General features: G+C 67.6%; 437 protein-coding genes, 12 tRNA genes, 2 other RNA genes and 1 pseudogene (2 of these 452 running past the window's edge). 235 read left to right on the forward strand and 217 right to left on the reverse strand.

Going from position 1 to position 450,251, the window contains the following annotated elements:
* The 10 genes from VYI76_RS06585 to VYI76_RS06630 all read right to left on the reverse strand — a co-directional run.
* On the reverse strand, window positions 1-468 hold the 5' end (the start) of the coding sequence (locus VYI76_RS06585; RefSeq protein WP_326523983.1) for a hypothetical protein. It extends 609 nt beyond the left edge of the window; only the first 468 of its 1,077 coding nucleotides appear in the window; it begins with the start codon at window positions 466-468; the stop codon falls past the left edge of the window.
* A gap of 66 nt (window positions 469-534) precedes the next feature.
* Window positions 535-1,431, reverse strand: coding sequence for an SDR family NAD(P)-dependent oxidoreductase (locus VYI76_RS06590; protein ID WP_326523984.1), 897 nt, complete (start codon window positions 1,429-1,431; stop codon window positions 535-537).
* A 118-nt stretch (window positions 1,432-1,549) separates the two neighbouring features.
* Window positions 1,550-1,831: a hypothetical protein gene (locus tag VYI76_RS06595; RefSeq protein WP_326523985.1), complete on the reverse strand. Its 282-nt coding sequence runs from the start codon at window positions 1,829-1,831 to the stop codon at window positions 1,550-1,552.
* 97 nt (window positions 1,832-1,928) lie between these two features.
* A complete protein-coding gene (gene phoB / locus VYI76_RS06600) occupies window positions 1,929-2,624 on the reverse strand; it encodes a phosphate regulon transcriptional regulator PhoB (RefSeq protein WP_326523986.1) in 696 nt (231 codons plus the stop codon).
* The gene (phoU, locus tag VYI76_RS06605; RefSeq protein ID WP_326523987.1) at window positions 2,621-3,316 is read right to left on the reverse strand and encodes a phosphate signaling complex protein PhoU; all 696 of its coding nucleotides are present in this window, start codon (window positions 3,314-3,316) and stop codon (window positions 2,621-2,623) included. The genes phoB and phoU overlap by 4 nt, the downstream gene beginning before the upstream one ends.
* 11 nt (window positions 3,317-3,327) lie before the next feature.
* A complete protein-coding gene (gene pstB / locus VYI76_RS06610) occupies window positions 3,328-4,092 on the reverse strand; it encodes a phosphate ABC transporter ATP-binding protein PstB (RefSeq protein ID WP_326525045.1) in 765 nt (254 codons plus the stop codon).
* Complete coding sequence (gene pstA / locus VYI76_RS06615) at window positions 4,086-5,387, reverse strand: phosphate ABC transporter permease PstA (protein ID WP_443018913.1); 1,302 nt, start codon at window positions 5,385-5,387, stop codon at window positions 4,086-4,088. Before pstA ends, pstB begins: the two co-directional genes overlap by 7 nt.
* Window positions 5,380-6,756 (reverse strand): phosphate ABC transporter permease subunit PstC, encoded by a 1,377-nt coding sequence (gene pstC / locus VYI76_RS06620; RefSeq protein WP_326523988.1) that lies wholly within the window; start codon window positions 6,754-6,756, stop codon window positions 5,380-5,382. Before pstC ends, pstA begins: the two co-directional genes overlap by 8 nt.
* Window position 6,757: 1 nt before the next feature.
* Window positions 6,758-7,792: a substrate-binding domain-containing protein gene (locus VYI76_RS06625; protein WP_326523989.1), complete on the reverse strand. Its 1,035-nt coding sequence runs from the start codon at window positions 7,790-7,792 to the stop codon at window positions 6,758-6,760.
* 45 nt (window positions 7,793-7,837) lie between these two features.
* The gene (locus VYI76_RS06630; protein ID WP_326523990.1) at window positions 7,838-9,061 is read right to left on the reverse strand and encodes a sensor histidine kinase; all 1,224 of its coding nucleotides are present in this window, start codon (window positions 9,059-9,061) and stop codon (window positions 7,838-7,840) included.
* A gap of 92 nt (window positions 9,062-9,153) precedes the next feature.
* Here VYI76_RS06630 and VYI76_RS06635 point away from each other — a divergent pair, with 92 nt between their 5' ends.
* The 4 genes from VYI76_RS06635 to VYI76_RS06650 are packed head-to-tail and all read left to right on the forward strand — an operon-like array spanning window position 9,154 to window position 11,766.
* Window positions 9,154-9,561 (forward strand): hypothetical protein, encoded by a 408-nt coding sequence (locus tag VYI76_RS06635; RefSeq protein WP_443018936.1) that lies wholly within the window; start codon window positions 9,154-9,156, stop codon window positions 9,559-9,561.
* Window positions 9,558-9,866: an HPr-rel-A system PqqD family peptide chaperone gene (locus VYI76_RS06640; protein WP_326523991.1), complete on the forward strand. Its 309-nt coding sequence runs from the start codon at window positions 9,558-9,560 to the stop codon at window positions 9,864-9,866. The genes VYI76_RS06635 and VYI76_RS06640 overlap by 4 nt, the downstream gene beginning before the upstream one ends.
* Window positions 9,863-10,723, forward strand: a complete 861-nt coding sequence (locus VYI76_RS06645) for an HprK-related kinase A (RefSeq protein ID WP_326523992.1) — start codon at window positions 9,863-9,865, stop codon at window positions 10,721-10,723. Before VYI76_RS06640 ends, VYI76_RS06645 begins: the two co-directional genes overlap by 4 nt.
* Entirely contained in the window at window positions 10,720-11,766 is a 1,047-nt protein-coding gene (locus tag VYI76_RS06650; RefSeq protein WP_326523993.1) for a nucleotidyltransferase domain-containing protein, read from the forward strand. The genes VYI76_RS06645 and VYI76_RS06650 overlap by 4 nt, the downstream gene beginning before the upstream one ends.
* On the opposite strand, the gene VYI76_RS06655 is transcribed toward VYI76_RS06650, so the two are convergent.
* Window positions 11,708-12,409 carry an HAD-IA family hydrolase gene (locus tag VYI76_RS06655; RefSeq protein ID WP_326523994.1) on the reverse strand — a complete coding sequence of 234 codons (702 nt, stop codon included), beginning with the start codon at window positions 12,407-12,409 and terminating at the stop codon, window positions 11,708-11,710. The genes VYI76_RS06650 and VYI76_RS06655 overlap by 59 nt on opposite strands.
* A gap of 31 nt (window positions 12,410-12,440) precedes the next feature.
* On the opposite strand from VYI76_RS06655, the gene glmU reads away from it, so the two are divergent.
* The 6 genes from glmU to VYI76_RS06685 all read left to right on the forward strand — a co-directional run bounded on the left by glmU (window position 12,441) and on the right by VYI76_RS06685 (window position 19,619).
* Window positions 12,441-13,829 carry a bifunctional UDP-N-acetylglucosamine diphosphorylase/glucosamine-1-phosphate N-acetyltransferase GlmU gene (glmU, locus tag VYI76_RS06660; RefSeq protein ID WP_326525048.1) on the forward strand — a complete coding sequence of 463 codons (1,389 nt, stop codon included), beginning with the start codon at window positions 12,441-12,443 and terminating at the stop codon, window positions 13,827-13,829.
* Window positions 13,826-14,137 carry a hypothetical protein gene (locus tag VYI76_RS06665; RefSeq protein ID WP_326523995.1) on the forward strand — a complete coding sequence of 104 codons (312 nt, stop codon included), beginning with the start codon at window positions 13,826-13,828 and terminating at the stop codon, window positions 14,135-14,137. Before glmU ends, VYI76_RS06665 begins: the two co-directional genes overlap by 4 nt.
* A gap of 23 nt (window positions 14,138-14,160) precedes the next feature.
* Window positions 14,161-15,984, forward strand: coding sequence for a glutamine--fructose-6-phosphate transaminase (isomerizing) (gene glmS, locus VYI76_RS06670; protein ID WP_326523996.1), 1,824 nt, complete (start codon window positions 14,161-14,163; stop codon window positions 15,982-15,984).
* Between the two features lie 62 nt (window positions 15,985-16,046).
* Window positions 16,047-17,342: a murein transglycosylase A gene (gene mltA / locus VYI76_RS06675; RefSeq protein WP_326523997.1), complete on the forward strand. Its 1,296-nt coding sequence runs from the start codon at window positions 16,047-16,049 to the stop codon at window positions 17,340-17,342.
* A complete protein-coding gene (locus VYI76_RS06680) occupies window positions 17,317-17,871 on the forward strand; it encodes a Smr/MutS family protein (protein WP_326523998.1) in 555 nt (184 codons plus the stop codon). The genes mltA and VYI76_RS06680 overlap by 26 nt, the downstream gene beginning before the upstream one ends.
* 74 nt (window positions 17,872-17,945) lie before the next feature.
* Window positions 17,946-19,619 carry a putative bifunctional diguanylate cyclase/phosphodiesterase gene (locus VYI76_RS06685; protein ID WP_326525049.1) on the forward strand — a complete coding sequence of 558 codons (1,674 nt, stop codon included), beginning with the start codon at window positions 17,946-17,948 and terminating at the stop codon, window positions 19,617-19,619.
* A gap of 2 nt (window positions 19,620-19,621) precedes the next feature.
* On the opposite strand, the gene dapE is transcribed toward VYI76_RS06685, so the two are convergent.
* A complete protein-coding gene (gene dapE, locus VYI76_RS06690) occupies window positions 19,622-20,755 on the reverse strand; it encodes a succinyl-diaminopimelate desuccinylase (RefSeq protein WP_326523999.1) in 1,134 nt (377 codons plus the stop codon).
* Window positions 20,756-20,766: 11 nt separating this feature from the next.
* Here dapE and VYI76_RS06695 point away from each other — a divergent pair, with 11 nt between their 5' ends.
* The gene (locus VYI76_RS06695) at window positions 20,767-21,213 is read left to right on the forward strand and encodes a cupin domain-containing protein (protein WP_326524000.1); all 447 of its coding nucleotides are present in this window, start codon (window positions 20,767-20,769) and stop codon (window positions 21,211-21,213) included.
* Window positions 21,214-21,327: 114 nt separating this feature from the next.
* Here VYI76_RS06695 and VYI76_RS06700 read toward each other — a convergent pair whose 3' ends face one another.
* From VYI76_RS06700 to VYI76_RS06740, 9 genes are all read right to left on the reverse strand, one after another.
* Window positions 21,328-21,993 (reverse strand): glutathione S-transferase family protein, encoded by a 666-nt coding sequence (locus VYI76_RS06700; protein ID WP_326524001.1) that lies wholly within the window; start codon window positions 21,991-21,993, stop codon window positions 21,328-21,330.
* Window positions 21,994-22,035: 42 nt separating this feature from the next.
* On the reverse strand, window positions 22,036-22,245 hold the full coding sequence (locus tag VYI76_RS06705) for a hypothetical protein (protein ID WP_326524002.1): 210 nt from the start codon (window positions 22,243-22,245) through the stop codon (window positions 22,036-22,038).
* On the reverse strand, window positions 22,242-23,021 hold the full coding sequence (locus tag VYI76_RS06710) for a hypothetical protein (RefSeq protein ID WP_326524003.1): 780 nt from the start codon (window positions 23,019-23,021) through the stop codon (window positions 22,242-22,244). The genes VYI76_RS06705 and VYI76_RS06710 overlap by 4 nt, the downstream gene beginning before the upstream one ends.
* Window positions 23,022-23,054: 33 nt before the next feature.
* Window positions 23,055-23,708 carry a ribosome biogenesis GTP-binding protein YihA/YsxC gene (gene yihA, locus VYI76_RS06715; RefSeq protein ID WP_326524004.1) on the reverse strand — a complete coding sequence of 218 codons (654 nt, stop codon included), beginning with the start codon at window positions 23,706-23,708 and terminating at the stop codon, window positions 23,055-23,057.
* The gene (gene yidC, locus VYI76_RS06720; RefSeq protein WP_326524005.1) at window positions 23,705-25,411 is read right to left on the reverse strand and encodes a membrane protein insertase YidC; all 1,707 of its coding nucleotides are present in this window, start codon (window positions 25,409-25,411) and stop codon (window positions 23,705-23,707) included. The genes yihA and yidC overlap by 4 nt, the downstream gene beginning before the upstream one ends.
* Before the next feature lie 21 nt (window positions 25,412-25,432).
* Window positions 25,433-25,645, reverse strand: coding sequence for a membrane protein insertion efficiency factor YidD (gene yidD / locus VYI76_RS06725; RefSeq protein WP_326524006.1), 213 nt, complete (start codon window positions 25,643-25,645; stop codon window positions 25,433-25,435).
* Complete coding sequence (gene rnpA / locus VYI76_RS06730; RefSeq protein WP_443018914.1) at window positions 25,642-25,911, reverse strand: ribonuclease P protein component; 270 nt, start codon at window positions 25,909-25,911, stop codon at window positions 25,642-25,644. The genes yidD and rnpA overlap by 4 nt, the downstream gene beginning before the upstream one ends.
* A gap of 71 nt (window positions 25,912-25,982) precedes the next feature.
* Complete coding sequence (gene rpmH / locus VYI76_RS06735; protein WP_029724273.1) at window positions 25,983-26,117, reverse strand: 50S ribosomal protein L34; 135 nt, start codon at window positions 26,115-26,117, stop codon at window positions 25,983-25,985.
* Window positions 26,118-26,215: 98 nt separating this feature from the next.
* The gene (locus VYI76_RS06740) at window positions 26,216-26,485 is read right to left on the reverse strand and encodes a hypothetical protein (RefSeq protein ID WP_326524007.1); all 270 of its coding nucleotides are present in this window, start codon (window positions 26,483-26,485) and stop codon (window positions 26,216-26,218) included.
* A gap of 96 nt (window positions 26,486-26,581) precedes the next feature.
* On the opposite strand from VYI76_RS06740, the gene VYI76_RS06745 reads away from it, so the two are divergent.
* Both VYI76_RS06745 and VYI76_RS06750 read left to right on the forward strand, forming a co-directional pair.
* Window positions 26,582-28,090, forward strand: a complete 1,509-nt coding sequence (locus VYI76_RS06745; RefSeq protein ID WP_326524008.1) for a YifB family Mg chelatase-like AAA ATPase — start codon at window positions 26,582-26,584, stop codon at window positions 28,088-28,090.
* Window positions 28,091-28,722: 632 nt separating this feature from the next.
* Window positions 28,723-28,833, forward strand: a pseudogene (locus VYI76_RS06750) (hypothetical protein); the annotation flags it as partial.
* 1 nt (window position 28,834) lies between these two features.
* On the opposite strand, the gene VYI76_RS06755 reads toward VYI76_RS06750, so the two are convergent.
* The gene (locus VYI76_RS06755; RefSeq protein WP_443018937.1) at window positions 28,835-29,485 is read right to left on the reverse strand and encodes a peptidylprolyl isomerase; all 651 of its coding nucleotides are present in this window, start codon (window positions 29,483-29,485) and stop codon (window positions 28,835-28,837) included.
* Between the two features lie 87 nt (window positions 29,486-29,572).
* Here VYI76_RS06755 and VYI76_RS06760 point away from each other — a divergent pair.
* Window positions 29,573-29,656, forward strand: a tRNA-Leu gene (locus VYI76_RS06760).
* Between the two features lie 7 nt (window positions 29,657-29,663).
* On the opposite strand, the gene VYI76_RS06765 is transcribed toward VYI76_RS06760, so the two are convergent.
* From VYI76_RS06765 to VYI76_RS06780, 4 genes are read right to left on the reverse strand one after another with little or no spacing between them, the layout of a single operon-like run.
* The gene (locus VYI76_RS06765) at window positions 29,664-30,590 is read right to left on the reverse strand and encodes an ornithine cyclodeaminase family protein (protein ID WP_326524011.1); all 927 of its coding nucleotides are present in this window, start codon (window positions 30,588-30,590) and stop codon (window positions 29,664-29,666) included.
* Window positions 30,587-31,474 (reverse strand): bile acid:sodium symporter family protein, encoded by an 888-nt coding sequence (locus tag VYI76_RS06770; protein WP_326524012.1) that lies wholly within the window; start codon window positions 31,472-31,474, stop codon window positions 30,587-30,589. The genes VYI76_RS06765 and VYI76_RS06770 overlap by 4 nt, the downstream gene beginning before the upstream one ends.
* The gene (locus tag VYI76_RS06775) at window positions 31,471-32,604 is read right to left on the reverse strand and encodes a dipeptidase (RefSeq protein ID WP_326524013.1); all 1,134 of its coding nucleotides are present in this window, start codon (window positions 32,602-32,604) and stop codon (window positions 31,471-31,473) included. Before VYI76_RS06775 ends, VYI76_RS06770 begins: the two co-directional genes overlap by 4 nt.
* Window positions 32,597-33,946, reverse strand: coding sequence for an amidohydrolase family protein (locus tag VYI76_RS06780; protein ID WP_326524014.1), 1,350 nt, complete (start codon window positions 33,944-33,946; stop codon window positions 32,597-32,599). The genes VYI76_RS06775 and VYI76_RS06780 overlap by 8 nt, the downstream gene beginning before the upstream one ends.
* Window positions 33,947-34,100: 154 nt before the next feature.
* On the opposite strand from VYI76_RS06780, the gene VYI76_RS06785 reads away from it, so the two are divergent.
* A complete protein-coding gene (locus VYI76_RS06785; protein WP_326524015.1) occupies window positions 34,101-34,994 on the forward strand; it encodes an ABC transporter ATP-binding protein in 894 nt (297 codons plus the stop codon).
* 11 nt (window positions 34,995-35,005) lie between these two features.
* The gene (locus VYI76_RS06790) at window positions 35,006-38,590 is read left to right on the forward strand and encodes an ABC transporter permease/M1 family aminopeptidase (protein WP_326524016.1); all 3,585 of its coding nucleotides are present in this window, start codon (window positions 35,006-35,008) and stop codon (window positions 38,588-38,590) included.
* Between the two features lie 51 nt (window positions 38,591-38,641).
* On the opposite strand, the gene VYI76_RS06795 is transcribed toward VYI76_RS06790, so the two are convergent.
* Window positions 38,642-40,807 carry a M3 family metallopeptidase gene (locus VYI76_RS06795; RefSeq protein WP_326524017.1) on the reverse strand — a complete coding sequence of 722 codons (2,166 nt, stop codon included), beginning with the start codon at window positions 40,805-40,807 and terminating at the stop codon, window positions 38,642-38,644.
* A 139-nt stretch (window positions 40,808-40,946) separates the two neighbouring features.
* Window positions 40,947-41,036: transfer RNA gene (locus tag VYI76_RS06800), tRNA-Ser, on the reverse strand.
* 133 nt (window positions 41,037-41,169) lie between these two features.
* On the opposite strand from VYI76_RS06800, the gene hspQ reads away from it, so the two are divergent.
* Window positions 41,170-41,550, forward strand: coding sequence for a heat shock protein HspQ (hspQ, locus tag VYI76_RS06805; protein WP_326524018.1), 381 nt, complete (start codon window positions 41,170-41,172; stop codon window positions 41,548-41,550).
* Window positions 41,551-41,584: 34 nt separating this feature from the next.
* Here the strand turns inward: hspQ and VYI76_RS06810 are convergent, their stop codons facing one another.
* The 11 genes from VYI76_RS06810 to VYI76_RS06860 all read right to left on the reverse strand — a co-directional run bounded on the left by VYI76_RS06810 (window position 41,585) and on the right by VYI76_RS06860 (window position 60,416).
* A complete protein-coding gene (locus tag VYI76_RS06810) occupies window positions 41,585-44,170 on the reverse strand; it encodes a zinc-dependent metalloprotease (RefSeq protein ID WP_326524019.1) in 2,586 nt (861 codons plus the stop codon).
* Window positions 44,171-44,199: 29 nt separating this feature from the next.
* On the reverse strand, window positions 44,200-47,799 hold the full coding sequence (locus tag VYI76_RS06815; protein ID WP_326524020.1) for a TonB-dependent receptor: 3,600 nt from the start codon (window positions 47,797-47,799) through the stop codon (window positions 44,200-44,202).
* Window positions 47,800-47,943: 144 nt separating this feature from the next.
* Window positions 47,944-49,014 carry a FecR family protein gene (locus tag VYI76_RS06820; protein WP_326524021.1) on the reverse strand — a complete coding sequence of 357 codons (1,071 nt, stop codon included), beginning with the start codon at window positions 49,012-49,014 and terminating at the stop codon, window positions 47,944-47,946.
* A gap of 8 nt (window positions 49,015-49,022) precedes the next feature.
* The gene (locus VYI76_RS06825) at window positions 49,023-49,562 is read right to left on the reverse strand and encodes an RNA polymerase sigma factor (RefSeq protein WP_326524022.1); all 540 of its coding nucleotides are present in this window, start codon (window positions 49,560-49,562) and stop codon (window positions 49,023-49,025) included.
* 31 nt (window positions 49,563-49,593) lie between these two features.
* Complete coding sequence (locus tag VYI76_RS06830) at window positions 49,594-51,030, reverse strand: efflux transporter outer membrane subunit (protein ID WP_326524023.1); 1,437 nt, start codon at window positions 51,028-51,030, stop codon at window positions 49,594-49,596.
* The gene (locus VYI76_RS06835) at window positions 51,023-54,232 is read right to left on the reverse strand and encodes a multidrug efflux RND transporter permease subunit (RefSeq protein ID WP_326524024.1); all 3,210 of its coding nucleotides are present in this window, start codon (window positions 54,230-54,232) and stop codon (window positions 51,023-51,025) included. Before VYI76_RS06835 ends, VYI76_RS06830 begins: the two co-directional genes overlap by 8 nt.
* A gap of 6 nt (window positions 54,233-54,238) precedes the next feature.
* Entirely contained in the window at window positions 54,239-55,438 is a 1,200-nt protein-coding gene (locus VYI76_RS06840; protein WP_326524025.1) for an efflux RND transporter periplasmic adaptor subunit, read from the reverse strand.
* 58 nt (window positions 55,439-55,496) lie between these two features.
* Window positions 55,497-56,066: a TetR/AcrR family transcriptional regulator gene (locus VYI76_RS06845; RefSeq protein ID WP_326524026.1), complete on the reverse strand. Its 570-nt coding sequence runs from the start codon at window positions 56,064-56,066 to the stop codon at window positions 55,497-55,499.
* A 110-nt stretch (window positions 56,067-56,176) separates the two neighbouring features.
* The gene (locus VYI76_RS06850) at window positions 56,177-57,193 is read right to left on the reverse strand and encodes a YeiH family protein (protein WP_326525051.1); all 1,017 of its coding nucleotides are present in this window, start codon (window positions 57,191-57,193) and stop codon (window positions 56,177-56,179) included.
* A 23-nt stretch (window positions 57,194-57,216) separates the two neighbouring features.
* Window positions 57,217-59,721: an ABC transporter permease gene (locus VYI76_RS06855; RefSeq protein ID WP_326524027.1), complete on the reverse strand. Its 2,505-nt coding sequence runs from the start codon at window positions 59,719-59,721 to the stop codon at window positions 57,217-57,219.
* Window positions 59,718-60,416 carry an ABC transporter ATP-binding protein gene (locus tag VYI76_RS06860; protein WP_326524028.1) on the reverse strand — a complete coding sequence of 233 codons (699 nt, stop codon included), beginning with the start codon at window positions 60,414-60,416 and terminating at the stop codon, window positions 59,718-59,720. Before VYI76_RS06860 ends, VYI76_RS06855 begins: the two co-directional genes overlap by 4 nt.
* Here VYI76_RS06860 and VYI76_RS06865 point away from each other — a divergent pair.
* Window positions 60,415-61,173: an arylesterase gene (locus tag VYI76_RS06865; RefSeq protein ID WP_326524029.1), complete on the forward strand. Its 759-nt coding sequence runs from the start codon at window positions 60,415-60,417 to the stop codon at window positions 61,171-61,173. The two genes, VYI76_RS06860 and VYI76_RS06865, sit on opposite strands and share 2 nt — an antisense overlap.
* On the opposite strand, the gene VYI76_RS06870 is transcribed toward VYI76_RS06865, so the two are convergent.
* Both VYI76_RS06870 and VYI76_RS06875 read right to left on the reverse strand, forming a co-directional pair.
* Window positions 61,153-62,472, reverse strand: coding sequence for a sigma-54-dependent transcriptional regulator (locus tag VYI76_RS06870; protein ID WP_326524030.1), 1,320 nt, complete (start codon window positions 62,470-62,472; stop codon window positions 61,153-61,155). The genes VYI76_RS06865 and VYI76_RS06870 overlap by 21 nt on opposite strands.
* Window positions 62,469-64,238, reverse strand: coding sequence for a sensor histidine kinase (locus tag VYI76_RS06875; RefSeq protein ID WP_326524031.1), 1,770 nt, complete (start codon window positions 64,236-64,238; stop codon window positions 62,469-62,471). Before VYI76_RS06875 ends, VYI76_RS06870 begins: the two co-directional genes overlap by 4 nt.
* 216 nt (window positions 64,239-64,454) lie before the next feature.
* Between VYI76_RS06875 and VYI76_RS06880 the strand changes: the two genes are divergently transcribed.
* From VYI76_RS06880 to VYI76_RS06890, 3 genes are read left to right on the forward strand one after another with little or no spacing between them, the layout of a single operon-like run.
* On the forward strand, window positions 64,455-65,828 hold the full coding sequence (locus VYI76_RS06880) for a dicarboxylate/amino acid:cation symporter (protein ID WP_326524032.1): 1,374 nt from the start codon (window positions 64,455-64,457) through the stop codon (window positions 65,826-65,828).
* A 17-nt stretch (window positions 65,829-65,845) separates the two neighbouring features.
* Complete coding sequence (locus VYI76_RS06885) at window positions 65,846-68,947, forward strand: TonB-dependent receptor domain-containing protein (protein ID WP_326524033.1); 3,102 nt, start codon at window positions 65,846-65,848, stop codon at window positions 68,945-68,947.
* Window position 68,948: 1 nt separating this feature from the next.
* Window positions 68,949-69,863, forward strand: a complete 915-nt coding sequence (locus VYI76_RS06890) for a DUF4886 domain-containing protein (protein ID WP_326524034.1) — start codon at window positions 68,949-68,951, stop codon at window positions 69,861-69,863.
* On the opposite strand, the gene VYI76_RS06895 is transcribed toward VYI76_RS06890, so the two are convergent.
* The gene (locus VYI76_RS06895; RefSeq protein WP_326525052.1) at window positions 69,860-70,729 is read right to left on the reverse strand and encodes a LysR family transcriptional regulator; all 870 of its coding nucleotides are present in this window, start codon (window positions 70,727-70,729) and stop codon (window positions 69,860-69,862) included. The two genes, VYI76_RS06890 and VYI76_RS06895, sit on opposite strands and share 4 nt — an antisense overlap.
* Window positions 70,730-70,824: 95 nt before the next feature.
* Between VYI76_RS06895 and VYI76_RS06900 the strand changes: the two genes are divergently transcribed.
* Complete coding sequence (locus VYI76_RS06900) at window positions 70,825-72,906, forward strand: malate synthase G (protein ID WP_326524035.1); 2,082 nt, start codon at window positions 70,825-70,827, stop codon at window positions 72,904-72,906.
* 113 nt (window positions 72,907-73,019) lie between these two features.
* Here VYI76_RS06900 and VYI76_RS06905 read toward each other — a convergent pair whose 3' ends face one another.
* The gene (locus tag VYI76_RS06905; protein WP_326524036.1) at window positions 73,020-74,120 is read right to left on the reverse strand and encodes a DUF3089 domain-containing protein; all 1,101 of its coding nucleotides are present in this window, start codon (window positions 74,118-74,120) and stop codon (window positions 73,020-73,022) included.
* Between the two features lie 167 nt (window positions 74,121-74,287).
* Here VYI76_RS06905 and gatC point away from each other — a divergent pair, with 167 nt between their 5' ends.
* The 8 genes from gatC (at window position 74,288) to VYI76_RS06945 (ending at window position 81,151) form a co-directional block, all read left to right on the forward strand.
* Window positions 74,288-74,575, forward strand: coding sequence for an Asp-tRNA(Asn)/Glu-tRNA(Gln) amidotransferase subunit GatC (gene gatC, locus VYI76_RS06910; RefSeq protein ID WP_326524037.1), 288 nt, complete (start codon window positions 74,288-74,290; stop codon window positions 74,573-74,575).
* On the forward strand, window positions 74,575-76,059 hold the full coding sequence (gene gatA / locus VYI76_RS06915; protein ID WP_326524038.1) for an Asp-tRNA(Asn)/Glu-tRNA(Gln) amidotransferase subunit GatA: 1,485 nt from the start codon (window positions 74,575-74,577) through the stop codon (window positions 76,057-76,059). The genes gatC and gatA overlap by 1 nt, the downstream gene beginning before the upstream one ends.
* The gene (locus VYI76_RS06920) at window positions 76,056-76,616 is read left to right on the forward strand and encodes a TIGR00645 family protein (protein ID WP_326524039.1); all 561 of its coding nucleotides are present in this window, start codon (window positions 76,056-76,058) and stop codon (window positions 76,614-76,616) included. Before gatA ends, VYI76_RS06920 begins: the two co-directional genes overlap by 4 nt.
* Window position 76,617: 1 nt before the next feature.
* The gene (gene gatB, locus VYI76_RS06925; RefSeq protein WP_326524040.1) at window positions 76,618-78,069 is read left to right on the forward strand and encodes an Asp-tRNA(Asn)/Glu-tRNA(Gln) amidotransferase subunit GatB; all 1,452 of its coding nucleotides are present in this window, start codon (window positions 76,618-76,620) and stop codon (window positions 78,067-78,069) included.
* Complete coding sequence (locus tag VYI76_RS06930) at window positions 78,066-78,506, forward strand: hypothetical protein (protein WP_326524041.1); 441 nt, start codon at window positions 78,066-78,068, stop codon at window positions 78,504-78,506. The genes gatB and VYI76_RS06930 overlap by 4 nt, the downstream gene beginning before the upstream one ends.
* Window positions 78,507-78,648: 142 nt before the next feature.
* A complete protein-coding gene (locus VYI76_RS06935; protein WP_326524042.1) occupies window positions 78,649-79,386 on the forward strand; it encodes a hypothetical protein in 738 nt (245 codons plus the stop codon).
* A complete protein-coding gene (locus VYI76_RS06940) occupies window positions 79,383-80,534 on the forward strand; it encodes a M48 family metallopeptidase (protein ID WP_326524043.1) in 1,152 nt (383 codons plus the stop codon). The genes VYI76_RS06935 and VYI76_RS06940 overlap by 4 nt, the downstream gene beginning before the upstream one ends.
* 2 nt (window positions 80,535-80,536) lie before the next feature.
* A complete protein-coding gene (locus VYI76_RS06945; protein WP_326524044.1) occupies window positions 80,537-81,151 on the forward strand; it encodes a hypothetical protein in 615 nt (204 codons plus the stop codon).
* 3 nt (window positions 81,152-81,154) lie between these two features.
* On the opposite strand, the gene VYI76_RS06950 is transcribed toward VYI76_RS06945, so the two are convergent.
* Window positions 81,155-82,297 carry a calcium:proton antiporter gene (locus VYI76_RS06950; protein ID WP_326524045.1) on the reverse strand — a complete coding sequence of 381 codons (1,143 nt, stop codon included), beginning with the start codon at window positions 82,295-82,297 and terminating at the stop codon, window positions 81,155-81,157.
* Between the two features lie 105 nt (window positions 82,298-82,402).
* On the opposite strand from VYI76_RS06950, the gene VYI76_RS06955 reads away from it, so the two are divergent.
* Together VYI76_RS06955 and VYI76_RS06960 are read left to right on the forward strand one after the other, a co-directional pair.
* A complete protein-coding gene (locus VYI76_RS06955; RefSeq protein ID WP_326524046.1) occupies window positions 82,403-82,957 on the forward strand; it encodes a biliverdin-producing heme oxygenase in 555 nt (184 codons plus the stop codon).
* Window positions 82,935-85,508, forward strand: coding sequence for an HWE histidine kinase domain-containing protein (locus tag VYI76_RS06960; RefSeq protein ID WP_326524047.1), 2,574 nt, complete (start codon window positions 82,935-82,937; stop codon window positions 85,506-85,508). Before VYI76_RS06955 ends, VYI76_RS06960 begins: the two co-directional genes overlap by 23 nt.
* 72 nt (window positions 85,509-85,580) lie before the next feature.
* On the opposite strand, the gene clpX is transcribed toward VYI76_RS06960, so the two are convergent.
* The 7 genes from clpX to VYI76_RS06995 form a co-directional block, all read right to left on the reverse strand.
* Window positions 85,581-86,852: an ATP-dependent Clp protease ATP-binding subunit ClpX gene (clpX, locus tag VYI76_RS06965; RefSeq protein ID WP_326524048.1), complete on the reverse strand. Its 1,272-nt coding sequence runs from the start codon at window positions 86,850-86,852 to the stop codon at window positions 85,581-85,583.
* A gap of 112 nt (window positions 86,853-86,964) precedes the next feature.
* Window positions 86,965-87,609, reverse strand: a complete 645-nt coding sequence (locus VYI76_RS06970; RefSeq protein WP_326524049.1) for an ATP-dependent Clp protease proteolytic subunit — start codon at window positions 87,607-87,609, stop codon at window positions 86,965-86,967.
* 63 nt (window positions 87,610-87,672) lie between these two features.
* Window positions 87,673-88,602, reverse strand: a complete 930-nt coding sequence (locus VYI76_RS06975; RefSeq protein ID WP_326524050.1) for a glycosyltransferase family 2 protein — start codon at window positions 88,600-88,602, stop codon at window positions 87,673-87,675.
* A gap of 179 nt (window positions 88,603-88,781) precedes the next feature.
* Window positions 88,782-90,407 carry a trigger factor gene (tig, locus tag VYI76_RS06980; RefSeq protein ID WP_326524051.1) on the reverse strand — a complete coding sequence of 542 codons (1,626 nt, stop codon included), beginning with the start codon at window positions 90,405-90,407 and terminating at the stop codon, window positions 88,782-88,784.
* 75 nt (window positions 90,408-90,482) lie between these two features.
* A tRNA-Leu gene (locus VYI76_RS06985) sits at window positions 90,483-90,567 on the reverse strand.
* Window positions 90,568-90,871: 304 nt separating this feature from the next.
* On the reverse strand, window positions 90,872-92,563 hold the full coding sequence (locus VYI76_RS06990; RefSeq protein ID WP_326524052.1) for a M1 family metallopeptidase: 1,692 nt from the start codon (window positions 92,561-92,563) through the stop codon (window positions 90,872-90,874).
* Entirely contained in the window at window positions 92,560-93,279 is a 720-nt protein-coding gene (locus tag VYI76_RS06995; RefSeq protein ID WP_326524053.1) for a hypothetical protein, read from the reverse strand. The genes VYI76_RS06990 and VYI76_RS06995 overlap by 4 nt, the downstream gene beginning before the upstream one ends.
* Between VYI76_RS06995 and lon the strand changes: the two genes are divergently transcribed.
* From lon to VYI76_RS07010, 3 genes are all read left to right on the forward strand, one after another.
* Window positions 93,278-95,674, forward strand: a complete 2,397-nt coding sequence (gene lon / locus VYI76_RS07000) for an endopeptidase La (RefSeq protein WP_326524054.1) — start codon at window positions 93,278-93,280, stop codon at window positions 95,672-95,674. The two genes, VYI76_RS06995 and lon, sit on opposite strands and share 2 nt — an antisense overlap.
* Before the next feature lie 147 nt (window positions 95,675-95,821).
* Window positions 95,822-96,094 carry an HU family DNA-binding protein gene (locus VYI76_RS07005; RefSeq protein ID WP_326524055.1) on the forward strand — a complete coding sequence of 91 codons (273 nt, stop codon included), beginning with the start codon at window positions 95,822-95,824 and terminating at the stop codon, window positions 96,092-96,094.
* 66 nt (window positions 96,095-96,160) lie between these two features.
* Window positions 96,161-96,235: transfer RNA gene (locus VYI76_RS07010), tRNA-Val, on the forward strand.
* 69 nt (window positions 96,236-96,304) lie between these two features.
* Here the strand turns inward: VYI76_RS07010 and VYI76_RS07015 are convergent.
* Window positions 96,305-97,030 (reverse strand): nucleotidyltransferase family protein, encoded by a 726-nt coding sequence (locus VYI76_RS07015; protein ID WP_326524056.1) that lies wholly within the window; start codon window positions 97,028-97,030, stop codon window positions 96,305-96,307.
* Window positions 97,031-97,144: 114 nt separating this feature from the next.
* Here VYI76_RS07015 and VYI76_RS07020 point away from each other — a divergent pair, with 114 nt between their 5' ends.
* Together VYI76_RS07020 and VYI76_RS07025 are read left to right on the forward strand one after the other, a co-directional pair.
* Window positions 97,145-98,737: a hypothetical protein gene (locus VYI76_RS07020; protein ID WP_326524057.1), complete on the forward strand. Its 1,593-nt coding sequence runs from the start codon at window positions 97,145-97,147 to the stop codon at window positions 98,735-98,737.
* A 78-nt stretch (window positions 98,738-98,815) separates the two neighbouring features.
* A complete protein-coding gene (locus VYI76_RS07025) occupies window positions 98,816-101,482 on the forward strand; it encodes a TonB-dependent receptor domain-containing protein (protein ID WP_326524058.1) in 2,667 nt (888 codons plus the stop codon).
* Between the two features lie 163 nt (window positions 101,483-101,645).
* Here VYI76_RS07025 and VYI76_RS07030 read toward each other — a convergent pair whose 3' ends face one another.
* Window positions 101,646-102,326, reverse strand: coding sequence for a prolyl hydroxylase family protein (locus VYI76_RS07030; RefSeq protein ID WP_326524059.1), 681 nt, complete (start codon window positions 102,324-102,326; stop codon window positions 101,646-101,648).
* Between the two features lie 70 nt (window positions 102,327-102,396).
* On the opposite strand from VYI76_RS07030, the gene VYI76_RS07035 reads away from it, so the two are divergent.
* The 10 genes from VYI76_RS07035 to VYI76_RS07080 all read left to right on the forward strand — a co-directional run bounded on the left by VYI76_RS07035 (window position 102,397) and on the right by VYI76_RS07080 (window position 109,552).
* Window positions 102,397-102,473, forward strand: a tRNA-His gene (locus tag VYI76_RS07035).
* Window positions 102,474-102,562: 89 nt separating this feature from the next.
* The gene (locus tag VYI76_RS07040; RefSeq protein ID WP_326524060.1) at window positions 102,563-103,615 is read left to right on the forward strand and encodes a Leu/Phe/Val dehydrogenase; all 1,053 of its coding nucleotides are present in this window, start codon (window positions 102,563-102,565) and stop codon (window positions 103,613-103,615) included.
* 82 nt (window positions 103,616-103,697) lie between these two features.
* The gene (locus VYI76_RS07045) at window positions 103,698-104,726 is read left to right on the forward strand and encodes a DUF2279 domain-containing protein (protein ID WP_326524061.1); all 1,029 of its coding nucleotides are present in this window, start codon (window positions 103,698-103,700) and stop codon (window positions 104,724-104,726) included.
* Between the two features lie 59 nt (window positions 104,727-104,785).
* The gene (ccmC, locus tag VYI76_RS07050; RefSeq protein ID WP_326524062.1) at window positions 104,786-105,526 is read left to right on the forward strand and encodes a heme ABC transporter permease CcmC; all 741 of its coding nucleotides are present in this window, start codon (window positions 104,786-104,788) and stop codon (window positions 105,524-105,526) included.
* Window positions 105,523-105,651, forward strand: a complete 129-nt coding sequence (gene ccmD, locus VYI76_RS07055) for a heme exporter protein CcmD (protein WP_326524063.1) — start codon at window positions 105,523-105,525, stop codon at window positions 105,649-105,651. Before ccmC ends, ccmD begins: the two co-directional genes overlap by 4 nt.
* A complete protein-coding gene (ccmE, locus tag VYI76_RS07060) occupies window positions 105,648-106,082 on the forward strand; it encodes a cytochrome c maturation protein CcmE (RefSeq protein WP_326524064.1) in 435 nt (144 codons plus the stop codon). Before ccmD ends, ccmE begins: the two co-directional genes overlap by 4 nt.
* Window positions 106,079-108,001 (forward strand): heme lyase CcmF/NrfE family subunit, encoded by a 1,923-nt coding sequence (locus tag VYI76_RS07065; protein ID WP_326524065.1) that lies wholly within the window; start codon window positions 106,079-106,081, stop codon window positions 107,999-108,001. The genes ccmE and VYI76_RS07065 overlap by 4 nt, the downstream gene beginning before the upstream one ends.
* A complete protein-coding gene (locus VYI76_RS07070; protein ID WP_443018915.1) occupies window positions 107,998-108,525 on the forward strand; it encodes a redoxin family protein in 528 nt (175 codons plus the stop codon). Before VYI76_RS07065 ends, VYI76_RS07070 begins: the two co-directional genes overlap by 4 nt.
* Window positions 108,522-108,914: a cytochrome c-type biogenesis protein gene (locus VYI76_RS07075; RefSeq protein ID WP_326524067.1), complete on the forward strand. Its 393-nt coding sequence runs from the start codon at window positions 108,522-108,524 to the stop codon at window positions 108,912-108,914. Before VYI76_RS07070 ends, VYI76_RS07075 begins: the two co-directional genes overlap by 4 nt.
* The gene (locus VYI76_RS07080; protein ID WP_326524068.1) at window positions 108,911-109,552 is read left to right on the forward strand and encodes a tetratricopeptide repeat protein; all 642 of its coding nucleotides are present in this window, start codon (window positions 108,911-108,913) and stop codon (window positions 109,550-109,552) included. Before VYI76_RS07075 ends, VYI76_RS07080 begins: the two co-directional genes overlap by 4 nt.
* Window positions 109,553-109,573: 21 nt before the next feature.
* Here VYI76_RS07080 and ald read toward each other — a convergent pair whose 3' ends face one another.
* A complete protein-coding gene (gene ald, locus VYI76_RS07085) occupies window positions 109,574-110,680 on the reverse strand; it encodes an alanine dehydrogenase (protein ID WP_326524069.1) in 1,107 nt (368 codons plus the stop codon).
* Window positions 110,681-110,829: 149 nt separating this feature from the next.
* Between ald and VYI76_RS07090 the strand changes: the two genes are divergently transcribed.
* The 4 genes from VYI76_RS07090 (at window position 110,830) to VYI76_RS07105 (ending at window position 115,977) form a co-directional block, all read left to right on the forward strand.
* A complete protein-coding gene (locus tag VYI76_RS07090; RefSeq protein ID WP_326524070.1) occupies window positions 110,830-111,303 on the forward strand; it encodes an Lrp/AsnC family transcriptional regulator in 474 nt (157 codons plus the stop codon).
* Window positions 111,304-111,504: 201 nt separating this feature from the next.
* Window positions 111,505-113,352 carry a potassium transporter Kup gene (locus VYI76_RS07095; protein WP_326525053.1) on the forward strand — a complete coding sequence of 616 codons (1,848 nt, stop codon included), beginning with the start codon at window positions 111,505-111,507 and terminating at the stop codon, window positions 113,350-113,352.
* A 23-nt stretch (window positions 113,353-113,375) separates the two neighbouring features.
* Window positions 113,376-114,512, forward strand: a complete 1,137-nt coding sequence (locus VYI76_RS07100) for a glycosyltransferase family 4 protein (RefSeq protein ID WP_326524071.1) — start codon at window positions 113,376-113,378, stop codon at window positions 114,510-114,512.
* Window positions 114,513-114,573: 61 nt separating this feature from the next.
* The gene (locus tag VYI76_RS07105; protein WP_326524072.1) at window positions 114,574-115,977 is read left to right on the forward strand and encodes an NAD(P)H-dependent flavin oxidoreductase; all 1,404 of its coding nucleotides are present in this window, start codon (window positions 114,574-114,576) and stop codon (window positions 115,975-115,977) included.
* Between the two features lie 4 nt (window positions 115,978-115,981).
* On the opposite strand, the gene VYI76_RS07110 is transcribed toward VYI76_RS07105, so the two are convergent.
* A complete protein-coding gene (locus VYI76_RS07110) occupies window positions 115,982-116,983 on the reverse strand; it encodes a 2-hydroxyacid dehydrogenase (protein WP_326524073.1) in 1,002 nt (333 codons plus the stop codon).
* A gap of 102 nt (window positions 116,984-117,085) precedes the next feature.
* Here VYI76_RS07110 and VYI76_RS07115 point away from each other — a divergent pair, with 102 nt between their 5' ends.
* Window positions 117,086-117,565 (forward strand): SH3 domain-containing protein, encoded by a 480-nt coding sequence (locus VYI76_RS07115; protein ID WP_326524074.1) that lies wholly within the window; start codon window positions 117,086-117,088, stop codon window positions 117,563-117,565.
* Complete coding sequence (locus VYI76_RS07120) at window positions 117,562-118,029, forward strand: GNAT family N-acetyltransferase (protein ID WP_326524075.1); 468 nt, start codon at window positions 117,562-117,564, stop codon at window positions 118,027-118,029. The genes VYI76_RS07115 and VYI76_RS07120 overlap by 4 nt, the downstream gene beginning before the upstream one ends.
* A gap of 4 nt (window positions 118,030-118,033) precedes the next feature.
* Here the strand turns inward: VYI76_RS07120 and VYI76_RS07125 are convergent, their stop codons facing one another.
* The 4 genes from VYI76_RS07125 to VYI76_RS07140 all read right to left on the reverse strand — a co-directional run bounded on the left by VYI76_RS07125 (window position 118,034) and on the right by VYI76_RS07140 (window position 122,337).
* The gene (locus VYI76_RS07125; protein ID WP_326524076.1) at window positions 118,034-119,218 is read right to left on the reverse strand and encodes an acetyl-CoA C-acyltransferase; all 1,185 of its coding nucleotides are present in this window, start codon (window positions 119,216-119,218) and stop codon (window positions 118,034-118,036) included.
* Window positions 119,219-119,261: 43 nt separating this feature from the next.
* Window positions 119,262-120,746, reverse strand: a complete 1,485-nt coding sequence (locus tag VYI76_RS07130; protein WP_443018938.1) for a DHA2 family efflux MFS transporter permease subunit — start codon at window positions 120,744-120,746, stop codon at window positions 119,262-119,264.
* Window positions 120,747-120,842: 96 nt separating this feature from the next.
* Window positions 120,843-121,901, reverse strand: coding sequence for an HlyD family secretion protein (locus VYI76_RS07135; protein ID WP_326524078.1), 1,059 nt, complete (start codon window positions 121,899-121,901; stop codon window positions 120,843-120,845).
* A complete protein-coding gene (locus VYI76_RS07140) occupies window positions 121,894-122,337 on the reverse strand; it encodes a MarR family winged helix-turn-helix transcriptional regulator (protein WP_326524079.1) in 444 nt (147 codons plus the stop codon). The genes VYI76_RS07135 and VYI76_RS07140 overlap by 8 nt, the downstream gene beginning before the upstream one ends.
* Window positions 122,338-122,420: 83 nt before the next feature.
* Between VYI76_RS07140 and VYI76_RS07145 the strand changes: the two genes are divergently transcribed.
* From VYI76_RS07145 to VYI76_RS07160, 4 genes are all read left to right on the forward strand, one after another.
* Window positions 122,421-122,864 carry a GFA family protein gene (locus VYI76_RS07145; RefSeq protein ID WP_326524080.1) on the forward strand — a complete coding sequence of 148 codons (444 nt, stop codon included), beginning with the start codon at window positions 122,421-122,423 and terminating at the stop codon, window positions 122,862-122,864.
* Window positions 122,845-123,606 (forward strand): alpha/beta fold hydrolase, encoded by a 762-nt coding sequence (locus VYI76_RS07150; RefSeq protein WP_326524081.1) that lies wholly within the window; start codon window positions 122,845-122,847, stop codon window positions 123,604-123,606. The genes VYI76_RS07145 and VYI76_RS07150 overlap by 20 nt, the downstream gene beginning before the upstream one ends.
* A gap of 90 nt (window positions 123,607-123,696) precedes the next feature.
* Window positions 123,697-125,517, forward strand: a complete 1,821-nt coding sequence (locus VYI76_RS07155; RefSeq protein ID WP_326524082.1) for a M2 family metallopeptidase — start codon at window positions 123,697-123,699, stop codon at window positions 125,515-125,517.
* Window positions 125,511-126,239, forward strand: coding sequence for an SIMPL domain-containing protein (locus VYI76_RS07160; protein WP_326524083.1), 729 nt, complete (start codon window positions 125,511-125,513; stop codon window positions 126,237-126,239). Before VYI76_RS07155 ends, VYI76_RS07160 begins: the two co-directional genes overlap by 7 nt.
* Before the next feature lie 46 nt (window positions 126,240-126,285).
* Here the strand turns inward: VYI76_RS07160 and VYI76_RS07165 are convergent, their stop codons facing one another.
* The 4 genes from VYI76_RS07165 to VYI76_RS07180 all read right to left on the reverse strand — a co-directional run bounded on the left by VYI76_RS07165 (window position 126,286) and on the right by VYI76_RS07180 (window position 129,355).
* Window positions 126,286-126,828, reverse strand: a complete 543-nt coding sequence (locus VYI76_RS07165; protein WP_326524084.1) for a hypothetical protein — start codon at window positions 126,826-126,828, stop codon at window positions 126,286-126,288.
* A gap of 83 nt (window positions 126,829-126,911) precedes the next feature.
* The gene (locus VYI76_RS07170; protein WP_326524085.1) at window positions 126,912-128,351 is read right to left on the reverse strand and encodes an AMP nucleosidase; all 1,440 of its coding nucleotides are present in this window, start codon (window positions 128,349-128,351) and stop codon (window positions 126,912-126,914) included.
* An 86-nt stretch (window positions 128,352-128,437) separates the two neighbouring features.
* Window positions 128,438-128,761 carry a hypothetical protein gene (locus VYI76_RS07175; RefSeq protein WP_326524086.1) on the reverse strand — a complete coding sequence of 108 codons (324 nt, stop codon included), beginning with the start codon at window positions 128,759-128,761 and terminating at the stop codon, window positions 128,438-128,440.
* 111 nt (window positions 128,762-128,872) lie between these two features.
* Window positions 128,873-129,355, reverse strand: coding sequence for a peroxiredoxin (locus VYI76_RS07180; protein WP_326524087.1), 483 nt, complete (start codon window positions 129,353-129,355; stop codon window positions 128,873-128,875).
* Between the two features lie 123 nt (window positions 129,356-129,478).
* On the opposite strand from VYI76_RS07180, the gene VYI76_RS07185 reads away from it, so the two are divergent.
* Window positions 129,479-130,039 (forward strand): YqgE/AlgH family protein, encoded by a 561-nt coding sequence (locus VYI76_RS07185; protein ID WP_326524088.1) that lies wholly within the window; start codon window positions 129,479-129,481, stop codon window positions 130,037-130,039.
* A 58-nt stretch (window positions 130,040-130,097) separates the two neighbouring features.
* Here the strand turns inward: VYI76_RS07185 and moaC are convergent, their stop codons facing one another.
* Genes moaC through VYI76_RS07205 form a run of 4 tightly spaced genes read right to left on the reverse strand, consistent with a single transcriptional unit; the run spans window position 130,098 to window position 132,929 of the window.
* On the reverse strand, window positions 130,098-130,574 hold the full coding sequence (moaC, locus tag VYI76_RS07190) for a cyclic pyranopterin monophosphate synthase MoaC (protein WP_326524089.1): 477 nt from the start codon (window positions 130,572-130,574) through the stop codon (window positions 130,098-130,100).
* Window positions 130,571-131,356 carry an indole-3-glycerol phosphate synthase TrpC gene (gene trpC / locus VYI76_RS07195; RefSeq protein WP_326524090.1) on the reverse strand — a complete coding sequence of 262 codons (786 nt, stop codon included), beginning with the start codon at window positions 131,354-131,356 and terminating at the stop codon, window positions 130,571-130,573. The genes moaC and trpC overlap by 4 nt, the downstream gene beginning before the upstream one ends.
* Window positions 131,353-132,348 (reverse strand): anthranilate phosphoribosyltransferase, encoded by a 996-nt coding sequence (trpD, locus tag VYI76_RS07200; RefSeq protein ID WP_326524091.1) that lies wholly within the window; start codon window positions 132,346-132,348, stop codon window positions 131,353-131,355. Before trpD ends, trpC begins: the two co-directional genes overlap by 4 nt.
* Window positions 132,345-132,929, reverse strand: coding sequence for an anthranilate synthase component II (locus VYI76_RS07205; RefSeq protein WP_326524092.1), 585 nt, complete (start codon window positions 132,927-132,929; stop codon window positions 132,345-132,347). Before VYI76_RS07205 ends, trpD begins: the two co-directional genes overlap by 4 nt.
* A 114-nt stretch (window positions 132,930-133,043) precedes the next feature.
* On the opposite strand from VYI76_RS07205, the gene VYI76_RS07210 reads away from it, so the two are divergent.
* Window positions 133,044-133,451: a hypothetical protein gene (locus VYI76_RS07210; protein ID WP_326524093.1), complete on the forward strand. Its 408-nt coding sequence runs from the start codon at window positions 133,044-133,046 to the stop codon at window positions 133,449-133,451.
* Window positions 133,452-133,476: 25 nt separating this feature from the next.
* Window positions 133,477-133,872 carry a hypothetical protein gene (locus tag VYI76_RS07215; protein ID WP_326524094.1) on the forward strand — a complete coding sequence of 132 codons (396 nt, stop codon included), beginning with the start codon at window positions 133,477-133,479 and terminating at the stop codon, window positions 133,870-133,872.
* 63 nt (window positions 133,873-133,935) lie between these two features.
* Here the strand turns inward: VYI76_RS07215 and VYI76_RS07220 are convergent, their stop codons facing one another.
* Window positions 133,936-135,423: an anthranilate synthase component I family protein gene (locus tag VYI76_RS07220; protein ID WP_326524095.1), complete on the reverse strand. Its 1,488-nt coding sequence runs from the start codon at window positions 135,421-135,423 to the stop codon at window positions 133,936-133,938.
* Window positions 135,424-135,553: 130 nt separating this feature from the next.
* A complete protein-coding gene (locus VYI76_RS07225) occupies window positions 135,554-137,494 on the reverse strand; it encodes a peptidylprolyl isomerase (protein ID WP_326524096.1) in 1,941 nt (646 codons plus the stop codon).
* A 98-nt stretch (window positions 137,495-137,592) separates the two neighbouring features.
* Here VYI76_RS07225 and tpiA point away from each other — a divergent pair, with 98 nt between their 5' ends.
* Both tpiA and VYI76_RS07235 read left to right on the forward strand, forming a co-directional pair.
* The gene (gene tpiA, locus VYI76_RS07230; protein WP_326524097.1) at window positions 137,593-138,339 is read left to right on the forward strand and encodes a triose-phosphate isomerase; all 747 of its coding nucleotides are present in this window, start codon (window positions 137,593-137,595) and stop codon (window positions 138,337-138,339) included.
* Window positions 138,340-138,400: 61 nt separating this feature from the next.
* Window positions 138,401-138,610, forward strand: a complete 210-nt coding sequence (locus tag VYI76_RS07235) for a hypothetical protein (protein WP_326524098.1) — start codon at window positions 138,401-138,403, stop codon at window positions 138,608-138,610.
* Between the two features lie 4 nt (window positions 138,611-138,614).
* Here the strand turns inward: VYI76_RS07235 and VYI76_RS07240 are convergent, their stop codons facing one another.
* From VYI76_RS07240 to serS, 8 genes are all read right to left on the reverse strand, one after another.
* The gene (locus VYI76_RS07240; RefSeq protein WP_326524099.1) at window positions 138,615-140,003 is read right to left on the reverse strand and encodes a leucyl aminopeptidase family protein; all 1,389 of its coding nucleotides are present in this window, start codon (window positions 140,001-140,003) and stop codon (window positions 138,615-138,617) included.
* Window positions 140,004-140,029: 26 nt separating this feature from the next.
* Entirely contained in the window at window positions 140,030-140,950 is a 921-nt protein-coding gene (locus VYI76_RS07245) for a hypothetical protein (protein ID WP_326524100.1), read from the reverse strand.
* A gap of 92 nt (window positions 140,951-141,042) precedes the next feature.
* On the reverse strand, window positions 141,043-142,380 hold the full coding sequence (rimO, locus tag VYI76_RS07250; protein WP_326524101.1) for a 30S ribosomal protein S12 methylthiotransferase RimO: 1,338 nt from the start codon (window positions 142,378-142,380) through the stop codon (window positions 141,043-141,045).
* 50 nt (window positions 142,381-142,430) lie between these two features.
* Window positions 142,431-142,769 (reverse strand): DMT family protein, encoded by a 339-nt coding sequence (locus VYI76_RS07255; protein ID WP_326524102.1) that lies wholly within the window; start codon window positions 142,767-142,769, stop codon window positions 142,431-142,433.
* The gene (locus VYI76_RS07260) at window positions 142,766-143,785 is read right to left on the reverse strand and encodes a potassium channel family protein (RefSeq protein WP_326524103.1); all 1,020 of its coding nucleotides are present in this window, start codon (window positions 143,783-143,785) and stop codon (window positions 142,766-142,768) included. The genes VYI76_RS07255 and VYI76_RS07260 overlap by 4 nt, the downstream gene beginning before the upstream one ends.
* A 136-nt stretch (window positions 143,786-143,921) precedes the next feature.
* On the reverse strand, window positions 143,922-145,001 hold the full coding sequence (locus VYI76_RS07265) for a M23 family metallopeptidase (protein ID WP_326524104.1): 1,080 nt from the start codon (window positions 144,999-145,001) through the stop codon (window positions 143,922-143,924).
* 10 nt (window positions 145,002-145,011) lie between these two features.
* A complete protein-coding gene (gene surE / locus VYI76_RS07270) occupies window positions 145,012-145,779 on the reverse strand; it encodes a 5'/3'-nucleotidase SurE (protein ID WP_326524105.1) in 768 nt (255 codons plus the stop codon).
* A 118-nt stretch (window positions 145,780-145,897) separates the two neighbouring features.
* A complete protein-coding gene (gene serS, locus VYI76_RS07275; RefSeq protein WP_326524106.1) occupies window positions 145,898-147,169 on the reverse strand; it encodes a serine--tRNA ligase in 1,272 nt (423 codons plus the stop codon).
* Between the two features lie 90 nt (window positions 147,170-147,259).
* Between serS and VYI76_RS07280 the strand changes: the two genes are divergently transcribed.
* The 4 genes from VYI76_RS07280 (at window position 147,260) to VYI76_RS07295 (ending at window position 150,359) form a co-directional block, all read left to right on the forward strand.
* The gene (locus VYI76_RS07280) at window positions 147,260-147,703 is read left to right on the forward strand and encodes a host attachment family protein (protein ID WP_326524107.1); all 444 of its coding nucleotides are present in this window, start codon (window positions 147,260-147,262) and stop codon (window positions 147,701-147,703) included.
* 120 nt (window positions 147,704-147,823) lie between these two features.
* The gene (locus VYI76_RS07285) at window positions 147,824-148,516 is read left to right on the forward strand and encodes a hypothetical protein (protein ID WP_326524108.1); all 693 of its coding nucleotides are present in this window, start codon (window positions 147,824-147,826) and stop codon (window positions 148,514-148,516) included.
* A 902-nt stretch (window positions 148,517-149,418) separates the two neighbouring features.
* Entirely contained in the window at window positions 149,419-149,877 is a 459-nt protein-coding gene (dksA, locus tag VYI76_RS07290) for an RNA polymerase-binding protein DksA (protein WP_326524109.1), read from the forward strand.
* A 104-nt stretch (window positions 149,878-149,981) separates the two neighbouring features.
* A complete protein-coding gene (locus VYI76_RS07295) occupies window positions 149,982-150,359 on the forward strand; it encodes a PilZ domain-containing protein (protein ID WP_326524110.1) in 378 nt (125 codons plus the stop codon).
* 373 nt (window positions 150,360-150,732) lie between these two features.
* Here the strand turns inward: VYI76_RS07295 and VYI76_RS07300 are convergent, their stop codons facing one another.
* On the reverse strand, window positions 150,733-150,894 hold the full coding sequence (locus tag VYI76_RS07300; RefSeq protein ID WP_326524111.1) for a YdcH family protein: 162 nt from the start codon (window positions 150,892-150,894) through the stop codon (window positions 150,733-150,735).
* 142 nt (window positions 150,895-151,036) lie between these two features.
* On the opposite strand from VYI76_RS07300, the gene VYI76_RS07305 reads away from it, so the two are divergent.
* Entirely contained in the window at window positions 151,037-151,234 is a 198-nt protein-coding gene (locus tag VYI76_RS07305) for a YdcH family protein (protein WP_326524112.1), read from the forward strand.
* Between the two features lie 127 nt (window positions 151,235-151,361).
* Window positions 151,362-151,826 carry a DUF1465 family protein gene (locus tag VYI76_RS07310; RefSeq protein ID WP_326524113.1) on the forward strand — a complete coding sequence of 155 codons (465 nt, stop codon included), beginning with the start codon at window positions 151,362-151,364 and terminating at the stop codon, window positions 151,824-151,826.
* 51 nt (window positions 151,827-151,877) lie between these two features.
* On the opposite strand, the gene VYI76_RS07315 is transcribed toward VYI76_RS07310, so the two are convergent.
* Entirely contained in the window at window positions 151,878-152,837 is a 960-nt protein-coding gene (locus VYI76_RS07315; protein WP_326525054.1) for an NAD(P)H-dependent flavin oxidoreductase, read from the reverse strand.
* A 114-nt stretch (window positions 152,838-152,951) separates the two neighbouring features.
* On the opposite strand from VYI76_RS07315, the gene VYI76_RS07320 reads away from it, so the two are divergent.
* Complete coding sequence (locus tag VYI76_RS07320) at window positions 152,952-155,540, forward strand: glycoside hydrolase family 2 TIM barrel-domain containing protein (protein WP_326524114.1); 2,589 nt, start codon at window positions 152,952-152,954, stop codon at window positions 155,538-155,540.
* 67 nt (window positions 155,541-155,607) lie between these two features.
* A complete protein-coding gene (locus VYI76_RS07325) occupies window positions 155,608-156,312 on the forward strand; it encodes an META domain-containing protein (RefSeq protein WP_326524115.1) in 705 nt (234 codons plus the stop codon).
* Here VYI76_RS07325 and rmuC read toward each other — a convergent pair whose 3' ends face one another.
* The 3 genes from rmuC to recR all read right to left on the reverse strand — a co-directional run bounded on the left by rmuC (window position 156,313) and on the right by recR (window position 158,998).
* Window positions 156,313-157,719 carry a DNA recombination protein RmuC gene (rmuC, locus tag VYI76_RS07330; RefSeq protein ID WP_326524116.1) on the reverse strand — a complete coding sequence of 469 codons (1,407 nt, stop codon included), beginning with the start codon at window positions 157,717-157,719 and terminating at the stop codon, window positions 156,313-156,315. It abuts the gene before it with no gap.
* A gap of 123 nt (window positions 157,720-157,842) precedes the next feature.
* Complete coding sequence (gene def / locus VYI76_RS07335) at window positions 157,843-158,367, reverse strand: peptide deformylase (RefSeq protein ID WP_326524117.1); 525 nt, start codon at window positions 158,365-158,367, stop codon at window positions 157,843-157,845.
* Between the two features lie 34 nt (window positions 158,368-158,401).
* Window positions 158,402-158,998, reverse strand: a complete 597-nt coding sequence (gene recR, locus VYI76_RS07340; protein ID WP_326524118.1) for a recombination mediator RecR — start codon at window positions 158,996-158,998, stop codon at window positions 158,402-158,404.
* Window positions 158,999-159,053: 55 nt separating this feature from the next.
* On the opposite strand from recR, the gene fmt reads away from it, so the two are divergent.
* The 10 genes from fmt to VYI76_RS07390 all read left to right on the forward strand — a co-directional run bounded on the left by fmt (window position 159,054) and on the right by VYI76_RS07390 (window position 168,254).
* Window positions 159,054-159,998 carry a methionyl-tRNA formyltransferase gene (fmt, locus tag VYI76_RS07345; RefSeq protein WP_326524119.1) on the forward strand — a complete coding sequence of 315 codons (945 nt, stop codon included), beginning with the start codon at window positions 159,054-159,056 and terminating at the stop codon, window positions 159,996-159,998.
* Window positions 159,995-160,747 carry a tRNA pseudouridine(38-40) synthase TruA gene (truA, locus tag VYI76_RS07350; protein WP_326524120.1) on the forward strand — a complete coding sequence of 251 codons (753 nt, stop codon included), beginning with the start codon at window positions 159,995-159,997 and terminating at the stop codon, window positions 160,745-160,747. The genes fmt and truA overlap by 4 nt, the downstream gene beginning before the upstream one ends.
* On the forward strand, window positions 160,744-161,547 hold the full coding sequence (locus tag VYI76_RS07355) for an HpcH/HpaI aldolase/citrate lyase family protein (RefSeq protein ID WP_326524121.1): 804 nt from the start codon (window positions 160,744-160,746) through the stop codon (window positions 161,545-161,547). Before truA ends, VYI76_RS07355 begins: the two co-directional genes overlap by 4 nt.
* A gap of 68 nt (window positions 161,548-161,615) precedes the next feature.
* On the forward strand, window positions 161,616-163,073 hold the full coding sequence (guaB, locus tag VYI76_RS07360; protein ID WP_326525055.1) for an IMP dehydrogenase: 1,458 nt from the start codon (window positions 161,616-161,618) through the stop codon (window positions 163,071-163,073).
* 323 nt (window positions 163,074-163,396) lie between these two features.
* Window positions 163,397-164,578: an RsmB/NOP family class I SAM-dependent RNA methyltransferase gene (locus tag VYI76_RS07365; RefSeq protein WP_326524122.1), complete on the forward strand. Its 1,182-nt coding sequence runs from the start codon at window positions 163,397-163,399 to the stop codon at window positions 164,576-164,578.
* A 35-nt stretch (window positions 164,579-164,613) separates the two neighbouring features.
* On the forward strand, window positions 164,614-165,126 hold the full coding sequence (locus tag VYI76_RS07370; protein ID WP_326524123.1) for a tetratricopeptide repeat protein: 513 nt from the start codon (window positions 164,614-164,616) through the stop codon (window positions 165,124-165,126).
* A gap of 4 nt (window positions 165,127-165,130) precedes the next feature.
* Window positions 165,131-165,496 (forward strand): phosphoribosyl-AMP cyclohydrolase, encoded by a 366-nt coding sequence (hisI, locus tag VYI76_RS07375; protein ID WP_326524124.1) that lies wholly within the window; start codon window positions 165,131-165,133, stop codon window positions 165,494-165,496.
* Window positions 165,493-165,993, forward strand: coding sequence for a hypothetical protein (locus VYI76_RS07380; protein WP_326524125.1), 501 nt, complete (start codon window positions 165,493-165,495; stop codon window positions 165,991-165,993). Before hisI ends, VYI76_RS07380 begins: the two co-directional genes overlap by 4 nt.
* Window positions 165,994-166,024: 31 nt before the next feature.
* A complete protein-coding gene (locus VYI76_RS07385) occupies window positions 166,025-166,444 on the forward strand; it encodes a MerR family transcriptional regulator (protein ID WP_326524126.1) in 420 nt (139 codons plus the stop codon).
* A gap of 7 nt (window positions 166,445-166,451) precedes the next feature.
* Window positions 166,452-168,254 carry an acyl-CoA dehydrogenase C-terminal domain-containing protein gene (locus tag VYI76_RS07390; RefSeq protein ID WP_326524127.1) on the forward strand — a complete coding sequence of 601 codons (1,803 nt, stop codon included), beginning with the start codon at window positions 166,452-166,454 and terminating at the stop codon, window positions 168,252-168,254.
* Between the two features lie 29 nt (window positions 168,255-168,283).
* Here the strand turns inward: VYI76_RS07390 and VYI76_RS07395 are convergent, their stop codons facing one another.
* From VYI76_RS07395 to VYI76_RS07415, 5 genes are all read right to left on the reverse strand, one after another.
* The gene (locus VYI76_RS07395; protein WP_326524128.1) at window positions 168,284-169,678 is read right to left on the reverse strand and encodes a cell wall hydrolase; all 1,395 of its coding nucleotides are present in this window, start codon (window positions 169,676-169,678) and stop codon (window positions 168,284-168,286) included.
* A 193-nt stretch (window positions 169,679-169,871) separates the two neighbouring features.
* Window positions 169,872-170,018, reverse strand: a complete 147-nt coding sequence (locus VYI76_RS07400) for a hypothetical protein (protein ID WP_326524129.1) — start codon at window positions 170,016-170,018, stop codon at window positions 169,872-169,874.
* Window positions 170,019-170,093: 75 nt separating this feature from the next.
* Window positions 170,094-171,014 carry a cysteine synthase A gene (gene cysK, locus VYI76_RS07405; RefSeq protein WP_326524130.1) on the reverse strand — a complete coding sequence of 307 codons (921 nt, stop codon included), beginning with the start codon at window positions 171,012-171,014 and terminating at the stop codon, window positions 170,094-170,096.
* Window positions 171,014-172,375 carry an MFS transporter gene (locus VYI76_RS07410; RefSeq protein ID WP_326524131.1) on the reverse strand — a complete coding sequence of 454 codons (1,362 nt, stop codon included), beginning with the start codon at window positions 172,373-172,375 and terminating at the stop codon, window positions 171,014-171,016. The genes cysK and VYI76_RS07410 overlap by 1 nt, the downstream gene beginning before the upstream one ends.
* A 40-nt stretch (window positions 172,376-172,415) precedes the next feature.
* Window positions 172,416-173,297, reverse strand: a complete 882-nt coding sequence (locus VYI76_RS07415) for an alpha/beta fold hydrolase (protein WP_326524132.1) — start codon at window positions 173,295-173,297, stop codon at window positions 172,416-172,418.
* Window positions 173,298-173,421: 124 nt separating this feature from the next.
* Between VYI76_RS07415 and VYI76_RS07420 the strand changes: the two genes are divergently transcribed.
* On the forward strand, window positions 173,422-173,766 hold the full coding sequence (locus VYI76_RS07420) for a hypothetical protein (protein WP_326524133.1): 345 nt from the start codon (window positions 173,422-173,424) through the stop codon (window positions 173,764-173,766).
* A 147-nt stretch (window positions 173,767-173,913) separates the two neighbouring features.
* Window positions 173,914-175,200, forward strand: a complete 1,287-nt coding sequence (locus VYI76_RS07425; protein ID WP_326524134.1) for a tetratricopeptide repeat protein — start codon at window positions 173,914-173,916, stop codon at window positions 175,198-175,200.
* Window positions 175,201-175,259: 59 nt separating this feature from the next.
* Here VYI76_RS07425 and VYI76_RS07430 read toward each other — a convergent pair whose 3' ends face one another.
* On the reverse strand, window positions 175,260-175,724 hold the full coding sequence (locus VYI76_RS07430) for an Lrp/AsnC family transcriptional regulator (protein ID WP_326524135.1): 465 nt from the start codon (window positions 175,722-175,724) through the stop codon (window positions 175,260-175,262).
* Window positions 175,725-175,897: 173 nt separating this feature from the next.
* On the opposite strand from VYI76_RS07430, the gene VYI76_RS07435 reads away from it, so the two are divergent.
* From VYI76_RS07435 to VYI76_RS07450, 4 genes are all read left to right on the forward strand, one after another.
* The gene (locus tag VYI76_RS07435; protein WP_326524136.1) at window positions 175,898-177,625 is read left to right on the forward strand and encodes a histidine kinase dimerization/phospho-acceptor domain-containing protein; all 1,728 of its coding nucleotides are present in this window, start codon (window positions 175,898-175,900) and stop codon (window positions 177,623-177,625) included.
* Entirely contained in the window at window positions 177,622-178,653 is a 1,032-nt protein-coding gene (locus VYI76_RS07440; RefSeq protein ID WP_326524137.1) for a WalW protein, read from the forward strand. The genes VYI76_RS07435 and VYI76_RS07440 overlap by 4 nt, the downstream gene beginning before the upstream one ends.
* A 9-nt stretch (window positions 178,654-178,662) precedes the next feature.
* Window positions 178,663-178,738 (forward strand) — tRNA-Ile (locus tag VYI76_RS07445).
* A 182-nt stretch (window positions 178,739-178,920) separates the two neighbouring features.
* A tRNA-Pro gene (locus VYI76_RS07450) sits at window positions 178,921-178,997 on the forward strand.
* 3 nt (window positions 178,998-179,000) lie between these two features.
* Here the strand turns inward: VYI76_RS07450 and VYI76_RS07455 are convergent.
* The 7 genes from VYI76_RS07455 to VYI76_RS07485 form a co-directional block, all read right to left on the reverse strand.
* Window positions 179,001-179,765: a phosphoadenylyl-sulfate reductase gene (locus VYI76_RS07455; protein WP_326524138.1), complete on the reverse strand. Its 765-nt coding sequence runs from the start codon at window positions 179,763-179,765 to the stop codon at window positions 179,001-179,003.
* Window positions 179,758-180,159: a DUF934 domain-containing protein gene (locus tag VYI76_RS07460; protein WP_326524139.1), complete on the reverse strand. Its 402-nt coding sequence runs from the start codon at window positions 180,157-180,159 to the stop codon at window positions 179,758-179,760. Before VYI76_RS07460 ends, VYI76_RS07455 begins: the two co-directional genes overlap by 8 nt.
* A complete protein-coding gene (locus tag VYI76_RS07465) occupies window positions 180,152-181,783 on the reverse strand; it encodes a nitrite/sulfite reductase (protein WP_326524140.1) in 1,632 nt (543 codons plus the stop codon). The genes VYI76_RS07460 and VYI76_RS07465 overlap by 8 nt, the downstream gene beginning before the upstream one ends.
* Window positions 181,784-181,931: 148 nt before the next feature.
* Window positions 181,932-182,228 carry a DUF2849 domain-containing protein gene (locus VYI76_RS07470; protein ID WP_326524141.1) on the reverse strand — a complete coding sequence of 99 codons (297 nt, stop codon included), beginning with the start codon at window positions 182,226-182,228 and terminating at the stop codon, window positions 181,932-181,934.
* Complete coding sequence (cobA, locus tag VYI76_RS07475; RefSeq protein WP_326524142.1) at window positions 182,225-183,013, reverse strand: uroporphyrinogen-III C-methyltransferase; 789 nt, start codon at window positions 183,011-183,013, stop codon at window positions 182,225-182,227. The genes VYI76_RS07470 and cobA overlap by 4 nt, the downstream gene beginning before the upstream one ends.
* A 78-nt stretch (window positions 183,014-183,091) precedes the next feature.
* A complete protein-coding gene (astD, locus tag VYI76_RS07480; RefSeq protein WP_326524143.1) occupies window positions 183,092-184,519 on the reverse strand; it encodes a succinylglutamate-semialdehyde dehydrogenase in 1,428 nt (475 codons plus the stop codon).
* A gap of 30 nt (window positions 184,520-184,549) precedes the next feature.
* Entirely contained in the window at window positions 184,550-185,899 is a 1,350-nt protein-coding gene (locus VYI76_RS07485; protein ID WP_326524144.1) for a protein adenylyltransferase SelO family protein, read from the reverse strand.
* Between the two features lie 18 nt (window positions 185,900-185,917).
* Between VYI76_RS07485 and VYI76_RS07490 the strand changes: the two genes are divergently transcribed.
* The 7 genes from VYI76_RS07490 to VYI76_RS07520 all read left to right on the forward strand — a co-directional run bounded on the left by VYI76_RS07490 (window position 185,918) and on the right by VYI76_RS07520 (window position 190,994).
* The gene (locus VYI76_RS07490; RefSeq protein WP_326524145.1) at window positions 185,918-186,811 is read left to right on the forward strand and encodes an alpha/beta fold hydrolase; all 894 of its coding nucleotides are present in this window, start codon (window positions 185,918-185,920) and stop codon (window positions 186,809-186,811) included.
* A gap of 37 nt (window positions 186,812-186,848) precedes the next feature.
* Window positions 186,849-187,967: a glycosidase gene (locus VYI76_RS07495; RefSeq protein WP_326524146.1), complete on the forward strand. Its 1,119-nt coding sequence runs from the start codon at window positions 186,849-186,851 to the stop codon at window positions 187,965-187,967.
* Window positions 187,957-188,466 carry a 2'-5' RNA ligase family protein gene (locus tag VYI76_RS07500; RefSeq protein WP_326524147.1) on the forward strand — a complete coding sequence of 170 codons (510 nt, stop codon included), beginning with the start codon at window positions 187,957-187,959 and terminating at the stop codon, window positions 188,464-188,466. Before VYI76_RS07495 ends, VYI76_RS07500 begins: the two co-directional genes overlap by 11 nt.
* A 56-nt stretch (window positions 188,467-188,522) precedes the next feature.
* Window positions 188,523-188,599 (forward strand) — tRNA-Met (locus VYI76_RS07505).
* 106 nt (window positions 188,600-188,705) lie between these two features.
* A complete protein-coding gene (locus VYI76_RS07510) occupies window positions 188,706-189,488 on the forward strand; it encodes an enoyl-CoA hydratase-related protein (RefSeq protein ID WP_326524148.1) in 783 nt (260 codons plus the stop codon).
* Between the two features lie 19 nt (window positions 189,489-189,507).
* Window positions 189,508-190,476: a thioredoxin-disulfide reductase gene (gene trxB / locus VYI76_RS07515; protein WP_326524149.1), complete on the forward strand. Its 969-nt coding sequence runs from the start codon at window positions 189,508-189,510 to the stop codon at window positions 190,474-190,476.
* Entirely contained in the window at window positions 190,473-190,994 is a 522-nt protein-coding gene (locus tag VYI76_RS07520; RefSeq protein ID WP_326524150.1) for a DUF4262 domain-containing protein, read from the forward strand. Before trxB ends, VYI76_RS07520 begins: the two co-directional genes overlap by 4 nt.
* A gap of 9 nt (window positions 190,995-191,003) precedes the next feature.
* Here VYI76_RS07520 and VYI76_RS07525 read toward each other — a convergent pair whose 3' ends face one another.
* The 3 genes from VYI76_RS07525 to VYI76_RS07535 are packed head-to-tail and all read right to left on the reverse strand — an operon-like array spanning window position 191,004 to window position 192,684.
* A complete protein-coding gene (locus VYI76_RS07525; protein WP_326524151.1) occupies window positions 191,004-191,783 on the reverse strand; it encodes a hydrolase 1, exosortase A system-associated in 780 nt (259 codons plus the stop codon).
* Window positions 191,771-192,415, reverse strand: a complete 645-nt coding sequence (locus VYI76_RS07530; RefSeq protein ID WP_326524152.1) for a hypothetical protein — start codon at window positions 192,413-192,415, stop codon at window positions 191,771-191,773. Before VYI76_RS07530 ends, VYI76_RS07525 begins: the two co-directional genes overlap by 13 nt.
* Window positions 192,412-192,684, reverse strand: coding sequence for a phosphopantetheine-binding protein (locus VYI76_RS07535; RefSeq protein ID WP_326524153.1), 273 nt, complete (start codon window positions 192,682-192,684; stop codon window positions 192,412-192,414). The genes VYI76_RS07530 and VYI76_RS07535 overlap by 4 nt, the downstream gene beginning before the upstream one ends.
* Before the next feature lie 93 nt (window positions 192,685-192,777).
* On the opposite strand from VYI76_RS07535, the gene VYI76_RS07540 reads away from it, so the two are divergent.
* From VYI76_RS07540 to VYI76_RS07595, 12 genes are all read left to right on the forward strand, one after another.
* Window positions 192,778-194,265 carry an AMP-binding protein gene (locus VYI76_RS07540; protein ID WP_326524154.1) on the forward strand — a complete coding sequence of 496 codons (1,488 nt, stop codon included), beginning with the start codon at window positions 192,778-192,780 and terminating at the stop codon, window positions 194,263-194,265.
* Window positions 194,262-195,461, forward strand: coding sequence for a pyridoxal-dependent decarboxylase, exosortase A system-associated (locus VYI76_RS07545; RefSeq protein ID WP_326524155.1), 1,200 nt, complete (start codon window positions 194,262-194,264; stop codon window positions 195,459-195,461). The genes VYI76_RS07540 and VYI76_RS07545 overlap by 4 nt, the downstream gene beginning before the upstream one ends.
* 125 nt (window positions 195,462-195,586) lie before the next feature.
* A complete protein-coding gene (locus VYI76_RS07550; protein ID WP_326524156.1) occupies window positions 195,587-196,231 on the forward strand; it encodes an XrtA/PEP-CTERM system exopolysaccharide export protein in 645 nt (214 codons plus the stop codon).
* The gene (locus tag VYI76_RS07555) at window positions 196,231-197,778 is read left to right on the forward strand and encodes an XrtA system polysaccharide chain length determinant (RefSeq protein ID WP_326524157.1); all 1,548 of its coding nucleotides are present in this window, start codon (window positions 196,231-196,233) and stop codon (window positions 197,776-197,778) included. Before VYI76_RS07550 ends, VYI76_RS07555 begins: the two co-directional genes overlap by 1 nt.
* 8 nt (window positions 197,779-197,786) lie before the next feature.
* Window positions 197,787-198,698, forward strand: coding sequence for an AAA family ATPase (locus tag VYI76_RS07560; protein WP_326524158.1), 912 nt, complete (start codon window positions 197,787-197,789; stop codon window positions 198,696-198,698).
* Window positions 198,695-200,338, forward strand: coding sequence for a hypothetical protein (locus VYI76_RS07565; RefSeq protein WP_326524159.1), 1,644 nt, complete (start codon window positions 198,695-198,697; stop codon window positions 200,336-200,338). The genes VYI76_RS07560 and VYI76_RS07565 overlap by 4 nt, the downstream gene beginning before the upstream one ends.
* A 20-nt stretch (window positions 200,339-200,358) precedes the next feature.
* Window positions 200,359-201,729 carry an ExeA family protein gene (locus VYI76_RS07570; RefSeq protein WP_326524160.1) on the forward strand — a complete coding sequence of 457 codons (1,371 nt, stop codon included), beginning with the start codon at window positions 200,359-200,361 and terminating at the stop codon, window positions 201,727-201,729.
* 5 nt (window positions 201,730-201,734) lie between these two features.
* The gene (locus VYI76_RS07575; RefSeq protein WP_326524161.1) at window positions 201,735-202,577 is read left to right on the forward strand and encodes an XrtA system polysaccharide deacetylase; all 843 of its coding nucleotides are present in this window, start codon (window positions 201,735-201,737) and stop codon (window positions 202,575-202,577) included.
* Window positions 202,574-203,638: a FemAB family XrtA/PEP-CTERM system-associated protein gene (locus VYI76_RS07580; protein WP_326524162.1), complete on the forward strand. Its 1,065-nt coding sequence runs from the start codon at window positions 202,574-202,576 to the stop codon at window positions 203,636-203,638. Before VYI76_RS07575 ends, VYI76_RS07580 begins: the two co-directional genes overlap by 4 nt.
* The gene (locus tag VYI76_RS07585; protein ID WP_326524163.1) at window positions 203,638-204,858 is read left to right on the forward strand and encodes a TIGR03087 family PEP-CTERM/XrtA system glycosyltransferase; all 1,221 of its coding nucleotides are present in this window, start codon (window positions 203,638-203,640) and stop codon (window positions 204,856-204,858) included. Before VYI76_RS07580 ends, VYI76_RS07585 begins: the two co-directional genes overlap by 1 nt.
* Window positions 204,855-206,390: an exosortase A gene (gene xrtA / locus VYI76_RS07590; protein WP_326524164.1), complete on the forward strand. Its 1,536-nt coding sequence runs from the start codon at window positions 204,855-204,857 to the stop codon at window positions 206,388-206,390. The genes VYI76_RS07585 and xrtA overlap by 4 nt, the downstream gene beginning before the upstream one ends.
* Window positions 206,391-206,394: 4 nt before the next feature.
* Window positions 206,395-208,275 (forward strand): XrtA/PEP-CTERM system amidotransferase, encoded by a 1,881-nt coding sequence (locus VYI76_RS07595; RefSeq protein WP_326524165.1) that lies wholly within the window; start codon window positions 206,395-206,397, stop codon window positions 208,273-208,275.
* Between the two features lie 107 nt (window positions 208,276-208,382).
* On the opposite strand, the gene VYI76_RS07600 is transcribed toward VYI76_RS07595, so the two are convergent.
* The 4 genes from VYI76_RS07600 to VYI76_RS07615 form a co-directional block, all read right to left on the reverse strand.
* Window positions 208,383-208,568, reverse strand: coding sequence for a hypothetical protein (locus VYI76_RS07600; protein WP_326524166.1), 186 nt, complete (start codon window positions 208,566-208,568; stop codon window positions 208,383-208,385).
* Window positions 208,555-208,992, reverse strand: a complete 438-nt coding sequence (locus tag VYI76_RS07605) for an MAPEG family protein (protein ID WP_326525056.1) — start codon at window positions 208,990-208,992, stop codon at window positions 208,555-208,557. The genes VYI76_RS07600 and VYI76_RS07605 overlap by 14 nt, the downstream gene beginning before the upstream one ends.
* Window positions 208,993-209,157: 165 nt before the next feature.
* Window positions 209,158-210,237, reverse strand: coding sequence for a 1,9-bis(guanidino)-5-aza-nonane synthase (locus VYI76_RS07610; RefSeq protein WP_326524167.1), 1,080 nt, complete (start codon window positions 210,235-210,237; stop codon window positions 209,158-209,160).
* 105 nt (window positions 210,238-210,342) lie between these two features.
* On the reverse strand, window positions 210,343-211,611 hold the full coding sequence (locus VYI76_RS07615; RefSeq protein WP_443018916.1) for a type III PLP-dependent enzyme: 1,269 nt from the start codon (window positions 211,609-211,611) through the stop codon (window positions 210,343-210,345).
* Between the two features lie 137 nt (window positions 211,612-211,748).
* Here VYI76_RS07615 and VYI76_RS07620 point away from each other — a divergent pair, with 137 nt between their 5' ends.
* Window positions 211,749-212,717 (forward strand): threonine ammonia-lyase, encoded by a 969-nt coding sequence (locus VYI76_RS07620; RefSeq protein ID WP_326524169.1) that lies wholly within the window; start codon window positions 211,749-211,751, stop codon window positions 212,715-212,717.
* Window positions 212,718-212,780: 63 nt separating this feature from the next.
* Here VYI76_RS07620 and VYI76_RS07625 read toward each other — a convergent pair whose 3' ends face one another.
* Both VYI76_RS07625 and VYI76_RS07630 read right to left on the reverse strand, forming a co-directional pair.
* Window positions 212,781-213,596: a ferredoxin--NADP reductase gene (locus tag VYI76_RS07625; RefSeq protein WP_326524170.1), complete on the reverse strand. Its 816-nt coding sequence runs from the start codon at window positions 213,594-213,596 to the stop codon at window positions 212,781-212,783.
* On the reverse strand, window positions 213,593-214,036 hold the full coding sequence (locus VYI76_RS07630) for a hypothetical protein (protein WP_326524171.1): 444 nt from the start codon (window positions 214,034-214,036) through the stop codon (window positions 213,593-213,595). Before VYI76_RS07630 ends, VYI76_RS07625 begins: the two co-directional genes overlap by 4 nt.
* 172 nt (window positions 214,037-214,208) lie before the next feature.
* On the opposite strand from VYI76_RS07630, the gene VYI76_RS07635 reads away from it, so the two are divergent.
* Both VYI76_RS07635 and VYI76_RS07640 read left to right on the forward strand, forming a co-directional pair.
* Window positions 214,209-214,370: a hypothetical protein gene (locus tag VYI76_RS07635; RefSeq protein WP_326525115.1), complete on the forward strand. Its 162-nt coding sequence runs from the start codon at window positions 214,209-214,211 to the stop codon at window positions 214,368-214,370.
* A 3-nt stretch (window positions 214,371-214,373) separates the two neighbouring features.
* Entirely contained in the window at window positions 214,374-214,859 is a 486-nt protein-coding gene (locus VYI76_RS07640; RefSeq protein WP_326524172.1) for a hypothetical protein, read from the forward strand.
* A gap of 118 nt (window positions 214,860-214,977) precedes the next feature.
* Here VYI76_RS07640 and VYI76_RS07645 read toward each other — a convergent pair whose 3' ends face one another.
* Entirely contained in the window at window positions 214,978-215,634 is a 657-nt protein-coding gene (locus VYI76_RS07645; RefSeq protein ID WP_326524173.1) for an alpha/beta hydrolase, read from the reverse strand.
* A gap of 113 nt (window positions 215,635-215,747) precedes the next feature.
* On the opposite strand from VYI76_RS07645, the gene VYI76_RS07650 reads away from it, so the two are divergent.
* From VYI76_RS07650 to VYI76_RS07675, 6 genes are all read left to right on the forward strand, one after another.
* Window positions 215,748-216,848 carry a cysteine desulfurase family protein gene (locus VYI76_RS07650; RefSeq protein WP_326524174.1) on the forward strand — a complete coding sequence of 367 codons (1,101 nt, stop codon included), beginning with the start codon at window positions 215,748-215,750 and terminating at the stop codon, window positions 216,846-216,848.
* Window positions 216,845-217,924 carry a cysteine desulfurase family protein gene (locus tag VYI76_RS07655; RefSeq protein WP_326524175.1) on the forward strand — a complete coding sequence of 360 codons (1,080 nt, stop codon included), beginning with the start codon at window positions 216,845-216,847 and terminating at the stop codon, window positions 217,922-217,924. The genes VYI76_RS07650 and VYI76_RS07655 overlap by 4 nt, the downstream gene beginning before the upstream one ends.
* A complete protein-coding gene (locus tag VYI76_RS07660) occupies window positions 217,921-218,253 on the forward strand; it encodes a 2Fe-2S iron-sulfur cluster-binding protein (RefSeq protein WP_326524176.1) in 333 nt (110 codons plus the stop codon). The genes VYI76_RS07655 and VYI76_RS07660 overlap by 4 nt, the downstream gene beginning before the upstream one ends.
* Window positions 218,254-218,359: 106 nt before the next feature.
* Window positions 218,360-218,653 (forward strand): hypothetical protein, encoded by a 294-nt coding sequence (locus tag VYI76_RS07665; RefSeq protein WP_326524177.1) that lies wholly within the window; start codon window positions 218,360-218,362, stop codon window positions 218,651-218,653.
* A 50-nt stretch (window positions 218,654-218,703) separates the two neighbouring features.
* Window positions 218,704-218,797: signal recognition particle sRNA small type (gene ffs / locus VYI76_RS07670), an RNA gene on the forward strand.
* A gap of 278 nt (window positions 218,798-219,075) precedes the next feature.
* A complete protein-coding gene (locus tag VYI76_RS07675) occupies window positions 219,076-219,951 on the forward strand; it encodes an OmpA family protein (RefSeq protein ID WP_326524178.1) in 876 nt (291 codons plus the stop codon).
* A 48-nt stretch (window positions 219,952-219,999) separates the two neighbouring features.
* Here VYI76_RS07675 and rnk read toward each other — a convergent pair whose 3' ends face one another.
* Window positions 220,000-220,458, reverse strand: a complete 459-nt coding sequence (rnk, locus tag VYI76_RS07680) for a nucleoside diphosphate kinase regulator (protein ID WP_326524179.1) — start codon at window positions 220,456-220,458, stop codon at window positions 220,000-220,002.
* A 383-nt stretch (window positions 220,459-220,841) separates the two neighbouring features.
* On the opposite strand from rnk, the gene VYI76_RS07685 reads away from it, so the two are divergent.
* The 4 genes from VYI76_RS07685 to VYI76_RS07700 all read left to right on the forward strand — a co-directional run bounded on the left by VYI76_RS07685 (window position 220,842) and on the right by VYI76_RS07700 (window position 223,645).
* Window positions 220,842-221,366, forward strand: coding sequence for a hypothetical protein (locus VYI76_RS07685; protein WP_326524180.1), 525 nt, complete (start codon window positions 220,842-220,844; stop codon window positions 221,364-221,366).
* A gap of 7 nt (window positions 221,367-221,373) precedes the next feature.
* Entirely contained in the window at window positions 221,374-222,984 is a 1,611-nt protein-coding gene (locus tag VYI76_RS07690; protein ID WP_326524181.1) for a DNA polymerase III subunit gamma/tau, read from the forward strand.
* A 3-nt stretch (window positions 222,985-222,987) separates the two neighbouring features.
* Complete coding sequence (locus tag VYI76_RS07695) at window positions 222,988-223,311, forward strand: YbaB/EbfC family nucleoid-associated protein (protein WP_326524182.1); 324 nt, start codon at window positions 222,988-222,990, stop codon at window positions 223,309-223,311.
* Window positions 223,312-223,387: 76 nt separating this feature from the next.
* Window positions 223,388-223,645, forward strand: a complete 258-nt coding sequence (locus VYI76_RS07700; RefSeq protein ID WP_326524183.1) for a hypothetical protein — start codon at window positions 223,388-223,390, stop codon at window positions 223,643-223,645.
* On the opposite strand, the gene mtgA is transcribed toward VYI76_RS07700, so the two are convergent.
* Genes mtgA through VYI76_RS07715 form a run of 3 tightly spaced genes read right to left on the reverse strand, consistent with a single transcriptional unit; the run spans window position 223,646 to window position 226,304 of the window.
* Window positions 223,646-224,365 carry a monofunctional biosynthetic peptidoglycan transglycosylase gene (gene mtgA, locus VYI76_RS07705; protein WP_326524184.1) on the reverse strand — a complete coding sequence of 240 codons (720 nt, stop codon included), beginning with the start codon at window positions 224,363-224,365 and terminating at the stop codon, window positions 223,646-223,648. It abuts the gene before it with no gap.
* A 31-nt stretch (window positions 224,366-224,396) separates the two neighbouring features.
* The gene (gene rpoH / locus VYI76_RS07710; RefSeq protein ID WP_326525057.1) at window positions 224,397-225,305 is read right to left on the reverse strand and encodes an RNA polymerase sigma factor RpoH; all 909 of its coding nucleotides are present in this window, start codon (window positions 225,303-225,305) and stop codon (window positions 224,397-224,399) included.
* A gap of 51 nt (window positions 225,306-225,356) precedes the next feature.
* Window positions 225,357-226,304: an RluA family pseudouridine synthase gene (locus tag VYI76_RS07715; RefSeq protein WP_326524185.1), complete on the reverse strand. Its 948-nt coding sequence runs from the start codon at window positions 226,302-226,304 to the stop codon at window positions 225,357-225,359.
* A gap of 19 nt (window positions 226,305-226,323) precedes the next feature.
* Between VYI76_RS07715 and VYI76_RS07720 the strand changes: the two genes are divergently transcribed.
* The 11 genes from VYI76_RS07720 to VYI76_RS07770 all read left to right on the forward strand — a co-directional run bounded on the left by VYI76_RS07720 (window position 226,324) and on the right by VYI76_RS07770 (window position 234,785).
* On the forward strand, window positions 226,324-226,788 hold the full coding sequence (locus VYI76_RS07720) for a M67 family metallopeptidase (RefSeq protein WP_326524186.1): 465 nt from the start codon (window positions 226,324-226,326) through the stop codon (window positions 226,786-226,788).
* Window positions 226,785-227,426 carry a histidine phosphotransferase family protein gene (locus VYI76_RS07725; protein WP_326524187.1) on the forward strand — a complete coding sequence of 214 codons (642 nt, stop codon included), beginning with the start codon at window positions 226,785-226,787 and terminating at the stop codon, window positions 227,424-227,426. Before VYI76_RS07720 ends, VYI76_RS07725 begins: the two co-directional genes overlap by 4 nt.
* Window positions 227,427-227,485: 59 nt before the next feature.
* The gene (locus VYI76_RS07730; protein ID WP_326525058.1) at window positions 227,486-229,777 is read left to right on the forward strand and encodes a chemotaxis protein CheA; all 2,292 of its coding nucleotides are present in this window, start codon (window positions 227,486-227,488) and stop codon (window positions 229,775-229,777) included.
* Window positions 229,774-230,211, forward strand: a complete 438-nt coding sequence (locus tag VYI76_RS07735) for a chemotaxis protein CheW (RefSeq protein ID WP_326524188.1) — start codon at window positions 229,774-229,776, stop codon at window positions 230,209-230,211. The genes VYI76_RS07730 and VYI76_RS07735 overlap by 4 nt, the downstream gene beginning before the upstream one ends.
* A 74-nt stretch (window positions 230,212-230,285) precedes the next feature.
* Entirely contained in the window at window positions 230,286-230,651 is a 366-nt protein-coding gene (locus VYI76_RS07740) for a response regulator (protein ID WP_326524189.1), read from the forward strand.
* Window positions 230,652-230,715: 64 nt separating this feature from the next.
* Entirely contained in the window at window positions 230,716-231,744 is a 1,029-nt protein-coding gene (locus VYI76_RS07745) for a chemotaxis protein CheB (RefSeq protein WP_326524190.1), read from the forward strand.
* Window positions 231,744-232,577, forward strand: a complete 834-nt coding sequence (locus VYI76_RS07750) for a CheR family methyltransferase (protein WP_443018939.1) — start codon at window positions 231,744-231,746, stop codon at window positions 232,575-232,577. Before VYI76_RS07745 ends, VYI76_RS07750 begins: the two co-directional genes overlap by 1 nt.
* A 41-nt stretch (window positions 232,578-232,618) precedes the next feature.
* Window positions 232,619-233,308: an N-acetylmuramoyl-L-alanine amidase gene (locus VYI76_RS07755; RefSeq protein WP_326524192.1), complete on the forward strand. Its 690-nt coding sequence runs from the start codon at window positions 232,619-232,621 to the stop codon at window positions 233,306-233,308.
* Between the two features lie 75 nt (window positions 233,309-233,383).
* Window positions 233,384-233,765: RNase P RNA component class A (rnpB, locus tag VYI76_RS07760), an RNA gene on the forward strand.
* A gap of 178 nt (window positions 233,766-233,943) precedes the next feature.
* Window positions 233,944-234,480 carry a J domain-containing protein gene (locus VYI76_RS07765; RefSeq protein ID WP_326524193.1) on the forward strand — a complete coding sequence of 179 codons (537 nt, stop codon included), beginning with the start codon at window positions 233,944-233,946 and terminating at the stop codon, window positions 234,478-234,480.
* The gene (locus VYI76_RS07770) at window positions 234,465-234,785 is read left to right on the forward strand and encodes a (2Fe-2S) ferredoxin domain-containing protein (RefSeq protein WP_326524194.1); all 321 of its coding nucleotides are present in this window, start codon (window positions 234,465-234,467) and stop codon (window positions 234,783-234,785) included. The genes VYI76_RS07765 and VYI76_RS07770 overlap by 16 nt, the downstream gene beginning before the upstream one ends.
* Before the next feature lie 76 nt (window positions 234,786-234,861).
* Here VYI76_RS07770 and VYI76_RS07775 read toward each other — a convergent pair whose 3' ends face one another.
* The 10 genes from VYI76_RS07775 to pspA form a co-directional block, all read right to left on the reverse strand.
* A complete protein-coding gene (locus VYI76_RS07775) occupies window positions 234,862-235,263 on the reverse strand; it encodes a SufE family protein (RefSeq protein ID WP_326524195.1) in 402 nt (133 codons plus the stop codon).
* Window positions 235,264-235,288: 25 nt separating this feature from the next.
* Window positions 235,289-235,534, reverse strand: coding sequence for a hypothetical protein (locus VYI76_RS07780; protein WP_326524196.1), 246 nt, complete (start codon window positions 235,532-235,534; stop codon window positions 235,289-235,291).
* Window positions 235,535-235,551: 17 nt separating this feature from the next.
* On the reverse strand, window positions 235,552-235,821 hold the full coding sequence (locus tag VYI76_RS07785) for a hypothetical protein (RefSeq protein ID WP_326524197.1): 270 nt from the start codon (window positions 235,819-235,821) through the stop codon (window positions 235,552-235,554).
* A gap of 208 nt (window positions 235,822-236,029) precedes the next feature.
* Window positions 236,030-236,320 carry a hypothetical protein gene (locus VYI76_RS07790; protein ID WP_443018917.1) on the reverse strand — a complete coding sequence of 97 codons (291 nt, stop codon included), beginning with the start codon at window positions 236,318-236,320 and terminating at the stop codon, window positions 236,030-236,032.
* 13 nt (window positions 236,321-236,333) lie between these two features.
* Window positions 236,334-236,657 (reverse strand): hypothetical protein, encoded by a 324-nt coding sequence (locus VYI76_RS07795; RefSeq protein ID WP_326524198.1) that lies wholly within the window; start codon window positions 236,655-236,657, stop codon window positions 236,334-236,336.
* Between the two features lie 16 nt (window positions 236,658-236,673).
* Window positions 236,674-236,946, reverse strand: coding sequence for a hypothetical protein (locus VYI76_RS07800; protein WP_326524199.1), 273 nt, complete (start codon window positions 236,944-236,946; stop codon window positions 236,674-236,676).
* A 15-nt stretch (window positions 236,947-236,961) separates the two neighbouring features.
* Window positions 236,962-237,261, reverse strand: coding sequence for a hypothetical protein (locus VYI76_RS07805; RefSeq protein ID WP_326524200.1), 300 nt, complete (start codon window positions 237,259-237,261; stop codon window positions 236,962-236,964).
* Window positions 237,262-237,289: 28 nt separating this feature from the next.
* Window positions 237,290-237,670: an envelope stress response membrane protein PspC gene (gene pspC / locus VYI76_RS07810; protein WP_326524201.1), complete on the reverse strand. Its 381-nt coding sequence runs from the start codon at window positions 237,668-237,670 to the stop codon at window positions 237,290-237,292.
* Between the two features lies 1 nt (window position 237,671).
* Entirely contained in the window at window positions 237,672-237,959 is a 288-nt protein-coding gene (gene pspB, locus VYI76_RS07815; RefSeq protein WP_326524202.1) for an envelope stress response membrane protein PspB, read from the reverse strand.
* A gap of 4 nt (window positions 237,960-237,963) precedes the next feature.
* A complete protein-coding gene (gene pspA / locus VYI76_RS07820; RefSeq protein ID WP_326524203.1) occupies window positions 237,964-238,629 on the reverse strand; it encodes a phage shock protein PspA in 666 nt (221 codons plus the stop codon).
* A gap of 220 nt (window positions 238,630-238,849) precedes the next feature.
* Here pspA and pspF point away from each other — a divergent pair, with 220 nt between their 5' ends.
* Window positions 238,850-239,875 (forward strand): phage shock protein operon transcriptional activator, encoded by a 1,026-nt coding sequence (pspF, locus tag VYI76_RS07825; RefSeq protein ID WP_326525060.1) that lies wholly within the window; start codon window positions 238,850-238,852, stop codon window positions 239,873-239,875.
* An 84-nt stretch (window positions 239,876-239,959) separates the two neighbouring features.
* The gene (locus VYI76_RS07830) at window positions 239,960-240,571 is read left to right on the forward strand and encodes a superoxide dismutase (protein WP_326524204.1); all 612 of its coding nucleotides are present in this window, start codon (window positions 239,960-239,962) and stop codon (window positions 240,569-240,571) included.
* An 87-nt stretch (window positions 240,572-240,658) separates the two neighbouring features.
* On the opposite strand, the gene VYI76_RS07835 is transcribed toward VYI76_RS07830, so the two are convergent.
* The 3 genes from VYI76_RS07835 to mtaB all read right to left on the reverse strand — a co-directional run bounded on the left by VYI76_RS07835 (window position 240,659) and on the right by mtaB (window position 243,634).
* Window positions 240,659-241,282, reverse strand: coding sequence for an inner membrane-spanning protein YciB (locus VYI76_RS07835; protein ID WP_326524205.1), 624 nt, complete (start codon window positions 241,280-241,282; stop codon window positions 240,659-240,661).
* A 151-nt stretch (window positions 241,283-241,433) separates the two neighbouring features.
* Window positions 241,434-242,366: a signal recognition particle-docking protein FtsY gene (gene ftsY, locus VYI76_RS07840; RefSeq protein WP_326524206.1), complete on the reverse strand. Its 933-nt coding sequence runs from the start codon at window positions 242,364-242,366 to the stop codon at window positions 241,434-241,436.
* The gene (mtaB, locus tag VYI76_RS07845; protein ID WP_326524207.1) at window positions 242,363-243,634 is read right to left on the reverse strand and encodes a tRNA (N(6)-L-threonylcarbamoyladenosine(37)-C(2))-methylthiotransferase MtaB; all 1,272 of its coding nucleotides are present in this window, start codon (window positions 243,632-243,634) and stop codon (window positions 242,363-242,365) included. The genes ftsY and mtaB overlap by 4 nt, the downstream gene beginning before the upstream one ends.
* Here mtaB and VYI76_RS07850 point away from each other — a divergent pair.
* Window positions 243,633-244,208 (forward strand): DUF924 family protein, encoded by a 576-nt coding sequence (locus tag VYI76_RS07850; RefSeq protein ID WP_326524208.1) that lies wholly within the window; start codon window positions 243,633-243,635, stop codon window positions 244,206-244,208. The two genes, mtaB and VYI76_RS07850, sit on opposite strands and share 2 nt — an antisense overlap.
* On the opposite strand, the gene VYI76_RS07855 is transcribed toward VYI76_RS07850, so the two are convergent.
* Complete coding sequence (locus VYI76_RS07855; protein WP_326524209.1) at window positions 244,183-245,808, reverse strand: putative bifunctional diguanylate cyclase/phosphodiesterase; 1,626 nt, start codon at window positions 245,806-245,808, stop codon at window positions 244,183-244,185. The two genes, VYI76_RS07850 and VYI76_RS07855, sit on opposite strands and share 26 nt — an antisense overlap.
* Before the next feature lie 243 nt (window positions 245,809-246,051).
* On the opposite strand from VYI76_RS07855, the gene ffh reads away from it, so the two are divergent.
* The 9 genes from ffh (at window position 246,052) to VYI76_RS07900 (ending at window position 254,146) form a co-directional block, all read left to right on the forward strand.
* On the forward strand, window positions 246,052-247,539 hold the full coding sequence (gene ffh / locus VYI76_RS07860) for a signal recognition particle protein (RefSeq protein ID WP_326524210.1): 1,488 nt from the start codon (window positions 246,052-246,054) through the stop codon (window positions 247,537-247,539).
* Window positions 247,540-247,650: 111 nt separating this feature from the next.
* Complete coding sequence (gene rpsP, locus VYI76_RS07865) at window positions 247,651-248,193, forward strand: 30S ribosomal protein S16 (protein ID WP_326524211.1); 543 nt, start codon at window positions 247,651-247,653, stop codon at window positions 248,191-248,193.
* Window positions 248,193-248,666, forward strand: coding sequence for a ribosome maturation factor RimM (gene rimM, locus VYI76_RS07870; RefSeq protein WP_326524212.1), 474 nt, complete (start codon window positions 248,193-248,195; stop codon window positions 248,664-248,666). Before rpsP ends, rimM begins: the two co-directional genes overlap by 1 nt.
* Window positions 248,663-249,091, forward strand: coding sequence for a hypothetical protein (locus VYI76_RS07875; protein WP_326524213.1), 429 nt, complete (start codon window positions 248,663-248,665; stop codon window positions 249,089-249,091). The genes rimM and VYI76_RS07875 overlap by 4 nt, the downstream gene beginning before the upstream one ends.
* 178 nt (window positions 249,092-249,269) lie before the next feature.
* Complete coding sequence (locus tag VYI76_RS07880; RefSeq protein ID WP_326524214.1) at window positions 249,270-250,775, forward strand: serine hydrolase domain-containing protein; 1,506 nt, start codon at window positions 249,270-249,272, stop codon at window positions 250,773-250,775.
* 4 nt (window positions 250,776-250,779) lie between these two features.
* Entirely contained in the window at window positions 250,780-251,517 is a 738-nt protein-coding gene (gene trmD / locus VYI76_RS07885) for a tRNA (guanosine(37)-N1)-methyltransferase TrmD (RefSeq protein ID WP_326524215.1), read from the forward strand.
* Complete coding sequence (rplS, locus tag VYI76_RS07890; RefSeq protein ID WP_326524216.1) at window positions 251,514-251,900, forward strand: 50S ribosomal protein L19; 387 nt, start codon at window positions 251,514-251,516, stop codon at window positions 251,898-251,900. Before trmD ends, rplS begins: the two co-directional genes overlap by 4 nt.
* A 117-nt stretch (window positions 251,901-252,017) precedes the next feature.
* Window positions 252,018-253,436 carry a DUF418 domain-containing protein gene (locus VYI76_RS07895; protein WP_326524217.1) on the forward strand — a complete coding sequence of 473 codons (1,419 nt, stop codon included), beginning with the start codon at window positions 252,018-252,020 and terminating at the stop codon, window positions 253,434-253,436.
* An 83-nt stretch (window positions 253,437-253,519) separates the two neighbouring features.
* Entirely contained in the window at window positions 253,520-254,146 is a 627-nt protein-coding gene (locus tag VYI76_RS07900; RefSeq protein WP_326524218.1) for a glutathione S-transferase family protein, read from the forward strand.
* Between the two features lie 13 nt (window positions 254,147-254,159).
* Here VYI76_RS07900 and VYI76_RS07905 read toward each other — a convergent pair whose 3' ends face one another.
* Window positions 254,160-255,494 (reverse strand): dicarboxylate/amino acid:cation symporter, encoded by a 1,335-nt coding sequence (locus VYI76_RS07905; RefSeq protein ID WP_326524219.1) that lies wholly within the window; start codon window positions 255,492-255,494, stop codon window positions 254,160-254,162.
* 125 nt (window positions 255,495-255,619) lie between these two features.
* Between VYI76_RS07905 and VYI76_RS07910 the strand changes: the two genes are divergently transcribed.
* Complete coding sequence (locus VYI76_RS07910; protein WP_326524220.1) at window positions 255,620-256,822, forward strand: M24 family metallopeptidase; 1,203 nt, start codon at window positions 255,620-255,622, stop codon at window positions 256,820-256,822.
* Window positions 256,823-256,826: 4 nt separating this feature from the next.
* Here VYI76_RS07910 and VYI76_RS07915 read toward each other — a convergent pair whose 3' ends face one another.
* Window positions 256,827-259,145, reverse strand: a complete 2,319-nt coding sequence (locus VYI76_RS07915) for an ATP-dependent helicase (protein ID WP_326524221.1) — start codon at window positions 259,143-259,145, stop codon at window positions 256,827-256,829.
* A gap of 56 nt (window positions 259,146-259,201) precedes the next feature.
* Here VYI76_RS07915 and VYI76_RS07920 point away from each other — a divergent pair, with 56 nt between their 5' ends.
* The 7 genes from VYI76_RS07920 (at window position 259,202) to VYI76_RS07950 (ending at window position 266,287) form a co-directional block, all read left to right on the forward strand.
* Window positions 259,202-259,579 (forward strand): nuclear transport factor 2 family protein, encoded by a 378-nt coding sequence (locus VYI76_RS07920; protein ID WP_326524222.1) that lies wholly within the window; start codon window positions 259,202-259,204, stop codon window positions 259,577-259,579.
* A gap of 15 nt (window positions 259,580-259,594) precedes the next feature.
* On the forward strand, window positions 259,595-259,993 hold the full coding sequence (locus VYI76_RS07925; RefSeq protein ID WP_326524223.1) for a GFA family protein: 399 nt from the start codon (window positions 259,595-259,597) through the stop codon (window positions 259,991-259,993).
* 2 nt (window positions 259,994-259,995) lie between these two features.
* Entirely contained in the window at window positions 259,996-261,123 is a 1,128-nt protein-coding gene (locus VYI76_RS07930) for an aspartyl protease family protein (RefSeq protein ID WP_326524224.1), read from the forward strand.
* 54 nt (window positions 261,124-261,177) lie between these two features.
* The gene (gene alaS, locus VYI76_RS07935; RefSeq protein WP_326524225.1) at window positions 261,178-263,841 is read left to right on the forward strand and encodes an alanine--tRNA ligase; all 2,664 of its coding nucleotides are present in this window, start codon (window positions 261,178-261,180) and stop codon (window positions 263,839-263,841) included.
* A gap of 89 nt (window positions 263,842-263,930) precedes the next feature.
* Window positions 263,931-264,479 (forward strand): RNA chaperone Hfq, encoded by a 549-nt coding sequence (gene hfq, locus VYI76_RS07940; protein ID WP_326524226.1) that lies wholly within the window; start codon window positions 263,931-263,933, stop codon window positions 264,477-264,479.
* Window positions 264,479-265,783, forward strand: a complete 1,305-nt coding sequence (gene hflX, locus VYI76_RS07945) for a GTPase HflX (protein WP_326524227.1) — start codon at window positions 264,479-264,481, stop codon at window positions 265,781-265,783. The genes hfq and hflX overlap by 1 nt, the downstream gene beginning before the upstream one ends.
* Window positions 265,784-266,287 carry a hypothetical protein gene (locus VYI76_RS07950; RefSeq protein ID WP_326524228.1) on the forward strand — a complete coding sequence of 168 codons (504 nt, stop codon included), beginning with the start codon at window positions 265,784-265,786 and terminating at the stop codon, window positions 266,285-266,287.
* On the opposite strand, the gene mazG is transcribed toward VYI76_RS07950, so the two are convergent.
* From mazG to VYI76_RS08000, 10 genes are read right to left on the reverse strand one after another with little or no spacing between them, the layout of a single operon-like run.
* Window positions 266,274-267,029, reverse strand: a complete 756-nt coding sequence (gene mazG / locus VYI76_RS07955) for a nucleoside triphosphate pyrophosphohydrolase (protein WP_326524229.1) — start codon at window positions 267,027-267,029, stop codon at window positions 266,274-266,276. The two genes, VYI76_RS07950 and mazG, sit on opposite strands and share 14 nt — an antisense overlap.
* A gap of 55 nt (window positions 267,030-267,084) precedes the next feature.
* Window positions 267,085-267,702, reverse strand: a complete 618-nt coding sequence (locus VYI76_RS07960; RefSeq protein WP_326524230.1) for a retropepsin-like aspartic protease family protein — start codon at window positions 267,700-267,702, stop codon at window positions 267,085-267,087.
* Complete coding sequence (locus tag VYI76_RS07965; RefSeq protein WP_326524231.1) at window positions 267,699-268,466, reverse strand: MBL fold metallo-hydrolase; 768 nt, start codon at window positions 268,464-268,466, stop codon at window positions 267,699-267,701. The genes VYI76_RS07960 and VYI76_RS07965 overlap by 4 nt, the downstream gene beginning before the upstream one ends.
* On the reverse strand, window positions 268,463-269,242 hold the full coding sequence (locus VYI76_RS07970; RefSeq protein WP_326524232.1) for a TatD family hydrolase: 780 nt from the start codon (window positions 269,240-269,242) through the stop codon (window positions 268,463-268,465). Before VYI76_RS07970 ends, VYI76_RS07965 begins: the two co-directional genes overlap by 4 nt.
* The gene (gene metG / locus VYI76_RS07975) at window positions 269,239-270,768 is read right to left on the reverse strand and encodes a methionine--tRNA ligase (RefSeq protein WP_326524233.1); all 1,530 of its coding nucleotides are present in this window, start codon (window positions 270,766-270,768) and stop codon (window positions 269,239-269,241) included. Before metG ends, VYI76_RS07970 begins: the two co-directional genes overlap by 4 nt.
* An 18-nt stretch (window positions 270,769-270,786) precedes the next feature.
* Window positions 270,787-271,740: an AAA family ATPase gene (locus VYI76_RS07980; protein WP_326524234.1), complete on the reverse strand. Its 954-nt coding sequence runs from the start codon at window positions 271,738-271,740 to the stop codon at window positions 270,787-270,789.
* A complete protein-coding gene (tmk, locus tag VYI76_RS07985) occupies window positions 271,737-272,363 on the reverse strand; it encodes a dTMP kinase (protein WP_326524235.1) in 627 nt (208 codons plus the stop codon). The genes VYI76_RS07980 and tmk overlap by 4 nt, the downstream gene beginning before the upstream one ends.
* A complete protein-coding gene (locus tag VYI76_RS07990) occupies window positions 272,360-273,529 on the reverse strand; it encodes a D-alanyl-D-alanine carboxypeptidase family protein (RefSeq protein ID WP_326524236.1) in 1,170 nt (389 codons plus the stop codon). Before VYI76_RS07990 ends, tmk begins: the two co-directional genes overlap by 4 nt.
* 28 nt (window positions 273,530-273,557) lie before the next feature.
* Window positions 273,558-274,439 (reverse strand): SPOR domain-containing protein, encoded by an 882-nt coding sequence (locus VYI76_RS07995; protein WP_326524237.1) that lies wholly within the window; start codon window positions 274,437-274,439, stop codon window positions 273,558-273,560.
* Complete coding sequence (locus tag VYI76_RS08000; protein WP_326524238.1) at window positions 274,423-275,448, reverse strand: lytic murein transglycosylase; 1,026 nt, start codon at window positions 275,446-275,448, stop codon at window positions 274,423-274,425. Before VYI76_RS08000 ends, VYI76_RS07995 begins: the two co-directional genes overlap by 17 nt.
* A 113-nt stretch (window positions 275,449-275,561) precedes the next feature.
* Here VYI76_RS08000 and VYI76_RS08005 point away from each other — a divergent pair.
* A tRNA-Ser gene (locus VYI76_RS08005) sits at window positions 275,562-275,651 on the forward strand.
* Window positions 275,652-275,674: 23 nt separating this feature from the next.
* Here VYI76_RS08005 and VYI76_RS08010 read toward each other — a convergent pair.
* Window positions 275,675-276,346 carry a hypothetical protein gene (locus VYI76_RS08010; RefSeq protein WP_326524239.1) on the reverse strand — a complete coding sequence of 224 codons (672 nt, stop codon included), beginning with the start codon at window positions 276,344-276,346 and terminating at the stop codon, window positions 275,675-275,677.
* Window positions 276,347-276,571: 225 nt separating this feature from the next.
* Here VYI76_RS08010 and VYI76_RS08015 point away from each other — a divergent pair, with 225 nt between their 5' ends.
* The 3 genes from VYI76_RS08015 to VYI76_RS08025 all read left to right on the forward strand — a co-directional run bounded on the left by VYI76_RS08015 (window position 276,572) and on the right by VYI76_RS08025 (window position 278,143).
* Window positions 276,572-277,339, forward strand: a complete 768-nt coding sequence (locus tag VYI76_RS08015) for an NYN domain-containing protein (protein WP_326524240.1) — start codon at window positions 276,572-276,574, stop codon at window positions 277,337-277,339.
* 148 nt (window positions 277,340-277,487) lie between these two features.
* A complete protein-coding gene (locus tag VYI76_RS08020; RefSeq protein WP_326524241.1) occupies window positions 277,488-277,694 on the forward strand; it encodes a hypothetical protein in 207 nt (68 codons plus the stop codon).
* A gap of 179 nt (window positions 277,695-277,873) precedes the next feature.
* Window positions 277,874-278,143, forward strand: a complete 270-nt coding sequence (locus VYI76_RS08025; RefSeq protein ID WP_326524242.1) for an acylphosphatase — start codon at window positions 277,874-277,876, stop codon at window positions 278,141-278,143.
* A 124-nt stretch (window positions 278,144-278,267) separates the two neighbouring features.
* On the opposite strand, the gene ettA is transcribed toward VYI76_RS08025, so the two are convergent.
* On the reverse strand, window positions 278,268-279,947 hold the full coding sequence (gene ettA, locus VYI76_RS08030; protein ID WP_326524243.1) for an energy-dependent translational throttle protein EttA: 1,680 nt from the start codon (window positions 279,945-279,947) through the stop codon (window positions 278,268-278,270).
* Between the two features lie 105 nt (window positions 279,948-280,052).
* On the opposite strand from ettA, the gene VYI76_RS08035 reads away from it, so the two are divergent.
* Window positions 280,053-281,426 (forward strand): M28 family peptidase, encoded by a 1,374-nt coding sequence (locus VYI76_RS08035; protein ID WP_326524244.1) that lies wholly within the window; start codon window positions 280,053-280,055, stop codon window positions 281,424-281,426.
* A 155-nt stretch (window positions 281,427-281,581) separates the two neighbouring features.
* Window positions 281,582-281,833, forward strand: a complete 252-nt coding sequence (locus VYI76_RS08040; protein ID WP_326524245.1) for a hypothetical protein — start codon at window positions 281,582-281,584, stop codon at window positions 281,831-281,833.
* Between the two features lie 174 nt (window positions 281,834-282,007).
* On the opposite strand, the gene VYI76_RS08045 is transcribed toward VYI76_RS08040, so the two are convergent.
* Complete coding sequence (locus VYI76_RS08045) at window positions 282,008-283,531, reverse strand: replicative DNA helicase (protein WP_326524246.1); 1,524 nt, start codon at window positions 283,529-283,531, stop codon at window positions 282,008-282,010.
* A gap of 122 nt (window positions 283,532-283,653) precedes the next feature.
* On the opposite strand from VYI76_RS08045, the gene VYI76_RS08050 reads away from it, so the two are divergent.
* Window positions 283,654-284,136, forward strand: coding sequence for a UPF0262 family protein (locus tag VYI76_RS08050; protein ID WP_326524247.1), 483 nt, complete (start codon window positions 283,654-283,656; stop codon window positions 284,134-284,136).
* Window positions 284,133-284,582, forward strand: a complete 450-nt coding sequence (locus VYI76_RS08055) for a cytidine deaminase (protein ID WP_326524248.1) — start codon at window positions 284,133-284,135, stop codon at window positions 284,580-284,582. The genes VYI76_RS08050 and VYI76_RS08055 overlap by 4 nt, the downstream gene beginning before the upstream one ends.
* Window positions 284,583-284,592: 10 nt before the next feature.
* On the opposite strand, the gene VYI76_RS08060 is transcribed toward VYI76_RS08055, so the two are convergent.
* Entirely contained in the window at window positions 284,593-284,886 is a 294-nt protein-coding gene (locus tag VYI76_RS08060) for an Hpt domain-containing protein (RefSeq protein WP_326524249.1), read from the reverse strand.
* An 84-nt stretch (window positions 284,887-284,970) separates the two neighbouring features.
* On the opposite strand from VYI76_RS08060, the gene VYI76_RS08065 reads away from it, so the two are divergent.
* A complete protein-coding gene (locus tag VYI76_RS08065) occupies window positions 284,971-287,283 on the forward strand; it encodes a hypothetical protein (RefSeq protein WP_326524250.1) in 2,313 nt (770 codons plus the stop codon).
* 19 nt (window positions 287,284-287,302) lie between these two features.
* On the opposite strand, the gene VYI76_RS08070 is transcribed toward VYI76_RS08065, so the two are convergent.
* From VYI76_RS08070 to smpB, 5 genes are all read right to left on the reverse strand, one after another.
* The gene (locus tag VYI76_RS08070) at window positions 287,303-287,653 is read right to left on the reverse strand and encodes a response regulator (RefSeq protein ID WP_326524251.1); all 351 of its coding nucleotides are present in this window, start codon (window positions 287,651-287,653) and stop codon (window positions 287,303-287,305) included.
* A gap of 51 nt (window positions 287,654-287,704) precedes the next feature.
* Window positions 287,705-290,095: a hybrid sensor histidine kinase/response regulator gene (locus VYI76_RS08075; protein ID WP_326524252.1), complete on the reverse strand. Its 2,391-nt coding sequence runs from the start codon at window positions 290,093-290,095 to the stop codon at window positions 287,705-287,707.
* A 60-nt stretch (window positions 290,096-290,155) separates the two neighbouring features.
* Complete coding sequence (locus VYI76_RS08080) at window positions 290,156-292,210, reverse strand: M13 family metallopeptidase (protein ID WP_326524253.1); 2,055 nt, start codon at window positions 292,208-292,210, stop codon at window positions 290,156-290,158.
* Window positions 292,211-292,281: 71 nt separating this feature from the next.
* Window positions 292,282-292,824 (reverse strand): DUF2062 domain-containing protein, encoded by a 543-nt coding sequence (locus VYI76_RS08085; protein WP_326525061.1) that lies wholly within the window; start codon window positions 292,822-292,824, stop codon window positions 292,282-292,284.
* Between the two features lie 7 nt (window positions 292,825-292,831).
* Window positions 292,832-293,314, reverse strand: a complete 483-nt coding sequence (gene smpB, locus VYI76_RS08090; RefSeq protein ID WP_326524254.1) for an SsrA-binding protein SmpB — start codon at window positions 293,312-293,314, stop codon at window positions 292,832-292,834.
* Window positions 293,315-293,363: 49 nt separating this feature from the next.
* Here smpB and VYI76_RS08095 point away from each other — a divergent pair, with 49 nt between their 5' ends.
* Entirely contained in the window at window positions 293,364-293,708 is a 345-nt protein-coding gene (locus tag VYI76_RS08095; protein WP_326524255.1) for a gamma-glutamylcyclotransferase family protein, read from the forward strand.
* Window positions 293,709-293,713: 5 nt separating this feature from the next.
* Here the strand turns inward: VYI76_RS08095 and dapA are convergent, their stop codons facing one another.
* Window positions 293,714-294,592 carry a 4-hydroxy-tetrahydrodipicolinate synthase gene (gene dapA / locus VYI76_RS08100; protein WP_326525062.1) on the reverse strand — a complete coding sequence of 293 codons (879 nt, stop codon included), beginning with the start codon at window positions 294,590-294,592 and terminating at the stop codon, window positions 293,714-293,716.
* Between the two features lie 70 nt (window positions 294,593-294,662).
* Between dapA and VYI76_RS08105 the strand changes: the two genes are divergently transcribed.
* The 3 genes from VYI76_RS08105 to VYI76_RS08115 are packed head-to-tail and all read left to right on the forward strand — an operon-like array spanning window position 294,663 to window position 297,466.
* On the forward strand, window positions 294,663-296,735 hold the full coding sequence (locus VYI76_RS08105) for a lytic transglycosylase domain-containing protein (RefSeq protein ID WP_443018941.1): 2,073 nt from the start codon (window positions 294,663-294,665) through the stop codon (window positions 296,733-296,735).
* A 14-nt stretch (window positions 296,736-296,749) separates the two neighbouring features.
* Entirely contained in the window at window positions 296,750-297,232 is a 483-nt protein-coding gene (gene greB, locus VYI76_RS08110) for a transcription elongation factor GreB (RefSeq protein WP_326524257.1), read from the forward strand.
* A gap of 51 nt (window positions 297,233-297,283) precedes the next feature.
* Entirely contained in the window at window positions 297,284-297,466 is a 183-nt protein-coding gene (locus tag VYI76_RS08115; protein WP_326524258.1) for a hypothetical protein, read from the forward strand.
* 6 nt (window positions 297,467-297,472) lie between these two features.
* Here the strand turns inward: VYI76_RS08115 and VYI76_RS08120 are convergent, their stop codons facing one another.
* The 13 genes from VYI76_RS08120 to rpsB all read right to left on the reverse strand — a co-directional run bounded on the left by VYI76_RS08120 (window position 297,473) and on the right by rpsB (window position 309,670).
* Window positions 297,473-297,805 carry a PilZ domain-containing protein gene (locus VYI76_RS08120; RefSeq protein WP_326524259.1) on the reverse strand — a complete coding sequence of 111 codons (333 nt, stop codon included), beginning with the start codon at window positions 297,803-297,805 and terminating at the stop codon, window positions 297,473-297,475.
* A gap of 69 nt (window positions 297,806-297,874) precedes the next feature.
* Entirely contained in the window at window positions 297,875-298,105 is a 231-nt protein-coding gene (rpmE, locus tag VYI76_RS08125; protein WP_326524260.1) for a 50S ribosomal protein L31, read from the reverse strand.
* 202 nt (window positions 298,106-298,307) lie between these two features.
* Entirely contained in the window at window positions 298,308-298,790 is a 483-nt protein-coding gene (gene fabZ, locus VYI76_RS08130; protein ID WP_326524261.1) for a 3-hydroxyacyl-ACP dehydratase FabZ, read from the reverse strand.
* Window positions 298,787-299,443 carry an OmpH family outer membrane protein gene (locus tag VYI76_RS08135; protein ID WP_326524262.1) on the reverse strand — a complete coding sequence of 219 codons (657 nt, stop codon included), beginning with the start codon at window positions 299,441-299,443 and terminating at the stop codon, window positions 298,787-298,789. Before VYI76_RS08135 ends, fabZ begins: the two co-directional genes overlap by 4 nt.
* On the reverse strand, window positions 299,443-302,169 hold the full coding sequence (gene bamA, locus VYI76_RS08140) for an outer membrane protein assembly factor BamA (RefSeq protein ID WP_326525063.1): 2,727 nt from the start codon (window positions 302,167-302,169) through the stop codon (window positions 299,443-299,445). The genes VYI76_RS08135 and bamA overlap by 1 nt, the downstream gene beginning before the upstream one ends.
* 137 nt (window positions 302,170-302,306) lie before the next feature.
* Window positions 302,307-303,440 carry a M50 family metallopeptidase gene (locus tag VYI76_RS08145; protein WP_326524263.1) on the reverse strand — a complete coding sequence of 378 codons (1,134 nt, stop codon included), beginning with the start codon at window positions 303,438-303,440 and terminating at the stop codon, window positions 302,307-302,309.
* 11 nt (window positions 303,441-303,451) lie between these two features.
* Window positions 303,452-304,621 carry a 1-deoxy-D-xylulose-5-phosphate reductoisomerase gene (locus tag VYI76_RS08150; RefSeq protein WP_326524264.1) on the reverse strand — a complete coding sequence of 390 codons (1,170 nt, stop codon included), beginning with the start codon at window positions 304,619-304,621 and terminating at the stop codon, window positions 303,452-303,454.
* Entirely contained in the window at window positions 304,618-305,385 is a 768-nt protein-coding gene (locus VYI76_RS08155; RefSeq protein ID WP_326524265.1) for a phosphatidate cytidylyltransferase, read from the reverse strand. Before VYI76_RS08155 ends, VYI76_RS08150 begins: the two co-directional genes overlap by 4 nt.
* Window positions 305,382-306,056 carry a polyprenyl diphosphate synthase gene (uppS, locus tag VYI76_RS08160; RefSeq protein WP_326524266.1) on the reverse strand — a complete coding sequence of 225 codons (675 nt, stop codon included), beginning with the start codon at window positions 306,054-306,056 and terminating at the stop codon, window positions 305,382-305,384. Before uppS ends, VYI76_RS08155 begins: the two co-directional genes overlap by 4 nt.
* A gap of 121 nt (window positions 306,057-306,177) precedes the next feature.
* Window positions 306,178-306,735 carry a ribosome recycling factor gene (gene frr / locus VYI76_RS08165; RefSeq protein WP_326524267.1) on the reverse strand — a complete coding sequence of 186 codons (558 nt, stop codon included), beginning with the start codon at window positions 306,733-306,735 and terminating at the stop codon, window positions 306,178-306,180.
* Window positions 306,736-306,745: 10 nt separating this feature from the next.
* Window positions 306,746-307,465 (reverse strand): UMP kinase, encoded by a 720-nt coding sequence (gene pyrH / locus VYI76_RS08170; RefSeq protein ID WP_326524268.1) that lies wholly within the window; start codon window positions 307,463-307,465, stop codon window positions 306,746-306,748.
* 241 nt (window positions 307,466-307,706) lie between these two features.
* Window positions 307,707-308,636 (reverse strand): translation elongation factor Ts, encoded by a 930-nt coding sequence (gene tsf / locus VYI76_RS08175; protein ID WP_326524269.1) that lies wholly within the window; start codon window positions 308,634-308,636, stop codon window positions 307,707-307,709.
* A gap of 158 nt (window positions 308,637-308,794) precedes the next feature.
* Window positions 308,795-309,670, reverse strand: a complete 876-nt coding sequence (gene rpsB / locus VYI76_RS08180) for a 30S ribosomal protein S2 (protein ID WP_326524270.1) — start codon at window positions 309,668-309,670, stop codon at window positions 308,795-308,797.
* 308 nt (window positions 309,671-309,978) lie between these two features.
* Here rpsB and VYI76_RS08185 point away from each other — a divergent pair, with 308 nt between their 5' ends.
* Window positions 309,979-310,209, forward strand: coding sequence for a hypothetical protein (locus VYI76_RS08185; RefSeq protein WP_326524271.1), 231 nt, complete (start codon window positions 309,979-309,981; stop codon window positions 310,207-310,209).
* On the opposite strand, the gene pssA is transcribed toward VYI76_RS08185, so the two are convergent.
* Together pssA and VYI76_RS08195 are read right to left on the reverse strand one after the other, a co-directional pair.
* On the reverse strand, window positions 310,154-310,954 hold the full coding sequence (pssA, locus tag VYI76_RS08190; protein ID WP_326524272.1) for a CDP-diacylglycerol--serine O-phosphatidyltransferase: 801 nt from the start codon (window positions 310,952-310,954) through the stop codon (window positions 310,154-310,156). The two genes, VYI76_RS08185 and pssA, sit on opposite strands and share 56 nt — an antisense overlap.
* Window positions 310,944-311,690 (reverse strand): phosphatidylserine decarboxylase, encoded by a 747-nt coding sequence (locus VYI76_RS08195; RefSeq protein ID WP_326524273.1) that lies wholly within the window; start codon window positions 311,688-311,690, stop codon window positions 310,944-310,946. The genes pssA and VYI76_RS08195 overlap by 11 nt, the downstream gene beginning before the upstream one ends.
* Before the next feature lie 118 nt (window positions 311,691-311,808).
* Between VYI76_RS08195 and VYI76_RS08200 the strand changes: the two genes are divergently transcribed.
* A complete protein-coding gene (locus VYI76_RS08200; RefSeq protein WP_326524274.1) occupies window positions 311,809-313,032 on the forward strand; it encodes an NADP-dependent isocitrate dehydrogenase in 1,224 nt (407 codons plus the stop codon).
* A 55-nt stretch (window positions 313,033-313,087) separates the two neighbouring features.
* Here the strand turns inward: VYI76_RS08200 and VYI76_RS08205 are convergent, their stop codons facing one another.
* Window positions 313,088-314,293 (reverse strand): FAD-dependent oxidoreductase, encoded by a 1,206-nt coding sequence (locus tag VYI76_RS08205; protein WP_326524275.1) that lies wholly within the window; start codon window positions 314,291-314,293, stop codon window positions 313,088-313,090.
* A gap of 32 nt (window positions 314,294-314,325) precedes the next feature.
* On the opposite strand from VYI76_RS08205, the gene VYI76_RS08210 reads away from it, so the two are divergent.
* A complete protein-coding gene (locus VYI76_RS08210) occupies window positions 314,326-316,098 on the forward strand; it encodes a cation:proton antiporter domain-containing protein (RefSeq protein ID WP_326524276.1) in 1,773 nt (590 codons plus the stop codon).
* A 104-nt stretch (window positions 316,099-316,202) separates the two neighbouring features.
* Here the strand turns inward: VYI76_RS08210 and ntrX are convergent, their stop codons facing one another.
* From ntrX to dusB, 5 genes are read right to left on the reverse strand one after another with little or no spacing between them, the layout of a single operon-like run.
* The gene (gene ntrX, locus VYI76_RS08215; RefSeq protein WP_326524277.1) at window positions 316,203-317,579 is read right to left on the reverse strand and encodes a nitrogen assimilation response regulator NtrX; all 1,377 of its coding nucleotides are present in this window, start codon (window positions 317,577-317,579) and stop codon (window positions 316,203-316,205) included.
* Entirely contained in the window at window positions 317,576-319,819 is a 2,244-nt protein-coding gene (locus tag VYI76_RS08220; protein WP_326524278.1) for a sensor histidine kinase NtrY-like, read from the reverse strand. The genes ntrX and VYI76_RS08220 overlap by 4 nt, the downstream gene beginning before the upstream one ends.
* Before the next feature lie 54 nt (window positions 319,820-319,873).
* Window positions 319,874-321,322 (reverse strand): nitrogen regulation protein NR(I), encoded by a 1,449-nt coding sequence (gene ntrC, locus VYI76_RS08225; RefSeq protein ID WP_326524279.1) that lies wholly within the window; start codon window positions 321,320-321,322, stop codon window positions 319,874-319,876.
* Complete coding sequence (locus tag VYI76_RS08230) at window positions 321,319-322,368, reverse strand: two-component system sensor histidine kinase NtrB (protein WP_326524280.1); 1,050 nt, start codon at window positions 322,366-322,368, stop codon at window positions 321,319-321,321. The genes ntrC and VYI76_RS08230 overlap by 4 nt, the downstream gene beginning before the upstream one ends.
* Window positions 322,365-323,363, reverse strand: coding sequence for a tRNA dihydrouridine synthase DusB (gene dusB, locus VYI76_RS08235; protein WP_326524281.1), 999 nt, complete (start codon window positions 323,361-323,363; stop codon window positions 322,365-322,367). Before dusB ends, VYI76_RS08230 begins: the two co-directional genes overlap by 4 nt.
* A 201-nt stretch (window positions 323,364-323,564) precedes the next feature.
* Between dusB and VYI76_RS08240 the strand changes: the two genes are divergently transcribed.
* The 3 genes from VYI76_RS08240 to VYI76_RS08250 are packed head-to-tail and all read left to right on the forward strand — an operon-like array spanning window position 323,565 to window position 325,794.
* The gene (locus VYI76_RS08240; protein WP_326524282.1) at window positions 323,565-324,710 is read left to right on the forward strand and encodes a bifunctional 2-C-methyl-D-erythritol 4-phosphate cytidylyltransferase/2-C-methyl-D-erythritol 2,4-cyclodiphosphate synthase; all 1,146 of its coding nucleotides are present in this window, start codon (window positions 323,565-323,567) and stop codon (window positions 324,708-324,710) included.
* A gap of 2 nt (window positions 324,711-324,712) precedes the next feature.
* Entirely contained in the window at window positions 324,713-325,255 is a 543-nt protein-coding gene (locus VYI76_RS08245; RefSeq protein WP_326524283.1) for a hypothetical protein, read from the forward strand.
* A complete protein-coding gene (locus VYI76_RS08250) occupies window positions 325,252-325,794 on the forward strand; it encodes a CinA family protein (protein WP_326524284.1) in 543 nt (180 codons plus the stop codon). Before VYI76_RS08245 ends, VYI76_RS08250 begins: the two co-directional genes overlap by 4 nt.
* Here the strand turns inward: VYI76_RS08250 and VYI76_RS08255 are convergent.
* Both VYI76_RS08255 and lipA read right to left on the reverse strand, forming a co-directional pair.
* Complete coding sequence (locus VYI76_RS08255) at window positions 325,725-326,216, reverse strand: type II toxin-antitoxin system RatA family toxin (RefSeq protein WP_326524285.1); 492 nt, start codon at window positions 326,214-326,216, stop codon at window positions 325,725-325,727. The genes VYI76_RS08250 and VYI76_RS08255 overlap by 70 nt on opposite strands.
* A gap of 138 nt (window positions 326,217-326,354) precedes the next feature.
* On the reverse strand, window positions 326,355-327,281 hold the full coding sequence (gene lipA, locus VYI76_RS08260) for a lipoyl synthase (RefSeq protein ID WP_326524286.1): 927 nt from the start codon (window positions 327,279-327,281) through the stop codon (window positions 326,355-326,357).
* Window positions 327,282-327,346: 65 nt separating this feature from the next.
* Here lipA and VYI76_RS08265 point away from each other — a divergent pair, with 65 nt between their 5' ends.
* Complete coding sequence (locus VYI76_RS08265; protein ID WP_326524287.1) at window positions 327,347-327,976, forward strand: carbonic anhydrase; 630 nt, start codon at window positions 327,347-327,349, stop codon at window positions 327,974-327,976.
* 9 nt (window positions 327,977-327,985) lie between these two features.
* Here VYI76_RS08265 and VYI76_RS08270 read toward each other — a convergent pair whose 3' ends face one another.
* From VYI76_RS08270 to carA, 5 genes are all read right to left on the reverse strand, one after another.
* Window positions 327,986-328,627: a rhomboid family intramembrane serine protease gene (locus VYI76_RS08270; protein WP_326524288.1), complete on the reverse strand. Its 642-nt coding sequence runs from the start codon at window positions 328,625-328,627 to the stop codon at window positions 327,986-327,988.
* A 31-nt stretch (window positions 328,628-328,658) separates the two neighbouring features.
* On the reverse strand, window positions 328,659-329,135 hold the full coding sequence (gene greA, locus VYI76_RS08275) for a transcription elongation factor GreA (RefSeq protein WP_326524289.1): 477 nt from the start codon (window positions 329,133-329,135) through the stop codon (window positions 328,659-328,661).
* A 79-nt stretch (window positions 329,136-329,214) separates the two neighbouring features.
* Window positions 329,215-332,574, reverse strand: coding sequence for a carbamoyl-phosphate synthase large subunit (carB, locus tag VYI76_RS08280; RefSeq protein ID WP_326524290.1), 3,360 nt, complete (start codon window positions 332,572-332,574; stop codon window positions 329,215-329,217).
* A gap of 1 nt (window position 332,575) precedes the next feature.
* Window positions 332,576-333,154 carry a hypothetical protein gene (locus VYI76_RS08285; protein ID WP_326524291.1) on the reverse strand — a complete coding sequence of 193 codons (579 nt, stop codon included), beginning with the start codon at window positions 333,152-333,154 and terminating at the stop codon, window positions 332,576-332,578.
* Entirely contained in the window at window positions 333,151-334,389 is a 1,239-nt protein-coding gene (carA, locus tag VYI76_RS08290; RefSeq protein ID WP_326524292.1) for a glutamine-hydrolyzing carbamoyl-phosphate synthase small subunit, read from the reverse strand. Before carA ends, VYI76_RS08285 begins: the two co-directional genes overlap by 4 nt.
* Window positions 334,390-334,488: 99 nt before the next feature.
* Here carA and VYI76_RS08295 point away from each other — a divergent pair, with 99 nt between their 5' ends.
* Genes VYI76_RS08295 through rpoD form a run of 3 tightly spaced genes read left to right on the forward strand, consistent with a single transcriptional unit; the run spans window position 334,489 to window position 338,886 of the window.
* Complete coding sequence (locus VYI76_RS08295) at window positions 334,489-334,956, forward strand: GatB/YqeY domain-containing protein (protein ID WP_326524293.1); 468 nt, start codon at window positions 334,489-334,491, stop codon at window positions 334,954-334,956.
* A 21-nt stretch (window positions 334,957-334,977) separates the two neighbouring features.
* Window positions 334,978-336,822 (forward strand): DNA primase, encoded by a 1,845-nt coding sequence (gene dnaG, locus VYI76_RS08300; protein ID WP_326524294.1) that lies wholly within the window; start codon window positions 334,978-334,980, stop codon window positions 336,820-336,822.
* An 18-nt stretch (window positions 336,823-336,840) separates the two neighbouring features.
* The gene (gene rpoD / locus VYI76_RS08305) at window positions 336,841-338,886 is read left to right on the forward strand and encodes an RNA polymerase sigma factor RpoD (protein WP_326524295.1); all 2,046 of its coding nucleotides are present in this window, start codon (window positions 336,841-336,843) and stop codon (window positions 338,884-338,886) included.
* Window positions 338,887-338,936: 50 nt separating this feature from the next.
* Here rpoD and VYI76_RS08310 read toward each other — a convergent pair whose 3' ends face one another.
* Window positions 338,937-339,296, reverse strand: coding sequence for a hypothetical protein (locus VYI76_RS08310; protein WP_326524296.1), 360 nt, complete (start codon window positions 339,294-339,296; stop codon window positions 338,937-338,939).
* 156 nt (window positions 339,297-339,452) lie between these two features.
* Window positions 339,453-341,486 carry a hypothetical protein gene (locus tag VYI76_RS08315; RefSeq protein ID WP_326524297.1) on the reverse strand — a complete coding sequence of 678 codons (2,034 nt, stop codon included), beginning with the start codon at window positions 341,484-341,486 and terminating at the stop codon, window positions 339,453-339,455.
* 240 nt (window positions 341,487-341,726) lie between these two features.
* Here VYI76_RS08315 and VYI76_RS08320 point away from each other — a divergent pair, with 240 nt between their 5' ends.
* The 9 genes from VYI76_RS08320 (at window position 341,727) to dcd (ending at window position 350,257) form a co-directional block, all read left to right on the forward strand.
* On the forward strand, window positions 341,727-342,587 hold the full coding sequence (locus VYI76_RS08320; RefSeq protein ID WP_326524298.1) for a PAS domain-containing protein: 861 nt from the start codon (window positions 341,727-341,729) through the stop codon (window positions 342,585-342,587).
* 139 nt (window positions 342,588-342,726) lie between these two features.
* Entirely contained in the window at window positions 342,727-343,392 is a 666-nt protein-coding gene (locus VYI76_RS08325; RefSeq protein ID WP_326524299.1) for a DUF6975 family protein, read from the forward strand.
* An 80-nt stretch (window positions 343,393-343,472) separates the two neighbouring features.
* Window positions 343,473-344,315 (forward strand): AAA family ATPase, encoded by an 843-nt coding sequence (locus VYI76_RS08330; protein ID WP_326524300.1) that lies wholly within the window; start codon window positions 343,473-343,475, stop codon window positions 344,313-344,315.
* Window positions 344,316-344,381: 66 nt separating this feature from the next.
* A complete protein-coding gene (locus VYI76_RS08335; RefSeq protein WP_326524301.1) occupies window positions 344,382-345,866 on the forward strand; it encodes a YfcC family protein in 1,485 nt (494 codons plus the stop codon).
* 94 nt (window positions 345,867-345,960) lie between these two features.
* Window positions 345,961-346,464, forward strand: coding sequence for a CHAP domain-containing protein (locus tag VYI76_RS08340; RefSeq protein ID WP_326524302.1), 504 nt, complete (start codon window positions 345,961-345,963; stop codon window positions 346,462-346,464).
* Between the two features lie 35 nt (window positions 346,465-346,499).
* Window positions 346,500-347,891, forward strand: a complete 1,392-nt coding sequence (locus tag VYI76_RS08345) for a hypothetical protein (RefSeq protein WP_326524303.1) — start codon at window positions 346,500-346,502, stop codon at window positions 347,889-347,891.
* Window positions 347,892-347,902: 11 nt separating this feature from the next.
* Window positions 347,903-349,081 carry a vWA domain-containing protein gene (locus VYI76_RS08350; protein WP_326524304.1) on the forward strand — a complete coding sequence of 393 codons (1,179 nt, stop codon included), beginning with the start codon at window positions 347,903-347,905 and terminating at the stop codon, window positions 349,079-349,081.
* Between the two features lie 14 nt (window positions 349,082-349,095).
* A complete protein-coding gene (locus VYI76_RS08355; RefSeq protein WP_326524305.1) occupies window positions 349,096-349,635 on the forward strand; it encodes a hypothetical protein in 540 nt (179 codons plus the stop codon).
* A gap of 67 nt (window positions 349,636-349,702) precedes the next feature.
* A complete protein-coding gene (gene dcd, locus VYI76_RS08360; RefSeq protein WP_326524306.1) occupies window positions 349,703-350,257 on the forward strand; it encodes a dCTP deaminase in 555 nt (184 codons plus the stop codon).
* A gap of 46 nt (window positions 350,258-350,303) precedes the next feature.
* On the opposite strand, the gene VYI76_RS08365 is transcribed toward dcd, so the two are convergent.
* From VYI76_RS08365 to VYI76_RS08385, 5 genes are all read right to left on the reverse strand, one after another.
* Window positions 350,304-350,669 (reverse strand): tetratricopeptide repeat protein, encoded by a 366-nt coding sequence (locus tag VYI76_RS08365; protein WP_326524307.1) that lies wholly within the window; start codon window positions 350,667-350,669, stop codon window positions 350,304-350,306.
* Window positions 350,670-350,835: 166 nt separating this feature from the next.
* Window positions 350,836-351,261 (reverse strand): ExbD/TolR family protein, encoded by a 426-nt coding sequence (locus tag VYI76_RS08370; RefSeq protein WP_326524308.1) that lies wholly within the window; start codon window positions 351,259-351,261, stop codon window positions 350,836-350,838.
* Between the two features lie 34 nt (window positions 351,262-351,295).
* Entirely contained in the window at window positions 351,296-351,775 is a 480-nt protein-coding gene (locus VYI76_RS08375; RefSeq protein WP_326524309.1) for an ExbD/TolR family protein, read from the reverse strand.
* Window positions 351,776-351,875: 100 nt separating this feature from the next.
* Complete coding sequence (locus tag VYI76_RS08380; protein ID WP_326524310.1) at window positions 351,876-352,685, reverse strand: MotA/TolQ/ExbB proton channel family protein; 810 nt, start codon at window positions 352,683-352,685, stop codon at window positions 351,876-351,878.
* A gap of 87 nt (window positions 352,686-352,772) precedes the next feature.
* Window positions 352,773-353,432, reverse strand: coding sequence for an energy transducer TonB (locus VYI76_RS08385; protein ID WP_326524311.1), 660 nt, complete (start codon window positions 353,430-353,432; stop codon window positions 352,773-352,775).
* Window positions 353,433-353,652: 220 nt separating this feature from the next.
* On the opposite strand from VYI76_RS08385, the gene VYI76_RS08390 reads away from it, so the two are divergent.
* Window positions 353,653-354,489: a hypothetical protein gene (locus VYI76_RS08390; protein WP_326524312.1), complete on the forward strand. Its 837-nt coding sequence runs from the start codon at window positions 353,653-353,655 to the stop codon at window positions 354,487-354,489.
* On the opposite strand, the gene VYI76_RS08395 is transcribed toward VYI76_RS08390, so the two are convergent.
* Together VYI76_RS08395 and VYI76_RS08400 are read right to left on the reverse strand one after the other, a co-directional pair.
* Entirely contained in the window at window positions 354,486-355,235 is a 750-nt protein-coding gene (locus VYI76_RS08395; protein WP_326524313.1) for an SDR family oxidoreductase, read from the reverse strand. The genes VYI76_RS08390 and VYI76_RS08395 overlap by 4 nt on opposite strands.
* 1 nt (window position 355,236) lies before the next feature.
* Complete coding sequence (locus VYI76_RS08400; protein ID WP_326524314.1) at window positions 355,237-355,608, reverse strand: dihydroneopterin aldolase; 372 nt, start codon at window positions 355,606-355,608, stop codon at window positions 355,237-355,239.
* A 94-nt stretch (window positions 355,609-355,702) separates the two neighbouring features.
* Between VYI76_RS08400 and VYI76_RS08405 the strand changes: the two genes are divergently transcribed.
* Window positions 355,703-356,209, forward strand: coding sequence for a GNAT family N-acetyltransferase (locus VYI76_RS08405; RefSeq protein ID WP_326524315.1), 507 nt, complete (start codon window positions 355,703-355,705; stop codon window positions 356,207-356,209).
* Window positions 356,210-356,372: 163 nt separating this feature from the next.
* Here the strand turns inward: VYI76_RS08405 and VYI76_RS08410 are convergent.
* Window positions 356,373-356,449: transfer RNA gene (locus tag VYI76_RS08410), tRNA-Arg, on the reverse strand.
* Between the two features lie 83 nt (window positions 356,450-356,532).
* Between VYI76_RS08410 and VYI76_RS08415 the strand changes: the two genes are divergently transcribed.
* Complete coding sequence (locus VYI76_RS08415) at window positions 356,533-357,027, forward strand: hypothetical protein (RefSeq protein ID WP_326524316.1); 495 nt, start codon at window positions 356,533-356,535, stop codon at window positions 357,025-357,027.
* Window positions 357,028-357,031: 4 nt separating this feature from the next.
* Here the strand turns inward: VYI76_RS08415 and VYI76_RS08420 are convergent, their stop codons facing one another.
* Genes VYI76_RS08420 through hemB form a run of 3 tightly spaced genes read right to left on the reverse strand, consistent with a single transcriptional unit; the run spans window position 357,032 to window position 360,773 of the window.
* On the reverse strand, window positions 357,032-359,263 hold the full coding sequence (locus tag VYI76_RS08420; protein WP_326524317.1) for a fused MFS/spermidine synthase: 2,232 nt from the start codon (window positions 359,261-359,263) through the stop codon (window positions 357,032-357,034).
* Window positions 359,260-359,790, reverse strand: coding sequence for a GNAT family N-acetyltransferase (locus VYI76_RS08425; protein WP_326524318.1), 531 nt, complete (start codon window positions 359,788-359,790; stop codon window positions 359,260-359,262). The genes VYI76_RS08420 and VYI76_RS08425 overlap by 4 nt, the downstream gene beginning before the upstream one ends.
* Window positions 359,787-360,773 (reverse strand): porphobilinogen synthase, encoded by a 987-nt coding sequence (gene hemB / locus VYI76_RS08430; protein ID WP_326524319.1) that lies wholly within the window; start codon window positions 360,771-360,773, stop codon window positions 359,787-359,789. Before hemB ends, VYI76_RS08425 begins: the two co-directional genes overlap by 4 nt.
* A gap of 79 nt (window positions 360,774-360,852) precedes the next feature.
* Here hemB and VYI76_RS08435 point away from each other — a divergent pair, with 79 nt between their 5' ends.
* The gene (locus VYI76_RS08435; protein ID WP_326524320.1) at window positions 360,853-361,734 is read left to right on the forward strand and encodes a diacylglycerol/lipid kinase family protein; all 882 of its coding nucleotides are present in this window, start codon (window positions 360,853-360,855) and stop codon (window positions 361,732-361,734) included.
* Between the two features lie 113 nt (window positions 361,735-361,847).
* Here VYI76_RS08435 and VYI76_RS08440 read toward each other — a convergent pair whose 3' ends face one another.
* The 8 genes from VYI76_RS08440 to VYI76_RS08475 form a co-directional block, all read right to left on the reverse strand.
* Window positions 361,848-364,643: a valine--tRNA ligase gene (locus tag VYI76_RS08440; protein ID WP_326524321.1), complete on the reverse strand. Its 2,796-nt coding sequence runs from the start codon at window positions 364,641-364,643 to the stop codon at window positions 361,848-361,850.
* Window positions 364,644-364,684: 41 nt separating this feature from the next.
* Complete coding sequence (locus tag VYI76_RS08445) at window positions 364,685-365,290, reverse strand: AAA family ATPase (RefSeq protein ID WP_326524322.1); 606 nt, start codon at window positions 365,288-365,290, stop codon at window positions 364,685-364,687.
* Complete coding sequence (locus tag VYI76_RS08450) at window positions 365,287-365,502, reverse strand: hypothetical protein (protein ID WP_326524323.1); 216 nt, start codon at window positions 365,500-365,502, stop codon at window positions 365,287-365,289. The genes VYI76_RS08445 and VYI76_RS08450 overlap by 4 nt, the downstream gene beginning before the upstream one ends.
* Window positions 365,503-365,553: 51 nt before the next feature.
* Window positions 365,554-367,590 carry a S9 family peptidase gene (locus VYI76_RS08455; RefSeq protein WP_326524324.1) on the reverse strand — a complete coding sequence of 679 codons (2,037 nt, stop codon included), beginning with the start codon at window positions 367,588-367,590 and terminating at the stop codon, window positions 365,554-365,556.
* 61 nt (window positions 367,591-367,651) lie between these two features.
* On the reverse strand, window positions 367,652-368,146 hold the full coding sequence (locus tag VYI76_RS08460) for a DUF2497 domain-containing protein (RefSeq protein ID WP_326524325.1): 495 nt from the start codon (window positions 368,144-368,146) through the stop codon (window positions 367,652-367,654).
* 31 nt (window positions 368,147-368,177) lie between these two features.
* The gene (locus VYI76_RS08465; RefSeq protein ID WP_443018918.1) at window positions 368,178-369,701 is read right to left on the reverse strand and encodes a TolC family outer membrane protein; all 1,524 of its coding nucleotides are present in this window, start codon (window positions 369,699-369,701) and stop codon (window positions 368,178-368,180) included.
* The gene (locus VYI76_RS08470) at window positions 369,701-370,366 is read right to left on the reverse strand and encodes a protein-L-isoaspartate O-methyltransferase family protein (protein WP_326525065.1); all 666 of its coding nucleotides are present in this window, start codon (window positions 370,364-370,366) and stop codon (window positions 369,701-369,703) included. The genes VYI76_RS08465 and VYI76_RS08470 overlap by 1 nt, the downstream gene beginning before the upstream one ends.
* A gap of 110 nt (window positions 370,367-370,476) precedes the next feature.
* A tRNA-Cys gene (locus tag VYI76_RS08475) sits at window positions 370,477-370,550 on the reverse strand.
* A 122-nt stretch (window positions 370,551-370,672) separates the two neighbouring features.
* On the opposite strand from VYI76_RS08475, the gene VYI76_RS08480 reads away from it, so the two are divergent.
* The 8 genes from VYI76_RS08480 to VYI76_RS08515 all read left to right on the forward strand — a co-directional run bounded on the left by VYI76_RS08480 (window position 370,673) and on the right by VYI76_RS08515 (window position 380,263).
* Window positions 370,673-370,951: a PqqD family protein gene (locus VYI76_RS08480; protein WP_326524326.1), complete on the forward strand. Its 279-nt coding sequence runs from the start codon at window positions 370,673-370,675 to the stop codon at window positions 370,949-370,951.
* Window positions 370,952-370,961: 10 nt separating this feature from the next.
* Window positions 370,962-372,566: a phytoene desaturase family protein gene (locus VYI76_RS08485; RefSeq protein WP_326524327.1), complete on the forward strand. Its 1,605-nt coding sequence runs from the start codon at window positions 370,962-370,964 to the stop codon at window positions 372,564-372,566.
* A 193-nt stretch (window positions 372,567-372,759) separates the two neighbouring features.
* Entirely contained in the window at window positions 372,760-374,199 is a 1,440-nt protein-coding gene (cysS, locus tag VYI76_RS08490; RefSeq protein WP_326524328.1) for a cysteine--tRNA ligase, read from the forward strand.
* A complete protein-coding gene (locus tag VYI76_RS08495; RefSeq protein ID WP_326524329.1) occupies window positions 374,196-375,131 on the forward strand; it encodes a D-2-hydroxyacid dehydrogenase in 936 nt (311 codons plus the stop codon). The genes cysS and VYI76_RS08495 overlap by 4 nt, the downstream gene beginning before the upstream one ends.
* Window positions 375,132-375,183: 52 nt before the next feature.
* On the forward strand, window positions 375,184-375,639 hold the full coding sequence (locus tag VYI76_RS08500; RefSeq protein WP_326524330.1) for a TM2 domain-containing protein: 456 nt from the start codon (window positions 375,184-375,186) through the stop codon (window positions 375,637-375,639).
* Between the two features lie 276 nt (window positions 375,640-375,915).
* Window positions 375,916-377,289 (forward strand): class II 3-deoxy-7-phosphoheptulonate synthase, encoded by a 1,374-nt coding sequence (locus VYI76_RS08505; protein WP_326525066.1) that lies wholly within the window; start codon window positions 375,916-375,918, stop codon window positions 377,287-377,289.
* Window positions 377,290-377,331: 42 nt separating this feature from the next.
* A tRNA-Glu gene (locus VYI76_RS08510) sits at window positions 377,332-377,406 on the forward strand.
* A 454-nt stretch (window positions 377,407-377,860) separates the two neighbouring features.
* Window positions 377,861-380,263: a serine/threonine-protein kinase gene (locus tag VYI76_RS08515; RefSeq protein ID WP_326524331.1), complete on the forward strand. Its 2,403-nt coding sequence runs from the start codon at window positions 377,861-377,863 to the stop codon at window positions 380,261-380,263.
* Between the two features lie 4 nt (window positions 380,264-380,267).
* On the opposite strand, the gene VYI76_RS08520 is transcribed toward VYI76_RS08515, so the two are convergent.
* The 4 genes from VYI76_RS08520 to VYI76_RS08535 all read right to left on the reverse strand — a co-directional run bounded on the left by VYI76_RS08520 (window position 380,268) and on the right by VYI76_RS08535 (window position 382,248).
* Window positions 380,268-380,789, reverse strand: coding sequence for an ECF-type sigma factor (locus tag VYI76_RS08520; protein WP_326524332.1), 522 nt, complete (start codon window positions 380,787-380,789; stop codon window positions 380,268-380,270).
* Between the two features lie 73 nt (window positions 380,790-380,862).
* The gene (locus VYI76_RS08525; protein WP_326524333.1) at window positions 380,863-381,309 is read right to left on the reverse strand and encodes a hypothetical protein; all 447 of its coding nucleotides are present in this window, start codon (window positions 381,307-381,309) and stop codon (window positions 380,863-380,865) included.
* Between the two features lie 7 nt (window positions 381,310-381,316).
* On the reverse strand, window positions 381,317-381,682 hold the full coding sequence (locus VYI76_RS08530) for a hypothetical protein (protein ID WP_326524334.1): 366 nt from the start codon (window positions 381,680-381,682) through the stop codon (window positions 381,317-381,319).
* Between the two features lie 110 nt (window positions 381,683-381,792).
* Window positions 381,793-382,248, reverse strand: a complete 456-nt coding sequence (locus VYI76_RS08535) for a hypothetical protein (RefSeq protein ID WP_326524335.1) — start codon at window positions 382,246-382,248, stop codon at window positions 381,793-381,795.
* A gap of 33 nt (window positions 382,249-382,281) precedes the next feature.
* Between VYI76_RS08535 and VYI76_RS08540 the strand changes: the two genes are divergently transcribed.
* The 3 genes from VYI76_RS08540 (at window position 382,282) to VYI76_RS08550 (ending at window position 386,671) form a co-directional block, all read left to right on the forward strand.
* Window positions 382,282-383,265, forward strand: coding sequence for a PAN domain-containing protein (locus tag VYI76_RS08540; RefSeq protein WP_326524336.1), 984 nt, complete (start codon window positions 382,282-382,284; stop codon window positions 383,263-383,265).
* An 89-nt stretch (window positions 383,266-383,354) separates the two neighbouring features.
* A complete protein-coding gene (locus tag VYI76_RS08545) occupies window positions 383,355-386,132 on the forward strand; it encodes a hypothetical protein (RefSeq protein WP_326524337.1) in 2,778 nt (925 codons plus the stop codon).
* Complete coding sequence (locus tag VYI76_RS08550) at window positions 386,129-386,671, forward strand: hypothetical protein (RefSeq protein WP_326524338.1); 543 nt, start codon at window positions 386,129-386,131, stop codon at window positions 386,669-386,671. The genes VYI76_RS08545 and VYI76_RS08550 overlap by 4 nt, the downstream gene beginning before the upstream one ends.
* Before the next feature lie 272 nt (window positions 386,672-386,943).
* On the opposite strand, the gene VYI76_RS08555 is transcribed toward VYI76_RS08550, so the two are convergent.
* Window positions 386,944-388,635, reverse strand: coding sequence for a class I adenylate-forming enzyme family protein (locus tag VYI76_RS08555; protein ID WP_326525067.1), 1,692 nt, complete (start codon window positions 388,633-388,635; stop codon window positions 386,944-386,946).
* 199 nt (window positions 388,636-388,834) lie between these two features.
* Here VYI76_RS08555 and VYI76_RS08560 point away from each other — a divergent pair, with 199 nt between their 5' ends.
* The 6 genes from VYI76_RS08560 to VYI76_RS08585 all read left to right on the forward strand — a co-directional run bounded on the left by VYI76_RS08560 (window position 388,835) and on the right by VYI76_RS08585 (window position 396,211).
* Window positions 388,835-390,058 carry a serine hydrolase domain-containing protein gene (locus tag VYI76_RS08560; protein WP_326524339.1) on the forward strand — a complete coding sequence of 408 codons (1,224 nt, stop codon included), beginning with the start codon at window positions 388,835-388,837 and terminating at the stop codon, window positions 390,056-390,058.
* Between the two features lie 93 nt (window positions 390,059-390,151).
* Window positions 390,152-392,182 (forward strand): 3-hydroxyacyl-CoA dehydrogenase NAD-binding domain-containing protein, encoded by a 2,031-nt coding sequence (locus tag VYI76_RS08565; RefSeq protein ID WP_326524340.1) that lies wholly within the window; start codon window positions 390,152-390,154, stop codon window positions 392,180-392,182.
* 77 nt (window positions 392,183-392,259) lie between these two features.
* A complete protein-coding gene (locus VYI76_RS08570; RefSeq protein WP_326525068.1) occupies window positions 392,260-393,444 on the forward strand; it encodes an acyl-CoA dehydrogenase family protein in 1,185 nt (394 codons plus the stop codon).
* A gap of 92 nt (window positions 393,445-393,536) precedes the next feature.
* Window positions 393,537-394,664 carry an acyl-CoA dehydrogenase family protein gene (locus tag VYI76_RS08575; RefSeq protein ID WP_326525069.1) on the forward strand — a complete coding sequence of 376 codons (1,128 nt, stop codon included), beginning with the start codon at window positions 393,537-393,539 and terminating at the stop codon, window positions 394,662-394,664.
* Window positions 394,665-394,701: 37 nt separating this feature from the next.
* The gene (locus VYI76_RS08580) at window positions 394,702-395,601 is read left to right on the forward strand and encodes an acyl-CoA thioesterase (RefSeq protein ID WP_326524341.1); all 900 of its coding nucleotides are present in this window, start codon (window positions 394,702-394,704) and stop codon (window positions 395,599-395,601) included.
* Window positions 395,602-395,686: 85 nt separating this feature from the next.
* Window positions 395,687-396,211 (forward strand): hypothetical protein, encoded by a 525-nt coding sequence (locus VYI76_RS08585; protein ID WP_326524342.1) that lies wholly within the window; start codon window positions 395,687-395,689, stop codon window positions 396,209-396,211.
* Between the two features lie 4 nt (window positions 396,212-396,215).
* Here VYI76_RS08585 and VYI76_RS08590 read toward each other — a convergent pair whose 3' ends face one another.
* From VYI76_RS08590 to VYI76_RS08610, 5 genes are all read right to left on the reverse strand, one after another.
* The gene (locus VYI76_RS08590; RefSeq protein WP_326524343.1) at window positions 396,216-397,013 is read right to left on the reverse strand and encodes an SDR family NAD(P)-dependent oxidoreductase; all 798 of its coding nucleotides are present in this window, start codon (window positions 397,011-397,013) and stop codon (window positions 396,216-396,218) included.
* Window positions 397,014-397,028: 15 nt separating this feature from the next.
* A complete protein-coding gene (locus tag VYI76_RS08595; protein ID WP_326524344.1) occupies window positions 397,029-397,796 on the reverse strand; it encodes an SDR family NAD(P)-dependent oxidoreductase in 768 nt (255 codons plus the stop codon).
* Complete coding sequence (locus VYI76_RS08600; RefSeq protein ID WP_326524345.1) at window positions 397,793-398,854, reverse strand: phosphotransferase family protein; 1,062 nt, start codon at window positions 398,852-398,854, stop codon at window positions 397,793-397,795. The genes VYI76_RS08595 and VYI76_RS08600 overlap by 4 nt, the downstream gene beginning before the upstream one ends.
* A complete protein-coding gene (locus VYI76_RS08605) occupies window positions 398,851-399,933 on the reverse strand; it encodes a Zn-dependent alcohol dehydrogenase (protein ID WP_326524346.1) in 1,083 nt (360 codons plus the stop codon). Before VYI76_RS08605 ends, VYI76_RS08600 begins: the two co-directional genes overlap by 4 nt.
* 118 nt (window positions 399,934-400,051) lie before the next feature.
* Entirely contained in the window at window positions 400,052-401,335 is a 1,284-nt protein-coding gene (locus tag VYI76_RS08610) for an acyl-CoA dehydrogenase family protein (protein WP_326524347.1), read from the reverse strand.
* Window positions 401,336-401,495: 160 nt separating this feature from the next.
* Between VYI76_RS08610 and VYI76_RS08615 the strand changes: the two genes are divergently transcribed.
* Entirely contained in the window at window positions 401,496-402,740 is a 1,245-nt protein-coding gene (locus VYI76_RS08615) for a TetR/AcrR family transcriptional regulator (RefSeq protein ID WP_326524348.1), read from the forward strand.
* A gap of 94 nt (window positions 402,741-402,834) precedes the next feature.
* Entirely contained in the window at window positions 402,835-402,990 is a 156-nt protein-coding gene (locus VYI76_RS08620; protein ID WP_326524349.1) for a hypothetical protein, read from the forward strand.
* Here the strand turns inward: VYI76_RS08620 and VYI76_RS08625 are convergent.
* The 3 genes from VYI76_RS08625 to VYI76_RS08635 all read right to left on the reverse strand — a co-directional run bounded on the left by VYI76_RS08625 (window position 402,976) and on the right by VYI76_RS08635 (window position 406,788).
* On the reverse strand, window positions 402,976-404,289 hold the full coding sequence (locus VYI76_RS08625; RefSeq protein ID WP_326524350.1) for a spinster family MFS transporter: 1,314 nt from the start codon (window positions 404,287-404,289) through the stop codon (window positions 402,976-402,978). The two genes, VYI76_RS08620 and VYI76_RS08625, sit on opposite strands and share 15 nt — an antisense overlap.
* Window positions 404,290-404,401: 112 nt before the next feature.
* Window positions 404,402-405,472 (reverse strand): acyl-CoA dehydrogenase family protein, encoded by a 1,071-nt coding sequence (locus VYI76_RS08630; protein ID WP_326525070.1) that lies wholly within the window; start codon window positions 405,470-405,472, stop codon window positions 404,402-404,404.
* Window positions 405,473-405,567: 95 nt separating this feature from the next.
* Entirely contained in the window at window positions 405,568-406,788 is a 1,221-nt protein-coding gene (locus VYI76_RS08635) for an acyl-CoA dehydrogenase family protein (protein WP_326524351.1), read from the reverse strand.
* Between the two features lie 143 nt (window positions 406,789-406,931).
* On the opposite strand from VYI76_RS08635, the gene VYI76_RS08640 reads away from it, so the two are divergent.
* Window positions 406,932-407,618 (forward strand): glutathione S-transferase N-terminal domain-containing protein, encoded by a 687-nt coding sequence (locus tag VYI76_RS08640; RefSeq protein WP_326524352.1) that lies wholly within the window; start codon window positions 406,932-406,934, stop codon window positions 407,616-407,618.
* Here VYI76_RS08640 and VYI76_RS08645 read toward each other — a convergent pair.
* Window positions 407,615-408,391 carry an SDR family NAD(P)-dependent oxidoreductase gene (locus VYI76_RS08645; RefSeq protein WP_326524353.1) on the reverse strand — a complete coding sequence of 259 codons (777 nt, stop codon included), beginning with the start codon at window positions 408,389-408,391 and terminating at the stop codon, window positions 407,615-407,617. The two genes, VYI76_RS08640 and VYI76_RS08645, sit on opposite strands and share 4 nt — an antisense overlap.
* A gap of 62 nt (window positions 408,392-408,453) precedes the next feature.
* On the opposite strand from VYI76_RS08645, the gene VYI76_RS08650 reads away from it, so the two are divergent.
* From VYI76_RS08650 to VYI76_RS08740, 19 genes are all read left to right on the forward strand, one after another.
* The gene (locus VYI76_RS08650) at window positions 408,454-409,947 is read left to right on the forward strand and encodes a class I adenylate-forming enzyme family protein (RefSeq protein WP_326524354.1); all 1,494 of its coding nucleotides are present in this window, start codon (window positions 408,454-408,456) and stop codon (window positions 409,945-409,947) included.
* The gene (locus VYI76_RS08655; RefSeq protein WP_326524355.1) at window positions 409,944-410,714 is read left to right on the forward strand and encodes a thioesterase family protein; all 771 of its coding nucleotides are present in this window, start codon (window positions 409,944-409,946) and stop codon (window positions 410,712-410,714) included. Before VYI76_RS08650 ends, VYI76_RS08655 begins: the two co-directional genes overlap by 4 nt.
* A 128-nt stretch (window positions 410,715-410,842) precedes the next feature.
* Window positions 410,843-411,568 carry an EF-hand domain-containing protein gene (locus tag VYI76_RS08660; protein WP_326524356.1) on the forward strand — a complete coding sequence of 242 codons (726 nt, stop codon included), beginning with the start codon at window positions 410,843-410,845 and terminating at the stop codon, window positions 411,566-411,568.
* Between the two features lie 89 nt (window positions 411,569-411,657).
* The gene (locus tag VYI76_RS08665; RefSeq protein ID WP_326524357.1) at window positions 411,658-412,383 is read left to right on the forward strand and encodes a response regulator; all 726 of its coding nucleotides are present in this window, start codon (window positions 411,658-411,660) and stop codon (window positions 412,381-412,383) included.
* Window positions 412,380-413,741, forward strand: a complete 1,362-nt coding sequence (locus VYI76_RS08670) for a sensor histidine kinase (RefSeq protein WP_326524358.1) — start codon at window positions 412,380-412,382, stop codon at window positions 413,739-413,741. Before VYI76_RS08665 ends, VYI76_RS08670 begins: the two co-directional genes overlap by 4 nt.
* Before the next feature lie 71 nt (window positions 413,742-413,812).
* A complete protein-coding gene (locus VYI76_RS08675; protein WP_326525071.1) occupies window positions 413,813-413,992 on the forward strand; it encodes a hypothetical protein in 180 nt (59 codons plus the stop codon).
* Window positions 413,993-414,017: 25 nt separating this feature from the next.
* A complete protein-coding gene (locus VYI76_RS08680) occupies window positions 414,018-414,713 on the forward strand; it encodes an endonuclease/exonuclease/phosphatase family protein (protein WP_326524359.1) in 696 nt (231 codons plus the stop codon).
* A 20-nt stretch (window positions 414,714-414,733) separates the two neighbouring features.
* On the forward strand, window positions 414,734-417,010 hold the full coding sequence (locus tag VYI76_RS08685) for a patatin-like protein (RefSeq protein ID WP_326524360.1): 2,277 nt from the start codon (window positions 414,734-414,736) through the stop codon (window positions 417,008-417,010).
* 63 nt (window positions 417,011-417,073) lie between these two features.
* Entirely contained in the window at window positions 417,074-417,418 is a 345-nt protein-coding gene (locus VYI76_RS08690; protein WP_326524361.1) for a hypothetical protein, read from the forward strand.
* On the forward strand, window positions 417,415-418,089 hold the full coding sequence (pyrF, locus tag VYI76_RS08695) for an orotidine-5'-phosphate decarboxylase (RefSeq protein ID WP_326524362.1): 675 nt from the start codon (window positions 417,415-417,417) through the stop codon (window positions 418,087-418,089). Before VYI76_RS08690 ends, pyrF begins: the two co-directional genes overlap by 4 nt.
* Window positions 418,090-418,181: 92 nt before the next feature.
* Window positions 418,182-418,727, forward strand: coding sequence for a GNAT family N-acetyltransferase (locus VYI76_RS08700; protein WP_326524363.1), 546 nt, complete (start codon window positions 418,182-418,184; stop codon window positions 418,725-418,727).
* 47 nt (window positions 418,728-418,774) lie between these two features.
* Window positions 418,775-420,349, forward strand: coding sequence for a leucyl aminopeptidase family protein (locus VYI76_RS08705; protein WP_326524364.1), 1,575 nt, complete (start codon window positions 418,775-418,777; stop codon window positions 420,347-420,349).
* Window positions 420,349-420,987 (forward strand): phosphoribosylanthranilate isomerase, encoded by a 639-nt coding sequence (locus VYI76_RS08710; RefSeq protein WP_326525072.1) that lies wholly within the window; start codon window positions 420,349-420,351, stop codon window positions 420,985-420,987. Before VYI76_RS08705 ends, VYI76_RS08710 begins: the two co-directional genes overlap by 1 nt.
* 42 nt (window positions 420,988-421,029) lie before the next feature.
* A complete protein-coding gene (gene trpB, locus VYI76_RS08715) occupies window positions 421,030-422,286 on the forward strand; it encodes a tryptophan synthase subunit beta (protein WP_326524365.1) in 1,257 nt (418 codons plus the stop codon).
* A gap of 43 nt (window positions 422,287-422,329) precedes the next feature.
* Window positions 422,330-422,704: an endonuclease domain-containing protein gene (locus VYI76_RS08720; RefSeq protein ID WP_326524366.1), complete on the forward strand. Its 375-nt coding sequence runs from the start codon at window positions 422,330-422,332 to the stop codon at window positions 422,702-422,704.
* On the forward strand, window positions 422,701-423,489 hold the full coding sequence (trpA, locus tag VYI76_RS08725; RefSeq protein WP_326524367.1) for a tryptophan synthase subunit alpha: 789 nt from the start codon (window positions 422,701-422,703) through the stop codon (window positions 423,487-423,489). The genes VYI76_RS08720 and trpA overlap by 4 nt, the downstream gene beginning before the upstream one ends.
* The gene (gene accD, locus VYI76_RS08730; protein ID WP_326524368.1) at window positions 423,486-424,340 is read left to right on the forward strand and encodes an acetyl-CoA carboxylase, carboxyltransferase subunit beta; all 855 of its coding nucleotides are present in this window, start codon (window positions 423,486-423,488) and stop codon (window positions 424,338-424,340) included. The genes trpA and accD overlap by 4 nt, the downstream gene beginning before the upstream one ends.
* Window positions 424,341-424,449: 109 nt before the next feature.
* Entirely contained in the window at window positions 424,450-425,760 is a 1,311-nt protein-coding gene (locus tag VYI76_RS08735) for a bifunctional folylpolyglutamate synthase/dihydrofolate synthase (protein WP_326524369.1), read from the forward strand.
* A 67-nt stretch (window positions 425,761-425,827) separates the two neighbouring features.
* Window positions 425,828-426,256 (forward strand): DUF6628 family protein, encoded by a 429-nt coding sequence (locus VYI76_RS08740; protein ID WP_326524370.1) that lies wholly within the window; start codon window positions 425,828-425,830, stop codon window positions 426,254-426,256.
* On the opposite strand, the gene VYI76_RS08745 is transcribed toward VYI76_RS08740, so the two are convergent.
* Both VYI76_RS08745 and VYI76_RS08750 read right to left on the reverse strand, forming a co-directional pair.
* Window positions 426,248-427,006, reverse strand: a complete 759-nt coding sequence (locus tag VYI76_RS08745; protein WP_326524371.1) for a tetratricopeptide repeat protein — start codon at window positions 427,004-427,006, stop codon at window positions 426,248-426,250. The genes VYI76_RS08740 and VYI76_RS08745 overlap by 9 nt on opposite strands.
* Before the next feature lie 5 nt (window positions 427,007-427,011).
* Window positions 427,012-428,349: an AmpG family muropeptide MFS transporter gene (locus VYI76_RS08750; RefSeq protein ID WP_326524372.1), complete on the reverse strand. Its 1,338-nt coding sequence runs from the start codon at window positions 428,347-428,349 to the stop codon at window positions 427,012-427,014.
* 56 nt (window positions 428,350-428,405) lie between these two features.
* On the opposite strand from VYI76_RS08750, the gene VYI76_RS08755 reads away from it, so the two are divergent.
* A complete protein-coding gene (locus VYI76_RS08755) occupies window positions 428,406-429,554 on the forward strand; it encodes an aromatic ring-hydroxylating oxygenase subunit alpha (RefSeq protein WP_326524373.1) in 1,149 nt (382 codons plus the stop codon).
* On the opposite strand, the gene VYI76_RS08760 is transcribed toward VYI76_RS08755, so the two are convergent.
* A complete protein-coding gene (locus VYI76_RS08760; protein ID WP_326524374.1) occupies window positions 429,529-429,963 on the reverse strand; it encodes a response regulator in 435 nt (144 codons plus the stop codon). The genes VYI76_RS08755 and VYI76_RS08760 overlap by 26 nt on opposite strands.
* Window positions 429,964-430,062: 99 nt before the next feature.
* On the opposite strand from VYI76_RS08760, the gene VYI76_RS08765 reads away from it, so the two are divergent.
* The gene (locus VYI76_RS08765; RefSeq protein WP_326524375.1) at window positions 430,063-431,331 is read left to right on the forward strand and encodes a pseudouridine synthase; all 1,269 of its coding nucleotides are present in this window, start codon (window positions 430,063-430,065) and stop codon (window positions 431,329-431,331) included.
* Window positions 431,331-431,876, forward strand: coding sequence for a 16S rRNA (guanine(966)-N(2))-methyltransferase RsmD (gene rsmD / locus VYI76_RS08770; RefSeq protein WP_326524376.1), 546 nt, complete (start codon window positions 431,331-431,333; stop codon window positions 431,874-431,876). Before VYI76_RS08765 ends, rsmD begins: the two co-directional genes overlap by 1 nt.
* 3 nt (window positions 431,877-431,879) lie before the next feature.
* Here the strand turns inward: rsmD and VYI76_RS08775 are convergent, their stop codons facing one another.
* Together VYI76_RS08775 and VYI76_RS08780 are read right to left on the reverse strand one after the other, a co-directional pair.
* The gene (locus VYI76_RS08775; RefSeq protein ID WP_326524377.1) at window positions 431,880-433,205 is read right to left on the reverse strand and encodes an amidohydrolase; all 1,326 of its coding nucleotides are present in this window, start codon (window positions 433,203-433,205) and stop codon (window positions 431,880-431,882) included.
* Between the two features lie 2 nt (window positions 433,206-433,207).
* Entirely contained in the window at window positions 433,208-434,488 is a 1,281-nt protein-coding gene (locus tag VYI76_RS08780) for an MFS transporter (RefSeq protein WP_326524378.1), read from the reverse strand.
* A gap of 158 nt (window positions 434,489-434,646) precedes the next feature.
* Between VYI76_RS08780 and VYI76_RS08785 the strand changes: the two genes are divergently transcribed.
* Genes VYI76_RS08785 through VYI76_RS08795 form a run of 3 tightly spaced genes read left to right on the forward strand, consistent with a single transcriptional unit; the run spans window position 434,647 to window position 437,349 of the window.
* Window positions 434,647-435,804, forward strand: a complete 1,158-nt coding sequence (locus VYI76_RS08785; protein ID WP_326525073.1) for an isovaleryl-CoA dehydrogenase — start codon at window positions 434,647-434,649, stop codon at window positions 435,802-435,804.
* A 7-nt stretch (window positions 435,805-435,811) separates the two neighbouring features.
* Window positions 435,812-436,615: a hypothetical protein gene (locus VYI76_RS08790; RefSeq protein ID WP_326524379.1), complete on the forward strand. Its 804-nt coding sequence runs from the start codon at window positions 435,812-435,814 to the stop codon at window positions 436,613-436,615.
* A 59-nt stretch (window positions 436,616-436,674) separates the two neighbouring features.
* Window positions 436,675-437,349, forward strand: coding sequence for a CDP-alcohol phosphatidyltransferase family protein (locus tag VYI76_RS08795; protein WP_326524380.1), 675 nt, complete (start codon window positions 436,675-436,677; stop codon window positions 437,347-437,349).
* 4 nt (window positions 437,350-437,353) lie between these two features.
* On the opposite strand, the gene VYI76_RS08800 is transcribed toward VYI76_RS08795, so the two are convergent.
* Window positions 437,354-438,520: an SGNH/GDSL hydrolase family protein gene (locus tag VYI76_RS08800; protein WP_326524381.1), complete on the reverse strand. Its 1,167-nt coding sequence runs from the start codon at window positions 438,518-438,520 to the stop codon at window positions 437,354-437,356.
* A gap of 91 nt (window positions 438,521-438,611) precedes the next feature.
* On the opposite strand from VYI76_RS08800, the gene VYI76_RS08805 reads away from it, so the two are divergent.
* From VYI76_RS08805 to VYI76_RS08825, 5 genes are all read left to right on the forward strand, one after another.
* Window positions 438,612-440,213 carry a carboxyl transferase domain-containing protein gene (locus VYI76_RS08805; protein ID WP_326524382.1) on the forward strand — a complete coding sequence of 534 codons (1,602 nt, stop codon included), beginning with the start codon at window positions 438,612-438,614 and terminating at the stop codon, window positions 440,211-440,213.
* 98 nt (window positions 440,214-440,311) lie between these two features.
* Window positions 440,312-440,701 (forward strand): endonuclease domain-containing protein, encoded by a 390-nt coding sequence (locus VYI76_RS08810; RefSeq protein WP_326525074.1) that lies wholly within the window; start codon window positions 440,312-440,314, stop codon window positions 440,699-440,701.
* Between the two features lie 10 nt (window positions 440,702-440,711).
* Window positions 440,712-441,188 carry a nuclear transport factor 2 family protein gene (locus VYI76_RS08815; RefSeq protein WP_326524383.1) on the forward strand — a complete coding sequence of 159 codons (477 nt, stop codon included), beginning with the start codon at window positions 440,712-440,714 and terminating at the stop codon, window positions 441,186-441,188.
* A gap of 109 nt (window positions 441,189-441,297) precedes the next feature.
* The gene (locus VYI76_RS08820; RefSeq protein ID WP_326524384.1) at window positions 441,298-443,235 is read left to right on the forward strand and encodes an acetyl/propionyl/methylcrotonyl-CoA carboxylase subunit alpha; all 1,938 of its coding nucleotides are present in this window, start codon (window positions 441,298-441,300) and stop codon (window positions 443,233-443,235) included.
* 123 nt (window positions 443,236-443,358) lie between these two features.
* Window positions 443,359-443,814, forward strand: a complete 456-nt coding sequence (locus VYI76_RS08825; protein ID WP_326524385.1) for a MaoC family dehydratase — start codon at window positions 443,359-443,361, stop codon at window positions 443,812-443,814.
* Here the strand turns inward: VYI76_RS08825 and VYI76_RS08830 are convergent.
* The 3 genes in view from VYI76_RS08830 to VYI76_RS08840 are tightly spaced (at most 27 nt apart) and all read right to left on the reverse strand, a layout consistent with a single transcriptional unit that may run on beyond the window.
* Entirely contained in the window at window positions 443,811-445,304 is a 1,494-nt protein-coding gene (locus VYI76_RS08830) for a flavin-containing monooxygenase (protein WP_326524386.1), read from the reverse strand. The two genes, VYI76_RS08825 and VYI76_RS08830, sit on opposite strands and share 4 nt — an antisense overlap.
* A 27-nt stretch (window positions 445,305-445,331) precedes the next feature.
* Window positions 445,332-449,537, reverse strand: a complete 4,206-nt coding sequence (locus VYI76_RS08835; protein ID WP_326524387.1) for a translocation/assembly module TamB domain-containing protein — start codon at window positions 449,535-449,537, stop codon at window positions 445,332-445,334.
* Window positions 449,537-450,251 carry the end of an autotransporter assembly complex protein TamA gene (locus VYI76_RS08840; protein WP_326524388.1) on the reverse strand. 1,394 nt of this gene lie beyond the right edge of the window, so the window shows 715 of its 2,109 coding nt (coding positions 1,395-2,109); the start codon falls outside the window, past its right edge — the gene reads right to left on this strand; it ends in the stop codon at window positions 449,537-449,539. The genes VYI76_RS08835 and VYI76_RS08840 overlap by 1 nt, the downstream gene beginning before the upstream one ends.

The raw sequence follows: 450,251 nt of genomic DNA on the forward strand, positions 1-450,251 counted from the left end.
GGTGACCGCCGCGATCGCCGCCGCGATGCCGCCGACCGCGGCGAACTGCATCTGGCGGTTGCCGTCCATCGAATCGATCCAGAGTTCCAGCGGGCGGTTGTATTCGGCGATCACGCCGATCAATGCTCCGGCCACGCCCCCGACGAAGGCGAGCAGCAGCAGGATGCTGGGCAGCGCCATGCGGCGGATACGGGTGAAATATTCGGCGAGCCCCCACGCGCCGACCGCCACCGCGACCCCGCCTAGTGGCGTCCACACGCTGCCGCCGATCCACGCGAGTGCGGAGAGCAGCAGCGCGCTGGCGATCGCGACGAAGATGTCGTTGAAGCCGGTGAGCAGCCGGAAATGCTCCTCATCGACCGTTGGCGTCGCGCGGAGTGCGGCGACGTGGTTACGCAGCGCGGCGGCGGCGTCGGCGCTGATCGCCCCCGCCTCCACCGCGCCGCGAAGATCCTGTTCGCTGTACATGACAGTCCTCCCTGTTACGGCAGGACATAGCATTTGTGTATTGCTGTAGCAATACAGTCAATAGGCTCAGGCCTGCAGCGCTTTCAGGATGCTCATCGCCTGTTCGGCGCCCGACTGGGGGACGATCTCGCCCGCGCGGTCGGTGATCGCGGCCCAGTGGGCAGCGATACCTTCTGCCGACAACTCGTCGCCGTGAAGCGCCTTGCCGGGGGTAAGCGTGACATAGGCGGCCTGGAACACACCGGCGCCGGCGCCGACGATCGCGCTGGTCGGGGCATCTTCGCTGACCAGATACACCGCCGCCGGGGCGACCGATTCGGGCGTGAACTTCGCGAACAGCTCGGCCGGGAAGATATCCTGGGTCATCCGCGTGCCGGCGGTTGGCGCGATCGTGTTGACGTGGACGTTATATTTGGCGCCTTCCAGCGCCAGCGTCTTGGTGAGGCCGGCCAGGCCGAGCTTGGCCGCGCCATAGTTGGCCTGGCCGAAATTGCCGTACAGGCCGGTCGACGATGCGGTCATCAGGATGCGCCCATAGGCCTGCTCGCGCATCATATCCCACACCGCCTTGGTGCAGTTGGCCGATCCGTTGAGATGGACATCGACGACGAAGGCGAAGTCGGCGGGCTCCATCTTGGCGAAGCTCTTGTCGCGCAGCACGCCGGCGTTGTTGATGAGGATATGGACGCCGCCCCAGGCTTCCTTGGCGTGGGCGACCATCTCGACCATCTGGGCGTAGTCGGTGACGCTGCCGCCGTTCGCCATTGCGGTGCCGCCGGCCGCCTCGATCTCCGCGACGACCTGCGCCGCGGCGTCGGAGGTGCCGGTGCCGTCGCGCGCACCGCCGAGATCGTTGACGACCACCCGTGCCCCGCGCCGCGCAAGATCGAGCGCATAGGCGCGGCCGAGGCCACCGCCTGCGCCGGTCACGATCGCCACCTTGCCGTCGAACGAAATTGTCATGCCGTCCCTCCCGAATCGCCGTTTCAGGGCGGGCTTAGAGAGGCAAGGCGGCGCTGAAAAGGAAAGGGCGCGGCTCCGAAACGGGAACCGCGCCCGCCGTAGCGTCAATCCGCCGGGGTCAGCCGCCGCGCTGGCGACACTTGTCGTACTGGCCCTTCTTGCAGATCGGATAGCTGTCGAGCGCCGCTGGCGGCGGATAGGCCTGGGTCGGCGATTGCGAGGGCTGGAAGATCACTTGCGCACCCGGCGGCGGCGGCCATGCCATCGGCGGGGCGGGAGGCTGATAGCCGCCGGTCGGGGTGGTGGCATCCGCAGCCACCGGGGCGGGCGCGGGCGTGTCCTGGGCCGTGGCGGCGGTCGCGCCGAAGGCGAGCGCGGTCGCCAGCAGGATCATCTTCATGACGGTCGAAACTCCTCGATTGGGCGCACCCGAAGTGCGTCGCTGCCCCAAACGCGGCAGGCGGCGAGTCGTTTCCCCGTCGAACCGAATTCCCGCGTCAGTCGCCGGCGTCGAGCGCGTAGCCCGCCGAACGGACGGTGCGGATCACGTCCGGCCGATCGCCGATGTTGATCGCCTTGCGTAGGCGGCGGATGTGGACGTCGACGGTGCGCGCCTCGATATCGGCGTCATGCCCCCAGACGGTGTCGAGCAGCCGCTCGCGCGAGAAGACCCAGCCGGGATGCTCCAGGAAATGGCGCAGCAGGCGAAATTCGGTGGGGCCGAGTGCCACCGCCTCGCCGCCACGACGCACCTTGTGGCCGACCGTGTCCATCTCCAGGTCGGCGTAGGACAGCGTCTCGCCGGCAAGCGCGGGCCGGACGCGGCGCAGCACCGCGCCGACGCGCGCGACCAGCTCGCGCGGGGAAAAGGGCTTGGTGACGTAATCGTCGGCGCCGGTTTCCAGCCCGCGCACGCGATCCTCCTCCTCGCCGCGCGCGGTGAGCATGATGATCGGGACGTTCTGGGTCGCGTTGCTGCGGCGCAGGCGCCGGCAGACCTCAAGGCCGGAGATGCCGCCCTCGATCATCCAGTCGAGCAAGACGATGTCGGGCGGGGTCTCCGCGGCGAGGATCAGCGCCTCCTCGCCATCGGGCGTGTGGCGAACGTCGAAATCCTCGCGCCGGAAATTCCACGAAACCAGTTCGGCGAGCGCCGCGTCGTCCTCGACGAGCAGCATCTTGGCGCGGTTCATGTGGCGGATTCCTCCGGCCCGTCGCTTGCTTCGCGGTCGGAAAGGTAGCGGCCGGTGGCGGCGAAATAGACCATTTCCGCGACGTTGGTGGCATGGTCGCCGATCCGCTCCAAGTTCTTGGCGACGAACAGGAGGTGCGCGACTTCGCCGATGGTCTTGGGATTTTCCATCATGAACGTGACCAGCACGCGGAAGATCGAATTGTAGAAATCGTCGAGCTGGCTGTCGCGCTCGTTCACCTCGACCGCGGCTTCGGCGTCGCGGCGGGCGAAGGCGTCGAGCACGTCGCGCACCATGTCGCTGGCGAGCGCCGCCATCGCCGGCAGGATCGAAATCGCCTCGATGCGATCCGGGCCGGTGTGGATCATCGGCACGCGCTTGGCGATGTTCTTGGCATAGTCGCCGATCCGCTCGATCACGGCGGCGATCTTGAGCGCGGCGACCACCTCGCGCAGATCGTCGGCCATCGGCGCGCGGAGCGCAATGACGCGGACGGCGAGGCGTTCGACCTCCGCCTCGATGATGTCGATCTCGCGGTCCTTGCGGCGCACCTTCTCGGCCAGCTTGGCGTCGCCGCGCTGGAGCGCCTTCATCGCATCGGTGATCGCCTGTTCGGCCAACCCGCCCATTTGCGAGATAAACCCGCGCAACTGGCCGATGTCGGCGTCGAACGCCTTGACGGTATGTTCCATCGCTTCGCTCCTCAGCCGTAGCGGCCGGTAATGTAGTCCTTGGTGCGCGGCTGGCGCGGCGCGGTGAAGATCTCGTCGGTCAGACCATACTCCACCAATTCGCCAAGGTGGAAGAAGGCGGTACGCTGGCTGACGCGCGCGGCCTGCTGCATGTTATGCGTGACGATGACGATCGCGTATCGGCCGCGCAGTTCGGCGATCAGTTCCTCGATCTTCGCGGTCGCGATCGGATCGAGCGCCGAACATGGCTCGTCCATCAGGATCACTTCGGGGTCGACCGCGATCGCGCGGGCGATGCATAGCCGCTGTTGCTGGCCGCCCGACAGCGCGGTGCCGCTGTCGTCCAGCCGGTCCTTGACCTCGTCCCACAGGCCGGCGCGCCTCAGCGAGCGTTCGACGATACCCGACAGGTCCGCCTTCGACCCGGCGAGGCCGTGGATGCGCGGGCCGTAGGCGACATTCTCGAAGATCGATTTGGGAAACGGGTTCGGCTTCTGGAACACCATGCCGACGCGCGCGCGCAACTGAACCACGTCCATCGCGGGGGCATAGACGTCCTCGCCGTCGAGCAGAATCTCGCCTTCCACCCGCGCGGACGGAATGGTGTCGTTCATCCGGTTGAGCGTGCGCAGGAAGGTCGATTTGCCGCAGCCGGAAGGACCGATGAACGCGGTCACCTCGTCCATCGACATGGCGATCGATACGTCGCGCACCGCCTGCTTGGCGCCGTAGAAGACGCTGACGTTGTTCGCGGAAAGTTTGGGCGTGGTCACCAGCGTGTCTCGAACCTGTTGCGAAGATAGATGGCGAGGGCGTTCATCGCCAGCAGGAAGGCGAGCAGCACCAGGATGGCGGCCGACGTCTTCTCCACGAAGCCGCGGCTGACTTCATCCGACCAGAGGAAGATCTGGACCGGCAGGACGGTGGCGGGATCGGTGAAGCCTCCGGGCGGCGCGGCGATGAAGGCGCGCATGCCGATCATCAGCAACGGCGCGGTTTCGCCCAGCGCGCGGGCCATGCCGATGATCGTGCCGGTCAGGATGCCGGGCAGCGCCAGGGGCAGGACGTGGTGGAACACCACCTGCACCCGGCTGGCGCCGATGCCCAGCGCGGCATCGCGGATCGACGGCGGCACCGCCTTGATCGCGTTGCGCCCGGCGATGACGATGACCGGCATGATCATCAGCGCCAGCGTCATGCCGCCGACGATCGGCGCAGATCGCGGCAGGCCCAATGTCCCGAGGAACACCGCGAGCCCGAGCAAGCCGAAGATGATCGACGGCACCGCCGCCAGATTGTTGATCGAAACCTCGATCAGGTCGGTCCAGCGGTTCTTGGGCGCATATTCCTCGAGGTAGATCGCCGACAGCACGCCGACCGGGAAAGCCAGCAGCAGCGTGACGAGCATCGTCATCAGCGAGCCCTTGAGCGCACCCCAGATGCCCACGGACCCCGGATCGGTCGAATCGGCGCGGGTCAGGAAACCGCGATCGAAGCCGGTCGACAGCAGGTTCAGCCCCTCCAGCCGCGCGACGACGGCTTCGGCATCGGGTTCGCCGGTGCCACGCGCCGCGGTGTCGATCGACGACGAGGCCGGCACCTCGATCACCGCCTTGCGCGTCAGGATGCCGGGATCGCCCTTGATCGCGTCGCGCACAGCCAGCCACGCGGTGTCGGAGATATAGTCCGCGCCACCTTCGCCGAACGCTGCTTCCGCTGCGGCCGAGACCGTGTCCTGCAGCCCTGCGCCGGCCAGCGCCAGATCGGCGCCGCGCCCGTCGAGCTGATGGCGCGTGACGGGCAGCGCGTGGCTCTCGAAGTCGATCGACAGCTTCAACTCGGTCCGCTGGAAGCCGCGGATGCCGTTGCCCATCATCGTGACGAGCAGGAAGGCCAGGAACGACGCCGACAAGACGACCGCGAACAGCCCGACGAAGCGGAAGCGACGCTCGGCCGCATAGCGGCGGCGGATGCGCTTCTGCATCGCGTCGGCGCGCCAGTCGGTCGGCGCACGGGCGGCGGGTTCGTGGCCCTCGGCGGGCACGCCGGCGACCGGGGGCGTGCTATTCATAAGCTTCGCGATACTTTTTGACGACGCGCAGCGCGACGATGTTGAGCAGGAAAGTGATTGCGAACAGCGTGAGACCGAGCGCGAAGGCGGCGAGCGTCTTCGGGCTGTCGAACTCGGCCTCGCCGGTCAGCAGGTCGACGATCTGTTTGGTGACGGTCGTCGCGCTCTCGAATGGGTTGAGCGTGATCGTCGCGGCGCCCGATGCCGCCATGACGACGATCATCGTTTCGCCGATAGCGCGGCTGACGGCCAGCAGGATGCCCGCCACGACGCCGGGCAGGGCGGCGGGCAGCAACACCTTGCGGATCGTCTCGTTGGTGGTCGCGCCCATCGCCAGGCTGCCGTCGCGCATCGCGGTGGGCACGGCGGCGATCGAATCGTCGGCCATCGACGATACGAACGGGATGATCATCACGCCCATGACGAGCCCGGCCGACAGCGCGCTTTCGGACGAGGCATAGGGCATGCCAAGCGAAACCGCGATCTCGCGGATGGCGGGTCCCACCGTCAGCGCGGCGAAATAGCCGTAGACGACGGTGGGGACGCCAGCGAGCATCTCCAGTGTCGGCTTCATCCAGCGGCGGAAGCCCGGCCGGGCATATTGCGTCAGGTAGATAGCACTCATCAGCCCGAACGGGATCGCGACGATCATCGCGATCACCGCGCCGATGAAGAAGGTGCCCCAGAACAGAGGCACCGCGCCGAGCGACGCGCCCGGATCCTTCTGGGTGATGACCTGCGGGCTCCAGGTCGTGCCGAACAGGAAATCGGTCACCGGTACGATGCTGAAGAAGCGAAAGCTTTCAAAGACAAGCGACAGGAAGATGCCAAGCGTTGTCAGGATCGCGATCAGCGATGCGACGAGCAGCAACAGCATGACGCCGCGTTCGACGCGGGCGCGGGCGCGGAATGCGGGGCTGACGCGGGTCCAGGCATAGGCGCCGCCCGCGAAGCCGAGCAGCAGCGCGACGATCGCGCCGATCCAGCGGTATTTCGCGATCGCAGCGGAGAAGGCGGGGGCCAGCGTCTCCGACTGGTCGTAGAAGGCGCCGTATGCGCTACCCGAGGCGAGGCTGCGCGCCTCGGCCAGGATCAGGTCGCGCTCATAGCCTGTCGCGGGCAGGTGCGCGGCGGCGGGCGCGGCCAGGACGTCGGCGGTCACCAGCGAGGGGCTGATCGCGCTCCACACGGCGAGAAACAGCAGCGGCGGGACGACCGCCCACAGCATCGCATAGGCGGCATGCTGGCCGGGCAGCGAATTTGGCCGTGTACCGGCGGCCGCCGACAGGGCGACGACGCGAGCGCGCGCTGTCAACCAGGCGATCAGGCCCAGGCCCGCGATGACGAAAAGAAGGGCGAGCAAATTCATGTCAGTGCAGCTTCGTCGGATCGAGCGGCGTCGCCTTCGCGATCACCTGCGCGGCGGCAGCACGATCGGCCGCGGCGGCGGGGATCAGGCCGCGCCGGGCGAGCCGCCCGCCGGGCGACCATTCGCCGGCATAGTCGGCCAGGAATTCCTTAAGGCCCGGCACCGCGCGCAGATGCGCCGTTTTGACGTAGAGGTAGAGCGCGCGCGCGCCTGGATAGCTGCCGTCGGAGATCGTCTGGTAGGTCGGGACGATCCCGTCGAGCGGTACGCCGCGCAGCGTGGCGGCGTTCTCTTCGAGATAACTGTAGCCGAACATCCCGATCGCGTTGGGATTGGTGGAAAGGTTCTGGACGATCAGATTGTCGTTCTCGCCCTTGTCGACATAGACGCCGTCGTCGCGCAGCTTGGTGCAGCGCAGGTCGTAGGCGTCCTTGTCGCTGTCCTTCAGCGCCTTGGCGTCGGGATCATATTTCTCGCAAGCGGGGACCATGACGAGTTCGGCGAAGGCATCGCGCGTGCCGCTGGTCGAGGGCGGGCCATAGACCTGGATCGGGATGGCCGGCAGCGTCGGGTTGACGTCGCGCCATAGCTTCGCGGTGTTGCGCTGACCACCCGGGTTGGCGGCGAGCGCGAGGTAGATGTCGCGGCGGGTCAGCTTGAATTCCTGGCCGCGCTTGGATTCGGCCAGGGCGATGCCATCGGTGCCGATCTGCACCTCCATCACCTTTTCGACGCCGTTGGATCGGCAGCTTTCGAGTTCGCTGGTCTTCATCCGGCGGCTGGCGTTGACGACGTCGGGGAAGCGCGGGCCGATGCCGCCGCAGAACAGTTTCATGCCGGGGCCGGTGCCGGTCGATTCGATCACCGGTGGCTTCATGCCGCGACTGTTCACGAAATTCTCGGCGACGGCGGTGGTAAAGGGGTAGACGGTCGACGATCCGACCACCTTGATCTGGTCGCGCGTCGTGCCGCCGCCGCACGCGCCGAGCGCCAGCAGGGCGATGCCCGCGGCGGCGATGGGAAGAAGGCGGATCATCGGTATCCCTGCAACGGCGACGCGACCGAATCGGCGTCACGACGATCAGCCCTCTGTTGCGCTTTCGTTACGGGATGATGACATGGCCGGCGGAAGCACGACCGCAACGGTGGTGCCGACGCCGGGCTCGCTGGCGATCGTCAGGCGGCCGCGGTGCCGCTCGACAATATGCTTGACGATCGCCAGCCCTAGGCCGGTGCCGCCTATTGCCCGGCTGCGGCCGGGATCGACGCGATAGAAGCGCTCGGTCAGCCTTGGGAGGTGCTCCGACGGGATGCCGTCGCCCTGGTCGGCGACCGACAGGCGCACGCCGCCGTCCTCGTCGCGGGCGACGGCGATCGTCACCGGTGTTCCGGGCCGGCCATATTTCAGGGCGTTGCCAGCGATATTGTGGAGGAGCTGCGAGAGCTGGGCGCGGTCGCCATGCACCTCGGCGCTATCGGGCACCTCGAGCGTCAGTTCGCCGCCGCGCGCGCCATCGCTCGCCGACAATTCGACGCAGACCTCGCGCGCCAGGGCTACCAGATCGACCGCGTCCTCCGGAGCGCGGAATTTCTCGGCCTCGATCCGGCTCAGGCTCATCAGGTCGCCGACCAGCCGTTCCATCCGCCGGGCCTCGGTATCGATCACCGCCAGGAATCGGTCGCGGGTCACGGGATCGTCACCGGCGCCCTCGCGCAGGGTCTCCACGAAGCCCAGGATCGCGGCGAGAGGGGTGCGCAGCTCATGGCTGGCGTTCGCGACGAAATCGACCCGGATCCGATCGGCCGCGGCGCCGGCGCTATGATCGGACAGATGGATGACGCGCCGTTCCCCGGCGGCGGAGACGCGCAGGCTCCACGTCTGGTCGCGACCGCCGAGCCCGGCGAGTTCGACCGGATCGTCCGTGCCGTCGCCGGGCGCCACCAGCCGCGTGGCGGCGGCGGGATGGCGGATCGCCAGCCGCACGTCCTCCCCCACCACATGATCGCCGAGCAGGCGACGCGCCGCGATATTGGCCGCGAGCACCCGCGTGCCGCCGACCAGGATCAGCGGATCGCCCACCGCGTCGAGCAGCGTGTCGATCGCGGGACCGTCTCGTCTCGAGTGACCGTCTTCGGCGGAGGGTGCGGGAGCCGGAGCACTCGCCGCGAGCAGGACGGCCGCTGCGCCGATCACCGCCACGACAATCGCGGCCGCGGGATCGCTCGTGATGAGGCCGACGGTCAGCGCCGCACCGGCGACGAGCGCCAGAGCAGCTAGTATCGGGAGGGGGCGGACGCGTGGCATGCCGGGTCGAGGTAGCGTTACGGGACACCGCCGCCAAGACCAACGCTTGCGCGACCTTTACGATTGTGAAAGTCAGGATGGTGCAGAACGGCATGATGAGCGACGATTCCGATACCCCGCCCCAGGCCCCTGGCGCCGCGACCCGCCGCCGCGCGCTGATGCTCGGCGCGGTCAGCGCGTCGGCGATCGTATCCATACGCCCCGCGCTCGCGCAGGCGGCGGGCTCGGTGTCGAATTGCGAGATTCCCGTGCCCGATCCGGGTCGCGCCGGTAAGTTCATCGCGCCCGACGGCAGCCTGGTCGATCCCGGAACCCCTGGCGCTTTCCCGCCGGCCGGCGGGGCGTTCAAGGGCGAGGACGTCAAGAAGGCGCTGAACGGTGGCCGCCTGCCCGGCACCGACTATGAACGCAGCAAGGCGTACACCAACTATATCCGGCGGCTGCAGTCCGGGCAGAGCGGCTTCACCTGCTTCGCTTCGCTGCAGATGCCGCGGGGGTGACGCCGGACGCGCGTCGTCACGATCAACAGGGGCGGGGCGAGGTGCGGTATCTGGCCGCCGATCCGCGCACCATCCGCGTCGTTCCGCTCGACAGCCTGACGGCGATCTATCACCGCGCATCGGGGATCACCCACCTCGTCGCCTCGCCCGTGCCGGAGTTACTGGCGGCATTGGACGAACCGCGTACTGTCAGATCATTGCTGGATCATCTTGCCAGAGAATATGAGCTTGGCGACGCGGACCCGGTCGCGCTGGGCGAGCGCCTGACCGAGCTTGAGGCGGCCGGGCTGGTGCGGCGGGCGTGAGGCATGTCCATCATCTTCAGATCGGGCCGGCGTCGTTCCGGGTCGGCAGCGACTGGCGTCAACCGATCGCAGCACTCGCTGACCTGTACCGCGATTATCCCGCGCCCGTGGGCGGGGTGGCCGATTATAGCGTCCGGCTATTCGCCGCGCGACCATGGCGGCGCTGGTTGCGGCCGGCGATTACGCTGGGCGGCGATTTCGTGCTGCCCGACGCGGTGCCGATGCCGCTGGACTGGGGCGTGCTGGCCGCAGAGATGGCGATGAACCTGCAACTGGCGCTGGGCGAGCGGCGCTATCTGTTGCTCCATGCCTCCGCCGTCGAGCGCGACGGGCGGGCGCTGGTGATGACGGGGATTTCCGGTGCGGGGAAATCGACGCTGGCGGCGCTGCTTTCCGCGCGCGGGTGGCGGCTGATGGGTGACGAATTCGCGCTGCTCGACCCGGCGACCGGGCTGATCCATGCCTTTCCCCGCCTCGTCAGCCTGAAGAACGAAAGCGTAGCGGTGATGCGGGCGGCGCGGCCGGAGGCGCGGTTCGGGCCGCTGATGGCGGATACGCCCAAGGGCGACCTGCGTCATATGGTGCCCGATGCCGCCGCGATCGCGCGGATGGCCGACCCGGCGACGCCCGCGCTGGTCCTCTATCCCCGCTTCGGTTTCGATGCCGCCGACCGTCCGGTACCGCCGGGCGAGGGGTTCGTGCGGCTGACCCAGGCATCGACGAACTATACCGCGCTGGGCGAGGCCGGATTCGACGCACTGACGCGGCTGGTGACGACCGTGCCGGGCATCGCGATCGATTATCCTGATACCGACGGCGCGATCGCGCAGGTCGAGCGGCTGTGGGCGGCGTTGTGAAGGACGCGGCGCCACTCGTTACCGCATTGCGCGATCCGTCCTCGACCGCCGGGCTCGACGGCGCCGGATGGACCGCGCTGGTCGCGATGGCGCGGGCCGAACAGCTTGCCGGTACGCTGGCCGAGCGTGTCGCCGGCATCGCCAAGCCCGACGCGGCGGAACGGCTGCTGGCGGCGGCGCGTGCCTCGACCGATCACGGCCGTACCCAGGCGCTGTGGGAGGCGGAGATGGCGCGCCGCGCGCTCGCCCCGCTCGGGCTGCCGGTCGTGCTGCTGAAGGGCACAGCCTATGTCGCCGCGGGGCTGGCGGCGGGGCAGGGGCGGTCGATCGGCGACCTGGATATCCTGGTGCCGCACGATCGGATCGCGGAAGCGGAGGCCGCGCTGCTGGACGCGGGCTGGGAATGGGTGAAGCCCGACCCCTATGACGACGAATATTATCGCCGCTGGATGCATGAACTGCCGCCGCTGATCCACCGCGAGCGCGACCGGATGATCGACGTCCACCACACCATCCTGCCGCTGACCGCCCGGATCACGCCCGATGCGGGGGCGATGATCGCCGACAGCGTGGCGCTTGAGAATGGCCTGCGCGTGTTGTCGCGCGATGACATGATCTGCCATTCGGCGGCGCACCTGTTCGCTGACGGCGATCTGGCGGGGGGGCTGCGCAACCTGTGGGACATCCACTGCCTTTGCGCCGAGCTTTCGAGTTCTGATCCCGAGTTCTACCTACGTGTCTACGAGCGCGCATGGGAGCACGGCCTGTGGGACGCGGTGTGCCGCGCTATGCGACTTTCCAACCGGCTGTTCGCCACGGGGGCGGTGGGATATCGGATCCCAATCCGCGTTGATCTTTCACCGCGATTATCTGACCGCTTCTACCTCCGCCGACTGCTGGCCCGCGACGGATGGGGCAGGGCGACGCGGCCGGTGACGCGGCTGGGCTTCTACGTCCGCTCGCACTGGCTGCGGATGCCGCCGCTCATGTTGGCGCAGCACCTGTGGACGAAGTGGCGGAAAGGCGCGCCAGCGCCGGGATGAGATCGTCATAGGCGTCGATCACCGCGTCGGCGCCCAGATCGTCGACCGGGCCGAGCAGGAAGCCGAACGACACCGCGATCGCCGGGATGCCCGCCGCATGCGCGGCGCCGATATCATAGATCGAATCGCCGACGAACGCGGCCCGCCCGCCGCCGCAGCGCGCGATCATCTCGTGGATCGGCGCGGGCGACGGCTTGGCGTTGCCCTTGCCCAGCGTATCGCCGCCGATCACGCAGGCGAAGCGATCGATCAGGTTCAGGTCGGTCAGCAGCGTGCGCGCGAACGCCTCGAACTTGTTGGTCACAACCGCCAGCCGCACGCCCATGCCCGCCAGCGCGTCGAGCGCCGGCACCGCGCCGGGGAAGGGGTTGCTGTGCACCGAGAGGTTGCCGCCATAATGATCCAGCAGTGTGTGGTAGAGCGTGCGGAATCTCGCGTCGTCGCAGCCGCCGGTGATGTCGAGCGTCTGGCGCAGCATGTGTTTCGCGCCGCCGCCGATCATCGGTGTCACCTGTTCGGGCGTGAGCGGCGCGCGGCCCGCGATCGCCAGTGCGTGGTTGACCGCTGCGGTCAGATCGCCCGAGGTATCGACCAGAGTGCCGTCGAGGTCGAATCCGACGATTTCGAAGGGAAAGCCTGTCATGGCATCGACGCCTGCACGCCGCGCTATGGAAATGGCAAGGTGTTCGTGGCAGGGCACATCGGTGACCACGCCGCGCCCCCTCGCCGCGATCGTCCTGGCTGCGGGCCAGGGCACGCGGATGAAATCCGACCTGCACAAGGTGCTCCACCCGATCGCCGGGCGGCCGATGCTCGTCCATCTGCTGGCGAGCGTTGCCGAGTTGGCGCCCGCGCGGACGATCGTCGTCGTCGGTGCGCGCCGCGAACAGGTCGAAGCGACAGTCGTGCCGCTCGGCGCCGGGATCGTCGAGCAGCGCGAGCAGCTGGGCACTGGCCACGCGGTCGCGCAGGCCGAAGCTGCGCTGGGCGGTTTCGCGGGCGACGTGCTGATCCTGTATGGCGATGTGCCGCTGGTGCGCGCGGAAACGATGCGCGCGATGATCGAGCGGCTGCATGGCGCAGACCTGCCGGCGGCGGTGGTGCTGGGGTTCCGCCCGGCCGATCCCGGCGCTTACGGCCGTGTGATCGCGGACGCGGACGGGCGTATCGCGCGGATGGTCGAGTATAAGGACGCCTCGACGGAGGAACGTGCGGAGACGCTGTGCAATTCGGGCCTGATGGCGGTGCGCGGCGAGGATCTGTTCGCGCTGCTCGCCCGCGTGGGCAACGCCAATGCGGCCGGCGAATATTATCTGCCCGATATCGTCATGCTGGCCGGCGAGGACGGCCGGCATTCGGCGGTGATCGAAACCGCCGCCGCCGAGGTGACGGGCGTCAACAGCCGGGGCGAACAGGCCGCGCTGGAGGGACAGTGGCAAGCGGTTCGACGAGGCCGGGCAATGGCTGACGGCGCGACCCTGATCGCGCCCGATACCGTGTGGTTCGCGCATGATACGGTGATCGGCCGCGATGTGACGATCGAGCCCAACGTCGTCTTCGGTCCCGGCGTCAACGTGGCGGACGGCGCGACGATCCGCGCGTTCAGCCACCTGGAAGGCGCGACGGTCGGCGCCGGTGCCGAGGTCGGCCCCTATGCCCGGCTGCGGCCCGGCGCGGTGCTGGGGGAGAAATCCAAGGTCGGCAATTTCGTAGAAGTGAAGAACGCGGCGCTGGGCAGGGGCGCCAAGGCGAGCCACCTGAGCTATATCGGCGACGCGGATGTGGGGGCGGGCGCCAACATCGGCGCGGGCACCATCACCTGTAATTACGACGGGTTCCTCAAATATCGCACGACGATCGGCGAACGGGCATTCATCGGCTCCAACTCCGCGCTGGTCGCTCCGGTCGCGATCGGGGCGGGTGCGATTGTCGGCGCGGGATCGACGGTGACACGGGATGTGGCGGCCGACGCGCTGGCGCTGGTCCGCGCCGAACAGCGCGAGAAGCCCGGCTGGGCGGCGAAATTCCGGCAGATCATGTCGGCACGAAAGGCAGCGAAATGAGTGCGCGGTATGACGGCAAGCCGCTATTGAGGCTGGTCGATGGTTTCGTCCTGGACGCGATAGGTCGGCTGCAGGCGGACGAGGAGCAGGCGCTGGTCGCGCTCGAACCCGAGATGCGGCAGGTGACGGGGGCGGCCGGCGGTTGGCGGCAGATCGTCGCCGCGCAGATGCGCTTTCCCGATGGTCTGGCGGCGGCGATCCGCGAAATATGGGAAAAGGGCCGGGTCAAGTTCGTCGCGGCGCAAGGGCACGAGCCCGATCCTGTCCAGTTCACTCGGTCGTTCGTCGACAGCAAATTCCCGCATTGAGCGGGCAGGGGTAGCAAGACGCCATGTGTGGAATCGTTGGTATCCTCGGCACCGAACCGGTCGCCGATCGGTTGTTTGAAGGGCTGAGGCGGCTCGAATATCGCGGCTATGATTCGGCCGGCATCGCGACGCTGGTCGACGGCCGGATCGAGCGGCGGCGCGCGGAGGGCAAGCTTTCGAACCTCGGCACGCGGCTCGCCGCCGATCCGCTGCCCGGTACGATCGGCATCGCCCACACCCGCTGGGCGACGCACGGCGCGCCGACAGAAGACAATGCCCATCCGCACATCGTCGGTGACGTGACGATCGTCCACAACGGCATCATCGAGAATTTCAAGCCGCTGCGCGACGAACTGCTGGCCGAAGGGCGCGAGTTTCTGTCGCAAACCGATACGGAGGTGGTCGCGCATCTGGTCAGCCGCGAGGTAGAACGGGGCGCTTCCCCGCGTGATGCCGTGGCCGCCGTGCTGCCGCGCCTGCACGGCGCCTTTGCTCTTGCGGCGATGTTCGCGGGCAAGCCCGACCTGCTGATCGCCGCGCGGCTCGGCGCGCCGCTGACGGTGGGATATGGCGACGGCGAAAATTATCTCGGCTCCGACGCCCATGCGCTCGCGGGCCTGACCCAGCGGATCGCGTACCTCGACGAAGGCGACTGGGCCGTACTGACGCGCAGTTCGATCGAAATCTTCGATCGCGACAATAATCCGGTGAAGCGCGAGATCGTCGCGTCGGGCGTGTCGCCGGCCGCGATCGAGAAGGGCAACCACGCCCATTTCATGCTCAAGGAAATCTACGAACAGCCGGTCGTCGTCGCGCAGACCTTGCAAAGCTACATCCGTCCTGTCGAACAGATGGTGGCGATGCCGCAGATGGATTTCGACCTCGGCACGATCGAGCGGGTCGTCATCATCGCCTGCGGCACCGCCAGCTATGTCGGCATGATCGGCAAATACTGGATCGAGCGGTTTGCCCGCCTGCCGGTCGAGGTCGATGTCGCGTCGGAATATCGCTACCGCGATCCCGTGTTGCCGCCGAATACGCTGGGGGTTGTCGTCAGCCAGTCGGGCGAGACCGCCGATACGCTGGCCGCGCTGCGCCACATGAAGGCGAACGGCGTGACGACCGCGGGCATCATCAATGTGCCGACCAGCAGCATGGCCCGTGAAGTCGACCTGCTGCTGTCCACCCATGCGGGGCCGGAGATCGGGGTCGCATCAACCAAGGCTTTCACCTGCCAGCTCGCCGTGATGGCGGCGCTGAGCGTCAACCTCGCCCGCGCCAAGGGCAAGCTCTCGCGCGAGGAAGAGGCGGAGATCGTCGCCCACCTGACCGAGAGTCCCGCCGCGATCAACGCCGCGCTGGGCCATGACGACGATATTCGTGCGATGGCGGGAACGATCGCCGGCGCGCGCGATGTGCTGTACCTGGGGCGGGGTCCCGATTATCCGCTGGCGCTCGAGGGCGCGCTGAAGCTCAAGGAAATCAGCTACATCCATGCCGAAGGCTATGCTTCGGGCGAGATGAAGCACGGGCCGATCGCGCTGATCGACGATTCGGTTCCGTTGATTGTCCTCGCGCCGTCCGGGCCGCTGTTCGACAAGACCGTCAGCAACATGCAGGAGGCGCAGGCGCGCGGCGCGCAGGTGGTGCTGATCTCCGACGCGGCGGGGATCGCGCAGGCGGGCGAGAACACGATCGCGACGATCGAGATGCCGCAGGTCCACCCGCTGATCGCGCCGCTGGTCTATGCCGTGCCGGTCCAACTGCTCGCCTATCATGTCGCCGTCGCCAAGGGGACGGACGTCGACCAGCCGCGCAACTTGGCGAAGTCGGTGACCGTCGAGTAGGGATTCACGGACGGTACGCGACCCTCTATGTTCCGGGTCGAACTGCGAAAAAGGGGCGGGACATGCGACGGTCGATACTGGCTTTGACGGGAGCGGGGCTGCTCGCCGCATGCTCGAACGCGATCGTGCCGCAGGGCGCGGGGCCGGCGCCGGTTTCCAGCCGCCCGCCGGCCGGCCCGGCCGGCCCGCCCGTCACCGCCAATCCGCCGGCGCGCCAGCCGACCGCCTCCGTGCCGATCGCCCCGCTGCCCGGTAGTCCAGCGGCCGCTACCGTCACCTCCGCAGCGGCGGCTGGCGTGGTCGCGGGGCCTGGGATCTCGACGCTGCCAATCGCGCCGGCCGGTTACGCCGCCGCGCTCGGCGCATTCCGCACGTCGTGCCCTGGCCTGGTGCGGCGCAACGACGTGTCGGGCTTGACGCGCGGTGCGGACTGGCAGCGGGCGTGCGGCGCGGTTGGCGCGACGGCGGATCGCGATGCCGCCGCGTTCTTCGCGCGCCATTTCGAAGTCGTGCAGATCGCCGACGGCAAGGCCTTCGCGACCGGATATTATGAACCCGAGATCGCCGGATCGCGCGGTCGGGGCGGGGTATATCAGACTCCGGTCTACGCCCGGCCGAAGGATCTGGTCGAGGTCGACCTGAGCCTGTTCAACGACGAGTTGAAGGGCAAGCGTATCCGTGGGCGTGTCGACGGCGCGGCGTTCGTGCCCTATTTCGATCGCACCCAGATTGAGGAAGGCGCGCTGGCCGGTCGCGGGCTGGAACTCGCCTATGCGGCCGATCCGGTCGAGTTTTTCTTCCTGCAAATCCAGGGCTCGGGCCGGCTGAGGCTGCCCGACGGATCGGTGATGCGGATCGGCTACGACAACCAGAACGGCCGCGAATATACCGGCATCGGCAGCCTGATGCGCCAGCGCGGGCTGCTGACGCCAGGCCAGGCGTCGATGCAGGGCCTGATGGGGTGGATCCGCGCCAACCCGGCCGAGGGCAAGGCCTTGATGCGCGAGAACAAGAGCTTCGTGTTCTTCCGCGAACTGACCGGGCCGGGGCCGCTCGGCGCGATGGGCTATCCCGTCGTCGGCGGGGCGAGCGTCGCGGCCGATCCCCGCTTCATCCCGCTCGGGGCACCGGTGTTCCTGTCGATGGACCGCGCGGATGCCAACGGGTTGTGGATCGCGCAGGATACCGGCGGCGCGATAAAGGGCGCCAATCGGGTAGACACATTCTGGGGCGCGGGCGACGCGGCGCGGGCGACCGCGGGCGGCATGGCCGCGCGTGGCACCGCGTTCCTGCTGTTGCCGCGTGGCACGCTCGCGCGGCTGGGAGCGGCCGGTGGCGGATCGACGCCTCAGCCCTGATGAAGCGGCGCTGTGGCGGCGGGTGATGACATCCGTCCGCCCGTTGCCGGATCGTCAGCGATTCATGCTGAGTCCGCCGCTAACCGCGCCGATCGCATCCAGAACAACGGTGTCGACGGTCCGTTTGTCCGCGCCGCAACCAACCGCCAGTCCCCAGCGAAAGGCGCCTGTTCCGGGGGCCACGCTCGACGCGTCCTGGGATCGGAAGCTGGCGCGTGGGCTGGTTTCGCCGGATCGCACGGTCGATCTTCACGGCCATGGCCTAAACTCGGCATATTTGTTGCTGGATCAACAACTTGCTGATGCGATCGGGGCCGGCGACCGCCTGATCCTGCTGGTCACCGGCAAGCCGCCGCCGAGCGCGTCGCAGCGGCCGCACGCGCGTGGAGCGATCCGTGCCGCGGTAGGCGACTGGCTGGCGGCATCGCGTCATGGCGATCGTATCGCGGCGGTGCGCGGGGCGCATCCGCGCCACGGTGGAACGGGCGCGCTCTACATCATTCTTCGCCGCGCGCGGCAAGTTTCTTAACCTTCATCCGTCACAACCCGGCGATTGGAGTTGGCCCTTTCCGGCCCGCTCTCGGGGGAATGACGCGGACCACGATGGAAGGCTTCTCGCTCAAGAGCCGTGCGATCGCCTTTGCGATGTGCGCCGGTGCGATGGTCTTCATCCTCGCGCTGGTGGCGACGACGGGCGGACGCATCGATGCATCGTCGGCCGGCCGCGCGCTGATCCCCGCGATCATCTGTGCGGCGATGTGCTGGGCCTATGCCGAACGCAGTATCGCGACCACCGCAGGCGCGATCGACGCTGCCATCGCCCGGCTCGCGAAGGCGGCCAACGGCGATCTCGAAAGTCCGATTCCGCCCGAGGTAGGCGCCTGCGTACCGCCGCTCGCGGGCGCGATGGAGGGGCTGTTCCGCCAGCTCCATACGCATCTGGAGAACGTCCAGCGGCTGGCGATGTTCGATCCGGTCACCGGCCTGGCCAATCGCACCAACTTCCGTCGGTCCGCCGAACGCACGCTGTCGATCATGCCGACGGACCAGATGGCGGCGATGCTGTTCATCGATCTCGACCGCTTCAAGACCGTCAACGACACGATGGGCCATGCCACCGGCGATCAGTTGCTGGCGATGGTCGCCAACCGGCTGCGCGCGGTGGGCGAGCGATTCGCGCCGGCCGGGGGGGCGAATCCGCCAATGATCGGTCGGCTTGCCGGCGACGAGTTCACCATGTTCTTCCCCCGTCTCGAGCGGCCCGGCGATGCCGAGCGGATCGGCCGCGGCATCCTCTATGCGATCAGCGAGCCGTTCGGCCTCGCCGATCAGGAAATCGCGATCGGCGCGTCGGTCGGCATCGCGCTGCGGCCGGAACACGGCACGACCCTGACCGACCTGATGCGTTCAGCCGACGCCGCCATGTATCATGCCAAGGGGTCGGGTCGGGGCCGCGCCGAGCATTTCACCGATGCGCTGGCCGCGGAGATCGCCGAGCGCGCCCAGCTTGAGGCCGACCTGCGCGACGCGCTCGACCGCAGCGAGTTCGCCCTGGTCTTCCAGCCGCAGGTCGCGCTGAGCGACAGGCGGATCGTGGCGGCCGAGGCGCTGCTGCGGTGGCGTCACCCGTCGGGTGAATTGCGTCTGCCGGGCAGCTTCATCGCCCGTGCCGAGGAGACCGGCCTGATCGTCGAGATCGGCGAGTGGGTGATCGCCACGATTGCCGCGACCATCCAGCGCTGGGGCGCGATGGGCGTCGAGCAGCGGCTGGCGATCAATATCAGTCCGCGTCAGCTGGACCACGCGATGTTCTTTCGCCGACTGCGCGAGGCGATGGTGGCCGCCGGCGCTCCGGCGCGCCTGCTGGAGCTGGAGATAACCGAGACGCTGGCGATGCATTGTTCCGACGATGTGATCGATGCGATCGCGGCGCTGCGCACCGACGGCGCGACGATCGCGATCGACGATTTCGGCACCGGCTATTCGAACCTGTCGCGACTGCGCGACCTGCCGATCGACCGCGTCAAGCTTGACCGCAGCCTGATCGCGGGCGTGGCGGAGAGCCGCGAGGCGCGGACGATCGTCCAGGCGGTGGTCGGGCTGGTCCATGGTCTCGGCTTCGAAGCGGTGGCCGAGGGTATCGAAAGCGACGCACAGGCCGAGGTGCTGCGCGTGGTCGGCTGCGACGTGGTGCAGGGCTATGCGATCGCCGCGCCGATGGCGGAGGATGCGTTCCTTGCGTGGGCACGGGCAGACCGGCCGCGCCTGACGGCCTGACCCTACTGGCGGGCCAGTGCCCGATCCAGGAAAGTGCGGTACACCATCACGAGATCGCGAAGGTCGTCGATCGCCACCGCCTCATCGAGCTTGTGCATCGTCGCGTTGAGCAGCCCGAATTCGACCGTGGGGCAAATCCGCGACAGAAACCGCGCGTCGCTGGTGCCGCCGGTGGTCGATAGCTCGGGTTCGATGCCCAGCGTGTCGCGGATCGCACCCGCGACCAGATCGGACAGCGCGCCCGGCGCGGTCAGAAACGCCTCACCGGAGACGATGGCGCGAACTTCGGAGCCCGGCGCGTGGCGCAGAACGATCTCGCGGATTCGCTCCGCCAGCGCGTCGCCAATGTGCAGGTCGTTGAACCGGATGCTCAGCCTGGCGCGGGCGGATGCGGGGATGACGTTGGTCGCCACATTGCCGACCTCCAGATCGGTCACCTCGATGTTCGACGGCTGGAACCAGTCGGTCCCATCGTCGAGCACCAGCGCGTCGATTTCCGCCAGCGCGGCGACCAGGCGGGGAATCGGGTTGTCGGCCAGATGGGGATAGGCGACGTGCCCCTGCCGCCCGAACACTTCGATCCAGATGTTGACCGATCCGCGCCGGCCGATCTTGATCGTGTCGCCCAGTCGGTGGGCGGACGTCGGCTCGCCGACCAGGCACAGGTCCGGCCGTATGCCGCGGTCCAACATGCGATCGATCAGCGCGCGGGTGCCGAACGTCGCCGGCCCTTCCTCGTCACCGGTGATGATGAGGCTGATCGTGCCGGCGTCGTGCGCGTCCGGGCAGGCGGCGACGAAGGCGGCGACCGCGCCCTTCATGTCCACCGCGCCGCGCCCGTGGAGCAGCCCGCCGCGCTCCTCCGCGCCGAACGGGTCGCTCGCCCAGCCCAGCCCCGGGGGGACGACATCGACATGGCCGGCGAAGGCGATGTGCGGTCCGTCGCCCGGACGGATGGCGAGCAGATTCTCGACCGGACCGTCGGGCGCCTCCCCCGCGACGAAGCGGTCTACCGCGAAGCCCAGCGGCACCAGTGCCTCCTCGAGCACGTCGAACACGCGCCCGCGCGCCGGCGTCACGCTTTCGCAGTCGATCAGCGCCTTCGCCAGCGCTACAACATCTGGGCCTTCGGACATGGGAGGGGCCATTGCCCAAGCTCGACCTCGACGCAATCCCGCAGACCAACGCCACCGGCTATCCGCCCGAACATGCCGGTGTCGTGCAGGGACGCTGGTACCGCCGCCTCGCGCCGGCCGGCGGCCTCGCGGACTTCGGCGTCAGCCATGTGACGCTCGAACCCGGCGCATGGTCGTCGCAGCGCCACTGGCATGAGGGAGAGGACGAATTCGTCGTGATGCTGTCGGGCGAAGCGGTGCTGGTCGACGACGGCGGCGAGACGGTGATGCGCGCGGGCGATTGCGCGACGTTCCCGAAGAATGACGGCAACGGCCATGTGCTTCAGAACCGAGGGGACGCGCCGTGCATGTTCGTCGCGGTCGGACGGCCGAGCGATACCGACTGCCACTATCCCGACATCGACATGCACCTGTTCGCCGGGCAGGGATTCCGGCGAAAGGACGGGAGCGGGTTCTGAAGCTCGCCCCACACATCTCGGTGCTCCGGCGAAGGCCGGAGCGTTGGCAATCGTCAGGCTGCCATATCAGACGCTCCGGCCTTTGCCGGAGCGCGAAGCGGACGCTGCTGGCGCCTACTCAGCCGCCTGCTCGAACTGCTCGATCACCCACTCCTCCTCGTTGGCGGCGGCGATCCAGTCCTGCAGGAACGGGTGCTGCAGCACGGCCATCATATAGGCGGGGGCGAAGCGGGCGACGGGCAGGTTGTAGGTGACGATCCGCGTGACCACCGGCGCGAACATGATGTCGGCCGCGCCGAATTCGCCGAACAGGAAATCGCCCTCGCCGCCGAAGCGCGCGCGCGCCTGCGCCCACAGTTCCATGATGCGGTTGAGGTCGGCGATCACGTCGTCGTCGGGCGCCTTGGGCGGATAGACCTGGCGGATGTTCATGCTGTGCTTGCGGCGCAGCGCGGCGAAGCCCGAGTGCATTTCCGCCGCCATCGATCGAGCCATCGCGCGGGCGACGGGATCGGCGGGCCAGAATTTGTCGCCGCCCGACGCCTCGTTCAGATATTCGACGATCGCGAGCGAATCCCACACCACGCAGTCGCCGTCCCACAGGATCGGCACCTTGCCGGACGAAGGCGCGAATTCGTCGCCCTCGCGCCGTTTCTCCCAATCCTGGTCGTAGAGCGGAACCACCATTTCCTCGAACGGCAGGCCCGATTGCTTGCACGCGAGCCAGCCGCGCAGTGACCACGACGAATAGGCCTTGTTGCCGATGATGAGCTTGAGCATCCGGCCGGGATAGCGGCGGCGGCGCGGCTGGGCAACGTCGCGTCAGCGGGCAGGCGGGCGTTGCTGGGCATCCCACAGGTCGTCGGTGGTGGGGCGTTCGGCCGGGGCGGCGCCCGTCCACGCGGTCGTGCGGTAGTCGTCGATGATCGTGCGGACGTCGTATCCGGCGATCAGCCCGCCGACGATCCCCGCATAGACGATGCCCAGCCCGATAAGCGCAGCCCTCCAGCGCCGGCGCGGGCGCGGGATCAACGGTCGGCGGGCGTGGCCGGGCACAGCGCCGCAAATCTGGGGTTGCCGGCGAGCGTTCGGTAGATTTCATCGCGGCTTTGTCTGTCGGCGGATACGCGGCCACGCAGCCATTCGAGCATCGCCAGCACATCGCGGGTCAATGCCGGCGGGAGCGGCGGGCTGCCGGATTTCAGGGGGCGCGAACGATCGAGGCTGCGCAGCGCCGCCGCGTCCACTGTGCCAGGCGGCGCGAGCCGCATGACTTCGGCCAGCGCGCTGCCGGTTTCGGCGCTGTCGGGGCCCAGCGCGGCCAGGCGGATGCGGAACGCGTCGCAATAGGCAGAACGCATGTTTTCGAGGTTGGCTATCGGATCGACCGCGCGCAGCACGTCGGCCCAGGATTGCAGCGCAAGCGCCACTTCCGGATGGGCCGGTCCGAACGCGCCGCGATATTCGCCTACCGCGCGTTTCAGGAAAGGCACTGCCGCGGCGCGCAGGGCGGCAGGCCCTTCCGTTTGCCCTTCGGTATCGACAAGCACGCCGAACGATTCATCGATGTCTGCGCGCAACAGGGCGGCGGCGGCGTCCGCGCCCTTCACCGCTGAGCGCAACTGCTCGAGTTCGGCGATGCCCCGATCGAGGTCGCCTGCCCGGACATGTTCGATGGGACCCGCCACCAGCGCTTCCATCCTGCCTTCGGACAGGCGATCTGGGTCATAGCCTGGCGTCGTCTGCGGAGCGCAGGCTGCCGCGGCAGACACGGCAAGGGTAAGGGCGACGACAAGCATGCGGAGCATGGTGCGCAGCCTATGCCCACCGCCCGACCTTGGCTAGCCGATCGCCTCGATCACCGCGGCGCGCAGGTCGGGCAGGCCCAGGCCCTTTTCACTCGACGTGGCGATGATGTCCGGGTGGGCGGCGGGGCGCTTGCGAACTTCCTCGGCGGTCTTCGCGGTGACGTCGGTCAGCGCGGTCGCCTTGATCTTGTCCGCCTTGGTCAGCACCACGCGGTAGCTGACCGCAGCGGCGTCGAGCATGTCCATGATCTCGCGATCGACCGGCTTGATGCCGTGGCGGCTGTCGATCAGCACCATCGCGCGCTTCAGCGCGGTACGCCCGCGCAAATAGTCGTTGACCAGGAACCGCCAGCGCTTGACCAGATCCTTCGGCGCCTCGGCAAAGCCGTAGCCGGGCATGTCGACCAGCCGGAATTTCAGCGGTTCGCCCACGTCGAAGAAGTTCAGTTCCTGCGTGCGCCCCGGCGTGTTCGACGTGCGGGCGAGGGCGCCCCGGTTGGTAAGCGCGTTGATGAGCGACGACTTGCCGACGTTCGATCGGCCCGCGAACGCCACTTCCGCCACGTCCATCGGCGGCAGGTGCTGCAACGCGGGGGCCGATTTCAGGAACGCGATCGGACCCGCGAAGGTCTTGCGCGCGGCCTCGACCATTTCGGGATCGAACGCGGGTTCGCCATCCTCGCTCATTTGGGTGGCGGCGTCTTCAGCGCCGGATGCCGCGAATACAGCCACTGCTGCTGCGCGATCGTCAGCAGGTTCGACGTGATCCAGTACACCTGCAGGCCCACGGCGAACGGCGCCATAACGAACATCAGCACCCACGGCATGAACGCGAACACCTGCTTCTGGATTTCGTCCATCGGCTGCGGGTTGAGGCGGAACTGCGCCCACATCGAAACGCCCAGCAGGATCGGGATCACGCCGATCGCGATGAATGCGGGGGGGGTGAAGGGCAGCAGGCCGAACAGGTTGATCGGCGTCATCGGATCGGGTGCCGACAGATCCTTGATCCACAGCACGAACGGCTGGTGCCGCATCTCGATCGTCAGCATCAGCACCTTGTACAGCGCGTAGAAGATCGGGATCTGCAGCAGCGTGGGAAGGCAGCCGGCCAGCGGATTGACCTTCTCCGTCTTGTACAGCGCCATCATCTCCTGCTGGAGCTTGGGCTTGTCGTCCTTGTAGCGTTCCTGCAGCACCTTCAGCTTGGGCTGGATCGCGCGCATCTGGGCGAAGGACGCGAACTGCTTTTGCGCGATCGGGAACATCAGCAGGCGGACGGTGAAGGTCAGCAGGATGATCGCCAGGCCGAAGTTGCCGACCATGCGAAACAGCCAGTCGAGATACTTGAAGATCGGCTTCTCGATCGCCTCGAACCAGCCCCAGTCGATCGCCTTGCCGAAATGCGTGATGCCGTAGCGGTCCTCGTAATTGTCGAGCAGGTTCACTTCCTTCGCGCCAGCAAAGAAGCGCGCGGTGGTGGTGATTGCGCTGCCTGGCGCCAACGGCTTGGCGGTGACGGTGTAGTCGGCCTGGTAGCTCTGGTTCGTCCCAGAACGGAACTGCGCGGTCACGTCGGCGCCCTGATCGGGGATCGTCGCGGTCAGCCAGTATTTATCGGTGAAGCCGTACCAGCCGCCCTTCGAGGTGAAGGTCGCCGGCGCCTTGTCGATATCCTTGAAGTTGACGTCATAGTCGGCGACGCCGTTGTGGGCGGACATGGGCCCCGTATGCATCGTCCAGGCATCCGGGTCCTTTGACACGCCGGTGCGATTGACGAAGCTGTAGGGCGCGACCGAGACCGGCGCGCCACCGCCGTTGGCGGCCGTCTGGCGGACGGTGAACATGTAATTTTCGTCGACCGACAGCTCGATCGCGAAGCGCTGGCCGGTCGTGTTGGCGGCGGTCAGCGTGACCGGACTGCTCGGCGCCAGCACCTCGCCCGACGCCTGCCAGACGGCATCGGCGGCGGGCGGGGCGAAACCGTCCACCCCGCGCCAGCCGAACCCGGCGAAATAAGCGTCGGTGGTGCCGGCCGGCGACAGCAGGCGGATCGGCGGCGAATCCTGGGCGATCGTCTCGGCGTAGCGGGTCAGGATCAGGTCGTCGATCCGCGCGCCTTTCAGGTTGATCGAGCCTTTCAGCGTCGGCGTTTCGATGCGCACGCGCGGGCTTTCCGCCAGCACGACGGCGCGGTCGCGGATCGCGGCGGGCGAATCGGCGGTCGGATCGGCCTTCGGATTGGGCAGGGGCTGGGTCTTGCCGCCCTCGATCTTCGTCACCGGCGGGTTCGCGGTGGGGAAGAAGGTATTGGCGAGATACGGCCAGCCGAACAGGATCAGCGCCGCGATCACCGCGAACAGGACGAAGTTCTTGTTGTCGCTGGTCAAAGTCTATCCCCGAACCTTATTCTAGGGCACCGGATCATGGCCGTGGCCACCCCAGGGATGGCAGCGCGCGATGCGCCTGGCCGCCAGCCAGCCCCCTTTTGCCGCGCCATAGCGGCTTACCGCCTCGATTGCATAGGCCGAACACGACGGGCTGAACCGGCATGATGCCGGCAGCACCAGCGACGGCCCCAATTGCCACCCGCGGGCGACGAGGATCATCAGGCGGGCAATCACCGCGCGACCCGCCCCAACGCCTTCACCAGGTCCGCCTGCAAATGCGCCCAGTCGCGCTCGATCCCGCTCGCGCGGCCGATCAGCACGTGATCGGCGCCGGCGATGCCGTGTTCGGGCAGGATCGCCCGGGCGAGCTCGCGGAAGCGGCGCTTCATGCGGTTGCGCACCACGGCGCGCACATCGACCTTCTTCGACACGGTGATGCCGATCCGCATCGCCGGATCGCCGTCTTCGCGGGCAAGCACCAACAGCAGAAAGCCGGGCATCGCTGCCCGGCGTCCTGCATTCGCCTTCAGGTAATCGGCGCGGCGCGTGATGCGCCCCGGCCGCGTGCCGGTCAGGCCGACAGCTTCTTGCGGCCGCGCGCGCGGCGGGCGCGAATCACGTTGCGGCCGCCCACCGTCGCCATGCGCGAGCGAAAGCCGTGACGGCGTGCGCGCACCAGGTTGCTCGGCTGAAAGGTCCGCTTCATCGTTCATTCCCGTGTATTCAAAAGTGAAAAGGCCGTCGCACCTGAAGCCAGGCAGACGGCCACGTCGGCGGTTCCCATAGGCGAAGCCCCGCCGTCCGTCAACGCGGGGCTGCACGATCGCGCCGCCGCCGTGCCGAGGGGCGGCGCAGGGCGCGATCGGCCAGATGCCCGGTTTTCGGAAACCGCCGCTTGCCGCGCGCGAACTGGCGGCGCGCCCATGACGAATTGCGCAGCACCAGCGCCATCCCCCCGGCAAAGGTGAAGATGCCGCTCGGTCCCGGCAGCAGCGCGACGAGGGGGGTCACGATGATCAGCAGCGCGCCGATCGCCAGAAAGCCGGTGCGCAGAGCGGGATGACGGCCGTTCATCGACGCGATGTGGGACGGCCGTACTGTCTGCGCAAGACACTTCCCCTCCGCACTCAATCGGCTATGCAGGAACAAACGGGGAAAGGGGAGGCGCGTTTGGTCGCGATCGTATCGACCGTCGCCTATCTGGGGCTGGAGGCGCGCGGCGTCGAGGTGCAGTGCACCCTGGTGGCCGGGCTGCCCGCCTTCGTCGTCGTCGGCCTGCCGGACAAGGCGGTGGCGGAAAGCCGCGAGCGGGTGCGCGGCGCGATCGCCGCGATGGGCCTGTCGCTGCCGCCCAAGCGCATCACCATCAACCTGTCGCCGGCCGACCTGCCCAAGGAAGGATCGCATTTCGACCTGCCGATCGCTCTGGCGCTGCTGGCGGCTATGGGCGTGGTCGATGCGGAAACGCTGGCGGATTATGTCGTGGTCGGCGAACTCGGCCTGGACGGGCGCGTGCAGCCCTCGGCCGGCGTGCTGCTTGCGGCGCTCCATGCGTCGGCGGAGGGGAAGGGGCTGGTCTGCCCCGTCGCGCAAGGCCCGGAGGCCGCCTGGGCCGGGTCGGTAGAGGTGCTGGCGGCGCCGGACCTGATTTCGCTGCTCAACCATTTCAAGGGCCAGCAACTGCTGGCCTCTCCGCAGCCAGGCGAGGCCGACGAGCCCGGTTACGGCCCCGACCTGCGCCAGGTGAAGGGGCAGGAGACGGCGAAGCGCGCGCTGGAGATCGCGGCGGCCGGGGGCCACAACCTGCTGATGGTCGGCCCGCCGGGAGCCGGCAAGTCGCTGATGGCGGCGTGCCTGCCGGGCATATTGCCGCCGCTCGACGCCGCCGAGGCGCTCGAGGTGTCGATGGTCCAGTCGGTCGCCGGGACGCTGGCCGGCGGCCGACTGACCCGGACGCGGCCGTTCCGCAGCCCGCACCATTCGGCGTCGATGGCGGCGCTGACCGGCGGCGGGCTGCGGGTGAAGCCGGGCGAGGTCAGCCTGGCGCATCTCGGCGTGCTGTTCCTCGACGAACTGCCCGAGTTTCAGCGCGCGGTACTCGATTCGCTGCGCCAGCCGCTGGAAACCGGGCAGGTCGATGTCGCCCGCGCCAACGCGCACGTCAGCTTTCCGGCCAATGTCCAGCTCATCGCTGCGATGAACCCGTGCCGCTGCGGGCATCTCGGCGATCCGGCGCTGGCCTGTTCGCGTGCGCCGAAATGCGCGGCGGACTATCAGGCGAAGGTTTCGGGTCCGCTGCTCGACCGCATCGACCTGCATGTCGAGGTCGCGGCGGTCAGCGCGGCCGATCTGGTCCTGCCGCCGCCGGCGGAAGGGTCGGCCGAGGTCGCGGCCCGGGTCGCGGCGGCGCGGGGCGTGCAGGCGGCACGCTACGCCGGTACCGACGCAAGGACCAATGCAGAAGCCGATGGCGCGGTCCTGGAGGCGCATGCCACCCCCGACGACGCCGGCCGCACCTTGCTCGCCCAGGCCGCGGAGGCGATGCGCCTGTCTGCGCGCGGCTACACCCGCATCCTGCGGGTCAGCCGGTCGATCGCGGATCTAGCCGGCTCCGAGCAGATCACACGGATTCATGTGGCGGAAGCGCTGAGCTATCGACGGCGGCCACCAACGAACTGATGGCCGCTTTCGCCCCATTTGTGGACGAACACGTTCTTATCTATTGGATCTCAGAGCAGACATGAGGCTGGTCCATATGAGATACATACGTGTCGCCAGTGTCATGGCTTTGGCCGTAATTTCTACAGGGCTTCCCGGATGCGCCAAGGGGAAGCATCCGTTCCGAATGGTCCAATTCTGTCTCAATGGCGCAAATGAAATTCCTGCGTTCGTAAAATTTATGCGCGCGATAGCGGACAAGCATGGAATGCAGTTTTACGATCGAAGCAGTGACACACACGCCGAGTTACAGTCTCTCAGCCGCGATAATGAAAACGTGCCAGTAAATCAGCGCGCTGTGAATATCGGAGCGCAGCGTGGGAGCGAATTTAGTTTTGGGGCAGGGAATCTTGGAATGCCCACAGACCAAATTGTTATCGGCTTCAACGGCGCTGATCTTGAAGCGTCAAAATCCTTCGCCAACAGCGCCGTATCGAGCCTCTCGAATAGATGGCACGTTCGCGAGGTCGCCGCTGGTAAGGGCGCGTTCCCCCTGTCTCGATGCGACTAACAGCATGGTCAGCTTTTGACGGGACCATATCCAACTTCCCGGTCGGCTTCCCACCCAATCTCCGCCGTTGCCCACATGCGCAAAAATCCTGCGCGTCGCCAGGACGATGGCCGATCTCGCGGCAGCGGAAACGATCGGCCGCATCCATGTTGCCGAGGCGCTGAGTTACCGACGGCAGGCGCCGCGCAATTGAATCAGCGCTGCGGCGCGCCGATCAGCCACGGCTTGACGAGGCCGGTCGGCTTCGCCTTGCCGTCCAGCCGCACGGCGCGGACGATCGCGACTTCCTTGAACAGCATCTGCCCCCGCATCGGCCCCGATCCGCCGCCGGTCGGCATGGCCAGGATACGTTTCACTACGTCCATACCCGCGACGACGCGGCCGAAGGCGGGATAGCCCTCGTACTTGCCGGCCGCGTCCATGTTGGGCGCAGCACCCACCGTGATGAAGAAATTGCCGCCGGCCGACCCGCCATAAGCCGGCCGCGCCATGGAAATGGTGGCGTCGAGGTGCTTGATACCTGTCTTGCTGGTCGGTTCCAGCGGGAAGGGTGGCAGCAGGCGGCGGGCGTCCATCCGCGTGCCGCCCTGGATGAAGCCGAACTTCGGATCGACCTTCTTGCGCGCGGACCGATAGAAAACCGTGCCGTCGAACCGCCCGTCATCGACATAGGCGAGGAAATTGGCGGTCGTCCTGGGCGCGCGCCGCGCATCCAGCGCGATGACGATCGGCCCGGCCGACGTCTCCAGCTTCACCCGGACATAGCCGGCGGTCGGCCGGTTGGCGGGCTGGGCCGCCGCCGGCAACGCGAGCAGCAGGGCGATCAGGGCGGACAGGATACGCAGGCCGGACACCCGCCAGCGGCTACCGCGTCGGCAAGACGGTTGGCAAGACCGTCCGGCCGCCTCTATAGCGCCGACGCCGGGCCGTTTGCGGGCGTGGCGAAATGGTAGACGCAGCGGACTCAAAATCCGCCGGAGCAATCCATGTCGGTTCGAGTCCGACCGCCCGCACCAGCCCGGCTCATTCGGGCGCGCAGAGCCAGGCGGCGCAGGCCAGGTCCTGCACGATGCTGCCGAGCGATTTGTAGAGTGTGACCTGCGCACGTCCGGTGCGGCCGGGCAGAGTGCCGGCGAATACCTCGCCGATTTCCCCGACGATATGGCTATCATCGACGAGGCCGGCGGCTTTCGCGTTCAGGAACTCGGCGCCCTGCGCCAGCACGCCCTGGCGATGATCGGCGAACATGCGCGCCGCGGCGACCAGATCGTTCGCGATCTCGGCCGGGCCGGCGCGGCTCGATCCGACGGCGTTCACATGGGTGCCGGGGCGGATCTGCGCCAGCGACAGGATCGGATCGCGGGCCGCGGTGACGGTGCAGACGATGTCGGCGTCAGCAACGGCGGCATCGATGGTATCTGCAGGTTCGGCGTCGAGCCGCACGGCCAGCGCGCGCGTACGCGCCGCGTCGCGGCCCCAGAGCGTCACGCGCGCCACGGGGCGTACCGCGCGGATCGCGGCGATATGGCGCTCGGCCTGCTCGCCGGTGCCCAGAACGGCGAGCGTCGATGCATCGGGGCGGGCGAGGGCGTCGGTCGCCGCGGCGGTGGCGGCGGCGGTGCGAATCGCGGTGACCTCCCCCGCATCGACGATCGCTGCCGGCGCGCCGGTTTCGGGATCGAAGATCGCAATCACCCCCTGGTGGGACTGGCCACCGCGCGTGACGTTTCCGGAGAAGACGCTGACCAGCTTGGCCCCGAACGCGCCGCCGTCGATCGCCCCCGGCATCACGCCGAACGCATCGCCTCCGTCCAGGTCGATGATACCGCGCAGCAGCTGGCGCGTGCGGCCGATCGACAGCGCGATCATCGCATCGCGCACCAGCGGGATGCAGACGTCCCAGCTCAGCCGCCGCGCGACCTCCTCCGCGTCGATGAAGCGCAGGCTCATGCCGCCTCGGCCGCGATGCGGCGGCGGAACCAGCGGATCAGCAGCGTGGCGTTGAGCAGCATCACCAAACCGTAGATATTCTGCGTGACGGCGAGCGGCAGGCTGTCGAGCACGGTCAGCGTCAGGAACAGCGCAAGCGTCGCGTTCTGCACCCCGGTCTCTATCGCCAGCGTCATCGCGTCGCGGGTGTTCGCGCCCAGCAGACGCCCGATACCGAGCCCGACCGCCATCGCCGCGATGTTGAGCGTATAGATGGCGGGCGTCGCGGCGATCAGGTTCTGCACCACCATCTCCAGGCTGACCGCCACCGAAAAACCGATCACCGCCACCAGCACGACGAAGGCGGTGGGCCGCAGCCGCCTGGCGATCGCCGTCGCGGCATCTGGCACCAGCCGCCGCACCACCATGCCCGCCGCGACCGGCAGCAGGGTGATCCGCGCGAGCTGGAGCATCGTGTCGACGATGTTGAGCTTCGGCACGGTTCCGCCGGCCTCCGCGAGGAAGTGCGGCACTGCCCAGCTCAGCAGGATCGGAATTGTGAACACCGTCGCGATGCTGGTCATCACCGTCAGGATGACGGCCAGGGCGACGTTGCCGCGCCCGACGAAGGTCAGCGCGTTGGACGTGGTGCCCGCCGGACAGATCGAGACGATGAACAGGCCCAGCGCCAGTTCCGGCGACAGGCGGAACAGCGCGCCGATGCCCAGGCCGAGCAGCGGCAGGACGAGCAGGTGGACGCCGAAGCCGGCGGCGACGTAGCGCCGTTCGCCGATCACCGTCGTGAAGTCCCGCAGGGAAAGGGTCAGCCCCAGGCTGAACATGATGAGCATCAGGCCGATCGGCACGACCGCCTGATTGACGAAGGCGATGCTTTCCGGCGTCATGATCCCCAGACCTCCCGCGCGTAGGTGACGAAGTTCAGGCCCATGATCTTCTCGATCCGCCGCGCCGGGTGCCGCCGCGTCTCGAGCAGGCGGACAAGCTTGCGGAACTGATCGGGACCGTGGAGGTCGGCGACCAGCGGAATGGTGTCGGGATTCTCGCCGGTCGCGCCGATGCCTGCGGCGCGACGGGCGGCGACCTCTTTTGCCAGCGCGGCGCGATAGGCTGGCATGTCGTCGATCGCGGTGGTGCCGCCGTCGGTGCCGATGCCGACATGGTCCTCGCCGCAGACGTTCACCGCATGCTCGATGTGCGCGACGACGTCGTTGGCGCTGGCGACGCTGGTGGGGTTGAGGAACGGCATGAAGTAGATGCCGACGAAACCGCCGCGCTCGGCGACCAGGCGGAGTTCGGCATCGGTCTTGTTGCGCGGCAGGTCGGTCAGCGCGCGGCAGCCGGTGTGGTTGATCGAGATCGGCCGGGCGGATGCGCGCGCCGCGTCGAGGCAGGTCCGCTCGCCGCTGTGCGACAGGTCGATCATCACCCGATTGGCGTTCAGCCGCTCGATCGCACGCCGGCCCAGATCGGTCAGCCCGCCGTTCGCGGGTGCCATCGCGCCGCTGCCGATCGCGTTGGCGGGGTTGTAGGTCAGCTGGATGATCCGCACGCCCAGATCGGCGAACAGGTCGATCCGGCTCGGGTCGTCGCCGATCATCGCCGCGTTCTGGAAGCCGTAGATCACGCCGATACGCCGCTCGTCGCGGGCGCGCAGGATGTCGGCGGCGGTGAGCACCTTCAGCAGTTGCGCGGGCCGCGCGCGCAGCCGCGCGTCCCACAGGCCGATTTCGCGCATCGTATGTTCGAACGGCTCCATCGCCCCCGCGACATAGCCCAGCGTGATGTTGACCGCGTCCATGCCGGAAGCGAGCGCGTCGGCGACGACCCGGTCGGAAAGCGTACGGCTGCGCGTGCCCTGGATCGCGGCGTCGGCGCGACGCGCGTTGGGATCGGAAAAGCCGCCCAGCGCATTGACGACGAGCATGTTACGCCCGCGCGGCTGCGCGGCGAGCGGCATGGCCGCCGTCGCTATCGCGGCGCCCGACAGGGTCAGGAAGGCGCGACGGTCAGTCACGGGCGATCTCCTGTGCGGTGACGGGAACATAGGCTTCGCGGGGGTAGGCACGACCGCGCTTCACCGTCATCGCGACGCTGCGCATGTTGGCGATGTCGGCGACCGGATCGCGCGTCACGACGACCATGTTGGCGAGTTTGCCGGGCTCGATCGTCCCCATCTCCTTCGCCTGGCCCATCGTCATCGCGCCGACCAGCGTAGCGGACCGGATCGCCTGCGCGGGCGTCAGCCCGGCCTTGTCGACCAGCAGCTCCAGCTCGTCGAACAACCCTGGATAGGGATCGTCGGCATCGGTATCGCCATCGGTGCCCGCCGACAGCTCGATTCCCGCACGGTGCGCCTGCGCCGTCAGCGTCGCGGCGAGATCGAGCGTGCAATAGGGCGGCGTCCCGCTCCGCGCCGATCGCGCCTCGACCTCGCGGTACACGCGCAGCGTCGGGTCGAGCAGCATGCCGCGCCGCTTCATCTCCGCGAACAGGCCGGCCATCACCGCATTGTCGCCGCGCGCGAACGGCGCGGGATCGATCGGCGCCCGGTCCTGATAGCGCTGCGGCCGGGCCGCGACCGCCTGATAGGCGAGGTAGCAGGTGTGCGAAATGACGTCCGGACCGGCGGCGATCACCTCCGCCGGCGGTGTCGGGAAAACCATGCCGTGCGCCCACACCTGCATGCCCTGCCGGTGCGCTTCGGCCGTGATCGCGGCGATCAGATGCGCCGGCAGGTTGGCGTAGACCTTGATCGCGATCGCGCCGGTGCCTTTCGCCCGCGCGACCGCGAGCGGCAGGTCGGTGGTGTCGTCGATCGCCTGCATCCAGGCGCCCTCGCCGGGCGTCACCCCGGCGCTGACCGCGCGGGTGCGCGGATCGTCGAAGAAGCTCGGCCCCGCCATCAGCGCGGCATAGTAGAGGTCGGGCGAGGCGATTTCGCCGACCCGCGCGGCGCGGGCGATCTCGCCCACCGAGCGCAGATCGTCGGCCATGATCCGCGTCGCGGTGATGCCGCTGTACAGGTCGCGCCGCATCAGCGCCTCGGCGCGGCGGCGGTTGGGCGGGGTCGCGACATGCTGGTGCGAATCGATCAGGCCGGGCAGCAGCCAGCGACCGGACAGATCGACGATCTGCGCGGTCTTCAGCATCGCGGGGGTCGCCTGCCGGTCTGGCACCACCGCCACGATCCGGTCAGCGCGGGTGACCACCGTCATCTGCGTTCGCGCCGGACCGCCGGTGCCGTCGATCAGCGTCGCGCCGCGATAGGCCGTCGTCTCCGCCGCGGGAGCCTGCGCTTGCGCCGCACCGGCTGCGACCACGCCGCATAGCAGCAACAGGCGACGCACGATGTTCATCGATTCTTCCCCCTCAGGCCCGGCTGGCTATCAGCAAATCCCGGTCCGGGCGAGCCGTGCGGCGGTCCATGCGGCGCGCGCGGCATTTCGCAGCCGGGCACTTTCGTTTCGCGCACCGGCCGTTAGGCTCGCCGGATACCAGGGGGGAATCGTCGTGCTCGAACTGACATCGGTCACTCATGTCTATGCCAACGGCACGCGCGCGCTCGACGACGTGACGCTGAGCGTGCCCAAGGGCATGTACGGCCTGCTCGGCCCCAACGGCGCCGGCAAGTCCACGCTGATGCGCACCGTCGCGACGCTGCAGACGCCGACGGCGGGGCAGATCCGCTTCGGCGACATCGACGTGATCGCCCAGCCGGAACGGTTGCGCGAGCGGCTGGGCTATCTGCCGCAGGATTTCGGCGTCTACCCGCGCGTCTCCGCCTACGACATGCTCGATCACATGGCGGTGTTGAAGGGCATCCCGTCCGCGCGCGAGCGCAAGGAAACGGTCGAGACGCTGCTCCACCAGGTCAATCTGTGGAACGTCCGCAAGAAGGCGATCGCGGGCTTCTCCGGCGGCATGCGCCAGCGCTTCGGCATCGCCCAGGCGCTGATCGGCAATCCAGAACTCATCATCGTCGACGAGCCCACCGCCGGGCTGGACCCGGAGGAGCGCAACCGCTTCCTCAATTTGCTGGCGGAAATCGGCGAGAACGTCGTCGTGATCCTGTCGACCCATATCGTCGAGGATGTCGCCGACCTCTGCCCGCGCATGGCGGTGCTGGCCGGCGGGCGTATCCAGCTCGAAGGCGCGCCGCTCGACCTGATCCAGCGCGCGCGGGGCACCGTCTGGGCGAAGACGATCGCGCGGGAAGACCTCGATGCCTATCGCGAGCGGTACGAGGTAATCTCCACCCGGCTGTTCGCCGGGCGGACGATCGTCCACATCCTGTCCGACGGCGATCCCGGCGACGGCTTTACCGCAGTCGAGGGCGGGCTGGAGGATGTGTATTTCTCCACGCTCGCCCATTCGCGCCGCGCGCCCGCCGCGCAGGCCGCCTGAGGCGCGCGGCCATGTTCGGCAAGATCGCGGCCTTCGAGCTCCGTTACCAGCTGCGCAACCCGGTGTTCTGGGTCGTCGCCATCCTGTTCTTCCTGCTGACCTTCGGATCGGTCACGATCGAGCAGATCCAGATCGGCAGCGGCGGCAACATCCACAAGAATTCGCCGGTCGCCATCATCCAGACGCATCTGATCCTGTCGATCTTCTTCATGTTCGTGACGACCGCGTTCGTCGCCAACGTGATCGTGCGTGACGACGAAAGCGGGTTCGGGCCGATGGTCCGGTCCACGCGGGTGCGCAAGTTCGACTATCTGATGGCGCGGTTCACGGGCGCGTTCGCCGCGTCGGCCATCGCATTCCTGGCGGTGCCGTTCGCGATATGGTTCGGATCGCTGATGCCGTGGGTCGACAGCGAGACGCTGGGGCCGACCAACTGGGGCGCCTATGCCTATGCCTATGGCGTTCTCGCGCTGCCCAACCTGTTCCTCACCGCTGGCATCTTCTTCGCGGTCGCGACGATGACGCGGTCGATGATGTACAGCTATCTGGGCGTCGTCGTCTTCCTGGTGCTGTACGTCGTGCTCAACGTCGTGATGCGCGCCAAGCCCGAACTGCGCGAGTTGACGGGCTATCTCGAACCGTTCGGCATCGCCTCGATCGCCAACGTCATCCGCTACTGGACGGCGAGCGAATCGAACACCGGCGTGCCGGCGGTCACCGGCGCGCTGCTCGCCAATCGCGCGATTTGGTTCGGCGTCGGCGTGGCCGCGCTCGTCATCGCCTATTTCCGCTTCAGCTTCGCCGAGCGCGGGGCATCGAAGCGGTCGCTGCGCAAGCAGGCGAAGCGCGAGGCGAAGCTGGCCGCCACCCCGCCGCTCACGGTCGACCGCCTGCCCGCGCCGCGCCAGGACGCCGCCGCCCGGGCACGCTTCTGGACGCGCTGCCGGTTCGAGATGCGGCTGGTGTTCAGGAGCCCCGCGTTCATCGTCCTGCTGCTGGTCGGCCTGTTCAACACGGTTGGCGCCCTGTTGTTCGCCAACGAGATTTACGGCACGCCCGCGCGGCCGCTCACCTTCGCGCTGATCCAGACGTTGCAGGGTGCGTTCGGTCTGATCCCGATCATCATTGCCATCTATTATTCGGGCGAACTCGTCTGGCGCGATCGCGAGCGGCGGATGCACGAGATCGTCGATGCGACCGCGCTGCCCAACTGGGCCTATATGCTGCCCAAGGCGCTGGCGGTCACCGGCGTTTTGTTCGCCACGCTGGCAGTTGCCGTTCTCGCCTCGATCGTCATTCAGTTGTCGCGCGGGCAGACCGCGATCGAACTCGGCCAGTATCTCGGCTGGTATCTGCTGCCGTCGACGATCGACATGGCGATCCTCGCGATCCTGGCGGTGTTCGTCCAGGCGCTGAGCCCCAACAAGTACGTCGGCTGGGGCATCATGGTGATCTATCTGGTCGCCACCATCACCCTGTCGAACATGGGCTTCGAACACCCGCTGTACAATTACGGCAGCACCGGCAGCCAGCGCTTCTCGGACATGAACGGCGCGCAGATCGGCGGCGCGCTCGGCTGGTGGCTGCGGCTCTACTGGGGTGCCTTCGCCGTGGTGCTGGCGGTGCTGGCGCACCTGCTGTGGCGGCGGGGCACCGAGACGCGGCTGATGCCGCGGCTGAAGCGCCTGCCGCGCCGCCTCGTCGGTGCGCCGGGCGTGATCCTGGCGGGCGCGCTGCTCGTCGCCGGGGCGACCGGGGGCTGGCTGTTCTGGAACATGAACGTCCTGAACGACTATCGCACGCGGGACGACCGCGAGGCGCAGCTTGCCGCCTATGAGAAGAAGTACCTGAAGTACGAGGCGCTGCTCCAGCCGTCGATCACCGACGTGAAGCTCGACGTCGCGCTCTATCCCGCCGAACGCCGGGCGGAGACGCGCGGGCTCTATCGCTTCGTCAACGATACCGGTGCGCCGCTCCGCGATCTGCACGTTCGCTTGCCCGATGTGGTCACCCGGATCGGCACGATCGATGTGCCCGGCGCGCGGCTGGCGATGGACGATGCGGAAATGAAGTACCGCATCTACCGCTTCGACCGCCCCCTCGCGCCGGGCGCGACGGGGACGGTCAGCTTCACCACGACGCGCCAGCAGCGGGGCCTGCGCGCCAACGGAGACGACACCTCGCTGATCGCCAACGGCACCTTCCTCAACAACGCAAATATCACGCCGCAGTTCGGCATGAACCGCTCGCAGCTGCTGACCGACCGGGTCAAGCGCCGCAAATACGGCCTGCCCCCCGAACTGCGCATAGCAAAGCTGGAGGACACCTCGGCACAACGCCGCAACTATATCGGCAACGCGCCCTGGGTGATGTCGGACATCACCGTGACCACCGACGCCGGGCAGACGCCGATCGCGCCGGGCCGCAAACTGTCGGATACCACCGCGGGTGGCCGGCGCACCGCGCATTTCGTGTCGAGCGCGCCGATCCTCGCCTTCTTCTCGGTCCAGTCGGCGAACTATGCGGAGAAGAGCGAGACGGCGGACGGCGTGCGCCTGTCGATCTTCTACGACGCCAAGCATGGCTATAACGTCGACAGGATGCTGTCGGCGATGAAGACGTCGCTCGCCTATTTCCGGCGCGCGTTCGGGCCGTACCAGTTCGATTACGCGCGGATCATCGAGTTTCCGGGCTATTCGAGCTTCGCGCAGGCATTTGCCGGGACGATCCCCTATTCCGAGCAGATCGGTTTCATCGCCGACACGCGCGATCCCGACGCGATCGATTACGTCGGCTACGTCACCGCGCATGAACTGGCCCACCAATATTGGGCGCACCAGCTCATCAGCGCCGACATGCAGGGCGGCACGATAATGGTCGAGACGATGGCCCAGTACGGCGCGCTCATGGTGATGAAACACACCTATGGCGAGGACAAGATCCGCCGCTTCCTGAAGTATGAGCTCGACAATTATCTGCGGTCGCGCGGGTCTGAACGGATCGAGGAACTGCCGCTCGATCGCGTCGAGAACCAAGCGTATATCCATTACCGCAAAGGTGCGGTGGTGATGTACCTGCTGCAGGACCGTCTGGGCGAGGACCGCGTCAACGCGATGCTGGCGCAGCTGCTCAAACGCTACCGGTTCAAAGGCGCGCCCTATGCCCGATCGACCGATCTGGTGAACGGTTACCTCTCGCTCGCCCGTACCCCGGCGGAGCGCGAACTGGTGCTCGACCTTCTCTCGCGCATCACCATCTACGACCTGAAGGCCAGCGCGGCGACATCGCGGCGGCTGGGCGACGGCCGGTGGGAGACGATCGTCACGGTGAAGGCCGACAAGGCCTATGCCGACGGCAAGGGCAAGGAACGCCGGGTGCCACTCGACGACCAGATCGATATCGGGCTGTTCGATGCACGGCCGGGGCTGGGCGCGTTCGCCGCGAAGGATGTGATCCTGATGGAACGCCGCCCGATCCGTTCTGGCGAGCAGCAGATCCGTGTTATCTCCACCCGCAAGCCGGCGTTCGCCGGGGTCGATCCGTACAACAAGTACATCGACCGCAACAGCGAGGACAATGTGACCCCGGTCAGCTGATGCCGGCGGGGCAGCGCGCCGGTCGCGCCGCCCCGCCGCATCCCTCGCGGCTTATTGCGTGGGGAAACCGCGCCGCTTGAACAGCGCGCGCACGTCGGGGTCGCGCCCGCGGAACGCCTTGTAGGCATCCTTGCGATCGGTCTCGTTGCCGGTTTCCAGCAGCATGGTGCGGAACTTGTCAGCGATGCCCTTGTCCCACACGTTGCCGGTTTCCTCGAACGCGGCCCAGGTGTCCGCGTCCATCGTTTCCGACCAGAGATAGCTATAGTAGCCGGCCGAATAGGCGTCCGACGAGAACAGGTGATTGAACTGCGGCAGGCGGTGCCGCATCACGATCTCCTTCGGCATCTGCAACCCGGCCAGCGTCTCGCGTTCGAACGCATCGGGATCGGTCACTGGCGTCGTGCGATCGTGCAGCCTCATGTCGACGATCGCCGACGACAGATATTCGACCGTGTCGAAACCCTGGTTGAACGTGTCCGCCTTCTTGATCTTGGCGACCAGATCGGCGGGGATCGGCGCGCCCGTTTTGTAATGCTTCGCGAAACGGCTGAGCACGTCGGGCGTCAGCAGCCAGTTCTCGTTCACCTGGCTGGGGTATTCGACGAAGTCGCGCGGCGTGCCGGCCAGGCCCGGATAATAGACGTTGCCGAGCAGGCTGTGCAGCGCATGGCCGAATTCGTGGAACAGCGTGGATGCGTCGTCGATGCTGATGAGTGTCGGTTCGCCGCCGCCGCCCTTGGTGAAATTGTTGTTGTTCGACGCCAGCACGATATTCTCGCCGCGCAGGCCCGAACGGGTGCGATAGGCCGTCGCCCAGGCGCCCGAACGCTTGCCCGCCCGCGCGAAATTGTCGAGGTAGAAGACGCCGATGGTCTTGCCGCCGCGCGTCACCTCGAACGTACGGACGTCGGGGTGGAACACCGGAATCGTGCCGGTATTCTCCTTGAAGTTCAGGTCGTAGAGCCGGCCGGCGGCGTAGAACATGGCGTCCACCATGTTGTTCAGCTCCAGATACGGCTTCACCTCGCTCTCATCGAGGTCGTACTTCGCCTTGCGGACCTTTTCTGCGTAATAGCGATAGTCCCAACCCGCGATGGTGATCTTCGGCCCCTTGCCGGCGGCGGCTTCGGCGTCGGCGAGTGCCTGCATGTCGGCGACTTCCTCCAGCACGCGCCCGCGCGCCGCCGGCCACACCGACATCATCAGCTTCGTGGCGTTCGCCGGCGTTTCCGCCATCGTATCGTCCATCCGGTAATCGGCGTGCGTCCTGAAGCCCAGGATCGCCGCACGTTCCTGGCGCAGCTTCAGGATCTGCGCGATCGTCGCGTTGGTATCGTTCGCGTCGCCGTTGTCGCCACGGTTGATGTAGGCGTTGTACACCCGCTCGCGCAGGGCGCGGTCGGTGGCGTACATCAGGAACGGCTGCATCGACGACCGCGTGTTCTTGACCGCCCATTTGCCCGCCGCCCCGCGCGCCTTGGCCTCTTCGGCAAGGCTCGCCTTGAAGCTGTCGGGCAGGCCGGCCAGAGCGGCTTCGCTGTCGAGGATGATCGCGGTCTCCTCATCGGCCAGCACCATGCGGCTGAAGTCGGTGTAGAGGCGCGCGAGATCGCCGTTGATCCGCCGGATCTCAACCTTCTGGGCGTCGTTCAACAGCGCGCCGGCGGTGACATAGCCGCGATAGGTGCGCTCCAGCAGCCGCATCTGCTGCGCGTCGAGGCCGAGTGACCGGCGCGCGTCGTACAGCGTCTTCACCCGCTGGAACATCTTCGGATCGAGGCTTAGCTCGGTCGAGAAGGCCGACAGCTTCGGGCTCCATTCGGCCGCGATCTTCTGCACCTCGGGGCTCGCCAGATTGCTGGTGTAGACGCCCCAGATCGCCTGGACGCGTCCGAGCGCGGTCACTTCCTTCTGCCGCGCCGAGATCGTGTTGGCGAAGGTGGGGGCGGCGGGATTGTCGCGCAGCTTGACGAAGCTCGCGCGTGCCTGCGTGATCGCGGCCTCGAACGCGGGCGGGAACATCGCCGGCGTCACCTTGTCCCACTGCGGCACCCCGTCGAACGGGCCGGACCACGGCGCGAGCAGCGGCGCGGGATCGACGGCGGCGGCGGTCTGGGCGGGCGGGGCGGGGGGAGTCGTCTGGGACATGGCGTTCACGCTGGTAGTGACAAGGGAGGTGGTGGCGAGCAGCATCGCGCCGAAGGCAGGTTTCATCAAACGTCCTCGGTATGGGGAGATACGCAATCGTACCGCGCCTGCGGGGCGCGACGCAACGCCGATCGCCCGAGCGGCCCGTCGAACGGCATGAGCGGCATCGCCACGTCGGCCGAAACACTTCGATCGATAGGGAAACTGGCGGAGAGGGTGGGATTCGAACCCACGTTACGGTTCCCCGTAAACCGCATTTCGAGTGCGGCGCGATCGACCACTCTGCCACCTCTCCGCGAGGGGAACGCGCTGGTGGGGCCGTCGATCGGCGCCCGCACGGTTCGGTCGAGGGCGGGCGATTAGCCGATGTTTTCCGGCCCCGCAAGCATCAAGCTTGTGCGCTGCGAAATCGGGCTTACCTTACGCGCATGCCTCGTGTTTCCGCTGCCCAGTCCGTCCTTGAATCCGGCGTTCCCCTGCCTGCCGTCGCCACCGCTCGCTTCGCGATCGGCGCGGTCGTGCGGCACCGGCTGTTCGATTTCCGCGGTATCGTGTTCGACGTCGATCCCGTCTTCGCCAACAGCGACGAATGGTATGAGGCGATCCCCGAGGACGTGCGCCCGCCGAAGGACCAGCCCTTTTACCACCTGCTCGCCGAAAATGCGGAGAGCAGCTACGTCGCCTATGTCAGCCAGCAGAACCTGCTGCCCGACGACAGCGACGAGCCGATCGACCATCCGGCGATCGACGGCATGTTCGATACGCTGGCCGACGGCCGCTACCGTTTGCGCCGCGAACTGCGTCATTGACGGGCCAGGGCGGGCGGCGCAGCCAGCCCCCAGGTTATTTCTCCAGCGCGGTGAAGATCAGCTGGCGGACATAGCGGCGATGCGCCTTCGTCCGTTCGTCGCCGCGACCCTCCGCACCTTTCATCCGCGCGTCGATTGTCTTGAGCTCGCCAAACAGCGCGCTCCTGGCGATCGCATCCATCCGCGCCGCGCCCATCGCGCCGATCAGGCGGGTGACATAGGTCGCCTGCAGGTTCTGGCGGAAGGTATTCACGCTGCCGCGGATATCCGCGTCGAAGATCTCGCCGCTCAGGTCGCCGAGCATCTCGTTCGCCGAATAGCGGTTCCCGTAGAGGGATGAATCGGCCATCCGCTGGAGCGTCGCCGGTGCCAGCAGGTGCGACATCGCGACCGACTGGAGCCCCAGAACGTCGTTGTGTAGCGGGGCGTCCTGCGGCCGGCCGAAGAAATCGAAGCCGCGTCGCTGGAACTGGAGATAGGCGCCGAAATCGGGCGGCAGGTTGAACGCGTCGGGCGCGAACAGATAGCGGCCGAGCAGGCCCATCGTCGCCTTCTGCGTATCGCGCGCGACCGGCACGAACGGTGCGGCGGCGCGGGTTTCCTGGCCGATCGCCGAGCGATCGACATAGACGCCCCCGATGTAGCGCGACACCGCCGTCACATTCTGGCGATACATGCCGTTCAGCAGCTCGTAGGTGCGCCGCATCTCGTCCCAGCTGCCCTGCTCGCGCCTGGTGCGATCGACCAGTTCGCCATAGGCGAGGCGGATCATGTCCATCTGGCGCGTGGCGAACACGACCGGTTCCGACGACAGATCGTAGGGGATGACGCGCGGATCCATCCCCGCGCCGGTCGCCGCCATCGAATCGCCGTCGTTGCCGAAGGCGTGTTCCGGGCGGCTCGACTGGGCGAGGTGTGCCGTCCGCGCGGCCGGATCGGTGAGCGCGGGATCATAGGCATAGGCCAGCGCCCAGTAATCATACGGCCCCGGCCGGGTCGGGAAATAGGCACCCTGCGCCTCGCCACGCGGGGCGATATTGACCTGCGGATAGTCCATGATCGAATTGGACAGGTTCGAGCCGTAGCGGTCGTTGGGCTGGTTCAGCGCGGACAGCGGCTGGTAGAAGCTGCCCATCATGTTGTGGCTGAGGCCGAGCGTATGGCCGACCTCGTGCAGCGCCAGATAGTATAGGCCCTGGCGGACGATTTCGCGCCGCGCCGCCTCGCGCGCGCCCTCGGTCAGGCCGGCCTGGAGGTTGAGCGAGGCCATCGCGAAGCCGATCGACCGTTCGAGCCCTTCGCTCGCGCTGCAATCATGCGCGGTGTGCGGCTCGCCGTCGGCGGCCTCGGCGGCCGATGTGGCGGTACGCGGGAACAGGCGATCCTGCCGAATCCAGCGTTGCACCGTCGCATGTTCCAGCACGATATCGGCGCCGATGATCTCGCCGGTCCGCGGATTGACCACGGTCGGGCCGTAGCCGGCATATTGCGGCACCGGCGATGCGACCCAGCGGATCACGTTGCGGCCGACGTCGCCGGCATCCCACGTCGCGTCGTCGGGCTGTATCTCGACGCGCACCGCGTTGCGGAAGCCCATCGTCTCGAACACCGAATTCCAGTGGAGCACGGCGTCGCGGATGGTGTCGCGGAATTCGCGCGGGGTGGCCTTGTCGATCCAGTAGGTGATCGGCTTGACCGGTTCGGACAGCTTCGCCGCCGGGTCCTTCTTCTCCAGCCGCCAGCGGTAGATCTTGTCGCGCCACGGCGTGCCGTCGATGCTCGACAAATTGGTGTCGCGCGAGGTGAAGAAGCCGACGCGCGGATCCTCCGGCCGCGGCGTGAAGCCCGCCGCGGGCATCGCCACGAAATTATGCTGGATGGCGACGACCCCGCTCGTCGCGCTCGCCGTCTTGGGATAGTCGAACACATACTCCGCGACGATCTCGCTGTTCCTCGCATAGTTGCGAATCGAGCGGATGTTCGACTTTTCCTTGCTCCACGTACCCGCCGGGACGCCCAGCAGCCGGCCCAGCGCGCTTGGCTCGCCGATGCGGATCAGGTCGCGGCCCTGGAACAGGTCGTTGACCTTGATGACGATCTTGCCCGTCGCATCGTCGGCGGCGACGATCGTCGTCGAGGCGAGCAGGGGATTGACGATATTGTCCTGCTGCCCGGCGAGCGTGCTGTCCGCATCGTGCGAATAGAGCGTATCCTGGCGGATGAAGTCGATGCGGTTGAAGCGGCGGCGCAGCTTCAGCACGTAATTGTCGCTGACCGATCCCAGCCGGCGCAGCCCGTCGAGCGCTGTGCCGTCCTGGGTGTAGGTGAAGTAGATGAATTCCGGCCCGATCTGGTCCGGCATGACTTCCATGAACGCATCGCCGTTCACCGGATCGCGCCAGAAGGCGAAATAGCCGTCGATCCGGTCCTTGCCCTTCTGCCAGTCCGCCATCTTGCGGATGCGCGGTGGGGCGGGCGTCGCGGCGGGCTTCTCGCCGTCGGGCTTGTCCGCCGCCGCCGCGTCGCCCTCGGGAGCGGACTGGCCGGCGGCAGGGCCGGCAACCAGCAACGCGGCGGCGATCGCCGTGGAGAACGACAGGCGGCGGAGGCGGATCGTCATGGGGCTATTCTACTCGTGAACGGATCGGATCAGAAATTGCCGCGGATGCCGAGCGTGAACGTCCGGCCACCGTTGAACTGGAGGGTGTTGGGGAAGAAGTAGCTCGCGTCCTTGCGATCGAACGCGGACGCGACCGCGCTGCGGATGTCCGGCTTGCGCGAGCCGCTGAGCAGGTCGTCCCCCTCCACGAAGATCGTGATGAGCTTGCCGCCGACGCGCGCGGCGTAGGAAACGCGCATGTCCAGCGTCGAATAATCCGGGATGATCGAGTTGAGATCGTTCGGATTATACCCGCTGGCCGGCACGCTGGCGTCCTGGTGGGTGTAGATCAACCGGGCTTCCAGGCCCTTGGCGGAATAGTTCAGCGATGCATTGTAGGTGAGGGCGCTGGCCTCGGCGAGGGGCTTGTTGAGCAGATAGTTGGTCAGTGCGCCGGCATCGTTGCGGCCTTGGACCAGCGTCGGGAAGTCGCCGGTCGTGTAGGTGATGTTCCCCATCACCCCGAAATTCTTGAGGAAGCCGGGAAGAAAGTTGAGCTGTTTGGTCACCTCCGCCTCGACACCCCAGATCGTTCCGCCCTCGCCATTCTCCGGGCGATTGAGCTGGTACACGGTGTTTGAGTTGAACGAGAAAAGATCGGGTCGAGCCACGACAAGCGGGCCAAAATAATCGAGGATGCGCTGGCGGACGGTATCGTTGGCGCGATCCTCGAACGCCACGTTGGTGAAATTGTTGGTCGTGATCTTGTAGAATACTGCGGCGCCGATCACGCCTGCCGGCTTGTCGAAGTAATGCGACAGGCCGATCTCGAAATTGTGCACGCGCTGAGGCTTCAGATCGGGATTCGCCTCGCGGATGTAGGCGCGGTTCTGCGACGGCCGAAGGTCTACCGTGTAGCTCGCGGCCCGGCGGATCAGCCGGAAATCCGGATTGGTCGTCGACATGTTGTAGTGGAAACGCGCAACGATATCGTTGGTTGGGCGGTAGTTGAGCAGGACGCTGGGCGTGATCTTCTGCTCGGTGCCGCCGGTGTCCTCAAAATTGACCAGGCCCGCCGCCAGGAACGTCGTGCGCGGTTCGGCGCCGAAAGTGCTGGTCGGGATGAAGACGGTCGGGGTGGTAAGCGTGTTGCCGACTCGCGTGGTGCGTTCGTACCGCGCGCCACCGGTCATATCGAACCTACCTAGACGGAAGTGTCCCTCAAGATAGCCGGCCCATCGCGTTTCGGTCGTTCGCGTACGATCGAGACCGCTGGAATTGGCGGTCGGATCGAGCAGGCGAAGGTCGTTGTAGGTGAATCGCTGTTCATTGAACGCAGTCGACGGATCGTCGACCGTCAAAGAGTTCAGCCGGGCGAACAGAGCATTGGCATTGTACAGGAACGGGACGTTGAAATCGGTACTGCCGATCGTGGACAGAGGGGTGCTGAGGAATACACCGCCAAAATCCGTAAAGCTGGTGGCCCGACCGCTGATTGGGGCGAAGGTCTGGGAACTGGCGATGCCCGACACTGTATTGTTGAAGGAATCGTCAACGCTGGCGCGCGCGCTGCGATCGAACTTCACGCCCGCTTTCAGATAGTCGACAAAGCCGCCGAAATCGTAACGCCCATTGAACTCGGCGGTCCAGGCGGTCGTCGGACTGTTCGTATAGTTCCTGACCGACTGGCCGACGTTATAGTTGGCCGGGTTGAAAACCTGGCTTATCCCCAAGGCGGTCAGCGACGGTATCGGAACGCCGTTGGGGAGCAATGCGAAGGCGCCATCGACCACGCGCGGAGTCCGAGCCGCGTCGTCATCGGGATGGATGACGATAGTTGTCGGATTGATGAGCGCGGTCAGGTTGGTGGCAGCGATGCCACTCAGCACGAAAATGCTGTTGTCGGCGCGTGAAACCGCCCGCGACCAGCCCGCCTTGTAATCGACCGTCAGCGAATCGACGCGGGTGGTGCCGCGCAGGCTAACGGAATTGGACTCGAGGCGAAGGTCCGAGCTCTGCAACTGAATGGTGGGCAGGAAGCGTTCCAGGACGTAGCGGCGGCGGATTTCGCCGTTCAGTTCTGGAATCGGCATGTCGTAATTGCCGGTGGCGAAGGTGATGTTGGTGATCGCGTTACTCGTTACCGCGTCACGTTCGTTGCGCTGCGCATCCAGGCGTAGACGCGTGTGCGAACCGATGTCCCACGCGAAGTTGAGCGAGGCGAGCAGGTTCTTTTCCAGGCGGTCGCGATTGCGATAGGCGGTGCTTTGAATCAGGCGACGATTGAATACCGCATCATACGGAAAGTCCTTCGATTCAGGCACCAGCGTCGGCCCGGTGACGCCTGCCGGCATGACCGAGGGAAGCGTCCCAGCGATGCCGACGTCGAAGTTTGTCCGGTCAGTTTCGCGATAAGACACGGTCGCGGAAACGCCGAAGTTGTCGGCCAGCTTTTTCGCAAAGGTGCCGGTCGCCTGCCACTCGTCGCCGAAGATCGAGCGACCGTTTCGTTCCGCTTCGAACGAAAGGTTGATTGCGGATCGGCCATAGTCGAGGCCCGATTTGGTCTCGATCCGAACAAGCCCCCCCGAACCGGTCGCTTCGTGGCTCGGCAGCAGCGATTTCTCGATACGGATTTCGGCGATGTTGTCGGCTAGGAATCCTGACAGGTCGATAGATCGTTCGAAGTTGGTGCCCTGCAGATCGAGGCCGTTGAGCTGGACCTGGATGGCCTCTGACGTGAAGCCGCGCACGGTAATCTGCGAGCCCTCGCCAGTGCTCGCGTCACGGCTGAACCCGACGCCTGGCACGCGCCGGAGCGCCTCCGACACGGTTTCCGCCGGGAACTGGCCGAGCAGGTCGGACGATACCACGGTCGCGCTGTTGGCGGAGTTCTTCTGGCTGTTCAGCGCGCGCTGGATGCTGCTCATATAGCCCAGCACGACGACGTCCTGCGTCACCTCGCGCTGGATGTTGACCGCGTTCTCGCGGCCCGGCTCGACCACCACGTCGAGCGTCTGGGGAGAGTCGCCGAGATATTCGAGCACGATCATCCGCTGGCCGGCGGGCACGCTGGGCAGGCGGTAGACGCCGTTCGCGTCGGTGACGGTGCGCGCGTCGGTACCGGAGACGCGGACGACCGCGCCGGGCACGCCGTTGCCGTCGGGGCCGCGCACCACGCCGGTGACGGCGCCGTTGCCCTCCACCTGCGCGGCGACCGCCTGGGCAGCCGTGGCGCCGGTCATGCCGAGCACGGCCGGGGCCAGCGCGGCGGTGGATTCATCGCCGGCCGAGGCGGTGCGCTGGCCGTATCCCGAGGCGCTGAGGCGGACCGGGGACTTGACCACGAACACGTTCGGCGCGGCTTCCTCGACGGTCAGGCCGTAGGGGGCGACGAGGCGGCGGATCGCCTCGCGCGGCTCGAAATTACCCGACAGCGGCTGGGCGCGGCGATTGGCGACGACGCCGGGCGCGAACATGATCTCCTGGCCGGTCTGCACCGCGAGCTGGCGCAGCGAATCGGCCAGCGTCTGCGCCGGCAGCGCGACCTTGACCGGTGCCTGGGCCAGCGCGGGCGCCCCCGCAGCCACGCTCGCCGCCGCGACCCCCGCGAGCAGCAGCCCGCGCATCCCACCGAGCTGAACCGTCATGAAATCCCCCCAAAGAAGCATCGAGATTGGTCGAGAACGATGCCTCTCCCGCACCGCATGTCCCGTAAGACGCGCGGCGTTCCGGACCCCGGAAAAAAAGTTTCACTTATGCGGCAGATCAGCGACGAACCGTCGCGTGGCCGGTCAGTTACCCGTTGTGGCCTGCGGCTTCACCGGCGCGCCGTCGGCCCAGGTCAGAGCGATGCGGTTGTCTCGCGCGTCGTAGCTGCGCTCGACGGGAAAGCTCGCCGCGAGTGCCGCGACGAAGGTGTCGGGCGATCCGGTCTTGAACGTGCCGCTGACGCGCAGCTCGCCCAGCGACGGATCGGCGATCTCCAGCTTGCGCGCCGAATAGCGGTTGATCTCCGCCACCACCGCCGACAGCGGCTCGCCGTCGAACGAGACGCGGCCCTCGCGCCAGAAGGAAACCCTGGCGGTGTCGGCGCCGCGCACGGTGAAATCGCCGCCGACGTCGCTCGCGATCAGCTGCTGGCCGGGCGCCAGCATCGCGATTTCACGCCCGCGCAGAAACCCGCGGTCGCGCTCGACCGATACCTTCCCCTCGATCAGCGTCACCTCGATACCGGTATCGCGGCGGCGGACGTTGAACTGGGTGCCGTGGGCGATCACCCGCTCGCCCCCGGTTTCGACGACGAAAGCGCGCCCGGCATCCTTCGCGACCTCGAACAGCGCTTCGCCGCGGATCAGCTCGATATGGCGTTCGCGTTCCGAATAGGCCACGCGGACGACGCTGTCGGTGTTGAGCTGGACGATCGATCCGTCGCCGAGCCGCACGGTCGATCGTTCGCCGACCTGTGTGCGGTAGAGCGAGTGATCGGTGCCGGGCGAGGGCAGGGCGGCGATTTCAGCCGCACCCGAGCGGGGAATGGCGGCCTCACGGCCGAAGAACGTCACGCTGAGCGCGATCACCGCGATCAATGCGGCGGCGACCGCACCATAGTTCCGCCAGGACCGTTCAGGCCGGACGGGGGCGAGCGCCAGCGCCTCGCGCCGCAGGTCCATGATCGGATCCTCGACGGCATGCGCGCCGATTTCGTCCCACAGCGCCTGGATGTCGGCATAGGCGGCGTCATTGGCGGTATTTTCCGCTCGCCAGCCGTCGAGCGCGGCCTGTTCGCGCCGGCCGGCGCCGGGCGCGCGCAGGCGCGCGAACCACCCCGCGGCGGCCGCGACCGGATCGGCGACAAGGTGCATGCGTTCCCTCAATGCTGCCTCAGCCGATGGTGCAGGTGACGAATGGCGTCGGTCATGCTCTTTTCGACCGTGCTGGTCGATACCCCCAGTCTGTGCGCGATCTCGCCGTACCGCAACTCCTCGAAGCGGTTCAGCACGAAGATCGCGCGTGTTCTTTCGGGCAACTCGTTGAGCGCGTTGTGAAGCGCGCGTACCTGTTCCCGACCCCGTAAGACGCGCTCCGGCGAGCGATCCTCAAAATTTCCTTCGCCGTGGCGTTCGAGCGTGTCGGCGGCGGCGCGGCGGGTCGATTCGCGGCGGCCCTCGTCGCGCAGCAGATTGGATGCGATCTGGAACAGGAAGGCCTCGGGATTGTCGACCGCCGGCCCACCCTCGCGCGCGGCGAGGCGCGAGAAAACTTCCTGCGCCAGATCCTCGGGATCCTGATTGGGCTTCGCGCGCTTGGCGAAGAAGCGGACGAGCGGGGTGCGATAGCGCGCGACCAGCTGTTCGAGCGTCGGCGCGGTCGCCGGCCCGTCAGGCTCCCCCGTCTGCCTGCGCGTCTCCACGGCCGCGTCGTGCCGCAGAAACGCCCGCGCATCAACCGCTTGTGGTCTCCTTCAGTCCGCCGCCGAGCGCGATGTAGAGCGACACCTCGCTCTGCAACTGCGCGCTGCGCAGGGCGAGCAATTGCTGTTCGGCCGCGAACAGATTGCGCTCGGCGTCGAGTACCTCAAGGTAGATCGACAGGCCATTGTCGTAGCGTAGGCGCGCCACGCGGGCGAGGCGGCGCTGCGCGTCGACCGCGCGGACCTGCGCGGCGATCTGCTCGGCATAGCGGGCGCGGGCGACCAGCGCGTCGGCCACTTCGCGGAACGCGGTCTGCGTCGCCTTCTGGTATGCGGCGACCAGTTCGTCGGCCTGCGCCTTGGTGAGCGCAAGGCCGGCTGCACCGCGACCCCAGGTCAGGATCGGCTGGGTGGCATCGATGCCGACGCGATATTGCACCGAGTTGCCGGACACGAGACTGCCGAGTGCGGGGGAGATGAAGCCCAACAGTCCGGTCAGCGAGATGTTTGGCAGCAACGACGCGCGCGCCACGCCGATATTGGCGTTGGCCGCGCGCAGCCGCTGCTCGGCCTGGAGGATGTCGGGCCGGTTGGCGAGCAGCGCGGAGGGCAGGCCGGGCTCGATCGGCGCGTAGAGCCCCGCGTCGGACAACGGGCGCGCCGGCGGCAGCGGATCGGCGATCGGGCCGCCGACCAGCACCGTCATCAGGTTCTGCGCCTGCTGCGTGGTGCGATTGAGGTCGGCCAGCTCGGTTTCGGCCTGCGTCACGAGCAGCGCCGCCTGGTCGAAATCGACCGTCGATGTGACGCCGGCATCCATCCGCATACGCGCGATGCGCACGCCTTCGCGGCGCCCGGTGACGGTGCGCTCGGCGAGGGCGATCTGTTCCTCGCCAGCGCGGATCTGGAGGTAGGTGGCCGCGACCTGGCCGATCAGCGACAGGCGGAAGGCGCGCTCGGCTTCGGCGGTTGCCAGATATTCGCGCCGCGCGACCTCCGACAGGTTGCGCACGCGGCCCCAGAAATCGAGCTCGAAGCTGGTGACGGCGATACCCAGCGAATATTGTTCGAAGGCGAAGCTGTCCGACGGCGTCGTGCCCGGCTGGCTCTCGCCCTGCGGGAAGCCGAGTGCGCGGGTCGGCTGGCGGGTGCGCGAGCCGACCGCCTGAAGATCGACATTTGGCAGGCGGTTCGAATCCTCGATCCGGTACTGCGCCCGCGCCTGAGCCACACGTGCGACCGACTGGGCGAGATCGCGATTGTTGGCGAGCGCCGCGGCGATCAGCGCCTGCAGCCGGGCATCGCCGAAATAGTCGCGCCAGCCGATGTCGGCGGCCGCCCGCGCCACATCGGCCGCGGGCGCTTCGGGGAAGGTGGCGGCCACGGGTGCCGGTGGCTGGCGGTATTGCGGCGCGAAATTGCAGCCGGCAAGCGCCGTGGCGGTGGCGAGGGCGATCAGCTTACGCATGGACGGGCTCTCCGTGATCCGGCGCGGCATCGGGCGAGTCATCGTCGTCCCAGCGACGCTTCCTGCTCGACAGCCATTTGCGCGCGGCGAAATAGAAGACGGGGGTGAAGAAAATGCCGATCGCGGTCGCCGCGATCATTCCGCCCATCACCCCGGTGCCGACCGCGTGCCGGCTGGCCGCGCCCGCGCCGCTGGCGATGACGAGCGGCACCATGCCCAGGATGAAGGCGAGGCTGGTCATCAGGATCGGGCGGAGGCGCTGGCGCGCGGCCTCCAGCGTGGCGTCATGGATGCCCTCGATACCTTCCTTCTCCTGATGCGCCTCGTCGTCGATCGCGAACTCGACCACCAGGATCGCGTTCTTGGCGGCCAGGCCGATGATCGTGATGAGACCGATGTTGAAATAGACGTCGGCCGACAGGCCACGCAGCATCGTGAAGACGACCGCGCCCAATATGCCGAACGGCACCACCATCAGCACCGAGAAGGGGATCGCCCAGCTGTTGTAGAGTGCGGCAAGCAGCAGGAACACGACGATCAGGGAGAGCCCGAGCAGCAGGCCGATCTGGCCGCCGGCCTGTTTCTCCTCATAGGCGGTGCCCGTCCAGTCGTAGCCGAAGCCAGGCTTCAACACCTGATCGGCGATCCGCTCCATCTCCTCCAGCGCGGCGCCCGAGCTCTTGCCCGGTGCGGCCTGGCCCGAGATCGTCGTTGCGGGATAGCCGTTGTAGCGTTGCATCTGCGTCGGCCCGGCTTCCCACGTCACCCGTGTGAAGGCGGAGAACGGCACCATCTCGCCGCCGCCGTTGCGGACGCGGAGCGCCAGCACGTCGTCGGCGGTCATGCGGTTGCGCGCATCAGCCTGGAGGTAGACGCGCTGCACGGTGCCCTGGTTCGAGAAATCATTGGCGTAGGCCGATCCGAAGCTGATCGCGAGCGTGGCATTGACGTCGCCAATCGACAGGCCCAGCGCCCGCGCCTGGACGCGATCGATATCGACGCGCAGCTGGGGCGAGGGTGCCTGGCCCTCGGGCCGGATGCCGGCGAGGATCGGGCTTTTCGACGCCTCCGCCATGATTGCCATCGCCGCCTGCTGTAGGCCTGCGGGATCGTTGCCGACGCGGTCCTCGATCTTCATCGAAAAGCCGGTGGCGTTGCCGAGCGCCTGGATGGCCGGCGGGTTGAGCGCGAAGATGCTGGCATTGGTGATGCCCGCGGTCGCGCCGAACACGCCGCCGATCACGGAGTTGACGCTGTTTTCCGCCCCCTTGCGGTCCTCATAGGGCTTGAGCATCACGAAGGAGAGCGCCGCCGACTGGCCCTGGCCGAAGAAATTGAAGCCGATGACGGAGAACATCCGTTCGAACTGCGGCTGCTTGAACATATATTCCTCGGTCGCCTTCACGGCGGCCTGGGTACGGTCGGCGGTGGCGCCGACGGGGGCGTCGTAGTTTACGACGAAATAGCCCTGATCCTCCTCGGGCAGGAAGCCGCCGGGCAGGCGCCCGAACAGCAGGAACGTGACGCCAAGGATCGCGACGAAAACCGCCAGCCAGCGTACCGGCCGCGACAGCATCTTCGTGACACCCCCGACATAGCGGTCGCGCGAATTGTCGAACCGGTCGTTGAACCAGTTGAAGAACCGCTGCGGATAGCCGCGCCATCCCTCGCGCGGGGTGGGGCGTTCGTCGACATGATGCTTGTGCGGCTTGAGGAGAGTCGCGCACAGCGCCGGCGTCAGCGTCAGCGCCAGCACGGCCGAGAAGAAGATCGAGACCGCGAGCGTCACCGAGAACTGGCGATAGATGCCGCCGGTCGATCCCGGAAAGAACGCCATCGGGATGAACACCGCGATCAGGACGAGCGTGATACCGATGATCGCGCCGCGGATCTGGCCCATCGCCTTGATCGTCGCGCGCGGCGGCGACAGGCCCTCCTCGCTCATGATGCGCTCGACGTTTTCGACGACGACGATCGCGTCATCGACGAGGATGCCGATCGCCACCACCATCGCGAACAGCGACAGCGTGTTGATCGAGAAGCCGAACAGCCACAGCCCCAGGCACCCGCCGGCCAGCGCGATCGGCACGACGACCGCCGGGATGACGGTCGCCCGCCAGCTCTGGAGGAACAGGAACATCACGGCGAAGACGAGCAGCATCGCCTCGATCAGCGTCTTCACGACATTGTCGATCGACGTCGCGATGAACGGCGTGGTGTCGTACGACACGTCCCAGGCGATATCCTGCGGGAAGGTGCGTTCGAGCTGGCGCATGCGTTCGCTGACCGCCTCGCGCGTTGCGATCGCGTTGGCTCCGGCGGCCAGCATCACGCCGATGCCGGCGACTTCCTTGCCGTCCAGCGTCGATTTGAACTGATAGTTGTCGGCGCCGATTTCGACCCGCGCGACGTCGCCCAGCCGAACCGTGGAGCCGTCGGGGTTGGCGCGCAGGATGATCCCCTGGAATTCCTCCGGCGTCTGGAAACGGTTCTGCGTCACGATCTTGGCGTTGAACTCGGCGCCCGGCACGGTCGGCTGGTCGGCGATGCCGCCGCCCGCCGTCTGGCTGTTCTGTTCCTGCACCGCGAGCAGCGCGTCGCTGGGCGACAGATTGAAGCCGGCGAGCTTGTCGGGATCGAGCCAGATGCGCATCGCCTTTTCGGCGGAGAACAGCTGGGCATTGCCGACGCCGGGCACGCGGCGGATTTCGTTGACCACCTTGGTCGAGGCGAAATCGCCGAGTTCGAGCGCGGGCGTCTTGCCGGTCTTCGACTGGATGGAGATGACTTCCAGGAAGCCGGCCGAATTGTCGGTGAGCTGGATGCCAAGCCGGCGCACGTCCTCCGGCAGGCGCGGCTCGGCGCGGTTCAGGCGATCCTGCACCTGGGTGCGCGCAACGTCGAGGTCGGTCCCTGACTGGAAAGTGACGATGATCTCGCCGGTGCCGTTCGCGCGGCTGGTGGAGGCCATGTACAGGAAATTGTCGACGCCGTTCAGCTCGCGCTCGATCACGGCGGTGACGTTCTTGTCCATCGTCTCGGCATCGGCGCCGTTATAGGTGTAGGCGAGCGTCAGCGAGGGCGGCGCGACGTTGGGATATTGTTCGACCGGCAGGTTGAGCAGGGCCATCGTGCCGAACAGCGCGATGAAGGCGGCGATCACCCAGGCGAAGACCGGGCGGTGAACGAAGAAGCTGTCCATGGCCGCTTACTTCTTCTGTGCCGGCTGAGCGGGCTGCTGCCCGGCCGCAGCGGGCGCGGGATCGCCCTTGACCTGCACCTTCATCCCCGGTGCCATGATCTTCTGCCAGCCTTCGGTGATGATGCGTTCGCCCGGCTTCAATCCCGATTTGACCAGCCAGTTGCCGCCGACCTGCCCGGCGAGCTGGACGGGACGGGGAGAGGTGGTGCCATCGGCGGCGATCACGGTGACACTCGCCCCACGCTCAGCGAACTGGATCGCGCGCGCCGGGATGAGGATGCCGTTCGGCGAGGTGCCGATGGCGATGCGGCCGCGCACGAACTGGCCGGGCAGCAGCAGCCGTTCGCCGTTCGGGAACACCGCGCGCAGCGTCTGGCTGCCGGTTTCGCGATCGACAGTCTGGTCCGCGAAATCGAGGCGGCCGGTCGGGCCATATTCGGTGCCGTTGGCGAGCACGAGGCGGACATCGACCTGGGCCAGCGGCTTGACGTCGGTGGCGCCCGAACGGTCGGCCTGGCGCAGGTTGAGGATCGCGGCGTTCGATTCGGTGAAGACCGCGTGGACCGGCGAGGGCTGCTCGATCGTCGCGAGCGGTGTCGCCTGCGTCGCGCTGACCAGCGCGCCTTCGGTGACGGCGGCGCGGCCGATCCGGCCGGAGATCGGCGCGCGGACGGTGGTGTAGCCGAGCTGGAGCTGCGCGCGGGTCAGCGCGGCGCGGGCATCTGCGACATTCGCCGTTTCCGTGCGCAGCGTCGCGCGAGCCTGGTCATATTCCTGCCCGCTGACGGCGCGCTCCTTCACCAGCGGTTCGTAGCGGCGGATGATGGCGGCCGCGTTCGACCGTGCTGCTTCGGCGCGGGCCAGCGCTGCGCGAGCCTGTTCCACCTGCGCCGACAGGTCGCGCGGATCGATTCGGAACAGCGGTTGGCCGGCGGTGACGTCGGTGCCTTCCGTGAACAGCCGGCGCTCGATGATGCCGTCGGCGCGCGCGCGTACCTCGGCGATACGGACTGCCTCGATACGACCGGGCAGCTCGATGATGTTGGGCACGTCCTGCGTGCGGACGGTGATCGCCTCGACGAGGGGAGGCGGCATCTGGCTGGGGTCGCCCATCGCGCCGCCGCCGGGGGGCGCGGAGCCTCCGCCGCAGGCGGCGAGCGACAGGAGTAGGGCGAGCGTGAGCGTCGAGCGGAAGCGATTCGGCACGGGGGATGTCTCCGGGGATGGCAGCCGGGGTTTCGGAAGGTAGCGGCGGTGCGGGTATTCAGGGCCCGGGGCGGGTCATCGCCAGCAGGGCATCGCGCACGTCCTGCGCGACGGGTGGCGCGTGGTTGGGGGCGTGCAGCGACGACAGCCAGATGCCGTCGGTCGCCAGCCGGACGATCGCACAGGAAATGTTCTCGTCGGTTTCGGCATATTGCGCGAGCTGGCGCGCGAACCAGTCGGCCCAGCGGCGCTGGAGCAGGGGGTCAGCGGTCATCGCCAGACACAGTGTCCGCGACGAAACGGTATCGCAGACGCGGTGGTTCTGGAAAACGCCGTTGAGCATCGCGCGGGTGAAGCGGCCGTGCGGTTCCGCATCGGCGGCCATCAGATCAGCGAGCGTCGCCTCGGCTTCCGCGAACATCGTCTCCAGCACGCCTTCGACCAAATCCTGCTTGGTCGGAAAGTGATGGAACAACCCGCCCTTGGTGACGCCGGCCGCGCGCGCAACCGCATCGACGGTCAGCTTGCCCAGCCCCTGTTCGGCGATGATCGTCGCCGTCGCCGCGACCAGCGCGGCGCGCACCTTCTGCGGATCCTTGCGGCGTTCATATCCCTTCGGCGGGACCATATCGGAAGACTCGATCGATTTGAAACCGACCGGCCGGTATCTTTCATGGCGAGCCGCGTCAATCGCGAAGCGACCGATTGCGTTGCACGGCCTGACGATTGCAGCCGGCGTCAGGCGATCAGCAGGGCGCTTGCCGCGGTCGCCAGGATCAGCAGCGCCAGCGTGGCAAGCGCGATCACCGCGAAAGGCCGCCCGCCCATCCTGAGCAACTGGCCGAGTGGCGAGCGGATCGCGGTGGCGGCGACGGCGGCGGCGAGCAGCGCGGCGGCGATCGCTTCGAGCGCGTGAACGGCCACGTCGGGGATCACCCCGGTCGAATTGACGCCCGCGACCAGGAAGAAGCCGACCACGAACCACGGCACGCCGATCCCCGCGCCGCCGCGTTCACCGCGCGGCAGGAACAGGGCGAGTGCCATCAGGACGGGGGCGAGCAGGGCGACGCGGCTCAGTTTCACGATCGTCGCGACCTGACCCGCCGTTGGTGAATAGGAATAGCCCGCGCCGATCGCCTGCGCGACGTCATGGATCGCGGCGCCGAGCAGAAATCCCGCCGGCACGTCCGCATATCCCAGGGCGTGCGCGATCATCGGATAGAGGACCATCGCCGCCGCGCTCATCGCCGAAATGCCGATCAGCACGAGCGTCAGCTGCGCCTGGCTGACCCGTTTCGGCCCCAGTGTCGTCGCCACCGCCAGCGCCGCGGACGCGCCGCAGATCGCGACCGCGCCACCGACCAGCATGCCGAACCAGCGATCGAAGCCCAGTCGCCGGGCGATCAGCACGGCGGCGCCGATCGTCAGCGCGATCAGCGCGGCAACGGTCGCCAGCGCGACGAGGCCCAGGTCGGCGATCTGGCCGAAGGTGACGCGTGCGCCGACCAGCACGATTCCCCAGCGGAGCAGGTCGCGCGAGGCGAAATTGAGGCCGGCATGGAGCCGCGCGTCAGCCGACAGGAAATTGAGCGACAGGCCGATCAGCAACGCCATCAGCGTCAGCGGCGCGCCGTAGCGGTCGGCCAGGAACCCCGCCGCCAGCGTTGCCGCCGCCACCACCGCGAGCCCGGGCAGCGTGTCGCGCCAGTGCGGGCGCGGCCCCTCCACGATGTCGCCATAGAGGTCGGCGGCCATCGGCAAAGGGCGCATCGCTTCGCTCACAGCTGGCGCAGCGCGCTTGCCGGGCGGGCGCTGAGGATCGGCCACGCGCCCGCCAGGCCGATCGCCACGATCGCTCCGGCGCCGATGACGAGCGTCGTCGCGACCGCGCCGTAATCGGGCAGCCAGGCGAAATCGAAGATCCGGGTCACGACATACCACGCGCCGCCCAGCCCCAGGCCCAGTGCCAGCGCGGCGAGCGCGGCGCTGAGCAGGGCATATTCGATCCCCTGCATCGCCAGTACCTGTACGCGCGTCGCGCCCAGCGTACGGAGGATCACGCTGTCATAGGTGCGCGCTTCCCGCGCGGCGGCGATCGCGCCGACCAGCACGGCGATCCCGGCGAGGACCGCGACCGATGCGGCGGCGGTGATCGCGGCGGCAAGCTGGCGGACGATCGTCTGCACCTGCCCGATCACGCCACCGACCTCGACCACCGATACCGACGGGAAGGGCGCGAGCAGCGCCCGCATCACCGGCGCCTCCCGCCCCTTGGGCAGATAGATCGTCGCGGCCAGATTGTGCGGGGCGTCCGAAATCGCGTTGGGCGAGAAGACCATCACGAAGTTGAAACCCAGCGTGTCCCAGTCGATCCGCCGGAACGAGGCGATCCGCGCGGTCCGCTCGACGCCGAGCAGGGTGAAGGAGAGCGGGTCGCCGATCTTCAGGTCGAGCGCGGTCGCCATGCGCTCGTCGATCGAGACGAGCGGCGGGCCTGCGTACCCCTTCGGCCACCATTGGCCGGCGGTGACCGTGCTGCCTTCGGGCAGGCTCTCCGAATAGGTCAGTCCGCGTTCGCCGCGCAGCGCCCAGGCACCTTCGGGCAAGGTCTTGAGGTCGGCGACGCGGGTGGTGCCGTATCCGGTGATCGTGCCGCGCATCGCAGGCACCGTGCGGATGGTCGCGCCTTGTGCCTCGCGCGAGACGATAGCGCGGAATTCGCCCTCGCGCGGCGGTGGCACATCGAGCGCGAACAGCGACGGGGCACGGGCCGGGATGGTCCGCGCGATGTTGGCATCGATGCTGGTGCGGATCGCCGCGAGCAGCACGAACAGCGTGAGGCCGAGGCCGAGCGCGACGGCCAGCGCGCGGGTCTGTGCGCCGGGGCGATGGATCGCGGCGATCGCCAGGCGGAGCAGCGGACGACGGGTGGTGGGCGCGCGCCGCGCCGCGAGGCGGACGAGTGCGCCGAAGCCGGTGAAGATCGCAAGCACTGCGCCCACCGCGCCGAGGAAGCCGGCGGTAAGCCAGGGCTGTGACGCGGTCGCCGTCGCCAGCGCGACGATAGCGGCGCCCGCTGCCGCGACCCATGGCAGCGTGGCGCGAAGCGGCGGGCGGCGCGTATCGAGCACGCCGCGCAACAGGCCGGCGGCGGGGACGTGCCCTGCCGCAACCAGCGGCGGCGCGGTGAAGGCAATCGCGATCAGCACGCCGTAGAGAGCAGCGAGCGCCAGCGGCGTCCATTCGATCGCGAACTCGGGCGCGACCGGCAGGCTGCTGCCCGCGGCGGCGACGATCGCCGGAACCGCGGCCACGCCGGCGGCGAGCCCCAGTGCGATGCCGATCGCCGCGATCACGCCGAGTTGCAGGATGTAGATGCGCGCGATGACGCCCGACGTGGCGCCCAGCACCTTCAGTGTCGCGATGCCGCCGCGCCGCGCCGCGAAATAGGATCGCACGCCGTTGCCCACGCCGATCCCCGCGACGACCAGCGCGGAGAGAGCGACGAGCATCAGGAACTCGCCCATCCGGTCGAGGAAGCGCGCGGCGCCGGGGGCGGCGCGGGCGCTGGTCTTGGTTTCCCAGCCGCCCGTTTCGAAACGGCGCTTGAAATCGTCGGCGACCGCGCGGGGATCGCCGCCGGCCAGGGCGATGCGATAGCGGCTTTCGTACAGGCTGCCCGGCTGGACCAGCGCGGTCCGCGCCAGTCCCTCCGGCGACAGGATCGCGACCGGGCCGAGCGTGAACCCCTCGCCCAGCCGGTCCGGCTCCTCGGCGATCACGCCCGCGACGGTGAAGCTCGCGCCGCCGATGCGGAATGTGCGGCCCTCTGCCAGGCCCAGCCGGTCGGCGAGGGTCGGCGCGATCCAGGCGCCGCCGGCCGCAAGCGGCTCCGGTGCTCCGCGCCGCAACGCCAGCGTCCCGTAGAGCGGATAGGCGGCATCGACCGATTTCAGCTCGATCGGCACGATGCGCGGATCGGCGGTCGTGCCCCCCACCGCACTTGCCTGCATCTTGCGGCTCTCGGACACGCGCCCGAGCGACGTCATGGCGGCGCGTTCGGCCGACGTCGCGGCGCGCTGCGATACGGTGAACTCGACGTCGCCGCCCAGGATCACCGCGCCGCGCGCGCCGATCTCGCGCGTCACCGCCTGCGTCAGGCTACCGATCGCCGCCAGCGCGCCGACGCCGAGGAACAGGCAGGCGAGCAGCAGCCGCAGGCCGCGAAATCTCAGGTCGATCTCGCGTCGGGCGAGCCGCCAGGCGATGCGCCAGTCGTTCACGCCGCGCGATCCGCCGCGATACGGCCATCCGCCAGTTCGACGATTCGGTCGCAACGTGCCGCGAGCGCCGGATCGTGGGTGATGACGATCAGCGTGGCATCGGTCGCGGCGCGGCGATCGAACAGCAGGTCCATGACCGCCGCCCCGGTCGCGGCGTCGAGGTTACCGGTCGGCTCGTCGGCGAAGACGAGCGGCGGGCGGGGGCCAAGCGCGCGGGCGATCGCCACGCGCTGCTGCTCGCCGCCCGAGAGTTGCGCTGGATAGTGGTGGAGCCGATGGCCCAGACCCACGGCGGTGAGCTCCGCCTCGGCGCGCTCGAATGCGTCGGCGACGCCGGCCAGCTCCATCGGCACCGCGACGTTCTCGCGCGCGGTCATCGTCGGCAGCAGGTGGAAGGCCTGGAGCACGATGCCGATTCGCCCGCGCCGGGCGCGCGCCAGAGCGTCCTCGTCGAGCGTCCCGAAGTCGAGCCCTGCGACATCTACCGTCCCGGCGCTCGCCCGCTCGAGGCCCGACAGCACCGCCATCAGCGATGACTTGCCCGATCCCGACGGGCCGAGCAGCGCGACGCTGGTCCCGCGCGCGATATCGAGGTCGATGCCGCGCAGGATTTCGGTCGGCGCGTCGGCGCTGCCCAGGCGGAGGGTGACGCCGCGCGCCGAAACAACCATATCGGCCTGGGAAACAGGATTCATGAAGGAAGGCGCCTTGAAGATCGTCCGCCATCGCTACGCAGCCGCACTGCTGCTTGTCCAGCCGCTGCTGCTTGTTGGGTGCGATTCGGTGAGTGTTACCAACACCGCAGTGCCAGTCCCGTTGGAAAACGCAGTGGCGGAGGTGCCGGCGCCGCAGGGCGATGAACGGCTGATACTGGCGTTCGGCGACAGCCTCTACGCCGGCTACGGGCTGGAGCGCGGGGAGAGCCTGGCCGATGCGGTGCAGGCGCGGCTGCGGACGGCGGGGATCAACGCGCACGTCGTCAACGCCGGCGTGTCGGGCGATACCACCGCCGCAGGGCGCCAGCGGCTGGCCTTCTCGCTAGACAATCTGGCGCGCACGCCCGACCTGGTTTTGCTCGGGCTGGGCGGCAACGACGTGCTGCGCCAGATCTCGCCCGAAGAAACGCGCGCGAACATGGTCGCGATGCTCGACGAACTGAAGAAGCGGCGGGTGCCGGTGGTGCTGACGGGCATGCAGGCGCCGCCCAATCTGGGGCCCGAATTCGGCGCGCGGTTCAATGCGATCTGGGCCGATCTCGCGCGCGAGTACGGAACCGGGCTCTATCCTTTCATTCTCGACGGGGTGATCGGCGATCCGGCGCTGATGCTGCCCGACCGCGTCCACCCCAATGCCGCCGGCGTCGGGCGGATCGCCGACCGGCTGACGCCCGTGGTGCGCGAGGCGCTGCCGAAAGGTTCGGGGCCGAAAGGTTCAGCGCCGGAAGCGCGCTAGATCAATGCCGTGGCGCGAGACCTTGTCGTAGAAGGTCTTGCGCGGGATGCCGAGGGCATCGATCGCGGCGCCGACGCGCCCGGCGTGGTGGCGCAGCGCTTCCTCGATCAGCGTCGCTTCATAGGATGCGACCCGTTCCGGCAGGGTCGTGTCCGGATTGTCGGCCGCCGGCTGGGCATCGATCCCCAGCACCGATTCGAATGCGAAGTTGCGCAGCTCTCGGACATTGCCCGGCCAGTCGTGGGTCTTCAGCCGACGCATCGCCGTGTCGTCCAGCGCGGGCGGGTCGGTGCGGCCGAGTTGTACCCTGGCCTCCTCGACGAAGGCAGCGAAAAGCTGGAAGCTGTCCCCGTCGCGCTCGCGCACAGGCGGCACCCGCAGCCGCACCGTGTTGAGCCGGTAGAAGAGGTCGGCGCGGAAATCCCCGGCCGCGACGGCGGCGGCAAGGTCCCGCTTGGTCGTCGCGATCACCCGCAGATCGACCGCGCGGGGGCGTTCGGCGCCGATCGGCTGGACCTCACGCTCCTCCAGCACGCGCAGCAGCCTGGCCTGCATCGCTGGGGCCATGCTGTCGATCTCGTCGAGCAGCAATGTGCCGCCGCTCGATGCCGCGATCTGGCCGTCGCGGGACAGGCGGGTGTGGGCGACGCTGTCGGCCGCGTGGCCGAACAGCTCGATCTCCGCTAGCCCCTCTGGCAGCGCGCCGCAGTTGACGGCGATGAACGGGCGCGCGCGGCGCGGCCCGGACCGGTGGAGCATGGTCGCGACCAGTTCCTTGCCGACGCCCGTCTCCCCTTCGACCAGCACGTCGATGTCGGCATCGGCCAGCTGGCCGATCGATGCCCGCAGGCGCGCCATCGCCGGGCTGTCGCCGATCAGCGGCCCGCTGTCCGAAAGCCGTGCGGCGGCCGCGCGCAGACGACGGTTTTCGATCACCAGCCCGCGCCGTTCGATCGCTCGGGCGACGCTGGCAGTGAGATGGTCGGTCGCGAACGGCTTGGTCAGGAAATCGAACGCGCCGCGATGCAGAGCCGCCACCGCCATTGCGACGTCGCCGTGACCGGTAATCAGGATGATCGAGAGTTCGGCATCGCGGTCGAGCAGCGCGGCGAGCAACTCCAGCCCGTCCATCCCCGGCATGCGGATGTCGGAGACGACAGCCCCGGCGAAGTCGGAGGGGAAGGCGGCGAGCGCGGCACGCGGATCGGCGAACGCCGTCACTGCAAAGCCCGAAAGCTCCAGGGCCTGCGCCGTCGCGACGCGCAGCGCATCGTCATCCTCGACGAGGATCACGTTCATGAAGCCACCCGGAGGGTCAGGTCGAAGCGCGCGCCGACCGGGGCCGGATGGTGGACCAGATCGCCGCCGAATTCGCGCGCAATATCGCGCGCGATGGCTAGGCCCAGTCCGAGCCCCTCGGGCTTGGACGAGGTGAAGGGGGTGAACAGCTGGTCGGCGATCGCCAAGGGCACACCCGGCCCGGTATCGGCGACCGTCAGCGTCACCACTTCGCCCGAGCGTACTGCATCAACCGAGATCCGCCCGGCCGGGCTGTCGGCGATCGCGTCCAGCGCGTTCTGGATCAGGTTGACCAGGATTTGTTCGATCCGCACTCGATCACCGGCCAGCTGCAGCGCGCGAAGCTGCGGCGATATACCGATATCGAGCACGCCGCGCGTGCGCTCGCCGACCAGCATCATCACCCCGTCGAGCACCGAGCCGAGCGTTGCGCCGGCCCCGGCCGGCGTCCGCTTGCGCGCGAAGCCGCGCAGTTCGGCGGTGATCGCGCCGATGCGGTCGGCCAGGCCCACGATGCGATCGAGATTTTCGCGCGCGGCATCGACGCCGCCGCGTTCGATCAGCCGCGCCCCGCTGTCGGCAAAGGTGCGGATCGCGGCGACGGGCTGGTTGATCTCGTGCGCGACCCCCGCGGTGATCTGGCCGAGCGTGCCGAGCCGGTTGGCCTGGGCCAGTTCCTCGCGCGCCGCGCGGTATCGCCGGTCCGCTTCGGCGCGTTCCTGTGATTCGACGGTCAACTGGGCATTTGCCTCGCGCAGGTCGGCGGTGCGCGCGGCAACCTCGCGCTCCAGCCTGGTGCGGGCTTCGCGCTGGAGGCGGCGTTTCTCGGCGGACCGGACTGCCAAACCGATGGCCACCGCAGCGAGCAGCAGCAGGCCTAGCCCCCAGATCAGGACGACGCCGCGAGACGCCGCGAGGGCCGCGTCGAGCGGTGCCAGGTGGATCAGTCGCGCGCCGGCGATCGGCGCCTCCACCTCGGCCGCGCGGAACCGGTCCGCGCCGTTCACCCGGGCCGACGGGCCATCTATTGCGATCGGGGCGGGCTGCGGCGCGGCGTCGCCGAACTGGAGCGTCCGACGGGCGTCGGCGAGAACCGCAGGCGAGACCGGGCCGATCGAACGGAAGCGCCAGGCGGGGCGGCTGGTGATGAGGATCACGCCATGACGATCCACCACGACGCTGATGCCGCCGATCCTGGCCCACGCCGATTCGAGGGTGTCGAACTCCACCTTGACCACCACCACCCCGACAAAGCGGCCCGCGCGTTCGACCCGGCGTGCCAGATAGAGGCCGGGTCGGCCGCTGATGGTGCCGAGCGCGAACAGTTCCGCCGCGCCGCTGCGCATCGCCCCGCGGAAATAGGGCCGGAAGCCGTAGTTCTGACCGACGAAGCTGGTCGGCAGCCGCCAGTTGCTGGCGGCGACGGTGCGGCCGGCGGCGTCGATCGCGTACAGGTTGGCGGCATCGGTGCGAGCGGCGAGCAGTTCGAAGGTGGCATCCAGCCGCCGCGCGGCTACCGCATCGCCGGCCAGCGCCGCGCCGACGTCGGGATATTCGACCAGCACGAGCGGCAGCAGGCGGAACTTCTGCAGCTCTGACGTCAGCAGGCCGGCATGGCTGCGCGCGGCGGCGCGGGCGTCGGCGTCGGTGATCCCCTCGGCGCGCAGCGTCGCCCAGCGATCGGCGGCGAACAGCAGCGCGGCGAGCGCGAGCAGCGCGGCCAGCACCACGGCGATCCGGCGGGCGAAGGCGGCGCGACTCGGCATCGGTGCGAAGTTTCGCACAAACATCGGCCGCTGTGTGCGGAATTTCGCACATATTGTTTGGCTTGCGGCAACTGGCGGCAATTAAAATCTATATATTACAATATAATAGTTCTCAGCGTTCGGCGCGTGGTGAAGCCCGACGCCATGCCTTAGCGCCATTCTTCGAAGCTTCTGGCAAGGAAGCCGGCGACCGAAACGTCGTCACGAGGGGATGTCATGATCGCGATTCCGACCGAACGCACGCCCGATGCCGAAACGCTGCGCCGCGTGCCGATCTGGCGCCACCTGTATTTCCAGGTGCTCGTCGCCATCGCCGCCGGCGTCACGCTGGGCCATTTCTGGCCGGAGACGGGCGCCGCGCTGAAGCCGCTGGGTGATGGATTCATCAAGCTGGTGAAAATGGTAATCGCACCGGTCATCTTCCTGACCGTCGTGACCGGCATCGCCGGGATGCGCGAGCTTGCCGCGGTGGGCCGCGTCGCCGCCAAGGCGATGGGCTATTTCCTGTTCTTTTCCACGCTCGCGCTGATCGTCGGCCTGATCGTCGCCAACGTCTTCCAGCCCGGCGCGGGGATGAACGTCGACCCGGCGACGCTCGATAGCGGCGCAATTGCCGACTATGCGACCAAGGCGGAGGAGAGCACGCTCACCGCGTTCATCCTCGACATCATCCCGACGACGATGCCGTCGGCGCTGACCGACGGTTCGATCCTCCAGACGCTGTTCGTCGCGATCCTGTTCGGCGTGTCGCTCAGCCTGGTCGGCAAGCCCGCCGAGCCCGTGCTCGATTTCCTGGAGCGTGTCACCCTCGTCGTGTTCCGCCTGGTCGGCATCCTGATGAAGGCGGCACCGATCGGCGCGTTCGGTGCGATGGCGTTCACCATCGGCAAATATGGCGCCTCCAGTCTCGTCAATCTCGGCGCGCTGATCGCGACCTTCTACATCACGTCGCTGATCTTCGTGGTCGTGATCCTGGGCGCGGTGGCGCGGTTGCACGGCTTCTCGATCTTCAAATTGATCGCCTATCTCAAGGCCGAACTGCTGCTGGTGCTCGGCACGTCGTCGTCGGAAAGCGCGCTGCCCAGCCTGATCGGCAAGCTGGAGCGTGCCGGGTGCGACAAGGGGGTGGTCGGGCTGGTCGTGCCGACCGGCTACAGCTTCAACCTCGACGGTACCAATATCTACATGACGCTCGCCGCGCTGTTCATCGCGCAGGCGACGGGGATCGAGTTGAGCTGGGGCGAACAGGCCGCGCTGCTCGGCGTGGCCATGCTGTCGTCGAAGGGCGCCGCGGGCGTCACCGGCGCGGGCTTTATCACGCTGGCCGCGACGCTCAGCATCGTGCCGTCGGTGCCGGTTGCCGGCATGGCGCTGATCCTGGGCGTCGACCGCTTCATGAGCGAGTGCCGCAGCCTGACCAACTTCATCGGCAACGCCGTCGCCGCCGTCGTCGTGGCGCGGTGGGAAAACAAGCTCGACCGCGCCCGCCTGCACGAGGTGCTCAACGATCGCCGCGTGTCGGACGCGGAAACCATCGACGAGGACGACGCCCTCGTCACCGTAAACCCGGCCGCAGAGCCGGTGCGCTAATTCTGGGAGAGAAAGACATGACGAACCGGCTGGCCCTGCGGACGAGTGCCGCGCTGATCGCGATGATGGCGGCGGGCGCCGCGCAGGCGCAGACCGCGCCTGCGGCCCCGGCGGAGGCGGTGCCCGGCCTGGCCGCATCGGCCGATCAGGATGACGGCAGCGCTGCGCCCGCGCAGGAGATCGTCGTCGTCGGCACCCAGATCCGCGGCGCCAGCACCACCGCGGCGCTGCCGGTGACGGTTGTCGATACCGCGCAGATCGACGCGATCGGCGCGGTCAGCGGAGACGAACTGTTTCGCGCCATCCCGCAGGCCGGCGACGTGACGTTCAACGAAGCGAACAATCCGCAGACCTCCAACGCCGCGCGTGGCGACGTCAATTCGATCAACCTGCGCAACCTGGGTGTCGGCAACACGCTGGTGCTGCTGAACGGCCGCCGCCTGGTCAATCACCCGACCAGCCAGGCCGGCGACGGCAACGTGCCGGTGCTGAGTTTCAATTCCAACTCGCTGCCCGTCGCCGGGATCGAGCGGCTGGAAATCCTGCGCGACGGCGCCGCCGCGATCTATGGAGCCGATGCGGTCGCCGGCGTGGTCAACACCGTAACCAAGTCGAAGATGAACGGTGGCCAGATCGACCTGCGGTACGGCGGAGCGGAAGGCACCAGTCGCCGCGAGTTTCAGGCGACCGGCCTGCTCGGCACCAATTTCGGCGGCGATCGCGGGAACGTGTCCATCTACCTCGACTATACCCGGCGCACCGCGCTGCTCGCGGAGGATCAATATTACACCGCGACCGACAACCTGCTCCAGTATTTCGCCGACGATCCCCGTTTCGCCGGCAACCTGACGGCGGACGGCCGTGCGACACAGAGCCCCTGGGCGAACCTTGCCGTCGTCGGCGGACCGGGCACGATCCGGCGCAATCCGGGCAACACCGCGCTCACCTCGTCGGCGGGCGCGTTCCACACCCAGTCGGTGCTCAACCCGGGCTGCGCGGTGACATTGAACGCCGAAACCTGCCTTGGCAGCGGCACCCGCGCGACAGCGACGACGCTCCGCTCCGAACGGTTCGATACCCGTCCGGGTACCACCGTGACCCCGTCGATCAAGCGGTACAACAGCTTCGTATCGGGCCATTACGACCTGACCGATACGCTGACGCTGTACGGCGAGGCAGGCTTCTATCTGGCCAACACCCGCCGCATCCAGCCGCCGACGATCAACCTGAACGCGATCGTCATTCCGGCGTCGAACTACTGGAACCCGTTCGGGCCCGTCACCTTCGCCAACGGCCAGGCCAATCCCAACCGCGTCGCAGGGCTGACCAATGTACCGGTCACCGGCCTGCCCGTGCGGCTGAGCACCTATCGCTTCGTCGATGCGGGCTATCAGGTGGTCAATGTCGAGAACTGGCAGTCGCGCTTCCTGGGCGGGCTGAAGGGCAAGCTCGGCAGCTTCGATTTCGACACCGCGATCCTCTATTCGGAAGCGCAGGCGACCGACACGTCGAACGCGATCAACATGACGAAGCTGCAGGCCGCGCTCGCGCTGTCGACGCCGGATGCGTACAATCCGTTCAGCGGCGGCTGTTCGGCGACGCCGCAACTGGGTGACTGCACGCCCTCGTCGCAGGCGACGATCGACAGTTTCGTATTCGATCTGGTGCGCCGGTCGAAAACCACGCTCGCGCTGGCCGATTTCAAGCTGTCGCGCGCCGACCTGCTGGCGCTGCCCGGCGGCGATCTCGGCATCGCCTTCGGGATCGAGGGGCGCCGCGAGACGCAGGCGGACATCCGCAGTGACAACCTGAACGGCACGATCCAGTTCGTCGATTCGGTGACGGGTGAGCGCAACCTGTCGAACGTAGCGGCGGTCAGCCCGACGCCGTCGACGCGCGGCGCGCGCACAGTCTTCTCGGGCTTCGCCGAACTCGCCGTGCCGGTCGTCTCGCCCGACATGGATATCCCGCTGGTCCACCGCATCGACGTCCAGCTTGCCGGGCGGTTCGAACATTACAGCGATTTCGGCTCGGTCGCGAAGCCGAAGATCGCCGGCGCGTGGGATCTGACGCCGGGCTTCCGCCTGCGCGGATCGTGGTCGCAGGGCTTCCGCGCGCCGAACCTGGAACAGACCAAGACGGTGCAATATTCGCGCCTCGGCTCGAACACGGACTTCTTCCGCTGCGAGGCCGATCTGCGGGCCGGCCGCATCGCCAATTTCGGGGCGTGCGCACGCGGCGTCAGCTATTCGATCTTCATCGCGGGCAACCCCGATCTGAAGCCGGAGGACAGCACAAGCTGGTCGGCGGGCTTCGTGATCCAGCCGAATTTCCAGAACCCCAAGCTGGGCAGGCTGACGCTGACGGCTGATTTCTGGTCGATCAACCAGGTCGGCATCGTCGGCCAATTCGGCCCGCAGAACGCGCTGGTGCTCGACTATCTGCTGCGTCTGCAGGGATCGTCGAACCCCAACGTGATCCGCGCCGCGCCGACCGCCGACGATACGCCGGTGTTCGCCGGCACCGGGCTGGCGCCCGCCGGCGCGGTGACGCAGATCAACGACCGGTTCACCAATCTGCTGCCGCAGACGGTGCGCGGGCTCGACCTGTCGCTGCTCTACAATCTGCGCACCGATGTCGGAAAGTTCGACCTGGCGCTCAACGCCGCGCATCTCATCAAGTACAGCCGGGAAACCCCGCCAGGCGTCGCGGTGTTGTTCGACGCGCGATCGGCAGGGCAGATCAACGCGGCGACCCCGCTGACTGACGCGACCGACCTGATCGAACAGCGGGGGCGGCCCAAGTGGCGGCTGACCGGATCGCTCACCTGGAGCTACAAGCGTTTCCAGATCGGCGGGTTCGTCAACTATGTCGCCGACGTCAATGACACCAATTTCCTCGACACGGCGGGCCAGCCCTATGTGGTGGAGGGGCAGGCGACCGTGAACCTCTATGCGCAATATCGCTTCAAGGGTGGCGCGCTGGACGACACGAGGGTGCGGATCGGCGCGCGCAACATCTTTGACAAGGATCCGCCGCTGACCGCCGACGGCTATCTGGGCTCGCTCTACACGCCCTATGCGCGCTATCTCTACGCCAGCATCAGCAAGAGGTTCTGACGTGAAGCCCTGGATCGTCCTCGCCGCCTTTCTCTCCGCCGTTCCGGCCAGCGCGCAGGTGGCGCCGGCCCCGGCGCGGCCGGTCGCCGCCGCACCGGCCGCCGCCGCCGCGCCGCGGACGATCCTGTTCGTCGGCAACAGTTTCACGCAAGGCGCGCATTCGGCCGCGCGCAACTATCGCGCGAACACCGTCACCGACCTTAACAACGCGGGCTATGGCGGCATCCCGGCGCTGTTCAGGCTGTTCGCGGAACAGGCCGGGCAAATATGGCACGTCAGCCTGCAGACGCAGGGGGGGCGGACGCTCGGATGGCATCTGGCGGAACGGCGCGCGCTGATGGACCGGCCGTGGGACGTGGTGGTGCTGCAGGATCACAGTGTGCTCAACCCGCAATCGCCGGGTGATGCGGCGACGCACATCCGCGACGCGGGCCTGCTCGCCGCTATGTTCAGGCGGCAGAACCCGAAGGCGCAGGTCGAGCTGATGGCGACGTGGAGCCGCGCCGACCGCGTATGGAAACCGGGCAGCCCGTGGAGCGGGGCGCCGATCGCCAGGATGGCCGACGATCTGCGTGCGGCATCGAACCGCGCGCGCGCCGCAAGCCGCGACATCGCCGGGGTGATCCCGGTCGGCCAGGCGTGGAACCGTGCGTTCGCGGGAGGGGTCGCCGATCCCAACCCCTATGACGGCATTGCCTACGGCCAGCTCGATCTATGGGCCTACGACCATTATCACGCGAGCGTCGCGGGGTCGTACCTCGAGGCGCTGGTGGTGTTCGGCCGGATCACCGGCATCGATCCGCGCACGCTGGGCCCGAAGGAAAAGGCCGCCGACGACCTTGGCCTGTCCGACGATCAGGCGGTCGCGCTCCAGCGTGTGGCGTGGGAAACGCTGGCGGCGGAGCCGAAACGCTAAGGCACCTCCCACGGCGGCTGGGTCCATTCGGTCTTGAGATAGTCCACCAGCGCCGTCGCCCCGCGCGTCGGGGCGCGGGGATGGACGGCGTGGATCGCGATATCCGCTGCGCCCTCCAGCTCCGGGAGCACGCGCCGTAACCGGCCGTCGGCGAGCTCAACCTGCACGTCCCACAGGGAACGCAGCGCGATGCCCGCGCCGGCGACGGCGAGTTCGCGCACGACCTCGCTCGAATTGGTGCGGACGTGGCTTTGCCCGTCGATCACCACGCCGCCGCTCAATCGCCACGGCAACTGGCCGTTCGCGGCGAGCAGGCGGTGGCCGGCGAGTTCGGCGGCATCCGCCGGGGCACCGCGACGGGCGAGATAGGCGGGTGCGGCGCAAAGCACGCGGCGGCTGTCGGCCAGTCGGTGCGCGGCATATCCGCGCGGCGGATCGGCGGTGATGCGGATCGCCAGGTCGATGCCCGTCAGATCGACATAGTCGTCCGACAGGTCCAGCGTCAGGTCGATCGCGGGATGCGCCGCGAGGAATGGCGCCAGCACCGGCGCGAGGTGGAGCCGCCCGAACGAGGTTGGCGCGCTGACGATGAGCGGTCCGGCGGGTTGGGGCAGGGCGTCGGCAACGCGCGCCTCCGCCTCGGCCAGCGTTGACAGGATGGCGGCGACGTCGCGGTAGAAACGCTCGCCGCGCGGTGTCAGGCTCAGGCTGCGCGTCGTGCGATCGAACAGGCGCACGCCAAGCCGCGTCTCCAGCCGGGCGAGCCGTTTCGACACCATCGGCGGCGACAGGCCCGCCGCGCGCGCGGCACCGGCGAGGCTGCCGGCGTGTACGATGCGTGCGAACAGGGCGAGGTCGGGATCGATATTCGTTCTCCTGATGAACGGCAGAAAGTCTTTCACGTCGTCTAGTGAACGAAAACTGTCCGGTCTAGGGAGGGCGCGATACGAAAGGACGAGCGATGATCGAGCGCGCGGGATTGCAGGTGGCGGACGAACTCGCCGCCTTCATCGAGGAACGGGCACTGCCGGGCAGCGGTATCGACCCGGCGGCATTCTGGACCGACACCGCGGCGATCTTCGCGCGGTTCGCGCCGGAGAATGACGCGCTGCTGGCGGCTCGCGATGCGCTCCAGGCGCGGATCGATGCCTGGCATCGCGAGCGGGCCGGCCAGTCGATCGACCAGATCGAGTATCAGGGCTTCCTCCGCGAAATCGGCTATCTGGCGCCCGATCCAGCGCCGTTCAGGATCGGGACCGGGGAGGTCGATGACGAGATCGCTCGGATCGCCGGGCCGCAGCTGGTGGTGCCGGCGCTCAACGCCCGCTTCGCGCTCAACGCGGCGAACGCGCGCTGGGGGAGCCTGTACGACGCGCTCTACGGCACCGACGCGATCCACGGCGCGCCGGCGCCGGGAGGCTACGATCCGGAGCGCGGCGCGCAGGTGATCACGTGGGCGAAGGCGTTTCTCGACCGGTCGGTGCCGCTGGCGGAGGGATCATGGTCGAATCTCACCGACGCTGCGACCATCCCGCTCGCCGATCCAGCGCAGGCGGTCGGCATGAGCGACAAGGGCTGGCTGTTCCGCCACAACGGTCTGCATATCGAAATCGTCATCGACCGCGATCACCCGATCGGCCGTGACGACCCCGCCGGCATCGCCGACGTGATCCTCGAGAGCGCGCTCACCGCGATCGTCGACCTGGAGGATTCGGTCGCCGCGGTCGATGCGGCGGACAAGGTCGCGGCCTATGCCAACTGGCTTGGGCTGATGCGCGGCGATTTGAACGAGACGTTCGACAAGGGTGGACGGATGTTGACGCGCACGCTGAATCCCGATCGCCGCTACGACGCGCTCGATGGCGGCGAGATCGTGCTGCCCGGCCGGTCACTGCTGTTCGTGCGTAACGTCGGCCATCTGATGACGACGCCCGCCGTGCTGCTGCCCGACGGCGGCGAGGCGCCGGAAGGCATACTCGACGCGATCGTCACCAGCCTGATCGCGCTGCATGACGTGCGCGGATCACGCGCGAACAGCCGCGCCGGTAACATCCACATCGTCAAGCCCAAGATGCACGGGCCGGAGGAATGCGCCTTCACCGATCGCCTGTTCGACGCCGTGGAGGATCTGCTCGGTCTCGACCGCCACACGATCAAGGTGGGGGTGATGGACGAGGAACGGCGTACCTCCGTCAATCTCGCCGCCTGCATCCATGCGGTGAAGGACCGGATCGTGTTCATCAACACCGGCTTCCTCGACCGTACCGGTGACGAGATGCACACATCGATGCGTGCCGGGCCGATGATCCGCAAGGGCGCGATGAAGGCGTCCGACTGGATCGCCGCCTATGAGGATCGCAACGTCCAGATCGGCCTTGCCTGCGGGCTCGGCGGGCGGGCGCAGATCGGCAAGGGCATGTGGGCCGCGCCGGACCGGATGGCCGACATGCTGGACCAGAAGATCGGCCACCCCCGCAGCGGCGCGAACACCGCCTGGGTGCCGTCGCCCACCGCCGCGACGCTGCACGCGACGCATTACCACGACGTCGATGTCTTCGCGCGCCAGGCGGAGCGGGCGGGGGAGGGCGTCGCCTCGCTCGACCGGCTGTTGTCGGTGCCGGTCGCGACCGGTCGCAACTGGACGCCGGAGGAAGTGCGCGAGGAACTCGACAATAACGCGCAGGGCATATTGGGCTATGTCGTACGCTGGATCGACCAGGGGATCGGCTGTTCGAAGGTGCCCGACATCCACGACGTCGGCCTGATGGAAGACCGTGCGACGTTGCGCATCAGTTCGCAGCATATCGCCAACTGGCTGCTGCACGGCGTGTGCGCGGCGGACGAGGTCGACGCGGCGTTTACGCGGATGGCGGTCAAGGTCGATGCGCAGAACGCGGGCGACTCGCTCTATCGGCCGCTGACGCCCGATGGCCTCGCCTGGCGCGCGGCGCGGGCGCTGGTGTTCGAAGGGGTGGAGCAGCCGAACGGCTATACCGAGCCGTTGCTGCACCGCTATCGCGCGCTGGCGAAGGCGGCCGGATAAGCCAGTTTCCGTTCGCCCTGAGCTTGTCGAAGGGCCGTGCTACGATACGCCCGCTGATCGTTCGCCGCACGAAGTGCGGTGCTTCGACAGGCTCAGCACGAACGGGGTGAGGATTAGCCTTTCACGAACCCCGCCAGCCGTCGCGCGGCGTCAGCACGGACATTCCCCCAGAACAGGCTGACGTCATACACGTGGTAATTGTTGCCCGGCAGCACATAGGCGCCGACATCCGGCCCCTCGCCGATCAGCAACAGGCCGCGACCGTCGCAGCGCGCCGGGACGCGGGCCGGTTCCAGCGTCGCGCTCCCCAAATCCTTGGTCGGGAACAGCGTCCCCAGGTTCGCGCTCGCGGGCGCCTCGCCGCCGGCGGTGCCGGTCAGCGGGTTGGTGCAGACCATCGCGGTGCCGCGGCGCGGGCGGCCGTCGAAGCCGGTGGTCGCGTCGAACGTGTCGAGGATCAGCGAAGGATCGGCCGGTTCGCCGAAGCTCTGCCATGACAGCAGGCAGCCGGTCTGGTCGGGCGCGGTGCATTCTGGCATGCCGAGCGCGGCAAGATCGGTGTCCTTCGACACCGGCCAGCCGATGACATAGGTCGCGACCACACGCTTGCCGAGCGGCTTGCCGGCGATCCGCTCGCGTAGCAGCCGGGTCAGGTGCAGCCCGCCCTGGCTGTGCCCTGCAAGGATGATCGGCCGATCGGGATTGGCGGCGAGAAATGCGTCGAACGCCTGCGCGACGTCGCGATACGCCATCGCCAGCGCATTCTCGGCATCCGCGCGCGTCGTCAGGAACGCCCCGAACGCCGCCTGGCGGTATCGCGGCGCCCACACCTGGCCGGCGGCGTTGAACGCACTCGCCTGGCCGCGCAGGAACAGCCGGGCGCGGTCGTTCGCCTCGACATTGTCGAGCGGCGCGTTCCAGTGATCGGTTGCGAGGTATGATGTCGGGTGGATGAAGAACACCGCCGCGCCGCCATCCGCCGCCGCCTGTCCCGCCGGCACCCAGAGCGCCGGATTTCCCGGAATATCGGGCCTCGCCAGCCACATGTCGCGCCCGGCATAGGCATCGCCCGCCAGCGCCGGCTTCGCCTCGAACGCGACGCTGGGCGTCATGTAGCGGCGAACCAGGTCGACCCCCCAGAGCCGGTAGGCAAAGGCGGCGGCGATCGCCAGCACGATCAGGCTTGCCACGACATAGAGGAACTTCCGGGCCACGCTGCGTCTTTCATTGTGCCGTGCAACAATGGCCCGGCAAGGGCAATCGCAAGACCCGTGCAACAGGATTGCGCGGCTTGCAATTCCCGGCACGGCGACTCCCCGCATCCCGCTGGCGCGTCGAATTGGTTGCGCTGCGGCGTGGCGCTCTGCTAGCCGCGCTTCCCATGTCCGTAGACACCGCAACCGTGAAGAAGGTCGCCTCCCTCGCGCGCATCGCCATCGACGATGCCGATGCAGAGCGGATGGTGCCCGAACTCAACAACATCCTCGGCTGGATCGAGCAGCTCGGCGAGGTCGATACCTCGTCGGTGCAGCCGATGACCGCCGTGATCCCCAACCACCTGCGCCTGCGCGACGACGTCGTCACCGACGGCGGCATCCGCGACGCGGTGCTGGCCAACGCGCCGGCGCCCGAACACGGGTTCTTTGGCGTGCCAAAGGTGATCGAATAATGACCGTCTTCACCGACCTTGGCGTCCGCGAGATCCGCGACGGCGTCCGTACCGGCCAGTTTTCCGCGGTCGAGGTGGCGGATGCCTTCGTCACCCGCGTGTCGCAGGCCAAGTCGCTCAACGCCTTCATCGTCGAGACGCCCGACCATGCGATTGCCGCCGCGCGCGAGGCTGATCGCGCGCGCGCGGCCGGCGACGCGCTCAAGCCGCTGGCCGGCGTGCCGATCGGGATGAAGGACCTGTTCTGCACAAAGGGGGTGCAGACCACCGCGGCCAGCCACATCCTTGAAGGCTTCAAGCCCGAATATGAAAGCACCGTCTCGCAGAAATTGTGGGACGCGGGGGCGGGCATGCTCGGCAAGCTGAACCTCGATCAGTTCGCGATGGGATCGTCGAACGAGACGTCCTATTTCGGCAACGTCATCTCGCCGTGGCGGCGCAGCGACGGCGGCAACGCCCCGCTTGCTCCCGGTGGCTCGTCGGGCGGATCGTCATCGGCGATCGCAGCGCGGCTGTGCCCGGCGGCGACCGGCACCGATACCGGCGGTTCGATCCGTCAGCCCGCCGCCTTTACCGGCATCGCGGGCATCAAGCCCACCTATGGCCGGTGCTCGCGCTGGGGCGTGGTCGCCTTCGCTTCGTCGCTGGATCAGGCAGGGCCGATGGCGCGCGACGTCACCGATTGCGCGATCATGCTGGAGGCGATGGCAGGCTTCGACGCGAAGGACGGCACCTCGCTGAAGCTTGACGTTCCGGCATGGGAACATGGGCTGAACCCCAGCCTGCACGGCAAGCGGATCGGCATCCCGAAGGAATACCGCGTCGACGGCATGCCCGAGGAGATCGAGGCGCTGTGGCAGCAGGGCATCGACTGGGCGAGGGATGCAGGGGCGGAGATCGTCGAGGTGTCGCTGCCGCACACCCGATACGCGCTGCCGGCCTATTACATCATCGCCCCGGCGGAGGCGTCGTCCAATCTCGCGCGCTATGACGGCGTGCGCTACGGCCTGCGCGACCTGCCGGAGGGTGCGAACCTGCAGGCGATGTACGCCGCCACGCGCGCCGCCGGCTTCGGCGACGAGGTGAAGCGCCGCATCCTGATCGGCACCTATGTGCTGTCGGCGGGCTTCTACGATGCCTATTTCACCCAGGCGTCGAAGGTCCGTGCGCTGATCGCGCAGGATTTCGAGAAAGCGTGGGAAAGCTGCGACCTGCTGCTCACCCCCACCGCGCCGTCGGCGGCGTTCGCGCTGGGCGAGAAATCAGCCGATCCGCTGGCGATGTATTTGAACGATGTGTTCACCGTGCCGTCTAGCCTTGCCGGCCTGCCCGCGATGAGCGTGCCCGGCGGCCTCGACAAGTCCGGGCTGCCGCTCGGTCTTCAGATCATCGGCCAGCCGCTTGACGAACAGGGCGTGCTCAATGCCGGCCTCGCGATCGAGCAGCGCGCCGGGTTTGTCGCGCGCGCGGAGCAATGGTGGTGAGCGCCGCGCTTCCCGATCCGCTGTCGGAATCGGTGCCGGTCAAGCTTAAGCCGCTGCCCCTGCTGATCTTCAGTTCGCGCTGGCTCCAGCTTCCGCTCTACGTCGGGCTGATCGTCGCGCAGTGCGTGTACGTCTTCCTGTTCGTCAAGGAACTGCGCCACCTGGTCCTTCACGCCTGGGAATTCACCGAACAGCAGATCATGCTGGTCGTGCTCGGCCTGATCGACGTGGTGATGATCTCCAACCTGCTGGTGATGGTGATCGTCGGCGGTTACGAGACGTTCGTATCCCGGCTCGGGTTGAAGGGCCACCCCGACCAGCCCGAATGGCTGAGCCACGTCAATGCCGGCGTGCTCAAGGTGAAACTGGCGATGGCGATCATCGGCATCTCGTCGATCCACCTGTTGCGCACCTTCATCGAGGCGGGCGCGCTGGGCCAGCCGACGGGCCGCATTACCGTCGATGCGGTGCTGTGGCAGACGATCATCCATATGGCGTTCATCGCCTCGGCGATCGGCATCGCCTGGGTCGATCGCATGACGCAGGTAAAGCATTGATATGAAGGATTATCGCATCCAGGGCGCCACCGGCGAGTGGGAGGTCGTGATCGGCCTCGAGGTCCACGCCCAGGTCACCTCCAACGCCAAGCTGTTTTCCGGCGCGTCGACCGCGTTCGGGGCGGAGCCCAATTCGCAGGTGTCGCTGGTCGACGCCGCGATGCCCGGAATGCTGCCGGTGCCCAACCGCGAGTGCATCCGCCAGGCCGTGCGCACCGGCATGGCGATCGACGCACGGATCAACCGCTGGTCGCGGTTCGATCGCAAGAACTATTTCTATGCCGATCTGCCGCAGGGGTATCAGATCAGCCAGCTCTATCACCCGCTGGTGGGCGAAGGGACGCTGGAGATCGAGATCGACGGCGATGCCAAGGCGATCGGCGTCGAACGCATCCACGTCGAGCAGGATGCCGGCAAGCTGATGCACGATCAGCATCCGACCATGTCCTATGTCGATCTCAACCGTTCGGGCGTCGCGCTGATGGAAATCGTCAGCCGCCCGGACATGCGATCGCCGGCGGAGGCCGGGGCATACCTGACGAAGCTGCGGTCGATCCTGCGCTATGTCGGGTCTTGCGACGGCAATATGGATCAGGGCTCGATGCGCGCCGACGTCAACGTCAGCGTGCGCAAGCCCGGCGACGAACTTGGCACGCGGACCGAGACGAAGAACGTGAACTCCGTCCGTTTCGTCATGCAGGCGATCGAGCATGAGGCGATGCGCCAGGTCGAGGTGATCGAGGGCGGCGGCACGATCGTCCAGGAAACGCGCCTGTTCAACCCGGACAGCGGCACGACGCGATCGATGCGATCCAAGGAGGATGCGCACGACTATCGCTATTTCCCCGATCCCGATCTGCTGCCGCTCGAACTCGACGATGCGTTTCTGGAGGAATGCCGCGCCAGCCTGCCCGAACTGCCTGATGCGAAGCGCCAGCGGTACATGGACGCCGGGATCGGCGCGTACAATGCGCAGGTGCTGACCGCCGAGGTCGAGACGGCGCGCTGGTTCGACGCGCTGCTGGCGACCGACGCCAACCCGACGCAGGCAGCGAACTGGGTCGCCTCCGAATTGTTCGGCGCGCTGAACCGTATCGGCAAGGGGATCGAGGATTCGCCGGTCTCGCCGCGGCACGCGGCCGATCTGCTTGCGCTGGTCGCCGACGGCACGCTTTCGGGCAGCCTTGCCAAGCAGGTGTTCGAGGTGATGCTGGAAACCGGCGACGATCCCGCCAAAATCGTGGAGGAACGCGGCCTGAAGCAGACCAGCGATACCGGCGCGATCGAGGCGGTGATCGCGGACGTGCTGGCGAAGAACCCCGGCCAGCTCGAACAATATCGCGGCGGCAAGGAAGCATTGTTCGGTTTCTTCGTCGGCCAGACGATGAAGGCGATGGGCGGCAAGGCCAATCCAGCGGTGGTCAACGAGCTGTTGAAGAAGGCGCTGGGGTGAGGGCGTTCGGCGTCGGAGCCGCATTGATCGCGGCGGCCGGCCTGGCAACCGCCGCCGATGCCCGCGACATGCTTTACCCGTGGAAACCGGGCGTCTTGACGGAGCAGGCGTCGGCGGACCAGCAGGGTTGCATGACGCAGGCGAAGGGGGTCGAGAAGCAGGTTGGCGCAAGCGAGCGCCGGCGATCGTCCGGCCAGCCGGCCACGGCGCCGCCGGCTGGCAGCAAGTCATGGCTGGCGCCGGGAATCGATGCGCAAACGGCCTTCTTCAACAGCTATTACGATTGCCTGCGCGCCCAGGGCTATTCGATCAGGCGGATGCCAGCGCGTGACTATGCGGCGATCCGCAAGCGGCCCGATGGCGCCCAGGTGATGCTGACCGCTATCGGCGCCACTCAGACCTCGCACGCCGAGGTGCCGCCCGGCATCATCAAATAGGGCTTCGTTGCCCGAGGTCGCGATCCTGGCTCCGTAGCGCAATATCTTGCGTAAAGCCCTGGCGCATCATAGTCTTTCCGTCGTCGCAGGCGCGTGCGGCGGGTGACGGGGCGGGGGCACTGTGCGTTTATTGAGGGTCTTCTTGCCGGTCGCCGTCTCGGCGATGGCGGTCGTCGCAACGCCGGCCGTCGCGCAGTTCGGGGCCGAGGCCTCCGCATCAAAACAGGGTTTTGCCTTTCCGAAGGAACAGCCGGTCCGCATCCTGGTGTTCCGGCCCGACGTGCGCGTCGGCGAGCAGACCACCGGTGGCCTCAACCAGCCCAATGCCGATTGGACGGCAGCGGCGCGGCAGCACATCGCCGACGCGCTCGATGCCGCAAGGCCGGGCGGTGCCCAGGCACTGAAGCCGATGCCGGAGCTGGAGGGCGAGGACGGCAAGCTGCTGGCCGATTATCGCGCATTGTTCCGGGCGGTGACCGATGCGGTCGTCAGCCACAAGCTGTTCGCGGGCAATCGCCTGCCAACCAAGCGCGCCGAGTTCAACTGGACGCTCGGGCCCGGCGTCGCCAGGCTGGGTGAGATCGGCGGTGGCGACTACGGGTTGTTCCTGTTCACCAACGACAGCTACGGTTCCGCCGGGCGCAAGGCGGCGCAAGTCATGGGGCTGCTGTTCGGCGCCTACATCCCCTCGGGGGTCCATGTCGGCTATGCCGGACTGGTCGATCTGAAGACCGGCGAGCTCGTCTGGATCAACGCCGATGTGGCGATGGGCGGTGACGTGCGCGAGGCGGACGGTGCGATCAAGCGGGTGGGTCAGCTGCTGGAGGATTTCCCGCGGCGCGAGGGTGATCCGGCGCCGGTAAGGGCCGCGGCGAAATGATTGCCCGCCGCGCGTTGGCGGCGGTGCTGGCTGGTGCACTGGGGACGACCGCAGTGGCGCAGACCGCGACACCCCTGGTCGCCTATGGCCCGCAAACCGCCGAGGAGCGCGGGTTGTGGATGGAGATGGAGGAGGCGGAGCGCACGCTCACGACCTCGGACTTCGTGGTCCGCGATCCCGCGCTCAACGCCTATGTGAACTCCGTGCTGTGCCGCACTGTCGGCGCGGATCGCTGCGGCGCGGCGCGTATTTATCTGGTCCGCACACCCTATTTCAACGCCAGCATGGCGCCCAACGGCATGATGCAGGTGTGGACCGGCCTGCTGCTGCGCGCGCGGAACGAGGCGCAGCTGGCGGCGGTGCTGGGCCACGAATTCGCGCATTTCGAGCAGCGTCACTCGCTGAAGGGTTTCCGTGACGCGCGGGCAAAGACCGATGCGATGGCCTGGCTGTCGTTCCTGCCGTACGTCGGCCTCGCCGCGCAGGTCGGGATGATGGGCGGCATCTTCGCCAACAGCCGGGATATGGAGCGCGAGGCGGATACGATCGGGTTGAGCTGGATGGCGAAGGCCGGATACGCGCCGGGCGAATTCGCCGCGGTGTGGAGCCAGTTGCGCGACGAACAGGATGCGACTGCCGCCGAACGCAAGCGCAAGTCGCGCAAGGACCGCAACGGCGGATTTTTTGCCACCCATCCCAACAGCGCGGAGCGCGTCGCGTACCTGACCGCCGACGCGGCGAAGCTGGCGACACCCGAAATGGATGCTCGCGCGGCCGAGTATCGCGCGGCGCTGGCGCCCTGGTGGACGCAGCTGATCGACGATCAGATCAAGCTCAACGATTTCGGCGCGACCGACTTCCTGCTCATGCGTCTTGCGGAGGGAGGCTGGACGCCCGAGCTGCTCTATGCGCGCGGTGAGCTCTATCGGTCGCGGAATGCGGGCGGGGACATGGAGAAGGCTGCCGACGCCTATCGTTCGGCGATCGCCGCCGGATCAACGTTGCCAGAGGCCCGGCGCGGCCTCGGCCTGGCATTGTTACGGAGCGGCGACGACCTCAACGGGCGTGCGGCGCTCGCCGAGTATCTTAAACTGAAACCGGACGCCGGGGACCGCGCGATGATCGCTATGCTGGCGGGGGAGAGTTGAACATGCGCGTGAAGCTGCTGTTGGCCGCGGCTGCCTGGACGATCGCCACCCCGGCGATCGCCGGCTGGACGCTGATGCCGAAGGCGACCCCGGTCGCGGTCGCAAAGTCCGCCATGACGGTGACGCCGGGCGAGGACTGGAACCGCTGGTCGGTCCGTCCGTCGAAGCGTGGCGAAACCTGGACGCTGGACGGCGTGTCGCTCAACCAGCTCCAGTTTTTCGCCGGCGTGCTGCCCGGCGAGGCGATCTATCGCGAGCGCAGCAAGAAGGACGAGCCGCTGCCGAAATTCGATGCCGGGATGCTGGCGCCGGAGATCGTCCGCGCGGTGGAGGGTTCGCACCGCATCCTGCTGCGCACCTCGTTGTTCGAGGTCGGGGAAGTCGCCCCGACGCGGCTCGGCGGCCATCCCGGCGTGCGCTTCACCTACAGCTATTCGGTGCAGGACGAGGATGTCCGCCGCCAGGGCGAGGGGCGGGCGGCGATCGTCGAGGGAAAGCTGTATCTGGTCACCTTCACCGCGCCCGCGATCCATTATTTCGACGCTGGCATCCCGGAAGCGCGGCGCGTGATGGACAGCGTCCGCATACCCGGCGCCTCCGTAACCGTTGGCGAATAGCCCCTACGGCACCACCGTCGTGAACAGATAGGCTGCGAAGATCGTCAGGTGGACGAGTCCGCCGAGCGCGGTGGTGCGTCCGGTGCCGAGCGACAGGGTGGTGACGAACAGCGATAGCGCCAGCAGCGTCATCCCCTTCGCGCTGACCCCCAGCGACAGGGGCAGTTCCAGGATCAGCGAGACGATCGCGACGGACGGGATGGTGAGGCCGATCGTCGCCAGCGCCGAGCCGAGCGCCAGGTTCAGGCTGGTCTGGAGTCGATTGCGCCGCGCCGCACGAAGCGCCGCCAGGCTTTCCGGCCCGAGCACCAGCGCGGCGATGATGATGCCGACAGTCGCGATCGGCAGGCCCGCGCCGATCACCGCGGCCTCGACGGTCGGCGCCAGCGCCTTCGCCAGCAGCACCACGGCGACCAGCGCGAAGAGCAGCAGGATGAACGACGTGACCGCCGCGACCGCCGTGGGCGGCTCCGCATGGGCGTCCAGCGGCAGATCGGCGGCCGGCAGGAAATAATCGCGGTGGCTGACCGTCTGGACGGTGACGAAGCCGAGATAGAGGATCAGCGACACGACCGCGACGAACACCAGTTGCGATCCGGCATAGACCGGCCCCGGCGCGCTGGAAGTGTGGTTCGGCAGGACCAGCGACAGCACCGACATCGCGGCCAGCACGCTGAGCGCCGTACTCACGCCACGCAGGGTGAATTTCTGCTCGCGGTGCCGGATGCCGCCGGACAACAGGCAGATGCCGATGATGAAATTGAGGATGATCATGATCGCGGCGAACACCGTGTCGCGCGCTAGGGTGGACGCGTCGCCCGAATCGGACAGCATCAGGCTGACGATCAGCGACACCTCGATCACCGTCACCGCAACGGCAAGGACCAGTGTGCCGAACGGCTCGCCCACGCGGTGCGCGACCACCTCGGCATGATGCACGGCGGCGATGATGCAGCCCATCAGGATGACCGCCGCCGCCAGCGACCCGAACCCGCCCAGCTTCGAAAGAGCGGCGAATACCGAAAGCAGTCCGAGCGGGGGCAGGATCACTGACCAAAGGGGGAGGCCGAGCGGGTGCCTCCAGTCCCGAGTGAGCACAGGTGCCTCGTGCGGCACGTCGGTCGCGATGTTTTCCAGTCCGGCCATGTGCATCCTCTAGACAGGCTGGATCGGCGCGGCACAAGGCCGCAGGCGCGGTTTTTCCCGATTATTCGTGTTGCATGGCCGTGAAAGCGCAGGCAACGCGCGCGGATGAAAGTCCGCGCCGCCCTTCGCGATGCGACCGGCGAACACCATGCACGGGTCGATGCGCTGTTCTCTGTGCTGCGGCTGGAAGATGCCGCGGACTATGGAGCGTTTCTGGCGGCGCAGGCGGCTGCGCATCTGCCTGTCGAGGCGGCGATCGACGCGGCGGACGTGCTGCCGCTGCTGCCTGACTGGCCGGAGCGGAGACGCGCACAGGCACTACGCGACGATCTGGCCGCACTCGGGCAAGGGGTGCCGACGCCGCTCGCGCCGCCACAGCTTTCGGACCCGGCGGCGCTGCTCGGGGCGATCTACGTTCTGGAGGGGGCGCGGCTCGGCGGGGCAATCCTTTTGCGATCGGTGCCGGCGGGTGCGCCGACACGCTTTCTCGCCCCCGGTCGGCCGGGTGCCTGGCGTAAACTCATGGAAACGCTTGACGAACGGCTTGACGCGCCCGCAGCGGTCGCCCAGGCGATCGCCGCGGCGCAATCCGTCTTTTCCCTGTTCGAGCGCGGTGGACGGAACCTTATCGGGACGCATGCGCTTGGGCGGCGTGGCTGAAACGGTCGATCTCACCAACTGCGACCGTGAACCGATCCATATTCCGGGCGCGATCCAGCCAATAGGGTTCCTGCTGGCGCTGACCGCCGACTGGATCGTTGCGCGCGCGTCGGCCAATATCGCGAACTTTCTCGGGCGCGGCGCGCGTGAGCTGATCGGCCAGCCGCTGGCGGATCTGTTGCCGTCGCCTGCGGTCCATGACCTGCGCAACCGCGCCGCGATGCTGCGTGGCCCCGATGCGGTCGAGCGGCTGTTCGACGCCGAGCTCGTGCCGGGCGGGCGCCGGTTCGACGTCGCAATCCATTTCTCCGGGGGGCAGGTGCTGATCGAGGCCGAGCCCGCCTCCGGCGAGCATGGCGACGCGACCGGCATGGTGCGGTCGATGATTACCCGGCTCGATCAGTGCGAGGACCTGACGGCCTTCTTCCGCGAAGGCGCGCGTCAGGTCCGTGCGCTGACCGGCTTCGATCGGGTGATGGTCTATCGCTTCGCGGCCGACGGATCAGGCGAAGTGGTGGCGGAGGCGGCGAAGCCCGGCATCGGCCGTTTCCTGGGATTGCGCTATCCGGCCAGCGACATCCCCGCCCAGGCGCGGCGGCTCTACACCCGCAATCTGGTGCGGGTGATTTCCGACGTGAACGCCGCACCGGTCGCGATCGTGCCCGAGCGGGATGAGGCAGGTCAGCCGCTGGACCTGTCGCTGTCGGTGCTGCGCTCCGTCTCGCCGATCCACATCGAATATCTGAAGAACATGGGCGTCGGCGCGTCGATGTCGATCTCTATCCTGGTTGACGGGCGGCTGTGGGGGCTGTTCGCCTGCCATCATTATTCGGCACATGTGCCGACGTTCGAGCGCCGATCGGTCAGCGAATTGTTCGCCCAGATGTTTTCGATGCGGCTCGAGAGCCGTGAGCGCAAGCAGACCGTCGAATTCGAACGGCGCGCGCGCGACATTTCCGACCAGCTGCTGGGCGCGGTCGCGTCGGACGAGACGCTGCTCAAGGATCCGGACTGGCTGGCCGACATACTGACCAATGCGATTCCCGCGGACGGGGTCGGCGTATGGATCGCCGGCAACTACGCCTTTTCCGGCGTCACCCCGCCGACCGAGGATTTCCGCCGCATCATCCGTGCGCTCAACACGACGGCGGCGGGCAAGGTCTATGCGACCGATCATATCGCCGCGCTGGTCGATGGCGCGGATCGGTTCGCCGCGGAGGCATCCGGCCTGCTGGCGATCCCGATATCGCGGTCGCCGCGCGACTATGTGGTGCTGTTCCGTTCTGAACTGGTGCGATCGGTGCGCTGGGCTGGCGATCCGCACAAGCCGGTGGAATATGGCCCGAACGGTCCGCGCCTGACCCCGCGGCAGAGTTTCGAGGAGTGGAAGGAACTCGTCGAGGGCAAGTCGCGGCCGTTCAGCCAGTCGGAGATGCGCGTCGCCGAGACGTTGCGCGCGACGCTGATCGAGGTGGTGCTGCGCCTGGCGGACGAGGCCTCGGCCGAGCGTCAGCAGGCGACCGCGCGGCAGGAAGTGCTGATCGCCGAACTCAACCACCGTGTCCGCAACATCCTGGGCGTGATCCGTGGCCTGATCCGCCAGTCTAAACCCAACGACCCGGCGGTGAAGGACTATGTGAAGATGGTCGATGGGCGCATCCATGCGCTCGCCCGCGCGCACAATCAGATTACCGACGACCATTGGGGGCCGGCCCCGATGCAGGCGCTGATCGACGCCGAGGCTGCAGCCTTCGTCGATGAGCGGGATCGCGTGCTGTCCGAAGGCGAGCCGGTGCTGCTCAATCCGCAGGCCTATTCGACGATGGCACTGGTGATCCACGAGCTGGTGACCAACTCGACCAAGTACGGCAGCCTGTCGGTGCCCGAGGGGCGGGTGACGATCAGCTGGGACCGCGCCGCCAACGGCGACCTCAACATCCGCTGGCGCGAGCGTGGCGGGCCGCCGGTGGTGAAGCCCATCCGCAAGGGCTTCGGCACCACGATCATCGACCGTTCGGTGCCGTACGACCTCGGCGGGTCGGCCAGGATCGACTATGCGATGGACGGGGTCGAGGCGACGTTCCGCATTCCGGGGCGCCATGTGTCGGAGCCCCGCACCTTCGCTGGCCCCGCGATCCGCTTTCCGCGCCCGGCGCCCGGCCATCCCCAGCCGCCGCCGGGCCGGATCCTCACGGAGCAACGTGTCCTGGTAGTAGAGGACAGCCTTATCATCGCGCTCGATGCCGAGGATATCGTCTGCCGGCTGGGCGCCGAGGCGGTGGCGACGGCGGCGACGGTCGATGCCGCGCTGGATCATATGGACGCGAGCGTGCCGACGGTGGCGATGCTCGACATCAATCTCGGCGACACCACCAGCTTCGCCATCGCCGACCGGCTGGCCGAGCTCGACGTGCCGTTCGTGTTCGCGACCGGCTATGGTGAGCAGGCCCAGTTGCCGCCGCTGCATCGCGGGCGGACGGTGGTGCAGAAGCCCTATACGATGGAGAATATCGCGCGGGCGATGGCAGGGCTGCTGGGAACCGACGCGTAGCGTCCTTCGGAACGCTGCAAGAAAAAGGGCGCCGGTCGCCCGACGCCCATTTTGTTGAATATGCCGGGAGGATCAGGCGGCGTCGCCGGCCTTTTCCTTCTCTTTCTTGGCATAGACGCGCACCGGCTCCTTGGAGCCGGCGACCACGTCCTTGTCGATCATCACCTCGTCGACGCCGTCCATGCTGGGCAGGTCGAACATCGTGTCGAGCAATATGCCTTCCAGGATCGAACGCAGGCCGCGCGCGCCGGTCTTGCGATCGATCGCCTTCTTCGCGACCGTCGACAGCGCGTCGTCGGTGAAGCCGAGCTTCACGTCCTCCATCTCGAACAGCTTCTGATATTGCTTGACCAGGGCGTTCTTCGGTTCGGTCAGGATCTTGATGAGCGCGGGGCTGTCGAGATCCTCGAGTGTCGCGATCACGGGCAGACGGCCGACGAATTCGGGGATCAGCCCGAACTTCAGCAGATCCTCGGGTTCTACGCTCTTCAGAACCTCGCCGGTGCGCTTCTCGTCAGGCGCGGCGACATGCGCGCCGAAGCCCATCGACTTGCCTTCCAGCCGGTTGCCGATGATCTTTTCAAGGCCCGCGAACGCGCCGCCGCAGATGAACAGGATGTTGGTGGTGTCGACCTGCAGGAATTCCTGCTGCGGATGCTTGCGGCCACCCTGCGGGGGCACGCTGGCGATCGTGCCCTCCATCATCTTGAGCAGCGCCTGCTGGACGCCTTCACCCGAAACGTCGCGGGTGATCGACGGGTTTTCCGCCTTGCGGCTGATCTTGTCGATCTCGTCGATGTAGACGATGCCGCGCTGCGCTCGCTCGACGTTGTAGTCGGAGGCCTGGAGCAGCTTGAGGATGATGTTTTCCACGTCCTCGCCGACGTAACCCGCCTCGGTCAGCGTCGTCGCGTCGGCCATCGTGAACGGCACGTCGAGGATGCGCGCCAGCGTCTGCGCCAGCAACGTCTTGCCGCAACCGGTCGGCCCCATCAGCAGGATGTTCGACTTGGCGAGCTCGACGTCGGCACCCTTCGCGCCGTGATTCAGCCGCTTGTAGTGGTTGTGCACCGCGACCGACAGAACGCGCTTGGCGCGGCGCTGGCCGATGACATAATCGTCCAGCACGTCGCAGATTTCCTGCGGCGTCGGCACGCCGCCGTCCTTCTTGCTGACCAGCGCGGACTTGGTTTCCTCGCGGATGATGTCGTTGCACAGCTCGACGCATTCATCGCAGATGAACACGGTCGGACCGGCGATCAGCTTGCGCACCTCGTGCTGCGACTTGCCGCAGAACGAGCAGTAGAGGGTGCTCTTCGAATCGCCACCGCTCAGTTTCGTCATTCAATCACCTCTGGCGCGCACAGGTCCGCCGCGCTTGGATATGGCCAGCCATAGTACACGGCGGCCCCGGTCGGGCAAACCAAGATTTACCCGACCCATAGGCAACAAGGGGTTAAGCCGTGGGTGCCGCGTCGCCATCGGGCACGCCCGGTCGCTTGTCGTACACCTCGTCTACCAGTCCGAACGCCTTGGCCTCGTCGGCCTCCAGGAACGTGTCGCGATCCATCGCCCGCTCGATCTCCTCCAGCGATTTGCCGGTGTACTTGACGTACAGCGCGTTCATCCGGTCCTTGATGCGCTGGATTTCCTTGGCCTGGATCTGGATGTCGCTGGCCATGCCCTGCGCCCCGCCCGAGGGCTGGTGGATCATGATCCGGGCGTTGGTGAGCGCCACGCGCAGGCCCGGCTCGCCGGCCGCCAGCAGGAAGCTGCCCATCGATGCCGCCTGGCCGATGCACACCGTGCCGACGCGCGGACGGATATACTGCATCGTGTCGTGGATCGCCATGCCGGCCGTCACCACGCCGCCCGGCGAGTTGATGTACATCCAGATGTCCTTCTTCGGATTCTCCGATTCGAGGAACAGCAGCTGGGCGGTGATGAGCGAGGCCATGTGATCCTCGACCGGACCCACGACGAAGATGATGCGCTCGCGCAGCAGGCGCGAATAGATGTCGAAGCTGCGCTCGCCGCGGCTCGACTGTTCGATGACGATGGGGACGAGGGCGTTCTGGATGACGCTCATGGGGTCGTGCATGATATTCCCGCTCTTGGATTTGGTCGTGCTTACATCGTCGCTCGGGGCAGGGGGCGCAAGGGGTCAGGCTTGTGGCCCCGGTATCGCGAGATAGGCCAACCGCTTCATCTCGCGCCTGCCGCGCACAACGGTGTCGAGGATCAGCCCTGTGAACAGGTTGAGGAAGGCGACGATGGCGAGCCCGGTCGCGAGGATCGCGGTAGGCAGGCGCGGGACGAGGCCCGTCTCGACCCAGGTGATCGCCAGCGGGATCGACAGCAGCACCGCGAGCAACGCCAGCGTCGCGGCGATCGCGCCGAAGAACCAAAGCGGCCGCTCGATCCGGTAGAGCGTGGCGATTGTCCGCGCGATGCGGGCGCCGTCGCGGTAGGTGTTGAGCTTCGATGCCGATCCTTCCGGCCGCGCGAGATAGCGCGTCTCGACCTCGCCCACCGGCATCTTGAGTTCCAGCGCGTGGACCGAGATTTCGGTCTCGATCTCGAACCCGGCGGACAGCGCCGGGAAACTCTTCACGAAACGGCGGGAGAAGACGCGGTAGCCCGAGAAGATGTCGGTGAAGCTGCGCCCGAACAGGCTGGCGAGCAGGCCGGTCATCGCGCGGTTGCCCAGCACATGGCCGCGGCGATAGGCGTCCGCCGCCTCGTGCACCCGCGTGCCGACGATCATGTCGAGCCCGTCGGCAACGAGTTGCTCGACCATCGCCGGGGCGGAAACCGGATCATAGGTCAGGTCGCCGTCGGCCATCACATAGATGTCGGCATCGACATCGGCGAACATGCGGCGGACGACATGGCCCTTGCCCTGCATCCGCTCGGTACGGACGACAGCGCCGGCGCCGCGCGCGACCTCGACCGTGCCGTCGGCGCTGTTGTTATCGTAGACGTAAACGGTCGCGCCGGGCAGCGCGTCGCGAAAACCCGCGACCGTCTGCGCGATCGCGGCTTCCTCGTTATAGCACGGCAGCAGGACGGCGATGCGTGGTGCGGTCGTCATTGGCCCCCCAAACCTTCTCCGGAGGGAGAAGGATAGCGTAGCTTGCGAGCTTGCTCGCTAGCGAAGCTTGGATGAGGGGACGCGCTATCGATAGCGGGACACCCTCACCCAGCTCCGACTAAGGCAGCAAGCTGCCAAGTCTGCGCAACCCTCTCCCACGGGGAGAGGGGAAGCAAGCCCTACGACTCAGCCTTCTTCTTTGCTGGGGCCTTCTTGGCGGCCGGCTTGGCCGGTGCTTCCTCGGCGGTCTCGGCCTGCTTGGCCGGAGCCTTCTTGGTTGCGGCCTTCTTCACCGGTTCGGCGGCTTCGGCCTTCGCATCCGCCTTTGCGGGCTCTACGTCGGCGTCGGTGACCTCGGTCGCCTTCTTCTTGGCAGGAGCCTTCTTGGCCGCGGCGGGCTTGTCGCCGTCTGCCTTCTTCGACTTGCGGGCGACCGGCTTGTCGTGATCGTGGGTGTGGGTGCCGGTGTCGAAGCCGTCCTCGCTCTCGATCGCGGCTTCCAGTTCCTCGCGGGTCACGCCGCGGTCGCTGATCTCCGCCTTGTCGAACAGGAAGTCGACGACCTTGTCCTCATAGAGTGGCGCGCGCAGCTGGGCGGCGGCCATCGGCTCCTGCTGGACATATTGGATGAAGCGTTCGCGCTGGTCGGGCGAATATTGCTGCGCGGCCTGCATGATGAGCTGGTTCATCTCGTTCTGGCTGACCTCGACGCCGTTGGCCTGGCCGATCTCCGACAGCAGCAGTCCAAGGCGCACGCGGCGCTCGGCGATCTTGCGGTAATCGTCCTTCTCGGCTTCCAGCTCGGCCAACGCCGCCTTGGGGTCTGCCTCGTGCTCGGTCTCGTGGACCAGTTGATGCCAGATCTGGTCGAACTCGGCCTCGACCATCGACGGCGGCACGGGGAAATCGTGGCCGGCGGCTAGCTGGTCGAGCAGCTTGCGCTTCATGTGGGTGCGGGTCAGGCCGTTCAGCTCCTGCTCCGCCTGGCCCTTCAGGATGCCGCGCAGCTGCTCCAGGCTCTCGAGGCCCAGGTTCTTGGCGAGCTGATCGTCGATCTTGCTCTCGCCGGCGACGCGCACGTCCTTGATCGTCAGGTCGAAGGTCGCGGCCTTGTCGGCCAGGGTCTTCGCGCCGTAATCCTCGGGGAAGGTGACGTTGATCTGGGTCTCGTCGCCCTTCTTCACGCCGACGAGCTGGTCCTCGAAACCGGGGATCAGGCGGCCCGAGCCGATCTCGACCGACATGTCCTCGCCGGTGCCGCCGTCGAAGGCGACGCCGTCGACCTTGCCGACGAAGTCCATGATGACGAGGTCACCGGTCTTCGCCTTGTGGCCCTTCTTGGCATCGTCATACGACTTCGAGCCCTGCGCCAGCTCGCCCAGGCGCGCTTCGATCGCGGCTTCGTCCGGCTCGACCGTCAGCCGCTCCAGCTTCAGCCCGTCGATCGACGGGGCGGGCACGTCGGGCAGCACTTCCAGCTCGACCTTCACCTCGGCGTCCTTGCCCGGCGCATAGTCGCCTTCGAGGCGGACCGACGGCTGCATCGCGGGGCGTAGCGCCTTGTCGGCCATCAACTGCTGGATGCCGGACTGGATCGCCGAGTTGAGAGCGTCAGCGGCGATCGCCTCGCCGTGCATCTTGCGCACCAGGTTCGCGGGCACCTTGCCGGGGCGGAAGCCGGGCATCCGCACCTGCGGCGCGATCCGCTTGACCTCGGCGTCGACCTTCGAATCGACATCCTTGGCGGTGATGGTCAGCGTATAGGCGCGCTTGAGGCCTTCGTTCAGCGTCTCGACGGTCTGCATGGTTGCGGCTTGCTTTCTCGACAATGGAAATCAGTGAAGGCGGCTTCGCCACCGCGCGATCACGTGGAGGGAGACTGGTGCGGGCGAAGGGACTCGAACCCCCACATCTTGCGATACTGGTACCTAAAACCAGCGCGTCTACCAATTCCGCCACGCCCGCGCGGCGGTGGAGCCGCCGGTTGCGCGCGGCTCTATAGCAAAGGCGCAGGACGGCGCAACCGCCGGGATTGGCGCGCGTTGGGGCAGGAAAGGAGACATGTTCCGATGCCCGTCGAACCGCCGATCCCCCAACCCGACGCTCCGCCGCCCGAAGCGCCGCCTCCGCCGGTGCCCGGCCAACCCGCACCGGGCCAGCCCGAGGCACCGCCGATGCCCGGCCAGCCGGGCCAGCCGACGGTCCCGCCGCCAGAGTTCTCTCCCCCCGTACCTAACATCGACGTGCCGTCACCGGGGACCATAGTCGGTTAGCGCCGGGCCTGCGCGCGAACCGCCTCCATTGCCGTGTCGCGACGGAGGACGCGAGCCATCGGATCGATCACTACATGGGCGCCGGCGGGAAGGGTAAGGCTGTCCCGCCCGCCCTCCATCGCCAGCCGGGTGACCTTGCCGTCCACCGCGACGTCGATCGGCATGGAAAAGGGATTGTCGCCCGCCACCTTCCACCCTAGCGTCAGCCGGTCGCCGTCGCGCGCCTCGATCAGTTCCGGGGGCCTCGCCGCGTTCAGATAGACATCGAAGAACCAGCCGTAACTGCCCCCCGTCACCTGATCGACCAGCCGGCGATACTCCGCCGTCGATCCGAACCGCGGTGCGAAATTGCCCGGTTTTGGATCGGGGCGGCCATAGACGGCGCGGCGCGTCACCTCCCAAAAGGCGGCGTCACCGATCAGTTCGCGCAGCGTGTGAAGGATCCACGATCCCTTCACGTAGACGTCGTTGTCCGGCACGTTGCCGCGATCGAAATAGGTCGCCCCGGTGGTGCGCGACGTGCCCGTCACGATCGGCACCCGGTTCATGATCTGTTCGCGCTGTTTCAGCATCATCGCCAGATAACGCGCGTCGCCTTCGCGCCAACGGCCGTAAAGCGGCTGCATATACTGGCCATAGCCCTCGTGCAGCCACATGTCGTCCCAATCGGACGCGGTCAGCTGGTTGCCGAACCATTCGTGCGCCAGCTCGTGGTGCAGCAGCCAGTCGAACCCCTCGGGCGCCTTTTTATAGGCATTGCCGTAAGCGTTGATCGTCTGGTGCTCCATGCCCAGGTGCGGCGTGTGGACGATGCCGACCTTTTCGTCGGGGAAGGGATAGGGGCCGACGACGCTCTCGTAGAAATCGAGCATCGGCGCGAGTTCGGCGAACAGCCCGCGCGCCTTGGCCTCGTCTCCGGGCAGATACCAATATTGCAGCGGATAGCTGTTGCCGAACCGGCTGCGATAGGTGCCGGTCAGCTCCTCATAGGGTGCGACGTTGAGCGCGATGGCATAGGTGTTGGGCCGCGCGACCGACCAGTGCCACGTCGTGCGGCCGTCGGGCAGCGTCTCGACACCCTTCAGCCTGCCGTTGGACGGCGCCTTCAGCCCCTTCGGCACGGTGATGCGCAGGTCCATCCGCGCCGGTTCGAACGTCGGCGAATCGATGCACGGCCAGAACAGGTCGCAGCCTTCGCCCTGAACGGCGGTGGCGATCCAGGGGCGACCGTCCGGCGTCTTCGTCCAGACGAACCCGCCGTCCCACGGCGCGCGCACCGCGACGTGGGGCGTCCCGCCATAGGCGATCGTCACCGCGAACCGCCGCCCGGCGGCGATCGGGGCGGGGAGGTTGACGAACAGACGACCTTCCGGATTTTCCCACGCCCCTCGCGGCAGCGGCCGTCCGTCGATCGAAATCGCGGAGACGGGCAGGTTGCGATCGAGGTCGATCGGCAGGCGGCTGACCGCCTGTTTCGCGGTGAAGGCGAGCGTCGCGGTGCCGGCGATCGCCGCACGCGCCGGGAACAGCTCGATCGCCAGATCGACCGTTTCCAGCGCCAGCTTTGCCTGGTCGGGATCGAGCGGCCCGCCCGACCGCGCGGTCTGTGCCGTGATCGGCGGCTTGCCGGCTTCCGCTGCGGCCGGCGTCGCCGCGGCCAGCGCCGCGGCGGCTGCCGCGAGGATCATGCGTAGGTGGCCTCGAACTTCGTCACCTGCAATTCATAGGCGGGGCGCAAATCCTGCAAGATCGCGATCTTCTGCGGAAACCGCGCTTCGCCGCTCGCGAGTTCGCCGGTCAGCGTGAAGCGTTCGGTCATCCTGGGACCGGGGCGGGGCGCATCGACGACGATGTCGATGATCGAGACCCGGTCGCCGTCGTAATAGAGCGTAGCTTCCGGAAATCCCGGCTGGGCGGACTTGCGCGCACCGGAAGATGCCGTCGATTGGCGACCCAGGCCGAGCATATAGGCATAGACGCCATATTGCTGGCGTTCGTGCGCGGCCTGTTGCGCGGACAGGTCCGTGCGCCGGCCACCCTGCGTCGAATAGGCTTCGTTGGGTTCGATCACCAGGGTGCGACGGTCCGCCGCGGGTTCGCCGACCACCCAGCTTTCGGAACGGACCCGGACGAAAGGTTCCATCGTCGTCGCGAAGCCGATTTCCACCCAGCCGCGATCACCGAAGTAGATCTTGCCGGTCCCCTCCCACCGTGCCGACTTGAGCTCGGTCCGGCGTCCGCGCCGCTGGCGGTCGCGGCGGTTCTGCGCCTCGGCGGCGTCGGCCAGGCCGATCAGCGGGATCGCCGCCAGCCCGGCCAGCAGCAGCCGGCGATTGATGCGATCGGTCGCGATCCCATATAGAGCGTGATCGCCGTCGAATTCGGATGGCCCCGGAGTATACATGAAGACTTCCTATCCCGTTCTGCCGCTGCGCGACATCGTCGTCTTTCCGCATATGATCGTGCCGCTGTTCGTCGGCCGGGACAAGTCCGTTGCCGCACTCGAAGCCGCGATGGCCGACGACAAGGAAATTCTGCTGATCGCGCAGCTTGATCCCGGCGAGGACGATCCCGGCCGCGACGACCTGTACGATATCGGCGTGACGGCGGAGGTGATGCAGCTGCTGAAGCTGCCCGACGGCACGGTGCGCGTTCTGGTCGCCGGCAAGGAGCGGGCGAAGCTGGAAACGCTGGAGGACGGGGCGACGCATCTGGTCGCGACGGTCAGCGCGGTCGTCGATGGCGAGGCGGAAGGCGCCGAGACAGCGGCGTTGATGCGCTCGGTCGTCGACCAGTTCGAGAATTACGCCAAGCTCAACCGCAAGCTGCCGGCGGAGACGGCGGTGCAACTGGGCGAGCTGGAGGACGCGGCGCGTCTGGCCGACGCGGTTGCCGGCAATCTGTCGCTCAAGGTCAGCGACAAACAGTCCCTGCTGATCGAGATCGATCCGCGCAAGCGGCTGGAGATGGTTTTCGCCTTCATGGAGGGTGAGCTCGGCGTGCTGCAGGTCGAGAAGAAGATCCGCAGCCGCGTGAAGCGACAGATGGAGAAGACCCAGCGCGAATATTACCTCAACGAACAGTTGAAGGCGATCCAGCGCGAACTGGGCAATGAAGGCGAGGAAGGCGAGGGCGACGAGGTCGCCGAGCTGACCCAGAAGATCGCCACGCTGAAGCTGTCGAAGGAAGCGCGGACCAAGGCGACCGCCGAGCTCAAGAAGCTCAAGACGATGGCGCCGATGAGCGCCGAGGCGACCGTCGTGCGCAATTATCTGGACGTGCTGCTCGGCCTGCCGTGGGGCAAGAAGTCAAAGATCAAGAAGGACATCGCGGCCGCCCAGGCGATCCTCGACGAGGATCACTATGCGCTCGAGAAGGTGAAGGACCGGATCGTCGAATATCTGGCGGTCCAGGCGCGCACCAACAAGCTGAAGGGGCCGATCCTGTGCCTGGTCGGCCCGCCGGGCGTCGGCAAGACGTCGTTGGGCAAGAGCATCGCCAAGGCGACCGGGCGCGAATTCATTCGCCAGTCGCTGGGCGGCGTGCGCGACGAGGCAGAAATCCGCGGCCACCGCCGTACGTACATTGGCTCGCTGCCGGGCAAGGTGGTGTCGAACCTGAAGAAGGCCGGCACCAGCAACCCGCTGTTCCTGCTCGACGAGATCGACAAGCTGGGCCAGGACTTCCGGGGCGATCCCGCTTCCGCGCTGCTCGAGGTGCTCGACCCCGAACAGAACAGCAAATTCAACGATCATTATCTGGAGATCGACATCGACCTGTCGGACGTCATGTTCGTGACGACCGCCAATTCGCTCAACCTGCCGCAGCCGCTGCTCGACCGCATGGAGATCATCCGGCTGGAGGGCTATACCGAGGACGAGAAGGTCGAGATCGCGACCCGCCACCTGATCGCCAAGCAGATCGAGGCGCATGGGCTGAAGGACGGCGAATTCACGCTAACCATCGAAGGCCTGCGCGCGCTGATTCAGCAATACACGCGAGAGGCGGGCGTCCGCACGCTGGAACGCGAGATCGCCAAGCTGGCGAGGAAGGCGCTGCGCCGCATTCTGGAGGGCAAGGCGGAGTCGGTTACGATCACGCCCGAAAACCTCCACGAATTCGCCGGGGTGCAGAAGTTCCGCCACGGCCTCGGCGAGGAGGAGCATCAGATCGGCGCGGTCACCGGCCTCGCCTGGACAGAGGTCGGCGGTGAGCTGCTGACGATCGAGAGCGTGACGGTGCCCGGCAAGGGCGCGATCAAGCTGACCGGCAAGCTGGGCGACGTGATGAAGGAATCGGCGGAAACGGCGATGAGCTTCGTCAAGGCGCGCGCGCCGTCCTATGGCATCAAGCCCAGCCTGTTCGGGCGCAAGGACATCCACGTTCACCTGCCCGAGGGCGCGGTGCCCAAGGACGGCCCTTCGGCGGGCATCGGGCTGGTCACCTCGATCGTCTCGACGCTGACCGGCGTTCCGGTGCGGCGTGAGGTGGCGATGACCGGCGAAGTGACGCTGCGCGGCCGCGTGCTGCCCATCGGGGGCCTCAAGGAAAAGCTGCTGGCGGCGCTGCGCGGTGGGATCACCACGGTGCTGATCCCGCAGGAGAACGAGAAGGATCTGGCCGAGATTCCGAACAATATCCGCGAAGGGCTTGAGATTGTGCCGGTCAAGCATGTCGACGAGGTGCTGCGCCTGGCGCTGACCGGCGAGCTGGCGGCGATCGACTGGACCGATGCCGACGAACTTGCGGCCATGCCGCCGCAGGGTGTGGCGACCGCCGGTGACGCGCTGCACCATTGAAAATTAGGCATGATTCCGTCGCAGGTGCGGCGGGATCATGCCGAAACCCTTTGACTCTCGCGGTTCGCGTCGCCTTACTGCGCCGCTGAGCGGCATCGGCCGCGAATCCTTCCACTGTCGCGTATTTCAAACGGGGGTTTTCAGCGCATGAACAAGCAGGAGCTGATCGGTCAGGTCGCCGAGGCGTCGGGCCTTGGCAAGGGCGACACGGCCAAGGCGGTCGAGGCTGTGTTCGACGTGATCTCGGCTGCGCTGAAGAAGGGCGACGAAGTGCGCCTGGTCGGTTTCGGCACTTTTTCGGTCAGCAAGCGCAAGGCATCGACCGGCCGCAACCCGCGCACCGGCGAGCCGATGACGATCAAGGCGTCGTCGCAGCCGAAGTTCAAGGCCGGCAAGGTGCTGAAGGATTCGGTCAACTAGGATCGGTCCGCCGGGGCTGGACAGGGGGCGGAACGCCCCCTAAAGGCCCGCTTCCCGCGTAAGGATGGGCGCGTAGCTCAGCGGTAGAGCACACCCTTCACACGGGTGGGGTCACAGGTTCAATCCCTGTCGCGCCCACCATCCTTCAAGAGCCCGCAGGTCGCGAGACCGGCGGGCTTTTTGGTAATTTCCATCGGGTGCGGGCCCTGGTCACCCACCTCCGGCGACGGCGAACGGATCAACCACCAGTTGCAGGCGTGGGTAGCGTTCGAGCCACCGCTTCGATCGCACCCTTTCGGCGAAGATGGACAGCTTTTCCGCGGCGAAGGCCGGGCCGGGCCGTAGCAGCAGATTGAACAGGTCGTGCGCACCGAAAGGCGCGGCGATGCGAACCGCACCCGCCTCATCGATGCGCGCGCCGGTGGCCGTCGCCGTTTCGGGCCAGTGCCGCATTGCATCCGCAGCCGAAGCATATGGAACGTCCGCATTGCGAAGGTGCATGCGCGCCTGGTTCTTCACAGACCACGCCAGGTGAGGACGCTGCCTGGACAGTCGCTGCTCGATTTCGCGATCGATGCTTTCGTCGCGCTGGTCTTCTCCAAACCAGATCACATCGACGTCGCCCAAAGGCGGCCTCACGGGGAAGCCATGGCAATGATCCCAAACGGCGTCACGGACAAATCCGGCCGCTATCCAGCAATCGGGCAGGTTCAAGCCGGCGACAATGGTCAGCGCTTCAAAGCGCAATGGATCGCGTCGCAGCAGGCTTTGCAAGTTCGCCAGATGCTCGCCCGATATTGTCATGCGGGATATCTGGCGAACCGGCCAGCCAGCCGCAAGGCGGGGTTCCACAAGCGGGCCGATGCGGGCCACCGCGTCACCCAACCGTAACACCAGCGTCACGAACCCGTCGCCGAACCTCAACGCCCGCGTCACATCCACCCCCTAGCGCGCCCTTCGAGGCCGGCAGGGGGAAGCCTGAGTCGGTCGCGGGGGGCGTTCCTGCTCCCCGTCCATCGCAATCCACGCGAAATCGACACGGGAGACGTCATGCGCAAGTTCAACCGCCTCGGGCTCGTCCTGCTTGGCTCCACGGCAGCCCTCGCCCTCGCCGGGTGCGATGGGGCGTCCAGCGTCGCCTCGCCGGGCGAAGGGACGATCGTGATCCCGGCGCCGGCGCCTACGCCGACGCCGACCCCTTCGACGCCCACCCCGACACCGGGCCAGGCCGCCGCAAGCTGTCCGTCGGGCACCAACGACGGCGGCGTCGTCGGCAATTTCCGCGCGTGCCGCCTGCCGTCGCTCATCACCGGCAACGTCAGCCTCGCGAAGCTGGCGGGCGTCGCCTATGAGATCAACGGCCGTGTGGATGTGGGCGTCGACGTCGGCGGGGCCGGCACCGCCAGCACCCAGACCGGCATCCTCAACATCGCGCCGGGCGTCGTCCTGTTCGCCAACACCACCAATGCCGACAACGACTATCTGATCGTCAACCGCGGCAGCCGCATCAATGCGGAAGGCACCGAAACACAGCCGATCATCTTCACCGCGCAGGCCAACCTGACCGGCGGCGTCACCGACGAATCGCAGGGCCTGTGGGGCGGCGTGATCCTGGCCGGCCGCGCGCCGATCTCGAACTGCAACACCAACGTGGCGGGCGGTTCGGTGAACTGCGAGAACGTCGTCGAGGGCACCGGCAACGCGCTCTACGGCGGCGCGACGCCGACCGACAGCTCGGGCGTGTTCCGCTATGTCCAGATCCGCTATTCGGGCACCGTCATCAGCCCGAACAACGAGCTGCAGGGCCTGACGCTGGGCGGCACCGGATCGGGCACCGTCATCGATCACGTCCAGATCCACAATTCGTCGGACGACGGCATCGAGATCTTCGGTGGCCGCACCAACCTGCGCTATCTTGTGATGACCGGCGCCGACGACGACAGCCTGGACGTCGATGTGGGCTGGCAGGGCCTGATCCAGTTCGTCATCGCGGTGCAGAAGCCGAACAACACCCAGACCGACAATTACGCGCTGGAAGGCGATTCGAACGGCAACGAGGATGCGCTGCCGCGCACCAACCAGCGGCTGGCGAACTTCACCTTCGTCCACACCTCGACCGCCACCAACGCGGCGATCCGCCTGCGCGGGGGGATGGATTCGACGATGGTCAACGGCATCGTCACCTCGCCGGTCGCCTGCCTCAACGTCGTCGCCGGCGAAACTTCGGCGACCGACAAGTCGACGATCCGCGCCGCCGATGCGACAAAGTCGGATGCCGGCCCGCCGGTGTTCAACTCGATCTTCTTCGCCTGCCAGTCTCTGGCGGCGCAGACGACCGTCAACAGCATCAGCGTGACGACCGCCGAACAGGCTGCGCTGGTTTCCGCCGGCACCAACAACACGCCGAACGGCACCGCGGCCAACGCGTTGCAGAACGGCTTCTATCCGTCGACCGCGGCGCTGGCGGTGACGCCGTTCAACGCGGCCACGCTGAACCCGTCGGGATCGGGATTCCTGGTCCAGACCAGCTACATCGGCGCGGTGTCCGGGCCGAATGACGCCTGGTTCCGGGGTTGGACCTGCAATTCCAACCGCGCGAACTTCGGCACGACCAGCGGCGCCTGCACCAGCGTGCCGAACTGACGCGTGTTTCCGGGGCGGCGTTCCCCAAGCCGCCGCCCCGGATCCCCTTCACGTCGAACCCCGGAAAGCACGCGTCCCATGAAGATTCTCGCCCTCTGCCTCGCCAGCTCGGCGCTGGTCGCCCCCGCGGCGCTGGCGCAGACGTCACCCCCGGCGACCCCGGCCTCGCCCGCCCAGCAAGATGTGCCACCGTCCGAGGAGGTGGAGATTTCCGCGCCGGGCATGCAGGTGACCGACGATATCGTCGTGGTCGGCCGGTTCATCCCGGATACCGTCCGCGCGACGCCGCAGGTGGTGTCGGTGCTGTCGGCGGCGGACATCGCGCGGACCGGCGAGGGCGACATCGCCGGCGCGCTTCAGCGCGTCACCGGCCTGTCGGTGCAGGGCAACGGCTTCGTCTTCGTGCGTGGCCTTGGCGATCGCTATTCGAGCGCGCTGCTCAACGGATCGCCGCTGCCCAGCCCGGAGCCGCTGCGCCGCGTGGTGCCGCTCGATATCTTCCCGACCAGCGTCATCGCCTCCAGCCTGGTGCAGAAGAGCTATTCGGCCAATTATCCCGGCGAATTCGGCGGCGGCGTCATCAATCTGACGACGCGCGCGGTGCCCAACAAGACGTTCGTCCAGCTCGGTGGATCGGTGAGCGCCGATACCGTCACCACCAGCGAACTCGGTTATGTTTATGACGGCGGCCGCTATGACTGGACCGGCTTCGATTCGGGCGAGCGGACGGTGCCGGGCTTCATCAGGCAGGCAGGCGCGGCCGGCGCGTCGGTGACGAACGCCGCCGACCTCATCACCATGTCCAACGCGCCGACCACGCTGCTGATGGAGAACGCGCAACTGCCGGCCAACTGGTCCGGTGACGTGAGCTTCGGCACGTCGGTGGATGTCGGCTCGGTCCGGCTGGGCGTGATCGGCGCCGGCGGAATCAGCAACGGCTGGCGCACACGCGACGCGGTGCAGCAGGTGACCGATGCGGCGTCGGGCGCGCTGGTGCGCGATTTCCGCACTGTGCTCACCGATCATCGGGCGATCGTGAATGGCCTGCTCGGCTTCGGCGCCGAATTCGGTGACCAGAAGATCCGCTGGACCAACCTCTACATCCACGACACGCTGAAGCAGGGGCGCCTGGCGAAGGGCAGCACCAGCAACATCGGTGTGCTGCCGGACGGCACCCAGCCGTTCATCGAACAGAACACCAACTGGTTCGAACGCCAGCTCATCAACAGCCAGATGGTCGGTGAGTTTAAGCTCGGTGCGGTGCGGCTGGACGTACGCGGCGGCTATGCCGAAACGCAGCGCAATTCGCCCTATGAGCGCGCCTTCACCTATATCTACAACCAGGCGGCCCGCGACTACGTCAACAACCTGTCGGGCCAGACGGGCGCGAGCGTCAACTTCTCGGAACTGAACGAGAGCCTGTGGTCGGGCCAGGCGGACCTGTCGTATCGCCTGCCGACGGCGCGGCCGATCACGGTTTCGGCCGGCTATTATTATGCCGATACCGATCGTTCCTCGACCCGCTACACCTTCCGGTACGAGATCGCCGGCGGCGCGACGCTTCATCCGATCGTGGCCCAGCTGCGGCCGGACTATCTGCTGTCCGATTCGACGATCCAGCATTTCGGCATCATCCTGCGCAACACGTCGACCGACCTCGGCACCGCGGCCTATGACGCGGAAATGACGATCCACGCCGGTTACGGCCAGATCGAGGCTGAGGTGATCGATGGCCTGCGTCTGAACGCAGGCGTACGCTACGAAAAGGCGGACGAGCGGGTGAGCACGGCGGGCGGCACGCGCAACACGTTGCTGTCGAACGACTATTGGCTGCCGGCGGCGACGGTCACCTGGAACTTCAAGGAGGACATGCAGCTGCGCCTGCACGGGTCGAAGACGATCGCCCGGCCGCAGTTCCGCGAGCTCGCGCCGCAGATTTACCAGGATTTCGAAAGCGACCGGCAGTTCTTCGGCAACCCGTTCCTGGTCGATTCGACGCTGTGGAATGCGGAAGGCCGGTACGAATGGTTCTTCGCCCGCGACCAGCGCTTCACGCTCGCGGGGTTCTACAAGAAGATCGACAGGCCGATCGAGGCGATCGCGTTCTTCCCGGCCGGCACCGACACGGTGCAGACCGGCTTCTCCAACGCACCGTCGGCCACGCTCTATGGCGGCGAAGTGGAGGTGCAGAAATATTTCCCGCTGTCCGGCGTGTTCGGTGGCGATTTCTTCGCGACCAAGCGGCTGCTGACGGTCGCAAACTACACCTTCACCAAATCGAACGTGGCGGCGGGCACCGAACTGGTGCCGGGTCCGATCCAGCCGACCACCGGCAACCCGATCCTGCAACCGGCCAACCTGCTGTTCCGCGACGGCGCGCCGATGGTCGGCCAGTCGGACCATCTGGTGAACCTGCAACTCGGCATAGAAGACACCGCGACGCTTTCGCAGTTCACGGTATTGCTGAACTACGCCAGCGACCGCGTCAGCAACCGCGGGCCGATCGCGGCGAGCGGCGGCGTGCGCCTGCCCGATTTCATCGAGCGGCCCGGCTTTCGCCTCGACCTGGTCGGGCGGCAGGGCTTCACGGTGCGCGGCGTGGAATTCGAGCTGAAGGCCGAAGCGCGCAACCTGACCGGGGCCGGATACCAGGAGTTTCAGGACTTCGGCGACGGCAAGCGCGTGGACGTCAACCGCTACCGTCTGGGCCGGGTGTTCTCGCTGGGTCTGAGCGCGAAGCTCTGACCGATGGGGGGTGGGGGCGACCGTCCCCCCCTTTGTCATTCCCGCGCAGGCGGGAATCCATTCTCGCTGAACGCCATCCGTCCCATCACGGTCAGCGACGATTGAGTCCCGCCTGTGCGGTAATGATGTTTCGAGCAGGAAGCTGGCTAACTTCCCGGTGCGTTCACCGCGGCCAGTGGCGCTCGCGGAACCACTTGGTGATGACGTATTTCGTGCCCTCGCGCACCTTCATGCCGTGGTGGAGTGTCGATGGGTTCACCCGACCGTCGGGGCGCAGGTTGTTCCACGCGACCAGCTTACCGGTTTCGGGCTGGATGATCTTGTCGATCGCCTTGAATCGGGTCGCGCCGCCTGCGCCGGGTTCGTTGAGGTAGATCATCACCGTCCAGGTGCGCTGGCCCGAGACGCTGCAATATTTCGCGAAGTCGACTCCGCGCGGCTCGAAATAGTCGGTGTGGCCCTTGAACTCCTGGCCGACCGCATAGCGCTGGCCCTGCATCGGCTCGCCGAACGCATTGTCGAGCCCGGTGAGCGCGTGGATACGGGCATCGACCTCCATCACGTCGGGATCGTCATAGGGCAGGTCGCAGGTCTCGCTGGTGCGGAACAGGTCGTCGCCGTTGTAGTCGGACACGGTGGAGGGGCGGCGATTGGCGTCGATCTTTCCGACAATTCGCGCACACAATTCGGCATCGAGGAAATTCTTGCGGAGGAACAGCGCGACCTTGGGACTGGGCACGCGCTGAACCTTCGGATCGGCCGCGATCCGATCGATCACGGGCTCTGAGGGGAAACCCGAGCCTTCGGCGGGGTTCACATGGATTTCGGCGGAGATGATGCGCATGGCCGTTTCCTAGCGCGGCATCTGACGCCTTGCCAGCCGCTCCGCGCGACGCTAAGCGCGCCCCTCCACGGCGATCGTAGTTCAATTGGTTAGAGCGTCGGCTTGTGATGCCGGAAGTTGCGGGTTCAAGTCCCGTCGGTCGCCCCATTTTCCGCCGCTGCCGTAAGGGCTGGCGCTTCCTTACGTAAAATAATATTACGTGCGACAGAAATTTCCTTTCTGTGGTGAGACGACTCATGGGCGCTGTCTGGGACCTTCGCGATTTCGACGAGCACGAAGGCGTGCACCTGTTTCGCGACGCCAGGAGCGGGCTGACCGCGGTGATCGCGGTGCATTCGACCGCGCTGGGGCCGGCCGCGGGCGGCGTGCGCTTCTGGCACTATGCCGATCACGAGAAGGCGGTGACCGATGCGCTGCGTCTGTCGCGGGGCATGAGCTACAAGAATGCGATGGCCGACCTGCCGCTGGGCGGTGGCAAGGGCGTGGTGCTGGCTCCCGAACGCGGCGCCGTCATCACCGAGGCGCAATTGCTCGCCTTCGCCGACGCGGTCGAATCGCTGGGCGGACGCTATGTCACGGCCGAGGACGTCGGCATGTCCGAGGCGCGGATGAAGGTCATCGCGACGCGCACCCGCCACGTCTCCGGCCTGCCGGTGGCGGAAGGCGGCGCGGGTGGCGATCCGGGACCGTTCACCGCGATGGGCGTCTATCTGGGCGTCAACGCAGCGGCGAAGCGCGCGCTGGGCGTAGACGGGATGAAGGACGTGCATGTCGCGATCCAGGGTGTCGGCAGCGTCGGCGGCGGGCTGGCGCGGCTGCTGGCGGCCGACGGCGCGCGGCTGACCATCGCCGACGTCAACGCCGATAGGGCAAAGGCGCTGGCCGACGAACTGGGCGCCGAAACCGCTGCGGCCGAAGCCGTGCTGGCGACGCCGTGCGACATTGTCAGCCCCAACGCGCTGGGCGCGATCCTGGACGAGGCGTCGATCGGCGCGCTCGACTGCAAGGCCGTGGCGGGCGGCGCCAACAACCAACTGAAAGAGGCGCCGCACGGCCGGTTGCTGGCCGATCGCGGTATTCTTTATGCGCCAGACTATGTCATCAATGCCGGTGGCATCATCAATGTCGGCCTCGAATATCTGGGGCAGGGCGACCGCGCCGAGGTGGAAGCCCGCATAGCGCGCATTCCCGACCGGCTGGGCGAGGTGTGGGATGAGGCCGAGCGTACCGGCCAGCCTTCCAGCGACGTCGCCGACGCCATCGCGCGCCGCCTGATCGGGCGCGGCTGAGCGGAACCATCGGCGGCACTGCTGGTTACGCCGCCGCAATGGATTTGCGGGGGACAGCCTCCGCGTGTGGAGGCGTTGTTCAATGCGTACCCGGATCGGGCTGGGCGGTGGCGCCGTCGCCCTTGCACTTTGCGCGGTCCCCGTGGCGGCGCAGGACGCCATCGAATCCGTCGATAAGCCGGGGGCGGTGGTCATCGCGCGGGCGGCGGTGACGCAACCCGAACCCGCTCCGCGCGAAATCGCGGTGGAAATCGCGGCTGTCCCCGCGGCTACGATGGTCGATCAGCCGCCATCCGGGGATATCGATCCCGCCGAGGCGGCAGAACCGACCGAATCGCGCCTGCCCGGCGACGCGATGAACTTCGGCCGGCGCGCAAAGGCGGTGAAGTGGGAAATCGGCGCGATCTTCGCGATCGTCACCGCCAAGAACCTGCCGACCGTGATCCGCGAGCCGCAGCCGTTCCGCTTCGTCGATGAAGGCTTTTTCGGCCGGAACACGGAACAGGCCGGGGTCGACAAGGTGGCGCATGCCTGGAACACCTATCTGTTCACGGACGTGCTGTACCGCCAGATCGCCGACAAGACCGGCGGCGGGCGCGGCGCCGCGCTGACCGCGGCGGCGCTGGGGCTGGGCCTGCAGACCTATACCGAGGTGTATGACGGCATTCATCGCGGGTCCGGCTTTTCGATGCAGGACATGCTGATGAACAGCATGGGCGCGGGCTTCTCGGTGTTGCGCCACACCGTGCCGGGCCTGCGCGAGAAGGTCGATTTCCGGCTGATGGCGGTGCCGACGTACAAGCTGATCCAGTTCGGTGGCGACAAGAGGTTCGAAAACCAGTGGTTCCTGCTCGCGCTCAAGGGCGCAGGCTTCAAGGGCGTGCGCGATACGCCGTTGCGATTCGTCGAGCTTCACGTCGGCTATCACGCCAAAAACTTCGCGCTTGAGGATCGGCTGGCCGGCAAGCCGCTTGAACGCAAGCCGTTTGTCGGCATCGGTTTGAACGTCACCGAACTGTTCCTGAAGGACCGGCGCGGCTCGCCGGCCGCCGTCGCGCGCGGCGCGCTGGAATACCTCCAGCCGCCCTATGTCGCGGTGCACGTCGATTGAAGCGAGAGATGCGCGCGCCGGGGTGACGCGGCGATGATTTCGCCTTATCGGCGGTGCCCGTGCCGAGTATCCACGCCCTAGCCAATCCCGCGCGCTTCCTGAAGATCGCCCGGCCGCTGACCCCGGTGCTGTTCTGGGCGGGCGTGGTGCTGGCCGCGATCGGCGCATGGGCCGGTCTGACGCAGACCCCGCCGGATTATCTGCAGGGCGACAGCGTGCGTATCCTGTATATTCACGTTCCATCCGCATGGCTGGGAATGGGCGGGTGGAGCGGGATCGCGATGTCCAGCATCGCCTATCTCGTCTGGCGGCATCCGCTGGCCAATATCGCCGCGCGTGCCATTGCGCCGGCGGGCGCGATGTTTGCCGGGCTGTGCCTGGCAACGGGTGCGATCTGGGGGCGGCCGACCTGGGGTACTTATTGGCAGTGGGACGGGCGGCTGACCTCGATGCTGCTGCTGTTCTTCGTCTATCTCGCCTATATCGCGCTCGCCCGTGCCGATGCGGATCGCGGCGGCGACGGGCGCATTCCAGCGCTGTTCGGGATCGCGGGCACGGTGCTGCTTCCCGTCATCCGCTATTCGGTGATCTGGTGGAACACGCTGCACCAGGGCCCCAGCATCACCCTGTCGGGATCGAGCATCGATGCCTCGCTGCTCTGGCCGCTGTGGTACACGCTTGCTGGGTTCAGCCTGTTCTTCGCCGCGGTCGTGTTGATGCGGATGCGCGCGATGCTCGCGGCGCAGCGGGTCGAGGCGCGGATGCGGCGGATGGCCGGGGCGGACGAGGGGCGGGCATGAACCACTGGCCGTTCATCGCCGCCGCCTATGCGCTGACGATTGTCGCGAGCGGCGGTCTCGCGTTTTCCGCCTTCCTGTCGATGCGTCGCGCGGAACGGGCGGCAGAGGATCTGCGCCGGCGATGAAGGCGAAGCACCAGCGACTGACGCTCGTCCTGCTTGCGCTGGCCGCGATCGTCGGGGCGGGACTGCTCGCGCTCTCCGGGCTGAAGGATCAGGCGGCGTTCTTCTATTCGCCCGCCGACCTCGCCGCCGCTGCCCCCGCGCCGGGGACCGCGATCCGGCTGGGCGGAATGGTGCAGGGCGGTTCCGTCAGGACATTGCCCGACGGTGTGACGACAGCCTTCGTCGTCGGTGACGGCATCGCCACCACCCCCGTCGCCTTCAAGGGCATCCTGCCCGACCTGTTCCGCGAAGGCAGCGGCGTGGTGGCCGAGGGGCATCTGGCCGCCGACGGCAGCTTCGTCGCGACCAACATCCTCGCCAAGCACGACGAACGCTATATGCCGCCGCAGATGGCTGGCAAGATGCACAAGACCGGGTCGCTGGACCAGTGATCGCCGAGGCCGGACTGGCCGCGCTGTGGCTTGCGGCAGCGCTGGCGCTGCTGCAACTCGTCGCGGCCGGGCTGGCGCTGGGGTTCCGGCGGGCGGAGATCGCGCAGGCGGTGAAGCCCGCCGCGATCGTCGGCGGGGCGTTGACCGCGCTGTCCTTCGCCTGCCTGATCGCGCTGTTCGTCACGTCGGACATGAGCGTGAAGCTGGTCGTTGAGAACAGCCATTCGGCCAAGCCGCTGCTCTACCGCTTTGCCGGCACATGGGGAAACCACGAAGGCTCGATGCTGCTGTGGGTGACGGTGATGGGGCTGGCCGGTGCCGCGATCGCGCGGTTCGAGCGGCGGCTGGAGGGGCGGACGCTGACTGCGACGCTGGGCGGGCAGGCGGCGATCGCGCTGGGCTTCTTCGCCTTCCTGCTGGCGGCGTCGAACCCGTTCGCCCGGGTGGATGTCGCGCCCGCCGACGGACTGGGGCTCAACCCCCTGTTGCAGGATCCCGGCCTCGCCTTCCACCCGCCCACGCTCTACGTCGGCTATGTCGGGCTGTCGGTGGCGTTTTCGTTCGCGATCGGCGCGCTGGTGACGCGCGACGTCGGCCCCGCCTTCGCTCGCGCGATGCGGCCGTGGGTGCTGATCGCGTGGATATTCCTGACGATCGGCATCACCGCTGGCAGCTACTGGGCCTATTACGAACTCGGCTGGGGCGGCTGGTGGTTCTGGGATCCGGTCGAGAACGCATCGCTGATGCCGTGGCTGGCGGCGACCGCGCTGCTCCATTCGGTGACGGTGCTGGCGACGCGCGACGGGCTGCGCGCGTGGACCGTCATGCTGGCGGTGGTGGCGTTCAGCATGTCGATGCTGGGCACCTTCCTGGTGCGATCGGGCATCCTGACCAGCGTCCACGCCTTCGCCGTCGATCCGGAACGCGGCACCTTCATCCTCGTCCTGCTCGCGATCTATATCGGCGGCGCACTGGCGCTGTTCGGCCTGCGCATCGGCGCAGTGCGCGCGGGGACCACCTTCGAGCCGCTGAGCCGCGAGGGTGCGCTGGTGGTCAACAACCTGCTGCTGACGGTGATCCTGGGTGTCGTGCTGATCGGCACGCTCTATCCGATCGTCGCGGCGTCGTTCGGCGCGCAGCTGTCGGTCGGCCCGCCGTTCTTCAACAGGACGACGGGTCCGGTCGCGCTGGCGATGTGTGTGGTGCTGGCGGCCGGGCCGCTGCTGCGCTGGCGGCGTGACCAGTGGGATGCCCTGCTCCAGCGGATGACCTGGCCGATCGCCACGGCGGCGTTCGCGCTGGCGGCGGCCTTCGCCTTCGCACCGTTTCCGGGCGTGCTGCCGTTCCTGGGGCTGGGTATCGCCGCCGGACTTGCGGTGGCGAGCGTCGCGCCGCTGTGGAAACGCGACCTGCGCCGCACGCCCTTGTTCACCTGGGGTATGGTGATCGGCCATCTGGGCGTCGCCGTCAGCCTGTTCGGCATGGCGAGCGATGCCGCCTTCACCCGTGAACGGCTGGTCGCGGCGGTGCCGGGGCAGATCATCGACATCGGCCCATTCGAAGTGACGTTTCGCGGCATCAAGCCGGTGATCGGCCCCAACTGGTCGGCGCTGGAGGCCCCGCTGGCGGTGCGACGCGGCGAGGGCAGGCTGTTTATCCTGCGCCCGCAGCAGCGCTTCTTCGCCAATCCGCCGACCACGACCAGCGAGGCGGCGATTTCCACCCGGCTCGACGGCCAGCTCTATGCCGTGCTGGGACAGGCCGATGCGGCCGGACGCTGGCAGTTGCGGCTGTGGTGGAAGCCGTTCGTGACGTTCATCTGGCTGGGCGGGGCGCTGATCGCGCTGGGTGGCGCGCTGTCGCTGGTCGGGCGCCTGCGGCGCGAGGGGCGCGCGGCGGCGCGGGAGGCATGGGTGTGAGGCGCTGGCTGATCTGGGCGCCTCTGCTGCTGTTCGCGGTCGTGCTGTGGTTCGCGGCTGGGCAGCTGCGCGCGCCCGCCGACCGCACCGTCCAGTCGGCGCTGGTGGGCAAGCCGCTGCCCGATTTCGCGCTGGAGCCGATGATCGCCGGCAAGCCCGGCGTCGCGGCTGCTGATTTCCGCAAGGGCGAGCCGCGGCTGCTCAACGTCTTCGCCAGCTGGTGCGTGCCGTGCATTGCCGAGGCGCCGCAGCTTCTGGAGCTGAAGCGGGCCGGAGTGCGGATCGATGCGATCGCGATCCGCGACAAGCCCGAGGCGGTCTCGCGCTTCCTTGCCAACTACGGCGATCCCTATGCCGCGATCGGCAGCGACGTGGCGAGCTCGGTCCAGCTCTCGCTCGGTTCGTCGGGGGTGCCGGAGACGTTCGTGATCGACGGATCGGGCCGGATCGCGATGCAGCATATCGGCGATATCCGTGCGGGCGACGTGCCGCGCATCCTGAAGGCGCTGGAGGCGGCGCGATGATCCGCCGCCTGCTGCCCCTGCTGCTGCCCGCATTTCTGATCGCCGCCGCCCCTGCGAGCATGGCCGACGTGCAATTGAAGGACGCGCGCGCCGAGGCGCAGGCCAAGGCGCTGATGGAGACGCTGCGCTGCCTGGTGTGCCAGGGGCAGTCGATCGCGGACAGCGATGCCGACATGGCCCGTGACATGCGCTCACTGGTGCGTCAGCGGATCGCGGCCGGCGAAACGCCCGAACAGGTACGCGGTTGGCTGGTCGAGCGATACGGCGACTACGTCAGCTACGATCCGCCGTTTTCGGGCGCGACTGCGGCTCTGTGGTTCACGCCGCTGCTGCTGCTCGTCGGTGGTATCGCCGTTGCGCGGCTTTCGTTCCGCCGGAGGCGCGGATGATCGGCTGGGTCATGCTCGTCGGGATGATGGCAGCCGCGTTCCTGCTGATGCTCCTGGCCGGGGCGCCGCGCGCGATGGCGTCGTTCGTCGGCGCCGCGCTGATGCTCGGTGCGGCGGGCTACGCGCTACAGGGACGCCCCGACCAGCCCGGCGCGCCGGTCGAGCCGGCGGCAAAGACGGGCAGCGTCGATCCGGGGCTGAGCCGGCTGCGGCTGGAGTTCTTCGGACGCTATACCGTGGCCGAGCCCTATTTCTTCGCGGGGGAGGCACTGACGCGCAGCGGTGCGTTGCAGAGCAGCGTCTCGCTCTATCTCGGCGCAGCCAACGCCTATCCTGACAGTGCCGCGCTGTGGACCGCGCTGGGCCAGGCCTATGCCGAGCATGACGGCAATACCGTGTCGCCGGCGTCACGCTTTGCCTTCGACCGGGCGATGCGGCTGGCGCCCGACCATCCGGGGCCGCCCTTCTTCCTGGGGATCGCGCTGGTCCGCGCGGGCGAGTTTCGCGAGGCGCAGCGCTGGTGGCGCCGCGCCTACGCACTTGCTTCGCCTGCCCGCGCATATCGCGGAGAAATCGGCCGCCGTTTGGAATTGCTCGACGCCTTCCTGTCGAGCCCGGCGGGCCGGACGGCGCGATAGCGGCCTCCGGCGCGGCGCGGATCAGCCGGTCCACGCCTCGTAGGCGAGGTCCAGATCGTCGGCGACCGCCTTGTAGGCGATCTTGCCCTTGTAGACGTTGAGGCCGGCGGCGAGGTGCGGATCGGCCTTCATCGCCGCTTCGGCGCCCAGATTGGCGAGCTTCAGCGCGAAGGGCAGGGTGGCGTTGTTGAGCGCAAATGCAGACGTGCGCGCGACCGCGCCGGGCATGTTGGCGACGCAATAATGGATCACGCCGTCGACTTCGAACACCGGGTCCTGGTGCGTCGTCGCATGGCTGGTCTCGAAACAGCCGCCCTGGTCGATCGCGATATCGACCAGCACCGCGCCGCGCTTCATCGTCCTGACCATCTCGCGCGTGACCAGCTTGGGCGCCGCCGCGCCGGGCACCAGCACCGCGCCGATGACCAGATGGGCCTGCTTCACCGCCGCCGCGATCGCCGATTTCGACGCATAGGCGGTCTTGATCTGCGAGGAAAAGAACATGTCGAGTTCGGCGAGGCGATCGCTGTTGATGTCGTAGATCGTCACGTCGGCGCGCATGCCGACCGCCATCTGCGCGGCGTTGACGCCAGACACGCCGCCGCCGAGGATCGCGACCTTCGCCGGCGCCACGCCGGGCACGCCGCCCAGCAGCACGCCGCGGCCGCCCTGTTCCTTTTCCAGATAGTGCGCGCCGACCTGCACCGACATGCGGCCGGCGACTTCCGACATCGGCTTCAGCAGCGGCAGGCCGCCCGACCGGCCGGTCACCGTTTCATAGGCGATGCAGGTCGCACCCGACTTCATCAGCCCCTCGGCCTGCGGCTTGTCGGCGGCGAGGTGGAGGTAGGTGAACAGCGTGTGGCGCGGTTCGAGCAGGGCGATCTCCTGCGCCTGCGGTTCCTTCACCTTCACGATCATGTCGGACTGGGCGAACACCTCCGCCGCCGTGCCGACGATGCGGGCGCCGACATCGACGTAATCCTGGTCCTCGAAATCGATGCCCGATCCCGCCTTCGTCTCCACGATCACCTCGTGGCCGGCAGCGACCAGCTCGGCAACCGACGGGGGCGTCAGGCCGACGCGATATTCGTGGTTCTTGATCTCCTTGGGAACACCGACGCGCATCCTGTCTCTCCCTGTCTCTATCGCGCTATCGCGAAAGGCCTATCGCAACAAAATATACGATTCTGGGTACGTAATCTTTGCAAAGTCCGCGATGGATAGGCGGTTTGCTGCATGATATCGCCATATGCGTCCAGCAAGTTGGAAGAACCATGCAAACAGATCGAATCGACCGCGCGATCCTGCGCATCGTCGCCGATGATGCCCGACTGTCGGTCAGCCAGATCGCCGTGCGGGTCGGGCTGTCGCAGTCGGCGTGCACGCGGCGGATGCAGGCCCTCGAAGGCGCCGGACAGATTCGCGGTTATGGCGCGCGACTCGGGCGGCGCGCGCTGGGTTTCAAGGTGCGCGCGCTGGTCGACATCACCCTGTCCACCCAGGTCGAGGAGGATCTGGCCGCGTTCGAGCGCGCGGTTGGGGCGATCGACGGCGTGGTCGGCTGCGCGCTTGTCTCGGGTAATCAGGACTATCGGCTCCAGATCCTCTGCCGCGACCTCGACGACTATGAGCGCCTGCACCGCGAGCATCTCGGCTGCCTGCCCGGCGTGCTGACCATCGCCAGCAGCTTCGTGCTGCGCGAGGTGCCGACACGCAGCGAGGCGGACGCGATCTTCGGTGCGGGTTGAACCCGCAATCGACTCATTGCGGGCCAATCGACGGAGTGCTAGGCGGCGCGGCTTGAGCCAACTTGAGGCACAACAGGTCGTGACCATGACCGTCAACGCCGGCGCGCCGGCCCAGGATCGTACCCGGTGAGCGCCGCGCTCTCCGCCGAACCGAACCCCACCGACAGCGAGACCGATCCCCAGTCCCATGCGAAGCAGGGACTGGCGAGGCTCGCGGTCGGTGCGATCGGCGTCGTCTATGGCGATATCGGCACCAGCCCGCTCTATGCGATGCGCGAGGTGTTCGTCGGCCATCACGAGATCGCGGTCGATCCGCTGCACATCTTCGGCGTTGTCAGCCTGATGTTCTGGTCTCTGATCCTGATCGTCACGCTGAAGTATGTCGTGCTGCTGCTACGCGCCGACAACAACGGCGAGGGCGGCAGCCTGGCGCTGCTGGCGTTCATCCAGCGAGAGAGCGGGACGGGCAAGCGCTGGGGCACCAGCCTGGTGATCCTGGGCGTGCTGGCGACGGCGCTGTTCTTCGGGGATTGCATGATCACACCCGCCATATCGATCCTGTCGGCGGTTGAGGGGTTGGAGACGGTGCATCCCGGGTTCAGCGGCTGGGTGATCCCGATCGCGATCGGACTTATCATCGCGCTTTTCTCGATCCAGTCGATCGGCACGGCGGGGGTCGGAAGGTTGTTCAGCCCGATCATGCTGGTCTATTTCGGCACGCTCACGGTGCTCGGGCTGATCAATATTGCCGATCGGCCCGACGTGCTTATGGCGCTCGATCCTCGCTGGGCGGTGCGCTTCGCGATCACCGACGGGTTTCTTGCGTTTCTCGCGCTCGGATCGGTGGTGCTGTGCGTGACCGGGGCCGAGGCGATCTATGCCGATATGGGGCATTTCGGACGGCGGCCGATCCAACTTGCCTGGGCAGGCGCGGTGCTGCCGGCGCTCATCATCAACTATCTGGGGCAGGGCGCGTTGTTGCTCGCCAATCCGGCGGCGGCGAGCAATCCGTTTTTCTTCATGGCGCCCGACGAGTTCCGCCTGCCACTTGTCATTCTGGCGACGCTGGCAACGATCATCGCCAGCCAGGCCGTCATCACCGGTGCTTTCTCGGTGGTCCAGCAGGCGGTACAGCTCGGGCTGATGCCGCGCATCCGCATCGATCATACATCGGCGTCGGCGGCGGGCCAGATTTACATTCCCAGCATCAACTGGGCGCTGGGCATCATGGTCGTGCTGCTGATCCTCGGCTTCAAGGAATCGTCCAACCTCGCCGCCGCCTATGGCATCGCGGTTACCGGCACGATGTTCATCACCACCTGCATGCTGGCGGTGCTGTTCCGCCGGGTGTGGAACTGGCCGATCTGGGCAGTGGCGGTTTTCGTCGCGGTCTTCATCGTGATCGACGGGCTGTATTTCGCCTCGAACCTGACGAAGGTGCCCGATGGCGGATGGTTCCCGCTGCTGATCGGTATCGTCTGCTTCATCATGCTGACCACCTGGGCGCGGGGACGCCAGCTGATGATCGACCGGCTGCGCGAGGCGGCGATGCCGGTCAAGATCTTCATCCAGTCCGCAGCCGGATCGGCGACGCGGGTGCCCGGCACCGCCGTGTTCATGACGTCTGCGGCGGACGGCGTGCCCCACGCGCTGCTCCACAACCTCAAGCACAACAAGGTGATCCACCAGCGCATCGTGCTGCTGACGGTGAAGATCGCCGACGTGCCGTTCGTGCCCGACGCGAAGCGCGTGACGCAGGAGGACCTGGGCCAGGGATTCCATCGCATAATCCTGAAGTTCGGTTTCATGCAGGAACCTGACGTGCCCGCCGCGCTGAAACTGGCCCGGCATTGCGGCGGTGAATTCAGGATGATGGACACCAGCTTCTTCCTGGCGCGGCAGACGCTGCTCGCGTCCGACAAGCCGGCGATGATGCTGTGGCGCGAGAAGTTGTTCGCCTGGATGCTGCGCAACGCCGAAAGCGCGATGGAATTCTTCCGCCTGCCCACCAACCGCGTGGTCGAACTGGGCAGCCAGGTGGAAATCTGACGCGGACGGGCTAGGGGAGGATCATGCCCCAGCCCGTCAACATCCTTCACCTTCATTCCAGCTTCTCGCTCGGCGGCAAGGAGGCGCGGGCGGTGCGGTTGATGAACGCGTTCGGGGATCGGGCGCGGCACACGATCGTCTCTGGCGTGCCCGACCAGCTCGGCGCGCGCGCGGCGATCGCCAAGGGCATCAAATACGAGATCGCGCAGGACCCGCCGCCGCTGACCGGCAAGCCAAGCGTCACGCGGTTCGAGGCGATCGCGAAGTACATGAGCCGGTTCGACCTGGTGCTGACCTATAACTGGGGCGCGATCGACGGCGTGATGGCCAAGCGCGTGTTCGCAAAGGGGACGCCCCCGCTGATCCATCACGAGGACGGCTTCAACGCCGACGAGGCGGTGCGGCTCAACCGGATGCGCAACGTCTACCGTCGCTTCGCGTTGCCCGCTGCGCGGGCGCTGGTGGTGCCCAGCCATGTGCTCGAAGGCATCGCGCTCGATGTGTGGAAACAGCCGGCCGCCAGGGTGTGCCGCATCTCCAACGGCATCGCCACCATGGCCTATGCCGGCAAGCCCGATCCCAAAGCCATTCCCGGTTTCGTGAAGCGCAGGGGCGAACTGGTGATCGGCACCGTCGCCGGCCTGCGCGAGGTGAAGGATCTGCCGCTGCTGGTTCGCGCGGTCGGCGGATTGCCGGGCAAGGTCCGCTTGGTGATCGTCGGCGAGGGGCCGGAGGAACAGGCGATCCGCGACGCGGCCGACGCGATGTTCCTGGGCGATGTGCTGGTGATGCCTGGTTTCCTGCGTGATCCGCATCGCTACATGGGGCTGTTCGACGTGTTCGCGCTGTCCTCCCGCAGCGAGCAGCAGCCGATTGTGGTGATGGAAGCGATGGCGGCGGGCCTGCCGATCGTCTCGCCGCCGGTCGGCGACGTGCCCCGCATGGTGAGCGAGGACAACCGCCCGTACCTGACGCAGGACCGGTATGAGGTGACGCTGCGCGACCGCATGAAATGGTTGCAGGACAGCCCGCAGAACCGTGCCGCGATCGGCTGGGCCAACCAGCAGCGCGCGCGTGCTGAGTTTGACGAAAGCGCGATGATCGCCGCCTATGCGAAACTCTATGCCGAGGCGATCGGCCGCCCCGGCGCGCTGGGCTGATTATCCTCGCCATTGCGGCGCGTTAGGTCTAGGGGCGGAAAAACGGCTTTTTGGAGGCGATGTGTTCAAGGGCTTGACGCCGATTGTTTATGGCGGCCGCGAGGTTTGGCCGCTGGTCGAGGGCGGAAAGGGCGTTGCCGCGACGAACCACATGTCCGCGGGCGCCTGGGCGGCGGCGGGCGGCATCGGCACCGTGTCGGCGGTCAATGCCGACAGCTATGATCCCGAAGGCAAGATCATCCCGCAGGTGTACCGCGCTCTGACGCGGCGCGCGCGGCACGAGGAACTCGTCGAATATGCGATCGAGGGCGCGGTGCAGCAGGTGCAGCGCGCGTGGGAAGTCGCCGACGGCAAGGGCGCGATCAACATCAACGTGCTGTGGGAAATGGGCGGCGCGCAGCGGGTGCTGCACGGCGTGCTCGAACGTACGCGCGGCATGGTCGCTGGCGTCACCTGCGGCGCGGGGATGCCGTACAAGCTCAGCGAGATCGCGGCGTCCTACGGCGTCAGCTACCTGCCGATCGTTAGTTCCGGCCGCGCGTTCCGCGCGCTGTGGAAACGCGCCTATTCGAAGGCGGCCGAATGGCTGGCGGCGGTGGTGTACGAAGATCCCTGGCTGGCGGGCGGGCATAACGGCCTGTCGAACGCCGAGGACCCGCTGAAGCCGCAGGACCCCTATCCGCGCGTCAAGGAACTGCGCGACGTGATGCGTGAGGGCGGCATTTCGGACGACGTGCCGATCGTGATGGCTGGCGGCGTCTGGTTCCTGCGCGACTGGAACGACTGGATCGACAATCCCGAACTGGGCAAGATCGTGTTCCAGTTCGGCACCCGTCCGTTGCTGACGCAGGAAAGCCCCATCCCGGAAGGCTGGAAGGCCAAGCTGATGGAGATCGAGCCCGGCGACGTGCTGCTCCACCGTTTTTCGCCGACTGGCTTTTATTCCAGCGCAGTTCGCAACCCGTTCCTGCGCAGTCTGGAAGCGCGGTCGGAACGACAGATTTCCTTTTCCGCGCAGGAGGCGGGCGATCATACCCACCAGCTGGACGTCGGTGTGAAGGGCCGCAACTTCTGGGTCACGCTGGGTGACCTGATGCGCGCGCGCGAATGGTATGGGCTGGGCTATACCGACGCGCTGAAGACGCCGGACAGCACGCTCGTCTTCGTGACGCCGGGGGAAAAGCAGGTCATCCGCAAGGACCAGGCCGACTGCATGGGCTGCCTCAGCCAGTGCGGGTTCTCGTCTTGGGCGGATACCGAGACCAACTCGACCGGGCGGCTGGCCGATCCGCGATCCTTCTGCATCCAGAAGACGTTGCAGGACATCGCCCACGGCGGCCCGACCGACGAAAACCTGATGTTTGCCGGCCATGGCGCATACAACTTCCGCAAGGACCCCTTCTATTCGAACGGTTTCGTGCCGACGGTGAAGCAACTGGTCGATCGCATCCTGACCGGCGACTGACCGCTCAGGACATCCAGCCGTCGAGCACCTGATCGGGCGGGCGATGCCCGTCCACCCATGCGCGGACATTGGCGATGACGCGATCGCCCATCGCGAGGCGGCCCTCATAGGTGGCCGATCCCATGTGCGGGATCATCACCACGCCGGGCAGCGCGAGCAGGCGCGGGTCGATCTCCGGCTCGTGCCGCCACACGTCGAGCCCCGCCCCGGCGAGCCGCCCGCTCTCCAGCGCCGTGACCAGCGCTTCTTCGTCGACGATGCCGCCGCGGCTGGTGTTCACCACGAACGCGGTGGGTTTCATCAGCGCGATGCGCCGCGCATCGATCAGGTTCTCGCTGTCGGCGTTGCGCGGGGTGTGGATGGTCAGGATGTCGGCCATCGCCAGCATCTCGTCCAGATTGGGATGATATTCGGCGGTCAGTTCAGCCTCGACCACCTTGGGCAGGCGGTGGCGGTTATGGTAATGGATCGACAGGCCGAACGCGCGGGCGCGGCGCGCGACCGCCTGGCCGATCCGCCCCATGCCGACGATCGCCAGCGCCTTGCCGCCGATGCGGTGGCCCAGCATGCCGCCGGGCGACCACCCGGCCCACCGGCCGGAACGCACCAGCTTTTCCCCTTCCGCCAGCCGGCGCGGCACCGACAGGATCAGCGCCATCGCCATGTCGGCGGTGTCTTCGGTCAGCACGCCGGGGGTGTTGGTGACGATGATCCGCCGGGCGCGTGCCGCCTTCAGGTCGATATGGTTCACGCCTGCGCCATAGTTGGCGATCAGCTTCAGCCGATCACCGGCCCCCGCGATAAGATCCGCGTCGATCACGTCGGTGACGGTGGGCACCAGCACGTCGCATTCGGCCATCGCGGCGGCCAGGCTGGCGCGATCCATCGCGCTGTCCGCGCGGTTGAGCCTGGTGTCGAACAGGGCGGACAGCCGCTCCATCACCGCGTCGGGCAGTTCGCGGGTTACGATTACCCGGGGGCGGGCGGGGCGCTCTCTGTCGGCCATCGCATCCCGATTGGCGGCACCTGCGGCGCCAGTCAACGGTTGAAGCGGGTGCGCGGCTGCCGCTACAGCATTGGACAGGGCGGCGAACGGGAGAAACGCGCGATGTGGATCAAACCGGTACTGGCGCTTGCCGCGGTGGCCGTCATGCTGCCGCCGGCGGCCGAAGCGCAGAGCCGCAAGCCGCCCTATTACGCGTCGATCTCCGCCGGTGAGGCGCGGATGCGCACCGGGCCGGGCCGCAATTATCCGGCAAGTTGGCTGTACAAGCGGTCCGGGCTGCCGGTGAAGGTGCTCGACGTCTACAAGGAATGGCGCAAGATTGAGGATCCCGGCGGCACGCAGGGGTGGATGCAGGCGAACTTGCTGACCGGCACGCGCACCGCGATGGTGGTCGACATAGTCGTCGATCTTCGCGACCAGCCGCGCGCCAGCGGGCGGATGCTGTACCGCGCACAGCCCAATGTGGTCGGGCGGATCAGTCGATGCTCGGCCGGCTGGTGCTGGTTTGATGTGAAGGGACGCGGCGGCTTCGTCGAGGCAATCCATCTGTGGGGCGTCGAACCCGGAGAGGATGTGGAGTGACGCCGCGCTGGCGCTTCGTCGCGGACGATCTAGACAGCGATGACGTGCAGGCGCTGTTGCGCTTCCACCTGACGACGGCGCATGCCAACTCACCGGCGGACAAGGTTCATGCGCTTGACCTGTCAGGCCTGCGCGTGCCCGAAGTGACATTATGGGCCGCGCGCGATGGCGACGCGCTGGTCGGCATGGGCGCGCTCAAGTTGCTCGGCGAAGGTCGGGCGGAGATCAAGTCGATGCGCGTCGCGCCCGACCGACTGCGCCAGGGCATCGGTCGCGCGCTCCTCCACCACCTGCTGGCCGAGGCTCGGGCGCGGGGCGTGAGGTGGATCGGGCTGGAAACCGGCGGCAACGACGCGTTCGTGCCGGCGCGGGCGATGTACGAACGCGCGGGATTCGCGGAGTGCGAGGCGTTTGGCGATTACGTCACCGACGATTTCAGCCGCTGCTATTCGATGGCGCTGTAGAGCGTCAGACCAGTTCCACCGCCATCGCGGTCGCTTCGCCGCCACCGATGCACAGCGAGGCGAGGCCGCGCTTGCCGCCGGTGGTTTCCAGCGCGGACAGCAATGTCGCGAGGATGCGCGCGCCGCTGGCGCCGATCGGATGGCCCAGTGCGCAGGCGCCGCCGTGGATGTTGAGCACGTCGTGCGGGATCGACAGGTCGTGCATCGCGATCATCGCGACGGCGGCGAAGGCTTCGTTGACTTCGAACAGATCGACGTCGCCCGCTTGCCACCCGGCTCGTTCCATCGCCTTGCGCATCGCGAAGACGGGGGCGGTGGTGAACAGTGCCGGCTGGTGCGCATGGCCCGCCTGCGCGACGACGCGGGCGACGGGGGTCAGGCCCAGGCGATCGGCGGTGCTCTGGCGCATCATTACCAGCGCGGCGGCGCCGTCGCTGATCGACGATGCGTTGGCGGCGGTGATCGTGCCGTCTTTTGCGAAGGCAGGACGCAGCGTCGGAATCTTCGATGGATCGCCCTTTTGCGGCTGCTCGTCGAGCGCGACCGTCGTCGATCCCTTGCGGCCGGCAACCTCGACCGCGACGATCTCGCGATCGAACGCGCCGCTCGCCTGCGCGGCCTGCGCGCGGGTGAGCGAGGCGATCGCGAAGCCGTCCTGCGCCTCGCGCGTGAACTGGTATTCGCGCGCGGTTTCCTCGGCGAAGCTGCCCATCAGCCGGCCGGGTTCATAGGCGTCCTCCAGCCCGTCGAGATACATATGGTCCTTGAGCGCGTCGTGCCCGATCCGCGCGCCCGCGCGGTGGCGGGTCGACAGATAGGGCGCGTTGGTCATGCTCTCCATGCCGCCGGCAATGATGATGTCGGCGGAACCGGCGGCGAGGGCGTCGGCGGCCATCATCGCCGCCTGCATGCCCGATCCGCACATCTTGTTGAGCGTCGTCGCCTCGATATGCCGGGGCAGGCCCGCTTTCAGCGCCGCCTGGCGCGCCGGCGCCTGGCCCAGCCCGGCGGGAAGGACGCAGCCCATATAGATCCGCTCGACCTGATCGCCCGACAGGCCGGCGCGCTCGACGGCCGCCTTCACCGCCGCCGCGCCGAGTTCGGTCGCCGAAGCACCGGTCAGGCTGCCCTGGAAACTGCCCATCGGCGTGCGGGCGTAGCTGGCGATGACGACGGGGTCGGCGGACATGGCATCTTCTCCTGGATCATGCCCGCTGTAGCGCGCGGGGCGATCAGTGCAAATCGACCGGCTGGGCACGCTCGCCGGGCTGGGGGCTTGGCGGGCGCTTGAGGAACAGGACCAGCGGCACCGACAGCGCGGTGACGATCGCCATCGCCCAGAAATCGTCGAGATAGGCGATCATCGCCGCTTGGCGGTTGATCTCCAGGTCGATCATCGACAGCGCAGTATCGGCCGCCGCGCCGAACTGCTGCGCCATCGACAGGTCGTAGCTCGACAGCGCGTCGGAGGTGACGTGCGCGGCAAGATCGGCATGGCTGATCTGGATGTTGCGGGCGAGCAGCGCGGTCACCGCTGAAATGCCGACTGACGCGCCGATGTTGCGCATCAGATTGAGCAGCGACGATGCCTCGGTGCGGTATTTCGGCGGCAGCGTGGCGAACGCCATCGCGTTGAGCGGCATGAAGACAAGGCCGAGGCCAAGGCCCTGTACGAGCCCCGAGACGATGAACTGTTCGCTGCCCATCACCAACGTCCAGGTCGTCATTTCCCACAGCGATCCCGCCGCGATCACGAAGCCGACGCCTACCAGGATGCGCGGATCGACGCCGCGCTGGCTGAGCTGTGCGGCGAGTGCCATGCTGAACATCACCCCAAGCCCCCGCGGCATCAGCAGCAGGCCGGTATCGAGTACCGGATAGCCGTAGATGCGCTGGAGCATCGGCGGCAGCAGCGCCATCGTCGCCATCATCACGATGCCGACAACGATCATGAAAGCGAGGCCGGTGACGAGGTTGCGGTTGCGGAACAGCTCGCGGTCGAACATCGGGCGCTTCGCGGTGAACAGGTGGACGACGAACATCCACAGCGCGATCAGCGCGATGAGCCCCTCGATAACCACCTCGGTTGAGGAGAACCAGTCTTCGCTCAGGCCCCGGTCGAGCATCAGCTGGAGCGCGGCGATGCCGATCGCGAGCAGTGCAAAGCCGAACATGTCGAACCCGCGCTTCACGACAGCGCGCGACGGCAACAGCCACCACAGCACCACGAAGCAGAATACGCCCAGCGGCAGGTTGACGTAGAACACCCAGCGCCAGTTATAGCTTTCGGTCAGCCAGCCGCCGATTACCGGCCCCAGGATCGGGCCGACCATGATGCCCATGCCCCACACCGCCATGGCCTTCGCCTGGCGTTCGGGCGGGTTGATGTCGAGCATCACCGTCTGGCTGAGCGGGTTCATGAACGCCGCGCTGATCCCCTGGAGGATGCGGAAGGCCACCATCTCCTCAAGGTTCTGCGCCATGCCGCACAGCGCGGACGAGACGACGAAGCCCACTACCGACCACAGGAACAGGTTACGGCTGCCGATCCGGTCGGCGAGCCAGCCGGTGATCGGGATCGCGATGGCGGAGGCGACGATATAGCTGGTCAGCACCCAGGTGACGGTGTCGGCGGTCGCGCCCAGCGCGGTCTGCATGTGCGGCAGCGCGACATTGGCGATCGTGCTGTCGAGGATCTGCATGATCGTCGCCAGCATCACGCCCACGGTCAGCAACGGGCGGTTGCTGGTGTGGAGCGCGGGGACGCCGGGGGCGGGGGAAGTTGCCAACGTGACGGACCCTGTTGGCGGGTGCTACTTCCGCACGTCCACGCGGACGTGGGAGCTGAGGCCGGCGATCAGCTGGCGCGGGCTGGCCTTATCGATCGCGATCCGCACCGGCACGCGCTGCGTCACCTTCACCCAGTTGCCGTTGGCGTTCTGCGCGGGAAGCACCGAAAATTCGCTGCCGGTGCCCGCGCCGATCGACTGGACATGCCCTTTCAGCCTGACGTCCGGATAGGCGTCGAAGGTTACCTCCGCCGGCTGGCCGACGCGCATGTGGGCGAGGTCGGTTTCCTTGAAGTTCGCCTCTACCCACGAACGATTGTCGGCGACGATCGTCACTGCGGGCAGGCCGCTGACCATCATCTGGCCGACCTGCAGCCGTCCGGCCTGGCTGATCTGGCCGGCGACGGGCGCGCGGACGGTGGTGCGCGACAGGTCGAGCTGTGCCTTGGACCGTGCGACCTGGGCGGCGGCGACCTGTGGGTTCTGGCCCGGCACCGCCGCGCCCGACGCCAGCTTGGCACGCGCTTCGGCGGCGCCGGCGACCGCGCTCTGATAGGATGCGCGCGCCTGTTCGAGCGCATGTTCGGACTGTTCGAGCCGCGCGCGCGTGGTGAACCCGCGCTGCATCAGCGCATCCTGCCGCGAATAATCCTGCTGCGCGGCACGGATGCGGTCCTGCGCGGCGGCGATGTCTGCCGAAGTGCCGGCATAGCTCGCCTGCAGCGTCTGCACATTCACCTGCGCGCCCGCGATCTGGGCGTCCGCCTGCGCGACCGCGATGCGATAGGGTTCGGGATCGATGCGGAACAGTATGTCGCCGGCCTTGACCAGCTGGTTCTCGCGCACGCCGACCTCGACGATGCGGCCCGCCACGTCGGCGGCGACCGAAACCTTGTCCTGCTGGACATAGGCGTTGTCGGTCGCGACGAACTGCCCCGACGTCGCCCAGAACCAGCCGGCGATCGCGATCACGGCCAGCGGAATGCCGAACATCAGCAGCGGGCGGATCCAGCGGCGCGGCGCGCGGGCAGGGGGCACCTCGATCGCGGTGTTTGTATCGATGCGGGGATCGGCGTCAGCCATTGGCGGCGTCCTTGGCGGGTTCGATCTGCAGATTGTCGCGGAGGCGTTCGAGCGACGCGGTCAGGTGGTCGCGGTCTTCGGCCGCGAAGCCTTCGAACGCGGCTTCGAACAAGGCGTCGGCGTGGACGCGCAGCTTTTCGATCACGGGTTTCGCGGCGTCGGTCAGGAAGATCTGCCACGCGCGCCGGTCCTTCGGGTCGCGCCGGCGTTCGACCAGCCCCGATTCCTCCAGCCGGTCGACCATCCGGCACAGTGTGATCGGTTCGACTTCGAGCAGGTCGGCGAGGCCGCCCTGGTTGATCCCTTCGTGCCGCGAGAGCGTTACAAGGGCCTTCCACTGGGCGCGCGTCGCCCCAATGCTGCGGGCACGCTCGTCGAAACGGCGGCGCATCAGGCGGGAAACGTCGGAGAGGAGGAAGCCGAGGCTGTCGGTCATGGGGCGCCATATAATAAGTATGCTTATATAAAGCCAGCACAGGATGCGTGCGGCATGTGCAACCGCGAATGCAGGAGATGGATGTGAGCGACTGGATGACGGGGGGCTGCATGTGCGGCGCCAAACGCTATTCGGCGCGGATCGAAACCGACGACGCCTATCTTTGCCATTGCCGTATGTGCCAGCGCTGGTCGGGAAATGTCTCGATCGCGTTGGTTGGGCTGAAGAAGGCGGATGTCGAATGGGACACGCCGCCGGACCATTATTCATCCTCACCGATCGCACGGCGCGGGCATTGCGCGACCTGCGGCACCTCGCTGACCTTCGACTTTCCCGACAGCGAAACGATGGACCTGACGGTCGCCAGCTTCGACGATCCGTCCCGCTTTCGGCCCCGGCACAACTACGCCGTCGAAAGCTGGCACGAGGCGTGGCTGGACGTGCGCGACCTGCCCGCTATTCGCAGCGAGGAAAACCCGAACGTCGTAGACAGATGGATGAAGGCCTGTGGCAAGCTCCCCGACTGAAACCCGGTATTTCGACAGCTTCGACGGCGAACGCATGGCGTATCGTGAGATGGGCACAGGCCGCCCCGTCGTCCTGATCCACGGCTATTTCAGCGACGCCGATACCAACTGGATCAAGTTCGGCCATGCCGCCGCAATCGCCGCGCGCGGCTTCCGCGTCATCATGCCGGATCTGCGCGGGCACGGGGAGAGCGCGAGGCCGCACGACCCGGCAGCCTATCCCCCGGATGCGCTGACGAAGGACGGCCACGCGCTCGTCGCGCATCTGGGCCTGACCGACTATGACCTCGGCGGCTATTCGCTGGGCGCGCGGACGACGGCGCGGATGCTCGCGACCGGGGCGGGCCCGCGGCGGATCATCTTTTCAGGCATGGGGCTCGACGGGATCACCGATGTCCACCGGCGCACCGATTATTTCCGGCATGTGCTGACCAATCTGGGCGGGCACGAGCGCCGCTCGCCCGCCTTCATGGCGGAGGCGTTCCTGAAGACGACCGGCGGCGATCCACAGGCGCTGCTCGGGGTGCTGGAGGCGTTCGTCGATACCCCGACCGATGCTCTCGCCGGCTTCGGCCAGCCTGCGCTGGTGGTGATGGGCGCCGACGACGACGAGGTCGGGTCGGGCACGGAACTGGCGCAGGCGCTGCCCGACGCGCGCTTCGTCGAGATACCGGGCAACCACATGAGCGCTGTGACCAAGCCGGAGCTGGGACGGGCCATCGCCGATTTCGTGGCGGGGTAGAAAAGGCGTGTGTCGGCGCACCGCTTGACCCCGTCCCGCACCGGGCGCAGTCTCCGCGCCATCACAATGATCCGTATCAGGAAGCTCCCGATGATCCGTACCGCGATTTCCACGGCCGCGCTGGCGTGCGCGCTGGCCGTAGTACCCGCCTTTGCCCAGGCCGTTCCCGCCAGGCCGACTGCGGCCGATGCCGACGCTTTCGTCGCGCGCGCCGAGAAGCAGCTGTTCGACAGTTCGGTCGATGCCGGGCGGATGGAGTGGATCAACGCCACCTACATAACCGAGGACACCGATGCGCTGAGCGCGAAGATGAACGGCGAGCGCAACGCGCTTCAGGTCAGGCTGGCGCTTGACGCGGCGAAGTACGCGACGGCGCCTGGCCTGTCCCCCGGCACCAAGCGCAAGCTCGACCTGATGCGCGGCAGCATCACGCTGCCCGCGCCGACCCGTGCCGGGGCGGCGACCGAACTCGCCGGGCTGACGACGAAGATGTCGTCGATCTACGGCAAGGGGCGCGGCACGCTGGACGGCAAGCCGATCAACGGCAGCGACATCGAGGCGGCGATGGGCACCGAGCGCGATCCGGCGAAGCTGAAGGAGATGTGGACCAGCTGGCACGACAATGTCGGCACATCGATGCGCGGCGACTATGCGAAGATGGTCGGGCTGGCCAATGCGGGATCGCGCGAACTGGGCTACAAGGACGTCGGCGCGATGTGGCGGTCGGGCTACGACATGCCGGCCGACGCCTTCGGCCCGACGACCGACAAGCTCTGGAAGGAGATCGAGCCGCTCTACCAGTCGCTCCACACCTATGTCCGCTGGAAGCTCAACGAGAAATACGGCGATGCCGTGCAGCCGAAGACGGGGCCGATCCGCAGCGACCTGCTCGGCAACATGTGGGGGCAGGACTGGAGCAAGATCTACGATCTCGTCGCTCCTCCGGGTGCTGGCGACCTGGGCTATGACGTCGGCGAACTGCTCGCGGCCAAGGGCTATGACCCGGTCAAGATGGTGAAGGCGGGCGAGGGCTTCTATTCCTCGCTGGGCCTGGCGCCGATGCCCGACACTTTCTGGACGCGCAGCCAGTTCGTGAAGCCGCAGGACCGCGAGGTGATCTGCCACGCATCGGCCTGGGACATCGACAACAAGGACGATCTGCGCATCAAGATGTGCATCAAGGTCGATGCGGTCGATTTCTCGGTGATCCACCACGAACTGGGCCACAATTATTACCAGCGCGCCTATAACAGGCAGCCGTATCTTTACCTCAACGGCGCCAACGACGGCTTCCACGAGGCGATCGGCGATTTCGTCGCGCTGTCGATCACTCCCGACTATCTGGTGAAGATCGGCCTGCTCGATGCCGCGAAGGTGCCCGACGAGAGCAAGGACGTCGGCCTGCTGCTCCGTTCCGCGCTGGAAAAGGTGCCGGGGGTGCCGTGGACCCTGCTGGTCGACAAATGGCGCTGGGGCGTGTTCTCGGGCGGGGTGCCCGAACGCGGCTATCAGGGCGCGTGGGATGCGCTGCGGCTCCAGTACCAAGGGATCGCGCCGCCGGTGAAGCGCGACGAGACCCGCTTCGATCCCGGCGCCAAATACCATATCCCGGCGGGCGTGCCCTATGCGCGCTACTTCCTGGCGCGCATCCTCCAGTTCCAGTTCTACAAGGCGGCGTGCGACCAGGCGGGGTGGACGGGGCCGCTCCACCGCTGTTCCTTCTACGGCGACAAGGCGGTCGGCGCGAAGCTGAACGCGATGCTGGAAATGGGCCAGTCGAAGCCGTGGCAAGACGCGCTGGAAGCCTTCACCGGCAGCCGCGAGATGTCGGGCAAGGCGATGGTCGAATATTTCGCGCCGCTGAAGACGTGGCTCGACGAACAGAACAAGGGAAGGCCGGGCGGATGGTAGGGTTCGGAATCGCGGCGCTGCTGTTGCAGGCGTCGAGCCCCGTCGCGGTGCTGGCACCGGGCGAGACGTTGCTGGAGGTGCAGGCGGAGGGTCGCAGCATCTATCTGCCCGATACCGCCTTCGTCAGCGTGGGCGTGGTATCCACCGGCGTCACCGCGCGCGAAGCGACCGACGCCAACGCCCGCCAGATGGCGTCGGTGATCGCCGCGCTGAAGAAGGCGGGCGTCGAGGACCGCCATATCCGCACCCAGCAGATCAGCGTGCAGCCACGCTTCGCGCGCGCCAATCCGAACGACTTCGCAGGTCAGCCGCAGATCACCGGCTATGTCGCGAACAACGGCGTGTCGGTGACGGTGACCAAACTGGCCACCGCGCCGGATGTGATCGCGGCGGCGTTCGGTGCGGGCGCCAATTCGGTTTCGGGGCCGAACCTGGGCGCGCAGGATCGCAACAAGGGTGTCGCGGAGGCGCGGGCGGATGCGGTGGCCTCCGCCCAGGCGGAGGCTGATGCCTATGCGAAAAGTCTCGGGATGCGGGTCGCCCGGGTGATCCGCGTCAGCGAGCGCGGCACTTCGGCGCGACCGATGGACTATGTGGTGACGGCGTCACGCAGCTATGCCGTGGCGCCGCCTGCTCCGCCCCCGCCGCCACCTACGCCGGTCGCCGGAGGGCAGATGGAACGATCAGTAACCCTCTGGATCGATTTCGCGCTGACGAAATAACGTCGCCGTGGCCGTGCTCCCGCATCGGCGGAAGCACGGCTGCGGATCACGCCTTCGGCGGTTTCTTGCCCTTGGACTGCGGGCCTTGTGGGTTGCCGTCGCGCAGCGCGTAGAGGATGCCGCCTACCGCGGCGCCGATCGCCGCCACCCCGCCGATCAGGGCGGCGAAGAAATTGCGATCACCCATCCGCTCGCGCGTGTCGGACACGAACTGTGCCGGAGCCGAATCGGCGACCGTCTGTTGCGCCGTGCTGGCGGTGTCGGCAACCTTGCGGGCGGCGCTGGTGGCGGTGTCGCTTACCTTGCGCGCCGCGGTGGAGGTTGTGTCGCCTACCTTGCCGGCAAGCGACTTGGCGGCTGCTCTGGCGCGGGTTGCAGGGGATGCCTGGGCTGCGGCAGCGGCCTTTGGCGGCCTGCCGCGCCGGGCCGGGGCCTTGAGCGCGGTTGGCGCCTTCACCTTGGAGGCCTCTACGGCGTCAGACGCGGCGGCGGGTGCCTTGGGCGCGCGCGGCGTGGCCCGCGTGGTCTTGCGGGTGCCGGTCGCGGCCTTGCGGCGGGGCGGGGCGGGGGGCTTGGGCGTGTCGGCCATATATCTGCTCCGGTGAGAATCGTTTCGCCCCCAACGCGCAATCGCAAAAGGGTTTCCGAGTCAATCTCGTTTCAGGCGCGAAATCACCGGAACGGCGGCTCGCTGAACGCGCGTAGCTTGCGGCTGTGCAGCTTCGGCCCCTCGCGGCGCAACTCCTCGCACGTCTCGATGCCGATCCGCATATGCTCGTTGATCGCGCGTTCGTAGAAGCGGTTGGCCTGGCCCGGCAGCTTGAGTTCGCCGTGCAACGGCTTGTCCGACACGCACAGCAACGTGCCGTACGGAACGCGGAAGCGATACCCTTGCGCGGCGATCGTCGCCGATTCCATGTCGATGCCCACCGCCCGGCTGAGCGAGAAGCGCAGAGCCGACGAGGTGAAGCGCAATTCCCAGTTGCGATCGTCGGTCGTCACGATCGTGCCGGTGCGCAGGCGGCGCTTGAGCTCTTCGCCCGACTGACCCGAAACCGTCGCCGCCGCCTTTGCCATAGCGACCTGCACCTCGGCGATCGCCGGGACGGGGATCTCGGGCGGCAACACGTCGTCGAGTACATGGTCGTCGCGCAGATAGGCGTGGGCGAGCACATAATCGCCGATCCGCTGGCTGGGGCGCAGACCGCCGCAATGGCCGATCATCAGCCAAGCCTCGGGCCGCATGACGGCAAGGTGGTCGCAGATCGTCTTGGCGTTCGACGGGCCGACGCCGATGTTGACCAAAGTGATGCCGGTGCCGTCGGCGGCCATCAGGTGATAGGCCGGCATCTGGTGCCGCCGCCACGCGCTGTTGTCGCCGGCGATCTTCTCCACTTCGTCGGGCGAGGTGATGACGATGCCGCCCGCGCCGGACAGGGCGGTGAAACGCGAGCCCTCGGTCAGTTGCGAGGCGCCCCAGCGGACGAATTCGTCGACGTAGCGGTGGTAATTGGTGAACAGCACATAGCGCTGGACATGCTCGGGCGGCGTGCCGGTGTAGTGCCGCAGCCGCGCGAGGCTGAAGTCCGTACGCAGCCCGTCGAACAGCGCGAGCGGGCGCAGGCCGTCGACTGTTTCCCAGATTCCGTCGGCGATCTCGTCCCCGATGTGCGCCAGCTCGGTTGCGGGGAAATGCCGCGCCAGTTCGAGCGCGGACACCTCGTCGAGCGCGAGCGCGTGGCCGGGATCGAGGACATAGGGAAAGGGTATTTCCTGCCGCCCCTCTGCCGCGCGCACCTCGACGTCGTAATCTTCGATCAGCAGGGTCAACTGTTCGATCAGGTAATCGGCGAAGATCGCCGGCTTGGTGACGCTGATGGCATATTCGCCGGGCGTTACGAGCCGCCCGAACGAGCGGAGCGGCGCCGGGCGATCAGGGCCGGATCGATAGGTCAGGCGGATTTCTGGATAGGCGAACGATCCGTCCAGCCGCGCCTCGGGCGGGGGGGGCGTTCCATCGGTCAGATAGCGGGTGAGGGCCGATTTCAGGCGCTCGACCGACGCAGCGTAGAGGCGGTCGAGCTCGGCGATGATATGCGATGCTTGAGTCATCTAACAGCGTTACGGCGCGATCGTTACGCTGGCAAGACGGCGGCAGGACAGCCGCCGCGCCCCGGACGAGCGCGGCGACCCGGCGGTTACTTCTTGGTGGCGGCGGTTCGCCTGGCGGGAGCCTTGCGCGTCGTCGCGGTGGTCGATTTGGTCTTGCCCAGCCTCGTTGCGCCATAAGCTGCGCCGGCGACGGCCGCGGTCGCCCCGGCGGCGATCGCCGCGGCAGTCCTGGGGTTCGCCTTGACGGCATCGACCGCGGTGTGGACCGCGCTCGCCAATGTCTCCTGCGCCTTGTTGACGAACGCCTGGCGCTCCTCGGCGGTGGTATTGGTCAGCCTGTCGAGCCGGCTCTGCTCCTCGGTCGCCGCGATTTTGGCAGTGGTGTCGAATGTGGCGGTGGTATCGGTCATCGGAAGGTTGCTCCCTTTTGTTCGGAACGGACGGGAAATAACCGCCGGGACGTGCCGGGAGTTCCCGGCAAGGTGTGCCCCGGCCGCACGTTGCCGGCCGGGGCGGTCCGATTACATTTGCTCGAGCAAGTGTTCGGCGGTGCTGACCTTGAATTCGCCGGGTGCCTCGACGTTCAGCTGCTCGACGACACCGTCATTGACCAGCATCGAGAACCGCTGGCCGCGCGTGCCCAACCCGAACTTCGACCCGTCCATCGTCAGGCCGGTCGCACGCGCGAAATCGCCGTTGCCGTCGGCCAGCATCGTGACCTTGCCGTTCGCCTCGTTGGCCTGGCTCCACGCGCCGAGCACGAAGGCGTCGTTCACCGCGGTGCACGCGATCTCGTCAACGCCCTTGGCCTTCAGGTCCTCCGCCTTGTCGAGGAAGCCGGGCAGGTGTTTGGCCGAGCAGGTAGGCGTGTAGGCGCCGGGGACGGAGAACAGCGCGACGCGGCGGCCGGCGAAGAAATCATCCGAACTCACGCCCTCCGGCCCGTTCTCGGTCGCCTTCGCGAAGCCGACGCTGGGGATGCGGTCGCCAACCTTGATCGTCATGGAAATGCTCCTTTCGCCCGGCGCGCGGGATCGGCACGGCGGGTCTGCGCTCCCATCTGGACGACGCTGCGGTTTTTTCAAGCGGTGGCGGCACCGGGCGGGGCGGCCTATGTTACGTCCCCTATGCAGACCGCGATCTTCCTGACCGGACAGTTCCTGCTGGCGATGCCCGGTATCGGTGACCCGCGCTTTGACCGCGCGGTGATCGCGATGTGCAGCCACGACGAAAACGGCGCGCTGGGCATCGGACTGGGCAGCGTGCTCGACGGGCTGAGCTTCCACGACGTGCTCAAGCAGCTCGATATCGATCCCGGCATGACGCCCGACGTGCCGGTGTGCCTGGGCGGACCATGCGAGCCGCGGCGCGGCTTCGTGCTGCATTCGCGCGACTGGTCGGGCGCCGATTCGGTCGACGTCGCCGGGCGCTGGGTACTGTCGGGCACGCTCGACGTGCTGAAGGCGATCGCCGCGGGCACCGGCCCGGCGCGCTGGGTGCCGGCGTTGGGCTATGCCGGCTGGGGCGAGGGGCAGCTCGACGGCGAAATGACGCGCCACGGCTGGTTCAACGTCGCGGGCGACGACGCCTTACTGTTCGATCGCGCGGCGGACGATCGCTGGGAGGCTGGATTCGCCGGCGCCGGGATCAATCCGCGCCTGCTGGCGGCGACGACGGGCAGGGCCTGACCCGAGCGTATCACGCCCCGAGCGTATCAGGCCCCGAGCGTATCAGGCCCCGAACATATCAGGCGACGTCGGCGCGCCAGTCACCCGATTTGCCGCCGGTCTTCTCGATCAGGCGGATATCATGGATAACCATCGCCTTATCGATCGCCTTTGCCATGTCGTAGACGGTGAGCAACGCGACGGACGCTGCCGTCAGCGCCTCCATCTCCACGCCTGTCTTGGCATCGGTCGTGGCGGTGGCGGTGGCGGTGAGGCCGCTGTCGTCGAGTACGAGGTCGATCGTCACGCTGCCCAGCGGCAGCGGGTGGCACAGCGGGATCAGGTCGGCGGTGCGCTTCGCCGCCATGATGCCGGCGATCCGCGCGGTGGCGAGCACGTCGCCCTTGGCTACCGCACCGTCGCGTATCGCGGCGAGCGCGGCAGCGGACATCGCAATCCGACCGCGCGCCACCGCGCGACGCTGCGTGACCGGCTTGCCGCCGACATCCACCATGCGCGCGGCCCCGGCGTCGTCGAGGTGGGTGAGGCGGGTCACCCGATCATCCCGCGCGTCGCCGCCTCGACATCGGCGTGCCGCATCAGCGCCTCGCCGATCAGGAAGCACCGCACGCCATGCTCGGCCATCATGTCGAGATCGGCGCGGTTCGCGAGGCCGCTTTCGGCGACGAAGCTGCACCCCTCGGGCGCGCGCCCGATAAGTTCATACGTGTGTGCAAAATCGACCGTGAAATCCTTGAGATTGCGGTTGTTCACTCCGATCAGCCGCGAGCGGAGTTTCAGCGCGCGATCGAGTTCGTCGGCGTCGTGCACCTCGATCAGCACGTCCATGCCCAGCCCGATCGCGGCGTCCTCGATCTCCGCCATTGCGCCGTCGTCCAGCGCGGCGACGATGATGAGGATCGCGTCGGCGCCGATCGCGCGCGCTTCCAGCGCCTGCCAGGGATCGACCATGAAATCCTTGCGCAGCACCGGCAGCCGGCATGCCGCACGTGCGGCGACCAGATAGTCTTCATGCCCCTGAAAATAGGGCGCGTCGGTGAGGACCGACAGGCAGGCGGCGCCCCCGGCCTCATAGGCGCGGGCGTGGGCCGGTGGATCGAAATCTTCGCGAATCAATCCCTTGGACGGCGATGCTTTCTTGATTTCCGCGATCAGGCCGTAGCCGTCCCGTGCCTTGGCATCGAGCGCGCGGCGGAAACCGCGCGGCGGCGTCTGCGCCAGCGCCTTTGCCCCCAGGTCGGCTAGAGACGTCGCCTGCCGGCGGGCGGCGACTTCCTCGCGCTTGGTGGCCAGGATTGTATCGAGCATCGTCGTCATGAATAGGCGATCCAGGCATCGAGCAGGGCGCCGGCCTTGCCGCTGTCGAGCGCTTCGCCGGCCAGCGCTGCGCCATCGACCAGATTAGGCGCGGCGCGCGCGATCACCAGCGCGGCGGCGGCGTTGAGCAGAACGGCGTCGCGATAGGCGCCTGCCTCGCCTCCGAGCAGTCGGCGCAACGCCGTTGCGTTATAGGCGGGGTCGCCGCCGCGAATGTCCAACAGCGGGCTGCGGGGCAGGCCGGCATCCTCGGGCAAGATCCGCGCGGGCAGCGATACGTCGCCGACCGCGCTGACGACTGTCGGGCCGGCGCCCGACACCTCGTCCAGTCCCTCCTCGCCGGAGACGATCGCGGCGCCTTCCGCGCCCAGTGCCGCCATCGCCTCGGCATAGACCCGGACGTAGTCGGGCCGCGCGATGCCGATCAGCTGGCGGGTGACGCGCGCGGGATTGGCGAGCGGCCCCATCAGGTTGAAGATCGTGCGGCGCCCGATCCGCTGGCGGATCGGCTGGATTCGCTTCATCGCCGGGTGGTGATTGCCCGCGAACAGGAAGCAGATGCCGAGGTCGGCGAGCGTCGCCTCCGCCATCGCCCCGGCGCGCGCCATGTCGAGGCCCAGCGCCTCCAGCGTGTCGGCGGCGCCCGCCTTGGACGATGCGGCGCGGTTGCCGTGTTTGGCGACCGGCACGCCGCATGCGGCGACGACCAGGCTGACGGCGGTCGACACGTTGAGCGTATGGTGCCCGTCGCCGCCGGTGCCGCAGACGTCGATCGTGCCCGGTGGTGCGCCAATCGGGATCAGGCGCTCGCGGAGGGCACGCGCGGCTTCGGCGATCTCGATGCTGGTCTCGCCGCGTTCGGTCAGTCCGATCAGGAACGCGGCGATCGCATCCTCGGTCGTCCGTCCGTCGAGCAGGTCGGCGAAGGCCTGCGCCGCGCTCTCGCGGGCGAGCGGCGTCGATGGATCGGGGAGGGGGGCAAATGACGTCATGCCGCCAGCTTTCGATGGGGAAGCCCGGCCAGCTCGAGGAAATTGGCGAGCATCGCGTGGCCGTGTTCGGTGGCGATGCTTTCGGGGTGGAACTGGACGCCGTGGATCGGCAGGTCGCGATGGCGCAGGCCCATCACAAGCCCGTCCGCATGGGCGTTGGCGACCAGGCAGTCGGGCACGTCCTCCACCACCAGGCTGTGATAGCGCGTTGCGGTGAAGGGGGAGGGCAGGCCGTCGAACACCCCGTTGCCGTCATGCGTCACCGCGCTGGTCTTGCCGTGCATCAGCCCGCCGCGCACCACCCGCCCACCGAAATGCTGGCCGATCGACTGGTGGCCCAGGCACACGCCCAGCAGCGGCATGGCGGCGGCCGCACAGGCGGCGACGATGTCGAGGCTGATCCCCGCCTCGTCGGGTGTGCAGGGGCCTGGCGACAGAAGGATCGCGCGCGCGCGCGTCGCCAGCGCCTCGGCGGCGGTCAGCGCGTCGTTGCGCTCCACCCGCACCTCCACCCCCAGGTCCATCAGGTAATGGACGAGGTTCCAGGTGAAGCTGTCGTAATTGTCGATGACGAGGATCATGGCGCCCTCGCCATAGCCGAGCCTTGCGAAGGCGCAACATTCGCCGCATTCGACGCGTTGATAGAAAAACTGGGCGCCCGAACCGTATATGGGTGCCCGTCAGGAGTGCGCGTGATGATGATCCGACTGATGCTGGCCGCCGCCGTTATCGCCACGCCGACGCTCGCGACCGCGCAGGACGATGCCGGCGCGCCACCGCAGCGCATCCGCAGCGTCCAGGTCAAGCCCGGAGAACCCTGCCCGCCCTCGACGAAGGACGAGGTGATCGTCTGCGCGCCGCAGGATCAGGAACAATATCGCATCCCCAAGGCCCTGCGCGCCGAACCCAAGACGACGGTGCAGAGCACCTCGCACGCGGTGCGCATGGAACGCGTGATGCAGGACAACCGCCGCGTCCTGCCGGGCAGCTGCTCGCCGATCGGCTCGAACGGCCAGACCGGCTGCGCACAGGCGGCGGCGGAGGCTTGGTCGGCGGAAATGCGTGCGAAGGCCAACGGGCAGCCGGTCGATCCGAACGATTAATTGGGTGCGAGGCATATCCTCATTTATGAAATACGTGAGGTCTACGCTCGCCGCAGTTACGTTTTTCGCCCTCGGAGCGTGTTCCGAAACCTGCACCAACCGCGGGAAGCAGCCGCTGCCGTCGGTCGACGGTGGGCGCGAAGTCGCCTTATTCTCCAGAAGCTGCGGTGCGACGACCGGCTATTCCACCCAGATTTCGATCGTGAAAGCGGGAGAGATGGCTTTCGGCGCGGGCAATGTCTTTCGGGCAGACGATAATGGCGGCGCCGCTCTGGCGACGACGCAGGGCGGGCCGTGGGCAGAAGTCCGATGGCTGGGGGAGGCGGAGTTGCTCGTCCGATACGACAGCAAATCGCGCGTGTTCCAGAACGCCGGCGAAGTCGATGGTGTACGGATAACCTACGAAGCCGTTACCCGTTAGAGACATCACGAGGAGCGCCGGAGTGCCTTAGGCCCGAAGCCCGTATCTATTTGCCGCGTAGAACTACTGCCCGAACCGCCCTTCGCCCGCCCGCGCCACCGCCTCGCGCGCGGCGGCGAACAGTGCACCGGCCTTGGCCTCGCATTCGCGCTGTTCGTATTCTGGATCGCTGTCGGCGACGATGCCGGCGCCGGCCTGGGCATGGAGGATGCCGTCCTTGACCACGGCCGTCCGCAGCACGATGCAGCTGTCCATACTGCCGTCGGGCGAGAAATAGCCGACGCCGCCGGCATAGGCGCCGCGCGCCTCCGGCTCCAGTTCGGCGATGATCTGGCAGGCGCGGACCTTTGGCGCGCCGCTGACGGTGCCCGCCGGAAAGCCCGCGAAGAGCGCGTCGAGCGCGTCGGCGTCGCCGCGCAGGCCGCCCACCACGTTCGACACGATGTGCATGACGTGGCTGTAGAACTCGACCGAATAGCTGTCGGTCACCTTGACCGTGCCGGCGGCGGCGACGCGGCCCACGTCGTTGCGGCCGAGATCGAGCAGCATAAGATGCTCGGCGCGTTCCTTGGGGTCGGCGAGCAGGCTGGCACGATTGTCCTCGTCCTCGGCGGCTGTCTGCCCACGCGGCCGGGTGCCGGCGATGGGGCGGATCGTCACCTCGCCGTCGCGCACGCGGACGAGAATCTCTGGGCTCGACCCCGTCAGTGCGAAGCCCGGCAGGTCGAGGTGATAGAGGAACGGCGAAGGGTTCACGCGGCGCAGCGAACGATAAAGCTCGAACGGCGGCAGCGCGAAGGGCGCTGTGAAGCGCTGGGCGAGTACCACCTGAAACACGTCGCCGGCGACGATATAGTCCTTAGCCGCCGTGACCATCTCGCCGTAGCGCCCAGCGGGCAGGACGGGCGTCGGCTCGACCGGCGGATGCTCCGCGCGGGCCGGTGGGGGCAGCGGCGTGCCGGCCAGCCGCGCGGCGACGGCGTCGAGCCGCTCCTCGGCCGCCTCGACCGATCCGCCCGGCCATACCGGCGCGACCAGGAACAACGTGTCGGCCAGCCGGTCGAACACCAGCAGCACGGTCGGCCGCACGAAGATCATGTCGGGCAGGCCGATCGGGCTCGGCGCGGCGCGCGGCAGTTTCTCGACCAGCCCGACCGTCTCATATCCGAAATAGCCGACCAGGCAGGCGAGTGCGCGCGGCAGTTCGGGCGGCACGTCCATCCGGCACGCCGCGACGAGATCGCGCAGCGCGGGGAGCGTTGGCTTGTCGGCGGGCGCGAAGGCGTCGCGATTGGTCAGCCAGTGCGGGTTGACCTCCGCCGCATGCCCGTTCGCGCGGAAGACGAGATCTGGGGCGAGGCCGATCAGGCTGTGCCGCCCACGCACCGACCCGCCCTCGACCGATTCGAGCAGGAAGTCGCCGCGCCCCGGCTCGATCAGCTTCAGCGCGGCGGCGACCGGTGTTTCGGTATCCGCGACCTGCCGCCGCCACAGCAGCGCGGGACGGCCGGCGGCAAGGGCGGTGTGGGCGGCGGACAGGCCCATGGTCATTGTACCGGCCGTTCGTGCTGAGCTTGTCGAAGCACTGTATTTTCTTCCTCGAAGAAGAAGGGCAGCCCTTCGACAAGCTCAGGGCGACCGGGGGTGTCGGCCACTCGGGCGCGCGCTGTGCGGCTCGCGCCTAGTTCGCCGCGCCGCTGCCGGCCAGGTCGCTCCGCAGCTTCGACAGCACCGCGTCGTTGCGCTTCACACCCACTTCGCCCCGCACGGCGGCGGTGAACTGTTCGGTGAACTCGCGACCGCTGACGCTGCCCAGGCCCTGGCGGGTCGAGGCGATCAGCGCCGCATTGCCGCGCGCGTTGCCTTCCTGGATCGCGTCCAGATAGACGACGTACCAGCCGCCGCGATTGGGCGCCTCCAGCATCTTCGCGCGCTTCGACGCCATCGAGAACATCAGCGCGATCGGCGGCGGCAACTGGCCGCCCGGACGGGCGAGTTCCGCACGCGTCGCGTTGAGCGACTGGAGCGGGGGCAGCTTCAGATTGGTCTGCTGCATCGCGGTCGCGATCGGCGTGCCCTTGTCGATCTTCGCGACGGCGGCGACGGCCAGCGCGCGGGCGGCGCGCAGGTTGCGGTCGATCACGAGATCCTGCGCGACGCGCTGGCGGATCGTGCCGAGCGGCGGCGGCGCGGCAGGGCGGACCTCTCCGATGCCGACCACGGCGAAGCTGCCGTCGGCGTCGACCTGCACCAGCTGCGGCGAATCGCCGGGTTCGGATGCGAAGGCGGCCTGGGTCATCAGCGCGACCAGCGGGTCGGGCTGGGCGGGCGCGTCGGGATCGATGCCGCCCGCGACCAGCGGCTTGGTTGCCTGCGCGGTCAGCTTGCTGTCGGCGATCACCTCGTCGAAGGTCGCGCGGTTCGAGATCGCGTCGTCGAGCTTGTCGTGCAGCGCCGAGAGTGCCTCCTGCCCCTTCACCTTGCCGAGTTCGGCGGTCAGCTCCGGCGTCGCCTGTTCGAGCGTCTTCGCCGGGATCGCCTCGACCGAATCGACGCGGACGACGTGCCAGCCGAGCGGCGAGCGCGCCGGCCCAACAACCGCGCCACGTTCTGCGGCGAAGGCGGCGTCGGCGATGCCCGCGCTGGTCTGGGTCGCCAGCGCGGCCTTTTCGCTGGCGGGGATCACCGCTGCTTCCAGCCCGGCGGCGCGCGCGGCATCGGCCATCGCCGTGCCGCCCTTCACCTTCGCGGCGAGCTGGTTGGCGGCGCCCTGATCCGCGATCACGATCTGGGTGATCGACCGCTTTTCCCGCGCGGCGAATCGCGCGCTGTTTTCGGCATAGGCCTTGGCGATTTCCGCCGCGGTCGGCTTGGCGCCCTCCGCGATTTCGGCCGCGCGGATGATCGCATAGCGCACCACGCGGCGTTCCGGGATGGTGTAGCGCGCGCGCTGGCGGGTGAAATAGGCCTGCAGTTCCTGGTCTGTCGGCGCCGTGCCGGTGCCCAGCGCGGAAACGGGGATGAAGCCGACGCTGCCCTGACGCCGTTCGAGCAGCAACGAGGCATAGGGGAGGGCCAGCTGTGCCGGCACCTGCGCGGCGCCCGCGGTCGGGGCGAGCAGCTGGCGGGCGATCATGTCGCGCGCGATGTCGGTACGCAGGCCGCGATCGGTCAGCTGCTGCTGCTTGAGCACGGTGTCATAGGCGGTCTGGCTGAACTTGCCGTCGAAGCCCTGGAAGGCGGGGATGGAGGCGATCTCTCCGTCCACCGCGCGCTTGCTGGCCGCAAGCCCGACCTTCTCGCCGAATGCTTCAAGAGCAAGCCCGTTGATCGTGCGATCGAGCACCTGGTCGAAACCGCCCTGCGTGACGAAGGTCGCCATGTCGAGCGTCGGCTGTTGCTGGCGAACGCCGGAAAAGGCGGTCTGCACATCCTGTCGGATCTCGGCCTCGCCCACGCCGGTGCGGCCGATCGAGACGGCTGCGCCGCCGCTCGCCTGGTTCGATCCACGGACGTTGGTGATGTCGCCCGCGGCGAAGGCGATCGCGATGACGACGAGGACGCCAAGGGCGACGATCTTGCCGACGGTCGAGTTGATGGCGGTGCGGATTCCGGAAAGCATGCCGCTGCCTTAGTTTGCCGCGCGAGGAGCATCAAGCTTGCGGCGCGCGTGCACGACGCTATCCGGTCCGCAGACGATATTTTGCAGCGGGAGGCTTCATGATGCGGCGCAAGCTGGTGGCGGGCAACTGGAAGATGAACGGCAACCGCGCGGCGCTGGCGGAGCTGAACGGCATCGCCGCCGCCGCTTCCGCCAATCCTGCTGTCGATGTGGCGGTCGCGGTGCCCTTTACCCTGATCGAGCGTGCCGCCGAGCGCGTGCCGGGGCTGGCGATCGGCGCGCAGGACGTGCACGACGCCGACAAGGGCGCGCACACCGGCTGCACCTCCGCCGCGCAGGTGCGGGAGGCCGGCGCGGTCTTCACCATCGTCGGCCACAGCGAGCGACGCGGCGACCAGCATGAGACCAGCCATGACGCCTGGGCCAAATCGGCCGCCGCGCACCGCAACGGTCTTACCGTCATCCTGTGCTGCGGCGAGACCGAGGCCGAGCGCGACGCCGGCCGCGCCGAGCGCGTGGTGCAGGCGCAGGTCGAAAAGTCGCTGCCCGACGACGCCGACGGATCATGGCTGACGCTCGCCTACGAACCGCGCTGGGCGATCGGTACGGGTCGCACCCCGACGATGGACGAGATCGCATCGATCCACGCCATCGCGCGCGCCAAGATGCGCCAGATGATCGGCGATCGCGCCGATGGCGTGCGCATCCTCTATGGCGGGTCGGTGACCGGCGACAATGCGGCTGCGATCCTGTCGCTCGACAATGTCGACGGCGCGCTGGTCGGCGGGGCGAGCCTTACGGCGACGAAGTTCGTGCCGATCATCACCGCCGCGGCGGCGCTTTGACGCGGGCATCTCTTTCGCTGCCCGCGCGTTCACCGCCTCTATGTCGAGTGAAGCCAGCAGCTTGATCGAAGCCGTCCGCGCCGCCGCCCAGGCACATGCGCGTAGTTGGGAGGCGCTCGTCCCCGATCCGCTCACCGTCGATCGCTCGGCCGAAGCGGCGGAGGAAGCCGCCTTCGCGGCAATGGCCGTGGCGAAGCAGCGGCTGCACGATCATATCCGCGCGACCTATGGCGTGTCGGTGCGCGATCTCGCCAATCTGGCGCTGGTTTGAAGCCTCAGTTGCCGTAGCGGTCCTTCAGCAGCCGCCACGTCGCGCGCAGGGCATAGGCCTCGCCGCCCTTCGGACGGCCGGCCTTGGCGGTCGGACGCCACGCGAAGACGTCGAGGTGCGCCCACGGTATAGTCCTCGGCACGAAGCGACGCAGGAACAGCGCGGCGGTGATCGCGCCGGCGAACCCGCCGTCGGGCGCGTTGACCATGTCGGCGATGTCGGACTTGAGCATCTCGTCATATCCATCCCACAGCGGCAGACGCCAGACGGGGTCGTGCTCGGCCGCGGCGGCTGCCGCCAGATCGGCGGCCAACACCTCGTCATCGGTGAACAGCGGTGGCAGGTCCGGCCCCAGCGCGACCCGCGCGGCCCCGGTCAGCGTCGCGAAGTTCAGGATCAGGCCCGGTTCGCCCTCCACCGCCCTGGTCAGCGCATCGCCCAGGATCAGCCGGCCTTCGGCGTCGGTATTGGTGTTCTCGACCGTCAGGCCTTTCCGCGTGGCGAGCACGTCTCCGGGTCTGAAGGCGTTGCCCGACACCGCATTCTCGACCGCCGGGACCAGCAGGTGGAGTCGTACCGGCAGCCGTTCGGCCATCACCAGTCCGGCCAGCGCGATGGCATGGGCCGCGCCGCCCATGTCCTTCTTCATGAGGCGCATGCCGGCGGCGGGTTTCAGGTCGAGCCCGCCCGAATCGAACGCCACCCCCTTGCCGACGATGGCGATGCGTGGGTGGGCGGGATTGCCCCATTCGAGCTCGATCAGCCGCGGTTCGCGCCCCTTCGCCGCGGCCTGGCCGACCGCGTGGATCATCGGATAGCCGGTTTCGAGTTCGCGGCCCTTCGTCACGGTCAGCGTCGCGCCGTGGGCGTCTGCCAGCGCGGCGATCTCGGCCTCGATCTCGGCGGGTCCAAGGTCCGAGGCGCCCAGATTCACCAGGTCGCGGACCTTGGCGATCGCCTGTGCCATGCGGATGGTGGGTTCGATCCGCGCCGGATCGCTGGTCAACAGCACGCGCGCGCCGCCTGCGCCATCGTCCTTGCGGTAGCGTTCGAAGCGGTGCTGCGCGAGTGCCCAGCCGAGAATCGCCGCGCCCGGTTCGCCGTTTGCCAGGCGATATGTCCCCTCGGGCAACGCCGCGCCACGACTGGCGATGCGCCATGGCGAGGTCTCCGCCTCATTGCAGACGAGCAGCGCCGACCAGTCTTCCGCGCCGTCGCCGGGCAGGATCGCGGCGTTGCCCGGCTTGCCGGTCAGCGCATGCGCGGCGACGGTGGAGCGCACGCGCGCGGGCTGTGCCGCGAGCCAGTCGGCCCAGTCATCGGGATGGACGACGTGGAGGTCACGGGCGGGCTGGCCGCGATCGGGCTGGAGCAGGGCGGCGAAATCGGTCATCGCGCCGCTCTACCCAACCGCGCGGTTCAGCGGAAGCGGATCGCGCGGGGGCGGGCCGGGCGCTTGTGCCCGCATGCTTTCATCGCGCCGTCGATCATCGCCACCAGTCGGTCGCGCGCCTGTGCCAGCGGCCCCGGTTCGAGCCCGCGGTCGAGTGTCTCGAAATTGAGATAGTCGAGCCCGCGCAGGATCGCATAGTTGCTGAGCGAGCCGTCGGTATTGGCGACGCGTTCATAACTGACGTTGAAATCCGCCGCCTCCAGTTCGCGTCCGCAGAACGCCTCGCGCCGGTCGCCGCGCGCCAGCCATGGCAGGATCGCCAGCGTGTCGTCGTCGTCGAACGGATAGCGGCGCGACTGCGAGGCGACGGGTGAGAAGGTGCGGTTGCAGACGTGGATCGAGATCACGCTGTCGTGCACCGGATCGCCCGGCCGCGCGCACGTCGAGCGCGCCGGATCATAGCCGCGCGAATTTGTGTGCAGCGCGATCACCGGCCACGCGCCCTTTACCAGAGGGCTGAGCACCTGCGCGGCATAGCGCGGCAGGCCGTCATGGAAATTGCGATTGGGATCGACCCCGCGCCCGGTGCCGACCGATCGATTACGGCGGATGCCGTCGGGTTGCCCCGCGACTCCCGAATCGACCGCGATCAGCGTGCCGCCGTATCTGCGCAGGCCGACCATCGCCGCATCGAAGCCGGCATTCTCGTCGTCATGCGGCACGAACCATAGCGGTCCGTGCGGGCGCCTGCGGTCGGCGATACGGAACAACCGCCATGTCGCGCGCTCCTCGCCGAAGTCGATCCGGTCGACCGTTAGCCCGCGCCACGTTGCCGAGTCGCGGTGGCGAGCAAAGTCGTCGTCCTGCACGGCCATCGGATTGACGCGGGTGACGGCGACGGGGGCCGGGGTCTGTGCGGCAAGCAGCAGGGGCGCAAGCGCTGCCAACCACCACCGTTCGTGCTGAGCCTGTCGAAGCACTGTCTTTCTCTGGATGAAAAGAGGAAGGGCAGGGCTTCGACAAGCTCAGCCCGAACGGCCTATTGGGTCGCAGTCGGCACCCCGTAAAGGTCGTGCTCGTCTGCGTCCTCGATTACCACGCGGGCGATGTCGCCCACCTTCAGCGCCCCGGCGTCGCGCAGGAACACCTCGCCGTCGATCTCGGGCGCGTCGGCCTGCGATCGCGCGGTCGCTCCGCCGTCCTCATCGACCGCGTCGACGATCACCTCCAGCGTGCGGCCGACCTTCGCCGCCAGCTTCGCGGCTGAAATCGCGGCGGTCTTCTCCATCACGCGGGCGTAGCGTTCCTCCTTGACCTCCTCCGGCACCGGGTTCGGCAGGTGGTTGGCTGACGCGCCCTCGACGGGCTCGAAGCGGAACGCGCCGACGCGGTCGAGCTGCGCCTCGTCGAGCCAGTCGAGCAGATACTGGAAATCCTCCTCGGTCTCGCCGGGGAAGCCGATGACGAAGGTCGAACGGATCGCGATGTCAGGGCACACCTCGCGCCAGCCCTTGATCCGCGCGAGCACCTTGGCGTCGTTCGCCGGCCGCTTCATCGCGCGCAGCACCGATGGGGAGGCATGCTGGAACGGGATGTCGAGGTACGGCAGCACCAGCCCCTCGGCCATCAGCGGGATGACCTGGTCGACGTGGGGATAGGGGTAGACATAGTGGAGCCGTACCCATGGCGCGATCTGGCCGAGTTCGCGCGCCAGATCGGTCATGTGCGGGCGCACCTCGCGGCCCTTCCACTGGCGCACGTCGGCCCGGATATCGATGCCGTAGGCGGAGGTATCCTGGCTGATGACCAGCAGCTCGCGCGTTCCCGCGGCGACCAGCTTTTCCGCCTCGCGCAGGATCGCGTCGGGGCGGCGGCTGACCAGGTCGCCGCGCAGGCTGGGAATGATGCAGAAGGCGCAGCGGTGGTTGCAGCCCTCTGAAATCTTCAGATAGCTGTAGTGGCGCGGCGTGAGTTTCAGCCCGGCGTCGGGGATCAGATCGACGTAAGGCGAAATACCGGCCGGCGCGGCCTCGTGCACCGCCTCGACCACCTGTTCATATTCATGCGCGCCGGTGATCGCGAGGACATTGGGGAAGCGCGCGCGGATCACGTCCGCTTCCTTGCCCATGCACCCCGTCACGATGACGCGGCCATTCTCCTTGATCGCCTCGCCGATCGCCTCCAGCGATTCCTCCTTGGCGGAATCGAGGAAGCCGCAGGTGTTGACCAGCACGACGTCGGCCCCGGCATAGTCGGGCGACATCTGGTAGCCGTCGGCGCGTAGCTGGGTCAGGATGCGCTCGCTGTCGACCAGGTTCTTGGGACAGCCGAGCGAAACCATGCCGACACGCGGCGGAGAGGGGAGTATTGTAGCCATGGGAATGCGCCGCGACATAGGCGATTTGCGGGCAAACTTCTAGGTGGCCGTCACCCCCGGAACACGAACCACGCGCCCGCCGCGATCAGGGTGAAGCCGATGACGTGGTTCATCGTGATCCGCTCGCCGAGATAGAGGATCGAGAAGCCGGCGAAGACCGCCAGCGTGATGACTTCCTGCATCCCCTTCAGCTGTGCGGCGGAATAGACGTTGCTGCCCATCCGGTTGGCCGGCACCGCCAGGCAATATTCGAAGAAGGCGATGCCCCAGCTGACCAGGATCGCGGCCCAGATCGGCGCCGCCTTGTGCTTCAGATGCCCGTACCAGGCGAAGGTCATGAAGATGTTCGACACGACCAGCAGGCCGATCGGAAGCAGGCGCTCGGTCATTTCGCCGGCGTCGCGGTGATCTCGACGATGGTATCGCCGCTCCGGAGCGCCTGCGCCTCGGGCTCATGCCGGCCGAACGACTGGTCGCCGCGATAGAGGCGCAGGCCGGTGCCGGTGTCGAGGCCGGAGAGCGGACGCCCGACCTCATCCGCCGTCACCGGGCGTTCGCCCAGCGCGACCTTGCCGTGGACCGAGGCGAGATCGGTCAGATAGTCGGTCACATGCCGTCCGCTGCACGCGCTCGCCAGCAGCAGTCCGGCGAAGCTGACCGGGTTGATGACCGTGGTGGCGCCGGCGGCGCGGGCCGGAAATTCATTGTCCTCGTTGCGGACGACGACGCTGATCGGCAGGTCTGGCGCCAGGTGCCGCGCGGTCAGCGTGATGAGGATCGAGGTGTCGTCGCGCCCCGCCGTCACGATCATCGCTCGGGCACGATCGACCGCGACGTCCTTCAGCGTCTGGTCGCGGGTCGCATCGGCGTCGATCACGATGCACCCGCACGCCTTGGCGCGGGCGAGCGCGGCGGCGCTGGTATCGATCACCACGAAGCCTTCGGGCTTCTCGCCGCGCGCGATCAGTTCGTCGATCGCCTCGCTGCCGGTTTCGCCATATCCGGCGACGACGATGTGGCCGGTCAGGGTGCGTTGGATCAGGGCCATGCGCCATTTGTCCCAGGTTCGCTTGAGCACGAAATTATATGCGGTGCCGATGAACAGCAGCACCACGAAAACGCGGATCGGCGTGACGATCAGCGCGTCGAACATCCGCGCGCGATCGCTTACGGGCGCGATGTCGCCATAGCCGGTCGTGGTGATCGAGATCATCGTGAAATAGACGACGTCGAGGAAGCTGACATGCCCGTCGTAATTGTCGCGCAGGCCCGTCCGGTCGAACCAGTGCACCGCGACGGCGAGGCCGACCAGCGCCAGCACCGCGAAGACGCGCCAGCCGATCGACAGCCACACCGGCAACTGGCCCTTGCGCTTCAGCGTGCCGGGCGGGGAGCCGCGGGTCATGAGTGGGTTGTGATCGCGCCGTTCCCCGGCGAAGGCCGGGGCCCAGGCTGGCCGGAGCTTGCAAACTGACGGTACAGGGGGGGCGAACTGGACCCCGGCCTTCGCCGGGGAACGGTGAGCGTGGCGGGCATCACGCTCACCGTCCCGGCAGATAATTCGCCGGGTTCATCGGCGTGCGTCCCTGGCGGACCTCGAAGTGCAGCATCGGGCGGTCGGCGAACCCGCTGTCGCCGGAAAGCGCGATGCGCTGGCCCTTCTTCACCGATTGCCCGCGGGTGACGAGCAACTGGCTGGCGTGGCCATAGACGGTCGTCAGGTTGGTGCCGTGGCGCAGGATGATGAGCCCGCCGAACGCCGCCACGTCGCTGCCGGCATAGGCGACGACGCCGTCGGCGGCGGCCAGGATCGGCGTGCCGACCGGCACCGCGATCTTGATCCCGTCGTTGCGCTCGCCCGACTGGCCGGGACCGAAGCGGCGGACGATGCTGCCCGACACCGGCCACACGAACTGGCCGGGCGCGGCGGTGGGCGGTGCGACCTGCGCGACGGACGGGACCGGCCGCGCGGGCGTGGTGGTCGGGCGCACGGGGCGCTGGTTGCCGGCGATCGCCGGTTCGCTGCCCGTCACCAGATCGTCGATGTCGAGCCGGAAAGCGGCGGCCCGCTCGGCCGCGGTCATCGGGCGCTGGCCCGCCGCCGTGCCGCCGGGGATCAGGATGCGCTGGCCGACGCGCAATATGTACGGCTCCTCCAGAGCGTTGTCGGTCACCACGCGGCTCCAGTCGACGCCGTAGGCACGCGCGATGGCGATACCGGTCTGGCCCGCGCGGACCAGGTGCCAGCGTCCGCCGGGGATGGCCAGCCGCTGGCCGGCGCGGATGGTGAACGGGGAGGACAGGCCATTGGCGCGGGCGATCGCCTCCGATCCCGCGCCGGTCTTCTCGGCGATTGAGCGTAGGCTGTCGCCCGGCTGCACGACATACTCTTGCGCCGCCACGGTGCGTGCATCGGGCGACACCGGCTGCGCCTTCCACGCCGGCGGGGGGGATTGCGGCGCGACCACGCCGTCGTCGAGTGTCTGGCGCTGATAGTCCTGATAGTGCTGGGGCGGCGGTGGCTGTGTCGGCGACGCATCGTAGCGCGGCCCCTGTCCGCCCGGAATGCACCCCGACAGCGCGACCAGCGCGATCGCGGCGACCAACCCCCTCTTGCCCATCGCTTCCCCCTCAGCCCCCGTAGGCCGCGGCGACCTTAGCAAGCGATTCACGATGCGTCATATCCAGATGCAGCGGCGTGACCGTCACATAGCCCATTTCGATCGCTTCCAGATCGGTGTCGGCGACGGGCGAGAAGGGGACGCGGCCGAGACCCATCCAGTAATAGTCGAACCCGCGCGGATCGGTGCGCTTGTCCAGCCGCAGCCGGCCATAGTCGCGCAGTCCCTGCGACACGACCCTGATGCCGGCAACCTCGTCGGCGGGCACCGGCGGGAAGTTGACGTTGACCAGCGTGCGCGGCGCCCACTCCATAGCGATCAACGGACGCAGCGTGCGTTCGGCCCAGGCCTCCGCCGCTTCGAAACTCACCCGCTCGCCCGGCGCCGAAAGCGCATAGCGCTGGCTGAGCGCGATTGACGGTATGCCCGCCAGCGCACCCTCCATCGCGGCGGAGACAGTGCCCGAATAGCTGACGTCCTCGCCCAGGTTGGCGCCGCGATTGATGCCAGACAGGATCAGGTCGGGCTTCGCATCCTTCATGATCTCGGCGAGCGCCACCATGACGGCATCGGTCGGGGTGCCGGTGACGGCCCAGCGCTTCTCGCCGAAGCTGCGCAGCCGCACCGGATCGGTCAGCGTCAGCGACCGGCCCTTGCCCGACTGTTCCTCGATCGGCGCGACGACGGTGACGTCGTCGCTGATCGTGCGGGCGATCTGTTCCAGCAGCTTCAGCCCGCGAGCATGAATTCCGTCGTCGTTGGTAAGGAGGATGCGCATTGCGGTTCGCCACTGCTTCCGTTCGTGCTGAGCTTGTCGAAGCACCGTCCTTCGTGCGGCAAGCGATCAGCGGGGGTATCGAAGAACGGCCCTTCGACAGGCTCAGGGCGAACGGATGTTATCTCGGCTCCAGCCGCTCCACTCCGCCCATGAACGCTCGCAGCGCCTCGGGCACCGCGACCGCGCCGCCCTCCTGCTGGTAATTCTCGATCACCGCGACCAGCGTGCGCCCCACCGCCAGCCCCGATCCGTTGAGCGTGTGGACGAAACGCGTGCCCTTCTCGCCCGCCGGGCGATAGCGCGCGCTCATGCGGCGCGCCTGGAAATCGCCGCAGGTCGAACAGGACGAAATCTCGCGATAGCGCGCCTGGCCGGGCAGCCACACCTCAAGGTCATAGGTGCGCGCCGCGGTGAAGCCCATGTCGCCGGTGCACAGCTTCATGCGGCGGAACGGCAGGCCCAGCTTCGTCAGGATGTCCTCGGCGGCCGCCGTCATCCGCTCATGCTCGGCTTCCGACTGGTCGGGCGTGGTGATCGACACCATCTCGGCCTTCTCGAACTGGTGCTGGCGGATGAAGCCGCGCGTGTCGCGACCCGCCGCACCCGCTTCCGACCGGAAGCAGGCGGTCAGCGCGGTGAAGCGCAGCGGGAGCTCGTCCTCGCTCAATATGCTCTCGCGCACGATGTTGGTCAGCGACACCTCGGCGGTCGGGATCAGCCAGCGGCCGTCGGTGGTGCGGAACAGGTCGTCGGCGAACTTGGGCAGCTGGCCGGTGCCGAACACCGCCTCGTCGCGTACCAGCAGGGGCGGCACGACCTGTTCATAGCCATGTTCGCCCGAAAGCGTCGCCAGCATGAACTGGCCGAGCGCGGAATGGAGGCGCGCCGCGTGCCCGCGCAGCAGCGTGAAGCGTGCGCCCGACAGCTTGACGCCGGTATCGAAATCGAGCCCCAGCGCTGGTCCGATCGCGTCATGTTCGGCCGGCGTGAAGGCAAAGTCGGGCAGGGTGCCGCGTTCGTGCACCAGCGCATTGTCGTCCTCGCCGGCACCCTTCGGAACGTCGCCCAGCGGCAGGTTGGGGATCGCCGCCAGCGCGGCCGACAGCTCTTCGGCAACCTGTTTCTGTTCGGTCTCGATCAGCGGCAGGCGTTCCTTCAGCGCGGCGACCTCGGCCATCAGGTCGGTGGGGTCGTCGCGGCGCGCCCTGGCCGCTCCGATCGCCTTCGACGCCTCGTTCCGCTGCGCCAGCACGGCCTGCATCTCGGTCGTCAGCGCGCGGGCGCGCTCGTCGGTCGCCAGCAACGCGGCCGATTGCGGCGCCAGGCCGCGCCTGGCCAGGCCGGCGTCGAAGGCTTTCGGATTTTCTCGGATGGATCGGATGTCGTGCATGGGCCGCGGCTATGACGCTCGGGCGCGGGCTTCGCAACCCGGCTGCGGGCGGGGCGTTTGGATAGGGACACGCAAAAGAAGGAGACCGATATGCGCGTTCCCAACAATGCCCTCGTCGTCGTGGCGGACGGTCGCAAGATGCTGTTCCTGCGCAACGAGGGCGACGGCCTGCATCCCAACCTGCAGGTCGAACACGCGCAGGAACAGATCAACCCCAGCGACGGCGAACAATCGAGCGACCGTCCCGGCCGCTCCTTCGCCAGCTTCTCGCCGGGGCGCAGCGCGTATGAGGAAACCGATTTTCACCAGCTGGAGGAAGATCGCTTCGCCGCAGAGACGGCCGCCCTGCTCAAAAAGCGCGCACTGTCGCAGGATTTCGAATCGCTCATCATCATCGCCCCGCCCAAGACGCTGGGCGAGATGCGGAAACATTATCACAGGGAAGTCAGCGAGCGGCTGCTCGGCGAAATCGACAAGACGCTGACCGGCCATCCGATCGACGAGATCGAGAAGGCGCTTGTCGCGGCCCAGTAACGCGACACGCCCGGAATGACGAAGGCCCGGCTCCCTCGAAGGGAACCGGGCCTTTCATCTTGCCGAATAGACGTGAATCAGGCGGCGGCGTCGGCCTTCTTCTTCATGAAGCGACGGCGGATGACCAGCGCGGCCGCGGCGCCGCCGAACAGCAGGACCATCGGCGGGGCGGGAACAGGGGTCGGCCCACCGCTCGAACCGGTGTTACCGCTCGATCCCGTCGAGGTATGGCCGCCGTTAGAGGACCAGCCGCCGTTCGACGACCAGCCGCCGCACTTGTACTTGCATTCCCAGCCCTTCGACGACGATCCCGACGAGCTCGAGGTGGACGTCGATCCCGACGTGCCGGTCGATGTGGAGGAAGACGTTGACGACGATGTCGACACGTTGCCGCTGGACGACGAACTCGAGCTCACGTTGCCGCTGGAGGACGAGCTCGAACTGACGTTCCCGCTTGAAGACGAGGTCGAGCTGACGTTGCCGCTGGACGTCGAAGTGGACGACCCGCCGGTCGAGGTGGAGGTCGAAGACCCACCGGTCGATGTGGAGGATCCGCCGGTCGAGGTCGACGTCGATGATCCGCCGGTCGACGTCGATGACCCGCCCGTGGAGGTCGACGAACCGCCGGTGGAGGTCGAGGTCGAACCCGACGATGTCGATGAGATGATGACGCCGCTGCTGCCCGACGATCCGCCGCCGAAGAAGCCGCCCGCGAAGAAGCCGCCGACGAATCCGCCGCCACCGCCGCCGCCGATGATCGCGGGACCGCCGCCGCCGCCGCCAACGATCATCTCGCCGCTCGATCCGACATAGGGCGGGGGCAGGGGAACAGGTGCGCCCTGCGTGGTCACGACCACGCCGCCGCTGGTCGTTTCGGTGACGCGGCGGATGACGCAGCGGACCTGGCGACGCGAACTGCCGCTGCCGACCCACATGCGGCCGTAGGTGGTGGTCGTCGCCGTGCTCGATTCGCCGCCCTGGATCACGCCGTGGCCACCCTGTCCGGCGCCATGGGCGTAATCGGCGCCCGCGCCTGCACCGTGCGCCCCGCCCGAGCGGACCACCTTGGTCGTGCCCGCACCGCCGACCGGAAGGCATTCCGTCGCGCGGCTGTAGGCAATTTTCCGCTTTACGGGCGGCGCGCGCCGGACCGGCGGTGGCGCCTTCTTGACGCTCGGCTTCGCCGCGAAGTTACGCTTGGCCTGCACCTGATCGGCGACATGCACCGCACCGCCACCGATCAGCGCGCCGCCTGTTGCGGCCGCCGCCAGTTTCGCCAGAGCCATCCGTACCGACATCTGCTTTTTCCCGTACTGTCCGAACCGCCGTGTGACTACAGCTGTTCCGGTGTCCCATCCCAAGAAGTGCAGAACAAAGCGTTAAGTGCAATCTCATTAACCACGTTATTATCATCAAGTTTGAGAAATATTGATACTTCACCGCCGTTTCCATGGTTAACGTATTGTTGTGGGACACTCGATCGGTAACAAAGCCACTTCGTCAGGTCGCTACGGAAGCACTTGATCAACCCGGCGGCGAATCGGTGTTCAGGCGCGATACAGCGACTCTGTGCCATGGCCGCCACAGATCACGGACGTTCGCGAAATCGCTCGCTTGTGAAGGCGTTGCGCCTCCCGTATAGGCGGCGCGGGCAAAACAAGGCGGTCTCGCAGGGGCGGCACGATCCCGGCGGGAAACCGAGGTGGAGAGTGGGGATGGCAACTGTTCTTGAGACGTCGGGTGGCGACTTTCCCATTCCGGCGAACGACATTGGAAACGGTTACCGGCCCAGCGCCGACGAACCGTTCATGAACCCGCGACAGCAGGACTATTTCCGCGCGAAGCTTAATGGTTGGAAGGATGCGATCTATCGCGAGGCCGCCGGCACGCTTTCCCAGCTGCAGGCAGATTCTCTTCGCGAATCCGATCTGGCGGACCGCGCCACCAGCGAGACCGACTGGTCTATCGAACTGCGCACCCGCGATCGCCAGCGCAAGCTGATTGCCAAGATCGATGCCGCGCTGCGCCGTATCGACGAAGGCGAATATGGCTATTGCGAGGTGACTGGCGAGCCGATCTCGCTAGGCCGGCTCGAAGCGCGACCGATCGCGACGATGACGGTCGAGGCGCAGGAACGCCACGAGCGCAACGAGCGGGTATCGCGCGAGGACTGACCATCCTGCTTCCGGGGCTGACGGCGGCATGTTTGGCGCCGCATTTACGCTTTTGATATGATTACATGGTCTAACGCTGGGCAAACAACCTCCCAGCGGCCGGAATGATGGACCAGTTTTCGAACGATCCCAATATCTACACCGCCGAAGACGAGGCGACCGCCCAGCGAGGCGGTGCCCGCGACAGCCTGTTCCTGTCGGCGCGACTCGTCCTGCCCGCGCTGGCGGCGCCGGTTACGGTGCGCGTGCGAAACCTGTCGCCCGGCGGCCTGATGGCCGAATATTCGGGACGTGCCTCGATCGGCGACGCGGTCGAGGTCGAGGTGCGCGGGATCGGCGCGATTGCCGGTCAGGTCGCCTGGATCACGGAAGGCCGCCTCGGCATCGCTTTCGAGACCGAGGTCGATCCGTTGCGCGCGCGGAAACCCGTCGCGGTGCCGCCGCGGCCACAGCCGCCCAAGCGCAAGCGCGCCGTTCTTTAGGGTCATGCCCCATTAATTGCGATGGTCGTGACGGAGCGGATTCTGGTTCAGGGCAAGGAGAGAGGAGCGGAGCGATGCCAATGCATCGTGACCGACGATCGACGCCGCCCTGGGCCAGAATCCGCCCGCCGCTTCGCGGTTGCCCGGACGCGCCCGCCGATCTGCGTCGCGGGTCTTGCGTGTAGCTCTGCTACGCGCTGCGATCTGCTCCTTGCCGGGCGAGCGCGTCCGGGCAATCACGTCCATCGCAATTAATGGGGCCTGACCCTCAGGCATCACGGCTGCGGCGAACGCTCTTCGAAATCTGTATACTGATGAAAAATTGAAGCCCGGCGCACGTTTCGCCGGGCTTCGTGCTATTGCTCGTGCCGTGTCAGTGCGCGGCGACGGTCATTTCTTCCTTCAGCCGCAACTTGCGCTTCTTCAGGTCGGCGATCACCGTCTGATCGGGCGCGGGGCGTCCTTCCTCATCGGCGATCCGGGCGTCGAGCGAGGCGTGCTTCGCCTCGAGCGCCGAAAAATGCGCGGTCTGCATGGATGGTATCTCCTTGCTGGTTGTTGAGGGAAAACCCAGTAGATCATGAACCGGTCCGCTTGTCGCGGGTGTAAATCGATGCAATCGACGACCGGAGCGGATTTCGGCGACGGGCCGAATCGTCGCTGCTGCGGAAGGAACGATGGACGAAGCCGAGATCAGGCGCCGGATCGAATTGCTGCGGGTCGAGCATCGCGATCTCGACGCGGCGATCGACGCGCTGCTGGCCGGTAGCGCCTCCGATCAGCTGCAGATCGCCCGGCTGAAGAAGCGCAAGCTGCGGCTGAAGGACGAGATCGCCCAGCTCGATGATCTGCTGGTGCCTGACATCATCGCCTGACAACAGGTTCGCGCGCGCCGGCTTCGACCCGGATCGGGACATTTTCGGCGAGCCGATTCAATCCGGGCGTGGCGTGGGGCGGGGGGCTGTGGCAAGCTGCCCGAAATGGGGGAATACGGAGCAGGTGATGCGTGACGGGCCGCATTCTCGGATGCACCGCAGGCTGGTCGATTCGCTGTATGTCGAGGCGATGCTGCTCGCCGACGAGGCGCGCGGCTATTTCGACGAGGCGGGGCGGGCGGATCGCGACGCGCTGAGCGCGCTCGACCGCGTGGTCTTCTCGTGCGAGTCCATGAAGGTCACGACGCGTCTGATGCACGTGATCGCCTGGCTGCTGACCCAGCGCGCGGTGGCAAGCGGCGAGATCGCGATCAAGGACGCGCTTGATCCCTCGCGCCGGCTGGGGGGGGCGCCCGCGACTGATGAGGATGCGGTCTCGACGCTGCCCGACGGCGCCAGGCTGCTGATCGGCGGCAGTATCGACCTCCACGCCCGCGTCGCCCGCTTCGATCGCGCACAGGCTCGGCCGCGCCAGTATGACAGCCCGGTTCAGTCGATGCAGGAACGCCTGAAGCTCGCGATGGCGGGGTAATCCGACGGCTCGCGGCTAGGGCGCCGAAATGACCTGAATGTCGATCGGTCCTTAGAGCGACAGCCGGGCCCGCGCCGCGCGATATTCCTCGATCAGTTGCGCGACATAATCGGCCGCCGGGCGCACCGCGCCGATCGCGCCGATCCCCTGGCCCGATCCCCAGATGTCCTTCCACGCCTTGGCCTTGCTGCTGTTGCCGTCGGCGAAGCTCATCGTGCTCAGGTCGCCCTCGGGCAGATTGTCCGGGTCCATCCCCGCCGCGACGATCGACCCGCGCAGGTAATTGCCGTGCACCCCGGTGAACAGGTTGGAATAGACGATGTCGGCCGCGCGTCCTTCGACGATGCCTTGCTTGTACCCGTCGACCGCATTGGCCTCCGTCGTCGCGATGAACGGCGATCCGATATAGGCCAGGTCCGCACCCATCGCCTGCGCGGCGAGCACCGCACCGCCGTTGGCGATCGCCCCCGACAGCGCGAGCGGCCCGTCGAACCACTGGCGGATTTCCTGCACGATCGCGAAGGGGGACAGTCGCCCGGCATGGCCACCGGCGCCTGTCGCCACCGCGATCAGGCCGTCGGCGCCCTTCTCGATCGCCTTGCGCGCGAAACGATCGTCGATGATGTCGTGCAGCGTTATCCCGCCCCAGCCGTGGACGGCGGTGTTGAGATCCTCGCGTGCGCCCAGCGAGGTGATGACGATCGGCACCTGCCACTTCGCGCAGGTCGCCATGTCGGCCTCCAGCCGGTCGTTGGACTTGTGGACGATCTGGTTGACCGCGAAGGGTGCCGCCGGGCGATCGGGATGGTCGCGATTGTGCGCCGCCAGCTCCTCGGTGATGCGGTGCAGCCATTCGTCCAGCAGCGCCTGCGGTCGCGCGTTGAGCGCGGGAAAGGACCCGACGATTCCCGCCTTGCACTGCGCGATGACCAGCTCGGGGCTGGAGATGATGAACAGCGGCGAGCCGATGACCGGCAGCGCCAGGCGATCAAGGAGGGGGGGTAAGGCCATATCGGGTTTCATGCCGCAACCGAAATGGGCTGTCCAGCGCGAGGCGGTCGCCCCGCGTTGACAGCCGCCGGGGCGAGCCGCCACGCTGACGGTGGATGGAGAGGGGATGCCGTGATGCCGCGCCTGTTCCTGCTGCTGATCGCGCTGGCCGTGCTGGGCGCGTGCGTCGCGACGCCTCGTGGATCGCCGCCCGGCACCGATCGGGTGGTGACGCCGTTGCCGCACGGCTGGCGCTTCCTGGACGGTCCTGCGCCGGTCGCGGCGGCGCAACCGGGCTTCGACGACGGCGACTGGGCGCCCGTCGCGCTGCCGCACAGCTGGAACGCGCTCGGCGTCTACACCACCGAGGCCAATCCCCCGCAACGCAAGCGGCAGGGCGAGGGCTGGTATCGCCTGACGCTCGATGGCGCGGCGCTGCCCGATCGCCCGCGTCATTATCTGCAGTTCGACGCGGTCGGGAATGTCGCCGACGTGTGGGTCAACGGGCGGCATGTCGGGCGCCACGCCGGCGCCTTTTCGCGTTTCCGCTTCGACGTGACGGACGCGCTGGTTCGCGCCGGCCCGAACCTGATCGCGATCCGTGCCGACAATTCGAAACCCGCGCCGGGCAGCCCGACCGAACATGTGATCCCGCTGCTCGGCGATTTCTTCATCCACGGCGGGCTGTACCGGCCGGTCTCGCTGGTCAGTGTCGGCGATGCGCATATCGACCTGCTCGACCACGGCAGCCCCGGCGTGTTCGTCCGTGCCGACGAGATCGGACCCGATGCGGCGACGGTGCGGGTGCGGACGAAGCTGCGTGCGCCGGCCGGCGTGACGGTCGCGACCCTGCTGCGCGACGCCGCCGGGCGCGAGGTCGCGCGCGATGTCGCTCGCAGCGACGGAAGCGCCGCGATCGAACAGGCGATCCGCCTGCCGGCACCGCGCCTGTGGGACGGGCGGCGCGATCCCCATCTCTATACCGCCACCGTCGAACTGCGCGACGGCGCGCGCCTGCTCGACCGCGTCGTCGAACGGTTCGGCGTGCGCCGCTTCGCGATCGATCCGGCGCGCGGGTTCGTCCTCAACGGCCGCCACCTGCCGCTACACGGCGTGTCACGGCATCAGGACTGGCTGGGGCAGGGCTGGGCGATCGGCCGCGCCGAGCACGAACGCGACATGGCGCTGATCGCGGAGATGGGTGCGAACAGCATTCGTTTCGCGCACTATCAACATGCGGAGGAGTGGTTCGACCTGTCGGACGAGGCGGGGATGACCGTCTGGGCCGAACTGCCCTTCGTCAACAAGGTCGCGTTCGGCGACGCGGCGGCCAGCCCGGAATTGATTGCCAACGCCCGCGCGCAGATGATCGAGTTGATCCGCCAGAACTACAATCACCCTTCCGTCGTCACCTGGGGGACGGGCAACGAGGTCGACATCGACCTGGCGTTCAATCGCCTGGGTCCTAGGGCCGACGCGCGACCTTTGCTCGACGACCTTCACGTCCTCTCGCGGGCGGAAGATCCCTCACGCCCGACCGTCATCGCCGATTGCTGCGAGGCGACGCCCGGCGACAAGGTGGCGTACCTGCCGGTCCTGACCGGCCATGCCGACCTGATGGGCTACAACCGGTATTTCGGCTGGTATTACGGCAAGCCGGCCGACCTCGGCCCGCACCTCGACATGCTGCGCGCGCGGCACCCGACGATCCCGATCTCGGTCAGCGAATATGGCGCGGGCGGCGCCCTCAGCCAGCACAGCGACGATCCCGAGGGCGGCCCGATCAGCTCGGGCGGACGCCCGCATCCGGAAGATTATCAGGCCTGGTTCCACGAACGCAGCTGGCCGCAGCTGCGCGATCGGCCGTATCTGTGGGGCAATTGGATCTGGAACATGTTCGATTTCTCGACCGCGCCGCGGCGGGAAGGCGACGCCACCGACATCAACGACAAGGGGCTGGTCAGCTTCGACCGGCGAACGCGCAAGGACGCCTTTTATTACTACAAGGCGCAGTGGTCCGCCGATCCGGTACTGCACATCACCCAGCGTCGCTACACGCGCCGCGCCTATCCGGTCACCGACGTGCGGGTGTACAGCAACGCGCCCGCCGCGCGGCTTTCGCTCAACGGCCGCGATCTCGGTGAGCGACCATGCCCGGAACGGATCTGCGTGTGGCCGGCGGTGCGGCTCGATGCCGGTGCGAACCGCCTGGTCGCCGTCGCCGGCGACCTTCGCGACGCGGTCGACTGGGACGCGCCCGATGCGGCGGCAGGTTTGACGATCAACGCTGGCGACCTCGCCGGTTTCACCGCCGCCGACGGGCACCGTACCGGCTCCGATGCCTTCTTCCGTGGCGGCGAGGCGCACCGCATCGCCGGGGCGGAGGTGGAGCGCCTGTCCGGCGTCGGCGATGCCCGGCTGCGCAGCGGATATCGGACTGGTCGTTTCAACTACGCCATCCCGCTCCCGACAGGTCGCTGGCGTGTGACGTTATTGTTCGTGGAGCCGACGATTCGCGCCCCGCGACGGATAACGGTCGCGGCCGAGGGACGGATGAAGCTGCGCGCCTTCGATCCCCGCGCCGCGGCGGGCGACGTGCTGCGCGCCGTCGAACGCAGCTTCGACGTGACGGTGGACGACGGCACGCTGGACCTCGATTTCGGCGACGACGCGATCCTCTCCGCGATCACGGTGCGCCCGGCGGGCCGATCCGTCGCTCCGTGATGAACGGACCTGCAACCCGCCGTTCAGCCGGCGCGTTGCATCCTTCCCGGCGCAAAGGAGATTTTCGATGAAGGCCCTGCTGCTGCTTGCCCCGCTCGCCATCCTCGCCACCCCGGCGGCGGCGCAATCGCGTGCCGAACCGTACCGGGCGCTCGGCACCGAACCCTTCTGGTCGCTGACGATCGATCGCGCGACCATCACCTACAAGCCGATGCAGGGCCGCGCGACCACGGTTGCCAGGCCGCGCCCGATCACCGGCATCAACGGCGAACTCTATCGCGCGCGCGGGATGACGGTGGACATCACCCACACCCGCTGTTCCGACGGGATGAGCGACCGGACCTATGCCGACACCGTCAAGGTGACGATTGGCCGGCGCACGATGTCGGGCTGCGGCGGCCGGGTCCTGAGCGAGCGTCCGGGCAATCCCGGCAATCCGGACGGCGGCATGCTGTCGAACAGCAACTGGCGTATCTCCGCGATCGACGGCCGCCCCGTCCGGCTGGAGCGTCCCGCCACCGTCGGTTTCACGCGAGACCGCATCCAGGGGAAAATCTGCAATGGCTATGGCGGTGGCTATCGCTTCCATCGCGGCACGCTGACGACCGGTCAGGTCATCTCGACCCAGATGTACTGCGCAGGTGGCGCGAGCGACGTCGAGAACGCCTTCTTCCGCATCCTTCGCCAGCCGGTGAAGGTCAGCCAGGGCAACCGCGACACGCTGGTGCTGACCGGCGGGCGTTCGACCGTCACCCTGCGGCGCGAGCGGTAACTACTCTGCCGCCGCCTCGCCGTCGTCATTCTGTGCCGGGGGCAGGGCGGCGACTTCGGCTGATGACGGCTTGGCGGAAACATCGACGGTATCGACAGCTTCGATGTCTCGCGCGCCCGTGCCGACGCTCAGTTGCTTGAACTTGCGTGCGGACACCATGACCCGGCCGTCGAAGCTGGATACGAACTTGTTGTAGTTGTCGACGGCCGAGTTGAGGCCGTTACCCACGCGCTTCAGATGGCCTGCCGCAACGGCGAGCCGATCGTGCAGCTCCTTGCCCAGAGCGTCGACTTCCTTCATGTCGTCGATCAGCTTTTCCTGCCGCCAGATGTTGGCGACGGTCTTGGCGATCGCGACCAGGTTGGTGGGCGTCGCCAGCAGCACGCGGCGCTCGATGGCCCATTCCCACAGCTGCGGGTCCTGCTCCAGTGCGGCGTAGAGGAAATGCTCGCCGGGAATGTACATCACGACATAATCGGCGGCGTCGCCGAACTTGTCCCAATAGCTTTTCGATCCGAGTTGCTGCGCATGGGTGCGCACCGACATGACATGCGCCTTCATCGCGCTGGCGCGGGCGGTGTCGTCGGTCGCGTCGCTGGCGTCGAGGAAGGCGTTGAGCGAGCATTTCGCGTCGATCACGAGCTGCTTGCCGCCAGGCAGGCGTACCACCACGTCGGGGCGCAGCACGCCGTCGTCGGTTCCGACCACCACTTCCTGCTGGAAATCGGCGAAGGGCGAGAGGCCGGCCTGTTCGAGCACGTTGCGCAGCGACTGCTCGCCCCAGCGCCCGCGCGCCTTCGGGCTGGTGCGCAGCGCGTTGACCAGCTTGGCGGTCTCGTCGCGCACCTGGCCCTGGCCGGCGCGGACCTGCTCCACCGCCTCGCGCAGGCCGGCATAGCTGTCGACGCGATCCTTCTCGACGCGCTGAAGCCCTTCCTCATAGCGTTTCAACGTGACTTCGACGGGGGCGAGCAGTGCCTTGATCTTCGCCTCATTGGCCTGGCCTGCCTCCCCGAAGCGTTCGTTGGCGCGCTTCAGGAACAGATCCTGCGCCTCGACCAGCATCGTCTGCGCGGTCTCGCGGAACTGGCCCGCCATCACGTCCTTGGCCGCCTTGAATTCGGCCAGACGCTCCTCGAACGCGCCGGCCTTGGCCTTCAGCTCGGCCAGTTCGAGGCGGGCCTGGTCCCGCTCCCGCGTGGTCAGCTCCAGCGCGTCGCGCAGCTCGGGCATGTCGCGCACCCGTTCGGACGCCACCGCCAGCTCGGAAATCGCGCGCTTGAACTCCTCCTCGCGCGCATCGCGCTCCGCCCGCGCCGCCACCACTCCGCGGCTGCCGAGGAGCCAGCCCAGGCCCACCCCGACGACGAGCGCGAGCAGGATCAGCAGGAAGAGGGCGGAATCCATGGTCGGCGGGGCTCGCGTCTAAGGGAACAGACGGCGAACCTATCCCGTGGCGGCCGGCACGGCAAGCGGAGTGCGACAGGCGGTTCGCCGCACCATTCCATTCCCGCCCCGCGAGTTGGATCGTCAGGCCGCGCGCCGCGCCTTGTTTAACTTCTTGACCAGCATCTCGCGCTTCAACCGCGAAATATGGTCGATGAACAGCACGCCGTTCAGATGGTCGATCTCGTGCTGCATGCAGGTGGCAAGCAGCCCGTCCATCTCATCCTCGTGCACGGCGCCGTCGCGGTCGAGCCACTTCACCCGGCACCGCGCCGGTCGCTCGACCTCGGCATATTGCTCGGGGATCGACAGGCAGCCTTCGTTGTATTTGGAGGTTTCGTCGCTGGTCGACAGGATTTCAGGGTTCACGAACGCCCTGGGGTCGCGGATCGGTTTGCCCTCGTCGTCCTCGCCTTCCTGCAGGTCGATCACGACGACGCGCTTCGTCACGCCGACCTGCGTCGCGGCCAGGCCGATGCCGCGCGCGGCGTACATCGTCTCGAACATGTCGTCGATCAGTGTGCGGACCTCGTCGGTCACGGCGTCGACCGGCTGGGCGACCTCGCGCAGCACGGCGTCGGGAATCTCGTAGATGGTCATTACGGTCATGACACCAGCGGCTAACCCCGCCGGCGGCTCCGCGTCAAGCGACGGGGCGCCGCGCGCGCAATGCCTGCGCCAGTGTGCCTTCGTCCAGATAGTCCAGCTCGCCGCCCACCGGCAGTCCGTGCGCCAGCTGTGTCACTCGCACCGGAAACCGCTCGATCCGCTCGGCCAGGTAATGCGCGGTCGTCTGCCCCTCCAGCGTGGCGTTCATCGCCAGAACCACCTCGTCGATCCCTCCGCCCTCGATCCGGCGGACCAGGGCGTCGATGCTGAGATCCTCCGGTCGCACGCCTTCCAGCGCCGACAGTCGCCCGCCCAGCACATGGAACCGTCCCGGAAACAGCCGCGAGCGATCGAGCGCCCACAGGTCGGCGACCTCCTCGACCACGCACAGCGATCGCGCGTCGCGGCGCGGGTCTGCGCACACCGCGCACGGATCCGACGTGTCGACGTTGCCGCAGACTTGGCAGGTCGCCAGCCGCGCATTGACCGCCTCCAGCGCGGAGAGCAGGGGGCCGAGCGTCGTCTCGCGCCGCTTGAGCAGATGCAGCACCGCGCGCCGGGCCGATCGCGGACCGAGGCCCGGCAGCCGCGCCAGCGCGCTCGTCAGCGCCTCGATCTCGGGGGAAGCCATATCGGGAACAGATAAGGGGTTGCGTCGCCGCGCGCCAGCGTGTCGAAGCGCCGCCATGCGGATCGTCTTCATGGGCACCCCCGATTTCGCCGTTCCCGCGCTTGATGCGCTGGTGGAGGCCGGGCACGAGGTTGTTGCGGCCTATAGCCAGCCGCCGCGCCCCGGCGGGCGGCGCGGGCGTGATCTGGTGAAGTCGCCGGTGCATGTCAGGGCGGAAGCGCGCGACATTCCGGTGTTCTCTCCGGCATCGCTGCGTTCTCCCGAGGCGCAGGCGGAGTTCGCCGCGCACGACGCCGACGTCGCGGTGGTCGCCGCCTACGGCCTGATCCTGCCGCAGGCTGTGCTGGACGCGCCGAAACACGGCTGCCTCAACATCCACGCCTCGCTCTTGCCCCGGTGGCGCGGCGCCGCACCGATCCAGCGGGCGATCCTGGCCGGCGACGTGGAGACCGGCGTCGGGATCATGCAGATGGAAGCAGGGCTGGACACCGGCCCGGTCCGTGCCGAGGCGCGCACGCCGATTGACAGCAAGACGGCAGGCGGGCTGACGGGGGAACTCGCAGCGCTCGGGGCGGCGCTGATGGTCGAGGTGCTCGCCGATCTCACCGCCTTTCCGCCGATCGCCCAGCCGGGGGAAGGCGTCACCTATGCCGCCAAGATCGACAAGGCGGAAGCGCGGCTGGACTTCACCCGCACCGCCGAAGACGTCGAGCGCCAGGTCCGCGCCTTCAATCCCCCCGGCGCCTGGTTCGAGTTCGCGGGCGAGAGGGTTCGTGTCCTTGAAGCAAGCATGTGCCCCGGCGAAGGCCGGGGCCCAGCCTCGGCCGATCCGGCGCTGGGCCCCGGCCTCCGCCGGGGAACGGTGGTGGACGACGCCGTGACCATCGCCTGCTCGGAAGGCGCGATCCGCCCGACCCTCGTCCAGCGCGCGGGGCGCGGCGTGATGCCCGCCGCCGATCTGCTTCGCGGCCTGCCCATTCCCCCCGGCACCCAATTGTGACTCGCTTCGCGCTCACCATCGAATATGACGGCCGCCCGTTCATGGGCTGGCAGCACCAGCCGCACGGCCCCAGCGTCCAGAAGGCGATCGAACAGGCCGCGAGCAAGATCACCGGCGAGGATGTGCTGGTCTATGCCGCCGGCCGCACCGATGCCGGCGTCCATGCGCTGGCCATGCGCGCGCACTGCGAAATCGCCCGCCCGATCGCGCCGTTCCGCCTGATGGAGGCGCTGAATGCCCTGCTCAGGCCCGATCCGGTCGCGATCCTCGCGTGTCAGCCGGTCGCGGACGACTGGCACGCGCGCTTCTCGTGCACCGCGCGCCACTATGAGTATCGCATCGTCAATCGCCGCGCGCCGCTGACCTGGGACAAGGGGCTTGCATGGCAGATCGCCCGCCCGCTCGATGCCGCCGCGATGGCGGAGGGCGCGGCGCACCTGATCGGCCGGCATGACTTCACCACCTTCCGCTCGGCGCATTGCCAGGCGGACAGCCCGCTGCGCACGCTCGACCGGCTCGACGTCGCGCGCGAGGGCGGGGAGGTGGTGATCCGCGCCTCGGCCCGTTCGTTCCTGCACCATCAGGTCCGCTCGATGGTCGGCTGCCTTGCGCTGGTGGGGGAGGGGAAATGGGGCCCCGCCGACATGCGCGCGGCATTGGAAGCGCGCGACCGAGCCGCGCTTGGCCACAATGCGCCGCCCGACGGCCTCTATTTCGTCCGCGCCGATTATCCGGGAGAGAAACCGTGACCCAGCCCCCGCGCACCGCGCTGTTCCTGCCCGCGTCGAATCCGCGCGCGATCGAAAAGGCGCGGACGCTCGACGCCGACATGGTCATCCTCGATCTGGAGGATGCGGTCGCGCCGGATGCCAAGGCCGATGCCCGCACCGCCTCCGTCGCCGCAGTGGCGCAGGGGTTCGGCGACCGCCTCGTCGCGATCCGCGTAAATGGCGTCGGCACGGCGGATCATGCCGCCGATCTGAAGGCGGTGGCGGGGTCTGCCGCGGGGTGGGTGGTACTCCCCAAGGCGGAGGATGCCGATGCCTGCGCCGCCGTGGCAGCCGCCACGAACAAGCCGCTGCTCGCGATGATCGAGACGCCGCGCGGCGTGCTCGCCGCGCCCGCCATCGCCGCCGCCGCCGGGGTCGCCGGGCTCATTGCTGGCACCAACGATCTGCGCGCCGAACTGTGCATTCCGCCCTCTGCATCACGCGACAGCCTGTCGGCGAGCCTCCAGGTGATCGTTCTCGCCGCGCGGGCGGGCGGCGCGTGGGCGATCGACGGTGTGTTCAATGCGCTCGCCGACGCCGCCGGACTGGACGCCGAATGCCGCGCCGGCCGCGCGCTGGGTTTTGACGGCAAGTCGCTGATCCATCCGAACCAGATCGCCGTCGCCAACGTCGCCTTCGGCCCCACCAAGGAGGAAGTGGAAGATGCCCGCGCCCTCGTCGAGGCCTTCGCGGGCGGTGCCGAGCGCTTCCGCGACCGGATGATCGAGGCGATGCACGTCGCGCAGGCCCGCGACCTGCTCGCGCGGGTCACCCACTAGCGGCGCGCGGTAAGCGCGGTTACATGGCCCGCCAACCTTCGACTCGCGAACGAACTGGCACACCCATGATCGACATTCCCCTCGGCCTCACTTTCGACGACGTTCTGCTGCTGCCGGCCGAGAGCGAGGTGCTGCCGTCGGGCGCCGATACGCGGACCAGGCTGTCGAAGGGCATCGACCTCAACATCCCGATCCTGTCCTCGGCCATGGATACCGTCACCGAGGAAGCGATGGCGATCATGATGGCGCAGCTGGGCGGCATCGGCGTGCTCCACCGCAACCTTGACGTCGATCAGCAGGTCGCGGCGGTGAAGGCGGTCAAGCGGTTCGAAAGCGGCATGGTCGTCAACCCGATCACCATCCGCCCCGACGCGACGCTGGCCGAGGCGCAGGAACTGATGCAGCGGCACCGGATCAGCGGAATTCCGGTGACGGAAGGGTCGGGCCGGCTGGTCGGCATCCTCACCCACCGCGACGTGCGCTTCGCGGAGAACCCGCGCCAGCCCGTCGCCGAACTGATGACGCATGAGAATCTCGCGACGGTGGCCGCCGGCGTGACGCAGGATGAGGCACGTCGCCTGCTGCACCAGCGCCGTATCGAGAAGTTGCTGGTCGTCGATGAGAATTACGCCTGCGTCGGCCTCGTCACGGTGAAGGATATCGAGAAGGCGGTGACCTACCCCTCCGCCACCAAGGATGCCGCGGGCCGCCTCTGCGTCGCCGCCGCGACCACCGTGGGCGACAAGGGCTTCGAGCGGACCGAGGCGCTGATCGATGCCGAGGTCGATCTGGTCGTCATCGACACCGCGCATGGCCATAACAAGGACGTCGCCCGCGCCGTCGAGCGCGTGAAGAAGCTCAGCAACCGCGTCGAAGTGATCGCGGGCAACGTCGCCACCGCCGAAGCAACCCGCGCGCTCATCGATGCCGGGGCCGACGGCGTGAAGGTCGGCATCGGTCCGGGTTCGATCTGCACCACCCGTGTCGTCGCCGGTGTCGGCGTACCGCAGCTCACGGCGGTGATGAACGCGGCCGAAGCGGCGGCGAAATCCGGCATTCCCGTCATCGCCGACGGCGGCCTGCGCACTTCGGGCGATCTCGCCAAGGCGCTGGCCGGTGGCGCATCGACCTGCATGGTCGGATCGCTGCTCGCGGGCACCGAGGAGGCGCCGGGAGAAACCTTTCTCTATCAGGGCCGTGCGTATAAATCCTATCGCGGTATGGGAAGTGTCGGGGCGATGGGCCGTGGCTCCGCCGACCGCTATTTCCAGGGCGATATCAAGGACCAGCTCAAGCTGGTGCCCGAGGGGATCGAAGGTCAGGTGCCGTTCAAGGGCTCGGCACGCGAGGTGATCCACCAGCTGGTCGGCGGCGTTAAGGCGGCGATGGGCTATACTGGCTCGGCGACGATCGCGGATCTCCAGCTGCGCGCGCAGTTCGTCCGCATCACCGGCGCCGGCCTGCGTGAAAGCCATGTCCACGACGTCACCATCACGCGCGAGGCACCGAACTACCCGACGCGCTGATCCTTCTCCCAAATCCTCCCCGGCAAGGGGAGGGGGACCGCGCGCGCAGCGCGTGGTGGAGCGGTGTTACCCTATCCGGCTCCTCCGTCAGGCCTGCGGCCTGCCACCTCCCCTTGCAGGAGAGGATTTGGAGGTCGTTCACACCAAACAAACCGCTGGCAATGTTGGAATTGATTTGCTCCACCCGATTATGATGCACCGCTATCCCCACCCGCTACCGGTCGGTCACGCGTCGTTGCGCGTGTTTGCCGCTGCGCAAGCACAGCGGCGAAACACGCGTCCTGGCGTCAACCGCGTGTCAACATCGACGGTGTTTCGCTGACATGACCCCCGCCGCCCGCACCCAGGCCGCGATCGAATTGCTCGACGCGATCGTCGTTTCCGCCCGCGACGGCGGCCCCGCCGCCGATACGCTGATCGCGCGCTGGTTCGCGACGCGCCGCTTCGCCGGGTCGAAGGATCGCCGCGCGATCCGCAGCCTCGTCTACGATGCGATCCGCCTGCTCGGCGAGCGTCCGGCGAGTGGTCGCGCCGCGCTGCTCGCGCTCGCCTCTGAAAGGCCGGACATCGCCGAGACATTCGACGGCAGCAATTATGGTCCCGCCGCGATCGCCGCCGGGGAGCCGGTCGCGATCCGGGGCCTCGCCCCCGCGTGGCTGCGCGACGCGCTTCAGCGTTCGGGCCTCGACGCCGTCCAGATTGCCGCGCTGCTCGATCGCGCGCCGCTCGATATCCGCGTCAACACGCTGATGGGCAGCGGCGCCGACGTCCAGGCGCTGTTCCCTGATGCCCAGCCGATTGCGGGCGTGCCCGCCGGCCTGCGCCTGCCGTCCGATACGCCGGTCGAACGCTCGCCGGCGTTCGAGGGCGGGCTTATCGAGGTGCAGGACGCCGGCAGCCAGAAGGTCTCCGCCGCCGCCGGCGCCGCGCCCGGCATGACGGTGATCGATCTGTGCGCGGGCGCTGGCGGCAAGACGCTGGCCCTCGCCGCTGCGATGGGCAACGACGGCCGGATCGTCGCCACCGACACCGATCGCGCCCGGCTCCAGCGGCTCCAGCCGCGCGCCGACCGCGCCGGCGTCTCGATCGTCGAGGCGCGCCTGCTCGATCCGGGCGAGGAAGCCTCCGCGCTGGCCGATCTGCGCGGCGCGGCCGATGTCGTGCTGGTCGATGCGCCCTGCTCCGGCACCGGCACGTGGCGCCGCAACCCGGAGGCGCGCTGGCGGCTCACCCACGCCCGCCTCGAACGGCTCGTCGCCACGCAGGCGCGGCTGCTCGATCTTGCCGCCACCTTGGCGAAGCCCGGCGGTTCCATCACATGGATCGTCTGCTCGCTGCTTGATGCCGAAGGGGCGGACCAGATCGACGCCTTCCTCGCCCGCATGCCCGGCTGGCGGGCGGAGGTGCCGGCGGACGTCGGCACGCCGCACCGCGCGGGCGCACGGCTGACCCCGGCGCATGACGGGACCGACGGCTTTTTTGTCGCACGGCTGCGTGCGCCGTGATAGTTTCGGGCGCGATGCCCCGGTGGGAGTTTTTCATGCGCTATCTTTCGGTAGGGGCCGCGATCGGCCTGACCCTGCTTTCGCTTTCGACGTCGCTGTCGGGGCAGCGCCGCGACGATCAGGTCGATGCACGGTCGGTGGCGCTGTTCGAAAAGGGCAAGGCGGCGCGCGCGGCGGGCAATCTCGCCGCGGCGACTGACCTGATCGAAACCGCGCTGGTCGTCGATCCGCGCAACCGCGCCGCGTACCTGACGCTGGCCGAGATCGCCCGCGCGCAGAACCTGCCCGGCAAGGCGATCCGCTTGTACCGCGAGGCGCTAACCGTCGAACCCAATGACGTCGCGGCGCTGCAGGGGCAGGGTGAGGCGATGGTCCAGAAGGGGGCAGTCGAACGCGCCAGGGAAAATCTCGCGCGCATCCAGAAGCTGTGCCCCAAGACCTGTGCGGAGGGCACGCAACTCGCCGCGGTGATCGCCAAGGGGCCGCCGATCGTTTCGGCGGCGGCCCAGGTTGCCAAGCAGGACGCGCAGGAAAAGGGCAATAACTGACGTCATGAACGCAGGGATGCGGGAAAGCGGGACCACGCTCGACCCGCACTATGACACGAACGGCCTGATCACCGCCGTCGTCACCCATGCCGGCAGCGGCGAGGTGCTGATGCTGGCCCACATGAACGCGGAAGCGCTGGCGGCGACGCTGGAGGGCGGGGAGGCGACCTTCTGGTCACGCTCCCGCCAGGCGCTGTGGAAGAAGGGGGAGACGTCGGGGAACGTCCTGCGGGTGGTCGAGGCGCGGATCGATTGCGATCAGGACGCGGTCTGGCTCCGTGTCGAGCCCGCTGGCCCGGCCTGTCACACCGGCGCACCCAGTTGCTTCTACCGCCGGATCGAGGACGGCCGGCTGATCCGCGACGCATGATCCGCGCCGTCTTCGCGCTGTTGCTGTTCCTCGCCGTGGCGAGTTGCCCGCGCGGGGAGGCCGGACCGGTGGGGCTCGCCGCACCGGACCTGGAAACCGCCGCGATCGCCCGCGGCCTTGTCCGTGATCCCGCCGACCGCGACCTCGTCGGCCTCTACGCCCGCGACACCGACCGCTTGTGCGTCGTCGAACGCGGCGGCGGTTACCGGATCGGTGCGGTGGTCGATTATGGTGAGGGGATCGGCTGCGCCGGTACGGGCAGCGTACGCCGGTCGGGCAGCGGGCTTCAGATCGATCTCGGCGGGGGCTGTACGCTCGACGCGAGCTTCGACGGCGACCATGTTCGCTTCCCAGCGACCCCGCCGGCTCCTTGCGCCCGCCTGTGCAATGGTCGGGCGACTTTCGCCTCGCTCGACGTCGAGCGACTCAGCCTCTCGGCGGCGGAAGCGGCGACGATGCGCGATCCGAGGGGGCGACTGCCTTGTGCGGCAGATTGACGTTCACGTAAGGGGAAGGTAGCGAGCGCTCATGTCCGGCTCCGATCTAGCACTGGCGCCCATCGCGGAACGTGCCGATCGCGCGCATTTCACCATTTCGGATCTATCGGCCGAATTCGGCGTCACCGCGCGGGCGCTGCGCTTCTACGAGGACGAGGGGCTGATCGCGCCCGAGCGACGCGGTCTCTCCCGCATCTACTCCCACCGCGACCGCGCCCGGCTGGCGTGGATCCTGCGCGGCAAGCGCGTCGGCTTCTCGCTGGGCGAGATCCGCGAGATGATCGACCTCTATGATATCGGCGACGGTCGCCAGGTGCAGCGCCAGGTGACGCTGGAAAAATGCCGCGATCGTATCGACCTGCTCGAACGCCAGAAGACCGATATAGACGCGGCGATCGCCGAACTGCAGGAATTCGTCGCCCTGCTCCGGACCATTACGCACAAGGATTGAGGACAAGATGCCCCAGTATACCCCGCCCGTACGCGAAACCCGCTTCGTCCTCGACGCCGTGCTCGGCCTGGATCGCTATGCCGGCCTGCCGGGGTTCGAGAATGCGACGCCCGACATGGTCGATGCGGTGCTGGAGGAAGGCGGCCGCTTTGTCGCCGAGGTATTGTTCCCGCTCAATCTGTCCGGCGATCAGCAGGGCTGCACGCGCCATCCCGACGGATCGGTGACGACGCCGGACGGCTTCAAGGAAGCCTATGCGAAGTTCGTGGAGGGCGGATGGTGCACCCTCAGCGCCCCGACCGAGTTCGGCGGGCAGGGGATGCCGCATGTCATCTCCACCGCGTTCCAGGAATATATGATCTCGGCGAACATGGCCTTTGCCATGTATTCCGGCCTCGCCCATGGCGCGGTCGCCTCGCTGATGACGAAGGGCAGCCCGGAACAGCAGGCGCAGTACCTGCCCAAGATGGTTTCGGGTGAATGGGGCGGCACGATGAACCTGACGGAGCCGCAGTGCGGCACCGACCTGGGCCTCATCAAGACCAAGGCGGAGCCGCAGGCGGACGGCAGCTATGCGATCACCGGTACCAAGATCTTCATCTCGGCCGGCGAGCATGATCTGACCGACAATATCATCCACCTCGTGCTGGCCAAGACGCCCGGGGCGCCCGACAGTTCGAAGGGCATCAGCCTGTTCGTCGTGCCGAAATTCCTGGTCAACGACGATGGCTCGCTCGGCGCGCGCAATGCGGTGTCGTGTGGCTCGATCGAACACAAGATGGGCATCCACGGCAACGCCACCTGCGTCCTGAATTATGACGGCGCCACAGGGTGGCTGGTCGGCGAGGAGATGAAGGGCCTTGCCGCGATGTTCATCATGATGAACGCCGCGCGCCTTGGCGTCGGCCTGCAGGGTGTCGGAATCGGCGAGGTCGCATTCCAGAACGCCGTCCAGTACGCCAAGGACCGCCGTCAGGGTCGCGCGCTGACCGGCCCGGCCGAACCCCACGAGAAGGCCGACACGCTGTTCGTTCATCCCGACGTGCGCCGCATGTTGATGGAATCCAAAGCGATGGTGGAAGGGCTGCGCGCGCTGTGCCTGTGGGGCGGTCTGCTGGTCGATCTGGAGCATGGCGCGGCAACCGAGGAGGAGCGCCAGTCGGCGTCCGATCTGATCGGCCTGCTCACCCCCGTCATCAAGGGGCTGGGCACCGACCAGGGCTATGCTGTCGCCACCAACGCGCAGCAGGTCTACGGCGGGCACGGCTACATCGCCGAATGGGGCGTGGAGCAATATGTCCGCGATGCCCGAATCTCGATGATCTATGAAGGCACCAACGGCGTGCAGGCGATGGATCTGGTCGGTCGGAAGCTTCCGCAGAACGGCGGCCGGGCGGTGCAGGCTTTCTTCAGGCTGGTGGCGGAGGAATGCGCTGCGGCCAAGGGCGACGACAGGACCGCAGATTTCGCCGGCCGCCTCGAAAAGGCGCTCGGTGAACTTCAGGCCGCGACGATGTGGTTCATGGCGAACGGCATGCAGAACCCGAACAATGTCGGCGCCGGCGCCTACAGCTACATGACGTTGACCGGGCTGGTCGCGGTCGGGCTGATGTGGCTGCGGATGGCGGAAGCCGCGGTTCGACTGCTCGATGCGGGCGAGGGTGACGCGAAGTTCCTGGAAGCGAAGCTGGTCACCGCGCGCTTCTACGCCGAACGTTTCCTGCCCGATGCCGGCGCGCTGCGTCGCAAGATCGAGGGCGGGGCGGAAAGCGTGATGGCGCTCGATCCGGAGATGTTCGCGACGGTGTAAGCCCCCGCGCTTGCGGGAATGACTGGGCTTCAGGGCTCTTTCGTCGTCTCCGCCCCCTTCGGCGCAGTCGTTCGTACCGGCGGCGGCGGGGCGGCCGCCGGCCCGCTCATCGGCACCGGCGCGTCGGGATCGGTCTTGCGTCGCACGCCGGTCAGCGGATCGGGGCCGCTCGGTCGCGCAGGGGGCGAGCCGGCCGCGCCGGCGATCGCCCGCAGCGCGCTGCCCGGCGTCGCGTCATAGGTGAAATCGGTGGTCGGCGGTGGCGCCATGGTGATCGAAACCTGTGCCTTCATGCACTGGTTCGGTTCCGGCCTCTTGTACTCGGTGCAGTTCCACAACGGCTTCTCGAAGCCATAGGCGCGGTCGCGCAGGTAGCTGAACGACATCGCGCGCTGCTGCACCGGCGTGACCGGCAGCGCGGCCGGCGTCGCCGCCTTGCTGCTCCACGCCATGAACTTGCAATAGGGACGGTCGCCGCACGCGCGCTGGGCGAGCGCCGGGAAGCTTTCCGGCGCGAGCCTGGCGTCAAGCGTGACGAGGAAGGTGCCGCTGTCCTGTTCCAGCCCCTTGGGGATCGCCGCCCCTTCGAGCAGCGCGGGATCGAGCGTGGCCGTCGTGAGCCCCGCCTCGGCCGCGGCGGCGCGGTGCGCCTCCGACAGCGCGGCGAGTTGCGGGATCGCCGGCTCGACGCCGGTATAGCGGCTGGTGAAGGCCGGCGGCGTACCCCACCACCCGGTCCAGCGGAAGAACAGGTGCGTGTTGACCTCGACGATCTTGTCGAGGCTCGACGACCAGTAAGGCACCACCCAGTCGGTATGGTAATGGGTGGCGTGCCCCACGCGGCGATCGACCGCGCCGGTCAATGCGGCCTCGGCGACACTCCGCGCGCGCAGCCAGGCGGCCGGCATCACGGCGCGCATCATCGCGCCGTCGCAGGTGAAGGTGAACTGGCATCCGGTACGCCGTTCGGAGCCCTGGAACACGACACCGCACACGCTGCTGGGATAGGCCGGGTGGCGCACGCGGTTGAGCACCACCTGCACCACCGCCTTCTGCCCCACCGCGTCGTCGCCCGCTTCGTAGATCGCGGCGGCGGCGAGGCAGTCGATCGCCCGCGCCTTGCTCGCGGCGTCGCCGGTCAGCAGGAACGGCCTGGCAGCCGGATTGGGCGCGGTGGAGAAGGGGACGGTCGCGTTGAACGCGCGCGCGTCCTTGGGCGCGAGATCGACGAATGCGGTGGGTTCGACCGGCGGCAGTTCCGCCTTCGGCACGACGCGCGTGGCATGCCGTGCGCGTTCGGCGACGGGAGGCAGCTTCGGCGCGGTGCGCACGATGACTGCCGGCACCGCCAGTGCGGCAATGGCGAGGATCGCCAGCACCGCGACGATCCAGCGCGGCAGGGAGAGAGAGGGGTTAGGGGTCATGCGCGGTCGCGCGCCATAGACCAGTTCGCGGACAAAGCGAAACTCGCCACGTCAGATCATGCGGCGCTCGCGCCTGGCCGTTCGCCCCGAGCTTGTCGAAGGGCCGCCCTTCTTCGCGCGACAGGATTTGCGGTACGAAAGAAGGACGGTGCTTCGACAAGTTCAGCACGAACGGAGATGGGAGCAGGTTTCGTTACCGCGCCTGCGGCGGCGGGATCCGCATCGTCACCGTCGCGCCGCCGATCTCGGCGGCAGCGGCGCGATCCGGGCGCGCAAAGGCGATCGGCCAAAGCAGCAGCAGGGCCAGCATCACGCCGACGCAGATCAACGCATTGCGCATGGTCCCCCCGGACGGACGCCCCTCTGCCCGCGATCATATCGGATCGCGGACTCGTGGCAAGGGCTGCGGCGCCGCTCAGCTTTCGGGCAGGAAATCCGGCACCGACAGATACCGCTCTCCGGTATCGTAGTTGAAGCCCAGCACGCGGCTGCCGGCGGGCAGGTCGGCCAGCTTCTGCGCGATGGCGGCGAGCGTCGCGCCCGATGAGATGCCGACCAGCAACCCTTCCTCGCGCGCGGCGCGACGCGCCATCTCCTTCGCGTCCCCCGCATCCACCTGGATCGCGCCGTCGATGGCCTGGGTGTGCAGGTTCTTCGGCACGAAGCCGGCGCCGATACCCTGGATCGGGTGCGGCCCCGGCTGGCCACCGGAGATGACCGGCGACAGTGTTGGCTCGACCGCGAACACCTTCAGCGCCGGCCAATGCTGTTTCAGCGTCTCCGCCACGCCGGTGATGTGCCCGCCGGTGCCGACGCCCGTGACGACCGCGTCGAGCGGCGCGTCAGCGAAATCGGCAAGGATTTCCTGCGCCGTCGTGCGGACGTGGACGTCGATGTTCGCGGGGTTCTCGAACTGCTGCGGCATCCAGGCGCCCGCCGTCTGCTCGACGATTTCCAGCGCGCGCTCGATCGCGCCCTTCATGCCCTTCTCACGCGGTGTCAGGTCGAAGGTCGCGCCATAGGCGAGCATCAGCCGGCGACGTTCGATCGACATGCTCTCGGGCATCACCAGCACCAGCTTGTAACCCTTGACGGCGGCGACCATCGCCAGGCCGACGCCGGTGTTGCCGCTGGTCGGTTCGACGATCGTGCCGCCGGGCTTTAGCTCTCCGGACGCTTCCGCCGCCTCGACCATCGCCAACGCGATGCGGTCCTTGATCGACCCGCCGGGGTTCGATCGTTCGGATTTCACCCACACATCCGCGTCGGGGAACAGGCGCGACAGGCGGATGTGCGGCGTGTTGCCGATGGTCTCCAGGACCGAATTGACCTTCATTACTGGGCTCCTTTGGCAGGGATCACGGGAGGATTGGGGGCGTCTGGCTCCAGGATCAAGAGTTCATCCGGCGGATCGAAGGTGCGGGCACGACGAAGTTCGGGGAACCACCGCGCCCATAGCGCTGTCACCCCCACCGCGGCGATGCCGCCCGCCGCCACCGCGACGACCGGCCCGATCAGCGCGGCGAGGAAGCCCGAGCGCGCTTCGCCCAGCTCGTTCGATCCGGATATGAACAACGTCGAGACCGCGCCGACCCGCCCGCGCATCTCATCGGGCGTGTGCAGCTGGATCAGCGACTGGCGGACATAGACCGACACCATGTCGGTCGCCCCGACGAAGAACAGGCAGACGAGCGCGAACGCGACCGCCGGCGCCAGATCATGCCCGACCGCCGCGGCGCCGAAGAAGGGGACGAACAGCGGCGCGGAGAGGCCGAACAGCAGGTTGGCGACCCCGAACAGCGCGACCGACCAGAGCATCTTCACGCCGACATTGGTCTTCAGCGGCCGGATGCCGAACCACAGCGCGACCACCACCGCGCCCACCGACGGTGCGGCGCGAAGGTGGCCGAGTCCCTCGGCGCCGATCTGCAGGATGTCGCGGGCATAGATCGGCAGCATCGCCGTCGCGCCGCCGAGCAGCACGGCGAACAGGTCCAGGCTGATCGCGCCGAACACCATCCGGTTGCGGCGGACATAGCGCAGCCCGTCGATCATCTGTTCCCACGGCTTGCCCTGGCTTGTGATCGCATTGCGCGGCACCGGGCCGATCAGCAGCAGCATGACGAAGGCGAAGGCGAAGATCGCGCCGGAGACCGCATAGGGTGCCCATGCCGCCGCGGCGTAGAGGTAGCCGCCTGCCGCCGGGCCGAGCACCGCCGCGGACTGCCACGCGATCGAGCTCAGCGCGATCGCGGTCGGCAGCACTGCCTTGGGGACCAGATTGGGGGCGAGCGCGCCCAGCGCCGGGCCGGCAAACGCCCGCGCCACGCCCAGCAGAGCGGCGATGGAGAACAGCGCCGGCAGCGTGATATGGTCCGTCCAGGTCAGCCATCCCAGCGACAGCGCGCAAAACGCCTCCAGGGCGACGGCACCGCGCGCGATCCACCGCCGGTCGATCCGGTCCGTCACCCATCCGGCATAGAGCGAAAGGAACAGCAGCGGCAGGAACTGGGCGACGCCCACCAGCCCGAGCTGGAACGCAGCCGCCTTGATGCCCATCGTCTCGCGGGCAATGTCATATACCTGCCACCCGATGACGATGACCATCGCCATCTGGGCCAAGGTGCTGGAAAAACGCGCCAGCCAATAAGCGCGGAAATTATGGATGCGGAACGGGTGGGGTGCGGCGTCGGCCATGCCCGCCCTTTGGCGGACAGCCCGCCGCCGCGCAATGCGATCAGGCGCTCAGTGGCTCCGAACTTTTGTTTGCCGCAACGAAGCTGCGCTGGTTTGGATCGCCCAGGAAGGTCAGCAGGTCGTTCGTCAGGCGCCCGCCGCAGGTCTCGGTCAGTCCATGCGGCTCGCCATCATACTCGACGAGCTGCGCTCCGGCGATGCTCCTGGCCGCCTGTCGCGCGGTCGCGTCGATCGGGACCGTCTGGTCCCTGGTGCCATGGACGATTAGCGTCGGCACGTCGAAAGCGGACAGGTCGCCGCGGAAATCGGTGTGGCCGAACGAATCGGCGCAGGCCAGCGTCGCCTTCAGGCCCGCCTGCATCGCTATGGTGGTTGCGGTGTCGATCACCTCGTCGCTGACCGGGTGGCTCAGGATGCCGGCTCCGAAGAATCGCGGGAAGAAGGTCGAGCGGAAGAAATGCGCGCGATCCTCCTTGATCCCATCTGCGATCTGCTGGAGCTGATCCTCGGGCACCCCGTCGGGGTTATCGTCGGTCTTCAGCATGTACGGCACGATGGAGCCCAGCAGCGCGGTGGCTATCACGCCCTTGCCCCGATGGCGCGACATGTACCGCGCGACCTCGCCGCCGCCCATCGAGAAGCCGACGAGGGTGACGTTCTCGGTCGCGCCGGTCGCTTCGAGAACGTCCGCCAGATCATCGGACAGCGTGTCATAGTCGTAGCCGCTCCATGGCTGACCCGACCGGCCGAAACCGCGGCGGTCATAGGCGATGGTGCGGAAACCCGCGTCGGCCAGCGCCATCGCCTGGGCATCCCACATGTCCGCCGACAGCGGCCAGCCATGGATCAGCACCACCGGCCGCCCTTCGCCCCAGTCCTTGATATACAGGTCGGTGCCGTCACGCGTCTTGATATGGGGCATGATTGTCTCCATCGGGGATGTGCATCGCAGAACGTGCCGCGCGGCGGCACCGTTCCGGCGCGGGAACGGGCAAGCCCCGATCCGCGACTTGCTGCGGTGCAACATGAACGCTATATCAAGTGCGATGTCCGCCATGCCTGAACCCGACGCTGCACCTTCCGCTCCAATGCCGATCATCCTGGAGGCGGTGGTGCGCCGGCGGTGCGTGAACGCCACCTACAATCGCGACAAGGTCGTACTGGCGCCGCACGTCGTCTATACCCGCCACGGCGAGGTCTATGTCGACGCCGTCACGGTCGCGCGCAACGGCATGCTTCCGCGTGAGGAGCGGCTGGGCAGCTTCAAGGTGACGGGGCTTAGTGACCTGCGGCTGACCGGCCGCGACTTCGCGATCAGCGGCCTCTACGAGCCCGAGGCCGAGCGCTATGCCGGCTGCGCGCTGATCGCGGTCGAGCCCGCCGCGGCCTGACTTCTCCTCCCGGCTGCTCCTAAGCGGTTCAAAACTGGTTCATTGTCCGGGTTCCATGGCGCTTGCGGCGGATCGCTTGCCGATGGCCGCGCCGCCAACTAGGAGGATGCGAAGCCTGCCAAGGGCCGCATGAGGAGATTGAGCACCATGTCGTTTATCTCGAAACTCGCGATCGCCGCCGTGCTGGCGACCGGCGTCGTGTCGGCTGTCGCGGTCGAGCCGGCCACCGCGCAGAAGAAGGCCAAAAAGGGCGAGCAGGGCGGCGGCCTGAAGCTGTCCGAGCCCGTCCGCAAGCCAGTCGCCGAAGCGCAGAAGGCGCTCGCGGCAAAGGATTACCCGACCGCGCTCACGCATCTCGCCACCGCCGAGCCGCTCGCGCAGAGCGACGACGAAAAATACATCGTCGCTGCACTCAGGCTTCAGGCGACCGCGCCGTCGAACGACGTGCAGAAGCTCTCGCCGATCCTCGACGTGCTGATCGTCAATCCGCGCACGCCGCAGGATGCGGTTCCGCAATATAATTATTTCCGCGGCCAGGCGGCGTTCCAGCAGAAGAAATATGCCGAGGCGCTCCCGTATCTGACCAAGGCACGCGACCTTGGGTACAAGAACGAGAATCTTTCGCTGCAGATCGCCATGGCGAACGTCGAAACGGGCAATGTCGCCGCAGGTCTGGCCGCGATCGACCGCGCGATCGCGGACGAGGGTGCCGCCGGCCGCAAGGCACCGGAAGAGTGGTACAACTACGCGATCCAGCGGACCTACGGCCGTGACTCGGCCGCGATGTCGGACTGGCTCCAGAAGAAGGTTTCGGCCTATCCCACGCCCAAGAACTGGCGTGAGGCTATCCTGATCTACCGCGACGGCCGCGACAAGGCGGCGGCCAAGCTCGATCGCGGCCAGCAGCTCGACCTGTTCCGCCTGCTGCGCGCGACCAAGGCGCTCGCCGATCGCGGCGATTATCTCGAATATGCCGATCTCGCCTATCTCGCCGGTCTGCCCGGCGAAGCGAAGACGGTGATCGACGAGGGCCGCGCGATCGGCAAGCTGCCCGCGTCGGATGCCAGCGTCACGCGGCTCTACGCCGATGTGAACACCGCGCTGAAGAACGACGGCTCGCTGTCCGCGGTAGAGACCAAGGCGCGCGCCGCCGCCAACGGTCGTACCGCGCTGGCGACCGGCGATGCCTATCTCGGCCTCGGCAACACCGCCAAGGCGATCGAGATGTATCAGCTGGCGATGCAGAAGGGCAGCGTCGACATGGCCGAGGCCAACATGCACCTGGGCGTTGCCTATGCCCAGGCCGGCCAGCGCGACCAGGCCAAGGCGGCGTTCCAGGCGATCACCGCGGCGGGCCCGCGCAAGGATCTCGCGGTCTTCTGGCTCATGCATCTCGACATGGCGGCCGGCGCGGCCCCCGCGGCCGGTCAGTAAGCCGGGCGATCCTGTCCAGCGATCGAATGGGGGCGGCCGTGGCCGTCCCCTTTTTTTCTTCAGGCCGCGACCGGGATGCCCGGCACCGCCTTCGCCGTGCGGATCGTCAGTGACGTCTTGACGTGGCTTACGTTGGGCGCGGGGGTCAGTTGCGTCGTCAGCAGTTCCTGGAAACTGCGCAGGTCGGTCGCCACGATCTTCAGGATGAAATCGATCTCACCGTTCAGCATGTGGCATTCGCGGATCTCGGGGATCGTCGCGACATGTTGTTCGAACGCCGCCAGATCGGCTTCGGCCTGGCTCTTCAGGCTCACCATGGCGAACACCGTGATCGTATAGCCGAGGCTCGCCGGGTCGAGCGCGGCGTGATAGCCTCTGATCGCGCCCTGTTCCTCCAGCGCGCGGACCCGGCGCAGGCACGGCGGTGCGGTCAATCCGACACGCTCGGCCAGCTCGACGTTGGTCATCCGGCCGTCATCCTGCAACAGCGCCAGGATCTGACGGTCGATACGATCGAAGGCCATCGCTTCACCCCAATTTCATTGCATGATTCGTGGCGGCGAGGATAATAAAATTACGTCCGAACGCAATTGTCCCACATCCGCACGTCCCGAAATATCCTGTTTCCTTCCGCCGCCTGGCCGCGTTAAGAATTGGTTACGGCGGCGAATGACGCCGTCGGCGAAGGGGCGGGCGGTTGCGGTTCGACGATATCCTCGACACGGTCCGCGCGGCCGATACCGCTACCCCTGCGTCGCGCGCGGCGATGTGGCGGCAACTGGTCGATCTGGTCGGTCGCGGCCGGGTGTCCGCCGACTGGGCGATAGCCCGGCTCGCCGAACTGCGCGACCTTGTTTCCGCCGACGTCCGTGCCGCGAGCGCCCGTGCGCTGTTCGGTGCGTCGCCGCCGCCGGCGCTTGTGCGTTTGTTCGTGCAGGACGAGATCGCGATCGCTGCGCCCCTCTTGCGCAGCGCGGTGCTCGCCCCGGCTGACTGGATCGCGTTGCTGCCCTCGCTGACGCCCACCGCGCGTGCCGTGCTGCGCCACCGTCGCGACCTGGGGCATGAGGTCGAGGTGGCGCTCGCCAGCTTCGGTTCCGTGGATTTCGTCATCGCCGGCGACAGCCGCCAGGACGCCGTGGCGATCGAAGACACCGTCCCTGCCGCCGATCCTGCGGCGCCCGCCACCAGCCCCGATACGGGTCCTTTCGTCGCGGTCGGCAAGGTCGCGCTGGGCCTTCCCGTCGTGGCGGAGGCATTGGGCCTGGGGAACGACAACGAGGTGCCTTCCGGCGAAGGCACGTTTCGCATCGCCGACGTTGTCGCGCGGCTCGAAGCGTTCCAGCGCCGCCAGGAACAGCAGTCGGCTCCGGCCAGCACGCCCGACGTGGCGACAGGTCCCGACGCCGAGACGGCGTTCCGCTTCGAGACCGATGACGCCGGCGTGATCCGCCGGGTCGACGGGATTTCCCGCGGCGCGGTGATCGGAATGGAGATCGCGCGCGCGGCGCAGCCGGGCGGGATCGGCGCGGACGGGATCGCGTCGGGCGCGTTCCGCCGTCGCGCCCGCTTTTCCGATGCGAGGCTGCTGATCGGCGGGGAGGGAGCCGCCGCCGGCACCTGGCTGATCTCCGCGACGCCCGGTTTTGAGGCATCGAGCGGGCGCTTCACCGGCTATCGCGGCAGCGGACGAAGGCCCCTGCCGCACGAGGCGCTGGGCGCCGCTTCCGTCGCGCCGCCTTTCATCGATGCGCTGCGCCAGCTCGTCCACGAACTGCGTACTCCCACCAATGCGATCGCCGGCTTCTCGGAAATGATCGAGCATCAGCTGCTCGGCCCGGTGATCGATGCGCATCGCGACCAGGCGGTGCTGATCCGTTCGGATGCCGGCGGTGTGCTCGCCGCGATCGACGATCTCGACACCGCCGCCCGGCTCGACGGGCGCGCGCTGACGCTGCGGGCCGAAACCGTACCGCTGGCTCCTCTGCTCGCCGGTGTCGCAGACGGGCTTGCCGGTCTGGTTTCGGCGCGGCGGGCGGAACTGCGCATCGCGGGTGCCGATGCCGGCGTCCATGCCGATCCGATCGCGCTTGAACGGCTGGTCTCGCGCCTGCTCGGCGCGCTGATCGGGGCGGCGGGCGAGGGGGAGGTGGTCACGGTGACGGTCGGAGGCGCGACCGGCGAGCTGATCAACATGACGATCGATCGCCCCGCCTCGCTCGCCGGGCGCGACACGGCGGCGCTCTACGCGATCGATGACGAGGACAGCCCGGCCACCTTGCTCGGGCTCGGCTTCGCGTTGCGGCTTGTACGCAATCTGGCGCGCGAGCTGGGCGGCGGGCTGGAGATAGAGGCTGGCCGCGTCGTTCTGACGCTGCCCGCCGCGCAGGCGAATGCGACCGGCCGGGCGACGAGCCGAACGTGAGCGCCGGCTTCCGGCCGACACCGCCCGCGGCGAACGACGCCATCGCCTGGCCCGCCGACTTCGGCCAGCGCTATACCATCTTCGTCGATACCGAGGAGGAATTCGACTGGAGCGCCCCGTTCGATCGCGATCAGCGCTCGGTGACCGCGGCCGCGGCGATCCCCGCCGCCGCCCGCCGGTTTGCCGCGCTCGGCACCCCGCTCACCTATCTCGTCGATCACCCGATCGCGACCGATCCGGCCGCGATCGATCCGATCCGGCGCGCGATCGCCGATCACGACGGCGCGGTGGGCGCGCAGCTTCACCCCTGGGTCAACCCGCCATATGACGAGTTGGCCGACGCCGCGACAAGCTTTGCCGGGGCGTTGCCCCGCGCTCTGGAGGCGGCAAAGCTCGTTACCCTGACGCGCGCGATCGGGGAGGCGTTTGTCCAGCCGCCGAAAATCTACCGCGCGGGGCGCTACGGGTTGGGGCCGAACACGCTCGATCTCCTCGCGGGCCAGGGTTATCGCGCCGACAGTTCGATGCGCGCGCGCTATGATTACGCCCGGCTTGGCGGGCCGGATTATGTCGGGATCGGCAACCACGCCTTTCGCACCGGCACGGCGGGGATCGTCGAACTGCCGCTGACCACGGTCTATACCGGTCACCTGCGAAGCGCCGGTCCGGTGCTCCACCGGTTCGCCGAGCGGCTGCCAGGAGGTGTCGGTGCTCTCGCGCGTCTCGGCCTGGTCAATCGCATCGCCCTGACGCCGGAGGAAATGCCGCTCGACGAGGCGCTTGAAGCGGTCCGCATCGTGCTGGGCGAAGGGCTGGCGCTGCTCAACTTCAGCTTCCACTCGCCGTCGCTGGTGCCCGGCCACACACCCTATGTGAAGGACGCCGCGCAACTGGCCGATTTCTGGCGATGGTGGGACGCGGTACTGACCCTGCTCGCTACCCACGGCGTCCGCGCGGTCGGACACGACGAACTGCTAGCGGCGCTTCCCTGCCCTTGCGCGGATACCGGCACGCCCGTATCGGGCTAGCTGCGCTGTGGGCCTGTAGCTCAACGGTTAGAGCTGGCCGCTCATAACGGCTAGGTTGCGGGTTCGAGTCCTGCCGGGCCCACCAGCGCGTACGGCGATCGGCGGCGGGCGCGATCAGCACCATTCGACGGCACGGCTTTGCCGCGACCCTATCCAGTGATCGGTCGCCCGTTTGCGCCGAAGCGGCTTCGTCGGCCCTCCGCTTGCACACATGCCGGTCGGTCCGGTTGCGCGATGCCGATCGGTTCGCTATCGGCGGCATACGGACGGGGAGTGGCGCAGTCTGGTAGCGCGCCTGCTTTGGGAGCAGGATGTCGCAGGTTCGAATCCTGTCTCCCCGACCAACTTCAGAAACTCGGCTGTTCGGGATCGTCGTCGCCCACCGCGGTGTGGATGCCGCATTCGGTCTTGTCCCAGCCGCGCCAGCGGCCGGCGCGGGGATCCTCGCCGGGCTTGACCTTGCTGGTACACGGCGAACAGCCGATCGAGGCATAGCCCTGTGCCTCCAGCGGGTGGCGCGGCAGGTCGTGCGCCGCGAAATAGGCGTCGAGCGCGGCCTTGTCCCAGTCGGCGAGGGGGTTGAGCTTCAGCCGGCCTTCGTCCTCCTCGAACCGGGGCAGCGCGCGGCGGGTGCCCGACTGAAAGCCCTTGCGGCCCGATATCCACGCATCGAACGGCGCCAGCGCCCGCCGCAACGGCTCGACCTTGCGCAGATCGCAGCAGCCATCCGGGTCGTAGGACCAGCGCAGCCCCGTCGCGTCCCTGGCCGCGAGCAGCTTCGGATCGGGTCGATAGACGCGCAGGTCGGTGAGGCCCAGCCGCTCGGAAAGTTCATCGCGATATACAAGTGTCTCGCCGAACATCTTCTGTGTGTTCGTGAAAATAACCGGTGTGCCGCGATCGATCTGCGCGATCATGTGGAGCAATACTGCGGATTCGGTGCCGAACGAGGATACCGCGGCAATCCGTCCCTTGAGCGCGCCGCCGATCAACTCGGCGAGCATCGCCTGCGTCGGCACGCCGTCGAACCGCGCCTCGAACGCGGCGGCGTCGTCGGCGGTGAAGGCGGGCGTGACGTCGATGGTGTCGATCCGGCGTGCGGCGCTAGCCATGCCGGCGCCTCCATACCGGCGCCCGCGCGTCGGCGGCGCCCTGATAGACCTCTGCATAACGGGCCAATGATCGAGCCAGCACGGCTTCGTCGATCGGCGCCTGGGGGGCGAAGGCATCGAAGCCGCAGCGCTGCATGAACGGGATCTGGTCGATCAGCACGTCGCCCTGCGCGCGCAACGTGCCGCGATAGCCGGCCTCGCGCAGGATCCGTGCCGCCGAATATCCGCGCCCGTCGCGATAGGTCGGGAAGGCCACCTCCACCAGGGTCAGCCTGTCGAGGAAGGGCAGCAACGCGCGCGCATCGTCGCCCGCCTCGACGCGCACCGCGGTCGCGTCGTCCTGGGTCACGAACGCCTCCAGCGTGACGCAGGGTTCTTCGGCTGCATCAGCCATAGATCGCCTCCTTGAACGGCTCCATGCCCAGCCGGCGATAGGTATCGAGGAAGCGTTCGTTGCCCTCGCGCCGCGCAAGGTAAAGGTCGGTGACCTTCTCGATTGCATCGACCACGCCGTCCTCGTCGAAGCCGGGGCCGGTGATCTTCGCCAGGCTGACGTCCTCCGCGCCTGACCCGCCGAGCAGCAACTGGTAGTTTTCCGTCCCCTTCCGGTCGACGCCAAGAATGCCGATGTGCCCGGCATGATGGTGGCCGCAGGCGTTGATGCAGCCGCTGATCTTGAGCTTCAGCTCGCCCAGTTCGCGCTGGCGGCCGAGATCGGCGAAGCGCGTCGCGATCTTCTGTGCGACCGGGATCGACCGCGCGTTGGCGAGGCTGCAATAGTCGAGCCCGGGGCAGGCGATGATGTCGCTGATGAGATCGAGGTTGGCGTCGGCCAGGCCAGCGTCCGCCAGCGCGCCCCATACAGCCGGCAGGTCTCGCGTCGCGACGTGCGGCAGTACGATGTTCTGGGCATGCGTCACGCGCAGTTCGTTGAAGCCGTACCGTTCGGCGAGATCGGCCATCACGTCGATCTGATCGGCGGTGGCGTCGCCGGGGATGCCGCTGGTCGGCTTCAGGCTGATCGTGACGACGCTGTAGCCGGGCGCCTTGTGGGCGGAGACATTCTGATCGACCCAGACAGCGAAGTCGGGATCGCTGCGGTCGATCGCATCCGATCCGCCCGTTTCGAAGGCCGGCGGCGCGAACATCGCGGTGATCCGCTCGAATTCGATCGCCGGGGGATCGAGGTCGAGCGCGATCAGCCCGGCATGTTCATCGGCAACCTGGCGGGCATATTCCTCGGCGCCCAGATCGTGGACCAGGATCTTGATCCGCGCCTTGTAGATATTGTCGCGGCGGCCGTGGCGATTGTAGACGCGCAGGCACGCCTCAAGATACGATAGAATCTCGGAAGAAGGAACAAATCCGTTGATTTCAGGCGCTATCATCGGCGTTCGGCCCATTCCGCCGCCGACGAACAATCGCGCGCCGATTGCACCGTCCCGCTCGACCAGTTGGAGGCCGATGTCGTGCAGCCGCATCGCCGCGCGATCGGTGTCGCTGGCGATCACCGCGATCTTGAACTTGCGCGGCAGGTAGCTGAATTCGGGGTGGAACGTGCTCCACTGCCGGATCAGTTCGGCCCAAGGGCGCGGATCGGTCACCTCGTCGGCCGCCGCGCCGGCGAACTGGTCGGACGAGATGTTGCGGATGCAATTGCCGCTGGTCTGGATCGCATGCATCTCGACCGTCGCCAGATCGGCAAGGATATCAGGTGCTTCCTCCAGCTTTATCCAGTTGTACTGGATGTTCTGGCGGGTGGTGAAATGGCCGTAGCCGCGATCATATTTGCGCGCGATGTGGCCGAGCATCCGCATCTGGCGGCTGTCGAGCGTGCCATAGGGCACGGCGACGCGCAGCATATAGGCGTGGAGCTGAAGGTAGAGCCCGTTCATCAGCCGCAGCGGCTTGAACTGGTCCTCGCTCAGCGCGCCCGACAGGCGGCGCGCCACCTGATCGCGGAATTCATCGACGCGGGCATCGACGATCGCCTGATCATATTGGTCGTACTTGTACATTGTCTTTCCTAAATCCTCCCCTCGAAGGGGAGGTGGCGCGCGCCAGCGCGACGGAGGGGTGTCGCGTTCTCGATAGGTCGATACCCCTCCACCACGCCCTGCGGGCGCGGTCCCCCTCCCCTTGCAGGGGAGGATGAGACGGTGGGTCTCATATCACCCAGTCCCCCGCCGACGGATCCGCCGGCTTCAGCGTCAGGTCTGGCCGCACGGTCGGTCCCAGCGCGCGGATACGGTCCTTGATATGCGCGGGGCGGGGGCCTTCGGGGGTCGCGGTAGCGTCGATCACATAGGGTCCGTTGACGCGGCGTGCGCCTTCCTCGGCACGGGCGATGCCTTCGCCTTCCTCGCCGACATCGGCTGCGTCCTCGATATGGCGGGACCAGCCATTCCCCGTCCACCACAGCACGTCGCCGGTCGGCAGATCGTTTCCAGTCAACAGCTTCATGCAAGAAGCTCCGCCTGGCTGGCAAGCTTACCCAGCCGGTCCTGCGCATCCGCCAGCAGCACGACCTCGCCCACCACGATGATGGCGGGCGACTGGACACGCTCGCGCACCACCATGTCGCCCAGGTCGGCGAGCAGGGTACGCAGCGCGCGCTGGCCGTCGAGCGTGCCCTTCTCCAGCACCGCCACCGGCATGTCGGGTGCCACGCCGTCGGCCATAAGCTTGTCGGCGATGTCCGGGCAGGTCGCGACACCCATGTAAATCACGAGCGTGCGGCCCTTGCCGGCGAGGCCCGACCAGTCCTGGTCCTTCAGTCCCTTGCACTGGCCGGCGACGAAGCTGACCGCCGACGACCAGTCGCGGTGGGTGAGCGGCAGCATCGCCTCCGCCGCGCAGCCGAGCGCCGCCGACACGCCGGGGATCACCTCCACCGGCAGGCCCGCCTCGCGCACCGCCTCCACTTCCTCGCCGCCGCGCCCGAAGATGAACGGGTCGCCGCCCTTCAGCCGCACGACGACCTGGCCCAGCCGGACGTGGGCGACGATCAACGCGTTGATCCCGTCCTGCGGCAGGGTGTGGCGATCGCGCCGCTTGGCGACCGAGATGCGGTGTGCCTCGGGCGGGGCGATATCGAGCACGCGCGGATCGATCAGCCCGTCGTGAACGACGACGTCTGCGGATTTCAACGCCTCGACGGCGCGGACGGTCAGCAGTCCGGGGTCGCCCGGGCCGGCACCGACCAGGATGACGCGCCCGCGCGCGGTGGGATCGAGAAGAGTGGCCATGATGTGTGGCGAAATGGGCGCAAGCAGTTCTCCCGGCAATCGAAGCTTGCTTTGGTCCGCCCTAGCGAAACTTTGTGCTCACCGATCCCCGTCGATGTCGCGCAACCCAACGCCGATGCTGGCCCGCGCCTGTTCCGCCTCGTTGCTGGCGACCGGATATGCGCAGTAATCTGCGGCGTAATAGGCCGCCGGCCGGTGGTTGCCCGACCAGCCGACGCCGCCGAACGGGGCGTTCGACGCCGCGCCGTTGGTCGGCCGGTTCCAGTTGATGATGCCCGCGCGGATATTGGCCCAGAAGGCGTCGTAGCGGCGCGGGTCCTGGCTGATGAGCGACGCCGACAGGCCATAGCGTGTCGCGTTGGCCTCGTTCATCGCCTCGTCGAAGCTTTCCGCGCGGTACAGCTGCAGGATCGGGCCGAACAGTTCCACGTCGGCGCGTTCGCGCGCGCCGGTCATGTCGATCAGCGACGGCGTCAGGAACGGCCGGTCGTCGATCGGCCGTTCCAGGTGCTTCAACGGCCGCCCGCCCATCGTCATCAGCGCCAGGAAGCTTTCGGTCAGCATGTCGGCGGTATCGTTGTCGATCACCGGCCCCATGAACGGCTGCGGATCGGCATGCGGCTCGCCGACGATCATGCGATCGGTCAGCTTGCGGATCTCCGCGATCAGCGGGTCGGCGAGCGCCGCATCGACGATCAGCCGGCGCGCCGCGGTGCAGCGCTGGCCCGATGTGGTGAAGGCCGACTGCACCACCAGCACCGCCGCGGTATGCAGGTCCGGCGTGTCCCACACCACGATCGGGTTGTTGCCGCCCATTTCCAGCGCCAGGATCTTCTCCGGCCGGTCCGCGTAAAGGCGATTGAGCGCAAGGCCGGTACGCGCCGATCCGGTAAAGAGCAGCCCGTCGATGCCGTCGTGCGCGGCCAGCGCCTTGCCCTCGTCCGGCCCGCCGATCACCAGCCGTACGCACCCCTCGGGCACGCCGGCGGCATGATAGCACTGGACCAGGAACTCGGCGGTCGCCGGCGTCTTCTCAGACGGCTTGAACACCACGGCGTTGCCGGCCAGCAGGGCAGGGACGATGTGCCCATTGGGCAGGTGCGCGGGGAAGTTGTACGGCCCCAATACCGCGAGCACGCCGTGCGGCTTGTGGCGCAGCGCCATCCGCGCGTTCATCGGCGATTCGCTGCGCCGCTGGCCGGTGCGTTCCGAATAGGCGGTGACGGAGATGTCGACCTTGGCGATCACCGCCTCGACCTCGCCGCGCGCGTCCCACAACGGCTTGCCGGTCTCGCGCGCGATCAGGTCGGTCAGCGCGTCGGCGCGCTGGCGCACCACATTGGCGAAGCGGCGCAGCGTCTCGATGCGGAAGGCCAGCGGCTGCGAGGCCCAGGCCGCCCAGCTTTCGCGCGCGCGGGCGACTTCGGCATCGACATCATGCGGCATCCCGCGCCACAGCACCGCGCCGGTCGCCGGTTCGATCGATAGGATTTCCTGCCCCGTCATTCACCTAACTACCTGCCGGGAAAGCCCGGCTCACGCAAGCGCGGCCCCCATGTCGCGCATACCCGCGATCTTGGCGTGGAACGGCGCCCAATCGTCGTGCTGGTCGATCGCGGACCAGATCGCCTCCACCTCGTCGATCAGCATCGAACAGGACGCGCCGGACCAATAGGGATGGGTGCGGTCCCCGCGCGGTCGATAGGCTGCGAGTGCCGCGCGCGCCGCGTCGAAGGCCGCGCCGTGACCGTCGGGGATCACCCCGCCGAACGCGTCGAAGAAAAAGCCGTCGATCGCCGTGCCTTCGCCACGCAGCGCCGGCTCGATGGCCTGGATGGTCGCGCGGTCCTCCGCTTCGCCGCGCGGGATGACGCCAAGCCGCCACAGCAAAGCGTCGGTGACCGCACGCTGATACAACTCGGGAAAGGCCTCCAGCGCGGCGATCAGCGGTTCGGCGTCGCTCAGCGTGCGCAGCGCGACGGCCAGTTGCATCACGTCCCAGTGGATCGCTTCGGGCTGACGGCCGAAGGCGTAGAGGCCCGCGTGGTCGAAATAGGCGGCGACGAAATCCGGGTCCCATGTCGGCGTGAACCGCCACGGCCCGTAATCGAAGCTTTCGCCCATCACGTTGATGTTGTCGCTGTTGAGCACGCCGTGGACGAACCCCGCCGCCATGTAGCGCGCCGCCAGCCGCGCGGTGCGCGCGACGACATTCTCCAGCAAGCGTACCGGGTCGCCCGGCGCATCGCCGTGCAGATGGACGAGCACGTAATCGACCAGCCGCGCCATATTTTCCGCATCGCGCAGATAGGCCAGCCGCTGGAACGTGCCGATGCGGATATGCCCATGGTTCAGCCGTACCAGCACGGCCGATCGGGTGGGGGAGGGCTCGTCGCCGCGCTCCAGCGCCTCGCCGGTCTCGATCAGCGAGAAGCTGCGCGAGGTCGGCACGCCCAGCGCCCCGAGCATTTCGGTCGCCAGCACCTCGCGCACGCCGCCCTTCAGCGTCAGCCGCCCGTCGCCGGACCGGCTCCACGGCGTCCGGCCCGATCCCTTGGTGCCCAGATCCATCAGCCGCCCGGACCCGTCCTCCAGTTGCGCGAAGAGGAAACCGCGACCGTCGCCGATCTCGGGGTTGTACACGCGGAACTGGTGACCGTGATATCGCAGCGCCAGCGGCCGCTCGAGGCTGCCGGGCAGGGGGGTGAACCGCCCGAAATGCCGAAGCCAGGCATCGTCGTCGATGTCCGCCAGCCCGACCTCCGCCGCCGCGCGATCGTTGCGGAAGCGCAGGATCGTCTGCGGGAAATCGGCCGCCTCGACGGCATCGTAGAAGGGGGAGCCCAGTTCGAGGATCGTGCGTCGCGCTTGCGGGAAGTCGGCCATGCGGCGATATGGGTCGCCATGACGCCCCAGCGCAACCGCGACTTCGCCGACGGCCATTGGGAATCGCGCGACGAATTGCGCCTGCACTACCGCGACTATTCCGGCGGTGCGGACGGGCGCCCGCCGATCCTGTGCTTCCCCGGCCTGACCCGCAACGCGCGCGATTACGAACGGGTGGCGGAACGGCTGTCGCCCGACTGGCGGGTGATCGCGGTCGATTTCCGGGGGAGGGGCGAGAGCGCCTACGCCAGGAATCCGATGAGCTACGTGCCGCTCACCTATCTCCAGGATGTCGAAGCGCTGCTCGATCATCTGGCGATCGAACGGTTCGTCGCCTTCGGCACCTCGCTCGGCGGGATCGTCACGATGCTGCTCGCCTCGGTCGGGCGCGACCGCATCGCCGGCGCGCTGCTCAACGACGTGGGGCCGGAGATCGATGCCGCCGGCCTGTCGCGCATCCGTGGCTATGTCGGCAAGAACGGCTGGCATCCGACATGGCTGCACGCCGCCCGCGTGCTCGCGGATAACAACGCCGAGGTCTATCCGGACTATGCGCTGGAGGACTGGCTGGCGATGGCGAAGCGGCTGTACCGGCTGAATGCGGCGGGCCGCGTCGTGCTTGATTACGACATGCGGATCGCCGAGCCGTTCCGAATGCCGGGCAACGAGGCCGGGCCGGACATGTGGCGCACGCTCGATGCGCTGGCCGGGCGGCCCGTGCTGGTCGTGCGGGGCGAGCGATCGGACATATTGTCCCCGGCGACGGCGGAGGCGATGATCCTGCGGCTGGGCGGCCGCGCCGAACTCGTCATCGTGCCGGGCATCGGCCATGCCCCGACGCTCGACGAACCGGCCGCGGTCGTCGCGATCGACCGCCTGCTCGATCGGGTGCGGGAACCCGTCCCGGCCTGAACCCTTCTTTCCACCGAGAGGCAAGGAGGGCGTGTTTATGAGTTTCGCGATCGACCGGCTGGTCTTCACGCCCGACGATGTCGATCTGTCCCGCTCGCCGCTCGCCGGGCGGATCGACGCGGAAACCTATGTGCTCGGCGCGTTCAATCCCGGCATGACGCGCCTCGCGAACGGCAACCTGTTGATGATGGTGCGCGTGGCGGAGGCCTTGCGCGATCCGGTGCGCGACGGCCATATCCACGCGATCCGCTGGAACGACGGCGAATATGTGATCGACGCCTGGCCGCTCGACCGCGTCGACACCACCGATCCGCGCACCTTCACCGTCCGCGGCGGGGGGTGGAAGGTGCTGGGCCTGACCTCGCTCAGCTGGCTGCTGCCGGTCGAGATGTCGCCCGACGGACTGTCGGTGATCGCCGCCCACTATGACCGCGCGATCGCTCCGCGCACGTCCTATCAGTGCTACGGCGTCGAGGACGCACGGATCAGCCGCGTCGGAACCCGCTGGCTAATGACCGCCTGTTCCGTCAGCCCGGAACGCCATGCGACCGTGCTCTACACCTCCGACGACGCGCTCGACTGGCGGCTGGAGGGGATCGTGCTCGATCACCAGAACAAGGATATGCTGGTGTTCGAGGGGCTGATCGACGGGAAATATTGGGCGCAGACCCGCCCGCTAGGCGACCTCTATTTCGCCTATCCGCCCGACAGCGAATGGCGCGCCGGGCCCTCGATCAACCTCGCCACCTCGCCCGACGCGCTGCACTGGAAGCCATATGACAGGCCCGGCATCCGCCCGCATGCCGCGACGCCGGCGACCGCGCGGATGGGCGGTGGCGCCCCGCCGATCCTCACGCCCGACGGCTGGCTCTGCCTGTGGCATGGCGTCGAGCCGTCGGGCGCGGTCGGCATCTACCGCACCTACTGGAGCCTGCTCGACCGCGACGATCCGTCGATCACGCTCGCGACCGGCCATGCGCCGCTGCTCGAACCCGCGCCTGCGCTCACCGCGCCGCTCGCGCACCGGATGTATCTGGAGGATGTCGTGTTCACCACCGGCATCGCGGATTCGGGCGATCATTATGTCGTGGCGAGCGGGGAAGCCGATCTCGCGTGCCGTATCACCCACGTGCCCAAGGCCGCCCTTGCCGGCTGAACCCGCCCCGCTGATCGTCACCGCTGTCATCGGCTTGGCTGACGCCGCCGCGCTCGACGCCCTGCGCCGCGCCAACTTTCCGCCGGAACGCAATCACATCGCCGCACATCTTACGCTATTCCATCATCTGCCGCCGTCGATCGGGGACGAACTAAGGGCCCGCCTCGCCGAAGCGGCCCGCGCGCCTCCGCCCCGCGCGTGGCTGGGCGGCGTGATGTCGCTGGGGCGGGGCGTTGCCTACCGTGTCGAATCGCCTGATCTCGCCGCGATCCGCGCCGATCTGGCCGACGTCTTCGGCAGCTTGCTGACGCCGCAGGATCGTGCCGGCTGGCGTCCGCATGTGACCATCCAGAACAAGGTAACCCCTGTGGAGGCGCGCGCGCTCCACGCCGCGTTGTCGCACGGCTTCGCACGCCGGCCACTCGCCATCGCCGGCCTCGCCAGCTGGTGGTATCGCGGCGGCCCGTGGGAGCCGCATTCGCGCCACAACTTCGCTTGACCGGTCGCCACCCGCAACCTATTGGGCGCGCCTTGCCTGGCACTTGGCCCTTGCGCGGCGGAGTAGCTCAGTTGGTTAGAGCAGCGGAATCATAATCCGCGTGTCGGGGGTTCAAGTCCCTCCTCCGCTACCAGGCGCCGCTTATCGCATCACCGATTTCATCGGCGTCGATCACCCCCATTGGCAATCGCTCGTCTGCTGCCATAAGCCTTTCCCGACACGGAACGCCGGGGAGAGCGATGGCCTACGAGATGATCCTGAGCGAGCGGCGCGGCGACGTGCTGGTGGTGACGCTCAACCGGCCCGAACGACTGAACGCCGCGCCCCCGGCCGCCTTCGACGAAATTCGCGATGCGCTGTGCAACCTCGACGGCGCGCGGGCGGTGCTGATCGCGGGGACCGGGCGGGCATTCTGCTCGGGTGCCGATGTAGCGGGCGGCACGCTCCAGGCCGCGGATCCTTCTCAGGCGACGCATGATGCGCTGTCGAACCACTACAACCCTGCGCTCCAGGCGATCGCCGATCTGTCGGTTCCGGTGGTCAGCGCGGTGCGCGGCCCCGCCGCCGGCATTGGCTGCAGCCTCGCGCTGGCGGCGGATTTCTGCGTCGCGAGCGAGACCGCCTATTTCCTCCAGGCATTCGTCAACATCGGCCTGGTGCCCGATGGCGGCGCGAGCTGGATGCTGCCGCGCCTGATCGGTCGCGCCCGCGCGCTGGAGATGATGATGCTGGGCGAGCGCGTGGCCGCCGCGCAGGCGCTCGACTGGGGCATGATCCACCGGGTCGTCGCCGACGACGGGCTCGATGCGGAAGCGTTCGCGCTTGTCGAACGGCTCGCCGCCGGGCCGACGGTCGCGCTCGGCCTGATGCGCCGCGCGGTCACCGCCGCGCTCGATGCCACCTATCCCGAAGCGATGGCGCGCGAGGCCGACGACCAGCGTACCGCGCGACGCAGCGAGGATTCCACCGAAGGCGGCATGGCTTTTCTATCGAAGCGCAAACCGGCCTTTCGCGGACGCTGATCTGCGCTACATCGCAGCCATGACCACGCACACCACCAGGATGCTGATTCTCGGCTCGGGCCCGGCGGGCCTGTCGGCCGCGATCTACGGCGCGCGCGCCGGCATGGAGCCCATCGTCGTCCAGGGCATCCAGCCCGGCGGCCAGCTGACCACCACCACCGATGTCGAGAACTATCCCGGCTTCCGCGAGGTGATCCAGGGCCCCTGGCTGATGCAGGAGATGCAGGCCCAGGCCGAACATGTCGGCACGCGAATGATGTGGGACACGATCGTCGAGGTCGATCTGACGCAGCGCCCGTTCCGGCTGATCGGCGACGGCGGTGACGTCTACATCGGCGACGTGCTGGTGATCGCCACCGGCGCGCAGGCCAAGTGGCTTGGCCTCGACAGCGAGGAACTGCTGAAGGGCAAGGGCGTCAGCGCCTGCGCGACCTGCGACGGCTTCTTCTATCGCGGCAAGAAGGTCGCGGTGATCGGCGGCGGCAACACCGCGGTGGAGGAAGCGCTCTACCTCACCAACCACAGCGACGACGTGACGCTGATCCACCGCCGCGACAGCCTGCGTTCCGAAAAGATCCTCCAGCAGCGCCTGTTCGCCAACGAGAAGATTTCGGTCCTCTGGAACAAGGAAGTCCACCGCTTCGTCGGCGAAGGCACGCCCGAGGGGCTCGTCGCGATCGAATTGAAGGACACCATGACAGGCGAGATGTCGCGGCTGGACGTGGAGGGCGGTTTCGTCGCGATCGGTCACCACCCGGCGACCGAGCTGTTCCGCGGCCACCTCGAACTCGATTCGGACGGCTATATCGCGGTCGAGACCGGCAGCACGCGCACTTCCGTGCCCGGCGTGTTCGCGTGCGGCGACGTGATGGACAAAATCTATCGCCAGGCGGTGACCGCCGCCGGCACCGGCTGCATGGCCGCGCTCGACGCCGAACGCTTCCTCGCGGAGGCCGAGTTCGAGGCCGAGCGGGAAGCCGCCGAGTGACCATCGCTGTCGAGGATACCAGGCTCGCCGACGCGCCCGCCCGATATGAGGACCATGGCAAGCAGTTGCTGATCGATGTCACGCGGCACGGCTGGCGAACCACGTCCGTTCCCGAACGGCCGGGCCACGCGGGGTTCAGCTACACCAGCGGCTTCTGGGTGACCTATGGGGCGCCTGAGGTCGTCGCCTTCGATCTGACGCCCCAGACCCGCCACGCGCTGTTCAGCAAGATGGCGCACGAGATCGGTGCGGGGCGGTCGTTTGCGCCAGGCGAACCCGTCTCCGGCTTGCTGGACGGAGAGCAGGTCTGGTTCGTGCCGGTCGGTACGGCGCAGGCGAAAGCCAGCATGGGCGGAACCGACTGGCTGTATCGCGGCGCGGAATTTCCTGCTTTGCAGCTCATGTGGCCGGACGCGGAAGGGCGCTTTCCATGGCAAACCGGGTTCGAGCCCGGTCTGGTCGGTGTGCAGCCGGACCTGAGCGGCACCGGCGACTGGGGCGGCCTCGCCTCCGGCTGACCTGGATCGCTATCCGACCGCTTCTCGCAACCGATCCTTGAGCCACGCCTTGTCCGCCGCGCCGGCGTAGCTGTGGCTGGCCGAGTCGAGGCTGAAGGTCGCTGCATCGGTCCGGTTCGGGCTTTTCGCCCAGGCGTCTCGAAAGGCGATCGCGGTATTGTCTCGTGCGGCGAGCAGGATCGTCGTCGGCACGGCCGAAGCGGCGAGCGACAGCGCCATGCGATCGACCAGATCGCCGTCCTCCCGCCCGCTCTGTGCCGCCTTGCGCAACCCGCTGAAAAGTTTGCGCAGGTCGATCCCCCCGCGCAGCAGGCGCAGCCATTCGCCCGGATCGCGCAGCCGCTCGGCGTAGCGCGCGCGGATCGCGGCGGCCTGGGGCAGGGCGTCGTCGCCTCCGCCGGTCCACGGGTTGGACAGCACGAGCGCGTCGATGCCGGCGCGGGCGTGGAACAGCGTGAGCGCGGTCGCGGCGTCGCAATTGCCGAAACCGACGATCCGGGTGACGCCGGCTTCGCGCCGGAATGCGCCGGCAGCGGCGGCGATATCCTCCGCGCTTGCCTCGAACCCTGCGTTCTCTCCGGTCGAATCGCCGATCCCACGCCGGTCGTAGCGCAGCACCGGCACACCCTCCGCCGACAGCGCCTGCGCCAGCAGAGCCATGCCGCGATGTGCCCCGCTGCGGATCTCGTTGCCGCCGGACACGATCAGCAGGCCGGTATTCTCCGCACCCTCGTCGAGCGTGCCGACGATCATTTCGCCTGCGCAGGCGATCTCGATCACCCGGCGCATGTTTGCACCCAGTCCGCGATATCTGCGGCAAGTGACTCGGCCAAAACGGGATCATTGTCTGGCTCTGCCCGTCGCCAAAGTGGGACAGCTTCGATCTTCACATCCGCCGCCGCCGGGTCGCTCGAAAGCCTGACGGTGCGCGCGCCCTCGCTCGGCGTCGCCTGGGCCAGCGCATCCAGCAGGTCGCGGGAGAGATCGTTCCCGGCGACCTCGATCCATGCTTCCCGCTCGACCAACCCGGCGCGACGCAGTTCGCGCAGCAGGCCGGAGCCGTCCTGCGGGGACAGGTGCCACCGCGCCAGCGCATCGGCCGCGCCATCGATCATCGCGCCGCTGCGGATCGCGACGCTCGCCACCGCACCTGTGCTTGTCGCAACTGCGGCATAGGCGGCCCGCCAGTCGGCCAGCGTCGCGTCCCGCGTCGCCACCAGGCTGTCGTTGGTTCCCGGCAGGTCGGGCAGTACGCTCGCCACCCCGCGCTCGGCCAGCGCGCGCATCATCGTCACCGCGAAGGTGCGCGTGCGGTTCGCTTCCTCGAACAGTGGCAGGGCGACGATCACGACGGGGCCGCTATCGGGGCCGAGGCGCAACATCGCCTCGCGCCCGCCCGCCCAGTCGTAATGATCGATCACCCCAGCGCCTTGCGCATCGCGAATTCGCAAAGGGCGCCGAACGTCTCCAGCGTCTCGCCGTCGATGTCGTCGTCGTCGATCAATATGCCCAGCCGGTCCTCGATCTCGGTCAGCACGCCGGCCACCGCCATCGAATCGAGTTCGGGCAGCGCGCCGAACAACGGCGTATCCTCGCGGAACGCGGCGGCGCGTTCGGCGCTGATCCCCAACACGTCGCGCAGCACCGCGCGCACTGTCTCGACCACTTCGGGTGCTCCATCGGGCAGCACGGCGACCTGTTCCCCCGCAAATCCTGTCCCCGGCGCGTTACTTTGTGCGCTGCAACTTGCCAAGCGCGCACGCTTCGCTCCTAAAGTGCCGCGATGATACCCCTCGATCCCGTCTCGCGTCCGATCGACCACGTCCTGCGCGGCGCACCCGATGCGATCGCGCTGGAGGATCGCGCCGGCACGCTGACCTATGCCGGGGCGGAGGATGCCGTCGCGCGGCTGGCCGGATGGCTGGCCGCGTTCGGGCTGCCGGCGGGATCGCGCGTCGCGACCTGGCTGCCCAAGACCCGCGACGCCTGCCTGTTGCCGCTCGCCGCGCCCCGCGCCGGCCTGGTCCACGTGCCGATCAATCCGGTGCTGAAGCGCGCGCAGGTCGCGCACATCCTCGCCGACAGCGGCGCCGCGCTGCTCGTCAGCCAGGAAAGCCGCACCGCCAGCCTTGAACCCGACGATGCGCCCGCCGACTGCCTGATCCGCAATACGGCGGGCGAGGGCGATCCGCTCCCGCCATCCGCCGCCGATCCGGCCGCGCTGGCCGCGATCCTCTACACCTCGGGATCGACCGGCCGGCCGAAGGGCGTGATGCTCAGCCACACGAACCTGTGGCTCGGCGCGATCAGCGTCGCGCACTATCTGCGCCTCGCGCCCGACGATCGCGTGCTCGGCGTGCTGCCCCTGAGCTTCGACTACGGCCAGAACCAGTTGCTTTCGAGCTGGGCGGCGGGCGCGTGCGTGATCCCGCTGGACTATCTGACGGCGCGTGACGTGGTGAAGGCGGTCGGGAGGCATGACGTCACCACGCTCGCCGGCGTACCCCCGTTGTGGGTACAGCTTCTGGAGGCTGACTGGGGCGGTGCGGGACAAAGCCTGCGCCGTTTGACCAACTCGGGCGGCGCGCTGACCCAGCGGCTGGTGCGCGGCTTGCGGACACGCTTTCCGCAGGCCGATCTTTACCCGATGTACGGACTTACCGAGGCATTCCGCTCGACCTTCCTGTCGCCTGGTCTGGTCGATTCGCATCCGGATTCGATCGGCCGCGCGATCCCTTTCGCGGAGGTGATGGTGGTGCGCGCCGACGGCAGCCGGGCCGGGCCGGACGAGGCGGGCGAACTGGTCCATGCCGGGCCGCTCGTCGCGCAGGGCTATTGGCGCGACGCGGCCCGCACCGCCGCGCGCTTCCGGCCGGCGCCGGACTGGTCGGACAGTGGCGGCGTCGCGGTCTGGTCCGGCGACACGGTGATCGCCGACGACGCCGGCCTGCTCCGCTTCGTCGGGCGTGATGACGAGATGATAAAGTCGGCCGGCAACCGCATCAGCCCGACCGAGATCGAGGAAGCCGTGCTGGCCGGCGGCGAGGCGGGCGAGGCGGTGGCGCTGGGCGTGCCCGACGATCGGCTGGGCCAGGCGATCGTCGTGGTGCTCAGCGGCGATCCCGCCGGCGAGGAGGGCCTGCGCGCCCGCCTGCGCCGCGACCTGCCGAGTTTCATGCAGCCGCAGCGCTACGACTGGCGCGATGCCCTGCCGCGCAACGCCAATGGCAAGCTCGATCGCTCGGCGCTCAAGGCGGAGTTTGCCGCATGAAGCCGATCGGCCCGATTCCGCCCGCTTTTGCGACGCCCGGCCCGCTGACGATCGCCGGCCGCACGGCGCAGGACCTGGTTGCGACACACGGCACCCCGCTGTTCGTCTATGACCGTGCCGCCATCACAGAGCGGGTCGCCCGCCTGCGCGCGGCCCTGCCACCCGCGGTCGAAATCCATTATGCGATCAAGGCCAATCCCTTTCCCCCTCTGCTCGCGCATATTGCGCCGCTCGTCGGCGGGCTCGACGTCGCGTCGGCCGGCGAGCTGGATATGGCGCTGGCGGTCAAGCCTGCCGTGCACATCAGCTTCGCCGGACCCGGCAAGCGCGATACCGAGCTGGAGGCGGCGATCCGCGCGCGCGCGACGATCAACCTCGAAAGCGACGGTGAGGCGACCCGGGCGCTGGCGATCGCCGACCGCCTTGGCGTCGTCCCCCGTCTTGCGGTGCGGGTGAACCCCGCCTTCGAGCTCAAGGGCTCGGGGATGAAGATGGGCGGGCGCCCTTCACCTTTCGGCGTCGATGCGGATCGCGTTCCCGCGCTTGTCCGCCGCCTGATCGACGCGGGCGCCGACTGGCGCGGCTTCCACATCTTCGCCGGCTCACAGGCGCTCGACACCGCCGCGATCATCGAGACACAGCGCGCCACCGTCGCGCTCGCCTCGGAACTCGCCGACGCGGCCGGGCCGCAACCGCCGCTCGTCAACCTCGGCGGGGGTTTTGGCATCCCCTATTTCGCGGGCGACACACCGGTCGATGTCGAAGCGATCGGCGCGGCGCTGGGCGACGCGCTCATGCCCGGCCGGGCCTATGCGATCGAACTTGGCCGCTGGCTGGTGGGCGAGGCGGGAGTCTACCTCACCCGCGTGGTCGACCGGAAGGACAGCGGCGGCGAGACATTCCTGGTCGTCGACGGCGGCCTCAACCACCAGCTCGCCGCGACCGGCAATTTCGGCACCGTCGTCCGCCGCAACTATCCCGTGGCGCTTGCCCGCGCGGTCGGCGCGGAGCCGGACGAGACCGTGTCGATCGTCGGGCCGCTCTGCACCCCGCTCGATCGCCTGGCCGATCGTATCGCCTTTCCGCACGCCGATGCCGGTGACGTCATAGCGGTATTTCTGGCCGGGGCCTATGGCGCGAGCGCGAGTCCGGCACGCTTTCTCGGACACCCCGATTCGGCGGAAATCCTCGCCTGACGGCCGATTGCGGCCGGTTCGCCTAACTCAATCTTTACCTCTCCCGCTCATAGCTTTCCGCGAGTGCGTGGGTTTTGCGCGGCGATGTTCGCCGTGTCGGAACGCCTCGCAGACGGAGACAGCGCATGCGTTCGAGGCGTTCGGCGAAGATGATCCTGGGGGTTGGGGCGGCGTCGCTCGCCCTCACCGGCTGTGGCGGGGGCGGCAGCCGTCCCGAGCTGCCCCCGGCATCCTTCGTCGCGGCCAAGGAAGGGCCGGGCGAGGATTATGTCATCGGCCCGCTCGATCAGATCCAGATCCATGTCTGGCGCAATCCCGAGCTGTCGGCGAAGGTGCCGGTGCGCCCCGACGGCCGCATCACCACCCCGCTGGTCGGCGACATGCCCGCGGTTGGCAAGACGCCGACGATGCTGGCCGACGATCTGAAGCTGGCGCTGGGCGAATATATCAAGGACCCGATCGTCTCGGTCATCGTCGAGAATTTCTCGGGCACCTTCAGCCAGCAGGTGCGCATCGTCGGCGCGACCGAAAAGCCGGCGTCTATCCCTTACCGCGCCAACATGACCTTGCTCGACGCGATGATCGCGGTCGGCGGACTCAGTGAATTCGCCGCCGGCAACCGGTCGCGCCTGGTGCGCTACGACAAGGAAACCGGCAAGCAGCGCGAATTCGGGCTGCGCATCAACAACCTGCTAAAAAAAGGCGATTCGCGCGCCAACGTCCGGCTGGAGCCGGGCGACGTCATCATCATCCCGCAGAGCATGTTCTGATGGGAAGCGGCCTCTACGATGAATTCCGCGTGGCGCTCCACGCGGTGTGGACGCGGCGCTGGACGGCGCTGGCGGTGGCCTGGGGCATATGCCTGCTGGGCTGGCTGGCGGTGTCGCAGGTTCCCAACCAGTATGAATCCAGGGCGCGCGTGTCGGTCCAGATGCGCAACATGCTGCCGACGCAGAACGGCATCACCCAGGCCGAACAGGCCAAGACGGTCGATCGCATCCGACAGACGCTGACCAGCGCGGTCAACCTGCAGAAGGTCGTGCGCGGCACCGATCTTGCCGCCACCGTATCGAGCGACCGCGACGTCGCCGATCGCGTGGCGGGCCTGCAGAAGGCGATCAAGATCACCGCGGCGCAGGACAATCTGTTCGAGATTTCCGCGACCATCGCCAATGCCGGCGCGTCCGACGCGGCGAACGCCAAGCTGGCGAAACAGGTCGTCCAGAAGCTGATCGACATCTTCGTCGAGGACAATCTGTCGAACAACCGCGACGAAACGTCGCAGTCGCTCCAGTTCCTCGACCAGCAGCTCGTCGTGCGCCAGCAGCAGTTGCAGGAGGCGGAGGCCAAGCGCGCCGAGTTCCAGGCCAAGTTCATGGGCTCGCTGCCCGGCACCGGCAGCCTGGAGGATCGCATGTCGGCCGCGCGGACTCAGCTCGCGCAGATCGACAGCGATCTCGCCGCCGCGAACTCCAGCCTGTCGGCGGTCAACGGCCAGATGGCCGGCACGTCGCCGTCGATCGCCGGGATCGGCACCGCCGCGTCCGCCGGGCCGGCGCGCGCCGCGCTCGCCGCCATCCAGGGCCAGATCGCCGAGAAGCGCGCCGCGGGCCTGACCGATCGCCACCCGGACATGGTCGCGCTCAATCGCCAGCTCGCCAGCGCCACCGCCGCTGCGCGCGGTGAGCCGCTGGTCGGCGGCAGCGGCGGGGGGGGCTCGCCCAACCCGCTCTATCTGTCGCTCCAGTCGATGCGCGCCGACAAGGCGTCGCAGGTCGCCGCGCTGACCGAGCGCAAGTCGCAGATCATGCGTGATCTGTCGGCGTTCGACGCCAAGGTCGCCCAGTCGCCCGGCGCGGCGGCGGAACAGTCGGCGATCGACCGCGATTATCAGGTGCTGAAGGATCAGTATGACAAGCTGCTCGCCGATCGTGAGCAGGTGAAGCTGCAGAACCAGGTACAGACGCAGACCGACGCGCTGAAGTTCAGCGTGATCGATCCGCCGACCGCACCGACCAGCCCGTCCGCGCCCAACCGCCCACTGTTTCTCACCGGGGTGCTGGTGATCGGCATCTTCGGCGGCATCGGCGTCGCCTGGGGCCTGTCGCAGATCCGCACGACCTTCGCCTCCGCCGGCCGGCTGGAGAAGGCGAGCGGGATGACGGTGATCGGATCGATCGGAGAGACCGTCACCGCCCTCCAGGCTCAGTTCCGTCGCAAGCGCCTGCGTCTGTTCGCGGGCGGCGCGGGGGCACTGGGTGCTGTCTGGGCGCTGCTGATCGGGCTCGAATTCGTGCAGCGCGGCATGGTCGCTTGAGAGGACAGATGAACGACGCAACTCCCCGCAGGATGACCGGTAGCCTGGTCGAGCGCGCCTCGGCCCGCTGGGATCTGGCGCCGCGCGGCTTCGTGCCGGCGCCGGGCAACCCGTCGCCGTTCCCGGCAGCCGCGCCGCGCCCCGTGCTCGATCTGCATGTGCCCGTTCGCGAGGCGCGGGCGCCGCGTCCGGTCGTCGCGATCGATCGCGCGCGCCTTGCCGATCGCGGGATGATCGTACCCGGCGCGGCCATCACCGCGCTCGCTGAGGAATTCCGCCTGGTAAAGCGTGCGCTGATCGCGACCGCCCGCAATCTGACCGACGATGACAAGGCGCGGTCGATCCTCGTCTGTTCGGCGAAACCGGACGACGGCAAGACCTTCTGCGCGATCAACCTCGCGCTGTCGCTGGCGGCCGAGAAGGACGTCGAGATCCTGCTGGTCGATGCCGATCTGGCCAAGCCCGACGTGCTTCAGGTACTCGGCGTCGATCCCGGTCGGCCGGGCCTGCTCGATGCCATCGCCGATCCGTCGGTCGATGTCGAAGGCCTGATCGTCGATACCGACGTGCCGCAACTCGCCCTGCTTTCGACCGGCACGCTGTCGCACGGCGACACCGAACTGCTCGGCAGCCGCCGCGCGGCCGAGGTGCTGGCCAACCTCGCGCGCGCCAATCCCGATCGCATCGTCGTCTTCGATTCGCCGCCCGCGCTCGCCGCATCGCCCGCCGCGGTCCTGTCGGGCCATGTCGGACAGGTCATGCTGGTCGTTCGCGCCGACGAGACCAGCGAGGGCGATCTGCGCGACGCGGTCGCGCTGCTCGACGGCTGCGATCAGGTGCAGTTGCTGCTCAACGCAGTCGCTTTTCAGCCGGGCGGTCGCCGCTTCGGCTATTATGGCCAGGAGGCCAAGGGACAATGAAGTTCGCCCTGATCGCCGGCGTCGCCGGTGCCGCGCTGCTCGCGGTGCCCGCGGCGGCCCAGAACCGCACGCGGGAAATCACGCCCTATATCGAGGTCGGTCAGGTGCTGACCGCCGATCTCGACGGCCCGTCCGACGTGCTCACCTACACCAACGTGTCCGCCGGCATCGACATGTCGTTGCAGACCAGCCGCGTCGAGGTGCAGCTCAACTATCGCTACGACCACCGCATCGACTGGGACAAGCCCGTTACCGACGGTTCGGTTCATTCCGGCCTCGCCCGCGCGGCGGTACGGCTCGGGCCGGGTCTGAACATCGAGGGCGGGGCGCTCGCCGCCCGCGCGCGCGACGATATCCGCGGTCCTGCGCCCGGCGGTCTCGCCGGCAATGCTTCCAACGTCAGCCAGATCTTCGGCGCCTATGCCGGCCCGACCTTCGCGGCCCATCTGGACGAAACGACGGTCAACGCGGCCTATCGTTTCGGCTACGTCAAGGTCGAGGAACCCGGCATCGTCGCACCCCTCGGCGCCGGCCAGCCGCGGCTCGACAGCTACGACAGCTCGACCAACCACATGGCGACGGCGTCGGTTGGCGCGCGGGCGGGCACCTATGCGCCGTTCGGCTTCACCTTCTCCGGCGCGTGGGAACGCGAGGACGTCAGCCAGCTCGATCAGCGTTATGACGGAAAATATCTGCGCGCCGACGTGGTGATGCCGGTGACCGGCCAGGTCGCGCTGGTCGGCGGCATTGGTTACGAGAACATCGAGATTTCGCTCCGCGATCCGCTGGTCGATGCCACAGGCGTTCCGGTGACGACGGGCGGCGGCCGGTTCGTGACCGACCCCGCCTCGCCGCGCCGCCTCGCCTATGAGACGGACGGGCTGTTCTGGGACGCGGGCGTCATCTGGCGCCCCAGCGTGCGCACGACCGTTCAGGGCCGGGTCGGCCGGCGCTATGACACGATGAGCTACACCGGTTCGATCGCCTATCAGGCATCGCACCGCACGGGGCTGAACATCGGCGTGTTCGACAGCGTCGACAGCTTCGGCCGCGGGCTTTCCGACACGCTGGCGACGCTCCCCACCGCCTTCCAGAACCCGATCGATCCGTTCGGCAACCAGTTCGGCGGATGCGTGTTCGGCGCGGGCGATGGCGACGGGATCACCGGCAACGGCGGCACCGCCATCAACGCGGCGGGCGACTGCCTGACGCCGCTGCTCGGTGCGCTGACCACGGCGAGCTTTCGTTCGCGCGGGATCACCGGTGTGCTGTCGACCGGCATGGGGCCGTACACGATCGGCGTCGGCCTCGGCTACGCCAACCGCAAGTTCCTGGTGCCCAACGCCGGGCCGAACAGCATCCTGGCGAACATCAGCGACGATATCTATTTCGGCCAGTTCACCCTTGGCCGCGAGTTGAGCGTGCGTTCGGCGATCGCCGCCAACGCCTATCTCAACTGGTTCAATCCTGGTCTGCCCAACGCCCCGACCGTGTTCGGCGGCGGCGGCAACGCCAGCTATTCCTACAGCTTCGGGCGGCTGGGCGCGATCGCCTCGGTCGGTGTCTTCGCCTACGACCAGGAACAGTTCGGCAAGGACGTGTCCGGTCAGGCGCTGCTCGGCATGCGCTATTCCTTCTGATCCGCGGGAAAGACGAACTGATGTACGACGAACATTACGGATTGAGCGGCCGTCCCTTCCAGCTGACGCCCGATCCGCGCTTCTGGTTCGACACCGCCACGCACCGCAAGGCGATGGCCTATCTCGGCTATGGCCTCAGCCAGGGTGAGGGGTTCATCGTCATCTCCGGCGATGTCGGCGCGGGCAAGACGACGCTGGTCGGCCATCTGGTCGACACGATCGATGCCGCGCGGCTCAACGTCATCCGGCTGGTCTCGACCCAGATCGCCGCGGAGGATCTGCTGCGCACCGTCTGCGCCGGCCTGTCGGTCGATGCCGCCGGCCTTCCCAAGGCGCAGATGCTGGCCGCGATCGAACGCGGGCTGCACGCCGTCGCGCGCACCGGCCGCCGTACACTCCTGATCGTCGACGAGGCGCAGGCACTGCCGACCGACAGCCTCGAAGAGCTGCGGATGCTCTCCAACTTCCAGTCGGGCGGCCATGCGCTGTTGCAGATCGTCCTGCTCGGCCAGCCCGAGTTCCGCGATCACCTGGCCCACGCCAGCCTGGAGCAGCTGCGTCAGCGCGTCATCGCGATGCACCACCTGGGCCCGATGGAGCCCGAGGAACTCGAACCTTACATCGTCCACCGCCTGCGCGTGGTCGGCTGGGACGGACGCCCGCGTTTCCGCACCGATGCGCTGGCGGCGATCTATGCGTGGTCGGGCGGTATCCCGCGCCGCGTGAACCAGCTGGTCAGCCGCGTGCTGCTGCACGGCGCGATCGAGGATATCGACAGTTTCGCCGCGGCCGATGTCGCTGCGGTCGCCGATGACATGTCGGCCGATGGCATGGTCGGCAACGCGATGCCGCCGGTCGAGCCCGAGTTCGACCTGGACGACGTGGCGGCGGCGCGCCCTATCGCGATCGAGGTCGAGCATGCCGAACAGTCGGCTGTGATGGAATGGCCGTTCAGCCCCGATCCCGCGCCGGAGGCGGTCGAGGATGCCGCCCGCCCGATCCTGCTCGAGCCGCCGGTGTCGATCGACGAGTCGGCCGAAACCGAAGCCGAACCCGTCACCGTCTCGGTCCAGCCGCAGCTCGCCCCGGTCGCCGAGGCGCGAAGCTCGCTGTTCTCCGCGTTCCGGCGGCTGAGGCCCGCGCAGTCCGATGATGCGCCGCAAGCCGAGGCCGCGGAAACCGAAGCGCAAGCCGCTGTCGAGCAGCCCGCGCCGGAGCCGGAGCCAGCACCGGTGGCTGACCTTGAAATCGCTCGCCGGCTCGCCGCTATCGAGGCACGGCTGGAGGATCAGGACGTCGCGCTGCGCCGCGTGCTGACCCTGCTGGTCGACTGGGTCGAAGGCGGGGGGCAGCGCCCCGACTTGGCGGAGCTGCGCGACCGCGTAGGATAAGCGTCATGCTCAACGCCCTGTCTGTCGATGTCGAGGAATGGTTTCAGGTCGGCGCGTTCGAGAACACGATCGCGCGCGCCGACTGGGATTCGCTGGAAAGCCGCGTCGCGGATAATACCGCCGCGGTGCTGGATCTGTTCGCGGAAACCGGCGCCAGGGCAACCTTCTTCACCCTCGGCTGGGTCGCCGCGCGCAACGGCGCGCTGATCCGCCGCATCGTCGATGCGGGGCATGAGATCGCCAGCCATGGCTGGGATCATGCGCGCGTCTTCACCTTCACGCCGGACGCGTTCCGCGACGACCTGGCCCGCGCCCGCGCCGTGCTGGAGGATGCCGCCGGCGTCGCCGTCACCGGCTATCGCGCACCCAGCTTCTCGATCGACACGCGCACGCCGTGGGCGCACCCGGTGCTGGCCGAGGCAGGCTATGCCTATTCGTCGAGTGTCGCGCCGATCCGCCACGATCACTATGGCTGGGCCGACGCGCCCCGATCCGCCTACCGCCCCGTCCCCGGCAGCGACCTGATCGAACTGCCTGTCACGACGATGCCGGTTCTGGGCAAGACCGTCACGGCGGGCGGAGGCTTCTTTCGCCTGTTGCCGCAGCATTTCACCGACCGCGCGATCCGCCATGCCAATGCGACGGAGCGTCGCCCGGCGATCTTCTACTTCCACCCGTGGGAGGTCGATCCCGGCCAGCCGCGCGTCGCCGACGCTCCCTTCAAGTCGCGTCTGCGCCATTACAGCCGGCTGGGCGCGATGGCGGGGAAGCTGCGCAAGCTCGTCCGCCGCCACCAATGGGGCCGCGTCGATCGTGTCGTCGCCGAACAGGCGGAGGCGCTGGCATGACGATGCCGTTGCTCGCCCGCCCGGTCGCGGTCCGCGCGATCGACCTGAACGACGCGCAGGAACGCGCTCGCATCGCCGCCTGGGTGGAGGCGCAGCCTGGCGGTTCGCCTTTCCACCTCGTCGAATGGACGGTCGCGGTGGCGAAGGGGTGCCGCCAGATACCGCGCTACCTGATCGCGGAGACGGCCGACGGCGCGCTCGCCGGGGTGCTGCCGCTGCTGCTGGTGCGCTCCCCGCTGTTCGGCACCGCGCTGGTCTCCGCCGGCTTTGCGGTAGACGGCGGCGTCCTTGCGGGCGAGGCGGCGACCGCGCAGGCACTGGCCAGTGCCGCATGGGATTATGCGGGCGAGCAGGGGGCCTCGTCGCTCGAACTGCGCGGCGGAGCGGCGCCCGATGCGCGTTTCCATACCGATACGGACAGTTATCTCGGCTTCGTCGTCCCGCTCGCCGCCGACGATGACGCGCAGCTTCTCGCCATCCCGCGCAAGCAGCGCGCCGAAGTCCGCAAATCGTTCGACAGGGGGCTGGACATCGCGGTCGGTGGGGATCGCGCCGCCCACTATTCGGTTTATGCGGAATCGGTGCGTAACCTCGGCACGCCGGTGTTTCCGAAAACGCTGTTCGCCGCCGTGCTCGACGCATTCGGCGATGCCGCCGACATCCTCACCGTCCGCCATCGGGGCCGCGCGGTCGCCAGCGTGCTCAGCCTCTACTGGCGCGGCACGGTCTATCCCTATTGGGGCGGCGGGACCGACGATGCCCGCGCGCTGCGCGCCAACGACGCGATGTACTTCGCGTTGATGAACCACGCCCGCGCGCGGGGCTGCACGCATTTCGATTTCGGCCGGTCGAAGGCCGGGACCGGCGCCGCCGCGTTCAAGCGCAACTGGGGGTTCGAGGGGCGCCCGCTCGCCTATCACATCCGCACCGCCGACGGTGCCGCACCGCGCGCCGTGAATCCGCTCGACCCGAAATATGCGCGCAAGATCGCGCTGTGGAAGCGTCTGCCGCTGCCGCTCGCCAATCTGATCGGCCCGCACATCGCGCGCGGGCTCGGCTGATGCCCGACATCCTGTTCCTCGCCCACCGCGTTCCGTTTCCGCCCGATCGCGGGGACAAGATCCGCGCCTATAACATGCTGCGCTATCTGGCGCGGCGCGCGCGCGTTCACCTCGTCGCCTTCTCGGATGATCCGCGCGATCTGGATGCGCCTGAACTCGCGACGCTTTGCGCCAGCCACCACATCGTCCCGCGTACGAAATCGAAGGCGCGCGCCGCGATCGAGGCGCTGCTGAGCGGTCGTTCGGTGTCCGAAGCCGCCTTCACCGATCCCCGCCTCGCGGATGCCGTGCGGCGGGTTCTGGCGCAGCATCCGATCGATGCGATCCACGTGTTTTCCAGCGCGATGGCGATGTATCTGCCGCGCGATCTGCCGCCGCGCAGCGTGATGGATTTCTGCGACGTCGATTCGGTCAAGTTCGGCGAATATGCGCGTGAGGCGCGGTTTCCCCAGAACTGGCTCTACGCCCGCGAGGAGCGCCTGCTCGGTCGCTTCGACCGCCGTATCGCGCAGACCGTCGATGCCAGCCTGTTCGTCAGCGCCAGCGAGGCTGATCTGTTCCGCAGCATCGGCGGCACCGGCGACATCCGGGTGATCGAAAACGGCATCGACACGGTGAAGTTCGACCCCGCCGCCGCCTTCGCGCCCGTCGACGCGCCCGCGCCACTGATCGTCTTCACCGGCCAGATGGATTACGCGCCCAACGTCGCCGCCGCGCGCTGGTTCGCGCACGATATCCTGCCGCTCGTCCGCGCGCGGCACTCGGCTGCGACCTTCGCGATCGTCGGCCGCGCACCGACCGCCGAGGTGCGCGCGCTGGAGAGCGAGCACGTCATCGTCACGGGTGAGGTCGCCGACGTGCGCGGCTGGCTTGCCGCCGCCGCCGTGGCGGTGGCGCCGCTGCGCATCGCGCGGGGCATCCAGAACAAGGTGCTGGAAGCGATGGCGATGGCGCGCCCGGTCGTCGCCTCGCCCGCCGCCGCCGAAGGAATCGATCACGCCGGCACGCTCCGCGTCGGCGAGGGCGCGGACGGCTTCGCGGCCGAGGTCTGCGCGCTGATCGCCGATGCCGCCGCCGGCGACGCGCTCGGCCGTGCGGCGCGCGCGCGGGTGCAGGCTCGCTACGGCTGGGACGCGCGGCTGGCGCCGCTCGATGCGCTGTTGGGGCTGACCCCTGACGCTGCTCGCATCGACGCGCCTCGCGTGGAGGAGGCTGCATGACCATCGCCTTTCCGCAAGCCGACTTCGCGGTGCCCCGTATCGACTCCGCCTGGCGCATGCCGCTCGCCCGGCTCGCCGCCGCCTGGCTCGCGCTGCTCGCGATCTTTCACCGCGACGTCGGGGATCTTGCCTTCATCTACTGGAATTCGACGACCTTCGGGCATTGCCTGTTCGTGCTGCCTGTCGTCGTCTGGCTGATATGGCAACGCCGCGTCGAGGTTGCCCGGCTGACGCCCGCCGGCTGGGCGCCCGGCCTGCTGCTTGCGGTGGCTGGGGCCGGGGGCTGGTTCCTCGGCCAGGTCGCGGGCGTCGCGGTTGCGCGGCACCTCGGACTGGTGATGATGCTGCAGGGCGCGGCCGTCGCGCTGCTCGGCCCGCAGGTGACGCGCGCGATGCTGTTTCCGCTCGCCTATCTCGCCTTCCTCGTGCCGTTCGGCGAATTCCTCGACGCGCCGCTTCAGATCGTCACCCGCGACATGGCGGTGCCGCTGCTCCATCTGTTCGGCGTGCCGGCGAGCGTGGACGGCGTGCTCATCACCACACCGTCGGGCTATTTCGAGGTGGCGGAGGCGTGTTCGGGCGCCAAGTTCGTCATCGCGATGATCGCCTATGCGACGCTGGTCGCCAACGTCTGCTACGTGTCGTGGAGGCGTCGCGCGGCGTTCTTTGTGATGGCGCTGGTCGTGCCGGTGCTGGCTAACGGCGTCCGCGCGTTCGCCACCATGTATGCCGCGCATCTGACGTCGGTGGAGGCCGCGACAGGCTTTGACCATATCCTCTACGGCTGGGTGTTCTTCGGACTGGTGATGGCGGCGGTGCTGGCGATCGGCTGGCGCTGGTTCGATCGTGATCCCGATGCGGCATGGGTCGATACAGGCCGGATCGCGGCGACGCCGTACCGCAGCAGCGACGGCTGGACGCTCGCGGGCGCGCTGCTGGCGCTCGCCACCGCGGCCTTTGCGCTCGGCGCGGTCGTCGCGGCGCGTGCCGACGCCGTGCCGGCGCAATTGCACCTGCCGGCGGTGCCCGGCTGGAGCCGCGTCGTGGTTGAGGGCGGGCCGGCGGCGTGGTCGCCGAATTATCCGACCGCCGATCACAGGCTGTTCGGGCGCTACACCGACGGGCGCGGCGCGACCGTCGATGTCGGGATCGCCGTCTACGCCGGCCAGCGCGAGAATCACGAGCTCGTCGCCTTCGGCCAGGGTGCTCTGCGCGAGAATGATCGCTGGGTCCGCGTTTCGGGCGAACCGGGCATCGCGGGCGGCCGGGTGGAGCGGATTACCGCTCCGGGACCGGTGGAACGCCTCGTCGCGACTTGGTATCGTATCGGCGGGACGACGACCGCGAGCGAGGGACAGGTGAAGGTGGAAACGCTGAAGGCGAAGCTGACGGGCGGGCGCCAGGCGGCGGTGGCGCTGCATGTCTCGGCCGTGCGCGGCGACGGGGCCGATCCGCGTGTCGCCATCGCCGGCTTCCTCGCCGCCGCCGGCCAGCCCGGAACTATCGCCGACACAGTCCTGACGGGGCGCTGAGCCCATGTGCGGGATCGCGGGGATCTTCTACCCCGGCACCCCCAAGCCGGTTGATCCGGCGCGCATCGTCGCGATGACGGACGTTCAGGCGCATCGCGGGCCGGACGGGGCGGGGGTGTGGACCGGGCAGGGGGTAGGCCTCGGTCATCGCCGCCTGTCGATCATCGATGTCGCCGGATCGCCGCAGCCGATGCAGGCCGGCGCGCTGACCATCACCTACAACGGCGAAGTCTATAATTTCGCCGAACTCCGCGCCGAGCTGGAAGCGGCGGGCGCGCGCTTCGTCACATCGGGCGATACGGAGGTATTGCTCCACGGCTGGCGGGCGTGGGGGACGGGGCTGCTCGACCGCCTGGTCGGCATGTTCGCCTTCGCGATCCACGATGCCGATGCCGCAACGCTGACGCTGGTGCGCGACCGGCTGGGTGTGAAGCCACTCCATTATGTCGAACTGAGCGACGGCGGCCTCGCCTTCGCGTCCGAACTCAAGGGCCTGCTCGCCCATCCGCTGCTGCGCCGCGAGGTCGACGTCCGCGCGGTCGAGGATTTCATGGCGCTCGGCTACGTCCCCGATCACGCCTGCATCGTCGCGGGCGTGCGGAAACTGCCCGCGGGGAGCCTGCTCCACCTGGAACGGGGCAAGCCGGTGCCGCAGCCGCAACGCTGGTGGGACATCGATTTTTCGACCCGCGCGAAAGGATCGGCGAAGGACCTGCAGGCCGAGCTGGTCGAGCATCTGCGCGTCGCGGTGCGCAGCCGGATGGTGTCCGACGTGCCGCTCGGTGCCTTCCTGTCGGGCGGGGTCGACAGCTCCGCCGTGGTCGCGCTTATGGCGGAGGCTAGTTCCAGGGCGGTCAAGACCTGCTCGATCGGCTTCGACGAGGCCGGGCATGACGAAAGCGCCTATGCCCGCCAGATCGCCGAACGCTTCGCCACCGAACATCGCACGCGCACCGTCGCGGCGGATGATTATTCGCTGATCGACACGCTGGTCGCCGCGTTCGACGAGCCGTTCGCCGATGCCTCCGCGCTCGCCACCTACCGCGTCTGCGAACTCGCGCGCGAGACGGTGACGGTCGCGCTGTCGGGCGACGGCGCGGACGAGGCGTTCGCGGGATACCGCCGCTACAAATTCCACGCAGCGGAGGAGCGCGTGCGCGGCCTGTTCCCGCCGAACCTTCGCACGCGGCTGTTCGGCACGCTCGGCAACCTCTACCCCAAGGCTGACTGGGCGCCGCGTCCGCTCCGCGCCAAGACGACGCTGCTCGCGCTCGCCGACGACGGTGCAACCGCCTATGCACGCGCGGTCGGCGTCACCACGCCCGCGACGCGCGACGCGCTCTACGCGGACGGCTTCCGGCGCAACCTGGCGGGCCATCGCGGCGAGGATGCGATGATCGCGACGATGCGTGCCGCCCCCGCGCGCGACGGGCTCGATGCCGCGCAATATGCCGATATCCACCACTGGTTGCCCGGCGACATCCTGACCAAGGTCGACCGCACCAGCATGGCCGTCAGCCTGGAGGCGCGGGAGCCTTTGCTCGACCACCGCCTGCTCGAATTCGCCGCGACGCTGCCGGCGTCGCTGCGCATCAGAGGCGGGCAGGGCAAGTGGCTGATGAAGAAGGCGCTCGAACCCTGGCTGCCCAAGGACATCCTCTATCGTCCCAAGATGGGGTTCGTGACGCCGGTCAGCGCGTGGCTCCGTCGCGAACTGGCGGGGGAGGCGGCGGCGCTGTCGAAATCGCCGGTGCTGGCGAACTGGTTCGATCGCGCGTCGCTCGATCGACTCGCCGACGATCACCGCGCCGGCCGCTCGGAGCATGGCCGCACGCTCTGGCAGCTAGTGATGCTCGATCGCAGCGTGCGGCGCTTGTTCGGCTGACTTCGACCACCCTCACCCTTCCGGCGCTTCGCGCCTCCCTCCCTCTCCCGCCGGGAGAGGGAAGGGGCCCGCCGCCGCAGGCGGTGGGAAGGGTGAGGGCGATGCGGCTACCGCAATTTCGCGATCGACAGCCCGTCGGCCTTCGCCCGGTCCTTCACCGATTCCTCGCTGCGGGTCAGCGCCTTGGCGATCGCCTTCAGCGCCATGCCCTTCTTCGCCAGTGTGTGCAGCTTCTGCACCTCATCGGGCTTCCACGGCTGCTTGTGCCGCTCGAAGCCTTCACCCTTGGCCATGGAACACCGCCATCGCCGCGTGGAGCGTCAGCGCGATCAGGCACAGGCTCGACAGACCGAACAGCACGAAGCGCACGCTGATCCGGTTGTTGGTCGCCTGGACGATGCTGTGCAGGATGCGCAGGCCGACATAGCCCCACGCCAGCCACGCGTTCATGCCGTTGCCGGTGGCGGTCAGCGCGATCACAATCGCGACCGCGTAGAACACCGTCGGCTGTTCCATCAGGTGGTTGTAATTATGCGCCGGCCACTGCTTTTCCGGCGGCAGGATACTGTCGAGCTGCCCCGGCTTGCTGCCGCGCACCTTCGACAGGTCGATACCCGCGGCCTTCATCGCCGGCATCCGCACCGCGACCATCCACAGCCACATGACCATCGACCATGCCGCCAGCACGACGACGGGCTTCAGAATGTCCTGCCCCATAAGAAAAGCCTCCCCCGAGAATGTCTGGGGAGGCTGCATCATTTCAGCTTCATAGGCAACGCGGGCTGGCCTCACCCTTCCGGCGCTTCGCACCTCCCTCCCTCTCCCATTGGGAGAGGGAAGGGGCCCGCCGCCGTCAGGCGGTGGGAAGGGTGAGGGCAGGGCTTATGCGAAAAGTTTCGCCCAGCCGCGCTTCGCCCGATCCTTCCAGTGCCCGCGATGATAGGCATCGCTTGCCAGCAGCGGCATCACCGACCCGGCTTCCGCGAACACCATCTGTTCGATGCCGGTGTTGACCTTGCCCCAGCTCGCCGCTTCCTGAAGGGTCGACGAAGAGCATGCGCCGTCGCGCACGTCGGCGACGGTGATCTGCACCGCGTATTTGTGCACCTCGACGTCCTCGTGGCCCAGGATTTCGGCGCAGACGACGGTGTCCTGGATGAAGTTCTTGGGCACGCCGCCGCCGATCATCAGCAGGCCGGTGGTGCCGGCCTGGATCTTGATCTCGGTCAGCTCGCGGAAATCGGCGATGGCGTCGAGCACCATGTACGGCTGGCCCGCCTTGGCGCGATCGACCTGATGCTTGACCAGCCCAAAGCCGGCCGAGGAATCGACGAACGCCGGGCAGAAGATCGGCACGTCATGCTCGTAGGCGAGCTTGACCAGGCTGTTGTCCTTCTTGCCGTGCTCGACCAGATATTTGCCCATCTCGCGGATGAACGCGCGGCTGCTGTAGGGCTTGGCCTCCAGCGTCTCGGCGATCTCGAAGATCGTGTGATCGACGTTCTGGAGCGCTTCCTCGTCGATATAGGTGTCGTAGATGCGGTCGATGTAGAGCGAACGCAGCGTATCGTCGTCCGGGATTTCCAGCGCCTGATAATGCTTATGGCCAAGCCCTTCGAAGAAATCCATGTCGACGATGGTCGCGCCGGTGGCGACGATGACGTCGACCATGTTGTTGCGCACCAGCTCGGCATAGAGGTCCATGCACCCGCCCGCGCTGGTCGATCCGGCGATCACCAGGCACACGGTGCAGTCCTTGTCGGCCAGCATCTCGTTGTAGATCTTGGTCGCGCGGCCGAGATCGCGGCTGGTGAAGCTCATGTCGGCCATCGCATCGACGATCGGGCGCGCGTCAAAGCTGGTGATGTCGATGTGCTTCACCTGCTTGCTGAGCAGCTCGGCCTTGCGGGTGTCGTTGATCGGGGCGTTGGCCGCGGCGGTCTTGGTCAGGGTATCGGTCATTTCAAATCCTCAAGCAAAACAGCCGTCACCCCAGCGGAAGCTGGGGTCTCATGCGGCTTGAGGCCCCGGCTTCCGCCGGGGCGACGTTGATGTGATATTGGTTCGTTACAGCGTGACGACGTTCGACGCGACCCCAAGGTCCGTCGACGTTTCGTCCTCGACGTACAGCGATGCCATCGGTTCGTCGTCGACGATCACCGTCTCGTCCGATCCGAAGCCGTTGAACGCGGTGCGCATCGCCGAGCCATAGGCGCCGAGCATGCCGACCTCGATATAATCGCCGGCCTGTACGTCGGCAGGCAGCAGGAACGGGCCGGTCATGTGGTCGAGATCGTCGCACGTCGGGCCGTAGAAGCTGAACGGCATGTCGCGCGCGTCGCTGTCCGGCTCGCGCAGCAGGCGGACGGGGAAGCGCCAGCCGATGTGCGCGGCGTCGAACAGCGCACCATAGGCGCCGTCATTGATGAACAGCTCGTCGCCGCGGCGCTTCTCGACGCGGACTATGATCGAGCTGTACTCGGCGCACAGCGCACGGCCCGGCTCAGCCCACAGCTCCGCCGAATAGCTGATCGGCAGCGATTCGAACGCACGGTGGATCGTCTCGAAATACCGCTCCAGCGCGACCGGCTCCATGCCGGGATAGATGCTCGGAAAGCCGCCGCCGACGTCGATCACGTCGACCGTCACCGCCGCCTCGACGATCGCGGCGCGCACGCGCTCCATCGCCTGGGCATAGGCGTCCGGCGACATCGCCTGGCTGCCGACATGGAAGCAGATGCCCAGCGCGTCGGCCGCCTGGCGCGCGGCGAACAGCAGCGCCTTGGCCTCATGCGGCATCACGCCGAACTTCGATGCGAGGCTGAGCTTCGACAGGTCGGACGAGACGCGGATGCGCACGCACAGCGTCAGGTCGGCCGCCGGCACCCCGTCCCACGATGTCGCGCGGACGATCTTGTCCAGCTCTTCCATCGAATCGAGCGAGAAGACGCGCACGCCATGCTCGAAATATGCCTGGGCGATCGCTTCCTCGGCCTTCACCGGGTGCATGAAGCACAGCGTGGCTTGCGGAAGCGTCCGCGCGACCAGCCGTACCTCGCCCAGCGACGCGACGTCGTAATGGGTGATGCCGCTGTCCCACAGCACCTGGATCAGATCGGGGCTCGGATTCGCCTTCACCGCATACATCGAGCGGCCCGGAAACTTCTCCGCGAAGAACCGGGCGGCGCGCGCGGCGGCGTGCGGGCGAACGAGCGTGACCGGCTGCACCGGCTTGCCCTTGGCGATCTCCACGGCGTTACGAACTGTGGTCGGGGCAGCTAGCCCCAGCGCGCGATTTTCGTTGTGCAATTCAAGGGACCTCCAATGCCAGGGCATCGAGCCCCGGACTTTCAGTTACGAAATTCACTGCCTTGCGGTGGAAGTCCCATGGGGCAGCGGAGGCGGGCAAATAGGATCACGCGCCACCCATGTAAAGAGTTTCGTTGGCCGTGAAATTGCGGCAGGGATGAGGTGTGACGATCGTGCGACAACCCACCCGCGCCGGCGTGCGCGATGCCGCGGCCAAGATGGCCGATCTGCTGCCCCCGACGCCGCTGCTGCGCGCGGAAATCGGTGGGGTCGAACTCGCCTTCAAGGCCGAGTCGCTCCAGCCGATCGGCGCGTTCAAGATCAGGGGCGCGTGGCACCGGCTGACCGCGCTGGACGAATCGGCACGGGCCAAGGGCGTCGTCGCATTCTCGTCCGGCAACCATGCGCAGGGCGTCGCCTGGGCCGCCCGCGAACTGGGCATGCCCGCCGTCATCGTGATGCCCGACGACGCGCCTAAGGTAAAACGCGATTCGACGCTGGCGCTGGGCGCGGAGATCGTCGGCTGCAATCGCTTCACCGACAGCCGCGAGAAGATCGCCGCGCACCTCGCCCACGCGCGCGGCGCGGTGCTCGTCCCCAGCTTCGACGACGCCTGGGTGATCGAGGGGCAGGGGAGCGCGGGGATCGAGGCGGAGGACCAGTTCGACGAGATAGGCTGGGGCCCGGTCGAACATGTCGTCACGCCGTGCGGTGGCGGCGGCCTCGCGTCCGGGCTCGCGCTCGCGCTGCCCGAGGCGATGCTGACGGTGGTCGAGCCCGAAGGCTGGGACGACATGCGTCGCAGCCTGGAGGCCGGCTGGATCGAGGAGGTGCCCGACGACGCGCCGCCGACGGCGTGCGACGCGCTCCAGACGAAGCGCGTGTCGCCGCTCACCTTCGACGTCCTCTCGCGCCGCGGCGCGACCGGCGTCGCCGTGACGGAGGCGGAGATCCGCGCCGCGCAACGCTGGGCGGCGGCGAAGCTGCGGCTGGTCGTCGAACCCGGCGGCGCCGTCGCCATCGCCGCGCTGCTCGCGGGCAAGATCGAGCCGCAGGACAATATGCTGGTGCTGGTATCGGGCGGTAACGCCGATCCTGATGCCTATGCGGCGGTGCTGGCCGGACAGGATTGACGGCGCACTCCGAAAAAAAGTCCGCCGGCCCCGGATCGGCAGGCCGGCGGCAGGAGGGGACCGTTATCCGACGAAAGCGCGTTCGATCACATAGTCGCCCGGCGCCGCGTTCGACCCCTCGGCAAAGCCCAGCGCCTCCAGCATCGCCGCGGTATCGCGGATCATCGCCATGCTGCCGCACAGCATCACCCGGTCGATGTCGGGGTCGAATCGCGCTGGGCCTGCCACGGCGGGGCCGAACAGCGATCCGTCCTCGATCAGGGCGCCGATCCGCTTGCCGGTGGGAAATGGCTCGCGCGTCACCGTGGGGACATAGCTGAACTGCAACAGCGCCTGATCCTGCACCAGCGGATCGCCGGCCAGTTGCGCCTCAAGCTCGTCGCGGAACGCCAGGTCGCTGATCCGCCGCACCGAATGGACCAGCACGATCTGGCTGAACATCTCGTAGATGTCGGGATCGCGCGCGATGCTCAGGAACGGGGCCAGGCCGGTTCCGGTCGCCAGCAGGAACAGCCGGCGGCCGGGCTTCAGCGCGTCGCTCACCAGCGTGCCCGTGGGCTTGCGCCCCAGGAACAGGTCGTCGCCCGGCGCGATCTGCTGCAATCGAGAGGTCAGCGGACCGTCGGGCACCTTGATCGACAGGAATTCCAGTTCGTCGCTCCACGCCGGCGACGCGATGGAATAGGCGCGCAGCAGCGGCCGGTTCTCGCCCGCCAGGCCGATCATCACGAACTCGCCCGATCGAAAGCGGAAGCTGGCCGGGCGCGTGATCTTGAAGCTGAACAGATGCTCGTTCCAGTGGCGCACGCTCGTCACCTTCTCGACGGTCAGCGCGGCGGACGGAGCAAGCTGGGTCATCGCGGCAATCCGGTCGCTCATGGTCGGTGGGTTCCTTCGAAAGTTGCGGGCGCCAGCCCCGCGGCCAGCAGTTCGATCGCCAGCGTCCGCGCGGCGCGAAACGCGGCGACGCGCGCGCCATCGTCATCGACCAGCATTTCCACCACCGCGCGGACGCGGGCGTCGGCACCGTCGTCGGTCGCGCCGAGCAATGACAGCAGGATTGCCTCGTCCTCGCCGACGCGGCAGCAGCGTGCGGGCATGATCTCGATCGTGCGGTTCGCCTCGCGCACCAACACCGCCATCGCCACGGCAAATGACGGCAGCGCGCCCTCGGCGCCATGGCTTCCGAATCCGGGGCCTAGCGCAATGCCCAGGCATCGCCGTCCGATGATCGCCGTCGTGCAGGTGCGGATCGCCCATAGCAGGAACGCAGCGCCACGATCGAGCGACGTCACCGGGCGGTCGAGATAGGCGTACATGCGCGGGCACCTTTCGTCAGGGCGCGACCGATGCCTTGTGTGCTATTGCAAGTCAATCGCAATTATAGGGTGAAGGGCAAAGTGCCGGATCGCCTCAACCGGCCTTCGCGGGAATGAGGGGGGCTTCCCAACGTCGGTGATTTTCTTCGAGGGCATTCGCGCCTAGCATCACATGATGCAGACCCTCGCCCCGACGATCGCCATGCTCGCCGTCTTCGCGCTCACGTGGGGCGGCATATATCTGATCGTGAAGCAGCGCGATCGGAAGAAGGGCGCGCTGATGCTCGCCTGCGCGCTGGTGATTCTGGGCAATGTGCTGATCTGGACGCTTTAGGCGATGAGCGCGCATGTTCGCATGACGGGCAGCAAGTCTGATCGTTTTGCTTGCGTCTTCAGGTGGCTCTGCTTCATCGCCTATGGCGCTGGCATCTTGAGTTTCACGATCGTCGGCAAACCGTCGGTAAACAACATTCTCACTTATCTTTTCGATCAGCCTGAAATGGCCTCGGGCTGGCCATGGTTGATGTATTGGCTAATCGGCACATTCTCGCCGATTATTCTATCCATTCTCACCTGGTTTGTGGTTTACAGATATCGAGCAAGGTTGCTTCCACATCTGATATTCATACCTGCGGCCATCCTCGTTCACCGGCTCGCCATGTTACTTTTTATGCAGTCCTCAAGCGTGCGGATCGAGGACATGAAGGAAGCTGATGCCGTGATTTTGGCGGTTGGCTACCTGCTTCTTTGCTTGGTCGTGCACACCATGGCGACCGTGATCGCCGGCGTACAAATTATCAGGACTTGGGTAGGCGGTCGTTAGGTTGTGCCACCCGACAGCGGCAAAGCCGCTGTCGTCGGACGGCGCTTGCAGCGCCGCCGGCCGGGCTCGCCGCCGAGACGCGGATTGACGTTCCGCCAATCCGCTGCGGGCTCCCAATTCACCGTATCGGCGAATTGGGATCGAGCCGCATATCCAGATACTTGTCCACGCTGCCCATCAGCTGCGGCATTTCGTGTTCGAAGAAATGGTTCGCGTGCGGGATGGTGTCGTGGTGGATGGTGATGTGCTTCTGCGTGCGAAGCTTGTCGACCAGCTTTTGCACGGCGATCGGCGTCACCACCTCGTCCGCCTCGCCCTGGATGATGATGCCCGATGACGGGCACGGCGCCAGGAAGGTGAAGTCGTACATGTTGGCCGGCGGCGCGACCGAGATGAAGCCGCGGATTTCTGGCCGGCGCATCAGCAGCTGCATGCCGATCCACGCGCCGAAGCTCACGCCCGCGATCCACGTCGTCGATGCCTCGGGGTGAAAGCTCTGCACCCAGTCGAGCGCGCTCGCCGCGTCGCTGAGTTCGCCGACGCCGTTGTCGAACGTCCCCTGGCTCTTGCCGACGCCGCGAAAGTTGAAGCGCAGTGTCGCGAAGCCGCGGCGCTGGAACGTCTTGTACAGTTCCTGCACCATCCGGTTGTTCATCGTCCCGCCCGATTGCGGGTGCGGATGCAGGATCATCGCAACCGGCGCGCGCGGCTTGGGCGCGGGGGCGAAACGCCCCTCCAGGCGACCTTCGGGACCGGGGAAGATGACTTCTGGCATGGACGTTCTGCACCTGAAAAGCGATTGGCGCGTTGGCATGGCATGGCGCGCGGGGAAGCGGGCGCTATATATGGTCGGTGCGCGCGGGCGCAACGCATTCGGTTGAAAGGCCCGTGGTGCAACGTCTCTATCTCGATCACGCTGCGACCACGCCGATGCTGCCAGAGGCTGCGGAGGCGGTCGTGCGCGGCCTTTCCGCCTGGGCCAATCCGTCGTCGCCGCATTCCGAAGGTCGCGCCGCGCGCGCCATGCTCGAGAGCGCGCGCAACGTGCTCAAGGCGGCGTATCGCTGGAACCATGAACTGCTGTTCACCAGCGGCGCGTCGGAGGCCATCGGCCTAGCCCTTGGCCGCGCGCAGGTCGGCAGCGTCCTGACGCTGGCGATCGAGCATGATTCGGTGCTGCGCGCGGTGCCCGATGCGGTGCGCCTGCCGGTCGATGGCGACGGCATCGTCGATCTTGCCGCACTGGAGGCTGCGCTCGCCCAGGCGAAGCCGCCGGCGCTGGTCGCCGCGCAATGGGCCAACAGTGAAACGGGCGTGATCCAGCCGATGCGCGAGATCGCCGCGCTCGTCTGGGCGGTGGGTGGCCGGCTGTTCGTCGATGCCGCGCAGATGCCGGTCGGCTGGGACGATGATCCGCCGCAGACGATGGCCAACATGATCGCGATTTCAGGGCACAAGCGCGGCGGCCCGGCGGGGATCGGCGCGCTGCTGGTCCGCGACCTCGATCTGCTGCTGCCGACCGGCGGGCAGGAACGCGGCTATCGCGGGGGGACGGAAAATGTCCCCGCCGCGCTCGGCTTCGTCGCCGCAGCGGCGGTGCCCGAAGACACCGCGGCTATGGCGAACATGCGCATCCGCCTAGATGCGGCGATCACGTCGCTCGGCGGACAGGTCGTCGCCGAAGCGGCGCCGCGCGCGCCCCACATCGGCAGCTACCGCATGCCCGGCCTGTCGGCGGCGGCGCAGCTGATCCGCTTCGACCTTGCCGGCATCGCCGTTTCGGCGGGTTCGGCCTGCTCGTCGGGGACGATGCGCCCCAGCCACGTGCTCGCCCATATGGGGTGGGAGGGCGCGGCCGCGTCGGAAGTGATCCGCGTCAGCTTCGGCCGCACGACCACCCCCGCCGATATCGAACGCTTCATCTCGGCGTGGGCGGAGATCGCGCGCGATGTCCGCGCCAGGGCGGCGCCGGCCGAAGCGGTGCTGTGACCTATCTAGATTACCAGGCGACCACCCCGCTCGCGCCCGAGGCGCTGGCGGCGATGCTGCCGTGGCTGGAGTCCCAGCACGCCAATCCCCATTCCGCGCATGCCCCCGGCCGCGCGGCGCGCGCGACGGTGGAGGTCGCGCGCGATCAGGTCGCCGCGCTGTTGCCCCCCGGCGGGCGCATCGCCTTTACCAGCGGCGCGACGGAGGCGATCAACTGGGCGGTGAAGGGCGTCGCTGGTCCCGCGCTCACGCTGGCGACTGAACATGCCGCCGTGCTCGACAGCGTCGCCGCGACCGGCGGCACGGTGCTGAGGGTGGGGAGCGACGGGCTGGTCGATCTCGACAGCCTCCGCGCCGAAATCGCCGATCGCCGCCCCGCGCTGGTCGCCGCTATGCTCGTCAACAACGAGATCGGGGTGATCCAGCCCGTCGCCGATATCGCGGCGATCGCGCATGAAGCCGGTGCGCTGATGCTGTGCGACGCGGTGCAGGGCTTTGGCCGCGTACCGATCCCCGAAGGCTGCGACCTGATCGCCCTTTCCGCGCACAAGATCCACGGTCCCAAGGGCGTCGGCGCCTTGTGGGTTCGGGACGAGGTGAACCTCGCGCCCTTGCTCCACGGCGGCGGGCAGGAAGCGCCCGGCCGTTCGGGCACGCTCAGCCCCGCGCTGTGCGCCGGCTTCGGCGCGGCGGCATCGCTTGCCACGGATCGCGTCGATGCCGATCGCGCGCATGTCGAGCACCTGTCCGCACTCGCGCTTGCGCGGCTTGGCCCGGACTGGACGCTCAACGGCTCGCCCTCCCACCGCTATCCCGGCAATCTCAACCTGCGCTTTCCCGGCCTCGACGTCGCGCGGCTGATGAGCGACCTGCGCGACATCGCCTTTTCCGCCGGCTCTGCCTGCGCCAGCGGATCGGGCCGCCCGAGCCATGTCCTCAAAGCGATCGGCCTGTCCGACGCCGACGCACGCTCCAGCATCCGCATCGGCTTCGGTCGCTATACCAGCGACACCGACCTCGCCGACGCGCTCGCCCGCATCGACGCCGCCGCCCGCGCGCAGAGGATCGCGGCGTGATCCGCGTCCGCTTCATCGCCCCCGACGGCCAGATCGAGGACGCCACCGGATCGCCGGGCGACCTGCTGCTCCATCTCGCCCAGGCGTACGGCCAGCCGCTGGAGGGCACGTGCGAGGGCCAGATGGCCTGTTCGACCTGCCACGTCATCGTCGCGGCGGAGGATTTCGCCCGCCTGCCCCCCGCCAGCGAGGAGGAGGAGGACATGCTCGATCTCGCCGCCGGTGCGACGCGGACCAGCCGGCTCGCCTGCCAGATCGAGCTGGTGCCCGCGCTCGACGGCCTGACGGTTCGCGTACCCGGCGAGGCGCGCGACATGCGCGGGCGCTGAGCCGCCTTCCTGCCGCCTGGATGAACGCCGCATTCAGGGAACCCTCAGGCGCGCCGGCCCATTCTCCACAGAAGCCCGCGTATTGGGCGAGTAGAGGAGACGGATCATGAAGATGATCGCACTTGCCGCGGCCGGCCTGATCGCCGCGTCCGCGATGGCGCCCACCCCGGCGCAGGCGCAACGCCACGGCTATGGCTACAACGACGGTCGCGGCTGGGATCGCGGCCATGATCGGCGCTGGCGGGATGACAGGCGCGGTTATCGCGGCGACCGCCGTCACTGGCGCGGCGACCGGGGCTGGCGTGGCGACCGCGGATGGCGCGGCCGCAGCACCGTCCGCTGCCACTGGGTGCGCGGCTGGTACGGCCCGCAGCGCCAGTGCTACCGCGTGTATCGCTGATCGCGCGCTAGCCGCTTGATCGTGCCGTCCGGCTTCCCTATCTGCGGATGCGGAAGTCGGGCGGACGGGGTCGTCGCCAACCTGGTCAGGTCCGGAAGGAAGCAGCCACAACGATTTCGCCCCGGGTCGTTCCGGCTTCCACCGCGCAGCTTGCGAGAGAGCGGCTGCGCCGCTCCACGCAAGCAAGCGCGGCCGGCGGAGCAAGGCTCCGACCGACGACGCGGCTTCGCCGCGGCGCGAGTCCGGGAACTCGATCCCTCCCGAGTCGCTGGCCTTTCCACGGCGTGCCCGTAGCCGCCAAATCCCTCCCTTCACCGCGCCCCAGGCCCGCCCGACCGGGATTCCCCCCGGTCCGTTCATCCGCGCGACAGGTTTCCCGCAACACCTCCCTTGCGCGGGGGGCGCAGTTTCAGGAGACCTCTATGCCAACCACGTCCTTCACCCGCGCCGCGATCCTGCTCGCCACCGTCGCGCTGCCCGTCGCCGGTGCCGCCCATGCCCAGGATCAGGCGCAGTCGGATCAGACCGTCGTCGTCACCGCGCCGCCCGAGCCGATCCCCGCCGCCATCACCGCCGGACCCGAGATCAGGGGCATCATCTCGGCCCGCAACGACAATCGCATCAAGGTGACCGCTGCCGACGGCACCAGCACCGTCGTCGCGCTCACCGAGGCCACTCGGGTCAAGGCGACCGCCGGCCTGTTCGGCGCGCGCGGCGGCAAGCCGGGCACAGATGCGCTCATCAACGGCATTCCGGTGACGGTGAAGACGCTGCAATCGGGCGGCGGCGAACTGATCGCGAGCCAGGTCAGCTTCCAGAACAAGGATCTGAAGATCGCCGCCATGATCCGCGGCGCGACCGACCAGCGTTTCGAGGAACAGACCGCCGCCACCGAATCGCTGCGCGGGCGCCTGGGCGACATCGACAAGTACAATGTGAAGGCGACCACCAACGTCCATTTCGAGGTCGGCAAGGCCGATCTGTCGGCGGAGGACAAGGCGATGCTGTGCCAGGCCGCGAGCCAGGCCAACGCGACCGAGAACGCGCTGATGCTGGTCGTCGGCTATACCGATTCGACCGGCAGCGAGGACGTCAACCAGACGCTCAGCGAAAAGCGCGCCGCCCGCGTCATCAACCACCTGCAACAGGCGTGCGGATGGAAGCCGTACCGCATGCTCACCCCCGCCGGCATGGCGACCGCCGATCCGCTGGCGAGCAACGACACGCCCGAAGGCAAGGCGCAGAACCGCCGCGTCGCGGTGAACGTGCTGGTCAGCAAGAGCGTGGATGTGATGTAGGACAAGGGAAGGGGCGGGCCGTCGCGCCCACCCCGTTCTTGCGCGGCCCTAGCTCGATTGCTGTTCGCCCGCGCCCTCCTGCCGGACCGCCAGCACCTTGAGCGAGCGGTCGGGCCACAGGATCGATTGCCCGGCGCGCAGGCCGATCAGGGCGGCGCCGACCGGGGTGAGTATCGATATCCTTCCTGCGGAAATATCGGCATCCGCCGGATACACCAGGGTGACGGTGCGGGGCTGGCCGGTCGTATCGTCGAGGAACTCGACCATCGACCCCATCGTGACGACATCGTCCGGGATATTCGATGCGCTATGCAGCCTCGCACGCTCCGCCTCGCGAAGCAGCAAGGCGCTGACGGCCGGCATCCGACGCTCGACGCTCAAGGCGAGATCGGCGAGTGTTTCGGCTTCCGCGTCGATCATCCGGATGGGCGGGCGGCTCAGGTTGGCGTGGGTGTTGCTGGCGTGGGTGTTGCTGGCGTGGGTGTTGCTGGCGTGGGTGTTGTTCATGACAGGGGCTTCTTGTGGTCTTGCGGTATTTTCGCCGCCGAGCCGGTAGCTCGCTTCGGCCCCGGCCCCCCCGAGGACGCGCCTTCAGAAGTCCGGGGCTAGCTGCCCGCCAGAAGTTGTCCCGCGTGGGCGCGGTGTCGCAACATGGGATGGTGACCCGACATGGCCATGAAGATGTGCGCGCGGACGCCCGTTGTCAAACCGGACATCGGGCGAACGCCGGTTGCCGTGGCTGGTCGCTACGGGCATCGGGCCGACAGGCCTCTCGCGCGCTTATGCGGCCGACGATCCGGCGGCCGACCTTCATCACTCCATCTTCGCTCCTTGGATAGGAACAAAAAAAGAACTTTCCTACATCGCCGCGATCTGCTTCATCCTGCCGGATGACCGACCAGCCACCCGATCCGCCACTGGACGAAGCGCCGGACTCCCCCTTCACCCCGGTCCCCGTCATCCGCGCCCGGCATGACGGCTGGTCGCCGGAACGCCAGCGTCGGTTCATCGCCGCGCTCGCCCATACCGCCTGCGTCAGCGCCGCCGCCCGCGCGGTCGGCTCGACGCGCACCAGCGCCTACCGCCTGCGCGCCCGCCCCGACGCGGAAGGGTTCGCTGCCGCCTGGGATGCCGCGCTGTCGGATGCCCGCGCGCGCCGGTTCGATGCGCTGTTCGAACGCGCCACAGTGGGCGTGCTGGTGCCGCGCAGATACCGCAACGAATATGTCGGCAGCCGCCATTTCTATGACAATGCCGCGGGGCTCGCCGCGCTGCGCGAACCCTCCACGCCACCGGCCCCTCGCGCAAAGGTGACAAAGGTGACGAAGGTGGACGAATGCACTGCGTTCGCGTCACCTTTCACGCCGCGCGACGCCGCTGCGCCTTCGACAATTCCCGTCCGACGCCCTAGATAGGTCCGCGATGTCCGACTCCCTCGATCTCGGTGAACCCCCGCAGCCCAAGTCGGGCGCCGCCTATCGCGTGCTCGCGCGCAAATATCGGCCGCAGACGTTCCGCGAACTGATCGGCCAGGATGCGATGGTCACCACGCTGGCCAACGCCATCAAGCGCGATCGGCTGGCCCATGCCTTCCTGCTCACCGGCGTGCGCGGGGTTGGCAAGACCAGCACCGCGCGGCTGATCGCCAAGGCGCTCAACTGCATCGGCGCGGACGGGCAGGGCGGGCCGACGATCGATCCCTGCGGGGTGTGCGAACCGTGCCGCGCGATCGCCGAGGGGCGCCATATCGACGTGATCGAGATGGACGCCGCGTCGCACAACGGCATCGACGATGTCCGCGCGATAACCGATGCGTCGCGCTACGCGGCGGTGTCGGCGCGCTACAAGATGTACATCATCGACGAAGTCCACATGATGTCCAAGCCTGCGTTCAATGCCTTGCTGAAGACGCTGGAAGAGCCTGCGTCGCACGTGAAGTTCCTGCTCGCCACGACCGAAGTTGAGAAGGTGCCGGTCACCGTTCTGTCGCGCTGCCAGCGCTTCGACCTGAAGCGCATTCCCGCCGAGCTGCTCGCCGCGCATTTCGCCGAAGTTGCCAAGGCCGAGGGCGTCGAGGCCGAACCCGACGCGCTGGCGCTGGTCGCCCGCGCGGCGGAAGGGTCGGCCCGCGACGGCCTGTCGATCCTCGACCAGGCGATCGCCCATGCCGGGATAGAGGGCGGGGCGGTGACGGCCGATGCTGTCCGCGACATGCTGGGCCTTTCCGATCGCGGCGCGATCCGCCAGCTGTTCGGCCATCTGCTCGCCGGAGATGCCCCGGCCGCGCTTGCCGCCCTGCGCCAGCAATATGATCTGGGCGTCGATCCGGCGGCGGTGCTCAAGACGTTGCTGGAGACGGTGCACGGCGCGACGCTGGTCAAGATCGGTGCCGATCTCGGCGCGAGCCAGGCGGCGGAGGAACGCGCCGCGCTCGCCGATTGGGCGGCGGGCCTGTCCTTCCCCGCGCTTCACCGCCTATGGCAATTGCTGCTCAAGGGGCATGAGGAGGTGTCGCGCGCCGCGCTGCCGATCGAGACGGCGGAAATGGCGCTGCTCCGCGTGATCCACGCCGCCAGCCTGCCCGATCCGGGCGATCTCGCGCGGCAGATCGCGAGCGGCGCGGTGCCGGCGGCGTCGGAGCCGGCCGCTCCGCCTGCCGAGGCGCCACTGCCTGCGACGGTGGCTGAACTGGCCGACCTGCTGGAAGCGAACAATCGCCACGTGATCGCGGCCAATGTCCGCAATCGCCTGCGCCCCGTCCGCTATGCGCCGCCCGAGCTGGTCGCGAGTTCGTCCGCGCCGTTGCCCGCCGATTTCCTGCGCGACCTCGCCGGCGAATTGCGGACGATCACCGGGCGGACGTGGAAGGTGACGGCCGATCCCGCGCCCGGCGCGCCGACGTTGGTCGAACAGCGCGCCGCCGCGCAGGACGCCGAACGCGACCAGGTGCTCGCCTCGCCGGTGGTCGCCGCCGCGATGGCGGCCTTCCCCGACGCCCGCCTCGAAAAATGGAATCTTACCGGGAGTCTCTAGAACGTGAAGAGCATCGAAGACATCATGGCCATGGCGCAGAACGTCCAGGACGAACTGCAGAAGGCCCAGGCCAATCTCGACACGATCGAGGTCGAGGGCGTTTCGGGCGGCGGGCTGGTCAGGGTCCGCGCGTCGGCAAAGGGGCGCATCCTGGGCATCGACATCGACGATTCGCTGCTCCAGCCCTCGGAGAAGGGCATGCTGGAGGATCTGCTCGCCGCCGCGTTCAACGATGCCCGCGGCAAGGCCGATGCGGCGTCCGCGACCGAAATGGGCAAGATGACCAGCGGCCTGCCGCTGCCGCCGGGCTTCAAGCTGCCGTTCTGACACCGTTTCGCGATTGGAACGGAACTGGCCGCGCGGTCGTTGCTGCGCGCATCTATCATATTGAAGGAGATGCGTAATGAGCGATGATCGCGTGACCGAGACGATCACTGCGGCTCAGCCGACGCATACGACGACGATCGTCGAGCGGCGCGGCGTCGGCGGTGGCCTGTTTATCGGTCTGGCGGTGCTGGTCCTCGTCGTCGTTGGCGCCTTCTATCTGATGAGCCAGAACAGCGCCGAGACGAAGAAGGACGCGGCGATCACCGAGGCGGCGAAGGATGTCGGCGCGGCGGCCAGGGACGTCGGCGAATCCGCGAAGAAGGCGGTGGAATAGTCAGCCCAGGCAGGCGTCGAGGCCCTCGCGGCGGACGACGCCGATCCGGGCCTGGATCGCGCCGGCATAGCGTCCCGTGAACCCGCGCGGCGCGATGCCGGCGCGTTTCTTGGGCAGCGGCAGGACGGCGGCGATTTGCGCCGCCTGACGTGGCGTCAGGTCGCCGGCCCCCGTCTTGAAATACCGCCGCGCCCCGGCATCGACGCCGTAGGTGCCGATCCCCGTCTCCGCGACGTTCAGATACACCTCCATGATCCGCCTTTTGCCCCAGATCGTCTCGATCAGGACGGTGAAATACACCTCGAACCCCTTGCGGACATAGCCCCCGCCCTGGAACAGGAAGACGTTCTTGGCGGTCTGCTGGCTGATGGTCGATCCGCCGCGGATACGCCCGCCCTGCGCATTGCGCGCCGCTGCCCCGGCGATCGCCCGCCAGTCGAACCCGGAATGCGAACAGAAACGTGAGTCCTCGGCGGCAATGGCGGCGCGTGGCATGTCGCTGTCGATCCGGTCCAGCGGCACCCAGGTCTTTGTCACGCCGTGCCCCGAAAAGACGTCGCCGATCATCGTCCAGGTGATCGGTGGGGGCACGAAGCGGTACAGAACGGTCATGCCCACGCTGACCACCAGGAAGGCGAGCGTAAGCTTGAGCAGCCAGCCGACAATGCGGCGGACGATGCCGCGGCGGGGGCGGGCGGGGCGACGGGCGGCGGTAGCCATCTGGGCTAGCTAACGCCCGCGACCGACGGCGTCACGCCCCGGCCGGGATCATCCGGTTGGCGCCGGCCAGGCGCATCATCGCCTTCTGCAGCTTCTCGAACGCGCGCACCTCGATCTGGCGGACGCGCTCGCGGCTGACGCCGTAGACTTGGCTCAACTCCTCCAGCGTCTTGGGATCGTCGGTCAGCCGGCGCTCGGTCAGGATGTGTTTCTCGCGATCGTTCAGCTCGTCCATCGCGTTGACCAGCATCTCGTGGCGAACATCGGCTTCCTGCGCATCGGCGACGATCGTATCCTGCAACGGCGCGTCGTCGGCCAGCCAGTCCTGCCACTGCCCCTCGCCATCCTCGCGCACCGGGACGTTGAGCGACGTGTCGCCGCCCATCGCCATGCGGCGGTTCATCGAGGTGACTTCTTCCTCCGTCACGCCCAGGTCGGTCGCGATCTTGGCGAGGTGCTCGGGGCTGAGGTCGCCTTCCTCGAACGCGTCGAGCTTCGACTTCATCCGGCGCAGGTTGAAGAACAGCTTCTTCTGCGCGGCCGTCGTGCCCATCTTCACCAGCGACCAGCTACGCAGGATGAATTCCTGGATCGACGCGCGAATCCACCACATCGCATAGGTGGCGAGGCGGAAACCCCGGTCGGGCTCGAACTTCTTGACGCCCTGCATCAGACCGATGTTGCCTTCGGAGATCAGCTCGGAAACGGGCAGGCCATAGCCGCGATAGCCCATCGCGATCTTGGCGACGAGGCGCAGGTGGCTGGTCACGAGCTGCGCCGCAGCCTCGGGATCGCCATGCTCCTGAAAACGCTTGGCGAGCATATATTCCTGCTCGGGCGCGAGAATCGGAAACTTCTTGATCTCGGCGAGATAGCGGTTGAGGCTCGCCTCACCACCGAGCGCAGGAATCGTCGCGGGGACGTTGCTGCCATTTGCCATGATCGTCACTTTCTCCCTTCGGCGGCCCGCGCATGCGGCACCGCACAACATCTATACTCGAAGCTGTCTGTACAGTTCCTGCATGTCAGCAGGCATTTCGCTTTCGAACGACAAAGCGGTGCTTGTGATCGGGTGAATGAACCCCAATCGCGCCGCGTGCAACGCCTGACGGCGGAAATCCAGGGTTTCCAGCAGCGCCCGATGCGACGATCTGGTCCGGCCATACACCGGATCGCCGACCAGCGGATGGCCGATCGACGCCATATGCACCCGCACCTGGTGCGTACGCCCGGTTTCCAGCCGGCATTCGACCAGCGCGGCGTCGCGAAGTTCACGAACTTCACGCCACATCGTGACCGCGCGCTTGCCGGTTCTGACGATCGCGACCTTCTTGCGGTTGAGCGGCGAGCGGGCGAGCGGGGCGTCCACGGTGCCCGATTTGACGCGCGGCACGCCGGAGACGATCGCGCGGTAGCGGCGATCGATGCTGTGCGCCTTGAACTGCTTCGCAAGACCTTCGTGCGCGCGATCGGTCTTGGCGGCGACCATCAGGCCGGAGGTGTCCTTGTCGATACGGTGCACGATGCCCGGCCGCTCGACGCCACCGATGCCGGACAACGAGCCCCGGCAATGGTGGAGCAGCGCATTGACCAATGTGCCGTCGAGGTTGCCGGCGGCCGGATGGACGACCAGCCCGGCCGGCTTGTCTATCACGATCAGATGATCGTCCTCATAGGGTACGACCAGGTCTATCGCCTGCGCCTCATTATGGGCGGGGACGGGCTTGGGCACCTCGACGGTGAACACCATGTCCGCCGCCGCCTTGCGCGCCGGGTCGCGGACCTGGCCGGCGGGGCCGCTGACATGACCGGCGGAAATCAGCACCTTCAACCGCTCGCGCGACAGCGTCGGCACCGCATCTGCGAGCGCGCGATCGAGCCGCCAGCCATCCGCGGCTGGCGATATTCGCGCTTCGATGGTGGAAACCCCCCGGTCCATGAGTTTAAGGAAGATGGCGATGAGGCTGACGATTTCAAGCTGTGTTATCGAAATAATCCACCGCGCGGCGGCGGCCGCGGGAGCACGGGAGGCATGTGGCCTGCTGTTCGGTCACGACGGGCGGATCGATGGCTGCGAGCCGACCCGAAATCTGGCTGCCAGGCCCGAGCGAGCTTTCGAGATCGACCCGGCGGCGCTGATCGCCGCACTGCGCGCCGAGCGGCAGGGTGGAAGGCCGGTTGCCGGCTATTTCCATTCGCACCCCGGCGGCGATCCTTTGCCCTCGATCACCGACGCCGCGATGGCGGCGGCGGACGGCCGGATATGGCTGATCGCAGGCGGAGGCGAGATTGGCGCCTGGCGCGCCGTACCGAACGGGGCGACGCATGGCCGTTTCGATCCGGTCGGCTATCAGGTCGTCATGGTTGCCGCAGACGCCGGCCATCGCGTAAGGCCGGATACCAGATCGGAGCCTGCCCCTTGAACATTTCCCCCACCGATTTCGCCAGCCTGCTGTGTTCACGCCTGTGCCATGACCTGCTCAGCCCCGTCGGTGCTCTGAACAACGGGCTGGAACTGCTTGCCGACGAGAACGATCCGGCGATGCGCGCGCGCTGCCTGGAACTGCTCGCCGACAGCGCGAAGGCGTCGGCCAACAAGCTCAAGTTCTTCCGCCTCGCGTTCGGTGCCGCGGGCGGGTTTGGCGATATGGTCGACACGCGCGAAGCCCGCACGGCGATCGGCGGATTGTTCGGTGACGGGCACCGCGTCGAACTCGGCTGGATGGTGGAGGAGGAGACGCTGCCAAAAGGGGCGGTGAAGGTTCTTCTCAACCTGGCGTTGATCGCCGGCGACGCGCTGGTGCGCGGCGGGCGGCTCGATATCGGTGCCGAGACGATCGACGGGCATGTCGAGATCGTAGTGCGTGGCGAGGGGCCGCGCATCGTGCTCGATGATGAACTGCGCGGTGCGCTTGGGGGGACCGCTGGCGACACGATCACGCCGCGCGCGGCAGCGGCGCATCTGGCGCGCGCCCTGGTGACGGAAAATGGCGGATCGCTCCAGATTTCACCGCCGGACGCGCCTGCGCTGATGTTCGGCGCGGTGTTCAACGCGGCGTAAACGCCGATTTAACCGTAGCTTGTCCAAGGTCCACGGGCGCGCAATCGCCGTGGGGCATGATGGACGATCTTCTACAGGAATTCATTGCCGAGACGCGCGAGACGCTTGAGGCGCTCTCGGGCGAGATCGTCGCGTGGGAAGCGGATCCGTCCGACCGCGCGCGGCTCGATGCGATCTTCCGCTTCGTCCACACGGTGAAGGGCAGTTGCGGGTTCCTTGACCTGCCGCGGCTCGCACGGCTGAGCCATGCGGCAGAAGATGTGCTGGCGGCGGTGCGCGACGGCAGCCGCACGCCCGACCGGGCACTGGTCAACGCAGTCCTGGCGGTGGTCGATCGCATCGGCGAGCTGGTCGAGGCGATCGATGCGCAGGAAGCGCTCGACGATTCCGGCGAGGACCTGTTGATCGCCGCGCTTGCCGAGGGCTGCGAGATCGTCGTTCAGGCGCCGATCCCGGCCGGACAGCGCGCGGCGGCGCGCAGCGTTCGACTGAACGTCGATCTGCTCGACCGGATGATGTCGGGGATGTCCGACATGGTGCTGGCGCGCAACGAACTGGCGCGCCGTGTTCGCGAGGTGGATCCCGATCCCGCGCTGGAAGCCGCGCTGGATCGGCTCTCCGCCACCGTCGCGGAAATGCGCGACACGGTGACGCGGACCCGGATGCAGAAGATCGAGGCGCTGTTTTCCGCCCTGCCGCGGATGGTGCGTGATACCGCTGCGGGATTGGGCAAATCGGTAACGCTGGTCGTCGAAGGATCGGCGGTGGAACTCGATCGCGAGATGATCGAGGTGCTGCGCGATCCGCTGGTCCACATCATCCGCAACTCGATCGACCACGGTATCGAGACGCCGGCGCTGCGCCGCGCCGCTGGCAAGCGCGAGAACGGACGGCTGACCGTCGCCGCGCGTCAGGCCGGCAACCAGATCGTCGTGGAGGTTTCCGACGACGGCGCCGGGATCGACACGGAACGCCTCATCGTCAAGCTGGCCGCCGCCGGGACGCGTAGCGAGCGCGAGCTGCGGGCACTGAGTGCGCGCGAAACACTCGACCTGGTGTTCGAACCCGGCCTTTCGTCGCGCGACGAAGTGAGCGAGATTTCCGGCCGCGGGGTCGGCATGGACGTGGTCCGCACCGCGATCGAGCAGATCGGCGGGCGGATCGAACTCGACAACGCGCCCGGCAAAGGGCTGCGGATCGCCATCCATGTGCCGCTAACTCTGTCGATCATCCCGACGATCGTCGTCGGCGTCGGCGAACAGCATTTCGCGATTCCGCGTCAGGCGATCGAGGAGATCGTCGGGGAAGGCGCCGACGCGATCCGCATCGATCAGGTCGGAAGCACGGCGCTGGCGACGGTGCGCGGTCGCCGGCTGCCGATGCTCGAGCTCGCCGATCGGCTGGCTATCGCCAGTGCCGCCCCGGACGGCCAGCGGATGCTGGTGATCCTCGGGATCGGCGTGGGCAGCTATGTCCTCGCGGTCGATCAGGTGTTCGACACTAGCGAGCTCGTCATCAAGCCCGGCGCGCCGGCCGTGATGGCGTGCGGCCTGTTCGCCGGGCAGACGCTGCCCGATACAGGACGGCCGATGCTGGTCCTCGACTGCGCGGGGATCGCCGAGGATGCCGGCCTGCAGTTCGTGCGCGAGGCTGAAGTCGAGGACGAGCCGGAAGCGGAAGCCCCGGGCGTCTCTGCCTTGCTTTTCCGCGATATCGATGACGTGATCCGCGCGGTGCCACTTTCGGCGGTCGATCGCGTAGAGCGGGTCGATGCGCGACGGATCGCCAGGGCGGGTGGAGCGTTGCGGCTGGCGATCGACGATCAAATCGTACCGCTCATCACATCGGGGGATGTGGCAAGCGACGGAGAGGTCGGCGTCATCCGGTTGACCGATGGCACGACGGAAATCGCCTATGCCATCGGCGAACCTATCGAGATCGTCGTCGTGCCGGAAGATGTCGCCGCACCGCGCCAGCCCGGGCTGGTCGGTGGAGTCGTGCTGATCGACGGTGAACTGGTGGAACTGATCGATCCGTTCTGGCTGTTCGCGCAGGCTGAAGGCGTTGCGGGAACGGTGGAAGCGGCGGCGGTCTGCGTCGTGGCCGACGACAAGGGATGGATGCGGGAATTCGTCGCGCCGATGCTGGAGCGTGCCGGCTATCGCGTGCTTCGCGAGGCGGCGGCGGGTGATCGGATCGCGGCCACGCTGGTGCTGGACGACGAACCCGCCTCCGCCGATGCCATCCGCCTGCGCAGCGCCCCCGGCGGGGCGGACGGCACCGTCTATCGCTATGACCGGCCGGCGATCATTGCCGCGATCGAAACCCGTCTCGCGAGGGCGCGCGCATGACCGACACGATGAACGACCTGTTCCTGGTTGCCCATATCGGCGGCCGCACTGTCGCGATCGCCTCCGCCGACGTCGAATCGGTCGTCGATATCGGCGACGTCATGCCGGTGCCGCGCGCGCCCGCGGCCGTCGTCGGCCTCGCCGCGCTGCGCAGCCGGGTCGTGACAGTGATAGACACCCGGCGCGCGCTGGGGCTGGCGGGCCAGGGTGCCGCGCGCCGCGCGGTGATCGTCCGCGCCGAAGGGCATCACTATGCGATGATGGTGGATGCGCTGGAGGATGTCGTGCCGTTGCGGTTGCAGCCGGTGGCCAACGGGCTGGCGCTGGACCCGGCCTGGCGGGCGATCACGCTCGGCCTGGTGGAGCGGGACGGGGAGCCAGTGCCGGCGATCGACCTGGCCGGGCTGGTGCCGGCGCTTTCGGCCGCCGCATAAAGATTTCGCAATTAACGCGACGCTTACCCCTGTTCTGCCAGAACGGGCAGGGTTCGCAGCAGAAGAGTATTGGTATGAAGACCTGCCTCGTCGTCGACGATTCCAAGGTGATCCGCAAGGTCGCCCGGCATATCCTCGAAACGCTCGATTTCGAGGTTCGCGAGGCGGGTGACGGGCGCGAGGCGCTCGACAGTTGCATGGCCGAGGCGCCCGACGTAATCCTGCTCGACTGGAACATGCCGGTAATGAGCGGCATGGATTTCCTGCGCGCCTTGCGCCAGTCGGAAATCCCGACCCGGCCGAAGGTGGTCTTTTGCACCACCGAGAACGGCATGGCGTATATCCGTGCCGCGATCGAGGCCGGCGCCGACGAATATGTCATGAAGCCGTTCGATCGCGAGACGCTGGAAAGCAAGCTGCAGATCGTCGGGGTCGCCTGAACGGCGGTCACGGGCAATGACGGTGTCCCAGCCATCTCATCGGACCTTCCTGCCTGGTGACGGCATGGCCAGCATCCTGATCGTCGATGATTCGATCGTCGCGCGGGCGGCGTTGGGGCGGATGATCGATGCGACCAGCCGTTTTGTCGTCGTGGGTGCGGTTGCCACGGTCGGCGCGGCGCTCGATTTCCTCGATCGCCACCGGGTCGATATCATCCTGCTCGACCTTGAACTGCCCGGCACCGACGGCCTGACCGGCCTGCCCGATCTGATCGCGGCGGGGCAGGGGGCAAAGGTGCTGGTCGTGTCCTCGGCTGCGGGGGACGGCGCGGTCGCGACCATCCAAGCACTGGCGCTAGGCGCGGCCGATACGCTCGTGAAACCTTCGATCGGCGGATTCGCCGCCCGTTTCGCCGCGCTGCTGGAGGAACGGCTGGCGCGGTTGGCGGACGGCGCATCGCCGCATCATGCCCCATTGCAGACCAGGGCATCCGCTGTGCCGTTGCCGACGGTCGGACCTTTTGACATCGTGGCGATCGGCGCATCGACCGGGGGCATCCACGCGCTCAGCGCGCTGCTGCGCGCGATTCCGGCCGATTGCGCGGTGCCGATCCTCATTACCCAGCATCTGCCGGCATCGTTCATGTCCTATTTCGCCGCGCAGCTCGAGCTGATCGGCGGGCGGCCATGCGATGTGGCGGAGAACCACATGCGCGTACGCCCCGGACGGATCGTGATCGCGCCGGGCACGGGCCACCTGTGCCTCGCGCGATCGGGCGACGGCGTCGCCGTGCGGTTGACCGAGGGAGCGGCGGCAAGCGGATGCCTGCCATCGGTCGATCCGATGTTCGATTCGGTCGCGCAGCTGTTCGGCGCGCGCGCGCTGGGCGTGGTGTTGAGCGGCATGGGCCGCGACGGCAGCATCGGCGCGCGCAGTCTGGCTGCGGCGGGCGCCCCCGTGCTGGTGCAGGATCGCGGCAGTTCGGTCGTCTGGGGCATGCCGGGGGCGGTCGCCGAGGCCGGCGGCGCGACCGCGGTGCTGCCTCCGGAAGAGATCGGCCGGTTGATCGCCACCTGGGGGGGCCGCGGGTGATCCACCGCGCGATCGTCGCCCAGCAGGGATCGCAGGGCGCCGCTGCCGCGATCAGCGCGCTGCTGGAGGAGCGCACTGGCCAACAGATCGCGGCCAGCCGGGCATGGCGGATCGATGCCGTGCTGAAGCCCCTGCTGCGTACGCTTGGCATCGAGAGTGTCGATGCGCTGGCGAGTCGGGCGATCCTCGATCCGCGCGGCACGGTGGCGGACAGCGTGGTCGATGCGCTGCTGAATCAGGAAACGTCGTTCTTTCGCGATCCCGCGCTGCTCGATCTGGTCGCCGACGCGATCGTCGCGCGCCGCACCGCGGTGCCGGGCCGCCGCCTCCGCATCTGGTCGGCCGGCTGCGCGACCGGGCAGGAACCGCTCAGCCTCGCGATGCTGCTCGATGAACGCGGCCTCGACGAATCGGCGGTCGAAATCGTCGCCACCGACGTGTCCGCAGGCGCCATCGCGCGGGCACGATCGGCGCGCTTCTCGCAGTTCGAAATCCAGCGCGGCCTGGCGGTGCGGCGGATGATGCGCTGGTTCGACGGTGAGGGCGTGGAATGGACGGCCCAGCGCGCGCTGGTGCGCCGCATCCAGTTTCGCCGGCACAACCTAGTATGCGATCCGCCGCCCGCCGGCAGTTTCGACATGATCCTGTGCCGCAACGTGCTGCTCTATTTCGGGCCAGAGGTGCGAAGCTCGGTGTTCGGCACGCTCGCCGTCGCCGCCCGGCCGGACGGGCTGCTGGTGCTGGGCGCCGGAGAGACGGTGATCGGCCAGACCGCCGATTTCGTCCCGGCTCCGGACTGGCGCGGGTTGTATCGTCGCAAGGCCGCCGCCTGACGGTTGCCTTTCCCGCGCGCCGAACGCATCGTGGCGCCCGCATGGATTTCATCGACCATCCGTCGCCGAACTTCGACGATCGGCTGCTGCCCATCTCGGCGATCGTGCTCCACTATACCGGGATGGAGAGCGGCCCCGCCGCGCTCGAGCGGCTGTGCGATCCCGCGGCCAAGGTATCCTCGCACTATCTCGTTTATGAGGACGGCACGATCTATCGCCTGATGCCTGAGGAAAAGCGCGCATGGCACGCCGGGCGCTCGCACTGGCGCGGGCTGACCGACCTCAACAGCGCCTCGGTGGGGATCGAGATCGTCAATCCCGGCCACGAATATAAATACACGCCCTATCCCGATGCGCAGATCGACGCGGTCGTCCGGCTGGTCGCTGGCATCAAGGACCGGTGGGAGATCACCCGCGGCAACGTCGTCGGCCATTCGGATATCGCCCCGGCGCGCAAGCGCGATCCGGGCGAACTGTTTCCCTGGGACCGTCTCGCGCGGCTGCGGCTCGCGCTGCCGCGACCGACGAAAGGACTGATCGACCCCCACTGGACCGAGGCGGGGTTCCTCCTCGCGCTCGAACGCTTCGGCTATGACGTGACCAATCCGATGGCGGCGATCGTCGCCTTCCAGCGGCGTTTCCGCCCCGAACTGGTCGATGGCGAGATCGATGCCGAATGCCGCATGATCTTGCTCGCGCTGCTGCTTCCCAAGCCGCAGGGCGACGACTGAGCTACCGGTGCGGCACCGCCCGCCGACGCGGAATTCACTTCCGCGGCGACCCCGGCCGGTCTAGAGTACCTCTCGCCAGAGGATCGGGCGGCCGCCGCTCACGCGAGTGAGGGGAGGAAAGTCCGGGCTCCACGGAAACGACGGTGGCGGGTAACGCCCGCCGGCCCCGGCGCAAGCCGGGGTCAGGGACAGTGCAACAGAGAGCAGACCGCCCGCTTCGCGCGGGTAAGGGTGAAAGGGTGCGGTAAGAGCGCACCGCGCGGCTGGTAACAGGCGCGGCACGGTAAACCCCACCGGGAGCAAGACCGAATAGGGACGGCATATGGGCTTCGTTTCCGGCCCCGTCGTCCGGGTTGGTTGCTGGAGGCGGCGCGCGAGCGTCGTCCTAGAGGAATGGTCGCCTATCCTTGTCGCGAGGCAAGGTGGACAGAACCCGGCTTACAGATCCTCTGGCGCTTCGCCGAGGCGGATAGCACAAGCTATCCGCCGGCGCGTGCAGCGGCACGGCGAAGCGCGGCCGGCGTCGCACAGCGAGGACGGACGGGCACGCGATTCACGCGCATGCCCGCGCCGGTTGCATTCCCCTCCAGTCCAACCCTCTGGAGATTGTCCGCGCCACCGCCTATGTGCCCGGCATGACGCGCGCCACTCGATCGGACAACTGGGGTTTCCCCCGCTGGGGCGGCTATGGTTCGGCGCGCGAGGCGGTGACGGTTCGGCTGTGCGACCGCCACGGCTGCGAGGAGCGTGGCGACTGCCCGGCGCCGAAATCGCCCAACAGCCCCGAACGCTGGTATTTCTGCCAGCCGCACGCCGCCGAGTATAATCGCGGCTGGGACTATTTCGAAGGCCTGAGCGCCGAGGACGCCGCCGAGCGCGAGGCGAACGAGCGGCGCGACGCGTCGGGCTTCACGCAGGCGCGGCATAACCAGTGGGCGGGGCCGGGCGACGGCAGCCGTTCGCGCGACGAGATGCGCGCGCTCGACGTCCTTGACCTCGAACCTGATGCCGATTTCGAGGCTGTCCGGACAGCATGGCGCCGGCTCGCCAAGGAAAGCCACCCTGACGTGAAGCCCGGCAACGCCGAGGCGGCGACGCGCTTTCAGGCGGTGCAGGCGGCCTATGACGTGCTGCGCGCGGCGGAGGAACGGCGCGAGTGGCGGCCGGACTGATCCGTACCGTCCCGTCGCGCTGGGACGGTACGATTCTGGTGTGCGGCAAATGTTCGAGGAAGGTCGGCGGTGGCTTCGGCGACAAGGGCAGGACGCCGCTCGCCAAGGCGCTGCGCAGGTTGCTCGAATTGAAGAAGGGCCGCAAGGCACGCGCGGGCGTCGTCGAGGTCAAGTGCCTGGGCCTGTGCCCGAAGGGCGCGGTGACGGTCGTCGACGCCGCGCGGCCCGACGAGTGGCGGATCATCCCCGCGGGCACCGATATCGTTGCGATCGCGAAGGAATTTGGCCTGGATTCAGCGGCCTGACGCGCTTGGCCGGTACGATCGCCTCGTTCCCCACCGACCGGGGCGTGTCGACGCCCGAACCGCTTTCCTGCGGGCGTCAGGCGTAGCGGGCGGCGGTATCGCGGATCAGCGCGATCATGTTGGGGATGCCCTGTGTCCGGTTCGACGTCAGGTGCTTCGACAGTTCGAAGCCGGCGAGCATCGCGGGGATGTCGCTCGCCAGAATGTCGGCGGGCGTGCGATCCTGCACCATCTCCAGCACCAGCGCGACCACGCCCTTGGTGATCGCCGAGGTGCCGTCGGCCTGGAAATGCAGCCGGCCACCCTGCACCTCGGGGTAGAGCCACACCTGCGACGAGCATCCCTTCACCTGGGTCGCCTCGGTCTTCAGCGCGGGCGCCATTTCCGGCAGCGCCTCACCCAGTTCGATCAGGAAGCGGATGCGGTCATCGAAATCCAGAAAAGCATATTCGTCGCGCAGGTCGTCGATACGGGCCATGGCGTGCCCGCTAGCGGTGGGACGGTCAGAGGTCCACCCCGGCGGCGATTGCTTCCAGCTTGCGGATGCGTTCCTTCAGGTCGGCGATCTCGATCCGCGCGCTGGCGTTGGGCGCCACCGGCAGGTCCTCGCCCGGCAGGCGGGCCGCCGAGAGCGCCTGGCTCTTGTACGCGAGCCACCCGCGCCAGCCGGTCAGCGTCGCCATCGTCACCATGCCCAGCCCGGCAAGGCCTGCCGACGCCATGGTGATGTAGAAATTGGGATCGGTCATCGTAACTTGCTCCCGTTTCAATCGCGCGGGCCGCGCAGCTTCTCGATCTCGCGATCGAGGCGCAGGCCGCCCTCGTTGTCGGTCACCACGCGCTCCAGCACCTGGATGCGATCGCGCAGGTCGGCGATCTCGCCCTTCAGCCGGTGGTTCTCGGCGGTGACGGCGGCGTCGTCGCGGACGTTGTACTCGTTGCCTTTCCAGTCCTTGCGGATCCCGAAGCGCGCCTTGAGGATCGATCCGATCGTCACGATCAGCACGATCCCGATCACCATCTCGATAGGGTTCATTGTCCTAGTCTCCCTCGAAACCCGATTGGCCTATTCGGCCGGCTGCATCTGCGCGTCGCGCAGGACGCGGCGGCGCGGGCGGTCGATCCGCTCGGAAACATAGCAGCCGACTCCGGCCACCGCCGCCATGACGATGCAAAATACCAACATTGTCGTATCCTTGTAGAGTGTCGTTCGGACGGAAAGTGCCGTCCTCACCCCTCGAATTTCAGTTCAGCGGCGCCGCGTCCCGGCGATCGTCACGCAGCCGTTCGATCTCGTCGGCGACGGCGATGCCCCGGTCGGTCACGATCCGCTCCAGCACCCGGACCCGCTGTTCCAGCCGTTCGGTGTGGGCGGCATATTGCGCCGCCTTTTCCGCCGTCTGCTGGGTGATGACCTCGGCCATCTTCTCCTTGTGCTTCAGCCAGCGCTTGAACATCTCGCCGCACACCCCGAAGATCACCGGGATGCCGACCACGATCATGAAGAACAGCAGGACGAAGGTCGATTTGAACATCTGTCAGCCCCCCTCAGTTCGGCTTAATGCGCAGCGCCTCGATCTCCTGATCCAAGCGATGGCCGCTGTCGGTGACGATACGCTCGACATTGGCAAGGCGATCCTTGATCGCGCCCAGTTCGGCGCGGAGCTGCCCGTTCTCCTGGGTGAGCAGCTTGACGCGCTCAGTCGTCTCGCTGTCGCGCTGCGGATAGAGCGCCTGGCCCCACTGTCCATCCAGCGGATAGCCGTTCTTGATCCGCATCCAGGTGGTGACGACCCAGCCGATCACGCCGATGGCGACGATCGTGACGATTAGCGGCGCGCCGTTGCTAAAGATGAATTCCAGCTTTTCCATCGTGTCTCTCGATTGCTCAGCGCAGCGATTCGATTTCGCGCGCGGTGCGGTGCGCCGGATCGATGGTGATGCGTTCCAGCACCGCCAGCCGTTCCTGCAACCGGTCCATCTGGCCGGCCTGGCGATCATTGTCGCCGGCCAGCAGCGAAATCTTGCGTTCGGCCTCGACCTGGGCGGCGTTCATCGCCTGCTTCACCTTGCGGCGGCCGTAGAACTGGATCAGCAGCGTCAGCGCCGATCCCATCATCAGGCCCAGGGTCAGCACGCCCATGAAATCCTCGGTATGCATTGTCCTGTCCCCTTGTCAGCGCAGCGCGTCGATTTCGCGGGCGGTCCGCTCGGCGGGATCGGTGGCGATGCGCTCCAGCACCGCGATCCGCTCCTCCAGCCGGCTGACCTGGCCCGTCAAACGCTCGTTCTCGTTGGTCAGCAGTTCGACCTTGCGTTGCTCGGCCAGTGCCTTCTTGTCCTGGCCGCCGCCCATGCCCAGCCAATCCTCGCTGGGTTCATAGCCGTGTCTGGCGCGGACCCAGTTGTTGATAACGAAGCCAACGGTGGCGATCGCGATGATCGCGAGCACGAAAGTCGGTCCACCCCAGTCCATCGTCCGTCTCCCCTTCCGGCGCCGCGCCTCAGCGCAGCGCCTCGATCTCGTCGGCCAGCCGCGTGTTGCGGCTGGTGTAGTGCGTCTCGATGTCGGCCAGGCGACGGTCGAGCTCGCGGAACTTGCTGCGCACCTCGGCGGTGGACCGCTTCGTATTGCTGCGCACGCCCTGCCAGAACTTCTGGTCGTCGGGCGTTTCATAGAGGCCGGTGGGCTTTTCCGGGGCGATCATGCCGGCGACGAAGTACACTGGGATCAGCGCCCCCATCGAGAAGCCGAGGACCAGTACGATCATCGCGATCCGGACCAGGGTGACGTCCAGCCCGGTATAGTCGGCGATCCCCGCGCAGATGCCCATGACCTTGCCATTGGCCTTGTCGCGGTAGAATTTGGTGCGGCTGGCGGACATCTCAGTTCCTCCGGGAAAGGTCGTAGTCGGGCAGCTGGCTCAGGCTCGACGGCGTCGGCGTCGGGGCGGAGAGCTGGCGGAAGTCGGGATTGTCGGCGGCGACGATGCGCTCGACGGTCTGCACGCGTTCCTCCATTCGCCGGGCGAAGTGATAGAGCTCGTCGAGCAGCTTCTCGTCCTCGTCGGTGATCTTGGGGGCCTGCTTCCACTTGGTGACATAATGGAGGAGCACCCACGGCAGCCCGACGACGATGCCCAGGATGCCGAGCCACATGATGAAATCGTCCATCGGATCAGCCTTCCTTGTTCAGGCGCGCCTTGAGCGCGGCGAGTTCGGCATCGACCCGGTCGCTGGAGCGCAGGTCCGCGATCTCGTCGTCGAGCGTGCGGATCGCGCCCAGCCCGGCGGCTTCGGCACGGCCCTCCGCCTCATCGACGCGGCGTTCGAGCACGTCGAAGCGTGACAGCGCGTCGGCGGTCTTCGGTCCGGCATACATGTCGCGCAGGCGGAAGCGGTTGTTGGCCGTCTCCAGCCGCGTCTCGACCGAATTCTGGCGGGCGCGCGCCTCGCTCAGCTTCTTCTGCAGCTTGGCGATATCGGTCTCCGACGCGCGCAGCGCATCGTCGAGCACCGAAATCTCGACGTTCAGCTGGTCGCACATGTCGGCGGCCTTCTGGCGCTCGACCAGCGCGGCCTTGGCCAGGTCCTCGCGGTCCTTCGACAGCGCCAGCTCGGCCTTCTCCGTCCAGCTCGCCTGCAAGCCTTCCAGCTTGATGATGTGGCGGCGCATTTCCTTCTGGTCGGCGATGGTGCGGGCGGCCGATGCGCGGACCTCGACCAGCGTGTCCTCCATCTCGGAGATGATCATGCGGACCATCTTCGCCGGGTCTTCGGCGCGATCGAGCAGGTCGGTCACATTGGCGGCGATGATGTCGCGGGTCCGGGAGAAGATACCCATCGAATACTCCTTCAGTCCAAAATCTTGCCGGGGCGGGGCGAGGGTTCCCGCCCCGGCGCGCCGTCCGCGGGGCTGCGGCTGGCGGTTGCGAACTGCATTGCAGGGGGCGTGCCAAAATCGAAAATAGCGGATTTCCGGCAGTTCAGCGGTTCAACCTGCCGTTCGCGACTTCACCGCTTGCTAACAATTGGCAGGATACGCCATGTGGCGGGATATGGCGGTGGAACGAACAACCCAGGTCGTCGGGCAATCGAGCGCGTTTCTCGATTCGCTCGAGCGTGCGAGCCGCGCGGCGGCGCTCGATCGTCCGGTTCTCGTGATCGGCGAACGCGGTACGGGCAAGGAATTGGTCGCGGAGCGTCTCCACCGCCTGAGTCCGCGGTGGGACCAGCCGCTGGTGACCTTGAACTGCGCCGCGCTGCCCGAGACGCTGATCGAAGCCGAACTGTTCGGCCACGAGGCGGGCGCCTTCACCGGCGCGACGAAGACGCGCGCGGGCCGGTTCGAGGAAGCCGATGGCGGCACGCTTTTCCTCGACGAACTCGGTACGCTCAGCATGGGCGCGCAGGAACGGCTGCTGCGCGCGGTCGAATATGGCGAGGTCACCCGGATCGGCTCGTCGCGCCCGATGCGGGTCGATGTGCGCATCGTCGCGGCGACCAACGAGCATCTGCCCGAGCGGGTGGAGAAGGGGAGTTTCCGCGCCGACCTGCTCGACCGGTTGAGTTTCGAGGTCATCACCCTGCCACCGCTGCGCGCCCGCGCCGGGGACGTGCTGGTCCTCGCCGATTTCTTCGGGCGCCGGATGGCGTCGGAGATCGAGCTGGACGGCTGGCCCGGCTTCGGCCCGCATGCGATCGACCAGCTGAGCGAATACAGCTGGCCCGGCAACGTCCGCGAACTGCGCAACGTGGTGGAGCGCGCGGTGTATCGCTGGGACCGACCGGGTACGATCGATCTGATCGAGATCGATCCCTTCGCCTCGCCGCACCGGCCCGGCGCCGTTCGCGCCAAGCCCGCGGAGCCACGCCCCGGCTCGAACGTGCCGACCGACGAGCCGGTCGTCGCATGCGAGGAAGGGCCATCGGACTTCAAGGCGCGGGTCGCCCGGTTCGAGCGCGAGCTGTTGTCGCGCTGTCTGGCCGAGCATCGCTTCAACCAGCGCCAGGCCGCCGCCGCTCTCGGCCTCAGCTATGACCAGTTGCGCCACGCGCTGCGCCGCCACGGGTTGCTCGGAGCCGCCTGATTGCCCATATCGCGCCCGAAACGACCGGGAGCCTTAGCCGCGCCCGAGCGTTCCCGCCTGCGAACCCGATATGGAGATGTCCCGATGGCCTTCGAACTTCCGCCGCTGCCCTACGCCTATGACGCGCTGGAGCCGACGATCGACAAGGAGACGATGACGCTCCACCACACCAAGCACCACAAGGCCTATACCGACAAGCTGAACGAGTTCGTCGATGCCGACGCCGGCCTGGCCGGCAAGTCGATCGAGGAGATCATGGCCAGCATGAAGGGCAAGCCCGCCGGCCTGCGCAACAACGGCGGCGGCTACTGGAACCATGATTTCTTCTGGCAGTCGATGACCGGCGACAAGAAGGAGGCGTCGGGCGCGCTGAAGGACGCGATCGAGGCCAAATGGGGTTCGGTCGATGCGATGAAGGAAAAGTTCAACGCGGCCGGCGTCGGCCAGTTCGGTTCGGGCTGGGTGTGGCTGATCGTCGGCGAGGACGGCGAACTGGCGATCACCTCGACGCCCAACCAGGACAATCCGTTGATGGACGTGGCCGAGGTGAAGGGCACGCCGATCCTTGGCAACGACGTGTGGGAGCACGCCTATTACATCACCTATCGCAACGTTCGCCCCGATTACCTGAAGGCGTGGTGGAACGTCGTCGACTGGGATGTCGCCGGCCAGCGCTTCGGCGCCGCCAGCAAGTAAGACGGAACGATCGCCGACAGACGGGGTCCGGGTGTCCGGGCCCCGTTTTTCGTCTTCGCTCCTACGCTTTGAGTGTCGTCAAATCACCTATTGCTCCGGCGGGATCGGCGGCGTTTCCCTGTCTTCGAGCAGCAGCCCGTGCTTCAGCAGCATCGGGATGTTGGCGAGCGCGAAGATGAAGGTCGCGGGCAGCACCGCCCACAGCTTGAACGCCGCCCAGCGGGTCAGGTCGTCGTCGGGGGACATCATCCGCCACGCGACCTCGTTCGCGACAGCCATTACCACGAAGAAGATCGCCCAGTTGATCGTCAGCCTGCGCCAGCCCAGATCGCTCAGGCCGGGATAGGCGCTTTCCAGCAGCAGCTTGAGGAGGGGGCGTCCGGTCGCGAGGCCGAAGCCGAGCACCGCCGCGAGCATCGCGTAGACGATCGTCGGCTTGACCTTGATGAAGGTGGTGTCGTGGAACCACAGGGTCAGCGCCCCGAACACCAGCACCAGCCCGCCCGACAACCACAGCATCGGCGAAACGCGGCCAAGCTTCCACCGCGACACGATCATCGCCACGGCGATCGCCACCATGAACGCGACCGTCGCGGTCAGCGCCTTCGCGATCTGCGGACCGGAGGCGAGCTGATTGACCGCGAAGAAGACGACAAGCGGCCCCGCATCGATCGCGAGACGAAGGCCGGTGGAGGGGGGCTTTTCAGGCACTAACAAATCCCGTTCGTGATGAGCTTGTCGAAGCACCGTCCTTCGTGCGGCAAGCGGTCAGCGTGTGTATCGCAAAACGGCCCTTCGGCCAGGGTCCCGTCGAAGTGCGACTTCGATGGGTGCCCGACCAGCTCGGGGCGAACGCTGGTATTCACAGCAACTCGTCCACCCCCGCGATCATCCGCCCGACTTCGTTGGCATCGAACGGGCGCAGGTCGTCGATCTTCTCGCCGACGCCGATCGCGTGGATCGGCAGGCCGTATCTCTCGGCCGCCGCGACCAGCACACCGCCGCGCGCCGTGCCGTCGAGCTTGGTCATCACCAGGCCGGTGACGCCCGCCACCTCCTTGAACACCTCGATCTGGCTGAGTGCGTTCTGTCCCGTCGTCGCGTCGAGCACGAGCACCACATCGTGCGGCGCCGCCGGGTTCAGGCGCCCGAGGACGCGGCGGATCTTGGCCAGCTCGTCCATCAGCTCGCGCTTGTTCTGGAGGCGGCCGGCGGTGTCGACGATCAGAACGTCGATGCCGGTCGCGGTCGCCTGTTTCACCGCCTCGTACACGATGCCGGCCGCGTCGCCGCCTTCCGCGCCGCTCACGATCGGAACGCCGATCCGCTCGGCCCAGGTGCGCAACTGGCCGATCGCTGCGGCGCGGAAGGTGTCGCCGGCGGCCAGCATCACGCCGTAATCCTGTTCAAGGAACAGGTTGGCGAGCTTGGCGATCGTCGTTGTCTTGCCGCTGCCGTTGACGCCGATGACGAGGATGACCTGCGGGCGCGGGAAGGCGTCCACTTCCAGCGGCTTGGCGACTGGCGCCAGCGCACGGGCGATCTCCTCGGCCACCACCACACGGATGCCGAGTTCTTCCATGTTGCGCTCATACTGGCCTTCCGACAGGCGCTGGCGCACGCGGCCGGCGGTCTGGGGGCCAAGATCCGACGCGATCAGTGCTTCCTCGATCTCGTCGAGCGTCGCATCGTCGAGCCGCGCCGCACCCAGGCCGGCGAGGTTGCCGGTCAGCCGGTCCGACGTCCGCTTGAAGCCGCCGAGCAGGCGCTGGTGCCAGGTTGGAGTGGTGCTCATGAAATCTGTCCGATAAGTTTCTGGCCGGTGGTATGGCCGATCGTAGCCAACACCACATCCCCCGCTCGGGCTGGGCTTATCGAAGCCTTGGCCTTGTCCTGCGGGGAAGAAGCGCAGCCCTTCGAAGAGCTCAGGGCGAACGGTGCGGGTGGCAGTCCGACTTCGGCGAAATTCTCCGCATGTCCCCGGTCGCCCGGCGCTTCGACCAGCACGCGCTGTTCGGTGCCGACCAGCGTCGCCAGCCACCGCGCGCGGTGCTCTTCCGCCGCCCCCCGCAACCGTGCTGCGCGGTCCTTCACCACCGGCGGCGGAACCTGCGGCATCCGCGACGCGGGCGTGCCGCTGCGGGGCGAATAGGGGAATATGTGCGCGTGGACGATGTCGCAATCGGCGATCAGTGCGAAGCTGTTGGCGAACATCGCCTCATCCTCGGTCGGGAAACCGGCGATGATATCCGCGCCAATCGCGATGCCGGGCCGCTTCGCCTTCAGCCGATTGACCAGCGCGACCGATTGCGCGCGGCTGTGCCGGCGCTTCATGCGCTTGAGGATCAGGTCGTCGCCGGCCTGGAGCGAGAGATGGACGTGCGGCATCACCCGCGCCTCGCCGGTCAGCAGGTCGAACAGCCGGTCGTCGATCTCGATCCCGTCGAGCGAGGACAGGCGCAGGCGGGGCAGGGTGGGAACCAGCTTCAGGATGCGCTCGACAAGATGGCCCAGGGTCGGTGCGCCGGGCAGGTCGTGGCCGTAGCTGGTCAGATCGACGCCGGTCAGCACCACTTCCCTGTGGCCGGCATCGACCAGCCCTGCGATCCGCTCCACCACCGCGCCGGCCGGAACCGACCGGCTGTTTCCGCGCCCGAACGGGATCGCACAGAAGGTGCAGCGGTGGTCGCAGCCGTTCTGCACCTCGACGAGCGCGCGGGCATGGCCGTCGAACCGGACGGGGGAGGGGAGTGTGGTGGCGCCCCAGCTGTCCGGCACCAACTTGGACGGATTGGCGACGACGCGGTCCACCTCGGCCATGCCTTCGAACGCGGCGGCATCGATCGTCGCCGCGCAGCCGGTGACGACCAGTTCGGCGCCGGGCCTCCTTTTGCGCGCGCGGCGGATCGCTGCGCGGGTGGCCTTGACGGCCTCGTTCGTCACGGCGCAACTGTTCACCACGACGACATCACGGTCGCCGAGAAGGCTGCGGATATTTTCGCTTTCGGCGATGTTGAGCCTGCAGCCGAGGGTTATAACCTCTGGCGCCAAGGGAGCGAGCATGACCGAGCATCTAGGTCCGGGAACGGGTGAAGTCCATGACGCAGCACGGCAGGTGCTCGACTTCTGGTTCGGGCTGACCACCGAACAGCAGTTCGCCAAGGATGACGCGATGGATCGCGAGATCGCCGAACGGTTCGGCGCGATGCGGCAGGACGTGTTAGACGCCGACGCGCTCGGGTGGCGCGGCGAGCCGGAGACGATCCTGGCCGCGATCATCCTGCTCGACCAGTTCAGCCGCAACATCTTTCGCGGTCAGGCCCGAGCGTTCGAGGCCGATCCGCTGGCGTTGTCGCTGACCCATGACGCAATCGACCGGCAATGGGACGGCGAACTGCCGCAGGAACGCGCGGTGTTCCTGTTAATGCCGCTGATGCACGCCGAACACGCCGACGCCCAGGCGCTGAGCGTCGCCAAGTTCGAGGCGCTGGGGCTGGAGGTGAACGCGAGATTTGCGCGCGATCACCGCGACGTGTTCGAACGTTTCGGGCGGTTTCCGGGGCGCAACACGGCGCTGGGCCGCGCCTCCACCCCGGAGGAAATCGAGTATCTCAGCCAGCCCGGCGCAGGCTGGTGACGATCGCTTCGGCCGGTTGATCGACGGGCGGAGCGCCGACCAGCAACTGGCGTTCGGCCAGCATCCGCCGGACCCCCGCTACGGACAGCGGCTTGCCGTAGTGCCAACCCTGTCCCTTGGAGATTCCGATTCGCGTCAGCCGCGCCTCGATATCGGCATCCTCGACGCCTTCGGCGGTAACCGGCAGGTTCAGGCTCTCGCCCAGCTTGGCGATCGCGCCGACGATCGCGGCCGAATCGGCGCTTTCGGTAAGCGAGGTGACGAAGCTCTTGTCGATCTTGATCCGGTCGAACGGCAGCGCGCGCAGGTGGGCGAGCGACGAATAGCCGGTACCGAAATCGTCGAGCGCCAGCCGCACACCCTGGTTCTTCAGGCTGCCGACGATCGACTGCGCGAGCGCCAGGTTGTCGAACAGCGCGGTCTCGGTGATCTCCACCTCGCAGCGCTGGGCGGGGAAGCCGGTTTCGGTCAGTACCTTGATGATCTTCTGCGCCAGCCAGGCATCACGCAGCTGCCACGGCGAGATGTTGATCGAGATGACGAGGGCGGGATCCCAGTCGCGCGCGGCGGTGAACGCCTGGCGCATGATCGACAGCGACAGGTCCGCGATCATGCCGGTTTCCTCGGCAATCGGGATGAACGCATCGGGGCCGACGAGGCCGCGCGTGGGATGCTCCCAGCGGGCCAGCACCTCGAAACCCGTCAGCCGTCGGGTGCCGAGTTCGACCTGCTGTTCGAAATAGGGCACGATCTCCTGCCGCGGGATGGCGGCACGCAGGCCGCTTTCCATCTCGTTACGCGACTGGAGTTCGCGCTCCATCGACTGGTCGAACCAGGCATGACGGTTCTTGCCCGATTTCTTGGCGGCATACATCGCGATGTCGGCCGAACGCATGAGGGTGTCGATGCCAGGGCAGTCAATGTCCGACCGCGCGATTCCGATCGAGGCCGAGATGTGGCAGCGGATGCCGTCGGCATCGAACGGCTGCGCCATGCGGCTGACCAGCCGGTCGGCAATACGCTCGACCGTCTCGGTGTTATGTGCGTCGAACAGGAAACCGCAGGCGAACTCGTCGCCGCCCAGCCGCGCGGTGACCGACACCGGCGGCATCGCCGCCTGGATCTCCGTTGCCACCACGCGCAGCAGAGCGTCGCCGACGGCGTGGCCGTGCATGTCGTTGACCGTCTTGAAATGATCGAGATCGAGCAGCAGCAGCGCCATCGCCTTGCCGCGCTGGCCGGCACGGGCGACCATCGCAGCGCCTTCTTCGGCCAGGCTGCGGCGGTTGAGGAAACCGGTCAGCGGATCGCGTGCCGCGAGCAACTGGGCCCGTTCCTCGGCCGCCGTGCGCTCACCGACTTCGCGCGCCAGCGCCTCGTGCCGTCGCCAGCCGAACAGGATCAGCGCGACGTTGAGCAGAAGGGCGACGATCAACGGCTGGTCGACCGGATCGCCGCCCTGCAGCCAGGCCTTGAGCGTCGTCGCCAGCACGGAGCTGCCGATGCCGACGAACAGAAGGATCGCGGAGATGCTGATCGCGCCGGTCACCAGGTCGCTACTCGACCGCCGCCGCGGTCTTTCCTCAAATGAGCTTATCATCCGCCGTTCCACCCGATCTCGCCGACTGGAGACACTGGCGTGGATCCGGTGTAGATCGCGTTAAAGCGTGGATGGCTTGCCTTTTCGGGCCTTCCCGATTAGGGACCCCATCGATCGTGCCCGTTCGGGTATGTGACGCATCTGCCGCTTCGTCCGCATCGACGGAGAAGCGACGCCGGCCGACGAGGTTTCGTCCGCCGGCGTTTTTCGCGTTACGTGCCCGGGGCGAGTTGGAGAAGCCATGTGTTTGAGAGCCTGAGCGACCGTCTGGGAGGCGTGTTCGACCGCCTGCGCGGTCGTGGCGCGCTCACCGAAGCAGATGTGCGCGCCGCGATGCGCGAGGTGCGGGTCGCACTGCTCGAAGCCGACGTGGCGCTGCCCGTTGCGCGCCAGTTCGTCGAGCAGGTGACCGAGAAGGCCGTCGGCCAGAATGTGCTGCGCTCGGTCACTCCGGGGCAGCAGGTCGTCAAGATCGTCAATGACGCGCTGGTCGAGATGCTGGGCTCCGACAATGTCGGTCTCGATATCGACGTGACGGCGCCGGCGGTCATCATGCTGGTCGGCCTCCAGGGCTCGGGCAAGACGACGACGACGGCGAAGCTCGCCAAGCTGCTCAAGGGCCGCGAACGCAAGAAGGTGATGATGGCGTCGCTCGACGTCAATCGCCCCGCCGCGCAGGAACAGCTGGCGGTACTTGGCACCCAGACCGATGTCGCGACGCTGCCGATCGTCACGGGTCAGCAACCGGTGGATATCGCTCGGCGCGCGCTCCAGTCGGCGAAGCTGCAGGGCTTCGACGTGCTGATGCTGGACACCGCGGGCCGCCTGCACGTCGATCAGGCGCTGATGGACGAGATGAAGGCGGTTGCCGACATCGCGACCCCCAATGAAATCCTGCTCGTCGTCGACTCGTTGACCGGTCAGGACGCGGTCAATGTCGCGACCAGCTTTTCCGAACAGGTCCCGCTGACCGGCGTCATCCTGACCCGCATGGACGGCGATGCGCGCGGTGGTGCCGCGCTGTCGATGCGCGCCGTCACCGGCAAGCCGATCAAGTTCGCCGGCATGGGCGAGAAACTCGACGCGATCGAGCCGTTCCATCCCGGCCGCGTCGCCGGCCGTATCCTGGGCATGGGCGACGTCGTGTCGCTGGTCGAAAAGGCCGCGCAGTCGATCGAGGCCGAAGACGCCGAGCGGATGGCGGCGAAGCTCGCCAAGGGCCAGTTCGACATGAACGATCTGCGCGCGCAACTCGCCCAGATGCGCCGGATGGGCGGGATCGGCGCGCTGGCGGGCATGATCCCCGGCATGAAGAAGGCGCAGGCGGCGATGGCATCCGGCGCGGTCGACGAAAAGATCCTGCTGCGCATGGACGCGATGATCACCTCGATGACGGCGAAGGAGCGGGCCAAGCCCGAACTCATCAATGCCAAGCGCAAGATTCGTGTGGCGAAAGGCAGCGGCGTGACCGTGCAGGACGTCAACAAGCTGCTCAAGATGCACCTCGAAATGTCCACCGCCATGAAGCGGATCAAGAAGATGGGCGGCCTCAAGGGCATGATGGCGATGCTGGGCAAGGGCGGCATGGGCGGCCTGGGCAACGCCCTGGGCGGCCAGCAGATGGGCGACATGATGGGCAAGCTCGACGGGCCCGCCGGTCTGCCGGGCCTCGGCGGACCCGATGGCATGAAACTGCCGCCCGGCTTCGAGAACCTTATCAAGAAGAAGTGATGCCCCTGTCCGTCGCTCCCGTGAACGCGGGGGCATCAGGCGGCAAGGGCGGAATTATTGGCAAGATACCCCGGTGTTCGCCGGGGTGACGATCAGAGAAGGAAGAATATCATGGCAGTCAGCATTCGCCTGTCGCGCGGCGGCAGCAAGAAGCGTCCCTATTACCGCATCGTCGTCGCCGACGCGCGGTCGTCGCGGGACGGCAAGTTCATCGAGAAGATCGGCACCTACAACCCGCTGCTCGCCAAGGATGACGACAAGCGCGTCGTGCTCGACGGCGACCGCGCGAAGCATTGGCTGAGCGTCGGCGCGCAGCCGACCGATCGCGTCGCCCGCTTCCTCGACGCCGCCGGCGTGCGTGAGCGCGCGGCGCGCAGCAACCCCAACAAGGGCAAGCCCGGCGAAAAGGCCACCGAACGCGCCGAGGAGCGCGCCGAGAAGGTGAAGGCCGCCGAGGAAGCCGCTGCCGAGGCCGCTGCCGCTCCGGCGCCGGCGCCGGAGCCTGAAGTCGCCGCCGAAGAGGTCGCCGAGAACCAGGCCGAAGCCGTTGAAGTCGCTGCCGAGGCGGTCGAGGAAACGACCGTTGACGCCACCAGCGAGGGCGAGTCGGCGATCGCCCCGGCCGAGGGCGCCGAGGAAGAAGCCAAGGCCTGATGACCGATCGTCCCGTCACGCTGGCCGTCGTAACCGGCGCGCATGGCGTGGCGGGCGAGGTACGGTTGAAGCTGTTCGCCGACGATCTGTCGGCACACCGCAGCTTCAATGGCGGCACGCTCACCGCGAAGACGGTCCGCATTACCCCGCAAGGCGCGATCGCGCGCTTTGCGGAGGTGGCTGACCGTACCGCCGCCGAAGCCCTGCGCGGCACCGAACTGACGGTGTCGCGCGATGCGCTGCCACCGCTGGGCGAGGGCGAATATTATCACGCGGACCTGCTCGGCCTCACCGCTCAGGCAGAGGACGGCACGCCGATCGGAACCGTCGTGTCGGTCGATAATTTCGGCGCCAGCGACGTGATCGAGATCGAACGGCTCGACGGCAACCGGTTCATGGTCCCGATGACCGAACAGGCGGTGCCGCGCTGGGGCGACGGCACGCTGACGGTGGCCGACGGCTGGCATGGATGATTCGGGACGACCTTTCCGGGACTGAGGCTCGCGTGGCCCAGGCGATGGGCGAGTTTGGTTGCCTTCCGGTCGCGGAAATCACCCGTGACACCGCGATGGCGCAGGATGCCTATATCGACGGCATCGACGTGGATGATTTCGTCGGCGTGCTGCACGACGAGTTTGGCGAGGTCATTCGCGACATCCCTTGGTTGTCCTTTTCCGATCAGAGAGCCTCGTTTCGGGGATGCGCGGTTGCCCTTCTCCCGTTCTGGTTGATCGCCCGCGTGTTTGTCCGGCCGAGCGGAGAGAGCATTCTCGCGCGTCCGGGCGAGGTCGCCTATCCGCGTTTGACAGTCGGGCATATCGCCCAGGTCATCGACCAGGGATATTGGACCCAGCCCGAAGATATGGCGCCTTATCCACGAACACCGTTCACAGCCTGATCTGCGCCCGCTCCGTCAGGTGGTTGCGCACCGTCGTCGCGCGGCGACGCTGGGCCGCGCCGATGATAACGCGATCGTCCCTGTCGTTACGTTCAGGGCACGAACGGCGCGGCGGTTCCGCTTGGCGCCGCGGCGGGGCAGCGGTATCGCCCGTGCAGCATGAAGAGGAGGCGCGGTGATGAGGCGGATGGCTTTGGCTCTGTTGGCGGCGTCGGTCGCCCCGTTTCCGCTCCACGCGCAGACCGCGCCAGCGCCGGTCACGGTGGCCGATGTGGCGACGCTGGCGCCCGCGCTCGACACCATGTTCGAAGCGTGGATGCGGGACAATCACGTACCGGGCCTAGTCTATGGCATCGTCCGCGACGGTCGGCTGGAGCATGTGAAGGGCTTCGGCACGCAGGACCAGGTGGGGAAGCGCGAAGTGACCGCCGACAGCCGGTTCCGCATCGCCTCCATGTCCAAGGCCTTTACGGCGCTTGCCATCCTGAAGCTGCGTGATGCCGGCAAGCTGTCGCTCGATGCGGCAGCGGAAACCTATCTCCCCGAACTGCGCGGCTGGAAATATCCGACCACCGACAGCCCGAAGATCACGGTGCGTGACCTGATCCATCACAACGCCGGCTTCGTCGAGGACAATCCGTGGGGCGACCGCCAGCAGGCGATCAGCGAGGCCGATTTCACGCGGATGCTGCGCGACGGCGTGCCGTTCGCCAACGCGCCGGGCGTGACGATGGAATATTCGAACCTGGGCTATGCCGCGCTGGGGCGGATCGTGTCGAACGTCTCGGGCGTGTCATACCAGCGCTACATCGCGCACGAGATCTTCGCGCCGCTGGGGATGACCGCGACGGGCTATGACGTGATGGCGTCGCCGCAGGCGCAGCGGGCACTCGGCTATCGCTGGCAGGATGGCGGCTGGGTGCGCGAACCCGAGATGGCCGACGGCGCGTTCGGCGCGATGGGCGGCATGGAGACGACGGCGAACGATTATGCGCGCTGGTTGTCGTTCCTGCTGTCCGCCTGGCCGGCACGCGACGGCTCGGATACGGGCCCGGTCAAGCGGGCGACCGTGCGCGAGATCGTCGAGGGCGCGGGATTCGCGGTGGGAACGATGCGATCCGCCGCGGTCGGGGCGCCCTGCCGACAGGCCAATGGCTATGGCATGGGCTGGCGGGTGCTTGATGATTGCGATGTGGGCCGGATCGTCACGCACGGCGGCGGCTATCCCGGTTATGGATCGACCGTGATGCTGCTGCCCGACGCAGGGGTGGGGGTGTTCGCCTTTGCCAGCCGCACCTATGCGGGGCCGGCGCAACCTGCTCTACGGGCCTTGCTTGCCCTCAAGGAGGCGGGCCTTGCGTCCAGGCGGTCGCTGCCGGTCTCTACAGGCCTTGCGGCCGCTTATGATGCGGCGAAAGCGGCGTGGACGACAGGCGATCCGGCGAAGGCCCCGCTCGCGGTCAACGTCGCGCTGGACCGCGATCTTGCGCGACGAAAGGCCGAACTGACCGACCTGACGGCCAAGGTAGGCGCCTGCGCCATGTCCGAAGCGATCCGCCCGATCTCTGCGATGGAAGGCACCTTCGAATGGACGTGCGAGAAGGGCCGCATCCTTGGCCGCGTCCAGCGCGCGCCGACGCCGACGCTGAGCCTGCAGGTGCTGAACTTCGGGTCGCCGGATTGACCGCATGACCTTCGCAGCGACCATCCTGACGCTCTATCCCGAAATGTTTCCCGGTCCGCTCGGCGTGTCGCTGGCCGGGCGAGCTCTGCGTGAGGGGAAATGGTCGCTCGCGACAACGCAGATCCGCGATTTCGCGGTCGACCGGCATCGCACGGTCGATGATACGCCGGCGGGCGGCGGGGCGGGGATGGTGCTGCGCGCGGATGTGCTCGCGGCGGCGATCGACAGCGTGTCGGATGACGTGCCGGTGCTGGCAATGAGCCCGCGCGGCCGCCCGTTGGCGCAGGCGCGCGTTCGCGAACTCGCCGCCGGCCCCGGCGTCGCGATAATGTGCGGCAGGTTCGAGGGCTTCGACGAGCGGATATTCGAGGGGCGCAACGTCGAACCGGTCTCGATCGGCGACTATATCCTGTCGGGTGGAGAGATGGGCGCGTTCGTCCTGCTCGACGCTTGCATTCGGCTGCTTCCCGGCGTAATGGGCGCCGCTTCAAGTGGGGATGACGAGAGCTTCGAAAGCGGCCTCCTCGAATATCCGCATTATACCCGACCGGTGGAATGGGAGGGGCGCACGATTCCCGAAGTGCTGCGATCGGGGAATCATGCGGCGGTGGCGGCCTGGCGCAAGACGCGGGCCGAGACCGATACACGGCTAAGGAGGCCGGACCTTTGGGAGCGCCATATCGGCGCTCGGGCCCGACCTCCCTCTGGCGCGCGGCAACCGTCAGAGGACGACAAGACGTGAACATCATCCAGACGCTCGAAGCCGAGCAGATCGCCAAGTTCAACGAAGCCAAGAAGATCCCCGAATTCCGTCCGGGCGACACCGTCCGCGTCGGCGTGAAGGTGGTCGAGGGCGAGCGCACCCGCGTCCAGGCCTATGAAGGCGTCTGCATCGCCCGCGCCAGCAAGGGCATGGGCTCGAACTTCACCGTCCGCAAGATTTCGTTCGGCGAGGGCGTCGAGCGCGTCTTCCCGCTCTATTCGCCGAACATCGATTCGATCACCGTCGTCCGCAAGGGCGCGGTGCGTCGCGCCAAGCTCTATTATCTGCGCGGTCGTACCGGCAAGTCGGCACGTATCGCCGAGCGCCGCGACACCCGCGAGACGAAGACCGCGGCCGAATAAGCCTTCGGACCACCGTTTCGAAACGATCGAGAGGCCGTCCCGTCAGGGGCGGCCTTTTTCGTTGCGCGACGCCAAGGCCGTGTTAGCGTCGGCGCATACTCCGGGGGGAACCCGCCGATGTCCGACGCCGCCACCGTCATGACGACCGCGACCGAACCCGATGGCGCGCCGCGCGTCGCCAGCCTCGATATCCTGCGCGGGATCGCGATCCTGGGCATCCTGTTCATGAACATCAACGCGATGGGCGGCGCCATCCTGATAGGGTGGGAGGATATCTGGCGCTACGGCCACAGCCGCGCGGACGAGGTCGCGTTCTTCCTGCGCAACACGCTGGCTGACGGCACGGCGCGCTGCATGCTGGAAATGCTGTTCGGCGTCGGAATGGTCATCCTCACCGACCGCGCCGCCAAAGGCGTCGAGGCTTTAGGCGAGGCGACGCGGGCAAGGCGCGTGGTCCGCTGGCTGTTCGGGCCGTGGACGGTGATGAAAAGCTACTACTGGCGCAATTTCGTGCTGTTCCTGTTCGGTATTGTCCACGTCTTCATCCTGCTGTGGCCGGGCGACATCCTGCACACCTATGGCATCGCGGCAATGATCGCGTTCCTGTTTCGTCGATGCGGACCGAAGCTGTTGCTGGGACTGGGCCTGACGGCGGCCATTCTCCAGTTAGTCGGTGGCGGGATCGGCTATGTCACCGCGACCCAGACGCACGCCCAGGTTGCCGCGATCGAGGCGAAGCAGCAGGCCGGCGGTACCGTCACGGCGGCTGATCGCAAGACGCTCGCCGAGTTTGCCGAGAGCAACGCGGCGCAGGCCGGGGACGATGCCGATTACGCCGCTCGCATGACTGCGGAGGACAAGGCGCGCGGCGCCACCGCCGGCTTCTCGAGCTGGGCGGCGATGCAGTGGGAAATGTTTCTGTGGCTCGAGAGCCTGTTCCTGGAACCATTGTGGATCTGGGAAGCAGCGGCGACGATGCTGGTTGGTGCCGCACTGTTCAAATGGGGTGTGATCCAGGGCGCGCGATCGACGCGGTTCTACCTGTGGCTGATGCTCGGCTGCTACGCCTTCGGGCTCGGCACACGGTCGGTCGGTGCGCTGGAGGAGATCGCCGGCCATGACGGCCCGTCGATCACCTGGGCGACGATGGAATTCGCAAGGCTTGCGGTGACGCTCGGCCATATCGCCGTCGTCCATCTGCTGCTGCGGACCACCGCGGGTCTGCGCCTGCTGAAGCCTTTCGAAGCCGCCGGGCGTACCGCGTTGACGCTGTACATCCTCCAGACGATCATCTGCCTGTGGATTATCTATCCCCCGTTCGGTTTCGGCCTTTACGGCAAACAGGGGTGGATGGCGTGGATGCTGACCGCGGCAGCGATCAACGCGCTGTTGCTGTGGGGTGCCAACTGGTACGTCGGACGCTATCGTATCGCCCCGGTCGAATGGGCATGGCGCTCGATCATCGCGGGGCGGCGGCTGGCGTTCAGCAAGGCCGGGCGGCCATCCGCTGGAGGCGCGACGCCGATGCCGGCATGATGCCGGAGCAAGCCCGTCCGTTTCACACGCTGCGGGGTGCGCGGTCACGGGGATGGACCAGATAAGGCCAGGAGAGCGTGCACATGACGATTATCGTCCATCATCTGGAGAATTCACGGTCTCAGCGGGTTCTATGGCTGCTCGAGGAACTTGGCCTTCCCTATGAGGTGAAGCGGTACGAGCGGAACCCGGCGACGATGCTCGCGCCACGGGAACTGCGCGCCGTCCATCCGCTCGGCAAGTCGCCGGTGATCGAGGACGAGGGGCGGGTGATCGCCGAGACGGGGGCAATCGTCGAATATCTGGTCGAGAAGGCCGATGGGCGCCTGGGTCCTTCGGCGCATCGCGACATCATGCTGCGCTACCGGCACTTCCTCCATTATGCGGAAGGGTCGCTGATGCCGCCCTTGCTCGTGCTGCTCGTGCTCGGGCGGATTCCCTTCCTGGGCAAGCGCGCCGCCAAGCGCATCAAGCCGATGGTCGATGTTCACCTCGACTGGATCGAGCGCGAACTGGCGGGCCGGCCGTGGTTCGCCGGGGACGAGATGACCGCCGCCGACGTGATGATGAGCTTCCCGCTGGAGGCTGCCCGCAGCCGCGCGGGGCTGGGTCCCAGCCGTCCGGCGACGATCGCCTGGCTCGACAAGGTCCACGCGCGCCCGGCGTATCGCAAGGCGCTGGAGGTCGGCGGCCCCTACGCCTACGCCTGACGCGCGGCCGGCGTCAGGACTCGCCGATCTTCTGGAAGCTGTCGACCGGGTCGGCGGGGCCGTCGCCGGACGGGGCTTTCGGCACATTGATCTCCGGCGATTCGACAGGGTCGAGCCGGCCGCCCTCCCACTTGGCAATGACCGTCGCCGCCACCGCGTTGCCGACGACGTTGGTCGCCGAGCGGCCCATGTCGAGGAAATGGTCGATCGCCAGGATCAGCAGCAGCCCCGCCTCCGGAATGTCGAAGAAGGCGAGGGTGCCGGCGATCACCACCAGGCTGGCACGCGGTACGCCGGCGATCCCCTTCGACGTGATCATCAGGATCAGCAGCATGGTGATCATGTGGCCGACCGTCATGTCGATGCCGTAAGCCTGCGCGATGAACATCGTCGCGAAGGTCATGTACATCATCGACCCGTCGAGGTTGAACGAATAGCCGAGCGGCAGGACGAAGCTGGCGATGCGCGGCGGCACGCCGAACTTGTCGAGTGCCTCCAGCGTGCGCGGATAGGCGGCTTCCGACGACGCGGTGGTGAATGCGAGCAGCAGCGGATCGCGGATGTAGCGGACCAGCAGGCCCGTGCGGCTGCCGACGATCAGGAAGGCGATGCCGATCAGCACCGCCCACAGGATGCCGAGACCGATGTAGAAGGTCAGCATGAAATAGCCGAGGCTTCCCAGGATCTGGGGTCCGCGCTCCGCCAGGGTCGCCGCAACAGCCGCGAACACCGCGAACGGGGCGAAGCGCATGACGTAGTTGGTGACGGTCAGCATCACCTGCACCAGCGCTTCGATACCGCGCACCAGCGGCGCGGCCTTCTCGCCCACCGCGGTGATCGCCACGCCGATGAAGATCGAGAACACGACGATCTGCAGGATCTCGTTTTTCGCCATCGCCTCGACGCCGGAGGCGGGGAAGATGTGGCTGACGAAGGTCTTGAAATCGAACGCAGCGCGATCGACCCCGCTGGCCGCGTCGGCCGGCGGGATCGGGATGTTGAGCCCGACGCCCGGCTGGAAGATGTTGACCAGGATCAGGCCGAGCGTGAGCGAGATCAGGCTGGCGCCGATGAACCACAGGATCGATCGCAGCCCCACGCGCCCCAGTGCGGCGGTGTCGCCCATGTGCGCGATGCCGACCACCAGTGTGGAAAACACCAGCGGCGCGATAATCATCTTGATGAGCCGCAGGAACACCGTCGTCACGACCGACAGATAATAGGACACCGTCTTCAGGGTCTCGGTTCCCGCGCCACCGCCATCGTCATAGATCGCGTTCAGCGCCAGGCCGGTGATGATACCGAGCACCAGCGCGGCGATGATCCAGTAAGTCAGACGCTTGGCCATGCGGGCTCCATCGGAAAGGTCAGCGCGCAAGGGAAGGGGATTGCGGGCGCGTGGTCAAGCGCCGTATCGTTTCGGGCATGATCGTCAACCGTCGCATGATGTTGGGAGCCATAACCGCAGGGCCTATGCTGCTGCGGCCGGGGTTGCTTCGCGCGGCTGAGACGGACCTTTCGTCGCTGCGCAACATCACCGTCGGCGTCGCGCCGATCGCCGCCGCCGAACGCGCCGCAAGGGTGGCCCGTGCGCAGGCGCTGATGCGCGCGAACGGCATCGGCGCGGTGCTGATCGAGCCGGGATCGAGCCTGATCTACTTCACCGGGGTACGCTGGAGCCGCAGCGAACGGCTGACCGCCGCGGTGCTGCCGATCGAGGGACCGGCGCTGGTCGTCACCCCGTTCTTCGAGGAACCCTCCGTCCGCGAATCACTGGGCATCGAAGCCGATGTGCGGGTTTGGCAGGAGGATGAGGACCCGCTGAAGCTGGTCGCGGGCTTCCTGAAGGAGCGCCGGTTGGCGACGCGCCCGATCGGTATCGAGGAAACGGTGCGCTTCTTCGCGGTCGACGGGCTGCGGCGCGTCATGCCGGCCGTGAAGCTGGTGTCGGCCAACCCTGTGGTGCGCGGATGCCGGATGGTGAAAACGTCGACCGAGATCGCGCTGATGCAGGCGGCGACAGACGTGACGATCGCCGCCTATCGCTTCACCGTGCCGCGCGTCGAGGTGGGCATGACCGGCGCCGAGATCGGCGCGATGATGAGCGCGGTGACGCGGGCGCTGGGCGGGAGCCCGGAATTCTCGATGGCGCTGGTCGACGAGGCGTCGGCGCTGCCCCATGGCACCCGCAAGCCGCAGGTGGTGAAGGCCGGATCTGTCGTGCTGATGGACTGCGGCTGCACGGTGCAGGGGTATCAGGCCGATGTGTCGCGCACCTTCGTGGTCGGTACGCCCTTGGCCGAGGTGCGCCGGGTATGGGACGACGTCCGCGCCGGACAGGCGACCGCCTTCGCCGCCGCCCGGCTTGGCGCGCCGGCGGGCAGCGTCGATGACGCGGTCCGTGCGAGCTACGAGGCGAAGGGCTATGGCCCGCGCTATCGCCTGCCAGGCCTGTCGCACCGCACCGGTCACGGCATCGGCATGGACGGGCACGAACCGGTCAACCTCGTGCACGGCGAGAGCACCCGCCTCGCACCCGGCATGTGCTTTTCAAACGAGCCCGGTCTCTACCTGCCCGGTAAATTCGGCGTGCGGCTGGAGGATTGCTTCCACATGACGGCGAGCGGGCCGAAATGGTTCAGCACGCCGCCGGATTCCATCGACCGGCCGGTGTAGGCGTTCACCCCGCCGCCACGAACGAATCCATCACGCGCTTGCGGCCCGCCGTCTCGAATTCGATCTCCAGCTTGTTGCCCTCGATCTCGACGATTTCGCCGTAGCCGAACTTCTGGTGGAACACGCGCTGGCCCAGCGACAGGTCATCGCGGCCCTTGTTGCCCATGCTGACGGCGCTGCGGGTGGCTTCCTTCACGCGGGCGGGTTCGCGGCTGAAGGTGCGGCTGGTGTAGCCGCCGCCGGGGTTCTTGACGTCGACTGCGGCGTTGACGCCCGCGGCGCGTTGCCAGCCGGGGCCGCGCCCGGTGCCGCGCGCGACGTTGGCGAAGGGATCGGCCCGCTCGCTCCAATTGGCCTGCCATAGCGAGGCGCCGCCGGACATCGTCGTCTCCTCCTCGATATGCGCCTTCGGCAACTCCCCGACGAAGCGCGACGGGATGCTCGAATTCCACTGGCCATAGATGCGGCGGTTGGCGGCGTGGAGGATCACCGCGCGGCGGCGGGCACGGGTGATCGCGACATAGGCGAGGCGGCGCTCCTCCTCCAGGCTCGCGAGACCTCCCTCGTCGAGCGACCGCTGCGAGGGGAACAGCCCTTCCTCCCACCCGGCGAGGAACACGGTATCGAATTCCAGGCCCTTGGCGGCATGGATCGTCATGATCGTCACCTGCGGCCCGCGCGCGCCGCCTTCGTTCTCCATCACGAGGCTGACATGTTCGAGGAACGCGCCGAGGCTGTCATATTCCTCCATCGCGCGGACGAGTTCGGTGAGATTTTCGAGACGCCCGGCGGCCTCGGCCGAGCGATCAGCCTGGAGCATCGCGGTATAGCCGCTGTCGTCGAGCAATTGCCGGGCGAGTTCGGCGTGAGGCAGGTCCTCTGCCTTGATGCGCCAGCTGGCGAAATCGGCGACGAGGCGGCCGAGCGACTTGCGGGCCGCGCCGGTCAGCTCATCGGTGTCGAGGATGCGGGCGGCGGCTTCGGATAGCGGCACGCCGAGTGCGCGCGAAAGCTGATGGAGCTTCGCCACCGCCTTGTCGCCCAGGCCACGCTTGGGCACGTTGACGATGCGTTCGAACGCGAGGTCGTCGGCCGGCTGGGCGACGACGCGCAGATAGGCGAGCGCGTCGCGGATTTCGGCGCGTTCATAGAAGCGGAAGCCGCCGACGATGCGGTAGTTGAGCCCGATCGCGATGAAGCGGTCCTCGAACTCACGAGTCTGGTGCTGGGCGCGGACGAGGATGGCGATGTCGTCGAGGCTTTTCCCTGCGATCTGGCAGGACTCGATCTCTTGCCCGACGCGGCGCGCCTCCTCCGGTCCGTCCCAGACGCCGATCACCTTCACCTTCTCGCCACCGTCGAGTTCGGTCCACAAGGTCTTGCCCAGGCGGCCGCCGTTGTTGGCGATCACGCCCGACGCGGCGCCGAGGATGTGCGGGGTGGAGCGGTAATTCTGTTCGAGGCGAATCACTTTCGCGCCGGGAAAGTCGCGCTCGAACTTCAGGATGTTTTCCACCTGTGCGCCACGCCACGAATAGATCGACTGGTCGTCGTCGCCGACACAGGCGATGTTGCGGCGTTCCTGCGCCAGCAACCGCAGCCACAGATACTGGACGCTGTTGGTGTCCTGATACTCATCGACCATGATGTAGCGAAAGCGGTTCTGATAGTGTTCCAGCACGTCGCGGTGCGTCTTCAGGATCACCAGCGTGTGGAGCAGCAGGTCGCCGAAATCGCAGGCGTTGAGCTGCTTCAGCCGATCCTGATAGGCCTGATACAGCTGTTGTCCCTTGCCATTGGCGTAGAGCTCGCTTTCGCCGGCATCGAGCCGCGCTGGGATCAGCCCCTTGTTCTTCCACGAATCGATGAAGCCGCCCAGGCTTCGCGCGGGGAAGCGCTTCTCGTCGATCCCGGCGTCGGCGATCAGGGTTTTCAGCAGGCGCAGCTGGTCGTCGGTGTCGAGGATGGTGAAGTTCGATTTCAGCCCGACCAGCTCGGCATGGCGACGCAGCATCTTCGCGCCGATTGCATGGAAGGTGCCGAGCCAGGGCATCCCCTCCACCATGTCGCCAACGAGGCGAGCGACGCGCTCGCGCATCTCGCGCGCGGCCTTGTTGGTGAAGGTGACCGACAGGATCTCGGACGGGTACGCCTTGCGCGTGTGGAGCAGATGCGCGAGCCGCGCGGTGAGCGCCGCAGTCTTGCCGGTGCCCGCTCCAGCCAGCACCAGCACCGGGCCTTCGGTCGTCAGCACCGCCTCCCGCTGCGGCGCGTTGAGGCCGCGAAGATAGGGCGGATCGTCGGTTTGGGCTGGCGCGGTCATCGGCGAACAGGTAGGGAACGCTGGGCGGCGAGGCAAGCCGCGCGACGGAGGAGCGGATGGACACGATCGCACGCTGGCACCTGGCCGCGCAGGCGCGCGACCCCGCGCTGCTCGACGACCTGATCGCGGAGGAGTGCGTGATGCTGTCGCCGGCTGTGCACACGCCGCAGACTGGCAAGGCGATCACGATCAAATATCTGTCCGCCGCGATGGCGGTGCTGGCGGGACCGGATTTCCGCTACACCGGCGAATGGCGCGGCGAGCGATCGGCGATCCTCGAGTTTGAGACGATGGTCGACGGAATGGCGGTGAACGGCGTCGATATCATCCGCTGGGGCGAGGACGGGCGGATCGTCGAGTTCAAGGTGATGGCGCGCCCGCTGAAAGGGCTGACCGCGCTGATCCCGGCGATGGCGGCGCAGCTTCAGGGTTGAACGGGAGAGGGCGAGATGACGATCACGGGTGGATGCCATTGCGGCGCGGTACGATACGAGGCCGAAGGGCAGCCGCAGCACAATGCGCTGTGCCACTGCACCGACTGCCGCCGTTCGGCCGGTGCGCCGGCGGTCGGCTGGGCGCTGTTCCCGCAGGCCAAGGTAACGATCAAGGGATCGCCGACCCGTTACAACTCGTCCGGCGACGTCGACCGGCAGTTCTGCGGGACGTGCGGGACGGGTCTGTTCTTCTATTCGGAGAGCCTGTTCCCCGGCATGGTCGATATTCAGGCGGCGACCTTCGACGATCCCGACGCGCTGGCGCCATCGGCGTGCATCCAGATGGCCGACGCGCCCAAGTGGCTGGCGACGGTCGCGGACCTGCCGAAGTTCGACCGTTATCCGGGGATGTGAAGATGATCGACCGACGCGCGCTGATTGGGGCCGCTGGCGCGGTCGCGCTTTTGCCGAGGGACGCGGGCGCGCAGGGCAGGGTGCTCGTCAATTCGATCACGCTCGACGGCGACCGGGCCTGGATCGCAGCGCGGATCGGCAAGGGGGAACCCCGTCTTTTCGTGATCGATACCGGCGCCAACGTCAGCCTCATCAACAACGATCTGGCGCGGCAGCTGCAATTGAAGGAGATCGCGAGATCCAACCTGCGCGGCGTCGGCGGAGTCAGCGAGTTCCCCTATTATGATGGCGGAGAATTGACCTTCGCCAGCGGGCTGCGCATCCCGGCGATGCTGTTCGCCGGCACGCAGGCGCGGCTGGGCACCGATGCGGTAGGCGCGCTTTCTGCGGGGCTGTTCACCACCTATGACAGCGACCTCGATTTCGCGAAGGGCGAATGGCGCGCCTATCCGGACGGGCGACCCGATTTCGCCGGGCTGAGGCAGCTCAAGTCGCGCTTCTCGGGCGATCCCGTGCGCGGCGACCGCATTCTGGCGGACGCGACGATCGGCGGTTTCAGCGGCGAGTTCCTGGTCGATACCGGGGCGCCCGGCCACATCATGCTGGAGGGGCGGGCCTCGGCCCGAAGCGGGCTGTGGAGCGCCGACCGTCCCTATGTGCCCAGCGAGGCACGCGGGATCGGGCGGGGCGCCGTGCCGCGCCGGATCGTGCGGGTGGATACGCTGAAACTCGGCCCGATGACGCTACACCGCCCGCTGGTCGGCCTGTCCGCGCCCGGCACGCCCAGCCATGACGGCGATGGTTTCCTGGGATTGCGCGTGCTCGAACGCCTGCACCTGACGACGCAGGTCAAGTCGCGGACATTGTGGATCGCGCCGAACGGACGCGCCGCGCGGCCCGATCGCTATCCGATGTCGGGCCTATGGCTCGATCGCAAGGGCGATGCGATCACCATCGCCGACGTCGGCACCGGCAGCCCGGCCGCTGCGGCGGGCCTCAAGATCGGTGATCGGGTGACCGGGGCGGGGTGGGACGACCTCACCAGGAAGCTCGGCGGCCCGGCCGGCAGCGAGGTGGCGTTCGACGTCGGCACCCGCCGCGTCGTGCTGAAGCTGGCCGACTATCTGTAGGACGCTCCGGGAGAGCGCTTGAGCGCGGGCACGCCCTCGCCTAAGTCGCGGCGCATGACCTCGACCAACGACATCCGCCGCTCGTTCCTCGACTATTTCGGCAAGGCCGGGCACCAGATCGTGCCGTCGGCCCCGCTCGTTCCCCAGAACGACCCGACGCTGATGTTCGTCAACGCGGGGATGGTGCCGTTCAAGAACGTGTTCACCGGGCTGGAGACGCGGGGTTACTCGACCGCGACCTCGTCGCAGAAGTGCGTCCGTGCGGGCGGCAAGCACAACGACCTGGACAATGTCGGCTATACGGCGCGGCACCACACCTTCTTCGAAATGCTGGGGAATTTCAGCTTCGGCGACTATTTCAAGGAACAGGCGATCCTCCACGCCTGGACGCTGCTGACGAAGGAATGGGGCCTGCCGGCGGACAGGCTGACGGCGACGGTCTATCACACCGACGACCAAGCGTTCGACCTGTGGAGGAAGATCGCCGGCCTGCCCGAGGAACGGATCATCCGCATCCCGACCAAGGACAATTTCTGGGCGATGGGCAGCGACGGGCCGTGCGGGCCGTGCAGCGAGATCTTCTACGATCACGGCGATCACATCCGGGGCGGTCCTCCGGGATCACCGGAAGAGGACGGCGATCGCTTCGTCGAAATCTGGAACCTGGTGTTCATGCAGTACATGCAGGAGGCCGACCAGATCATCGGTGACCTGCCCAAACAGTCGATCGACACCGGCATGGGGCTGGAGCGGGTCGCGGCGGTGCTGCAGGGTGTCCACGACAATTACGACATCGACCTGTTCAAGGCGCTGATCGCGGAGAGCGGGGCGCTGACCCACACCGCGACGACCGGCGCCAACCAGGCGAGCCACCGCGTGATCGCCGATCACCTGCGCTCGGCGGGCTTCCTGGTCGCGGACGGCGTGCTGCCCGCGAATGAAGGGCGCGGTTATGTGCTGCGCCGGATCATGCGCCGCGCGATGCGCCATGCGCACCTGCTGGGCGCGAAGGAGCCGTTGATGCACCGGCTGGTGCCGGCGCTGGTGGCGGAGATGGGGGGCGCCTTCCCCGAGCTGGTCCGCGCGCAGCCGCTGATCGAGGCGACGCTGTTGCAGGAGGAGACGCGGTTCCGCCGCACGCTGGCGAACGGCCTGCGCCTGCTCGACGAGGCGACCGGCGAAATGGGGGAGGGGAGCACCCTGCCCGGCGCGACTGCGTTCAAGCTCTACGACACCTTCGGCTTCCCCTACGACCTGACCGAGGACGCGTTGCGGCCGCAGGGGATCGCGGTCGACCGCGCCGGCTTCGATGCGGCGATGGCGGAGCAGAAGGCGGCCGCGCGCGCGGCGTGGAAGGGATCGGGGGCAAAGGCGTCGGACGATGTGTGGTTCGACATCGCCGAGGACGGCGCGACCGAGTTCACCGGCTATGCCGGCGATACCGGCGAGGGCCAGGTGCTGGCGATCGTCCGCGACGGCGCGCGAGTGGATGCGGCCAATGCCGGCGACACGGTGGAGATCATCGTCAACCAGACGCCCTTCTATGCCGAAAGCGGTGGGCAGGTCGGCGATGCAGGTTCGATCGCGGGCGACACGGTGGTAGCGACCGTTACCGACACGCATAAGCATCTGGGCAAGCTGCACGGCCATGTCGCGACGATCGACAGCGGGACGCTGAACGTCGGCGACACGATCCGCCTCGCGATCGACCGCGAGCGCCGCGCGCAGATTCGCGCCAACCATTCGGCGACGCACTTGCTGCACGAGGCTTTGCGCCAGCGGCTGGGCACGCACGTGGCGCAGAAGGGCTCGCTGGTCGCGCCCGAGCGGTTGCGTTTCGACGTGTCGCACAACAGCGCGATGTCGTCGGCCGAACTCGCCGATGTCGAGGCGGTGGTGAACGCGCAGGTGCGCGCCAACACCAGTGTCGTAACCCGTTTGATGACCCCCGACGACGCGATCGCGATGGGCGCGATGGCGTTGTTCGGCGAGAAGTACGGCGACGAGGTGCGTGTCGTGTCGATGGGCACCGAGGACGACGGCAAGAGTTGGTCGGTCGAACTGTGCGGTGGCACCCATGTGAACGCGCTGGGCGAGATCGGGCTGCTCAAGATCGTCGGCGAGGGCGCGGTGAGCTCCGGCGTGCGGCGTATCGAGGCGCTGACCGGCGAGGCCGCACGCCGATACATGGCCGCGCGCGACGAGAAATTGCGCGATGCCGCCGCCGCGCTCAAGACCACACCCGACGAGGTGCCGGGGCGCGTCGTCTCGCTGCTGGAGGAGAAGCGCCGACTTGAGCGCGAGCTCGCCGAGGCGAAGAAGGCGCTGGCCCTTGGAAATATGACAGGTGTCGGTGGCACTCAGGGCGAGGCGGCGGGACCGGAGACGATCGGCGGCGTCGCTTTCGTCGGCCAGTTGCTCGACGGGTTCGAGGCCAAGGGACTGCGCGGCGCGGTGGACGAGGCGAAGGCGCGGATCGGCTCCGGCGTCGCCGCGCTGGTGGCGATCAACGACGGCCGCGCGACGGTGGCGATCGGCGTGACCGACGACCTGAAGGACCGAGTGAGCGCGGTCGATCTGGTCAAGCTCGCGGTCGCCGCGGTCGGCGGGCAGGGCGGCGGCGGACGGCCCGACATGGCGCAGGGCGGCGGCCCCGATGGCGCGAAGGCCGCCGACGCGCTGACGGCGGTGCGTGCGGCGCTGGCAGCCGCGGCCTGAAGAACGGGCGTCCTGGGGAAGGGCAGGCCGATCAGCCTCTGGACCAGCCGGGGCGGGAACCCTAGATTGGCTGGCGCGTACCCGACGGGGTGCGTTCCGATGCCGGGAAACGGCGCCCCGCGGGTAAACCCCGCCAAGACCAAGGAAGACCGATGGCCGACAAGCAGACCTCGCTTCAGGACCTGTTCCTCAACGCGCTGCGCAAATCCAAGACCCCCGTCACGATGTTTCTCGTCAAGGGCGTGAAGCTGCAGGGCATCGTCACCTGGTTCGATAATTTCTCCGTCCTGCTGCGTCGCGACGGCCAGTCTCAGCTGATCTACAAGCACGCGATCTCCACGATCATGCCGTCGGGGCCGCTCGACGTCGCGGGAATCGTCGATGCGATCGGCGATTCGTCGCACAAGAACGCGGGATTGCAGGAAATTTTCCTGAGCGCGGTACGCCGGCAGGAAGAAAGCGTGACGATGTTCCTGGTCAACGGCGTGATGCTGCAGGGCGGGATCGTCGCGTTCGATCTGTTCAGCATGCTGCTCCAGCGTGAAGGCATGTCCCAGCTGGTCTACAAGCATGCCGTGTCGACGGTCCAGCCGGCCAACCCGCTCAACCTGGCCGAAGAGCAGGCCGCCGAGGATTGATGACATCAAAGACTTCCGGCGGGTTCGAACGCGACGTCGAGGATTTCACGCGCGGCACGCGCGCCGTCGTGGTGCTGCCCGATCAGGGCGGCTCACCCCGCGATGCCGATGCGCGGCTGGAGGAAACGGCGGGGCTGGCGCTGGCGATCGGTGTGGAGGTGGTGCGGCGCATCGCCTTCCGCGTCCGTGCGCCGAAGCCCGCGACGCTGATCGGCAGCGGACAGGTCGAGCAGCTCGCGGAGATGGTGCGCGACGAAGGGTTGGGCCTTGCGGTGTTCGACGCCAGTCTGACGCCGATCCAGCAGCGCAACCTGGAAACCGCGATGGGCTGCAAGGTGATCGACCGCACCGGGCTGATCCTTGAGATATTCGGTGAGCGCGCCCGGACGGCGGAGGGGCGTTTGCAGGTCGAGCTTGCCCACCTCGACTATCAGGCGGGGCGGCTGGTGCGCAGCTGGACCCACCTTGAGCGGCAGCGCGGCGGCTTCGGCTTTCTCGGCGGCCCCGGCGAAACCCAGATCGAGGCCGACCGCCGGCTGATCCGCGACCGCATGGCGAGGTTGCGCCGCGAACTGGAGCAGGTCAGCCGCACGCGCGGGCTGCACCGCGAACGCCGCCAGCGCGCGCCGTGGCCGGTGATCGCTCTGGTCGGCTATACCAACGCCGGAAAATCCACGCTGTTCAACCGCTTGAGCGGCGCGCACGTCATGGCGGAGAACCTGTTGTTCGCCACGCTCGATCCGACGCTGCGCCAGATCGGCCTGCCGGGAATCGACAAGGCGATCCTGTCCGACACGGTGGGCTTCGTCTCCGAATTGCCGACACAACTGGTCGCGGCGTTCAAGGCGACGCTGGAGGAAGTGGTGTCGGCCGACCTGCTGGTCCACGTCCGCGACGTGGCGCACCCCGACAGCGCCGCGCAAAAGGCCGACGTCGAAGGCGTGCTGGCCGACATCGGCGTCGAGGAAGCGACCCCGCGGATCGAGGCCTGGAACAAGCTCGACCTGCTGGGCGACGACGCGCGCGCCGAATTGCTGGGCGAAGCCGCGCGGCGCGACGATGTGGTGGCGATCTCGGCGCTGACCGGGGAAGGGGTAGGCGACCTGCTGGGCGCGATCTCCGCCCGCCTGACCGCCGGGCACCAGCGCTACACGATCACCCTCGATGCCGGCGACGGAGCGGGGGCGGCATGGCTACACCAGCATGGCGAGGTGCTCGACCGGACGGTGGAGGGCGAAAGCGCGGTGTATGAAGTACGGCTGGCGCCGGCGGATTATGAGCGGTTTGTGGTGCGGACAGTATAGATGCTCGACGAAATAAAGCTTTCTGATATCGTTTCTTTGTTAAGCTTTATTGCGACACTTATAGTTTCGATCGTTGTCCTGTTGCAAACGAGAGCGCAAAATCGTCGGTCCAATACGATTTCAGCCGCGAATTTCGATCAGCAAGCTCAAATTTTACGCATCAATCTTTTAGAACGGCGCTTGACGCTATATCAGCAATTTCGGTCACTTTACGGGAAAATTACCACTCATTCCAATGTCTCAACGGAAGATATTTTCGAAGCAGCGCGTATAGCTCAATCTTCAAAATTTATTTTTGATAAAACAGTTACAGAATTTCTAAAAAACTTCAAAAATAATCTTAATAATTTCAATTTCTACAATGAGAAATTCAATTCTGCAACAAATCACAGAGATAGGATAAAATTTGCAAATTCTAGCAGTGATTTTCTCAAAAGAATTTTAGACGCCCATGGCGAGAGTGATAGGGTCTTTCAGGATGCGATGGCGATTAGAGAATCCTGAGGATATTTGAATCTTTCGCTGACTGCCACAATGCTTCCTTCTCATCCAGCGCCAGTCCGGCAAAGCTATCGCCCGCCACATCCTCCATCGCCCTAAACCGCCGCTCGAACTTCGCGTTCGCGCCCCGCAGCGCCGCCTCAGGGTCGATCCCCAGTTTTCGCGACCAATTGACCACCGCGAACAGCAGGTCGCCGATTTCCTCCTCACGCGCCGCATCGTCGGCAGCCGTCTCGACCTCGACGAGTTCTTCGTCGATCTTGGCGCGGGCGCCGCTCGGATCAGGCCAGTCGAAGCCGGTGCGGGCGGCGCGTTTCTGAAGCTTTTCCGCACGCAACAGTGCCGGCAGGCCCAGCGCCACGCCGGCGAGCGCGCCGCGATCGGCCTTGGCCGCGCGTTCCTCCGCCTTGATCGTTTCCCACAGATGATGCCCACCGCCGGCCGCGTCTCCGAAGATGTGCGGGTGGCGGCGTTCCATCTTGTCACTGATCGCGGCGATCACGTCCGGCAGGGCGAAGTCACCGGCTTCCTCGGCCATGCGGGCGTGGAACACGACCTGGAGCAGCAGATCGCCGAGTTCGTCCTTGAGTTCGCCCATATCACCGCGCGCGATGGCGTCGGCGACCTCATAGGCTTCCTCGATCGTGTACGGCGCGATCGTATCGAATGTCTGGACGGTGTCCCATTCGCATCCATGTTCGGGATCGCGCAGGCGGGCCATGATCGCGACGAGGCGCTCGATCACGAGAGGGCCCTTCGAAACCACGAACCCGCTAGTTCGATAATATGTATTATGTAAATCACGCTCCAGTGCCCGCGCGTTTGGGCTCGAGGATGAGCGTCCGCCCTTCCACGCGCCATGAGCCGAGCCGGGACAGGAAATTCATGCCCAGCACGTCCGTCTCGCCGAAGGCCGGCGAAACCACGACACCCAGATCGCGGGTGTCGAGGCTGCCCAGCGTCACGCGCTCGATGTTCGCCCGACGCGCCTGGACCGATCCGTTGGCGGTATTGATGACCACCGGAAACCCTGACGCGCTCACGTCGATGCCGGCGCGCCGCGCGGTCTCCTCCGACAGCGCGGTGATCGTCGCGCCGCTGTCGACGAGCATCCGCCGTTCGAAGCCGTCGAGCGACACCCGTGCCCAGAAATGGCCGTCCTGGCTCATCTGGATGCGGACGGTGTCGCCCTCTACGCTCTGCGCGCCGATACCGAGCCGCTCGCCGACTGCGGCAATAACGGGCTCTATGCGATCGCGATTGGCGAACACCGCCCAGGCGGCGCCGAAGATGACGAGCCAGGCCAGCACCGACCGCGCGATCGCGCCGAACGAAAGCCGCCGCGCTGTGATCGCGCTGACCACCAGCACAAGCGCGCCGAGCCCCCAGAGCAGCGAGACGCTGTCGTCGCTGTTCACAGCGTCACCTCCAGCCCGTCATAGCCGGGCTCGATACCCCGCGGCAGTTCGGCGCACAGCCCGCGATAATCCATCGACTGGTCCATATGCGTCAGGATAGCGCGTTTCGGGCACAACGCCGCAATCCATTCGATCGCCTGATCGAGCGTCGGATGGGTCGGATGCGGAGCGCGGCGCAGCGCGTCGATCACCAGCACGTCGACATCCTTGTACAGACTTGCCATATCATTAGTTAAAATATTGAAATCAGTAGAATAGACGAGTGACCGGTCATCGACGTCGAACCGCAGGCCGGCGGAATGGATCGATCCGTGCGGCTGGTCGACAGCGCGGATGCGGACGCCGCCGATCGTGAAGTCATCTGGCAGCACGCGGCTGTCGATCGTCGCGGAATAGCCCCCCGCCCCGTCGAACGCATAAGCGAAGCGCGCGCGCAGGCTGTCGAGCGTGCCTGGCCGCGCATAGGCGAGCACCGGGACGTGACCGCGCAAGTGATAGACCTGCCGCAGGTCGTCGATGCCGTGGCAGTGATCGGCGTGGTCGTGGGTCCAGATCACCGCATCGACATCGCCGACATTGGCTGTCAGCAACTGTTCGCGCAGATCCGGGCCGGTATCGACCAGGATCCGCGTCGGGCCATGCTCCACCAGGATCGATACCCTCAGCCGGCGATTGCGCGGCTCCGCGGGGTCGCAGGCACCCCAATCGCCCCCGATCCGCGGCACGCCCGACGATGTGCCGCACCCGAGGATGCGCAGCTTCATCGACAGGTTTTCGCGAACAATGTGTGGAAGTTCCGCCGTGTCGTTTCCGCCAGATCTTCGGGATCGTCACCGCGCAAGGCCGCGAGGAACCGGCAGGTGTCCGCGACATGCGCCGGCTCCGCCGTCTTGCCGCGATGCGGGACGGGCGCGAGGAACGGCGCATCCGTCTCGATCAGCAGGCGCTCGATCGGCAGGCGGGCGGCGGTCTCCTGCAGGTCGCGGGCGTTCTTGAACGTCACGATGCCCGAGATCGAGATGTATAAGCCCATGGCGAGCGCGGCATCGGCGAACGCCCCGCTGGCGGTGAAACAATGGATGACGCCGGGATAGCCCCCCTTCCCCAGTTCTTCGCCAAGGATCGACAGCGTGTCGTCCTCGGCATCGCGGGTATGGACGATGAGGGGAAGTTGCGTTTCACGGGCAGCGGCGATGTGCGCGCGAAAACTGGCCTGCTGGCGGGCACGGTCGCTGTGATCGTAATAATAGTCGAGGCCGCTTTCCCCGATGCCGACGATGCGCGGGTGCCGTGCGCGCGCGACCAGCTTGGCGGTATCGACATGGGGATGCTGGTCCGCCTCATGCGGGTGGATGCCGACCGTCGCCCAGACGTCGGGCTGCGCTTCGGCCGTGGCGAGCACGGCGTCCCACTCGCTTTCGCGCGTCGCAATGTTGAGCATCGCCGTCACCCCGACAGCCCGCGCATGCTCCAGCACGGTCTGCTGATCCTCTATCAACCCCTTGTAATTCAGGTGACAATGGCTGTCGGCGAGCCTCATGCCGCGGCGAGCTCCAGGCGTGGAAACACCGGTGAGGGCGGAGCGATAGTGATTGCAGTCGCATCCCACTCCGCCGCCAGCGCCGCGTGATCGCGTACACCTGCCCCAAGGAGGTCGAGGATCTTCTCGGCCGAGGCCGGCACGACCGGCAGGATCGCGATGGCAAGGCGGCGGATCGCGCCGACCAGCGTCGCCAGCACCGCGTGCATCCGCTCGGGATCGGTCTTGCGCAGCGCCCAGGGCGCCTGGGTATCGATATAGGCGTTGCACGCGAATACGCCGCGCATCCACGCCTCGATCCCCTGCCCCAGCGCGAGATCGCCGAACTGCGCGACGAAATCGGCGGTGGCTGCGCGCACCTCTGCATCCAGCGCATCGTCGGCCGGATCATGCCGGCCGGGCTGAAGCTTTCCGTCCAAATTCTTGGCGATGAACGCCAAGGTCCGCTGTGCGAGATTGCCGAAGCTGTTCGACAGGTCGGCATTGGCGCGGGTCACGATTGCGTCGTCGCTGAACGTCCCGTCCTGGCCGAAGCTGACATCGCGTAGCAGGAAATAGCGCAGCGCATCGACGCCATAGAGTTCGGCGAGCGCCATCGGATCGACGACGTTGCCGACCGACTTCGACATCTTCTCCCCGCGGTTGAGCAGGAAGCCGTGGCCGAACACCTGTTTTGGCAACGGCAGCTTCGCCGACATCAGGAAGGCGGGCCAATAGACGGTGTGAAAGCGGACGATATCCTTGCCGATCAGATGCAGGTCGGCCGGCCACCACTTTGAAAAAGCGTCTTTATCATCCGGATATCCCGCGCCGGTGATATAGTTGGTCAGGGCATCGACCCAAACGTACATGACATGGCCGGGACTGCCCGGCACCGGCACGCCCCAGTCGAAGCTGGTGCGCGACACGCTGAGATCGGCGAGCCCGCCTTCGACGAAGCGCAATATCTCGTTGCGACGGCTGTCCGGGCGGATGAAATCGGGCTGCGCGGTGTAGAGGTCGAGCAACGGCTGCTGATATTTCGACAGGCGGAAGAACCACGTTTCCTCGGCGGTCCATTCGACCGGCGTTCCCTGCGGCGACAGCTTGCTGCCATCCTCCGCCAGGGTCAGTTCCTTTTCCTCGTAAAAGGCCTCGTCGCGGACCGAGTACCAGCCTTCGTACCGGTCAAGATAGAGGTCGCCGGCGTCGGCCATCGCCTGCCAGATCGCCTGACTGGCGCGGTAATGCTCCGGCTCAACGGTGCGTATGAAACGATCGCAAGAGATGTTCAGTTTGTCCGCCATCTCCACGAAATAGCCTGACATTTCGTCGGCCAGCGCACGCACCTCGACACCCCGGTCGCGGGCCGTCTTGACCATCTTCAGGCCGTGTTCGTCGGTGCCGGTCTGGAACCGCACGTCACGCCCGGCCTGGCGCTGGAAGCGCGCGATCGCATCGGCGGCGATCATCTCATAGGCGTGGCCGATGTGCGGGCGACCGTTCGGATAGTGGATCGCGGTGGTGATGTAATAGGGCTGGGCCATCGCCCGCCCCTAGCCAAGTCAGCGACGGGGCGCCAGTCGCGACACCAGCGTTCCCATCTCGAACGCGGTCGTCGCCGCGTCGAGCGACTGCGCGATCGAGGCGCGGGCAAGGTCGGCCGCGGCGGCATAGGCGTCCAGCGCGTCGCGCAGCCGGTCGCCGCCCAGCATCCGCGCCTGTTCTGCGATGAAGGCCGGCACCCGCTCCAGGAACGCCTCGTAGCGTTGCTGCGCTGCCTTGACGCCGAGCGCCTTGGACAGGCGCACGCGCTGTTGGTTGGTGGGATCGCCGTCGCGGGCGATCGCGACCAGTGCGCTTTCGATCGCCGCGAGATCGAGACCGGCGAAGCGCAGCGCGCGACCCGGCGATCCGGCCCCCGCGCGGACGAGGGTGGCGATCTCGGCGGCACTCGCCTCCGGCAAGGCGGCGCGGAGGACGCCTGCGACCTCGCCGTCGCCCAGCGGATCGAAACGCAGCACCCTACAACGCGAGCGGATCGTCGGCAGCAACCGGCCCGGCGCGTGGCTGACCAGCAGAAAGATCGTGCCGGTGGGCGGCTCCTCCAGATTCTTCAGCAGCGCGTTCGACGCGCCCGGCCGCTCCACGTCATCGATCGGATCGATGATGACGACGCGGCGGCTCGACATCGAAGGCTTGGTCGCGAACATGGCGCCCAGCCCCCGGACCTGCTCGATCTTGATTGAGCGCTGGAGGCCCTTGTCGGTCTTGTCATCGACTGGCAGGCGTTGGAGCACGCGATAGTCGGGATGCGCGCCCGCCTCGATCATCGCGACGGTGCGGCCGGCGCTGTCGCCCGCCGCGCGCGCCAGCAGCAGCGCGGCGACCTCGCGCGCATGGCTTGCCTTGCCCACGCCTTCCGGTCCGGCGATCAGCCAGGCGTGGTGCAGGTTTCCGGCAAGGTCGGCGTTCGAAATCGCCGCGCGCGCATCGGCATTGCCGACCAGTGACGTCATGGCAGCAGGTCGGCGATCGCCTCCAGCAACCGGTCGGTCACCGTGGCGGGATCGGCATCGGCATCGATCAGGCGCACCCGTTCCGGCTCCCGCTCGGCGATGCGGCGAAAGCCTGCAGCGACGGCGGCGTGGAAGTCCGGGCCACGCTGGCCGAACCGGTCGAGCGCCCCGGCATCGCGCGTCGCCGCCCGGGCGCCGCCGGCCTCATGATCGATCTCCAGAACCAGGGTACGATCGGGGAGCAACCCTTTTGAGCCGAAGGCGTGGAGCGCGAGGATGGCGGCGTCGTCGATGTCTTGCGCACCCTGATAGGCCCGCGTCGAATCGACGAACCGGTCGCAGATCACCCACATCCCGGATTCGAGCGCGGGGCGGATGCGTTTTTCGACATGATCGGCGCGCGCGGCGGCGAACAGCAAGGTCTCGCTGTGCGCGCTCCATCGGGCGACGTCCCCGCCGAGCAGCAGGCCGCGCACGCCCTCCGCACCCTCGCTGCCGCCGGGCTCGCGGGTGACGATCGCCTCGATCCCGCGTGCGGCGAGCACTTCGGCCAGGCGGGCGGCCTGGGTCGACTTGCCCGCGCCCTCTCCGCCCTCGAGCGACAGGAACCTGCCCGCGGTCACGCCCCGAACAGCGACATCAGCCCCGCCCAGGCACGGCCGAAGAAGCCCGCCTCGTCGACATCGGCCTCGGCGACCAGCGGCATGGTGGAGGTCGGGCCACCCTCGGTGGCGACGACCAGGTCGGCGACATGCTGGCCGGCCTTGATCGGCGCCTTGAGCGGACCGGCGTAGACGACCCTGGCCGTCATCTTAGGATCGCTGCCGGCGGGAATCGTGATCGCCAGATTGTCCGGCGCGACCAGCCCGACCTCACGCTCGCTGCCGAGCTGGACTTCGGCGGTCGAGACGCGCTTGCCCTTGGCGACCACGGGCTTGGCCTTCCACGAGCGGAAGCCCCAGTTCATGAACTTGACCGATTCGTCGATCCGCTGATTGAAACTCGTCAACCCGGCGACGACCATGATGAGGCGGCGGCCGCCCTGCTCGGCCGATCCGGTGAAGCCGTAGCCGGCCTCCTGCGTGTGCCCGGTCTTCAGGCCGTCGGCACCGGCGACACGGCCCAGCAGCGGATCGCGGTTCGCCTGGGTGATCGCACTGCCCGAGCCCATCGTCTGGCCCCAGGTGAATTCGTGCCGCGAATAGAACTTCTTGTAGAGTTGCGGATGGTTGATGATCGTCGCCTCGGCCAGCCTGGCGAGATCGCGCGCGGTGACATAGGTGACGCCGCCGTCGGGCCAGCCGTTCGACGTGCCGAAATTGCTGTTCTTCAGGCCCAGTTCGGCGGCCTTCTTGTTCATCAGGCCGACGAACGCCTCCTCGCTGCCGGCGATCCTCTCGGCCAGCACGACGCAGGCGTCGTTGCCGGAGAGCACGACGACGCCGTTCAGCAGGTTCTCGACGCTGACCTGTTCGTTCGGCGACAGGAACATCGTCGATCCCGCCGACGGTCCATGCCACTTGCGCCACGTCTCTGGATTGACCGTCACCAACTCGTCGAGCTTCAGATCGCCCTTCTTGATGAGGTCGAACGCGACATAGGCGGTCATCATCTTCGCCATCGACGCGGGCGGCATCCGCCGGTCGGCGTCCTTCGAATAGAGGACGGCGCGGGTCGACAGGTCTTCCATATAGGCGACCGGAGCGGCGCTCTCGAACGACGGCGCCTGGGCGATGCCGGGCGCGGCGACCGCGAGCATGAGGACGGCGGCGAGGATAGGCTTTGTCATGATTGCAATCGGTCCGGCGTTGATCGTTTCAGGGAAGGCGGAGGATCTGGCCGCCGGCATAGCCCTTGCGCGCAGCATCGTCACGCGCGCGGGCCGCGGCGGCATTGTCGGCGAAGGGGCCAAGGCGGACGCGCCACACCGGCGGACCATCGAGGACCGTACCGCCCACCGCCTTTGCGACGGCGGCGGCACGCTGCGCATTCGAGAGCGCGGCGACCTGAACGACGTAGCGGCCGGTTACGACCGGCGTGGGCACAGGCTTCGGCTTGATCGCGACGGGTGTCGGCGCGGGCGTCGGTCGCGGCTTCGGCGCGACGGGAGGCGGCACGGGCTTCGGTCTGGTTACGACCGGTGTCGGCGTCGAACTCGGTTGCTGAGCGACGGGTAGAGGCTTGGGCTTTGGCGTGACCGCGGTGGGCGACGGCTTCGCCGGCTGGGCCACGGGCTTGGCGGGCAGCTTGCGGCGCAGCGCGACCAACAGCCCCTCCGGCGCATCGGCGCGGCTTTCCGCGCCCTGCCCGCTGCGCAGCCCGGCGATGTCCTGCGGCGACGGCGTCAGGCGCCGGACCCGCACCGGCGCGCGCGCGTCAACCAGGCCCAAGCCCAGAGCGGCCACGGCGGCCGCCGACAGATCGAGTACGCGGTCGCGCGCCTCCGATCGTGCGGCAACCTCGACCGCGATCGTCCGGCCAGTGTCGAGCGCGGTCACCTCGGCGAAGCTGCCGATCGGCAAGTCCGGGCTGGCGACGCGGATGCCGGGCAACTCGGCTTGCCCCGCATAACCGACACGATCGTAACGGACTTCGCCCGCGTTCAGCTGCGACGACCCGCGCGGCCCCGCCCCCGCCGGCTCCTGCGCCGGGGCGACGGTGGCGAACAGAAGCAGCGGCAGGCTAGCGAGCGACTTCATCGGCGAGCAGCCCCACGGAGAGCGCATAAAAGTTCGAGCAGTTGTAATCGAGGATCACGCGGTAGTTGCCGGTCAACAGATAGGCGGTGCGCCCCGGCCCGTCGGGCTCGATCAGCGAGGCGAGGACGGAGTCCGCCGGCCACCCCCTGCCCTGCGGCACAATGCCCAGTGCGCGCCATTCGGCCATCGTCCGCCAGCGACTGTGGCGTTCATGGACGCGCGGGCAGCGCGGGCTGAGCGTGCGCGAGCGCATGTCGGCGCGGCTGAAGCCCCCCGGCACCGTCACCGCAAAGCCCCAGGGCTGGCCCGCCCGCCAGCCGGCGTTGACGAAATAATTGGCGATCGACGCCAGCGTATCCGCCTCGTTCGACCAGATATCCGCCCGTCCGTCGCCGTCCCCGTCCCGCGCCAGGCGCAGATAGACGGACGGCAGGAACTGCGGATAGCCGAACGCCCCCGCCCAGCTGCCCTTCAACCGATCGCGCGGCACCCCGCGATCGATCATCTTCAGCGTCGCGATGAATTCGCCGGTGAACAGCTCGCGGCGGCGCCCTTCATAGGCCAGGCTGGCTAGGCTACGCGGCAGGTCGAAATCGCCGGTATAGCTGCCGTAATTGGTCTCATGGCCCCAAATCGCGACCATGATTTCCTCGGGCACGCCCGTCTCGCGCTCGATCCGCTCCAGCTTGGGGCGGGCGCGGGCATAGGCGGCGCGGCCGCGGTTGATCCGCGCCGCATCGACATGGCGTGCCTTGTACGGAGCGAAGGCGGGGATGGTCGCGTTGGGCGACGCTTCCGGCTGCTGCCGGTCGAGCTCCACCACGCGCGGGTTGAAAGTCAGCGTCGGCGCGACCGCGTCGAACGTCTGCGGCCGGACCCCTTCCGAAATCGCGCGGGCGCGGATCGATTGGAGGAACTGCTGGAAGCCGACATTGTCCTGCGCCGCCGCCGAAGGACCGATGGCGAGCAGCGCGGCCATCGCCCCCCACCCCATGATACGCCGACGCATACGCAAACCCTGTTCCATGCCGCGGATGATGCCACAGCGGCATGTGCGGGGGGAACCCCAAACGTCCCGCCGCTTGCACAAATGGTCGCGTCCGCTAAGCCCGGCGCCTTCGCGGAAGAGTGGCCGAGTGGTTTAAGGCAACGGTCTTGAAAACCGTCGTGGGTTCACGCCCACCGTGGGTTCGAATCCCACCTCTTCCGCCAGCCGAGCATGCTGAGCGAGATGGCTAGGTGAACGAGCAATCGTAATAGTCACCCCACAGCCATCGGCAGCTTACCAAATCGCCGTGGAACAGCTTTGTGACCTTATCCGGTGCAACGAACTTCCCGGTCTTGGGATCGAATCCGTCGGCAAGCATAACATCGCCGGTCGGATCGTATATTATACCCGACCAGTTATCGAGCATGCCTGCTGGGTTGAAAGCCACTCGGATAGGCGGCCCCAAATCGACTGAATATGTCACGCCGTCATCGTCGTGGAACCAAGCCGGTTTCGGGTTGGATCGCACTTTCGCAATGATCGCCTCGTAATTTCCCCGGTTTAGCATCAGCCGGGACATAGTGCCGGTGTAGCTCCCAAGCGCCAGTGAGGGCCAACTGAGGCAGATTGTTATGACCAGCAACGTCGGCGCGGCAGCGTAAACGACGATTCGATCGCGCGTCACGTTGAACTCTTTTCCGTGCTGATAGCTTCGGACAATCCAAGTCGCAGAGCCGACAACGAGCACAAGGAAGGCGGCGGGTATGCCAATTATGAATAGGAAGAACCCTAGCCCCGCAGACCATGCGCCAATGAAGGCAATCAGGAACGGGACAGCCGCGATTAGTCCAAAGAACCGTGCGACTCGCCTCAGGTAATCTCTCATTGCAGCACTCAACACGACCAGCGAAATCGGCAAAGACCCGTCTTAGCTACAGCACCCCACGCCCAAAGGCGCGGCCTGCTGCCAGCGTCAGGACAGAAGGAGTTGTCTCCTACGCCCGCTGCTGCGGATGTTCGATTGACGAGGGACCGTCCGCTGGCACTTGGCACCACCATAGCCACCTCCCCTTCTCGCGCCGCCGCCGCGTGGATATAGCGGGTCGCTCCACCCCCATCCGCCCTAGGCGCCGGAGATTGCAGCGTGAGCGACTACACCCACAACCGCAACATCGCCCTGTTGATCGATGCCGACAATGCGTCGTCGGCGACGCTCGATCCGGTGCTGACTGTGCTGGCCGAGCTGGGCACGGTCAGTGTGCGGCGGGTGTACGGCAACTGGTCGAAGCCGGCGCTGAAGGGCTGGCGCGACATGTCGCTGAGGCACGGGATCGAACCGCAGCAGCAGTTCGACCTGACCAAGGGCAAGAACGCCACCGACATGAAGATGACGATCGACGCGATGGACCTGCTCTATCGCGGCAAGGTGCAGGGGTTCGGCATCATGTCGTCGGACAGCGATTTCATGCCGCTGGCGACTCGGATCAAACAGGAAGGCATGCCGGTCTACGGCTTCGGCACCTCGAAGACGCCCGAACCGTTCAAGCAGGCGTGCACCCGCTTCATCGATACCGGCGCGCTGAAGAGCGAGGCGGCGCCGGCGCCGGTCGAGGTGCCGCTGGCCGAATCGCTGCCGTCGGCATCGGGGCGCGCGAATGCGAAGCCGGCGCCGGGCGGGTCGGCGGTCGATCCCGATCTGCTCAAGCTGCTGATCGACAGCTACGACAATGTGAAGCGCGACGAGCGCGGTTTCGTCAGCCTGTCGGCGATGGGGCAGCTCGCCGCGAACCGATCGAGCTTCGACGCGCGCAACTATGGCTTCAAGCGCCTGTCCGACCTGATCGAGGCGGTGCCCAATTTCGCGACGGAGCGGCGAGAGGGCGGCCGGCTGTGGGTGAAGCGGGTGCGATAAACCGCAGGATCGAAAGCGGTTCGCGGACGTTCTTCAGCTACGGGGCAGGTTGTGGGGGATATCATTCCCGCGAACGGCCGGAACAAGCACGGTGACCGCCGGTCACGCGCCCCGCGCGCGGTCGCCCGTCAAGTGGTGAAGAAACGTGTTGCCTGAAGACCTGGACTATTTTCACCGTCGCGCCGAGGCACAACTGGACCTGGCGCAGAAATCGGGATCAGCGATGGTGATCGCCGCGCATGTCGCGATCGCCGAGCGCTATCTGGAATATTGCGAGCCTGCGCGCCGACAGGAGGCTGCGCGGCGCGGAAAGGACGCCCGGCTCCGGCCTCTTGCGCCGGATACTGACGGCTAAGCCTTTAGATTCCCGGCGGATCGTCGCGCCTGCGCAACGGTTCACGGCCAATGCTGCCCTCCGCGCGGCGAGCCGCGCCGTGCGCCCCTCGCCTCGCTCCTGTCTTTGCGTGCATGCCTGTCCCGGCGGGCGGCGTCGTGCCGTCGCCAAGGGGTGTGGAGTTTGCGTATATGGGAGCCATGCAGCGCGTGCTGGTCAGCGGCCGCGTTCAACAGGTGGGTTACCGGGATTTCGTGGTCCGCCGCGCGAAGGCACTGGGCGTGACCGGCTGGGTCCGCAACCTGTCCGACGGGCGGGTAGAGATGCTGGCCGACGGCGATCAGGAAGCGATCGAAGCTTTCCTCGCCGCCTGCCACCAGGGCCCGCAACTTGCGCGGGTGGAGGACGTCAGCGTCTTCCCCGTCGACGATCGGTCGGTGAAAGGGTTTACGAAACGCTTCACCGTCTGAGGGGGCGCCGGACCGGGCTAGCGCCATTGTCCGGTCCGGCAACCCTTCGAAACTTTGGCCAGGGGTAGCGACCGCCGCTCGTCAGGACCGACGGGGCCGTGCACGCGCCCCGCCAGCCGCCCGTTCAGCGCGTCAGCTTCTTGTAGGCCAGCGCGGTCGGGCGATCCGCCGCGTCGCCCAGGCGGCGGCGCTTGTCTTCCTCATAGGCGTCGAAATTGCCTTCGAACCATTCGACATGGCTGTTGCCCTCGAACGCCAGGATGTGCGTGGCCAGCCGATCGAGGAAGAAGCGGTCGTGGCTGATGACCACCGCGCAACCGGCGAAATTCTCGATCGCTTCCTCCAGCGCGCCCAGCGTCTCGACGTCGAGATCGTTGGTAGGTTCGTCGAGCAGCAGGACGTTGCCACCGCGCTTCAGCATCTTGGCGATGTTGACGCGGTTGCGCTCGCCGCCGGAAAGCTTGCCGACGTTCTTCTGCTGGTCCTGCCCCTTGAAGTTGAACGCGCCGACATAGGCACGGGTCGACTGGTCGTGGCCGTTGACCTTCATGTAATCGAGCCCGTCGGAGATTTCCTGCCACACGTTGTTCGCCGGGTTCAGATGGTCGCGGCTCTGGTCGACATAGCCCAGCCGCACGGTCGATCCCTGATCGATCGTGCCGGTATCCGGCGTCTCCTGCCCGGTGATGAGCTTGAACAGCGTCGACTTGCCCGCGCCGTTCGGCCCGATCACGCCGACGATGCCGCCGGCGGGAAGGGTGAAGCTGAGGTTCTCGAACAACAGCTTGTCGCCGTACGCCTTGGAGACGTTGTCCACCTCGATCACCTTGCCGCCCAGACGCTCGGGCACCTGGATGACGATCTGCGCCTTGCCGGGCGTGCGGTTTTCCTGCGCGGCGACCAAGCGGTCGAAATTGGCGATGCGCGCCTTCGACTTGGTCTGGCGGCCCTTCGATCCCTGACGAATCCATTCCAGTTCGTTGCGGATCGCCGTCTGTCGACCGGATTCCTCGCGATCCTCCTGCTCCAGCCGCTTGGCCTTCTTTTCCAGGTAGGTGGAGTAATTGCCCTCATAGGGGAAGTACTTGCCGCGATCGATCTCCAGGATCCAGCCGACGACATTATCCAGGAAATAGCGGTCGTGGGTGATCATCAACACCGCGCCGGCATATTCCTTGAGGTGATTTTCCAGCCACTTCACGCTTTCGGCGTCGAGGTGGTTGGTCGGTTCGTCGAGCAGCAGGATCGACGGCTTCTGGATCAGCAGGCGGGTGAGCGCGATGCGGCGCTTCTCACCGCCCGACAGATTGTCGACCGCCCAGTCGCCGGGCGGACAGCGCAGCGCCTCCATCGCGACCTCGAGCTGGTTGTCCAGAGTCCAGCCGTCGACCGCGTCGATCTTTTCCTGGAGCGTCCCCATCTCCTCCATCAGCGCGTCGAAATCGGTATCGTCCTGCGGATCGCCCATCTCGGCCGAGATCGCGTTGAAGCGATCGACCATGTCGGCCACTTCGCGCGCGCCGTCCTTGACGTTTTCCAGCACCGATTTCGCTGGGTCGAGCTCCGGCTCCTGCGGCAGATAGCCGACGGTGATGTTCTCGCCCGGCCATGCCTCGCCCGTGAAATCCTTGTCGATGCCGGCCATGATCTTCATCAGCGTCGACTTGCCGGCGCCGTTGGGGCCGACGATGCCGATCTTGGCGCCCTGATAGAATTGCAGGTTGATGGTGTTGAGCACCGGCTTGGGCGCGCCGGGGAAGGTCTTCGTCATGTCCTTCATGACAAATGCATATTGGGCGGCCAACTGGGGTCTCCGTTCGAACAGGCTGATATGCTGGAAAATGCGGGGGCGATGTAGTCGCTGGGCGGACGATTGGCAACGCGGGCGGCCGGGTCTACCACCGCGCGCATGACCAAGTGCCTCCTGCTCGCGGCGATCGCCGCCGTCGCCCTGCCCCTCCCCGCCGTCGCGCAGACGATGGATGCGGCCGCCCTGCGCGACGCCGCGCTGAGGGACGAGATAGCGTGGGACATCACCGAGGGGCTGACGACCGAAGTCGGCCCGCGCCTGGCGGGCACCGAGGCGGAGGCGCGGGCGCGGACCTGGGCCGTGACGAAGCTGAAAGCCCTCGGATTCAGCAATGTCCGCGTCGAGTTGTTCCAGATGCCGGTTTGGGTCCGCGGCGAGGAAACCGCCGAGGTGGTGGCGCCCTTTCCGCAGAAGCTGCATCTGACGACACTGGGCAATTCCGGCGCCACGCCGGCGGACGGAATGACGGCGGAGATCGTCTACTTCCCCTCGCTCGCCGATCTCCAGGCCGCGCCCGAAGGCAGCCTGAAAGGCAAGATCGCGTTCGTCAGCCACGCGATGCACGCCACGCAGGACGGGTCGTCCTATGGCTATTACGGGCGCGTGCGCTTTCAGGGGCCCGGCATCGCCGCTCAGAAGGGCGCGGCCGCGATCGTCATCCGCTCGGTCGGCACCGATCATCACCGCAATCCGCATACCGGCGGCACCAATTTTCCCAAGGGCGTGACACCGATCCCGGCCGCCGCCCTGTCGATCCCGGATGCCGAGCAGCTCGAAAGGATCGTCAAGCGCGGCCAGCCGGTGCGGCTCAAGCTGGTATTGACCCCGCGCCAGATCGGGATGCGCGAATCGGGCAATGTCATCGCCGAGGTGCCGGGCAGCGATCCCGCTGCGGGCATCGTGCTGGTCGGCGGGCACCTCGACAGCTGGGACCTGGGCACCGGCGCGATCGACGACGCCTCGGGCGTCGCGATCACCGCGGCGGCGGCCAAGCGGATCATGGACGCCGGAACTCCGCGCCGCATGATCCGGGTGGTGTGGTTCGGCGCGGAGGAAGTCGGCGTGTTCGGCGGCCGCGCCTATGCCGCGAAGAACGGCGGCGACAATCATGTGGTCGCGGCGGAAAGCGATTTCGGCGCCGACCGCATCTGGCGCTTCAAGGTCAACCTGCCCGACAGCGCGAAGGCGATCGGCGACCGGCTGGCAACCGCGCTGTTCCCGCTGGGCATCGCGCGCAGCGCCGAAAAGGCCGGTGACGGCGCCGACGTCGGCCCGATCATGGCAAAGGGGGTCGCGGCAATCGACCTCAACCAGTCGGGCCTCGACTATTTCAACCTGCACCACACCCCCGACGACACGCTCGACAAGGTCGACTCCGAAAAGCTGCGCCAGAATGTGGCGGCATGGACGGCGATGCTGGCCGTCGTCGCCAATGCGCCTGAGGAAATCGGCCCGGTCACACCGGCGCGATGAGCGACGCAAGGGCCTGGTTGACGGCAAAATTGCGGCGCACGGGTGGGACGGTCGCCGTCACTTTCGACGTTGACGCGTTCGTCAGGGGCGTTATTGCGGCAACTTCGCGTCGGCAATCGGGCCGGTTCGCGAACGAATTTGCTTGGGAGCAATAAATGAAGAAGGTTCTCATTGTCGCTGCCGCTGCCGGCCTGATGTCGCTCGCCGCCTGCGACTCGAAGCCGACCACGGCGAACGAGGCGAACGCTGAAGCAGTGGCCGACAACCTGGAAGCGCAGGCCGACAATCTCGAAGCGCTGGCCGACAACGCCACCACCGAGGCTGGCGAAGCCGTTCTCGAGAACGCTGCGGACAACCTGCACGCTGCGGCCGACAACGCCGAGGCTGCTGCCGACAACGCTCACTGAGCCTTGCCGCGGACCGGAGCGGGCTGACCCGCTCCGCCGCGATAGAGAAACGGGCGTCTTCCCATTGCGGAAGGCGCCCTTTTCTTTTGGGCGGCGATCCTAATCGTCAAAGCCGGGGATGACGATCAAGGATTTCAGTGCATCGCGGGTGCTTCGACCTTCACTCCGTGCCCCTCAATACCCGCCGTCGCCGCTGCCGTAGCCGGCGTCGCCGATATAGTCGCTGAACCGGGTGATGTTCGCCTCGAACTTCATCGTCACCTTGCCGGTCGCGCCGTGGCGCTGCTTGGCGACGATCAGTTCGGCGAGGCCGTGGACACGCTCCATCTGCTGCGCCCAGGCGCCGTGATCGTCGAACACGCGGGCGTCGTCGCCGTCCTTGGGCAGCTTGGGCTCGCGCGCGGCAAGATAGTAATCCTCGCGGAACACGAACCACACCATGTCGGCGTCCTGCTCGATCGATCCCGATTCGCGCAGGTCGGACAGCATCGGCCGCTTGTCCTCGCGACTTTCGACCGCGCGGCTCAGCTGGGACAGCGCGATGACGGGGACGTTCAGGTCCTTCGCCAGCGTCTTGAGCCCGCGGCTGATTTCCGAGATTTCCTGGACGCGCCCGTCGCCCGAACTCTTGGCGCTCCCCGACAGCAGCTGGAGGTAATCGACGACGACCAGGCCGATCTGGTTGCCCTGTCGCCGCTGGAGCCGGCGCACGCGCGTGTGCAGGCCGCCGATCGTCAGGCCGGCGGTGTCGTCGATATAGAGCGGCAGGTTCTCCAGATCGGCGGCGGCGGCGGCGAGCTGGCCGAACTCCGCCTTGCTGATCTTGCCCATGCGCAGCGCCTCGGAACTGATCCGCGCCTGTTCGGCGAGCACGCGGGTCGCCAGCTGATCGGCCGACATTTCCAGGCTGAAGAACGCTACCTTCGCACCGACCGATTTCTCCGGCGCGATGCCCAGCCGCATGTCGTCCATCCATCGCTTTGCCGCGTTGAACGCGATGTTGGTGGCGAGCGAGGTCTTGCCCATGCCCGGACGGCCGGCGAGGATGATGAGGTCGCTGTGATGAAGCCCGCCGACCTTGGCATTGATCGAATCGAGCCCGGTGGTGACGCCGGACAGCCCACCGCCGGCGTTGAGCGCCTTTTCAGCAAGCCGCACAGCTTCGGTCGTCGCCTGGGCGAAGGTCTTGACGCTGTTCGCGGTGCCGCCATCGGCCGCGACGTTGAACAGCAGCTCCTCCGCCGCCTCGATCTGGGCGCGGGGATTGACCTCGTCGGAAGTGTCCATCGCGCGATCGACAAGGGTACGGCCCACAGTCACCAGCGCGCGCAGCATCGCCAGGTCGTAGATCTGCTGGGCGAACTGCTTGGCGCCGATCAGGCCGGCGCCGCTGCCGGTCAGCTGCGCCAGATAGGCCGGGCCACCCAGCGCGCGCATCCCTTCATCTCCGTCGAACATCGGCCGCAGCGTGACCGGGGTCGCCAGCATGTCGTTCTGGCGGAGCGAGCGGATGGCAGAGAAGATTCGGCCATGCAGCGGTTCGAAGAAATGTTCGGCCTCGATCCGGTCGAGGACGTCGTCGGCCAGCCGGTTGTCGATCATCATCGCGCCGAGCAGCGCGGCCTCGGCCTCGATATTCTGGGGCAGCTGGGCAGGCGTCGTTTCGGGAGAATCGGCGGGTCGGATCATCGTGGCCATTGCCCCCCTTCCCATCCCCGCCCGTGCCCCGCAACCGCCGATGCGGTGTGGATAGCGTGGATCACGCCGGGCCGTGTCGAGGTGATTGATTCGGCTTCGCAAGTGCCGCAATGCACGCGGTGATGGCCGATCATCGCATCATCGATGTGCAACTGGACGAACGCACGATCCTGTGGCGGTCGGCCGACGTCGAGCAGGAACGGCGGATCGCGATCTTCGACCTGCTGGAGGACAACAGCTTCGCGCCGCAGCGCGACCATGCCGACGGCTATGCCGGGCCATACCGCATTCGCCTGTCGGTCGAGGACGGTCGGCTCGGGCTGGCGATCCACCGCGACGACGACAGCCATCTCGAGACGCTGATCCTGGCGCTGGGCCGGTTCAAGCGGCCGATCCGCGACTATTTCGCGATCTGCGACAGCTATTACCAGGCGATTCGCCAGGCGACCCCGGCACAGATCGAGACCGTCGACATGGCGCGGCGCGGAATCCACAATCAGGCGGCCGAACTGTTGATCGAGCGGCTGGAGGGCAAGGTCGGGGTCGATTTCGACACCGCCCGCCGCCTGTTCACGCTGATTTGCGTGCTGCATATCAAGGGATGACGATGGACGAGACCGCCCTGATCGACGCCGCCCGCCGCGCAGCGCGCCATGCGCACGCACCTTATTCGCGTTTCGCCGTGGGGGCGGCGGTGCTGCTGACCGACGGGACGGTGGTGACCGGCGCCAATTTCGAGAATGCCAGCTACGGCCTGACATTGTGCGCGGAAACCGTCGCGCTGGGGACCGTCAGCGCCCAGGGGCGGCTGCGCGACGTGGCGGCGATCGCGGTGATCGGCGGTGCGATGGACCAGGATGGTGCGCCGACGGGCAGTTCGCTCGTCAGCCCGTGCGGACGCTGCCGCCAGATCATCAACGAGGCCGCGCAGATGAGCGGGACCGACCTGCCGGTGCTGTGCGGCGCGGCCGAAGGCGACGCCGTAAGGCGCTATACGCTGTCCGAACTGCTGCCCGATGCGTTCGGGCCGCGCGACCTCGGTTTCGCCTGAGAGGCTTCGCTTAAAGTCGCTCGACGGCGCGGCGAACCTTGCGCAGCGTCTCCACGTCGCCGACCGGCGCGATCGCCGCGTCACCCGCCACCGCCATCAGGCGCACCGCGCCGAAGCTTGCCGCGAGCCCTTTCAGGCGCAGCGCGGCATCGATCCAGGCTGTACCGTTTTCCGCACGGGTGAGCGTGGTGACCGCGGCCTTCGCGCCCTCAAGGAATGCCAGTCGCAACTCGGCGATCAGCGCGGGATCGTCTCCCACCGCCGCCGCCAGGGTCGCATCGATCGCACCGGGATCATAAGCCATGGCCCGACACTTAGGCCGCCATGCTTAAGGGACCGTTGCCGCTTTGCTGTATCGCGTCGTCGATTCCGTGATAGATGTCCCAAAATGAACGGGGGGTCACGCATCGTGGGGTTGCGTCCGGCGACGGAAGCCGAGCTCGCGGAGGATTTCCCCGCGATCGCGCGCGATTCCACGGTCGAGGACGCGTTGGACGACTCGGCCGATTCCTATCAGGACTGGCAGGCGGCCGAGGACGACGATGCGCCGCGCTTCACCTGGGTGATGCCGCTGCTTGCGACGCTCGTGTCGCTGGCATGGGTCGGCACGATGCTGTGGTTCGCGCGCGACGCCTTTCCCCTGCCCCCGATCGCATTCGTCCAGTTCGCTGCCGCGCTGTGCGTGGTTCCCACCCTCGTCGCGGTGCTGTGCCTGCTCGCGTTGCGCACCAGCCGGGCCGAAGCGCGGCGTTTCGGCGCGACGGCTCGCGCGATGCGGGCGGAGGCCGCGCATCTGGAAGGCACGATCCACGCGCTCGGCCAGCGGATCGAGGCAAATCGGCGGGCGTTGACGGAACAGGCGCAATCACTGGTCACGATCGGCGACGCGGCGTCGGAGCGGTTGAGCGCGACCACGGCCAATCTGACCGTCGAGGCGCAGATCCTCGACACCATCGGCGGATCGCTGGTCCGGGCTGCCGACGATGTCGAGATGAAGCTGCAGACGGTGTTCGATTCGCTGCCCAAGGCGCATGTCGAGACCGCGAAGATCAGCGCCGCGCTGACCGCGCTGGGCCTGTCGGCGAGCGAGCGGGCGGTGGCGCTCGACGCCGCGCTGGCCGGGGTCGCTGAACGGGGCCGCGCGGCGGACGAGATCGCCGGCGGCGCAGCGACGCGGCTGAGTGCGCACATCGCGCGGATGGAATCGTCGAGCGACGCCGCCGCGCACCGGCTCGATTCGGCGGCAGCGGAGATGTCGGCGGCGGTGGATGCGGTGCTCGACCGCGCGGCGCAGGCGATCGACGAATCGCGCAAGGGCATCGCGGCGCAGGGCGAGGCGATGCTGGCGATGCTGTCGGCCAGTCAGGCCGCGCTGGAGAAATCGGGTCGCGATGGCGCCGAGGCGCTGCACGACCGGCTGGTCGCCGTCGAGGGCGCGATCGAGCGTATCTCCGGCCGGCTGGGCGAGGAACAGGGGCGCACCGACAGCCTGTTCCTGACGATCGCGACCGGGGTGGACGGCGCGTCCGAACAACTCGACCGGTTGCACGCCGAGGGACAGGCCAAGAGCCAGGAGCTGGCCGCGTCGATCGCGACGCTGACGGCGTCTACTGAGGCAATGACCGAGACGATGCGCGTCGGCGAGGCGACCGCGCGCCTGCTGATCGGATCGGCCGAGGACCTGCTGACCGCGCTCGACGCCTCCGCGCGCGAGATCGACGAGACATTGCCCGACGCGCTGACCCGCCTCGACGACCGGATCGGCGAGAGCCGGCGGATGGTGGGCAGCGCCAAGCCCGAACTGCTCGCCCTCGTCACCGCGGCGGAAAGCACGCATGTCGCGGTCGAGGCGGTCAACAGCCTTGTCACCACCGAACGCCAGAAGCTGGCGGAGATCACCGCGACGCTGACCGAGGCGCTCGACATCGGCCAGGACAAGGCGATGACGATGGACACCGTCGTGGGTGACGCGATCGCCAAGACGCGGCGCTTCGCCGAGGAGGCCGCGCCCCAGCTGGTCGAGGCACTGGCGCGGATCCGCGAAACCGCCGACCGAGCGGCGGACAGCGCACGCCAGGTGCTGACGTCGGTAGTGCCCGATGCCGCCGCCTCTATCGAGAGCGCCAGCGCCGACGCGGTGCGCGGCGCCTTCGCCCGCGCGCTGCCCCAGCCGCTGGCCGAACTGCGCGAAGTATCGGAGGAGGCGGTATCCGCCGCGACCCGCGCGTCGGAGCGGCTGTCGCAGCAACTGATGACGATCGCCGAATCGACCGCCACGATCGAAGCGCGGCTTGCCGCTGATCGCGCCGAGCGCGAGGAAGGCGACCGCGACAATTTCGCGCGGCGGGTTTCGTTGCTGATCGAGGCGCTCAATTCGGCATCGATCGACATTTCCAAGACCTTCGCGCACGAAGTGTCGGACAGCGCCTGGTCCGCCTATCTGAAGGGCGATCGCGGGGTGTTCACCCGCCGTGCGGTACGGCTGCTCGATTCGGGCGACGCGCGCGAAATCGCCCGCCTGCACCACGACGACCCCGAGTTCCGCGAGCACGTCAACCGCTACATCCATGATTTCGAGGCGATGCTGCGCCAGATCCTGACCCAGCGCGACGGATCCCCGCTGGGCGTGACGTTGCTGTCGTCGGACATGGGCAAGCTCTATGTCGCGCTCGCCCAGGCGATCGAGCGGCTGCGGACCTGACGGCTCGCGGTTCGCGCCGTCAGAAGCCGGCGAGCACCCGTTCCACCGCATCCATCGTGAACGGCTTGGCCAGCACCGGCCGATCGCGGTGCGCATCGGCGATCATGTCGCCGCTGCCGCCGGTCGCCAGCACGAACGGTATGCCGGCCCGCGCCAGCGAATCCGCTATCGGCCAGCTCTTTTCACCGCCGCGCAGGTTCACGTCCAGGATCGCGGCGTCGATGCCACCCCCGGCGATCAACCGCAGCGCATCGGCGACGCAATCCGCCGTTCCCGCAACCTGCTTGTCGAAAGCGTCGAGGAAATCCTCCAGCATCATCGCGATCAGGGGTTCGTCCTCGACGATGAGGATGCGCTGGGGTGCGGCCATCGCCGAGTCTTACGGGTCAACGCCCAGGCGATCAACCGGGTCGGCGGCGCGTCAATCCGTGCCGAGAGCGTCGCGTGCGGCGTCGGCAAGCTGCTGGACCGAAAAGGGCTTTGGCAGGAAGGCGACGTTGTCGAGATCGATCGAGCGCCGCAGCTGCTCCTCGGCATACCCCGACATGAACAGGATCGGCAGGCCGGGGAAACGCTGGCGCGCCCGCTTGGCCATCGTCGGTCCGTCCATCACCGGCATGACGACGTCGGAAATCAGCAGATCGGGTCGCTCGCCACTCGCCAGCATCTCCAGCGCGACCTCGCCATTTTCGGCGGTGCGCACGGTATAGCCCTGGCGCGTCAGCGCACGTTCCGCGACGGCGCGCACCATCTCCTCGTCCTCGACCAGCAGGATCGCGCCCGTGCCCCACGCCTGTTCGCTGTCGCGCCTGACCGCGACCGGCTGGGCGACCTGCGCGGTCGCTGCGGCGTGCACCGGCAGATAGATGGTGAAGGCCGCGCCCGATCCCCGGACATTCGCGGCGAAGATGTAGCCACCCGACTGCTTGATGATGCCGTAGACGGTCGACAGGCCCAGCCCCGTGCCCTTCCCCACTTCCTTGGTGGTAAAGAAGGGTTCGAAGATGTTGGGGATGATGTCGGCCGGGATGCCGGTGCCGGTGTCGCTGACGCGCAACGCCGTATAGTCGCCGACCGGCAGCAGGTCCTCGTCCATCCGCCTGACCTGTGCGGCGTCCACCGCGAAGGTCTCGATCGTCAGCACCCCACCGCCGCCCGGATGACTGACGAGCATCGCGTCGCGCGCGTTGACCGCCAGGTTGACCACGACCTGTTCAAGCTGGCCCGGATCGGCCCGCACCTGGCCCAGATTACGCCCGTGCTTGACCTCCAGCGTCACCGTCTCGCCGAGCAGGCGGCGCAGCAGGTTCGACACCTCCGAGATGACGTCCGGCAGTTGTAGCACCTGCGGGCGCAGCGTCTGCTGGCGGGAGAAGGCGAGCAACTGGCGGGTCAGCGCCGCGGCACGGTTCGAATTGGTGCGGATCTGCTGGATATCGTCATAATCGCTGTCGCCGGGCGTATGGCGCATCAGCATCAGGTCGCAGTGGCCGAGGATCGCGGTCAGGATATTGTTGAAATCATGCGCGACGCCGCCGGCGAGCTGGCCGACAGCCTGCATCTTGGTCGCCTGCGCGACCTGGTGCTTCAGCCGGCCTTCCTCGCCGCTGTCCTTCAGGCTCATCAGCACCGCGGCCTCGCCCAGCCCGCGCGCGCCGGCTAGGGCGATCTGGACGGGTTCGTCGGGACGGCTGGCGAAGCGCACCGGCAGCTGGGTGGCATAACCGCCGCCGCCCGAAAAGCGCCGTATCGCATCGGCGAGCGGCCCCTTGTCCTCGCGCACCACCAGATCGCCGGGGTAGAGCGGCGGAGCGGCGGGATCGGCGCCGGTCGCGCGCTGGAAAGCATCGTTCATGTGCACGAACCGGCCATCGCGATCGACCAGCGCGATCGGCGCGGGCAACAGTGCGACGAGTGCACGGACGTGGCTGGTGGCACCCGTTCCGATCGCCGGCACCGCGACCGCCGCATCCTCGTCGAGCAGCGCGACGAGCATCGGCGCCTCGTCCCCCTCGACGAAGGGAAGTTGCAGGACGCGCAAGGAGTTGCCGGACAGCCCCTCGCGCTCGAAGCGCACAAGGCCGCCCGTATCGGTGATGAGGAAACGCGCGAAATCACGACCCTCGATCGCGCCTTCCTCATGGCCCATCGCGCGGACGCGCAGCACCCGGTTGGCGGTGCGCACGCGGCCATCGGGGGAAAGCACCGCGAGCATCAGTCCCGCCTCGCCGAAACGGTCGCCTTGCCGGCCGGCGATCGCCTGCTGGACACGCTGGGCGAGGTCGGCGACGTCGGCGGTGGCGAAGCGCCACAGCAGCATGTCATTGCCGATCCGTTCGATCCGCGCCTGAACCTCGGCACCGCGCACGGCAAGCAGCGTCGCACCGCTGCCGTCGCGCCACGCTACTCGTCCGGCGACGCCCAGCCGCTCGGTATCCGCTTCGTCCAGCCCCAGGTTCGGCGGCGTCGGATAACCGCCGAACAGCGCCTGATAGCGATCGTTGGCGCAGACGATCCTGCCGGCGCGGTCGATCAGCGCGACCGCATCCGACGATGTGAGCGCGATCGCGTGGGCGACGCTCCAGTCCGGCTCGGCGTGGCTTTCGGTCACGGCGGGAAACAGCGCGCGAACCGCCACGGCCATGCCGACGACAACCAGCGCGGCCGCGGCGAATCCGCCGGCGATGGCGATATCGCCGATCAACCACAGCACGATCGCGGCCGCGGCCACGCCGGCACACGCGGCGATCAGCAGCGCGCGGCGTGCGGGCGTCGCGATCAGCGCGGGCGGGGACGGAGCATGCGAAGCCATCGCGTCCCTTGTCCGCCCCCCGCGCCCAGCGTCAAGCGCCAAGCGAAACCGCGCGCCCCATCACCAGATGCGGACGCGCTCCTCCGGCGTCAGATACAGCTTCTGGCCGGGTTTCGGCTTGAACGCCGTGTACCAGGCGTCGAGGTTGCGAACGACCCAGGTCCGCTGCTGGCCCGGCGAATGCACGCCCGTCAGCAGCTGGTTGCGCAGCGCCGCCTCGCGGTGCTTGACGCGCCATACCTGTGCCCAGCCGAGGAAGAACCGCTGGTCGCCGGTGAAGCCATCGATCACCGGCGCGGGCTTGCCCTTCAGCGACGCCTTGTACGCGTCATAGGCTGCGCTCAGCCCGGCGACGTCGGCGGTGTTCTCGCCGAGCGTCAACGCGCCCTTCATCTTTGCGCCGGGCAACGGTTCATAGCCGTCATACTGGGCGACCAGCCTGTCGGTGCGCGCCTTGAACGCCGCGACATCTTCCGGCGTCCACCAGTCGGCGAGCTTGCCGGTGACGTCATACTTGGCGCCCTGATCGTCGAAATGATGGCTGATCTCATGGCCGATCACCGCGCCGATGCCGCCATAGTTGATCGCCGGATCGGCCTTGGGGTCGAAATAGGGCGGCTGCAGGATCGCCGCGGGGAAGGTGATGGCGACCATCGTCGGGCTGGCCGAGGCGTTGACCGTCATCGGGGTCATGCCCCATTCCCAGCGGTAGACCGGCTTGCCCAGCTTCGCGACCTGATAGTCCTGCCGCCACTGCGCGGCGCGGAGCATGTTGCCGAACGCATCGCCGGGGCGGATTTCGAGGTTCGCATAATCCCGCCACTGCGACGGATAGCCGATGCGCGGATCGAAGGCGTTCAGCTTGGCGATCGCCTTCGCCTTGGTTTCCGGCTTCATCCAGTCGAGCCGGGTGACGCGCGCCTTCATCGCCTCCAGCACGTTCTTCACCAGCGCGTCGGCCGCCGCCTTGGTCTCGGGCGGGAAATATTTCGCGACATAGAGCTTGGCGAGATCATCGGTCAGCGCGCCCTGGGTGAAGCCCACCGCGCGCTTCCAGCGCGGCTGCTGCTCGGGCGTGCCCGACAGGGTCGTGCTGTAGAAAGCGAACCGCTCCTTGTCGAAGGCGGTCGGCAATACCGAGGCGAACCCGCCCAGCGACCGGAAGATCAGTTGGTCGCGCAGCACACCGATGGGAGCCGCGCCGATCACCTTGGCCATGCCGGCGATCGCGCTCGGCTGGCGCACGACGACGCTATCGACCGGCAGTTTCGATGCCTTCAGGAACCCGGCGAAGTCGAAACCCGGCGCGCTCTGCGCCAGATCGGCGACGGCCATGCGGTTATAGGTCTTGTCGGCGTTGCGGCCCTCGATCCGGGTCCAGTGGACCTTGGCGATCTCCGTCTCCAGATCGACGATCGCCCTGGCGCGCGTATCGGCGTCAGCCTCTCCCGCCAGCGTCAGCATCTTGGCGATATGCGCCTGATACGCCGTCTTGATCGCCGTCATGCGCGGCTCGGCGCTCAGATAATAGTCGCGGTCCGGCAGGCCGAGGCCGCCCTGCCCCATGCTGACGGTGTAAACGTTGGGGTCCTTCTGGTCCGCACCGACGCCGACCCCGAACGGCACCGACACGCCGTTGCGATCGGCCTCAGCCAGCAGCGCGACATAGCCCGCCTGGTCGGTCACGCCCTTGATCCGGTCGAGCCACGGCTTGATCGGCGCCAGTCCGCTGGCGTCGATTGCGGCGGTATCGAGGAAGGCGGCATAGGCGGCACCGATCTTCGATCCGGGCCGGGCCTGCTCGACCTCGATCAGCCCGCGCACCTGATCGTCGGCGCGATCGGACAGCACGCTGAACTGGCTCCACGACGAACGATCGGCCGGGATTTCGGTGCGGGCGAGCCAGGCGCCGCTGGCATAGCCATGGAAGTCGTCGCCGGGCGCGACCGTCCGGTCCATGCCCGTTTCGTCCAGGCCGAAGCGGCCGTATTCCGGCCCGGACGCCGGCTTGGCGGCGGCGGCCTTGGGCGCGGCGGTGGTGGACGTCTGGGCAACGACGGCGCCGGCGGCGATCGATCCGGCAAGGATCGTCGTGGCGAGAAGCGGGAAGCGCATGGGCGGTCTCTGTCAGGATGGGAGGATGCGTGCTCCTACCCCGCCCCGGCCGCGCGTCAAAGCCGTGCCGATCAACCGCGCTTCTGGTGTCGTGAACGCCACCGCCGGGCGATCCACATCCGCCAGCCGAGCGCGCTGCCAGCATAGCCGAGCAACGCGCCGACGACCGAAAGGACCAGCAGGCCGACGATCAGCGCCGGCCCGGCCTCCGCATACATCCACTGCAACCAGCCCATGTTGGCGTGGACCTTCTCCGCGATCGGCGATCCCGGCACGATCGCGTCGAGCCTGAGCGTCTTGCGCCCGACCCAATAGGCCGCCGCCCACAGGAACGGCGTGGTCACCGGATTGGTCAGGAACGTCGTCAGCGCCGCTGCGGGGATATTCGCGCGCAACGGGAGCGCGAGGATCGCCGACGCGGGGATTTGCCCCAGCGGGATCAGGATGCCGGTGATCATGCCCAGCGCCACGCCGCGCGGCACGCTGCGCCGTGTGAATCGCCAGAGGGCCGGCGCCAGCACGCGGTGCGCGACGGGGCGGATGTAGCGGTTGCGCTCCATGTCCTCGCGCGTCGGCATGTTGCGGTGCGCCCAGGCGCGCAGACGGCTCCACATGCTCACATCAGCCTCGATCGCGGAGCAACCGTCCCTGTTCACGCTTCCAGTCCCGTTCCTTGATCGTTTCACGCTTGTCGTGGGTCTTCTTGCCCTTGGCGAGCGCGAGTTCGACCTTCGCCCGCCCCCGGCCGTTGAAATAGACCGACAGCGGAACCAGCGTCATGCCCTCGCGGGCGACCGCACCGTGCAGCTTGTTTATCTCGCGTTGATGAAGGAGCAATTTACGGGGGCGCTTGGGTTCGTGGTTGAAACGGTTGCCGTGCGAGAATTCGGGAATGTTGGCGTTGACCAGCCACGCCTGCTCGTCGCGGATTTCCGCATAGCTTTCCGCGATCGATCCTTCGCCGAAGCGCAGGCTCTTCACCTCGGTGCCGGTCAGCGCGATGCCGGCCTCGAACGTCTGCTCGATGAAATATTCGAAGCGCGCGCGCCGGTTCTCGGCAACGACCTTCACTTTCTCGAACTGCGGGGGCTTGGGACGGGGCATGCGCGGTGCGATGTAGGCCGGGGTCGGGATGAATGGAAGCGGCGCGCGCATGACGGACAACGAACTCTGGCTGTTTTCCTACGGCACGTTGCGGTTGGCGGAGGTGCAGCAGGCGCTGTTCGGGCGGCGATTGCGCGAGGAAGCCGATACGCTGCCGGGATACCGGCTCGACACCATCGAGATCGTCGACGAGACGGTGGTCGGGCTGAGCGGATCGGCCACCCACCTGATCGTCCGCGCGACGGGGCGTGCGGCGGACAACATCGGCGGCGCGGCTCTGGCGATCACCGCGACCGACCTGCCGGCGGCCGACGCCTATGAAACCGATGCCTATCGCCGGGTCGAGGTGACGCTGGCGTCGGGCCGACGCGCCTTCGTCTACGTCGGCGACTGATCGCCTCAGACCAGGCCGGCGCGTTCCAGAGCGGCGTCGATCGTCGCGCGGCTGGCGGCAGAAGCTGGCGTCATCGGCAGGCGCAAATCGGTCGGGAAATCGGGGCGCACGCGATTCAGCGCATATTTCACCGGGCCAGGCGACGCATCCGTGAACATCGCCGTATGCAGATCGAACAGCAGATCCTGATAATCGAGCGCGGCGGCGTAATCGCCCGCCCCGCACGCCGCCTGGAATTCCGCGCACAGCCGCGGCGCGACATTGGCGGTGACCGAGATGCACCCCCGCCCGCCCATCGCGTTGAAGGCGAGCGCGAGATCGTCATTGCCCGAAAGCTGGATGAAATCCGATCCCGCCCCGTCGCGGTGCGCCGAGACGCGCGCGAGATCGCCGGTCGCGTCCTTGATCGCGGCGATCTGCGGGAAGGCGTTGGCCAGCCGTACCACCGTCGCCGCCTGGATGTCGGTCACGGTGCGGCCGGGCACGTTGTAGAGCATGATCGGCAGGTCGCACGCCGCGACGATCGCTTCGAAATGGGCGAAGATACCGTCCTGGTTGGGGCGGTTGTAATAGGGTGGGACCATTAGTGCTGCATCGGCCCCGGCTTCCTTCGCCGCCCGAATGTTCTGGATCGCGACGCGGGTATCGTTGGAGCCAGCGCCGGCGATCACCGGCACGCGCCCCTTCGCCACGTCCACGCAGGTGCGCACGACCTGGAAATGCTCGTCGAAGCTCAACGTGGCGTTCTCGCCCGTCGTGCCGCACGGGACCAGCCCGGTCGATCCCTCGTCAATCTGCCATTCAACGAAGGCGCGGTATACCTGTTCATCGAAGCCGCCATTGCGGAACGGCGTGACAAGCGCGGGGATCGAGCCGGAGAACATTGCGACGAACGGCCTTGCAGGAGCGATATGACGGGTGGCGGATAAAGCGAGACTGCGTAACATGTCCAGCATGCCGGGGTGGATAATGAAGGGCGGCCTGCTGGCCGTCGGGGTTTCGGGTGCGGCGGTGGCCGCCGGGGTCGGGCACGGGGCGATCGGATCGCCGGTGCACTGGGTGGGCGCCCGCGTGGCGCAGGCGATGCCCCAGCAATTGCTGCCCCCGCAGTTCCAGCCGCAACAGCTGTTGCCGCAACAGATGGTCCAGCCGATCCCGTCGGCGCGGCCGAACGATCCCTTTTCCGTGACGATCGATCGCTGGAACCGGCTGCGCCAATCGGACAACCTGCCCTTCGTCGATTATGCGAGCTTCCTGCTAGACCATCCCGGCTGGCCGGGTGAGACGGGCCGCCGTGCCGCGGCCGAGACCGCGCCCGACAGCGGCGGATCGAGCGCGCTGGCGCTGCGCTTCTTCGATCGCTTTCCGCCGCTGACCGCCGCCGGCCATGTCCGCTACGCCGATGCACTGGCGAGCGCGGGCCAGCCCGGCCGCGCCGCCGAACAGGCGCGCTTGGCATGGCGCAAGGGATCGCTGCGTGCGCAGGACGAAAGCCGCATACTGGCGGCGTTCCCCGGCGCGCTCGGCGTCGAGGATCATGATGCGCGGCTCGACATGCTGCTGTGGCAGGGGGCGACGACGTCGGCCGTGCGCGGCATATCCTATGCCAGCCCGGCGCGGCGCCCGATCTTCGAGGCGCGGCTCGCCTATCGCACCAAGGCAGCCGATGCGGCGGCGCGGGGCGACGCGGCACAGGCCATGGCGCTGAACGACGCCGGTTTCCTGGCCGATCGTGCGAGTTGGCTGCGCGACAATGGCGCGAGCGGCACCGCGCGGGCGATGCTCGCACGGCCGCATGCGATCACCTATCCCCCCGGATCGGCCGAGAAATGGTTCGAGGCGATGCTGACCCACGCCCGCGCCGCCAGTGCCGACGGGCAGCACAGCCTGGCGTTCGACATCGCGCGGCAGGTGGACGATGCCTATCTGCCCGGCACCGACGTTTCGCTGCGCCCGCTGGGCGAGCGCGACGATTATACCAGCCTGACGTGGCTGGCGGGGACCGTGGCGATGCAGAAACTCGCCCGCCCGCGCGACGCGATCGGCATGTTCGAACGCTATTCGCGCGGATCGCGTACCCCGACGACCCAGTCGAAGGGGCTCTACTGGGCCGGGCGCGCGGCGGAAGCGGCCGGTGACCGCACGGCGGCGCAGACCTATTACCAGCGCGCGGCGGGCTTCGGCGATCTGTTCTACGGCCAGCTCGCCAGCGAGCGGATGCGCCTGCCGCTGCGCCGCCCCACACCGCTGGACACCGCCGGGATCGATCCCGGCTCGCGCGCAGCCTTCGCCAACCGCGAGATCGTGCGCGCGGCGCGCCTGCTGGGCGAGCAGGGCCGTCGGCAGGAACAGGGCTTCTTCATCCGCAAGATCGCCGAGGATGCAACGACCGACGTCGATCACGCGCTGGCCGGCGAACTCGCCGCGCAGATCAACCGGCCCGACCTAGGCGTGCTGGTCGGCAAGAGCGCGCTGCAGAACGGCCTGAGCGACTATACCGCCACCGGCTACCCCACCGTCAGCGTGCCGGCGGCGAGCCGCGACAGCTTCACGATGATCCACGCGATCACGCGGCAGGAAAGCCAGTTCGATCGCACCGCCGTGTCCCATGCCGGCGCGCGCGGGCTGATGCAGTTGATGCCGGGCACCGCGCGCGAGGTCGCCGGGCGGCTGGGGCTGGGTTACGACATGTCGGCGCTGACGGTGAATACCGATTACAACATCCAGCTCGGATCGCATTATTTCGAACGGATGCTGGCGCAATACGGCAGCTACCCCCTTGCGCTGGCCGCCTACAACGCCGGGCCGGGCAATGTGAACAAATGGCTCCGCGCCAACGGCGATCCGCGCACGCTCGCCGTCGACATGATCGACTGGATCGAGAACATCCCGATCTTCGAGACCAAGAACTATGTCCAGCGCGTGCTGGAAAATGCCGTGGTCTACGACCTTATGCACACCGACAAGGCGCGGTCGCGCGGGCCGGCGAACCTGAGCTGGTATCTCGGCAAGAACACGCCGGGCTGATAGAGGTGCGGGCGATGGATCGCCCCAACTACATCACCCCCGCGGGCTATACCGCCCTGCGCACCGAATATGACGCGCTGTTCGCCGATGAACGGCCGAAGCTGGTGGATACCATCGCCTGGGCCGCGGGCAACGGCGACCGATCCGAGAACGGCGACTATATCTACGGGCGCAAGCGGCTGCGCGAGATCGACCGGCGGCTTGGCTGGCTGGCGAAGCGGATGAAGGCGGCCAAGGTCGTCGACCCCGCGCGGCAGGAGGATCGCAGCCGCGCCTGGTTCGGCGCGACCGTGACGATCGCCGACGAGGACGACAACGAGCGCGCGCTTACCCTGGTCGGCGATGACGAGGCCGATGCCGGCGCCGGACGGATCGGCTGGAACGCGCCGCTCGCCCGCGCGCTGCGCGGAGCCGGCGTGGGCGACCTGCGCCGCGTTGTCCTGCCGGCTGGCGAGCGGGAGTATGAGGTGATCGGAATCGAATATCCCGCCGCCTGACGGAACGCCGCCCTGCCCCCACCCATTGGTGTCGGGTGAAGGAGATGCGTTATGGGTGACCGCCGAACCGATCCGGACGATGGCGCGCCGGTCGAGGATGCGTCGAGCCGCCCCGTTGTCGCGACCGCAATCGACGATCCCGACGCCTTGGCGCCATCCGGGCGGCAAGACGATATCGATGCGGGCATCACCGAGCCGGGCAACCGCGCGGTCGGCGGGGATGTTGCCCGTTGACCGACGTCAGACGGTGATGATGAGGCTTTCGTAGACCGCCGGTTCGAGCGGAGTCTGGAACTCGCAGCCCGCTTCGAAATCATCGGCCCAGCGCACGGTCGCGGCGACGTGGCCGACGCCGGGCAGCGTCAGCCAGATGACCGCGCCCTTCTTCAGGCTGGAATAGGTCTGGAGCCGCGCGCCGAGCGGTGACAGGTCGGTGACCTTGCACAAGGTGCGATCGAGCCCGCCGCGCCCGATCTTCGCATCAAGCGAGACGGGCGCGCGCGGGGCGCGACGCCGGCCGAGCGTATCGGCAGGCTCATATTCGGCGTTGAACAGGACGGGCTCGCTGGGCATTGACATGTTGCAGCCATGCTAGGCCCGCGACGGTTAACGCCGCGTTGACCCTGCCCGTCCGGGCCGAACTTACTTTTTGCCGAGCGTGAGGCCGCCGAAACGCTTGTTGAAGCGCGCGACCTGACCACCGGTATCGAGCATGTTGCCGCGCCCGCCGGTCCACGCCGGATGCGCCAGCGGATCGATGTCCAGCGTCATCGTGTCGCCTTCCTTGCCCCAGGTCGAGCGGGTCTGGAACTGCGTACCGTCTGTCATCTGGACGGTAATCATGTGGTAGTCGGGGTGCGTATCGGGCTTCATGTTCGGTCCCTGGAAAGCGGCTGGTTCCGACCAGCCTGAATAAGGAAGGGGCGCGTCTAGGGCGCGCTTCTCAAAATGTCAAAGTGTTGGAGCGGACGTGTCGCGCCGCGGCGAAGCCGCGTCGTCGGTCGGCACGATGTGCCGCCGGCCGTGACGGATTGCGCGCCTCAGCGCGCCGGCGCCGTCGCTTCGCCGACGCGCCTCAATCCGTCGGCGGATCCGCGATCATCGCGGTGAATTCGCATTCCGCCGCCAGTTCGCCGTCGATCCTGGCCTTGCCCGCGAATTTGCAGACGCGGGCGCGCTTCTGGACGAACTCGACCTCCAGGCGCAACAATACGCCCGGCTCCACCGGCTTGCGGAACTTCACGCCGTCGATCGACATGAAATAGACCAGCTTGCCGGTGCCGGCCAGGCCCAGGCTCTCGACCGCGAGGACGCCGGCGGCCTGCGCCAGCGCCTCGACGATCAACACGCCCGGCATGATCGGCCGGCCGGGGAAATGACCTGCGAAGAAGCCCTCGTTGATCGTCACCGCCTTGATCGCCGCGATCGACACGTCGGGGATCAGTTCCTCGACGCGATCGACCAGCAGCATCGGGTAACGGTGCGGCAGCGCCGCCATGACCCGCCGGACATCCAGCGGGCCCAGCGCGGCGCGGGCCGGGGCTTCCCCTTCGCTCATCGGCCGGTGCTGGGACGCGCCGGCGTGGTCGGGGCCGGCGCCGTGGCGGCCGGAGCCGCGCCCGCCTGCTGCTGCCCCGGCTGCCAGTTGGCGGGCGGGTTCGTCTGCACGCTGGGCACCAGGCGGTTCAGCTCGGTGGTGATGTCGGCGGTGATGTTGACGGCCGGCTGGGCGAACATCGCGGCGTCCGGGCGCAGCAGCAGCGACACGTTCTTGCGCGTGACCGCGGCCTGCACGGCGGTGTTCAGCTGGTTCTGGATCTGCTCGATCGCATAGGCCTGGGCACGCTGTGCCGGGGCGGTCAGGCGGCCGATCTCCTGGTTGCCGGCCTCTTCCTTCTGCTGGATCGCGGTCGCCTGGGTGCGCAGCGTGGCCTCGGCCACATTGGCGCGCTGGTCCGCCTCGAACTTGGTGTAGAGCGGCTGCAGTTCGGCGGCGATCGCCTGGCGGCGGGCCTCGGCCTGGTCGATCTGGGTCTTGTAGGTGGTCTGGATCTGCGCCGCGGCGGCCTTCCAGGCGTTGCTGTTGGCGACGGCGCCGTTCGGATCGGCGATCGCGATACCCGAAACCTGCGCGGCGGCCGGGGCGACCAGCGCGACGGTGCCGGGGATCGCCGCCGCGGCGGCGAGCATCATCATCTTGAACGTCTTCATCAGAATTGGGTCCCTACGTTGAAGGTCAGTAGCTTGGTGTCGTCGCCGGGCTGCTTGAGCAACGCCTTGGCAAGGTCGATGCGGAGCGGCCCGAACGGGGAGTTCCAGTTCACGCCGATACCCACCGACAGGCGCGGCTTGGCCGAATCGCCGACGAAGCGTTCGAAGAACGCCGGGTTATCCTGGGTGAACGGCGTGTTGATCTGCGAACCGACGCACGGCCCGCCATTGGTCGCCGAGGTGCCGACCGCGCAGGTGGTGGTCAGCACGGTCGAATCGCTGTTGTTGACGATGAAGAGCTGGCGCCCCTGGTCGTCCTTCACGAAGGTGGTGAAGGGCAGCAGCGTGGGCGATCCGTCGGCATTGACGCGAAGGCTGCCGTCGGCGTTGCGCGCCTGCGGGAAGCCGATCGTTGGCAGCGGGCGGGTGATGCCGAACAGCGCGCCCGTCTGGACGAAGATCGACGGACGCAGGCCCATCTCGCGCGCGCCGGCACCCAGCGGAATCTCCAGCTCGGCCTTGCCCAGATAATAGGCGCGCCCGCCCAGGGCATCGTCGATGATCTGGTCGCGATCGGTGACGAGCGCCTGATCGCTGGTCGTCGGGCTGCCGGTGTAGGGGATACGCTGGACGCGCGGGCCGACGCCGCGGATGTCGAAGCCGCGGAACTGCGGCTCGCCCAGGTAGAAGCGGTCGGTGATGCGCACCTTGTCGATGCCAGGGCCGCGACTGTCCTCCAGGCTGTGGATGTAGCCGCCTTCGCCGGTGATCGAGAAGATGAAGCCGCTGCGGCCCAGCCCCCAGTATTTGGCGACGTTGGCGACGCCGCGCAGATACTTCACCTCGCCGCCCAGGCCGGCGAAATCGCCGGTCAGCGACAGGCGCTGGCCGCGCGTTGGACGAAGGCGGCTGTTAAGGCTGTCGAAGCTGATCCCGACGCCGACCGCAGAGGTCATCCGGTTGCCGATCGCCTCGCAAAGGTAGCGACCGGCCTTCACCGGATCGCAGGCGCCGTTGGTGAAGAAGCTGTTCTGGTCGAGCCCGACGTCGTCCTGCGTCAGGCTGTAGCGGCCCGACAGCGTCCAATATTCGGTGAGCGGGATGCCGGTGGCGATCTGGAAGCCGGTCGACACCTGCGAATAGGTCGTCTGGCGATCGTTGCCGACATAGTTGAACGCGTTGTAATCCCGCCGGAAGATCGTGCCGCCCAGCGCGATGTTCTTGTCGAGGAAATAGGGCTCGGTGAAGCCCAGCTCGATCGATTTCGAATAGCTGGAATAATTGACCGAGGCGCGCAGATCCTGGCCCTTGCCGCGGAAGTTGCGCTGGCGGATCGACGCCTGGATGATGAAGCGTTCGAGGCTGGAGAAACCGGCCGACAGCGACAGTTCGCCGGTCGCCTTCTCCTCGACGTTCGCCGCCAGCACGATGCGGTCGGGCGCCGAACCCGGCTTCTGCTCGACCTCGAACTTGTCCTGGAAATAGCCCAGCGAGTTGATGCGGTCGGTCGATCGCTTGACGAGGAAGCTGTTGAACGCGTCGCCCTCGGCCAGTCGCATCTCGCGGCGGATCACCTTGTCCTGCGTCTGCGTATTGCCGGTGATGTCGATCTTCTCGACATAGGTGCGGTTCGCCTCCTTCATCTTGAAGGTGATCGACATCGTCAGATTTTCGCGGTCCGGCGCGAAATCGGCGTCAACGTCGGCGAAGGCATAGCCGAACAGGCCCGACGCCTCGCTCAGCGAATCGATCGAATCCTCGACCTTCTTGGCATCGTACCAGTCGCCCTTCTTCATCGGCAGCGACGCGGCGAGCTGGGTGTCGTTGAAGTCGCGGATGTCGCTGTCGACGGTGACGTCGCCGAACTTGTAGCGCTGCCCTTCCTCGACGACGTAGGTGATGATGAAATCGCGCTTGTCGGGCGTCAGCTCGGCGACGGCGGAGATCACGCGGAAATCGGCATAGCCCTCCGTCAGGTAGAACTGACGCAGCTTCTGCTGGTCATAGGCCAGCCGATCCTGATCGTACGACGTGTTCGACGACAGCATCGTCATCAGGCTGGCCTGTTTGGTCGCCATCTGCTTGCGCAGTTCGCCGTCCTTGAACACCTCGTTGCCGATGATGTTGATCTGGCGGACCTTGGATTTCGGCCCTTCGCGGATCTCGAAGATCACGTCGACACGGTTCTGGTCCAGGCTGACCTGCTTGGGCTCGACGACGGCGCCGAAGCGGCCCTGGCGGCGATACAGCTCGACGATGCGCGCCACGTCGGCGCGCACGGCGGTGCGCGTGAAGATCTGGCGCGGCTTGAGCTTGATCTCCTTCTCGATCTTGTCGTTCTTCAGCCGCTTGTTGCCCTCCAGCACCACGCGGTTGATGATCGGGTTCTCGCGCACGCGGACGACGAGGTCGCCGGTGTCGAGCCCCTCGATGAAGGCGTCGGCGAGCAGTTCGGAGGCGAGCAGGTCCTTGATCGCCTGGTCGACACTCTCGTTGGTGTAGGGCTGGCCGATCCGCAGGCGGGTGTAGCTCAGGATCGTGTCGGGCTCGACGCGCTGCGACCCTTCGACGCGCAGCGACCGGATCAGCCGTTCGGGCTGTGGCGCGGCGACGGCGGGCGCTGGCGTGGTCGTCGCAGCTGGCGCCGGTGCAGGCGCCGGTGCGGACGTTTGTGCAGTTTGGGCCATGGCGACCGCCGGCACGCCGGCCAGGATCGTCCCTGCCATCAGCACGGCGGCACGCAACGAAGTCGAGGGCTTGTCAGCAGTCAAATGTCCCACCCCAAACGGAGAAATCTACACGCGCAGAAACGCATCAGCCGCCCTGCCCCAAGCGCCGTGGCCGATCAAGCCGGGCGATCGGATCAACCGACCAGGCCGGCCAGCCCACGCCACAATCCGAACGCGCCCAGATCGTTGATCGTCACCAGCAGCATCAGTGCCAGGATCGCGGCCAATCCGCCCCGGAACGCCCATTCCATCGCCTGCGGACTCGCCGGGCGCCTGCGCACCGCCTCGACCGCGTAGAACATCAGATGCCCTCCGTCGAGCATGGGGACTGGCAACAGGTTGATGAATCCCAGATTAATCGAGATGAGCGCGAGCAGTGAAATGAACTCCGGCCAGCCGAGCGCGAGCTGTTCGCCGGATACCTGCGCGATCCGCAGCGGACCGCCGAGTTCGTCGAGCGAACGCTTGCCCATCACGATCTGGCCGATCGTGTCGACCATCATTCCCATGATTTCGCCGGTGCGGCGGATACCCACCAGCGGCGCCTCGATCAGGCCGACCGGCCGCCAGACCGGCTCGGCCGGACCGATGCCGATACGGCCAACGCGATATTCGTTGCCGAAGCGGTCGGCCTGGCGCAGCACCCCGATCGTCAGTGGCAGGCGTACCGGCTGGCCGGCCCGCTCGATGTCGAGCGACACGGTCTCCTGCGGGCGCATCGCGGCATAGACGCGCAAATCATCGAAGCGCGCGATCGACTTGCCGCCGATCTCGACAATGCGATCCCCCGTCTGGAGCCCCGCCTTTGCCGCCGCGCTGTTCGCCTCGATCACGCCGATGACCGGTGGAGTGACGCTCTGACCATAAGCCAGCGCGAAACCCGCGAGGATCAGCACCGCCAGCGCCAGGTTCACGAACGGCCCCGCCGCGACGATGATCGCGCGCTGGTAGAGCGGCTTGGACTGGAAGGTACGCGCGCGTTCGGAAGCCGGAAGTTGCAGCCATTCGGCCGAGGGCTGGCCCGCCGGGTTCATGTCGCCTGCGAACTTGACGTAGCCGCCGAGCGGCAGCCAGCCGACCTTCCACCGCGTTTCCTGCCTGTCCGTCCAGCCGAAGATCTCGCGGCCGAAACCGATCGAGAACTCCTCCGCCTTCACCCCGAACCAGCGGCCGGCGAGGTAGTGCCCCAGCTCGTGCACGAACACGAGCGGCCCCAGCAGCAGCAGGAAGGCGACGATGTAGAGGTAGAATCCGGGAGCTTCGGTCACTGACGCCAATCCTAGCTTGGGACGCTGCGGTCCCGCGCCTGTACACGCTCGCCGGCGATCCGTCGCGCGCCCGCGTCGACATCCAGCACGGCGTCAAGGCTGTCCGGCGCACCCGGATCATATGTGTCGAGCGTATCGGCGACGATTGCGGCAATTTCGAGGAAGCCGATACGGCGGGCCAGGAAAGCGGCGACGGCGATCTCGTTGGCGGCATTGAGGATCGCGGGACGCGCCCCGCCCGCCTCCATCGCCGCGCGGGCCAGCGCCAGCGCTGGAAAGCGCACCGGGTCCGCCGCCTCGAAATCGAGCCGGCCGATCGCAGCCAGATCGAGCGGCGCCATCGGTGTCGCCATCCGCCGCGGCCAGGCGAGCGTGTGCGCGATCGGCACCCGCATGTCGGCGGGCCCAAGCTGGGCGAGCAGCGAGCCGTCGGCATATTCGACCAGGCTGTGGATCACCGACTGGCGGTGGACGATAGCGTCGAGCTGATCCGGCGCGAGGCCGAACAGGTGGCGCGCCTCGATCAGCTCCAGCCCCTTGTTCATCATCGTCGCCGAATCGACGGAAATCTTGGCGCCCATCGACCAGTTGGGATGGGCGACCGCCTGTTCGGGGGTGATCGCGCGCATATCGTCGAGCGATCGATCGCGGAACGGCCCCCCGCTGGCGGTCAGGATCACGCGGCGCACGGCGTCGCGGTTGCGATCCTCCAGGCACTGGAAGATCGCGTTGTGCTCGGAATCGACCGGCAGAAGGGTCGCGCCATGCGCGGCCGCAGCCGACATCATGACGTCACCGGCGGAAACCAGCGATTCCTTGTTGGCGAGCGCCACGGTGCGCCCCTGTTCCAGCGCCGCCATCACAGGCTTCAGCCCGGCGCCACCGACGATCGCCGCCATTGTCCAGTCGGCGCCCAACGCCGCCGCCTCGCACACCGCCTGCGCGCCGGCGGCGGCGCGGGTGTCGGTGCCGGCAAGCGCGGCCGTCAGGTCGGCGAGACAGCTTTCATCGGCAACCACCGCCAGTTCGGCCTGCGTCCGTCGCGCGGCGTCGGCGAGCCGGGCCACGTCGCAATTGGCGGTCAGCGCGACGACACGGAAATTCTCCGGCGCACGCTCGATCAGGTCGAGCGTCGAGGTGCCGACCGATCCGGTCGCGCCGAGGATCGTGACGGTCTTCATGCGAGTGTCGGCGCCAGCACGATCAATGCGGCGAGAGGGGCGACCGGGACAAGACCGTCGAGCCGGTCGAGTACGCCGCCGTGGCCGGGCAACAGCGTGCCCGAATCCTTCACGCCAGCGCGTCGCTTGAGCCAGCTTTCGTAGAAATCCCCCGCCTGCGCGACGACGGCCAGCAACGGCGTGAACGGCACCAGCCGGAACGGCAGCCCGGCCCAGACGTGGAGGGCGAAGGCGAATGCCGTCGCGGCGATGACGCCGCCGATCAGCCCCGCCCAGGTCTTGCTCGGGCTGATCGTCGGCGCGATCTTCGGCCCGCCGATGCTGCGACCGGCGAAATAGGCGCCGATATCCGTCGCCCACACCAGTGCCAGGGCCCAGAAGGTCAGCAGCAGGCCGTTCGGCTGCTCACGCAGCAGCAGCAGCGCGAAGACCGGCAAGCCGACGTAGATCGCGCCCCAGCCGAGCTGTCCGCGCCGGGTGATGGCCGCGATGAAGAAACCCGCCCCGGCGACCAGTCCCAGCGCGAAGCCATCCGGTCCCGCCGCGAGCGGACAAAGGATTGCCAGCGGCACGGAGATGGCGAACTGGCAGGTCCGCTTGGTCTTCGCATCGACGCCGTGCAGTTCGGCCCATTCGGCCATCATCAGCAGCCCGGCGATCGCCGCGAGCAGCCAAAAGCCGACGCCGCCCGCCCACAGCGCCGCCGCCGCTACCGCGACCAGCACGACGCCCGACAGGGTACGTTTCGCCAGATCGCCCATCATCGCCCCCCGAACCGCCGCTCGCGCCGGGCGAATTCGGCGAGCGCGTCGGCCAGCGCGCCGCCGTCGAAGTCGGGCCACAGCGTGTCGACGAAGATCAGCTCGGCATAGGCCGCCTGCCACAGCAGGAAGTTCGACAGCCGCTGTTCGCCGGAGGTGCGGATGACGAGGTCGAGCGGCGGCAGGTCGGCGGTGTAGAGCGCGGCTTCGAACCGCACCTTGTCGATCGGCCCGCCTTCCTCCGCCAATCGGTTGGCAGCACGCAGGATCTCGTCGTGCGAACCATAGTTGAGCGCGATCGCCAGCTGTGGTCCGGTGTTCACAGCGCAGCGCGCGATCGCGCCCTCGACCAGCGCGCGGATATCGGGGGAAAAGGCCGACAGGTCACCGATGATCGACAGGCGGATGCCGTCCGCCGCCAGTTCGTCGAGATGCTCGCCGATGAAGTGCTTGAGCAGCCCCATCAGGTCGCCGATCTCTTCCTCCGGCCGGCGCCAGTTCTCCGACGAAAAGGCGTAGAGCGTCAGCGCCTCGACGCCCTGTTCACGTGCGGCACGCGTCACCTTGCGCACCGCCTCCACGCCAGCGCGGTGGCCGGCGACGCGGGGCAGCAGCCGGCGCTTCGCCCAGCGGCCGTTGCCGTCCATGATGATCGCGACGTGGCGGGGAATCATCCGATCCGTCCCAAACCTCCGTTCGCCCTGAGCTTGTCGAAGGGCTGCGCTTTCTTGCCAGGAAGAAAGGACAGGGCTTCGACAGGCTCAGCCCGAACGGGTGAGGGCACGCGAAGGCCGATCACTTACCGAGAATTTCCTTCTCTTTCGCCGCCGCCGCCGCGTCGATGTCGGTGATGGTCGCGTCGGTCAGCTTCTGGACCTCGGTCTCGTGGCGCTTGCGATCGTCCTCGCCGAACACGCCCTTCTTCTCGTCGGTCTTCAGCGCGTCCATGCCGTCGCGGCGGACGTTGCGTGCGGCGACACGCGCGGCCTCGGCATATTTGCCGGCCAGCTTGGCGAGTTCCTTGCGCCGTTCCTCCGTCAGGTCGGGGATCGGCAGGCGCAGCGTGGTGCCGTCGACGATCGGATTGAGGCCGAGCCCGGCGGAGCGGATCGCCTTGTCTACGGGGCCGACGTTCGACTTGTCCCACACCTGCACGCTGAGCAGCCGCGGCTCGGGCACCGACACCGTCGCGACCTGGTTTATCGGCATGTGCGCGCCGTAAACCTCGATCGTCACTGGATCGAGCATGTTGGTCGAGGCGCGACCGGTGCGCAGGCCCACCAGATCGCTCTTGAGCGATTCGACCGCGCCGGCCATGCGGCGTTCGAGGTCGGATTTGTCATAGGCTGGCATCAATCTTCTCCTAGGCGGCCTGCACGACCGTCGATACGCCCTCACCCGCCAGCACGCGGGCAAGATTGCCGCGCTCGCGGATGTTGAACACGACGATCGGAATATTGTTGTCGCGGCACAGCGCCACGGCGGACGCGTCCATGACTTTCAGATTGTCTGACAGGACACGATCATAACTGACGGTCTCATAACGCTTCGCCGACGCCACCTTCTTGGGATCGGCATCGTAGACGCCGTCGACCGACGTGCCCTTGAACAGCGCATCGCACTTCATCTCGGCGGCGCGCAGCGCCGCACCCGAGTCCGTCGTGAAGAACGGCGATCCGACGCCGGCGGCGAAGATCACGATCCGGCCCTTTTCCAGATGCCGCTCGGCGCGGCGGCGGATGAAGGGTTCGCATACGCTCGCCATCGGGATCGCCGACTGGACGCGCGTCTCGACGCCGATCTGTTCCAGCGCGTTCTGCACGGCGAGCGCGTTCATGACGGTCGCCAGCATGCCCATATAGTCGCCGGTCGCCCGATCCATGCCGCGCGCCGCGCCGGAAATACCGCGGAAGATGTTGCCGCCGCCCACGACGACGCACAGTTCATAGCCCTGGGCGCGTACGTCGGCGATCTCTGCGGCGACGCGGCCGATGGTATCGGGGTCGATCGAAAGCCCCCCTTCCCCCATCAACACCTCGCCCGACAGTTTCAGCAGGATGCGCTTGAATGCGGGCGTGTTCATGGGGATCGGGAAACTCGTTGCTGCGGATACGGAAGCGGCGCGGACCTTAGTAGGGCCGCGCCGCGAAGGGAAGGCTTCTCCAGAGGAAGAAGGATACCGCAGCTTGCTCCGGCGCAGGCCGGAGCAAGCGGAGGCTGGATGAGGGGACCCGCTCCCCAGAGCGCGACACCCTCACCCAACTCCGACCAGGCAGCAAGCTGCCAAGTCTGCGCAACCCTCTCCCACAGGGAGAGGGCTAAGGTTACTTCGTGATACCCGCCGTCGCGGCCACTTCGGCGGCGAAGTCGCTTTCTTCCTTCTCGATGCCTTCGCCGAGCTGGAAGCGAACATAGTCCTTCAGCACGATCGTGGTGCCGGCGTCCTTGCCCGCCTTGGCGACCACGTCGGCGACCGGCGTCTTGCCGTCCATCACGAACAGCTGGCTGAGGAGAGCATTCTCCTTGGCGAACTTCTTCACGCCGCCCTCGACCATCTTCTCGATGATGTCGGCGGGCTTGCCGCTCTCGGCCGCCTTCTCGCGGGCGATGGCGCGCTCGCGGTCGAGGATGTCCTTGTCGAGACCGCTCTCGTCGAGCGCCAGCGGGAAGGCAGCTGCGACGTGCATCGCGATCTGCTTGCCCAGCGGCTCGAGCACATCGACGCCGGCATCCGATTCGAGCGCGACGAGCACGCCAATCTTGCCCAGCCCCGGCGCCTGCGCGTTGTGGACGTAGGGGATCACCGCGCCCTGCGACACTTCCAGGCGGCGCGCCCGGCGCAGCGACTGGTTCTCGCCGATCGTGGCGATGTTGTTGGTCAGCGCGTCGGCGACCGACTGGCCCGACGGCATCTTCGCCGCCTTCAGCGTATCCAGATCCTCGCCGTCGCTCAGCGCCAGCGCGGTCACGTCCTTGACGAACGCCTGGAACTGGTCGTTCTTGGCGACGAAGTCGGTTTCCGAATTGACCTCGACCACCGCGCCCTTCGGGCCCGCCACGGCGACCCCGACCAGGCCTTCGGCGGCGGTGCGGCTCGACTTCTTGGCGGCGGCGGCCAGACCCTTGGTGCGCAGCCAGTCCATCGCGGCGTCTATGTCGCCGCCCGTTTCCGCCAGCGCCTTCTTGCAATCCATCATGCCCGCGCCGCTCTTTTCGCGCAGGTCCTTGACCATCGCTGCCGTGATATCGGCCATGTTCGTATCCTTTGGTTCTGAAACAAGAAATCCGTTCGCACCGAGCCTGTCGAAGTGCTGCCCTTCTTCAGCCCACGTCGCAGAGGCGCGTTGCAGAAGAAAGACAGTGCTTCGACAAGCTCAGCACGAACGGTGAAAAGGCTTGTCGAAGCCGTGCGTTACGCGTCGATCTGGCGCTCGCCCTCGGCGGCGGCTTCCGGGTGCGTCTCGGCGGCGGGCGCCTCGACGTCGCCGGTCGCGGCAACTTCTTCGGCCGGGGTCGGCTGCTCGACGATCGGATCGGCGCTCAGCGCTTCCTCGGCGGGCGGGGCGGCCATCGCACCGATATCCACGCCGCGGCGCTGCTGCTGCTCCTGGTTGCCGCGGGTCGCCGCGATGGCGATCGCTTCGCAATACAGGCGGATCGCGCGGCTCGCGTCGTCGTTCGCCGGCACCGGGAAGGCGATGCCGTCGGGCGATACGTTCGAATCGAGGATCGCGACGACGGGGATACCCAGCGTGTTGGCTTCCTTGATCGCCAGCTCTTCCTTGTTCGCGTCGATCACGAACATGATGTCGGGCACGCCGCCCATGTCCTTGATGCCGCCCAGCGACAGCTCGAGCTTGTCGCGCTCGCGGGTCAACTGCAGCACTTCCTTCTTGGTCAGGCCGGCGGTGTCACCCGAAAGCTGCTCGTCGAGCGCCTTGAAGCGCTTGATCGAGCCCGAGATCGTCTTCCAGTTGGTGAGCATGCCGCCCAGCCAGCGGTGGTTGACGAAATACTGGCCCGACTTGCGCGCGGCCTCGGCGATCGGCTCCTGCGCCTGGCGCTTGGTGCCGACGAACAGCACCTTGCCGCCGCCCGCGACAGTCGACGACACGAATTCGAGAGCGCGCGCGAACAGCGGCACCGTCTGCGATAGGTCGAGGATGTGCACGCCGTTGCGATCGCCGAAGATGTACGGCTTCATCTTCGGGTTCCAGCGGTGGGTCTGGTGGCCGAAATGCGCGCCCGATTCGAGCAGCGCGTGCATGGAGACGACAGGAGCCGCCATAGGATAAGTCCTTTCCGGTTAAGCCTCTGGGAAGCGATGACCGGCCGTTGATGCGCTCGAAGCGCCGGCGGGCACCGGGTTATGTGCTTCCCATGCGGGGTTGAGGCGGCGCGCTTAGTCGAGAACGCCGCGCGGATCAAGCGCGAACAATGGAACAAAAGGGGATTGACAGGCGGAACGTGAAGAGAACATAAGTGGCCCGGCAAGGCAACTACGGGATGGTTCCGGGGGAAATGGAACCAAGCGAGGAGCCAAGCGTCTGGAAACGCACAAATTCCAGACCAACGGATTTCAACTGGGAGCCAAGGGTGATGGCTGTTCTCTCGATCCTCGTTTTCGGTGCAACGCTTCTTGTCTCGATCTACGCGATCTGGGCGACCGTGCGCCCGCAGTTCCACCGCATCGTCGATCTGCTCGCCAACGGCCCCGTTATCACTCCGCTACTGCCCGTCCCGGTGCCGGCGCGCAGCAACCTGCGCAACGTCAGGGTACGGGCGGTGACGGCGACGCCGCGAGCGCCGCTGCGCGCTGCCGCCTGACCTTCGCGTACGATCGCGCGCTGAGCGGCAAGGTCAGCAGGTAGATCACGCAGACCGCCGTCAGCGTCTGCCAGGGCGCGGAAATCAGCGCGGCGCCCACCGCGACGACCACCGCGATCGCCTCGAACCTGATGTTGCGGCGCAACTTGAGCGACGACCAACTGAACGTCGCGAGACTCGACACCATCAGCAGCGCGACGAACGCCAGCCAAGGTGCCGCGACCCAGGGCGAGCGCAGAATCGGCTCGCCGGTGAAGAACCACAGGTACATCGGCAGCATCGCCAGGCCCGCGCCGGCTGGCGCCGGGATGCCGGTCAGGAAGCCGGCGGATTTGTGGGGCTGTTCGGTCACGTCGATCCGCGCGTTGAAGCGCGCGAGGCGCAGCGCGCAGAACACGGCGTAGAGCAGGGCACAGATCCACCCGATCCGCGGCGCCTCGTGCAGCGTCCACAGATAGACGACGATCGCCGGCGACACGCCGAAGCTGATCGAATCCGCGAGTGAATCCAGCTCGGCGCCGAACCGGCTCTCGCCGCGCAGCATCCGCGCGATGCGCCCGTCGATGCCGTCCAATATCCCCGCCAGCATGATGAAGGCGACGGCCCGCTCCCATTCGCCGCCGATGGCGTAGCGGATCGCGGTCAGCCCCGAACACAGCGCCAGCGCGGTGATCGCGTTGGGCACGATCGCGCGCAGCGGAATGCCGCGCTCGAAGCGCTCGGAACGGCCGGGCTTACTGGGCAACGCCCACCGCCCGCGCGACGCCGGTTCGGCCGAGGATCGTCTCGCCGGCGATCGCTCGCTGGCCGAGCGCGACCTGCGGCTCGCAGCCTTCGGGCAGATAGACGTCGACACGGCTCCCGAAGCGGATCAGCCCGATCCGCTGGCCCGCCGCGACGATATCCCCCACCTTGGTGAAGGTCATGATCCGCCGCGCGACCAGGCCGGCGATCTGGGTGAAGCCGACGCGGGTGCCATCGGCGCCCTCGACGACGAAATGCTGGCGCTCATTCTCCTCAGACGCCTTGTCGAGATCGGCATTGAGGAACTTGCCGGAGATATAGACGACCTGGCGGATCGTGCCGGAAATCGGCGTACGATTGATGTGCACGTCAAACACCGACATGAACACCGACACGCGCACGCGGCTGCCGTCGCCCAGTCCCTGCGATCCGGCCATTTCCTGCGGCACAGGAACGCGCTCGATCATCGTGACCAGGCCGTCGGCGGGCGAAACGATCAGCCCCTCCCCCTGCGGCGTGACGCGCACCGGATCGCGGAAGAAGGCGGCGACCCAGATCGTCAGGCCGACGAACGGCCATGCCCAGAACCAGCCGCCCGCCCACAGCGCGATCAGCGTCATGCCGCCGGCGATCAGCGCGAACTTGCGCCCTTCGGGATGGACGCCGGGAAAGCGCCACTTGACGGTGTTGGTGACGGGAAGGCCCGCCGGACCTTCGGGCGTGGGAAGCGATGTCATCGGCAAGGGCCTAGCGGCGGCTGCATGGCCTGACAACGCCGCCGATGGTTGATCGTTCACCCTCACGCTCCTAGGAGCATCGCAAATCCCATTCCCCAGGCACGAGGACGAGAAGAATATGGCGACCAAGATCAAGGTGAAGACGCCCGTCGTGGAGATCGACGGCGACGAGATGACGCGGATCATCTGGGAATGGATCCGCGAGCGCCTTATCAAGCCGTACCTCGACATCGACCTGAAATATTATGACCTGAGCGTCGAGAAGCGCGACGAGACCAACGACCAGATCACGATCGATTCGGCCAACGCGATCAAGCAGTACGGCGTCGGCGTGAAGTGCGCGACGATCACCCCGGACGAGGCGCGGGTCGAGGAATTCAACCTCAAGGAGATGTGGAAGTCGCCCAACGGGACGATCCGCAACATCCTGGGCGGCGTCGTCTTCCGCGAACCGATCGTCATTTCGAACGTCCCCCGCCTGATCCCCGGCTGGACCAAGCCGATCGTCGTCGGCCGTCACGCGTTCGGCGACCAGTATCGCGCGACCGATTTCAAGGTGCCCGGCGCCGGCAAGCTGCGCATGGTGTGGGAAGGCGAGAACGGCGAGAAGATCGACAAGGAGGTGTTCAATTTCCCCGCGGCCGGCGTGGCGATGGGAATGTACAACCTCGACGAATCGATCCGCGATTTCGCGCGCGCCTCGCTCAACTACGGGCTCAACCTGAAGTGGCCGGTGTATCTGTCGACCAAGAACACCATCCTGAAGGCGTATGACGGCCGCTTCAAGGATCTGTTCGAGGAAATCTACGAGGCCGAGTTCAAGGACAAGTTCAAGGAAGCCGGCATCGTCTACGAACACCGCCTGATCGACGACATGGTGGCATCGGCGCTCAAGTGGAGCGGCGAGTTCGTGTGGGCGTGCAAGAACTATGACGGCGACGTCCAGTCGGATCAGGTCGCGCAGGGCTTTGGTTCGCTCGGGCTGATGACGTCGGTGCTGATGTCGCCGGACGGCAAGACGATCGAGGCGGAGGCCGCGCACGGCACCGTCACCCGCCACTATCGTCAGCACCAGCAGGGCAAGGCGACCTCGACCAACCCGATCGCGTCGATCTTCGCGTGGACCGGTGGCCTCAAGTTCCGTGGCAAGTTCGACGACACGCCCGACGTCACCCGCTTCGCCGAAACGCTGGAGCGCGTGTGCATCGAGACGGTTGAGAGCGGCCAGATGACCAAGGATCTGGCGATCCTGATCGGCCCCGACCAGCCGTGGATGACGACCGAGCAGTTCTTCGAAGCGGTGCGATCCAACCTCGAGACCGCGATGGGCGACTGGCAGTAAGCCGCGACCGATCGAGAGCGACGAAGGGCGGTCCCGCGGGGCCGCCCTTTTTCGTTCAGGCCTCCGGCGACAGGATGCGCTCGCGCCGGAGGCCTAGCCCGAGCACGCGTGCGGGGATCGCGCGGAGCGCTGCGGAACGGTCGAGCAACCGGACCGGCAGCGGCGCCGCCACCGTCCGGCCGGCGAGCGTGGGCGACAGGATATTGCGGTGCACCGCCGCCTGCATCGCCTGGATCACCCGCACCGGCATCATCCGGCGCGCCTGGACCCTGGCCAGCAACGGGTCGGGATCGGCGCCCGCCATCATCGGCGCCGCGAGGATATTCGCGGCGGCGACCGCGTCCTGGATCGCCAGGTTGATGCCGACCCCGCCGACCGGCGACATCGCATGCGCCGCGTCGCCGATCGCGAGCAGCCCCGGCCGATGCCACCGCTCCAGCCGGTCGAGCGACACCGACAGCAGCTTCACCTCGTCCCAACCGGCCACCGCGCCGATGCTCGGCCCGAGCATAGGGACGACCCGCACAACATCCGCGCGAAACGCGGCGATCCCGCGTGTCCGGATCGCATCCGCCCCGCCCTTGGCGATCACGCGGGCGCACTGGAGATAGTCGCCACGGTCGATCGCGACGATCATCTCCCCGCCGGCGATATAGCCGCCGGTCCGGTTGGCGGCGGCAGGCGCGGCGGGAACGCGGAACCACAGCACGTCGATCGGCGCGCCGAGGTCGCGCAGCGGCAAGCCCCCCTCGCCGCGCAGCCGCGATCCGCGCCCGTCCGCCAGGATCGTCAACCGCGCGCGTATCTCGCCCGACGGCGTTCGAAGCCCCGCGACGCGATCCCCCTCCACGATCAGCCCGGTCGCCTCACACGACATGCGCAGGTCGAACCGGGGATAGCGCCCAGCCGTGCCCGCCAGGAAATCGAGGAAATGCCACTGCGGCATCATCGCGACGAAGTTGGCGGGCAGCGGCAAACGCGCGAAATCGGCGATCCGCCATTCCCGCCCCTCGATCATCGCGGAGATCCGATTGACCCGGTCGTGCGGCAACGCAAGAAAAGCATTGAGCAGCCCGAGCTGGTCGATCAGCGCGAGCGTCGACGGGTGGACGGTGTCGCCGCGAAAGTCGCGCAGGAAGTCACCGTGCTTCTCCAACACTACAGTCTTCAGGCCCGCGCGGGCAAACAACAGGCCCGCCATCATCCCCGCCGGGCCACCGCCCGCGATCACGATATCCGCATCGCCCTTCGTTTCGCTCATGACATCACCACATTCCTCGCCTTAATGGACGCATGGCGCTCAACCTTGGCAACCACGGATTCTCGGACGCCCTCGTCATCCTGGGCGCGGCGGGGCTGGTCATCCCCGCATTCGCGCGGTTTCGGATCAACCCGGTCATCGGCTTCATCCTGGTCGGCATCCTCGTCGGCCCGGCCGGACTCGCCACGCTCATGCCGCACGCGCCGTGGCTCTATTACCTGACAATCACCGATCCGCATTCGATCGAGCCTTTTGCCGAACTCGGCATCGTGCTGCTGCTGTTCTCGATCGGACTGGAACTCTCGTTCAAGCGATTGTGGACGATGCGGCGGCTGGTGTTCGGGCTGGGCGCGTTCGAACTGCTGGTGTCCGCGGCGTTGATCGCGTTCGGCCTGCACGTGATCGGCCAGGCGTGGTCGGGCGCGATCGGGCTTGGCCTCGCGCTGGCGCTCTCCTCCACCGCACTGGTGCTGCCGCTGGTCGGCGCGGCCAGCCGGGTCGGGCGGCCAGCCTTCGCGATGCTGCTGTTCGAGGATCTGGCGCTGGTGCCGATCATCTTCGCGCTGGGGGCGATGGCGCCGACCGCGACCGACGACGGCTGGGTCAACCTGGGCACGGTGGCGTTGCGGGGCGGCATCGCGGTCACGGCGCTGTATCTCGCCGGACGGCTGGTGCTGCCGAAGCTGTTCGCGCAGGCCGCGCGGACCAAGTCTCCGGAGCTGTTTCTTGCCGCCAGCCTGCTGGTGGTGATCGTCGCCAGCCTCGTCACCACCGCCGTCGGCCTGTCACCGATCGTCGGCGCGCTCCTCGCGGGGTTGCTGATCGCCGAAACCGAATATCGCCACGAAGTCGAAGTCATCACCGAACCGTTCAAGGGCCTCGCGCTGGGCGTATTCCTGCTGTCGGTGGGCATGCGGCTCGACCTGCGGCTGATCGCGGCTAACTGGCCAGCGCTGCTCGCAGCGATCGTGGGCGTCGCACTGGTCAAGATCGTGGTGACGACGGGGGTGCTGAAATTCGCCGGCACCCGCACCGGCACCGCCGCGGAGACCGGCGTGCTGATGTCCAGCCCGTCGGAGACGACGCTGATCGTGCTGGGCGTGGCGACGCAGGCGGCGCTGATCCAGCCATCGACGGCGGCATTCTGGACCACGGTTACCGCAATCGGCCTGACGGTGACGCCGCTGCTGGCCAAGGCCGGACAGGGCATCGCGCGGCGCATCGACCGGCAGGAGCGGATGGCCGATCCGGAGGTGGATGCCGACAGCCCCGGCACCGTCATCATAGGTTTCGGCCGGGTGGGCCGGATCGTCGCCGACATGCTGACGATCCACGAAAAGCCCTATTTCGCGGTCGATGCCGATATCGACGTGGTCAACGCCGCGCGCAAGGATGGCTATCCCCTGATCTTCGGCGACGTCGCGCGCAGCGAGATGCTGGACCGGCTGCGGCTGGGCCATGCCGACGCGCTGATCCTGACGATGGACGATCCGGTGCTGACCGTCAGCCTGGCCCGACGCGTGCGCGGATGGCTGCCGAACCTGCCGATCATCGCGCGCGCGCGCGACGCCACCCACGCCGCCGAACTCTACAAGGCCGGCGTCACCGACGCGGTGCCGGAAACGCTGGAAAGCTCGCTGCTGCTGTCGGAGGCGGTGCTGGTCGATATCGGCGTGGCGATGGGCCCGGTGATCGCATCGATCCACGAAAAGCGCGACGAGATGCGCCGGATGATAAAGGCCGAGGCCAATCTGGATCGCGAGCCTCGCGTCCGCCGCGCGCGCGCGAGGCGCGATCCCGTCTGAACGACCGGTCGTGCATTGCGGACGCTTCACCGCCCCGGCCGGGGCCCGACAGGCCGGGGCCATTGGCCGGCATTCGGGAGGCCTTTACCGGTTCCCCCGCAATTTCAATCCTCTCGGGTCTCGGTGATTCCCAGCAGCTTCAGCTTGCGGTGAAGGGCTGAACGTTCCATCCCGATGAAGCTGGCCGTGCGGCTGATGTTGCCCGAAAAGCGGCGGATCTGGACGCGAAGATACTCACGTTCGAAGCTTTCCCGCGCTTCGCGCAGCGGCGCTCCCATGATCGCGGTAGCGCCGCCGCCATCCCCTTCCGCGGCACGCCCCAGAACTTCGGGCGGCAGCAGATCGATGTCGATCCGACCGATGCGGTTGCCCGGCGCCAGGATGATCGTTCGCTCGACGACGTTGCGCAGCTGGCGGACATTGCCCGGCCATTCGTAGCTTTGCAGCGCGACGATAGCATCCGCCGCGACCTCGGGCGTCGGCACGCGGCGTTCCGCGGCGTAATGGGCGACGAAATGCTCGACCAGCGCCGGGATGTCCTCGCGCCGATCGGTCAGCGGCGGGATCGCCACCGGTACGACGTTGAGCCGGTAATAGAGATCCTCGCGGAAACGCCCCTCGGCAATTTCGCCCTGCAGGTCGCGTCCGGTGGCGGAAACGACGCGAACGTCGACCTTAACCACCCGCGTGCCACCGACGCGGGTAAAGCTCTGATCGGTCAGCACGCGCAAGATCCTGGCCTGCGTCGCGACCGGCATGTCGGCAATCTCGTCGAGAAACAGCGTGCCGCCGTGCGCCTGTTCGAGAAGGCCGGGGCGGACAAGGTCGCCGCCTTCCTCGACGCCGAACAATTCCTCCTCGACGCGCTCGGGCGTCATCCGCGCGGCGCTGACGATCACGAAGGGCGCAGCGGCGCGGCCCGACCAGCCGTGCAGCAGCCGCGCGGCGACCTCCTTGCCGACCCCCGCCCCGCCGGTGATGAGCACCCGGCTGCCCGTCGATGCCACCCGTTTCAATGTCGCCCGAACAGTGTTGATCGCGGTCGAGCTGCCGGTCAGGTCGTCCTCGCGACCGACCGAGGCGCGCAGGCTCGCCACCTCGCGCTTCAGCCGCTCGGTTTCCGTCGCGCGTTCGACCAGCCATAGCAGGCGCTCGGCCTCGAACGGCTTCTCGATGAAGTCGCTCGCCCCGCGCCGGATCGCCGCGACCGCGGTATCGAGGTTGCCGTGGCCCGAGATGACCAGCACGGGAATCGAAGGGTCGCGGCGCTTGATCTCGTCGAGCAGGTCGAGTCCGTCGAGCCGCGAACCCTGCAACCAGACGTCGAGCAGCACCAGGCTGGGACGGCGCGCGGCGATCGCCTCCAGCGCGGCATCGCTGTCGGCGGCGAGGCGGGTTTCATACCCCTCGTCCTCGAGCACGCCGGCCACCAGTTCGCGGATGTCGAACTCGTCGTCGACGACCAGGATATCGATACTCATGACAGGTTCCGGGTAAGCATGGCGGGGGAAGGATCGGCGGCGTCGTCGGGCGCGTCGAGATCGGCCAGGCCAGCGAGCGTGGAGGCGTCGAAGCCGAGGGTAACGACCGTGCCGCCGCCGGGCCGGTCGGTGAAGTGGATCGCGCCGAAATGTTCCTCGACGATCTTCTTGACGATCGCCAGGCCCAAGCCGGTGCCGCTGCTGCGCGTCGTCATATAGGGTTCGAACAGGCGATCGCGTTCCACCGGCAGGCCGATGCCGTTGTCGGACACCTGGACGCCGACGCTGCGTCCGCCGTCGGCCGTCAGCACAACGGTTATCTCGCCGGCAGGCACATCTTCACCGGTCCGCGCCTCGATCGCCTCGACCGCGTTCTTGACCAGATTGGTCAGCGCCTGACCGAGCTGGCGACGGTCGCACACCAGCGCCGGCGGCGGATCCTGATAGATCAGCGCGAAGCGGATCGCGGGATGCGCCACTTCGTGCAGGAACACCGCCTGCCGGGCCATATCGACCAGCGATTCCTCGCGGAACACGGGCTTGGGCATCCGCGCGAAGGATGAGAATTCGTCGACCATCCGGCGCAGATCGCCGACCTGCCGCACGATCGTGTCGGTCAGCCGCCCAAAAGTGGTGTCGCCCTCCGGCGCCAGCTTGCCGTAGCGCCGCTGGAGCCGTTCCGCGGCGAGCTGGATCGGGGTGAGCGGATTCTTGATCTCGTGCGCGATCCGTCGCGCGACGTCGGACCATGCCGCGCGGCGCTGGTCGAGCAATTGCTGGGTGATGTCGTCGAAGGTCAGGACGTGACCGTCCTCGTCGCGGGTGATCTTGACCGCGAGCGTGCGCGTCTCGCCCGACGCATTGATCTGCACACCCCCCTCGCGCGCACCGCCGACCAGCAGCCCGTCCAGTTCCGGCGCAACCTCCGCCAGCGGGCGGCCGACCATCGTCGAACCGGGCGAGATAAGCGCGAGCGCCGAGCTGTTGACCAGGCGGATAGCGCGATCGGCATCGACCGAAACGACACCCGCCGAAACGCCCGACATCACCGCCTCGATCAGCGCGCGGCGGCTTTCCGCTTCGGCCTTCGCCTCCACCAGCGCGCTGGTCTGCGCCTCCAGCTGGCCGGTCATCCGGTTGAACGCGGCGGCGAGCACGCCGATCTCGTCGCGCGTCTTCGGCTCGGTCACGCGCGAGCGAAGGTCTCCCGCCGCGATGCGCTGGGCGGCCATCACAAGTTCTCCGACCGGGCGCAGCAGATGGTCGGCCACCGCCAGCGCGACGAACACCGCGATCGCGATGACGAGCAGCGCGACGCCGAGCAGAACCGCGTTGAACTGAAGCTGCAAGGACCGGGCGCGTTCGCGCAATGTCGCATATTCCGCCAGCAGCTTGTCCGCGGCCAGCGTCTGGCGGTTCAGGAAGTCGGCGTTGTGGGGCGTCGCGACGTACAGGAAGATGCGCTTCGACCGATCGACAGGCGTCACCACCCACAGGATGCCGGCATCGAAATTGGTATAGCTGTCGCGATCCTCAAGCAGGTTCAGGACGCGTCCCGATACACGCTGGGAAAACACCGTCGCGCTCGGCACCTCATAGCCATAGAGCGCCTCGATCGTGCGCCCGTCGGCGACGCGGAACAACGCGGACTGGTAGAAGCTGCGAACATAGGTCTGCCGCAGAAAGAAATCCTCGAACTCCGGGGAATTCGCCGGGATAGTGGCGTAGCGTTCGGAAAGATCCTCGGCCATCACGCGGGCTTCGCCGGTCCAGCGTTCGACGACGACGTCGCGGCCCTGCTTCGCCAGGCCGATCGAGGCGTTGAAGGCGCTCTGCGCGCGTTCCGATCCCCAGAGCTGGACGCCCGACTGGAACATCACCGACGCGACCAGCACGGTGAGCACGATCGGAATGCTCGCCATCAGCGTGAACAACGCGACCAGCCGGACATGCAGGCGCGCGCCGCCCGCGATCGAGGAGGCCGCGGCGCGGCGGATCGCGATGCGCCGACCGACGAACGACAGCAGGATGACCGCCGGAATGAGGTTGGCCGTCAGCAACGCGGCGGCAAGCGCCGGGCTGAGCAAACTTACCGTGGAGCCCGTCCCGGCGATGATCCGCCATGTCAGGATCGCAACGACCACCGCCACCGCCAGCACGGCGAACTCGACGAACGGCGTCACCGTGAAGCGGCGCGACGGTGCGGCGGCTTCCTCTGGCGACACGTCTGCAACAGTCATCGTGGCATGATTACACGGCAACTGTTGCCGCGAAAACACATAATTTCCGTCAGGTCATCCCGCCGGGCGCCCCGCACGGCGCAGGTCCATGGGATCGATGGCGAGATCGTCGAGCCGCTTGCGCAGCGTGTTGCGGTTGATCCCCATCGCCTGCGCCGCGCGCAACTGGTTGCCGCCGTGGCGCGCCAGCATCGCCTCGATCAGGGGGCGTTCGACCTCTGCGATGATGCGATCGTAAAGCGTGCCGTCGTCGAGCGCGCCGGGCCGCTCGCGCTCGATCGCGATCAGGCGGGTCAGCACGGCGGCGGCAATGCCGATATCGGTGGGCGTGGCGACAGGCCTGGCCGCGCCCAGCATCGCGGTGATCTCCGCCCCGCCGATCCATTCGTCGCGGCTGAGCGCGGCGAGGCGGCGCATCAGATTTTCCAGTTCGCGGACATTGCCGGGCCAGTCATAGCCTTCGAGCATCGCGATCGCCGCCGCGTCGAGGCTCTTGCGGGGCAGCCCGCTTTCCGCTGCCCGATCGAGGAAATGCCGCGCCAGCAGCGCCACATCCTGCCGCCGCTCGCGCAGTGCCGGAAGCGCGATCGGCACGACATTCAACCGATAGAACAAGTCCTCGCGGAATGCCCCGCTCGCGACCGACGCCGCCAGATCCTTGTTCGTCGCCGCGACGATCCGCACGTCGGCGCGGATCGTTCGCGCGCCGCCGACCGTCGTGAACTCGCCCGACTGGAGCACGCGCAGCAGGCGGGTCTGCGCATCCATCGGCATGTCGCCGATCTCGTCCAGGAACAGCGTGCCGCCCGCCGCCTGCTCGAACTTGCCCGCGACGCGCGCGGCGGCACCGGTGAAAGCGCCTTTCTCATGCCCGAACAGCTCGGCCTCGATCAGCTCGCGGGGGATCGCCGCCATGTTGAGCGCAACGAACGGCGCCCGCTTGCGCGATCCCAGATCGTGGATCGCGCGGGCGACCAGTTCCTTGCCGGTGCCCGATTCGCCGGAGACCAGCACGGTCAGATCGTTCGACACCACGCGCGCGATGACGCGGTACACCTCCTGCATCGCCGGCGATCGGCCGATCAGCGGCAGCGCGTCGTCGGCCGGGGCCAGCGCGCCTGAGGGTTGGCGGCGCGCTCGGGCGAGTGCCCCCGCGACGGCCTGCGCTAATGCATCGAGATCGAACGGCTTGGGCAGATAGTCGAACGCTCCCGCCTCCGTCGCGCGCACGGCCGTCGACAGCGTGTTGCGCGCCGACAGCACGATCACGGGAAGCGCCGGATGCGCCTCCAGGATCGCGGGCAGCGCCTCCAGCCCGTCGCCGTCGGGCAGCACCACGTCGGTAACCAGCACGTCAGGGATATCGCGTGCCAGCGTCGCGCGCAGTTCCGCCAGCGTTGCGACGGTATCGACGGCATGGCCGGCGCGGCGCAGCGCCTGGCTGACGACGGTGCGGATCGCCGCATCATCGTCGAGTACCAATATCCGTCCCGCATCGCTCATGACGTCGCCCTTGGCAGCAGCACGCGGAACACCGTCTGTTCGGGGTCGCCCTCGCGCGCGTAAGAAACAATCCCGCCCATGTCGCCGACCAGCTTCTCCACCAGCGACAGGCCCAGCCCCCGCCCCTCGGCCTTGCCGGAAACGAACGGGTCGAACAGATGCTCGGCGATGTCGGCGGGTGCGCCTGGGCCGTTGTCGATCACGCTGATCTCGATCGGCAGCGGTCGGCGCGGGCGGCCCGGCCCGGCGCTGGCCGACATGCCGTGGCGATAGGCGGTGGCGATCGTTACGCGGCCTCCATCCTGCCCAACCAGCGCCTCGCACGCATTCTTGACGAGGTTGAGCAGTACCTGGGTGAAGGCGTCGCGATCGACCAGCGCGGGCGGCAGCGATGGATCGAAGCGTTCCTCGATCGCGATCCCCCGCGCGAAGCCGGCACTGGCGACCTGTCGCACATGATCCAGCAGGGGATAGACGTTGTGCGGCTCCAGCAGGGGCGGCCGCGTGTCGGTGAAATCCTGCATCCGGTCGATCAGCGCGGCGATGCGATCGACCTCGGTGGTGATGAGGCGCGTCAGCTCGCCCGCCCCCTCACCTTCCGACAGCAGCTGCGCCGCGCCGCGGATGCCGGACAGCGGGTTCTTGATCTCGTGCGCCAGCATCGCCGCCGCGCCGATAGCGGCGCGTGCGCCCGCTCCGCGTTCGTGCGCGCGCGCCGCCGGCGTTCCGCGCAGCGTGACGATCGTCCAACCGGGATGGTCGGGCAGCGCACTTTCGAGCAGGTCGACGCGCATCCGCCCGACTCGCCCGACACCGACATCGGCATCATAGGCCGCGAACATCCGCCCGCTGCGTCGTTCGGCGAACACCTCCGGAAGGCGGATGAACAGGTCGACATGCTGGCCCGCCATCGCGCGTTCGGAGATGTTGAGCATCGCCTCGCCTGCCGCGTTGACATGGACGACGCGACCCACCGGATCGACCACCAGCACCGCCACGGGCAGCGCCGCGAACAGCTCCGCGAAGTCGGGCGCGGTCGCGCTCACGCCGCGGCGCGCGCGGTCCAGGGGGCGTAGAACTCCGCGAGCATGGCTTTCACCCGCACAGGGTCCGCGACCTGGTTCACATGGTTACGGAATTCCGCCGATCCGTGCAGCCCGCGCGTGTACCAGCCGAGGTGCTTGCGCGCCATCTTCACGCCGACTTCGTTGCCATAGAGTTCAAGCATATCGTCATAGTGCGCGATAATCAGGCGATATTGCTCGTCGATCGTGGGGTCGGACCGTGGCGTTCGCCCTTCCAGCGCGTCCATCACCTGGCGCAGCAGCCACGGCTTGCCATAGGCGCCGCGCCCGATCATCACGCCGTCGGCGCCGGATTGATCCAATGCGGCATGGGCATCCTCGACGGTGCAGATGTCGCCGTTGACGATAACCGGCACCGAAACCGCGGCCTTCACGCTGGCGACGAAGCGCCAGTCGGCCGATCCCTTGTACATCTGGTTACGGGTGCGGCCGTGGACGGTGATCATCCGCACGCCCAGGTCCTCGGCGATGCGCGACAGTTCGGGCGCGTTCAGGCTGTCGTGATCCCAGCCCATCCGCATCTTGAGCGTGACGGGCACCTTCACCGCGCGCACCACCGCCTCGATCAACTGGGTAGCCAGCGGCACGTCGCGCATCAGCGCCGATCCCGCGTCGCCGTTGGTCACCTTGCGCACCGGGCAGCCCATGTTGATGTCGACGATCGCCGCGCCGCGATCCTCACTCAGCTTCGCCGCCTCGCCCATTTCATGGGGCGTGCAGCCGACGAGCTGCATCGATACCGGGTCCTCGATCGGGTCCCAGGCGAATTTCTGGAGCGACTGGCGCGTTTCGCGAATCGCCGCCTGGCTGGCGACCATCTCGGTGACGTTCAGACCCGAGCCATAGCTGCGCACGACACGGCGGAACGGCAGGTCGGTCACGCCGGTCATCGGCGCGAGCAGGACGGGCGTGTCGATCCGGACCGGACCGACCTGGATGGGGGCGATGAAAGCCATGACGGATGATGTGCCTGAAATTTGGGCAGCGCTTAGCGGAATCGCGCGTTTCGGGCAAGGCTGGCGGCGCGCCCGGCGGCACGTTAGGGAGGACGCCGTCACCCCGTTCGGGCTGAGCGTGTCGAAGCCCTGCCCGGTCCTGCGATGCCGAAGAAGGACAGCCCTTCGACAAGCGCAGGGCGAACGGATGCTGGAGCACCCATGTCCCCTCCCCGCACAGCCGCCATCATCGTCGCCGCCGGCAAAGGCGAACGCGCTGGAGGCGATCTCCCCAAGCAGTTCGCACTGCTCGGCGACCGCGCGGTCGTCGCCCATAGCTATCGGGCGCTTTCGGATCATCCGGCGATCTCGGACGTCGTCGTCGTCATCGCGGACGGCCAGCAATCGCTCCTTGCCGGCGCGCTCGGGGATGTGCCGCATGTCACCGGCGGGGCGACGCGGCGCGACTCGGTCCGTGCCGGGCTCGCCGCGATCGGCGATGCGGATCGGGTGCTGATCCACGATGCCGCCCGCCCCTTCCTGTCCGCGACGATGATCGCCCGGCTGCTCGCCGCGCTCGATCATGCGCCCGGCGCCGTTCCGGTACTGCCGGTCGCCGATACGCTGGCGCGCGGTGTGGGAGGACTCGGCGATGTCGTCGATCGCGCCGGGCTGGTTCGCGTCCAGACCCCACAGGCGTTTCACGTCGCGTCGATACGCGCCGCTCACGACGCCTGGCCCGACGATGCCGAGGCGACCGACGACGCGCAGGTGCTGCGCGCGGCGGGACATGACGTCATGACGGTGGAAGGTGACCCGATGCTCGACAAGATCACCCATCCGGCCGATTTCGCCGCCGCAGAGGCGAGGCTGACGGCCCGGCTGATCTCGCGCAGCGCGGCGGGCTACGACGTGCATCGGCTGGAGGCGGGCGAGGAGCTGTGGCTGGGCGGCGTCCTCATCCCGCACGATCGCGGTCTTTCCGGTCACAGCGACGCCGACGTCGCGCTGCACGCGATCACCGACGCGCTGCTCGGCACCATCGCCGCCGGGGATATCGGCAGCCATTTCCCGCCGAGCGACCCGCAGTGGAAGGGCGCCGCGTCCGATCGCTTCCTGGCCCACGCCGCCGCGCTGGTCGCCGAACGCGGCGGGATCATCGATTTCATCGACCTGACGATCATCTGCGAAGCGCCCAAGATCGGCCCGCACCGCGAAGCCATCCGCGCCCGGATCGCCGCCATCTTGCGGCTCCAATCGCAGCAGATAAGCGTCAAGGCGACGACGACCGAGCGCCTGGGCTTCACCGGTCGGGGCGAAGGGATCGCCGCGCAAGCCGTCGCCACCGTCCGCGTACCGGGAGTGTAACCATGGTCCTTCGTCCCCTTCTCGCCGCCGCCGCGCTGGTCGCCGCATCCACCGCGCAGGCGCAGGCCCCGGCCTGTATCCCCCAGCCGGAGGCGGAGGCGTTGTTCCTCGCGCTCGCGCCCACGCTGATCGGCAGCGTCGCAGCGACGTGCGCGCCGACGCTCCCCGCGAACGCGCTGCTGCGCCGTTCGGTCGGCCCGCTCACCGACAAATATGCTGCGGAAAGCGATGCCGCCTGGCCCACCGCGCGCGAAGGGCTGCGCAAGCTGCTCGGGCCGGATACCGGGCAACTCGTCGACAGCGAACTCGCCCGCCCGATGGTGACGGCGATGGTCGCGCCAATGCTGGCGAAGGACATCAAGGCAAAGGATTGCCCGAACATCGACCGCGTGTTGCGGCTGATCGATCCGTTGCCGGCCAGGAACACCGCCGCGCTGGTCGTCGCGATCCTCGACATGTCGGGCGCGGGCAAGGCGAAGGCGGGACGGCGCAGCGATTTCGCGCTCTGTCCGATGGGCGCGGGAGCGGCTACGGCGCGGCCGTGACCGATTCGACCGACACCATCCTGCCCGCCCCGCTCGTCGATCTCGCCCGGCGGGTCGTGGCGGCGAACCGCGCCGCCGGCCGCCGTATAGCGACGGCGGAAAGCTGCACCGGCGGCCTGGTCGCGGCGGCGCTGACCGAGATTCCCGGATCGTCCGACGTGCTCGAATGCGCGTTCGTCACCTATTCGGACGAGGCGAAGGCCGCCCTGCTGAAGGTCAGCGGGGACGTGCTGGAGACATTCGGCGCGGTTTCGGTCGCGACCGCTTGGCAGATGGCGCAAGGCGCGCTGACGAAGAGCGATGCCGATGTCGCGGTGGCGATCACCGGCGTCGCCGGGCCGGGCGGCGGAAACGAGACGAAGCCGGTCGGCACCGTCGTGTTCGCCCGCGCCGAACGCGGTGGCGATCCCGATCACGTCGTCGCCGACACCCGGCAGTTCGGCGACCTAGGCCGGGGCGGCGTCCGGCTTCAGGCGGCGCTGTGCGCGCTCGAACTGCTGCTGCCCGCGTCGGAAGAGCCCGTCGCCGAATCGCCGTAGAGCGCGGTCGCCCGTTCCTCGAACGCGCCGATCATCCTGCGCAGCGCGCGATCGAATACCTGGCCCGCCAGCATTTCGAACATCCGGTTCCTGAACGCGAAGTCGACCGAGAAATCGACCAGGCACCCGCCCTGCCCGTCGGGCCGGAACGTCCAGTCGTTGGTCAGGTGATCGAGCGGGCCGTCGACATAATCGACGCGGATGCTGTTCGGACGATCCTTGTTGACCCGTGAGGTGAACGTCTCCCGCAACCCCTTGAACCCAACGATCATGTCGGCGACCATCTCTGTATCGCTATCTGATCGCACGCGGATCGCGCTGACCCACGGCAGGAATTGCGGGTAGCGGCCGACATCGGCCACCATGTCGAACATCTGTTCGGGGCTATAGGGCAGTTGCCGGGTTTCGGCGTGCCTGGGCATGTCAGATCTTCCCCTGCAAGGGGAGGGGGACCGCCGACGAAGTCGGTGGTAGAGGGGTATCGCGCCATCGAGGGGGGAACACCCCGCCGTCAGCGCTGCGCGCTGCCACCTCCCCTTCCAGGGGAGGAATTGCCAAGCTCACGCGCCCACCTTCCCCAGCTTCGCCTCGCGGTTGGCGCGCATCTTCGCGAAATCGTCGCCCGCGTGATAGCTCGATCGGGTGAGCGGCGACGAGGCGACCAGCAGGAAGCCCTTGGCCCGGCCGATCGCGGCATAGGCGTCGAACGCGGCGGGCGTCACGAAATCCTGCACCTTCGCATGGCGCGGCGTGGGCTGGAGATATTGGCCCATCGTCAGGAAATCGATGTCGGCGCTGCGCATGTCGTCCATCACCTGATGAACCTCCAGCCGCTCCTCGCCCAGCCCCAGCATGACGCCCGACTTGGTGAAGATCGACGGATCGAGCTTCTTCACCGCCTCCAGCAGGCGCAGCGACGCGTAGTAACGCGCACCCGGCCGGATCGTCGGATACAGCCTCGGCACGGTTTCCAGATTGTGGTTGTAGACGTCGGGCCGCGCGGCGACGATCGCCTCGACCGCCGCCTCGTGCTTGTTGCGGAAATCGGGGGTCAGGATCTCGATCGTGGTGGTCGGGTTGGCCTTGCGGATCGCCTCGATCACCTTGACGAACTGGCTCGCCCCGCCGTCGGGCAGGTCGTCGCGGTCGACCGACGTCACGACGATGTGGTTCAGGCCCATCGCGGCGGCCGCGTCCGCCACATTCTGCGGCTCCATCGGATCGACCTTGCGCGGCATGCCCGTCTTGACGTTGCAGAACGCGCAGGCACGGGTGCAGGTGTCGCCCAGGATCATCACGGTCGCATGTTTCTTCGACCAGCATTCGCCGATGTTCGGGCAGGCGGCTTCCTCGCACACCGTGTTCAGGCTCTTGGAGCGCATCAGCGCGCGCGTCGCGGCGAAGCCGGCGGAGGTCGGCGCCTTGACGCGGATCCAGTCAGGCTTGCGCTGGCGTTCGGGACGGGCGAGCGGCGTCATCTCGTTCATGGCGGCCAGATAGCGACTGCGGCGCGCCCTTGCCAGCCCCGCGCGTGCGTGCGACGGGCCGGCCCATGACCTATTTCGCCAACCTGATCGAAGGCTATTACCGCTTCCGCGGCGGCGAATGGCTGGAAGAGCGCGAGCGCTGGAGCGAACTGGCCGAAGGCCAGAGCCCCAAGGTGATGGTGATCGCCTGCTCCGACAGCCGGGTCGATCCCGCCACCATCTTCGGATCGCGCCCCGGCGAAGTGTTCGTGGTGCGCAACGTCGCCGCGCTGGTGCCCCCGTTCGACGCCTCGGGTGGCCTCCACGGCGTATCGGCGGCGCTGGAATTCGCGGTCACCAAGCTTGGGATCGAGGAGATCGTTGTGCTCGGCCACGGCGCGTGCGGCGGCGTCAGCGCGGCACTGACCCAGAGCCTGGCGGACGCCAAGCCGGGCGAAGGCGGCTTCGTCGCCGAATGGATCGGCCTGCTCGATGAAGCGCGCGAGAAGGTGGTGTGCAAGCACGGCGTCACCGATGCCGGCCAGACCGCGCTGGAACAGGAAGGCGTCCGCGTCTCGATCGCCAACCTCAAGACCTTCCCGTTCGTCCGGAAGGGCCTGAGCGAGGGCAGGCTCAGCATCCACGGCGCGGTGTTCGCAATCGCCGACGGCAAGTTGCGCGTGCTGGAGGGCGATAACGGCTTCGTGCCGGCCTGACCGCGGCAATTACGCGCCGCGCCACCGCCACAGCAGCAGCGGGCGGCACAGGATCAGCCCGGCAAGGAACCCGCCGACGTGCGCGGCCGCCGCGATACCAATCCCCGATTGCCATGCCAACACGCCGACCGCGAGGTTGAGCGCGGTCCACGCGGCGAACAGCCAGGCGACGTGGAGCAGCCAGCCCGGAACGGGGCCGAAATCGCGCGTCTTCTGACGGCCGTAGAGCAGCGCATAGGCACCGACGATCGCCGATGCCGCACCCGACGCGCCGATCATCGGCACCGGCGACTGCGGCTCCACCAGCCATTGCGCCGCGCAGGCGGCATAGGCGCCGGCCAGATACAGCACGACGATCCCGCGAGCGCCCAGCGCCCGTTCCGCAGCGACGCCGCAAAACACCAGCATCACCAGGTTGAAAAGCAGGTGCAGCGGCCCGCCATGCACCAGCGCGGAGGTGAGCGGCGTAAGCATCACCGGCACCAGCCCCGGCACGTCGCCGCCGAAGCCCAGGCTCGCCCGCGCCGGCATGAACCCGGCGTACAACGCGGCATGCTGTTCATAGCCGAACAGCGTGACGAGCAGGCTGACGACGGCGGTGACGCCGGCGATCAGGATCGTCGCGGGGGCTGTCCTGATGGCGGCGTTCATCACCGGAACCGTGCGTCCAGAACCTGTCGGATCAGATGAACTCGATCTTGTTGACCAGGTAGTAACGGTCGCCCGCCGGCACCGACACTTCCACCTCGTCGTCGACGCGGCGGCCGATCAGCGCCCTGCCCAGCGGCGAATTATAGCTGATCCGTCCGGTCTTGGCGTCCGCTTCGGTCTGGCCGACGATCTGGTATTTCACCGGCTTTTCGTCCTCGTCGAGCAGCGTCACCGTCGCGCCGAACACGATCTTGTCGCCTGACAGCTCGGTCGGGTCGATGATCTGGGCACGGCTCAGCTTGTCCTCGATGTCGGCGATGTGCGCCTCGATCTGGCCCTGCCGTTCCTTGGCAGCATGATATTCGGCGTTCTCGGACAAGTCGCCGTGCGCGCGCGCTTCCTCGATCGCATCGACGATCTGGGGGCGCTCCACCTTCAGGCGCTTCAGGTCGGCGTGGAGCTTCTCATAGCCCTCCGCCAGCATCGGCATCTTCTCGACGGTCGCCATCGGTACGAATTCCTTGAAAGCCCCTCGCCCCCAAGCGGCCCTCCCAGGCTCGCCCGCACATCAACCGGTTTGTCGGGGATCAGTTGTGCGACTGCGAATAATAGGCCTGCAACGGGCGCACTTCAAGGGATGCGGTCGCCAACGCCGCGATCGATCGCGCCGCCGCCACCGCAGCCGAGGCTGTCGTAAAGTACGGGATTTTCTGCGCCAGCGCCGATTTGCGGATTTCCTGGCTGTCCTTCAGCGACTGCCATCCTTCCGTGGTGTTCATCACCATCGCCACCCCGCCGTCGCGGATGCGATCGACGATGTTCGGGCGGCCCTGCGCCACCTTCAGCACCGGCTCCACCTTCACGCCGTTGGCCAGCAGATAGTCCGCCGTGCCGCCGGTCGCGACGATCTCGAAGCCCTGTTCGGCCAGGATGCGCACGCCGGGCAGGATCACCGGCTTGTCGCTGTCCTTGACGCTGACGAACACGGTGCCCGACGACGGCAGGACGGTGCCCGCGCCAAGCTGCGCCTTGGCGAAGGCGATCGGGAAATCGCGATCGATCCCCATCACTTCGCCGGTAGACTTCATTTCGGGTGACAGCACCGGATCGACACCGGGGAAGCGGTTGAACGGGAAGACGGCTTCCTTCACCGCGATATGCCCGTCGGCGCGGTTGATCGCCGGCAGGTCGGTCAGCTTCTGCCCGGCCATCACCAGAGACGCGATCTTGGCGACCGGCGAACCCACCGCCTTGGCGACGAACGGCACCGTGCGGCTGGCGCGCGGATTGACCTCGATCAGATAGACGACATCCTTAGGTTGCTCGTCCTCACGGCCGCTGGCCTTCACCGCGAACTGGATGTTCATCAACCCGACGACGCCCAGCGCGTGCGCCAGAGCTTCCGCCTGCCGCTCGATCTCGGCGATCACTTCACCCGACAGGCTATATGGCGGCAGGGTGCAGGCGCTGTCGCCCGAATGGACGCCGGCCTCCTCGATATGCTGCATGACGCCGGCGACCACGACATCGGTGCCGTCGCAGATCGCATCGACATCGACCTCGATCGCGTCACGCAGATAGCTGTCGATCAGCACCGGCGAGTCGCCGGACACCTGCACCGCCGTCTGGATATAGTGATCGAGTTGGGCGACGGTATCGACCACCTCCATCGCGCGGCCACCCAGCACATAGCTCGGGCGCATCAGCACCGGATATCCGATGCGCTCGGCGACCGCGATCGCCTCCTCGCGATTGCGGGCAAGCCCGTTGGCCGGCTGTTTCAGCCCCAGCTTCGCGACCAGCGCGGCGAAACGCTCGCGGTCCTCGGCCAAGTCGATCGCGTCGGGGCTGGTGCCCAGAATCGGGATGCCCGCATCCTCCAGCGCCTTGGCCAGGTTCAGCGGCGTCTGCCCGCCGAACTGGACGATCACGCCGACCAGCTCGCCTGCCTGCTGCTCGACGTGGAGGATTTCCAGAACGTCCTCGGCGGTCAGCGGCTCGAAATAGAGGCGGTCCGACGTGTCATAATCGGTGCTTACCGTCTCCGGATTGCAGTTGACCATGATCGTCTCGAAACCCGCGTCGGCCAGCGCGAAGCACGCGTGGCAGCAGCAATAGTCGAACTCGATCCCCTGCCCGATGCGGTTCGGTCCGCCGCCCAGGATAACGATCTTGCGGCGCCCGCTCGGGGCAGCCTCGTTCTCCGGCTCACCGAAGCTCGGCGCCTCATAGGTCGAGTACATGTACGGCGTCTTCGCGTCGAACTCGGCCGCGCAGGTATCGATCCGCTTGAAGACGGGACGCACGCCCAGCTTGTGGCGATGCTCGCGCACCTCCGCCTCGGTCACGCCGCCGGTCATCGCCTTCACCGCCTCGTGAATCAGGCCGCTGCCGCGCGCGATGCCGCGCTGCATGCCGCGCAGATGCGCCGATTCGAGCGCCAGCCACGCCAGCCGCCGGTCGCTGAAACCCATCGCCTTCAGCCGGCGCATGCCCGCCGCGTCGATCGGCAGGCCATTGGTCGCCACCTCGGTCTCCGCCGCGATGATCTCGGCGATCCGCTCCAGGAACCACGGATCGAACTTCGCGATCGCGTTCACCTCGGCGACGGTGAAGCCTTCGCGCAGCGCCTGCGCAGCGACCAGCAGCCGGTCGGGCGTCGCCACCGCGAGCGCCGCCTCGATCTCCTCGCGGGGCGCGCCCTTCAGCCGCTCGACCGGATTGAAGCCGCACAGCCCCGTCTCCAGCCCGCGCAGCGCCTTCTGCATCGATTCATGGATGTTGCGGCCGATCGCCATCACCTCGCCGACCGATTTCATCGCGGTGCCCAGCACGGCCTCCGCGCCCTTGAACTTCTCGAAGGCGAAGCGCGGCACCTTGGTGACGACGTAATCGATCGTCGGCTCGAAGCTGGCCGGGGTCGCGCCGGTGATGTCGTTGGTGATCTCGTCGAGCGTATAGCCGACCGCCAGCTTCGCCGCGACCTTGGCGATCGGGAAGCCGGTGGCCTTGGACGCGAGCGCCGACGACCGCGAAACGCGCGGGTTCATCTCGATCACGATCAGGCGGCCGTCCTTCGGATTGACCGCGAACTGGACGTTCGAACCCCCTGTTTCCACGCCGATTTCGCGCAGGCAAGCGATGCTCGCGTTGCGCATGATCTGATATTCCTTGTCGGTCAGCGTCAGCGCCGGCGCGACGGTGATCGAATCGCCCGTATGGACGCCCATAGGGTCGATGTTCTCGATCGAACAGACGATGATGGCATTGTCCGCGCGGTCGCGGACCACCTCCATCTCATACTCCTTCCACCCGATCAGCGATTCCTCGATCAGCACCTCGGTGGTGGGCGACGCGTCCAGCCCCTTGCGGACGATCTCGATGAATTCCTCGCGGTTGTACGCGATGCCGCCGCCGGTGCCGCCCATGGTGAAGCTGGGGCGGATGATCGCCGGCAGCCCGGTCCGGGCCAGCCCCTCCAGCGCCTCCGCCTCGCTGTGCGCGATCGCCGAGCGGGCCGATTCCAGCCCGATCTTCGACATCGCGTCCTTGAACTTCAGCCGGTCCTCGGCCTTGTCGATCGCCTCCGCATCGGCGCCGATCATCTCGACGCCGTATTTCGCCAACGTACCGTCGTTGAACAGCGCCAGCGCGGTGTTGAGCGCGGTCTGCCCGCCCATCGTCGGCAGGACGGCGTCGGGCCGCTCCTTCGCGATGATCTTGGCGACGATCTCGGGCGTGATCGGTTCGATATAGGTCGCGTCGGCGAGTTCCGGATCGGTCATGATCGTCGCCGGGTTCGAATTGACCAGGACGATGCGGTACCCGTCCTCCTTCAACGCCTTGATCGCCTGCGTGCCCGAATAATCGAACTCGCACGCCTGCCCGATGACGATCGGCCCCGCGCCAATGACGAGGATGGAGGAGATGTCGGTGCGTTTGGGCATCTTACTTCTTTTCGTCCGCGAACTGTTCGTTGCCGATGAAACCAAAACGAACGCCGTGCTCATTCGCATTTGATGCGGTGAACATGTTCATCAGGCAGGCAAGGTTGTCGCCAAGGTTGTTATAATTTTTGTTAGACACGAAATCCAGTCGGGTTGCTATTAATGCCCCATGCACAGTTAACGCGCTTTCTGGCTTTATCTCGCAGGCATGTTCCAGCGCGACAGCGAACGCACCAACACCCTGCTCAGGGCGGAAGCTCGGCACACGGTCTTGCAACCGCTTCGATATCAGCCAAGCAAGGGCTTCAGCCTTGCGCTGTGGACGATTTTCGCGTTCAGAAAACTCGTAAAACGCGGTCCGCTGGGCATCATTCTCGATAGTCAGGATGTAAAACGGATGCACTGCCGCCTTGAGGCACCTTAATTTTTGATCGGTAGGTGTGCCTAGATCGCTAATCCTGATTTCATCGGACTGAAGCTCGTCCTCATATTTTATCCTGATGCCCGGCCGCAGAATGCCGCATTGGACAATCGCTTCAATTGTATTCTCATATCCGGGCTGTGGCGGCAGATCGATCACCGCAACATCCCCACAAACCGCTCGAACAGATAGAAGCTGTCCTGCGGCCCTGGCGACGCCTCGGGGTGATACTGAACCGAGAACGCCGGCTTGTCGGTCAGCTCCAGCCCCGCGTTCGACCCATCGAACAACGACACATGCGTCTCGCGCGCGTTCGCGGGCAGGCTGTCGCGTTCGACCGCGAAGCCGTGGTTCATGCTGGTGATCTCGACCGCGCCGTCTTCCAGCCGCTTGACCGGGTGGTTGGCGCCCCGGTGGCCCTGGAACATCTTGGTCGTCCGCGCGCCCACCGCGAGACCAAGCAGCTGGTGGCCCAGGCAGATGCCGAACAACGGCTTTCCGGTCTCCAGCAACTTCCGGATCACCGGCACCGCATATTCGCCGGTGGCGGCGGGGTCGCCGGGGCCGTTCGACAGGAAGATGCCGTCCGGCTCCAGCGCCATGATCTCGTCATATGTCGCCGTCGCCGGCACCACCGAGACTTTAGCTCCGGCGTGAACAAGGTTGCGGAAGATATTGTGCTTGCTGCCATAATCGATCGCGACGACGTGAGGCTTGCCGTCATCCTGACGAAAGTCGGGATCTTGCGCCTCGGGCGTTACGCTCGCGGCGTGAGATCCCAGCGTTCGCTGGGATGACGAGGTGTAGCCGAACCCCAGCCGCCATACGCCGCCCGCGCGATCCTCGCCCCAGCCGCCATGCGTCTCGCGGGTAACCACTTTGGCGAGGTCCATCCCCTCCAGCCCCGGCCACTCGCGCGCCATCTGCTGGAGCAGCGGGATATCGAACGTGCCGTCGGCCGAATGCGCGATCACCCCGTTGGGCGCGCCGCCCGTCCGGATGCGCCGCGTCAGCGCCCGCGTGTCGACGCCTGCCAGCCCGATCCGGGCATGCTTCTTCATCCACTGGTCCAGCGGCTCGGCCGCGCGGAAGCTCGACGGTGCTGTCACGTCCTCGCGCACGATCATGCCCAGCGCGTGGGGGTTGTCCGCCTCCACGTCGTCCGGGTTGGCGCCGACGTTGCCGATATGCGGGAAGGTGAAGGCGATCATCTGGCCCGCGAACGACGGGTCGGTCATGATCTCCTGATATCCGGTCATCGCGGTGTGGAAGCACACCTCGCCCACCGCCTGGCCCTCCGCGCCGAATCCTCGGCCCCACACGACTTCGCCGCTGGCGAGGACGAGGACGCCCGTCGCTCCTTCGGGGACGTGCGAAGAGGTGGCGTCGGCCATGATCGGCGGGCACTCCGGTACAGGTTTGCAGCAATGTCGCTAAGTCGCGGCGGCTACGCTCCCTCGCCTCCCGCGTCAACCGGCGCTAGAGGGCTTTCCATGATTCGAGACGACATCAAAGCCGCCCAAATCGTCGCCATGAAGGCTGGCGACAAGGAATCCCGCGCCGCGATCAGCCTGATCCAGGCCGCGATCAAGAACCGCGATATCGAAGCGCGCGCGCCTCAGTCGAGGGAGGGCAAGGCCCCTGACAGCGACGACGCGCTGGTGGTCGAAGTGCTGCAGAAGATGGTCAAGCAGCGCCGCGAATCGATCGAGATGTTCGCGAAGGGCGGCCGCCAGGAACTGGCAGATGCGGAGGCCCGCGAGGTAGCGGTGATCGAACGCTTCCTGCCCGCCGTACTGTCCGACGCAGAGACGGCGGCCGCGATCGAGGCGATCAAGGCGGAGATCGGCGCGGCCGGCATGAAGGACATGGGCCGCGTGATGGCCGAACTGAAGGCCCGCCATGCCGCCAACCTGGACATGGCGAAGGCGAGCGGGCTGGTGAAGGCGGCGTTGAGCTGATAAGGGGTTTATAATGCGGGCGTGAGTCTCACCCCCGCCTTCCTCGACGAGCTGCGTCACCGGACCCTGTTGTCCGGGCTGATCGCGAAGACGGTTAAGCTTCAGCGCGCGGGTCGCGAGTTCCGCGCCTGCTGCCCGTTTCACAACGAGAAATCGCCGAGCTTCTACGTCAACGACGACAAGGGCTTTTATCACTGCTTCGGGTGCGGCGCGCATGGCGATGCGATCCGCTGGCTGACCGATAATCGCGGCCTGCCGTTCCTCGATGCCGTGAAGGATCTGGCGCAGGCGGCGGGCATGGACATGCCGGCACCCGATGCCCGCGCCGCCGAAAAGGCCCAGCGCGCCAAGGGCCTGCACGACGCGATGCAGGCGGCGGCCGACTGGTTCGAGGAGCAGTTGGGCGGCCTCGACGGCGGGGAAACCCGCGAGCTGCTGAAGCGCCGGGGCGTGAACGACGCGACCCGCCGCGCCTTCGGCCTGGGCTATGCCCCCGATTCGCGCGGCAAGCTCAAGACCGCGCTGCGCGATTTCGGCGACCCGATGCTGGTCGAGGCCGGGCTGCTGATCGCGGTCGACGAGAAACCACCCTACGACCGGTTCCGTGGCCGGCTGATGATCCCGATCCGCGATCCGCGCGGACGGACGATCGCATTTGGTGGCCGCATCATCGGCGACGGCGAGCCCAAGTATCTCAACTCGCCTGAGACCCCGCTGTTCGACAAGGGGCGCACGCTCTACAACCTCGATCGCGCATTGCCCGCCGCGCGCAAGGCCGGCCGGATCATCGCGGTCGAGGGCTATATGGATGTGATCGCCCTCGCCCAGGCCGGGTTCGAGGAGGCGGTCGCCCCGCTCGGCACCGCGCTCACCGAACACCAGCTCGACCGGCTGTGGCGGATCGCCGACGTGCCGATCCTGTGCTTCGACGGCGACGCGGCGGGGCAGAAGGCGGCAATGCGCGCGGCGATGCGGGCGTTGCCGATGCTGGCGCCGGGACGCAGCCTGTCGTTCGTGACGATCGCCGACGGGATGGACCCGGACGATCTGGTGCGGACGAAGGGGCCGGCGGCGTTCGACGCGCTGCTGCGCGCGCCCGAGCCGCTGGTCGACCGGCTATGGCGTCATGAGCTAGCCGCCGAGCCGCTCGACACGCCCGAGCAGCGCGCCGGGCTGAAACAGCGGCTCGACGCGTTGGCCGGCGCGATCCAGGATCGCGGCGTCGCCGATGAATATCGCGCCGAGTTCCGCCGCCGCGCCTTCGAACATTTCGCCCCTGCCCCACGCGCGTTCGTGCCGCGTTCTCCCCGCAAGCCGGGGCAGAAATGGACGCCGCCGCCCGAGCCGCCCTCGCAGGCGGCACGCGCGCTCAACGCCGGCGGGATCGACCGCGTGCTCGCCAAGGCGGTGCTCGCCGGCCTGATCCGCCATCCGGCGGAAATCGCGCGGCACATGGAAGTGCTGGGCGGCCTGCGGCTGGCCGACGGCGCGCTCGGCCGGCTGTTCGAGGCGGTGGTCGATGTCGCGCTGGAGGACCGCGCGCTTGATAGCGCCAAGCTGGTCACCATATTGGCGCGGTCGGGGTTCGATTCCATGGCCGCCGACCTGCTTCGTGCCGATACCGTTTCGTTCAGCTTCACCGCGGCGCAGGCCGATGAGGCTCAGGCTCGCGCCGACCTGGACGAAGCGATCGCGGTGCTGGCGGCGCGGCCGGCGGTCGATGCCGCACTGGCCGAGGCAACGGCGGCGGTGGCCGAACGTTTCACCGACGAAGCGTTCGATCGCCAGGTTTTCCTGGTGCGCGAGCGTCAGGCACTTGAGGCACGACTTGCAAATCTGATGCTCGATGACAAAGAGCAGAACTGAAATTCCCGAGGATAATTGATGGCTAAGTCCAACGGCGGCGGCAACAGCGGCGGCGACGACATGACGATCGAAACCGGCGACGCGCCGCTGATCGACCTGAACGAAGGGTCGCTCAAGAAGCTCGTCGCGCGCGCCAAGAAGCGCGGCTACATCACCGTCGACCAGCTCAACGAGATGCTGCCGCAGGACCAGATGACGTCCGAGCAGATCGAGGACGTCATGTCCGCGCTGAACGACATGGGCGTCAACGTCGTCGAGAACGAGGAAGCCGGCGAGGACGAAACGCCGGAAGACGACACGCCCGAGGAAGTCGACGCCCAGGACGACGGCACCGACGGCAGCCAGACGTTCGAGGTCGCCAAGAAGAAGGAGACGGTCGATCGCACCGACGATCCCGTCCGCATGTACCTGCGCGAGATGGGAGCCGTCGAGCTGCTCAGCCGCGAGGGCGAGATCGCCATCGCCAAGCGGATCGAGGCCGGCCGCGACACGATGATCCTGGGGCTGTGCGAATCGCCGATTACCTTCAACGCGATCATCGGCTGGTCGACTGCGCTCAACGAAGGCACGATGCAGCTGCGCGAGATCCTCGATCTCGACGCCATGCTGTCGAAGGGGCCGTCGGCGGAGCAGGTCGAGAGCGCCGAGGACGACGATTCGGGCGAGATCAGCGAAAAGACCGCCGGCACGACCTTCAAGGAAGAGGAAGAAGTCGAGGAAGCGCCCGAGGAAGAGGACGAGGATTCGATGACCGAGCGGCGCACCCCGCGGCCGTCGGACGACGATGACGAGGACAATACCCTCAGCCTCGCGCAGATGGAGGAGACGCTCAAGCCGCAGGCGCTGGAGAAGTTCGCCAACATCACCGCGATCTACAAGAAGTTCGGCAAGGTCCAGGAGGACCGGCTGCAGGCGATGGCCGCGGGCGGCGAACTGTCCGCCGGCGACGAGCGCAAATACCACAAGCTGCGCGAGGACCTGACCGCCGAGGTCGAGAGCGTCCAGTTCCACCAGGCGAAGATCGAATATCTGGTCGACCAGCTTTATTCGTTCAACCGCCGCCTCACCGCGCTGGGCGGCCAGATGCTGCGTCTCGCCGAGCGCCACAAGGTGCCGAGGAAGGCGTTCCTCGACGCCTATGTCGATCACGAGCTCGACGAGAATTTCCTGAGCGCCAACGCGAAGACCGACAAGAAATGGGCGGCGTTCGCGGAGAATGAGGCCGGTTCGGTCGATCGCATCCGCACCGAGATCGCCGAGATCGCGCAACAGACCGGCATGGCGCTGGGCGAGTTCCGCCGCATCGTCAACATGGTGCAAAAGGGCGAGCGCGAGGCACGGATCGCCAAGAAGGAGATGGTCGAGGCGAACCTGCGCCTCGTCATCTCGATCGCCAAGAAATACACCAACCGTGGCTTGCAGTTCCTGGACCTCATCCAGGAAGGCAACATCGGCCTGATGAAGGCGGTGGACAAGTTCGAGTACCGCCGCGGCTACAAGTTCAGCACCTATGCGACGTGGTGGATCCGTCAGGCGATCACCCGCTCGATCGCCGATCAGGCGCGGACGATCCGTATCCCGGTGCACATGATCGAGACGATCAACAAGCTGGTGCGCACCAGCCGCCAGTTCCTGCACGAGCAGGGCCGCGAGCCGACGCCCGAGGAAATGGCCGAGCGCCTCTCCATGCCGCTGGAGAAGGTGCGCAAGGTGATGAAGATCGCCAAGGAGCCGATCTCCCTCGAAACGCCGATCGGCGACGAGGAGGATTCGCACCTGGGCGATTTCATCGAGGACAAGAACGCCGTGATCCCGGTCGACGCCGCGATCCAGGCGAATTTGAAGGAAACCGTCACCCGCGTGCTGGCGTCGCTGACCCCGCGCGAGGAACGCGTGCTGCGCATGCGCTTCGGCATCGGCATGAACACCGATCACACGCTGGAGGAAGTCGGCCAGCAGTTCTCGGTCACGCGCGAACGCATCCGCCAGATCGAGGCGAAGGCGCTGCGCAAGCTCAAGCATCCGAGCCGCAGCCGCAAGATGCGGTCGTTCCTCGACCAATAGGCGAACCGTCCCGGATCACGCGGGTGATCCGGGGCTTCGTCACCGCCTTGCTAGTCGATGCGGGCGCTGCGCCGGAATAGCGCGGCGGAGGTTAGCCACAGCGCCGCGAATACGGCACCGACGATCAGCACCCCGGCAACGCCGTGCGGTTCGTTGCGCGGCGTCGAAGGCGCGGTCGCCACGAACGCCATGACCACCAGTTGCACCCCGGCGACCGCGACCATCGCGCGCGCCATGCCACGCGCCTCGAACCGCACCGTCCAGGCGCAGGCGGCGGCGGCAAAGACGATGCCGAAGAAGCCGAGGTTGACCGGATTGTCGTCGCTGCCGACCATCCTGATCCAGAATTGCGCGAGGCTCGCCGCCAGCGCGATCGCGCCTGCCGCCGAATAATATGCCCTGCCCGTCATCGTGCGCCTTTCCTGCCGTTTGATGGCGACGAGGCTAGCGAACGGCCCGCCGCCGGACATGAGCAAAGGCTGAGCTTTACCTGAAATCGCCGCCAGGGCGGAGGACCGGGTCCGCCGCCGGCGTACCGACGGCCGGCATCTTTCGGTTCCCGCTCGTCAGAAATGCAGCCCGACCCCGGCGTTGTACGTCACATCCCCACGCCGTGTGTCGATCGCCGCACCCGCGCGCAGCACAGGTGCGTTCTCACCGCTGAACGCCTTTGACGCGCCGAACGCGATCGACACCTCGCCGCCCTTGCCCCCCATGCTGACACCGGCGAAGCCCTTGCCCGGTATCATCGACTGGGGGAGACCTGAAAGCGCCGCACCGCCCGCTGCGACGCCGTTCATCTCACGGCGCAGGATCGCGTTGTTCTCGCCGATCAGCGCCTGCGTCATCCCCATCTGCTGGTCCAGCGCGCGCATCACGGCGCGGTCGGTGTAGAGGTTGGCGGCGGACAGGGTGCTGGCCATCGCCCCGGTCAACTGGCCGACCGTCGCGGCATCGTCCGCTTGCGTGCCCGCCGCGACACCTGAGATGCGGCGTGCGCCGGCAGTTCCGGCCATCGACACCTCCGTACCGCCGAGCCCGTCGCCGAGCCGGATACCGCCGTCGGCGCCGACCTGGACGATACCGATCCGCCCCGCCGACACATCGGCGCGCAACGCCTGTGTGCCGGCAACCGCGGCGTCGGCGGTGGAGGCGACCGCCTCGATCCGCGCGTCATGCCCGGCGAGCCGCACATCCTGCGCATCGTTGCGCGCCCGTTCACGCGCGATCGAGGCGCTGTTGTCGCCAACGCGAACGTCGAGCGCGGCCACCGCGGACACGGTGCCTGACAGGGTGGTCTCCACCATGCCCACCCGCTCACCGAGTACCGAGACATCGACCGCGAGCGCGCCGACGGCGGTGTTGGTGGCCACCAGATCGGTACGGATCGTCGCCACGTCACCCGCGAGGCCGTCCACCCGTCCACCGAGTGCCGCCAGGCCGGCGGCATTGGTTTGCGCGGCCCCCTCCAGCGCACCGACGCGGCCATCGAGCGCGCCCACGCGGCTGTCGAGTCCGCTGGTCTGAACCGACAATGCAGCGATCGCGGTTTCGGTGGCGTCCACACGCGTGCCCAATCCTCCGAGTTCGGTCTCGACCGCAGTCAACCGCCCCCCGTGCAGCGACACCTCGGCGCGAACCGCCGCGACGTTATCTTGCAGGCCCGCGATGCTGGCGATCATGCCCGGTCCGCCGCCTCCGCCACCACCGCCGACCGCGATCTGCAGCGCGGCGATCGCGCCGTCATGGGCATCGACGCGGCTGCCCAGCCCGGCAACCGCCGCGGCGCTGTTTGCCGCTCCCGCTTGCAACGCGGCGATCTGATCCCCCTGGGTCGCATTGATCGCCTGTTGTCCGTCGATCCGGGCGCCCAGCGCAGCGACACCCGTCTCCAGCGAGCCGACGCGTCCGCCGAGCGCGGCGGTTGCGACTTCGTTGCCCCCGACGCGCAGGTCGAGCGCCGCCGTCGCGGCGAGCGCGTCCGCCGCGGCGGCTTCGGAAGCATCGATCCGCGTGCCCATTCCCGCTATCTGGTTGCCCTGGCTCGCCAGCTGCCCGTGCAGGGAAGCGATCTGGCCGTCATGCGTCGCGATACGGCCCAACGCGCCGGTCAGTCCGCCTTCGACGCCCCCCAACCGCGTGTCGAGGTCCGCTGTCGCACCTTCCTGCGCCCCCAGCCGGAGGTCGAGCGCGGCGAGACCGCCCGCGTTGGCATCGATCCGGGCCGACAGCGCATTGTCCGCCGCATGCAACACCGTGATCGCTCCCTCGTTGACGGTTACCCTCGCATCAAGCGCTGCCCCGATCGCGACCTGCGCATCCACTCGGGCCGACAGCGCGGTCGCGGCGGCGGCGTTCGCGGCGACGGCCGTCGACAGCGACTGAACATTCGAGCCCATGGTCGCCAGCGCCGACGTCGTACTCACGACCTGCCCCTCCAGAACCGTGATCCGCCCGGCCTCCAGGGTCACGCGTGCATCGAGGTTGAGCAGCGCGTCGTTGATGGTGAGCGACAGGATTTGGGCCGGGGCGGCCGTGGCCGTGCCGAGCAGGAGCATGGCGACCAGACAGGTTTTGCGGGTGAAGTGGCGCGATGTCATGTGCGGTTCCTCCAGAGATGCGCCGATTATGGGGCGTCGGCCTGCACGCAAGGCGGTGGCGCAAGGCGGAGGAAATTACGCAGTTTGCGCGGTGTCGCCCCCTGTTGAGGCCGGAATAACCACTTCACTGACAAAGAGTTACCGCGAATTCGGAGCCATTTGTGGCTTTCTGCGTACTATTGGCGCAGACTATAAGAGGATCGGCCCGGCGCTATCGGGCCCGCAACCCGGGGAGAGGCAGTGGACACGGTTTCCGCGTCCGAACTCGTCAGGCGTTTCGGAGCGTGGCAGGATCGCGCGCTCAGCGCTCCCGTATACATCCGCCACCATGGCCGTGCGCGACTCGTACTCGCGTCGGTGGATTTCATGCAGCGACTGGTCGACGCTCCCGGCCGCGCCCACCGTGACCCGTTCGACCAGGCGCAAGCTTTGCTCGACCTGATCCCCGCGATGGTCATCGTCGCGGACCAGGATCTTCACGTCCGCGCCATGACCCCTTCCGCCCACCGCCATTTCGCCCGCGACGACGTGTCCGGCATCGCACTCGAAGGGTTGTTGCCTGACGGTATCCGTCCGATCGTGATGCGCGCGGTCGATCAGGTCTGCGCGACCGGTATCGTCGAAACCTTCCTGCTGCGGATCGGCGGCGGCGGCGAGCGGCGGATGGATGTGACTGTACAGCCCTATGGTCCGGGCGTCGCGATCGTCGGTCGCGACCGCGAGGAAACAGACGCCCGGGTCGAGCGCAATGCCCTGTCCGATGCGGTACAGCAGACGCTGGCCGTACTCGGCGATGTCGCCATCCTGCGCATCAATCTGCGCGGCTTCGTCACCGAGGCGACGCCGACCTTCGGCGCGATGACGGGCCTGTCGGTCGAAGCCTATCGGAGCGTTCGCCTGGCGACGCTGTTCGATATCGGATCGCGGGCCGGCGTCAGTGACGCCTTCGAACGCGCGGTGGAACGGATCGAGCCGCAGGCGGCCGATGCCGTGCTGCTGGTCAATCGCGGGGCGGCGGTGCCGGTGCGTGTCGGACTCTCCGCCGAAATGCTGCGATCGTCGATCGACGCGGTGATCGCCACCGTCGCCTATGCTCGCTGAGCACCCCACCCGCCGGTTGCCAGATACTTAAAGGCGGATAAACCTCGCTTTTACGCGCTTCGGTATAGGCTTTGCCCCGACATCGGCTCCTGCGTCGCCCCCGGCGGCTGCGTGTTCCCGATCATGACGGCGAGGTTCCATGGCTTTCGGCAAGACTCAAGGCGACAGGTTCGGTGAGGCGTGGGCCGCGATCACCGCTTTGGTTGATGCCGACGGCAGTGCGCGGGAGGCTCAGGTTCAGGCGCTTGTCCGTCCCGGCGCGACGATGCGTGACCTGGCCGACGCCACCCATTGCCTGTGCCTCCTTCACGGACGCCACCCGGGCGTGTTCGATCTGGCGCGCGGGCGGGCGACGCATCCCGCCTCGGCCAGCTGGCTGGCCAGCGTGGCCGATGCCTTTGCCGGTGAGCGCGCCACGCTCGTCCGGCTTGTCGCCGCGGTCGGCCCCCTGCCCAGCACGCCCGGCCAGGCGGAATCGGAAGCCGCCATCGCGGCGCAGCTTCACGCGATCGACATGCTCGCCGCATCGGATCGCCCGGGATGCCCGGTGGGTGCCGCACTGGCGTTGCTGCTGGACTGGGCGTCGGTGCGCGCCGTGCTCGCCACCGTTGCCACGCGCAGCGGCATCGATCTGCCCGACGCCCCGCTGCCGGGAGAGGCCGAATGCGCCACGCTGGTCGCCATGCTGGCCGATTCGGTTTCGTTCGAACGCGCGATGCTGTTCGGGGCGCAACAGTTGCTCGCGCAGCACCGCGCGCTGTGGCAGTTGCTCGAAGGACGCGCCGCCGCCCGCTCGGCAAGCTGAGGCGCTCCCCTGCCGCTTGCACTGCCACCGTCAGGCGTTAGTGCGTACCCGATCTTCCAAAGCTACCGATCGGGGATGCGATGCGTTTCGAAGGCACCCAGAGCTATGTCGCCACCGACGATCTGAAGGTCGCGGTCAATGCCGCCGTCACGTTGCGGCGCCCGTTGCTGGTCAAGGGCGAGCCCGGCACCGGCAAGACCGTGCTGGCCTATGAGATCGCCAAGGCGGTCGGCGCGCCGCTGATCGAGTGGAACGTCAAATCGACGACCAAGGCGCAGCAGGGGCTGTACGAATATGACGCGGTCGCCCGCCTGCGCGACGGCCAGCTCGGCGACGAGCGGGTCCATGACATCGCCAACTACATCCGCCGCGGCAAATTATGGGAAGCCTTCACCGCCCCCCAGCTGCCCGTCCTGCTGATCGACGAGATCGACAAGGCGGATATCGAATTCCCCAACGACCTGCTCCAGGAACTCGATCGCATGGAGTTCCACGTCTACGAGACGAAGGAAACCGTGCGCGCCGTCGAACGGCCGATCGTCGTCATCACCAGCAACAACGAGAAGGAACTGCCCGACGCGTTCCTGCGCCGCTGCTTCTTCCACTATATCAAATTTCCCGATCGCGAGACGATGCAGGCGATCGTCGATGTCCATTTCCCCGGCATCCAGAAGCTGCTCGTCAGCAAGGCGATGGACGTATTCTACGATATCCGCGAAGTGCCGGGCCTGAAGAAGAAGCCGAGCACCAGCGAACTGCTCGACTGGCTGAAGCTGTTGCTGCACGAGGACATGCCGCTGGATGTGTTGCAGAACCGCGATCCCGCCAAGGCCATCCCGCCGCTGCACGGGGCGTTGTTGAAGAACGAACAGGATGTCATGCTGTTCGAACGGCTGGCGTTCCTGAGCCGACAGCGGAAGTAGCGCCCGCGGCTCGGCCCGCACGCTTTGTTGGCGGGCGATCGAGGCCGACGCTACGGGGGAACCCGAATGTCGATCCTGCGTCGTGCGCCGTCGGTCTATGCCCTGCTCTTCGCCATCCTTGCCATCACCGCCGTCGCGACCTGGCTGATCCCGGCCGGCGAACATGACCGGCTGACCTATGACAAGGCCGGCGCGGCGTTCGTGATGACCGGCAGCGGCGGCGAACGGCTCGCGCCGGCAACGCAGCAGACGCTTGACCAGCTCGGCATCCGCGCCCCGCTCGCCAGCTTCGTCGACGGCACCGCATCGCGCCCTGTCCCGATACCGGGCAGCTATCGCCGAACCGATGCAAAGCCCGCCAGCCCGCTGGCGATCCTGACCGCCCCGGTCGCCGGGATGGTCGCGGCGGCGGACATCATCTTCTTCGTGCTGGTGATCGGCGGCTTCGTCGCGCTGTTCAACCGCTCGGGGGCGTTCGACGCTGGCCTCGCCAGCCTGGCGCACCGGTTTCGCGGACGCGAATACTGGCTGATCGCGATCGTCACAATTCTGATGGCGACGGGCGGCGCGACGTTCGGCATGGCCGAGGAGACGCTCGCCTTCTACCCCCTGCTCGCCCCCGTGTTCCTGGCCGCCGGCTACGACCGGATGGTGCCTCTGGCCGCTATCTACGGCGGGTCGCAGATCGGGGTGATCGGCAGCATGACCAACCCGTTTTCGACGATCATCGCCAGCGCCGCTGCCGGAGCAAGCTGGACCGACGGCATCGTCGCGCGCGGCGCGATCTGGTTGATCGCGGTCGCGCTGCTGCTGGCTTGGACGATCCGCTATACCAGCCTGGTGCGCCGCGATCCCGCGCGGTCGCTGGCGCCGACCGCCGTTGCCGACGTACCGGCCACGGCCGAAGTCCATGCCGGCGCGCCGCCCGCGCTCACCCCGCGCGTGAAGGTCATGTTGCTGCTGTTCGCGGCGACCTTCGCCGTGATGATCTTCGGTGTCGCCCGGCTCGGCTGGTGGTTTTCTGAGATGACCGCGCTGTTCCTTGGCGCGGCGATCCTGCTCGGCCTGTTCCAGCCGGCGGGCGACCGGACCGAAACCTTCCTGAAGGGTGCGCGCGACCTGCTCGGCGTCGGCATGGTCGTGGGCCTGGCGCGCGGCGTGACAGTGATCCTGGAAGGCAGCCGCGTCGATGCGACGATTATCGACTGGGCCAGCCGTCTGCTGGCCGGCACGCCGCCGTCGCTGTTCCTGATCGGCGCGATGGCGTTCTTCTTCGTCTTCTGCCTCGCCATCGCGTCGTCCTCGGGGATGGCGTTGCTGACGATGCCGCTGCTCTCCCCGGTGGCGGCGGCGGTCGGCGTATCGGGCTCCGCGCTGGTCAGCGCCTATCTGTTCGGCCAGGGCCTGATGAACCTGATCGCCCCGGTCGGCCTGATCCTCCCGTCGCTAGCGATGCTGGGCGTCGGATATGGCGCGTGGTTGCGGTTCATAACGCCGGTGATGGCGGTGCTGGCGCTCTGTTGTATCGCTGCGTTGGCGATGGCGGCCTGAAGCAGCCCCGCGCTAACCGAATCTCAACCGCCGCTGGTGCATCAGCTTGCGGATGCTGGGTGGCGTAATCAGGCGGATAGGGATCGGCGCGGCGATGGTCGCGGTTCCGCTGCCCGCGACCGCATCGATCCTCGACTATGTCGGCCAGTGCGTGCCCTTCGCGCGCGCAGCGTCGGGCATCCAGATCTACGGCGATGCCTGGACCTGGTGGGGCCAGGCCGACGGACGCTATCCGCGTGGCAAGGCGCCGCGCGTCGGCGCGGTCGTCGCTTTCGCCAAATCGTCGAAGCTGCCTCTCGGCCATGTCGCCGTCGTCAGCCGTATCGTCGAACCGCGCGTGCTGATGCTGACCCATGCCAACTGGTCGCGCTTCGACGGCAAGCGCGGGCGTGTCGAACAGGACGTGACCCTGTTCGATGTGTCACCGCGCAACGACTGGTCGCAGGTGCGCGTCTGGTTCCGCGACACCACCGGGCTCGGCGGATCGACCTATCCGGTCCATGGCTTCATCTACGGCCCGCGCGGCGGCAACACGCGCGAATTGAGCGGCGCGGCACCCGATTACGTCGGGTCGCTGATCGACGCCTACGCGCCCTAGCGTCCGGGCATCCGATGCCGCACGATCGCGCGGCGATGCCCGCTCCGTCCCCATCCGCACGCCTCTGGCCACTGCTGCTGTTGTTGATCGTTGCGCTGGGCGCGGCGTGGCGGCTCGCCGCCGCACAGGGCGGGCTGTGGCTGGACGAGGCGTGGTCGGCTGTGTTCGCACGCGATGTCGCCACCCCGGCGGGCGTGTTCCTGAACATCCATCACGACAATAATCACCATCTGAATACGCTGTGGCTGCAACTGGTCGGGATCGATGCGACCCCGATTGCGCAGCGCGGGTTGTCGATCGTCACGGGCACGCTGGCGATCATTGTCGCGACGCTGATCGTCGCGCCGCGCGGGCGGGCGGTCGCCCTCGCGACGGCGGCGCTGTTCGCGCTGGCGCCGATGCTGGTCACCTATGGCAGCGAGGCGCGCGGTTATGCGCCGATGACCCTGTGCCTGCTGATCGCGATCTGGATCGTCGGGCGATGGCTCGACGCACCGGAGCGTCCGGTACCGGCGCTGGGGCTGGCGGCGGTTGTCGTGCTTGGGTTGCTCTCCCAGCTTACGATGCTGTTCGGCCTGTTCGCGCTGGCGGGCTGGGTCGCCTGGCGACGCGGTGCAGTGGCGGGAGCGGTGCGGGGGCTTGGCGATACCGCGAGGCTGATCGGCCCGGCCATGATCGCCGCGCTTTTGACCGCCGGCGCGGTCCTGTGGTGGCTTCCGGGAATGGCCGGCTTCCAGTTCGGCAACTACCAGACGTTCACCCTCGCGGACTGGAGCGCGGGCCTGCGCGACATGCTGGGCTACGGAACCGGTCTGTTCCTCCCCGTTCCCCTGGCGCTCGCGACACTAGTAACCCTTGTCGGGGCGATCCTCTGGCAAGGCGGCCCCAGAGCCCCCTTCTACCTCCTCGCCATTGCCGGCCTGCCGCTCGGCGTCGCGCTGGTCCAGCTCGGCAACCCCGGCATCCCGCGCTACTATCTGCTGTCGGCGATCGCGATCCTGCTGTTCGCCGGAGAAGCGCTGGGCGCCACGCTTGCCCGGCCGGGCCGATCGCGCCTCGCCGGCATCCTCGCGCTCGGGCTGCTGCTGATCGGCAGCGTGCGCGAGGATATCCGCATCGTCCAGGATCGTCGGGCCGACACCGGCGCCGCAATCGCCGCCATGCACGCGCGGGCACCCGGAGGCGCCACCGTCACGCTCGACCGCCCGCGCGCCTCGGCCGTGGTCGAGGTCGGCGCCGCCCGCCTCGCCTATCCGGTGCGGATAACCCCCTGTGGCCGTTTCCTGTTCGTCGATCGCGACGGCGAAGAGCCGTTCCCAACGCGCCCTAGCCTGTGCGGGGCGCAATACCGTCCGATCGCTGGCGGCATCGCGTTCGGCCTGTCGGGCACGCATTGGCGGCTGTACGAACGCGCACTGACACCGTAACGCTGGCGCCCATGTTCCTGGGCTTCCTCGACGAGCTGCGTGCCGCCGGCATTCCCGCCAGCCTGAAGGAGCATCTCGTCCTGCTCGAGGCGCTCGACCGCGACGTGATCGAACGGACGCCCGAAGCCTTTTATTACCTCGCCCGCGCCACCTTCGTGAAGGACGAGGGGCTGCTCGATCGCTTCGACCAGGTCTTCGCCAAGGTGTTTCGCGGCGTCGCCACCAGTTATGGCATCCAGGGCGGAGACATCCCCGCCGACTGGCTGAAGGCCGTCGCCGAGAAATTCCTGACGCCGGAGGAAATGGCCGAGATCAAGTCGCTCGGCAGCTGGGACGAGATCATGGAGACGCTCAAGAAGCGCCTCGAGGAACAGCAGGGTCGCCACCAGGGCGGCAACAAATGGGTCGGGACCGGCGGCACGTCGCCCTACGGCAATTCGGGCTACAACCCCGAAGGCGTGCGGATCGGCGGCGAGAGTACTCACAAGCGCGCGATCAAGGTGTGGGATCAGCGCGAGTTCAGGAACCTCGACAGCACCCGCGAGCTCGGCACCCGCAATATCAAGGTCGCGATGCGCCGCCTGCGCCGCTTCGCGCGCGAGGGCGCGGCCGATGAACTCGATATCGACGGCACGATCGAAGGAACGGCGAAACAGGGCTGGCTCGATGTGCGGATGCGGCCGGAACGGCACAATGCGGTGAAACTGCTGCTGTTCCTCGACGTCGGCGGATCGATGGACCCGTTCGTGAAGCTGTGCGAGGAGTTGTTCTCGGCCGCCACCGCCGAGTTCAAGAACCTCGAATTCTTCTACTTCCACAATTGCCTGTACGAAGGCGTGTGGAAGGACAACCGCCGCCGCTTCACCGAACGCACGCCGACATGGGACGTGCTTCACAAGTTCGGCCACGACTATAAGGTCGTACTGGTCGGCGATGCGTCGATGAGCCCGTACGAGATCACCCATCCCGGCGGCTCGGTCGAGCATATGAACGAGGAAGCCGGCGCGGCGTGGCTCTACCGGCTGACCAACACCTATCCCGCGACCGTATGGCTCAACCCGGTACCGCAGGAACAATGGGGTTATTCGCAATCAGTGCGGATCATCCGCGAACTGGTGAACGACCGAATGTACCCGCTGACGCTGGCGGGCTTAGACGATGCGATGCGGGAGCTGGGACGCAAACAGTGAGGGTGGCTTCGGCCATGCTCGTCGTATCCCTCGCGATTACCGGCTGCCAGGGGCCTTTCGATGGCAGGCCTCCCGCTTATGCCTACAAGAAATTCTCCGACCGGCTTCGCGCATTGACGCTGGGGGTGTTTGGATTGCCATGCCGCGAACCGATGCAACACAACGGCGTCACATATGAGATGTTCACGGGCGTTGACGCGTGCCTCTCCACGACAGCTCCGCGGCGCTATTCGGGTGTCTGGCTGACCGATTTTGAAGCGTCGCACTTCGTGCCGTCGAGCAAGGGCATTCCGAAAAGTTGGCGATGGACCCCGTGGTCGATTGACCTCGAAATCGGCAGGACGACGGACAGCCGCCTGAAAGACGGCATCCGCGCGTCACCCCGCCGCGCCTACACGATCAGCTTCGTCGGCCGTGAGGTCGCCTACCCCGCGCGCAACCGATTTGGGGGATCCGATCGTATCGTTCTCGTCGACCGCGTGGAGGCACTTCGCCCGATACCGGCCCCCCGGCGAACGATGATGTGCCTGCCCGAATGCGAATGGATCAAATAGACGAACAGGCCCCTTGCCCGCCCCCGCCGATCCCGCGAAAGCTGAGCCCCGCACATCGGGGACGACAATGGCGATTCTTTCCGACATCTGGATTCGCGAGCAGGCGCTGGCACACGGCATGATCGAGCCGTTCGTGGAGGGGCAGCGGCGCGAGGGCTGCATCAGCTACGGCCTGTCGTCCTACGGCTATGACGCGCGCGTCGCCGATGAGTTCAAGATCTTCACCAACGTCGATTCGGCGGTGGTCGATCCCAAGAATTTCGCCGCCAACAGCTTCGTCGATCGCCAGACCGACGTCTGCGTCATCCCGCCGAACAGCTTCGCGCTGGCGCGGACGGTCGAATATTTTCGGGTGCCCCGCGACGTGCTGGTGATCTGCCTGGGCAAGTCGACCTATGCGCGCTGCGGCATCATCGTGAACGTGACCCCGCTCGAACCCGAGTGGGAGGGTCATGTCACGCTGGAATTTTCCAACACCACGCCGCTGCCCGCCAAGATCTACGCCAACGAGGGCGCGTGCCAGTTCCTGTTCCTCAAGGGCGACCAGCCCTGCGAGACCAGCTACGCCGACCGCGCGGGCAAATATATGGGCCAGCGTGGAGTGACCTTGCCGAAGCTGTAACCGCCGTTGATCTGCGCGGCGGAGCTTACCCCGCCGACGCTCAGGATCAGCGCGCCGCCGTCTGGATCGCCGCGATGCGCGACAGGCCACGCTGGGCGATGACGTGTGAGGACACCGGCCGGGCGTCGCCAAGATCGAGCATCACCGCATCGCGCGACAGGGCGTCGCGGTAGAGCGACGTCGCCAGATCCGCACGACCGGTGCGGGCATAGACCGCCGCCAGATTGATCGTCACTTCGGGTCGAGCCGGGAAGATCCGGCGCTCGGCGGCGAGCGTCTGTTCGGCCGAAGTGAAGTCGCCCCGCACGATCGCGTCGTGCGCCGTCCGCACCGCGCCGCCGTTCGCCATCGCCGGCGTCGCTCCGCACAGACACGCGGTGACTGCGCCAAGCACCATCCCGATCTTCGCCATCGACCTCTCCACGTTCATGTTACAGTTCGATGACAGAAGAGTGTCACTTTTGTTTCATGTACGCAATAGGCCTTCGCGACTTGCTCCGGGGCCAGGCGCCGAGCACAAAAAAAAGGGGCGGCCGAAGCCGCCCCTTTCCGTTTCGCTGTTTCTACCCCGGTCGGGATCAGAAATCGTTGCGATACTGTTCGTTGCCGACGAAGCCCAGCTTCGACACGTTCGCGCGCTTGATGATGACCAGCACCGTATCGACCACCTCGTACCGCGCCTGCGGATCGGGGCGGAAGTGCAGTTCGGGCTGGGGCGCCATCGCGACCGTCCGCTCCAGATACTGGCGTAGCGTCACCGGATCGATCGGCGCACCGTTCCAATAGGTGGTGCCCGCCGGATCGATCGTCAGCGTGTTCTTTTCCGGATCGATCTGATTCGCCTGATTCGTGCTCTGCTGGGGAAGGTCGACCTTCACCGCATGCGTCTGAACCGGGATCGTGATGATGAACATGATGAGGAGAACGAGCATGACGTCGATCAACGGCGTCGTGTTCATTTCCATCATCGGCTGGCCGTCGTCCGTGCCGCCGCTCATAGCCATGTCGAAATACTCCTAAGACTGTTCCGCGGGCGGATCACTGACGGGCCACGGTCGTGCCGGGGGGCGGTTCGGAGATGAAGCCGACTTTTATGAAACCGGCCATCTGCATCGTGTACACAGCACCACCGACGCAGCGGTAGGGCGTGTTCACGTCGCCGCGAATGTGCACCTCGGGGATGTCGTCCGGCGTGATGTTCGCGCCCAGGCGATCGACCACGCCCTTCAGCTTGCTCACGCCGCGATCGAGCAGTTCCTGGTGCGTCACCGGGGTCTGGCCCCACGCTACCTGGCACTGGCCGCCGTTGCCGGTGATCGACAGCAGCACGTTCTCGGGCTTGGTCTGGGTCGGCTCATAGGCCACCTTGGGCAGCTCAAGCGGCACTGTCTGGATCACGACCGGGATCGCGATCAGGAAGATGATGAGGAGCACCAGCATAACGTCGACGAGCGGCGTCGTGTTGATGTCCGACATCGGGGTATCGTCGGCGGAACCTCCGCCTGTGCTCATCGCCATTGCGAGCCTATCCTTACTTCAACTTGCCCAGTCCGGCGCGAGCGTCGCGCCGGGCCGATCCGGGGCCGTGCGCAGATCGCGCGGCCCCGGAATTTCAGACTTACGCCTTGGTCTGCACGCCGCCGGACTGGCCGGCAGTCGTGGTCGCCGCGGGCTTGGCCGGAGCCGCCGCCTTGGCTGGCGCACCCTTCGCCAAGCTCGGACGGACGGCGCCGTTCGAGGCCAGGAAGCCCAGCACGTCGTTCGAGAAGGCCGACAGGTCTTCCGAGATCGACTTGTTACGGCGCTGCAGCCAGTTGTAGGCAAGCACGGCGGGAACCGCCACGGCCAGGCCGAGCGCGGTCATGATGAGCGCTTCACCGACCGGGCCGGCGACCGCGTCGATCGACGCCTGACCGGCCATGCCGATCTTGATGAGCGCGCGATAGATGCCGATAACCGTGCCGAACAGGCCGATGAACGGCGCCGTCGCGCCGACGGTCGCGAGGAACGCGAGGCCGGTGCCCAGCTTCGAGTTGATCGCCGCTTCCGAGCGGGCGAGCGAGCCGTGCAGCCAGTCATGCGCTTCGACCGGGTCGGTCAGCTGCGAGTGCTGGTCCTGCGCGGTGATGCCGTCGTCGACGATCTGGCGATAGGCCGAGTTCTTGTCGAGCTTCGCCGCGCCCTCGCGCAGGCTGTTCGACGACCAGAACGACTGGCGCACGCGCTTCGCCTGGTTGATCACCTTCTGCTGTTCGAACAGCTTGGTGAACATGATGTAGAACGACACGATCGACATGCCGACGAGGATCAGGAAGGTGGCCCAGGCGATCGAGCCGCCCTGTTCCAGCGCGGCCCACAGGCCGTACGGGTTTTCCCCACCGTGGGCGCCGGCCGCCGGAGCAGCAGCGGCGAGAATGGTCGTGATCATGCTCGGTTGGTCCTTTGACTAAAAACGTGAAACGCCAGTTGAAGTCTTAACCGGTGGCGCGGGCGGACCCGCGCCTCCGCATATCCGCTACTGTTCCAGCTGCCAGCGCACGTTGAGCTGGTAGGTCGATGCGATCGGATTGCCGTCATCGTCCTTCGCCGGAGTGAACCGGACGCGAGCCCGCGAGATACGACAGGTCGCATCGTCGAGATCGCGGTTGCCACTGCCCGACGTCACGCGGCAGTCGCTGACGCGACCGTCGGTGCCGATCGTGAGCGCCGCGGACACCCGGCCCTCGGCACCCTCGCGGCGCGCCGTCGGCGGATAGTTGTCCGGCCCGAAGAACTGCCCCGGGTTACCCTTCGGCGATGCCTTCTGGCTGATCCGCGGCGGGGGCGGCGGCGCAGGCGGCGGCGGCGGAGCCGGCGGCGGCGGCGTATAGGCCGGCGGCGGTGTCGGCACCGACTGGATCACGATCGGCGGCGCCGTCGTCTGCACGATCGGCGGCGGCGTCACAACCGGCGGCGGCTGGACCGGCTGGTCCGGCGGCGGCGGCGGCGGCGGCACTTCTTCAGGCGGCGGCGGCGGCTCCTCGACCTCAAAGGTCGACAGCTTCTCCTGGGCCTTCTTCACATATTGATAGGCGAGCCCCGTCACGAAGGCGTAGCCTATCACGGCGTGCAACAGCGCGACGATGACAAGTGCCACCACGCGGTTACCGCTCATACTCCGGTCAGCGTAGGCCATTCAGCTACGAAACTCCCTCATGACTGACTTAAGGGGGCGCCGGATCTCTCCATTGCCATCCTTCCGCCGCAGACGTGGACATGCCTGCGGCAGGGCGAATGTGTCTCTATCACGTGGTTGCGACGACGCAAACGCTTTGTCGGGCGCAACAAACGTACAGCCGCCGTGCACGCAAATTATTTCTGTATCATACCATGCCCTGCGGCTATCGATTTGCATCATGCAGTGGATCATTCCCGCGCGGCTTTCGATCGCGCTCGCAGCGGCCGGTTGTGCCGCATTTCCGGCGCTGGCGACCCAGATCGTGGCCGAATCGGGGCAGGTCGGCCCGAGTTACGCCGCGGTCGCCGGCCGGGTGCTCGGCGCGTCCGCGGTCATCGACGCCACGATCCGCAGCGCGACACGGCTGAAGCCCGAAGAATCGCCCGGCCTGCGCCCCGGACACGCCCGATTCTATGTCACCGCGGATGTCGGCGCACTGATTCGCGGCCCAGCCGGCGTCGCGACGCGAATCTCCTACCTCGCCGATGTTCCGCTCGATTTCCGGGGCCGCCCGCCCAAGCTGCGCAAGGCCCGCGTGCTGCTGTTCGCCCGCACCGTGCCCGGTCGACCGGCCGAGGTGCAGCTGACAGCGCCCGACGCTCAGCTTTCCTGGACGCCCGCGCTCGACGCGCTTGTTCGCACGATCGCGCGCGAAGTGGTCGCCGCCGATGCGCCGCCCGCTATCACCGGGGTGGGGAATGCCTTCCACGTCGCCGGCACCCTGCCCGGCGAGGGCGAGACGCAGATATTCCTCAACACCGCCGACAGCCGCCCCGTATCGCTGTCGATCCTGCGCCGCCCCGGCGAGCAGCGCCGCTGGGCGGTCGCGTTGAGCGAGATCGTCGATGAGGCCGCCGGACCGCCGCCGCGCGACACCCTGCTGTGGTATCGCCTCGCCTGCGGCCTGCCCCCTGCCCTGCCCGCACGATCGGTCGTGGCGATGGAGCCCGCCGATGCCGCCGTCGCGCGCGCGGATTACCAGTTCGTCCTGCGCGCGCTGGGGCCCTGTCGCTAGGCGTCACGGGCGAGGTGGACGAAATCCCGGCCGAAGCTCTTCAGATGCGCGCCGCCGTCGACGAAGATCGTCTGGCCCGTCACAGCCCGCGCCTGCGCCAGCCATAACACGGCGTCGGCGACCTCGTCCGCGCGCGCGTTGCGGCCCAGCGGCATCATCCCGCCGATTCGCTCGACCTGGCCCGGTGCGTAATCGGGAGTCGGCAGGACCAGGCCCGGCGCCACGCCGTTGACCCGTGCGGCTGGGGCCAGCGCCAGCGCCAGCGTGCGGGTCGCCTGCGCCAGCGCCTGCTTGCTGATCGTATAGGCCTGCTGGTCGACCGGAGGATTGGCGATCCGCTGGTCGAGGATGTTGACGATCGCGGCACCGGCCGCTCCGGCGGCTACGGCCCGCGCAAGTGCCACGGGAGCGGCGAGATTGACCGCCAGGTGATCGAGCAGCGTGTCGGGCTCGCCCCCGTCCGTGCCGATCGCGGCGAAGCGCGACGCGCTGTTGACAAGCAGGTCGATCGGGCGGCCGAATCGCGCCGCCACCTCGGGAACAAGCCGCGCGACCGCGCCCGCGTCGTTCAGATCGGCGGTAAACAGCGCGTGGCGCGACCCGGCAAGCCGCTCGACCAGCCACGGCTCGGCTGCGGCGCCGCTGCCGCTGTGGAGCGCCAGATCATAGCCCGCCTCCGCCAGCCGCGCCGCGATATGCGCCCCCAGCCGCCGACACCCCCCGGTGACTAGCGCAAGCGGCGCCATGTCAGCGCCGGTTCCGCACGAGCGTGATGCCGATCGATTCGCCGGGTTCGGCGATCGCCAGCTTGACGATCCTCACCTGCACCCGCGCCACGCGCGCGTCCTGCAGGAACAGCGTTTCTGCGATATGATCGGCGACCGCCTCGACCAGGGTGAAATGAACCCCCTCGGGCAGGGCCGCGGTCGCCGCGTGCTTCAGGTCGATGTAGCTCTTGGATACGGTCAGCGGGGTCTCCGGCGCGAACCGCGCCGGGCAATCCAGATCGACGTCGATAGAGATCCGCAACGGTTGCGGCAGGTGGGTCTCTTCCGAATAGATGCCGGTAAGGACCATGACCTCCAGATCATGGACCTGGAGCGTGAGACGATCGGACATGGCGGCGCGATACCACATCGGCGCGCCCGCGAAAGCCTTGCACGGGCGCGCGGCGCCGCTAAAGCGCGCGCCTCTCCTCCAGCCCGGACCGCCGATGCCCATCGCCCCGATCGCCGATATTCCCGCCGCCGATGTCGAATCGCTGCTCGACCGCGCGTTCGGGGCCGATCGCCGGACCCGCACCGCCTATCGCCTGCGCGCCGGGAGCCAAGCGATTCCCGAGCTGAGCTTCGCGATGCGCGACGATGCGGGCGCGCTGCAAGCTACGCTGCAGAGCTGGCCAGTGCGATTCGACGCCGACGACGGGCACGATGTGCCGATGGTGCTGATCGGTCCGGTCGCGGTCGAGCCGGCGATCCAGCGCGGCGGGATCGGGCGCGTGCTGACCCACCACATGCTCGATCGCGCGGCGACGGGCGATGTCGCGGGGGCGGACGCGCTGATGCTGATCGGCGACCCCGAATATTACGGCCGCTTCTTCGGCTTCACCGCCGTGCGCACCGCCGGCTGGCGCCTGCCCGGCCCGTTCGATCCGCGCCGCCTGCTCACGCTGGGCACCCGCGTGCCCGATGGCGCCGGTACGGTGCGGCCTCGCCCCTGATCGATCGCCGCGAAGGCGTCGCCGATCCGCAATCCGGCGATCGTCAACCTGTATCGCGTGACGACGCGCATCCTGTTCAGCGCACGTCGCGAGGAAAGTCGGAATCCCGACTTCGGAATAGTCGGAATGTCCCCGTCGGGACATCGCTAAGCTATTGAAAAATTGGCGCGCCCGGAACGATTCGAACGTCCGACCCTCAGATTCGTAGTCTGATGCTCTATCCAGCTGAGCTACGGGCGCGCGGTGGAGGTGGGCCAATAGAAGGGGAGCGCTTGGAGCGCAACCCCGTTGCGCGCGGTTTTTCACATCCCTACGGAAAAGCGATGCGCCGCACCCTCATAGCCCTGCCCCTGCTGCTCGCCGGTTGCGCGGGCACCGTCCCCGATGCGCCCTCGCTGCTGCCGCGCCCGATCGAGAGCCGCGGCGATGCCGAGCCGGCGGCGCCCGCGGCGAACCCGGCCGACACGGTAGACACTGCGCTGGACGCGGAGACTGCGCGCCGGGTCGCGGCATTCGACGCCGCCGCGCGCGCCTTTTCCGCCGCGGAACGCGATCTCGCCGCGCGGATCGGTCGCGGCAAGGGCGCTGCCGAGGGATCGGATCGCTGGCTCGACGGACAGGCGGCGATCGGCGAGTTGCAGCAGCTGCGCACCGCGACCGACTCGGCGATGGTCGATATCGAGGCATTGGCGATCGAACGCGCCAGCGCGGCGAAACTGCCCTATCCGGCACTCGAAGCTGCGATCGCCGCCGCGCAGGCCGAACTCGACCGCCAGATCGTCGTCGAGACGCGATTCAAGGCCGAGGCCGGCGCCTGACGCGCTAACGCAGGCTGCGCAGTACTGGCAGGATCGTCGCGTAATCGTCGCTCCACGCGGTGAAGCCCGGTCGCGGGCTCAGCGGGCGCCAGTCCCCGCCATCACTGATGAGGCGGGCGAAGGTCGACGGGTCGCGCGTCAGCGCGATCCAGTCGCTCGACGCGGCCTGCTCGCCCTCGCTCTCGTGCGGGTGGTAGGACATCATCGCCCCGAGCCACTTGCCGGTCGCGCCCGACGCCGCGACGACAGGCTCGAGATCCAGGAAGCGGTTCGAGACGTGGACGAGCAGCAGGCCGTTCCTGGGCAGCACGCGGCCATAGGTCTCGAAGGCCTCGCGGGTCATCAGGTGCATCGGCACCGCGTCGGACGAAAAAGCGTCGAGCGCGAGAATATCGAAGCTGCCCGCCGCTTCCTCCGCCAGCCGCATCCGCGCGTCGCCGACGACGACGTCGGCATCGGGCAGGCAGCGCGACAGGAAGCTGAACTTGCGCGGATCGCGCGCCAGATCGACCACCATCGGATCGATCTCGTAAAAGCGCCATTTCTGGCCCGGCTTCGCGTAGCAGGCGAGCGTTCCCGTCCCCAGCCCGACGATGCCGATCCGCGCGTTGGCGCCGTAGAACTTGGGCGCCTCGAGCAGCGCGCGGCCAACGCCCGAACCCATGATGTAATAGCTGGTCGGATAGCGTTCGCGCTCGGGCGATCCGAGCAGCTGGATGCCGTGGAGCGTGGTGCCGTGCGCGAGGGTGCGGACGTCGCTATACTCGCGCACCGTATAGACGCCGAAATAGCTGCGGGTGCGCATGTCGCCGTCGAAGCTGGTCTGCAGCGCGCGATATCCGCCGAACAGGAACAGCGCCCCCGCCAGCACGATCATGTAGGGCAGGCGAACGCCGACCACGACGATGCCGACCGCCGCCATCGCCAGGAACGCGATATTCTCATGCTTGTCGCCCAGCAAATTGCCGGGGTTGGCGAGGCCGACCCAGACGATCGCGACCACCAGAACCGCCGTCACCGCCAGCCGGATCGCGCTGCCGGTATCGTCGCTGCGCCACAGGCGGGCGATGATCGGCAACAGGAACGCCTGCGGCGCCAGTGCGCCCGCCGCCAGCACCAGCAACGGATATTCATAGGTCCAGTCGAACACCACCGGCGCGAGCAGCCCGGCGAATACGCCGCCCAGCGCGCCGCCGACCGACATCGCCAGATAGAAGCCGGTCAGCCGATCCGGCGCGGGGCGCAGGTCGTACATCCGGCTGTGCAGCGCGACCGCGACCATGAACAGCAGCAGCAGCGCCATCAGCGCGTTCAGATACGGCATCTGCTGGTGTCCGGCGATCATCACCCCGCCGAACAGCAGGATGGTGACCGGCGCGAACCGCGTGATCGCCTGCGCAAGGCCCCGGCGATCGGCGAAGGCGACGGTGAAGCTCAGCAGGTACAGCCCCAGCGGCAGCACCCACAGCAACGGGACCGCGACGATATCTGTCGTCAGGAAGGTCGATGTCGCGAGCATCAGGCCCGAAGGAACGAAGGCCAGGGCGATCCACAGCGCCACCCGCCCTTTGGTCGGCGCGGGGCTGGTCTGCGCGGCGGAGTCCCCGGTCGGACGCCCTGCCCCGCGCGGAAGCATCCAGGCGCAGGCGGCGACGAGCAGGATCAGCAGGACGTATCCGGCACTCCACAGCCAGCTCTGCGAATGCAGCGCCATGGTCGGCTCGACGATCAGCGGATAGGCGATCAGCCCGCCGAAACTGCCGACGTTCGATGCGGCATAGAGCGCATAGGGGTCGCGCCCCGGCTCGCTCGCGGCATACCAGCGCTGCATCAGCGGCGCCTGGGCGGAGACGGCGAAGAACAGCGGGCCGATCGACGCGCCGAGCAGCCACGGCACCCACAGCGCCGGTTCGGCATTGGCGGGCATGGCGAAGGCGAACAGGCCGATCGGCAGCCACAGCGCGGCGATCGCCAGCAGGCCCAGGTGGATCAGCGATCCGGTGCGCAGCGGCAGCTTGCCCAGCCAATGGGCATAGGCATAGCCGCCGAGTAGCAGCGCCTGATACACCAGCATCGCCGAGTTCCACACGGCCGGCGCCCCGCCCAGCCGCGGCAACGCCATCCGGGCGACCATCGGCTGGACCAGGAACAGCAGGAACGATCCGGCCAGGATCGTCGCGACGAACAGCGGACGCAGGTTGCGCGCTGGCGCTTGCGTGATGGCTTCCTCGCTCATGCCGCGCGGTCGATCCGCCAGGTCCGGTGACGCTTGAGCGGGCTGCCGTCCGGCACCGCGGGATGATCGAAATCGCCGTTCGTCACGCGCGTCATGCCCAATCGCTCCATCAGCCCCCAGCTTTGCTCGTTGGCCGCAACGGTGATCGCGCTGATGTGATCCAGCCCGTCGCTCCAGCCGCGCGCGATACATGCCGCCGCGCCTTCGCGGGCATAGCCCTGCCCCCAGGCGTCGCGCCGCAACCGCCAGCCGATCTCCGCCGCTCCGGCGATCGGCGTGCCGTCCGGCCCCGGCTTGATCCCGCAAAAGCCCAGAAACGCGCCGTCCGATCGCCGCTCGACCGCCCAGAAACAGCTGCCGGTAGTGTCCGCGAAAGCATCCATCCGCGCCTTCGCCGCCTCGCAATCGGCCAGACTCATCGGCGGGCCGATGAAGCGCATGACCTCTGTGTCCTGCCCCATCGCGTGGAAGGGGGCGATATCCTCCTGCCGCCAGCGGCGCAGGATCAGCCGCTGCGTTTCGATCACGCGCCGAGCAGCCGTGCGGCATGGAGCGCGTGATAGGTGAGCACACCCGAACAGCCCGCGCGCTTGAACGCCATCAACGTCTCCAGGACCAGCGCGTCACGGTCTCCCGCCCCGGCCGCCGCCGCCGCCTCGATCATCGCATATTCGCCGGACACCTGATACGCGAACACCGGCACGCCGAACGCCTCCTTCACCCGCACCACGATGTCGAGATAGGGCAGACCAGGCTTCACCATCACGCTGTCGGCGCCCTCGTCGAGGTCGAGCGCGACCTCGCGCAGCGCTTCCTCGGCGTTGGCCGGGTCCATCTGATAGGTCGTCTTGTCGCCCTTCAGCAGCCCGCGGCTGCCCACTGCATCACGGAACGGGCCGTAGAAGGCGCTGGCGTATTTCGCGGCATAGGCCATGATCTGGACGTTGCGGTGGCCGCCGGCCTCCAGCCCCTCGCGGATCAGCCCCACGCGGCCATCCATCATGTCGGACGGCGCGACGATATCGGCCCCTGCTTCCGCCTGCACCAACGCCTGGCGCACCAGCACTTCGGCGGTCTCGTCGTTCAGGACATAGCCGGTCGCATCGACCAAACCGTCGTGCCCATGGCTGGTATAGGGATCGAGCGCGACGTCGGTCAGCACGCCGACGCCCGGCGCCGCATCCTTGATCGCGCGGATTGCGCGGCACATCAGGTTGTCGGGGTTGAACGCCTCCGCCCCGTCATCGCTGCGCAGCGCGGCCGGCGTGTTGGGGAACAGCGCGATGCACGGAACGCCGGCGGCTTCCGCCTCCTTCGCGCGCTTCGCCACCTCCGCAATCGACCAGCGCGACACGCCGGGCAGGCTGGCGATCGGTTCCTCGTCCGCGCCCTCGGTGACGAACAGCGGCCAGATCAGGTCGGCCGGCGTCAGCACCGTTTCGGCATGGAGGCGCCGGCTCCACGCCGAGGCACGGGTGCGGCGCAGGCGGAGCGCAGGAAAGCGGGACATGGGCGAAGCTTGTGCGGCATCACATCTATCTGGGCAAGCGTTACGCATCCGAAACCGCGTCCGTGCGTTGCAGCGCGCGATGACAGATTTTCGATCCGCCGCGTTGATCGTCAACGCGAAGTCGCGCAAGGGACAGGCGCTGTTCGACCAGGCGCGCACCGCGCTGGCCAGCGCGCCCTTCACCGTCGATGCCCATGCCGTCGAAGATCCCGAGGATCTCGAGGTGACGGTCGAGCGCGCATTGGCGAGGAAGCCGGACCTCGTCATCCTCGGCGGCGGCGACGGGACGGTCAGCGGGCTGGTCGATCTGCTGGTTGGCAAGGGCGTGACGCTGGGCGTACTGCCGCTGGGCACCGCCAACAGCTTCTGCCGCACGCTGGGCATCCCGCTCGACGTCGAAGGCGCGGTGAAGGTGCTGAGCGAAGGGCATCCGCGCCGCATCGATCTGGGCATGATCGACGGCGATTATTTCGCCAACGCCGCGACCCTGGGGATCGCGCCGCAGATCGCGGAGAGCGTGCCGCACAATCTGAAGAAATACCTCGGCCGCGCGGGCTATCTGGGCTGGGCCGCGCTGCAATATGCCCGGTTCCGCCCCTTCTGGCTCACGGTCGATGTCGGCCGTGGCCCACAGTCGCTGAAGGTCGTCGAGGTCCGCATCGCCAACGGCCGCTTCCACGGCGGGGAGGAGATGATGGAGGAAGCCGAGATCGACAATGGCGAGATCGTCGTCGAATGCGTGCGCGGCAATTTCAAGCGCCGCCTGCTCGCCAACTGGGCCGCAACGGTGCTGCGGCTGGAGGCACGGCGCGACGACGTCGTCGTGTTCCGCGGCAAATCGATCAAGCTCGACACCCGCCCCCGCCTGCCGGTCTCCATCGATGGCGAGGTGCTGGCGAAGACGCCGGTGACGGCGAAGGTCGCCGCCGGCGCGATCGATGTGATGGTGCCGGCGGAGTGACTGAAAGCCGTTCGCCCTGAGCCTGTCGAAGGGCTGCCTTTCTTCGTGCCGCAAGCTATCCGGCGAGGAAAGAAGGACAGTGCTTCGACAGGCTCAGCACGAACGGTACAAGTTTACCCCAGCCGCGCCAGCGCCGCCGAAAGCCGTTCGGCCTCCGCCGCCTTCTCGGCATGATCCGCCCGCGCCTTCTCGACCGCCTCGGGCTTGGCGCGCTCGACGAAGCTGGCGTTGCCCAGCCGCCCGGCCAGCGCATCGCGCTCCTTCTCCGCCGCCGTAATCGACTTGGTCAGGCGCGCGCGTTCTGCGTCGAGGTCCACGACGTCACCCAGCGGGATCACGAATGTCGCCTCGTCGACGACGATCTGGAGCGAGCCGCCAGCCGGCGCCTCGCCATCCGCCTGATCGACGCGGGCCAGCCGTGCGATCACCGCCGCCTGCCGCGCCAGCCGTGCAACGGTGGCGCCCGATGCGTCGCGGACGTGGATCGGCAGCCGCGCGCCCGGGGGCACGTTGAGTTCGGTACGACTGCTGCGCACCTCACTCACCAGCCGGATCAGCCAGTCAATCTCCCTCCCCGCCTCCGGATCGAGCGCGCGCGCATCCGCCACCGGCCATTTGGCGGTGATGAGCGGGTAGTTGGGCCGATCGCCCAGCGCCGACCACAGCTCCTCGGTGATGAACGGCATGAATGGGTGGAGCAGCACCAGGATTTGGTCGAGCACCCAGCCCGCCACCTTGCGCGTCTCCTCCGCCCCTTCGGCGCCCTCGCCCTGCAATACCGGCTTGATGAGTTCCAGATACCAGTCGCAGAACCGGCTCCACACGAACTGGTAGATCGCATCCGCCGCCGCATCGAAACGGTAATCGGCCAGCGCCAGGTCCATCGCCTGGATCGTCGCCACCGTCTCGCCGATGATCCATTTATTGACCGCCAGGGTCGCTTGCGGCGGCTCCAGCCCGTCCGACGCGCCGATGCCGTTGCTCATGGCAAAGCGCGTCGCGTTCCACAGCTTGGTCGCGAAGTTGCGATATCCCTCGACCCGCTTCTCATCCATCTTGATGTCGCGGCCCTGGCTTTCCATCGCCGCCATGAAGAAGCGCAGCGCGTCCGCGCCGTATCTGTCGATCAGGCCGAGCGGATCGACCGTGTTGCCCTTTGATTTCGACATTTTCGCGCCATCCGCCGCGCGGACGAGGCCATGGAGGTAGAGCGTGCGGAACGGCACCTCCTTCAGGAAATGCATGCCCTGCATCATCATCCGGGCATCCCAGAAGAACAGGATGTCGAAGCCGGAAACCAGCACGTCGTTGGGATACCGGCGGCGCCATTCCGGCATCCCCTCCCTCTCCCCTTCAGGGGAGAGGGCCGGGGAGAGGGGGAGTGCCGCAGATGACGAGCTCGGTGAGACATCCTCCCCCTCTCCCAACCCTCTCCCCTGAAGGGGAGAAGGCTTTTCATCGGGCCAGCCCATCGTCGCGAACGGCCACAGCGCGGAGGAGAACCACGTGTCGAGCACATCGGGATCGCGGGTAAGGGCAACGCCCTCCCCGGCCTGCAACTGTGCTTCGGCCTCGGTTTCGGCGACATAGGCATTGCCGTCGCCATCGAACCACGCCGGGATCTGGTGCCCCCACCAAAGCTGGCGCGACACGCACCACGGCTGGATGTTCTCCATCCAGTTGAAGAAGGTCTTCTCCCAGCTCTTGGGCACGATCCTGATCTCGCCCGAACGCACCGCCTCGATCGGCCGCTTCGCCAGCGTCTCGGCGTCGACATACCATTGGTCGGTCAGCCACGGCTCGATCACCACGCCCGAACGGTCGCCATAGGGCGTCTGGATCGTGCGCGGCTCGGCGTCATGCTCGACGCCCTCCTTGTCGATATGCGGCACCAGGACGCGGCCGTCCTTGAGCAGCGTCACCACCGCCGCGCGCGCCTCCGCGGTCGTCAGGCCCAGCAGGTCGGCCGGGATCAGCCCGTCCGCGGTCTGGATCACCCGCGCCCTGGCATCGAGCATGTTGAGCATCTCGCCGGCCTTGAACCCGGCGCGCTTGCCCACCTCGAAATCGTTGAAGTCGTGCCCCGGCGTGATCTTCACCGCGCCGGATCCCAGTTCGGGATCGGCATGTTCGTCGGCGACGATGGGGATCAGCCGCCCGGTGATCGGCAGGCGCACCTTCTTCCCGATCAGCGCGGTATAGCGCGCATCGTCGGGATGCACCGCCACCGCCATGTCGGCCAGCATCGTCTCGGGCCGCGTCGTCGCCACCTCGATGAAGCCGTCGCCGCTTTCCAACGGATAGCGCAGTTTCCAGAAACTGCCCTTCACCTCGCGCGTCTCGACCTCCAGGTCGCTGATCGCGGTGCCGAGGCCCGGATCCCAGTTCACCAGGCGCTTGTCGCGATACAGCAGCCCCTGCCGGTGCAGATCGACGAACACCTTCAGGACCGCCTTCGAAAAGCCCTCGTCCATCGTGAAGCGTTCGTTGGCCCAGTCCATCGAACAACCCAGCCGGCGCAGCTGGCGGGTGATCTCGCCGCCGCTCTCGGCCTTCCAGTCCCATACTTTCCCGACGAACTGATCGCGGGTGAAATCGGTGCGCTTCTGCCCGGCGGCGTTCAACTGCCGCTCGACCACCATCTGCGTCGCGATGCCGGCATGGTCGGTGCCCACAACCCACAGCGCGTCCTTGCCCTTCAACCGCGCATGGCGGACCAGCACGTCCTGCAACGTGTTGTCGAGCGCGTGGCCGATGTGCAGCGACCCGGTGACGTTGGGCGGCGGATTGACGATCGTCCACGGCTCGGCACCGGGGCGATCGGGACGGAACAGCCCCTCGCCTTCCCAATGCGCATACCATTTCGCCTCGATGGCGGCGGGATCGAACGTCTTCGGCAGGTCGGTCATGCCGGGCGCATAGCCGGGGTTCCCGGTCAAGGGAACGCCTGTCAGCCGGTCAGTCGCGTCATGAGTTCGGGGATGAGGCGGGTACCGAGCGCGGCCATCTTGCCGTCCTTGTGGCCGACGAGTTCCGGCTCGGCCCCGGAATTGTCGAACAGCCACGCCTTGTCGGCCTCCGCGAAGAACCATGCAAGCTGGTCGAACGACCGTTCGCGTCGTTCCCGCACCTTCTGCTCGGGGACGTCATGACCACCCTTTGCGACACGCAGACGGATACGCTCAATCTGCAATTCCGCGCTTGCGAGGAACACGTAGATCAGCCGCACCTCAAACCCGCGCTCCTTCGCCTTCTCGACCAGCCGGCGATACTTTCCGGTCGACAGTACCGTCTCGACACCGATCGTCTGATGGACCTCGATCGAACTGTCGAGCCAGGATTCTATCCGTTGGATGGCTGCGAGATTCGCCTCGCCCAGCGCCAACCCTTCGGTGTCCCGTAATCGCGTTGTCAGCAGGTCAGGATTGATGATCCACACGGATCCGCCGAACTCATCGACATCACTGCGATCATAGGCCGAGCTTTTGCCCGATCCGTTCGGCCCCGCGACGATCCACAAGCGTGGCCGGACGGGCGCGCGAACGGTTGTTGTCACGCGCCTGCCTTCAACGCCCTGTTCTCGCGCCGCGCACGGCGGACGTTCTCGGCAAAGGCCGCCCGGAAATCCGCGCCAAAGGTGGGGCTGTCGGCATCGACAATACGAACCTTCATCGCGCCGCTGTCGGCCTGGGCGACGCGATACTTGGCCTTGGCAGGTGCATCCTCACTCAGAGGACCATCGACAATCTTGATCGTCAGCCGTTTCATCGCTGCCTCCTGCCCCCCGAATATAGGTGTTTGGTCGACAAGGCGCAAAGCCTACTTCGCCTTCCCCGTCCACCGGTCCATCCACCCCAGCACCTCGCCATACCATTGCCGCGAATTCTTCGCTTTCAGCACCCAGTGGTTCTCGTCCGGGAACACCACCAGGCGGGACGGGATGTTGCGCCGCTGGAGCGCGGTGAAGCTGGCCAGCCCCTGCGTATAGGGGATGCGGAAATCCCTTTCGCCGGTGATGACCAGCATCGGTGTCTTCCACTTGTCGACATGGTTCACCGGGTTCCACCGCTCATAGGCGGCCGGATCTTCGAAATAGGCCTTCTGGCCGTGTTCCCATTCGTCGAACCACAGTTCCTCGGTTTCATAGGCCATGGCGCGCGCGTCGAACACGCCGTCGTGCTGGACCAGGCATTTGAACCGGTCGGGCCACTGGCCGGCGATCCAGTTCATCATATAGCCGCCGTAGGAGGCCCCCAGCGCGCAGGCATTGTCGCCGTCCAGCCAGTCGAATTTCGCGGTCGCCGCAGCCAGGCCCTTCTGCAAATCCTCCAGCGGCCAGCCGCCCCAGTTGTTCTGGATGCTGTCGGTGAAGGCCTGCCCGTATCCGGTGCTGCCGTGGAAATCGACCGCGACCAGCCCGTATCCGGCGCCGGCGAACAGCGCCGGATTCCAGCGGTAGGACCAGCTGTTGTTGCTCGATCCCTGTGGTCCGCCGTGGACCATGTACGCAATGGGAACGCGGCCGGTGCTGCCAGCCGGCCGCACAGCATAGCCCCACACGGTGTCGTCGTTCGCTCCCTTGAAGGTGAAGCGCGTGACGCCCGGCCAGTCGATGTCCTTGAGCCGGGCCGCGTTGACGCTGGTCAACCGGTCCGTGCGCTTGCCTTCCAGCCGGTAGAAATCGTCAGGCGCGACCAGGCTGTTCATCGCGTAGATGACGCCCTTCGCGGTTGGCACCAGTGCGGAGACATTGCCTTCCTGCGTCAGCCGGGTGATCTTGCCCGACGCGGCGTCGACCGACCAGACCGGGTTCTCCTGCGTATCCTGCGCGGTCACCAGAATGCGCTTCGAATCGGGCGCCCAGTCGATCGATCCGACCGACCGGTCCCACCCCTCGGTCAGCGCGCGGACCTCGCCGGTCGCCAGGTTGCGCAGCATCAGCACCTGCCGGTCGGCCTCGTACGTCGGCCGTTTCATCGCCGCCCACGCCAGCCACTTGCCGTCGGGCGAGACGGCGGGCAGCGTGTCGGTCGCCGCGTTCGCCTTCGTCAGGTTGACCGGCGCGGCCGATCCGTCGGCGGGTGCCGCGAAGATATCGAGGTTGGTCGACGTCGCCTCGATCCGCCCCGCTTCGCGTAGGGTGAAGTAGATCGTGCGACCGTCAGCGCTCCACGCGATTTCCTCGCCCCCGCCGAACGGCTTGGACGGCGTATCGCCCACCAGCCCACCTACCACCGCGACACCGTCCCCTGAGGCGCCGTCCGCGCCCAGTGGCAGCACGAACAGCTGCGATCGGTCGCCGGTCGACCATGTATCCCAGTGCCGCACGAACAGTTGGTCATAGGTGCGGCCCGAACCGGCGTTGGGGTCCTTTTTCACCATCGCGGGCGCAAGGCTCGGCGCGCCGGGCTTGCGATCGGCCCAGACAGCGATCCTGTCGCCGGTCGGCGCGACCTTGAAGCCGCCGAAGCCGCCCTGGAAACCCGTCAGCCTGCGCGCTTCCCCGCCGGCCAGCGGGATCGCCCAGATCGCGTCGTCGCCGCCCTTGTCGGACTGGAAATAGACGGCATCGCCAACGATCTGCGGGCTGGTTTCGTTGACGTCGGCCTCGGCCGCCAGCTTCTCCGGCGCCGCGCCCTTCCGCGTCAGATCGAGTCGCCACAGGTCGAACCGGCCGCGATTGGCGGCAAGGTCGGTCTCGCGCTGCTGCCAGACCAGCCATCGCCCGTCCTTCGACACGGCGGGCGCCGCGACGCGCGACAGCATCGTCACGTCGTCGATCGTCAGTTGGCGGGCGGAAGCCGGAGCGGCGGCGATCGCGACCAGGGCGGTCGCGGCGGACAGGAACGCTTTCATCCCCGCTGTGTGGATCAGCGCGGAGCCCCGTGCAACCGGGCCGTGAGTCCCGCTCAGGCGATCAGAGGTCGCTGCCCGAAATGCGCGCAATCTCCTTGGCGACCATCGCCTCCACAACCTGCGGCAGGTTGGCGTCGAGCCACTCGCGCAGCATCGGGCGGAGCATCTCGCGGACCAGCCCCTCCAGCGTGTCGCCACCGGCGACCTCCGGCTTGACGATCAGCCGCGACAAGGCCTCCAGCGCGCCGCGACTCGCCTCCGCCGCGTCGCGCGACACGATCGATTCGCGCTGCGGGGCCTGGTTATGGCTTTGGGCAGCCGGTGCCGGTTCGGCGGAGCTCGCGCGGGTCGCCGCCGATGCCGGCAGCTTCTCGGCGACGGGAAACGGCGCGCGCTCGCTCAGTTCGAGAACGTCTTCGGCCGGGGGCAGGTCACGCGCCTCGCGCGCGGGCCGGCGGGCACGCACGGCCGACGGCGCCGATTCGCTCTCCTCGATCACGCGTTTGATCGAGGACAGGATCTCTTCCATCGTCGGTTCGGAACTGACATCCCCCATGCCGAACCCTTCTCCGCGCCAGAAACCGTGGTTAACGAGGTGTTCCTGCGGGATTGCGCCCCGTGCTGTCAACCGGACGCTGCAACGCGGGATCGCCAAGCGTTGGGTCCGCCGCCACCGCCGGGGTCTGCGGCGCGGTGTCGGTGGTGCGCGTCGCCACCGCCGCTGGCTCGCCGTCGCCGCCCCAGTCGCCGATTCGCCGGCGGACCCGATCGTAATTCTGGACGGGGTCGTACAGCGGCCCGATATCGCCCAGGTTCAGGTCGTCGGCCTCGGCCCGGCCCATCGCCGCCAGCAGCGCGAAGCCCGCGACATAGGCGTTGCGCCGCGCGCTCACCAGCGTGACCTGCGAATTCAGCAGTTCCTGTTCGGCGTTGAGGATATCCAGGATCGTGCGCGTGCCGACGCTGTTTTCGGCGCGGACGCCCTCCAGGCTCAGCTTGTTGGCCTCGACCGCCACTTCGGAACTGGCGATCACCTGCAACGCCGACTGCCAGTTGGCATAGGCGGAGCGCGTCTGCGACACGACGCCGCGTTCGGCGAAGGTGACATTCTCGATCGCTGCCGAACGCCGCGCCTCGGCCTGACGCACCTGCGCGGCGGGGCGACCGCCCTGGAACAGCGGCAGCGTCAGGTTGACGCCGCCGGTCAGCCCCAGAGAATCGTTGCGAAAGCCGGCAAGCGCGGCGGCATTGCCGACCGAACCGAGATAATTCTGATACGCCGTGCCCACGCTCACGCCCACGCGCGGCAGCCGGCCCGCGCGCGCCACCTGCACGTCATATCGGGTCGCATCGCGCTGCTTCTGCGCGGCTTCCAGGTCGGGATTGCTCGCCAGCGCGACCTCGACCGCCGCCTGCGGATCGGCCGGCAGATTGGGCAGCGGCGGCGGCGCCTGCAGCGTACCGGCGGGCGTGCCGACGACGCGGATGTAATTCTCGCGGCTGCCGATCAGCCCGGCCTCGACGTTGCGCAACTGCCCTTCGGCCAGCGCCAGCCGCGCTTCCGACTGGGCGACGTCGGTACGGGTCAGATCGCCCACTTCGAACCGGTCGCGCGCGGCCTGGAGGTTGGTCCGGAGCACGCGGACGTTGAGCTGGTTGAGCCGCACGATCGCTTCATCGCGGATCACGTCGTTGTAGGCGGCGACGACCTGGGTGAACAGATCCGCCTCCGTCCCGCGCAGCGCCGCGCGCCCCGCCTCGATCCGCGTCTCCGCCGCGCGGACGGACCCGCGCACCGCACCGCCGGTGTATACCGGAACGCTCAGATCGACTCGCCCGGTCGCCGAACGCAGCGGGCCCGCGCCGCCGCCACTGTCATACAGATTCTCGCTGTATCCGCCCGACGAGGACACCCCCGGCAAGCCCGAGGCGCGCTGGATCGGCACATTCTCGTCATTGGCGCGCAGCGTCGCGCGTTCCGCCGTGATCGTCGGATTGCTGCGATAGGCCTGGGCCAGCGCATCGCGCAGCGTCTGGGCCGATGCGGTGCCGGCACCGCCGGTAACCAGCGCCGCCAGCGCGGCGGACGTGACGAGAAAACGACGCATCATCACCCCGGAAAATGGAAGGCACGCGGGCGCTCGAAGCCCGGCAGGACAATCGATTCGATATCGGAAAACGGCACCAGCACGACGCCTTCGCCGCGCACCCCGGCGGCCAGCCGGGCGACGCCGCCTTCCACCAGCCCGGCGACGACGCGGCCACCCGGCCGCACCTGCCGCACCAGCGTGTCAGGCAGTTCGCCGACCGCACCGTCGATCACCAGCACGTCGAACGGCCCGGCCTCAGCCGCGCCCTGCGCCAGCGGCCCTTCGACCAGCTCGACGTTGCCGTTCGGGGCAAGCGCCACTCGCGCCGCCCCGGCAAGCGTCGCATCGCTTTCCACCGCGACGACCCGTCCACCCAGCCGCGAAAGCAGTGCGGCGGTATAGCCGCCCGCCGCACCGATCAGCAGCACGCTCTCGGTCGGCTGGACATCGGCCTGCACCAGCAACAGCCCGGTCGCCAGCGGAGTGTTCTGCTGTCGCCCACCGCCCAGCGGCAGCTCGCGATCACGATATGCCGTCGCGCGATTTTCCTCGCCGACGAAATCCTCACGCGGGACGGACGCCATCGCCTCCACCACCCGCGGATCGTTGACCGCGCTCGTCCTCAGCTGGCTGACCACCATGGCGTGGCGGGCAAGCTCGTTCGCATCGCTGGTCGTGGCCGTCATCATCGCTCCCGACATCGCACAACTGTTTTAGTCATGCAATACACTAGTTGATCTCACCAGCGCTCTACCGCGCACGCATCGCGTCGCCAAGCGCTCCGATGGGTCAGGAATGGAGGCCCGACCGGGAATCGAACCCGGGTGCAAGGATTTGCAGTCCTCTGCGTCACCACTCCGCCATCGGGCCTCGATAGCGTGGAGGCGGGCAGATGCGGCGGCGGCGCGCGCATGTCAACCGCCGCGGCGTTGCGCGGGGCCCGCCGTGGCCGGTAGGGTCGCCGGATCATATCCGGGGATTCGGGACAGAAAATGGGCGCGGACAGGATCGCCAGCCGGCGCGAGGGGCTGATCGAGGCGGAGGTCGACGGCGAACTGCTCGGCCTGCACATCGACAACGGCTATTGCTACGGCTTCAACCCCACCGCGACGCGCATCTGGGCGTTGATCGAGACGCCGCGCACCGTGACGCAATTGTGCGAGACGCTGAGCGAGGAGTTCGAGGTCACGCCGGCCGACGCCCGCCCCGACGTGGAAGCGCTGCTGGAGGAGTTGCAGCGCGAGGGCCTGGTCGATCTGGCGCCGGCCTGAGCACCGGCGCATGACCCGGCGTTTCGATGCCCTGATCGTCGGCGGCGGCCACAACGGCCTCGTCTGCGCCTTCTACCTCGCCCGCGCAGGGCTGAACGTCTGCGTGCTGGAGGCGCGAGAGGTGCTCGGCGGCGCGGCGGTGACGGAGGAATTCGCCCCCGGCTTTCGCAACTCGACCGCCAGCTACACCGTCAGCCTGCTCCAGCCGCGCGTGATCGCCGACATGCGGCTGCACGATCATGGCTACCGCGTCGTCGAACGCCCGGTCGCGAACTTCCTGCCGCTGCCCGACGGCCGGTCGCTGGCGATGGGCGGGCCGGATACCGCGACGGAGGTCGCACGCTTCTCCGCCCGCGACGCGGCTGCTCTGCCCGTCTATGGCGCCGCGCTCGATCGCATCGCCGACGTGCTGCGCGATCTGGCGCTGGAGATACCGCCCAACGCCGGCGACGGGCTGGGGTCGCTCTACGATGCCGCACGCCAGGGCCGCCGCTTCGTCAGGCTCGGCATCGAATCGCAGCGCGACCTGCTCGACCTGTTCACCCGCAACGCGCGCGAATTCCTGGATCGCTGGTTCGAAAGCGATGCGGTGAAGGCGGTGTTCGGTTTCGATTCGGTGGTCGGCAACCATGCCGGGCCGTCGACGCCCGGATCGGCCTATGTGCTGCTCCACCACGTGTTCGGCGAGGTCAACGGCCGCAAGGGTGCCTGGGGCCATGCGATCGGCGGCATGGGCGCGATCACGCAGGCGATGGCGGCGGCGTGCCGCGATGCCGGCGTGACGTTGCGCACGGAGGCGCCGGTCGAGCGCATCCTGTCCGATAGTGGCAAAGCGGCCGGCGTCCGCCTCGTCAGCGGCGAGGAAATCGCCGCGACGCTGGTCATCGCCAATGTCGGCCCAAAGCCGCTCTACGAACGGCTCGTCGACCCGTCCGACCTGCCAGCCGATTTCCGCACCCGCATCGCGTCCTATGCGGTCGGCTCGGGCAGTTTCCGCATGAACGTCGCGCTGTCGCGCCTGCCCGATTTCACCGCCCGCCCCGGCGCGGGGCCGCACCTCTCCGCTGGCATCATCCTCGCGCCCGACCTCGACTATATGGACGCCGCCCTCGACGAGGCGCGGCGCGACGGCTGGAGCCGCTCGCCCGTCGTCGAGATGCTGATCCCCTCCACCCTCGACGACAGCCTCGCGCCCGCCGGCGCGCATGTCGCCAGCCTGTTCTGCCAGGGCTTCTCTCCCACCCTGCCCGCCGGGCGATGCTGGGACGACGAGCGGGAGGACGCGGCCGACGCGATCTTCGCGGTGATCGAGCGCTACGCCCCGGGCTTCGCCGCCTCGGTCCTCGCGCGGCAGATCCACTCGCCGCTCGATCTCGAACGCAAGTTCGGTCTTGCCGGCGGCGACATCTTCCACGGCCGCATGAGCCTCGATCAGTTGTGGTCGGCGCGCCCGGTGCTCGGCCACGGCGGCTACCGTTCGCCGATACCCGGCCTGTGGATGTGCGGCGCGGGCACCCATCCCGGCGGCGGCGTCACCGGCGCGCCAGGGCACAATGCCGCCCACGCTATCCTGCGATCGCGCGGCCTGGCCCGGCTATGGCGAGGCAGCCGCTGAAGCCGCTTCCAATGTTGGAGATTTTCCGCTCTCTTCTTCGCCGATAACGGGATGGTCGGTGGCAAAAGTGACGAAGGTGACAAAAGTGACGAAGGCTGACCGATGGACCGCGTTGCCGTCACCTTTGCGCTCCCGCGTGGCGCACGCGGCAAGGGGAATGTAACTCTCGGTTTCATTTGCTAGAGGCGCCGGCATGACGCTCAAGCTCTACAACAGCCTCACCCGCAGCCTCGAACCCTTCGCGCCGATCCACAAGGGCACCGGCAAGGACGGCAAGGACGAGGCGCGCGTCTACACCTGCGGACCGACGGTCTATGCCTATCAGCACATCGGCAACATGCGCGCCTTCATCTTCGCCGATACGCTCGGCCGCACGCTGCGCTGGAACGGCTACGACCTGACCCACATCATCAACATCACCGATGTCGGCCACCTGACCAGCGATGCCGACGCGGGCGAGGACAAGATGGAAAAGGCCGCCGCGGCGCAGGCCAAATCGATCTGGGATATCGCCGCCCACTATACCCAGGCGTTCCGCCGCGACGTCCGCCGCCTCAACATCACCGAACCGGCCGAATGGACCGTCGCGACCGATTACGTGCCCCAGATGATCGAGTTCGCCAAGGCCATCGAAAAGGACTGCTACCGGCTCGACGGCGGCCTCTATTTCGACGTGTCCCGGGTGCCCGACTATGGCAGCCTGGCCCGCGCCGCGACCGATGACGGCGAAAGCCGCATCGATCCCGTCTCCGGCAAGCGCAACCCCCAGGACTTCGCGATCTGGCGCGCCTCCCCGCCGGGCGAGCAGCGCCAGATGGAATGGGATTCACCCTGGGGCAGGGGTGCGCCGGGCTGGCACCTCGAATGCTCGGTGATGAGCCATGCGCGGCTCGGCCACCCGTTCGACATCCATACCGGCGGGATCGATCACCGCGAGATCCACCACCCGAACGAGATCGCGCAGAATCAGGCCTATTGCGCGTGCAGCGATCCCGGAGCGCGCATCTGGATGCACAACAACTTTCTGGTTGATCGCGGCGGCAAGATGTCGAAATCCACCGGCCAGTTCCTGACGTTGCAGGTGCTGGTCGATGCCGGCGTCCACCCCCTCGCCTATCGCCTGATGTGCCTTCAGGCGCATTACCGCAGCGAGCTGGAATTCACCTGGGAAAGCCTGGGCGCGGCGCTGACCCGGCTCAAGCGGCTGGTCGGCACGGTCGAGAAGCTGCGCGAGCGCTTCGATGCCGAACCGCGCGGCTCGCTGGAGACGCCCGAAGTGGACGAGGCGAAGGCGGCGGTCGGCGACGACCTCAACACCGCCCGCGCGCTGGTGCTGCTCGAACAGGTGGCGGGCGGCAAGGGCCATGCCGGCGACCGCTTCACCGCGGTGCGCAAGATCGACCGCGCACTCGGCCTGCGCCTCGCGATGGTCACCCGCGAGGAACTGCGCCTGCGCCCGGCCAACGCCGCGATCGACGAAGCGGTGATCGAGGCTCGCCTCGCCGAACGTCGCGAAGCTCGCGCGGCGAAGGATTTCGCCCGATCCGACGCGATCCGCGACGAACTGGCGGCATCGGGTGTCGAAGTGATGGACGGCGATGCACTGGGCTGGGACTGGAGGCTCGACCTGTGAAAGCCGTCCTCCCCGCCCTGGCCCGACCACTGATCGAGCAGCACCTGCCCGCCGACCTCACCGTCGACTGGTTCGCCAGTCGTGAGCAGGCGATCGCCATGATCGCCGACGCCGACATCGCCTGGGTCGATATGCAGCAACCCGGCGCAACGGCGGCGGCGGTCGCGGCGGGCACGCGCCTGCGCTGGGTCTCGACGATCTTCGCCGGCATCGACGCCTTCGACACCGCGCTGCTCAGGGCGCGCGGCACGGTGCTGACCAACGGCGTCGGCATCAACGCCGTAGCGGTCGCCGAATATGCCGTGATGGGCGTGCTGGTCGCGGCAAAACGCTATGACGAGGTCGTCCGGCAGGCCGACCGGTGCGAATGGAGCACCGCCGCACCGGGCACCACCGAACTCGACGGCACCCGCGCGCTGATCGTCGGCTATGGCACGATCGGACGGCTGATCGGCGACCGGCTCGCCGCATTCGGCGTGGACGTGACTGGCGTCACCCGTTCGGGCCGCGACGGCACGCTGGCGCCCGATGCGTGGAAGTCGCGGATCGGCGAGTTCGACTGGCTGGTCCTCGCCGCGCCCTCGACCGGCGAAACCCAGGCGCTGGTCGGCGCGACCGAACTCGCCGCGATGCGGCCCGGCGCCTGGCTCATCAACATCGCCCGCGGCGACATGGTCGATCAGGATGCGCTGATCGACGCGCTCAACGCCCGCCGCGTCGCCGGCGCCTTCCTCGATACCGTCACGCCGGAGCCGCTGCCCGCCGATCACCCCCTGTGGACGACGCCCAACGCGCTGCTGACGATGCATCTGTCGGGTCGCAGCCAGACGGGCATGTTCCGCCGCGCGTCGGCGCTCTTCCTCGACAATCTCGATGCCTTTCTGGCGGGCAGGTCGATGAAAAACATGGTCGATCTCGACGCGGGATATTGACGACGAAATCGCGCGACCGCACCTGTACGCGGCATCGCCTGGAGGAGTTTGAATGCGCGGACAGGTTCTTGGCGTCGATCGGGTCAGTGGCGACGGGCAGATCGCGGGCGACGATGGCCGCCGCTACCGCTTCCGGCCCGAGGACTGGGGCGACAAGACCGGCCCGTCGGTCGGCGCACAGGTCGATTTCGAGACGTCCGAAACGCGCGCGCTCAGCATCTACCGCGTTCCCGCCACGACGCCCGTCACGCTGCATGAAGCTCCACAGCAGCCATCGCGACAGCGCAGTCCGCGCAACAAGGTGGCGGCGGCGTTGCTGGCGTTCTTCGTCGGCGTGTTCGGCGTCCACCGCTTCTATCTCGGCCGCACCGGCAGCGGGATCGCGATGCTGGTGCTCACCTGCACGTTCTTCGGGCTGGTGGTGACCGGCCTGTGGGCATTCATCGATTTCATCCGTTATCTGGTGATGCCGGAGGACGAGTTCGACGCGCGCTATAACCGGTCGTAATTTACTCCTTCTGGGAAATTGCGCTTGCCAGGACTTACCCTGACGGCGTAAGCGCGCCGCATGACGACACTCGCCGGCGCCAAGATCCGCAAGTTCCGCGACGACCGCCACCTCAGCCGCGCCGCGTTCGGGGCGTGGTTCGGGGCGGCGGGATCAACCGTCCAGGGCTGGGAAGAGGACGGCAAGCGCGCCAGCGCCCGCGTCGCCAACCAGATCGCGGCGAACGGCATCGCCCATCACGCCGACTGGGCGCAACCCTATGTGACGGAGAACATCATGGCCGCCGACTGGTCCCCCTCCAGCTGGACCGCCGCCGATGCGCGCCAGATGCCCGATTACCCCGATGCCGTGGCGCTCGACGCCGCGACGGACCAACTCGCCAGCTTCCCCCCGCTGGTCTTCGCCGGCGAAGCGCGGGATCTTACCGCCGATCTCGCCCAGGTCGCGGCGGGCAAGGCGTTCCTGCTCCAGGGCGGCGACTGCGCGGAAAGCTTCGCGGAGTTCCACCCGAACAACATCCGCGACACCTTCCGCGTCATCCTCCAGATGGCGGTGGTGCTGACCTTCGCGTCGAAGTTGCCGGTCGTGAAGGTCGGGCGCATGGCCGGACAGTTCGCCAAGCCGCGATCGGCGCCAATGGAGGATATCGGCGGGGTAGAACTGCCCAGCTACCGCGGCGATATCGTGAACGACATCGCCTTCACCCCCGAAAGCCGGGCCCCCGATCCGCAACGGCTGATCCGCGCCTATTCGCAGTCGGCGGCGACGCTCAACCTGCTGCGCGCCTTCGCCAGCGGCGGCTACGCCAACCTGCATCAGGTCCACCGCTGGACGCACGACTTCATGGGCCGCTCGCCCTGGGCGAAGCGCTATGAGGATCTCGCCGACCGCATCGGCGAGGCGCTGGAGTTCATGGCCGCCTGCGGCATCGACGCGGAGCGCGTACCCCAGCTCAAGGCCACGCAATTCTACACCAGCCACGAAGCTCTGCTGCTACGGTACGAACAGGCGCTGACCCGGCAGGATTCGCTGACCGGCGACTGGTATGACACCTCCGCCCACATGCTTTGGATCGGCGATCGCACGCGCTTCGAAGGCTCGGCGCATGTCGAATACCTGCGCGGCATCGGCAACCCGATCGGCATGAAGTGCGGCCCGAGCCTGGAACCCGACGCGCTGCTGCGCCTGCTCGACACGCTCAATCCGGCGCGCTTGCCCGGCCGCATGACGCTCATCACCCGCTACGGCCACGACAAGATCGAGGACGGCCTGCCCAAACTCGTTCGCGCGGTACAGCGCGAGGGGCACCCGGTCGTCTGGAGCTGCGACCCGATGCACGGCAATGTCGTAAAGGCCGCCAACGGCTACAAGACACGGCCGTTCGAGCGCATCCTGGCGGAAGTCCGCGGTTTCTTCGCCGTCCACCGCGCGGAAGGGTCGTTCGCCGGGGGCATCCACTGCGAGATGACCGGCCAGAATGTAACGGAGTGCACCGGCGGTGCGATCGACGTGACCGAACAGTCGCTCGCCGATCGTTACCACACGCATTGCGACCCGCGCCTCAACGCCGGGCAGAGCCTGGAACTCGCCTTCCTGCTGGCGGAGATGCTCAACCTTGAGATGGTGGAACGGCGCAAGCTCGCGGCTTGACGCCGCCGCGCCGCTGCCCTAAGCGCCCGCCTCCAGCCGGACGGCCCCTTCGTCTAGCGGTCAGGACGTCGCCCTCTCACGGCGAAAACACGAGTTCGATTCTCGTAGGGGTCACCATTCTCCCGCCAACGTGCGGAGATCGGCAGAAATCCAGCAAAATCAACGCTTCGCCGGACGCTTCATGCCACGCATGAGACGTCGCATGCTGCATGTCTTCTGGCGCAGGAACGGGCCGTTCCCCGGTTTCGCCTCAACGTGCCGAAGAACATCGGGGACGAGGTGGGTGGCCTGACGCCCTCACGGCATTCACCAAGGATGGGATTGTCAGCCCCCCCCTAGCATGCGCGAGGCGCTGGCCCCGCCTGTCGAACCGGCCTTTCCCGGCATCTGAGCCCGCTCCAGCTCAAGATCATGTCGCCGATCGAGCATTCCCGACTGGAACTAACGGCCAAAGGCCGTACGCTTCGCGGGCGCGGTCACAGTCGCGGTCACGGACGAAGCCGCACCAGTTCCTTGAACCGGAACGGCCAATCTCACAGTGTTCGCCGGCAACGCCACGAAAAGGGGAATCATGCAGGCGGGAGATTGGACGCGCGTTTCGGCATTGATCGACGCGGCGCTGGAACTGCCCGAGGATGCTCGCGACGCCTTTCTGTCCCGGCGACTTGGCGACGATCCGGCCGGTCTGGCGCGAGCGCGCGACGTTCTCGCGCGGATGGATGACAACGGAAGTCTGGATCCGGTCGCGCCGATAGCCCCGATCACCGACCGGATCGCCATCGGGCGGCGCTTCGGCCCGTGGGAAATCGACGGCGTCATCGCCCAGGGCGGCATGGGCACCGTATATTCCGTGTCGCGGACCGAAGGCGGGTTCAAGCAGCGCGGCGCGCTCAAGGTCATGCATGACGCGCGCGGGATCGTCCGGGGGCGTTTCGAGGCCGAACGCCAGTTGCTCGCCGATCTCGACCACCCCGGTATCGCTCGAATATTGGACGGCGGCATCGATGCCGGTGATCGTCCGTGGATGGTCATGGAACGGGTCGAGGGCGGGCCGATCGACGGGTGGTGCGACACGCATGAAATTCCCCTCGACACCCGTATCGCACTGACCATCGACGTCGCCGATGCGGTCGCACAGGCGCACCGGATGCTGGTGCTGCATCGCGACCTGAAGCCCGGCAACGTGCTGATGGATGCTGGCGGGCGCGTGCGCGTGATCGATTTCGGCATCGCCAAGCAGTTGGGCCTCGGCGACCGCACGGAAGGCGCGCTGCCGCTGTCGGCGCCCTATGCCGCGCCCGAGTTGCTGACCGGGGAGCAGGCTGGGCCGCCCTGCGACGTCTATGGCGCCGCGGCCCTGCTCTATGAGCTTGCGACCGGCAGGCCCCCAGTCGATCTCGACGGCCTGCCGGTCGCGCTGGGCATAAGCCGCATATTGGAGCGCGATCCCGCGCGGCTGATCGACCTGCGGAAGGAAAACCCCGTCCTCGCCGATGCACCCGCCCGGTTGGTTTCCGATCTCGACGCGGTGCTGGCGAAGGCGCTGCGCAAGGAGCCCGCGGCGCGATATCCGACGCTGGACATGTTCATCGAGGACCTGCGCCGCGCACGCGATGGCCGGGCGGTCCAGGCGCGTTCGGGGGAGCGCGGATACCGGATGCGTCGCGCGATCTGGCGCGCGCGCTGGCCGATCGCGGCGGCGGCGGTCATCGTGCTGGCGCTGTCGGCGGGCCTCGTCGCGACCCTGATCCAGAAGCGCGAGGCGATCGCGGCGCGCGATGCGGCGCTGTCCGAGGAAGCCCGCAGCGAGGCGGTGCGCCAGTCGCTTTATTTGCTGCTGGCCGAAAGCGTCGAGATGGCGGGCGCCGAGGCTTCGTCCCGCGAGGTGCTCGATCGCGCAACCGCGCGGATCGTCGCCCAGCACGCGACCCAGCCGGGCGGCGCCGGGGCGGTGTTGCACGCGCTGGGCGAGCTGCATTTCTACCTTGGCGATTATACAGCGGCCAAGGCGGCGCTGATGCCGGTAGTCACCGCAAGGCCGGGAACGATCGCACCAGAGACGCTAGCGGCCGCGCGCTACGACCTCGCGCAGACGTTGCTGCGGATGGGCGATCTGGACGGCGCCGCGCCCCAGCTCGCCGCGGCTCAGGCCTTTTGGCGGACCGACGCCGCGAAATGGCGTGCACGCCTGATCGACAGCCGGCTTGTCGAAGCGCAGGTGCTGCGCGCGCAAGACCCCGAACGCGCGGGGGCGCTATTACAGGGCGCGCTGTCCGATCACCTGGACATGCACGGACGCGACAACCGCCAGGCCGGGGTGTTCTACAATAATCTGGGCGTGGCGCGGCAGGGATTGGGCGATCTCGACGGCGCCGGCAAGGCTTTCGAAACGGCCCGCGACATCTGGCGGCAAACCGGGCTGGTCGAAACCCCCGACGCGCTCAACACAGCCAACAATCTCGCGGCGATCGAGGCGCTGTCGGGTCGTCCGGAGCGGGCCGAACCGCTGTTCGCCGAAGCGGTGGCGATCCGCCGCAAGCTGTTCGGCGCGTCGGGCGCGACCGCCGCGCTGATCGCCAACCACGGCAAGGTGCTGCTGCAGACCGGCAAGGCCGACGCCGCGCTCGCCGCGCTCGCCGAAGCAGTGCCGATGGCGGAAAAATTCGCCGGGGCGGGATCGATGCACCATGTCGCCGCGCTCGCCGGCCGATCGGAAGCGGAAATCGCCGCGACCAGGGGCGATCCGCTGGCGACGGCACGCAGCGCCGTGACGCTCGCGGAAGGAGGCAAGGCGCCACCGCCGGGCGTGGCGATGGCGTTGGTCGCGCTGGCGCGCGCAGAAGGCGCTGCGGGGAACAGGGCAGGCGCCACTGCGGCGCTTGCGCGTTTCGATGCGATGCTGCCCGCCCTGGGGCCTGCGGGGGCGCGGCTTGCGCAGGGGGCAGACCAGGTGCGGGCGCGCTACCTGAAGTAACAGGTCACGCTGCCTCCGCGCTTTCGAGCTCGATCAATATCAACGCCCTCGCCTTGGCCCAGTCGCGCCGGACGGTGCGTTCGGTCACGCCCAGCAGCACGCCGATCTCGCGTTCCGAATAGCCACCGAAGAAGCGGTACTCGACGATCTCGGCCAGGCGCGGCGCAAACGCCGCCAACCGAACGAGCGCGTCGTCGAGCGCCAGCAGCCGCTCGTCGCTCTCCCAATAGACGTCAGGCAGGTCGTCCTCGAACGCAACCGTCGCCGCGCCGCCGCCGCGCTTGGCGGCGAGCCGCGCCTGTGCGTGATTGATCAGGATTTGTCGCATCGCGCGGGCGGCGGTCCGCAGGAAATGTCTCTCGTCGACGAAACCGTGCGCATGGCGCAGCTTCAGGAAGCTTTCGTTGACCAGCGCGGTCGATCGCAGGGTCTCGCTCGCGCCGTAGCGCCAGCGCAGGTCCCGCGCCATCCGCCTGAGCTGCGGATAGAGCGCCGCGACCAGCGCATCGGGAGAATCAACGGACATCGTCCGATTATGCGGAAGTCTCCGGCCGTTTCCATCGAAAGTGTCGCCGGGTCGGCCCGGTCAGCATCACGCCCTATTTGTCAGGCCAGTTGAGGTCCGGATCGGGGCCGCGTTCCGGCGCCGCGTCGATGCAACGCTGCACCGCGGCGGCGTGGTCTGGCTTCACCTTCAGCGAATAAACCGTGGCCGCCTGCTGCGCCGCCCGTTGCCGCGCCTCGAAATCCGCGAGCGTCATCCCGCGTCCGTGCGCGGTAACGGCGGCAAGGTGGGACCAGGCGATATAGACCTGCGGGTCCGGGCTGGGCAGGTTGCCCCCGCCGCCCCGCACGGCCTGGTGCATGAAATAGGCGCGATTGGCCAGCCCCCAGCAGGTCAGCGCGCGGTCGAGCGTATCGTCGGCGGCGAGCGGTGCGGGTACATCCGTCACCCCGGCCGCGGCGGCGGCGTTATCCGGCACTGCGCCCGGATTCGGGCCGCAGGCGGCCAAGGCCGTCAGCGTGGCGATCGATAGAAACCGCATCCACATTTCACTTCCCTCCCGCGTAGATTACCGTGACGGTCGAAACATCGCCGTCGCCCGGTGCGACGGTCACCTGCAACCCACGCGCGCCGTCGCCGGAGGTTTCCCCGCTTTCGTTCATCGCGATGATGCGCGCCGCGCCCGCCGCCGTCTCCATCCCCAGCTTCAGGCCGGCCGCCTCGCCCCGTTTCTTGTAGAAGCCGACGATCGAGGCGCCGTCGGCATTCGGCACCGAGAGCACCATCATGCCCTTGTCCGGTTCAGGCGCGTTGAGCACCGTGCTGGTGACCTTGGCACCCGGATAGACCGGGGCGAACGGCGGCAGGTTGCGCGGCGCGGCAACCTCGCCGGCGCCCAGGCCCGATATCTTCACGCCCGATTCCGGCACGGCGCCGTCCCCGGAACGCTCATTACCGCCACAACCGGCAAGCAGCGCGCATGCCGCCGCCCACCCCAAACACTTCGCTATCATAGTCCAATCCTTCATTCCGGAGCCCGCTCCAGCCGCACCGCGCGGACAAGGTCCGCATTTCGATAGGTTCCGGTCAGCGACCGGCCGCTTCGCCGGAACGTCAGCCGATGCTCGGCACCGTCGGCGGTTGGGGCAAAGGTGATCACCATCCGGCGCCCGTCGGCGCGAACGGCCATTTCGCCGCCCTGATCCATCAGATCGCAATCCGACGCGCCGGTTATCCTCCCCCCCGCGATCAGATCGCAGAAAGGCTGATAGAGCGCGTAGCTGCCGGTCCCCTCACGCTCGCCCGGGCTGTGCTGGATGTCGATCCGCATCGTCGCCTGCCCACCCGCGTCGTCGGCAGCAAGGACGCGCCAGTTGCCGTGATAGACGCTGGGCGGGCTGGTGGCCGCTTCGCGATCCGGTCCCGCACCGGGATCAGCCGGCCCCAGCAGCAGGGCCGCCATCGAAACCATGAGGTACATCGTCGATCCTCTCGTCGCCTCGCAACAGCGGCGTTGACCCGTCGTCCCGCTCGAAAGGCAAAACAGGGTTCCATCGGCGAAGCGGACATGTCGTGGCGATTTTCTTCAATCCGCGTGCCGGCCGGGCATCGGCGTCCGAAATTTCTGGACGCCCGATGTCCGCTTCCGCCGCCGCATCCTGTTCTGCCTTTCGAGGCGTGCGCGTCCGGCGCCGTCGCGGGTTCGGGAGGTTTATCTATGGCGCGTGGAATCTGGGCATGGGCGGCAGTCGCCGCGGTATTGGCCGCGAGCGTTGCTGGCGTGTCGGCGATCGGGCAATCCGCCCAGCAGGCCAAGAGCCTGACGCTGTACGCCGGCGAGGGCTTTCAGGGCAAAAGCTTCAGGATCACCGGCGACACCGCGGATCTGGACAGGGCCCGCCACAATGATTTCGCCATGTCCATTCGTACCGAGGGGCGCTGGCTGGTCTGCGAGGACGCGAAATACGCCGGCCGCTGTGTCGAGATCGACGGCAACGTCACCGATCTCCGCCCGATCCTGCTGGCCATGGCGGTCAGTTCGGTGCGCTATGTCGGTTCGTCCTACCGGGTCGCGGGCAATGGCGGAACATCCACGCAGCCAGCGCAGCCAGCCTCCACATGGCAGCCGATGCACAACACCGACCTGTTTGGCGGCGACTATCGCGAGATCGTGTACGACCGGCCCGGATCGGGCTGGCAGCAGTGCAAGGCCGCATGCGACGGCGACAGCCAGTGCCGCGCCTTCACCTATGTCGTGCCGGGGCGCAACCCGCACGGCGAATGCTTCCTGAAGAACAGCGTGCCGCAGCCGTCGCCGTCCGAATGCTGCATCTCCGGCGTGAAGGGGGCGCCGTCCACGCTCGGCCGCACCGGTTCCGCGCCGCCGGTTCCGGGTGCGCTGCGCCGGGTCGGCGAGCGGGCCGGCGACGCGGTCGAGCGCGGGATCGGGGACAGGGTTCAGGACGGCGTCGGAAAAGCGCTCGGCCGGGCCTTCTGAGGGATCGGCGCTTCGTACAGGCAGCTCAGCGGGGAATCGGGACGATGGGGGTGTCGGTCGGACCATCTGTGTGGACACGATGTGCTTCGATGATGGTCGTCGCGCTGGCGATGGCCTGTGGTGCTGCCGCCGCGCAGCAGAAGCCGCAGCCGTCCGGTACGGGTACGGTTCCCAGCGGCAGCCTGTCTCCTAACGGCAAGTTCCGGGTATTCGGGCTTGACGCCACCCGGAACCCCAAGGAACCGGATGCATCGGCGGCGCCGATCCCGGTCGAGCTGATCGAGCGCATGCAGCAGGCGTGGGACGTCCACGAACGCTATTTCGGCGCCCCGCGCATCGATACGATGCTCGACGGCAAGCCGGTCGTGTTCGTCGTTCGACGCCGCCCGGCCGACTATAGCACCACCGTCGCGGTGGCCGAGAACCTGGTGCCGGACCGTGCCGCCAACCCGGTCTGCGCAACTGCCGGCACCACGGACTGGTGCAAGGTCGACAAGTACAGCTTTCACTATAATCTCAACCACGCCGGCAACTTCATGGGCTCGGGATTTACCGCGCACGAGCTGACGCACGTCTTTCACAATCGCGTGTTCAAGCCGGCCGACGGGCGCCTGCCGCACTGGGTCGCGGAAGGCGCCTCGAACGGCTGGGGCTTCGCGATGATGGAGCGGTTCGATCGCAAGCTGACCCGCCGCGCGCTGGCGCGCCGTTTCGCCACCCAGCCCAAGGTCGAGGGTCAGGACGGCCTGGAGCGCCAGTTCGGCTTCATCCTGGGTCTACGGCACTATGACCAGCCTCTCGCGATCGATCATATCCAGGACGCGCCCTGGCGCCATCCCGACTATCCGTCGGCAACGGGGACAGGCAAGGTCACGATCGACAGGAGCAGCGGCCCAGCTTTCATCAACAGCACCAAGAAGCACGGCCACCTCGTCGGGACTGGCTACATGACGGGCAGCCTGTTCCGGCACATGTTCAAGGGCCGGCCAGGGGGCGCACACGCGGTGCGGCTGATGCACAGCCAGTCCACCCGGCCGCCCACTGACGCGCGCGACATGCGCGATGTGATCCGGTGGCTCGACGAGGGATTGAAGCTCGCCACCGTCGCCGACCCGATCGGAGGCGCGCCGCGCAAGGTCTGGCGGCGGGGCCTGCGCGACGTATTCTCCGAGATGATCGTGGAGCTTGCCGATCTGCCCGACCTGGTCGTTGGCAGCCGCGCCGGAAGGCTGGAACAGGCGCTGTTCGATCAACGGCTATGGGCGCAAGGCTGCCGCACGGTCGATCTCGGCACCAACGTGGCGGCTACGGTGCAGCTCAGGATCGCGCCGATCGCCGCGCGGTGCATCCGGGTGAAATTCGCCGCGGATGCCGCCCCGCCCGACTGGGTCACGATGCGCAACAGCCCCTATGCGGCAACCCCGGTCCCCTATCTCCCCGAAAATTTCATCATCACGGTGGAGGACGGAGAGAAAGGCGACACCTGCCGCGACATCGATGTCGGCACCCGTGGTCAGATGCTGTCGCTCGGCGCGTCCCGTCCGCTCGCGCAGGGCGGATGCGCGGTGAGCTGGTCGAGCCCGTATGCGCCGCTCGAGCCGACCCGTGCCGGTGGCACAAGGGGTTATCAGACGATTGTCATCACCAATGTCGCTGACAGGGCCGAGGACACCAGGGAGCGCGTCGTGACCGTCCGTCTGGTGCGGCCGAGCGTCAGCGCGACGGTGTCGGGCACCGCGACGCCGCAGAACCGGGGCGGAGACAAGCCCCGCCCCAAAAAGCCCCTGCCCAACGCGAAGCGCCCGCAGCAGCCCGCGATCACGTCAAGCAGCGTCGTGGTGTACGATCCGCCGGAACCCGGCTCCGGTTGCGATGCCGAAAAGCGGGCCGTGTTCGAATGCGGCGACGGATTCGGTTTCGGACTTAACGTCGGGGATTCGGCCGAGGCGGCGCGCGCGATCACCGCGTCGCTCGCCAGTTCGGGGCTGGTGTATCTGCCGGCGGAGATCACGCGCGGATCGGGCGTCGACGGCAAGGCGGAGGTCGCCGACACGTTCCACCGCATCCTCGAACCGCGCGGCCTGCCCGTCTCCGCCACGACGGGATCGATGATGGCGCCGGGCGGCGGCGCATCCGGCATGAAGATCAGCGTGTCGATGCCGGATCTGGAACCCGGTCAGACCGGCACCTTTCCCGCGCGCGTCGAAGTCAACTGGCATAGCGACATGGATGCCGGCATCGTCAATTCAATCGACGCCGCCGCCACCGAGCTGAGCAACGGCTGCCTCCACGTCGTGCGCCGCAAGACGAACGCGCAGATGAACATCACCCAGAACACGCCGGGGTTCATCCTGGGATCGCTCTCCGCCCGGCTGTTCGAGGACGAGCAGGACGCCGAGCTGGCCTGCCGCCAACCGATCCGGTCGGTCGGCACGATCGAGATCGCCTTCGCCTCGCCCGGCGTGGCGCGCAGCGATCTGGAGCCTGTCAGCTTCGCGCGCGCCGAGATACGCGGCGAGATCGACCGCGATATCGTCGCCCAGCAGTTGCTGCCGATGGACGAGCGTTCGGATTTCGACGCCGACGAACTCGAATGGGCATCGTCGCGTTCGGGCGGAGCGGCGAACGGCGCCGGTGCGACGATCGGTGCAGTGTCCTGTCAGGTACGGCTGACCGATCAGGATCGCCAGGCTTTCGCCGAGACTGTGGCGGCCGGATATGATGCTCAGGACGCCCCGCCTGAAATTCGCCGCCAGTTGATCGGCCAGATCCGCGCGATGGCCGACGGCCCGTTGCGCGCGCACCTCTGCGCCTGGGCCGCCGCCGGCCGCCCGCGCACCTATTCGCTGCCGGACGACGGCGCATGACGCGGCCGTTCGTCCGGCTGATCGTGCTGGTCGCGGCGTTGTTCGCCACCGCGGCCGCGGGATCGGTGCTGGTCGCATACCAGGAAGGACCGGGAGAGCAGGTCACCGTCTTCGGCCTGCCGCCGCCACCACCACTCGGCGCTCCCGCGCCCGAAGCACCGCCGGTATCCGCTCGGGCGCTCGCGCAGGCGAAGCAGCTGATGGCGCCCCCGCCCCCACGCGCCGCCTGCATCACGCCCGAGCAGCGCAACGCCGCGCTCGCCGGCACCGGTTGTTCGTGCACGTGCGGCGAATATGCCCGCAAGCCGGTGAGCGACAAATGCGACATCGCCTGCATGGGCCATTATTCGTGCTGGGGACCTATCCCCTCGGAAGCCGAGGTCGGCGCCAGCTATGCACAGGCCACAGCAGGCATTCCTCCCGGCTTCTCAACCCCCTTCGCATCATTGCCTGCGGACGAGCGCGAAACGCTGAGAGGCGCGATGCGGATGACGCGGGCATTGGAATGGGATCAGGCGCGGCTGTGCGGGGCGAGATAGCCGTTACCGACTATCGGTCGAGACTGAGACGACCGTTTTCGGAATTCCAGCTTGCGCCCTGAACGGCCGGGATCGGGGCGGTTTGTGGACAGTCTGCTTTCCGATCAACGTGCGACCTTCACCCGCATATCTCGGCTCAGGGACAGGCCCCGGTGGTCTGGGCCGGAAGATGACGGTGGCGGCGAGAGCAAGCGCGGGGAAGAAGGCGGTTGGGTAACGTTCGTAGCTGGTAACTCGGCACGCGACGACCGTCCGCCTGCGCCCCCCATCCGTCATTCGCGCGCGAACTGTGCCTTCAGGTCCTTCTTCAGGATCTTGCCGTTGGCGTTGCGCGGCAGGACGTCGGCGGAGAAGCGGATTTCGACCGGCACCTTGAACGCCGCCAGGCGCTGGCGCACCCAGTCCTGCAACTCGGCCTCGGTCGCCGTCATGCCGGGTGCCAGGTGGACGACGGCGGCCGGCTCCTCGCCCAGCGTGCGATGCGGGATGCCGATCAGCGCGCAGTCGGTGACGGCGGGATGGGCGTAGAGCACGTCCTCCACCTCGATCGAATAGATGTTCTCGCCGCCGCGTATCACGATGTCCTTGGCGCGATCGACGATGTAGCAGAAGCCTTCGTCGTCGAGCCGCGCGAGATCGCCGGTGCGCACCCATCCGTCGATGAAGGTCTCGGCACTCGCCTCGGGCTTGTTCCAATAGCCCTTCACCACCATCGGCCCGCGCGCCCACAGTTCGCCCACCTCCCCGGCGGGCAGGTCCCGCTGTCCCTCGACGTCCATGATCTTGAGGTCGGCGGTCGCCACCGCCGCGCCGCAGCTCGTCGGGCGGTTCAGATAATCCTCGGCCGCGTTGGTGGTGACGGTCGCGGTCGTCTCGGTCATGCCCCAGCCGTTCGACGGCAGCGCGCCGAATTCGAGGAAGATGCGCTTGACCAGCTCGGGCGCCGACGGTGCGCCGCCATAGCCGATCGCCTCCAGGCTGGAGAGATCATAGTTCGCCCGCTCGGGATGTTCGAGCAGCTGCCACGCGATCGTCGGCACGCCGCCCGTCACGCTCACCTTCTCGCGCTCGATCAGCGCCATCGCGGCGACCGGATCCCATTTGCGCATGAAGACAATCGTCGATCCCGCCGCGATCGCCCCCATCATCATCGCCGAACAGGCGGTGACGTGGAACAGGGGGATGACGGTCAGGATCACCTTGGGCGTCGGCGCGGGTATTTCGTCGCCCCGCCGCAGCAGCATCCGCGCGCCGGCATAGGCCGCCGACAGGATATTGGTCGCGAAGTTGCGGTGGGTGCCCAGCGCGCCCTTCGGGGCTCCGGTCGTACCGCTGGTGTAGAAGATCGTCGCGTCGTCGTCGGGATGAATCCCGGTCTGCGGGAACGCGATTTCGGGAAGCGTCGTCCAGCCGGCCGACGGACCGATCAGATCGTCCAGCGACCGCGCCTTGCCCTCCAGTGTCCCTTGCGACCGCGCCACATACACGTGATCGAGATCGGGCAGCGCGTCATAGCATTGCGCCAATCGGGCGTGGCGTTCGCAATCGACGAACAGCCATTTCGCGCCCGAATCCTTCATGCCATATTCAAGCTCGCCGCCTGTCCACCAGGCGTTGAGCGGGACGCAGATCGCGCCCAGCGCCATGCTGGCGAAGAACACGACCGGCCATTCGGGCAGGTTGCGCATCGTCAGCGCGATGCGATCGCCCTTCGCGACACCCATCTCGCGCATCTTCGTCGCCAGGTGCGCGACGGCGCGGACGGTAGCGTCATAGCTCACCCGCTCGCCTTCATGGATCACGAAAGGGCGGTCGCCGTGGCTGCGGCCGAACTGGATCAGCAGCGCCAGGGTGGGCGGCGCGTTCTTCCACACCCGCGTCGGCACACCGCGGATGTCCACCGTCTCCATCTCGAACATCGCCCCTGGCGCACACAGGACGCCCTCGATCTCGTCGAGCGACATCCGGGGCCAGCTAGGATCAAGCGCGATCAGCGGTTCGTCGGACACAGGAATCCTCTCGTCAGTTGAAGATCGGGTTTGGAACACCCGTCGATTTGCATGCAAGGCTAGACTTGATTCGCGGCCCGCTCAAGGCGATAGAGACCGCGCATCGCGAACGCCGGGTCGCTCGCTAGTTTCGAACACGGGGTATGGGACAGGCATGGAGTTGGCGACACCAGAGAATCACGGTTTCGATAGCGCTCGCCTGGCCGCGATCGATGCCTTTCTGAAGTCGCGCTACGTCGATTCGGGTCGCTTCGCGAACACCCAGCTGCTGATCGGCCGCGACGATGCGATCGTCCATTTCGCATCGCGGGGCATGGCGCGCGAGGGTGGAACGGTGCCGGTCGACGCGTCCACCATCTTCCGCATCGCCAGCATGACGAAGCCCGTCACCTCCGTGGCGTTCATGCAGCTGCTGGAAGAAGGTCGCGTCGCGCTCGACACGCCGGTGCACCATGTCGTGCCCGAGCTGAAGGGCACCGGCGTCTATGCCGGCGGCGGAGCCGGGGTGCCGTTCGCGACGTCCCCCACCGCGCAGCCGATGCGGATGATCGACCTGCTGCGCCACACCTCCGGCCTGACTTATGGTTTCCAGAACCGGTCGAACGTCGATGCCGCCTATCGCGAGGGCCGGATAGAGAGCTGGCACGGCAACCTCGACCTCGACGGGTTCGCAGCGGCGCTAGGCAAGCTGCCGCTCGAATTCTCGCCGGGCGAGGCGTGGAATTATTCGGTGTCGACCGACGTGCTGGGCCTCGTCGTCCAGCGAATCGCGGATCGGCCGCTCGGTGAGATCTTCCGCGATCGTATCCTGACCCCGCTCGGCATGGACGACACCGGCTTCGCGGTGGCGGCAGACAAGGTCGATCGCCTCGCCGACTGCTACACCTTCGTCCCCGGCAAGGGCCGGGTTATGTACGATCAGGGCGCCGCGTCGGCGTGGAGCCGGGAGCCGACCCTGGTGTCGGGCGGCGGCGGGCTGGTGTCGACCAGCCTAGACTATCATCGTTTCTGCCGGATGCTGCTGGGCGGCGGCACGCTGGACGGCACGCGCATCCTGTCCCGCAAGTCGATCGATCTGATGACGATGAACCACCTGCCCGGCGGCGGCGACCTGGCGAGCATGAGCCGGTCGATGTTCTCGGAAAGCACCAATGCCGGGGTCGGCTTCGGCCTGGGCTTCGCCGTCACCACCGATGTCGCGCCCACCCTCGTGCCGGGGTCGGTCGGCGAATTCTACTGGGGCGGCCTGTTCTCGACCGCCTTCTTCATCGATCCTGTCGAACGGATCATCATGATCTTCATGACCCAGATGTCGCCAAGCAGCACCTATCCGGTGCGGCGAGAGCTGAAGACGATGATCTATTCGGCCCTGAACTGATCCCACTTTCCTGTTTCCCCGCAAAAGACGGGGCCCAGGATCGACCCTTTGGCTACCGGACCCCGGCCCCCGCCGGGGAACAAGGAGATAAGCGTGACCAACCCCATCACCACCCGCCAGGACGGCGAGGTCCTCGTCATCACCTCGAACAACCCGCCGGTGAACGCGCTCGGTGCGGCGGTACGGCAGGGGCTCGACGCGGCGCTGAAGGCGGGCCTGGCCGATGACGGGGTGAAGGCGATCGTCATCCGCTGCGACGGGCGTACTTTCTTCGCCGGCGCCGACATCACCGAATTCGGCAAGCCGATGGTCAGCCCACATCTGGGCGAGATGATCGACGCGATCGAGGCGAGCGCCAAGCCCGTCGTCGCCGCGATCCACGGCACCGCGCTGGGCGGCGGGTGCGAGGTGACTCTGGGTTGCCACTACCGCATCGCCGTTCCATCGGCGAAGATCGGCACGCCCGAGGTGAAGCTGGGCCTGCTGCCCGGTGCCGGCGGCACCCAGCGCCTGCCGCGCCTGGGCGGCGTCGAGCTTGCCGCGACGATGTGCGCGACCGGTGACCCGATTACTGCCAAGGTGGCGCTTGCCGCCGGCCTGATCGACCGGCTGGCGGGCGAAGATACGCTGGAGGCCGACGCAATCGCCTTCGCGCAGGATGTCGTAGCGCAAGGGCCACGCCCGACCCGCGATCAGCCGGTCAAGGGCGACGCCTCAGCCGTGGACAAGGTAGCCGAGGCCAACAAGCGCAAGTTCCGCGGCTTCGACGCGCCCGCCGCCAACCTCGCCTGCGTCCGCAAGGCGGCCGAGGGCGTGCCGTTCGATGAAGGAATCGCGTTCGAGCGCGAACAGTTCATGAAACTGATGTTCGGCGTGCAATCCGCCGCGCAGCGGCACATCTTCTTCGCCGAACGCAAGGCGTCGAAGATCGACGACGTGCCGCAGGACACGCCGCTGCGCCCGATCCGCAAGGTCGGCGTGATCGGCGCCGGCACGATGGGCGGCGGGATCAGCATGAATTTCCTGTCGGCCGGCATCCCGGTGACGATCGTCGAGATGCAGCAGGACGCGCTCGATCGCGGCACCGGCACTATCCGCAAGAATTACGAGGCGACCGCCGCCAAGGGCCGGATCAAGCCCGAGCAGGTCGAACAGGCGATGGGGCTGCTCACACCCACGCTCAGCCTCGACGACCTCGCCGACGTCGATCTGGTGATCGAGGCGGTGTACGAGAACATGGACGTCAAGAAGGACATCTTCGGCAAGCTCGACGCCATCTGCAAGCCGGGCGCGATCCTGGCGAGCAACACCAGCTACCTCGACGTCAACGAGATCGCGGCATCGACGAAGCGGCCCGAGGACGTGGTCGGCATGCACTTCTTCTCGCCGGCCAACGTCATGAAACTGCTGGAGGTGGTGCGCGGCGACAGGACCGCGGGCGACGTGCTGGCGACCGTGATGGACCTCGCCAAGAAGATCCGGAAGGTCGCGGTGGTCGCGGGCGTATGCCACGGCTTCATCGGCAACCGGATGCTGATGCCTCGCCAGGTCGAGGCGATGAAGCTGTTGATGGAAGGCGCGACGCCCGAACAGGTCGATCGCGTCCATGTCGAATTCGGGATGCCGATGGGGCCGTTCCAGATGAGCGACCTCGCCGGTGTCGATATCGGCTGGCACCGCGATCCGACCCGGATCGAGAGCATCCGCGATGCGCTCGCCGCGGAGAACCGCTGGGGGCAGAAGACCAAGGCGGGCTTCTACGACTATGACGACAAGCGCAATCCGTCGCCCTCCCCCCGCGTCGCCGAGATCATCGAGGATTTCCGGAAAGCAACCGGAACGCCACAGCATGAAGTGACCGACGAGGAGATCGTCGAACGCACGCTCTATCCGATGGTCAACGAAGGCGCGCTGATCCTGGAGGAAGGCAAGGCGCAGCGCGCGTCGGACATCGATGTCGTTTGGATCTACGGCTATGGCTGGCCGGTCTATCGCGGCGGCCCGATGTTCTGGGCAGACACCGAAGGGCTCGGCAAGATCGTCGCGGGCCTCGAGAAGCACGGCTTCACGGTGGCGAAGCTGCTCAAGGACAAGTCCGACAAGGGCGAGCGGTTCAACCAGTAGGTCGTCGTCCCGGCGAAAGCCGGGGCCTCATGCAGCATGAGATGCCGGCGTGCGCCGGGATGACGGTGGAGATGATGATGACCCAGGATCTCGATACCTTCCGCGCCGAAACCCGCGCCTGGCTGGAAGCCAATTGCCCGCCCACGATGCGCCAACCCGCGCGGTCGGAAAAGGACACCGTCTGGGGCGGGCGCGACCAGTCCGCGCTGACGCCCGACCAGAAACTCTGGATGGACCGCATGGGCGCGCGCGGCTGGACCGTGCCCGACTGGCCCGCCGAATATGGCGGCGGCGGGCTTTCGCCGGCCGAGAGCAAGGTCCTGCGCGAGGAAATGCGCGCACTCGGCTGTCGCAATCCACTCTCCAGCTTCGGCATATCGATGCTCGGCCCGGCCCTGCTGAAGTACGGCAACGAGGCGCAGAAGAAGCGCTTCCTCCCCGAAATCGCGCGCGGCGAGATCCGCTGGTGTCAGGGCTATAGCGAACCCAACGCCGGTTCGGACCTAGCCGCGCTCGCGACCAGCGCAGAGGACAAGGGCGATCACTTCCTCGTCAACGGACAGAAGGTGTGGACCAGCTATGCCGACAAGGCCGACTGGATTTTCTGCCTCGTCCGCACCGACCGGACGACCAAGCAGGCCGGCATCAGCTTCGTACTGTTCGACATGGCGTCCGAAGGCGTATCGACGAAGCCGATCCTGCTCATCAGCGGATACTCGCCCTTCTGCGAAACCTTCTTCGACAATGTCAAAGTGCCGAAGGAAAACCTCATCGGCGAACTCAACAAGGGCTGGGACGTCGCCAAATATCTGCTCGGGCACGAGCGCGAGATGATCTCCGGCATGGGGCTCGGCCTGTCTAGCGGCGGAACGTTGGTCGGCAACGCGATCGATCGCCTGGGGCTGGACGAGCACGGCCGCCTCGCCGATCCGATCCTGCGGGCCCAGATAGCGACCCACGAGGTGCGCGCGAAGGCGTTCGCGGCGATGTCCGAACGCTTCATCGATGAACTGAAAGCCGGTCGCGCCCACCCTGCCCAGCCGAGCATGATGAAATATTACGGCACCGAGCTGAACAAGGCGCGCCACGAGCTGGAGATGGCGGCGGGCGGATCGGACAGCCTCGAATGGGAAAGCGACCGCTCCGGCACCGGCACCGCGCCGCGCGCCTGGCTGCGCACCAAGGCCAATTCGATCGAGGGCGGGACGAGCGAGGTCCAGCTCAACATCATCGCCAAGCGGATCCTGGAACTGCCTTCCTGACCGTCGCTTCGGCGAACGCTCGGGCACGGCTCGACGTACAATGCCTGCCGCACCAGATTCCGGCGTTCGCCGGGATGACGAAAGTGAAGAAGATGCCTCTCTATCTCGACGACGATCAGTCGATACTGCGCGACACGGTGAAGGATTTCATCGCCGAGACCGCTCCCGTCTCCCACATGCGCGGCCTGCGCGATGCGAACGATCCGACCGGTTTCAGCCGCGACCTGTGGAAGCGCTTCGCCGAGATGGGCTTCACCGGCATCCTCATCCCGGAAGCCGCGGGCGGCCTCGGCCTCGGCCATGTCGAGGCGGGAACGGTGCTGGAGGAAATCGGGCGCAACCTGTCCCCCTCACCCTTTCTGACCACGGCGGTGGCGGCGGTCGAAGCGCTGAAAGGCACGGCCCATGCTGCGCAGCATTTCCCCGGCATCCTCGCCGGTGACACCGTCGCGGCGCTCGCGATCGACGAGGGGCCTAAGCACCGCGACGCGATCGCGATGCGGGCCGAACGCGCGGGCAACGGTTTCCGACTGCACGGCGCGAAGCAGTTCGTCACCCACGGCCATGTCGCCGATCTGCTGATCGTCGCGGCGCGTACCGCCGGGAGTGCGAAAGACGACGCCGGCATCACCCTGTTCGCCGTTCCGCGCGACGCCGCGAACCTTACCGCGACGCCCGAACGGCTGGCCGACGCAAGCATCGCTGCCCGCCTTTCGTTCGACGGGGTCGAGGTGGATTCGGATGCGGTGATCGGCGATGTGGACGGCGGCGCGGCCAATCTCCGGCGTCTGCTCGCCGCCGGTCGCACAGGCGCCGCGGCGGAAATGCTTGGCGTCGGGGGCGGCGCGATGGACCTGACCAATGCGTACCTCAAGGAACGCAAGCAGTTCGGTGCGCTGATCGGCAGCTTCCAGTCGCTCCAGCACCGCGCGGCGCACCTCTATTCGGAAATGGAAGTCGCTCGCGCCGCGACGCTCAAGGCGCAGCAACTGCTCGACGCCGCAGACGATGGCGCCGACACGGCGGTGTCGGTCGCCAAGGCGATGACCGGCCTCGCCACCACGCTGGCGGTGCAGGAAGGCGTGCAGATGCACGGCGGCATCGGCATGACCGATGAATTCGATATCGGCTTCTACATGAAGCGTGCGCGCGTGCTTGAGGAGATGTTCGGTGACGCGAACTTCCACGCCGATGCGCTGGCGCGGAAGGCGGGCTATTGACGATGCCGCGCTACGCCGTCCAGGGCACGCGGACGTGATGACCGACACCACACCCCCCGCCCCCGCCGATACGCCTGAGGCCCTTGTCGGCCAACTCGTCGATCTGCTCGACGTCGAACAGATCGACGTCGATCTCTACCGCGGCCTGCGCAAGCCCGGCGGTGTCGGGCGGGTGTTTGGCGGCCAGGTGATCGCCCAGGCGCTGCAATCGGCACAGCGCAGCGTCGACGGCAAGGACGCCCATTCGCTCCACGCCTATTTCATGCGACCGGGTGACGAAGATTTCCCGATCATCTACCGCGTCGTGCGCGATTTCGACGGCGGCAGCTTCGCTACCCGGCGCGTGATCGCGATGCAGCAGGGCAAGCCGATCCTCAACATGGCGGCATCGTTTCAGCGTGCGGAGGGCGGGCTGCACCACCAGGACGTGATCCCGGACGTGCCGATGCCCGAGGACCTGCGCGACGAGCAGGCGCTGCGGCTCGCCCATATCGACGAAATCCCGGAAAAGCTTCGCGCTTTCTTCCTGCGCGCGCGGCCCATCGAGCTTCGCCCGGTGTTACCACGATCACTGACGCGGCCCGAGCCGACGGAGCCGGTATCGCATAGCTGGTTCCGCGCCGCCGCACCGCTGCCCGACGATCCTGCGCTGCACCGCGCGGTGCTCAGCTACGCCTCGGACATGGCACTGCTCGGCACCGCGATGCTGCCGCATGGGAAGAGCTGGCTGACCGATCGCATGCAGACCGCCAGCCTCGATCACGCCGTGTGGCTGCATGAGGCTTTCCGCGCCGACGAATGGTTGCTCTATACCACCGACAGCCCCTGGTCCGGCCATGCGCGGGGTTTCAACCGTGGTCGCATCTTCACGCGCGACGGGCGACTGGTCGCGAGCACGACCCAGGAAGGGCTGATGCGGATGCGCGACAAACCCTGACGGCCTGCCGTTCGCAGCAAATTGCTGGACCGACGAAGAAGCATGCGGGAACGTTCGGAGCGCACCGCTTTGGGAGGTTCCTTCGATGATCCGAGCCCTCGTCACCGCCGCCCTGCTCGCCGCCCCGCTACCCGCCGCCGCACAGACCGGCAACGACGGCACCTATGCCCAGCCGATCGACATGCGGACGGAAGGGATGCGCCGCCAGCGCTTCATGTCCCCGCCGCCGTTCAACGTACGCCCGGTCGGCCATGATTGCTGGCAGGTCGGTTGCCTTACGGTGTTCAACGAGACGCAGGATTACGTGCTGACCGGGCTGTTCCTCGACACCGCCCTGCCCGGCACGCGGCCTGATCCGGTGTGGAGCCCCAACCTGCTGCGCCGCAAGGTCGGCCCGCGCAACGTCGTGTGGTCGCTCAAGCTGGGCGACGACACGATGTGCGACCTTGCCGCGCGCGTAGAGCTTCAGCACCGCAAGACCGGCGAGCGCATAGTCGAGTTCGGCGAGATGAGCCTGTGCAAGAGCCCGCGGATCGATTCCGTTTTCCGTATCCGCACGCCAGAGCCGGGCAAGCTCGTGCCGCGCGTGATCGTCGAGCAGCCGGCCTGACCGGTCAGACCGCCGTACGGCCGTAATCCTGCTTCGTCACCGGGTGGCTGGACGAGAGGCCGCCGTCGACCGCGATCGCCTGGCCATTGACGTAACTCGCCGCGTCGGAGGCGAGGAACGCGGCGACCTCGGCAAGTTCCTCCGGCTGTGCGCCACGACGCAGCGGGTTGAGCCGGCCGACGCGGTCGAGCTTTCCGACGTCGCGGGCGTAATCGAACGTCGGCTTCGTCATGCCCGTCTCCGTCAGGCCCGGACAGATCGCGTTGACCCGCACGTTCGATCCCGACAATTGCTGGGCAGCAACCGCCGCGAGATTGATGACCCCGGCCTTGGATGCCGAATAGGCGGGAGAGCCCGCGCCGGAACGGATACCGGCGACGCTGGCGGTCAGCACGATCGCGCCCCCGCCGCGCTCGGCGATACGCGGCGCGGCGTGCTTGATCGCGAGGAACGGCCCGATCAGGTTGACGCGCAGCACGTCGCTGAACAGCTCGGTAGATGTGTCGAATATGTTCGCCATCCCGCCTGAGATGCCGGCGTTGGCGAACATCACGTCCAGCCCGCCAAAATTCTCGCAGGCGATGGCGATCGCGCGGATCACGTCGGCTTCGTTCCCGGCGTCGATCTGGAGCGCCTCCGCGGTGCCGGCGGCCGCGCCGATCATCTCGGCCGTCTCATCCGCCGCGTCGGTGATGTCGGCGCACAGCACCCGTCCACCTTCCCGCGCGAACAACAGCGCAGCGGCGCGGCCGATGCCCGACCCCGCGCCGGTGACGACGATCGACTTACCCTGAAAACGCATCCTGCCCTCCACCGATCAGATCGTGACGCCGCCGTCGATCACCATCGCCTGCCCGGTCATGAAGCCGCTCGCGGGGCTGGCGAGATAGACCACCGCCCCGGCGATCTCGTGCGGCGCGCCGATCCGGCGCAGCGGCACGCGGGCGTTGACCTCCGCCGCCCGATCCGGGTCTTCCCACAGCGCACGGGCGAAGTCGGTCTTCACCAGCCCCGGCGCGATGCAGTTCACCCGCACGCCATGCGGCCCCAGTTCATGCGCCATGTTGCGCGCCAGCGCCATGTCGGCGGCCTTGGACACACCATAGGCGCCGATCGTCGGGGTGCCGCGAATGCCTGCGATCGACGAGATGAGGACGATGCTGCCCTCGCCACGCGCCACCATCTCGGGCGCGACCATCTGGATCAGCCAGTGGTTGGACAGGACGTTGTTGTCGAGGATCTTGCGGAACTGCGCATCCTCGATGCCCGACATCGGCCCGTAATAGGGATTGGACGCGGCGTTGCAGACCAGGATGTCGATCCGCCCGAACGCCGCGCGCGCGGCATCGACCAGCGCCTGAAGCGCGTCCTTGTCGGAGATGTTCGCCGCGACCGCGATCGCCGTACCGACGCCGAATTCTTCATTGATCGCGGCAGCGACGGCATCGCACGGTTCCTGTCTTCGGCTGGAGATGACGACGCGAGCGCCATGTTCGGCCAGCGCCTCCGACGTCGCCCTGCCGATCCCCTTCGACGATCCGGTGACGATCGCCACCTTGCCGGTGAGGTCGAACAGCTTCCTCACTTCGCGCCGGCCTGCTGGGCGAAGCTCCAGGCCGCCTCCGCCAGCCCATACACCCGCGCCGCCGTCGCCTCCGCCTGGGCGCTGGACGCGGTGCCGTTGACGATCCGCTTCTTCACGCCCTGGACGATGCCGGTCAGGCGGAACAGGTTGTAGGAGAAATACCAGTCGAGATCGGGCAGCCCGTCACGGCCCGTCGCCTCGCAATAGCGCGCGACCATGTCGTCGATCGTCGGGATACCACTGTCGCCGCCGTCACGCCCCTTGATGCCAGAGCGGCCTTCGGGTTCGGTCACCCAGTTCATCAGGAAATAGCTGAAGTCCGCGAGCGGATCGCCGAGCGTCGAAAGCTCCCAGTCGAGCACCGCGATGACGCGCGGTTCCTCGCTCGCGAAGATCAGGTTGTCGATGCGATAGTCGCCGTGGACGATGCTCGTCGCTGTCTGCGCCGGCAGGGTCGCGGGCAGCCATTCGATCAGCCGCTCGACATGCGGCATATGCTCGGTCTCGGACGCGCGATACTGCTTCGTCCAGCGCGCGACCTGCCGTTCGAAATAATTGCCCGGCTTCCCGTAATCGCCAAGCCCCGCCGCGACGTGATCGGTGGTGTGGAGCGCGGCAAGCGTATCGCACATCGCGTTGTAGATCGCGGTGCGTTCGGCCGGCGCATAATCGGGCAAAGTGCCGTCCCACAGGTTGCGCCCGTCGGCAAATCCCATGACGTAGAATTGCGCCCCGATCACGCCCTCGTCGGTGCACAGGCCATAAGGCCGCGCGACCGGAAATCCGGTGGGGTGGAGTCCCGCGATCAGGCGATATTCGCGATCGACCGCATGCGCGGACGGCAGCAGCGGGCCATAGGGCTTTCGGCGCAGCACATACCGCCCCGACGGCGCATCGATCAGATAGGTCGGGTTCGACTGCCCGCCCGCGAACTTACGATAGGTCAGCGGGCCTGCGAACCCATCGACATTCGCGGCCATCCACGCGGTCAGTGCGGATTCGTCGAGCCGATCCCGGTCGGCGACCTCGATCGTCTGCGGGGCCTCGCTCTCGATCATGCGAAAGTCACCACGCTGCGCGTCGCGTCGCCCTTGCGCAACTCGTCGAACGCATGGTTGATCCGTTGCAGCGGAATACGCTCGGCGATGATGCTGTCGAGGTCGAGCAGGCCGCGCAGGTAGAAATCGACGAGGCGGGGAATATCGACCGGGAAACGGTTGGCGCCCATCAGCCCGCCCTGCAGCTTCTTGCCAGACAGCAAATCCATCGCCGACAGCCCGACCTTTTCGGCCAGCGGCATCATGCCCAGAATCGTCGCGGTGCCGCCGCGCCGCAACACCTTCACCGCGGTCGCCGCCGATTGCGGGCGACCGACCGCCTCGATCGCGTGGTGGACCCCGCCGCCGGTCAGCTCGACCACTTCGTCGGCAACCGTTTCGCTCAGCGCGTCGAGGCTGTGGGTCGCACCTAGTTTCTCGGCGAGCGCGCGCTTCTCCGGCACCGGATCGATCGCGATGATCCGCCCTGCACCCGCGATCTTCGCCGCATTGACCGCGGCGAGCCCGATCCCTCCGCAGCCGACCACCGCCACCGTCTCGCCGGGGTCGAGGTCGCAGCAGTTGAACACCGCCCCGGCCCCGGTCGTCACCGCGCACCCGATCAGTGCCGCGCGATCGAGCGGCATGTCCCTGTCGATGGCGACACAGGCATGTTCGTGAACCAGCATCTGTTCGGCATAGGCGCTGAGGTTCAGCATCTGCGCGACCGGGGCGTCGCCCAGCATCAGCCGAGGCGCCTCGCCCTTGCCGCGCCGGGTGTCGCCGCCCAGGCACAGATACATGTTGCCGGTGACGCAGAACTCGCAATGCCCGCAAAAGGCACTGAGGCAGGTGACGACATGGTCCCCCACCGCAACCGACCGCACCTCGCTGCCGACCGCCTCGACCACACCCGCCGCTTCATGGCCGGGGATCGTCGGCATGGCGTGCGGATAGGCGCCGTCGACGAAGTGGAGGTCGGAACGGCAGACGCCGACCGCGACGGTGCGGATCAGCACCTCGTGCAGGCCGGGCGCGGCGACGGCCACCTCCTCGATCGAGAGGGGCTGTTTCGCCTCAAACAGGACGGCTGCTTTCATCTTCCCCTCCCGTGATCGCCCTCACCCTTCCCACCGCCTGCGGCGGCCGGCCCCCTCCCTCTCCCAACGGGAGAGGGAAGGAGGCGCGAAGCGCCGGAAGGGTGAGGGTGACGAACCGTCAGCGCGATACCCCGATATCCCCGCTCGACATCGTATCCGCCTTCCAGTCGCCCCACTTGCCGAACTCGGCGCGGGCGATGGCACGGTTGTGGACCTCGTCCGGGCCATCGGCGAAACGCAGCGTACGCACCCCGGCCCAGTCGTGCGCCAGGTGGAAATCGCCCGACACACCCCCGCCGCCATGCGCCTGCACGGCATTGTCGATGATCGACAGCGCCATGAGCGGCGCCTGCACCTTAATCATCGCGATCTCCAGCTGGGCGGACTTGTTGCCGGCGCGATCCATCATGTCTGCCGCCTTCAGGCACAGCAACCGCGTCATCTCGATATCGATACGCGCGCGCGCGATGCGCTCTTCCCACACCGAATGGTCGGCGATCCGCTTGCCGAACGCGACGCGCGACAGCAGCCGCTTCGCCATCGCCTCGATCGCCTCCTCCGCCACGCCGATCGTGCGCATGCAGTGATGGATGCGGCCCGGCCCCAGCCGGCCCTGCGCGATCTCGAACCCGCGGCCCTCGCCCAGCAGGATGTTTTCCGCCGGCACGCGTACATTCTCCAGCACCACCTCACCGTGCCCGTGCGGCGCATGGTCATAACCGTAGACCGACAGCATCCGTTCGACCGTCACGCCGGGCGCATCCATCGGCACCAGGATCATCGATTGCTGGGCGTGGCGCTTGGCCGACGTGTCGGTCTTACCCATCAGGATCGCGACCTTGCAGCGCGGATCGCCGACGCCCGACGACCACCATTTGCGGCCGTTGATGACATAGTCGTCGCCGTCGCGGACGATCGACGTTTCGATATTGGTCGCGTCCGACGATGCGACCTGCGGCTCCGTCATCAGGAATACCGATCGGATTTCGCCTTCCATCAGCGGCTTCAGCCACCGATCCTTGTGCGCGCGCGTGCCATAGCGGTGGAACACCTCCATGTTGCCGGTATCGGGCGCGGAGCAGTTGAAGCATTCGCTCGCCCAGCCGAGCCGCCCCATCTCCTCCGCGCACAGCGCATATTCGAGGTTGGTCAGCTGCGTGCCCTGGAACTCGAAGCTGTCATCGACGTGGCTCTGGCCCGAATGCGGCGGCATGAAGAAATTCCACAGCCCCTCGGCCCGCGCGATCGCCTTCACCTCCTCGATCACCGGCAGCACCTTCCAGCGCTCGCCGCTCGCCTGCTGGGCGTGATATTCGGCATCGCGCGGGCGAATGTGCCGATCGATGAAAGCCTTCACCCGATCGCGGAAATATGTCTCGCGTTCGCTCAGCGTGAAGTCCATCGCACCACTCTCCGGAAAGCCTCGTTTCGCAGGCGTCGTTAAGCCATACCGGTTTTTCGGTAAAGCCCGCCGGGACGAATCTTTCTCTCGCGTCACCTCGGAAAACCACGGACTCCAAAAAGCACTAGGCGTTCGAAAAAGCTTTGATACAGTCATTCGGATGAGCGCAGCACCGGCGAAGAAATCGGCAGGGGAAACGGGCACGAAACGCTTCCAGGCGAAGCGCGACGCGATTCTGGCCGCCGCCGCGCAAGCCATCAACGACCAGAGCGCGAAAGGCATGACGTTCGCCGACGTCGCGGCGCGCGTCGGGCTCAACACCACCAGCGTCACCTATTATTTCCGGCGCAAGGAAGATCTTGCCTCGGCCTGCTTCGAACACACGCTCGAACAGCTCCAGGCAATGCTCGACGAAGCGATGGAGGAAACGACGCCGCGGGCCCGCGTCGCGCGCTATCTGTCGATCAATTTCGCACGGCTCGCGCGCATCACGCGGGGCGAACAGACCGAGTTCGCCGTGCTGAGCGACCTGCGCGCGATGGACGAGCCGATGAAGTCGCGGCTGCTCGCCGGGTGGCAACGGGTGTTCCGCAACACGCGCGCACTTTGGGGCGATCCGGCGGACCGCATGGCGAAGGACCTGAACGGCGCCCGCGCGCACGTCCTGCTGGAAAACACCTTCTGGCTCTCCGCCTGGCTGACCCGCTACGAACTCGACGAGTTCGCTCGGATCGAGGCCCGCCTGATGGACGTGTTCGCCAACGGCATCGCGGGCGCCGGCGCGCAATGGGCACCGCGGCTGCTGGGAATCGGCGAGGACGCGCGCGGCGACGGCCGCACCGATTTCCTGGTCGCCGCCACCCGCCTCATCAACGAACTCGGCTATCGCGGCGCCAGCGTGCAACGCATCGCCAGCGAGCGCAACGTCACCAAGGGCAGCTTCTACCATCATCTCGACGCCAAGGACGAGCTGGTGACCGAATGCTATCGCCGCAGCTTCAACCTGATCGCGGAGGCGCAGGCCAAGGCTCATGCGGGGGGCGAGAATAGCTGGCAGATGCTGGCGAACGTCATGGCGACGCTGCTCGACGTGCAATTCTCCGATCGCGGGCCGTTGTTGCGCACCACCGCGCTTTCGGGACTGCCGCCACGCGATCGCCAGACGATGATCGACCGGTCGAACCGCATCGCGCGGCGCTTCGCGGGCATGATCTCCGACGGGATCGCCGACGGATCACTGCGCGCGGGCGATCCGCTCGTCGCGTCGCAGACGCTGATGACGCTACAGAACGCGGCGTTCGATATGCGCAAATGGGCGAGCACGATGCCCCGCGAACGCGCCGTCGCCTTCTATGCCTCGACGCTGATGTTCGGCCTGTTCGACGATCGCGTGGTCGCCGCCTGAACTGCCCGAAATGGCGGAAGATTTCGCCGGATCAACCGAATGACAATGCTGTAGCGGTCACTGCGGGCTCGTCGCGCGCAACGGGACCGTCGCCATGAAGCTCTTCCTCGTCAGCACCGGCGTCTCGCCGATCATAGACTTCTTCGCCAACGACGGGCGGTTCGTCCACCTGCTGGTCAGCCAGATCGCGCGGGTGGGCCACGCCATCGCCGATGTCGGCGCTACGCTGATGCCGTCAATCGGCAGCTGACGCCTGCCGCTTCAGCAGCACCCCGGCGCGCCAGTAATGGAACAGCGCCCATGGCGTCGCGGCGGCAAAGCTTACCATCGCCCAGCGCAACGATTCCGCATCGCCCAGCGATGGCTTGAGCAGGTCGGATATCACCCCGATCAGCGTCGGGCCCAGTCCCAGCCCGATCAGGTTGATGACGAGCAAGGTCACCGCCGCCCATAGCGCCCGCAGCCTGAGTGGAGCGAGCCCCTGAATCAGCGCGAAGGTAGGCCCGAGGTAGCTGCTGATGAGGAGCAGCGACACCCAGTAGAGTGGCACCGCGATCCACGGATCGGCCGAGGCGTAGAACAGGAACGACAGCGGCAGCCCGACCGTCTTCATCGCGAGGATCAGCCAGCTCTGCGCATAGAGCCCCCAGCGCTTCGCCGCCCAGTTGGCGATCCACCCGCCGAACACCGCCGAAGCCGTGCCGCACACCGCCCCGACCGGCGCGACGTAGGACGCGATGTCGATCTTGGTCAGGCCCAGCGAACGGATCAGGAAGCTCGGCCCGAAGGCGTTGTGACCATAGCCTATCATCGCGGTGATGGTGACGCCCATCACCAGATGGACGGCCGCCGGATTGGCGAACAGCGAGCGGAAGCCGGCGCCAACGCTTGGCATCTCGCCCTTGTTCTGCTTCTCCACCGCGATCTGGACGTCGCTGAGGCCGCGGCGCGGCTCGACCACCAGCCATTTGATGACGAGCGCGAGCGCGATGCCGGGCAGGCCGACGACGAACATCGCCACACGCCATCCCCAAAGATGCGCGACGAAGCCGCCGATCATCGTCCCGAACGCCGACCCGAGCACGACGCCGAGCGAGTAGATGCCCATCGCGCCCGCGCGTTTTTCGGGTGGATAGAGATCGGCGATGATCGAATGGCTGGGCGGTGACGATCCCGCCTCGCCGATACCGACGCCGATGCGGGCCAGCAGGAGCTGGACGAAGTTCTGCGCCAGACCGCAAACCGCCGTCATCGCGCTCCACAGCGCCAGCGCGATCGCGATGATGTTGACGCGGTTGCCCTTGTCCGCCAGCCGCGCGACCGGCAGGCCGAGCGTCGCATAGAAGATCGCGAAGGCGAAACCCGCGAGCAGGCCGAGCTGGGTGTCGGACAGGTGCAGGTCCGCGCGGATATCCTCCTGCAGGATCGCCAGGATCTGGCGGTCCATGTAGCTGAAGAAATAGGCGGCGGTGAGGAGTGCGAGGGTGAGGCCGCGGCGCTTCAACGCCAGCGCGTCGGCGATCGGAGCGGTGATCGCTGGGGTGGTCACCGGCCCTTCCCGTCATCCCAGCGCAGGCGAGGAGCCGTCTCGCACGGCGCCCCGGTGGGCATCTCCGGGAAATGGGTCCCCGCTTTCGCTGGAATGGCGTGGGAAGCGCCCATCAATAGCCGTTCAGCCGCGCGAAGCGTTCGCGGTGCCACGCGGCATTGCCCCACATCGCTTCCAGCACCGCCGAACGCTTGAGGAAGAACCCCGCGTCATGTTCGTCGGTCATGCCGATGCCGCCGTGCAACTGAACCATCTCGCGGCTGACCAGCTTCGCGGTGTCGCCCGCGATCGCCTTGGCAAGGCTGACCGCCTGATCGACATCCGATCGGTTGGCGTCGATCGCCTCCAGCGCGCCCTCGACCGCCGAGCGCATCAGCTCCAGCTCGGTGAACATCTTCGCCATCCGGTGCTGCAATGCCTGGAAGCTCGACAGCAGTTGCCCGAACTGGACGCGGGTCTTGAGGTAATCATTGGTGATGCCGAACGCCGCTTCGGCAAGGCCCAGCATCTCCGCCGCCGCGAGCGCGGCCGCGCGATCGGTCACCTGCCCGGCAAGCTTCGGGTCGGCGGAAAGCAGTTCGGCGGCCGCGCCGTCGAAGCGCACCTCGGCATGGCTTCGCGCATCGACCAGCGCGCGGTGGGACCGGGTCACGCCCGCGCCATCGGGGACGAGATAGACGCCGTCGGTCGCCGACACGACGAACAGCCCGGCGCCGTCGCCCTCCGCCACAAATGCCTTGGCCCCGGTGATCCCGCCATCGCCGGCCGTCGTCGCCACCTTTGCCGGATCGAAACTGGGCCCTTCGCCGAACGCCACCGTTGCGACCAGTTCGCCGCTGGCGATCCGGGGCAGCCATTCCGTCTTTTGCGCGTCGGACCCGCCAAGCAGGATCGCGGAAGCCGCAGCCGATGTCGCGGAAAGCGGGGTCGCGGCCAGGTTGCGCCCGAGTTGCTCGACAACCAGCCCGAGCGACAGATGGCCCATGCCTACCCCGCCGAACTCCTCGGGGATCAGCACGCCGGCCCAGCCCATCTCGGCCTGCGCCTTCCAGGCGTCGGCATCATAGCCCTCGGCATGCTTCTCGTCGCGCATCCGGCGGAAAGCGGCGACGGGCGATTCATTGTCCGCCCATTCGCGCGCCATGTCGCGCAGCATCGTCTGTTCTTCGGTCAGGACGGCCATATTCTCATCCTCGTCAACCCAGCGGAAGCTGCGGTCTTTCAACATCTGGCGCGCCCTCGCGGCGCGAGATCCCGGCTATCGCCGGAGTGACGACATCACTGATGGTCGAGCATCCCCAGGATGCGCTTCGCGATCACATTGTTCTGGATCTCGCTCGACCCGCCATAGATCGACACCGCCTTGCCGAAGAGCCAGCCGCGCGTCGCCGCAAGCTCGTCCTCGGCGAAGCCCTCGCCGTCCCAGCCGAGCCCCCGCATTCCGCGGATTTCCATCGCCAGTTCGGCGCGGTCCTGGGTGATGCGCGCGCCGACGTTCTTCATGATCGAAGTCGCGGCCGACGGCCCCTGGTTCGATTTCGCCTCGAGTGCGGCGCGACGCAGCGTCAGCGCAAAGGCCCGCACGTCCATCTCGTGCCGCACGATCCGCATGCGCAAATCCTGGTCGGCGACCCGACCGTCCGCATCTTCGCCGCGGAATTTCTTCGCGAGCTTGCCCAGCGGCACGCCGGAAAACAGCCGGCTCGCCGCCGATCCACCGCCCGACAGGCTGTTGCGCTCATGCTGGAGCAGCCGCTTGCCGATCGTCCAGCCCTGCCCCTCCTCGCCGACCCGGTCGGTCTTCGGCACCTTCACATCGGTGAAGAAGGTCTCGCAGAACGGCGACTGGCCGCTGATGAGGCGGATCGGCCTCACCTCGACGCCGGGATCGTTCATGTCGATCAGGACGAAGGTGATGCCTTCATGCTTCCTGATCTTGTCCGTCCGCACGATCGCGAAGCACTTGTCGGCCCACTGGCCGCCCGAGGTCCACGTCTTCTGTCCGTTGACGACATAATGATCGCCGCGATCCTCGGCGAAGGCCTGCAAGCTCGCGAGGTCCGATCCCGCGCCCGGTTCCGAATAGCCCTGGCACCAGCGCACCTCGCCGCGCGCTATCGCGGGAATATGCTCGCGCTTCTGCGCCTCGCTGCCATATTCGAGCAGCGTGGGGCCGAACATCATCACCCCCATGCCGCCGATCGGATTGGTCGCGCCGGCGCGCGCCAACTCCTCCTGCAGCACCCGCGCCTCGGCTCGCGACAGGCCCCCGCCGCCATATTCCTTCGGCCAGGTGGGCACGCCCCAGCCCTTGTCGCCCATCGCCTTTCGCCAGGCTTCCTCGTCGGGCGAGGGATCGGACGGCCCCTCGATCGCCGACATGCTGTTATCGACGCCCTTCAGCGATTTGGGGAAGTTGGCGTCGAGCCAGCCGCGCACCTCCTGTCGGAAAGCCTCCGGCGCATCGGCACCGGCCGGCGGATCGGCGAGCGTCGCCATCGCATCCTCTCCCAAAACTCGAATCGAATATCGGGTATGCTATGGCAGGCACCCCCCGCATGGCAAGGCACCATGCCACCGGCGATGACGCTGTTGCGGCGAACGTCACGCCGCCCCATCTGCCCCCGCGAAGGGGAATGCACATGATCGAGCTATATTACTGGCCGACGCCGAACGGTCACAAGGTGACGATGTTTCTGGAAGAAGCCGGGCTCGACTACGAAATTCACCCGATCAACATCGGCGCCGGCGACCAGTTCCGACCCGAGTTTCTGGCGTTCAGCCCGAACAACCGCATGCCCGCGATCATCGATACCCGCCCGATCGACCAGCAGGATCCGCTGGCAGTGTTCGAAAGCGGCGCGATCCTCTATTATATGGCGGAAAAGACCGGCAAGTTCTTTCACAGCGATCCGCGCGGCAAGGCCGACGTGATGCAATGGCTGATGTGGCAGATGGGCGGGCTCGGCCCGATGCTGGGGCAGAACCATCATTTCACCCGCTATGCGTCGGAGAAAATTCCCTATGCGATCGATCGCTATGTGAAGGAAACCGCTCGGCTGTACGGCGTGCTCGACAGGCATCTGGCCGACCGCGAGTTCGTCGCGGGCGGGTATACCATCGCCGACATGGCCTGCTACCCATGGATCCTGCCCGAGGCGCAGGGCCAGGACATGGCCGATTTCCCGAACCTCGCGCGCTGGCACGCCGCGATCGCGGCACGGCCGGCGACCGCGCGAGCCTATGCGCGGGGCAAGGAAATCCGACCCGAGGATACCCCGCTAACCGACGAGCAGAAGCGGGTGCTGTTCGGCCAGTCCCGGCCCTAGCCGCGTCCCGCTCGCCGGGCGTGTAGCAGGTCCAGGTGGGCGCCGGCATCGAGCCGCCATGTCTCGCCGGTCACGACGCGGCTGGCGGGATCGAGCAGCATCACGATCGGTCCGGCGATGTCGTCGGCGTCGGGCGCCATCGCCATCGGCGTAGATCCCGCGATCTGCGCATTCATCCGCGCGAACCCTTCCGCGCCCAGCCGGTCCTCGAACCAGCGGGTGCCGACATAGCCCGGCGCGACAGCGTTGACGCGGATCGCCGGGGCGAGCGCGCGTGCCAGGCTCTGCGTCATGGTGATCAGCGCACCCTTCGACGCGGCATAGGCGACCGACGAACCATGCCCGTGAATCCCCGCGACCGAGGCCACGTTGACCACCGCGCTCGACGGCCCCGCGCGCATCGCCGGTGCGCAGGCGCGGATCATCTGGAACGGACCGATCGTGTTCAGGCGATAGAGATCGACGAAGTCCTCCGCCGACAACGCGTCGAGATCCTCGTGGTCGGCGAATTTGGTGCGCCCGGCGTTGTTGACCAGATAGTCGATCCGCCCGAACGCCGCGATGGCAGCCTGCGCCAGCGCGCGGCATTGATCGTCGTCGGCGATGTCGGCCTGCGCCGCGATGCCGCCAGCTTCCTTCGCCACCGCTTCCGCTTCGTCGCGGCTATGCGCATAGTTGACGACGCAGCGAACCCCGCGCCGCGCCAGTGCCTGCACGACGCCCGCGCCGATCCCCGTACCGCCCCCGGTCACGATCGCAACCTGCCCGTCCATCCGCACCTCCCGCTTTTCGAAAGTCGCGTATGGCATTTCCGGCGCGCGCCGCCTAGCAGGCCATGGACAGGAGACTGGATTTGCCGACCGCCGACGCCATGCTGCACAGCGATTTTGCGACCTTGCCAGACTTGATCGCCGCGCACGCCCACGAACGGGGGGGCAAGACCGCGCTGATCCACGACGCCGCCGGTATCGACTATGCCGTGCTCGACGCGATGATGGACCGGGTGGCCGCCGCCCTGCAGCGCGACGGGGCGGTCCAGGGCCAGGCGGTGGCGATCGTCGCCGCGGTGTCGATCCCCTATGCGATCGTCTTTCTCGGCGCGCTACGGGCGGGGTGCGTGCCGACGCCGGTCGCGCCGTCTTCCACACCGGAGCAGGTTGCCGCGATGGTCGCTGATTGCGATGCGGTCCGCGTGTTCGACGATGCCGCGCTCGCGACGCTGGACGACTGGCTGGCACCCGCTGGATCGCGGCCCGCCCCGGCCCGGATCGCGCCGGCCGACCCGTTCAACATCATCTATTCCTCGGGCACCACTGGATCACCCAAGGGCATCGTTCAGAGCCACGCGATGCGCTGGGCGCATATCGCGCGGGGTGAGGCGCTGGGCTTCGCCGATGCGGTCACGATGATCGCCACGCCGCTCTATTCGAACACCACGCTCGTCAGCTTCCTGCCCACGCTGGGCTGGGGCGGCACCTGCGTGTTGCTCGGCAAGTTCGATGCAGCACGCTTCGTCGCGGCGGCGGCGCTGCACCGGGCGACGCATGCGATGCTGGTTCCCGTCCAGTACGACCGGATCATGGCGCTCGCCGATTTCGACGCGCACGACCTGACCAGCTTCCGCATCAAGACCTGCACCTCCGCACCCTTCCCCGCAGCGCTGAAGGCTGACGTCGTTTCGCGCTGGCCGGGGCTGTTGATCGAATATTACGGCATGACCGAAGGCGGCGGCACCTGCGCGCTGATCGCCAATGCCCATCCCGACAAGCTTCACACGGTGGGCAAGCCGCTGGACGATCACGACATCCGCCTGATCGACGACGACGGCCGCGAGGTGCCGGTCGGAGAAATGGGCGAGGTGGTCGGCCGATCACCTGCGATGATGACCGGCTACCACGGCCGCAGCGAGGCGACGAGCGACGCCGAGTGGTTCGATGCCGACGGCAACCGCTTCATCCGCCACGGCGACGTCGGCCGGTTCGACGCCGACGGTTTCCTGACGCTGCTCGATCGCAAGAAGGACGTCATCATCTCCGGGGGGTTCAACATCTATCCGTCCGATCTGGAAGCCGTGCTGGCCGAACATCCCGACGTCGCCGACGCAGCGGTGGTCGGTGTGCCGTCACGCGCGTGGGGCGAGACGCCGGTCGGCTTCTTCGTGCCGCGCGGGACGACAGACACGGCGGAAATCCTCGCCTGGGTGAACGGGCGCGTCGGCAGGACCCAGCGGCTGGCCGATCTGGTCACGGTCGTCGATCTGCCGCGCAACGCGATCGGCAAGGTGCTGAAACGCGAGTTGCGCGAAGGCTATGCGGGGGTGGTGGCATGACCGCGCTCGCAAAGCTGCTCGCCGGGCTGGAGCCGGTCGAGGGCGGCTTCCGCGGTACGATCCCGGCCGACTGGTTGCAGGGCCGCACCGCCTATGGCGGGCTGTCGAGCGCGCTGGCGCTGCACGCCGCCAAGGCGAGCGACACCGATCTGCCACCGCTTCGATCCGCGCTGATCGCGTTCGTCGGGCCGCTGGCCGGCGCGGTGACGATCGAGGCGCGGCGGCTTCGGCGCGGGCGCAATGCCGCGTTCATCGAAGCGACGATCACGTCCGAGGCGGGGCTCGGCTACCGCGCGACCTTCGTGTTCATGGCCGACGTCCCGTCGTCGATCGCGTTCGACCGGCTTCAGCCGTCGCCCCATCGCCCGCCCGCGCCCGACGCGGACCTCTATCGCGGACCCACCGGCTTCTTCACCGGCAATTTCGAGCTGAAGGACATGAAGCGCGACGCCGGCGAGGCCGAGTTCCTGCGCTGGGGCCGGCTCGTCGAACGCGACAACCTCGATCCCGAGACCGCGCTGATCGCGGTGGCCGATGCCCTGCCCCCGGCGGCCTATCAGTTGCACAAGGGAGAGGGTACGATGAGTTCGCTCACCTGGATCGTCAACCTGCTGGTCCCACGTCCGCAAACCCGCGACGGCTGGTGGCTGATGCGCACCGTCACCGATCGCGCGATCGGCGGCTATTCCAGCCAGCACATGACGTTGTGGAACGCCGACGGGCAGCCGGTGGTCGATGCGATGCAGGGCGTCGCCGTCTTCGTCTGAGCGCGACAATTCGCGACACTTTGCCTGGCCGCTGACACACGCGCACGACAGCGTTCGACGATTGAAGGCAGCGTGGCGGACGGGGATGTTCGCCGACTGACCCTGTACCCCATGCGGAGTGTCCGACGATGATGAAGACCGCCCTTGCCGCCGCCCTGCTCGGCACCGCCGCGCTCGGCGGCCTCGCCTATGCGCAATCGGCCCCTCAACCCACCCCTGCCCCTGCGACGAAGCCGCTGAAGGGCGATGCCAACAACGACGGCCGCGTCACCCGTGCCGAATTCATCGCCCGCGCCGAAGCCGCCTTCGCGCGGATGGACGCCAACAAGGACGGCGCGCTGACCCGTGACGAGGCGCGCGCCGGAAAGGGCCCGCGCCACGGTGGCAAGCGCGGCCCCGGCGCGCGGGGCGGCCCGTTCGAACCGGTCGCCGGCCGGGACATGCCGCCACCTCCCCCCGGCGGCGCGACGCGCGGCCCCGGTCGCGGCATGGGTCCCGGATTCGCCCGCCTCGATACCGACCGCGACGGAAAAGTGACCCGCGCCGAGTTCGCGGCAGAGAATGGCCGCGCCTTCGCCCGCATCGATGCTAACGGCGACGGCACCGTCGACAAGGCGGAGATGGCGGCGCTGCCCGGCCGTGGCCGGATGGCGGCGCGCGCGGATGCCAACGGCGACGGCGCGCTGACCCGCGCTGAGTATGACGCCCAGGCGAAGACCCGCTTCGACAAACTCGATACGAACGGCGACGGTGTGCTCGACGCCGCCGAGTTGCAGGGCGGACCCGGCATGCGTCGCGGCAGCCGGCGTGCGCCTGCTGCTTCCCCCACCCCGCCCGCGCCGACCGGCGCGTAAGGGTCGGGTCCAGCGCCGGGCGGTGGGCATCCTCCTCCCGCCCCGCCCGGCGCTGGCATCCGCCCGTTGATGTGATAATCGCGATGGACATGGCCTCAACTGACCTGCCGCACCTGCTCCTCGTCGACGACGAACGGTCGATCCGCGAGCCGCTGGCGCAATATCTGACGAAACAGGGCTTCCGCGTGACGCAGGTCGGCGATGCCGAGGCGGCGCGCGCGCGATTGAACGCCTATGCGATCGATCTGGTCGTGCTCGACATCATGATGCCGGGCGAGGACGGGCTGTCGCTCACCCGCCATATCCGTGCCAACGGCGAGACGCCGGTGATCCTGCTCACCGCGCGGACCGAAGAGACCGACCGCATCGTGGGGCTGGAAATGGGCGCCGACGATTATGTCGTGAAGCCCTTTTCCCCGCGCGAGTTGACGGCGCGTATCCGCGTCGTGCTGCGCCGTATGGCAGCCGGCGGCGTGCGCCAGCACGCGCCGGAAACGGGAAGCTACGCCTTCGCCGGCTGGGTGCTCAAGACCGGCGAGCGCACCCTGGTCGATCGCGAAGGCGTCGCCGTGCCGCTGTCGACCGGTGAGTATAACCTGCTGCTCGCGCTGGTGACGCGTCCGCGCCAGGTGCTGACCCGCGACCAGTTGCTCGATTTGACGCAGGGCCGCGAGGCCGCAGCGTTCGACCGCGCGATCGACAATCAGGTCAGCCGCCTGCGCAAGAAGATCGAGGCCGATCCGAAGGCCCCCGCGCTCATCAAGACCGTGTGGGGCGGCGGCTATACGCTCGCGGCCGAAGTGACGCGGCTGTGAGGGCATGGCGCGGCCCGACCAGCCTGTCCGGCCAGATCCTGCTGCTGGTGGCGGTCGCGCTGTTCGTCGCCCAGGCGATCAATTTCGCGCTGCTGCTGCGCGAGCGCCGCGAATTCCGGCTCGCGGGCGCGACCAACCCGGCGATCACCCGTCTGCTCGACGCCGACGAGCGCCTGACCGCCGGACGCCCCCTGCCGCGCGACCGCCCACGCAGCCGCGTCGAGCTGGTCCCGGCATCGCCGGTCGCCGGCCTGTCCGAACGGGTCCCGCAGGCCGAAGCCGCGATCCGCGCCGGGCTGAGCGACACCGGCGTCCGCTTCGGCCGGGTCGAGGCGGGTTTGCGCCCCTTCAGGATCGAGCCCGAACGCGAACGCCGCATGAGCGACGACCGCCGCAAGCGGCTGCGCCGGTTCGTCAGCGAACTGGTGATCGCGGTCGAGCAGCCCGGACGGGGCTGGCTGACGATCGCCGTTCCGTGGCCCCGCGCCGAACGCGGCGTGGTCGGGCAACTCCTGGCGCAGACGCTGATCCTTTACGGAATCGTGCTGCTCGCGGTCCTGTGGCTTGGCCGGCGGATCGCCCGACCGCTCAAGGAACTGGCGACCGCGACGCGCGGCTTTCGTCCCGGCGCGCCGTTCGTTCCGGTGGAAGAACATGGCCCAGCCGACGTGCGGGCGGTGACATCCGCCTATAACAGCCTTGGCACGCGCGTGGCTGCCATGCTCGACGAGAAGGACCGCATGCTCGGCGCGATCGGCCATGATCTGCGTACGCCGCTGGCGGCGCTTCGTGTCCGCATCGAATCGGTCGAGGACGACGACGACCGACAGCGCATGGCCGACACCATCGACGAGATGAGCCGTACGCTGGAGGACATATTGTCGCTCGCCCGCCTCGGCCGCCCGAGCGAGCCGGCCAGCGAAGTCGATCTGGCCGCGCTCGTCGACGCGGTGGCGGAGGATTTCCGTGACCTGGGTCACGATGTCGTGACCCGTGACGCCGCGCGCCTGCCGCTGCGCGTCCGGCCCTCGCTGATGCGCCGGGCGGTGCGCAACCTGGTCGAGAACGCCGTCAAATACGCCGGCGCCGCCGAAGTCGCGATCGAAAGCGACAGGGGCTACACGCGGATCCTGGTACTCGATCGCGGACCGGGCATCCCCGACGACCGGCTGGCGCAGGTGTTCGAACCGTTCATCCGTGTCGAGACGTCGCGCAACCGCGACACGGGCGGGATCGGCCTCGGCCTCGCGCTCGCCCGTGCGATCGTGCAGGAAGCCGGCGGCGTGCTGACGCTCGCCAACCGCGATGGCGGCGGGCTGGCCGCGACCATCCAGTTGCCCGCCCGCGGAAATATCTGACTTGCCCGATCGTCAGGCAACCAACTCCGACCGGAAAGTGTTTTGCGTCAATCAGGTGGGAGTGTTTTGTGATGGAGCGTTCCGGCAACGGGCCGGCGGTGGCGCCGGGAGTAGCCGTCGCGGAGGAAGGCGTGGTGGTGCTCGACGGGCCACTGGGCGTCGCCGTGTCGATGACGCCGGATGCGGCGGAGGGCACCGCGCGCAGCCTGAACCTCGCCGCGGCCGACGCGCGGGCACAGGTGCCCCGCTGAAGGCCATCGGCACGGCGATCCGGCAATGATTACCGTCGCCTCCTACAACATGCGCAAGGCGATCGGCACCGATCGCAGGCGGCGGCCCGAACGCACGCTGGAGGTGCTGCGCGAACTCGATGCCGACGTGATCGCGCTGCAGGAATGCGACCGCCGCTTCGGCACGCGCGCCGGGGTGATCCCGCTCCACATGCTCGACGAACATTCGCCGTGGAAAGCGGTGCCGCTGGCGGTGCGCACCCATTCGATGGGCTGGCACGGCAACGCCCTGCTGGTCCGCAAGGAGGCGCTGGTCGGCGATGCAGAGGTCATCCACCTGCCGACTCTGGAACCGCGCGGCGCGGTGATGGCCGATGTGCGGGTAAAAGGCCTGCCGCTGCGCGTCGTGGGCATGCACCTCGACCTGTCGGGCCTGTGGCGACGGCGGCAGGCGCATGCGATCCTCCATCACGTCGCGGCGTCGCGCGTCCACTATCCGACGGTTATGATGGGCGACCTCAACGAATGGACCCGTGCCGCCGGCTGCCTCAAGGATTTCTGCCGCGATTTCACCAGCGCGGAAACCGGGCCCAGCTTCCATGCGCGCCGCCCGGTCGCGCGGCTGGACCGCATTCTCGTTTCGCCCGAATGGCGGATCGTCGATTGCGGCGTGCACGCCAGCCTTGCCGCGCGCACCGCATCCGATCATCTTCCGATATGGGCTAGACTGGAACTCGCCTGAACGGCGACAGAAGGGGGATAATGCGCGAGAAGGAACTGCGGCTGGCACTCGTCTGCTACGGCGGGATCAGCCTGGCGGTGTACATGCACGGCATCACCGGCGAGGTATGGCGGCTGGCGCGCGCTAGCCGCGCATTCCACGACGGCGGCGATCCGGGCAGCGGCAGCGAGGGCGTCTATTACGACCTGCTCCGCGAGATCGGCGAAGAGGCCGGCGTGCGGCTGCGCGTGCTGGTCGATATCGTCGCGGGCGCCAGCGCGGGCGGGATCAACGGTATCTTCCTGGCCCAGGCGGTGGCGACCGGCCAGTCGCTCGATCCGCTGACCCGCATGTGGCTGGAGAATGCCGATATCGAGGCGCTGCTCGACCCCGAGGCCGCGCCCGACCGTTTCTCGAAACTATGGGCGACGCCGCTCGCCTGGATGCTGGCCGATCGCGACCAGATCGAGGGGACGGTCGAGCCGGGCACGCGCGAGGAGGTCGGCCGCAAGCTGCGCCAGTTCATCCGCGCGCGCTGGTTCGAACCGCCGTTCGGCGGTAAGCGGCTGACGCACATGATCCTCGACGCGCTCGACGCGATGGCGGCGGGCGACAAGGGGCCGCGCCTGCTGCCCGACGGCCAGCCGCTCGACCTGTTCGTAACCGTCACCGATTTCCGCGGCCACCCCGAACGCCTGCGGCTCAATTCGCCGGAGGAAGTGGTCGAGACCGAGCATCGCCTGGTCTTCCCCTTCTCCGACGACGGCGACGGCCGGCTGGGCGAGGCGGCCGAACTCGCCTTCGCGGCGCGCGCGACGTCCAGTTTTCCCGGCGCCTTCCCCCCGCTCAAGCTCGCGGAAATCGACGCGGTGCTCGTCGAACGCGATGCGCGCTGGCCCGGCCGCAAGCGCTTCGTCGAGCGGGTACTGCCGCGCCACGCGGCCGCCAGCGCAGCCGAGGACGCGGTGCTGATCGACGGGTCGGTGCTCGCCAACGCGCCCTTCCGCCCGGCGATCGACGCACTGCGGGATCGCCCCGCCAAGCGCCAGATCGACCGTCGCTTCGTCTATGTCGATCCCGTCCCCGGCTATCAGTTCAACCTGGGCGTCGCCAAGGTGCAGGCACCCGGCTTCTTCCAGACCATTATCGGCGCCTTGAGCGAACTGCCCCGCCAGCAGCCGATCCGCGACAATCTGGAGGCGATCGACGCCCGCACCGCGCGGGTCGAACGGCTGCAGGGCATTCTTTCCGGCCTGCGCGACGATGTCGAGGCGCAGGTTATCCGCCTGTTCGGCTATACCTTGTTCCTCGACTGGCCGACGCCAGCGCGACTGACCGGATGGCGCCGCCGCGCGCAGATCGCGGCGGCGAAGGACGCCGGCCTGACCTATTCCGCCTACGCCCGACTGAAGCTGACCGACGTGATCGCCGCGACCGGCGCGACGCTGATCCGCACGCTCGGCGATGCGGGACCGGACGGCAGCGCGCGTATCCGGGCCAGCGTCGCCCAGGCGGTCGCCGCGCGCGGCGTCACGTCGGACAGCGCCGCCAGCCTGTCGCCCCGGTCGCCGACGGTCGATTTCCTGCGCCGGTTCGACCTTGGCTTTCGCGTGCGGCGCCTGCGCCTTCTCGCGCGGCGCCTGGCCGAAATGGACGACAGCGGCGACGACGCCGTACTCAACCCGATCCGCGAGGCCGTCTATACCTCACTCGCCGACTATCTCGATCGCGAGCGCACCACCGCGTTCAAGGCGCTACGCCCGGCGATCCGCCGCATCGCCGACGATCCCGACGCGGTGCTCGCGGCTCTCGGCGAAGCGATGGGCCTGACCGCTCTGGACGCCGCGACCGATCGCCGCCTGTCCGCCGCGCTCGCGACGCTGCCCAAGGACCAGCGCCGCCCGCTGCTGCTCGCCTATCTCGGCTTTCCCTTCTTCGACATCGCCACATTGCCGCTGTTGCAGGGCGAGGGGCTCGACGAGTTCGACCCGGTCAAGGTCGATCGCATCTCGCCCGACGATGCGAAGGCGATTCGCGAAGGCGGAGCGGCGGCGACGCTGAAGGGCACGCAGTTCAACAATTTCGGCGCCTTCTTCAGCCGTGCCTATCGAGAGAACGACTATCTGTGGGGCCGCCTTCACGGCGCGGACCGGTTGATCGACATCATCGTATCGACCCTGCCGTCGGGCCACCGGCTCAAGCCCGGCCGCGTCGCCGCAATCAAGCGTGCCGCGTTCCTCGCGATCCTCGATGCGGAGGAAGCGCGGCTGAAGGCTGTACCGGGCCTGTTCGACACTCTGCGCCGCGAGATCGGCTGACCTCCATCCGGCATTGGCCGCCAAGGGTGGTCAAGCCGCGATTCCTTGCATAGGGTATCGTCCATGCAGTTCCTGAAGACGTTGCTGATGGTGTTCGCCGCGGGGGTCGCGGTGGCCTTTGCCTTCAATAACTGGACCAGCGTCGATGTGCGCCTGTGGGGCGGGCTGCTGGTCGATATCAACCTGCCGCTGCTGATGCTGTTGTGCTTCCTCACAGGGCTGGTGCCGACCTGGCTGTGGCAGCGCGCGCTGCGCTGGCGATCGCAGCAGCGGCTGGCGACCAGCGAACGTACGCTGGCGGATCTGCGCGCGGCAGTCGCTGCGACGGCAGCAGTACCGCCTTCGATCGATCCCGATCCCACACCGGCACCCGTCGCGCCCCCGCTGATCGACGGCTCCCGCCCGTGAGCAGCCGACTGTACGTCGCGCTCGACACGCCCGATCTCGACCGTGCGAAAACCATCGCGAGCCGGGTGCGTCACCATGTCGGCGGGATCAAGCTCGGCCTCGAATTCTTCATGGCGAACGGCCGCGCAGGCGTGCGCGAGATGGCGGACATCGGCCTGCCGATCTTCCTCGACCTCAAGTTCCACGACATCCCCAACACCGTCGCCAAGGCGATCCAGGCGCTGCGCCCGCTCGAACCCGCGATCCTGACCGTCCACACGAGCGGCGGCCGCGCGATGCTGGAGGATGCCAAGGCCGCCGCGCCGGAGGGCACCCGGGTCGTCGCGGTGACGATGCTGACCAGCCTCGACAGCCAGGATCTCCAATCGATCGGCCTCGCCCCAGATCCGCATGAACAGGTCGTCCGCCTCACCGAACTCGCTCGTGAATCCGGGATCGACGGCATCGTCTGCTCCGGCGAGGAAGTCGCCGCCGCGCACAAGGCGTGGCCGCAAGGGTTCCTGGTCGTCCCGGGCGTACGCCCGGCGAACAGCCATGCCGGCGACCAGAAGCGGGTGGTGACGCCGCGCGCCGCGCTCGACGCCGGGGCCTCGATTCTCGTCGTCGGTCGTCCGATCACCCAGGCGGAAGACCCCGATCTGGCCGCCCGCGCCATTGAGGCGACGCTATAGTGCGACAGTAAGTATCGGGAATTTCACGGACCCGCGAGAACGGGTGGCGTGCCCTCTTGCGCCGACCATTTCTTCCGCGAAAAGGCGAGGCCATGCGGTTGAAAACGATCATTCGCGGAGCACGCGCGGCCGACCTCGCGGGGCTGCACCCGGTCATCGAACGCACCTATCGCGGCGACAGCGCGCGGCAGGGATGGACGCATGAGGCGGACCTGCTCAGCGGGCGGCGCACCAGCCTTGATGTGCTGGAGGCGATCCTGTCCGATCCCGTCCAGCGGCTGCTGGTCGCGGTCAACGGCACCCGCCCGGTCGGCTGCGTCGCGATCGGCGATCGCGGCGGCGGGCTGGTGCATCTCGGCCAGCTTTGCGTCGATCCCCTGCTCCAGACCGGCGGCAAGGGCCGGCGCCTGATGGCCGCCGCCGAGCGGACCGCGCGCGTCGTGTTCGGCGCGGATCGCATCGAGCTGGCGGTGATCGACAGCCGCGCCGAGTTGATCGCCTGGTATCAGCGTCGCGGCTATACGTTGACCGGCGAGCGCCGCGATTTCCCGGTTCCGGTCGATCCCCCGTTGCACATGGTGGTGCTGGAGAAGCCGTTGGTGGCGCGGGAGGTTGTCCGCACCGCCATCCCCGTCTAGCCGTCGGTCTTCCCCGGCCTTCCGCCGACTTCACGGAGACATCGACGATGCGCGCCCTTTTCCTCGCCACCGCCCTTGCCACCACGCTGGCGCTGCCCGCCACGGCCCAGTCCGAGCGCGCCGCTTTGGGCTCCGGCGTCGCCGCCAGCGACCGAGCCGACACCGCCGAGCGTCCGATCCGCTTTGCCGCCGCCACGCCCACCAGCGGTGTGCTGGCGATCGCGATGGCCGGCGCGGGCGACCTGACCCGCGTTCCGCCCGCCCTGCGCGATGCGGTCGGCCGGGCCGTCGCCGCCGCCGACTTCAAGGCCGACCGCGACCGGACGTTCTCGCTCTACGGCATCGGCGGGTACGATCGTATCCTGCTGGTCGGTGTCGGCGCGGGCGCGCTGGATTCGGCCGCGCTTGCTGATTTTGGCGGCCGCGCGGCGCAGGAAACGCGGAGCAGCAACGCCCCCGTCGCGATCCTGACAGAGGGCCTGTCGGGCGGAGTCGCCGATGCCGCGGCGCATGTCGCGCTCGGCGCTGGCCTCGGCCAGTATCGCTTCGACCGGTTGAAAAGCGGCGTCACCGCGCCCCCGCTCCAGCCGCTGACGATCGTCGGCGCGGGCGAGGCGGTCTATACCCGCGACTTCGCCGGGGTGGTGGACGGCGCGCGCATGGCGCGCGATCTGATCGCGCTGCCGTCCAATGCAAAGCACCCCGAAAGCTTCGTCGAGGCCGCGCGGGCACGGCTGGCTGGCGTGCCCAATGTGCGTATCACCGTGCTCGACGAGGCGCAGATGCGCCAGCTCAACATGGGGTCGCTCCTGTCGGTATCGCAGGGCTCGCGCCGCCCCGGCCGGCTGATGCTCGTCGAATATCGCGGCGCCGGCAACACCGCCCCGATCGCGCTGGTCGGCAAGGGCATCACCTTTGATTCAGGCGGCATTTCGCTGAAGCCGGGCGCAGGAATGGCCGAAATGAAAGGCGACATGTCGGGCGCCGCCGCCGCGATCGGGGGAGTCTATGCCGCCGCGCGCCGCGGCGCGCGCGCCAATGTGATCGGCGTCGCCGCGCTCGCGGAGAACATGCCGGGCGACAACGCCAGCCGCCCCGGCGACGTGGTGCGCACGATGAACGGTCAGACGATCGAGATCATCTCGACCGACGCGGAAGGCCGCATGGTTCTCGCCGACGCCAACCAATATGTCATCGATCGCTACAAGCCCGTCGCGCTCGTCAACATCGCCACGCTGACCGGCGCGATCGTCACCGCGCTGGGCGACGAATATGCCGGGCTGTTCGCGCGTGACGAGGCGCTGGCGGCGAAGGTGCAGGCCGCGTCCACCCGCTCGGGCGAGCCGGTATGGCGGATGCCGCTGCACCCCAATTACCAGAAGGAGATGTCGTCGCCGGTCGCCGACATCGCCAATTCCGGCCCAGGTGGGGCTGGCGCCGGGCGCGGGGCGCACTTTATCAGCTTCCTCACGCCCCAGCCGACGCCGTGGGCGCATATCGACATGGCCGGTGTGGACGGCGCCGACGAATCGATGCCGACGATCCCCAAGGGGCCGCGCGGTTTCGGCGTGCGCCTGTTCGACGCGCTGGTGCGCGAATATGAGGGCACGCGCGGCGAGTGATGCGGATCGGCGCGAAGATCTGCGGCATCTCGACGCCCGACGCGCGTGACGCGGCGTTGGGCGGCGGGGCGAGCCATATCGGTTTCGTGTTCTTCGCGCCCTCACCTCGCAATCTCGATCCCGACGCGTCGGCGGCGCTGGCGGTCGGCGTGCCGGATCATGTCGGGCGCGTCGGGGTGTTCGTCGATCCCGATGACGCGCTGGTCGAACGCGCGGTCGCCGCCGCCGGGCTGGACACAATCCAGCTTCACAAGACCGCGCCGGATCGGGTCGCCGCGCTCCGCACCCATTTCGGGGTTCAGGCATGGGCGGCGGTGGCGGTGAAGACCCGTGCCGATCTCGACGCCGCCCGCACCTTCTCGGGTGCGGCCGATCGCATCCTCTACGACGCCAAGACGCCCGATGGTGCCGCGCTGCCCGGCGGGATGGGCCTGCGCTTCGACTGGAGCCTGCTCGACGGCGTGCGCCATCCGCTGCCCTGGGCGCTGTCGGGCGGGCTCGACGCCGGCAATGTGGCGGAGGCCGTCCGCCGTACCGGCGCGGCACTGGTCGATGTGTCCTCGGGTGTCGAGAGCGCGCCCGGCGTGAAGGATAGTGCAAAGATCGCCGGTTTCCTCCGCACCGTCGCTACGCTCTGACCTGCTCGACACTGCGGGCCAAGGTGGTAAAGCGCCCGCGAGATGAACGCCCCCAACTCCTTCCGCGCCCAACCTGACGCCAACAGTTTTCGGGCGAAGCCCGACGAGCGCGGCCATTTCGGCGATTACGGCGGCCGCTACGTCGCCGAGACGCTGATGCCGCTAATCCTCGACCTCGATCGCGAATATCGCGCGGCGAAGGCTGATCCGGCGTTCAAGGCCCAGTTCGACGACCTGCTCGAACATTATGTCGGCCGCCCCAGCCCGCTCTATTATGCCGAGCGACTGACCGACGCGCTTCGGGAAACCGCGCCAGACGGCAAGGGCGCCGAAATCTGGTTCAAGCGTGACGAGCTCAACCACACCGGCGCACACAAGATCAACAACTGCATCGGCCAGATCCTGCTGGCGATCCGCATGGGCAAGACGCGGATCATCGCGGAAACGGGCGCGGGCCAGCACGGCGTGGCGACCGCCACCGTTTGCGCGCGCTTTGGCCTGCCGTGCACGATCTTCATGGGCGCCAAGGACGTCGAGCGGCAGCAGCCCAACGTGTTCCGCATGAAGCTGCTCGGTGCCGAGGTGCGGCCGGTGGCGTCGGGCGCGGCGACGCTGAAGGATGCGATGAACGAGGCGCTGCGCGACTGGGTCGCCAACGTCCACGACACCTTCTACATCATCGGCACCGCCGCCGGCCCTCACCCCTATCCCGAACTGGTCCGCGATTTTCAGAGCGTGATCGGTATCGAGGCGCGCGCGCAGATGCTGGCGCGCACCGGCCGCCTGCCGGACCTGCTGGTCGCGGCGATCGGCGGCGGCAGCAACGCGATCGGGCTGTTCCACCCCTTCCTCGACGATGCCGACGTCGGGATGCTGGGCGTCGAGGCGGCGGGCGAAGGGCTCGACGCCAAGCACGCCGCGAGCCTTGCGGGCGGCTTCCCCGGCGTGCTCCACGGCAACAAGACCTATCTGCTCCAGGACGACGACGGCCAGATCGCCGAGGCGCATTCGATCTCCGCCGGGCTGGACTATCCCGGCATCGGGCCGGAGCACGCGTGGCTGAAGGATATCGGCCGGGTCGAATACACGTCGGTAACGGATACCGAGGCGCTCGACGGCTTCCAGTTGCTGTGCCGCACCGAAGGCATCATCCCCGCGCTGGAGCCGAGCCACGCCATCGCTGCGGTCGCCAAGCGCACGCGGGAAATGGGACGCGACCAGGTAATCCTCGCCAATTTGTGCGGACGCGGCGACAAGGACATCTTCACCGTAGCGAGCGCGCTGGGGGTGGTGATCTAGCGATAGCCCTCTCCCCTTCAGGGGAGAGGGTTGGGAGAGGGGCATGCGCGACGCGCGTCTGACGGATCATGCGAAAGCGATGCGCCAGACAGCAACAGAGCCGGAAACCCGGCTCTGGCTAGCGCTGCGAGCCGGTCGGTTTGAAGGCGTAAAGTTTCGGCGGCAGAAGGTGATAGGGCCTTACATCGTCGACTTTGCCGCCCGTGACCCCATGATGGTGATCGAAATCGATGGCGACACCCATGGCGATCGGGCCGAATATGATGCAAGGCGCACGCGCCTTCTGGAAGAACAGGGCTATCGGGTGATCCGTTTCTCCAATTCAGATGTGATGACGAACATGGACGGCGTGCTGGCGACGATCGCCGGTGCCCTTCCCCTCTCCCAACCCTCTCCCCTGAAGGGGAGAGGGCTTTGACCCGCCTCGTCTCCGCCTTCGCCCACGGCCCCGCGCTGATCACCTTCGTCACCGTCGGCGATCCTTGCCCCGCAGCCACCCCGGCCATCCTCGACGCGCTGGTCGCCGGGGGTGCCGACGTGATCGAGCTCGGCATGCCGTTCACCGATCCGATGGCCGACGGTCCCGCCATCCAGGCGGCGAACATCCGCAGCCTCGCGGCCGGCACCACCACCGCCGATACCTTCGCCATCGCCACGGGCTTCCGCGAACGTCATCCGCACATCCCGCTGGTCCTGATGGGCTATGCCAACCCGATGTTGCGCCGCGGGCCGGAATGGTTCGCCGATGCCTGCGCCGATGCGGGCATCGACGGGGTCATCTGCGTCGATATCCCGCCCGAGGAAGACGACGCGCTGGGCCCGGCGCTGCGCGCGAAGGGCGTCGCCCAGGTCCGCCTCGCCACGCCGACGACCGATGCCGCGCGGCTGCCCGCCGTGCTGGATGGTGCGGGCGGGTTCATCTATTACGTGTCGGTCGCCGGCATCACCGGGCTTCAGCAGGCCGCGGAGGGATCGATCGAGGATGCCGTCGCCCGCCTGAAAGCCGCCACCGACCTGCCCGTCGCGGTCGGCTTCGGCATCCGCACGCCCGAACAGGCCGCGGCGATCGCCCGCGTCGCCGATGGCGTCATCGTCGGTTCCGCGACCGTCGATATCATCGCGGCCCATGGCGTGGATGCGCCCGGCCCGGTTCGCGCCTATATCGAAACCCTGAAATCCGCGATCACCAAGGTGAAATCATGAGCTGGATCGACCGCGTCCGCAACGCGATCCCCTTCGTCGCCAAGCGCGAAACCGCCGACAACCTGTGGCACAAGTGCAAGGGTTGCGGGCAGATGGTGTTCGTGAAGGAACTGGCGGACAACCTTCACGTCTGCCCGAAATGCCAGCATCACGAGCGGATCGGCGCGAAGCTTCGGTTCGCCTATCATTTCGACGACGACAGCTGGACCGTGCTGACCGCCCCGCGCGTGGCGGAGGATCCGCTGAAGTTCCGCGATTCCAAACGCTATACCGACCGGCTCAAGGCCGCGCGGGCGGAGACCGGCGAGCAGGACGCATTCGTCAACGCCGTCGGCACGATCGACGGGCATCGCGCGGTGATCGGCGTGCAGGACTTCGCCTTCATGGGCGGATCGATGGGCCAGGCGGTGGGCGAGGCGTTCGTCGCCGGATGCGAGGCGGCGATTCGCGAGGGCGCGCCGTACATCGTCTTCACGGCATCGGGCGGCGCGCGGATGCAGGAGGGCATATTGAGCCTGATGCAGATGCCGCGCAGCACCGTCGCGATCGAGATGCTGCACGACGCCGGCCTCCCCTATATCGTCGTGCTGACCGACCCCACCTCGGGCGGGGTGATGGCCGCCTATGCGATGCTGGGCGACGTCCAGATCGCCGAGCCCAACGCGACGCTCGCCTTCACCGGCCGCCGCGTGATCGAAAGCACGATCCGCGAGAAGCTGCCGGAGGATTTCCAGACATCCGAATATTACCGCGACCACGGCCTGATCGACATGGTCATCCACCGCGCCGCTCTGAAGGACACTCTCGGTCGGCTGGTCGGCTATCTCGGGGCCGAGAAGCTGGCGGCGTAACCACTATATCCGTTCGCCCCGAGCCTGTCGAAGGGCCGTTCTTCGTCCCGCAAACCATGCTCGCGAAGAACAAGGACGGTGCTTCGACACTCTCAGCACGAACCGTTTGATGTCAGACCACGCCACCTCCACCTCGCCCGCCGTCCAGGCGCAGCTCGACCGGCTGACCATGTTGTCGCCCGGCGTCGATGTGCTGGGCCTGTCGCGCATCGCGGAGCTGCTGCACCGGCTGGGCGACCCGCAGCTTGCCCTGCCGCCGGTGTTCCACGTCGCCGGCACCAACGGTAAGGGATCGACCTGCGCGTTCCTCCGCGCCGCGCTGGAGGCGCAGGGATATCGCGTCCACGCCTACACCTCGCCCCACCTCGTCCGCTTCAACGAGCGCGTTCGCGTCGCCGGGCGCCTGATCGACGACGACGCGCTCGCCGCGCTGCTCGGTCGCGTGCTCGACGTCTCGGACGGCACCGGCGCGAGCTTCTTCGAGGTATCGACGGCAGCCGCCTTCCTCACCTTCGCCGAAGTGCCGGCGGACGCCTGCGTGATCGAGGTCGGGCTGGGCGGGCGGCTCGACGCGACCAACGTCGTCGCCGATCCCGCCGCCTGCGGCATCGCCCAGCTCGGCATCGATCATGAAAGCTTCCTCGGCAGCAGCGCCGCCGGCATCGCGCGCGAGAAGGCCGGCATCGCCAAGCCCGGCCGCCCCCTCGTCACCCTCGCCTATCCGCCGGAGATCGCCGCCGCCGTCGCCGATGTCGCCGCCACGGCCGGCGCGCCGGTGCTGGCGGAGGGACGCGACTGGCGCTTCGAACATGACACCGGCTTGACACTGCACGACGCCGCCGGAACGCTGCACACCCCCGCCCCCGCGCTCGACGGCGCGCACCAGTTCGGTAACCTTGCCCTCGCCGCCGCGATGCTGCGCGCGCAGGACCGGATCACGGTGTCCGACGCCGCGATCGTCCGCGCCGCGACCGACACGCGCTGGCCCGCGCGGATGCAGCGGCTGGGCGACGGCCCGCTCGTGCGCCGCCTGCCCGCCGGCACGCCGCTGTGGCTCGACGGTGGGCATAATCCGGCGGCAGCGGGCGCTGTCGCCGCGACGCTCGGCCGGCTGCTCGACGGGCGCCGCGCCGATCTGGTCGTCGGCATGCTCGCGAACAAGGATGCGCGTGGTTTCCTGACGCCGTTCGCGCCCTTCGTCCGGTCGCTGACGGCGGTGCCGATCCCCGGCCACGACCACCACGCCCCGGCGGCGCTCTCCGCGATCGCCGCCGATCTGGGAATTGCGCCGCACGCCGCCCCCGACCTCGCCACCGCGCTGGATTCGATCGCCATCCGTGCACCCCAGGCCGTCGCGATCCTCGGCTCGCTCTATCTGGCCGGTGAAGCGCTCGCCGCGAACGACGAATGGCCCGACTGATCTTTATTGCGATTGACTATCAATAGCGGATTGGCGACGATGCGCGCACAGCATCGGAGTCGGCCGCATGACCACCAGCACCCAGACTTTCACCTCGACCCTGTCGCAGCCCCAGCCCGACGATCCGGCACAGCGCCTGCTGCTGTTCGGCTTCCGCCAGATGGGCGCGAACGGGCTCGACGATGCCTGCGCGGCGCATGCCTTCATGACCGCGTTCGGCAAGGATTTCCGCCGCCCGCTGGTGCTGTTGCGCACGCTGATGATGGAGCTGTCCTCCGCCGCGACTCGCCCGCTGCAAATCGCGCCCTGGTGCTGTGGCCGTGTCACGCCGGCCGAAGGCGCATTCCTGGCGGTGACGGCGAAGGCGCTGGCCAACGAACGCGCCGCCGCGTTCCTGCTCGCCGACCTTCTCGCGGTGCGCGATGCATCGGGTCCGCTGGCGACCGCCACCGCGCTCGCCATCGCCTTCGCCGATCTCGGGATGCCGCTAGGGTGAACCCGACGCCCGCAGCTTCGCCAGCGCCTCGCTCGCCCAGCGATACATGTCCGCCTCCGCCGTGCGCTGCTGCCGGTCGAGGCGCTTCATCCGCGCCTCGACTTCCTCGAGCACGCGCCGCGCCCGCCCCTCATATCCCTGATCGAGCAGCAGCGCGGCATAGCGGCACCGCGCCTCCTCTCCAGGCAGGCGGGTGACCAGATCGGCGTAGAGCGCCATCGCCTCTTCAGGCCGGCCAAGCTCCGCGAGGATGCGCGCGCGCAGCAGCGACCGCCGGTCGGTCTCGCTCTGGCCGCCCGCCGGCTCCAGCGCGTCGAGGATTTCCAGCGCCCCGGCGGCATCGCCGGTCTCGAACGCCGCCGACGCCAGCTTGATCCGCGTCCGGCCGTCGGAGCCTGGCGACCGCGCCAGCGCCTCCCGATACAGCGGCAGCGCCTCCGCATGCCGCCCGATCGCGACCAGCGCGTCGGCCAGCCGGATGCGGTTCGCCGCCGTCTCCGCAACCTCCAGCGCGTCGCGCGCGGCGCGCACTTCGCGTTCGGGATCGAGCTTCGCCACCACCGCCGATCGCGCGGTTCGGACATGGCGATTGCCCTGCAGCCCCGGCAGGATCTCGATCACGAAATAGGCGATCGCGCTGGCGACCGGCAGGAAGAACAGCGCCATGATCCACAACTGGTTACGCCGGTTGCGGATGACATGGACGATGCAGGCGATCTGCACCGCCAGTATGGCGATGTAGGCCACCATCGCCGTCAGCCCTCCGCCCGCGCGTCGCCCTCGCCCGCCGTGCCGGCCGACCCGATCGAACGGTCGATCAGGCCGGACCGCAGCATCAGCCAGTAGATGACGATGCCCGGCACCGCCGCGGCCGTGGTGATGAGGTAGAAATCGACATAGCCGACCGCTTCGATCAATCCGCCCGCCGTCGTTCCGGTAAGAAACCGCCCCGCGATCGCCGCAGCGGCGGAAAGCAGCGCGAACTGGCTCGCGGTGAAGCGCAGGTTGCACAACGCGGAGAGGTAGGCGACCACCGCCACCCCGCCGACGCCGCTCGCGAAATTCTCGAACCCGATCGTCCAGGCGAGCATCCAGAAGCTGTGTCCCATCGCCGCCAGCCCGGCGAAGCTGAGGTTGGACACCGCCATCAGCACCAGGCTTATCATCACCGCGCGCTTCATGCCGACACGGGCATAGAGAATACCGCCGACGAAGATGCCGAACAGCAGGGCCAGGAACCCGACCCACACGTCGCCCTGCAATATCTCCGTCTTGGTGAAGCCCAGCTCGACCAGCAGATCGCGGATCATCAGGTTGGCCAGCGTATCGCCGATCTTGTGCACCAGCACGAACAGCAGCACGATCAGCGCGCCCTCGCGTCGGAAGAAGTCGGCGAGCGGGCGCCAGAACGCGTCCAGCAGCCCGGCGATGCTGCGCACCGGCGCAGGCGGGCTGTGTCGCTCGGGCTCGCCCATGAAGATCGCCGCGATCGGGGCGGCGAAGGCGAACGGGATGCACGCCCAATAGCCCCAGTGCCAGCCCCAGACGTTCGCCACCGCCAGCGCGACGGATGCGGTGAAGAACGCCCCCAGCCGCCAGCCATATTGCGACATGCCAGATCCGACGCCCAGCTGGCGCGGCTCCAGCGTCTCGATGCGATAGGCGTCGATCACGATGTCGAACGACGCTCCGGCAAAGCCGAGCAGCAACGCGCCGATCACCACCGGACGCAGGCTCTCGCCCGGATCGGCCGCACCCATCACGACGATCGCCGCCCCCGCCGCGAACGCCGCGACCCACAGCCACGATCGCCGCTGGCCGATCGCGTTCGACAGGAACGGGATGCGCAGCCGGTCGATCAGCGGCGCCCACAGCCATTTGAAGCTGTAGATCAGCAGCGCCAGCGCGAACGCCGACACCGATTTCTTGTCGATCCCGGCCTCCGCCAGGCGATTGGTCAGCGTCGCGGCGAGCAGGGTGAACGGCGTGCCGGAAGATATGCCCAGGAACAACGCGGTCAGCGGCGCGCGTTCCAGATAGGGCCTCACCCCGCTCCAGAAACCACCAGTCCCCGCGTCCGCCATGCTCGTCATACTTGCTCCCACGCCCCAATCCCGCGAGATTAGCGCAAACCGTGGGGAGAGGAAGCGTGAACGCACCGACCGGGGGACAGCTTGCGCTCGCCGCGCGACTGGCGGCGGGCGGCACGCGGGGCGACGGCGGGCTCAGCCATGTCGCGGCGAACGCCTATACCTCGCCGGAACGCTGGACGGCCGAACGCGCGGCGATCTTCGATTCGATGCCGCTGGTGATCGCTCCGTCGGCGCTGCTGCCCGACCGCAACATGGCGGTGCCGCACGACGGCTTCGGCAAGCCGTTGCTCGTCACGCGCGACGGCGAGGGGCAGGCACACGTATTCCTCAACGTCTGCCGCCACCGCGGCACCCGGCTGGTCGAGGGGGCGGAATGCGTCAAGGCGCCGCGCCTCGTCTGTCCCTATCACGCCTGGAGCTATGCCACCGACGGCCGGCTGGTCGGCCTGCCGCGCGCCGATGCGTTTCCCGGCCTCGACAAAGCCGACTACGGCTTGCGCGAACTGCCCAGCCGCGAGGCCGGCGGCCTGATCTGGTTCGCGTTCGACGCGGACGCCGATTTCTCCGGGGCCGACGCGCTGGCACCCGACCTGTCCGCCTTCGGCCTGGCCGGCCACCACCTGTTCCGCCGCCGCACCCATGACGTGCCCGCCAACTGGAAACTGGTGATGGACGCCTTCCTCGAAAGCTATCACGTCGCCCGCCTGCACGCCGCGACGATCGGGCCGTTCTTCAAGGACGGCGTGACCGCCGCCGACACGATCGGCGTCCACCAGAGGTCGGCCGTCGGCCGCGCGGCGGACGACGACGCGCTGGCATCGTCCGACTGGGCGGTGCTGCGCCGCGCGATCACTTATACCTACCAGATGTTTCCCGGCACGGTGCTGGTCGCCAGTCCCGACTATATCAACCTGATGGTGCTGATGCCGCAATCCGAAAGCCGCCTGCTGGTCGAGGATTTCATGCTGATCCCCGAGGCGCCCGCCAGCGACAAGGCGCGCGATCATTGGGAACGGAGCTGGCAGTTGCTCGACGGCGGCGTCTTCGCGTCGGAGGATTTTCGCGCGGCGGCACTGGGGCAGCAGGGGCTGGCATCAGGCGCGATCGATCGCATCACGCTGGGCGGGCTGGAAAGCGGCATCCGCCTGTTCCACGACGCGGTGGAGGCCGCAATCGGCGCTACGCCGGTTGCAGGAACAGGCTGAAGCTCGACGGCAGGCGCCGGGGTATCTTCCCGCCGCCGCTCACCCGCTCGATCGCCGCGATCGCGCTCAGCAGGTCACGCTGCGGATAGGGCTTGGCGAGGCAGCCGGCCGCCAGAGAGCGTGCATCGCCGGGGCAATTGCCGGTGACGAACAACACCTTGATCCCGCGCGCATGCGCCGCCCGCGCGACATCCACTCCGCTGCCGTCGGCCAGCACCACGTCGAGCAGGACCAGATGGATATCGTCGCCCCCGTCGATCGCCGCCGTCGCGTCGGCGACGCGATCGAAGGTACCGGCGATCTCGAACCCCTCGTGGCTCAGGAAATGCTCGGTGTCGAAGGCGACCAGCGGCTCATCCTCGACGATGAGGATACGGACGATCCGGCGTTCCTTCCTTCCGAACAGCATTGGCCCTCGCTTCCGCTTCGCCCCCGTAACGCACGGACGTCGAAATTGCGCCGCAAAGATTTTTTGTCTCCCCGCCAGCCACCGGCTAAGGCGCGGTCCGTGCACAGTACAGGACAGAAAGAGACGCAGCGCATCGCCAAGCTGCTCGCCCGCGCGGGCGTGGCGTCGCGTCGCGAGATCGAACGGATGATCGCCGAAGGGCGCGTCGCGATCGACGGGGTGGTGATCGACACGCCGGCGACGCTGCTGACGTCGCTGCGCGGCGTGACGGTGGACGGCAATCCGGTGAAGGAGGCGACACCGGCGCGGCTGTTCCTGTTCCACAAGCCGTCCGGCGTACTCACCGCCGCCAACGATCCGAAGGGGCGGCGGACGATCTACGACGTGCTGCCGCGCGACCTGCCACGGCTGATGCCGGTCGGCCGGCTCGACCTCAATACCGAAGGGTTGCTGCTGCTGACGACCGACGGCGAACTGAAGCGCCAACTGGAACTGCCCGCCACCGGCGTCGAGCGGGCGTACCGCGCGCGCGCTTACGGCGAGGTCAGCCAGGCGCAGCTCGAGGATCTGATCGACGGGATCGAGATCGACGGCGTCCGCTATGGATCGATCGACGCCAACCTCGAACGCCGCACCGGTGCGAATGTGTGGATCGAGATGGTGCTGACTGAGGGCAAGAACCGCGAGGTGCGGCGTGTGCTCGAACATCTCGGCCTGCGCGTCTCGCGCCTGATCCGCACGCGTTACGGCCCGTTCGTGATCGGCGACCTGCCGGCCGGCGGCATCGGCGAGGTTCGCGCGTTCGACCTCATCAACTTCCGCGCCAGCCTGAAGGGCAACAAGGCCAAGGCGGTCGAGGACGCCCGCGCACAGCCGATCGCCGTGACGGGCGAGGCGAAGCAGCGCCGCATCGCGCCGGCTTCGCCGCCCGCCGCACCAGCTCGGTCGGTCGTCGAACCCGATGGAACACGCAAGGCTCGTGCGCTCGCGCCACGCAAGCGGGAAGTGCGCGAGGATATCGATACGCGCCCCCAGCGACCGCAACGGACCCGAGCGGCGGGGCCGGCCGTGACCGGGCGCGGTGACCCGGCGCAGAAGCGCTCGACCGCGACCGCCGGGCGATCGGAACGAACTGGCCGTCCGGTCTCCGCCCGTGGCCCGGCAGCGCGCAAGGAAGGGATCGACCGCGAGGCGGCTCCCCGGCCGGGCGAGGTCCGCGAAGACCTCACCACCCGCCCGCGCAATGCCCGGCCCGGCCCGCTCACCGAGCCCCCCGATCCCAAGCCGCGTCCGAAACGCGGCGCCGGCTGGGCGAAGGCCAAGCCGAAGCCCGGCGCACGCCCCGGCAAGCCACGGAAGCCCCGCTGATGCGGATCGTCGCCGGCCAGTGGCGCGGCCGCCCGCTCGCCGCCCCGGCGGGTCAGGCCACCCGCCCCACCGCCGACCGCACGCGCGAGGCGTTGTTCTCGATGCTCGCCAGCCGCCTCGGCAGTTTCGAGGACCTGGCCGTCGCCGATCTGTTCGCCGGATCGGGCGCCTTGGGACTGGAGGCCCTGTCGCGCGGAGCCGCATCCTGCCTGTTCGTCGAACAGGATCGCCCGGCGCTAGACGCCTTGCGGGCCAACATCGCGAAGCTGGGCGCGACGGGAGCCGAGGTGCGCGCCGCTTCGGTCCTGTCGCTCGGTCCCGCCCGCGCGCCGATCGACCTGATCCTGATGGACCCGCCCTATGCCAGCGGCGCCGGCAACGTCGCGCTCGACAAGCTCGCCCGGCTCGGCTGGACGACGCCCGCCACCTGGGTGAGCATCGAGACGGCGAAGGACGAGCGTGTCGATGTCGCCGGCTTCGCGATCGATGCCGAGCGCGTCCACGGCAAGGCGAAGATCACCTTGCTGCGCATGAGCACCCCCTGACGGTCAGCGTTTCGCCGGCCCCAGCAGTTCCAGCACCGCCGCCGTCATCGCGGTGGCGCCCAGCACGACGGCGGGTTTCGCCTCGACCTTGAAGAAGGGCGAATGATGCGACGGCACCGGCGGGCCGCCGGCCTTCGCTGCATCGAGCGCGGCCTTCGGCGTGCCGCCGACCAGGAAATAATATCCCGGCACCTTCAGTTCCGGCTGGATGAAATAGGCGAAGTCTTCCGCCCCCATCCCCTGCTGCGCAAACGGCACCATCGTCGCCGCGCCAAGATCGCGGGCCAGGGCGGCGTTCATCCGCTTCGCGAGCGCGGTATCGTTGATCGTCGTCGGCGTACCCTCGACCACCGTTACCCTGGGCAGCTTGGCATCGGGCATGCCGTTCAATCGGCCGACCCCTTCGGCGACACGCTTCACGCCGGAAACCAGGTCGGCGCGCGTCTTCTCGTCATTGGCGCGCACCGTCACCTGCAGCTTCGCCTCGTCGGAGATGATGTTGTGCTTGGTGCCCGCCTGGAAGGAACCGACCGTGACGACGCCGGGCAGCAGCGGCGCCCGCTCGCGGCTGATCAGGCCCTGCAACGCGATGACGATCTGGCTCGCCATATAGACCGGGTCCTTGCCCATGTGCGGCGCCGCACCGTGCGTGCCGACGCCGGGCACGGTGATGTCGATCGAATCGGACGAGGATGACGAAATCCCCTCCGACGCCGAGATCCTGCCGGTCGGGAGGCCCGCATCGACATGGAACGCCAGAGCATAGTCGGGCTTGGGAAAGCGCGTGTAGAGCCCGTCCTTCATCATCGCCGGCGCCCCGCCCAGCCGTTCCTCGGCGGGCTGGACGATCATCACGACCGTGCCCTTCCAGCGATCCTTCATCGCCGCCAGCCGGCGCGCGGTGGCGACCAGCGCGGTGATATGGGTGTCGTGCCCGCAGGCGTGCATTACCGGGCTTTCCACACCGTCCACGCCCACCTGCCGCGCGACGGACATGTTGGGCAGGCCCGAATCCTCCCTGATCGGCAGGCCGTCCATGTCGGCGCGGACCATCACGGTCGGCCCCGCGCCATTGGCGATCACCGCGACCAGCCCGGTGCCGCCGACCTTCTCGGTCACCGTCGCGCCGGCGGCGCGCAGTTCCTTCGCCATCCGCGCGGCGGTGTTGACTTCCTTGAAGCTCAGCTCGGGATTGCGGTGGAACCAGTCGAACAGCGCGCCCAGATCCCTGTCCCAGTCCGCCGTCACCTGCGCGGCATAATCGGGTTGCGCGGCGGCGGGCGTGGCCGCAGTCGCGGCGAGCAGGGCGAAAGCGATCGGCAGTTTCATGGTCACACCCCTTCGATAACCACCGGCGCGGCCGGCTTCGGCTTAAGCATAAGCAGCGCCACGAGGCTTAGCGCCGTCGCGATGCTGAGATAAAGGCCGACCGGCGCGAGTCCGCCGCGGATCGCCAGCCCCTGGGCGATCAGCGGGGTCAGCCCGCCGCCCAGCACGCCGGCGATGTTGAACGTCATCGACGCACCCGTATACCGCACGCGCGGCGGGAACAGCCCCGGCAGCCAGGCGCCGAGCGGACCGTAGACGAAGCCCATCGCGAACAGCGACAGCGCGAGGAACGCGAACGTCCCCGCCATCCCCGAACCGATCATCGGCGCGATCAGGAAACCCAGCACGATCGTCGCCACGCATCCGCCGGCCAGCACCCGGCGCTCGTCATAGCGGCGATCCGCCAGCCACGCCGCGAGGTAGATGCCCACCGCCATGAACAGGATCGCACCAAGCTGCATCGTCAGGAATTGCTGCATGGTGAAGCCCAGCGACTTGGTGCCGTAGCCGAGCAGGAAGGCAGTGCCGATGTAATAGGTGACGAAGCACGCCACGGCGCCGATCGTGCCGCCCACGAGCATCGCGCCGTGATTGCGCACCAGTTCGGCCAGCGGCACCTTGGGCGGCGGCGCTTCTTCCAGCGAGGCAGCGAATTCGGGCGTCTCGGTCAGCTTCAGCCGGATCCACAGGCCCAGCGCCACCAGCAGCGCGCTGATGATGAACGGCAGGCGCCAGCCCCAGTCGCGGAACTGTTCGGGCGTCAGCACCGCGATCAGGATCAGGAACAGGCCGTTGGCGGCTATGAACCCGGCGGGGGCACCCATCTGCGGCGCGCTGCCGAACCGCGCGCGCCATCCCGGCGGCGCATTCTCCACCGCCAGCAGGGCCGCCCCACCCCATTCGCCGCCCAGCCCGAAACCCTGGCCGAACCGCAGCAGGCACAAGGCAAGCGGCGCGAGCCAGCCGGCCATCGCATAGGTCGGCAGGAAGGCGATCAGCGTTGTCGACACGCCCATCGTCAGCAGCGAGGCGACCAGCGTCGACTTGCGCCCGATCCGGTCGCCGAAATGGCCGAAAAACGCCGCCCCCACCGGCCGGGCGAAGAACGCGACGGCCAGCGTGGCGAACGCCGCCATCTGCTGCAACGCCGGATCGTGCGACGGAAAGAACAGCTCGCCGAACACCAGGCTGGCGGCGGTCGCGTAGATGTAGAAATCGTAGAATTCGATTCCCGTGCCGACGAAGCTGGCGAGCAGGACGCGGCGATGCTGCCGAATGCTCATGCGTGCGTGACCGATGCCATGATGTCCCCCCGAATGCCGCGACATAGCCGACGCGGATCGCGCGGCAAATGGCGATTGCGCAGTGCGCCGTAGATGGGCTTGCCCTAGCCGTCCGCGTGCCCCAATCCTGGGGCATCACGCTACGCACGGAGAGAATGATGGAAGCGACGCTCGATTTCGGGCTCGGCGAAAATGCCGACATGATCCGTGAGACGACCGCGCGCTACGCCGCCGATCGCATCGCGCCGATCGCCGCGGAGGTGGACGAAAGCAACGCCTTCCCGCAGCATCTGTGGCCCGAGATGGGCGAACTCGGCCTGCACGGCATCACCGTGGAGGAGGAATATGGCGGGCTTGGCCTCGGCTACCTCGAACATTGCGTCGCGATGGAAGAGGTCAGCCGCGCGTCCGCCTCGGTGGGCCTCAGCTACGGCGCGCATTCCAACCTGTGCGTCAACCAGATCCGCCGCTGGGGCAACGCCGAGCAGAAGAGCCGCTACCTGCCGAAGCTGATCTCGGGCGAGCACGTCGGCAGCCTCGCGATGTCGGAGGCCGGCGCGGGCAGCGACGTGGTGTCGATGAAGCTGAAGGCGGAGGCCAAGGGCAACGACCGCTTCGTGCTCAACGGCACCAAGTTCTGGATCACCAACTCGCCGACCGCCTCGACCCTGGTCGTCTATGCGAAGACCGATCCTGCGGCGGGACCGAAAGGCATCACGGCGTTCCTGATCGAACGCGACATGCCCGGCTTCTCGGTCTCCAAAAAGCTAGACAAGATGGGCATGCGCGGCAGCGACACCGCCGAACTCGTGTTCGAGGATTGCGAGGTGCCAGCCGAGAATGTGCTGGGCCGGATCGGCGAGGGCGCGAAGGTGCTGATGTCGGGCCTGGACTATGAACGTGCGGTGCTCGCCGCCGGGCCGATCGGCATCATGCAGGCCTGCCTCGACGTCGTCCTGCCCTATGTCCGCGACCGCAGGCAGTTCGGCCAGCCGATCGGCCATTTCCAGCTGATCCAGGCCAAGGTCGCCGACATGTACGTCGCGCTCAATTCGGCGCGCGCCTATGTCTATGCCGTCGCCCGCGCGTGCGATTCCGGCAAGACGACGCGGTTCGACGCGGCGGGCGCGATCCTGCTCGCCAGCGAGAATGCGGTGAAGACCTCGCTGGAGGCGATCCAGGCCCTGGGCGGCGCCGGCTATACGAAGGAATGGCCGGTCGAACGCTTCCTGCGCGACGCCAAGCTCTACGATATCGGCGCGGGAACCAACGAGATCCGGCGGTATCTAATCGGGCGTGAGTTGATCGGGGGGTAACTTCCTCGTGGCGTTCCAGCCCTTCGGCTATCCGATCGACATTCCGTCGCCGATGCGCCCTTCGGCGCTCAAGGCGGCGATCCGCGCCAGGCTGACGGGTTGGTTCGATGCAGGCACGGGCGCACGCGGCTGGATCGTCGGTCCATATCTGTGCCTCTGGCGCAGCGCGTTCGACCGCTACGGGCCGATGATTCTCGCCCGGATCGTGGATGAAGGGTCCGGCAGTCGCATCCGGGGGCGTGCGGGGTCAGACCTCAACGGCACGATATGGATCGCGATACTCGGCCTCGTGATGGCCGCGATCGCTTTCGCCGACCCCGGACAATCCGCCGTCCTCCTGTTCTTTCTCGCGCTGATCCCCCTGATCCTCTGGCTTTCGCACAGGAGCCGCCGCGACGCCGACCCTCTGGTCAGGTTCCTCAAGGAAACCGCGTCGCCTCGCGCCGTCGCACGGCCCTCGACACTGCCCGCCCGCTTTGACCGCCAGTTCTCGAGACCGGTCACGCTGCTTGCTAACGGCAATCCCGTAACAGGGCCCGTCACCGCCCAGTCCGTCTTCGAGCAGGTCATCGGGCTCGCCGTCGATGAGTTCCTCGTCATCGAGGAAGCGCCGGAAATCTACATCCAGACTCTATCACAAGGCGACGGCTATCTGCTTGAACGCCGCGACGGGGATCGCCGGCGTCATTACCGCGCCGCCGATCGCGACGGCAGCGAGAGCCTGTCTCTGGATGATGTCCTCGGGGCGCTCATATCCTGGGCCGCCGGTGACGCAATGCCCGCGCATCTGTCTTGGAAACCCTGGAGCTAGCTACGCGGTGGCTGCTCGTCCCAATTTGCATCGCGCCCGATAACCACCGATAGGGACGCATGATTCCGGCAAAAGACGTTCAGCCCCTCGCACGCGTGCAGGACAATCTGCTCGCGCGGCAGGAACGCCGTCTGCTGACGTGGATTTGCGCGCGGTTGCCGGCGTGGGTGACGCCCGACACGCTGACCGCAACTGGCCTGGCCGGCGCGGTGATGATCTTCGCCGGCTATGTGCTGAGCCTGATCGACATCGACTGGCTGCTGCTGTCGATCGCCGGCTATGCCGTCCACTGGTTCGGCGACTCGCTTGACGGCAGCCTCGCGCGGTTCCGGCGGATCGAGCGGCCGTCCTACGGCTATTTCATCGATCACAGCTGCGACGGGCTGGCGGTGCTGCTGATCCTTTCAGGGCTGGGCCTCAGCCCGTTCGTGACGATGGACGTCGCGATGGCCGCGCTGGCCGGCTATCTGCTGCTGTCGATCCACACGTTCCTCAGCGCGCGGGTCACCGGCGAGCTGAAGCTGTCCTATGTCGCGGCAGGACCGACCGAAGCGCGCCTGCTGCTCGTCGGCATGACGGTGACGATGTGGGTGATGGGCCGCGCGCGCGCCAGCTACAGCGGATTCACCGGCTACGACCTGATCGTCGGCGCGGTCGCTGCGCTACTGATCTCGCTGTTCGTCATCCAGACCGTCCGCACCGGGCGACGCCTGGCGCGGATCGACCGGCTTTGAACCGTTAGCGGAACAGCCTGAGCGGGATCGCCTCGCCCATCGCCGTTTCGCCCGCCGCGTTGGGGTGGATGCCGTCGCCGCTCTGAAGCTCGGCCTTGAGCCGCGTCGGGTCGGCGGGATCGGCGACCGCCCGATCGAGCTCGATCACAGCGTCGAACGCGCCGCCGGTGCGGATCCAGTCGTTGACCTTCAGGCGCATCGCCTCGCGTTCCGGGCTGTACCGGCGCCAGCCCTGCCACGGCAGCATCGGCGACGCGAACACCTTGATCCCGTGTTCGTGCGCGCGCGCGATCATCTGGCGATAGGCGGCGATCAGGTCTTCGGCGGTGAACGGGTTGTCTGGCGCCATCGATCCCAGATCGTTGATCCCCTCCAGCAGCACGACATGGGTGACGCCGGGCACCGCCAGCACGTCGCGGTCAAAGCGTTCGAGCGCGCTCGGCCCGGTGCCGCGGTTGAGCACGCGGTTGCCGCCGATTGCCTGCGTCACCACCACATGCGGCATCCCCGCCTTCGCCATCCGCCGGCCCAGTACGTCGCCCCAGCGACACACGACCGGCGATGCGTTGGCGCACCATGTATTGTCCGTGATCGAATCGCCGTACGCGACCACCACCGGCCGCGCGAGCCTGGCCTGCACGTCTATCCCGGCGATCAGCGGGCGAAAGCCGAAGCTGCGCGCCGCCTCGAACGCTGCGCCGCTATGGTCGCCGGGCGGCGAGACGGCGGTGGGCGATCCATGCGCGCCATGGGTGGTGACCAGCGCGACGCGATCGGGCAGATAGAGCGATACCTCGACCAGTTCGAACGCCGCGACCGGCAAGGCCACCGCATCGCTGACCAGCGGCGCGCCCGGCTCGATCCGCGCGGCGCCGGCGCCGCCGAACGTCACACGCGCGATCCGCCCGTCGGCGCGCCGTATCGTCGCCGCCCCGATCCGCACCGGCGCCGTTCCGTAATCATTGCCGAGCCGCAGCCGCAACGCCGGGCCGCCCGCGCCGACCCGCACCTGCGAGCGGATCGTCGCGCTCTCCACCACATCCGCCTGTGGTGGATCGGCGGGCCACAGGCTCGACGTCCAGGCGCGCGTCCAGCCCCGTTCGGCCTGCGCCGAAGCCGTCCCCGCCGTCGCCAGCGCCAGCGCTGCCGCCGCGATCCACCACACCCGCATGCCCGCTCCTCCCCCGTTTGCCCCAGCCTATCGCGCCGGCCGCCGTGCCGCCAAGCTTTCCTTGCACGCCGCGCGCCGCTAACCCACGCTCATGAGCGCTCCCGTCCTCGACACCCGCCTTTCCGCCGACGCGGCCGATTTCCGCGCCAATGCTGCGCACAATGCTGCACTTGTCGAGCGTCTGCGCATCGACGTGGCGCAGGCCGCGCTTGGCGGCAGCGAAAAGGCGCGCGAACGGCACACGTCACGCGGCAAGCTGCTGCCCCGCGACCGCGTCGAACGGCTGCTCGATCCCGGTTCGCCGTTCCTGGAGATCGGCCAGCTCGCCGCCTGCGACATGTACGAGGGCGAGGTGCCCGGCGCCGGCATGATCGCCGGCATCGGCCGTGTTTCCGGCCGCCAGTGCATGATCGTCTGCAACGACGCGACGGTGAAGGGCGGCACCTATTATCCGATGACGGTCAAGAAACACCTGCGCGCGCAGGAGATCGCGACCGAGAACCGCCTGCCGTGCATCTACCTCGTCGATTCGGGCGGGGCCAATTTGCCGCACCAGGCCGATGTGTTTCCCGATCGCGAGCATTTCGGCCGCATCTTCTTCAACCAGGCGAACATGTCGGCGAAGGGCATTCCCCAGATCGCCTGCGTGATGGGCAGTTGCACCGCCGGCGGCGCCTATGTGCCCGCCATGTCCGACGAGACCGTGATCGTCCGCAACCAGGGCACGATCTTCCTCGCCGGCCCGCCGCTGGTGAAAGCGGCGACGGGCGAGGTCATCTCGGCCGAGGAACTGGGCGGCGCCGACACCCACGGCCGCCGCTCCGGCGTGGTCGATCACGTCGCGGAGAATGACGAACACGCGCTGACCATCGTCCGCGACATCGTCTCGACGCTGCAACCGCAAGGCTCGCCGGACGTCAACGTCCGCGACCCGCGCCCGCCGAAATTCGCGCCCGAGGAACTCTACGGCGTCGTGCCCCAGGACGTGCGGGCGCCCTATGACGTGCGGGAAGTGATCGCCCGGCTGGCCGACGCGTCCGAATTTCACGAATTCAAGCCGCTCTACGGCACCAGCCTGGTCTGCGGCTTCGCGCACATATGGGGCTTGCCGGTCGCGATCCTCGCCAACAACGGCGTGCTGTTCAGCGAGAGCGCGCAGAAGGGCGCGCATTTCATCGAGCTCGCCTGCCAGCGCCGCATCCCGCTGTTGTTCCTTCAGAACATCTCGGGCTTCATGGTCGGCGGGAAATATGAAGCGGAGGGGATCGCCAAGCACGGCGCCAAGCTGGTCACCGCCGTCGCCACCGCGTCCGTGCCCAAGATCACCGTGCTGATCGGCGGCAGCTTCGGCGCCGGCAATTACGGCATGTGCGGCCGCGCCTATTCGCCGCGCTTCCTGTTCACCTGGCCCAACAGCCGGATCAGCGTGATGGGCGGCGAACAGGCCGCGTCGGTGCTGGCCACGGTTCACCGCGACGCGGAAAGCTGGACCCCCGAACAGGCAGAAGCTTTCAAGCAGCCGATCCGCGAAGATTACGAAGCGCAAGGATCGCCCTGGCACGCCACCGCCAGGCTGTGGGACGACGGCATCATCGATCCGGCGCAGACGAGGGACGTGCTGGGCCTGGCCTTCGCCGCGACGCTCAACGCCCCGATCCCGGAGGCCCCGCGCTTCGGCGTGTTCCGGATGTGACGGGCGCGGGTGACAACATTCCTCCCCGGCACGGGGAGGGGGACCGCGCGCAGCGCGGTGGAGGGGGCCCGCGCCAGCCCGAAATCCTTCGTGCGCCGATCAAGCATGTTAAGCAGGCTCGCATATTGCGCGGTCGGATGAGCCTGCCCGAGGTTTTGCTCTGGCAGCAGCTTCGCACTCGCCCCGGCGGTTTCAAGTTTCGCCGTCAGACACCGCAGCGAGGGTATAAGCTCGACTTCTGTTGCCTCGAAACCCGGCTCGCGATCGAGGTGGACGGCGAAGCGCATAGCCGCGGATTTCAACCGTCGCGCGACGCCATCCGCGACAAGGCGCTCAATGACCGCGGCTTCATGACCGTGCGTATTCCCGCCGTTGACGTTCTACGACATCCGGACGCCGTCATCACCGCAATTGTCTCGCTCTGTCGTGAGCGGGGCCCCCTCCACCGTCCTGCGGACGGTCCCCCTCCCCGTTCCGGGGAGGATTGAAGGAAGCCTCATGCCCCTCCTCCTCGCCCTCCTCCTGCAAACCACGCCCGTCCAGCCACTTCCCAAGGCGATCCCCCTGCCCCCGCCCGATGCGGAGACCGCCGCCGTGCTCGCCCCCGTCGAGCGGATGTTCGCCGCGATCACCGCGAAGGACGCGCCCACGATTCTCGCCCAGACACGTCCCGGAGGCCGCGCCACCGCCGTCATCGCGATGCCCGACGGCAGCCAGGCGGTGCGCGCGCGCAGCTGGGCCGATTTCGCCGAGGGGCTGCGCGACGGGCCGGAGCGGCTGGAGGAACGGCTGATCAACCCGGTCGTCGAGATCGACGGCGATATCGCGATGATCTGGTCGAGCTACGTCTTCTTCGCCGACGGCCGGCTGACGCATTGCGGCACCAACCATGTCGATCTGATCCGCGATGCGGGCGGGTGGAAGGTGCACAATCTGACCTGGACCCAGCGCAGCACCGACTGCCCCGCGCCCTGAAACCATTTTCCTACACGGCCGGCATTCGCTATCCCATCACCATGCCGGCCGAACCTTTCCATCACGCGTCACAACTCTCAACTTTCTCAACGTTCGCGGGTGTGGAGCCGTGATCGCGTCGCTCCTGATCGCCAATCGCGGTGAGATCGCCTGCCGCATCATCCGTACCGCGCGCGGCATGGGAATCCGCACCGTCGCGGTCTATTCGGACGCCGATGCCAAGGCGCTCCACGTCCGCCAGGCGGACGAAGCGGTGCACATCGGCCCCTCCCCGGCACGCGAAAGCTATCTGGTCGGCGACCGCATCATCGCCGCGGCCAAGGCGACCGGGGCTGAGGCGATCCACCCCGGCTATGGCTTCCTGAGCGAGAACGCGGACTTCGCCCAGGCAGTGATCGACGCCGGCCTGATCTGGGTCGGCCCCAATCCCGACAGCATTCGCGCGATGGGGCTGAAGGACGCCGCCAAGGCGCGGATGATCGCCGCCGGCGTGCCGGTGACGCCCGGCTACCTGGGCGAGGACCAGTCGCCCGAACGCCTGCGCGCGGAGGCTGACGCGATCGGCTATCCGGTGCTTATCAAGGCGGTGGCGGGCGGCGGCGGCAAGGGCATGCGCCGCGTCGATGCTGCGGAAGCATTCGATGAAATGCTGCAGTCCTGCCAGCGCGAGGCAGCGTCGTCTTTCGGCGACGATCGCGTGCTGATCGAGAAATACATCCTGTCGCCGCGCCATATCGAGGTGCAGGTGTTCGGCGACACGCACGGCAACGTCGTCCACCTGTTCGAACGCGACTGCTCGCTCCAGCGCCGCCACCAGAAAGTGATCGAGGAAGCTCCCGCCCCCGGCATGGACGAAGGTACGCGCGAGGCAATCTGCGCGGCGGCGGTCCGCGCGGCGCAGGCGGTCGACTATGTCGGCGCCGGCACGATCGAGTTCATCGCCGACGCCAGCGAGGGGCTGAGGGCGGACCGCATCTGGTTCATGGAAATGAACACCCGGCTCCAGGTCGAACATCCGGTGACCGAAGAGATCACCGGCGTCGACCTAGTCGAATGGCAATTGCGCGTTGCGTCTGGCGAACCGTTGCCGAAGCGGCAGGACGAACTGAGCATCGACGGCTGGGCGATCGAGGCGCGGCTCTATGCGGAAGACCCGGCGAAGGGGTTCTTGCCGAGCGTGGGGGCGTTGACTCACTTCAATCTATCGACGGCTTGGCGCACGAACGGTCGGATCGAAACCGGGGTAGTCGAGGGCGATGCAATCTCGCCGTTTTATGACCCGATGATCGCCAAGCTGATCGTCAAGGCATCCGACAGGGACGGCGCGCGGACCGGCTTGCGGAAAACGTGCACGAATGTGCGCTGCTGGCCTGTCACGACAAATGCTGCATTCTTGGCAGCGTTGCTTGATGACCCCGACGTTGCTTCTGGTGCCGTGGACACCGGACTGATCGCACGAAAGATCGACGATCTTCTACCTGACGAGCGACCAAGCGACGATGCGTTGCAGGCGGTTGCGATGATGATCGTCGACGAGACCTTCGGTGGGAAACCACGCGACATTCGAACGACATATCTTGGCCGCGATCCGATCCGGCTGGACGGGCTTGCCGGGTTGCGCGTCAATAGCGACAGGAAACCCACGCTGGTGACGTTTACGGATGGAACGACGACTTATGATGTAACTTTTCGAGAGCCATCAGTTTCGACGTTACCTTGGGTCGAAACCGTGCCGGGCGGCTTCCTCGTCGATGACGAAGGGCGCAGCTTCGTTCTAAAGCATGCTCGCGCAGAACCGGGTTCTTCGCTCGCCGCCGCCGCCGACGGCGCGATCCTCGCTCCCATGCCGGGCCGCGTCACCGCTGTCGAAGTCACGGCCGGCCAGTCGGTCACCAAGGGCCAGAAACTCGTCACGCTGGAGGCGATGAAGATGGAGCATGGCTTGACCGCCCCGTTCGACGGCATCGTCGCCGAACTCGATGCCGAAGTGGAGCAGCAGGTCGGCGAAGGCCGGATGCTGGTGCGGGTGGAGCGGGTCGAAGCATGAGGGCCATCCCCTCCCCGTTCGCCCTGAGCTTGTCGAAGGGCCGCCCTTCTTCGCGCGGCAAGCCGACGGGTCGAGGCGGAAAGACAGTGCTTCGACACGCTCAGCACGAACGGATTTCCTGATATGGCCGGACGCTATTTCGACGAATGGCAGGTCGGCGACACCATTCGCCACGACCTGACCCGCACCGTCACCGAGACCGACAACCTGCTGTTCTCGACCATGACCCACAATCCGCAGCCGCTCCATCTCGACGTCGAAGCCGCGAAGGCGAGCGAATTCGGCCGCATCCTCGTCAACGGCACCTTCACCTTCGCGCTGATGGTCGGACTGTCGGTCGGCGACACGACGCTGGGCACGCTCGTCGCCAACCTCGGCTACGACAAGGTCGTGATGCCGAACCCGGTGTTCATCGGCGACACGATGCGCGCCGAGACCGAAATCGTTGAACTCCGCCCGTCGAAGTCGCGGCCCGGCCAGGGCATCGTCACCTTCCGCCACCGCCTAATCAACCAGCGCGGCGAGATCGTCTGTGAAGCCTTGCGCAGCGCGCTGCTGAAGTCGCGGGCGGCTGGCTAGGCGGCTTTGCGCGCGGGCTCGGGGTTGGAGAATTCCATCCCGTCGTCGACCGATCCGTAGCGCAGCGCGAGCAGGTCCTTCAGGTAATTCTGGTGGAGCTTCCACGGCGCTTTCGATCCCTGTTTCGGGAATTTTTCGAGCGCGCGCTGGACGTAGCCGGATGAAAAATCGAGGAAATCCTCCGGCTGCACCTCGGGATCGGTGACACGCGGCGTCGCCTGGCGCAGGCCACGCGCGCGCATCGTGTTGAGCAGGCGACAGACATAGGCGCAGGTCAGGTCCGCCTTCAGCGTCCACGATGCGTTGGTATAGCCGAACGACGACGCGAGATTCGGGATGTCGGAGAACATCATCCCCTTGTACCCCAGCGACTTGGCCGGATCGATCGTGTTCCCATCCACGCTGAACGCGACGCCGCTCATCAATTGCAGTTCCAGGCCCGTCGCGGTCACGATGATGTCCGCGGGCAGTTCCTGACCGGATGACAGGCGGATGCCGTCCTTCGTGAACGTCTCGATCGTATCGGTGACGACCGACGCATCCCCCGCCTTGATCGCCGCGAACAGATCGGCGTCGGGCACCAGGCACAGCCTTTGGTCCCACGGGTTGTAGCGCGGCGTGAAGTGGCGATCGACGTCGTAATCCGGCCCCAGATGATCGCGCACCCAGCCGAGCAGCCGCGCCTTCGCCTTGTCGGGGTGCTTGCGCATCCGCCCGAAAAAGAACTGGCCGAGCAGCACATTCTTCCACCGCGTCAGGCCGTAGGCCGCCTTTGCCGGCAGCCAGCGCCGCAACCCGTTGGCGATGGCGTCCTGGCTCGGCCGCGCGACGATGTAGGTCGGCGATCGCTGCAGCATCGTCACATGCTGCGCGGTCTTCGCCATGGCCGGCACCAGGGTGACGGCTGTCGCGCCGCTGCCGATCACCACCACGCGCTTGCCGGTATAGTCGAGATCTTCGGGCCAGAACTGGGGTTGGACGATGCGGCCGGCGAAGTCCTCCGCTCCGGGAAACTCGGGCGCATGCCCCTTCGCATAGTCGTAATAGCCCGAGCACATGAACAGGAAGGCGCAGGTGAACTCCACGCGCTCGCACTCCGCGCCGCGCTCGACCGTCACCGTCCAGACCGCGTCCTCGCTGGACCAGGCGGCGGCGATCACGCGATGCCCGTAGCGGATGTGGCGGTCGATGCCGTTCTCCCGCGCCGTCTCGCGCAGGTACGACAGGATCGCCGGGCCGTCGGCGATCGCCTTGGCGTCGGTCCAAGGCTTGAAGCCGTAACCGAGCGTGTACATGTCCGAATCTGATCGGATACCGGGATAGCGGAACAGATCCCACGTCCCGCCCAGATCTTCGCGCCCTTCGAGGATGACATAGCTGCGGTCCGGGGACAGCGTCTGGAGGTGGTAGCCGGCGCCGATGCCGGAAATACCGGCACCGACCACGACGACGTCGAAATGCTCCATGATGTCCCCACGAATTACTGACATCAATGTAAGTTTACGCGGCGCCGAGCGTCAATAGTCCTTCGAGTATTTGAGGTTCACGTTCGACCCGCCGAACGATCCGGTCGACGACAGGATGCTGAGCGCGCGGGTGAGCGCGATCTCCAGCTGCGTTGCGGTGAAGCCGCGCGAGTCGGTGATGATCTCGATGTAAATGTCGTCGGTCAGATACTGGCCGGCCGCCAGCGCGGTGCCACGCCCGGTCGCCTCGTCCGCGCCGAGGATGCGGAGGCGATCGATGCCGGTCACGCTGCGCAGCTTGCCGAGCGGGTTGAGCCCGCCGCCCGATCCGCGCAGCGAATTGAGCGCGGCGGCCAGCTGGATCGCCTGCGTGGCTGACAAGTTGGTCACCGAGCTGCCGAACAGCAGGCGGGAAAGTACTTCATCCTGCGGCAGCGCAGGGGTCGAGGTGAAGGCCAGCTGCGGGTTGAGCGCATTGCCGCCGATCGTGATCGTCGCGGTCACCCCGCCGGTGCTGGTCGTCGCCGCGATGTCGAGAATCGGATTGCCCAGCGGTCCGCCTTCGAAGCGAACGATGCCGCGCGTCAGGTCGAAGCGCTTGCCGGCGAAGCTGTAGGTGCCGCGCACCACCCGCGCCTGGCCGGTCACGCTCGGCGCGGCGGAGGTCCCGCCGACCCGGATATCGGCGAGCCATTCGGATTCAAGCCCCATGCCCGATACGTAAAGCCGGTTGTCGGCGCGGACGCGGATCGCCAGGCGAAACAGCCCCGGCGGCGCGGTACGCCGTTCGTCAGCGTCGCGCGCCGCCCGCGCCACATCGCTCTTGCGCCGCACGCCGGTCAATTCGGGAACATCGGCTGCGCCCTGGCGGATGATCTCGTAGCGCGCTTCGGGGATCGACAGGTCGCCCTCGATCAGTCCGCCGTTCCGGCCATTGGTCACCCGAATCGTGCCGGTGGCCGTCGCGCCCAGCGCGTCGCTGCGGGCGAGCCGGGCGTCATCGAGCGTCGCGCGAACGTCGATCGGGAAGCCGCTATCGGCGGCCAGCCCCACGGTGCCCTGCGCCTTGACGGTGCCGTCGCCGGCCCGCGCGGTGAGGCTGGTCAGCTCGAACCGGTCGTTGGTGAAGCGCCCGTCGATTGCCATGTTGGTCAGGCGCGTGCCGTACGTCTCGTTCTCATAGGTCAGGTCCGATGCGCGGACCACGCCGTTGAGCTGCGGCGCGGACACCCGTCCGCTGAAGTCCGCGGCCACAGCGATCGGGCCGGACAACTGCTGGTCCGCGAAACCGCCGAGCGAAAACAGCACCGCCGCCGGGCCGTTGTAGCGGATGCCACCCGTGAGCGGCGCGGACATCAGCCGCGTCGTCCAGCTTCCCGCGCCAGGCGGGAGGGGGCGCAGCGTGGCGAGCATCCGACCTACCGTGGTCGTCCCGCGCTGGATCAATGCCCTGGCCTCGCCGCCATCGGGCACAAGGCGCCCGGCGAAGACGATGTTCACCGGCGTCGATACCGCTGCCAGACTGGATCGGGTAAAGCTGGCGATGCGCAACTTGGCGTCGGCCTGCGGGAAGCTGGCGCCGGTCGGCTGGCTGAAATCCAGGCTGCCGGTCGCCTGCCCGCCGATGCCCAGGCCGGGCACAAAGGCGTTGGCGATCGCGAGATCGAGGCGGTCGAGCCGCGCCTGCAGCGCCATGCCGCGCCCGTAGGTGCCGGCAAGCCGCAGCGATCCCTGGTCGAAATCGATCCGCGTCGGTTGCAGGCGATATTCTCCGCCTGCCGGCTCGATCCGCGCCGGCGTCGCCGTCTTGAAGTTGATGCCGTTCGCCGTGCCCTGCAGCGCCGCTAGCCACAGCTTCGGCGTGAAGCGCGCGTTCGCGCCCACCCGGAACGGCACGCCCGACGATCCCTCGGCGAACGCCTGCGCGGTGCCGTTGCCGCCGCGATAGTCGATCTTCGCGCGTGCGGTACGCAGCAGGAAATCCCCCATCCGCAGACTGGCGACCTGGGCGTCACCGGTGATCGCCGGCTGATTGGGGTAGAGGATCGCGGTGCCCTTCACGATCGCGCGGCCGATCGTCAGGCCGGCGGTGCCGGGGATCACCGCGTTGGCCGCACGCGCATCTACGTCGGCGCGCTGGACATTGCCCTGCGCGCTCAGGCCCAGATTGCCGCTGACGCCCGATCCGGCGAAGGTGAGCTGTCCGGCGAACGGGCCCGCGCCGGTCTGTGCGACCCGGCCCTGGAAATCGATGCCGGCGAAGCGCGCGTTGCGGATATCGGCGGTCAGGCGCGGCCCCGTCGCCAGCAGCAGGTCGGCGCTGAACGGACCGTAATCGGACGCGCCACGCGCGAGGATGGCATAGCGATCGCCCTGCCCACGGATCGTCGCGGTGACATCGGCCAGCCCGACGCCGAGCCCCGGGCGTGCGGCGCGGATCATCGCGACGGGGGCGTAGAGCGTACCTGTCACCCGCGCGTTGATCGGGCCATAGGCGGCCGACCAGGCATCGGCGTTGACCAGCAACGGCCCGGCCGGATCGTAACGCCCCGAACCGTTCGTCACGCGGAACTGCGGCGCCGTTACCCGCAGGTTCGAGAAGTTGACGATACCTTCTGGCGAATAGTCGAGATTGACGCGCGCAATCGCATTGCCGCCCAGGAACTCACGCGCGCCGTCGTTGAAGATGCGCGCTGTCTGCGCGACCACGCGGCCCCGGATACCGAAGCCGCCGGCGGGCGCGGTGTAGAGCTCGGCGTCGGTCTGGAGGTTGACGATGCCGAACCCTTCGACCCGGTAATCGTTGACGCGACCCTTCAGCGCGCCGGCATAGCGGCCGGTCGCCATGTTGGCGGCGATGATCGCGGTGGCGTCGATGCGATCGGACCGGATGCGCAGATTGTCCGACAGGATTTCGGTGCCGTTGTTGATCGCCAGATCACCGTTGATCGCAACATTGGTCAGCAGGCCGCCGGCCGCGGCGTTGAGCCCGCTCACCCGCGCGGCGCGCGCGGCGATTGGCACCATGATGCGATCCGCATCGATCCGCGCGCGCCCTTCGGCGTACAGCCCTTCGACCACCGTCTCGCCAAAGCCGAGGGCCGCCGCCTGGACCTTGTAATCGACCACCGGCGTCGCGAACGGTCCGTCGAGCGCGACCGTGGCTCGTACTGATCGGCCGTTGAGGTTCGGTGCGATCGCGCCCGGCGTCAGCAGCATAGCCTCGGCCCGGAAGCCGCCGAAACGACTGCGGGCGAAATCGACTTTGCCGTCGCCGGTCACTTGCAGCGCATCCGATTTCAGGTTGAATTTCACATCGGCGAGACGTCCGGCCAGCGCGGCGTCGATCGCGACATTCAGCAGCGGCGTGGTCAGCCGCTCAACCGGTCCCTCCAAGTACAGTCCCGGCCGAGTCGTCCCCCTCACCTCAAACCGCCCGTCGCGACCGGTGATGCCGAGATCGGCGAGGCCCTGGCCGCCCAGCGTCGCCTGCGCGCGGCCGGACCATGCCTGCCAGCTTCCACGCCCGCCGACCTGCATCGCCAGTGGCGCCTTCAGCGAGGCCATGCCTGCGATCAGCCCATTCGCCGGTGCGTCGAGCCGCAGGTCGAGGTCGAACTTGTCGTCGTCGGGCACCGCGTCCAGCTTCAGCGCGATCCGGTCGCCGCCGGCAATGCCCGGCGCGGCCAGCGTCGCGCCGTCGAGCATCACCTGCGCACGCCGGTCGGCGATATGCGCGGTGCCGTTCACCCGCGCAAGCCGGCGCTCGCCGCTCACCGCCGGGCCGAGCTCTATCCGATCGATCGCGAAACGGCCCACGTCGATGTCGAGATCGGGCAGCATCGGCGCGTCGGGATCGCTCGGGACGGGCTTCAGCTCCGGCAGCCTGTCCATGCGGACCAGCGGGCTGGAAAGCGTGCGCACGTCGATATGGTTGCGCGCGAACGCGAACGGTCGCCAGTCGACGCGCAGTTCGGGAGAGGTCAGGAACGTGCCGCGCTGATCGTGTACTCGCACGTCGCGCAGCGTCATGTCGCCATAGATCGATCCCTCGATGCGACCGACGCGGATGTTGATGCCGTTCTCCATCGTATAGCCGGCAAGGCGATCGGCGACGAAGCGCCGCCCCGGCTGGGTATCAATGGCGAAGACGAGCAGGATCGCGAGCAGGACCAGCCCCGCGATCGCGATGCCCGCCCATTTCGCCACCGTCTGCCACATCGGGCGGCGCACGACGATGGCCTCGTCCTCCGCCATCAGAACGCCTGCCCGATCGAGATGTAGACCGCGATCTTCGATTCGCCCTGCTTGCGGTTGATCGGCGTCGCCACATCGACGCGCATCGGGCCGAAGTTGGTGTAGAACCGCCCGCCGATGCCCGCGCCGAACCGGATATCGGAGCCCTTGGGCAGCGCGGTGTCGTACACTTGCCCCGCATCGACGAACGGGACGATGCCGAAGTTGCCGAAACGGTAACGGGCCTCCAGCGCGAACTCATTGAAACTGCGGCCACCGAGCGGGCGAAAGATGGTCAGCGGCTCCTTGTCCGGCTCGTCCGGATCATATTTCGGATTGGGCTCCTCGGTCCTGGGGCCGAGTTGCTGGAACCCGAAGCCGCGAACCGATCCACCGCCACCACTGTAAAAGCGCCGCGACGGCGCCAGTTCGTCGCGCCCGATGCCCGCGATCGATCCGACACGCGCCCGGCCCGCTATCACGATGTTGCCGCCGACGGGATAGTAAGCGGTGCCCTCCAGCATGGTGCGGGCATAGGGCCGCGTGCCGCGATTGACCGATGCCTCGGGGCTGAGGTTCAGCTTGACGCGGAATCCGCGGGTCGGGTTCAGCAGGTCATCCGACGTGTCGTAGCCGAGGAAGGCGGGAAAGGCGGCGATGCCGTAGGTCCGCCGCACGCGATCGTTGAGCGCGAAGTCGAACACGTCCTCGTTGGTGCCGACCAGCTCGAACCCG

The sequence above is a fragment of the Sphingomonas sp. genome (assembly GCF_035910975.1).
In the GTDB taxonomy this organism is placed as follows: Bacteria; Pseudomonadota; Alphaproteobacteria; order Sphingomonadales; family Sphingomonadaceae; genus Sphingomonas.

Coding starts and splice junctions, on each gene's coding strand:
- rpoD (WP_326524295.1), top strand. CDS start 336,841: ATGGCTAAGTCCAACGGCGGCGGCAACAGCGGCGGCGACGACATGACG.
- VYI76_RS07155 (WP_326524082.1), top strand. CDS start 123,697: ATGATCCGTACCGCGATTTCCACGGCCGCGCTGGCGTGCGCGCTGGCC.
- VYI76_RS07160 (WP_326524083.1), top strand. CDS start 125,511: ATGGTAGGGTTCGGAATCGCGGCGCTGCTGTTGCAGGCGTCGAGCCCC.
- VYI76_RS06885 (WP_326524033.1), top strand. CDS start 65,846: ATGACGAACCGGCTGGCCCTGCGGACGAGTGCCGCGCTGATCGCGATG.
- VYI76_RS08400 (WP_326524314.1), bottom strand. CDS start 355,608: ATGTCCGATCGTCTCACGCTCCAGGTCCATGATCTGGAGGTCATGGTC.
- VYI76_RS06625 (WP_326523989.1), bottom strand. CDS start 7,792: ATGATCCGCCTTCTTCCCATCGCCGCCGCGGGCATCGCCCTGCTGGCG.
- VYI76_RS08705 (WP_326524364.1), top strand. CDS start 418,775: ATGCGCGCCCTTTTCCTCGCCACCGCCCTTGCCACCACGCTGGCGCTG.
- VYI76_RS08590 (WP_326524343.1), bottom strand. CDS start 397,013: ATGCGTTTTCAGGGTAAGTCGATCGTCGTCACCGGCGCGGGGTCGGGC.
- VYI76_RS08660 (WP_326524356.1), top strand. CDS start 410,843: ATGATGAAGACCGCCCTTGCCGCCGCCCTGCTCGGCACCGCCGCGCTC.
- VYI76_RS07990 (WP_326524236.1), bottom strand. CDS start 273,529: ATGACAAAGCCTATCCTCGCCGCCGTCCTCATGCTCGCGGTCGCCGCG.
- VYI76_RS07280 (WP_326524107.1), top strand. CDS start 147,260: ATGCGCGTTCCCAACAATGCCCTCGTCGTCGTGGCGGACGGTCGCAAG.
- dusB (WP_326524281.1), bottom strand. CDS start 323,363: ATGGCTTTCATCGCCCCCATCCAGGTCGGTCCGGTCCGGATCGACACG.
- hisI (WP_326524124.1), top strand. CDS start 165,131: ATGAACGCAGGGATGCGGGAAAGCGGGACCACGCTCGACCCGCACTAT.
- VYI76_RS07995 (WP_326524237.1), bottom strand. CDS start 274,439: ATGAAGTCGCTCGCTAGCCTGCCGCTGCTTCTGTTCGCCACCGTCGCC.
- VYI76_RS08450 (WP_326524323.1), bottom strand. CDS start 365,502: ATGAAACGGCTGACGATCAAGATTGTCGATGGTCCTCTGAGTGAGGAT.
- hspQ (WP_326524018.1), top strand. CDS start 41,170: ATGCCTCGTGTTTCCGCTGCCCAGTCCGTCCTTGAATCCGGCGTTCCC.
- VYI76_RS07490 (WP_326524145.1), top strand. CDS start 185,918: ATGACGCCCCAGCGCAACCGCGACTTCGCCGACGGCCATTGGGAATCG.
- VYI76_RS07740 (WP_326524189.1), top strand. CDS start 230,286: ATGAAGACCTGCCTCGTCGTCGACGATTCCAAGGTGATCCGCAAGGTC.
- VYI76_RS08420 (WP_326524317.1), bottom strand. CDS start 359,263: ATGAGCGAGGAAGCCATCACGCAAGCGCCAGCGCGCAACCTGCGTCCG.
- VYI76_RS07040 (WP_326524060.1), top strand. CDS start 102,563: ATGGGCGCTGTCTGGGACCTTCGCGATTTCGACGAGCACGAAGGCGTG.
- trpC (WP_326524090.1), bottom strand. CDS start 131,356: ATGACGACGATGCTCGATACAATCCTGGCCACCAAGCGCGAGGAAGTC.
- VYI76_RS07210 (WP_326524093.1), top strand. CDS start 133,044: ATGATGATCCGACTGATGCTGGCCGCCGCCGTTATCGCCACGCCGACG.
- VYI76_RS08615 (WP_326524348.1), top strand. CDS start 401,496: ATGAGCGCAGCACCGGCGAAGAAATCGGCAGGGGAAACGGGCACGAAA.
- VYI76_RS08220 (WP_326524278.1), bottom strand. CDS start 319,819: ATGACTGTTGCAGACGTGTCGCCAGAGGAAGCCGCCGCACCGTCGCGC.
- VYI76_RS08760 (WP_326524374.1), bottom strand. CDS start 429,963: ATGCTGTTCGGAAGGAAGGAACGCCGGATCGTCCGTATCCTCATCGTC.
- VYI76_RS07560 (WP_326524158.1), top strand. CDS start 197,787: ATGAACGACGCAACTCCCCGCAGGATGACCGGTAGCCTGGTCGAGCGC.
- VYI76_RS08620 (WP_326524349.1), top strand. CDS start 402,835: ATGAAGCTCTTCCTCGTCAGCACCGGCGTCTCGCCGATCATAGACTTC.
- VYI76_RS07555 (WP_326524157.1), top strand. CDS start 196,231: ATGGGAAGCGGCCTCTACGATGAATTCCGCGTGGCGCTCCACGCGGTG.
- trmD (WP_326524215.1), top strand. CDS start 250,780: ATGACCTTCGCAGCGACCATCCTGACGCTCTATCCCGAAATGTTTCCC.
- rimM (WP_326524212.1), top strand. CDS start 248,193: ATGACCGATCGTCCCGTCACGCTGGCCGTCGTAACCGGCGCGCATGGC.
- VYI76_RS06780 (WP_326524014.1), bottom strand. CDS start 33,946: ATGAACATCGTGCGTCGCCTGTTGCTGCTATGCGGCGTGGTCGCAGCC.
- VYI76_RS08055 (WP_326524248.1), top strand. CDS start 284,133: ATGACGATGGACGAGACCGCCCTGATCGACGCCGCCCGCCGCGCAGCG.
- VYI76_RS07855 (WP_326524209.1), bottom strand. CDS start 245,808: ATGATAAGCTCATTTGAGGAAAGACCGCGGCGGCGGTCGAGTAGCGAC.
- cobA (WP_326524142.1), bottom strand. CDS start 183,013: ATGGCCACTCTTCTCGATCCCACCGCGCGCGGGCGCGTCATCCTGGTC.
- rpmH (WP_029724273.1), bottom strand. CDS start 26,117: ATGAAGCGGACCTTTCAGCCGAGCAACCTGGTGCGCGCACGCCGTCAC.
- VYI76_RS07465 (WP_326524140.1), bottom strand. CDS start 181,783: ATGTACAAGTACGACCAATATGATCAGGCGATCGTCGATGCCCGCGTC.
- VYI76_RS06820 (WP_326524021.1), bottom strand. CDS start 49,014: ATGCACCTTGTCGCCGATCCGGTCGCGGCCGCCGCGGGGTGGTTCGCG.
- VYI76_RS07165 (WP_326524084.1), bottom strand. CDS start 126,828: ATGGCCGACACGCCCAAGCCCCCCGCCCCGCCCCGCCGCAAGGCCGCG.
- VYI76_RS06900 (WP_326524035.1), top strand. CDS start 70,825: ATGATCGAGCGCGCGGGATTGCAGGTGGCGGACGAACTCGCCGCCTTC.
- VYI76_RS07970 (WP_326524232.1), bottom strand. CDS start 269,242: ATGAGGCTCGCCGACAGCCATTGTCACCTGAATTACAAGGGGTTGATA.
- VYI76_RS06815 (WP_326524020.1), bottom strand. CDS start 47,799: ATGACGGTTCAGCTCGGTGGGATGCGCGGGCTGCTGCTCGCGGGGGTC.
- VYI76_RS07575 (WP_326524161.1), top strand. CDS start 201,735: ATGCTCAACGCCCTGTCTGTCGATGTCGAGGAATGGTTTCAGGTCGGC.
- VYI76_RS08405 (WP_326524315.1), top strand. CDS start 355,703: ATGCCCATCGCCCCGATCGCCGATATTCCCGCCGCCGATGTCGAATCG.
- VYI76_RS08515 (WP_326524331.1), top strand. CDS start 377,861: ATGCAGGCGGGAGATTGGACGCGCGTTTCGGCATTGATCGACGCGGCG.
- gatA (WP_326524038.1), top strand. CDS start 74,575: ATGACCGTCTTCACCGACCTTGGCGTCCGCGAGATCCGCGACGGCGTC.
- VYI76_RS07675 (WP_326524178.1), top strand. CDS start 219,076: ATGCCAACCACGTCCTTCACCCGCGCCGCGATCCTGCTCGCCACCGTC.
- VYI76_RS07925 (WP_326524223.1), top strand. CDS start 259,595: ATGACGATCACGGGTGGATGCCATTGCGGCGCGGTACGATACGAGGCC.
- VYI76_RS08830 (WP_326524386.1), bottom strand. CDS start 445,304: ATGTCAGTAATTCGTGGGGACATCATGGAGCATTTCGACGTCGTCGTG.
- VYI76_RS07400 (WP_326524129.1), bottom strand. CDS start 170,018: ATGCGCAATGCGTTGATCTGCGTCGGCGTGATGCTGGCCCTGCTGCTG.
- VYI76_RS08780 (WP_326524378.1), bottom strand. CDS start 434,488: ATGAGCATTCGGCAGCATCGCCGCGTCCTGCTCGCCAGCTTCGTCGGC.
- VYI76_RS07135 (WP_326524078.1), bottom strand. CDS start 121,901: ATGGCTGACGCCGATCCCCGCATCGATACAAACACCGCGATCGAGGTG.
- def (WP_326524117.1), bottom strand. CDS start 158,367: ATGACCGTAATGACCATCTACGAGATTCCCGACGCCGTGCTGCGCGAG.
- VYI76_RS08835 (WP_326524387.1), bottom strand. CDS start 449,537: ATGGCGGAGGACGAGGCCATCGTCGTGCGCCGCCCGATGTGGCAGACG.
- VYI76_RS08460 (WP_326524325.1), bottom strand. CDS start 368,146: ATGGGGGATGTCAGTTCCGAACCGACGATGGAAGAGATCCTGTCCTCG.
- VYI76_RS07915 (WP_326524221.1), bottom strand. CDS start 259,145: ATGACCGCGCCAGCCCAAACCGACGATCCGCCCTATCTTCGCGGCCTC.
- VYI76_RS06975 (WP_326524050.1), bottom strand. CDS start 88,602: ATGACGACCGCACCACGCATCGCCGTCCTGCTGCCGTGCTATAACGAG.
- VYI76_RS07510 (WP_326524148.1), top strand. CDS start 188,706: ATGGCCTACGAGATGATCCTGAGCGAGCGGCGCGGCGACGTGCTGGTG.
- VYI76_RS08105 (WP_443018941.1), top strand. CDS start 294,663: ATGCCGGGGTGGATAATGAAGGGCGGCCTGCTGGCCGTCGGGGTTTCG.
- VYI76_RS06635 (WP_443018936.1), top strand. CDS start 9,154: ATGATGAGCGACGATTCCGATACCCCGCCCCAGGCCCCTGGCGCCGCG.
- VYI76_RS07205 (WP_326524092.1), bottom strand. CDS start 132,929: ATGATCCTCGTCATCGACAATTACGACAGCTTCACCTGGAACCTCGTC.
- VYI76_RS08635 (WP_326524351.1), bottom strand. CDS start 406,788: ATGGCGACGCTCGCCGATCCGCCGGCCGGTGCCGATGCGCCGGAGGCT.
- pspB (WP_326524202.1), bottom strand. CDS start 237,959: ATGGACGATTTCATCATGTGGCTCGGCATCCTGGGCATCGTCGTCGGG.
- ftsY (WP_326524206.1), bottom strand. CDS start 242,366: ATGAGCACCACTCCAACCTGGCACCAGCGCCTGCTCGGCGGCTTCAAG.
- VYI76_RS07305 (WP_326524112.1), top strand. CDS start 151,037: ATGGACGAAGCCGAGATCAGGCGCCGGATCGAATTGCTGCGGGTCGAG.
- greA (WP_326524289.1), bottom strand. CDS start 329,135: ATGGCGACCGTCGAGAAGATGCCGATGCTGGCGGAGGGCTATGAGAAG.
- VYI76_RS08600 (WP_326524345.1), bottom strand. CDS start 398,854: ATGATCGAGAGCGAGGCCCCGCAGACGATCGAGGTCGCCGACCGGGAT.
- VYI76_RS08735 (WP_326524369.1), top strand. CDS start 424,450: ATGTCAGACCACGCCACCTCCACCTCGCCCGCCGTCCAGGCGCAGCTC.
- VYI76_RS08685 (WP_326524360.1), top strand. CDS start 414,734: ATGCGCGAGAAGGAACTGCGGCTGGCACTCGTCTGCTACGGCGGGATC.
- VYI76_RS07830 (WP_326524204.1), top strand. CDS start 239,960: ATGGCCTTCGAACTTCCGCCGCTGCCCTACGCCTATGACGCGCTGGAG.
- rpoH (WP_326525057.1), bottom strand. CDS start 225,305: ATGGCAAATGGCAGCAACGTCCCCGCGACGATTCCTGCGCTCGGTGGT.
- VYI76_RS07910 (WP_326524220.1), top strand. CDS start 255,620: ATGCTGCTGCGGCCGGGGTTGCTTCGCGCGGCTGAGACGGACCTTTCG.
- VYI76_RS07625 (WP_326524170.1), bottom strand. CDS start 213,596: ATGAGCGACCGGATTGCCGCGATGACCCAGCTTGCTCCGTCCGCCGCG.
- accD (WP_326524368.1), top strand. CDS start 423,486: ATGAGCTGGATCGACCGCGTCCGCAACGCGATCCCCTTCGTCGCCAAG.
- VYI76_RS08345 (WP_326524303.1), top strand. CDS start 346,500: ATGCCCGCTCCGTCCCCATCCGCACGCCTCTGGCCACTGCTGCTGTTG.
- VYI76_RS07565 (WP_326524159.1), top strand. CDS start 198,695: ATGAAGTTCGCCCTGATCGCCGGCGTCGCCGGTGCCGCGCTGCTCGCG.
- VYI76_RS06880 (WP_326524032.1), top strand. CDS start 64,455: ATGATCGCGATTCCGACCGAACGCACGCCCGATGCCGAAACGCTGCGC.
- VYI76_RS08150 (WP_326524264.1), bottom strand. CDS start 304,621: ATGAAGACCGTCACGATCCTCGGCGCGACCGGATCGGTCGGCACCTCG.
- VYI76_RS06970 (WP_326524049.1), bottom strand. CDS start 87,609: ATGCACGACCCCATGAGCGTCATCCAGAACGCCCTCGTCCCCATCGTC.
- VYI76_RS08640 (WP_326524352.1), top strand. CDS start 406,932: ATGATCGAGCTATATTACTGGCCGACGCCGAACGGTCACAAGGTGACG.
- VYI76_RS07225 (WP_326524096.1), bottom strand. CDS start 137,494: ATGCTTTCCGGAATCCGCACCGCCATCAACTCGACCGTCGGCAAGATC.
- VYI76_RS07930 (WP_326524224.1), top strand. CDS start 259,996: ATGATCGACCGACGCGCGCTGATTGGGGCCGCTGGCGCGGTCGCGCTT.
- VYI76_RS08350 (WP_326524304.1), top strand. CDS start 347,903: ATGTTCCTGGGCTTCCTCGACGAGCTGCGTGCCGCCGGCATTCCCGCC.
- VYI76_RS07090 (WP_326524070.1), top strand. CDS start 110,830: ATGCAAACAGATCGAATCGACCGCGCGATCCTGCGCATCGTCGCCGAT.
- dapA (WP_326525062.1), bottom strand. CDS start 294,592: ATGTTCTCCGGCTCGATCCCCGCGCTTGTCACGCCGTTCCGCAATGGC.
- VYI76_RS08825 (WP_326524385.1), top strand. CDS start 443,359: ATGGCCGGACGCTATTTCGACGAATGGCAGGTCGGCGACACCATTCGC.
- VYI76_RS07130 (WP_443018938.1), bottom strand. CDS start 120,746: ATGCTGGCGACGATCATGCAGATCCTCGACAGCACGATCGCCAATGTC.
- VYI76_RS06850 (WP_326525051.1), bottom strand. CDS start 57,193: ATGGCCGCCGACCTCTATGGCGACATCGTGGAGGGGCCGCGCCCGCAC.
- VYI76_RS07430 (WP_326524135.1), bottom strand. CDS start 175,724: ATGGCCTTCGATCGTATCGACCGTCAGATCCTGGCGCTGTTGCAGGAT.
- ntrX (WP_326524277.1), bottom strand. CDS start 317,579: ATGAGTATCGATATCCTGGTCGTCGACGACGAGTTCGACATCCGCGAA.
- VYI76_RS07790 (WP_443018917.1), bottom strand. CDS start 236,320: ATGTTCAAATCGACCTTCGTCCTGCTGTTCTTCATGATCGTGGTCGGC.
- VYI76_RS08700 (WP_326524363.1), top strand. CDS start 418,182: ATGCGGTTGAAAACGATCATTCGCGGAGCACGCGCGGCCGACCTCGCG.
- VYI76_RS07260 (WP_326524103.1), bottom strand. CDS start 143,785: ATGACCCGCGGCTCCCCGCCCGGCACGCTGAAGCGCAAGGGCCAGTTG.
- VYI76_RS08785 (WP_326525073.1), top strand. CDS start 434,647: ATGGAAGCGACGCTCGATTTCGGGCTCGGCGAAAATGCCGACATGATC.
- VYI76_RS06765 (WP_326524011.1), bottom strand. CDS start 30,590: ATGAGCCTGCGCTTCATCGACGCGGAGGAGGTCGCGCGGCGGCTGAGC.
- pyrH (WP_326524268.1), bottom strand. CDS start 307,465: ATGAACACGCCCGCATTCAAGCGCATCCTGCTGAAACTGTCGGGCGAG.
- VYI76_RS07780 (WP_326524196.1), bottom strand. CDS start 235,534: ATGACCGATCCCAATTTCTACATCACCATGGCGTCGGCAGGCCTTGCC.
- ntrC (WP_326524279.1), bottom strand. CDS start 321,322: ATGAGCGATGCGGGACGGATATTGGTACTCGACGATGATGCGGCGATC.
- VYI76_RS06700 (WP_326524001.1), bottom strand. CDS start 21,993: ATGCTCAAGCTCATCATCGGCAACAAGGCCTATTCGTCGTGGTCACTG.
- VYI76_RS08680 (WP_326524359.1), top strand. CDS start 414,018: ATGATTACCGTCGCCTCCTACAACATGCGCAAGGCGATCGGCACCGAT.
- VYI76_RS08675 (WP_326525071.1), top strand. CDS start 413,813: ATGGAGCGTTCCGGCAACGGGCCGGCGGTGGCGCCGGGAGTAGCCGTC.
- dcd (WP_326524306.1), top strand. CDS start 349,703: ATGGCGATTCTTTCCGACATCTGGATTCGCGAGCAGGCGCTGGCACAC.
- rnpA (WP_443018914.1), bottom strand. CDS start 25,911: ATGCCCGGCTTTCTGCTGTTGGTGCTTGCCCGCGAAGACGGCGATCCG.
- VYI76_RS06875 (WP_326524031.1), bottom strand. CDS start 64,238: ATGCCGAGTCGCGCCGCCTTCGCCCGCCGGATCGCCGTGGTGCTGGCC.
- VYI76_RS06810 (WP_326524019.1), bottom strand. CDS start 44,170: ATGACGATCCGCCTCCGCCGCCTGTCGTTCTCCACGGCGATCGCCGCC.
- VYI76_RS06955 (WP_326524046.1), top strand. CDS start 82,403: ATGAAAGTCCGCGCCGCCCTTCGCGATGCGACCGGCGAACACCATGCA.
- VYI76_RS08095 (WP_326524255.1), top strand. CDS start 293,364: ATGACGGACAACGAACTCTGGCTGTTTTCCTACGGCACGTTGCGGTTG.
- pspC (WP_326524201.1), bottom strand. CDS start 237,670: ATGTCCGCCAGCCGCACCAAATTCTACCGCGACAAGGCCAATGGCAAG.
- VYI76_RS08120 (WP_326524259.1), bottom strand. CDS start 297,805: ATGCCCAGCGAGCCCGTCCTGTTCAACGCCGAATATGAGCCTGCCGAT.
- VYI76_RS06655 (WP_326523994.1), bottom strand. CDS start 12,409: ATGACAGGCTTTCCCTTCGAAATCGTCGGATTCGACCTCGACGGCACT.
- VYI76_RS08315 (WP_326524297.1), bottom strand. CDS start 341,486: ATGACATCGCGCCACTTCACCCGCAAAACCTGTCTGGTCGCCATGCTC.
- VYI76_RS08085 (WP_326525061.1), bottom strand. CDS start 292,824: ATGTGGAGCCGTCTGCGCGCCTGGGCGCACCGCAACATGCCGACGCGC.
- VYI76_RS08560 (WP_326524339.1), top strand. CDS start 388,835: ATGGAGTTGGCGACACCAGAGAATCACGGTTTCGATAGCGCTCGCCTG.
- VYI76_RS08550 (WP_326524338.1), top strand. CDS start 386,129: ATGACGCGGCCGTTCGTCCGGCTGATCGTGCTGGTCGCGGCGTTGTTC.
- VYI76_RS07170 (WP_326524085.1), bottom strand. CDS start 128,351: ATGACTCAAGCATCGCATATCATCGCCGAGCTCGACCGCCTCTACGCT.
- gatB (WP_326524040.1), top strand. CDS start 76,618: ATGAAGGATTATCGCATCCAGGGCGCCACCGGCGAGTGGGAGGTCGTG.
- VYI76_RS07880 (WP_326524214.1), top strand. CDS start 249,270: ATGAGGCGGATGGCTTTGGCTCTGTTGGCGGCGTCGGTCGCCCCGTTT.
- VYI76_RS08065 (WP_326524250.1), top strand. CDS start 284,971: ATGAACGGGGGGTCACGCATCGTGGGGTTGCGTCCGGCGACGGAAGCC.
- VYI76_RS08435 (WP_326524320.1), top strand. CDS start 360,853: ATGACAGATTTTCGATCCGCCGCGTTGATCGTCAACGCGAAGTCGCGC.
- VYI76_RS07745 (WP_326524190.1), top strand. CDS start 230,716: ATGGCCAGCATCCTGATCGTCGATGATTCGATCGTCGCGCGGGCGGCG.
- VYI76_RS06940 (WP_326524043.1), top strand. CDS start 79,383: ATGATTGCCCGCCGCGCGTTGGCGGCGGTGCTGGCTGGTGCACTGGGG.
- alaS (WP_326524225.1), top strand. CDS start 261,178: ATGACCTCGACCAACGACATCCGCCGCTCGTTCCTCGACTATTTCGGC.
- VYI76_RS07895 (WP_326524217.1), top strand. CDS start 252,018: ATGTCCGACGCCGCCACCGTCATGACGACCGCGACCGAACCCGATGGC.
- xrtA (WP_326524164.1), top strand. CDS start 204,855: ATGACCATCGCCTTTCCGCAAGCCGACTTCGCGGTGCCCCGTATCGAC.
- metG (WP_326524233.1), bottom strand. CDS start 270,768: ATGGCCCAGCCCTATTACATCACCACCGCGATCCACTATCCGAACGGT.
- VYI76_RS07645 (WP_326524173.1), bottom strand. CDS start 215,634: ATGCCAGAAGTCATCTTCCCCGGTCCCGAAGGTCGCCTGGAGGGGCGT.
- pstA (WP_443018913.1), bottom strand. CDS start 5,387: ATGAATAGCACGCCCCCGGTCGCCGGCGTGCCCGCCGAGGGCCACGAA.
- VYI76_RS07240 (WP_326524099.1), bottom strand. CDS start 140,003: ATGACCGATTTCGCCGCCCTGCTCCAGCCCGATCGCGGCCAGCCCGCC.
- VYI76_RS07455 (WP_326524138.1), bottom strand. CDS start 179,765: ATGGCTAGCGCCGCACGCCGGATCGACACCATCGACGTCACGCCCGCC.
- VYI76_RS08025 (WP_326524242.1), top strand. CDS start 277,874: ATGCAGCGCGTGCTGGTCAGCGGCCGCGTTCAACAGGTGGGTTACCGG.
- ccmE (WP_326524064.1), top strand. CDS start 105,648: ATGAAGGCGAAGCACCAGCGACTGACGCTCGTCCTGCTTGCGCTGGCC.
- VYI76_RS07395 (WP_326524128.1), bottom strand. CDS start 169,678: ATGACCCCTAACCCCTCTCTCTCCCTGCCGCGCTGGATCGTCGCGGTG.
- VYI76_RS07525 (WP_326524151.1), bottom strand. CDS start 191,783: ATGCGCCGGGTGATCGAGATCGCCTGCGCAGGCGAAATGATCGTCGGC.
- VYI76_RS07215 (WP_326524094.1), top strand. CDS start 133,477: ATGAAATACGTGAGGTCTACGCTCGCCGCAGTTACGTTTTTCGCCCTC.
- VYI76_RS07300 (WP_326524111.1), bottom strand. CDS start 150,894: ATGCAGACCGCGCATTTTTCGGCGCTCGAGGCGAAGCACGCCTCGCTC.
- VYI76_RS06710 (WP_326524003.1), bottom strand. CDS start 23,021: ATGCTCCGCATGCTTGTCGTCGCCCTTACCCTTGCCGTGTCTGCCGCG.
- VYI76_RS07140 (WP_326524079.1), bottom strand. CDS start 122,337: ATGACCGACAGCCTCGGCTTCCTCCTCTCCGACGTTTCCCGCCTGATG.
- VYI76_RS07630 (WP_326524171.1), bottom strand. CDS start 214,036: ATGTACGCCTATCTCGACCGCCCGGTGACGTCGCTCGATCGTGGCGCT.
- VYI76_RS08750 (WP_326524372.1), bottom strand. CDS start 428,349: ATGACGAGCATGGCGGACGCGGGGACTGGTGGTTTCTGGAGCGGGGTG.
- frr (WP_326524267.1), bottom strand. CDS start 306,735: ATGCCAGCCTATGACAAATCCGACCTCGAACGCCGCATGGCCGGCGCG.
- VYI76_RS08395 (WP_326524313.1), bottom strand. CDS start 355,235: ATGGCGCCGCTTGCGCTAGTCACCGGGGGGTGTCGGCGGCTGGGGGCG.
- VYI76_RS08480 (WP_326524326.1), top strand. CDS start 370,673: ATGGGCGCGGACAGGATCGCCAGCCGGCGCGAGGGGCTGATCGAGGCG.
- VYI76_RS08630 (WP_326525070.1), bottom strand. CDS start 405,472: ATGGCCGTCCTGACCGAAGAACAGACGATGCTGCGCGACATGGCGCGC.
- VYI76_RS08310 (WP_326524296.1), bottom strand. CDS start 339,296: ATGACGGGCAGGGCATATTATTCGGCGGCAGGCGCGATCGCGCTGGCG.
- VYI76_RS07115 (WP_326524074.1), top strand. CDS start 117,086: ATGTGGATCAAACCGGTACTGGCGCTTGCCGCGGTGGCCGTCATGCTG.
- VYI76_RS08775 (WP_326524377.1), bottom strand. CDS start 433,205: ATGAAACTGCCGATCGCTTTCGCCCTGCTCGCCGCGACTGCGGCCACG.
- VYI76_RS07605 (WP_326525056.1), bottom strand. CDS start 208,992: ATGGGGCAGGACATTCTGAAGCCCGTCGTCGTGCTGGCGGCATGGTCG.
- VYI76_RS07805 (WP_326524200.1), bottom strand. CDS start 237,261: ATGGACTGGGGTGGACCGACTTTCGTGCTCGCGATCATCGCGATCGCC.
- VYI76_RS08265 (WP_326524287.1), top strand. CDS start 327,347: ATGACCTATTTCGCCAACCTGATCGAAGGCTATTACCGCTTCCGCGGC.
- VYI76_RS07325 (WP_326524115.1), top strand. CDS start 155,608: ATGAAGGCCCTGCTGCTGCTTGCCCCGCTCGCCATCCTCGCCACCCCG.
- VYI76_RS06995 (WP_326524053.1), bottom strand. CDS start 93,279: ATGTATACTCCGGGGCCATCCGAATTCGACGGCGATCACGCTCTATAT.
- VYI76_RS07295 (WP_326524110.1), top strand. CDS start 149,982: ATGATGGACCAGTTTTCGAACGATCCCAATATCTACACCGCCGAAGAC.
- VYI76_RS08800 (WP_326524381.1), bottom strand. CDS start 438,520: ATGCGGGTGTGGTGGATCGCGGCGGCAGCGCTGGCGCTGGCGACGGCG.
- VYI76_RS06960 (WP_326524047.1), top strand. CDS start 82,935: ATGCGCTTGGGCGGCGTGGCTGAAACGGTCGATCTCACCAACTGCGAC.
- rpmE (WP_326524260.1), bottom strand. CDS start 298,105: ATGAAGCCCGATACGCACCCCGACTACCACATGATTACCGTCCAGATG.
- VYI76_RS06865 (WP_326524029.1), top strand. CDS start 60,415: ATGAAGGAAGGCGCCTTGAAGATCGTCCGCCATCGCTACGCAGCCGCA.
- rnk (WP_326524179.1), bottom strand. CDS start 220,458: ATGAACAACACCCACGCCAGCAACACCCACGCCAGCAACACCCACGCC.
- VYI76_RS08355 (WP_326524305.1), top strand. CDS start 349,096: ATGCTCGTCGTATCCCTCGCGATTACCGGCTGCCAGGGGCCTTTCGAT.
- glmS (WP_326523996.1), top strand. CDS start 14,161: ATGTGTGGAATCGTTGGTATCCTCGGCACCGAACCGGTCGCCGATCGG.
- VYI76_RS07700 (WP_326524183.1), top strand. CDS start 223,388: ATGAGCGATGATCGCGTGACCGAGACGATCACTGCGGCTCAGCCGACG.
- VYI76_RS08060 (WP_326524249.1), bottom strand. CDS start 284,886: ATGGCTTATGATCCCGGTGCGATCGATGCGACCCTGGCGGCGGCGGTG.
- tpiA (WP_326524097.1), top strand. CDS start 137,593: ATGATGCGGCGCAAGCTGGTGGCGGGCAACTGGAAGATGAACGGCAAC.
- trpD (WP_326524091.1), bottom strand. CDS start 132,348: ATGACGTCATTTGCCCCCCTCCCCGATCCATCGACGCCGCTCGCCCGC.
- VYI76_RS08520 (WP_326524332.1), bottom strand. CDS start 380,789: ATGTCCGTTGATTCTCCCGATGCGCTGGTCGCGGCGCTCTATCCGCAG.
- VYI76_RS08465 (WP_443018918.1), bottom strand. CDS start 369,701: ATGATGCGTCGTTTTCTCGTCACGTCCGCCGCGCTGGCGGCGCTGGTT.
- VYI76_RS07775 (WP_326524195.1), bottom strand. CDS start 235,263: ATGGCCCGTATCGACGACCTGCGCGACGAATATGCTTTTCTGGATTTC.
- VYI76_RS08000 (WP_326524238.1), bottom strand. CDS start 275,448: ATGCGTCGGCGTATCATGGGGTGGGGGGCGATGGCCGCGCTGCTCGCC.
- VYI76_RS08380 (WP_326524310.1), bottom strand. CDS start 352,685: ATGATCACGACCATTCTCGCCGCTGCTGCTCCGGCGGCCGGCGCCCAC.
- clpX (WP_326524048.1), bottom strand. CDS start 86,852: ATGACGAAACTGAGCGGTGGCGATTCGAAGAGCACCCTCTACTGCTCG.
- VYI76_RS08555 (WP_326525067.1), bottom strand. CDS start 388,635: ATGTCGCTCGACGAGATCGAGGGCGTCCTGTGTGCGCCAGGGGCGATG.
- fmt (WP_326524119.1), top strand. CDS start 159,054: ATGCGGATCGTCTTCATGGGCACCCCCGATTTCGCCGTTCCCGCGCTT.
- VYI76_RS08050 (WP_326524247.1), top strand. CDS start 283,654: ATGGCCGATCATCGCATCATCGATGTGCAACTGGACGAACGCACGATC.
- VYI76_RS08470 (WP_326525065.1), bottom strand. CDS start 370,366: ATGACGGCCACGACCAGCGATGCGAACGAGCTTGCCCGCCACGCCATG.
- VYI76_RS08505 (WP_326525066.1), top strand. CDS start 375,916: ATGGCCGCCGACTGGTCCCCCTCCAGCTGGACCGCCGCCGATGCGCGC.
- VYI76_RS07965 (WP_326524231.1), bottom strand. CDS start 268,466: ATGAAGCTGCGCATCCTCGGGTGCGGCACATCGTCGGGCGTGCCGCGG.
- VYI76_RS07905 (WP_326524219.1), bottom strand. CDS start 255,494: ATGGCCAAGCGTCTGACTTACTGGATCATCGCCGCGCTGGTGCTCGGT.
- mtaB (WP_326524207.1), bottom strand. CDS start 243,634: ATGCTCGCTCCCTTGGCGCCAGAGGTTATAACCCTCGGCTGCAGGCTC.
- VYI76_RS07045 (WP_326524061.1), top strand. CDS start 103,698: ATGCGTACCCGGATCGGGCTGGGCGGTGGCGCCGTCGCCCTTGCACTT.
- trxB (WP_326524149.1), top strand. CDS start 189,508: ATGACCACGCACACCACCAGGATGCTGATTCTCGGCTCGGGCCCGGCG.
- VYI76_RS08440 (WP_326524321.1), bottom strand. CDS start 364,643: ATGACCGACCTGCCGAAGACGTTCGATCCCGCCGCCATCGAGGCGAAA.
- VYI76_RS08045 (WP_326524246.1), bottom strand. CDS start 283,531: ATGGCCACGATGATCCGACCCGCCGATTCTCCCGAAACGACGCCTGCC.
- VYI76_RS06990 (WP_326524052.1), bottom strand. CDS start 92,563: ATGATCCTCGCGGCAGCCGCCGCGGCGCTGGCCGCGGCGACGCCGGCC.
- VYI76_RS08205 (WP_326524275.1), bottom strand. CDS start 314,293: ATGAGCGAAACGAAGGGCGATGCGGATATCGTGATCGCGGGCGGTGGC.
- VYI76_RS07920 (WP_326524222.1), top strand. CDS start 259,202: ATGGACACGATCGCACGCTGGCACCTGGCCGCGCAGGCGCGCGACCCC.
- VYI76_RS07415 (WP_326524132.1), bottom strand. CDS start 173,297: ATGCCCCATATCAAGACGCGTGACGGCACCGACCTGTATATCAAGGAC.
- VYI76_RS08795 (WP_326524380.1), top strand. CDS start 436,675: ATGATTCCGGCAAAAGACGTTCAGCCCCTCGCACGCGTGCAGGACAAT.
- VYI76_RS08330 (WP_326524300.1), top strand. CDS start 343,473: ATGCGTTTCGAAGGCACCCAGAGCTATGTCGCCACCGACGATCTGAAG.
- VYI76_RS07310 (WP_326524113.1), top strand. CDS start 151,362: ATGCGTGACGGGCCGCATTCTCGGATGCACCGCAGGCTGGTCGATTCG.
- mtgA (WP_326524184.1), bottom strand. CDS start 224,365: ATGGCTACCGCCGCCCGTCGCCCCGCCCGCCCCCGCCGCGGCATCGTC.
- VYI76_RS08335 (WP_326524301.1), top strand. CDS start 344,382: ATGTCGATCCTGCGTCGTGCGCCGTCGGTCTATGCCCTGCTCTTCGCC.
- VYI76_RS07220 (WP_326524095.1), bottom strand. CDS start 135,423: ATGACCATGGGCCTGTCCGCCGCCCACACCGCCCTTGCCGCCGGCCGT.
- VYI76_RS08710 (WP_326525072.1), top strand. CDS start 420,349: ATGCGGATCGGCGCGAAGATCTGCGGCATCTCGACGCCCGACGCGCGT.
- VYI76_RS08720 (WP_326524366.1), top strand. CDS start 422,330: ATGCGCGACGCGCGTCTGACGGATCATGCGAAAGCGATGCGCCAGACA.
- VYI76_RS08545 (WP_326524337.1), top strand. CDS start 383,355: ATGATGGTCGTCGCGCTGGCGATGGCCTGTGGTGCTGCCGCCGCGCAG.
- VYI76_RS07495 (WP_326524146.1), top strand. CDS start 186,849: ATGAGTTTCGCGATCGACCGGCTGGTCTTCACGCCCGACGATGTCGAT.
- VYI76_RS08575 (WP_326525069.1), top strand. CDS start 393,537: ATGCCTCTCTATCTCGACGACGATCAGTCGATACTGCGCGACACGGTG.
- VYI76_RS07690 (WP_326524181.1), top strand. CDS start 221,374: ATGTCCGACTCCCTCGATCTCGGTGAACCCCCGCAGCCCAAGTCGGGC.
- VYI76_RS07545 (WP_326524155.1), top strand. CDS start 194,262: ATGAAGCCGATCGGCCCGATTCCGCCCGCTTTTGCGACGCCCGGCCCG.
- tig (WP_326524051.1), bottom strand. CDS start 90,407: ATGCAGACCGTCGAGACGCTGAACGAAGGCCTCAAGCGCGCCTATACG.
- VYI76_RS07025 (WP_326524058.1), top strand. CDS start 98,816: ATGAAGATTCTCGCCCTCTGCCTCGCCAGCTCGGCGCTGGTCGCCCCC.
- VYI76_RS07685 (WP_326524180.1), top strand. CDS start 220,842: ATGACCGACCAGCCACCCGATCCGCCACTGGACGAAGCGCCGGACTCC.
- VYI76_RS07020 (WP_326524057.1), top strand. CDS start 97,145: ATGCGCAAGTTCAACCGCCTCGGGCTCGTCCTGCTTGGCTCCACGGCA.
- VYI76_RS07785 (WP_326524197.1), bottom strand. CDS start 235,821: ATGAACCCTATCGAGATGGTGATCGGGATCGTGCTGATCGTGACGATC.
- VYI76_RS08270 (WP_326524288.1), bottom strand. CDS start 328,627: ATGAACGCCGCCATCAGGACAGCCCCCGCGACGATCCTGATCGCCGGC.
- mltA (WP_326523997.1), top strand. CDS start 16,047: ATGCGACGGTCGATACTGGCTTTGACGGGAGCGGGGCTGCTCGCCGCA.
- VYI76_RS07540 (WP_326524154.1), top strand. CDS start 192,778: ATGATACCCCTCGATCCCGTCTCGCGTCCGATCGACCACGTCCTGCGC.
- serS (WP_326524106.1), bottom strand. CDS start 147,169: ATGCACGACATCCGATCCATCCGAGAAAATCCGAAAGCCTTCGACGCC.
- VYI76_RS07320 (WP_326524114.1), top strand. CDS start 152,952: ATGCCGCGCCTGTTCCTGCTGCTGATCGCGCTGGCCGTGCTGGGCGCG.
- VYI76_RS08115 (WP_326524258.1), top strand. CDS start 297,284: ATGGGTGACCGCCGAACCGATCCGGACGATGGCGCGCCGGTCGAGGAT.
- VYI76_RS08200 (WP_326524274.1), top strand. CDS start 311,809: ATGGCGACCAAGATCAAGGTGAAGACGCCCGTCGTGGAGATCGACGGC.
- VYI76_RS07755 (WP_326524192.1), top strand. CDS start 232,619: ATGGATTTCATCGACCATCCGTCGCCGAACTTCGACGATCGGCTGCTG.
- VYI76_RS06790 (WP_326524016.1), top strand. CDS start 35,006: ATGTTCGGCAAGATCGCGGCCTTCGAGCTCCGTTACCAGCTGCGCAAC.
- VYI76_RS06795 (WP_326524017.1), bottom strand. CDS start 40,807: ATGAAACCTGCCTTCGGCGCGATGCTGCTCGCCACCACCTCCCTTGTC.
- gatC (WP_326524037.1), top strand. CDS start 74,288: ATGTCCGTAGACACCGCAACCGTGAAGAAGGTCGCCTCCCTCGCGCGC.
- dapE (WP_326523999.1), bottom strand. CDS start 20,755: ATGTCCGAAGGCCCAGATGTTGTAGCGCTGGCGAAGGCGCTGATCGAC.
- VYI76_RS07420 (WP_326524133.1), top strand. CDS start 173,422: ATGTCCGCCATGCCTGAACCCGACGCTGCACCTTCCGCTCCAATGCCG.
- VYI76_RS07175 (WP_326524086.1), bottom strand. CDS start 128,761: ATGACCGATACCACCGCCACATTCGACACCACTGCCAAAATCGCGGCG.
- VYI76_RS08325 (WP_326524299.1), top strand. CDS start 342,727: ATGGCTTTCGGCAAGACTCAAGGCGACAGGTTCGGTGAGGCGTGGGCC.
- VYI76_RS08485 (WP_326524327.1), top strand. CDS start 370,962: ATGACCCGGCGTTTCGATGCCCTGATCGTCGGCGGCGGCCACAACGGC.
- VYI76_RS08240 (WP_326524282.1), top strand. CDS start 323,565: ATGTCCCCTCCCCGCACAGCCGCCATCATCGTCGCCGCCGGCAAAGGC.
- VYI76_RS06685 (WP_326525049.1), top strand. CDS start 17,946: ATGGAAGGCTTCTCGCTCAAGAGCCGTGCGATCGCCTTTGCGATGTGC.
- VYI76_RS08385 (WP_326524311.1), bottom strand. CDS start 353,432: ATGGCCTACGCTGACCGGAGTATGAGCGGTAACCGCGTGGTGGCACTT.
- VYI76_RS07075 (WP_326524067.1), top strand. CDS start 108,522: ATGATCCGCCGCCTGCTGCCCCTGCTGCTGCCCGCATTTCTGATCGCC.
- VYI76_RS07610 (WP_326524167.1), bottom strand. CDS start 210,237: ATGACCGATACCCTGACCAAGACCGCCGCGGCCAACGCCCCGATCAAC.
- cysS (WP_326524328.1), top strand. CDS start 372,760: ATGACGCTCAAGCTCTACAACAGCCTCACCCGCAGCCTCGAACCCTTC.
- VYI76_RS07550 (WP_326524156.1), top strand. CDS start 195,587: ATGCGTTCGAGGCGTTCGGCGAAGATGATCCTGGGGGTTGGGGCGGCG.
- rimO (WP_326524101.1), bottom strand. CDS start 142,380: ATGGCTACAATACTCCCCTCTCCGCCGCGTGTCGGCATGGTTTCGCTC.
- VYI76_RS07180 (WP_326524087.1), bottom strand. CDS start 129,355: ATGACGATCAAGGTTGGCGACCGCATCCCCAGCGTCGGCTTCGCGAAG.
- VYI76_RS06945 (WP_326524044.1), top strand. CDS start 80,537: ATGCGCGTGAAGCTGCTGTTGGCCGCGGCTGCCTGGACGATCGCCACC.
- VYI76_RS07585 (WP_326524163.1), top strand. CDS start 203,638: ATGCCCGACATCCTGTTCCTCGCCCACCGCGTTCCGTTTCCGCCCGAT.
- VYI76_RS08195 (WP_326524273.1), bottom strand. CDS start 311,690: ATGACATCGCTTCCCACGCCCGAAGGTCCGGCGGGCCTTCCCGTCACC.
- VYI76_RS07410 (WP_326524131.1), bottom strand. CDS start 172,375: ATGGCCGACGCCGCACCCCACCCGTTCCGCATCCATAATTTCCGCGCT.
- VYI76_RS07980 (WP_326524234.1), bottom strand. CDS start 271,740: ATGACGTCACTGGTCGGCAATGCCGATGCGCGCGCGGCGATTTCGAAC.
- VYI76_RS06950 (WP_326524045.1), bottom strand. CDS start 82,297: ATGGCCGGACTGGAAAACATCGCGACCGACGTGCCGCACGAGGCACCT.
- VYI76_RS07100 (WP_326524071.1), top strand. CDS start 113,376: ATGCCCCAGCCCGTCAACATCCTTCACCTTCATTCCAGCTTCTCGCTC.
- astD (WP_326524143.1), bottom strand. CDS start 184,519: ATGACGGGGCAGGAAATCCTATCGATCGAACCGGCGACCGGCGCGGTG.
- VYI76_RS07635 (WP_326525115.1), top strand. CDS start 214,209: ATGATGCAGACCCTCGCCCCGACGATCGCCATGCTCGCCGTCTTCGCG.
- VYI76_RS07315 (WP_326525054.1), bottom strand. CDS start 152,837: ATGGCCTTACCCCCCCTCCTTGATCGCCTGGCGCTGCCGGTCATCGGC.
- VYI76_RS07460 (WP_326524139.1), bottom strand. CDS start 180,159: ATGGCTGATGCAGCCGAAGAACCCTGCGTCACGCTGGAGGCGTTCGTG.
- cysK (WP_326524130.1), bottom strand. CDS start 171,014: ATGAAGGTCAATTCGGTCCTGGAGACCATCGGCAACACGCCGCACATC.
- VYI76_RS08245 (WP_326524283.1), top strand. CDS start 324,713: ATGGTCCTTCGTCCCCTTCTCGCCGCCGCCGCGCTGGTCGCCGCATCC.
- VYI76_RS08525 (WP_326524333.1), bottom strand. CDS start 381,309: ATGCGGTTTCTATCGATCGCCACGCTGACGGCCTTGGCCGCCTGCGGC.
- VYI76_RS08745 (WP_326524371.1), bottom strand. CDS start 427,006: ATGGTGGCCTACATCGCCATACTGGCGGTGCAGATCGCCTGCATCGTC.
- VYI76_RS06665 (WP_326523995.1), top strand. CDS start 13,826: ATGAGTGCGCGGTATGACGGCAAGCCGCTATTGAGGCTGGTCGATGGT.
- VYI76_RS08740 (WP_326524370.1), top strand. CDS start 425,828: ATGACCACCAGCACCCAGACTTTCACCTCGACCCTGTCGCAGCCCCAG.
- VYI76_RS08375 (WP_326524309.1), bottom strand. CDS start 351,775: ATGGCGATGAGCACAGGCGGAGGTTCCGCCGACGATACCCCGATGTCG.
- pstC (WP_326523988.1), bottom strand. CDS start 6,756: ATGAATTTGCTCGCCCTTCTTTTCGTCATCGCGGGCCTGGGCCTGATC.
- VYI76_RS08255 (WP_326524285.1), bottom strand. CDS start 326,216: ATGCCCAGGCACGCCGAAACCCGGCAACTGCCCTATAGCCCCGAACAG.
- pspA (WP_326524203.1), bottom strand. CDS start 238,629: ATGGGTATCTTCTCCCGGACCCGCGACATCATCGCCGCCAATGTGACC.
- VYI76_RS07735 (WP_326524188.1), top strand. CDS start 229,774: ATGACCGACACGATGAACGACCTGTTCCTGGTTGCCCATATCGGCGGC.
- VYI76_RS08610 (WP_326524347.1), bottom strand. CDS start 401,335: ATGGACTTCACGCTGAGCGAACGCGAGACATATTTCCGCGATCGGGTG.
- VYI76_RS08155 (WP_326524265.1), bottom strand. CDS start 305,385: ATGATGGGCGATCTGGCGAAACGTACCCTGTCGGGCGTCGTGCTGGTC.
- VYI76_RS08210 (WP_326524276.1), top strand. CDS start 314,326: ATGGCGCTCAACCTTGGCAACCACGGATTCTCGGACGCCCTCGTCATC.
- VYI76_RS07580 (WP_326524162.1), top strand. CDS start 202,574: ATGACGATGCCGTTGCTCGCCCGCCCGGTCGCGGTCCGCGCGATCGAC.
- smpB (WP_326524254.1), bottom strand. CDS start 293,314: ATGCCCCGTCCCAAGCCCCCGCAGTTCGAGAAAGTGAAGGTCGTTGCC.
- VYI76_RS07080 (WP_326524068.1), top strand. CDS start 108,911: ATGATCGGCTGGGTCATGCTCGTCGGGATGATGGCAGCCGCGTTCCTG.
- recR (WP_326524118.1), bottom strand. CDS start 158,998: ATGGCTTCCCCCGAGATCGAGGCGCTGACGAGCGCGCTGGCGCGGCTG.
- VYI76_RS07030 (WP_326524059.1), bottom strand. CDS start 102,326: ATGCGCATCATCTCCGCCGAAATCCATGTGAACCCCGCCGAAGGCTCG.
- VYI76_RS07665 (WP_326524177.1), top strand. CDS start 218,360: ATGAAGATGATCGCACTTGCCGCGGCCGGCCTGATCGCCGCGTCCGCG.
- VYI76_RS07600 (WP_326524166.1), bottom strand. CDS start 208,568: ATGGCCAAGGGTGAAGGCTTCGAGCGGCACAAGCAGCCGTGGAAGCCC.
- ccmD (WP_326524063.1), top strand. CDS start 105,523: ATGAACCACTGGCCGTTCATCGCCGCCGCCTATGCGCTGACGATTGTC.
- trpB (WP_326524365.1), top strand. CDS start 421,030: ATGAACGCCCCCAACTCCTTCCGCGCCCAACCTGACGCCAACAGTTTT.
- VYI76_RS07185 (WP_326524088.1), top strand. CDS start 129,479: ATGCAGACCGCGATCTTCCTGACCGGACAGTTCCTGCTGGCGATGCCC.
- VYI76_RS08365 (WP_326524307.1), bottom strand. CDS start 350,669: ATGGCGAAGATCGGGATGGTGCTTGGCGCAGTCACCGCGTGTCTGTGC.
- VYI76_RS07875 (WP_326524213.1), top strand. CDS start 248,663: ATGATTCGGGACGACCTTTCCGGGACTGAGGCTCGCGTGGCCCAGGCG.
- VYI76_RS07485 (WP_326524144.1), bottom strand. CDS start 185,899: ATGGCCGACTTCCCGCAAGCGCGACGCACGATCCTCGAACTGGGCTCC.
- phoU (WP_326523987.1), bottom strand. CDS start 3,316: ATGGAACATACCGTCAAGGCGTTCGACGCCGACATCGGCCAGTTGCGC.
- fabZ (WP_326524261.1), bottom strand. CDS start 298,790: ATGAGCGAAGGGGAAGCCCCGGCCCGCGCCGCGCTGGGCCCGCTGGAT.
- VYI76_RS08655 (WP_326524355.1), top strand. CDS start 409,944: ATGACCGCGCTCGCAAAGCTGCTCGCCGGGCTGGAGCCGGTCGAGGGC.
- phoB (WP_326523986.1), bottom strand. CDS start 2,624: ATGAACCGCGCCAAGATGCTGCTCGTCGAGGACGACGCGGCGCTCGCC.
- VYI76_RS07365 (WP_326524122.1), top strand. CDS start 163,397: ATGACCCCCGCCGCCCGCACCCAGGCCGCGATCGAATTGCTCGACGCG.
- uppS (WP_326524266.1), bottom strand. CDS start 306,056: ATGATTCCCCGCCACGTCGCGATCATCATGGACGGCAACGGCCGCTGG.
- carA (WP_326524292.1), bottom strand. CDS start 334,389: ATGGCCGACGCCACCTCTTCGCACGTCCCCGAAGGAGCGACGGGCGTC.
- VYI76_RS08035 (WP_326524244.1), top strand. CDS start 280,053: ATGACCAAGTGCCTCCTGCTCGCGGCGATCGCCGCCGTCGCCCTGCCC.
- VYI76_RS07125 (WP_326524076.1), bottom strand. CDS start 119,218: ATGTCCGCCGACCCCGTCGTCATCGCCAGCTACGCCCGCACGCCGATG.
- hflX (WP_326524227.1), top strand. CDS start 264,479: ATGACATCAAAGACTTCCGGCGGGTTCGAACGCGACGTCGAGGATTTC.
- VYI76_RS06595 (WP_326523985.1), bottom strand. CDS start 1,831: ATGAAGATGATCCTGCTGGCGACCGCGCTCGCCTTCGGCGCGACCGCC.
- rpsP (WP_326524211.1), top strand. CDS start 247,651: ATGGCAGTCAGCATTCGCCTGTCGCGCGGCGGCAGCAAGAAGCGTCCC.
- VYI76_RS08070 (WP_326524251.1), bottom strand. CDS start 287,653: ATGGCCGCACCCCAGCGCATCCTCATCGTCGAGGACGAACCCCTGATC.
- VYI76_RS06835 (WP_326524024.1), bottom strand. CDS start 54,232: ATGGACAGCTTCTTCGTTCACCGCCCGGTCTTCGCCTGGGTGATCGCC.
- VYI76_RS07285 (WP_326524108.1), top strand. CDS start 147,824: ATGACCAGCGCGGCCGCGGCGCCGCCGAACAGCAGGACCATCGGCGGG.
- VYI76_RS07730 (WP_326525058.1), top strand. CDS start 227,486: ATGGACGATCTTCTACAGGAATTCATTGCCGAGACGCGCGAGACGCTT.
- dksA (WP_326524109.1), top strand. CDS start 149,419: ATGGCAACTGTTCTTGAGACGTCGGGTGGCGACTTTCCCATTCCGGCG.
- VYI76_RS07950 (WP_326524228.1), top strand. CDS start 265,784: ATGCTCGACGAAATAAAGCTTTCTGATATCGTTTCTTTGTTAAGCTTT.
- glmU (WP_326525048.1), top strand. CDS start 12,441: ATGGCAAGGTGTTCGTGGCAGGGCACATCGGTGACCACGCCGCGCCCC.
- yihA (WP_326524004.1), bottom strand. CDS start 23,708: ATGAGCGAGGATGGCGAACCCGCGTTCGATCCCGAAATGGTCGAGGCC.
- VYI76_RS07370 (WP_326524123.1), top strand. CDS start 164,614: ATGCGCTATCTTTCGGTAGGGGCCGCGATCGGCCTGACCCTGCTTTCG.
- VYI76_RS07390 (WP_326524127.1), top strand. CDS start 166,452: ATGCCCCAGTATACCCCGCCCGTACGCGAAACCCGCTTCGTCCTCGAC.
- VYI76_RS08135 (WP_326524262.1), bottom strand. CDS start 299,443: ATGAAGACGTTCAAGATGATGATGCTCGCCGCCGCGGCGGCGATCCCC.
- VYI76_RS08580 (WP_326524341.1), top strand. CDS start 394,702: ATGACCGACACCACACCCCCCGCCCCCGCCGATACGCCTGAGGCCCTT.
- VYI76_RS08645 (WP_326524353.1), bottom strand. CDS start 408,391: ATGGACGGGCAGGTTGCGATCGTGACCGGGGGCGGTACGGGGATCGGC.
- surE (WP_326524105.1), bottom strand. CDS start 145,779: ATGCGCATCCTCCTTACCAACGACGACGGAATTCATGCTCGCGGGCTG.
- VYI76_RS08455 (WP_326524324.1), bottom strand. CDS start 367,590: ATGAAAGCGTTCCTGTCCGCCGCGACCGCCCTGGTCGCGATCGCCGCC.
- VYI76_RS06830 (WP_326524023.1), bottom strand. CDS start 51,030: ATGCGTAAGCTGATCGCCCTCGCCACCGCCACGGCGCTTGCCGGCTGC.
- rpsB (WP_326524270.1), bottom strand. CDS start 309,670: ATGGCGGCTCCTGTCGTCTCCATGCACGCGCTGCTCGAATCGGGCGCG.
- VYI76_RS07800 (WP_326524199.1), bottom strand. CDS start 236,946: ATGCATACCGAGGATTTCATGGGCGTGCTGACCCTGGGCCTGATGATG.
- VYI76_RS08585 (WP_326524342.1), top strand. CDS start 395,687: ATGATCCGAGCCCTCGTCACCGCCGCCCTGCTCGCCGCCCCGCTACCC.
- rmuC (WP_326524116.1), bottom strand. CDS start 157,719: ATGGATTCCGCCCTCTTCCTGCTGATCCTGCTCGCGCTCGTCGTCGGG.
- VYI76_RS08815 (WP_326524383.1), top strand. CDS start 440,712: ATGCCCCTCCTCCTCGCCCTCCTCCTGCAAACCACGCCCGTCCAGCCA.
- greB (WP_326524257.1), top strand. CDS start 296,750: ATGGATCGCCCCAACTACATCACCCCCGCGGGCTATACCGCCCTGCGC.
- VYI76_RS07850 (WP_326524208.1), top strand. CDS start 243,633: ATGACCGAGCATCTAGGTCCGGGAACGGGTGAAGTCCATGACGCAGCA.
- VYI76_RS06845 (WP_326524026.1), bottom strand. CDS start 56,066: ATGGTCCCGCCGAAGGGATATGAACGCCGCAAGGATCCGCAGAAGGTG.
- VYI76_RS08570 (WP_326525068.1), top strand. CDS start 392,260: ATGACCCAGGATCTCGATACCTTCCGCGCCGAAACCCGCGCCTGGCTG.
- VYI76_RS07380 (WP_326524125.1), top strand. CDS start 165,493: ATGATCCGCGCCGTCTTCGCGCTGTTGCTGTTCCTCGCCGTGGCGAGT.
- VYI76_RS08340 (WP_326524302.1), top strand. CDS start 345,961: ATGGTCGCGGTTCCGCTGCCCGCGACCGCATCGATCCTCGACTATGTC.
- VYI76_RS07640 (WP_326524172.1), top strand. CDS start 214,374: ATGAGCGCGCATGTTCGCATGACGGGCAGCAAGTCTGATCGTTTTGCT.
- VYI76_RS06740 (WP_326524007.1), bottom strand. CDS start 26,485: ATGAACGGCCGTCATCCCGCTCTGCGCACCGGCTTTCTGGCGATCGGC.
- VYI76_RS07005 (WP_326524055.1), top strand. CDS start 95,822: ATGAACAAGCAGGAGCTGATCGGTCAGGTCGCCGAGGCGTCGGGCCTT.
- VYI76_RS07385 (WP_326524126.1), top strand. CDS start 166,025: ATGTCCGGCTCCGATCTAGCACTGGCGCCCATCGCGGAACGTGCCGAT.
- VYI76_RS08605 (WP_326524346.1), bottom strand. CDS start 399,933: ATGAAAGCAGCCGTCCTGTTTGAGGCGAAACAGCCCCTCTCGATCGAG.
- bamA (WP_326525063.1), bottom strand. CDS start 302,169: ATGGCAGGGACGATCCTGGCCGGCGTGCCGGCGGTCGCCATGGCCCAA.
- VYI76_RS07615 (WP_443018916.1), bottom strand. CDS start 211,611: ATGCCCTGGCATTGGAGGTCCCTTGAATTGCACAACGAAAATCGCGCG.
- VYI76_RS07110 (WP_326524073.1), bottom strand. CDS start 116,983: ATGGCCGACAGAGAGCGCCCCGCCCGCCCCCGGGTAATCGTAACCCGC.
- lon (WP_326524054.1), top strand. CDS start 93,278: ATGAAGACTTCCTATCCCGTTCTGCCGCTGCGCGACATCGTCGTCTTT.
- VYI76_RS06770 (WP_326524012.1), bottom strand. CDS start 31,474: ATGACGCCGGAAAGCATCGCCTTCGTCAATCAGGCGGTCGTGCCGATC.
- tsf (WP_326524269.1), bottom strand. CDS start 308,636: ATGGCCGATATCACGGCAGCGATGGTCAAGGACCTGCGCGAAAAGAGC.
- ald (WP_326524069.1), bottom strand. CDS start 110,680: ATGCGCGTCGGTGTTCCCAAGGAGATCAAGAACCACGAATATCGCGTC.
- VYI76_RS06860 (WP_326524028.1), bottom strand. CDS start 60,416: ATGAATCCTGTTTCCCAGGCCGATATGGTTGTTTCGGCGCGCGGCGTC.
- VYI76_RS07595 (WP_326524165.1), top strand. CDS start 206,395: ATGTGCGGGATCGCGGGGATCTTCTACCCCGGCACCCCCAAGCCGGTT.
- VYI76_RS06870 (WP_326524030.1), bottom strand. CDS start 62,472: ATGAACGTGATCCTCGTCGAGGATGACGATGCGCTGCGCGTCGCGACG.
- VYI76_RS06630 (WP_326523990.1), bottom strand. CDS start 9,061: ATGCCACGCGTCCGCCCCCTCCCGATACTAGCTGCTCTGGCGCTCGTC.
- VYI76_RS08500 (WP_326524330.1), top strand. CDS start 375,184: ATGCGCGGACAGGTTCTTGGCGTCGATCGGGTCAGTGGCGACGGGCAG.
- VYI76_RS07765 (WP_326524193.1), top strand. CDS start 233,944: ATGACGCGCGCCACTCGATCGGACAACTGGGGTTTCCCCCGCTGGGGC.
- VYI76_RS08650 (WP_326524354.1), top strand. CDS start 408,454: ATGGACAGGAGACTGGATTTGCCGACCGCCGACGCCATGCTGCACAGC.
- hemB (WP_326524319.1), bottom strand. CDS start 360,773: ATGTCCCGCTTTCCTGCGCTCCGCCTGCGCCGCACCCGTGCCTCGGCG.
- lipA (WP_326524286.1), bottom strand. CDS start 327,281: ATGAACGAGATGACGCCGCTCGCCCGTCCCGAACGCCAGCGCAAGCCT.
- VYI76_RS07900 (WP_326524218.1), top strand. CDS start 253,520: ATGACGATTATCGTCCATCATCTGGAGAATTCACGGTCTCAGCGGGTT.
- VYI76_RS07255 (WP_326524102.1), bottom strand. CDS start 142,769: ATGACCGAGCGCCTGCTTCCGATCGGCCTGCTGGTCGTGTCGAACATC.
- VYI76_RS08690 (WP_326524361.1), top strand. CDS start 417,074: ATGCAGTTCCTGAAGACGTTGCTGATGGTGTTCGCCGCGGGGGTCGCG.
- VYI76_RS08535 (WP_326524335.1), bottom strand. CDS start 382,248: ATGTACCTCATGGTTTCGATGGCGGCCCTGCTGCTGGGGCCGGCTGAT.
- VYI76_RS07720 (WP_326524186.1), top strand. CDS start 226,324: ATGAGGCTGACGATTTCAAGCTGTGTTATCGAAATAATCCACCGCGCG.
- VYI76_RS06590 (WP_326523984.1), bottom strand. CDS start 1,431: ATGACAATTTCGTTCGACGGCAAGGTGGCGATCGTGACCGGCGCAGGC.
- VYI76_RS08805 (WP_326524382.1), top strand. CDS start 438,612: ATGAGCGCTCCCGTCCTCGACACCCGCCTTTCCGCCGACGCGGCCGAT.
- VYI76_RS08415 (WP_326524316.1), top strand. CDS start 356,533: ATGCGCCGCACCCTCATAGCCCTGCCCCTGCTGCTCGCCGGTTGCGCG.
- VYI76_RS08390 (WP_326524312.1), top strand. CDS start 353,653: ATGCAGTGGATCATTCCCGCGCGGCTTTCGATCGCGCTCGCAGCGGCC.
- VYI76_RS08080 (WP_326524253.1), bottom strand. CDS start 292,210: ATGCGCTTCCCGCTTCTCGCCACGACGATCCTTGCCGGATCGATCGCC.
- VYI76_RS08040 (WP_326524245.1), top strand. CDS start 281,582: ATGAAGAAGGTTCTCATTGTCGCTGCCGCTGCCGGCCTGATGTCGCTC.
- VYI76_RS07425 (WP_326524134.1), top strand. CDS start 173,914: ATGTCGTTTATCTCGAAACTCGCGATCGCCGCCGTGCTGGCGACCGGC.
- VYI76_RS08295 (WP_326524293.1), top strand. CDS start 334,489: ATGATTCGAGACGACATCAAAGCCGCCCAAATCGTCGCCATGAAGGCT.
- VYI76_RS07265 (WP_326524104.1), bottom strand. CDS start 145,001: ATGGGCAAGAGGGGGTTGGTCGCCGCGATCGCGCTGGTCGCGCTGTCG.
- VYI76_RS08075 (WP_326524252.1), bottom strand. CDS start 290,095: ATGGCTTCGCATGCTCCGTCCCCGCCCGCGCTGATCGCGACGCCCGCA.
- VYI76_RS07570 (WP_326524160.1), top strand. CDS start 200,359: ATGTACGACGAACATTACGGATTGAGCGGCCGTCCCTTCCAGCTGACG.
- VYI76_RS08370 (WP_326524308.1), bottom strand. CDS start 351,261: ATGGCTATGAGCGGCGGCACGGACGACGGCCAGCCGATGATGGAAATG.
- carB (WP_326524290.1), bottom strand. CDS start 332,574: ATGCCCAAACGCACCGACATCTCCTCCATCCTCGTCATTGGCGCGGGG.
- VYI76_RS07795 (WP_326524198.1), bottom strand. CDS start 236,657: ATGGAAAAGCTGGAATTCATCTTTAGCAACGGCGCGCCGCTAATCGTC.
- VYI76_RS08665 (WP_326524357.1), top strand. CDS start 411,658: ATGGCCTCAACTGACCTGCCGCACCTGCTCCTCGTCGACGACGAACGG.
- rsmD (WP_326524376.1), top strand. CDS start 431,331: ATGCGGATCGTCGCCGGCCAGTGGCGCGGCCGCCCGCTCGCCGCCCCG.
- VYI76_RS07470 (WP_326524141.1), bottom strand. CDS start 182,228: ATGAAGCTGTTGACTGGAAACGATCTGCCGACCGGCGACGTGCTGTGG.
- VYI76_RS07715 (WP_326524185.1), bottom strand. CDS start 226,304: ATGGACCGGGGGGTTTCCACCATCGAAGCGCGAATATCGCCAGCCGCG.